This window comes from Bdellovibrio sp. HCB117 (genome assembly GCF_047305915.1).
GTDB classification, from domain to species: domain Bacteria; phylum Bdellovibrionota; class Bdellovibrionia; order Bdellovibrionales; family Bdellovibrionaceae; genus Bdellovibrio; species Bdellovibrio bacteriovorus_B.
On the sequence record NZ_CP178622.1, the window covers coordinates 284,273 to 745,645 of the forward strand.

The 461,373-nt window shown below is 45.7% G+C and carries 428 protein-coding genes and 2 tRNA genes (2 of these 430 only partly in view); 235 read left to right on the top strand and 195 right to left on the bottom strand.

What is annotated here, in order from left to right:
* Positions 1-1,033, bottom strand: the 5' portion of a protein-coding gene (locus tag ACLWBD_RS01450; protein WP_063206118.1) for a methyl-accepting chemotaxis protein. 386 nt of this gene lie to the left of the window's left edge; only the first 1,033 of its 1,419 coding nucleotides appear in the window; the start codon lies at positions 1,031-1,033; its stop codon lies beyond the left edge, outside the window.
* 116 nt (positions 1,034-1,149) lie between these two features.
* Positions 1,150-2,223, bottom strand: a complete 1,074-nt coding sequence (locus ACLWBD_RS01455) for an NAD(P)H-dependent flavin oxidoreductase (protein ID WP_413569284.1) — start codon at positions 2,221-2,223, stop codon at positions 1,150-1,152.
* A 140-nt stretch (positions 2,224-2,363) separates the two neighbouring features.
* Between ACLWBD_RS01455 and ACLWBD_RS01460 the strand changes: the two genes are divergently transcribed.
* Positions 2,364-4,733: a PAS domain-containing protein gene (locus ACLWBD_RS01460; protein WP_413569285.1), complete on the top strand. Its 2,370-nt coding sequence runs from the start codon at positions 2,364-2,366 to the stop codon at positions 4,731-4,733.
* A gap of 82 nt (positions 4,734-4,815) precedes the next feature.
* Positions 4,816-6,405 (top strand): malate dehydrogenase (quinone), encoded by a 1,590-nt coding sequence (gene mqo, locus ACLWBD_RS01465; RefSeq protein ID WP_413569286.1) that lies wholly within the window; start codon positions 4,816-4,818, stop codon positions 6,403-6,405.
* Here the strand turns inward: mqo and ACLWBD_RS01470 are convergent.
* Entirely contained in the window at positions 6,395-8,641 is a 2,247-nt protein-coding gene (locus tag ACLWBD_RS01470) for a bifunctional alpha,alpha-trehalose-phosphate synthase (UDP-forming)/trehalose-phosphatase (protein ID WP_063206122.1), read from the bottom strand. The two genes, mqo and ACLWBD_RS01470, sit on opposite strands and share 11 nt — an antisense overlap.
* A gap of 53 nt (positions 8,642-8,694) precedes the next feature.
* Here ACLWBD_RS01470 and ACLWBD_RS01475 point away from each other — a divergent pair, with 53 nt between their 5' ends.
* Complete coding sequence (locus ACLWBD_RS01475; RefSeq protein ID WP_413569287.1) at positions 8,695-10,497, top strand: glycoside hydrolase family 15 protein; 1,803 nt, start codon at positions 8,695-8,697, stop codon at positions 10,495-10,497.
* 51 nt (positions 10,498-10,548) lie between these two features.
* Positions 10,549-10,965 (top strand): GFA family protein, encoded by a 417-nt coding sequence (locus ACLWBD_RS01480; protein WP_413569288.1) that lies wholly within the window; start codon positions 10,549-10,551, stop codon positions 10,963-10,965.
* Here ACLWBD_RS01480 and ACLWBD_RS01485 read toward each other — a convergent pair.
* The gene (locus ACLWBD_RS01485; RefSeq protein ID WP_063206125.1) at positions 10,954-11,928 is read right to left on the bottom strand and encodes a 2-hydroxyacid dehydrogenase; all 975 of its coding nucleotides are present in this window, start codon (positions 11,926-11,928) and stop codon (positions 10,954-10,956) included. The genes ACLWBD_RS01480 and ACLWBD_RS01485 overlap by 12 nt on opposite strands.
* A gap of 161 nt (positions 11,929-12,089) precedes the next feature.
* Between ACLWBD_RS01485 and ACLWBD_RS01490 the strand changes: the two genes are divergently transcribed.
* The 3 genes from ACLWBD_RS01490 to ACLWBD_RS01500 all read left to right on the top strand — a co-directional run bounded on the left by ACLWBD_RS01490 (position 12,090) and on the right by ACLWBD_RS01500 (position 14,070).
* Positions 12,090-13,133: a linear amide C-N hydrolase gene (locus ACLWBD_RS01490; protein ID WP_253696563.1), complete on the top strand. Its 1,044-nt coding sequence runs from the start codon at positions 12,090-12,092 to the stop codon at positions 13,131-13,133.
* 76 nt (positions 13,134-13,209) lie between these two features.
* A tRNA-Ser gene (locus ACLWBD_RS01495) sits at positions 13,210-13,300 on the top strand.
* 233 nt (positions 13,301-13,533) lie between these two features.
* Positions 13,534-14,070, top strand: a complete 537-nt coding sequence (locus ACLWBD_RS01500) for a GNAT family N-acetyltransferase (protein ID WP_413569289.1) — start codon at positions 13,534-13,536, stop codon at positions 14,068-14,070.
* Between the two features lie 19 nt (positions 14,071-14,089).
* On the opposite strand, the gene ACLWBD_RS01505 is transcribed toward ACLWBD_RS01500, so the two are convergent.
* On the bottom strand, positions 14,090-14,494 hold the full coding sequence (locus tag ACLWBD_RS01505; RefSeq protein WP_063206128.1) for an SRPBCC domain-containing protein: 405 nt from the start codon (positions 14,492-14,494) through the stop codon (positions 14,090-14,092).
* 166 nt (positions 14,495-14,660) lie between these two features.
* Between ACLWBD_RS01505 and ACLWBD_RS01510 the strand changes: the two genes are divergently transcribed.
* Positions 14,661-16,199, top strand: coding sequence for a hypothetical protein (locus tag ACLWBD_RS01510; RefSeq protein ID WP_413569290.1), 1,539 nt, complete (start codon positions 14,661-14,663; stop codon positions 16,197-16,199).
* Positions 16,200-16,219: 20 nt separating this feature from the next.
* On the opposite strand, the gene ACLWBD_RS01515 is transcribed toward ACLWBD_RS01510, so the two are convergent.
* The 4 genes from ACLWBD_RS01515 to ACLWBD_RS01530 form a co-directional block, all read right to left on the bottom strand.
* Positions 16,220-16,696 carry a hypothetical protein gene (locus ACLWBD_RS01515; protein WP_063206130.1) on the bottom strand — a complete coding sequence of 159 codons (477 nt, stop codon included), beginning with the start codon at positions 16,694-16,696 and terminating at the stop codon, positions 16,220-16,222.
* Positions 16,697-16,914: 218 nt separating this feature from the next.
* Positions 16,915-17,409: an SRPBCC family protein gene (locus tag ACLWBD_RS01520; RefSeq protein WP_413569291.1), complete on the bottom strand. Its 495-nt coding sequence runs from the start codon at positions 17,407-17,409 to the stop codon at positions 16,915-16,917.
* Positions 17,406-17,882 (bottom strand): hypothetical protein, encoded by a 477-nt coding sequence (locus tag ACLWBD_RS01525; protein ID WP_413569292.1) that lies wholly within the window; start codon positions 17,880-17,882, stop codon positions 17,406-17,408. Before ACLWBD_RS01525 ends, ACLWBD_RS01520 begins: the two co-directional genes overlap by 4 nt.
* A 145-nt stretch (positions 17,883-18,027) precedes the next feature.
* Complete coding sequence (locus ACLWBD_RS01530) at positions 18,028-18,459, bottom strand: hypothetical protein (protein WP_413569293.1); 432 nt, start codon at positions 18,457-18,459, stop codon at positions 18,028-18,030.
* A gap of 410 nt (positions 18,460-18,869) precedes the next feature.
* Between ACLWBD_RS01530 and ACLWBD_RS01535 the strand changes: the two genes are divergently transcribed.
* The gene (locus tag ACLWBD_RS01535) at positions 18,870-19,562 is read left to right on the top strand and encodes a class I SAM-dependent DNA methyltransferase (RefSeq protein ID WP_413569294.1); all 693 of its coding nucleotides are present in this window, start codon (positions 18,870-18,872) and stop codon (positions 19,560-19,562) included.
* Positions 19,563-19,583: 21 nt separating this feature from the next.
* Here the strand turns inward: ACLWBD_RS01535 and ACLWBD_RS01540 are convergent, their stop codons facing one another.
* Positions 19,584-19,997, bottom strand: a complete 414-nt coding sequence (locus ACLWBD_RS01540; RefSeq protein ID WP_413569295.1) for a DUF1801 domain-containing protein — start codon at positions 19,995-19,997, stop codon at positions 19,584-19,586.
* Between the two features lie 61 nt (positions 19,998-20,058).
* Positions 20,059-20,580: a DUF488 family protein gene (locus ACLWBD_RS01545; RefSeq protein WP_413569296.1), complete on the bottom strand. Its 522-nt coding sequence runs from the start codon at positions 20,578-20,580 to the stop codon at positions 20,059-20,061.
* Positions 20,581-20,869: 289 nt separating this feature from the next.
* Here ACLWBD_RS01545 and ACLWBD_RS01550 point away from each other — a divergent pair, with 289 nt between their 5' ends.
* Positions 20,870-21,460, top strand: coding sequence for an ATP-binding protein (locus tag ACLWBD_RS01550; protein ID WP_413569297.1), 591 nt, complete (start codon positions 20,870-20,872; stop codon positions 21,458-21,460).
* Here ACLWBD_RS01550 and ACLWBD_RS01555 read toward each other — a convergent pair.
* The 8 genes from ACLWBD_RS01555 to ACLWBD_RS01590 form a co-directional block, all read right to left on the bottom strand.
* Entirely contained in the window at positions 21,457-21,891 is a 435-nt protein-coding gene (locus tag ACLWBD_RS01555) for a GFA family protein (protein WP_373998767.1), read from the bottom strand. The genes ACLWBD_RS01550 and ACLWBD_RS01555 overlap by 4 nt on opposite strands.
* Positions 21,892-21,941: 50 nt before the next feature.
* Entirely contained in the window at positions 21,942-22,439 is a 498-nt protein-coding gene (locus ACLWBD_RS01560; protein WP_413569298.1) for a hypothetical protein, read from the bottom strand.
* Entirely contained in the window at positions 22,436-23,545 is a 1,110-nt protein-coding gene (locus ACLWBD_RS01565; RefSeq protein WP_413569299.1) for a 3-oxoacyl-[acyl-carrier-protein] synthase III C-terminal domain-containing protein, read from the bottom strand. The genes ACLWBD_RS01560 and ACLWBD_RS01565 overlap by 4 nt, the downstream gene beginning before the upstream one ends.
* Before the next feature lie 51 nt (positions 23,546-23,596).
* Positions 23,597-24,865 (bottom strand): NAD(P)/FAD-dependent oxidoreductase, encoded by a 1,269-nt coding sequence (locus tag ACLWBD_RS01570; protein ID WP_063206141.1) that lies wholly within the window; start codon positions 24,863-24,865, stop codon positions 23,597-23,599.
* Positions 24,866-24,971: 106 nt separating this feature from the next.
* The gene (locus tag ACLWBD_RS01575; RefSeq protein WP_063206626.1) at positions 24,972-26,300 is read right to left on the bottom strand and encodes an AmpG family muropeptide MFS transporter; all 1,329 of its coding nucleotides are present in this window, start codon (positions 26,298-26,300) and stop codon (positions 24,972-24,974) included.
* A complete protein-coding gene (locus ACLWBD_RS01580) occupies positions 26,300-27,937 on the bottom strand; it encodes a hypothetical protein (RefSeq protein ID WP_413569300.1) in 1,638 nt (545 codons plus the stop codon). Before ACLWBD_RS01580 ends, ACLWBD_RS01575 begins: the two co-directional genes overlap by 1 nt.
* Before the next feature lie 21 nt (positions 27,938-27,958).
* Positions 27,959-28,408 (bottom strand): GNAT family N-acetyltransferase, encoded by a 450-nt coding sequence (locus tag ACLWBD_RS01585; RefSeq protein WP_413569301.1) that lies wholly within the window; start codon positions 28,406-28,408, stop codon positions 27,959-27,961.
* Between the two features lie 2 nt (positions 28,409-28,410).
* Entirely contained in the window at positions 28,411-28,944 is a 534-nt protein-coding gene (locus ACLWBD_RS01590; RefSeq protein ID WP_081112153.1) for an HNH endonuclease, read from the bottom strand.
* 159 nt (positions 28,945-29,103) lie between these two features.
* On the opposite strand from ACLWBD_RS01590, the gene ACLWBD_RS01595 reads away from it, so the two are divergent.
* The 16 genes from ACLWBD_RS01595 to ACLWBD_RS01670 all read left to right on the top strand — a co-directional run bounded on the left by ACLWBD_RS01595 (position 29,104) and on the right by ACLWBD_RS01670 (position 46,241).
* Positions 29,104-29,577, top strand: a complete 474-nt coding sequence (locus ACLWBD_RS01595) for an FKBP-type peptidyl-prolyl cis-trans isomerase (RefSeq protein ID WP_063244836.1) — start codon at positions 29,104-29,106, stop codon at positions 29,575-29,577.
* Between the two features lie 141 nt (positions 29,578-29,718).
* Entirely contained in the window at positions 29,719-30,204 is a 486-nt protein-coding gene (locus ACLWBD_RS01600) for a YajQ family cyclic di-GMP-binding protein (RefSeq protein ID WP_041871405.1), read from the top strand.
* A 127-nt stretch (positions 30,205-30,331) separates the two neighbouring features.
* Positions 30,332-30,679: an RNA recognition motif domain-containing protein gene (locus ACLWBD_RS01605; RefSeq protein ID WP_063206144.1), complete on the top strand. Its 348-nt coding sequence runs from the start codon at positions 30,332-30,334 to the stop codon at positions 30,677-30,679.
* A gap of 65 nt (positions 30,680-30,744) precedes the next feature.
* Positions 30,745-31,368, top strand: a complete 624-nt coding sequence (locus ACLWBD_RS01610; RefSeq protein ID WP_063206145.1) for an arylesterase — start codon at positions 30,745-30,747, stop codon at positions 31,366-31,368.
* Positions 31,365-32,030: an ABC transporter ATP-binding protein gene (locus tag ACLWBD_RS01615; protein ID WP_063206146.1), complete on the top strand. Its 666-nt coding sequence runs from the start codon at positions 31,365-31,367 to the stop codon at positions 32,028-32,030. Before ACLWBD_RS01610 ends, ACLWBD_RS01615 begins: the two co-directional genes overlap by 4 nt.
* Positions 32,030-34,576, top strand: coding sequence for an ABC transporter permease (locus ACLWBD_RS01620; protein WP_413569302.1), 2,547 nt, complete (start codon positions 32,030-32,032; stop codon positions 34,574-34,576). The genes ACLWBD_RS01615 and ACLWBD_RS01620 overlap by 1 nt, the downstream gene beginning before the upstream one ends.
* A gap of 3 nt (positions 34,577-34,579) precedes the next feature.
* Positions 34,580-35,596, top strand: coding sequence for an L-threonylcarbamoyladenylate synthase (locus ACLWBD_RS01625; protein ID WP_063206148.1), 1,017 nt, complete (start codon positions 34,580-34,582; stop codon positions 35,594-35,596).
* 99 nt (positions 35,597-35,695) lie between these two features.
* A complete protein-coding gene (locus tag ACLWBD_RS01630) occupies positions 35,696-36,571 on the top strand; it encodes a GNAT family N-acetyltransferase (RefSeq protein ID WP_413569303.1) in 876 nt (291 codons plus the stop codon).
* 105 nt (positions 36,572-36,676) lie between these two features.
* On the top strand, positions 36,677-37,537 hold the full coding sequence (locus tag ACLWBD_RS01635; RefSeq protein ID WP_063206150.1) for a Ku protein: 861 nt from the start codon (positions 36,677-36,679) through the stop codon (positions 37,535-37,537).
* A gap of 2 nt (positions 37,538-37,539) precedes the next feature.
* Positions 37,540-40,071: a DNA ligase D gene (gene ligD / locus ACLWBD_RS01640; RefSeq protein WP_413569304.1), complete on the top strand. Its 2,532-nt coding sequence runs from the start codon at positions 37,540-37,542 to the stop codon at positions 40,069-40,071.
* Positions 40,068-42,416 carry a phosphoenolpyruvate carboxylase gene (locus ACLWBD_RS01645; RefSeq protein WP_413569305.1) on the top strand — a complete coding sequence of 783 codons (2,349 nt, stop codon included), beginning with the start codon at positions 40,068-40,070 and terminating at the stop codon, positions 42,414-42,416. The genes ligD and ACLWBD_RS01645 overlap by 4 nt, the downstream gene beginning before the upstream one ends.
* Before the next feature lie 86 nt (positions 42,417-42,502).
* Positions 42,503-43,066, top strand: coding sequence for a hypothetical protein (locus ACLWBD_RS01650; protein WP_413569306.1), 564 nt, complete (start codon positions 42,503-42,505; stop codon positions 43,064-43,066).
* A 41-nt stretch (positions 43,067-43,107) separates the two neighbouring features.
* Entirely contained in the window at positions 43,108-43,944 is an 837-nt protein-coding gene (locus ACLWBD_RS01655) for a lysophospholipid acyltransferase family protein (protein ID WP_253696572.1), read from the top strand.
* A 32-nt stretch (positions 43,945-43,976) separates the two neighbouring features.
* Positions 43,977-45,047, top strand: a complete 1,071-nt coding sequence (gene dinB, locus ACLWBD_RS01660; RefSeq protein ID WP_413569307.1) for a DNA polymerase IV — start codon at positions 43,977-43,979, stop codon at positions 45,045-45,047.
* Positions 45,048-45,156: 109 nt separating this feature from the next.
* Positions 45,157-45,780 (top strand): hypothetical protein, encoded by a 624-nt coding sequence (locus ACLWBD_RS01665; RefSeq protein WP_063206155.1) that lies wholly within the window; start codon positions 45,157-45,159, stop codon positions 45,778-45,780.
* A gap of 92 nt (positions 45,781-45,872) precedes the next feature.
* A complete protein-coding gene (locus tag ACLWBD_RS01670; protein WP_413569308.1) occupies positions 45,873-46,241 on the top strand; it encodes a hypothetical protein in 369 nt (122 codons plus the stop codon).
* On the opposite strand, the gene ACLWBD_RS01675 is transcribed toward ACLWBD_RS01670, so the two are convergent.
* The 3 genes from ACLWBD_RS01675 to ACLWBD_RS01685 form a co-directional block, all read right to left on the bottom strand.
* A complete protein-coding gene (locus ACLWBD_RS01675; RefSeq protein ID WP_413569309.1) occupies positions 46,238-47,398 on the bottom strand; it encodes a mechanosensitive ion channel family protein in 1,161 nt (386 codons plus the stop codon). The two genes, ACLWBD_RS01670 and ACLWBD_RS01675, sit on opposite strands and share 4 nt — an antisense overlap.
* A 446-nt stretch (positions 47,399-47,844) precedes the next feature.
* Entirely contained in the window at positions 47,845-48,204 is a 360-nt protein-coding gene (locus ACLWBD_RS01680; RefSeq protein WP_063206158.1) for an arsenate reductase family protein, read from the bottom strand.
* Positions 48,197-49,252, bottom strand: coding sequence for an agmatinase family protein (locus ACLWBD_RS01685; RefSeq protein ID WP_413569310.1), 1,056 nt, complete (start codon positions 49,250-49,252; stop codon positions 48,197-48,199). The genes ACLWBD_RS01680 and ACLWBD_RS01685 overlap by 8 nt, the downstream gene beginning before the upstream one ends.
* A 148-nt stretch (positions 49,253-49,400) precedes the next feature.
* Here ACLWBD_RS01685 and ACLWBD_RS01690 point away from each other — a divergent pair, with 148 nt between their 5' ends.
* The 3 genes from ACLWBD_RS01690 to ACLWBD_RS01700 all read left to right on the top strand — a co-directional run bounded on the left by ACLWBD_RS01690 (position 49,401) and on the right by ACLWBD_RS01700 (position 53,220).
* Entirely contained in the window at positions 49,401-51,023 is a 1,623-nt protein-coding gene (locus tag ACLWBD_RS01690; protein ID WP_413569311.1) for a peptide-binding protein, read from the top strand.
* Positions 51,024-51,160: 137 nt separating this feature from the next.
* A complete protein-coding gene (locus ACLWBD_RS01695) occupies positions 51,161-52,195 on the top strand; it encodes an ABC transporter permease subunit (RefSeq protein ID WP_172795342.1) in 1,035 nt (344 codons plus the stop codon).
* The gene (locus ACLWBD_RS01700; protein ID WP_253696574.1) at positions 52,192-53,220 is read left to right on the top strand and encodes an ABC transporter permease subunit; all 1,029 of its coding nucleotides are present in this window, start codon (positions 52,192-52,194) and stop codon (positions 53,218-53,220) included. Before ACLWBD_RS01695 ends, ACLWBD_RS01700 begins: the two co-directional genes overlap by 4 nt.
* Before the next feature lie 450 nt (positions 53,221-53,670).
* Here ACLWBD_RS01700 and speA read toward each other — a convergent pair whose 3' ends face one another.
* Together speA and leuS are read right to left on the bottom strand one after the other, a co-directional pair.
* Positions 53,671-55,575, bottom strand: a complete 1,905-nt coding sequence (gene speA, locus ACLWBD_RS01705; protein ID WP_063206162.1) for a biosynthetic arginine decarboxylase — start codon at positions 55,573-55,575, stop codon at positions 53,671-53,673.
* A 125-nt stretch (positions 55,576-55,700) separates the two neighbouring features.
* On the bottom strand, positions 55,701-58,094 hold the full coding sequence (leuS, locus tag ACLWBD_RS01710) for a leucine--tRNA ligase (RefSeq protein ID WP_413569312.1): 2,394 nt from the start codon (positions 58,092-58,094) through the stop codon (positions 55,701-55,703).
* A 225-nt stretch (positions 58,095-58,319) separates the two neighbouring features.
* On the opposite strand from leuS, the gene ACLWBD_RS01715 reads away from it, so the two are divergent.
* From ACLWBD_RS01715 to trmB, 3 genes are read left to right on the top strand one after another with little or no spacing between them, the layout of a single operon-like run.
* Entirely contained in the window at positions 58,320-59,318 is a 999-nt protein-coding gene (locus ACLWBD_RS01715; RefSeq protein WP_063244818.1) for a diguanylate cyclase, read from the top strand.
* Between the two features lie 39 nt (positions 59,319-59,357).
* Positions 59,358-60,392, top strand: coding sequence for a cation diffusion facilitator family transporter (locus tag ACLWBD_RS01720; RefSeq protein WP_063206165.1), 1,035 nt, complete (start codon positions 59,358-59,360; stop codon positions 60,390-60,392).
* On the top strand, positions 60,370-61,068 hold the full coding sequence (trmB, locus tag ACLWBD_RS01725; protein ID WP_413569313.1) for a tRNA (guanine(46)-N(7))-methyltransferase TrmB: 699 nt from the start codon (positions 60,370-60,372) through the stop codon (positions 61,066-61,068). Before ACLWBD_RS01720 ends, trmB begins: the two co-directional genes overlap by 23 nt.
* Here the strand turns inward: trmB and ACLWBD_RS01730 are convergent, their stop codons facing one another.
* Complete coding sequence (locus tag ACLWBD_RS01730; protein ID WP_413569314.1) at positions 61,069-62,142, bottom strand: hypothetical protein; 1,074 nt, start codon at positions 62,140-62,142, stop codon at positions 61,069-61,071.
* A 131-nt stretch (positions 62,143-62,273) separates the two neighbouring features.
* Between ACLWBD_RS01730 and ACLWBD_RS01735 the strand changes: the two genes are divergently transcribed.
* Positions 62,274-62,582, top strand: coding sequence for a hypothetical protein (locus tag ACLWBD_RS01735; protein ID WP_413569315.1), 309 nt, complete (start codon positions 62,274-62,276; stop codon positions 62,580-62,582).
* A gap of 12 nt (positions 62,583-62,594) precedes the next feature.
* Here ACLWBD_RS01735 and ACLWBD_RS01740 read toward each other — a convergent pair whose 3' ends face one another.
* Together ACLWBD_RS01740 and ACLWBD_RS01745 are read right to left on the bottom strand one after the other, a co-directional pair.
* Positions 62,595-65,057 (bottom strand): hypothetical protein, encoded by a 2,463-nt coding sequence (locus ACLWBD_RS01740; RefSeq protein ID WP_413569316.1) that lies wholly within the window; start codon positions 65,055-65,057, stop codon positions 62,595-62,597.
* 129 nt (positions 65,058-65,186) lie between these two features.
* A complete protein-coding gene (locus ACLWBD_RS01745) occupies positions 65,187-65,474 on the bottom strand; it encodes a 2Fe-2S iron-sulfur cluster-binding protein (protein WP_413569317.1) in 288 nt (95 codons plus the stop codon).
* 106 nt (positions 65,475-65,580) lie between these two features.
* Here ACLWBD_RS01745 and trxB point away from each other — a divergent pair, with 106 nt between their 5' ends.
* The 4 genes from trxB to ACLWBD_RS01765 all read left to right on the top strand — a co-directional run bounded on the left by trxB (position 65,581) and on the right by ACLWBD_RS01765 (position 69,577).
* Complete coding sequence (trxB, locus tag ACLWBD_RS01750; protein ID WP_413569319.1) at positions 65,581-66,525, top strand: thioredoxin-disulfide reductase; 945 nt, start codon at positions 65,581-65,583, stop codon at positions 66,523-66,525.
* A 7-nt stretch (positions 66,526-66,532) separates the two neighbouring features.
* Entirely contained in the window at positions 66,533-67,030 is a 498-nt protein-coding gene (locus ACLWBD_RS01755; protein WP_063206170.1) for a response regulator, read from the top strand.
* A 125-nt stretch (positions 67,031-67,155) separates the two neighbouring features.
* On the top strand, positions 67,156-67,887 hold the full coding sequence (locus ACLWBD_RS01760) for a hypothetical protein (protein ID WP_413569320.1): 732 nt from the start codon (positions 67,156-67,158) through the stop codon (positions 67,885-67,887).
* Positions 67,874-69,577, top strand: a complete 1,704-nt coding sequence (locus ACLWBD_RS01765) for a S8 family serine peptidase (protein ID WP_413569321.1) — start codon at positions 67,874-67,876, stop codon at positions 69,575-69,577. Before ACLWBD_RS01760 ends, ACLWBD_RS01765 begins: the two co-directional genes overlap by 14 nt.
* A gap of 25 nt (positions 69,578-69,602) precedes the next feature.
* Here the strand turns inward: ACLWBD_RS01765 and ACLWBD_RS01770 are convergent, their stop codons facing one another.
* From ACLWBD_RS01770 to ACLWBD_RS01795, 6 genes are all read right to left on the bottom strand, one after another.
* On the bottom strand, positions 69,603-70,673 hold the full coding sequence (locus tag ACLWBD_RS01770; protein WP_413569322.1) for a hypothetical protein: 1,071 nt from the start codon (positions 70,671-70,673) through the stop codon (positions 69,603-69,605).
* Between the two features lie 362 nt (positions 70,674-71,035).
* Complete coding sequence (locus ACLWBD_RS01775; protein WP_063206173.1) at positions 71,036-71,878, bottom strand: PilZ domain-containing protein; 843 nt, start codon at positions 71,876-71,878, stop codon at positions 71,036-71,038.
* 55 nt (positions 71,879-71,933) lie between these two features.
* Positions 71,934-72,902, bottom strand: a complete 969-nt coding sequence (locus ACLWBD_RS01780; RefSeq protein ID WP_063206174.1) for an ABC transporter ATP-binding protein — start codon at positions 72,900-72,902, stop codon at positions 71,934-71,936.
* A 2-nt stretch (positions 72,903-72,904) separates the two neighbouring features.
* Positions 72,905-73,894, bottom strand: a complete 990-nt coding sequence (locus ACLWBD_RS01785) for an ABC transporter ATP-binding protein (RefSeq protein WP_063206175.1) — start codon at positions 73,892-73,894, stop codon at positions 72,905-72,907.
* Positions 73,895-73,993: 99 nt separating this feature from the next.
* Positions 73,994-74,656 carry an HAD family hydrolase gene (locus ACLWBD_RS01790; protein WP_413569324.1) on the bottom strand — a complete coding sequence of 221 codons (663 nt, stop codon included), beginning with the start codon at positions 74,654-74,656 and terminating at the stop codon, positions 73,994-73,996.
* Positions 74,657-74,680: 24 nt separating this feature from the next.
* Complete coding sequence (locus tag ACLWBD_RS01795) at positions 74,681-75,211, bottom strand: OmpA family protein (RefSeq protein ID WP_063206177.1); 531 nt, start codon at positions 75,209-75,211, stop codon at positions 74,681-74,683.
* Between the two features lie 115 nt (positions 75,212-75,326).
* Here ACLWBD_RS01795 and ACLWBD_RS01800 point away from each other — a divergent pair, with 115 nt between their 5' ends.
* Complete coding sequence (locus ACLWBD_RS01800) at positions 75,327-75,986, top strand: O-methyltransferase (RefSeq protein ID WP_413569325.1); 660 nt, start codon at positions 75,327-75,329, stop codon at positions 75,984-75,986.
* A 67-nt stretch (positions 75,987-76,053) separates the two neighbouring features.
* Here the strand turns inward: ACLWBD_RS01800 and ACLWBD_RS01805 are convergent, their stop codons facing one another.
* A complete protein-coding gene (locus ACLWBD_RS01805) occupies positions 76,054-76,860 on the bottom strand; it encodes a hypothetical protein (protein ID WP_413569327.1) in 807 nt (268 codons plus the stop codon).
* Between the two features lie 167 nt (positions 76,861-77,027).
* Between ACLWBD_RS01805 and ACLWBD_RS01810 the strand changes: the two genes are divergently transcribed.
* Entirely contained in the window at positions 77,028-77,894 is an 867-nt protein-coding gene (locus tag ACLWBD_RS01810) for a hypothetical protein (protein ID WP_413569328.1), read from the top strand.
* A gap of 79 nt (positions 77,895-77,973) precedes the next feature.
* Here ACLWBD_RS01810 and ACLWBD_RS01815 read toward each other — a convergent pair whose 3' ends face one another.
* From ACLWBD_RS01815 to ACLWBD_RS01865, 11 genes are all read right to left on the bottom strand, one after another.
* Complete coding sequence (locus ACLWBD_RS01815) at positions 77,974-81,198, bottom strand: error-prone DNA polymerase (protein ID WP_413569329.1); 3,225 nt, start codon at positions 81,196-81,198, stop codon at positions 77,974-77,976.
* Positions 81,182-82,504 carry a hypothetical protein gene (locus ACLWBD_RS01820; protein ID WP_253721018.1) on the bottom strand — a complete coding sequence of 441 codons (1,323 nt, stop codon included), beginning with the start codon at positions 82,502-82,504 and terminating at the stop codon, positions 81,182-81,184. The genes ACLWBD_RS01815 and ACLWBD_RS01820 overlap by 17 nt, the downstream gene beginning before the upstream one ends.
* Positions 82,452-83,108 carry a recA protein gene (locus ACLWBD_RS01825; RefSeq protein ID WP_063206182.1) on the bottom strand — a complete coding sequence of 219 codons (657 nt, stop codon included), beginning with the start codon at positions 83,106-83,108 and terminating at the stop codon, positions 82,452-82,454. Before ACLWBD_RS01825 ends, ACLWBD_RS01820 begins: the two co-directional genes overlap by 53 nt.
* Positions 83,109-83,223: 115 nt before the next feature.
* The gene (locus ACLWBD_RS01830) at positions 83,224-83,715 is read right to left on the bottom strand and encodes a methylated-DNA--[protein]-cysteine S-methyltransferase (RefSeq protein ID WP_413569330.1); all 492 of its coding nucleotides are present in this window, start codon (positions 83,713-83,715) and stop codon (positions 83,224-83,226) included.
* 44 nt (positions 83,716-83,759) lie between these two features.
* Positions 83,760-84,179 (bottom strand): hypothetical protein, encoded by a 420-nt coding sequence (locus tag ACLWBD_RS01835; protein ID WP_413569331.1) that lies wholly within the window; start codon positions 84,177-84,179, stop codon positions 83,760-83,762.
* Between the two features lie 104 nt (positions 84,180-84,283).
* Positions 84,284-85,270, bottom strand: coding sequence for a hypothetical protein (locus ACLWBD_RS01840; protein WP_063206185.1), 987 nt, complete (start codon positions 85,268-85,270; stop codon positions 84,284-84,286).
* A gap of 67 nt (positions 85,271-85,337) precedes the next feature.
* Complete coding sequence (locus tag ACLWBD_RS01845; protein ID WP_413569332.1) at positions 85,338-86,180, bottom strand: hypothetical protein; 843 nt, start codon at positions 86,178-86,180, stop codon at positions 85,338-85,340.
* Position 86,181: 1 nt separating this feature from the next.
* Positions 86,182-86,619 (bottom strand): hypothetical protein, encoded by a 438-nt coding sequence (locus ACLWBD_RS01850; RefSeq protein ID WP_063206187.1) that lies wholly within the window; start codon positions 86,617-86,619, stop codon positions 86,182-86,184.
* A 168-nt stretch (positions 86,620-86,787) separates the two neighbouring features.
* Positions 86,788-87,450: an SAM-dependent methyltransferase gene (locus ACLWBD_RS01855; RefSeq protein WP_413569334.1), complete on the bottom strand. Its 663-nt coding sequence runs from the start codon at positions 87,448-87,450 to the stop codon at positions 86,788-86,790.
* Positions 87,447-88,211 carry a hypothetical protein gene (locus tag ACLWBD_RS01860; protein WP_413569335.1) on the bottom strand — a complete coding sequence of 255 codons (765 nt, stop codon included), beginning with the start codon at positions 88,209-88,211 and terminating at the stop codon, positions 87,447-87,449. Before ACLWBD_RS01860 ends, ACLWBD_RS01855 begins: the two co-directional genes overlap by 4 nt.
* 41 nt (positions 88,212-88,252) lie before the next feature.
* The gene (locus ACLWBD_RS01865) at positions 88,253-91,066 is read right to left on the bottom strand and encodes a pyruvate dehydrogenase (protein ID WP_413569336.1); all 2,814 of its coding nucleotides are present in this window, start codon (positions 91,064-91,066) and stop codon (positions 88,253-88,255) included.
* Between the two features lie 372 nt (positions 91,067-91,438).
* Between ACLWBD_RS01865 and ACLWBD_RS01870 the strand changes: the two genes are divergently transcribed.
* Genes ACLWBD_RS01870 through ACLWBD_RS01880 form a run of 3 tightly spaced genes read left to right on the top strand, consistent with a single transcriptional unit; the run spans position 91,439 to position 95,344 of the window.
* Positions 91,439-92,923, top strand: a complete 1,485-nt coding sequence (locus ACLWBD_RS01870; RefSeq protein WP_413569337.1) for a PAS domain S-box protein — start codon at positions 91,439-91,441, stop codon at positions 92,921-92,923.
* Entirely contained in the window at positions 92,920-93,390 is a 471-nt protein-coding gene (locus ACLWBD_RS01875; protein ID WP_413569338.1) for a response regulator, read from the top strand. Before ACLWBD_RS01870 ends, ACLWBD_RS01875 begins: the two co-directional genes overlap by 4 nt.
* Positions 93,362-95,344, top strand: a complete 1,983-nt coding sequence (locus ACLWBD_RS01880; RefSeq protein ID WP_413569340.1) for a response regulator — start codon at positions 93,362-93,364, stop codon at positions 95,342-95,344. The genes ACLWBD_RS01875 and ACLWBD_RS01880 overlap by 29 nt, the downstream gene beginning before the upstream one ends.
* On the opposite strand, the gene ACLWBD_RS01885 is transcribed toward ACLWBD_RS01880, so the two are convergent.
* On the bottom strand, positions 95,341-96,288 hold the full coding sequence (locus tag ACLWBD_RS01885) for a cell envelope integrity protein TolA (protein WP_413569341.1): 948 nt from the start codon (positions 96,286-96,288) through the stop codon (positions 95,341-95,343). The two genes, ACLWBD_RS01880 and ACLWBD_RS01885, sit on opposite strands and share 4 nt — an antisense overlap.
* A 134-nt stretch (positions 96,289-96,422) precedes the next feature.
* Here ACLWBD_RS01885 and ACLWBD_RS01890 point away from each other — a divergent pair, with 134 nt between their 5' ends.
* The 3 genes from ACLWBD_RS01890 to ACLWBD_RS01900 all read left to right on the top strand — a co-directional run bounded on the left by ACLWBD_RS01890 (position 96,423) and on the right by ACLWBD_RS01900 (position 98,828).
* Positions 96,423-97,148, top strand: a complete 726-nt coding sequence (locus ACLWBD_RS01890) for a Stp1/IreP family PP2C-type Ser/Thr phosphatase (protein ID WP_063206635.1) — start codon at positions 96,423-96,425, stop codon at positions 97,146-97,148.
* A gap of 43 nt (positions 97,149-97,191) precedes the next feature.
* On the top strand, positions 97,192-98,166 hold the full coding sequence (locus tag ACLWBD_RS01895; RefSeq protein ID WP_253696584.1) for a M23 family metallopeptidase: 975 nt from the start codon (positions 97,192-97,194) through the stop codon (positions 98,164-98,166).
* A 62-nt stretch (positions 98,167-98,228) separates the two neighbouring features.
* Positions 98,229-98,828 (top strand): hypothetical protein, encoded by a 600-nt coding sequence (locus tag ACLWBD_RS01900; protein WP_063206192.1) that lies wholly within the window; start codon positions 98,229-98,231, stop codon positions 98,826-98,828.
* A 57-nt stretch (positions 98,829-98,885) separates the two neighbouring features.
* Here the strand turns inward: ACLWBD_RS01900 and ACLWBD_RS01905 are convergent, their stop codons facing one another.
* Positions 98,886-101,102, bottom strand: coding sequence for a hypothetical protein (locus ACLWBD_RS01905; protein ID WP_253696587.1), 2,217 nt, complete (start codon positions 101,100-101,102; stop codon positions 98,886-98,888).
* Positions 101,103-101,441: 339 nt separating this feature from the next.
* Here ACLWBD_RS01905 and ACLWBD_RS01910 point away from each other — a divergent pair, with 339 nt between their 5' ends.
* From ACLWBD_RS01910 to ACLWBD_RS01925, 4 genes are all read left to right on the top strand, one after another.
* On the top strand, positions 101,442-101,984 hold the full coding sequence (locus tag ACLWBD_RS01910) for a hypothetical protein (protein WP_413569343.1): 543 nt from the start codon (positions 101,442-101,444) through the stop codon (positions 101,982-101,984).
* 59 nt (positions 101,985-102,043) lie between these two features.
* A complete protein-coding gene (locus ACLWBD_RS01915; protein ID WP_413569344.1) occupies positions 102,044-102,196 on the top strand; it encodes a hypothetical protein in 153 nt (50 codons plus the stop codon).
* 79 nt (positions 102,197-102,275) lie between these two features.
* On the top strand, positions 102,276-103,457 hold the full coding sequence (locus ACLWBD_RS01920; RefSeq protein WP_413569346.1) for an acetyl-CoA C-acetyltransferase: 1,182 nt from the start codon (positions 102,276-102,278) through the stop codon (positions 103,455-103,457).
* A gap of 14 nt (positions 103,458-103,471) precedes the next feature.
* Positions 103,472-104,230: an SDR family oxidoreductase gene (locus ACLWBD_RS01925; protein ID WP_063206195.1), complete on the top strand. Its 759-nt coding sequence runs from the start codon at positions 103,472-103,474 to the stop codon at positions 104,228-104,230.
* 15 nt (positions 104,231-104,245) lie between these two features.
* Here the strand turns inward: ACLWBD_RS01925 and ACLWBD_RS01930 are convergent, their stop codons facing one another.
* Both ACLWBD_RS01930 and ACLWBD_RS01935 read right to left on the bottom strand, forming a co-directional pair.
* A complete protein-coding gene (locus ACLWBD_RS01930; RefSeq protein ID WP_063206196.1) occupies positions 104,246-105,565 on the bottom strand; it encodes an HD domain-containing protein in 1,320 nt (439 codons plus the stop codon).
* 155 nt (positions 105,566-105,720) lie between these two features.
* Positions 105,721-106,479 (bottom strand): substrate-binding periplasmic protein, encoded by a 759-nt coding sequence (locus ACLWBD_RS01935; RefSeq protein WP_413569347.1) that lies wholly within the window; start codon positions 106,477-106,479, stop codon positions 105,721-105,723.
* A 270-nt stretch (positions 106,480-106,749) separates the two neighbouring features.
* On the opposite strand from ACLWBD_RS01935, the gene ACLWBD_RS01940 reads away from it, so the two are divergent.
* The 4 genes from ACLWBD_RS01940 to ACLWBD_RS01955 all read left to right on the top strand — a co-directional run bounded on the left by ACLWBD_RS01940 (position 106,750) and on the right by ACLWBD_RS01955 (position 110,986).
* A complete protein-coding gene (locus ACLWBD_RS01940) occupies positions 106,750-107,595 on the top strand; it encodes a flagellin (protein ID WP_041871281.1) in 846 nt (281 codons plus the stop codon).
* 572 nt (positions 107,596-108,167) lie between these two features.
* Positions 108,168-109,001, top strand: coding sequence for a flagellin (locus tag ACLWBD_RS01945; RefSeq protein WP_063206198.1), 834 nt, complete (start codon positions 108,168-108,170; stop codon positions 108,999-109,001).
* 124 nt (positions 109,002-109,125) lie between these two features.
* Positions 109,126-109,692, top strand: a complete 567-nt coding sequence (locus tag ACLWBD_RS01950; protein WP_413569349.1) for a hypothetical protein — start codon at positions 109,126-109,128, stop codon at positions 109,690-109,692.
* A 130-nt stretch (positions 109,693-109,822) separates the two neighbouring features.
* The gene (locus ACLWBD_RS01955) at positions 109,823-110,986 is read left to right on the top strand and encodes a hypothetical protein (RefSeq protein ID WP_253696591.1); all 1,164 of its coding nucleotides are present in this window, start codon (positions 109,823-109,825) and stop codon (positions 110,984-110,986) included.
* Positions 110,987-110,991: 5 nt separating this feature from the next.
* On the opposite strand, the gene ACLWBD_RS01960 is transcribed toward ACLWBD_RS01955, so the two are convergent.
* The 4 genes from ACLWBD_RS01960 to ACLWBD_RS01975 all read right to left on the bottom strand — a co-directional run bounded on the left by ACLWBD_RS01960 (position 110,992) and on the right by ACLWBD_RS01975 (position 117,160).
* Positions 110,992-111,762, bottom strand: a complete 771-nt coding sequence (locus ACLWBD_RS01960; protein ID WP_063206199.1) for a LysR family transcriptional regulator — start codon at positions 111,760-111,762, stop codon at positions 110,992-110,994.
* A gap of 12 nt (positions 111,763-111,774) precedes the next feature.
* Positions 111,775-113,376, bottom strand: a complete 1,602-nt coding sequence (locus ACLWBD_RS01965; protein WP_413569351.1) for an ABC1 kinase family protein — start codon at positions 113,374-113,376, stop codon at positions 111,775-111,777.
* Positions 113,324-115,912, bottom strand: a complete 2,589-nt coding sequence (gene rnr / locus ACLWBD_RS01970; protein WP_413569352.1) for a ribonuclease R — start codon at positions 115,910-115,912, stop codon at positions 113,324-113,326. The genes ACLWBD_RS01965 and rnr overlap by 53 nt, the downstream gene beginning before the upstream one ends.
* Positions 115,913-116,080: 168 nt before the next feature.
* Positions 116,081-117,160, bottom strand: a complete 1,080-nt coding sequence (locus ACLWBD_RS01975) for an outer membrane beta-barrel protein (RefSeq protein WP_413569353.1) — start codon at positions 117,158-117,160, stop codon at positions 116,081-116,083.
* A gap of 501 nt (positions 117,161-117,661) precedes the next feature.
* On the opposite strand from ACLWBD_RS01975, the gene ACLWBD_RS01980 reads away from it, so the two are divergent.
* Positions 117,662-118,780: a hypothetical protein gene (locus ACLWBD_RS01980; RefSeq protein WP_413569354.1), complete on the top strand. Its 1,119-nt coding sequence runs from the start codon at positions 117,662-117,664 to the stop codon at positions 118,778-118,780.
* A 67-nt stretch (positions 118,781-118,847) separates the two neighbouring features.
* Here the strand turns inward: ACLWBD_RS01980 and ACLWBD_RS01985 are convergent, their stop codons facing one another.
* Together ACLWBD_RS01985 and ACLWBD_RS01990 are read right to left on the bottom strand one after the other, a co-directional pair.
* Complete coding sequence (locus tag ACLWBD_RS01985) at positions 118,848-120,488, bottom strand: methyl-accepting chemotaxis protein (RefSeq protein WP_413569355.1); 1,641 nt, start codon at positions 120,486-120,488, stop codon at positions 118,848-118,850.
* 141 nt (positions 120,489-120,629) lie between these two features.
* Positions 120,630-120,809: a hypothetical protein gene (locus ACLWBD_RS01990; RefSeq protein ID WP_413569356.1), complete on the bottom strand. Its 180-nt coding sequence runs from the start codon at positions 120,807-120,809 to the stop codon at positions 120,630-120,632.
* A gap of 184 nt (positions 120,810-120,993) precedes the next feature.
* Between ACLWBD_RS01990 and ACLWBD_RS01995 the strand changes: the two genes are divergently transcribed.
* Together ACLWBD_RS01995 and ACLWBD_RS02000 are read left to right on the top strand one after the other, a co-directional pair.
* Positions 120,994-121,833: an EamA family transporter gene (locus ACLWBD_RS01995; protein ID WP_216635254.1), complete on the top strand. Its 840-nt coding sequence runs from the start codon at positions 120,994-120,996 to the stop codon at positions 121,831-121,833.
* A 225-nt stretch (positions 121,834-122,058) separates the two neighbouring features.
* On the top strand, positions 122,059-122,529 hold the full coding sequence (locus ACLWBD_RS02000; protein ID WP_063206206.1) for a hypothetical protein: 471 nt from the start codon (positions 122,059-122,061) through the stop codon (positions 122,527-122,529).
* Between the two features lie 147 nt (positions 122,530-122,676).
* Here the strand turns inward: ACLWBD_RS02000 and ACLWBD_RS02005 are convergent, their stop codons facing one another.
* The 5 genes from ACLWBD_RS02005 to ACLWBD_RS02025 are packed head-to-tail and all read right to left on the bottom strand — an operon-like array spanning position 122,677 to position 128,127.
* Positions 122,677-123,747 (bottom strand): hypothetical protein, encoded by a 1,071-nt coding sequence (locus tag ACLWBD_RS02005; protein ID WP_413569357.1) that lies wholly within the window; start codon positions 123,745-123,747, stop codon positions 122,677-122,679.
* 21 nt (positions 123,748-123,768) lie between these two features.
* Positions 123,769-124,647 carry an ABC transporter permease gene (locus ACLWBD_RS02010; RefSeq protein WP_413569358.1) on the bottom strand — a complete coding sequence of 293 codons (879 nt, stop codon included), beginning with the start codon at positions 124,645-124,647 and terminating at the stop codon, positions 123,769-123,771.
* On the bottom strand, positions 124,647-125,678 hold the full coding sequence (locus ACLWBD_RS02015) for an ABC transporter permease (protein WP_413569359.1): 1,032 nt from the start codon (positions 125,676-125,678) through the stop codon (positions 124,647-124,649). The genes ACLWBD_RS02010 and ACLWBD_RS02015 overlap by 1 nt, the downstream gene beginning before the upstream one ends.
* Entirely contained in the window at positions 125,675-127,144 is a 1,470-nt protein-coding gene (locus tag ACLWBD_RS02020) for an ABC transporter ATP-binding protein (RefSeq protein WP_413570702.1), read from the bottom strand. Before ACLWBD_RS02020 ends, ACLWBD_RS02015 begins: the two co-directional genes overlap by 4 nt.
* Before the next feature lie 2 nt (positions 127,145-127,146).
* Positions 127,147-128,127, bottom strand: coding sequence for a BMP family lipoprotein (locus tag ACLWBD_RS02025; RefSeq protein ID WP_413570704.1), 981 nt, complete (start codon positions 128,125-128,127; stop codon positions 127,147-127,149).
* A 263-nt stretch (positions 128,128-128,390) separates the two neighbouring features.
* On the opposite strand from ACLWBD_RS02025, the gene ACLWBD_RS02030 reads away from it, so the two are divergent.
* From ACLWBD_RS02030 to ACLWBD_RS02050, 5 genes are all read left to right on the top strand, one after another.
* Positions 128,391-129,107 (top strand): Crp/Fnr family transcriptional regulator, encoded by a 717-nt coding sequence (locus tag ACLWBD_RS02030; protein WP_041871249.1) that lies wholly within the window; start codon positions 128,391-128,393, stop codon positions 129,105-129,107.
* 161 nt (positions 129,108-129,268) lie between these two features.
* Positions 129,269-129,979, top strand: a complete 711-nt coding sequence (tsaA, locus tag ACLWBD_RS02035; protein WP_413569360.1) for a tRNA (N6-threonylcarbamoyladenosine(37)-N6)-methyltransferase TrmO — start codon at positions 129,269-129,271, stop codon at positions 129,977-129,979.
* 74 nt (positions 129,980-130,053) lie between these two features.
* Positions 130,054-131,028 carry an isopenicillin N synthase family dioxygenase gene (locus ACLWBD_RS02040; protein ID WP_413570706.1) on the top strand — a complete coding sequence of 325 codons (975 nt, stop codon included), beginning with the start codon at positions 130,054-130,056 and terminating at the stop codon, positions 131,026-131,028.
* 129 nt (positions 131,029-131,157) lie between these two features.
* Entirely contained in the window at positions 131,158-131,628 is a 471-nt protein-coding gene (locus ACLWBD_RS02045) for a hypothetical protein (protein WP_063206211.1), read from the top strand.
* Between the two features lie 7 nt (positions 131,629-131,635).
* A complete protein-coding gene (locus ACLWBD_RS02050) occupies positions 131,636-132,400 on the top strand; it encodes a hypothetical protein (protein WP_063206212.1) in 765 nt (254 codons plus the stop codon).
* 73 nt (positions 132,401-132,473) lie between these two features.
* Here the strand turns inward: ACLWBD_RS02050 and ACLWBD_RS02055 are convergent, their stop codons facing one another.
* From ACLWBD_RS02055 to ACLWBD_RS02070, 4 genes are all read right to left on the bottom strand, one after another.
* Complete coding sequence (locus tag ACLWBD_RS02055; RefSeq protein ID WP_413569362.1) at positions 132,474-135,152, bottom strand: valine--tRNA ligase; 2,679 nt, start codon at positions 135,150-135,152, stop codon at positions 132,474-132,476.
* 576 nt (positions 135,153-135,728) lie between these two features.
* Complete coding sequence (locus tag ACLWBD_RS02060; RefSeq protein ID WP_063206214.1) at positions 135,729-136,790, bottom strand: porin; 1,062 nt, start codon at positions 136,788-136,790, stop codon at positions 135,729-135,731.
* A 107-nt stretch (positions 136,791-136,897) separates the two neighbouring features.
* Positions 136,898-137,236: a rhodanese-like domain-containing protein gene (locus tag ACLWBD_RS02065; RefSeq protein WP_413569363.1), complete on the bottom strand. Its 339-nt coding sequence runs from the start codon at positions 137,234-137,236 to the stop codon at positions 136,898-136,900.
* Between the two features lie 2 nt (positions 137,237-137,238).
* Positions 137,239-138,456 (bottom strand): MFS transporter, encoded by a 1,218-nt coding sequence (locus ACLWBD_RS02070; RefSeq protein WP_413569364.1) that lies wholly within the window; start codon positions 138,454-138,456, stop codon positions 137,239-137,241.
* Positions 138,457-138,485: 29 nt separating this feature from the next.
* On the opposite strand from ACLWBD_RS02070, the gene ACLWBD_RS02075 reads away from it, so the two are divergent.
* Positions 138,486-139,634, top strand: a complete 1,149-nt coding sequence (locus tag ACLWBD_RS02075; protein WP_253696602.1) for a hypothetical protein — start codon at positions 138,486-138,488, stop codon at positions 139,632-139,634.
* An 18-nt stretch (positions 139,635-139,652) separates the two neighbouring features.
* Here the strand turns inward: ACLWBD_RS02075 and ACLWBD_RS02080 are convergent, their stop codons facing one another.
* The 6 genes from ACLWBD_RS02080 to ACLWBD_RS02105 form a co-directional block, all read right to left on the bottom strand.
* Positions 139,653-139,934 (bottom strand): DUF167 domain-containing protein, encoded by a 282-nt coding sequence (locus tag ACLWBD_RS02080; protein WP_063206218.1) that lies wholly within the window; start codon positions 139,932-139,934, stop codon positions 139,653-139,655.
* A gap of 18 nt (positions 139,935-139,952) precedes the next feature.
* On the bottom strand, positions 139,953-140,504 hold the full coding sequence (locus ACLWBD_RS02085; RefSeq protein ID WP_063206219.1) for a DivIVA domain-containing protein: 552 nt from the start codon (positions 140,502-140,504) through the stop codon (positions 139,953-139,955).
* Between the two features lie 60 nt (positions 140,505-140,564).
* Positions 140,565-141,392 carry a pyrroline-5-carboxylate reductase family protein gene (locus ACLWBD_RS02090; protein ID WP_063206220.1) on the bottom strand — a complete coding sequence of 276 codons (828 nt, stop codon included), beginning with the start codon at positions 141,390-141,392 and terminating at the stop codon, positions 140,565-140,567.
* 44 nt (positions 141,393-141,436) lie between these two features.
* Complete coding sequence (locus ACLWBD_RS02095; RefSeq protein WP_063206221.1) at positions 141,437-142,096, bottom strand: YggS family pyridoxal phosphate-dependent enzyme; 660 nt, start codon at positions 142,094-142,096, stop codon at positions 141,437-141,439.
* A 21-nt stretch (positions 142,097-142,117) separates the two neighbouring features.
* A complete protein-coding gene (locus ACLWBD_RS02100) occupies positions 142,118-142,960 on the bottom strand; it encodes a S1 family peptidase (protein ID WP_063206222.1) in 843 nt (280 codons plus the stop codon).
* Positions 142,961-143,088: 128 nt separating this feature from the next.
* Positions 143,089-143,685 (bottom strand): Maf family protein, encoded by a 597-nt coding sequence (locus tag ACLWBD_RS02105; RefSeq protein WP_413569365.1) that lies wholly within the window; start codon positions 143,683-143,685, stop codon positions 143,089-143,091.
* A gap of 29 nt (positions 143,686-143,714) precedes the next feature.
* Here ACLWBD_RS02105 and ACLWBD_RS02110 point away from each other — a divergent pair, with 29 nt between their 5' ends.
* The 6 genes from ACLWBD_RS02110 to ACLWBD_RS02135 are packed head-to-tail and all read left to right on the top strand — an operon-like array spanning position 143,715 to position 150,503.
* Positions 143,715-144,623, top strand: coding sequence for a type II secretion system F family protein (locus ACLWBD_RS02110; protein WP_253696604.1), 909 nt, complete (start codon positions 143,715-143,717; stop codon positions 144,621-144,623).
* A 2-nt stretch (positions 144,624-144,625) separates the two neighbouring features.
* Positions 144,626-144,976: a DUF192 domain-containing protein gene (locus ACLWBD_RS02115; RefSeq protein ID WP_253696606.1), complete on the top strand. Its 351-nt coding sequence runs from the start codon at positions 144,626-144,628 to the stop codon at positions 144,974-144,976.
* On the top strand, positions 144,963-146,627 hold the full coding sequence (locus tag ACLWBD_RS02120; RefSeq protein ID WP_063206224.1) for an FHA domain-containing protein: 1,665 nt from the start codon (positions 144,963-144,965) through the stop codon (positions 146,625-146,627). The genes ACLWBD_RS02115 and ACLWBD_RS02120 overlap by 14 nt, the downstream gene beginning before the upstream one ends.
* Positions 146,627-147,778 carry an FHA domain-containing protein gene (locus ACLWBD_RS02125; RefSeq protein ID WP_063206225.1) on the top strand — a complete coding sequence of 384 codons (1,152 nt, stop codon included), beginning with the start codon at positions 146,627-146,629 and terminating at the stop codon, positions 147,776-147,778. Before ACLWBD_RS02120 ends, ACLWBD_RS02125 begins: the two co-directional genes overlap by 1 nt.
* A complete protein-coding gene (locus tag ACLWBD_RS02130) occupies positions 147,778-149,817 on the top strand; it encodes an FHA domain-containing protein (protein WP_413569366.1) in 2,040 nt (679 codons plus the stop codon). Before ACLWBD_RS02125 ends, ACLWBD_RS02130 begins: the two co-directional genes overlap by 1 nt.
* Positions 149,817-150,503, top strand: a complete 687-nt coding sequence (locus tag ACLWBD_RS02135; protein WP_413569368.1) for a hypothetical protein — start codon at positions 149,817-149,819, stop codon at positions 150,501-150,503. The genes ACLWBD_RS02130 and ACLWBD_RS02135 overlap by 1 nt, the downstream gene beginning before the upstream one ends.
* A 2-nt stretch (positions 150,504-150,505) precedes the next feature.
* Here the strand turns inward: ACLWBD_RS02135 and ACLWBD_RS02140 are convergent, their stop codons facing one another.
* The gene (locus tag ACLWBD_RS02140) at positions 150,506-152,317 is read right to left on the bottom strand and encodes a sulfatase-like hydrolase/transferase (protein WP_063206228.1); all 1,812 of its coding nucleotides are present in this window, start codon (positions 152,315-152,317) and stop codon (positions 150,506-150,508) included.
* Positions 152,318-152,395: 78 nt separating this feature from the next.
* On the opposite strand from ACLWBD_RS02140, the gene ACLWBD_RS02145 reads away from it, so the two are divergent.
* The gene (locus ACLWBD_RS02145) at positions 152,396-153,025 is read left to right on the top strand and encodes a MotA/TolQ/ExbB proton channel family protein (RefSeq protein WP_063206229.1); all 630 of its coding nucleotides are present in this window, start codon (positions 152,396-152,398) and stop codon (positions 153,023-153,025) included.
* A gap of 3 nt (positions 153,026-153,028) precedes the next feature.
* Positions 153,029-153,436, top strand: a complete 408-nt coding sequence (locus tag ACLWBD_RS02150; protein ID WP_063206230.1) for an ExbD/TolR family protein — start codon at positions 153,029-153,031, stop codon at positions 153,434-153,436.
* A gap of 50 nt (positions 153,437-153,486) precedes the next feature.
* Here ACLWBD_RS02150 and ACLWBD_RS02155 read toward each other — a convergent pair whose 3' ends face one another.
* Positions 153,487-154,575: a hypothetical protein gene (locus ACLWBD_RS02155; RefSeq protein ID WP_413569369.1), complete on the bottom strand. Its 1,089-nt coding sequence runs from the start codon at positions 154,573-154,575 to the stop codon at positions 153,487-153,489.
* A 138-nt stretch (positions 154,576-154,713) separates the two neighbouring features.
* Here ACLWBD_RS02155 and ACLWBD_RS02160 point away from each other — a divergent pair, with 138 nt between their 5' ends.
* From ACLWBD_RS02160 to ACLWBD_RS02185, 6 genes are all read left to right on the top strand, one after another.
* Positions 154,714-155,223 carry a hypothetical protein gene (locus ACLWBD_RS02160; RefSeq protein ID WP_413569371.1) on the top strand — a complete coding sequence of 170 codons (510 nt, stop codon included), beginning with the start codon at positions 154,714-154,716 and terminating at the stop codon, positions 155,221-155,223.
* A 226-nt stretch (positions 155,224-155,449) separates the two neighbouring features.
* Complete coding sequence (locus tag ACLWBD_RS02165; RefSeq protein ID WP_413569373.1) at positions 155,450-156,037, top strand: diacylglycerol/polyprenol kinase family protein; 588 nt, start codon at positions 155,450-155,452, stop codon at positions 156,035-156,037.
* A 37-nt stretch (positions 156,038-156,074) separates the two neighbouring features.
* Positions 156,075-156,929, top strand: coding sequence for a CDP-diacylglycerol--serine O-phosphatidyltransferase (gene pssA, locus ACLWBD_RS02170; protein WP_063206234.1), 855 nt, complete (start codon positions 156,075-156,077; stop codon positions 156,927-156,929).
* Complete coding sequence (locus ACLWBD_RS02175) at positions 156,913-157,920, top strand: aspartate-semialdehyde dehydrogenase (protein WP_063206235.1); 1,008 nt, start codon at positions 156,913-156,915, stop codon at positions 157,918-157,920. The genes pssA and ACLWBD_RS02175 overlap by 17 nt, the downstream gene beginning before the upstream one ends.
* 110 nt (positions 157,921-158,030) lie before the next feature.
* Positions 158,031-159,359, top strand: a complete 1,329-nt coding sequence (locus ACLWBD_RS02180; protein ID WP_413569374.1) for a CFI-box-CTERM domain-containing protein — start codon at positions 158,031-158,033, stop codon at positions 159,357-159,359.
* Entirely contained in the window at positions 159,356-160,435 is a 1,080-nt protein-coding gene (locus ACLWBD_RS02185) for a hypothetical protein (RefSeq protein WP_413569376.1), read from the top strand. Before ACLWBD_RS02180 ends, ACLWBD_RS02185 begins: the two co-directional genes overlap by 4 nt.
* Here ACLWBD_RS02185 and ACLWBD_RS02190 read toward each other — a convergent pair.
* Positions 160,429-160,686, bottom strand: coding sequence for a hypothetical protein (locus ACLWBD_RS02190; RefSeq protein ID WP_063206238.1), 258 nt, complete (start codon positions 160,684-160,686; stop codon positions 160,429-160,431). The two genes, ACLWBD_RS02185 and ACLWBD_RS02190, sit on opposite strands and share 7 nt — an antisense overlap.
* Before the next feature lie 213 nt (positions 160,687-160,899).
* Here ACLWBD_RS02190 and ACLWBD_RS02195 point away from each other — a divergent pair, with 213 nt between their 5' ends.
* From ACLWBD_RS02195 to rpsI, 4 genes are all read left to right on the top strand, one after another.
* A complete protein-coding gene (locus ACLWBD_RS02195; protein ID WP_413569377.1) occupies positions 160,900-161,583 on the top strand; it encodes a L,D-transpeptidase family protein in 684 nt (227 codons plus the stop codon).
* A gap of 99 nt (positions 161,584-161,682) precedes the next feature.
* Entirely contained in the window at positions 161,683-162,471 is a 789-nt protein-coding gene (gene truA, locus ACLWBD_RS02200; protein WP_413569378.1) for a tRNA pseudouridine(38-40) synthase TruA, read from the top strand.
* 110 nt (positions 162,472-162,581) lie between these two features.
* The gene (gene rplM, locus ACLWBD_RS02205; protein ID WP_041871184.1) at positions 162,582-163,022 is read left to right on the top strand and encodes a 50S ribosomal protein L13; all 441 of its coding nucleotides are present in this window, start codon (positions 162,582-162,584) and stop codon (positions 163,020-163,022) included.
* A 13-nt stretch (positions 163,023-163,035) separates the two neighbouring features.
* Entirely contained in the window at positions 163,036-163,434 is a 399-nt protein-coding gene (gene rpsI / locus ACLWBD_RS02210) for a 30S ribosomal protein S9 (RefSeq protein ID WP_041871182.1), read from the top strand.
* An 880-nt stretch (positions 163,435-164,314) separates the two neighbouring features.
* On the opposite strand, the gene ACLWBD_RS02215 is transcribed toward rpsI, so the two are convergent.
* Positions 164,315-164,698, bottom strand: coding sequence for a hypothetical protein (locus tag ACLWBD_RS02215; RefSeq protein ID WP_063206240.1), 384 nt, complete (start codon positions 164,696-164,698; stop codon positions 164,315-164,317).
* Between the two features lie 222 nt (positions 164,699-164,920).
* Here ACLWBD_RS02215 and ACLWBD_RS02220 point away from each other — a divergent pair, with 222 nt between their 5' ends.
* The 3 genes from ACLWBD_RS02220 to ACLWBD_RS02230 all read left to right on the top strand — a co-directional run bounded on the left by ACLWBD_RS02220 (position 164,921) and on the right by ACLWBD_RS02230 (position 169,770).
* The gene (locus ACLWBD_RS02220) at positions 164,921-166,765 is read left to right on the top strand and encodes a hypothetical protein (RefSeq protein ID WP_413569379.1); all 1,845 of its coding nucleotides are present in this window, start codon (positions 164,921-164,923) and stop codon (positions 166,763-166,765) included.
* A 19-nt stretch (positions 166,766-166,784) separates the two neighbouring features.
* Positions 166,785-169,082, top strand: coding sequence for an ATP-binding protein (locus ACLWBD_RS02225; protein ID WP_413569380.1), 2,298 nt, complete (start codon positions 166,785-166,787; stop codon positions 169,080-169,082).
* 103 nt (positions 169,083-169,185) lie between these two features.
* On the top strand, positions 169,186-169,770 hold the full coding sequence (locus tag ACLWBD_RS02230; RefSeq protein ID WP_413569381.1) for a hypothetical protein: 585 nt from the start codon (positions 169,186-169,188) through the stop codon (positions 169,768-169,770).
* 68 nt (positions 169,771-169,838) lie between these two features.
* Here ACLWBD_RS02230 and ACLWBD_RS02235 read toward each other — a convergent pair whose 3' ends face one another.
* The 4 genes from ACLWBD_RS02235 to ACLWBD_RS02250 all read right to left on the bottom strand — a co-directional run bounded on the left by ACLWBD_RS02235 (position 169,839) and on the right by ACLWBD_RS02250 (position 175,279).
* Complete coding sequence (locus ACLWBD_RS02235; RefSeq protein ID WP_413569382.1) at positions 169,839-170,777, bottom strand: trypsin-like serine peptidase; 939 nt, start codon at positions 170,775-170,777, stop codon at positions 169,839-169,841.
* A gap of 158 nt (positions 170,778-170,935) precedes the next feature.
* Entirely contained in the window at positions 170,936-173,662 is a 2,727-nt protein-coding gene (gene alaS / locus ACLWBD_RS02240; RefSeq protein WP_413569383.1) for an alanine--tRNA ligase, read from the bottom strand.
* Complete coding sequence (locus ACLWBD_RS02245; protein ID WP_413569384.1) at positions 173,649-174,113, bottom strand: regulatory protein RecX; 465 nt, start codon at positions 174,111-174,113, stop codon at positions 173,649-173,651. Before ACLWBD_RS02245 ends, alaS begins: the two co-directional genes overlap by 14 nt.
* Before the next feature lie 11 nt (positions 174,114-174,124).
* A complete protein-coding gene (locus tag ACLWBD_RS02250; RefSeq protein WP_413569385.1) occupies positions 174,125-175,279 on the bottom strand; it encodes a metallophosphoesterase in 1,155 nt (384 codons plus the stop codon).
* A 108-nt stretch (positions 175,280-175,387) separates the two neighbouring features.
* Here ACLWBD_RS02250 and ACLWBD_RS02255 point away from each other — a divergent pair, with 108 nt between their 5' ends.
* From ACLWBD_RS02255 to ACLWBD_RS02290, 8 genes are all read left to right on the top strand, one after another.
* Positions 175,388-177,076, top strand: coding sequence for an AMP-binding protein (locus ACLWBD_RS02255; protein WP_413569386.1), 1,689 nt, complete (start codon positions 175,388-175,390; stop codon positions 177,074-177,076).
* A 77-nt stretch (positions 177,077-177,153) separates the two neighbouring features.
* A complete protein-coding gene (locus tag ACLWBD_RS02260) occupies positions 177,154-177,945 on the top strand; it encodes a substrate-binding periplasmic protein (RefSeq protein ID WP_413569387.1) in 792 nt (263 codons plus the stop codon).
* Positions 177,946-178,253: 308 nt separating this feature from the next.
* Positions 178,254-178,790, top strand: a complete 537-nt coding sequence (locus tag ACLWBD_RS02265) for a phosphatidylglycerophosphatase A (protein WP_413569388.1) — start codon at positions 178,254-178,256, stop codon at positions 178,788-178,790.
* Between the two features lie 2 nt (positions 178,791-178,792).
* Positions 178,793-179,293, top strand: a complete 501-nt coding sequence (locus tag ACLWBD_RS02270) for a CinA family protein (RefSeq protein ID WP_063206250.1) — start codon at positions 178,793-178,795, stop codon at positions 179,291-179,293.
* A 67-nt stretch (positions 179,294-179,360) separates the two neighbouring features.
* On the top strand, positions 179,361-180,488 hold the full coding sequence (recA, locus tag ACLWBD_RS02275) for a recombinase RecA (RefSeq protein ID WP_063206251.1): 1,128 nt from the start codon (positions 179,361-179,363) through the stop codon (positions 180,486-180,488).
* 242 nt (positions 180,489-180,730) lie between these two features.
* Positions 180,731-184,552 carry a tail fiber domain-containing protein gene (locus tag ACLWBD_RS02280; protein ID WP_413569389.1) on the top strand — a complete coding sequence of 1,274 codons (3,822 nt, stop codon included), beginning with the start codon at positions 180,731-180,733 and terminating at the stop codon, positions 184,550-184,552.
* A 182-nt stretch (positions 184,553-184,734) separates the two neighbouring features.
* Positions 184,735-188,646, top strand: a complete 3,912-nt coding sequence (locus tag ACLWBD_RS02285; RefSeq protein WP_413569390.1) for a tail fiber domain-containing protein — start codon at positions 184,735-184,737, stop codon at positions 188,644-188,646.
* Between the two features lie 106 nt (positions 188,647-188,752).
* Entirely contained in the window at positions 188,753-189,124 is a 372-nt protein-coding gene (locus ACLWBD_RS02290; RefSeq protein ID WP_063206253.1) for a hypothetical protein, read from the top strand.
* A gap of 27 nt (positions 189,125-189,151) precedes the next feature.
* Here ACLWBD_RS02290 and ACLWBD_RS02295 read toward each other — a convergent pair whose 3' ends face one another.
* The 16 genes from ACLWBD_RS02295 to ACLWBD_RS02370 form a co-directional block, all read right to left on the bottom strand.
* A complete protein-coding gene (locus tag ACLWBD_RS02295; protein ID WP_413569391.1) occupies positions 189,152-190,597 on the bottom strand; it encodes a methyl-accepting chemotaxis protein in 1,446 nt (481 codons plus the stop codon).
* 222 nt (positions 190,598-190,819) lie between these two features.
* A complete protein-coding gene (locus tag ACLWBD_RS02300) occupies positions 190,820-192,412 on the bottom strand; it encodes a response regulator (RefSeq protein WP_413569392.1) in 1,593 nt (530 codons plus the stop codon).
* Positions 192,413-192,503: 91 nt separating this feature from the next.
* Positions 192,504-193,346, bottom strand: coding sequence for a CheR family methyltransferase (locus ACLWBD_RS02305; RefSeq protein ID WP_413569393.1), 843 nt, complete (start codon positions 193,344-193,346; stop codon positions 192,504-192,506).
* On the bottom strand, positions 193,346-196,717 hold the full coding sequence (locus ACLWBD_RS02310) for a response regulator (RefSeq protein WP_413569394.1): 3,372 nt from the start codon (positions 196,715-196,717) through the stop codon (positions 193,346-193,348). The genes ACLWBD_RS02305 and ACLWBD_RS02310 overlap by 1 nt, the downstream gene beginning before the upstream one ends.
* Positions 196,718-197,009: 292 nt before the next feature.
* Entirely contained in the window at positions 197,010-197,519 is a 510-nt protein-coding gene (msrB, locus tag ACLWBD_RS02315; RefSeq protein ID WP_063206645.1) for a peptide-methionine (R)-S-oxide reductase MsrB, read from the bottom strand.
* A gap of 280 nt (positions 197,520-197,799) precedes the next feature.
* Positions 197,800-198,021 (bottom strand): hypothetical protein, encoded by a 222-nt coding sequence (locus tag ACLWBD_RS02320; RefSeq protein ID WP_063206258.1) that lies wholly within the window; start codon positions 198,019-198,021, stop codon positions 197,800-197,802.
* A 129-nt stretch (positions 198,022-198,150) separates the two neighbouring features.
* Positions 198,151-198,573 carry a hypothetical protein gene (locus ACLWBD_RS02325; protein ID WP_413569396.1) on the bottom strand — a complete coding sequence of 141 codons (423 nt, stop codon included), beginning with the start codon at positions 198,571-198,573 and terminating at the stop codon, positions 198,151-198,153.
* A gap of 103 nt (positions 198,574-198,676) precedes the next feature.
* Positions 198,677-199,105, bottom strand: a complete 429-nt coding sequence (locus ACLWBD_RS02330) for a VOC family protein (RefSeq protein WP_063206260.1) — start codon at positions 199,103-199,105, stop codon at positions 198,677-198,679.
* Positions 199,106-199,116: 11 nt separating this feature from the next.
* The gene (gene ggt, locus ACLWBD_RS02335) at positions 199,117-200,835 is read right to left on the bottom strand and encodes a gamma-glutamyltransferase (RefSeq protein ID WP_413569397.1); all 1,719 of its coding nucleotides are present in this window, start codon (positions 200,833-200,835) and stop codon (positions 199,117-199,119) included.
* 40 nt (positions 200,836-200,875) lie between these two features.
* The gene (gene udk / locus ACLWBD_RS02340) at positions 200,876-201,493 is read right to left on the bottom strand and encodes a uridine kinase (RefSeq protein WP_063206262.1); all 618 of its coding nucleotides are present in this window, start codon (positions 201,491-201,493) and stop codon (positions 200,876-200,878) included.
* Positions 201,494-201,503: 10 nt separating this feature from the next.
* Positions 201,504-202,136, bottom strand: coding sequence for a uracil phosphoribosyltransferase (upp, locus tag ACLWBD_RS02345; protein ID WP_063206263.1), 633 nt, complete (start codon positions 202,134-202,136; stop codon positions 201,504-201,506).
* A 12-nt stretch (positions 202,137-202,148) separates the two neighbouring features.
* The gene (locus ACLWBD_RS02350; RefSeq protein WP_413569398.1) at positions 202,149-203,363 is read right to left on the bottom strand and encodes a DUF1688 family protein; all 1,215 of its coding nucleotides are present in this window, start codon (positions 203,361-203,363) and stop codon (positions 202,149-202,151) included.
* On the bottom strand, positions 203,356-204,603 hold the full coding sequence (locus ACLWBD_RS02355) for a GTP cyclohydrolase II (protein ID WP_413570708.1): 1,248 nt from the start codon (positions 204,601-204,603) through the stop codon (positions 203,356-203,358). The genes ACLWBD_RS02350 and ACLWBD_RS02355 overlap by 8 nt, the downstream gene beginning before the upstream one ends.
* 11 nt (positions 204,604-204,614) lie before the next feature.
* Complete coding sequence (gene mmsA / locus ACLWBD_RS02360) at positions 204,615-206,090, bottom strand: CoA-acylating methylmalonate-semialdehyde dehydrogenase (RefSeq protein ID WP_413569399.1); 1,476 nt, start codon at positions 206,088-206,090, stop codon at positions 204,615-204,617.
* A 79-nt stretch (positions 206,091-206,169) separates the two neighbouring features.
* Complete coding sequence (locus tag ACLWBD_RS02365) at positions 206,170-208,389, bottom strand: S8 family serine peptidase (protein WP_413569400.1); 2,220 nt, start codon at positions 208,387-208,389, stop codon at positions 206,170-206,172.
* 122 nt (positions 208,390-208,511) lie between these two features.
* Positions 208,512-208,997 (bottom strand): glutathione peroxidase, encoded by a 486-nt coding sequence (locus tag ACLWBD_RS02370; RefSeq protein ID WP_413569401.1) that lies wholly within the window; start codon positions 208,995-208,997, stop codon positions 208,512-208,514.
* A gap of 193 nt (positions 208,998-209,190) precedes the next feature.
* Here ACLWBD_RS02370 and ACLWBD_RS02375 point away from each other — a divergent pair, with 193 nt between their 5' ends.
* Together ACLWBD_RS02375 and ACLWBD_RS02380 are read left to right on the top strand one after the other, a co-directional pair.
* The gene (locus ACLWBD_RS02375; protein ID WP_413569402.1) at positions 209,191-210,651 is read left to right on the top strand and encodes a hypothetical protein; all 1,461 of its coding nucleotides are present in this window, start codon (positions 209,191-209,193) and stop codon (positions 210,649-210,651) included.
* 68 nt (positions 210,652-210,719) lie between these two features.
* Positions 210,720-212,240 carry a hypothetical protein gene (locus ACLWBD_RS02380; RefSeq protein WP_413569403.1) on the top strand — a complete coding sequence of 507 codons (1,521 nt, stop codon included), beginning with the start codon at positions 210,720-210,722 and terminating at the stop codon, positions 212,238-212,240.
* A gap of 69 nt (positions 212,241-212,309) precedes the next feature.
* Here the strand turns inward: ACLWBD_RS02380 and ACLWBD_RS02385 are convergent, their stop codons facing one another.
* Both ACLWBD_RS02385 and ACLWBD_RS02390 read right to left on the bottom strand, forming a co-directional pair.
* Positions 212,310-213,497 carry an aspartate kinase gene (locus tag ACLWBD_RS02385; protein ID WP_063206268.1) on the bottom strand — a complete coding sequence of 396 codons (1,188 nt, stop codon included), beginning with the start codon at positions 213,495-213,497 and terminating at the stop codon, positions 212,310-212,312.
* Positions 213,494-214,453, bottom strand: coding sequence for a lytic transglycosylase domain-containing protein (locus ACLWBD_RS02390; protein WP_413569404.1), 960 nt, complete (start codon positions 214,451-214,453; stop codon positions 213,494-213,496). Before ACLWBD_RS02390 ends, ACLWBD_RS02385 begins: the two co-directional genes overlap by 4 nt.
* A 222-nt stretch (positions 214,454-214,675) precedes the next feature.
* Here ACLWBD_RS02390 and flgF point away from each other — a divergent pair, with 222 nt between their 5' ends.
* The 12 genes from flgF to fliW all read left to right on the top strand — a co-directional run bounded on the left by flgF (position 214,676) and on the right by fliW (position 224,997).
* Positions 214,676-215,494, top strand: coding sequence for a flagellar basal-body rod protein FlgF (gene flgF / locus ACLWBD_RS02395; RefSeq protein ID WP_413569405.1), 819 nt, complete (start codon positions 214,676-214,678; stop codon positions 215,492-215,494).
* A gap of 62 nt (positions 215,495-215,556) precedes the next feature.
* On the top strand, positions 215,557-216,342 hold the full coding sequence (gene flgG, locus ACLWBD_RS02400; protein ID WP_063206270.1) for a flagellar basal-body rod protein FlgG: 786 nt from the start codon (positions 215,557-215,559) through the stop codon (positions 216,340-216,342).
* A 3-nt stretch (positions 216,343-216,345) separates the two neighbouring features.
* Entirely contained in the window at positions 216,346-217,278 is a 933-nt protein-coding gene (flgA, locus tag ACLWBD_RS02405) for a flagellar basal body P-ring formation chaperone FlgA (protein ID WP_063206271.1), read from the top strand.
* Entirely contained in the window at positions 217,275-218,039 is a 765-nt protein-coding gene (locus ACLWBD_RS02410; RefSeq protein WP_413569406.1) for a flagellar basal body L-ring protein FlgH, read from the top strand. The genes flgA and ACLWBD_RS02410 overlap by 4 nt, the downstream gene beginning before the upstream one ends.
* Positions 218,032-219,039, top strand: coding sequence for a flagellar basal body P-ring protein FlgI (locus ACLWBD_RS02415; protein ID WP_063206273.1), 1,008 nt, complete (start codon positions 218,032-218,034; stop codon positions 219,037-219,039). The genes ACLWBD_RS02410 and ACLWBD_RS02415 overlap by 8 nt, the downstream gene beginning before the upstream one ends.
* 596 nt (positions 219,040-219,635) lie before the next feature.
* Positions 219,636-220,367, top strand: a complete 732-nt coding sequence (locus ACLWBD_RS02420) for a rod-binding protein (protein WP_413569407.1) — start codon at positions 219,636-219,638, stop codon at positions 220,365-220,367.
* A gap of 78 nt (positions 220,368-220,445) precedes the next feature.
* Positions 220,446-220,775, top strand: a complete 330-nt coding sequence (gene flgM / locus ACLWBD_RS02425) for a flagellar biosynthesis anti-sigma factor FlgM (RefSeq protein ID WP_063206275.1) — start codon at positions 220,446-220,448, stop codon at positions 220,773-220,775.
* 82 nt (positions 220,776-220,857) lie between these two features.
* A complete protein-coding gene (locus tag ACLWBD_RS02430; RefSeq protein WP_063206276.1) occupies positions 220,858-221,379 on the top strand; it encodes a flagellar protein FlgN in 522 nt (173 codons plus the stop codon).
* A gap of 78 nt (positions 221,380-221,457) precedes the next feature.
* A complete protein-coding gene (flgK, locus tag ACLWBD_RS02435) occupies positions 221,458-222,864 on the top strand; it encodes a flagellar hook-associated protein FlgK (protein ID WP_063206277.1) in 1,407 nt (468 codons plus the stop codon).
* Between the two features lie 70 nt (positions 222,865-222,934).
* Positions 222,935-224,017, top strand: coding sequence for a flagellar hook-associated protein FlgL (flgL, locus tag ACLWBD_RS02440; RefSeq protein ID WP_413569408.1), 1,083 nt, complete (start codon positions 222,935-222,937; stop codon positions 224,015-224,017).
* Positions 224,018-224,077: 60 nt separating this feature from the next.
* A complete protein-coding gene (gene csrA / locus ACLWBD_RS02445; protein WP_041869353.1) occupies positions 224,078-224,305 on the top strand; it encodes a carbon storage regulator CsrA in 228 nt (75 codons plus the stop codon).
* Positions 224,306-224,469: 164 nt separating this feature from the next.
* Positions 224,470-224,997 carry a flagellar assembly protein FliW gene (gene fliW / locus ACLWBD_RS02450; RefSeq protein WP_063206279.1) on the top strand — a complete coding sequence of 176 codons (528 nt, stop codon included), beginning with the start codon at positions 224,470-224,472 and terminating at the stop codon, positions 224,995-224,997.
* A 349-nt stretch (positions 224,998-225,346) separates the two neighbouring features.
* Here the strand turns inward: fliW and ACLWBD_RS02455 are convergent, their stop codons facing one another.
* Positions 225,347-226,570, bottom strand: a complete 1,224-nt coding sequence (locus ACLWBD_RS02455) for a DNA recombination protein RmuC (protein WP_063206280.1) — start codon at positions 226,568-226,570, stop codon at positions 225,347-225,349.
* A gap of 99 nt (positions 226,571-226,669) precedes the next feature.
* On the opposite strand from ACLWBD_RS02455, the gene menA reads away from it, so the two are divergent.
* Genes menA through ACLWBD_RS02475 form a run of 4 tightly spaced genes read left to right on the top strand, consistent with a single transcriptional unit; the run spans position 226,670 to position 230,014 of the window.
* Complete coding sequence (gene menA / locus ACLWBD_RS02460; RefSeq protein ID WP_063206650.1) at positions 226,670-227,569, top strand: 1,4-dihydroxy-2-naphthoate octaprenyltransferase; 900 nt, start codon at positions 226,670-226,672, stop codon at positions 227,567-227,569.
* The gene (menC, locus tag ACLWBD_RS02465; protein WP_413569410.1) at positions 227,566-228,558 is read left to right on the top strand and encodes an o-succinylbenzoate synthase MenC; all 993 of its coding nucleotides are present in this window, start codon (positions 227,566-227,568) and stop codon (positions 228,556-228,558) included. The genes menA and menC overlap by 4 nt, the downstream gene beginning before the upstream one ends.
* Positions 228,534-229,694, top strand: a complete 1,161-nt coding sequence (locus tag ACLWBD_RS02470; RefSeq protein WP_413569411.1) for an AMP-binding protein — start codon at positions 228,534-228,536, stop codon at positions 229,692-229,694. The genes menC and ACLWBD_RS02470 overlap by 25 nt, the downstream gene beginning before the upstream one ends.
* Positions 229,691-230,014 carry a (2Fe-2S) ferredoxin domain-containing protein gene (locus ACLWBD_RS02475; protein WP_413569412.1) on the top strand — a complete coding sequence of 108 codons (324 nt, stop codon included), beginning with the start codon at positions 229,691-229,693 and terminating at the stop codon, positions 230,012-230,014. The genes ACLWBD_RS02470 and ACLWBD_RS02475 overlap by 4 nt, the downstream gene beginning before the upstream one ends.
* Here the strand turns inward: ACLWBD_RS02475 and ACLWBD_RS02480 are convergent.
* From ACLWBD_RS02480 to ACLWBD_RS02490, 3 genes are all read right to left on the bottom strand, one after another.
* Entirely contained in the window at positions 230,011-231,936 is a 1,926-nt protein-coding gene (locus tag ACLWBD_RS02480; protein ID WP_413569413.1) for a hypothetical protein, read from the bottom strand. The two genes, ACLWBD_RS02475 and ACLWBD_RS02480, sit on opposite strands and share 4 nt — an antisense overlap.
* A 118-nt stretch (positions 231,937-232,054) precedes the next feature.
* Positions 232,055-232,510: a YkgJ family cysteine cluster protein gene (locus ACLWBD_RS02485; protein WP_063206284.1), complete on the bottom strand. Its 456-nt coding sequence runs from the start codon at positions 232,508-232,510 to the stop codon at positions 232,055-232,057.
* A gap of 1 nt (position 232,511) precedes the next feature.
* Entirely contained in the window at positions 232,512-232,934 is a 423-nt protein-coding gene (locus ACLWBD_RS02490) for an acyl-CoA thioesterase (RefSeq protein ID WP_413569414.1), read from the bottom strand.
* 91 nt (positions 232,935-233,025) lie between these two features.
* On the opposite strand from ACLWBD_RS02490, the gene ACLWBD_RS02495 reads away from it, so the two are divergent.
* The 7 genes from ACLWBD_RS02495 to ACLWBD_RS02525 all read left to right on the top strand — a co-directional run bounded on the left by ACLWBD_RS02495 (position 233,026) and on the right by ACLWBD_RS02525 (position 240,931).
* Positions 233,026-233,982 (top strand): polyprenyl synthetase family protein, encoded by a 957-nt coding sequence (locus tag ACLWBD_RS02495; RefSeq protein WP_063206286.1) that lies wholly within the window; start codon positions 233,026-233,028, stop codon positions 233,980-233,982.
* A complete protein-coding gene (locus ACLWBD_RS02500) occupies positions 233,979-235,046 on the top strand; it encodes a prenyltransferase (protein WP_063206287.1) in 1,068 nt (355 codons plus the stop codon). The genes ACLWBD_RS02495 and ACLWBD_RS02500 overlap by 4 nt, the downstream gene beginning before the upstream one ends.
* 20 nt (positions 235,047-235,066) lie before the next feature.
* Positions 235,067-235,780, top strand: coding sequence for a class I SAM-dependent methyltransferase (locus ACLWBD_RS02505; RefSeq protein WP_413569415.1), 714 nt, complete (start codon positions 235,067-235,069; stop codon positions 235,778-235,780).
* Positions 235,758-236,918 (top strand): hypothetical protein, encoded by a 1,161-nt coding sequence (locus ACLWBD_RS02510; RefSeq protein ID WP_413569416.1) that lies wholly within the window; start codon positions 235,758-235,760, stop codon positions 236,916-236,918. Before ACLWBD_RS02505 ends, ACLWBD_RS02510 begins: the two co-directional genes overlap by 23 nt.
* 69 nt (positions 236,919-236,987) lie before the next feature.
* Positions 236,988-237,878, top strand: coding sequence for a PP2C family protein-serine/threonine phosphatase (locus ACLWBD_RS02515; RefSeq protein ID WP_413569417.1), 891 nt, complete (start codon positions 236,988-236,990; stop codon positions 237,876-237,878).
* A gap of 206 nt (positions 237,879-238,084) precedes the next feature.
* Positions 238,085-239,224, top strand: a complete 1,140-nt coding sequence (locus tag ACLWBD_RS02520) for a citrate synthase (protein ID WP_413569418.1) — start codon at positions 238,085-238,087, stop codon at positions 239,222-239,224.
* A gap of 180 nt (positions 239,225-239,404) precedes the next feature.
* On the top strand, positions 239,405-240,931 hold the full coding sequence (locus tag ACLWBD_RS02525; protein WP_063206291.1) for a L,D-transpeptidase family protein: 1,527 nt from the start codon (positions 239,405-239,407) through the stop codon (positions 240,929-240,931).
* Positions 240,932-241,264: 333 nt separating this feature from the next.
* Here the strand turns inward: ACLWBD_RS02525 and ACLWBD_RS02530 are convergent, their stop codons facing one another.
* The 3 genes from ACLWBD_RS02530 to ACLWBD_RS02540 are packed head-to-tail and all read right to left on the bottom strand — an operon-like array spanning position 241,265 to position 245,165.
* A complete protein-coding gene (locus tag ACLWBD_RS02530; RefSeq protein WP_413569419.1) occupies positions 241,265-243,028 on the bottom strand; it encodes a hypothetical protein in 1,764 nt (587 codons plus the stop codon).
* A 56-nt stretch (positions 243,029-243,084) separates the two neighbouring features.
* Complete coding sequence (locus ACLWBD_RS02535) at positions 243,085-244,491, bottom strand: histidine kinase dimerization/phospho-acceptor domain-containing protein (protein ID WP_413569421.1); 1,407 nt, start codon at positions 244,489-244,491, stop codon at positions 243,085-243,087.
* On the bottom strand, positions 244,488-245,165 hold the full coding sequence (locus tag ACLWBD_RS02540) for a response regulator transcription factor (RefSeq protein ID WP_063206294.1): 678 nt from the start codon (positions 245,163-245,165) through the stop codon (positions 244,488-244,490). The genes ACLWBD_RS02535 and ACLWBD_RS02540 overlap by 4 nt, the downstream gene beginning before the upstream one ends.
* A 122-nt stretch (positions 245,166-245,287) precedes the next feature.
* Between ACLWBD_RS02540 and ACLWBD_RS02545 the strand changes: the two genes are divergently transcribed.
* The 10 genes from ACLWBD_RS02545 (at position 245,288) to ACLWBD_RS02590 (ending at position 257,267) form a co-directional block, all read left to right on the top strand.
* The gene (locus ACLWBD_RS02545; RefSeq protein ID WP_413569422.1) at positions 245,288-245,689 is read left to right on the top strand and encodes an HIT family protein; all 402 of its coding nucleotides are present in this window, start codon (positions 245,288-245,290) and stop codon (positions 245,687-245,689) included.
* A gap of 5 nt (positions 245,690-245,694) precedes the next feature.
* Entirely contained in the window at positions 245,695-245,937 is a 243-nt protein-coding gene (locus ACLWBD_RS02550) for a DUF1653 domain-containing protein (RefSeq protein ID WP_413569423.1), read from the top strand.
* Between the two features lie 153 nt (positions 245,938-246,090).
* Entirely contained in the window at positions 246,091-247,446 is a 1,356-nt protein-coding gene (locus ACLWBD_RS02555; protein ID WP_413569424.1) for a hypothetical protein, read from the top strand.
* Between the two features lie 19 nt (positions 247,447-247,465).
* A complete protein-coding gene (locus ACLWBD_RS02560; RefSeq protein WP_413569425.1) occupies positions 247,466-248,551 on the top strand; it encodes an imelysin family protein in 1,086 nt (361 codons plus the stop codon).
* Between the two features lie 13 nt (positions 248,552-248,564).
* Complete coding sequence (locus tag ACLWBD_RS02565; protein ID WP_413569426.1) at positions 248,565-250,076, top strand: di-heme oxidoredictase family protein; 1,512 nt, start codon at positions 248,565-248,567, stop codon at positions 250,074-250,076.
* Positions 250,077-250,453: 377 nt separating this feature from the next.
* On the top strand, positions 250,454-252,199 hold the full coding sequence (locus ACLWBD_RS02570; protein WP_063206300.1) for a chemotaxis protein CheA: 1,746 nt from the start codon (positions 250,454-250,456) through the stop codon (positions 252,197-252,199).
* Positions 252,196-252,960 carry a chemotaxis protein CheW gene (locus ACLWBD_RS02575; protein ID WP_063206301.1) on the top strand — a complete coding sequence of 255 codons (765 nt, stop codon included), beginning with the start codon at positions 252,196-252,198 and terminating at the stop codon, positions 252,958-252,960. Before ACLWBD_RS02570 ends, ACLWBD_RS02575 begins: the two co-directional genes overlap by 4 nt.
* Positions 252,957-254,522, top strand: a complete 1,566-nt coding sequence (locus tag ACLWBD_RS02580) for a chemotaxis protein CheB (protein ID WP_063206302.1) — start codon at positions 252,957-252,959, stop codon at positions 254,520-254,522. Before ACLWBD_RS02575 ends, ACLWBD_RS02580 begins: the two co-directional genes overlap by 4 nt.
* 10 nt (positions 254,523-254,532) lie before the next feature.
* A complete protein-coding gene (locus tag ACLWBD_RS02585) occupies positions 254,533-255,912 on the top strand; it encodes an aldehyde dehydrogenase family protein (protein ID WP_413569428.1) in 1,380 nt (459 codons plus the stop codon).
* Positions 255,913-256,349: 437 nt separating this feature from the next.
* The gene (locus tag ACLWBD_RS02590; RefSeq protein WP_413569429.1) at positions 256,350-257,267 is read left to right on the top strand and encodes a hypothetical protein; all 918 of its coding nucleotides are present in this window, start codon (positions 256,350-256,352) and stop codon (positions 257,265-257,267) included.
* Here ACLWBD_RS02590 and ACLWBD_RS02595 read toward each other — a convergent pair.
* The 5 genes from ACLWBD_RS02595 to ACLWBD_RS02615 all read right to left on the bottom strand — a co-directional run bounded on the left by ACLWBD_RS02595 (position 257,264) and on the right by ACLWBD_RS02615 (position 263,194).
* Positions 257,264-259,240, bottom strand: a complete 1,977-nt coding sequence (locus tag ACLWBD_RS02595) for a response regulator (RefSeq protein WP_413569430.1) — start codon at positions 259,238-259,240, stop codon at positions 257,264-257,266. The two genes, ACLWBD_RS02590 and ACLWBD_RS02595, sit on opposite strands and share 4 nt — an antisense overlap.
* A 144-nt stretch (positions 259,241-259,384) precedes the next feature.
* On the bottom strand, positions 259,385-260,476 hold the full coding sequence (locus tag ACLWBD_RS02600; protein WP_413569431.1) for a D-alanine--D-alanine ligase family protein: 1,092 nt from the start codon (positions 260,474-260,476) through the stop codon (positions 259,385-259,387).
* Positions 260,477-260,497: 21 nt separating this feature from the next.
* Positions 260,498-261,151: an isoprenoid biosynthesis glyoxalase ElbB gene (gene elbB, locus ACLWBD_RS02605; protein ID WP_413569432.1), complete on the bottom strand. Its 654-nt coding sequence runs from the start codon at positions 261,149-261,151 to the stop codon at positions 260,498-260,500.
* A gap of 85 nt (positions 261,152-261,236) precedes the next feature.
* Complete coding sequence (locus ACLWBD_RS02610) at positions 261,237-262,106, bottom strand: hypothetical protein (RefSeq protein ID WP_413569433.1); 870 nt, start codon at positions 262,104-262,106, stop codon at positions 261,237-261,239.
* Positions 262,103-263,194: a GNAT family N-acetyltransferase gene (locus tag ACLWBD_RS02615; protein WP_063206310.1), complete on the bottom strand. Its 1,092-nt coding sequence runs from the start codon at positions 263,192-263,194 to the stop codon at positions 262,103-262,105. The genes ACLWBD_RS02610 and ACLWBD_RS02615 overlap by 4 nt, the downstream gene beginning before the upstream one ends.
* A 156-nt stretch (positions 263,195-263,350) precedes the next feature.
* Between ACLWBD_RS02615 and ACLWBD_RS02620 the strand changes: the two genes are divergently transcribed.
* From ACLWBD_RS02620 to ACLWBD_RS02645, 6 genes are read left to right on the top strand one after another with little or no spacing between them, the layout of a single operon-like run.
* Positions 263,351-263,587: a ferredoxin gene (locus ACLWBD_RS02620; protein WP_063206311.1), complete on the top strand. Its 237-nt coding sequence runs from the start codon at positions 263,351-263,353 to the stop codon at positions 263,585-263,587.
* Positions 263,571-264,281, top strand: coding sequence for an endonuclease III (gene nth / locus ACLWBD_RS02625; RefSeq protein WP_063206312.1), 711 nt, complete (start codon positions 263,571-263,573; stop codon positions 264,279-264,281). The genes ACLWBD_RS02620 and nth overlap by 17 nt, the downstream gene beginning before the upstream one ends.
* A 14-nt stretch (positions 264,282-264,295) precedes the next feature.
* A complete protein-coding gene (locus tag ACLWBD_RS02630) occupies positions 264,296-264,778 on the top strand; it encodes a DoxX family membrane protein (protein WP_063206313.1) in 483 nt (160 codons plus the stop codon).
* A gap of 1 nt (position 264,779) precedes the next feature.
* Positions 264,780-265,820 (top strand): thiamine ABC transporter substrate-binding protein, encoded by a 1,041-nt coding sequence (locus ACLWBD_RS02635; protein ID WP_063206314.1) that lies wholly within the window; start codon positions 264,780-264,782, stop codon positions 265,818-265,820.
* Between the two features lie 59 nt (positions 265,821-265,879).
* Positions 265,880-267,280, top strand: a complete 1,401-nt coding sequence (locus ACLWBD_RS02640) for an iron ABC transporter permease (protein WP_413569435.1) — start codon at positions 265,880-265,882, stop codon at positions 267,278-267,280.
* Positions 267,252-267,887, top strand: coding sequence for an ATP-binding cassette domain-containing protein (locus tag ACLWBD_RS02645; RefSeq protein WP_413569436.1), 636 nt, complete (start codon positions 267,252-267,254; stop codon positions 267,885-267,887). The genes ACLWBD_RS02640 and ACLWBD_RS02645 overlap by 29 nt, the downstream gene beginning before the upstream one ends.
* Here the strand turns inward: ACLWBD_RS02645 and ACLWBD_RS02650 are convergent.
* Complete coding sequence (locus ACLWBD_RS02650) at positions 267,884-270,598, bottom strand: ATP-binding protein (RefSeq protein ID WP_413569437.1); 2,715 nt, start codon at positions 270,596-270,598, stop codon at positions 267,884-267,886. The two genes, ACLWBD_RS02645 and ACLWBD_RS02650, sit on opposite strands and share 4 nt — an antisense overlap.
* Before the next feature lie 269 nt (positions 270,599-270,867).
* Here ACLWBD_RS02650 and ACLWBD_RS02655 point away from each other — a divergent pair, with 269 nt between their 5' ends.
* Both ACLWBD_RS02655 and ACLWBD_RS02660 read left to right on the top strand, forming a co-directional pair.
* Positions 270,868-271,584 (top strand): 3D domain-containing protein, encoded by a 717-nt coding sequence (locus ACLWBD_RS02655; protein WP_063206319.1) that lies wholly within the window; start codon positions 270,868-270,870, stop codon positions 271,582-271,584.
* A 90-nt stretch (positions 271,585-271,674) separates the two neighbouring features.
* Positions 271,675-272,712, top strand: coding sequence for an alpha/beta fold hydrolase (locus ACLWBD_RS02660; protein WP_413569438.1), 1,038 nt, complete (start codon positions 271,675-271,677; stop codon positions 272,710-272,712).
* Here ACLWBD_RS02660 and ACLWBD_RS02665 read toward each other — a convergent pair.
* Positions 272,693-273,946 carry a hypothetical protein gene (locus ACLWBD_RS02665; RefSeq protein ID WP_413569439.1) on the bottom strand — a complete coding sequence of 418 codons (1,254 nt, stop codon included), beginning with the start codon at positions 273,944-273,946 and terminating at the stop codon, positions 272,693-272,695. The two genes, ACLWBD_RS02660 and ACLWBD_RS02665, sit on opposite strands and share 20 nt — an antisense overlap.
* A 137-nt stretch (positions 273,947-274,083) precedes the next feature.
* The gene (locus ACLWBD_RS02670) at positions 274,084-275,058 is read right to left on the bottom strand and encodes a hypothetical protein (protein WP_413569440.1); all 975 of its coding nucleotides are present in this window, start codon (positions 275,056-275,058) and stop codon (positions 274,084-274,086) included.
* 265 nt (positions 275,059-275,323) lie between these two features.
* Between ACLWBD_RS02670 and ACLWBD_RS02675 the strand changes: the two genes are divergently transcribed.
* The 5 genes from ACLWBD_RS02675 (at position 275,324) to ACLWBD_RS02695 (ending at position 280,429) form a co-directional block, all read left to right on the top strand.
* Positions 275,324-276,280, top strand: a complete 957-nt coding sequence (locus ACLWBD_RS02675; protein ID WP_413569441.1) for an N-acetylmuramoyl-L-alanine amidase-like domain-containing protein — start codon at positions 275,324-275,326, stop codon at positions 276,278-276,280.
* 480 nt (positions 276,281-276,760) lie between these two features.
* Positions 276,761-277,585 (top strand): flagellin, encoded by an 825-nt coding sequence (locus tag ACLWBD_RS02680; RefSeq protein ID WP_063243680.1) that lies wholly within the window; start codon positions 276,761-276,763, stop codon positions 277,583-277,585.
* A gap of 273 nt (positions 277,586-277,858) precedes the next feature.
* Positions 277,859-278,497 (top strand): transposase, encoded by a 639-nt coding sequence (locus ACLWBD_RS02685; protein WP_413569442.1) that lies wholly within the window; start codon positions 277,859-277,861, stop codon positions 278,495-278,497.
* 509 nt (positions 278,498-279,006) lie between these two features.
* Positions 279,007-279,840, top strand: a complete 834-nt coding sequence (locus ACLWBD_RS02690) for a flagellin (RefSeq protein ID WP_063206326.1) — start codon at positions 279,007-279,009, stop codon at positions 279,838-279,840.
* 286 nt (positions 279,841-280,126) lie between these two features.
* Positions 280,127-280,429: a hypothetical protein gene (locus tag ACLWBD_RS02695; protein WP_063206327.1), complete on the top strand. Its 303-nt coding sequence runs from the start codon at positions 280,127-280,129 to the stop codon at positions 280,427-280,429.
* A gap of 73 nt (positions 280,430-280,502) precedes the next feature.
* On the opposite strand, the gene ACLWBD_RS02700 is transcribed toward ACLWBD_RS02695, so the two are convergent.
* On the bottom strand, positions 280,503-281,711 hold the full coding sequence (locus ACLWBD_RS02700; RefSeq protein WP_413569443.1) for a PQQ-dependent sugar dehydrogenase: 1,209 nt from the start codon (positions 281,709-281,711) through the stop codon (positions 280,503-280,505).
* Between the two features lie 193 nt (positions 281,712-281,904).
* Positions 281,905-282,240, bottom strand: a complete 336-nt coding sequence (locus ACLWBD_RS02705; RefSeq protein ID WP_063206329.1) for a hypothetical protein — start codon at positions 282,238-282,240, stop codon at positions 281,905-281,907.
* A 173-nt stretch (positions 282,241-282,413) separates the two neighbouring features.
* On the opposite strand from ACLWBD_RS02705, the gene ACLWBD_RS02710 reads away from it, so the two are divergent.
* From ACLWBD_RS02710 to ACLWBD_RS02780, 15 genes are all read left to right on the top strand, one after another.
* Positions 282,414-283,520: a hypothetical protein gene (locus ACLWBD_RS02710; RefSeq protein ID WP_063206330.1), complete on the top strand. Its 1,107-nt coding sequence runs from the start codon at positions 282,414-282,416 to the stop codon at positions 283,518-283,520.
* A 59-nt stretch (positions 283,521-283,579) separates the two neighbouring features.
* Positions 283,580-283,954, top strand: a complete 375-nt coding sequence (locus ACLWBD_RS02715; RefSeq protein ID WP_063243686.1) for a hypothetical protein — start codon at positions 283,580-283,582, stop codon at positions 283,952-283,954.
* Between the two features lie 172 nt (positions 283,955-284,126).
* The gene (fliD, locus tag ACLWBD_RS02720; protein ID WP_063206332.1) at positions 284,127-285,494 is read left to right on the top strand and encodes a flagellar filament capping protein FliD; all 1,368 of its coding nucleotides are present in this window, start codon (positions 284,127-284,129) and stop codon (positions 285,492-285,494) included.
* A 40-nt stretch (positions 285,495-285,534) separates the two neighbouring features.
* Entirely contained in the window at positions 285,535-285,930 is a 396-nt protein-coding gene (fliS, locus tag ACLWBD_RS02725) for a flagellar export chaperone FliS (protein ID WP_063243687.1), read from the top strand.
* Positions 285,931-285,949: 19 nt separating this feature from the next.
* Positions 285,950-286,375, top strand: a complete 426-nt coding sequence (locus tag ACLWBD_RS02730; protein WP_413569444.1) for a hypothetical protein — start codon at positions 285,950-285,952, stop codon at positions 286,373-286,375.
* A 145-nt stretch (positions 286,376-286,520) separates the two neighbouring features.
* A complete protein-coding gene (locus ACLWBD_RS02735) occupies positions 286,521-287,570 on the top strand; it encodes a tetratricopeptide repeat protein (protein WP_063206335.1) in 1,050 nt (349 codons plus the stop codon).
* Positions 287,571-287,572: 2 nt separating this feature from the next.
* Positions 287,573-288,181: a hypothetical protein gene (locus ACLWBD_RS02740; RefSeq protein WP_063206336.1), complete on the top strand. Its 609-nt coding sequence runs from the start codon at positions 287,573-287,575 to the stop codon at positions 288,179-288,181.
* Positions 288,181-289,758, top strand: a complete 1,578-nt coding sequence (locus ACLWBD_RS02745; RefSeq protein ID WP_413569445.1) for a glycosyltransferase family 9 protein — start codon at positions 288,181-288,183, stop codon at positions 289,756-289,758. The genes ACLWBD_RS02740 and ACLWBD_RS02745 overlap by 1 nt, the downstream gene beginning before the upstream one ends.
* A 56-nt stretch (positions 289,759-289,814) precedes the next feature.
* Positions 289,815-291,281: a glycosyltransferase family 9 protein gene (locus ACLWBD_RS02750; RefSeq protein WP_413569446.1), complete on the top strand. Its 1,467-nt coding sequence runs from the start codon at positions 289,815-289,817 to the stop codon at positions 291,279-291,281.
* Entirely contained in the window at positions 291,268-291,951 is a 684-nt protein-coding gene (locus ACLWBD_RS02755; RefSeq protein WP_063206339.1) for a hypothetical protein, read from the top strand. The genes ACLWBD_RS02750 and ACLWBD_RS02755 overlap by 14 nt, the downstream gene beginning before the upstream one ends.
* A 172-nt stretch (positions 291,952-292,123) precedes the next feature.
* Positions 292,124-293,908, top strand: a complete 1,785-nt coding sequence (locus ACLWBD_RS02760) for an ATP-binding protein (protein WP_413569447.1) — start codon at positions 292,124-292,126, stop codon at positions 293,906-293,908.
* 3 nt (positions 293,909-293,911) lie between these two features.
* Positions 293,912-294,265, top strand: coding sequence for a response regulator (locus ACLWBD_RS02765; protein ID WP_063206340.1), 354 nt, complete (start codon positions 293,912-293,914; stop codon positions 294,263-294,265).
* Positions 294,262-294,837, top strand: a complete 576-nt coding sequence (gene rsmD / locus ACLWBD_RS02770) for a 16S rRNA (guanine(966)-N(2))-methyltransferase RsmD (protein ID WP_063206341.1) — start codon at positions 294,262-294,264, stop codon at positions 294,835-294,837. The genes ACLWBD_RS02765 and rsmD overlap by 4 nt, the downstream gene beginning before the upstream one ends.
* Positions 294,830-295,312 carry a pantetheine-phosphate adenylyltransferase gene (gene coaD, locus ACLWBD_RS02775; protein WP_063206342.1) on the top strand — a complete coding sequence of 161 codons (483 nt, stop codon included), beginning with the start codon at positions 294,830-294,832 and terminating at the stop codon, positions 295,310-295,312. The genes rsmD and coaD overlap by 8 nt, the downstream gene beginning before the upstream one ends.
* 12 nt (positions 295,313-295,324) lie before the next feature.
* Entirely contained in the window at positions 295,325-296,527 is a 1,203-nt protein-coding gene (locus ACLWBD_RS02780) for a pyridoxal phosphate-dependent aminotransferase (protein ID WP_413569449.1), read from the top strand.
* 67 nt (positions 296,528-296,594) lie between these two features.
* Here ACLWBD_RS02780 and ACLWBD_RS02785 read toward each other — a convergent pair whose 3' ends face one another.
* On the bottom strand, positions 296,595-297,806 hold the full coding sequence (locus tag ACLWBD_RS02785) for a hypothetical protein (RefSeq protein ID WP_413569451.1): 1,212 nt from the start codon (positions 297,804-297,806) through the stop codon (positions 296,595-296,597).
* Between the two features lie 159 nt (positions 297,807-297,965).
* Here ACLWBD_RS02785 and ACLWBD_RS02790 point away from each other — a divergent pair, with 159 nt between their 5' ends.
* Genes ACLWBD_RS02790 through ACLWBD_RS02800 form a run of 3 tightly spaced genes read left to right on the top strand, consistent with a single transcriptional unit; the run spans position 297,966 to position 299,642 of the window.
* Entirely contained in the window at positions 297,966-298,898 is a 933-nt protein-coding gene (locus ACLWBD_RS02790) for a DUF2802 domain-containing protein (protein ID WP_063206345.1), read from the top strand.
* Positions 298,899-298,902: 4 nt separating this feature from the next.
* On the top strand, positions 298,903-299,145 hold the full coding sequence (locus ACLWBD_RS02795) for a hypothetical protein (RefSeq protein WP_063206346.1): 243 nt from the start codon (positions 298,903-298,905) through the stop codon (positions 299,143-299,145).
* A 59-nt stretch (positions 299,146-299,204) separates the two neighbouring features.
* A complete protein-coding gene (locus tag ACLWBD_RS02800) occupies positions 299,205-299,642 on the top strand; it encodes an SRPBCC family protein (protein WP_063206347.1) in 438 nt (145 codons plus the stop codon).
* A 12-nt stretch (positions 299,643-299,654) separates the two neighbouring features.
* On the opposite strand, the gene ACLWBD_RS02805 is transcribed toward ACLWBD_RS02800, so the two are convergent.
* On the bottom strand, positions 299,655-300,023 hold the full coding sequence (locus tag ACLWBD_RS02805) for a hypothetical protein (RefSeq protein ID WP_413569453.1): 369 nt from the start codon (positions 300,021-300,023) through the stop codon (positions 299,655-299,657).
* 239 nt (positions 300,024-300,262) lie between these two features.
* Here ACLWBD_RS02805 and ACLWBD_RS02810 point away from each other — a divergent pair, with 239 nt between their 5' ends.
* Positions 300,263-300,664: a hypothetical protein gene (locus ACLWBD_RS02810; protein WP_413569454.1), complete on the top strand. Its 402-nt coding sequence runs from the start codon at positions 300,263-300,265 to the stop codon at positions 300,662-300,664.
* Between the two features lie 56 nt (positions 300,665-300,720).
* Here the strand turns inward: ACLWBD_RS02810 and ACLWBD_RS02815 are convergent, their stop codons facing one another.
* Positions 300,721-301,233, bottom strand: a complete 513-nt coding sequence (locus ACLWBD_RS02815) for a hypothetical protein (protein ID WP_041869467.1) — start codon at positions 301,231-301,233, stop codon at positions 300,721-300,723.
* Between the two features lie 208 nt (positions 301,234-301,441).
* On the bottom strand, positions 301,442-304,384 hold the full coding sequence (locus tag ACLWBD_RS02820) for a hypothetical protein (protein ID WP_413569455.1): 2,943 nt from the start codon (positions 304,382-304,384) through the stop codon (positions 301,442-301,444).
* 120 nt (positions 304,385-304,504) lie between these two features.
* On the opposite strand from ACLWBD_RS02820, the gene pal reads away from it, so the two are divergent.
* The 6 genes from pal to smpB are packed head-to-tail and all read left to right on the top strand — an operon-like array spanning position 304,505 to position 308,331.
* On the top strand, positions 304,505-305,011 hold the full coding sequence (pal, locus tag ACLWBD_RS02825; protein ID WP_063206351.1) for a peptidoglycan-associated lipoprotein Pal: 507 nt from the start codon (positions 304,505-304,507) through the stop codon (positions 305,009-305,011).
* Between the two features lie 22 nt (positions 305,012-305,033).
* Positions 305,034-305,345: a DUF4398 domain-containing protein gene (locus tag ACLWBD_RS02830; RefSeq protein WP_063206352.1), complete on the top strand. Its 312-nt coding sequence runs from the start codon at positions 305,034-305,036 to the stop codon at positions 305,343-305,345.
* The gene (locus ACLWBD_RS02835; RefSeq protein ID WP_063206353.1) at positions 305,342-306,016 is read left to right on the top strand and encodes a tetratricopeptide repeat protein; all 675 of its coding nucleotides are present in this window, start codon (positions 305,342-305,344) and stop codon (positions 306,014-306,016) included. The genes ACLWBD_RS02830 and ACLWBD_RS02835 overlap by 4 nt, the downstream gene beginning before the upstream one ends.
* A gap of 7 nt (positions 306,017-306,023) precedes the next feature.
* Entirely contained in the window at positions 306,024-307,058 is a 1,035-nt protein-coding gene (gene tsaD / locus ACLWBD_RS02840) for a tRNA (adenosine(37)-N6)-threonylcarbamoyltransferase complex transferase subunit TsaD (protein ID WP_373999710.1), read from the top strand.
* Entirely contained in the window at positions 307,055-307,882 is an 828-nt protein-coding gene (gene rsmA / locus ACLWBD_RS02845) for a 16S rRNA (adenine(1518)-N(6)/adenine(1519)-N(6))-dimethyltransferase RsmA (RefSeq protein ID WP_413569456.1), read from the top strand. Before tsaD ends, rsmA begins: the two co-directional genes overlap by 4 nt.
* On the top strand, positions 307,879-308,331 hold the full coding sequence (gene smpB / locus ACLWBD_RS02850; RefSeq protein WP_063206356.1) for an SsrA-binding protein SmpB: 453 nt from the start codon (positions 307,879-307,881) through the stop codon (positions 308,329-308,331). Before rsmA ends, smpB begins: the two co-directional genes overlap by 4 nt.
* On the opposite strand, the gene ACLWBD_RS02855 is transcribed toward smpB, so the two are convergent.
* Positions 308,276-308,935: a hypothetical protein gene (locus ACLWBD_RS02855; RefSeq protein WP_063206357.1), complete on the bottom strand. Its 660-nt coding sequence runs from the start codon at positions 308,933-308,935 to the stop codon at positions 308,276-308,278. The two genes, smpB and ACLWBD_RS02855, sit on opposite strands and share 56 nt — an antisense overlap.
* A gap of 85 nt (positions 308,936-309,020) precedes the next feature.
* Here ACLWBD_RS02855 and ACLWBD_RS02860 point away from each other — a divergent pair, with 85 nt between their 5' ends.
* Complete coding sequence (locus ACLWBD_RS02860; RefSeq protein ID WP_413569458.1) at positions 309,021-309,794, top strand: hypothetical protein; 774 nt, start codon at positions 309,021-309,023, stop codon at positions 309,792-309,794.
* On the opposite strand, the gene ACLWBD_RS02865 is transcribed toward ACLWBD_RS02860, so the two are convergent.
* The 3 genes from ACLWBD_RS02865 to ACLWBD_RS02875 form a co-directional block, all read right to left on the bottom strand.
* Positions 309,795-310,478: a PilZ domain-containing protein gene (locus ACLWBD_RS02865; RefSeq protein WP_063206358.1), complete on the bottom strand. Its 684-nt coding sequence runs from the start codon at positions 310,476-310,478 to the stop codon at positions 309,795-309,797.
* On the bottom strand, positions 310,454-311,353 hold the full coding sequence (locus ACLWBD_RS02870) for an SAM-dependent methyltransferase (RefSeq protein WP_063243708.1): 900 nt from the start codon (positions 311,351-311,353) through the stop codon (positions 310,454-310,456). The genes ACLWBD_RS02865 and ACLWBD_RS02870 overlap by 25 nt, the downstream gene beginning before the upstream one ends.
* Before the next feature lie 62 nt (positions 311,354-311,415).
* The gene (locus ACLWBD_RS02875) at positions 311,416-311,718 is read right to left on the bottom strand and encodes a hypothetical protein (protein ID WP_155722527.1); all 303 of its coding nucleotides are present in this window, start codon (positions 311,716-311,718) and stop codon (positions 311,416-311,418) included.
* Positions 311,719-311,919: 201 nt separating this feature from the next.
* Between ACLWBD_RS02875 and ACLWBD_RS02880 the strand changes: the two genes are divergently transcribed.
* On the top strand, positions 311,920-313,140 hold the full coding sequence (locus tag ACLWBD_RS02880) for a hypothetical protein (protein ID WP_063206361.1): 1,221 nt from the start codon (positions 311,920-311,922) through the stop codon (positions 313,138-313,140).
* Between the two features lie 54 nt (positions 313,141-313,194).
* Here the strand turns inward: ACLWBD_RS02880 and ACLWBD_RS02885 are convergent, their stop codons facing one another.
* The 3 genes from ACLWBD_RS02885 to map all read right to left on the bottom strand — a co-directional run bounded on the left by ACLWBD_RS02885 (position 313,195) and on the right by map (position 315,343).
* On the bottom strand, positions 313,195-313,710 hold the full coding sequence (locus ACLWBD_RS02885) for a MarR family winged helix-turn-helix transcriptional regulator (protein ID WP_063206362.1): 516 nt from the start codon (positions 313,708-313,710) through the stop codon (positions 313,195-313,197).
* A gap of 203 nt (positions 313,711-313,913) precedes the next feature.
* Complete coding sequence (locus tag ACLWBD_RS02890) at positions 313,914-314,309, bottom strand: hypothetical protein (RefSeq protein WP_063206363.1); 396 nt, start codon at positions 314,307-314,309, stop codon at positions 313,914-313,916.
* Positions 314,310-314,584: 275 nt separating this feature from the next.
* On the bottom strand, positions 314,585-315,343 hold the full coding sequence (gene map / locus ACLWBD_RS02895) for a type I methionyl aminopeptidase (protein WP_413569460.1): 759 nt from the start codon (positions 315,341-315,343) through the stop codon (positions 314,585-314,587).
* Between the two features lie 26 nt (positions 315,344-315,369).
* Here map and ACLWBD_RS02900 point away from each other — a divergent pair, with 26 nt between their 5' ends.
* Both ACLWBD_RS02900 and ACLWBD_RS02905 read left to right on the top strand, forming a co-directional pair.
* Positions 315,370-316,215 carry an NAD(P)H-hydrate dehydratase gene (locus ACLWBD_RS02900; RefSeq protein ID WP_413569461.1) on the top strand — a complete coding sequence of 282 codons (846 nt, stop codon included), beginning with the start codon at positions 315,370-315,372 and terminating at the stop codon, positions 316,213-316,215.
* An 89-nt stretch (positions 316,216-316,304) separates the two neighbouring features.
* Entirely contained in the window at positions 316,305-317,255 is a 951-nt protein-coding gene (locus tag ACLWBD_RS02905) for a hypothetical protein (protein ID WP_063206366.1), read from the top strand.
* A gap of 447 nt (positions 317,256-317,702) precedes the next feature.
* On the opposite strand, the gene ACLWBD_RS02910 is transcribed toward ACLWBD_RS02905, so the two are convergent.
* Complete coding sequence (locus ACLWBD_RS02910) at positions 317,703-318,299, bottom strand: NUDIX hydrolase (RefSeq protein WP_253696633.1); 597 nt, start codon at positions 318,297-318,299, stop codon at positions 317,703-317,705.
* Positions 318,300-318,453: 154 nt separating this feature from the next.
* Between ACLWBD_RS02910 and ACLWBD_RS02915 the strand changes: the two genes are divergently transcribed.
* Both ACLWBD_RS02915 and ACLWBD_RS02920 read left to right on the top strand, forming a co-directional pair.
* Positions 318,454-318,714, top strand: a complete 261-nt coding sequence (locus ACLWBD_RS02915; protein WP_063206368.1) for a PepSY domain-containing protein — start codon at positions 318,454-318,456, stop codon at positions 318,712-318,714.
* Between the two features lie 26 nt (positions 318,715-318,740).
* Positions 318,741-319,268 (top strand): cytochrome b/b6 domain-containing protein, encoded by a 528-nt coding sequence (locus ACLWBD_RS02920; protein ID WP_413569463.1) that lies wholly within the window; start codon positions 318,741-318,743, stop codon positions 319,266-319,268.
* Here ACLWBD_RS02920 and ACLWBD_RS02925 read toward each other — a convergent pair.
* The 3 genes from ACLWBD_RS02925 to ACLWBD_RS02935 form a co-directional block, all read right to left on the bottom strand.
* Positions 319,265-319,690 carry a hypothetical protein gene (locus ACLWBD_RS02925; protein WP_063206370.1) on the bottom strand — a complete coding sequence of 142 codons (426 nt, stop codon included), beginning with the start codon at positions 319,688-319,690 and terminating at the stop codon, positions 319,265-319,267. The genes ACLWBD_RS02920 and ACLWBD_RS02925 overlap by 4 nt on opposite strands.
* A gap of 76 nt (positions 319,691-319,766) precedes the next feature.
* Positions 319,767-320,384, bottom strand: a complete 618-nt coding sequence (gene trhA / locus ACLWBD_RS02930) for a PAQR family membrane homeostasis protein TrhA (RefSeq protein ID WP_413570710.1) — start codon at positions 320,382-320,384, stop codon at positions 319,767-319,769.
* A 117-nt stretch (positions 320,385-320,501) separates the two neighbouring features.
* The gene (locus tag ACLWBD_RS02935; protein ID WP_413569465.1) at positions 320,502-321,704 is read right to left on the bottom strand and encodes a TCR/Tet family MFS transporter; all 1,203 of its coding nucleotides are present in this window, start codon (positions 321,702-321,704) and stop codon (positions 320,502-320,504) included.
* A 119-nt stretch (positions 321,705-321,823) separates the two neighbouring features.
* Between ACLWBD_RS02935 and ACLWBD_RS02940 the strand changes: the two genes are divergently transcribed.
* The gene (locus ACLWBD_RS02940; protein ID WP_063243720.1) at positions 321,824-322,063 is read left to right on the top strand and encodes a hypothetical protein; all 240 of its coding nucleotides are present in this window, start codon (positions 321,824-321,826) and stop codon (positions 322,061-322,063) included.
* A 53-nt stretch (positions 322,064-322,116) separates the two neighbouring features.
* On the opposite strand, the gene ACLWBD_RS02945 is transcribed toward ACLWBD_RS02940, so the two are convergent.
* Both ACLWBD_RS02945 and ACLWBD_RS02950 read right to left on the bottom strand, forming a co-directional pair.
* A complete protein-coding gene (locus tag ACLWBD_RS02945; RefSeq protein WP_063206374.1) occupies positions 322,117-322,461 on the bottom strand; it encodes an RNA recognition motif domain-containing protein in 345 nt (114 codons plus the stop codon).
* A gap of 205 nt (positions 322,462-322,666) precedes the next feature.
* The gene (locus tag ACLWBD_RS02950) at positions 322,667-323,203 is read right to left on the bottom strand and encodes a TetR/AcrR family transcriptional regulator (protein WP_063206375.1); all 537 of its coding nucleotides are present in this window, start codon (positions 323,201-323,203) and stop codon (positions 322,667-322,669) included.
* Positions 323,204-323,282: 79 nt separating this feature from the next.
* Here ACLWBD_RS02950 and ACLWBD_RS02955 point away from each other — a divergent pair, with 79 nt between their 5' ends.
* From ACLWBD_RS02955 to ACLWBD_RS02980, 6 genes are all read left to right on the top strand, one after another.
* The gene (locus ACLWBD_RS02955; protein WP_413569466.1) at positions 323,283-324,170 is read left to right on the top strand and encodes an aminoglycoside phosphotransferase family protein; all 888 of its coding nucleotides are present in this window, start codon (positions 323,283-323,285) and stop codon (positions 324,168-324,170) included.
* A gap of 77 nt (positions 324,171-324,247) precedes the next feature.
* On the top strand, positions 324,248-324,802 hold the full coding sequence (locus tag ACLWBD_RS02960; protein ID WP_413569467.1) for a HutD family protein: 555 nt from the start codon (positions 324,248-324,250) through the stop codon (positions 324,800-324,802).
* A 73-nt stretch (positions 324,803-324,875) separates the two neighbouring features.
* Positions 324,876-326,153, top strand: coding sequence for a trans-sulfuration enzyme family protein (locus ACLWBD_RS02965; RefSeq protein WP_413569468.1), 1,278 nt, complete (start codon positions 324,876-324,878; stop codon positions 326,151-326,153).
* 135 nt (positions 326,154-326,288) lie between these two features.
* On the top strand, positions 326,289-327,041 hold the full coding sequence (locus ACLWBD_RS02970) for a 3D domain-containing protein (RefSeq protein WP_413569469.1): 753 nt from the start codon (positions 326,289-326,291) through the stop codon (positions 327,039-327,041).
* Positions 327,041-327,493 carry a hypothetical protein gene (locus ACLWBD_RS02975; protein ID WP_063206380.1) on the top strand — a complete coding sequence of 151 codons (453 nt, stop codon included), beginning with the start codon at positions 327,041-327,043 and terminating at the stop codon, positions 327,491-327,493. The genes ACLWBD_RS02970 and ACLWBD_RS02975 overlap by 1 nt, the downstream gene beginning before the upstream one ends.
* 93 nt (positions 327,494-327,586) lie before the next feature.
* On the top strand, positions 327,587-327,865 hold the full coding sequence (locus tag ACLWBD_RS02980; RefSeq protein WP_063206381.1) for a PilZ domain-containing protein: 279 nt from the start codon (positions 327,587-327,589) through the stop codon (positions 327,863-327,865).
* Here ACLWBD_RS02980 and ACLWBD_RS02985 read toward each other — a convergent pair.
* The 4 genes from ACLWBD_RS02985 to ileS all read right to left on the bottom strand — a co-directional run bounded on the left by ACLWBD_RS02985 (position 327,862) and on the right by ileS (position 334,084).
* Complete coding sequence (locus tag ACLWBD_RS02985) at positions 327,862-328,956, bottom strand: DUF2914 domain-containing protein (RefSeq protein ID WP_413569470.1); 1,095 nt, start codon at positions 328,954-328,956, stop codon at positions 327,862-327,864. The two genes, ACLWBD_RS02980 and ACLWBD_RS02985, sit on opposite strands and share 4 nt — an antisense overlap.
* Positions 328,957-328,965: 9 nt before the next feature.
* Positions 328,966-330,096: a hypothetical protein gene (locus tag ACLWBD_RS02990; protein ID WP_413569471.1), complete on the bottom strand. Its 1,131-nt coding sequence runs from the start codon at positions 330,094-330,096 to the stop codon at positions 328,966-328,968.
* Between the two features lie 74 nt (positions 330,097-330,170).
* Positions 330,171-330,908 (bottom strand): tRNA (N6-threonylcarbamoyladenosine(37)-N6)-methyltransferase TrmO, encoded by a 738-nt coding sequence (gene tsaA / locus ACLWBD_RS02995; protein WP_413569473.1) that lies wholly within the window; start codon positions 330,906-330,908, stop codon positions 330,171-330,173.
* The gene (ileS, locus tag ACLWBD_RS03000; protein WP_413569474.1) at positions 330,908-334,084 is read right to left on the bottom strand and encodes an isoleucine--tRNA ligase; all 3,177 of its coding nucleotides are present in this window, start codon (positions 334,082-334,084) and stop codon (positions 330,908-330,910) included. Before ileS ends, tsaA (ACLWBD_RS02995) begins: the two co-directional genes overlap by 1 nt.
* Before the next feature lie 361 nt (positions 334,085-334,445).
* Between ileS and ACLWBD_RS03005 the strand changes: the two genes are divergently transcribed.
* Positions 334,446-335,978 carry a methyl-accepting chemotaxis protein gene (locus ACLWBD_RS03005; protein ID WP_413569475.1) on the top strand — a complete coding sequence of 511 codons (1,533 nt, stop codon included), beginning with the start codon at positions 334,446-334,448 and terminating at the stop codon, positions 335,976-335,978.
* Between the two features lie 53 nt (positions 335,979-336,031).
* Here ACLWBD_RS03005 and ACLWBD_RS03010 read toward each other — a convergent pair whose 3' ends face one another.
* From ACLWBD_RS03010 to ACLWBD_RS03025, 4 genes are all read right to left on the bottom strand, one after another.
* Positions 336,032-336,628: a redoxin domain-containing protein gene (locus tag ACLWBD_RS03010; RefSeq protein ID WP_063206387.1), complete on the bottom strand. Its 597-nt coding sequence runs from the start codon at positions 336,626-336,628 to the stop codon at positions 336,032-336,034.
* Complete coding sequence (locus tag ACLWBD_RS03015; RefSeq protein WP_413569476.1) at positions 336,628-338,634, bottom strand: protein-disulfide reductase DsbD family protein; 2,007 nt, start codon at positions 338,632-338,634, stop codon at positions 336,628-336,630. The genes ACLWBD_RS03010 and ACLWBD_RS03015 overlap by 1 nt, the downstream gene beginning before the upstream one ends.
* Positions 338,635-338,780: 146 nt before the next feature.
* On the bottom strand, positions 338,781-340,052 hold the full coding sequence (locus tag ACLWBD_RS03020) for a hypothetical protein (RefSeq protein WP_413569477.1): 1,272 nt from the start codon (positions 340,050-340,052) through the stop codon (positions 338,781-338,783).
* A 14-nt stretch (positions 340,053-340,066) separates the two neighbouring features.
* On the bottom strand, positions 340,067-340,411 hold the full coding sequence (locus ACLWBD_RS03025; RefSeq protein ID WP_063206390.1) for a KH domain-containing protein: 345 nt from the start codon (positions 340,409-340,411) through the stop codon (positions 340,067-340,069).
* A 264-nt stretch (positions 340,412-340,675) separates the two neighbouring features.
* Here ACLWBD_RS03025 and ACLWBD_RS03030 point away from each other — a divergent pair, with 264 nt between their 5' ends.
* Positions 340,676-341,743, top strand: a complete 1,068-nt coding sequence (locus ACLWBD_RS03030; protein ID WP_413569478.1) for a lactonase family protein — start codon at positions 340,676-340,678, stop codon at positions 341,741-341,743.
* A gap of 541 nt (positions 341,744-342,284) precedes the next feature.
* Complete coding sequence (locus tag ACLWBD_RS03035; protein ID WP_413569479.1) at positions 342,285-347,636, top strand: hypothetical protein; 5,352 nt, start codon at positions 342,285-342,287, stop codon at positions 347,634-347,636.
* Positions 347,637-347,678: 42 nt separating this feature from the next.
* Here the strand turns inward: ACLWBD_RS03035 and ACLWBD_RS03040 are convergent, their stop codons facing one another.
* The 4 genes from ACLWBD_RS03040 to gcvT all read right to left on the bottom strand — a co-directional run bounded on the left by ACLWBD_RS03040 (position 347,679) and on the right by gcvT (position 349,929).
* Positions 347,679-347,981 (bottom strand): hypothetical protein, encoded by a 303-nt coding sequence (locus ACLWBD_RS03040; RefSeq protein ID WP_413569481.1) that lies wholly within the window; start codon positions 347,979-347,981, stop codon positions 347,679-347,681.
* 328 nt (positions 347,982-348,309) lie between these two features.
* Positions 348,310-348,392, bottom strand: a tRNA-Leu gene (locus ACLWBD_RS03045).
* A 54-nt stretch (positions 348,393-348,446) separates the two neighbouring features.
* On the bottom strand, positions 348,447-348,836 hold the full coding sequence (gene gcvH / locus ACLWBD_RS03050) for a glycine cleavage system protein GcvH (RefSeq protein WP_063206394.1): 390 nt from the start codon (positions 348,834-348,836) through the stop codon (positions 348,447-348,449).
* Positions 348,837-348,846: 10 nt separating this feature from the next.
* Complete coding sequence (gcvT, locus tag ACLWBD_RS03055) at positions 348,847-349,929, bottom strand: glycine cleavage system aminomethyltransferase GcvT (protein WP_413569482.1); 1,083 nt, start codon at positions 349,927-349,929, stop codon at positions 348,847-348,849.
* A gap of 75 nt (positions 349,930-350,004) precedes the next feature.
* On the opposite strand from gcvT, the gene ACLWBD_RS03060 reads away from it, so the two are divergent.
* The 3 genes from ACLWBD_RS03060 (at position 350,005) to ACLWBD_RS03070 (ending at position 352,148) form a co-directional block, all read left to right on the top strand.
* On the top strand, positions 350,005-350,505 hold the full coding sequence (locus ACLWBD_RS03060) for a tRNA (adenine(22)-N(1))-methyltransferase TrmK (RefSeq protein WP_063206655.1): 501 nt from the start codon (positions 350,005-350,007) through the stop codon (positions 350,503-350,505).
* Positions 350,506-350,594: 89 nt separating this feature from the next.
* The gene (locus ACLWBD_RS03065; RefSeq protein ID WP_063206396.1) at positions 350,595-351,071 is read left to right on the top strand and encodes a DUF4423 domain-containing protein; all 477 of its coding nucleotides are present in this window, start codon (positions 350,595-350,597) and stop codon (positions 351,069-351,071) included.
* A 135-nt stretch (positions 351,072-351,206) separates the two neighbouring features.
* Entirely contained in the window at positions 351,207-352,148 is a 942-nt protein-coding gene (locus ACLWBD_RS03070; protein WP_413569483.1) for a M12 family metallopeptidase, read from the top strand.
* On the opposite strand, the gene ACLWBD_RS03075 is transcribed toward ACLWBD_RS03070, so the two are convergent.
* From ACLWBD_RS03075 to ACLWBD_RS03130, 12 genes are all read right to left on the bottom strand, one after another.
* Positions 352,145-352,408: a YheU family protein gene (locus tag ACLWBD_RS03075; RefSeq protein ID WP_413569484.1), complete on the bottom strand. Its 264-nt coding sequence runs from the start codon at positions 352,406-352,408 to the stop codon at positions 352,145-352,147. The genes ACLWBD_RS03070 and ACLWBD_RS03075 overlap by 4 nt on opposite strands.
* 7 nt (positions 352,409-352,415) lie before the next feature.
* Positions 352,416-355,607 (bottom strand): hemagglutinin, encoded by a 3,192-nt coding sequence (locus ACLWBD_RS03080; protein WP_413569485.1) that lies wholly within the window; start codon positions 355,605-355,607, stop codon positions 352,416-352,418.
* Between the two features lie 133 nt (positions 355,608-355,740).
* On the bottom strand, positions 355,741-356,760 hold the full coding sequence (locus tag ACLWBD_RS03085; protein WP_413569486.1) for a small ribosomal subunit Rsm22 family protein: 1,020 nt from the start codon (positions 356,758-356,760) through the stop codon (positions 355,741-355,743).
* A 9-nt stretch (positions 356,761-356,769) separates the two neighbouring features.
* Positions 356,770-357,756: a glycosyltransferase family 9 protein gene (locus tag ACLWBD_RS03090; RefSeq protein WP_413569487.1), complete on the bottom strand. Its 987-nt coding sequence runs from the start codon at positions 357,754-357,756 to the stop codon at positions 356,770-356,772.
* A 3-nt stretch (positions 357,757-357,759) separates the two neighbouring features.
* Positions 357,760-360,633: an aminomethyl-transferring glycine dehydrogenase gene (gcvP, locus tag ACLWBD_RS03095; RefSeq protein WP_413569488.1), complete on the bottom strand. Its 2,874-nt coding sequence runs from the start codon at positions 360,631-360,633 to the stop codon at positions 357,760-357,762.
* Positions 360,634-360,734: 101 nt separating this feature from the next.
* Positions 360,735-361,919, bottom strand: coding sequence for an MFS transporter (locus ACLWBD_RS03100; protein WP_063206403.1), 1,185 nt, complete (start codon positions 361,917-361,919; stop codon positions 360,735-360,737).
* 36 nt (positions 361,920-361,955) lie between these two features.
* Positions 361,956-362,702 carry a hypothetical protein gene (locus ACLWBD_RS03105; RefSeq protein WP_413569489.1) on the bottom strand — a complete coding sequence of 249 codons (747 nt, stop codon included), beginning with the start codon at positions 362,700-362,702 and terminating at the stop codon, positions 361,956-361,958.
* A 66-nt stretch (positions 362,703-362,768) separates the two neighbouring features.
* Entirely contained in the window at positions 362,769-363,548 is a 780-nt protein-coding gene (locus ACLWBD_RS03110) for a hypothetical protein (RefSeq protein WP_413569490.1), read from the bottom strand.
* A 205-nt stretch (positions 363,549-363,753) separates the two neighbouring features.
* Complete coding sequence (locus tag ACLWBD_RS03115) at positions 363,754-364,224, bottom strand: actin-binding protein (RefSeq protein WP_253720919.1); 471 nt, start codon at positions 364,222-364,224, stop codon at positions 363,754-363,756.
* A 63-nt stretch (positions 364,225-364,287) separates the two neighbouring features.
* Entirely contained in the window at positions 364,288-364,611 is a 324-nt protein-coding gene (locus ACLWBD_RS03120) for a DUF4286 family protein (RefSeq protein WP_063206407.1), read from the bottom strand.
* Positions 364,612-364,621: 10 nt separating this feature from the next.
* Positions 364,622-365,959, bottom strand: a complete 1,338-nt coding sequence (locus ACLWBD_RS03125; RefSeq protein WP_413569491.1) for a TldD/PmbA family protein — start codon at positions 365,957-365,959, stop codon at positions 364,622-364,624.
* 11 nt (positions 365,960-365,970) lie between these two features.
* Positions 365,971-367,395 (bottom strand): TldD/PmbA family protein, encoded by a 1,425-nt coding sequence (locus ACLWBD_RS03130; RefSeq protein WP_413569492.1) that lies wholly within the window; start codon positions 367,393-367,395, stop codon positions 365,971-365,973.
* Between the two features lie 218 nt (positions 367,396-367,613).
* Between ACLWBD_RS03130 and ACLWBD_RS03135 the strand changes: the two genes are divergently transcribed.
* The 3 genes from ACLWBD_RS03135 to ACLWBD_RS03145 all read left to right on the top strand — a co-directional run bounded on the left by ACLWBD_RS03135 (position 367,614) and on the right by ACLWBD_RS03145 (position 369,566).
* On the top strand, positions 367,614-367,853 hold the full coding sequence (locus ACLWBD_RS03135; RefSeq protein ID WP_155722528.1) for a hypothetical protein: 240 nt from the start codon (positions 367,614-367,616) through the stop codon (positions 367,851-367,853).
* A gap of 12 nt (positions 367,854-367,865) precedes the next feature.
* Positions 367,866-369,080, top strand: coding sequence for an EF-P lysine aminoacylase EpmA (epmA, locus tag ACLWBD_RS03140; RefSeq protein WP_413569493.1), 1,215 nt, complete (start codon positions 367,866-367,868; stop codon positions 369,078-369,080).
* Between the two features lie 180 nt (positions 369,081-369,260).
* On the top strand, positions 369,261-369,566 hold the full coding sequence (locus tag ACLWBD_RS03145; RefSeq protein WP_063206412.1) for a hypothetical protein: 306 nt from the start codon (positions 369,261-369,263) through the stop codon (positions 369,564-369,566).
* 37 nt (positions 369,567-369,603) lie between these two features.
* Here the strand turns inward: ACLWBD_RS03145 and ACLWBD_RS03150 are convergent, their stop codons facing one another.
* The 6 genes from ACLWBD_RS03150 to ACLWBD_RS03175 form a co-directional block, all read right to left on the bottom strand.
* A complete protein-coding gene (locus ACLWBD_RS03150) occupies positions 369,604-369,894 on the bottom strand; it encodes an HU family DNA-binding protein (protein ID WP_063206413.1) in 291 nt (96 codons plus the stop codon).
* Between the two features lie 95 nt (positions 369,895-369,989).
* Positions 369,990-371,249, bottom strand: a complete 1,260-nt coding sequence (locus tag ACLWBD_RS03155) for a glycosyltransferase family 4 protein (protein WP_413569494.1) — start codon at positions 371,247-371,249, stop codon at positions 369,990-369,992.
* Positions 371,250-371,253: 4 nt separating this feature from the next.
* The gene (locus tag ACLWBD_RS03160) at positions 371,254-372,369 is read right to left on the bottom strand and encodes a hypothetical protein (RefSeq protein ID WP_413569495.1); all 1,116 of its coding nucleotides are present in this window, start codon (positions 372,367-372,369) and stop codon (positions 371,254-371,256) included.
* Positions 372,357-372,818, bottom strand: coding sequence for an 8-oxo-dGTP diphosphatase MutT (gene mutT / locus ACLWBD_RS03165; RefSeq protein ID WP_063206416.1), 462 nt, complete (start codon positions 372,816-372,818; stop codon positions 372,357-372,359). The genes ACLWBD_RS03160 and mutT overlap by 13 nt, the downstream gene beginning before the upstream one ends.
* A complete protein-coding gene (locus ACLWBD_RS03170) occupies positions 372,805-373,788 on the bottom strand; it encodes a quinone-dependent dihydroorotate dehydrogenase (protein WP_413569496.1) in 984 nt (327 codons plus the stop codon). Before ACLWBD_RS03170 ends, mutT begins: the two co-directional genes overlap by 14 nt.
* Before the next feature lie 52 nt (positions 373,789-373,840).
* Entirely contained in the window at positions 373,841-375,115 is a 1,275-nt protein-coding gene (locus ACLWBD_RS03175; RefSeq protein ID WP_063206418.1) for a Glu/Leu/Phe/Val family dehydrogenase, read from the bottom strand.
* Positions 375,116-375,226: 111 nt separating this feature from the next.
* Between ACLWBD_RS03175 and ACLWBD_RS03180 the strand changes: the two genes are divergently transcribed.
* Positions 375,227-376,930, top strand: coding sequence for a hypothetical protein (locus tag ACLWBD_RS03180; RefSeq protein ID WP_413569497.1), 1,704 nt, complete (start codon positions 375,227-375,229; stop codon positions 376,928-376,930).
* Between the two features lie 60 nt (positions 376,931-376,990).
* On the opposite strand, the gene ACLWBD_RS03185 is transcribed toward ACLWBD_RS03180, so the two are convergent.
* Together ACLWBD_RS03185 and ACLWBD_RS03190 are read right to left on the bottom strand one after the other, a co-directional pair.
* Positions 376,991-378,235 carry an NAD(P)/FAD-dependent oxidoreductase gene (locus ACLWBD_RS03185; RefSeq protein WP_413569499.1) on the bottom strand — a complete coding sequence of 415 codons (1,245 nt, stop codon included), beginning with the start codon at positions 378,233-378,235 and terminating at the stop codon, positions 376,991-376,993.
* 86 nt (positions 378,236-378,321) lie between these two features.
* The gene (locus tag ACLWBD_RS03190) at positions 378,322-379,245 is read right to left on the bottom strand and encodes an alpha-ketoglutarate-dependent dioxygenase AlkB (RefSeq protein ID WP_413569500.1); all 924 of its coding nucleotides are present in this window, start codon (positions 379,243-379,245) and stop codon (positions 378,322-378,324) included.
* A gap of 104 nt (positions 379,246-379,349) precedes the next feature.
* Here ACLWBD_RS03190 and rfaE1 point away from each other — a divergent pair, with 104 nt between their 5' ends.
* From rfaE1 to ACLWBD_RS03205, 3 genes are read left to right on the top strand one after another with little or no spacing between them, the layout of a single operon-like run.
* Entirely contained in the window at positions 379,350-380,378 is a 1,029-nt protein-coding gene (gene rfaE1 / locus ACLWBD_RS03195; protein WP_063243758.1) for a D-glycero-beta-D-manno-heptose-7-phosphate kinase, read from the top strand.
* Between the two features lie 55 nt (positions 380,379-380,433).
* Complete coding sequence (locus tag ACLWBD_RS03200; RefSeq protein ID WP_413569501.1) at positions 380,434-381,960, top strand: phospholipase D family protein; 1,527 nt, start codon at positions 380,434-380,436, stop codon at positions 381,958-381,960.
* A 49-nt stretch (positions 381,961-382,009) separates the two neighbouring features.
* Complete coding sequence (locus tag ACLWBD_RS03205) at positions 382,010-382,387, top strand: DOPA 4,5-dioxygenase family protein (RefSeq protein WP_413569502.1); 378 nt, start codon at positions 382,010-382,012, stop codon at positions 382,385-382,387.
* Here the strand turns inward: ACLWBD_RS03205 and ACLWBD_RS03210 are convergent.
* From ACLWBD_RS03210 to ACLWBD_RS03225, 4 genes are all read right to left on the bottom strand, one after another.
* Positions 382,380-383,954: an exonuclease domain-containing protein gene (locus ACLWBD_RS03210; RefSeq protein WP_413569503.1), complete on the bottom strand. Its 1,575-nt coding sequence runs from the start codon at positions 383,952-383,954 to the stop codon at positions 382,380-382,382. The two genes, ACLWBD_RS03205 and ACLWBD_RS03210, sit on opposite strands and share 8 nt — an antisense overlap.
* Positions 383,951-386,317, bottom strand: coding sequence for a helicase C-terminal domain-containing protein (locus ACLWBD_RS03215; protein ID WP_413569504.1), 2,367 nt, complete (start codon positions 386,315-386,317; stop codon positions 383,951-383,953). Before ACLWBD_RS03215 ends, ACLWBD_RS03210 begins: the two co-directional genes overlap by 4 nt.
* Positions 386,318-386,319: 2 nt before the next feature.
* Positions 386,320-387,396, bottom strand: coding sequence for a PA0069 family radical SAM protein (locus tag ACLWBD_RS03220; RefSeq protein WP_063206658.1), 1,077 nt, complete (start codon positions 387,394-387,396; stop codon positions 386,320-386,322).
* 196 nt (positions 387,397-387,592) lie between these two features.
* Entirely contained in the window at positions 387,593-388,789 is a 1,197-nt protein-coding gene (locus tag ACLWBD_RS03225; protein ID WP_413569505.1) for an MFS transporter, read from the bottom strand.
* 259 nt (positions 388,790-389,048) lie between these two features.
* Between ACLWBD_RS03225 and rlmN the strand changes: the two genes are divergently transcribed.
* From rlmN to ACLWBD_RS03245, 4 genes are all read left to right on the top strand, one after another.
* On the top strand, positions 389,049-390,260 hold the full coding sequence (rlmN, locus tag ACLWBD_RS03230; RefSeq protein ID WP_063243764.1) for a 23S rRNA (adenine(2503)-C(2))-methyltransferase RlmN: 1,212 nt from the start codon (positions 389,049-389,051) through the stop codon (positions 390,258-390,260).
* Between the two features lie 4 nt (positions 390,261-390,264).
* The gene (locus tag ACLWBD_RS03235; RefSeq protein WP_063206428.1) at positions 390,265-391,173 is read left to right on the top strand and encodes a PfkB family carbohydrate kinase; all 909 of its coding nucleotides are present in this window, start codon (positions 390,265-390,267) and stop codon (positions 391,171-391,173) included.
* A gap of 134 nt (positions 391,174-391,307) precedes the next feature.
* Positions 391,308-392,837: a tolA protein gene (locus tag ACLWBD_RS03240; protein WP_413569506.1), complete on the top strand. Its 1,530-nt coding sequence runs from the start codon at positions 391,308-391,310 to the stop codon at positions 392,835-392,837.
* A complete protein-coding gene (locus ACLWBD_RS03245; protein ID WP_413569507.1) occupies positions 392,834-393,535 on the top strand; it encodes a DnaJ domain-containing protein in 702 nt (233 codons plus the stop codon). Before ACLWBD_RS03240 ends, ACLWBD_RS03245 begins: the two co-directional genes overlap by 4 nt.
* Here ACLWBD_RS03245 and ACLWBD_RS03250 read toward each other — a convergent pair.
* Both ACLWBD_RS03250 and ACLWBD_RS03255 read right to left on the bottom strand, forming a co-directional pair.
* The gene (locus ACLWBD_RS03250) at positions 393,532-395,220 is read right to left on the bottom strand and encodes a GMC oxidoreductase (protein ID WP_413569508.1); all 1,689 of its coding nucleotides are present in this window, start codon (positions 395,218-395,220) and stop codon (positions 393,532-393,534) included. The two genes, ACLWBD_RS03245 and ACLWBD_RS03250, sit on opposite strands and share 4 nt — an antisense overlap.
* Positions 395,221-395,228: 8 nt before the next feature.
* Positions 395,229-397,019 (bottom strand): alpha/beta fold hydrolase, encoded by a 1,791-nt coding sequence (locus tag ACLWBD_RS03255; protein ID WP_413569509.1) that lies wholly within the window; start codon positions 397,017-397,019, stop codon positions 395,229-395,231.
* 216 nt (positions 397,020-397,235) lie between these two features.
* Here ACLWBD_RS03255 and ACLWBD_RS03260 point away from each other — a divergent pair, with 216 nt between their 5' ends.
* From ACLWBD_RS03260 to ACLWBD_RS03280, 5 genes are all read left to right on the top strand, one after another.
* Positions 397,236-398,543: a hypothetical protein gene (locus ACLWBD_RS03260; protein ID WP_413569510.1), complete on the top strand. Its 1,308-nt coding sequence runs from the start codon at positions 397,236-397,238 to the stop codon at positions 398,541-398,543.
* Between the two features lies 1 nt (position 398,544).
* Positions 398,545-399,684, top strand: coding sequence for a metallophosphoesterase (locus ACLWBD_RS03265; RefSeq protein WP_063206433.1), 1,140 nt, complete (start codon positions 398,545-398,547; stop codon positions 399,682-399,684).
* A 40-nt stretch (positions 399,685-399,724) separates the two neighbouring features.
* Entirely contained in the window at positions 399,725-400,942 is a 1,218-nt protein-coding gene (locus ACLWBD_RS03270; RefSeq protein ID WP_413569511.1) for a glucose-6-phosphate isomerase, read from the top strand.
* Positions 400,943-400,979: 37 nt separating this feature from the next.
* Entirely contained in the window at positions 400,980-401,915 is a 936-nt protein-coding gene (locus ACLWBD_RS03275) for a diguanylate cyclase (RefSeq protein ID WP_063206435.1), read from the top strand.
* Positions 401,916-402,074: 159 nt separating this feature from the next.
* Positions 402,075-402,458, top strand: a complete 384-nt coding sequence (locus tag ACLWBD_RS03280) for a hypothetical protein (protein ID WP_063206436.1) — start codon at positions 402,075-402,077, stop codon at positions 402,456-402,458.
* A 75-nt stretch (positions 402,459-402,533) separates the two neighbouring features.
* Here the strand turns inward: ACLWBD_RS03280 and ACLWBD_RS03285 are convergent, their stop codons facing one another.
* Positions 402,534-403,280 (bottom strand): hypothetical protein, encoded by a 747-nt coding sequence (locus ACLWBD_RS03285; protein WP_063206437.1) that lies wholly within the window; start codon positions 403,278-403,280, stop codon positions 402,534-402,536.
* A gap of 328 nt (positions 403,281-403,608) precedes the next feature.
* Between ACLWBD_RS03285 and ACLWBD_RS03290 the strand changes: the two genes are divergently transcribed.
* Genes ACLWBD_RS03290 through ACLWBD_RS03300 form a run of 3 tightly spaced genes read left to right on the top strand, consistent with a single transcriptional unit; the run spans position 403,609 to position 405,209 of the window.
* Positions 403,609-404,229 carry an RNA polymerase sigma factor gene (locus ACLWBD_RS03290; protein WP_063206438.1) on the top strand — a complete coding sequence of 207 codons (621 nt, stop codon included), beginning with the start codon at positions 403,609-403,611 and terminating at the stop codon, positions 404,227-404,229.
* A gap of 3 nt (positions 404,230-404,232) precedes the next feature.
* Entirely contained in the window at positions 404,233-404,703 is a 471-nt protein-coding gene (locus ACLWBD_RS03295; protein WP_063206439.1) for a hypothetical protein, read from the top strand.
* A gap of 23 nt (positions 404,704-404,726) precedes the next feature.
* Positions 404,727-405,209 carry a hypothetical protein gene (locus ACLWBD_RS03300; protein WP_413569512.1) on the top strand — a complete coding sequence of 161 codons (483 nt, stop codon included), beginning with the start codon at positions 404,727-404,729 and terminating at the stop codon, positions 405,207-405,209.
* Here ACLWBD_RS03300 and ACLWBD_RS03305 read toward each other — a convergent pair whose 3' ends face one another.
* The 6 genes from ACLWBD_RS03305 to ACLWBD_RS03330 form a co-directional block, all read right to left on the bottom strand.
* Positions 405,210-405,497 (bottom strand): hypothetical protein, encoded by a 288-nt coding sequence (locus tag ACLWBD_RS03305; protein ID WP_413569513.1) that lies wholly within the window; start codon positions 405,495-405,497, stop codon positions 405,210-405,212.
* A 193-nt stretch (positions 405,498-405,690) separates the two neighbouring features.
* Positions 405,691-405,870, bottom strand: a complete 180-nt coding sequence (locus ACLWBD_RS03310) for a hypothetical protein (RefSeq protein ID WP_063206441.1) — start codon at positions 405,868-405,870, stop codon at positions 405,691-405,693.
* A gap of 79 nt (positions 405,871-405,949) precedes the next feature.
* Positions 405,950-406,675, bottom strand: coding sequence for a hypothetical protein (locus tag ACLWBD_RS03315; protein WP_413569514.1), 726 nt, complete (start codon positions 406,673-406,675; stop codon positions 405,950-405,952).
* Between the two features lie 75 nt (positions 406,676-406,750).
* Positions 406,751-407,752 (bottom strand): aminopeptidase, encoded by a 1,002-nt coding sequence (locus ACLWBD_RS03320; RefSeq protein ID WP_063206443.1) that lies wholly within the window; start codon positions 407,750-407,752, stop codon positions 406,751-406,753.
* A gap of 47 nt (positions 407,753-407,799) precedes the next feature.
* Positions 407,800-408,369: an outer membrane beta-barrel protein gene (locus tag ACLWBD_RS03325; RefSeq protein ID WP_063206444.1), complete on the bottom strand. Its 570-nt coding sequence runs from the start codon at positions 408,367-408,369 to the stop codon at positions 407,800-407,802.
* Positions 408,370-408,467: 98 nt separating this feature from the next.
* Complete coding sequence (locus ACLWBD_RS03330; RefSeq protein WP_413569515.1) at positions 408,468-409,352, bottom strand: cell envelope integrity protein TolA; 885 nt, start codon at positions 409,350-409,352, stop codon at positions 408,468-408,470.
* Between the two features lie 90 nt (positions 409,353-409,442).
* On the opposite strand from ACLWBD_RS03330, the gene ACLWBD_RS03335 reads away from it, so the two are divergent.
* The 6 genes from ACLWBD_RS03335 to ACLWBD_RS03360 all read left to right on the top strand — a co-directional run bounded on the left by ACLWBD_RS03335 (position 409,443) and on the right by ACLWBD_RS03360 (position 413,212).
* Positions 409,443-409,952, top strand: coding sequence for a PilZ domain-containing protein (locus ACLWBD_RS03335; protein WP_063206446.1), 510 nt, complete (start codon positions 409,443-409,445; stop codon positions 409,950-409,952).
* Between the two features lie 114 nt (positions 409,953-410,066).
* Positions 410,067-411,389 carry a PhoH family protein gene (locus ACLWBD_RS03340; RefSeq protein ID WP_063206447.1) on the top strand — a complete coding sequence of 441 codons (1,323 nt, stop codon included), beginning with the start codon at positions 410,067-410,069 and terminating at the stop codon, positions 411,387-411,389.
* Positions 411,390-411,401: 12 nt separating this feature from the next.
* On the top strand, positions 411,402-411,818 hold the full coding sequence (locus ACLWBD_RS03345; protein ID WP_063206448.1) for a MaoC family dehydratase: 417 nt from the start codon (positions 411,402-411,404) through the stop codon (positions 411,816-411,818).
* 15 nt (positions 411,819-411,833) lie between these two features.
* Positions 411,834-412,256 carry a BLUF domain-containing protein gene (locus tag ACLWBD_RS03350; protein WP_063206449.1) on the top strand — a complete coding sequence of 141 codons (423 nt, stop codon included), beginning with the start codon at positions 411,834-411,836 and terminating at the stop codon, positions 412,254-412,256.
* 19 nt (positions 412,257-412,275) lie between these two features.
* Entirely contained in the window at positions 412,276-412,707 is a 432-nt protein-coding gene (locus tag ACLWBD_RS03355) for a DoxX family protein (RefSeq protein ID WP_413569516.1), read from the top strand.
* Positions 412,708-412,969: 262 nt separating this feature from the next.
* The gene (locus ACLWBD_RS03360) at positions 412,970-413,212 is read left to right on the top strand and encodes a KGG domain-containing protein (protein ID WP_413569517.1); all 243 of its coding nucleotides are present in this window, start codon (positions 412,970-412,972) and stop codon (positions 413,210-413,212) included.
* Positions 413,213-413,263: 51 nt separating this feature from the next.
* On the opposite strand, the gene lipB is transcribed toward ACLWBD_RS03360, so the two are convergent.
* The gene (gene lipB / locus ACLWBD_RS03365) at positions 413,264-413,911 is read right to left on the bottom strand and encodes a lipoyl(octanoyl) transferase LipB (RefSeq protein ID WP_253696652.1); all 648 of its coding nucleotides are present in this window, start codon (positions 413,909-413,911) and stop codon (positions 413,264-413,266) included.
* 180 nt (positions 413,912-414,091) lie between these two features.
* Here lipB and ACLWBD_RS03370 point away from each other — a divergent pair, with 180 nt between their 5' ends.
* Positions 414,092-415,711, top strand: coding sequence for a hypothetical protein (locus tag ACLWBD_RS03370; protein WP_413569518.1), 1,620 nt, complete (start codon positions 414,092-414,094; stop codon positions 415,709-415,711).
* A gap of 48 nt (positions 415,712-415,759) precedes the next feature.
* Here ACLWBD_RS03370 and ACLWBD_RS03375 read toward each other — a convergent pair whose 3' ends face one another.
* The 5 genes from ACLWBD_RS03375 to ACLWBD_RS03395 all read right to left on the bottom strand — a co-directional run bounded on the left by ACLWBD_RS03375 (position 415,760) and on the right by ACLWBD_RS03395 (position 422,167).
* A complete protein-coding gene (locus tag ACLWBD_RS03375; RefSeq protein ID WP_413569519.1) occupies positions 415,760-417,160 on the bottom strand; it encodes a lytic transglycosylase domain-containing protein in 1,401 nt (466 codons plus the stop codon).
* Positions 417,161-417,434: 274 nt separating this feature from the next.
* Positions 417,435-418,346, bottom strand: coding sequence for a DUF72 domain-containing protein (locus tag ACLWBD_RS03380; RefSeq protein ID WP_413569520.1), 912 nt, complete (start codon positions 418,344-418,346; stop codon positions 417,435-417,437).
* Positions 418,347-418,462: 116 nt separating this feature from the next.
* Positions 418,463-418,885, bottom strand: coding sequence for a DUF3011 domain-containing protein (locus ACLWBD_RS03385; RefSeq protein WP_063206454.1), 423 nt, complete (start codon positions 418,883-418,885; stop codon positions 418,463-418,465).
* 186 nt (positions 418,886-419,071) lie between these two features.
* Positions 419,072-420,496 (bottom strand): dihydrolipoyl dehydrogenase, encoded by a 1,425-nt coding sequence (lpdA, locus tag ACLWBD_RS03390; protein ID WP_413569521.1) that lies wholly within the window; start codon positions 420,494-420,496, stop codon positions 419,072-419,074.
* Between the two features lie 27 nt (positions 420,497-420,523).
* The gene (locus ACLWBD_RS03395) at positions 420,524-422,167 is read right to left on the bottom strand and encodes a 2-oxo acid dehydrogenase subunit E2 (RefSeq protein ID WP_413569522.1); all 1,644 of its coding nucleotides are present in this window, start codon (positions 422,165-422,167) and stop codon (positions 420,524-420,526) included.
* Positions 422,168-422,377: 210 nt separating this feature from the next.
* On the opposite strand from ACLWBD_RS03395, the gene sfsA reads away from it, so the two are divergent.
* Positions 422,378-423,106, top strand: a complete 729-nt coding sequence (gene sfsA, locus ACLWBD_RS03400) for a DNA/RNA nuclease SfsA (protein WP_413569523.1) — start codon at positions 422,378-422,380, stop codon at positions 423,104-423,106.
* A gap of 31 nt (positions 423,107-423,137) precedes the next feature.
* Here sfsA and ACLWBD_RS03405 read toward each other — a convergent pair whose 3' ends face one another.
* Together ACLWBD_RS03405 and ACLWBD_RS03410 are read right to left on the bottom strand one after the other, a co-directional pair.
* A complete protein-coding gene (locus ACLWBD_RS03405) occupies positions 423,138-423,554 on the bottom strand; it encodes a CBS domain-containing protein (protein ID WP_413569524.1) in 417 nt (138 codons plus the stop codon).
* Between the two features lie 83 nt (positions 423,555-423,637).
* Positions 423,638-424,108, bottom strand: coding sequence for a DUF421 domain-containing protein (locus tag ACLWBD_RS03410; RefSeq protein WP_063206459.1), 471 nt, complete (start codon positions 424,106-424,108; stop codon positions 423,638-423,640).
* Between the two features lie 147 nt (positions 424,109-424,255).
* On the opposite strand from ACLWBD_RS03410, the gene ACLWBD_RS03415 reads away from it, so the two are divergent.
* Complete coding sequence (locus ACLWBD_RS03415; protein ID WP_413569525.1) at positions 424,256-425,302, top strand: NAD(P)-dependent alcohol dehydrogenase; 1,047 nt, start codon at positions 424,256-424,258, stop codon at positions 425,300-425,302.
* A 132-nt stretch (positions 425,303-425,434) separates the two neighbouring features.
* Entirely contained in the window at positions 425,435-426,190 is a 756-nt protein-coding gene (locus tag ACLWBD_RS03420; RefSeq protein WP_413569527.1) for a murein L,D-transpeptidase catalytic domain family protein, read from the top strand.
* Here ACLWBD_RS03420 and ACLWBD_RS03425 read toward each other — a convergent pair.
* Positions 426,187-426,570, bottom strand: a complete 384-nt coding sequence (locus ACLWBD_RS03425; protein WP_063206461.1) for a HEPN domain-containing protein — start codon at positions 426,568-426,570, stop codon at positions 426,187-426,189. The genes ACLWBD_RS03420 and ACLWBD_RS03425 overlap by 4 nt on opposite strands.
* Positions 426,571-426,703: 133 nt before the next feature.
* Positions 426,704-427,486 (bottom strand): DsbA family protein, encoded by a 783-nt coding sequence (locus ACLWBD_RS03430; protein WP_063206462.1) that lies wholly within the window; start codon positions 427,484-427,486, stop codon positions 426,704-426,706.
* A 206-nt stretch (positions 427,487-427,692) separates the two neighbouring features.
* On the opposite strand from ACLWBD_RS03430, the gene ACLWBD_RS03435 reads away from it, so the two are divergent.
* The 6 genes from ACLWBD_RS03435 to eno all read left to right on the top strand — a co-directional run bounded on the left by ACLWBD_RS03435 (position 427,693) and on the right by eno (position 432,844).
* Positions 427,693-428,337: a hypothetical protein gene (locus tag ACLWBD_RS03435; RefSeq protein ID WP_413569529.1), complete on the top strand. Its 645-nt coding sequence runs from the start codon at positions 427,693-427,695 to the stop codon at positions 428,335-428,337.
* A 170-nt stretch (positions 428,338-428,507) separates the two neighbouring features.
* Positions 428,508-428,786, top strand: coding sequence for a hypothetical protein (locus tag ACLWBD_RS03440; protein ID WP_063206464.1), 279 nt, complete (start codon positions 428,508-428,510; stop codon positions 428,784-428,786).
* Positions 428,746-429,252: a cupredoxin domain-containing protein gene (locus ACLWBD_RS03445; protein ID WP_253696654.1), complete on the top strand. Its 507-nt coding sequence runs from the start codon at positions 428,746-428,748 to the stop codon at positions 429,250-429,252. Before ACLWBD_RS03440 ends, ACLWBD_RS03445 begins: the two co-directional genes overlap by 41 nt.
* Before the next feature lie 17 nt (positions 429,253-429,269).
* Positions 429,270-430,382: a CpaF family protein gene (locus ACLWBD_RS03450; protein WP_063206465.1), complete on the top strand. Its 1,113-nt coding sequence runs from the start codon at positions 429,270-429,272 to the stop codon at positions 430,380-430,382.
* Positions 430,383-430,596: 214 nt separating this feature from the next.
* Positions 430,597-431,583: a hypothetical protein gene (locus ACLWBD_RS03455; RefSeq protein WP_253696656.1), complete on the top strand. Its 987-nt coding sequence runs from the start codon at positions 430,597-430,599 to the stop codon at positions 431,581-431,583.
* Complete coding sequence (gene eno, locus ACLWBD_RS03460; protein WP_063206467.1) at positions 431,576-432,844, top strand: phosphopyruvate hydratase; 1,269 nt, start codon at positions 431,576-431,578, stop codon at positions 432,842-432,844. Before ACLWBD_RS03455 ends, eno begins: the two co-directional genes overlap by 8 nt.
* A 156-nt stretch (positions 432,845-433,000) precedes the next feature.
* On the opposite strand, the gene ACLWBD_RS03465 is transcribed toward eno, so the two are convergent.
* From ACLWBD_RS03465 to ACLWBD_RS03475, 3 genes are all read right to left on the bottom strand, one after another.
* Positions 433,001-433,663 carry a hypothetical protein gene (locus tag ACLWBD_RS03465; RefSeq protein ID WP_413569530.1) on the bottom strand — a complete coding sequence of 221 codons (663 nt, stop codon included), beginning with the start codon at positions 433,661-433,663 and terminating at the stop codon, positions 433,001-433,003.
* A gap of 99 nt (positions 433,664-433,762) precedes the next feature.
* Positions 433,763-435,199 carry a catalase gene (locus ACLWBD_RS03470; protein WP_413570712.1) on the bottom strand — a complete coding sequence of 479 codons (1,437 nt, stop codon included), beginning with the start codon at positions 435,197-435,199 and terminating at the stop codon, positions 433,763-433,765.
* The gene (locus ACLWBD_RS03475; RefSeq protein ID WP_413569531.1) at positions 435,189-435,698 is read right to left on the bottom strand and encodes an ankyrin repeat domain-containing protein; all 510 of its coding nucleotides are present in this window, start codon (positions 435,696-435,698) and stop codon (positions 435,189-435,191) included. The genes ACLWBD_RS03470 and ACLWBD_RS03475 overlap by 11 nt, the downstream gene beginning before the upstream one ends.
* 153 nt (positions 435,699-435,851) lie before the next feature.
* Between ACLWBD_RS03475 and ACLWBD_RS03480 the strand changes: the two genes are divergently transcribed.
* The 3 genes from ACLWBD_RS03480 (at position 435,852) to polA (ending at position 439,186) form a co-directional block, all read left to right on the top strand.
* Positions 435,852-436,175, top strand: coding sequence for a septum formation initiator family protein (locus ACLWBD_RS03480; protein WP_253696659.1), 324 nt, complete (start codon positions 435,852-435,854; stop codon positions 436,173-436,175).
* Positions 436,176-436,273: 98 nt separating this feature from the next.
* Entirely contained in the window at positions 436,274-436,573 is a 300-nt protein-coding gene (locus tag ACLWBD_RS03485) for an XRE family transcriptional regulator (RefSeq protein WP_413569532.1), read from the top strand.
* A 51-nt stretch (positions 436,574-436,624) separates the two neighbouring features.
* Complete coding sequence (gene polA / locus ACLWBD_RS03490) at positions 436,625-439,186, top strand: DNA polymerase I (RefSeq protein ID WP_413569533.1); 2,562 nt, start codon at positions 436,625-436,627, stop codon at positions 439,184-439,186.
* 426 nt (positions 439,187-439,612) lie between these two features.
* On the opposite strand, the gene ACLWBD_RS03495 is transcribed toward polA, so the two are convergent.
* Complete coding sequence (locus ACLWBD_RS03495) at positions 439,613-440,248, bottom strand: hypothetical protein (RefSeq protein ID WP_413569534.1); 636 nt, start codon at positions 440,246-440,248, stop codon at positions 439,613-439,615.
* A gap of 102 nt (positions 440,249-440,350) precedes the next feature.
* Here ACLWBD_RS03495 and ACLWBD_RS03500 point away from each other — a divergent pair, with 102 nt between their 5' ends.
* On the top strand, positions 440,351-441,331 hold the full coding sequence (locus ACLWBD_RS03500; RefSeq protein WP_413569536.1) for a flagellar basal body-associated FliL family protein: 981 nt from the start codon (positions 440,351-440,353) through the stop codon (positions 441,329-441,331).
* Here the strand turns inward: ACLWBD_RS03500 and ACLWBD_RS03505 are convergent.
* A complete protein-coding gene (locus ACLWBD_RS03505) occupies positions 441,318-442,547 on the bottom strand; it encodes a sigma-54 interaction domain-containing protein (protein WP_413569537.1) in 1,230 nt (409 codons plus the stop codon). The two genes, ACLWBD_RS03500 and ACLWBD_RS03505, sit on opposite strands and share 14 nt — an antisense overlap.
* 155 nt (positions 442,548-442,702) lie before the next feature.
* Here ACLWBD_RS03505 and yihA point away from each other — a divergent pair, with 155 nt between their 5' ends.
* The 4 genes from yihA to ACLWBD_RS03525 are packed head-to-tail and all read left to right on the top strand — an operon-like array spanning position 442,703 to position 446,672.
* On the top strand, positions 442,703-443,278 hold the full coding sequence (yihA, locus tag ACLWBD_RS03510; protein ID WP_413569538.1) for a ribosome biogenesis GTP-binding protein YihA/YsxC: 576 nt from the start codon (positions 442,703-442,705) through the stop codon (positions 443,276-443,278).
* A complete protein-coding gene (kdsB, locus tag ACLWBD_RS03515; RefSeq protein ID WP_063206477.1) occupies positions 443,275-444,003 on the top strand; it encodes a 3-deoxy-manno-octulosonate cytidylyltransferase in 729 nt (242 codons plus the stop codon). Before yihA ends, kdsB begins: the two co-directional genes overlap by 4 nt.
* 15 nt (positions 444,004-444,018) lie before the next feature.
* Positions 444,019-445,677, top strand: coding sequence for a CTP synthase (locus tag ACLWBD_RS03520; RefSeq protein ID WP_253696662.1), 1,659 nt, complete (start codon positions 444,019-444,021; stop codon positions 445,675-445,677).
* A gap of 14 nt (positions 445,678-445,691) precedes the next feature.
* On the top strand, positions 445,692-446,672 hold the full coding sequence (locus tag ACLWBD_RS03525; RefSeq protein ID WP_063206478.1) for a KpsF/GutQ family sugar-phosphate isomerase: 981 nt from the start codon (positions 445,692-445,694) through the stop codon (positions 446,670-446,672).
* Positions 446,673-446,676: 4 nt separating this feature from the next.
* Here the strand turns inward: ACLWBD_RS03525 and ACLWBD_RS03530 are convergent, their stop codons facing one another.
* Positions 446,677-447,831, bottom strand: coding sequence for an AGE family epimerase/isomerase (locus tag ACLWBD_RS03530; protein WP_253696664.1), 1,155 nt, complete (start codon positions 447,829-447,831; stop codon positions 446,677-446,679).
* 132 nt (positions 447,832-447,963) lie between these two features.
* Between ACLWBD_RS03530 and ACLWBD_RS03535 the strand changes: the two genes are divergently transcribed.
* Positions 447,964-449,232, top strand: a complete 1,269-nt coding sequence (locus ACLWBD_RS03535; protein WP_413569539.1) for an APC family permease — start codon at positions 447,964-447,966, stop codon at positions 449,230-449,232.
* Here ACLWBD_RS03535 and ACLWBD_RS03540 read toward each other — a convergent pair.
* The 4 genes from ACLWBD_RS03540 to ACLWBD_RS03555 all read right to left on the bottom strand — a co-directional run bounded on the left by ACLWBD_RS03540 (position 449,199) and on the right by ACLWBD_RS03555 (position 452,787).
* Entirely contained in the window at positions 449,199-450,227 is a 1,029-nt protein-coding gene (locus ACLWBD_RS03540) for a cytochrome P450 (protein WP_413569540.1), read from the bottom strand. The genes ACLWBD_RS03535 and ACLWBD_RS03540 overlap by 34 nt on opposite strands.
* A gap of 323 nt (positions 450,228-450,550) precedes the next feature.
* Complete coding sequence (locus ACLWBD_RS03545) at positions 450,551-451,276, bottom strand: amino acid ABC transporter ATP-binding protein (protein ID WP_413569541.1); 726 nt, start codon at positions 451,274-451,276, stop codon at positions 450,551-450,553.
* Entirely contained in the window at positions 451,273-452,016 is a 744-nt protein-coding gene (locus ACLWBD_RS03550; RefSeq protein WP_063206482.1) for an amino acid ABC transporter permease, read from the bottom strand. Before ACLWBD_RS03550 ends, ACLWBD_RS03545 begins: the two co-directional genes overlap by 4 nt.
* 3 nt (positions 452,017-452,019) lie before the next feature.
* Positions 452,020-452,787 (bottom strand): basic amino acid ABC transporter substrate-binding protein, encoded by a 768-nt coding sequence (locus tag ACLWBD_RS03555; RefSeq protein ID WP_413569542.1) that lies wholly within the window; start codon positions 452,785-452,787, stop codon positions 452,020-452,022.
* 78 nt (positions 452,788-452,865) lie between these two features.
* On the opposite strand from ACLWBD_RS03555, the gene ACLWBD_RS03560 reads away from it, so the two are divergent.
* The 8 genes from ACLWBD_RS03560 to ACLWBD_RS03595 all read left to right on the top strand — a co-directional run.
* The gene (locus tag ACLWBD_RS03560; RefSeq protein WP_413569543.1) at positions 452,866-453,285 is read left to right on the top strand and encodes a hypothetical protein; all 420 of its coding nucleotides are present in this window, start codon (positions 452,866-452,868) and stop codon (positions 453,283-453,285) included.
* A gap of 5 nt (positions 453,286-453,290) precedes the next feature.
* The gene (locus tag ACLWBD_RS03565; protein ID WP_413569544.1) at positions 453,291-453,824 is read left to right on the top strand and encodes a thioesterase family protein; all 534 of its coding nucleotides are present in this window, start codon (positions 453,291-453,293) and stop codon (positions 453,822-453,824) included.
* Positions 453,825-453,926: 102 nt separating this feature from the next.
* Positions 453,927-454,427, top strand: coding sequence for a KdsC family phosphatase (locus ACLWBD_RS03570; protein ID WP_063206668.1), 501 nt, complete (start codon positions 453,927-453,929; stop codon positions 454,425-454,427).
* A gap of 6 nt (positions 454,428-454,433) precedes the next feature.
* Entirely contained in the window at positions 454,434-455,159 is a 726-nt protein-coding gene (locus ACLWBD_RS03575) for an outer membrane beta-barrel domain-containing protein (RefSeq protein WP_063206486.1), read from the top strand.
* A gap of 13 nt (positions 455,160-455,172) precedes the next feature.
* On the top strand, positions 455,173-455,970 hold the full coding sequence (locus tag ACLWBD_RS03580) for an outer membrane beta-barrel domain-containing protein (protein ID WP_063206487.1): 798 nt from the start codon (positions 455,173-455,175) through the stop codon (positions 455,968-455,970).
* Complete coding sequence (locus ACLWBD_RS03585) at positions 455,967-457,535, top strand: tetratricopeptide repeat protein (protein ID WP_413569545.1); 1,569 nt, start codon at positions 455,967-455,969, stop codon at positions 457,533-457,535. The genes ACLWBD_RS03580 and ACLWBD_RS03585 overlap by 4 nt, the downstream gene beginning before the upstream one ends.
* A 3-nt stretch (positions 457,536-457,538) precedes the next feature.
* A complete protein-coding gene (locus ACLWBD_RS03590) occupies positions 457,539-460,748 on the top strand; it encodes a tetratricopeptide repeat protein (protein WP_413569546.1) in 3,210 nt (1,069 codons plus the stop codon).
* 1 nt (position 460,749) lies between these two features.
* Positions 460,750-461,373, top strand: partial view of a tetratricopeptide repeat protein gene (locus ACLWBD_RS03595; protein WP_413569547.1) — the 5' portion only. The gene runs 234 nt beyond the window's last position; only the first 624 of its 858 coding nucleotides appear in the window; the start codon lies at positions 460,750-460,752; the stop codon falls past the right edge of the window.

Sequence of the window (461,373 nt, forward strand, 5' to 3'; positions counted from 1 at the left end):
CTTGCTCTCCGGCGCGAGCGGCTTCGACCGAAGCGTTCAAGGCTAAAAGATTGGTTTGAAACGCGATATCGTCAATGACCGTGATAATTTCTTCGATTTTACGAGAGGATTTTTTAATATCCGTCATTGCGGAAATGAGGCTCTGAATCTCGGTGTCTCCTCGTAAAGCTGTTTCTTGGCTACCACGTGAAAGAGTGCTAGCCTGAGACGCGTTGCCCGCGTTGAGTTTAACCATGCTTGTCAGTTCTTCAATCGACGCGACCGTTTCTTCCAAAGAAGCCGCGGCCTCGGTAGAGCTGCTGGCAAGTTGTTGACTTGCATGATTGAGTTGCTCGGAAGCCTGTTCAACTGTGTTTTTGGTTTCGGTGACCGATGTCGCGATACCTTTCAGACTTCGTTGCAGTTCACTAGCGATATATGCAGCCACCCCAAGACCTAGAAGCAGACCTAGGGCGCTGATGACTATAACGGTATTTCTGGAAGTGCTCATAATGCTTTGAGCACGCTGGGCCCAGCTTAAAGCCTGCTCTTCTTGGAATTTAATCAATGAGTCTAGAGCCTTCCCATGAGCATTGTAGGCCGTGCGAAATTCGCCGTCTAAATATTTGTGAAAGGAATCAATATCACCTTTTTGTCGCATCGATATCATCGTCGAAGCCACCTGCAAAGTTTCCTGCCAATGCTTGGCGACCGGTTGGTAAAGCGCTTCTTCACCTTCGGCAAAAGGGGACGCTTTATAGCGCATATCACTTTCTTCGTATTTTTTTGCGTAGTCATTAAATCTACCCGCAAGATATTCAATTTCTTTGTCAGGTAGACCGGTGAATCCTAAACGGATGATTTGGCGAATTGAATTTCCTGTCGCTAAAGACATCTGTTGTAGTAACAAAGCGTTGGGTAAATTGACTTGGGCTACGTGCTCATAAGTCGAAGAGACGGTCTTGAGTGAAACGAAACCTGTTATTCCTACGATACAAAGTGCTAAAGACAATAGACCACAGATCAATGCCAGACGTGCGCGCAATGTTTTCATAAGTTAAGTGCTCTCCCTGCTTTGTCGATTAGACCACGACTTAAACAGAAAGCCCTTTTACATTCTTATAACAGGACCATTTTGAGATGTTTTATTCAAAATTTTTCATTTTTAGGCTACTTCACAAGAAGCGCCAGAGTTTCGCGAGACAATTTTTTTGTGAGTTCGGCCGCAGGAAGAACTCTTCCTAGCGAAGCGGCCTGTCCAGACCACATCTGCACAAAATCGTTACGGCCTAGCTCTTCTGATTTTTTTCTAAGTGGATTTACAGCAGGGCCAGCAAAAGGAAACGGAGGCGCGAGTGTTGAAATAGGTCCTTCTTCTTGGATGAATATATTACGAATGCCTCGTGCCGGTTTTCCGCTGTAGACATTAGTTAAAACAGTTTGGTCGTCCGTCGCTTGCTGAAGTGTTTGAAGATAAAGCTTAGAAACTTTGGCTTCAGGACAGAAAAGATAGGCTGTTCCCAACTGAACGCCACAGGCGCCCAGAAGAAAGGAGGCCGCAATTCCGCGGGCATCGCTTATTCCACCTGCTGCGATCACTGGAACCCTCACCGCATCCACTATTTGTGGAACTAAAGCCATAGTGCCTACTTGAGCCGCTATATCGTGAGTTAAAAAACTTCCTCGATGTCCACCGGCTTCAAAACCTTGAGCGATGATGGCGTCACAACCTCTTTCTTCCAGCCATCGCGCTTCCGTAACAGTGGTGGCTGAAGAAATAATTTTGCATCCGACACTACGCAAGCGTTTCATTAATTCCAAAGACGGTAGACCAAAGTGAAAACTTACGACCTCAGGTTTTAGTTCTTCGACGACAGCGCAGTAATCTTCATTAAACGGCACACGTAAAGCTGTTGGATAGGAGGCGTTCGGATCAAGACCTAGCTGGAGATAATATTTGCTAAGGTGTTCTTTCCAGCCTGCTTGTTGGGCGTCCGTGTTTTTCGGATTTTCATGGCAAAAGAAATTCAGATTCACCGGCATCGTCGTCAATGAGCGCAGTTTTTTAAACTCCTCTCGCAGTTGATCCACGGAAAGCAGTGCACACGCCAAAGAACCAAGTCCCCCCGCATTCGAGACCGCAGCGGCAAGTTCGACAGAATCCACGCCGGCCATTGGTGCCTGAATAAGCGGAAGTTCGATGTTAAAGAGTTTTTGCATTCTGTGAGAGGGCCAGTTTTTCATACACAATCTCGTTTATTTTGTTGTCTTGCCATATTGTAACGCCCCCAGCAGGTTTTATTTTGAGCTTACATGCGACACGTAGCAATATCGAGAGACACATGTGAGCCCAATCGGTACGCATGACTACCCCTGGGGACTCAATGAAAACCATTAACTTCGATCAGTCTAACGCAACCCTGTTAATCCAGGTATTTCAAAATTCGCCCTCTTTTATGGCCTTCGTTGAAGGGGCGCATTTCATTTTTAAATTCGGCAACCCCAAGTTTTTGGAATTAATTGGGCACAACGAGATTATTGGTAAGACCGCTAAGGAAGCCCTTCCAGAGTTGGAAGAGCAAGGTCTTCTTGATATTATGCACACGGTTTCTCAGACCAAAACCCCCTATAAAGGTTTTGAAGTCCCCGTCTATTTTAAAAGTCCTCTCGGACGCCTAGATAAGTTTTTGGATTTCACTTATCAGCCTATTCTTTCTGATCACGGCAATGTTGTTGGGATTCTGATTGAGGGGACAGATGTCACCGAAAAAGTTCTTTCGCGCATTGCTGTTGAAAAAGCCAAGAGCATTGTTGAAAATGAAAGAAATAATTTTCGATCTTTGTTCAAAGATACTCCTCATCTTGTATGTATCCTTCGTGGCCCGGAGCACACCTTTGAGTTTGTGAACGAAGCTCACGCAAGGCTTCTGGGATTTGATGCCACCGGAATGACTGTGCGACAAGCACAGCCTGAGTCCATCGAAGTGCACGGACTGTTAGATGATGTCTATCGCACCGGGGTGACCTCGCAACACTTCGAAATTCCTGTCACCGTCGGGGACCGCATTCGCTATTTCAATTTAACCTATAGTGCTCGTCGCGATGACGACGGTCATATCAACGGCGTTATGATTTTGGCTTCAGAGGTTACTACCCACATCGAAATGCGAAAAGAGCTGGAAGCTTCCAAGCAAACTCTGGCACTTGAGCAACACAAATTAGATGCCATATTCCATGTTTCTCCTGCGGCTATGGCTCTCTGGGTGGGCGAAGACATGGTGTTTGAAAAATTGAACAACGAGTATCAGAAAATTTTTTCGGGTAGAGACCTGCAAGGTCGTCCTTTTTTAGAAGCATTGCCAGAGCTTGAGCAATTTGGCGAGCTTGTTCGGAAAGTTCTTCGAACCGGTGAGCCTTTTGTTGGTACTGAATTCCCGGTGCCTGTGCGTCGCACTGAATTTGGTCCGACAGAAGAGCGCTATTTTGATTTCACCTACATCCAAATTAAAGATGCTCATGGAAATCCCTATGGCGTTTATGATCACGCGATTGATGTTACGGATCGGGTAATGGCAAGAAAAGATCTTGAGGCTGCTAAAGAAGAAGCTGTGCGAGCAAATGATTTGAAGTCGGCTTTTTTAGCAAACATGTCTCATGAGATCCGCACTCCACTGGGAGCCATCATGGGATTTGCAGATCTTCTACGTGACCCGAATCTTCCCTATGAAGAACGTGTGAATTACCTGGAAGTTCTTCAAAGAAACGGCCATCAGCTGACAGTTATTATCAACGACATCCTGGATCTTTCTAAGGTGGAAGCCGGACAAATGGCTTTAGAGTTCTTGCCATTAAAGCCTGAGACGATTGCTCACGATGTGATTTCTTTACTGCGCGTGAATGCGGCAGAAAAGGGCTTACAACTGGGATTCGAGCGTGATCCATCGACGCCTGCAGAAATTCACTCGGATCCGACACGGGTTCAACAAATACTTATTAATCTAGTTAGTAACTCCATCAAGTTCACGCATACGGGAAGTGTTTCCATTCGTACTTTTGGAAAAACAGAGAAGGGCCGTACCGTTGCGGCTTTCGAAGTGATCGACACAGGGATCGGGATACAGGAAGATCAGCGCGAAAGAATATTCGAAGTTTTTGTACAGGCCGATAGCTCAGTGACGAGAAAGTTCGGAGGAACGGGATTAGGTCTATCGCTTTCGCGTCGTTTAGCGCGTGTCCTTGGTGGCGACGTGATTGTGAAAGAAAGTCTGCTTGGAAAAGGCAGTACTTTTCTAGTAACAATTGAGGATCAGCCTGAAAAGAAGAAGGCCGTGCTTCCGGTTGTCGCTGCATCATCAGCAGCAGAAGCTAAAGAAAATTCTGAAAAGCCTTTGGAGGGAATTAAAGTCTTGGTCGTCGACGATACACCTGACAATCAACGTCTTATCAAGCATTTCCTTCGTCGAGCGGGTGCAAGTTCTGACATCGTTGATAACGGATTGGTGGCGCAAACAAAGGCCTTGGAAGGTGACTACGATATAGTTCTTATGGATATTCAGATGCCTGAAATGGATGGATATACTGCAACTCAACAGTTGCGCCAAAAGGGTTATAAAAAACCCATCATCGCGCTGACGGCGCACGCGATGGCTGAAGTCCGCAGAAAATGTCTGAGTGTTGGTTATACCGATCATCTGACGAAGCCTATCAATTCCGTGGACCTGGTCAGCATGGTTCACCGCTACGTGCGTGCCTAGGGCGCAACCCTTTGTCAAAATACTCATTTTGATTCCCACGGAATCATTCGAACATGAAGTTTTCTTATAACAGGGAAAACTTATGCAAAAACTCTTTTTATTGTTGCTGTGCTTTTGTTTGTTGGCGTGTTCAAACAATCCACCAGTGGAAAAGTCCGTAGACACCGTGTTGGTCGGTGGCGGTATCATGAGTGCGACGCTGGGGACTTTGTTGAAGGAGTTAGATCCGAAGATGACCATGGAAGTCTTTGAGCGATTGGATGCAGTGGCCGCTGAAAGTTCCGCAGCCATGAATAACGCTGGGACGGGACATTCGGCGTTTTGTGAACTCAATTACACCCCAGAAAATGCAGATGGCAGTATCAATATGAAGAAGGCCGTCGATATTAATGAGTCATTTGAAATCTCAAAACAGTTTTGGGCTTACCAAGTTCAACAGAAAGTTCTTCCTGATCCTAAGGCTTTCATCACAAACGTTCCGCACATGAGTTTCGTGTGGGGTGAAGACAACGTTCAATATCTTAGGAAGCGTTACGAAGCTTTACAGCAAGAGCCGCTCTTTCGAGGCATGCAGTATTCCGAAAACCACGATGAAATCAGACAATGGATTCCTCTTGTGATGGAAGGACGAGATTCAACGCAAAGAATTGCCGCAACTCGTATGGACATTGGCACAGATGTGAATTTCGGTTCTCTGACAAAAGCTTTCTTTGAGCATATGTCGACATATCCTGATGTGAAGATCAATGTCCGACATGAAGTGCGTGATATTAAAAGAAACGAAGATTCCACTTGGAATGTAATCGTAAAAGACTTAGATGCCGATTCTTACAAAGCTTATAATGCGAAGTTTGTCTTCATTGGAGCAGGCGGCGGCGCTTTAAAACTTTTGCAAAAAAGTGGAATTCCCGAAGCCAAAGGATATGGTGGAGTTTCTGTGGGTGGTGAGTGGCTTGTGACAACAAACCAGTCTTTAATCGAACGCCATCAAGCCAAGGTGTATGGCAAAGCATCCGTGGGTTCGCCTCCTATGTCAGTTCCTCATTTAGACACTCGTGTGATTGATGGAAAAAAAGCCCTGTTGTTTGGTCCGTTCGCGACTTTTTCGACAAAGTTTTTAATGAATGGATCTTGGTGGGATTTATTCCGCTCGCTAAATACCAGTAATATAATTCCGATGATTCAAGCGGGTTTAGACAATATTCCTTTGACTCGTTATTTGATTGAACAGCTGATGCTCAGTGAGGATGAGCGCATTTCGACCCTTCGAGAGTACTTTCCCAATGCTGAAAAAGCGGACTGGAATTTAGAAGTCGCCGGTCAGCGTGTGCAGATCGTAAAGAAAAGCGAAGAAAAAGGGGGAGTTCTCGAATTCGGGACAGAGATTGTTGGCTCGGAGGACGGGTCGATCGCGGCTCTTTTGGGGGCGTCTCCAGGAGCTTCAACGGCGGCGCCTATCATGATCACACTGGTTGAAAGATCTTTTAAAGGACGCATGCAGACACCCGAGTGGCAAGCGAAGATAAAGGAAATCATTCCGTCCTATGGAAGAAAACTGAACAGTGATTTGACGCTTTTAAATAAAACTCGCGAGTGGAGCAGCAAGCAGCTTCAACTTAAGTTTATAAAAGTAAGAGAGCTGCCTGCTGAGAAGAAAATTGTTAATAACTAGCGTCGTTTTCGCGGCGCTGTTCGAAATGCTTCGAAGCAACGATGCTCGCTTTCGTAATCACCAATTCATGCAAAAACGAAAGAACTTCTTTTTGATTCTTCAAGCGATAGTGGGCTTCGGTTATACCCGGGCCTACTTTGATTGAAAATCCTTTCTCACCTAATGCTCTAAACATGTCTTCGTCCGTGCGGTCATCGCCGATACAGATAATGGAGTCCGCGTCCGTGTTTCCCAACTGAAGAAGCCAGCGCAGAAAGTTTCCTTTGTTACATTCGATCGCCTTTGCTTCTACGATATTTGATCCCATGGCTATAGAAACAGGTTCATTTGCCATACCGACTTGCAGTTCGTCGTGAAGTTTCTTGGCCTGAAAGTTAGCAAAATCCGCTGGCGATTGGCGAAAGTGCCAGACTAGGGAGGCGCTCTTTTTTTCAACCCATGCTAAGGGGACGCGGTCCGAGTAATCATTCATTACTTTTTCAATTTGTGGATACCAAGCTTGAATCTCAGAGGCTATGCGACTTTGCCAAGTTTCGCCTGGAAATTTGAAGTAAGCTCCGTGTTCGGCTGCTAAGCCAATCGGCATGTCGGCAAACTGAGATTCTAGAAACTCTTTGGACCGTCCGCTGATAACGAAGACTTCCATTTTTTCGTGCAAGGATAAAAGAAGATGTTTTGTTTCCTCAAGCAGTGTCGCGAGTTCGGGACGCTTTGCTAAGGCCACGACCGTGCCATCATAGTCTAAGACGACCTTCATTTTTTTAGTCTGCAAAGCGCTATGCAGTGGCTTCGGCCAGGATTCCGGTGGCGCTTGAATATCTACAACTTTTTTGCTGGAGATTTGCGTGATTTGTTCCAGATCTTTAAGAAACGCCAGGGCCCATTTGGTAGAAGAGTAGCGCGACAAGATCTCTTGCAGATGGGACAGTCTTTCATAGCGCTCATCAAAACTCATCTCGAAGGCTTGTTTGATGGCGTCGGCGATGGCATCTACGTCCCACGGGTTCACGATCAGAGCATCACTGAGCATGGAAGAAGCTCCGGCAAATTCACTTAAGATCAAAGATCCTGGAGTTTCAAGGTCTTGAGCCATGACGTATTCCATGGCGACAAGATTCATTCCGTCTCGCTTGCTCGTTACTAAAGCCGCGTTAGAGCTTCTATACAGAGCTAAAAGCTCAACTTCAGAAATAGACTTAAAAATATAATGAACAGGAATATAATCCGGAGTGCCGAACTGTCCGTTGATAGAGCCTACCAGTTGCTCGATTTCCTTTTTCAGATCCATGTAGGCTTGAACATTTTCTCGAGTCGGAACGGCGATCTGTAAAAGTGAAATTTTTCCGACGAGTTCAGGATATTTTGTAAACGCCCTATGAAGACCGCGCAGCTTTAAAACCAATCCCTTTGTATAATCCAATCGATCGACGCCCAAAAGAGTGAACGGAACGTTGCTTACGCTTGCATAATAGTCACATTTTTGTTGGACCTCAGGAGAAGACGCTTTCGCCTTATAAGCATCACTTTCAATACTGATAGGATAAACACCCAGATGAGCTGCATGTCCGTTAAGGTCGGCTTTAAAAAACGAGGTATCTAAGCCCAGAATAGATTTTAGACTCACCGTGAACTGCCTGAGGTACGAGTGCTCATGAAAGCCGATAAGATCTGAGTGAAGCATCGCTGAAAGAATTTCTTCGCGAACGGGAAGCTGGCGGAAAAGTTCCGCGCTGGGAAACGGAATGTGTAAAAAGAATCCGATTTTAACGTTCGGCAAACGTTCGCGAAGCATCTTAGGTAGAAGCAGAAAATGGAAGTCATGAATCCAGATAGTGTCTTTGTCGGTTGCCACTTTCACGATTTCGTCGGCCATAATCTGGTTTGCTTCTTTGTAAGCTTCCCAGTTTTCGCGGATAAAACCTGTCAATTGACTTTCATAGTGGAAAAGCGGCCAGATAATTTCATTAGAAAATCCATCGTAGTACTTTTCGTACCTTTCTTTCGAAATATAAACAGGATAACTTTGTAAGTGAGGATGCGCTTGGCTGACTTTGTTTTGCAGTCGCTCTGCTTCGTCTTTGTCGGTGTCAAAACCAAACCAGGCAAATGGCTCATCAAGACTGACCCCGAGCAACGCAGAGACAAGCCCGCCACTACCTCTTTTAAGTTCGCCGTCAGCAGTGATGTTGAAAGGCAGCCTGTTGCTGATAAAAATTCTTTTTGGTTTTTCTGACATCAAGGTCCTCCGAAAGTAACATGGGGGTTTTGGTTTCAAAGAAAGGTCTGAAAATGGAAAGCACTACGTTCGGTTCACCTCATCGTTATAATCACGGCTTGATAGGCAATTGCGCCTACACCGCGTTAGTAGATACAAAAGCTAATATTAGCTGGTTGTGCTGGCCAAGATTCGATTCCAGCTTTATTTTCGGTCCGCTGTTAGATCCAGAAAAAGGCGGACAATTTTCATTCACACCGTCAGGGAAGAATTTTTCGTCATCACAATCTTATATTAAGAACACCAATATACTTTCGACTCGTATCGAAACAACAGATGGTGCATTTGAAGTGATCGATTTTGCCCCACGATTTAATTTGTTCGAACGCTATCATAAACCCTTGATGCTCTTTCGCAAAATTAAAAAATTATCAGGTCGTCCGCGCATCACTGTGAAATGCAATCCTGTCGGAGATTATGGAAAAATTCAGCCGCGAGTCATGCTAGGCAGTAATCACATTCGATATGAAGGCTTAGAACAGCCCGTGCGTCTTACCACAAATGCTTCGCTCACCTATATAGTCGAAGAAAAAGAATTCACTGTGACTGAAGATCTTTACTTTGTTTTGTCCTGGGGGATTCCTTTGGAAGGCCCACTGCAAGCAACTTTCGAAGATTTTCATAAAAGAACAAAAAATTATTGGACGAAGTGGGTTGAAAACTGTCATTTGCCGCAAATTTTTCAGAAAGAAGTGATTCGTTCCGCTCTCGCTTTGAAACTTCATCAATATGAAGACACGGGCGGAATCATCGCTTCGTGTACAACAAGTCTTCCTGAAATTCACGACGAAGGCAGAAACTGGGATTATCGTTTCTGTTGGTTGCGCGATACTTACTACACGTTGTCTGCTTTAAATTCACTGGGGCATTTCGATGAAATGGAAAAGTACGCTCACTTCGTCGAAAATTTGAATCCCCATGATCTTGCTTCATTGCAACCTGTGTATTGCATTGATGGTTCACCGGAAATGACAGAAATTGAGTTAGAGCTTCACGGGTATATGGGAAATAAGCCGGTGCGTGTGGGCAATCAAGCCTCAATGCAAATCCAGCACGATGCCTACGGACAAATTCTTCTGGCGGTCTTTCGACTTTTTATTGACGAGAGGTTGGTGGGAAGAGTTGATCAAAGCTCGGTACGTTTGATGAAAAGTATCTTACGCTATATCGAGAAAACAATGGAAACGCCGGATAACGGCGTATGGGAATTCCGCGGGAAACAGGCGATTCATTCTTACACGTTGATGTTCCACTGGGCCGGAAGCGCGGCGGTTCGCAAAGTCGCACGTCTGATGAATGACGAAGAGCTGGCCGTGCGGGCGGAGAAGGCCATGAACTATGCTAGCGAACTTCTTGAAAAATGTTATTCGCAGAAAAAGCAGGCCTATGCACAAGCACTGGGATCCGAGGAGCTTGATGCGAGTGCCTTACAGCTTATTACTCTGGGATATTTTCATGATAAACCGAAGGAAGCTGCTATGAAACATGTCGAAGCTATTGAAAAAGAGCTGATGCTTTCGCCAGGGTTTCTTCTTCGCTACAAACATGCAGATGATTTTGGTCACCAAAAGTCTGCATTCTTGGCTTGTAGCTTCTGGTACGTAGAGGCACTCGCGCAGATGGGAAGAGCCAAAGAGGCTGAAGAAATACTTCAAAGCATTATTCAAACCCAGAACCACGTGGGCCTTATGAGTGAGGACTTCGACGTCGAGACGCAGAGCCAGTGGGGGAACTTCCCACAGACCTACAGTCACGTCGGTTTAATCAACTGCGCATTTGCCATTGATAAAGCGATGACATCACCCGCATTTTTTTAAGAAAGAAAACAAATCTTGAAATGAAATTAGAATCCTTTATAGATTGTTGTTATGAACATTTTAAAGGGTTCTTGTCATTGTAAGAATATCGAAGTTGAAGTGGGAATAGAAACGGATCCAGCAAATCTTCAACCTCGCTCTTGTGATTGTGATTTCTGCGTAAAGCATCACGCCGCTTACGTCTCAGACCCGCGAGGTTTTTTAAAAATCCAATATAAATCCGAATCGCTTCTTGGTCTTTACAAACAAGGAACCGGAACGGCTGATTTTATCTTTTGCAAAAATTGTGGAATTCTTGTCGGAGTTATCTATAAGACTCCGGCTACCATCTATGGAGCGGTTCATAGTCATATATTGGAAGCAAACTTTCAGGAAGAAGTGACTGTGTCGCCCAAAAAACTCGATAAACAGGCAAAAACTCAACGTTGGGAAGAAGTTTGGTTTCCTGACGTGATGCTAGGTCCATAGGGGATCGCGCGGAGCTTGTCCCATAAGAACACGCTCTACGTTTTCTAAGGCCCTTAATCCCATGTCCGTGCGCGTTTCAATCGTGGCACTCGCCATATGAGGTGTGGGAAAAACTCTTTCATGCGTTACGAGTTGATTATTTGGTGACGGCTCATTTTGAAAAACATCAAGGCCTGCGGCAAAAATCTTACCTGAATCGAGTGCTTTTAAAAGAGCTGTTTCATCGACTAAGGAACCGCGAGCCACATTCACCAGGATGCTTTGTGCTTTCATAATTTGGAGTGTTTTTTCATTGATAATATTTTTAGTTTCGTTTGTTGCGGGGGCGTGCAGGGAAACTATATCACAATGAGGAAGCATTTCTTCGAAGGTCTTAAAGTATGTAGCACCGTTTTCTAGTTCGGTGCTGAGTCGTTTTCTATTGTGATATAGGATCTTCAAGCCGAAGGCGCGTGCTCTTTGGGCCACCGCTTGTCCGATGCGACCCATGCCCAATATGCCTAAAGTCCTTCCCGAAAGCTTAACTCCTAAAAGTTCATTCTGAGCCATGGGCTTGGTCCATCCTTTTTCTATCACGTGAACATATTCGCGTGCGCGCCGACTGGCCCCTAAAAGCAAAAGCAGAGTCAGATCCGCCGTGCAGTCAGTAAGGACATCGGGAGTATTGGACGCTTGCAGCCGGCGCTTTTTTGCGGCCTCAACATCGATGTGTTCAAAACCTACGCTGGAGGTTGCGATGATCTGAACTTGCGAAGGAAGTTGTTTAATAAAATCGGCATCGCACTTTTGCTTTGAGCCGACAACAATGGCGTTTGCTGGACGAGATTCTAAATTTAACAAAATTTCTTTGGGCGTTAGATCTAGCTCCGTAGAAATAACGTCAAATTTTTTAGATGCCTGCTGCAAGACCTCAGTGGTTGTTGGAAAAGTAAAAAAGACTGTAGGCAAATCGGATTGGTTCATAAGGACATCGTAAAAGAAAAGGCTCTGGGAAACCAGTGAAGAGTCCTCTGCTATTTCGCAAGAGTGAGTCTTAGCAATGCGATCTTTCCTAAACGACAGAGGAAGATTCTCAAGTCATAATCGGCATTGAGTTTACTAAGATTAAAAAAATGAGGACGCAAATGACATTCCTAAATTTAGTAGCTGTTTTTATGGTTGTTCTTCTGGCTTATTCGAAATCAGAGGCTTGCACTCGAGCTGTGTATTTGGACGGAAAAACCAATGTCATCACCGCACGTTCGATGGATTGGAAAGAAGACATCATGACAAACCTATGGATTTTTCCAAGAGGAATAGAAAGGTTCGGGCAGGCGGGTAAAAACTCTGTTCAGTGGAAATCGAAGTATGGAAGTGTCATTGCCTCTGGTTACGATATTTCGACAACGGATGGAATGAACGAAAAAGGATTGGTGACCAACTTACTTTGGCTTGTGGAATCCGAATATCCAAAACTGAGCAAGAAGCCAGGGCTGGCAATTTCATTGTGGGCTCAGTACGTTTTAGATAATTATGCCACCGTCGCCGAAGCCGTTGACGCTTTAAAGTCAGAACCCTTTACCATCGTTACCGCGAATGTTCCGGGACAAGAGCGTTTGGCGACACTTCATTTATCTCTTTCGGATGCTTCAGGGGACAGTGCCATCATCGAATACATTGAAGGAAAGCCGGTTATTCATCATGGACGTGAATATCAAGTGATGACGAACTCTCCCACTTTTGAAAAGCAGCTAGCATTGGAAAGTTATTGGAAAGACATTGGTGGTACGGTCATGCTTCCGGGAACGAATCGAGCGTCAGATCGTTTCGCAAGGGCCTCGTTTTATATTAACGCCATTCCCAAGAGTAAAGACCCCGTGGTGGTGCTCGCAAGTGTGTTCAGCGTGATTAGAAACGTCTCTGTTCCTTTTGGTATCACGACTCCGAATCAACCCAACATTTCCTCTACACGCTGGCGAACGGTTGCTGATCACCTTCGCATGCTCTATTTTTTTGAATCAGCGCTGACACCAAATACGTTCTGGGTGGATTTCAAGGACGTCGATTTTTCAGAAAAGACGGGGAAGGTTCTGAAGCTGGATTTGGGAAAAGATCAGCGCAACACCTTTGCCGGTAATGTCGCCAAAGCGTTTAAGCCTAGCGAGCCTTTCAAGTTTATGGGGCTTTAGATCGTTTTTACTCAAACGCAGGCTTGCATAGTGCGACGCGCAATGCTATCTTGGCTTTTCTTTACGTTCCTGTCCCGGAGAGGTGGCCGAGTGGTTGAAGGCGCACGCCTGGAACGCGTGTGTAGGTCACAAGCCTACCGAGAGTTCGAATCTCTCTCTCTCCGCCATTTCCACATTCCAAGCTAAGCCAGTAATAAATGAACTAGAGACAACGAACATCGGCGATCAATTCGAACGAAAGAGTTCGAGAAAAGTCGCACGATGCGATCGCGCAAAGCGCGACGGCGAAGCGACCGAGGCCCACGAAGGGCCGAGCCAATCTCTCTCTGTTTCAGCAAGGCGGTCATATAGATGATGCTTCTAAAACTAATTTGCAACTATACTGCTCCACGGAGTGAATGTGGATATAACTATCAGACAAGAAAATTTAGAGGATATTCCGCAAGTTCAAAAACTTATTGAAAAGGCATTTGAGAATGTGGAGCATTCGGACGGCTCAGAACCTTTACTCGTAGGAAAACTACGAAAATCGAAAAATTTTATCCCACGGCTTTCGCTTGTTGCGAGTGGCATTGGAAATGAAATTACTGGCCACATTCTTTTTACTCCCATTGAAATTGTGCGGGATGATGGCTCATCTCAAAAGTCTTTGGCACTTGGCCCTGTGTCGGTATTACCCACTTATCAGAATAAAGGTGTCGGCGGACTGCTCATTAAACGAGGCCACGATATTGCGAAAGAGCTTGGATTTACGTCCATTATCTTACTTGGCCATCCTACGTATTATCCAAAATTTGGATACAAGCCCGCATCCTTATGGAATATCAAGGCGCCGATGGACGTTCCTGACGAGGCATTTATGGCGATTGAGCTTTATCCCAACGCTCTTGCCGATGCTTCGGGATGTGTTAAGTATCCCCCGGAGTTTGGAATCTAAACAATTTTCTTGGCCATTCCTACTTATCTTCCTGCTTTTCCAAATAACTTTTTATCGGGTCCCAGTTGTATTTGCGCCAACCAAGCTCGATAGAGGGAATCATTTCCTTGGGCACGCCCCGATGGATCAAGATAAGTTCGGTGCCGTTTTTGCTGGTGGGTTTTAAGTTGAAAGTCGCCATAGAGAATATTCCTTCAGGGAAGCTATGGCCTCTCCAAGCCTGGACGATTCTTTTATTTCGAACTAGCTCCACGATGATTCCTGTTGCTTGTCCTCCATAAACTGAAAAGGGAGCTCCGGCTGACTTTCCGATCTTAGCTTTTTTTCCTGTCAGGGACGCATACTTTTTAGAGTCTGTGAGTAAACTGTAAATCACATCAGGTGGGGCGTTAAAATGAACCTTTTGTTTTATCGTTTTACACATCTTATGCCTCATTACTTAGGAATTACATTAGATGTAACGATATTTGAAAGTACAAGTAAATGAAAAGCCCTGTGGAGCTTGGCAAGAAAAGTATTAAATTCTTTGCGCTGTCTCAAAATACTCCAACCTAACTTAAGAATTCGAAGAATATTCCGATAAATATGTCATGAATTTCGGAGCGTTTCTTGTATTCATAGCTCTGTCTTATTTTGGGACAGAAGCGAACGGAGCGCCTACGACACTCACGTACCAAGGGCGTATCCTTCGATCTGATGGAACTCCATTAGAGCATTCCAACGTTAGCTTTATTTTTCAAATAACAAATCCCTCTGGTCAGTGCACTATCTATCAAGAGCAAGTCACTGGAATTAATATGACGAACTCCAAAGGCGTCTTTGATGTTCCTATCGGTGCGGGTCTCATCAATTTTCCATTGAGTGGCGGCTTCACTGTTCTGGATGCCTTCAACAACTCTACCAGTTATACTTGTGGCGCGTGCGTTGGTTATAACTGTGTCAACGGAACAAGTACCTATACTCCACTCAATACGGACTATCGTGTTTTGCGCGTGCAATTTCATGACGGCAGTGGCTGGCGAACTATTGCGCCGGATAATCATATCCGCTCGGTGCCGTTCTCTGGTTATGCTCTTTCCGCACAGAAGCTCGGAACAAATGTCGCTTCTGATTTTTTGTTGAAAGCGGGCTTACCCACTTGCACAAGCAATCAGTACCTTTCTTGGAATGGCACCACTCTGATATGCGCGACTTCTTCTGCCGCCAGTAGTTCTTCAACGGGTTTACTAAGTTCTACGGACTGGAACGCTTTCAACAACAAGCTCGACAGTTCTTCATCTATCTCTACTTCGCAACTTCCAACGGTTCCCGTTTCTAAAGGAGGAACCGGGGTCACGTCACTGATTCCGAATCGTCTGTTGGCCAGCGATGCAAGTGGCTCAGCGGTGACGGCTTTTAATTGCGGCGCCGGTCAGCTAGTCAGCTTTGATGCATTAGGTGTTATGGGTTGTATCAATGTTTCGTCTTTAGGAATGTTCACTAACGGAGGAAACACTTTTTCAGCGAACGCCGTTTTAGGAACTAACGACAATTTTTCAGTGAGTTTCGCGACGAATGGAATCCGTCGAATGACGGTGACTGCAGATGGTAAAGTAGGAATTCTTACCACGACGCCGAACTCCGCTTTGACCGTCGGCGGACAGGTGGAATCAACGACAGGAGGTTTCAAATTTCCCGACGGCTCCGTGCAAACGACGGCCGCTTCTGCAAGTGTCCTTCCCAAAGTCATTACGTTTAGCAGTGTTTCCGGTATTACGACATCATCAGCACCTAGTTACGTCACGATGTCGACCCGGAGTTGGACGGCTCCAGCGACGGGGATGGTCTTAATGACATATTACAAAATAGCTCCTTACATATTCTCCTGCACATCCGGGAATCTTGGGTTTCGATTTACCGTGGATGGAGCGGCAGGTTTTATAGGTAATCACGCATTTATAACAGGGGTGCACCGCTATCAAAACGGAGAAGCGGTCTTTCCTCCCATGGTGGATACTTTTAATGTCACGGAAGGCACTACTTACATCATCGCCACTCAGTATTTCACACAATCTTTTAGCTCGTGCCTTTTCAATAGCCACGGCAACTCTTCAGGCCAAGACACAATCGTCATCCAATATGTCCAATAGAGTTGGCTTAAATAGTAGAATTACCTTGTTCCGGTTTCTCTTGTGATCGGTGCGGGACCCGGTCTTTGAATTTCTGGCAGACGAGTGCACTTGCCTGTTAAAAGACCTGTGCACACCATGCCTATATGAATAGTTTTTACTAACATAGAAGGACCCGCGACTTTTTTGTACGCCGTCATCTTGCGAATTTTTTCTGCAAGGTCATCATTAGAAATACGGCGCGGGTCGAATTCCATTTTTAATAAGCCTTTTTCTTTGAGCTTCGCTAGTTCTCTGCGGATATTTCGGAAAATAGGCTCCATGTCAGAGCGGTACTTTTGGTCGGCCTTAATAAATTCATTGAGTGCTTCAATAAGAGCTTCAAGCTCTTTTTCGTCAATTTCTTGCACCGACGACTCAGATTGTATTTCGTATTTAGTGATTGCAGGATTGCCTGCGGTGGCAAAGGTGCCGGAAGAGAATAATCCAATAAGGCTGAAGAGAAGGACTGAACGCATGCGCTAGTAAACCTCTTTATGATTTTAGCGCAATCGCTTTCTTAAAGAAAAGAGGTTTTAGAAGTGGTGGCACCGATTTGTTTAATGCATCTGATTTTTTTGTCTCAAATTGATCACTTCCCGTAAAGAATCTCGATGTCTGAGATTAACATTGCCAAATTGCCATATAGAGAAACGAATCTAATATAAAAGTGCCGTCTTGAGGTGAAGCTTAACTGCTACTTTTCTAAAATCGATTTTAGTTTCTTAAGGTCTTTAGTGACCAACTCAGCGTCTTTGGCAAACATCTCTTCTGTCATGTTGGGTCTACGGAAAAGAGTGAAGATCACTTCGCTGCCGGATGCATTTTTTATCACTCGAAGTGGATTGTTAACGACTTCCCCTGACGGCAGCTCAACATCGTGATCGATGACGCCGTACGGGTTTTTATCGACGAACTTAACTTTAACTTGTCCCATAGGTGAATTAGTAATCCACTCATTGCCTGACTTCCTTAAAGTAGCGTCCGCCAATCCCGCCGCCCATTGCGGGAGATTTTCAGGATTAGAAGCGAATTGATAAACTTCGTCACTCGGACGATTGATAGTGATGCTGATATGCTTAGCAGGAAGCGTGGTCGTCATTTTATCCTTTGCGCTTTTGGTACTTTTACCAAAAGCCGATACGCAGAATGTTGTAAGAAGAATGGTGATAGCCGTTTTTAATAGTCTCATTTTACAATTTTCTCTACTTCTGTTGGAGCAATAACTGAAATTTTGACGCCGCTTCCGTTCATACCTGAGGAAGTAATTTCGATGCCACGTTTTTCGCAGTAAAGAAGTTGCCCGCCGGAACCTTGGTATTCTTCGCAACCTTTGAAGAAATTTTTGAACGAATTAATGTTGTCGCTAGCGGGTAGAGCTTTTCCGTTCAGACTGAGTTCACCCAAGTTTTTACCTTCAAACCAAATCTGCACGGCTTTATCGTTTTGCAGTCGGACTAATAAGTCTTTCTTTTTCATGTATGTAGTCGTAGAAGGCGATTGTCGAGTGTTATCCTTGATGAAGCCCTTCTTTTGAAGCTTAGAGGCGGAATCTCCAATGGAGACTTCGCTCAACCGTTTACCTGGGATGATCGTCAGAAGGTTTTTCCCATTAGCACTGAATGCTAACGTAATTAAAGCGAGCGCTCGTGAAATCATTTTCATAGAACAAATTTTATTTCTGCCTTCAGTGGTGGTCAATAGAGCTGCCGCTGAATTTTAAGAGAAGGTCTTAATTAAAAACAAAACCCTGAGCGGGATGCGGCTCAGGGTTTCACTCTTGCGGGGATTTTGATTTTATTTACATATTCTACTCCTCATTAAATTCTGGGTACGCGCCACCCAATGGGTTGTACCCATCATGAATATCCATTTCTGTCGAATCACCTTTTCTGTACATCGTTGCATCAATGCCATACCACCCAGTCATTCTTCCTGCTTTGGTGATGTCATCGTAAGTGCGACCACCACAGTCTAATTTTTCTTTCACCTCTCCGCGAACTTGATAAAAGAAAGGCGGGTAATAACCTGTGAAGAAAGTGGATTCACCTGGCTGCAAACAGGCGTTATCACTAATGCGGCTGATAGAGTTATAGATAGTCACCCAGACTGCGCGATCCATGTGATTGTTGAAAACTATCTGAGTTGGGATCGGTAAGTAGTTTGCTTCCGCATTTTGAAAGTCGTCAGCTTTTGCAGTGAATGAAGCTAGGACGATAAGTGTTGCAATAAGTGTTTTCATTTTAAATCTCCTTGTCATTGTTTGCGTTACACAAAGAAGCATTGCACTGGCGATGCCAGCGAATAGATCGTGTGATTTCAATAGCTTAGACTGCAACTGGCCTGCGGGAATTTCGGCAGCTGCTGGGATTTCGGGAAGGACCTGCCGGGGGCTCGGCAGAGTCTTTGTTTGAGACTTTGGATTGATCCTCTTCGCAAATACAGGTAGATTCAGTTCTGAGCTTTGGCGAAGCTCCAGTTGCTGTCTCAGCATCCAAAAAAACTAAATGCTCCTTTAGAGAAGGCATTCTCTATATTTCCCCATTTTGGGAAAAGGAGTATTTATGTAAGTCCGCTAGCAAGAAATAAATCAAAAATAAAAACTCATACTAACGTGCCTAACGGGCGCCTATTTCATTTCTCGGAGAGAAAATGGATTTCAAAAAATTTGATCAAAGAAATTATCCCACCGTTTCTGCTAAAGAAGGTTACGGCGAATGGGCAGAGACTTATGAAAACTCGGTGCCTGATCTTTTAGATCTTCAGACATTACATCAAATAGAATCAGTGTCTTGGAGTGATTCGAAAGCTTGTCTGGATCTTGCTTGCGGAACGGGGCGAATCGGAGTCTGGCTTAAAAGCAAGGGCGTAAACACCATCGATGGTTTGGATTTAACACCAGAGATGCTTGAAAAAGCCAAAGCCAAAAACATTTATCAGGAACTGAAATTGGGGAGTGTTGAATCCACCGGACTTTCAGAAAATCACTATGATCTTCTCATCATGAGTTTAGTTGATGAGCATCTTAAAACTTTAAAGCCCGTCTATGCAGAGGCTTATCGACTTGCTAAGCCTGGAGCAAAGTTCGTCGTTGTGGGAATGCATCCTTTCTTTTTTATGACGGGAATGCCAACCCATTTCAAAGACAAAGAAGGAAACTCGAAAGCCATCGAAACAAACCTGCATCTTATCAGCGACCATGTCAGAGCTGCGCTCGCGGCAGGTTGGAAGCTTGAAGAGATGCACGAAGGTTTAATCAATGATGACTGGGTCCGAGTCAAACCGAAGTGGGAAAAGTTCCGAGACTATCCTGTGAGCTACGGCTACGTTTGGAGTCGCTCTTAAGACGCGAGTCTTAATAATCCATCATGGCTTCGTTTTCTTTTTTATCTTTGATTTGTTCAATGCCGCTGCTTCTTTAAGCAAGGCCTTGAGCGCGCGTTTATTGATTTTTTCACCCTCGCGGAAATCAATAGCGCGACGAACATTCCCTTCAAGACTTGAGTTGAAAAGTCCTGTGGGGTCTTTCAACTTTGCGCCGTTGGCAAAAGTCATTTTTACGACAGCTTTATACGTTTCACCTGTGCAAATCATACCGTCAGAATACCAAACCGGAACGCCACGCCACTTCCATTCTTCAGTAACATGAGGAATGGCTTCTTGAACGACTTCGCGAATTTGCTGGAGTGTTTGGCCTCGCCAGTCGCTCAGTTCTTTAATTCGGGCGTCGATCATTTGCGATGGTGATTTTGCTTTTAAGACTTTTTTCTTTACAGCCATAGGGGCCTCCGCACAGGGATTGTCGGGGATATACTAAACTTAAGAAGCTCGGGCCGCAAGCTTAGAGCGTCTGAGGTGCAGGATAGAATATTTTCTCTGATGATTTAACTTTAGCTCCTTCGGTGAGCTTTGCGGTGTCCACGCGATCGCGTCCCATGAGGTGAAACACGGTTTCTCCGTGGGCGAGTAGATAATCAGCGATGATCCTTCGATGGCAACGCCACCACACGGCTTCAGAGCACATAATGGCGCAACGTTTTTTTCTGCCTAGCTGAATTAATTTTGCTAATCCATGAACGAACTCGTCGGAGAGGGCATAGTCCGCATAGTTATGAAAACTTTGATTTTGCCAGAATCCATTTTCAGCTAAGGGAATTGTTTTACGTTTGCTACGCAGACCTCCTAGCTCCGCAATGTGGCGATATTCGATATGAAACGGCTTTAAATTCTTGGGTAAAATGTCTTTGTTATATTGTGGATTGGTGCGCGATCTTGGCACTGTTCGCACGTCGACGACAACCTGGACTTCGGCGACTTTTAAAAGTTCGACAAACTCTTCGATGCTTCTTGTAGAGTGGCCCACCGTAAAAAACGGCAGGCTTAATGCTTTCCCGAACTTTTCACCTTGCGCAAAGCAGAGCCCTTGTGGGACGCGATATGATCGGTTTTGTCGCTTTTGAATTTGTTAGGCATTTCAACCTCCTGATTCAGCATTTATTATAAGACGTTTGCGCAAAGATTCAGATTTTTCAGAGATAAATGAATGCGTTGATCTGACGATGGACGGGCACTTTATGTTAGATCTCAATGAATAAATACAAAGAAGGTTGCGGTGAGCTCATGAATGCCTCAGCATAGAATCAGGAGAAGTTATGACCATGAATCAAAAGCCGCTGAAAATTGTGCTAACGGGAGCGCCCTCTTCAGGAAAAAGCAGCACGATGCGTGAGATTCAACGCGTCTTTGGGGATCAAGTCGCGTTAGTCCCTGAAAGTGCGGTCGTGCTTCTGTCGGGAGGTTTTCCGGCTCCGCAACACGGTGATGTTGAGCAGATCCGCGCTTTCCAAAAGGCGATTCTTCAAGTGCAAGCAGGTCTAGAGCAAATCATTCCACGACAGCATCCGCTGGCGAAAGTTTACATTTTCGACCGAGGGTCTTTAGATGGCGCGGGCTTTTGGCCTTTAGGCGCCGAAGATTTTTTGAAGCAATTTGGTCTGACCAGAGAAAATGAGTTTGCAAAATTTGATCACGTGCTTTTTATGGAACTGCCTTCACCGGAAGCCTTCGGCGGAGTGAATCAGCTGCGTTTTCATGATTATCAACAAAGCAAACAAAGCGAAGATCAGTTGCGAGAAACCTGGGGGTCTCATCCGGGGTTTAAAGAGATCAAAGCCCAAGCGACACTGGAAGAAAAAACATCCCTTGTCGTGGGCCTTGTAAGGTCACTTTTAAATAAAGCTTAAAGATGCCGAGTTTCTTTCGGCGGATTTAACTGATTATCGTTAATACCATCTTCATAGATGACCGGCGCGGAGATGATTTCTTCCGGTGTGACATCGTCGATGGTCGCAAGGTTCACGGCATAAAACCAACCATTGAAAATATCATGTTCAGGCATTTCTAAATAACCTTTGGAATAAACCTGCACGCCACAGTTTTTACAGAAGTAGTGGTGAATGTGACCTTCAGGCCAGCCTGAAGGCGAGGCGTGATAATTCGTTAAAGAGTCTTCACCGGTTTTTAATGTGAGTTGGTCGGCTTTCGTGAAGACTTTCTGATACTTCGTTTTCACGCAATAAGTGCAATTGCATTTATGAATCCCTCGAGAGACATCTAAGTTCACGTCAAATTGAACTTTCTTGCAGTGACAACTTCCATGGTAGGCTTTAAGCATAGAACCTCCGGTTCCCAAAGCCTCCCATGGTGAAAAAATAAAATCCACCATTAAGATGGTGCCGGTCCTTCATTTTCTTGCTGCACTTTGCGATAAGAAGCCTCAACGCGGGCTTTTCTGATTCTTTCGGCAAGAAATCCCCAATAAACCACTTGATAGACTAGGAACACAAAGACACCACCGGCCACTGCGACAAAGGCGGCTCGACTGTCTTCCCATTCGTACATTGCTACGAATAACGACAATGGATGCATCATAAATAAAACGGCGTGAAGCCACATCTCTTCCGCTGAGCAGAACTTTCTGTGCACCCATTCGTCTTTAGTGACACAGATGCATGAAATCGTCGCCATCACGTAATAAATGATTTCCGTCGTCGGCGTTCTTTCCGTAAAGGCCAGAAAAAGTAAGCATGCAATGACGGTCATTGTGTCAATGGGGTGCCCAATAACCTCCCATTTCGGAAGTCCACGTTTATGGTGAAAAAAAAATTCATCAAATAAAATGGCGGCTCCCTGCACGGCCGAAACGATCAAAAACGCGCTCATACTTTCTCCATAAGTCCTGCACAGATTGTTAATCCTGGGCCGAAGGCATAACTGATTATCGGTGTGCCGGATGGAATGCTGTCGTCATCCAGAATCTTTTCCCAAAGATGCGGTAAAGTCGCCGAAGACATATTGCCCCGCTCTTTTAGAAGGGCCCGACTGGCTTGCACTTGTTGATCTTTAAGATCCATCTGCTTTACGACTTGATCAATGATTTTTGGTCCACCCGGATGAACAGCAAAAAGAGCTTTCTTAGAAATTTCAGCCGGATCTAGTCCTCGGGCATTCAACCAGCGATGTGTGAAATCGCAAATTTTTTGTCCAACCATTGAGGGAACATCTTTTGATAAAGTCATTTTCATTCCCCAGTCGGAAACCATCCACTCCATCGCGCCTGAGGTTTCAGGAACCAGCTCTTCATATAAGGAATGAACTTTGAAACCTTTCGAAGGTTTATCTGGTGTCATAGAGTAGGCAATCACACCATCGGCAAAAAGACTTTGAATCACCATCTGCTCCAGCGTCGGATCTTGAGGGTTTAAATGCAGACTGCAAAGTTCGGTGTGAACGAGGTCTACAGCTTTCTTCTTCCCCAAGACTTCCTGATTCGCTAAGAAGCCCGAAGCCATACGCAAGGCAGGAAAGGCGCCATAACAGCCCATGTGATAGGAGTGAGTGACCGTCACGGGTTTCGGTGCTCGCACCGCCACCATCTGAGCCGCACTTGGTGAAACATATCCGGTGCAACTGACGTGAATGATGTCATCGGGAAATCCACGAGCGTCGTAAAGCTTATTAAAAAGATCGACCACTGTTTTGTGATAAAACTCGTGGCGATGGTGCATGCTGACGCCGCGAGGAGATTGAGTCACCGGATAGATTTGATTCTTATCCCACTCGGTGTGCTGCGAATCGGGAAGAAAAAATCTTCGCGTCGCAATCTGCGTTTCAGAGCAAGCCACTCGCGAAAGAAGTTTTGAGTATTCTTCTTCCGAGTAGGCTTGATCTTTTTGTGCCGCTTTGTAGATGGCAGCCAGCCATTTAAGACCGTCGCCTTGGTTTTTCGGATAGGGTGGTTGTATGGAGTGAAAGTTTTGTAAGTACATACCGAAATGCTTCAGGAACAGTGGAAGCTTCGGTAGATCCAGTGTTATGAATCACGGGCTCTTCGGTTGTGATCTCCACTCTTTATCAACAATCAATCGAGCTCCTCGTTTGAATGTAAAGTACGCATAAGCCCACTGCCAGATGACGAAGACTTTATTTTTAAAACCAATTAAATAGTAGACGTGAATGAATAACCAAAGAAGCCAGGCAAAAAATCCGCTGAACTTCAGGCGATTGATTTGTGCAATGGCTTTTCTTCGGCCGATTGTGGCCATTTGGCCTTTATCGCGATATTTAAACTCGCTCCGTGGCTTTCCGTTGATCTCTTGTAAAATCTCACGAGCGGCATGTTCGCCCTGTTGCATAGCTACAGACGCTAAACCAGGTAAAGCTTTTCCATCGTCTCCCATATAGCAGGCTTGATCGCCAAGAACGAAAACTTCGCGATGATCCTTAAGGCTTAAATCTTTTTCAATGATCACGCGACCGCTACGATCGAGTGGAACGCCTAAAGATTTATTTAAGCTTGAAGGTTGAACGCCTGCCGCCCAAAGGATAGTCGAAGCTTTAACGATTTCATCCCCTAAGACGACGGACGTGGGCTTTACGTCTGTCACGCGTGTGTTCGTCCAGATTTGCACGCCCAGATCTTCCAAGTCCCGGGCAGCCTGACGAGAGAGTGATTCATCGAAGGCTGCAAGGATTCTTTTGCCAGCTTCGATCAAAAGCACGCGTGTGCGTGAAGGATCAATGTGCCTGAAATCTTCGGTCAGTGTATGCCGACTGATTTCAGCAATGGCGCCGGCAAGTTCAACACCTGTGGGGCCTCCGCCGACAATCACAAATGTAAGATGCTGTTTTTGTTTTTCAGGATCTTCTTCTTTTTCTGCGAGTTCAAAGGCGATCAAAAGACGACGGCGAATTTCTGTAGCTTGCTCCAAGGTTTTCAACCCAGGCGCATTTTCTTCCCACTCTGGATGAGCGAAGTAGCTGTGTTTAGCTCCGCAAGCCAAGATCAAATAGTCGTAATCCACAGTGCGGTCACTGACTTCTAATTTTCGATTTTGTAAGTCCACGCTTTTGACATTGTCTAAGAAAACAGAAACGTTTTGATATTTTGAGAGGAGTCCACGGATGGGGCCTGAAATTTCTGCGGGAGATAACCCCGCCGTTGCGACCTGATAAAGAAGAGGTTGAAAAAGATGATAGTTACGACGATCAATCAGTGTCACAGACACTTCATCTTTGTTACCCAATGCGCGAGCTGCTTTTAAGCCCGCAAATCCACCACCGACAATGACGACTTTTTTGGCTGACATAGAAACCTCGATTGCACGAGGTCATTCTAGCACTCGCCGCAACGGAAGGAATCATTATCTTCCTGAATGTGCGGCGATGACAGAATACTGAAAAAAAGTTTTGTTGTTATTTAGCGACCCTGTTGCTTCGAACCAACAAAATGCAAAGCAGCAGCGCGGGGATACCTACAAGGGCTGTGCTGACAAAGAAAAGTGCATAGCCCTCCATAAGGGATTTTCCCTCAGAGAAAGTCTGCACCATCACTCCCGAGAAGCCCTTTAATACCTTTCCAAGCAAAGCGTAGAAAGAACTTAAAAGAGCGTATTGAGTTGCAGTGTAACCAAATGTTGTGAGACTTGACATGTATCCCACCAAAGCCGTGCCCGCAAAACCAGAAGCGAAATTGTCTATGATCATTGCTGCTGTGAAGACATCGTTTCTGGCGCCCATCAAAGCTAAAAGAGCGAATCCTAAATTAGAAGCGGGTCCGATGACCGCTCCTACTAAAAGCGTTGATACAAATCCAAATCTTACAGCTGCAAGACCACCAGCCGCGACACCGACAACTGAAGCAATCAAGCCGACAGAACCGCGAACAGCCCCAACAGTTTCTTTGGTGATTCCGATATCAGCATAAAATGGATTTGCCATAGGGCCCATCATGAAATCAGAAAGGCGGTATAAGCTGACTGCGGCAAGAATAAGTAAAGCCTTATTTCCATGCTGTTTAAAAAATGCAATGAAGGGGCCACAGACCGCATCGAAAATTCCACGCGCCGTCCATATCGTGCCCGTCTGTTGTTGCGTCAGATTTCTTCCCGGTTCTACCGCAAGCAATGTTGCGACAAGGCCGACGGCCATCAAGGCACCCATAATCGAATAAGAAACGGCCCAGCCGACAGAAGCCGCAACGATCAGAATAAGCGCATCTGTGAGTAACAAAGAAGCGCGGTATCCCAGCTGATATGCGGATGAAAGTAGCGCCATGTCTTCACTGGCGTCAGAAACTTCAATCCTCCAAGCATCCACCACAATGTCCTGAGTGGCCGAGGCAAAAGCAGCTAACGCTGCAAGCCCCGTAAAAAGCATCAATCCGCCTTCAGGCTTTATGACTGACATTCCAAAAAGTGCTGCGCCGATGAGGATCTGCGATAACACCATCCATCCACGGCGACGACCTAAAAGTTTGCCGATGATCGGTGCGTTGGCTTTATCGATCAGCGGCGCCCACAAAAATTTTAAAGAATAGGCGAGCCCCACCCACGACAGAAAACCAATTGTCGCAAGGGTGATTCCCGATTCGCGCAACCAGAAACCCAAAGTATTTCCGACCAGCATAAAAGGAAGGCCTGAAGAAAAACCCAAAGCCAGCATAATAGCTACTTTGGGTCGAGTTACGGCGCGAAGAGTTTGAGTCCACGAAGGCTTCGTCGATTTTTTCGTTGTTGCGGTCACTAGCTGTTCTTTCTTAGTTTTTTTCTCATCTTCCAAAGAAGGTGACTGATGTAAGGACGACGAGTTTCACCTGTCGTCACCATAAGTAATTTAGTAATTTTTAAGTTTACGGCGTCGGTGTAAAGAAGAATCAACATCTCAGAGATGAAATTCGTATTCAGTGTCACGTAGTTGTCGGTACCGACACCCAATTGAACGCCTTTTTTCTCCCACCAAGAAAAGGGGTGGTCTTTGTAATCTTCAAATTTTCCGGTCAGCTTGTTATTTGAAGAAGGCAGCGACACCAATGTCACACCTTTTTGGATCATACGGTTCAAAACATCGTGCTGATAATGTTCAACCTCGCGAGCGGTGTGAAACTTTGCTTTGACGAAAAGGATGTCTTCTTCGTTGGTAAGAACAGTTCCCTTTAAAAGCTTTTCAAGAACAGCTCGGTTGAAGCCCCAATCCAGTTCAACAAGTTCTCGATACAATGGATCTTTTTCACCAATCGGCTGACCTTTTTTATTCTTGGCTTTGATGTCTTGATAGATATGGTGGAAATATTTGTTGGGGTTGATTCCCAAGCTGATTCCGTGCTCTAGAGTGTCGATGTGCCAGATATTCATGGCGTTATCGACTGCTTGAATACCTTTTTTAAGTGTGTGCCAAGTTTCACCGTGATGCGAGCGGATTTTAAATCCACGGTACTGAAGTTTTCGGAAGCCCGCCTGCATTTCGTTGAAATGTTCCTTGCGGTAAAGCTCTCTTTCATCTCCGACAGTGTCGACGTCTTTCAAGTAGCGCACTAAGAAAGGATATTTATCTAACATGGCTACCAGATCGTTCACTTGATCCATAAAATGGTCTTGGCGCGTTTTGTATTTATCAGCATCAAATTGATTGGCTTCTTTTCTGAATGAAGGAGATAGAATGAAATCAAAATCAGGATGCTTTTCCTGGAATTTCTTGAACCCATCATACAAACCCAGCACGACATCTTCCGACGTCACATCATCAATGCCAGGGATTTGTTCTGAAGAGCTTGAACTTGCGCGAGACAAAGAAAACTTCAAACGAATGCGACCGACATTGTGTTTGTTATAAAGTTCTTCAGCCATGTGGAAGGCTGCATCTTTGTGCGCTTCACGAGAAGTAAAAATCAATTTTGGAAGATACAAGATTTTTAGATAGCGGGAAAAGCCTTCGTTCTCTTGCAGGCTGATAAGTTTTTCCACATCTTGTACTGATCGGATGGGAAATGCGCTATCACCGTAAACTTCTTTAATCTTTTTTTCGTAAATGTCTTTGTTCGGGCCCTCTAAAAGTTTCATCAAACGCGGATAAATGTATTCGGCAGTGATGGCACCTGTTAAGTGGATATGTTCTTCATTGTACTTTAAGGGAAAGTTTTTGAAGAATTCGGCGAGGGCCGCAGAAACAGGATGCTTTAACAAAGCGCTGATCGACACTTGGTTGATTTGAAATCGATTTAACAGTTCTCTAAATTCAGAGACTTGTTCGAAAGCTTCTGGATGCTGAGTTTGCAAATCGGAAGTGATCAAAAGATCAATAGTGTCAGAAAGCGAGATGCCATTGGTCTCGCTAATGATAGTGGTGAGTGCTGAGGTTAGCTGATTGTGAACGTCCGTATTCACTCGATTCCTCCTCTGAAGAGGTTAACGAGGAATCAAACTCTTGTACATGACTTTATGGGGCCCGATGTCTTTGATATCAAACAGAGGTCCGTAGTAGGCGAAGCCCAGTCTTTCATAAAACGGAAAGGCTTTGATGCGAGCATTGAACCAAAGAAAATCACAACCACGACCTCGCAAGAAATTTTCTCCATAAGTCAGAAGTTTTCCTCCCAACCCCTGGCCTTGATGAGCGTCGTGCGTGGCCATTCCTCGTAAGCGATACGAAAGTTTTGCGGGAAAGTTTGGATGTGCTTCTTGCACGAACGTCGCGATAGAGGCGAGTTTTCCGTCAGTATAAAGACCAAAATGGAATGTGGAATGAAGGTAGTCGCCATCCACTTCGCATTCTTCGACACGCAAAAATGGCTTTAAAACTTTTTGCCTTAATGGCAAAAGTTCTTGGGTGGTTATTTGTCTGATTTCGTAGTTCACTTCTATCCTGTACTCAGCCTTAAGTAGGGCGCCCAATCAGGTGGGACATGATCCTCACTGATTTCTAGCTGCAATGTTGGCAACCAGTTTGGTGCGCGAGGCTCTGTGAGTAAAGGCATATTTGCTGTGCGTGGTGTGCGGTTGGCTTTTCTTTGATTGCACTCTCGACAAGCCGAAACGACATTCGTCCAGTTTTTAGGGCCATTTTGAGAAGCGGGAACAACGTGATCTAAAGTGAGCTGTTTGGCGGGAAGTTTGGTAGCGCAGTACTGACAGGTATAATTATCGCGGATATAAACATTTTCACGGCAGAACCGCACGGCACCGGCGGTTCGAGGTCTTACGTAACTTTTCAGCCGCAAGACACTGGGAAGTTGAAACCTCCGTTGAACAGACCGAGCAAACTCAGAGTGATATTCGAGAATCTCGACTTTACCCTGAAACCACAATACCAAGGCCTTTTGCCAACTTACAACCCTCATAGGTTCGTAACTGGAGTTGAGCAATAAAGACCTCAGTGAGGACATGTGCATCATGCGTTCCCCCCTCAGGCGATCCTATCTTAAATTATATCGAAGTCGGACAGCAGATTTCAAGCCCCTCTCTTAAATAATCAAAAGAACTGGGTGTTATAGGTTGAAAAAGGCCAGTATCAATGAGATACCGCGAACTTAAAGCCACAAGGAGGCATCAAAATGAGAAGAGTTTTGGCATTCAATTACGTTTTAAAAGGACCTGATGGCAACGTATTAGATGCTTCTGAGAAGGGACAACCACTTCCGTTCCTAGAAGGCTCTGGTCAAATCATTCCTAAATTGGAAGAAGAAATCAAAGACCTTAAAGAAGGCGATAAAAAAACTGTGAAATTGGCAGCCAAAGACGCTTACGGTGAAGTGAAAGATAACATGTTCATGGATGTACCTAAGCAAGAACTTGCACACCTTCCGCAATTGGAAGTTGGCGCGCACCTTCGTTTGGAATTGGGTCACGGCGCTCACATCGTCCGTGTTTCAAAAATCACAGACGACTCTGTTACGCTTGATGGAAATCATCCTCTAGCGGGACAAGATCTAGAATTTGCGATTGAAATGGTTTTGATCCGTGAAGCAACGACTGAAGAAGTTTTGCATGGGCATCCACACGGCCTCCATGGAAACGCTGGTCACTAATCGGTTGATGAAAAAGGCCCATCTACTTCGTTGTCGGGCCTTTTCCTTCTCTCCGACGTGCTGCTAGCACGCCTCCGCTGCGGAAAAAACCCTCCGCCTCGTATCTGAACCTTTTTGATCAACCTTTATGTTGAGGAAATAATGCCGTCGTTTGATATTGTTTCGGAAGTTGATGTTCAAGAAGTTGATAATGCTATCAACCAGGCTCGTAAAGAGGTGGAAGGGCGTTACGACTTTAAAGGAAGTAAAGCTGAGATCCAGTGGGATAAAAAAGAAATCACTTTGCTGGCTGAAGACGATTATAAAGTTGAGGCCATGGGAAGTATCCTGCAGACGAAACTTCATCGACGCGGCATAGATATTAAGGCAATTAAGTTTGAGAAGATGGAAGAAGCCGGCGGACGCATGTTGCGCCAAAAGGTCACTTTGGTACAAGGGATTGACCGCGAAGTTGCTAAAGACATCATAAAATTGATTAAAGACTCAAAACTGAAAGTCCAACCACAAATCGCGGACGATAAACTGAAGATCACATCTAAAAGCATTGATGAGCTTCAAGAGTGCATCAAACTTGTACGGGGCGGTAACTTCCCCGTTCCCTTACAATATAATAATATGAGAGCGTAAAATTGGGCTTGCACAGAATTTAGGCTATGCTAGCCTAAATTAAGTTTAGGTTCCCGTGTGAGTGTTCTCGATTTTATATGGTTCGAAGGCTTCCTCGGGTTTTTTTTGGAATCCACAGGAGGTCTTTGTGGCTAAGAAATTATACGTAGGCAACTTGCCTTATTCAGTAGATGATGAAGCTCTTCATCAGCACTTCGCACAATTCGGTGCGGTTGATTCAGCAAAAGTAATCATGGACAGAGAAACAGGCCGTTCAAAAGGTTTCGGCTTCGTTGAAATGGCTGATGATAACGCAGCTGACACTGCTATCGAAAAAGCTAACGGCATTGAACTTTCAGGCCGTGCTATCAACGTTTCTGAGGCTCGTCCTCAAGCTCCTCGCGAGGGTGGTCCTCGTCGTGGTGGCTTCGGTGGCGGTCGCGGTGGCGGCGGTGGTGGTCGTGGTTTCGGTGGCCCTCGCGGTCCTCGTAACTAAGACGCCCGAAGTTTGACTTAGTCAGACTTGTCATAGTGTCTAACAAAAGGTCTCATAGTTCTTCTATGAGACCTTTTTTATTTTCACGTCGAAGTATTTTAGTTTTCTCTCTTTTTCTATTCACAAGTTCCTTTTCTTACGCGCAAAAAAAACTGATCGTCTTGGGGGATTCACTCACCGAAGGTTATGGCGTGGCGAAGGATGCAGCTTATCCCGCGCTTCTTGAAAAAAAATTGCACGAGTCCGGAAAGAAAGAATGGACCGTGGTGAATTCCGGAGTCAGTGGTTCAACAACGGCGTCCGGTATTTCCCGCATGAAGTGGCTTTTTAAATCCAAGCCCGAAGCCGTGTTGCTTGTACTGGGCGCGAATGATGGCCTTCGTGGATTGAAAATCGAAGACAGCCAAAAAAATCTGTCTGAAGCAATAGAGTACGCAAATTCTCAAAAGGTGCGCGTGATTTTAGGCGGGCTTTATATGCCACCTAACTATGGTGTCGCCTACACCGACAAATTTAAAAAAATGTACGAGTCATTGGCAAAGAAGTACAAAGTTACTTTTATTCCTTTTGTCTTAGACAAGGTTGCCGGAAATCCAAAATACAATTTAGCAGACGGCATTCATCCCAATGAAGAAGGCCATAAGATTATCGCTGAAAATATCTTCCAAGTTCTGAAGGGGGAGCTGTGAGCTTAGTTCTTAATGATGTCCGTAAAAGTTTCCGCCAAGGTGAAACTGAAATTCAAGTTCTTAAGGGTTTGGATGTTTCTATTGAGCCAGGCCAAGTCGTCTCTATCGTCGGACAATCGGGGAGTGGTAAGTCGACGTTGCTTTCAATCCTGGCGGGGCTAGAAAGAGCTGACGGCGGTGAAATCCTTGTCGATAAAGTGAACCTGACGCCTTTAAGTGAGCAAGAAATCACTCTTTTCCGTGCGCAAAATATTGCCATCGTTTTTCAGCAATATCATTTGATCGCGCACTTAACGGCTCTAGAAAACGTCATGCTGGCTTTAGAAATTTTAAAGATTGAGGGCCCTCGCGAAAAAGCCAAAGAAGCCTTGGAAGAATTAGGTTTAGGCCATCGTTTGAATCACTTCCCGAGTCAATTGAGTGGCGGTGAGTGCCAGCGTGTCGCCATCGCCAGGGCGTTGGTGGTAAAGCCGAAAATCCTTTTGGCTGACGAACCAAGCGGAAATTTAGATACGCATACAGGTGATAAAGTGATGGATGTCTTCTTTGATATCGTTCGCAAACATAAGATCACTACGATCCTTGTCACTCACAGTGAAGCTTTGGCAAAAAAATGTGAAAGGACTCTTCGTCTTGAAGAGGGCCGCTTGAGGGAAGTCTAATGTTAATCAGACTGGCAGTCCGTGAACTTCTGCGCAGCTGGCGCTTCGGTTTGTTTTTTATTTTTAATTTAAGCTTAGGCCTTACTGGTTTTGTTTCTTTGCAAGCTTTCAACACGGCTTTAGAAAAAGAGATCACCGCCAACGCGAAATCCATCTTATCTGCGGATCTGGCTGTGTCTGCTCGTCGTGAGTTGACGGACGAGGAAGTACAGAAGATGCGTGGCGTGTATCCTAGGGGGACAGAAGAATCTAAAGTCTATGAATTCTTTGCGATGATCAATTCCGCAAAAGGATCTCGTCTGGTTTTAGTGAAGGCGATCGATTCTGCTTATCCGTTTTATGGAGAGCTCGAGCTTGAATCCGGCAATGTCGTTAAGAATGATACTGAAAAATCCATCATGCAGTCCGAGACGACCTGGATCTACCCCGAGCTGAAATCTCAATTAGGCCTTGATGCGGGTGATGAAATTACACTGGGTAATTTAAAGCTCAAGATCACTGATTTAGTAAAAAAAGACGCGACTCAAACTTTCCGCGCGGCAAATCTAGCCCCGCGTATCTTTATCAATCGTGAACTTTTGCCAAAGTCAGGTCTTCTTCAATTCGGCAGTACTTTTACTTTGGCTTACCTTCTAAAACTTCCCGCGAAGACGGATGAACTGGTTTTACGTGAAAGCATGTATCAAGCCTTGTCAGATCCGGCCGTGAATGTAGATACGCCTTCTTCCGCAGGTGAGGATTCAGGAAGACAGTTAGGTTATCTATCGGACTATTTAGGGCTTGTTTCCATCGTGGCTCTTTTCATGTCTGCTTTAGGGGCCGCCTATATTTATCGCTTGTTTCTTTCGACTCGTATGAAAGAGATTGCGATCTTAAGAACCTTGGGTTTGCAAAGCTGGCAGGCTGTCAGTGTTTATATCTTGCAGGCGTCTTTGCTGGGATTGATCGCCACTGTTCCGACGCTCATTTTAAGCCACTTGATCTTACCGGTTTTAAGTGGACTTCTTGCAAGCTTTACGCCTTTTGATTTGCAGCCGCATGTCAATGCCGAAGCGATTCTGATTTGTCTTTTCATGGCGATCTTTGGAAGTTTCATTGTGAGCTTGCCATTCTTGGTTAAAATCTTTGATCTTCGAGCTAATAAACTTTTCAGTGAAGAAAAATTCGCGGTGGGAGAGGGCACAAGAAGATATTGGACGTTCTTGCCAAGTTTGATTCTTTTTTACTTCTTAAGCGTTTATCAGGCTCATTCTTGGAAAACCGGCAGTGCTTTTGTCGGTGCGATGATCGCGGTAATCGCACTTCTGCTGATTATCGGTTACGCAACTGTGAAGCTTGCGGGAATGCTAAAACACTTCCGCCGTTGGTTTTTAAAGTTCAGTTTCTTAAGTCTTTCTCGCCGAGCGGGAGCAAGCCTTGCGATCTTTGTTGCGTTAGGTCTTGGAGCTTTGCTGATCAATATTCTGCCTCAACTAAAAAACTCGCTCCAGGCGGAATTCCAATTTGAAGGACGTGGGAAAGTTCCTTCTCTTTTCATGTTTGATATCCAAGATGAACAACTTCCTGGGGTTCAGCAGGTTCTGGATAAAGACCAAGTTCAGGCTTTGGGACTTTCGCCGTTGGTGCGTGCACGCATCTTGAAAGTGAATGGCCAAGACTACGAAAGAAAAATTGAAGAACAAGGCTTTAAGACCCGTGAAGAAGAACGGGAAGCTCGGTTCCGCAATCGCGGGGTGAATCTTTCTTACCGTCACGATCTTTCCGCGTCGGAATACATTGTTGAAGGTCGTCCTTTTTCGGGAAACTTTAATCCAGACACTCAAACCAAAGCCGAACTCTCAGTGGAAGTGCGTTTTGCTGATCGCATGGGTTTTCATGTGGGCGACACTTTGGTTTTTGACGTTCAAGGGGTTGAGGTCGAAGGGCAGATCATAAATCTGCGCAAAGTAAAATGGACAAGCTTTCAGCCGAATTTCTTTATCTTGGTGCAAAACGGTGTCCTTAATGAGGCACCGAAAACCTGGATTGCAGCGATTCCTTTCTTACCAGAAGACAAGCGTGCACAGTTGCAAAACGAAATCGCGGCGACGTTTTCAAATGTCTCGGTGATCGATGTGGTCCGTGCTGTGGATGATGTTCTGAAAACGGCCGAAAAAATGAGTTGGTCGCTGGAGCTGATGGCCGCTTTAGCACTAATAACCGGATATATCGTTCTTTTCTCGATCGTTCGCAGTCAGATCAAGCTTCGTCGTTGGGAACTCAATATGCTTAAAATTCTGGGGGCTTCTGGAGGGGAAGTTGCAAGCTTCATTCTTGTGGAATTTGCCTTCTTGTCTTTCCTTTCGGCGTTAACCGGCGCTCTTTTAAGCATTGTCGTGAGTTTTTCTTTGAACACCTTCATTTTTGAAGGCGACTTTAAGCTTTCTTGGGCACAGCCGTTGATCTCGGTTTTGATTATCACGGCATTAAGCTTATTGATTTCTTTCCTTGCAAGCCTAGATACTGTAAAAGAGAGTGCTCTGGGTATCTTGCGCGAGGAAAAGTAATCAATGATGACGCCGAACGAGGCATTAGCAAAAGCGAAAACAATCTTGGATGAGGGGGGAGTTATTGGACTTCCCACCGAGACTGTTTACGGTTTAGCCGCTCGTATTGACATCCCTTCGGCGATCGAAAAGATCTTTACCACGAAAGAACGTCCTTTTTTTGATCCCTTGATCGTTCACGTCGCCTCTATTGAACAAGCAAAAAAAGTGACGGCCTATTGGGGGCCCGCAAGTCAGGCGTTGGCGGAAGTTTTTTGGCCAGGACCTTTAACGATGATTTTGCCGCGAGACCCTTCTGTGAATTTGATGATCACGTCGGGCTTAGACTCTGTTGGATTGCGCATGCCGAATCACCCCTTGGCTTTAGAGCTTCTTCAGCAAGTGGGAGTTCCACTGGCGGCACCGAGCGCCAATAAGTTTGGTCGTACATCTCCGACTTCGGCAAGCCACGTGCGTGTGGAGTTTAAAAACGAAAACGTCTTCGTTGTGGATGGCGGAGATTGCCAAATTGGTATTGAGTCGACCGTTTTATTAGTTCGTCACCGTCCCGACAAAGTGGAGCTTTCTATTTTAAGACGCGGGCATATTTTAAAGTCGGATATCGCGAAAGTTCTTAGCGATAAGGGTTTTACGTTTGAATTTATTGAGCAAGTGGATAAGCGCGAGTCGCCGGGGCACATGAAGCATCATTACATGCCTCCAGTCCCTCTCATTGTCTGCCTTGATCCTCAACGAGACGCCGCCGATGTTCTTAAAGAAGTGAATCAAAAGATCAACCAGCTTCCCGATGAGATCGAAAGCATTAAGATCATAAAACCCAAAGGTGGAATCGCGACACATGCGGTTTTGCGTTTGTCCGAGGACCCCTTGCTAGCGACGCGCGAATTTTACGGAAAGCTTCGCGAAGTGGCAGCCCAAGGTCCAGACTGCATTCTATTCTATCGCGAAGCCCATCAGGCGGGTGAAAGATGGGAATCCCTGTTTGATCGTCTGAATAAAGCCGCTTCACTGATTCTGTAGGAACTTTGTTAGTGTCTAACAACAGAATCCTAAAAGACTTCTGACAATTTTGCATTTTAAAGATCGCTACACTGAAGTTGATTAAAAGGGAGGGGCCTTATGATCAACTCGCTAGCGTACACCAGCCTTGAGCGTGTTTCCTTGAATCTGCAGTCGTTCTATCAACTGCGCCTAAACCGTATCCACAAATTCAAACCTAAAGTTGAAATTCGCAGCGAGGTAGGCCCTTTCGAAATCAAGACCGTCACCAATGTTGACGAGCTGAAGGAAGCTCTGGCTTTACGCTATGAAGTGTTCCATCGCGAAATGCTGGGTAAAAAAGCCCTGCACGGCGTGGATGTGGATGAGTTCGACTTTGACTGTGATCATTTAATTATTAAAGAAAAGCGCTCGGACAAGATTGTGGGCACTTACCGATTGAATTGCTCTTTGTTCACTCAGAACTTTTATTCCTCTAAAGAGTTCATGATGGGCAATATTATGCAGCAACCGGGAGTGAAGCTTGAATTGGGGCGCGCGTGCATCCACAAGGATCATCGCCGTGGAATTTTGATCTCTCTTCTTTGGAAGGGGATCGCGGAATACATGGCAGCCACCGAAGCGAAGCTTCTTTTCGGTTGTGCGACGGTGAAAACCGATGATCCGCGTGATGCCGCTTTGTTAACTCGTTATTTCGAAGAAGAAGGACGCGTGTTTTCAAACTTCCGCACTCGTCCGACTTTAGCTTTCACGATGCCTATGCTTAGCTATTTCTTGGATGAAGTTCGCGGCCCTCTCACGGAGACTCAGAGAGCTCAGGCCGAAGAACTTCTTCCACCTCTTTGTCGCGCTTATTTAAAGATTGGCGCTTCTTTAGGTGGAGAGCCGGCATGGGATCGCGAATTTCAGTGCATCGATTTCTTGACGATTCTTCAGCGCGAGGATCTCAACAGAACTTTGTGGAAAAAGTTCAAGCTGGATGAGACTCAAGTATAGTTTTTGATTTGCCACATTAAGGGGCCTGTGAGTTTTATCACAGGCCTTTTCTTCGTTTTGTGTCCTTCCCTGATCCCGACTACTTTTATAGAGATAGGAGGGAGTATGCGTTCAAATATTTGGAAGGGCAGTATCAGCTTCGGTCTTTTGAATATTCCCGTTTCACTGCAAAGTGCCCAGCAGGACAGAGACATCCACTTCTCACTTCTAGATGGAAAAGATCTTTCCCATATTCAGTATCGAAAGATCAACGCTAAAACCGGTCGTGAAGTTCCCTATGACCGTATTGTCAAAGGCTTTGAATACAAATCAGGCCAATACGTTGTCATGAACGACACGGATTTTGATAGAGCCAATCCCAAAGCAACAAAGACCATCGATATTGAGGATTTTGTTTTGCTTGATGAGATTGATACGATGCTTTTTGAAAAGCCCTACTACTTGGCTCCACAAAAAGGCGCCGAGAAAGGCTACTTCCTTCTAAAAGAAGCTTTAGAGCACACAAAAAAAGTCGCTGTCGCTAAAATTGTTATTCGTACAAAGCAACATCTTTGCGCCATCATGGCGCGTGGAGATTATCTTGTCTTAGAACTTTTGCGTTTTGCACACGCCGTGAAGGACATTAAAGAAGTCGATTACATGAAAGAAGTGAACAAAAAAGTGAACTTCAGTGATCGAGAGCTCAAGATGGCCGAAGACTTGATCAAGGGCATGACATCGAAATGGAAGCCTGAAAAATACAAAGACACCTATTACGAAGACTTGATGAAGCGTATCCAAGCCAAAGTAAAACAAGGCAAAGGAAAGTTTGTCGAAGAAGCTCCCAAAGAAGAACGCGTGGAGGAATCTACGAATGTCGTCGATCTCTTGCCACTTTTAAGAAAAAGTATCGAAGCCAAAAACAAGAAGGAAAGAACTTCTTCCCGTGCGCCGACGAAGCGTGCGGCTAACTCCAGTCGGAGGTAAGCATGCCTCTTCGTGAGTACGTTAAAAAACGCGATTTTAAAATTACGTCCGAACCAAAATCCACGCCTCGTCGAAACAAGAAGGCCAAAGATGACACCCTGATGTTCGTGGTGCAAGAGCATCATGCGTCGCATTTGCATTATGATTTTCGCCTAGAATTTAACGGCGTTTTAAAAAGCTGGGCCGTTCCGAAGGGGCCGTCTCATGATCCAAAGATCAAACGGTTAGCGGTAGAAGTCGAAGATCATCCTGTATCGTACGGTTCTTTCGAAGGGGTGATTCCGGAAAAGCAATATGGAGCAGGTCGCGTTTACATCTGGGATACCGGTACCTGGGAACCAATCGGCAGCGTGCGTGAAGGGCTGAAGAAAGGGCATCTGGAGTTTAAGCTTAAAGGTAAAAAGCTGCATGGCCAGTGGATGCTTTTAAGAACGGGTCGTCCTGCCAGCGGCAGTAAGTCGCAGTGGCTTTTGGTTAAAAGAACTGATGAATATGTGATTCCAAATGATGAGGTCGTTCCGATTGAAGATGAAAAGGGGAATGTTCGTCGTTCAGCACGAGCGACTTCATCACCTTCAAAAAAAAAGTCGGCAAGCCCCGCCAAAAGAGCAGTCAAAGAAAAGAGAAAAGTAAAAGCGCTGCCTGAATTTATTAAGCCCATGCTCGCGGAATTAGTGACAGATGTTCCCGAAGGCACAAAGTGGATTCATGAAACAAAATTCGATGGCTATCGCACCCAAGCTCACTTTGAAAAAGGAAAGCTCAAGCTTTTCACGCGAAGCGGTTTGGATTGGACAGAGAAATACCCCGGTATTGAAAAAAGTCTTAAGCAGCTGTCGGTGGCAAACGCCATCTTAGATGGTGAAATCGTAGTTTTAGATAAAGAAGGACGCAGCGATTTTCAGAAGCTTCAAAATTCTTTGAAAGCTCACGACGTGAATAACCTTGTTTATTATGTTTTCGATTTGTTGTTCTTAGATGGTGAGGACTTAAGAGAGCGTCCTTTGATCGATCGTAAAGAACTTTTACAAGAACTTATCAAGGATCTCAATGAGCCGCTGATTCGATATAGCGATCACATGGCCGGTTTCGGCAAAGATCTGTTCAAAGAGGCTTGTGATTATCAGCTCGAAGGTATCATTTCCAAAGATCAAGATAGCACTTATCAATCTCGTCGGGGCAGTTCGTGGGTTAAAGTGAAGTGCAAACTTCATCAGGAGTTCGTCATCGGCGGATATACCGAAGGCACGGGAGCTCGTTCCTCGTTTGGCGCTTTGCTTTTAGGTGTTTATGAAGGTGATCAGCTTCGTTACGTGGGAAAAGTAGGAACAGGGTTCACTGAAAAATCAATTGAAGACATTCTAAAGAAGCTATCGCGGAGGGAACAAAAGACATCTCCCTTTGATATTAAATCCCCCCGCGAAAGAGGAACTCATTGGTTAAAACCGGGCTTGGTGGCTGAAGTGACTTTTGGAAATTGGACTTCGGATAAAATTTTAAGAACGGCCGTCTTTCATGGATTGCGGGAAGATAAAGCTGCTAAAGAGATCCATATCGAAAAAGCCAAGCCGCTTGAAGAGGTTTTAGAAGAATCGCCTTCATCTAAGAAAAAAACCTCTAAGAGAGCTAAGTCTTCAAAAAAGCAAGAGGTCACAGAAGAATACTTGCGGGGTGAAATTTCTAATCCCGATAAGATTCTTTACGCGAAGGAAAAGATAACTAAACTTCAGGTCGCAAAATTTTATCAAGATCACGCGGATCTTATTCTTCCGCATGTGAAAGACCGTCCACTGAATCTTTTGCGTTGTCCAGAGGGAACATCTAAGCAATGCTTCTTTCAAAAGCACATCGCCGGAACGGTGCCAGAATCTATCACGCCTGTGAGTATTAAAGAAAGAAGTGGCACGAAGGCCTATCTGACTTTGGATTCACCAGAAGGTCTTCTGGCGCTTTCCCAGATGGGGGCGTTTGAAATCCATGTATGGGGATCGCGTCGAGAGACTGTCGAACATCCAGATCTTATAGTGATGGATTTCGATCCCGGCCCAGGAATCTCTTGGAAGCAGGTCGTTCAGTCCGCAGAAGATTTGAAGCAGATACTGGACGATTTAGGATTAAAAAGTTTTCTCAAAGTTTCCGGGGGCAAAGGACTGCATGTACACATTCCTGTAGCTCCCATCTATAGCTGGGATCAAATCAAGTCCTTCTCGCAAACCTTGGCGCAGGAAATGGCCCACCGAAATCCTGATATGTACACAACGACTATTTCTAAGAAAGCTCGGGATAAAAAAATATTTGTGGATTATTTGCGTAACGGACGAGGCGCGACGGCGGTGATGCCGTATTCACTTCGTGCCCGAGATAAAAGTGCCGTGGCGATGCCGATTGATTGGAAGGACTTAAGAAAAATCAAGGCGCCTGATCAATTCACTTTAGAAAAAGCTATTGAACACCTTAAACATCGTAAGGTCGACCCGTGGAAGGACTACTTTAAGTACAATCAAAAAATCTCGATCTTAAAGCCGGTCCTATGAATCCGGAACAGTTACCAAAAGAACTCACAAATCTTGTGAACTGGTCCGTCACTGAATTAGGTAAGGTGATTCAGTCCGAACTTGGAGAAAAGGGATTTGATCGTATCGAATCTTTACGTCAATACGTGAAAACGGAAGACGGGGGAAAGCTACACGGTCTTTTAAGAATTAAAAGTGATCTGAGTCAGCTTTCAAGACAAGACCAGTATGCTATCGCTCATTCGTTTGCTTTAATGCTGGAGCTGATCAACTCTTGCGAGTCGGCTTATCGGACACATCGTCTTCGTCAAGACACGAAGATCATGACCGAAGAAGGGCATAGCTTCGGTCATATCATTCATGTATTAACGGCGCACCCCACAGAATCACGCAACCCCGATATTATTTATTACTTCAAAAAGATTCAGAAACTTTTAGAAAAACACCTGGTAAACGAAGAGGAAAAGGATACGACAGAACTTTTCGCTCTACTGAAAATCACTTGGCGGATTCCCATGTCAAAACAGCGAAAACCGACTGTGATGGATGAAGCTGAATATATTTATTCTCTGGCATTGCACGAAGATGTCATGCGGGTGTTTATTGAGCAAACCGCGCAGAAGCTTCCGTTTTACATTCGCTCTTGGGTTGGCGGGGATAAAGACGGGCATCCCGGCGTGAATGAAAAGACGTTACTCGGAAGCTTGCAGATGGCGCGGCAATTTCTTTTGCGGTGGATACAAGATAAGTTTTCATCCTTTATGAAGGATCTTGAGCCTTTAGCGCACACTTTCGGTAAACACCAAAGCGAGATGGAGCATTTGCTAAGCCTGGCGGCAGCTATTCGCAAACTGCTGACGCAATTAAAGAAAATAAGAGCTGGTGATTCCAAAAAGGTAAAAGCACTGCAAAAAAAATTAGATCAGTTGTTGGCGGACTATCAAAGATTTTTAGGTATTGAGTCTTCGGTTTTATACGAGGTTCGACTTCTGTTAAAGATCTTCCCGGGCCTCGTAGTTCCGTTAGAGCTGCGCGAAGAGGCAAGTCTTGTGCATGAAGCTCTTCAATCGCCCTTGCGAAAATCGGCCATATCACGGATGCTTCAGCTGTTAGGAAAGATCGCTTCAGAAAACGACCCGCGTTTTTACGTACGTGGTTTCGTTCTAAGCCAGACGGAAAGTGCCAAGGACCTTATCGCGGGTGTTCAGCTTGTGGAAAAGTATCTGGGAAAAGCGCGGCTCCCGGTAATTCCCCTTTTTGAAAGTGCGCATTCTTTGAGTTCGAGTGTCAGTATTGTCGAAGAATTTTTAAAAAATTCTGTTCGGCGCAAGTATATCGAAAATCTATGGTCTAAAAAATTTGAAGTGATGCTGGGATATTCAGATTCGGCAAAAGAAAACGGGTCTTTTCCATCTCGTTTTTTAATTTATTCAGCGATTCGTGAACTTGAAAAAGTAATTAAGACCCATGGTTTTGAACCTGTGTTCTTTCACGGTTCAGGTGGCAGTGTTGAGCGTGGCGGAGGCAGTATTCAAGAGCAGACCGAATGGTGGCCTCATTCTGCTTTAAATACCGTCAAGATGACCGTGCAAGGAGAGATGATTTATCGCAATTACAGCTCACCTGAAATTCTTCGCAGTCAGTTGGATCGTTTAGAGTCCGCCCGAGATCTCAGTCAAAGAAAAGAAGATCGCTTTGAAAGCCCTCGTGCTAGAAAGGATCTGCTAACGCTTTCGCAATTTGTTCAACAATCCTATCAGGAGCTTTTGAAAGAGCCTGCGTTCTTGCAGCTTATTGAAACGGCGACGCCGTATATTTTTTTGAAAGATTTGAAGTTAGGTTCGCGTCCGGCGAAACGACAAGGAAGTATTGATATCAAACATCTTCGCGCCATCCCGTGGGTTCTTTGCTGGACTCAAACAAGGATTCTTTTTCCAAGTTGGTGGGGGATCGGCAGTTTTTGGAGGAATTTAAATGAAGAAGGAAAAATCCACTACATTCGGGCGTTTGTGGAGTCTTCACTTTTTCGCTCTTATATAAAACTTTTGGGCTTCACCTTAGAAAAGGTGGAACTAGAAATCTTCGCGATGTACCTGCACTCCTCGGAGCTTCCTAAAGAAGTCGCTGAACAAACGGTTCAGCGTTTCACCGAAGAATACGAACAGTGTCGACTGGCCGTGCGTGAAATCACTGGTGAAGAAAGTCTTTTATGGTATCGCCCTTGGTTGGAAACCAGCATTGCGCTTCGATCTCCGCTAATTCATCCGTTAAATATTCTTCAGCTCATTGCTCTAAAGGAAAAAGATGTCACTTTACTGCGAGAAACTGTCACCGGTGTTGCCAGTGGCATGTTGACCACGGGATAAAAAAAGTATCCTGGCACTTTCTTTGAATGGCGCTTTACTAAGGGTTGTCCTGGTGGCAAAAAGCTCCAGACATTAAAGGGGGATTTATGGGTAAAGGCGTTATTTTAGCAGCAGCAACAAGTCTCTGTGTAATGCAGGCGCAGGCATTAACTCTGGATTCCGCCGAGATCGCAGGAAATGCCTGTGAAGCTGCAGTGGGCACTCACGAAATCCGTGAAATCGCGGCCCATCGCTTTTTAGTTCCGACGGGTCTTTATATTCGCAAAGATGAAGACAAGCGAGTCGCTCGCGGAACTTGTACCTTCGCTTTAAGTCTTAAAGCTTCAGCAGGTAAAAAAATTGTCGTGTCAGATTCTCATCAAACGACCAGTCTTCGCGCTTATCCTGCAAACACACGCGCTCGTGTAGATTTGGAAATCTTTAAAGCGGGAGAACAATCTGTAAAACAAACACTCGAAGTCGAAGCTTTAGAGCAAACCTCAAAACTTGAAAAACCTTTGGGACAGCAGGGTGTCCTTGCAGAAACAAGTTGTGGTGGCTCTGCCATCCTTCGCGGAAACTTGGCTGGGACCGTGATGGGAGAGGGCCGAGGTCGTGTTTTCACCCGCGATTTGATTCTGTCTATAGAAGAGGTCGACTGCGCGAATTGATTTCTTGACCATTTTTGCCGCACAGGTTTTAAATGGGGCCTGTGGAAAATATTGTTACGGGCGTACGCGGCGTCGTTAAAATTTTAGTCTTTATCATTATCATTCTGACGTTTTTGATTTGGTCATTTGTATGCCACTTCGCTTTGCGTTCTCCGGAAAAACGTTTGAAGACGTTTTCTGCGAACGCCAAGTTCTTCAGCGGCTTGATTATCAAAGCCATGGGCTTAAAACTGCTGGTGAAAAACAAGCCTGCCGATAGCGAAAAATTTCTTCTTATCAGTAATCACATGGGCTTTATCGACATCATGATGTTAGCGTCTTGTACGCCCATGGTGTTTGTGACTTCTAATGAAATGCGTGAAACTCCATTCTTGGGTCTGCTGACTGAAATGGGCGGTTGTATCTATGTTGAACGTCGCAGTCGCACGCGCATTTTAGAAGAAATGAAAACGATCGTAGACACTCTGAAGAAAGGTTTCCGAGTCGTTCTTTATCCCGAGGCGACGTCTACCAACGGCGAAAAAGTTTTGCCATTTAAGAAAACATTGATGATGGCCGCTGCTCACGCCGGTGTGCCTATTCAACCTGTCGTCATCAACTTCCGTAAAATCAACGGCGAAGATTTCACCTTGAAATGGCGTGACCATGTTTGTTGGTATGGGGATATTCCCTTTGCTACGGCGATGTGGAGAGCCGCGACTTTAAAGTCTGTGATCGGTGAAATTGAATTCCTAGAACAAATTCATTCGACCCCCGAAGATGATCGCGGCGTGATTGCTGAAAAAGCACATGCCTTGATAGCGTCTAAGTTCGTGCCGGTAAAAGGTGTTCCTGTCGAGGAGCAGCCTCCCGCAGAAATGCAGGCAGATCCCACTTGATTTCTTAAAACACATATGTAAATAATGTGTAAATGAGGAAGATCATTCACATTGATATGGATTGCTTTTACGCTGCGGTGGAAGTGAAGTTTCGCCCGGAGCTTAAAGGAAAAGCCTTAGGTATTGGCGGTCCACCTAACACTCGCAGTGTTTTAACGACGGCGAGCTATGAGGCACGCAAATATGGCGTGCGCTCTGCCATGCCCTCCTCTCAAGCGGTTCGCTTGTGCCCGCACTTGATTTTGATTCCTCCTCATTTCGACTTGTATAAAAACGAAAGTCGAAAAGTTCGCGAAATTCTTGAAAGATTCACGAACAAGATTGAACCGCTTTCCCTAGATGAAGCCTATTTAGATGTCACGGACTGCCAGCTTTTCGGTGGCAGTGCGACCTTGATTGCGCAGGAAATCCGTCGCCTTATTTATACGGAGCTAAATTTGACCGCGTCGGCTGGCGTTGCTCCGAATAAATTTTTAGCGAAAATCGCCAGCGACTGGAAAAAGCCGAATGGGCAGTTTGTTATTCGTCCTCAAGATGTAGCGTCGTTTGTAAAAGACCTTCCGGTTGAAAAGATTTTCGGCGTGGGGAAGGTGACGGCGCAGAAGATGCACGATTTGGGTTTGCACACTTGCGGGGATATCCAGAAATACACCGTATTAGAGCTTCACAACTGGTTTGGATCGCGTGCTCAAGAGCTTTATGATTTTGCCCGTGGCGAAGACAATCGCACTGTCATCACCGAGTGGGAACGAAAGTCTCTGACAGTTGAGGAAACTTTCAACCGGGATCTGCAAAGTCTTGAAGAGTGCCGCAGAGCCATTCCGACACTTTATGAAGATTTCTTGCGCCGCCTTGAAAGAGGACAATACGAAGACCGCATTCGTGGCATTGTGGTGAAATTGAAGTTCTATGACTTTAAACAAACTACGCATGAAGAAGTCGCAAGGTCTGTACCTACAAAAGAGGACTTTGAGCGTCTTTTAGAAAAAGCCTGGCTTCGCCGAAGTGTTCCTGTTCGCTTAGTGGGCCTTGGCGTGCGTTTGGGATCACAGAAGAAAACCTCGGAAGGTGGCGACTCGCCGCAACTCAAGTTCGCGATTTAATTTATAATACTTACCAACTGGTGACACTTTTTTTGGCACTCTCGTTGCTCTATTGGTCCACGGCTTAAAGCCGGTGTCATTGAGACATCGGAAAAAAGAAAGGACCACTATGAAGAAGATTATTTTATCAGGGCTTCTTATCACCACTCTATTTTGTAATACAGGCTGTGACTCTTCGGATATTGCAGCGGGAGCTATCGGCGTTGCCATCGGCATTGGCATTGGCTCCAGCCATGATGGCCATCATCACCATCATGATCGTCGTCCTCCACGTTATCGTCAATGCGGACGACATCGTTGTTGGAGCGCCGAAGTTCCAGGCTTGGTTGAAGCAAATCCAGATGTGGTTGCATTCGCTCAGCGACATCAGATCAAACTCGAAACTGCGGAACAAATTAAAGCGGCTTTTGACAAAGTTCCAACTCAAGGATTAGCGGCGTTTGAAGCTATTGGTCTGAATGAAAAAGCGATCAAGTCTATTTCAAATCGCAGCCTTCCAAAAACAGAAACAATCAAAGCCGTGGCTTTGAAATTGGATATGTCAGAGGCGCAAGCACGTGACTTGATGAAAGAAGTTGTGGCGGATTTTGATGCCGAAGCTTCTGATGTGCAAAGCGCTTACTGGCAATCTTGCATGGCTAAAGGTAAATGGAAAACGCCACAAAACATGTACTGCAAGAAAACGTTCTGGAATGGTTGCAGCCCAGAAACAGGCGCGACTCTTTGTATGTAAAATGGGATTTCAGGAAGGGCTTTTACGTCCGCCCTTCCTGAAGTGTCGAAAGCCAGGTTTACCTTCGTTACGATCTCTTCTATAAAAGTTCCATGAGTGTTTTGCTGTTGGGACAATCTCTTTTTTATTTAATCACGGGGCTTTGGCCCATTCTTCACTATCCTAGTTTTGCGAAAGTGACAGGTCCCAAGACCGATGTTTGGCTTCTTTGTATTGTGGGTTGGTTTATCACAATCATCGGTGTCGTTTTACTGGCCGCCTATTTCCTCAACGAAGTTTCAACAAGTCTTTTTATTCTGGGTGCCGGCGCACCTCTGATGTTGGCTGGTGCTGACATCTATTACGTCTCTAAAAAAGTGATATCGAAAGTTTATCTTTATGACGCCGTTGTCGAGATTGTTATTGTTGCCGCTTGGCTCGTCATGTGGTTTGCGGGGAAGGTGACTTCCCCACTTCATTAGTGATCCAGAGCCGGACCACTCGGGATTTTCTTCGGATCTGAGGGAGTGTTTTCCGCGTAAGTTTTTTCCACGACTTCAGGAAGTGATTCAACGTAAAGGGACTGTCCCGGCAACGCCAAACGCACGTTTTGGGATTGTAGTTTTTCCTGAATACCCCACAGAATATTTTGCTTTATATCCATGTGCGCATTGAAGTCGGGATTTTGCACCCAGTAAACGAATTCAAACTCGACTGAAGAAGTTCCAAGAGCATCAAGATGACTTCTTTCCAGTTCAATATCCTTTTGTTGCTTTACGATTTCGGTGATCCACCCGGGAATCTGCCGAACGATAGGAAGGGGAGTCGTGTGCGGTACGCTGAAGCGTAAAGGCACACGTCTTTTCCACATGCGTTTAAAGTTTTGAATACGGCTATCTAAAAGATCTCGGTTAGAAAAAACCAGTTCTTCTCCAGAGAGGCTGCGCACGCGCGTAGTTTTAATTCCAATATTTTCCACGGTGCCCATCTGAGGACCCACGGTGATGAAGTCACCGACTTCAAATGGTTTATCCAGTACTATAGACAGGGAGGCAAACATGTCTCCTAAAATATTCTGCGCAGCCAGCGCGACTGCGATACCACCCACACCCAAACCGGCAAGCAACGCACCGATGTTCACTCCCAAATTGCTTAAGCTGATAAGTAAGAGAGCTACAATCAATGTGCCTTGCAACACCGTCGTGATAATTCCCATCGCTGAAACAGTGCTTGGATTAGTGCCTGTTTTTTTCTTTAAATAATTTTCTTTCCAACGATGGATGGCAAACAATCCCCAAATCGCGATTTGAAAAGCGGTGGCAAAAACGAGCACGGCTTTTCCAAACGAAAGCACTCGATCATCAGCGCCCATGGCGTGCAAAATAGGAATGAAAATCCAGATAAAGATAACCCACGATTTGGTTTTCATCAGACACTTCGCCAGAATATCATCTAACTGGCGAGTGGTTTTAGACGTGATATAGGTGAGGCGAGGTGAAAGCGCTTTTAAGATGGCTTTGATAACCAGCGTTCCTAAGATGGCTCCAATAAATGCAAAGACCCAAGGCCACGGGCCTCCCGCAGCGGCCACCACTTGCAAGTCGTGCATCATCTTTGAGTTCTGAAAATCCTCCAACATTCAAATTCCTTTCACGCCACGAGACCTGTTTATTGCAAATCAGATCTGGAATTTGTTCAATTCTGCCGAGGCTAATGTGGGGAAAGTCAGGACAAAACTACAAAATCGCCGCGACCTCATTGTTTGCTGACAGTGTGGGGTCGAAATTCACTTTTCGCTGTGGCAACCTGTCTTTGTAACGACCGAAGGAAGAAGGTAATTATGGTCAGCTTAACCGTCGTGATATTATTTTTTGCAATGGTTTTCGCAGGCATATACTTCGTCTATAAAATGAATAGAACTGAAGCATTACACCATCGACCTCACAGTCGTAGACCGCCAAAAACTCAAAGATGATTTTACCTGAATCAATGAGCGAAGCAGATTTCTTGGAATAAGTATTTAGGAAAAGAAATTTCGGCGGCAAAAAGAGGAGCTTGAAACGCTCCTCTTTTTTTTATTTGAACTTAGAATACTTTTTTCCACTCATCTTCTTTGAAACCAACAAGATGAGTGTCGTTAGAAATAACAAACGGTCTTTTTACAAGCTTTCCATTTTCAGAAAGAAGTTTGATCGCCTCAGCTTCCGTCATATCAGAAAGCTTTTCGCTCAACTTCATCTCTTTGTACATAACACCTGAAGTGTTAAAAAGATTGCGGAGACTGCCACCACGTTCTTTCAAAGCAGCAAGCATTTCCTTAAGCTCTTTTTGCGAAGGAGCTTTATCGACAATCGGAAGCTTTTCGTATTTTACTTTTTTCGCGTCTAAAAACTTAAGTGCCTTCACGCAAGTTGAGCACTTCGCGTATTCGTAAACCTTAAGCATTGCTTTTCACCAACCAACCGCACATTTTATAAAGAATGCGAGCGCCGACGTTTCCGTCCCACTCCACTTCGTGCTCCTCTAAGCCGCCCGTGGAAACTTCGTTCAAGTCAAAAGCGATGATCTTGCGACCGGAAGCGTGTACTTCGCGGAACAAAAAGAACACTTGGTCGACACTCAAGCCACCTGGAACCGGAGTGCCTGTGTGAGGGCAGAAGGCTGGATCCAAGCCGTCGATATCGAAAGAGATATAAACGTTTTGCGGAAGTTCTTTGATGATGTCTTTGCAAACCTGTTCCCAAGTTTCGCCTTTAAGCAGGCGGCGTTTTAGTTCCAAGTCATAGAATGTTTTGATGTCTTCGCGTGAATTGCTGAAGTCGTATTCTTCTTCGCAGAAATCACGGATGCCGACTTGAACCAATTTCTTTGGTTTCTTCGCGTCTGTCATCACGTTGTACATGATCGAAGCGTGGGATTGTTTAAAGCCTTGATAACCTTTTCTAAGGTCCGCGTGCGCATCAATGTGCAAAACACCAAAGTCGCCTTTGAACTTATCGCTCACAGCACGGATCGCTCCAAGGGGCGTGGAGTGGTCACCTCCCACCAGGCCTAAGAGTTTTCCCTTTTTCAAAACGTCAGAACATTGATCATAAACCCATTGAGACATCTCTTCGCAGGCCTCGTTCACCTGGGCTGCCAGAGAGTTCATTTTCTTTTCGTCGTCGCTCAAGTTTGTGCGCATTTCGATAAGTTCTTGGGCCACGGCTTTGAATTTGTCGTTCATCGCGCAAAGATCTTCCGGGAAGTCGCGCATGTGGTAACCGACCTCATAAGCTTTGCCGACTTCGATGTCGAAAAGGTCGATCTGTTCGCTGGCTTGACGGATGATTTGAGGTCCGCGAGAAGCGCCCTCACCGTAAGAAGTTGTGACCTCCCAGGGAACCGGAACTAGAACGACTTTGGACTCTTCTTCTGTCATGGGAATACCGAAGATTCCGAACTCTGCAGAAATGGTTGTGGTAGGATCGAATTTCACCGTCTTATCAGACATTTATTTACTCCTTGAGAATGGACAGCTTTATAGCATTTAAGCATAGCGTCAATCGAGCAATAACTTGATTATTTTTCTCGCATAACCGATTTTAACCGCACTTTGGGAAGTACGTAAATTCCCTACGAAATTCTTTGGAGGAATCACAATGAATATGAAGGGTCTCCTAGCTCTTATTTTGAGTTCAGCTTTGACAGCACCCGCTTTTGCAGCAGCACCCAATGCTAAAGCACCAAAAGGCGGAAATTTCGTTTTTAACCTTGGCGGCGAGCCTCCAACGGTTCACCCGATCACAGCTACTGACGCTTACTCACGTTACGTACAAAACTACGTGTGTGATGGTATGGCGACTCGTGACTCTGAGACATACGACTGGAAACCTCGTTTGGCTGAGAAGTGGGAAATCTCCAAAGACAATAAAGTTTTCACTTTCCACCTTCGCAAAGACGCTGTTTTCCACGACGGCACACCTGTAACTGCTGAAGACGTGAAGTTCTCTTTCGATGCTATCTTTGAACCAAAATACGAAGCGGCTCACTTGCGCCCTTACTATGAAGGTTTGACGAAAGCGGAGGTTCTCGACGCTCACACAATCCGTTTTACGGCACGTGACCTTTACTTCAACAACTTCGAATCTGCAGCGACTTTGACTGTCATCCCTAAGAAGATCTACAGCGATATCGAAAAATCTAAAAAAATGAACCGCCAACTTATCTGCGCGGGCCCTTACGTACTTTCTAAGTTTGACCGTGGCCAAGTTATCACTTTGAAAAAATTTGATAAATGGTATGGCAATAAAGATGCAGCTTATGCTGGCATGTACAACTTCGACACAATCACTATGCGCTTCTACAAAGACGAAAACGTAGAACTTGAGCGCGCGAAAAAAGGTGAATTGGATTACCTTGATCTACGTGTTGAAGCCTTCATGAAAAAAACAGAAGGTGCTCCTTGGGGCAAAACAATCATCAAGCACAAAGTTGAAAACAGTGCTCCTAAATCTTACGGCTTCATTGGCTGGAACTTCCGCAAAGAATTGTTCCAAGACAGAAACGTACGTGTTGCTTTGGCTCACTTGTTGAACCGTGAAGAGATGAATAAAAAGTTCCGTTACGGAATGTCTGATCTTGCTAACGGCGCGATCTACTTGCGTTCTGAATACAACCCAGGCAACAAAGCTCTGGAGTTCAATCCGAAGAAAGCTCAGGAACTTTTGGCTAAAGCTGGTTGGACTGACAAAGACAAAAACGGTGTTCTAGAAAAAGAAGTGAACGGCAAACGTTCTGAATTCAAATTCACTTTGATCTACCCATCAAAAGACACTGAAAAATACTACACTATGTATCGTGAAGACTTGAAAAAAGCCGGTATCGATATGGAATTGAAGTATCTTGAGTGGAACTCTTTCTTGAAGCTTGTTGACGAAGGTAACTTCGACGCTGTGACAATGGCGTGGGGTGGCGGTTCCGTAGATCCAGATCCAAAACAAATCTGGCACTCTGCGAGCTCTGTAGCTGGTGGATCTAACTTCATCGCTTACAAAAACCCAGAAGTAGACAAATTGATCGACGAAGCTCGTGTTGAGCCTAACAAGGCTAAACGTGTAGCGGCTTTGAAAAAGGTTTACGCTAAGATCGCTGATGACGCTCCATATGCGTTCCTATTCAACGATAAATACGCTTTCTACGCTAATTCATCTCGCATGGGCATGCCTGCAGAGACATTCAAATATGAGATCGGTAGAGATTACTGGTGGTTGAAGGCTCAATAGTCTTCACCCAGGCGCCGACATATTAATTTTTTTTCCAGAAGGCGTACAATGTACGCCTTCTTTCTTGCGCCTCACTAAAAATAGTATTACAGCGTAACTATCTTTTCTCATCGTAAAAGTATTGTGGGAGTAGGGCTTTGATCGTTTACCTGATTCGCCGATTGTTATTGATGATTCCGACGTTTTTCGGGATTACCGTAGTCACCTTTGTGTTGATTAACTTAGCTCCTGGAAGCCCCATCGAGCAGAAGCTTCAAGCTATCCGTTTCGGCGCTGCCGGCGGTGGTGGAGGCGGCGGCGGGGGTAGCATCAATACCCGCGGCGACACCTCCGTAAACGAAGAGGTTATTGAGGCTCTAAAAAAGCAATATGGTTTTGATAAGCCCCTTCATGTCCGCTACTTCATTTGGTTAAAAAACCTCACTCGTCTTGATTTCGGTGAAAGTTTTACTTACCAAGAACCCGTTATCGACGTTATTAAAAGTAAATTTCCAGTTTCCCTGCAGTTCGGTATTGCCTCCCTTATTTTAACTTATCTGGTCTGTATTCCTTTAGGGGTGCGAAAGGCCATTAAGGCCGGAGCTTCCTTTGACCGGGTGACGACGATCCTGCTGAATCTGACGTACTCGATTCCTCCGCTGGTGTTGGGTATCTTCTTGATCGTTGTGTTCGCAGGTAAACTGAATATGTTCCCAATCGGTGGTATTCAGTCTGACGACTATGAGTCCTTAACAACCATGGGTAAATTGTGGGACCGTGTTCACCACTTCGTTCTTCCTTTGATCTGTTACATGATCGGTGGTTTCACGGAGCTTTCAGTTCTTATGCGTAACTCGATGTTGGACATCATCAAGTCTGACTTCGTTCGTACGGCGCGCGCGAAAGGTCTTTCTGAAAACATCGTTATCTTTAAACATGCTCTTCGTAATGCCTTGATCCCTATCGCGACAGGTTTGGGTGGTTTCTTCGGAGCCTTCCTTGCTGGTTCGTTGATCATTGAGCAGATGTTTAACTTGGACGGTATCGGTCTTCTTGGATATCAATCTGTTCTTTCGCGTGATTATAACGTGATCATGGGATTGACGTTCATTTCATCGTTACTTTTGATGTTTGGCCGCGTATTCAGCGACATCATCTATGTTCTTATCGACCCAAGGATTGACTTCAAATGATGGATCCAATTCAGAAATATCTTATTAAGAATGAACTTACGCTTAAACGCTACAAGCGATTTAAGCGCGATCGCACTGCCGTGATCTCTGTTTGGATTCTATTGACGATGTTCTTTTTCAGCTTCACGGCAGAGCTTTGGGCAAACAACCGTCCTCACATCGTGAGCTATCACGGTAAACTTTATTTCCCACTTTTCGTAGACTACCATCCGACTGATTTTGGTCGCGATGATATCTACGTGATGGATTATCGCCAGCTTGAGATGAAAGAGGGCGACTGGTCTGTATGGCCCATTATTCAGTGGGATCCGTACGAAAGTAACAAAACAGTTGATACGTATCCTTCTCCTCCAACTTCAGTGAACTGGATTGGGACGGATGAAAGTGGTCGTGACGTGATGACACGTCTTCTTTACGGTTTCCGTTACACAATGCTTTTTGCTATCGGAAGCTGGATTGCCACTTACGCGATTGGTATCACGTTGGGTTCTTTGATGGGTTACCTTGGTGGTAAAACGGACTTAGTTGGTCAACGTATCGTAGAAATCGTTGAAAGTACGCCGATCCTTTTCGTTTTGATCACGATCATTTCGATCTTCACACCAAGTTTGCCATTGTTGATCATCTTCTTTGCGTTGTTCAGTTGGACAGGAATTTCTGCTTACATGCGTGCGCAATTCCTTTCATTAAGAAAGCGTGAGTACGTAGAAGCCGCTAAAGCTATCGGCGCAGATCACAAACGTATTATCGGTAAACACATTCTTCCGAATGGTTTAACACCGATCGTAACCTTCGCTCCGTTCTTCATCGCGGGTGGCGTAAATACTTTGTCTTTCCTAGATTACTTGGGATTGGGACTGGTTCCTCCAACACCAAGCTGGGGTGAACTGATGGCCCAAGCACAAAAATGGTTCACCATTGCCGAGTGGCTAGTATGGGGACCGATGGTCGCGATCGTTCTAACACTGACGGTCCTAATTAACATCGGCCTCGCAGTCCGCGACGCCTTCGACTCGAAAATGTAAATTCAAATTTTAAAATTAGTGAAGGCTTCGGAAACGGAGCCTTTTGTTTTTTCAGGCCTTGAAATGCAAAAAAATGCCAGGATGGCATTTTTTCGCGTAGCCCGAAGGGTTATGCGCAGGAGCACATAACAACAGCGAACTTTGCTTTCGCCAAGTTCACTGTTGTTGGATCTCCTATCCGAATCATAGGAGGTGTCGGATGCGTAAACCAACCTATTTACGTTTTCAGCGTATTTTGGAAATTACTAAAGCTGTTTTAGTAATTGTCCTGATGATATTAGCGATCAGTAGTAAGATTTAGTTTTTTCTGAAGTCACTCCAACGTGTACACGGTCCAAGGACTAGTGACTGGAGGACCGTCAAACTGGATAGAGTATTTGACATGGAAGAGCTTGGCGAAGGCGCCTAAAACAAAAAGCCCGGTTGGTAACCGGACTTTTTTATTTTTCACTATTCGGCTTCTTCTAGGTAGGTGTAACCGGAGAGGCCTTCTTCGTAGTGCTTGATCAGAAGTTTGGCTTCTTGTTTTGTGATCGAGCCTTTTTGGATGCTTTCTTCAGTAGCTTGACGAACATTATCCACCATTTCAGAGCGGCCGTATTGAACGTAAGAAAGAACTTCCGTTACCGTGTCGCCTGGTACGTAGTGATCAATTGTGTAGCCTACGCCGTTCAAAGAGATATGAACTGCATCGGTGTCGCCGAACAAGTTATGAAGATCGCCCAGGATCTCTTGGTAAGCTCCCGTCAGGAACACGCCCAAGTAGTACTGTTGACCATCTGTGAATTGGTGCAGACGTACAGTGTCCTTCGGAGTTCCTGATTCTGTGTCGATGAATTTTTCAATCACACCGTCAGAGTCGCAAGTCAAATCCGCAAGAGTTGTTTCACGAGAAGGCTCTTCGCCCAAACGGTGAATAGGGATCACTGGGAACAACTGACCTACTGCCCAAGAATCTGGAACCGATTGGAACACCGAGAAGTTCGAGAAGTAAGTGTCGCAAAGTTCTTTAGAAAGAGCCGCGATAATGTCTTCGGTATCTGAAACCGTTTTCGCCAGCTTCACCATTTTAGTGGCGATGGCGAAGTACATGCTTTCACACCAAGCGCGTTGTTCTAAAGACAAGACGCCGTAAGTGAATAGCTGCAAAGTTTCTTGCTTAGCTTGTTCTAAGTCATTGAAGCATTCGTTGATATTGTCCTTGTTCACCTTTTCAAAGATGTACTGCATGTCTTGCATGATCGAAGGATCTGCTTTTGTCGCCGGACGAGGCGGCTCGTGGCGGTGAAGATCGTTCACGCCCAAAACGTTGAAAACTAGAACCGAGTGATGGGCCACCAAGAAGCGGCCAGACTCTGTCACGATGTTTGGATGTGGGATGCCTTTTTCATCACAAAGAGTTTGCAGAACAGACACGATGTCGTTCGCATACTCTTGTTCAGAATAGTTCACAGAGCTGTCAGAGTGGCCAGAGCCGTCGTAGTCGATACCAAGACCGCCGCCGACGTCGATGTATTTAAGGCCTGCACCCATTTTGTAAAGCTCAGTATAGAAACGCGCGCCCTCTTTCAAAGAAGACTTGATAGATTGGATCGCTGGAACTTGAGAGCCGATGTGGTAGTGAAGAAGCTCAAGGCAATCAAGCATGCCTTCGTTCTTTAGGTACTCAACGCCTTCAACGATTTCAACTGCCGTCAAACCGAACTTAGAGCGAGCGCCTGAAGAATCAACCCATTTACCCGCACCTTGCGTGTTCAATTTTGCGCGGAAACCGATTTTTGGACGAGCGTTGAACTTCTTCGCTGTGTCCACGATCATTTTCAATTCTTCTTTACGGTCGACGACGATGATCGTGTTGCGACCTAATTTTTGAGAAAGAATTGCGGTTTCGATGTATTCGAAGTCCTTAAAGCCGTTGCAGATGATCAACGCGTTTTCCGTGTTCATCAAAGCAAGAACGACAAGAAGCTCTGGCTTAGAGCCGCACTCAAGACCCATAGAAAAGCCACGGCCGTACTTCACCAGCTCTTGCACCAAGTGACGTTGTTGGTTCACCTTGATCGGGTAAACGCCACGGTATTGGCCTTTGTAACCATGATCGGCAAAAGCTTTTTGGAAACAACCGTTCAAAAGCTCTACGCGAGATTTAATAATTTCTGGAAAACGGATCATGATAGGAACGCGGATACCACGGTCCAAAAGATCCTGAGTAAGTTCGAACAAGTCTACAGAAGGTCCACTTGCTCCCATTGGAGTAACAGAGACATTGCCTGCTCCGTTAATTCTGAAATAACCGTTGCCCCAGTTGTTAATCCCATAAAGCTCAGCACTTTTTTCAGGACTCCAATTTGACATCTCTTTTGGCCCTCACTCTTCTTTCTTTTACGAAAGAGGTTATATTTTCTAGCGGGGCCGTAAAGATTTTTTTTGAAAATCTGGTCCTTTTCGGGCGCCCGCGAGGCACCCGCGAAGGTGCCAGTTTATTTCACGATCAAATTTAAAATTCTGCCGGCTTTATAAATCACTTTGTCAGGATTTTTTCCAGCTAAAACTGCAGACACTCCGGCTACGGCTTTCGCCGCCGCTAAAGCTTCGTCTTCTGAAGCCGTCGGGCTTACTTCGATCGTGCCGCGCATTTTTCCATTCACTTGCACGCCGATAGTCACAGTGTCGTCAGCGACGAGGGTACTATCATATTTTGGCCATGGAGCCAAAGAGCAAAGTCCTTCTCCGCCCATTTTTTCCCACAATTCTTCGGCCAAATGTGGAGCAAAAGGAGCCAAGATTTGCACCAGCGGTTTTAGAGCCTCTTCTGAGCGGCACTCGGCCTTATAAAGCTCGTTCACCAAGATCATCATCGCGCTGATCGCCGTGTTAAAGCTCATGCTTTCGATGTCTTCTGTGACTTTCTTGATCGTTTTATGAACTAATTTCTTAATGTCATCTGGAGCCGCGCCTTTTGTAGCCACATATTGGCCTTCGTCGCTGACCACCAAGCGGCTGATGCGATCCAAGAAACGCTTCACGCCGTCAATACCTGTTGGCGCCCACGGTTTATCCTTGTCGACAGGTCCCATGAAGCTGATAAATGTTCTCATTGCGTCGGCGCCGTGGCTTTTTGCAATGGTGTCAGGAGAAATCACGTTTCCACGAGATTTCGACATTTTTTCGCCATCAGGTCCCAAAATCATGCCTTGGTGAAGAAGCTTTTGGAAAGGTTCATCGTGAGTGACAAGACCGCAGTCAAAAAGCACTTTCATCCAGAAGCGCGAGTAAAGAAGATGGCCGACCGTATGCTCGGGTCCACCGACGTAAAGATCCACTGGCATCCAGTATTTCTCGGCTTCCGCACTGAAAGGCGCTTGATCATTTTTTGGGTCGATGTAACGCAAGAAATACCAAGAAGAACCCGCCGCACCTGGCATAGTGTCGGTTTCGCGTCTTCCTTCTTTACCATCACGAGAATAATGAACCCATTCGGCATTGCGAGCTAGAGGAGCCTCGCCCGTGTCAGCAGGTTCATAATCGGCCACTTCTGGAAGAATCACTGGAAGTTCGTTCACAGGAACTCCGCGAGAACCATCGGCAAAGTGAACAATCGGGAACGGTTCGCCCCAGTAGCGTTGACGACTGAAAAGCCAGTCACGCAATTTATATTGCACTTCGCGCACGCCCAGTTTCTTACTTTCAAGATGCGAAAGCATTTTCTTGATAGCATCTGCTTTTGAGAGGCCATTTAGGAAGTCTGAATTGACCAAAGTTCCGTCACCTTCAAATGGCAATGTTTCGCCACCCTCAAGAACGCGCTTTACCGGTAAATTAAATTTTGTCGCGAATTCAAAATCGCGAGCATCATGACCTGGAACCGCCATAATAGCGCCGGTGCCGTAGTCCAAAAGAACGTAGTCTGCAATCCACACCGGAATCTTTTCACCCGTAATTGGATGAAGGGCGTAAGCGCCGGTGAAAACTCCCGTCTTATCTGTTGTAGCTTTGCGCTCTACTTCAGACTTGCGCGAAGTCGCTTCAACATAAGCTTCTACAGATGATTTTTCCGCAGCGGTCGTGATTTTTTTTACGAGCTCATGTTCTGGAGCCATGACCATGAAGCTGACACCGAACAATGTATCCGGGCGAGTCGTGAAAACCTCAAAAGATTCTGACGTGCTGTCTACTTTGAAAGTGATGCGTGCGCCTTCGCTTTTGCCGATCCAGTTGCGTTGCGCCTCTTTGGTTCTTTCTGGCCAGTCCACTTTATCTAAATCGTTCAAAAGACGTTCAGCGTAGTCCGTGATTTTAAGCATCCACTGTTTCATCGGAACGCGGATGACGGGATGTCCACCACGTTCGGACTTGCCATCGATGACTTCGTCGTTCGCCAAAACTGTTTTCAAAGCCGGGCACCAGTTCACAGGAACTTCTTTTTGGTAAGCTAGGCCGCGTTCGTAAAGTTTTAAGAAAATAAATTGTGTCCACTTGTAGTAACTTGGTTCGCACGTGGAGATCTCGCGGCTCCAATCGAAGCTAAATCCGTATGACTGAAGTGTGTTGCGGAAGCTTTCGATGGCTTTTTGAGTTGTGATGGCCGGATGGATTCCAGTTTGAATGGCATATTGTTCGGCTGGCAATCCGAACGCATCGTAGCCCATGGGGTGAAGAACGTTAAAGCCGTTCACACGTTTGTAGCGTGAAACGATATCGCCGGGGGTGTAAGAAGCCATATGACCGATGTGCAATCCCGAGCCTGATGGGTAGGGGAACATATCTAGAGCATAGTATTTCGGTTTCTTGCTATTTGACTCAGCTTGAAACGCTTTTTGCTCGGCCCATTTTTTTTGCCATTTCGATTCAATTTCAGAGAAGTTCAAACTCATAACGGACATCCTTACAAACGTTTAAGTACTCCGTTTAGTCCTATCCAAAAACACCCTCAAATTCAACGTATATGCAGTCGCAAACGAGTCTGTTTTGCAAAACGCCGTTCCACAATCCGGCCCAAGATTTAGGTCCAGCCCAGACCTCGTCGATGGATCAGAATTTTCCTTAATCAAATCTCGAAATTAACCGATGAGTGAGGCAGACGTTACACTGGTATGTAGATGAGTTTTGAAAACAGCTCCAAACAACCTAAAAGTCGCCGCATTCTAGTAATCGACGACGATAAAGACAGCTTAGAGATTCTTTTAGAACCTCTGAGATGGGAAGGCTATGACGCTCGTGGTGTTACCACTGAAAAAGAGGCGCACAACCTTATCGAGTCTTGGATTCCTCAGGTTGTCATCCTGGACTGGATGGCTCCGTCCATGGCGGGCTTAAGAGTTCTAAAAACCATCCGCGAAAGACTGAACCACGTTTCTTGTGTGTTCGTTTCTGAAAATTCCAGCACTGAAGCGATTATTGAAGCCCTGGATTCAGGTGCCGACGATTACATTGTAAAACCTTTTGTTCCTCTTGAATTATTAGCTCGCATCCGTACGCAATTGCGTATTCGTGACTTGCATGAGCAACTCCTTTACGCCAACGAAAAACTGAAAGAGCTTGTTGATACCGACGACTTAACGGGCCTGTACAATATGCGTTCGCTTTATCAGCGTTTGGATTTCGAGATGGAGCGTGGTCGTCGTTTCCACCGTGACGTCTGTGTTGTCATGATGGATATGGATTATTTCAAAACCGTGAATGATGGACACGATCACTTGTTCGGAAGCTACGTTCTTTCCGAAGTGGGTAAAATCATTCGCGCCAACACTCGCAATATCGACATCCCGGCTCGTTACGGCGGTGACGAGTTCTTGGTTGTTTTGACGGAAACCAATCACGAAGGCGCTATGTACTTCTGTGAACGTTTGCGTGAGAACATTCAGAAGACGACTTTCCGTAATGGAGAGGACTCAATCAAATTAACGGCTTCTGTGGGCTTTGCCATCACCATCCCTGGTGAAAATATCAGTGCCCGCGAGCTGGTTCGCCGTGCCGACCATGCGCTTTATGATGCGAAACGTGGCGGTCGCAATATGGTTTGTTATTACAAGCCAGAACAGGCCCCTGTGGTGGAACTCAAGTCTGCCGCGCAAAAACGCCGAAAAGCAGCAGGTTAGTCATTGACGAACTAAGAGGGATCAACGAAAACCCTCTATATGGCGTCAGACATTCTTTCAGACTCAGCAAATAAAATTAGAAATCGAGCCGCATGGATTTCCGCCATCGCAAGTTTTTTGATATTTGCCTTAAAGATGGGCGCTTATCGTATTACCGGCTCGACCGCCGTTTTATCCGATGCTCTTGAAAGTATTGTGAACGTCGTGGCCTCTTTAGTAGCTTTGTATGTCGTTCGTTTTGCCGCTCAACCTGCGGATCATGAACATCCTTATGGACACGGGAAAGCAGAGTCTTTTAGTTCGGCCTTTGAAGGTGGTCTGATCTTCTTTGCGGCCTTGATGATTATTTACGAGAGTATCAAGGCCCTGATCTATCACGAGCCGACTCAACAACTCGAGATCGGTTTGTTAGTGGTCGCGGTTGCAGCTTTGTTAAATTTGGGTCTTGGGCTTTATTTAAAACACATCGGTAAAACTCATCATTCTGACGCTCTTAAAGCCAGTGGTGCTCATGTCATTTCGGATGTGCTTACGACTGCAGGCGTGATGGTGGGGCTTGGGTTGGTTCTGCTGACGGATCTTCAGTGGATAGATCCTGTTGTCGCTATCTTGGTCGGACTGCAGCTGGCATATTCCGGATACAAAATTGTACGTGAATCTCTCGGTATTTTGATGGACGAGCAGGACGAGGAAATCTTAGAGGATCTCACAGATGTTTTGGCGAAATGTCGCGAGCCCGGCGTGATTGATATTCATCATTTACGCATCATTCGCTCAGGACGTTTTCATCACGTTGATGCTCACATGGTCATTCCTGAATATTGGGATATCGTGAAAGCGCATGACCTGATTCATCGATATGAGTCTTGTGTGGTGGCGGCTTATAAGTTTGATGGAGAGCTCGCTTTTCACTTGGACCCGTGTAAAAAATCCTACTGCCGCGCTTGCGATGTCTTGACGTGCCCTATTCGACAGCAGCCCTATGAGAGTTTGCGTCCGTTCACAGTGAAAAGCTTGACCGACGGCCCTCGTCCGACTAATCAAGGGGCCTATGACAATCCCGGTTCCACGTAGACGAATCAATATCACTAAAGATTTACCAAACCAAAACGCCTATACCTTGGCGTTGAACGGTGAGTATGCTCACGTTGCCTTTGACGAGCTTCGTGCTCCTCTGAATAAAGGCAAATGGCGTTCGGATGTTTTTAAAGCCAATGCGGCTTTGCCAATGGACGTGGAAGTCGGAACAGGGAACGGAACTTACTTCGCTCATCATGCGAAGACTCACTCACAACGTCTGCTAGTGGGATTAGAGCTTAAGTATAAGCCTTTGATCCAAACTATTCGTCGCGCGGTGACCGATGGCTGCAAAAACGCGGCGATCGCTCGCTATCACGCCTTCAATATCGAAGAGCTTTTCACTGAAGGTGAGATTGACAATGTTTACATCCACTTTCCAGATCCTTGGACTTCGCCTAAGAAACCCAAGAATCGTTTTGTTTGTAAGCAAAACTTGGATATTCTGTATCGCTTGCAGAAGCCGGGTTCCTTCATCAATTTCAAAACAGACTCTTTGGTTTATTTCTTGTGGGCGATGGATGAAATCCGTCAATCTTCATACAAGATCATTTTTGAAACTCAGGATTTGCATAATTCTGAAATGAAAGACCAAAATTTCGAAACTGCATTCGAAAAGATCTTCTTGCGCGAAGGTATTAAAATCAACTTCGTGCGCCTACAAAAAGTTTAGTTACTTAAAGAATAGCGGAACCACTTCGATCGCGATCAGCACAATGATGATGATCTCTAAAAGTTGGTTCCGTTTTTCGTTAGCCTCACCCACGAACAGCCTGGACACTTGCGCCAAGTTTGAAAGTTTTTGGTCGACACTGTCCTTCCAGTCCTTAAAGCGCAGTCTTTGCGAGGCGGCGCGGAAGATCTTTGCCAAATAGAAATCCCCGACCACTTTCATGGTGTTCTCAACGCTTTCAACGGTGTCTGAGATGTCGAGATAAATCTGGGCTGCTTCTCTTGATAAACGCGAATAGTGATTTTGAAAAATGCTGAAGCGCTTTTTCTCTAAAGAAGAATACAAGTAAGTCAGTCTTTCATCCAAAAGATCGTCGTAATAGCGCATTTCCAGCAACTGACAAAGAGAGAACTCGATGACGTCAATGATGTCCGTCGATCCAGAAGGTTCAATAATTAAAGCCGAATTCCAGTCGATAACCGCCAGATCATCTTGGCTGTATTGAAATGTGCTGTCCAAAATCGTCTTTTTAATTTGTTCAGACAGAGTTTCGTTATTTTCGGACAGAATCAAACGAAAGACATCGTAACGATTAAAGACTTCCATCGCGTTTTTTTCGCAGCCTTCAAGGCTTTGAAAGAAGTAGCATGCGTAGTCTTCATAAGTTTCCCAGTTCACCGTGGAAACCGGACGACCTAATCCTGTAACGATCTGCTCTACACGTTTCTTCGCAAGGTCATGAAGGTTCGAGTCATTTTCTAGAAAGTTACCTAACGCAATTAACCGATCCCAAGTTAATCCTTTTGGAAGAACGAAAGACATCGTTAAAGAGACCGCACCGAAGTGCCAGATCTTTGCGGTTACTTCTAAATCTAACGGATGACCTAAGGCACTGTATTTAGAATTTTCAATCACCAGTGAAAGGGGAGGTTGATTGATGATCATCGCTTTGGAAGAACGGTTTAAACGGAAACGTTGGGCAGACGACGACATCTCGAAGTGGCGTTGCACACCTTCAAGGTTCACGTCTTTTCCGATATCAAATACGCGATAGATATGAATACGTCCGTTCATATAAATAGGATATCGCGGCCAAGAAGACGTGTCAGTTGTTCAATTTGTAACTCAAGGTCCTGCGTCAAACAGCAGTTTGATCATGTTGGGCAAAAATCCGTTTATAATATTTTATAACGACGGAGGTAGATATGAAGCTCCTACTAGGGCTGATCCTTTCGGCACTTGTGTTAACGGCCGTAGTTGACACCGTTTTTGCTGCGATTCCTCCCGAACGTGATTCTGCGCAATTCATAGCACCCAGCGAATCAATGACAGTTCTTCGCGGCAATGTATCTTTGTGTAATACCGAACGACCTCACGGAGGAAAGAAAGGTCTTTCTTATATTCAATTGGGCAGGGGAGAGTGTGCAGCTCAGGTGGCCACACCTGTGGGATGGGATCGACCTGAAGAAGAAGCGACATCCCCCGGAATTCCGTTTGAAGGAAAAGGTCTCTAGGCGTTTAAACTGTTAGTGAGAGCCAGTTTCATCGTATCGAACTACCACGGCATCTGAGGAACCGTTTGAAGTGGACGCTTTTCCAACTATTAAAATTCCGCCGTCTTCAAGTGAATCAACAGATTTGAATTCCAAAAAAGCATCCTCTACAAGATAACCAGCATTCGCAAAAGTGGTGTCCAAGTTTCCTGCGGTTGTTAGTCGTATGGCAACGCCTTTCACGTATTCTTCGGAGCCTACTAAAACCCAACGGTTTTCAGAGTCTTTCATTATTGAAGTAAGTAAATATGTGTCAGGCACGGCGATTTCCAAGGATCCACCGACCCCCCAACTTGTATCTAACACTCCGTCTTTATCCATTTTAAGAATAAACTTTTTCTCTCCGTCATAGGCTGCGTAAAAAAGCGAAATATTTTGAGCCGAGTCTAAGTGTATCGACATATACTGATTCTCGGAATCGATGGCATAGGTGGTGTAACCTAATGTATTGAACGATGTGTCCAAAGTACCGTCACTTAGAAAACGAAGAACGTAAGCATCGCTTCCGGTATTTCCTGAAACCAACAGTCGACCATTTACGAAATGGGCTGCAAGAGGCCAAACTTCCATCGCCGTAATAAGTTCTCCGCCAGTTCCAAAAGTGTTATCTAGAACTCCTGCACTTGTAAATTTCGTGATGACTAACTTATCAACATCGGGACCATCCCAAAGCTGGCTGACAATGAAAAGGTGTCCGCTAGAATTGACGGCCGGGATTCCAAAGCTACTGGCTGCCGAATTAGGAAGACTTGCTATTCCTGTCCCGTTAAAGGAAGTGTCTAGAACTCCGGCCGCTGTGATTTTCAAAATACGATTTTCAGAAGTCACTGTCGATTCGTTGCCGACGAGAAGGCTGACGTAGTATGCTCCGCCAGGTGCTTCGATAAGTTTTGCTTCCTCTATGAATTCGAAATTTCCGCCATAGTAACTAAAGTGTCCTTGCACGCCAAAAGAAGTGTCTACAACGCCGTTATGCTGTTTTGATATAAACGCCGCCCGGCCCCGAAACATAGTTCCCAAGATGTAGAGATCATCGTCTTTTTTTAGGGACTGTTTGATCTCTTCATTCGAAGGTATGAGGACGCTCGGTCTTAATAGACCCGAAGAGGCAAAGCCGTTATCCGGACTTCCATTGGGCAAAAGTTTTAACATAAACATGCTGGAGGAGGTGTCTGCGCTAAAGCTATTGCCGTAAAGATAGATGTTGTTTGAACCGTCGATAAAGAAGTCGGCTGCCACTTTTTCGCCAGCCGAGTTTTCTAATTTCATATCGTCGCGAAACACGATTCCGCCTGTTCCAAATGTGGGATCAAATGTTCCATTTGAAAGAATTTTGCCGACGCGCAAATACATATAATCGGCATCAGTGTCGCTTCCGACGACGATAAGATTTTCGTCAGGTGTGAGGGCAATGTGATCTGTATAGCCAAAATCGTTGCCTAAGTTTAAAGCTCCGGCGGTACCAAAAGAATTGTCTTTGGTGCCGTCGCTGTTAAAGGCGATAACGTATTTTCCGAAAGTGCCACGTCCCAAACCATAAATCTTGCTATCGTCCGGTTTGAGGGTAACGGCATGAAATCTGTCAAAGTTTGCTGTATTAAAAAAGTCCGTTAAGATTCCATCTCCCGCAAAAGAAATATCCAAAGTGCCATTCACGTTGTAGCGCACGATCGAATAATAATTCTTTGCGCTGTAGTTAGCGCCGCCGACACAGATTAATTTTTGATCGCTTTGCAGTGTACAGTCTTGAAGATCGTCACTGGAAGAAGAGCTTATATCTGTTTGAACCAGTCCGCCTGATCCGTAACTGGTGTCCACGGTGCCGTCAGTCAGATATCGAGCTATCAAGAAATCCCTAGGACTGGAGTTCGTTTCACCAGCGATGTAAATCCGTTCCGACGAATCAACACCAATCCAACGTGGTGTCATACTTGAAGGAGTCAGCGCCAACTTTAATATTTCTCCATTATTGAAGCTTGCGACGCGGACACCTTGATTATCAAGTTTTTGAAGGGCAAGAGACGTCGAGTAGGTCGCGGCATCGTAATAGTAGCCCACTTGAAGAATGTGGCTCCGGGAAGAATTCAAAGTTGAAGAGACGGATCGAAAGAAACTTGTTTCGATCTGTGAGGCGCCGGAAGTGAGGGTGGCTGAGGCACCTTGCGTAGTCATTTTTTGTACATAAGAGTTGTCGATAGTGCTGGTGAAAACAAATTGCCCGTCGTTAGCAAAAAGAAGTTGTTGGGCGTTTGCGCGGCTTTCGGGATAATTTGCTCGCACATTAAATGAAGATGTCGCAGGGATAGTCGGAGAAATCACGGGTGGAGTTATCGAAGGCGAAGTTTGGGACGCTAAGCGAAGCAGTTGGGCGTCTAAGGAACAACCAGCCGTGATGAAGCCAAAGGTGACAAAAACTAAAAGGTTCCAATAAGTCATAATACTCCGAGAAGTCTTATGAATCCATCGGAGCATTTGCTTTGAGTCTAAATGAAAAACGGTAGATGAAGGCGGGTTTTTATGAAAGCTGCGTCTTGCTCTGATACGGCTGCTGTATGAAAACTGGAATTACCAATAAGTTGCGTCAATTGTGATGTCGCCAATCACTTGGGTTTGGCAGCTAATGCGAACATCTTTGGGCAGGTCTTTAGACTCCCTTAAGAAGGCCTCGGTTTCGTTTTCTGGGGTCAAATTCTCTTTGCCTTCGACAATGATGATCTTGCACTTGGCGCAAACACCATCGCCATCGCAACTTGAAGCAACGGGGAGGCCGGCTTCAAGAAGAGATTTCATCAGGTTTGCCCCCGAAGGAACCTCAAAGGCAGGACGATTTTTTTTAAACGAAATCAACGGCATGGCTCATTGTAGCTGACGCAGTCCAAAACGTGCAAAGAAGTAATGAAAACAAGCCTGTTTGTGGTAGCCTAGGGGCGTAAATTGGTCCCTATTTTGTGAGGTTTCTATGACTCAAGATACTAAAGTTGAAAACGTGATTATTATCGGCTCAGGCCCTGCAGGTTTGACAGCGGCTGTTTACACATCTCGCGCGAATTTAGAACCATTGATGATCGAAGGCGAAGAGGCCGGTGGTCAATTGATGACGACGACAGAAGTTGAAAACTTCCCTGGCTTTGAGCATGGAATCACAGGACCAGATTTGATTTCTGTGATGAGAAAACAAGCTGAAAGATTCGGCACTCGTTTTATCACTCGCAATGTGACAAAAGTGGATTTCTCTCAACGTCCATTCAAAGTTTGGATTGGTGACAAACTTCATTTGGCAAAATCAATCATCATCTCTACGGGCGCCAGTGCGAAGTACTTGGGTCTTCCTTCAGAAAGACAGTATTCAAACCGTGGTGTATCCGCTTGTGCGACTTGTGACGGTGCTTTCTTCCGCAACCAAGAAATTGGTGTTGTCGGTGGTGGTGACACAGCGATGGAAGAGGCGACTTTCCTAACTCGTTTTGCTTCTAAAGTTTATGTGATCCATAGACGCGATCATTTCCGCGCTTCCAAAATCATGGCTGAACGTGTGATGAAAAATCCAAAGATCGAAGTTCTTTGGAACACGGAAGTCACCGAAGTTATGGGCGATGGCAAAAGCATGACAAGCGCTAAGATCAGAGACGTCAACACGGGTGAGGTGAAAGATCTTGGTATTACGGGTCTATTCCTAGCCATTGGCCATAAGCCGAATACAGACCTTTTCAAAGGTATGTTGGATATGAATGAGACAGGGTATTTGATTACACAGCCAAACACGACCTATACTAATATTCCAGGTGTCTTTGCGGCCGGAGACGTGCAAGATCACGTATACCGCCAAGCCATCACGGCAGCCGGTACAGGCTGTATGGCAGCTATTGATGCTGAAAGATGGTTAGAAGCTCAAGGTTCTCACTAAGGAATGTATGAAGGATAAAAGAATCAACACGAAGGATTTAGTCGATAAAATCGAGAAGATGACGAAGGCACGCATCGCAAGCCAAGATGTTGTCTCTTTAGATCAATTTCGTGAGGCGAAGAAGAAACTTGATCCCAAAGTGATCTTAGTTATCGAAGATGACGAGACCATGCGTTTGGCGATGAAGAGAATTCTTGAAACAGAAGGTTACGTGACGAAGCTTGCGGCGGATGCCACGGAACTTTCTACGGCCTTGGATGACCATCCGGTTGATTTGATTTTGATGGATGTAGGTCTTCCATGGGTGAACGGTTTTGAACTGGCTCAGCTCCTAAAAGATCACCGCGACCTAAAAAAGATTCCTTTGGTTTTTGTCTCTGGTAAAGCCACAGAAGATGACATGAAAAAAGCTTTCGAGATTGGCGCTGATGACTACATCAAAAAGCCTTTCGACGTTGAAAAGCTTAAGAAAACAGTTCAGACCCTTCTTAAATTGAACGAGTAGTTTACAGGCCTTAGACGAAGGTACTGTCTCAGTCCGAGACCCTAAGGCCAGCTCCACAATTTCTCAATAGTCCTAGCGGAAAATAATGAGCATCCTGTTATTAAACAAGCTAAAATAGGAAGCTCATGGCACGTCGGTTATCCATAGTTATTTTCTTAATCGTATTAGGGGGAGCGGCTCTTTATTTTTGGAATAAAGAGGCTTCTTCTGCGATCACTTCAAGCACTGACGTTTCTTCCGTTTCATCATCAGAAAAAAGCAAAGGACCTATTTCACCTGCCCCTGCAGTTGATACGTCTGGGAAAACTCAAATCACCGAAATTGCTTCAAATCAAGAACCGGCGCAAATGATGCCGAGGTCACGTCGTTTACCTAAGTCAGAGCGTGGATCTACAAAACTAAATACACAAAATGCCGAGTTTTCAGAGTCGCCTCTTTTTGCTGATAGTGATTGGAAGATTTGGAATGGAGTGAAGGCTGTTCCCAAAAATGCGGGGCAACCTTCTTCGCCCATCGTCGGAGAGATGACCGGTTTCTATCTAGTAAAAGAGGATGCGGCCGATCCGAGCGTCTTTTCTGCGTCTGAGCCTATCGTAGTTTACGATGCTCGATTGGGTATCGCGGGCGTCGTCACTGGAACATTTTCTGTAGTATTGAAAGAGGGAATTTCGCCGGAAGTTCTTACCCAAACTTTGGGTCTGAAAGTGTTGAATTCATTTCCTGATATTCGTACGTACTACGTGACCTCTCCCCAAGAGCCTTTCGATTTAAAAGCAGTTCAAGATGTTTTAAAGAATGATCCCTCTTTAGAATCTTCTGAAATGGAAATTTTAAGTAGAACTTATGAAAAGAATTAGTCCGCGCTTCCGCATTTTAATATCTGTATTGGCGGTGAGCTGCCTTACAGGTCTATTCTTTACGAATTGCGCGGAAAGCACTTTCACGGCGGTGGAGCCTGATAAAACAGGTGCGGATCCTTTCCTGGAATTAGCTTGGCATATCAATAATACGGCTCAAAAAGTTTTTGCTACAAAGGCGGGCGAGGTTGGCAACGATTTAAATCTTTTGCAGACGTGGTCGAGCGGGTTGTCGGGAAAAGGCATTTCAATTTTAGTTTCTGATGATGGTATCGAAGATACTCACGAAGACTTAAAGAAAAATTTTCTATACGGAGTTTCTAAAGATTATACTTTGGCGTCGCCTTGGACGGCGAGTGCTGCCGCACCGAAAGTCGCCAACGATAATCATGGTACCGCTGTTTCTGGATTGATCGCAGCCGTTGCTTCTAATGGCGTGGGCACGAAAGGCGTTGCTTTTGGGGCGGGAATTGCTTCTGCGAACTTTCTTTCAGAGGCGGCAGGATACACTGACGCGGTATTGGTGAGTCAGGCTGAAGGAAACTTTGATCTTTTCAATATGAGTTGGGGTTCCTCGCAGAATAATTTATCGACAGTATCCTCTAATTTTCAGGCGCAGTTAAAATCAAAAGCGATCAATGGTCGTTCTGGAAAAGGCTCTTTGATTGTCAAAGCGGCTGGGAACGATTTCTTTGTAAAATGCCGTGGATCTAGCACCGAATATTGCGTTGGAAATGCCAACTTTGATTCTGACAACAGCACTCCTTATACGCTTTTAGCCGGAGCTTTGAATGCGGAAGGTTATGCGGCCAGCTATTCTTCGCCCGGTTCTAACATTTGGGTGTCTTCATTTGGTGGCGAGTTCGGAGATGATTCTCCCGCGATGGTGACCACAGATCGCATGGGATGCAGCAAAGGGTTTTCTGCTTCGAATGTCACAAGCGACGTTGCATTTGAAAAAGGAGCCAACGGTAACTCGGCTTGCAGTTATTCTGTCACATTCAACGGAACTTCGGCGGCGACCCCCGTTCTTACAGGGGCCATTGCCCTTATCCTCGAGGCAAATCCAAGTCTGACTTGGAGAGATGTGAAATACATTCTCGCGAAAACGGCGGTTCCGGTAAACTATGTGACAACAGGAAGTGTGCCTCACCCAAGTGAAACAGTTCCTGCAGGTTATGCGTGGGAGCAGCCTTGGATTCAGAATGGCGCGGGATTTAAATATCATAATTGGTATGGTTTTGGAAAAGTCGATGTAGATGCGGCTGTAAGCTTAGCGCGAAACTACACTTCTCCTTTTGGTGCATTTACTGAAACAAACTGGGCGCATAGTTCCGGAGGCATTTCCGTTGCTGTTCCTGACAACTCGGCGGCAGGGGGCTCAAGTGTTATCATAGTAAATTCTCCGAATATCAAAATCGAGTCTGTGCAGATTCGCGTGTGGGTGACTCATGCGGACGTGTCGGAGCTCGCTTTGGAGCTGATTTCTCCGTCTGGGAAGAAAAGCATTCTCGTGAATGCGAGAAACTCATTGAGAGGTCTTGCGAATTATACCGGCCAAACTTTTCTGACCAATGCTTTCTATCAGGAGACAACTCAAGGGGCGTGGACTCTGAAAGTTGTAGATGCAAAAGCAAATAACTCGGCAACACTCACTCAATGGAGTATCAACTTCACCGGAAGTTACTAAAAAAAGGCACCTTCCGGTGCCTTTTTTAATTCCCTACAAACATCGAACTTATACAGTTGGTTTGCAAGCTTGTTCCGGTAAAGGGGACCGTCCCGACCCGGGTCAAAGTTTTTGTCGTGGAGTCGTAAGTGAATTTTTCAATCACATTTGCCAAGGATGTTGATCCATTGGCGATATAGACAAAGCCCGTTTCAGAGTCATACGCCATTGCAGAGGGGCCGTAGATCACACTCGTGTTGTTGTAAGCGACAGTCGGTGCCCCGATTGTGACTGTCGAGGCTGTTTCCGTGATGGGATAAGAAATCACCATGTTGGAGGCAGCCGTCGTGCTGCCTGTGGCGACTAACACGTCATTGGAAGCGGGAATGTACACCATCGCCGTCGGTAAAGCCGTTGTCGGAGTGAGCGACGTGCTTGCCAAACAATCCGCCGCTGAAACATAGCCCGTGCTTTTTATCGCGTTTAACTTGTTATTAGGAGCAGCGGCGGCATGGGTATAAAGGATGTGTCCATACGTTGGGGTCACGGCCACACTTGAAATCAAGGTTGTCGTAGTGGCGCAAGCACCACCTGGCGCATTCACATAAGCCGCAGTTCCCACACGACTTTTTGCTGCAAACTTTTCGATTGAACTTGATTTACTGATAAGAAGAGCGCCGTCAGCGGCAACAATCATACTTCTCATCACAGCATTTAATGCGGTCGAGTTCGTGAAATAAGTCTGATATTGATTTCCATTGGAAGACTTCGTCACTCGATCCACTCGACGACCGCTTGTATTTTCAACTAAGGAAAGAATGGTGCTGTCGTCGTGATTGATAACGGCGACAGGTGCATCACCTGGAGAAGCGGCATTGTAGTCGACAATGATGTCATGGATGTTTCCCGTCGCCAGATTCACGCGCGAAATGGTGCGTGAAGGAGAGGTCGGTGTCGGACCACCTGCATAGCAAGAGCCACTCGCAATATAAAGAAAGCGGGTGGGGTTTGTGGCTTGATCGTTTTCACTTGAGCCGTCATCTTCGATCTGTTGTTCGCAAGCCGTTGCTAACATCAGAGTCACTACTAAGAGAACCAAGTACTTCGCTGTACTCATATTGTCGTCTCCTTTACGTCCTACTTCAAAAATATCGGCGATATGTTAAGGAGTCTTGACTGAAACACTCTCTTTCTAGACCAAAAATGTTTCATTGCGGGATGTTCATGTAACCGAATTTTTATTCCAAGAAAAACTATTCTGAGGTCTCGTTCATAATTGTGAAGAGAAGCCGATGAGTATTTTGAATTATATAAATAACTTTGCAGCCACCTTTGCACGTTTCGACTATCTGCAAATATTTTCCTAAATGGGTAGAAGAGAAATCTTCTACCCATTTTTTTTGAAAGTGCCTGCTTACTTTTTGGGTCTACAGCGCAGCAATTGATGCGCTGTAGACCCAAAAAAGAAGCAGGCACCTTTTAGCCGGCGCTTCGGCGGACTTGGTCTTGGTAGATGACGTAGGCTTTAAGAAGAGCGTCCAGACGCAAGGTCATGGCGACGTCTTGTTCGATGAACATCAAGCGGCGTGGGTCTGTCATGTCTCCGACGATTTTTGCGCGGAAAAGCAGACGGGCTTTTGATGGATCGGGTTCAAATGGATTTACGATAATAAGATCGAAGGGTTTATTCAAAAAGTCTCGCGGGATTTCATCTTCCAACATCGTACCGCTTAAAGAAATATTCTTTGAGTATGTGCGGAATGAACGAATCTTAGAAACCAGAACGACTTCGATTTTAAAGTTATGACGAGGATCGCGACGACGATCGGCTCCACTTGGTTCTGCTTTTGGAGCTGGTGCTGGATCCGCTTTTTTCTTTGTGGATTCAGGTTTAATTTTCGCGATCTTTTTCAGATCTAACTCATCACCATTGAAGTCTTGATGATGATAACCGCCGAACTCTTGCTGCTTCAAGGGCGCTTCTCCTACAACCACTTGTGTGTAAGGGCTGTCAGACGAAGACTGTGTCGGTGGAGCGTTGTGAGTTGCCGTTAAAGTGTCATCAGGAACAGAGCCAGGTGATGTGAAAGCAGGCTCTGCCGGACGAGGCGGTTGCGCCATGACGAAGTATTTTTGATCCGACGTTAAGAACTCCTTAACGCTGATCCATTCTTCCCAACCGGGTGTCCAAAGAAAGTATTTATGATGTGATGTTGAGTCTAAAGACAGCAAAGTGACCTGCGCTTGAACAACAGACATCGGTTTTGTCTGTTTCTTTGTTTCAGCGTCGTAGATGATCCAAACTTTGCCTTGCGTTTTCATAGACTCCCCAGGTTACGCAACCTAGGGAGTTTATCGGAAAAAATAGGTAACTTCTTTATACGCGAATGCAGGCCGCGATATGATCTGGAGATTTTAGCTCCAAAGGCGGGACTATGGTCTTGCAATCCTCGATAGCCATAGGGCAGCGAGGGTGGAAATGACAGCCTGTAGGAGGGCTGATTGGCGACGGCACGTCCCCAGTCAAAATGATACGCTCGTCACGACGGCGAGGATCTGGAACTGGGATTGCTGACATCAGGGCTTTCGTATAGGGGTGTTTCGGATTGCGGTAAAGCTCTTCAGCCTCTGCCATTTCAACGATTTTTCCCAAGTACATAACAGCCACACGTGTAGAAACGTGTTCAACCACCTTCAAGTCATGCGCAATAAAGATGTATGTAAGGCCGAGCTTTTGTTGAAGCTCCATCAAAAGATTGATCACTTGCGCTTGGATCGAAACGTCCAAGGCAGAAACCGGTTCGTCACACACGATCAATTCAGGGTTCACCGCCAAAGCACGGGCAATACCCACACGCTGACGTTGACCGCCCGAGAATTCATGCGGATAGCGGTTCAAATGCTCACGACGAAGACCCACAAGGTCGATCAATTCGTGAATACGGTCCTGACGATCTTTCACAGAGCCATAAAGGTTGTGAATGATCAACGGCTCCTCAAGGATCGAACCGATCGTCATGCGCGGATTCAAAGAAGCAAACGGATCTTGGAAGATGATTTGCATTTTTTTACGCATGTCACGCAACTCTTCACCTTGAATGTGCGTGATGTCTTTACCGTTGTAAGAAATTTTTCCAGAAGTCGTGTCATGAAGACGAATCAAGCAACGGCCCAAAGTAGATTTACCGCAACCGGATTCACCCACCAGGCCTAGCGTTTCGCCTTTTTTAAGTTCAAAGGAAATACCTTGAACCGCTTTTACCGAAGCCACTTCACGGCTGAAAAGTCCGCCATAGATCGGAAAGCTTTTAGTGACATTTTCAACTTTCAAAAGAGGAGTGCTCATTCTTATTTTACCTCTTCAGTCAAAGGGTGGTAGCAAGCCACTTTATGAATACCGCGAAGGTTTTCAAGTGACGGATAAGACTCGCGGCAATCGGCCTGAGCGTAAGGACAACGATCGGCAAAACGACAACCTTTAGGAAGGTTGTACAAGCTAGGAACCATGCCTTTGATAGTTTTCAAGTGTTCAAGTTTGTGACCCGTTTCAAAGTGCGGGATCGAATCCAAAAGACCTTTTGTGTAAGGATGTTTTGGACGATAGAAAATATCTTCCACTGTTCCGAACTCAACCACGCGACCCGCGTACATCACGGCAACTTCTTGGCACATCTCTGCAACAACACCCAAGTCATGCGTGATAAGAATCATGCCGGCGTTAAAGTCTTTTTGAAGTTTGCGCATAAGATCCAAGATCTGAGCTTGGATCGTTACGTCCAAAGCTGTCGTTGGTTCGTCGGCAATCAAAAGTTCGGGGTTGCAGCTGATCGCCATAGCGATCATCACACGTTGTCTCATACCGCCCGAAAGCTGGTGCGGAAATTCATGGAAACGTTTTTCAGGAGCTGGGATACCCACGATGCGAAGCATGTCGATCGCGCGCTCACGAGCTTGCTGTTTGTTCAAATCTTTTTGGTGCAGAAGAATGGCCTCTTCGATTTGATCACCGATCGTGTAGACCGGGTTCAAAGAAGTCATAGGCTCTTGGAAAATCATCGCGATTTCGTTACCACGAATCTCGCGCATTTTAGAGTCGGTCACGTCCAAAAGGTTCTTCCCTTTGAACATAATTTTTCCGGATTCAATCTGACCTGGCTTTTGAATCAAGCGCATGATTGAAAGAGATGTAACAGATTTGCCGCAGCCAGATTCACCAACGATTCCAAGAGTTTGGCCCTTTTTCACATGAAAGCTGACATCGTCAACGGCGAAAAAAGAACCATCGTCGGTTTTAAAGCGCGTCTTAAGATTTTGAACCTCTAAAAGAATATCACTCACCGGAGATGACCCCCATTTAAGGTTTCATCTTATATAGGCCTGGGGGCTCCGACGCAAGCCTACAAAGGCCCTCTGGTCCTTTTTTCTGGCGAATATGCGTCATGCTCTGACAGAGAGCTTTTCGAGGAGGGAATGAAGGTCCTGATAATGCCCCAAAACTCCCTTCGGCTCATATTTTTCCAAGAGAGAAATTGAGGTGTACCCAAATCCAATCGCGATAGAGGGAACGCCCGCGCGCAAAGCCGAAAGAACATCGGGGATGCCATCGCCAATCATAAAAGTATCTTGGGGAGTTCGGCTTGCAAGCTTCATCATCGTCTGAAGGGGGAGAGGGCTCGGTTTGCGCTCTTCCAGCGTGTCAGCGCCAAAAACATTCACCCATGGAAAGCGGTCTAAACCCAAGTGGCTCAAGATGGCCTTCGCCGGTTTTTCGTTCTTGTTGGTGATGATGGCCATGGGGCCTTGGTAAGACGAAAGAAAATTTTCTACGCCTGGAAAGATAGTGGTTCTATTAAACATCTCTTCTTCATAGATGCGTAAAAATTCCATTTCGAGTTCGACGATCTGGGATGGCTCTAAATTATCTTCAAGAAAAAGATCGGCGATCAGTTTTTTAAGGCCTTCACCGATGTGAGAGATGATGACTTCATCCGAAAGCGTGATCTTACCGTGATTTTTTAATGTGCGATTCACAGCGACCACGATATCAGGGGCAGAATCAATCAAAGTACCATCAAGGTCGAAAGCAAGAAGTGGGTTCATGCCCACATCTTGCCGTTTTTCATTTTATTCCACAATCTCAAAATCCACGCGACGATCGCGCGCTTGTTGGGATTCGCTACCCATCATGTCCGATTGTACGGCGCCCATACCAATGGCTTCGATTTTTTCTTCAGGGATTCCTTTTTTTACTAAGTAATCCTGAACGGCCAGCGCTCTTTGTTCAGAGATATCCTGATTTTCACTGCTGTCACCGACAGCATCAGAAAAGCCGGTTACGCGAACGGTTTCAAAAGTGTTCAAAGATTTTTTCATTTCATCGGCAATGCCGTCCAAGGCGCGACGATTGGAAGCAGAAAGTGTGGCGCTCTTTGGTTCAAAACGAATGTTTTGTGAAAGTGCCGTGAACTTTGTACTGCGACTTAGATTTTCATCACCGGTTTTACCCAAGGCAGCTGCTGAAGACTTCGGAGCATTTGCGGACTGCGAGTTGGTCGCTGGGCGATAGTATTCTCTTGGAGGTTCTTCTTTAGTGGCGCAGGCGCTCAGGGTCCATACTGCCAAAACCGCGAGGGAGTTAACTTTTAAACGTGTCATATATTCCTCCTTGCTTGGAACTTTCGTCTGCAAAAACCTATTATTTCGAGATAAAGAAACGCCCGCAAATTAACTTCCTGTTAACTTCATCGGAAATCTGTGAGAAGATCCCCGCATGCGTGAGATGGTGTTAACTAGCAAAGAAAACTACATGAATTCCCTTCTGTTTGAAGAGAATGAGACTAAAAAATTATCGCGTCAGTATGCCGAAGAACTGGGCTTGGCGCGCATTAGTATTTCTCCTGCTGAAGCACAGCTCGTAAAAACTTTGGTGCGTCTTCACGGCACAAAAAAGTTCGTCGAGATTGGGACCCTAACAGGTCTATCCGCACAGTATATTTTTGAAGCCTTGCCTGACGGAGGCGAGCTTTGGACCCTAGAAAAAGATCCGAAGCATGGCGAAAAATCTGCGGATGTTTTTGCAAGACTAGATCAGAGCAAAAAGAAAATTCATTTAGTGATGGGGGACGCCCGCGCAGAACTGGAAAAGATTTCTGCGTCAGGTCCTTTCGATGGTGTTTTCATCGACGGAAACAAAGCGGCTTACTTCGATTATCTAATGTGGGCCGAAAAGAATTTGCGTTCAGGCGGTCTCATCCTCGGAGACAATATTTTCCTAAGCGGTTCCGTCTGGGGCGATGCCACCACTCAAAAGTTTTCCGAAAAACAAATCAAGATCATGCAAGATTTCAACAAACGCCTTGCAGACCCCGCGCTCTATGAATCCGCGATCGTTCCGTCCTACGAAGGCCTTTTTGTCGCCATCAAGAAATAGGTGCCTGCTTCTTTTTTGGGTCTACGCCGCAGCATAGTTGTGGGTGTTATGTGCGAGAAATAAGATTTTACGATGGCTCAACAGATTTATAGGCTTCGATCTTCATTTCAATGGAATAGTCTTTCGATGCTTCCTTCAATGGCGCCAGCAGCCAGTTCCAGTCTTTCACTTTTTCGTATCCCGAAAAATTAACGGGATAGTGGCCTTTGTAAATCTCGTCGCCTTTGGGGTCGCGATAAGTGACTTCGCGGTCGGCGTAGATAAGTTTTGTGCCTTTGCAGGCGCTCAAATTTTTAAGATGGATTTCCGCAAAACCGGTGCAAAGCACGTCTTTTTCTTCAAGGGTCAAAGCGCGTTTGATTTTCTTTTCAATGGCTTCAATCGGAAGAAGGGCCAACTGTGAAAGAAGATTCCCTGAAACAATGAGATCAGCGTCGAAATGAAATAGCTCTTCTTGAGCGAGCTTATCTTTGAGCTCATAAAGATCTTCAAGGCTTTGCAGATTTTCTAAACTTGCTAAGCTGCCAGAGAGATCTAGCGTGATTAACTTTACTCGTGAAGTTCTTTTAGCCAACAAATGATGACGGATCGGGTGAATCACATCCACCAAAGTGATCGATTCAAAGTTCTTTTCTAAAAGATGCATAGGGATTTCGTGTAGGTGGGCGCTTCCCAAAATCACGACGGACTTTTTTCTAGGCAAGGCCTTAACCGTATCTAAAAACAAATCCTGACAATTCTTAAGATGCGGAAGCCAGGCTTTTTTGCAGCGGTGATAACGGGCTTGCAAAGCGATGGATTGATAAAGAAAACCATATTTTTTGGCGATGGCAGACGTGGGTGTAAAAAGAAAAATAAAGGCTTCGCGAATCATTCTTAGGGGATACCAAAGATCTTCGGCAGGGTCATGGGTTTTTAGGCCCTGAATTTGCTCAATAACTCTTTATACGACATGAGTCTCAATTTAAGAGACTTTAGCCCGCTATCTTTTAGACAGAAGGGCGCCATTTTTGCGCTCGTGGGGTTATGAGGAGTTTTTTCGTGTTGAAGTGGATGCAAACAGTGATTTTAGCTATGTCAATGGTTGTGGGGTCTATGGCCCAAGCCTACCAATTGACGTGCAACTGGGTGTTTTCCGAGGAAGTGGAGATCTTTCTAAATCCCGATTCGCCACAAAGAATTCTAAAAGCCATCGAGCAGTATAAAGCGATCATGGGACTGACAGAATTCAACCATAAGCCAGGCTCCTTGGATCAAGCAAAAATAAATCTTCAACATCTTTCCCCGGAAAAGAAAGCGGAGCTGCATAAGCTCATTTCTGAGTACTACAATGAAGTGAAGGCTTTAAAGTATAACAACGACGGTCCTTTTAAAACTTTCAAGCGTCATATTGATCTAGTTGTTGCTCGTGAAATCAATGCGGCGGAATTCTTCAAAGAGGCTATTTACAATAAAGGCCGTTCGCTGGAAGAAACATTAAGTGCTTATTACGAGCGCGTTCAGAAAATCACAAACGTCCCTGTGGTACTTAAAGGAGAAGATGTTCTTTTAACGGCCATTCGCCTGCAAGATCGCTTCTTATCCGAGAGAGATAACACGATTGTTTTGTATGGAAGTTTTGTGAATGGAAAAGCTTATTCTAAATCAAGCGACCTGGATTTCGCGGTCATGAATCCAAGACTTGAAACGCAGATGCGTGAGACCGAGCTTCTTGGTTTATTAAAAGAGTTCCCTTTGTCGGAAGCCCAGGCTCACACAATCACTCCGGCTCAGGTGCATGGACTGGGTTCGATGAATCCTTTAGTTCTTATTGTGCGCAAGAACTACATTGTTTTGCGTGTTTATGAAAACGGTCTGCATAAAGATTTCCAGAATAAAAATGTGAAGTTTCACGAGTTCTATTTCTAGTTCTGTAGCGTTTTATAAAAATTTGAAACTTCGTCATAGCGTAAATTCCAATGTCTGCTCTTGCCGGTCTCGCTGAACATTACTGAAGCGGCAACACCCGGGCAGCGCGAATATTAATCAATTCTCCGACCTTTTCAATCTGGCCGTGAATTTCTAAGAGTGATCTTCCATAAATAGCCAAGCGATCTTTCTGATAAACATCCGGATGAATCACAATATTCATAAAACCAAATTCATCTTCTAAGGTGATAAAGCACATGCCTTTCGCCGTTGGTGGTTTCTGCGTGACGGAAACCAATCCCGCCAAGCGCACTTTGGTTTTATTTTTCATGCGCGCCAAATCACTAGAAGCAAAATAAGGGACAAAACGTTGCGAGATAAGTTCTGTATTCTTTTCTTTTAAGTAAGAGCGCAGAACCGACAGAGGATGAGAATCCACCGAGTAACCTTTGCTGTCATATTCGCGTCGCAAGCGATCCCAGTTCGACTCAAAAGGAATATTGTCAGCATCATTATCTTCTTCTTCAGCACTTTCGAATTGTTCTTTAGGGTGTCCCCATAAAAAACTTTGCTGATCCAGGCTTAAACTTTCTAGATGCCAGATCAGTTCACGTACATTGGTGTTAAAGCACTCAAAAGCTCCCGAAGCTGCTAATTTTACTAAAGCACTGCGAGGAAGTTCGGTGCGATGGATAAAATCAGCAATATCTTTAAAAGAACCGAAACTTTTTTTAGAGTCTTCAATGCGGCGAAGAAGGGCTTCGGGAAGTCCATACATTGAGCGCAAGCCCACACGTAAAGGATGAATTCCTGAAGAGGAGCTTTCTTCTAAGGTATAGTCATAATCAGAATGTTGCACGCACAGAGGTCGAACTTCAACTCCATGTCTTTGAGCTTCGGCTACTAAAGTGCGAGGAGCATAAAACCCCATGGGCTGGCTATTCAAAAGCCCGCAAACGAAAACATCGGGATGATGGTTTTTAATGAAGCAGCTTGCGTAAGTTAGAAGAGCAAAACTGGCGGCATGGCTTTCAGGGAAACCATAGTTAGCAAATCCCTCAATGGTTTTATAAATCTGTTCGCCGTACTCTTGACTGATACCGTGATTAGCAAACCCATCGAGGATTCTTTTGCGAATGCTATCCATGGTGGATCTTTTACGCCAAGCTGAAGACATGATTCGGCGAAGTTCATCGGATTCGCCCGGAGAAAATCCCGCGGTCGCGATCACAATTTGCATCACTTGTTCTTGAAAGATGGGAACCCCATGGGTTTTTTCAAGAATGGGAATTAAATCTTTATGTGCATAAGTGACTTTTTCCAACCCCTGACGTCGCTTCAAAAAAGGATGCACCATGCCCCCTTGCAAAGGACCGGGACGAACCAGAGCGACTTCAATAACCAAATCATAAAATGTCTTAGGTTTCATGCGAGGCAAAGTCTGCATTTGCGCACGAGATTCAATCTGAAAAACCCCCACTGTATCTGCTCGACCAATCATTTCGTAAGTAGAAGGGTCATCCTCTTGAGAAAAAGAGGCTAAAGTAAAATGCAAACCTTTATGATGTTTTAAAAGCTCAAAGCATTTTCTTAAACAGGTCAGCATCCCCAAGCTTAGGACATCAATCTTCATTAGTTTTAAAGTAGCGACGTCATCTTTATTCCACTGAATAACGTAGCGACCATCCATCGTGGCTTTTTCAACCGGAACCATTTCGATCATAGGATCTTGAGTGATCAAGAACCCACCCGTATGAATTCCTAGATGACGAGGAAATCCCCGCAGTTGTTGAGCCAGATGCAAAAACATTTTCCAATGATTTAAATTTGTGACACCAAAGCGAGCGGCTGACTCTGGTTCGAGCAAACGACTAATCCCATCACGCCCCATAAATTTGGCCATGGAATTCACCTTATCTAAGGGGATACCAAAGACTTTCGCGGTTTCACGAATCGCCATGCGTGAACGATAACGAACCACCGTACAGACCATGGCGGCATGTTGCTCATTATATTTCTCGTAGATATGTTGGATGACCTCTTCACGTCGGCTGTGCTCAAAGTCGATGTCGATGTCGGGGGGCTCGCGACGTTCGCGAGAAATAAACCGTTCAAACAATAAAGTGATTTTGCTGGGATTGACAGAGGTCAGACCAATACAATAACACACCACGGAGTTCGCGGCAGAACCACGTCCCTGATAAAGGATGCCTTTGCTCTCCGCAAAATCACAGATTTCTTTTAAAGTCAGAAAGTAATCTTCGTACTCGAGCTCTTTAATCAGAGCCAATTCTTTTTCGATAGTTTCTAAAATTTTTTCCGTCGCCCCTTCAGGAAAGCGCTTTTTCAATCCTTGGAATGTCAAGTGCCGCAGATATTCCGAGGGAGTCATGCCTTCCGGCAAATTCGAATGCGGATAGCGATAGCGAATTTCGTCCAAAGAAAAATTCACACGTCCGGCGATCTCCACAGTTTTTTCCACAAGATCTAAGCGATCTTGCCATAATGAAGACAGATCTTCGATGCTGCGGTAAGCTCGCTCGGCATTCTGAATCAGCTTATCTTTAGCTTCAAATAAAGTGGTGTGATGTAAAATACAGGTGATAACGTCAAACAAGGGCTTTCTGTCGGGCGTGTGCATGAACGGGCGCTGTGTGACAAAAAGCTGAGCTTGATATTTTTCTTCTAAAAGAAAAGCCTGACGGCAGAACTCTTGCGACTCCCAAGTCAGATCCCGCCAAATCGGCAGATAAAGACGATCACCGAAAATCTTTTCTAATTTTTCATAGCGCTCGGAACTCCAAGGAGGAATGGCCAAACATAAAAGACCTTTGTTGTGCTCGGCCACTTGCTCTAAAGAAAGTTTTGAAAAACCTTTCGCCGCTTGTCTTTTACCTAAAGTCAGAAGTTTGCAAAGATGAGAATAACCTTCTTTATTAATGGGAATCAGAGTGACGGACGTTTCATCGGTCAAAGTCAGCTCAGAACCTACGAGATATTTAAAGCCCTCTTTAGCTTGAACAGAAGCTTCAAACATCGAAGGGGATTTGACTGAAAGAAATCCGCGCACCACGCCGTAAAGACCATTTAGGTCACAAATGCCGACGCCGTCATAATCAAGCTTGATAGCTTCAATCACCATCTCTTCAGGTGAAGAAGCTCCTTGCAGAAAAGAAAAATTGCTGCGACCTAAAAGTTCAACAAAGCCTTTGGCGCGAGGCTTAGGTTTAGCCACGCTTTTCTGGGATTGCGACGATAAGGCGGGAAGCTTAACTTTGTGATTTCCACTAATCAAAATAGCCATGCAAGTACACCTGTGAATTTATGCGATCCTTGAAAACCCACAGAAGCTGACCTTGATGAGAGAGCGCAAAGTAATAATCTCTATTTTTTAAATCTTGAACGGATATTTGCCACCAGGACGATTCGATTCGTTCACTGGGTAAAGATGAAACAAAACGCAATTTCTGCGCTTCGGCCGTCGACAAAAGCTGCGGCTTATCTAAAAGCAAAGCGGGGCGGGGACTGGTCGCCAAAGACTTTGCATAAACCGATTTCACCTGAAGCGCTTCTTCTTGGCGTTCGACTAAATCCTGAGGCTTGAAATCTTCGGGCCAGTCAGTGACTAAACGAAAACTTTGTTCTGGAAAGTGGCTGGCTTCCATTTGTAAAAAACCCATATCGCACTGAGCTTGCTTGGCAAAACTGATGAGACGGCGCCAGCGGTCTTCGGTGTTGTCGCGCGGTTCAAAAAAATCCAGTTGTTGCACCTTTTCTGGCACATCAAAAACGGAAATTTCAAACTCACGAATCGGATTCTGTAAAACCAACGACGTCAGCTTCTTTTCCAAGAGATCTTCAAAAAGCTCCTGATCGCGAGTCGGGCTGACCGGCTCGATACTGACAGGATGTTTTTTATCTGAGTATTCGCAGTGCAGAATCAAATCCATGCGTTGGGCGTATCTAGAAAGTCCCGCTAGACGCGCAAATAAAATATCCATGTGCGGTTTAATCCGCGCCATCAATAAGGGCACGGCCCCTAAGGGATCGTCAAAGTAACCATAGCCCACAAGAGGGTCGCGAGGCACAAGAGGTGATATGACCTGAGAGTCTTGAGAATGCAGACGATTCCAAAGTAAAACACCGAACTCTCCCCATCTTTCGCGCAATGAATTCATGCGAAAATTTAAAACGTCCTCCAAACCATGGACGCCCAGGGTGTGGAAGAATGAAATCATATGTTCAATCGGTCTTTTTTGGGGCCAAGGATGCAGACCTTCTAAGTCTTTCAAGGCATCTAAGCCCAAACCACGAAAACCATCTTGTTCTTTCCCGCGAGGAGCCACATACGACGGGCGCCAACGTGAAAACATCTGCGCAGCCGGAGCCGTGTCAGCAATAGCCACTGCCGGATCGCCCGAAAACTTACGAGCGATCTCTAAAGCTTTTTCCATCGTGCGATGTTCGCCGCCAAATAAGTGCTGCGTAGATTCGATCTCGACAAAAATAAATTGCGGAAAGCGAAACTGCACACGCGGACTTAAAAGCAGAAAGGCCTCAGCTGAGGAGCTTTCTTGTGGTGTTTTTAAATTGATGCATAAAGTTCGCATGGATCATACTCCCAGCAATATTAAAAGGTGTCGGACGGTGCAAGGCTCTTTGAATAGTGATGAAGTCGCGTTGAAAGTGCATAATCAGACTAAAAAGTGGATTGATGAACTTCACCGGCTTTTGATTTACAAAAACCAAAGCCACTTTGTGCAGGCGACAAAGGCGTTTTAATTTTTGCAGCTGATGATTCTTTAAAAAGATCTCTTTTAGGTTGCAGCCGATCACTTCAAATAAAGAGCTAGTGATCAACTCTTGCAACAACCAGAAAAGCTGATCTTTTTCTTGCGGCTCTTTCACCACAAGCAGACGCTTTAAATTTATTTTTTGATGAGAAAGATGGGTTGGAAATAACTGCGCATCTCCATTGATCCAAGCGGCCCATTTATTTTGAGCATGAACTTGTTGAACGATGCGAATCCATAAAGAAGTGGCTCCGGTACCGGGGAGGCCTTGAAGCAGGCTTAAGTCTCCTTGAGGCACTCCCTTCCACAAAAGGAAGTTGTCCAAAACGGCAAGACCGGTGGACAAACCTGCAGGTGGTTGTAAGTGCTCTGCAGAGACAAAAGGAACGTTCTGTAATTCGGGAAGGGCGAGGGCACGCATAAAGCTCTCCGTTATTTACATATAATTTACATAGTAATTTATATGTAAGTCAAAGAGCTAAATGTGAATATAGACTAAGGTTTTAGTTTGAAAAAACTTACCAAAAATCAAGAGCTTAAAAAGCGCCTTCAGAACTCAACAATTCTGCCTTTAGCTCCGGGCCCCAGTGATATTTGAGTTTATTCGCATTTTTACCCACAACACGGTGGCAAGGAATCCAATAACAAACCGGATTTTTCGCAACGGCTGAAGCAATAGCACGAACCGCAGAAGGCTTACGCAATTTTTTTGCAAGCTCCGAATAAGTCCAAGTTTTGCCATAAGGAATTTTTAGAAGTTCTAACCACACACGCACTTGGAATTCCGTGCCTTGAAGTTTGATTTTGTGTTTCCCGTTCCAGAAATTGCCTTTGCTCCACTTCACCGGAGTGAAAGAGCCGACGTGGAAGTGATAGTGTTCATGAAAGAAATCAGCAAGGCCGCCTTCAACCTTCTTTTTACCTAAAGCATAGCTCCCTAAAAAGATCAGCTCAGAGCCATCAAAAGCGGCTAACCATTCGCCAAATTCAGAAGCTACTTTATAAACGCGGAATTCTAGATCTCCCATAAATCACCTCGATGTATGAGAGACCTGTACCTTAGATTATGTCATCACACAACTTCTTCGATATAAAGAGGCGTGAAATAGCGGATGTCATAGCCTCCATAGCGCTTAAAGGCGTCAATCACTTCCTCTTTTTCACTATCGGAAGGCGTGGGAACGCAGATTAGAACATGACCATTTCTTATCTCTTGGTCGGCTTCGTTCAAAAAGCGCCACTCGGCAGAGTCCGAAAATTTAATAAATTTACGCATGTAGTTTTCTAAAAGAGTGTGATGGCTTCCTTCTAAATCGACGGCATCGATACCTCTGTCGCCTTCAAACACGTTGAAGTCTTCGTCGGTATATCCGTAATCCTCAAGTTCTTCGATGGCCTTCATTGCTTCGTCTGCGTTTTCAAAGAAAGCGGCCGTGTAGTGATTAGGATAAGGTAAATAATCTGGATGAGGCAGTTGTTCCAAACTCACCATAGAAAACCTCCGTTCTGTCTTGTCATTATAAAAGGTGCAGAGGTGAGAATTTTTTAAATCACACTGTCTAACACATTTGTAAAACTAGCTCGGACCAAAGCCCTTTATTCGAACATTCCATCCATCGTGATGTAACGTTGATTGTTAGGTGTCAGTCTGAGTGATTGATAGAAGGTCTGTTGACATTGACCCCGCAAAATCGCATCGATGCCGCCGATGGTAGCTGTGTAGACCTCATCGACATTCAGAACGTCTAATGAAGTGATCACACCCGTGTTCGGAGCGGTCGCACGCACCTTCTTTAAGAAATGATCCCGAGAGTTGCATGCCATTAAACCTAAGATAGGCGTTTTTTTAGAACCTGATAAAGCGGTTAATAATTTCTTCAAGCCGGGACGTTGCACTTCATAGTACCCGTCGTAATTCACTTTGTTGCGACCACGAACAAACACGGGAGGAGAAAAATCAGGACCGCCGCCATTTCTCGCATGACCAAAGTAAAAAACCGCATCGGCGTTTTGCAAAGCTTTTGCGAAGTAAGCGTCCATGAAGTTTGTGCGATCTTGTTGTTCGCGGCTCATGCGCCCGATGTTGGTTTCAAGAAATTCGGTGGCAGAGGAAAAGTGTACTTCCACGCGCGCGGGATATTTAATCCCATGCACGATCACTTCGCGATTAAAGCGATACATATTATTTGGATCCTGCTTAAAGCCGCAAAAACGGGCGCGACCATAACAAGGGGTCGTTAGAAGTTTTCTTAAAGCAGCGAAAGCTCCTAAATCTAAGGAAGGACTTAGACCAAAGCTTCTTCCTTCCGCATAGACATTACTTCCTGTTGTCCAATCAAAATACCCCAAGGCAATGCGAATATCGATCAGGCCATCGTCCAGAACATCTTTGTAGCGTTGAACACAGATATTGCGTTTGGCGGGTGCTAAGGCACTCAAATTGTCAGTGGCTTTGTCGTCCAGACGATCCACGTAGTTTCTTCCCATCACATCAAAGCGCGATTCGTAAAGATAAGTTCCTCGCGCGAACGTGGAAGAAGTGAATAGCAGAAAAGAAAAAATCCCAAAGATGACTGACTTCATGAAGTCCTCCTTGGGATTTAAGATAGTCTGTAGAATGTCGCAGTCTAGTTACAGGCCTCTAATGGGATTATGATTTCCCACACAGAAACACTTCATGAACGCAGTCGCCGCGGTCGTCTTGATATTGATCTAAAACGTTAAAGATGGCCTCACGCAGTTTTTCTTTTATTTCTGGCAAAAAATGCGACTGAGTAGAAAACGCTGTATAGAAAATGTTGTTCTTATTTTCAGAAGCAATCTCGCTAGCATCAGAGCGGATTTGAGTGCACAGAGTTTTCGTCAGATCAGCAAGCTTTCCCGCATCCGAAAGATTTAAAAAGTCCATCTGACTCGAACGTACATAGAAACGGCCATTTTGCGAAACGACAGCGCCTTCTTGCATAAGAAAATTCAACGGATCCGACAAAGACTCTGGAGTCATGCGCGCGCGCTGAGAAATTTCGGTAAGGCTCGCCCCTTCCTCCTCAGTTCCTAAGGCCGCAAACACACGGAACAGAGTCGGCTTTGATAAAAGACGGTGGGGATCTTTCACCTGTGAACGCGCGTCCATCTGTCTTTGTAAAGCAAGTTTGATATAGCTCACTTGTTGGCGAATTTCTTCGTGAGACATTTTATTGGTAAAAAGCTCTGGCTGGTCCTTTCTGACCAACAAGGAAAAAATGTCAGAGTAAGGCTTGGGAAGCTTCAGAGTGATCTTTAGTTGATTCACGCTGTCTCTTGAAAGCCCCTTTTTTCCGGCAAGGTATTCAGAAAGAAAGCTACGAGAAGAAAAGCCCGCGCGGCGGGAAAAGTCGGCCAAATTCACTTTGCCTTTTTTGCGATAACGAACCTCCAAGGCACGCTTTAAAAACAGACGGGCATTTTCAATCTCAAGCAGCTCTTGATAAATGGAGTCGAACTGATTGGTCATGCTAGTTTCCTACAGAAATTCGAGGAAGGGGTTTCGTAGATCTATCGTAAGTGATGCTTCCGCCCGGCGAGCAAATCATGAAAGGAAAGAGGTTTTGATCCAGCTTCCTATTTTTAATTTCTAAATCGCCCAAGCCCATTCCAGGGTACAGAGTCAGAATGAAGTCTTCTTTCACACTTTCATAGAGCCATTCCGAATTCGTCCGGAACGAAGCCATGACATACATCTCGGTGATCGCGACGGTCTTCTTCGTGTTATCATTATGTTGAAGAATAACGGCAAAGTGGCCGCCCTGAAGAAGTGGCGCGATTCCCACTTCAATCCACGGATTTGCGTACTGCTGCTGACACAAAATATCCGTTTGTAGGCTGTAAGGTTTAATCTCTGCACGTGCAGAAAAGGATGACAGAACTAAAAGACACAAAGCGAACCAATTCATAAACGCCCCCGAAGCTCAGCTTTTTTGGTAACTTATATTTGGGGCTCTGCCCCAGGTAAACGAAATTACTTCATTTTGCGGTGGTCCACGATCACTTGGCGAACTTCTGAAAGCCGCTCTGGGGGCGGAAAAGCGGCTTGCGGTCGATTTTGTAAACCCATTTTGGACTTAAGAGCGATAAATAGAGAAATGCGTATAGTGGGAAGGCTCCTGAACTTCGGAAAGCCAAGGATGTTCTTTATGAATAAGAAAACGAGTCAACCGGCCTCGGCCAACAACTTGAATGCGGCGACTTCTGGCAACCTCTTGAAGATCCTGCAATGTTTTTCTGACGTTGGTTTTAGTGCCGTAGTCGAAAATGAAATAGACATCGGCACTCGGTAGATGAAAGTTTTCCGCCGCCAGATCGGCGGACTGAATAAGAATCAAGGCATCGGGAGATCCAAGGATTCTTTGAGCCTCTTCAACGCGCCTATTTTCTAGTTCGTAGCCCATAAACTGAAGATCAGGATAGTGGCGCTGAATAACAAGCGCCATGCGCGCGTAAGCGCAACCCAAGTCCACAATAATGTCGCCAGCCTGAAGTGACAAAAGATCTAAAATATTGTGAATCTCGACATAAGGAGTTTGAAAAGCCTGAACGGAAAGATGCTCCCAATTTTGTTGCGTTAAGGAAGACTCTTTAGAGCTCGCGCGAATTTTCGCTTCGATACTTTCGCATTGAAATCCAAGATGCTCATCCACTTTCAAAGAATGCTCTTGGGCTTCTTGATACGTATAAGAATTTAAGTCTAAGAGAGGAAAGGGATTATTCGCGTCAAAAACGATCATAGCGGTGTCGCCACGCTATGAAGGAACTTTTCAAGAACCGGGGCATAGTCCGATTTAAAATCGCGAAGACCCGTTAAGTGTCCCGCTTCGGGGAGTGCAAGCTTCGTCCAATCCAAATTACTGTGCGGTTCAAAGACTTCGTCAATATGATCCGGTGGAATTAATAAATCCTTCCAACCACGAATAGAAAGAACTTTAAAACCTTCAGGAAAGGTCTTTAGGTCATCATGCAAATCTTTGTGTAAGAAAGGACTCCAAGCCATACTTAGAATCGGCGCTAAAGCCACACGTAAAGGCATCGGCTTTAATTTATATTCATGCGTGTACAAGTTGTAGGCTGAAGGAATAAAGCGCGCCGTAGGTCCACTATCACAAACCAGAGCCACGGTGTCTGAACAATGACGACGAGCCATCGCTTCAATCGCAGCACCGGAAGGGTTTGAAAAGGAAAAGACAATCTTTTTACCCGGAATCAAATTTAGAAGAGTTTCAATCTGATCGGCATACACGTGCTTAGTCCCAAACACACCGGCTTTACTGACGGGAGGACGAAATGAGATCAGATCTTTTAAAGTGCCCTGAAGTTGAAAGGCAAAAGCGTCAAAACCCAAAGAGTTTACAAGCTTAATATGACGAAGAAGTTGCTTCTTACTGCCTTCATAAAAGTGAACGAAGAAAATCAGCTCTTCGTACTTTCTGTTTCGAGATAAAAAGAACTCCCCATCAAAGGGGAGTTCTTGCTTAGCTAATTCTGTATACATTCAATCCAGTTTCTGTCGCCGTTGAAGCGACGACCCTGTGACTAGTGCTTGTGCACAGGGTTTTTAGCTGGCCACAAATCAGTCCAGTGTCCAGCGCGTCCTTCTGCTTGATGAGCTTCACCGAGAGCGCTTTCAGAAACAATGACTTTCTCAAGAGCTGTTTCAGCTAGCACTTTTCCGCAAGCTTCAACAACAGCTTCCGCGTCGATGTTGTGATAAGCGTAGATCTCTGAAGGGCGACCGCACTTCGAGTGCTTACGAACTGCCAAAGACTCCTGACGAACGCCGATGATAGAACCGATGTTGTCTAGCAAGCCAGCCTCACCATCCGCTACAGAAACCGCAGGGATGCGTTTACCAGCGACAGTCACTAGGTCACCCGTAGTCACTTCGTCAGCTTTTCTTAGGTATAAGTTCGAGTTCACACCCAAACCGTTTTTCAAGTAATCATAGTCATCTTCATGACCTTGGATGCCAACAAGTAGATCCGAAGAAGTCACAACGATCACGTTTCCGTAAATTCCGCGAGACAACAAGGCTTCAGAAGCTTTGATTGCTTCAGTCACCATAGAGCCCATCGCGAAGATGTTCACAACGTTATCACCTGGTTCGTAACCTGCGTAACCGCGGTAGTCGATCAAGTAGTAAGCGCCTTTAAGAACTTCTTCACGGATTGTCGCCATCATTTGCGCCTCATCCACAGTTCCTAGTTCTTCCTCGTTGAATGCGCCTGCAATAGGGAATTCAGAACGAGCCAAAGCACCCTCAAGACCGGCTTTGAAGCGAGCTTGTTTTTTCAAGTAGTGAAGCATGTCTTTTTGTTCTGCTCCACGAGTCACTAGGCGAAGAAGAGTTCCTGTTCTGCCCGCATTGTCGTTCAAGACGTGACGTTTGATTGTGTCACACAAGATCCAATCAAGCTCTTGGCAGAAGAACGGTTCCCAAGTGATTTGGTTCGGGATTTGGATGTCAGACTTCCAACCATGTTGCGCACCTTCTGGAGAAAGCGTCACACCTGATGGAGTTCCCACGCAGATGAAAGAAGATTTCCAGTAAAGGTTGTAGAAGTATTGATCCAATGCACGTTTGATGAAGAAATCGTAAACCGTCATCAATGGGATGATTGGAATACCCAAGAAGTCGCGCATTTTTCCGAACGCGCCCACGCAAGACATCACGTTTCCTTCAGCGATCTCAAAACGCAGGAAGCGGTCTGAAACGTCTTCGCCAGGAACGAGGTCAGGAAGTTTGTGGTCTTTAACGCCCAATTCAGTTTCCAAGTCTTGAACAACCGGTGCACCGAAGATCTTACCATCCATCGCTGGATTCAAGTTCGTCGAAGTCCCCACGTCCGGAGCCATTGAAATGAACAGCTCACCTGGAAGCTTGAATGGTTTTTCTGAGTCTGTCAGAGGTTTTTGCTTGTCGCCCAATTTAGATTCATCAAGCGGAGTGTTCGCAATACGAGTCAACTTTGCCGTCAACTGACCTAGCATCCACTGTGTATGAGGGTAGCTCGTCATTTTCGTGTTGATGTCCAAAGTTTGCGGGATATCACCGAACTCAGTTAGTTTTCTTAGGAAGAAGTCTTGGTTCTTCGCTTTCAAAGCGTGTTGCGCTTTGATTTCAGTAAGAAGTTTTTCTCCGCGAGCGGCCAAGAATTTGCCTTCCACAGAGTTTGCGGCAAAACGTTCATAAAGCTTGTCGCCTTTGATGCCTTGTTTTGCTTTTAGTTCCATCACTTCTTCTTCTTGTGGCAAAGAAGAGTGGTTGCCCGGTTGAGCTGCTGCTTTCAAGCCCCAACCTTTCAAAGTGTGGGCGATGATGATTGTTGGCTTACGAGTGGATTTTTTAGATTTTTCCATCGCTTCAGCCAAAGCGATCATGTCGTGACCACCGAAATCGCGAATAGCATCGAAAAGCTCTTCATCAGAAATGCTTTCCAAGAACTTCTTCATGTTGGGATGTTCTTTTGCGATGCCTTTTTTCAAAGCTTTCATATCTTGAACAAGAAGAAGAGCTTGAAGTTCGTAGTCTTCAAGTTCTTTTTCTAGGAAGTTTTTGAAAGTGTCGCCGTCTTTCTTTTTGAACAAAGCTTGGCGTTTAGAACCGTGACGTACTTGAATCACTTCCCAACCGTTGGCCGCCATCGTGCGCTCAACACGGTCTGCGTCTGTTCCGTTCATGATTTCTTTGTTCGTGATACGGTGACCGTCCAAAGATTGACGGTTGTAATCTAGGATCCAAGTCAATGAACCCAACTCACGCTCGGCAAAGTCAGGAACCGCTTCATACATAGAGCCTTCACGGAATTCAGAGTCACCGCAAACTGCCCAGAAGTGAGCATCTGGAACTTCATAGCCGTGTTCACGAGCATAGCGGTAAGCCAATGCAAGGTAACCAGCTTCAACAGGTGGAATACCCACTGTGCCTGACGGGAAGAAGTTGTGGTTATCAGGATCGTAAGCAGAGTGGTATGATTGGAAAACGAACTCACTGCCATCAGTGAATTTACGAAGACCGTTCATCGCTTGATCGGCTTGCTCTTGAGTCAATTTTGAAAGGTCATTCTTCAACAACAAATCCAAAAGATAGTTGTAAGAGTGATCTGTTGGAGACGCATGCGGTTTATTCGCGATGTGATCGAATCCAGATTTCACAAGAAGGTGCAAAGCCCCCATGATGTGCAAAGAACTTGCGCTGGCAGCAGGGTGACCACCGATTTTCGGGTCGCCTTTTTCTTTGTCAGGGCGGTGATTGGCTTGCCAGATCATTTGTGTCGCAAGGTAATGCGCACGTCTAGCGATTGAGTCCAGAACCTCAGGTTTGGCATTTTTTAGAGTTGAGTTATCCAAGTGGATCTCCTTCAGATTTTGTACTTTTCTAGCGTCTGGCAACCTAGCACTGTACAGAGGAGGAGTCCACGCATTTAAGCCCCGCAGCAAGAGTTCTGGCTCTAATTTAGACGTAGGCCAGCTCGAGTATATCGCAGAAGGCGTTCCTTAGAGAAGTTCGTGATTATTTGGGCCCTTTAGGAAGGGCCCTTTTCGATTGGAAGTCGGGGGAACTTATTTCAGAACTCCATAACGAATTAAATCTTGTCCGCATCGTATTTTCTTTAAAAGACTGCGCCAACCGGCACCTTTTGGGCGCTTAATCTGCTGTTTGTTTACATATTGGGTCCGATTATTTTGCCGCCCTTGTTTAGAGCATCCTACTTTTGAATTATGGAAACAGGGCAGCTACGTTTGCAAACTGAGAGCGAAGGAATGCTAAGAACGATTGTAGAATCCGTTCCCAGCGGAGTTTTGATCGTAGACACGCAAGGCCATATCGTTTTGTGCAATTCCGAATTTGAACTGATGTTGGGTTATCTGCCAAACGAACTTTTAGGTAAAAAAATTGAAGTCGTAGTTCCTTTGACCGTTCGTGAAAAGCATCCGGATTTGCGTGCCGGATTCGCAGCTCATCCTAGCAAAAGGCAGATGGGTGCAGGAAGAAACCTGACGGCACTCAAGAAAGATCAGTCTGAAATCCCCGTAGAGATCGGTCTCAATCATATCTATTTCGGGTCCACGATGTACGTCATCGCTGCTGTCGTTGATATTACAGAGCGAGTACGCCAGGAAGAACGCTTTCGTACCATAGTTGAGTCGGTGCCGAACGGGATTTTGATGACGAACAGAGAAGGGAAAATTCTTTTAAGTAATTCGCCTTTAGAAAAAATGTTCGGATATGACAAGGGTGAATTGATCGGAAAGGAAGTGGAAGTTCTTGTCCCCCAACGGTTCCGCAGTGCTCATCCGAATCATCGCAAAAATTTTGCTCAAGATCCGCAAAAAAGAAGAATGGGAGCCGGGCGCGATCTCACGGGAGTTAAAAAAGATGGTCAAGAAATTCCCGTGGAAATTGGATTAAACCATATGTCTGTTGGGAGTGAGCAGTTTCTTTTGGCTTCCGTTGTCGACATTACTGAGCGAAAAGTTACAGAGCAAAAACTGCAAAAGGCATATAACGAAGTTCAACAGAAAAATCAGGAGATGGAACAGTTTGTATACACTGTTTCTCATGATTTGAAAGCCCCGCTGGTCACAAGTGCATCTTATATGGATTTTTTAAAAGAAGATCTTGAAGAGGAGAATTTTGAGGGTGTGCGTGATTCACTCAATCGGTTAGAAAATGCTCACCGCAGAATGAAAGAGTTGATCGAGGACTTACTTCAGTTAAGTCGTGTGGGAAGAATTGAATTGCATGACGAAAATGTTTCATTAAAAACTCTCGTTCATGAAGTTTTGGAGTCACATAAAGATGTTCTTGAGTCTAAAAAAATTCAGGTAAAAATTCTGGACGGGGAATACACGATCCGAGCTGATTCTCGTCGGATTTACCAGGTGTTTGAAAATCTTATTCTGAATGCGACGAAGTACGCCTCGGATGGCCCTCAGCCTGAGATTCAGATTTTTACTCGAAGGTCTGAAGATGAGCTGCAAATCTGTATCAAGGACAACGGACCGGGCATCGAACCGATTTATCACAAAAAAATTTTTGGCCTTTTTCAGCGTTTGGATAATAAGCAGGAAGGAACCGGCGTGGGCCTTGCTATCGTCGCTAGAATTATGCAGCTGCACGATGGGAAAGCTTGGGTAGACTCAACTCCACCACATGGCAGTGAGTTTTGGGTGTCCTTTCCTGAAGAGAGGATCATCACATGAATGAAGTGAGCAGTGGAATAAACCATGTTTTACTTGTTGAAGATGATGAAGATCATGCCGCTTTTATTATCAGGGTGCTGCGACGAATTGAGCCCAATCTTAATATCAGTCGGGCAGAAGACGGTGTGGTCGCGACTCATTTTTTCGACGGAGTTCCTCCATTTCAAGATCGTGAATTGCCAGACCTTGTCTTGCTTGATTTAAAACTTCCTAAAAAAGGGGGTCATGAGGTCTTAGAAAAGATCAAGTCAGATCCGAATTACCGCAGTATTCCCGTCATTGTTTTAACAACTTCAGACGCGGAGTCGGACAAAAAAGCGGCCTATTTACACTATGCCAATAGCTACCTGGTGAAGCCTCTTGAAAGTGGTCAGTTCAAACTGATGCTGCATGAGTTAAATACTTATTGGAATCACCTAAACCGTCAGTTAAAAAAATATGAAAAGTCTCAACTTACTTCTAATTGAAGACAACGAGTCGCATGCTCATATAATAAAGCGCTATCTTAAAAAAGTGACTGACTTTGCGGTCAATGTGGATCACGTAGAACTTTGGAAAGAAGGTGCGAAAAAATTAGAGAAAACTGATTTCGATGCTTTGCTATTGGATTTGCGTCTTCCCGACAGTGATCTCAACGAGACTTTACCAAATGCCGTTGCCGTCGCCTCTGAAATTCCTATTATTGTTTTGTCTTCTTTAGAGGATCGAGTTGTAGCAGTTAAATCCGTTCAGGAGGGAGCCCAAGACTATCTTTGCAAGGGGGATCTATCTACCGAGCTGTTACTGCGAACAATCTTAAACTCCATCGAAAGGAAAGAAAGCGAACGTCAGATTCGTTCTCATGCGCTTCGTAATCAGTACCTTTTAGAGTTAGGGCGTTTTGTGCTCAATGAGGATGATATCCTCAAGGCCCGAGAACGTTGCTGTGACGTTTTAAGCAGTCACTTGCGGGCCGACTATACTGAAATAGTGATTCAGCATTTTAATTTTCAAACTACGTCAGACACATTGCTGTCAGATTTTTCTGATCCTGGCGTTAAAAACATCCTTGAGTTCTTGCGAAGCCGGAATCTTAACGACGGCATTCTCATTCCTTTGGCGGATCGAAAAGGTGCAGATGCACTCGGACTTGTCATTGTTTACAATCGCCAGAAGGTTTCCTACACCACAGATCAGATCCATTTTTGCTTTTCTGTCGCAAATATTCTGAGTTATTTGATCGTCCGAAAACGGCTGGAGGGTCAACTTCAACAGAAGATCGCAGATCTACAGGATGCGCATCAGAAGAAAGATGATTTTATTGCCACCTTATCTCACGAATTAAGAACTCCTTTGAATTTGATGGCAGGTCATGTTGAAGTGCTTAAATCTTGTATTCCGTTAAATGAAGAGGCCCGTGATTCTATTCGAGGAATTGAAAAAAATCTCGATCTAGAGACAAGGCTTATACAAGAAACCTTAGACCTCTCTTATATCGTCACGGGGAAAATGCATTTAAGCTTGGCGGAATTTGCTTTACCTTCGGCGATCCAGACGGTTCTGGATTCTTTCGCTCCCGCTATTAATGCGAAAAACTTAAAATTGACGACAGAAATTTCCGAAGAGCTTTCCAGTTTTTGCGGTGATCCCCATCGATTACAACAGATGCTATGGAATTTACTTTCAAATGCGGTGAAATTCACACCACGAGGTGGGCGTATTGAGTTTCATGCCCAAAAAACATCATCGGGCGTTCTCTTCACTGTAAGAGACTCGGGAAAAGGTATCGCACCAGAAAATATCCGCTATGTTTTCAGTAAGTTTTGGCAGGAGGACTCCTCTATATCCCGTCACTATATGGGTTTGGGATTAGGACTTGGTATTGTGAAACAGATAGCCGAGCTTCACGGTGGACATGTGGAAGTAGAAAGCAAAGGGCGGGGGTTAGGAACATGTTTTACGATAAACCTTCCATTCACGACTTGCCCGATGCCATTAGAAAACAAAACTTCCAAAATTGTCATCAATTCTTGGGATAACCCGCAAAAAAGAACGTCCGTTTTGTCGAACAAAAATGTTCTCATTGTGGATGATTCAGAGGACACGGTGGCTCTCATGCTCAAGCTGCTTCGTAAAACAGGGGCCGTTGTCACGGGATACGTCAGCCCCGAAGAAGCATTAGAGGCCGCTAAAGATTTCACATATGATCTAATTATTTCTGATATTGGCATGCCCGGTCTGAATGGCTATGAGCTTCTAAAGCGTTACCGGGTCTGGGAAAAATCACAACACAGAAAGCAGACTCCAGCTATCGCTTTGACGGCTTACACAAGTGATGAGGACGTTAAGCAGGCTGAGATTGCTGGATTCCAGTTGCATATGACAAAGCCCATGAACATCAAGCTATTGGAAGAAAATATCCGTACCTTGTTGGCGGATTAGGTCTCTAGAACGAAATCCCAGCGGATTTTAACCGTGCCATCGCCTTCGACGATGCCCTTAGGAGGGTTCGGGAATGGAGCGGCCGCACGGAAAGCTTCAATCGCAGCATCATCCAAATCACGTACGCCGGAATCGCTGATCACTTGAACGCGCACCAAAGTGCCTTTGTCATTCAAAACGATCATCAATTTTGTGATGCGATCTTGATTTGTCGCTGCAGGAGCACGACCTTCTTTAAACATTTTTGAAAGTTTGTCGCGAACACGGCCTTCCCAATGTTGGGCAAGTTGTTTACGAATGCGGTTGTAGTAAGAATAATATTTAAACTCACGCGTATTCAAAACGGTTTCTAAACCGACGTTGACGTCTTTCAAGTAATCATTCGTCTGACTTGTTTCAGCACCTGTTCCCGTGTTCTGTTCGCCAGTGCCACGACCTTCGCCTAGACCTGATTCTTTATCCGCAAGTTTTTGTCTTTCCAAAGCTTCGGTCGCATCAAAAGTTTTAAATAAATCTTTCGCGATCTGTTTTTTTGATTCTTCCGACTTCGCTAAATTCTTTTGTTTGCCGTCGCCTTTAGGTCCAGTTTTTTGTGGAGCGGCCTTCTTCAGATTTTGGAACTCACCACGGTTCGCGGCTTGAGTTTGCTTTTCTACTTTTTGGTTTTTAGCGCTCAGGAAACGGGCATTTTCTGGGACTTCTTCGTTGGCGGAGGTTTCAGATTGCTCGACAATCTGATTGCGCGACAGGGCCTGCTTCTTCAAAGCGGCTTCCACTTGCTGCATTTTTTGAAGATCCTCCGGGCTCAGAAAGTTAATGTCTACGGTCTCTGTTTTCGGCGTTTCAGGCGTCAGGCTTTCCACAACAAGGAAGGTCCCAAGAACCAAAACGTGGAATACCAGTGATAGCAAAACATACATTCTGAAAGACGGTGATTTCATCATACGACCTCACCCCTTTCTATCGGTAGTATGACACCCGAACCTGAGAAGATGGTGAACCGGACCCGCGAATTGCGACTCTGGTCCAGGGCCAGACTTTGACTCCTTTGTCACTGTTGGGTGAAAATGAAACATCTATGAAATTTGACTCGTGGTATCTGACAGATAAAGGGCTTCGTCGTGATTCGAATCAAGACTCCTGTCTCATCAATAGGGAGCTTGGTCTCTTTATCGTGGCAGATGGTATGGGAGGGCATTCCGGTGGGGAAGTGGCTTCCAGTATGGCTGTGGAGACGGTGGAAGAAATCATGCTTCAACCTGATGCGCACAAAAAATCTCCGCGTGAATTAATTTTGAATTGTTACGAAGAAGCTTCCCGCAGAATTTTTGATAAAGCTGCTAATGAGCGTCCTGAGCTTGCGGGCATGGGAACGACAATGGTGATGGCGTATATTCGCGGTAAGCACTTGTATGTGGGTAACGTCGGTGACTCGCGCTGCTATCTATTTAAACGTCCTTACTTGTGGCAAATCACGGAAGATCATTCACTTTTGAATGAACAATTGCGCGCAGGTGTGATGAGTGAAGAGCAAGTGCGCCAATTTGTGGGGCGAAATGTCATTACTCGCAGCGTAGGATATGAACGCGATGCTTATCCTGACATCATTGAGAGAGAGATTTTCCCTGGAGAAATTTTCTTAATGTGCTCGGATGGTCTTTCGGGCCTTGTTGAAGACGGCAGAATATCTGAAATTTTGAATCAAAATACACCTGACAAAGCAGTCAAAGCTTGTGTAGAACAAGCTCTTGCAAATGGTGGCGATGATAATGTGACAGTGATGCTGTTGCATTTCCACGAATAGAGTCGAGGTCAGGTTGGATAAGAAGAAGGTCACGCTGTTTATAGTGAGCAATCAGACGGGTAAAACCCGTAAGATCGTGCTCTCGGCTGCATGGCTGAAGGCTTTATCTTTTATTTCTGGCATCATCATCATTATTTTTGCTGCGGGACTTGTGGATTACTTCGGTTTGCTTTTGCAAGCGATGGAAAACAAACGTCTTAAAGCTGAAAATGCTCAACTCATTAAGCAATTCCAAGTGGTTGAAAGTAAAGTCAGTGCGTTGGAGAACTCCTTAGAGCGCGTAAAAACTTTCACGACAAAACTGAGCTTGATCACCAACGTCGATGCGGAAGACCGTATCACGAAGCTGACCATGGGACCGAAACCTGCTGCAGGCCAACAAGTTGAAGAATACGAGCCGATGGAGCAGCGTCAAGAGCCTGAAGAGTTGGTTGAACAGGATCAAGTTTTTGCGAACAAAAAACCTTTGAACGATCAAGTTGGCGAGCTTGCCAATGAAAACGCGGATAAAGATTACGCTTCTTTGGTGGTCCGAATTGATAAAGCCGTTAAAGAAACTCAGCTGAAAGAACAAAGCGTGATCGATTTGTGGGAAAGTTTGTCGGAAAGACAAAGCTTGCTAAACTCCACACCGAATATGAAACCAGCTAAGGGTTGGATTACCTCGCGTTTCGGTTACCGCGTTTCTCCTTTCACAGGAAAAACGGCTTTGCACGCGGGTCTGGATATCGCGGCAGCACCGGGTTCGCCGGTCTATGCACCAGCGGATGGTGTCGTTGTGTTTGCAAGTTATGATGAATCTTACGGGAAGTTGATTACCATTGATTACGGTTATGGCGTGACAACTCGTTTTGGTCACTTGTCGCAGATTTACGTTCAAGTCGGTCAGCGTGTCAGTAAGTGGGACGTCGTCGGTGCCGTAGGTAATACAGGCCGTTCGACGGGACCGCATCTTCACTATGAAGTTCGCATCAATGGAACTGCCGTAGATCCAATCAACTACATCCTTGACGAGTAACACATATAAAGACCTAGACGGACATTTTCATCTTCGCGAAAATAATAAAAGGCGAGGTGAAAATGAAAACGGTAATCTTCTCACTTTTAGTTTCTTTTTTTTCTTTATCTTCGTGGGCGGCATTGCCACCTCAGTTTTCTGAATGCTTACGCGAAAATAGTGCGACGAATATGTCTGTCGCTGATTTACGTGAAATCGCCCGAGTCTCTGCCGTTACTTATTGTCAGAACTCGGTGGGATTGGTGGGTAAAGCTGAAACCATGCAGCTTTTGCAAAGCCCGAATATTAACGTCGGTATCTCCGTTTCAAAAACAACTTATAGTGCCACCGATTTTGTCGACTTAGCGCGGGCGGGAAGTTTTGTTCTGTATGTGGATAGTGCGCGCCTGACAGTGCCTAATATTATCTCCATTGCTCAAGCGGGTGCTCAGGTCGTGGTGATGACGGCATCAGCGGGTATTTCAAAAACGGATCTTTTAACGATGGCTGCGGCAAAACCTTTTGTGCTCAACGTGAATTCAGCGACGAGCGCCACAGATTTGCGTGACTATGTGGCAGCCGGTATTCAAGTGGTGATTCGATCTTCGCAATCGGCATTAAGTCGCGCGGATATCATGACTGTCGCCGCGGCCAACTCGGCCCTCGTCACGGTAATGCCTTAAATAAAAAAGGCCCCGCAACTGCGAGGCCTTTTCCTTGAAGCGAAATTCTTTTAATAACTACTGATTCATAACTGAAACTGCTGGCATTGGACATTGAAGAGCATCAAGCTTTTGCTTGATCAGAGCCGCGTCGGCTTTATAGCCTTTTCTTACAAGAACGTCTTGAGCGTTAAGAACAGTGGATTTACGGAAAGTTGTTCCGTTCAACTGTTGGTTACCGCGGCAAGAAGTTAGAACCGCTGAATCCATTTTAACATCCAATACCGGGTCGATCATATCACAGAAGAATTGAATCGCGCCCAAGTGATCGATAGCCGCGGACCAATCCAACCATGCTGACTCCAAGTATTGACACATAAGTTCTTGTTCACGAGAACCTAGTGGAAGTTCAGTCAAATTCAGGTTGCTAAGTTGCTTAGCGATCTGTGCAGACTCAACTTGGATTTTCGGATCACGGTACATACCACCCGCTGGAGTCGACTTGATATCCTGATTGCGGCCTGACTTCGTTAAGCTGTAAGAACCATTACGAACCGCGCTCATGCTAGTGACGAAAGCAGAAATAGCTTGGTCATGCATAGTCTTCGTGTGATCGATCCAAGCTTGTACTGGAGGAGCACCGAAGCCCCAAGCACTGCGTGAACCGAAAAGACCGGATTTCAAATTCACCATACGTTGAGCAAGCTCCGAACGATCGATGATTGAAGTGTCTTTTGAAAGCTCTTGCATCGCTTTTTCAACACGTTTGATAGTGACTTTTTCAACTTCGATACGAGTGTATTGAGCTTTCCATTGCGTGTACTCTGCGTTTCTAGAAAGTTCAGATTCTAAAGACACTTTAGAGTTTGCAATGATAGAGCTCGTCAAGCTTACGGCCTGGCGAACACCATTCATCCAAGAACGGCTGGCATTAGCACAGGCTTTCAAAGCGCCTTCGTCGTCATAAACTTTGGAAGCGGAATCCGCGATTCTCTTCATTGAAGAGTTGTGCAGATTTCTCATTGTCGACGCTTGAAGTTTTTGACCGCGATCGCCTTGAGCTGTGGCTGCTTCTAAGTTTAAGAAAGCAGAAGCCGGGAAGGTCTTACCGTCACGAGCCCAGTTCACAAGCTCATTACCTAAAGTACAAACCATCAAGTCGTCTGGATTTTGAGTGATTTGGTTATCAACTGTCATGATGTCAGCGCGATCGTTAGCGATTTGCGCTTCGATAGCTGACGTGTTTTTCATAACAGCTTCTCTGTAAGTCAAAAGCTGAGAAAGCTCACGAGTTGGCGTTGTGAATTTCTTTTTGTAAAGATCCACTTCTTTTTCAAGCTCTTGAGTGATCTTGCTGATCTTTCCACTTTGAGCCAATTGCATGAAGCGAACTTTTTTAGCCACTTTCGTGTACTGACATGTATTCTGAAGAACCGCTTTACGATGATCAGGATTAGTCATATCCAAAGTGTTGGCATCAATCATTTTCGCGATGGCAGAAATACCGCTTGTCGCCACCACACCACCAATAACAAATGGAAGTGCTGGAGCTAAAGCCGCATTCATAGAAACCGCGAACAAAGCGTACGGTGCAAGACCGTTGATCACGTCGTTCATCGCCAACAATACTTTACCTGTCGACATTGTTTGACGACCGCACTTTGAGTTCAGGAAGTTATTATTATTGATAATATCTCCAAGACTTCCTACCGCCGCCAAAGCCGCCGTCATGGACTGATCGATTTGCGCTGTATTTACCATCGCCGCGTCTTGAGCCGCCATGATTTGCTGCAAAGACGTGATGCTATTTTTAATTTGATCACCATTCTTTTCAATCGCTTGAGCAGAAGGAGAACCCGTACACTCGGGGGATGCTTTCACTTCTTTATTAAGTGAATCAATCGCCGCAATCAATTCGGCGTGAGGGCGGTTGTCGAAAAGAGGACAGCTATAAGCTTCTGCCACTCTTGCTGCACCCATTTTCGTGCCTGATGAAGTGGGGCGAGTGTTTGAAGAGGATGAACTTGGCGGACGAGTTGAAGATCCAGAACCACCATTACTGTTGCCGTTATTGTTGTTATTATTGGAGTTCTGATTCCCTTTAGGAACTGAAGGAGTTGTAGGGAAGAGGCCCGTATCACCCGCATCATCTTCAGGAAATAAATCCAAAGGAAATCCTGAGGATGAGGATGTCGTTGCACTAGCCGCCAGCACTGTTTGCGGTGCATGGGGGATAATGAAACTTGCGGAAATCGCAAAGGCCATCGCACTTCGCTTTACGTACTTCAGTTTCATAAAGTCTCCATTGTTAAACTTTTCGCCAAGTAACTTTTTTTGCGTGTCATTTTGAGGCACTCCGATCCACGTCGTGGTCCTAAGTTCTTGGAAACACAACACTTCACCTGGCACTTCAAAAAAGACGGACGCGTTCGCGGAATCGTAGTGCAAGCCCAATGCCCTGGCGCTTCGTTTTGAAACAAGTCCAAGGCCTGTTCGCGAAAGATTGTCACCCGTGACCTTTCTAGACGCTTTTTGACCCTGCCGTAATAGAACCGCTGTCATTTGCTTATTATCTTCAAAGTAATGGGACTTGGCCGCAGGGGAGTGGAACAATCTTTGAAGTAGAGGTGAGGTATGAAACTGATCATGTCATGTCTCTTAATATTAGGTTTTACTTGTCCCTGCCTGGGCAAGGTGGATTTGAAGTCCACTAAAAGACTTATTATTCCTAAAGACAATGTGACTCCGAAGATCACTAAGTCTGATGTGGCGAAAGTGATTCCTCTGGATCTTAAAGCAGGTGATAGCCAGGGAACTGTTCTTGGGCGTATTGCCGACCGTGGATTTTCATTGTGGTTCAATTCTCGTATGATGAAAGAAACGGCTTTAGGTCGCTTTGCTGAACAAACTCAAGAAAAGTTAAAAACCGATGTTGTCGTTCCTGCTTCTAGCAAGGAAGGCGTAAGTCACAAGTTCTCGTTCCGTGTAGAAGCTTTCCAAGCTCTAGCAAAGGTTGAGTATTCTGGGTGGTTGAAGGCCGCATTTAACTACGATGCGAAAGCCGCGGCGACGGATATCGTTTTAAAAGAAAAATACCGTAACAAAGATTTATTCGTTACCCACAAGGCTAATAAAGACGAAGACCTTTCGATGGTCGGCGTAGCTTGGTCGTGGTGATCAGCTAAATAACACTATTTCGTACGTTTCGCTTTCGGCTTTCAAGAGCGGAGGATGAAATGGCGCCAGATAAGAGTTCCAATAAAGAAAAACAACCTTCTAAAAAAGAAAAATCCCCAGCGGGGACTGAAACCAATCCTGAAAAGCATCAAGAAGACGTCGATAAAGCCCGTCAGAATAATAATAGCGATAAAAGAATTTTCGATCTTTAGATCATAGACTCTAGGATTTCTTCCTAGACTTTCGTCCTCGTTATTTGACCGGGCAAGGATTGAAGCCTACCCTTAGTGCATGGAAAAAATCGTATTTATCTCTGGAAAAAGAACTCCTTTTGGTGGGTTTGGTGGCTCTCTTAAGGATGTATCGGCAACTGATTTGGGTGTGGCTGCTGCCAAAGCGACACTTGAGCAAGCGGGATTATCACCTGAAAAAATTGATCACGTTGTTTTTGGTAACGTTGTTCAATCTGGTGCAGACGCGGCTTATCTTCCTCGTCACATTGGTCTTAAAACCGGTGTTCCTGTGCACGTCGGCGCCTTCGCGGTGAACAGACTTTGTGGCAGTGGATTTCAGTCGTGGGTGAACGCGATGCAGATGATCCAGTGTGGGGAAGCAACGGCGGTCCTAGCTGGTGGTGTAGAGCAAATGTCTTTAATTCCTTATGTCGCTCGCAAAGTTCGCTTTGATGGAATGCGCATGGGGAACTTCGAACTTGAAGATCTTATGACTTCAGCATTAACAGACGCTTACGCAAAAATGCCGATGGCTATCACGGCGGAAAACTTGGGAGAGAAGTACGGCATCACGCGCGAGCAGTCTGACAAGTATTCGATCCAATCTCAACAGCGCTATAAAGCAGCTTTGGATAAAGGCTATTTTGCTCAAGAGATCTGTCCAGTTTCGGTGGAAAGTCGCAAAGGCACAGTGGTTGTTGATAAAGATGAACATCCAAAGCCTGAATCCACTTTAGAAAAAGTCTCTTCATTAAAATCTCTTTTCAAAAAAGATGGACTGGTCACGGCGGCTTCTGCTTCAGGAATCGTTGATGGTGCGGCTTGTTCTTTATTGATGAGTGAATCAAAAGCCAAAGAATTGGGAATGAAACCTATGGCTCGCATCGTAAGCTATGCATCGGTGGGATGTGATCCTACGATCATGGGGATTGGGCCGGCTGCGGCGGCAAGACTTGCTTTGCAAAAAGCGGGGATGACTTTAGATCAAATGGATCTTGTCGAAGTGAATGAAGCTTTTGCAGCTCAGTACTTAGCCGTTGAAAAAGAATTGAAGCTTGATCCGGCAAAAACCAATGTCAATGGCGGTGCGATTGCGGTAGGACATCCCTTGGGTGCTTCGGGAACTCGTATCATGAATCACTTGGTTTACGAACTTCATCGCCGTAATGCCAAGTACGCGTTGGGTTCAGCTTGTATCGGTGGCGGTCAAGGTATTGCCATCATCATCGAACGTATTTAGATAGAAAGAAGTCTATGGAAAACGGATTTAATCTGCGCGAAAGAACGGCCCTGATCGTCGGGCCTTTCACCACCACGGTGCAAAGTTTGATGATGGGTCTAACGCAAATGGGTTCGGACTGTGTGCTGCTTGACTTTGACAATGCCGGAAGCCAACGCTTCTGCAATCAAATCAACGATGCTCGCGAAATCAACCCGAAGTTTGGTCGCGCTTTAAGTATTAAATCCCCGATGAAAACTCCTGAAGATATCAAAGATGCGGTCGGTACGGCCGCTCAATCTTTTGGTTCCGTGGATCTTTTCATCGACGCGCAAGTTTATAATAAACCCAACCGCTTTAAGATCGGCGATCCGCTGACTCATTTAGATGATGAAGTGCTGCATGGGTTTAAAAGTTCGGTGATGTTGACTCATGCGGTTTTGAATTTTTTAAAGAATCGCAAACGCGGTCGTATTTTGTATCTTCTCAATGAATCTTATCCTGATCCAGTCATGGCAGGGGCTCGTGGAGCCTTAGTTCCTTTTGCTCAAACTTTGGCAAAACAGGTTTCAGAATTCAATATCACTGTGAACTGTTTGAAGCTGGGTTTGACGGAAGAATTTATTTTAGCTCAGCACCCTGAAGCTAAGTCCATCAAAGAAGCGGTTGAAAAGCTGAAAGAAAAAGAGCCGCATCTTAGAATTACTGAACCGGATAAGATCACCAACACGATCACTTACTTGGTCAGTCAGTACGGGGCCGCGGTGAACGGCCAAGTGATCTCGTTGACTTAGTCTTTCGAAGCTCTCTTAAGAGAGCTTCAGTCCTTTTAAAATAGAATCTGCTTTTTGAATCTGCTCTGGCGCGACATAGATGCGGTCGATAATACGTGCACCTTCGTAGCGTTGGAAGATTTCTGTCGTCTGATTTATAGGAGCTGTTTTTGCCCAGCGATCGTATTGATCGACTACGTAAATCTGTAAGGCACGCTCTTCGGGTGAAGCTGTGTGATATTTTGACAAACGAGCTTTAGAGCTTGTGCGAATCACTTCCAGACCTTCAGCTTCCAGCGCTTTTTTAATCATCTCTGGCTTTTCAGATTCCGAAGTATTGTGCTGCTCAATTAAAACCTTAAACGGCTTTCTTTGCGCAATTCTTTGTGCCCAAGGGTTGCTTACGCTGATCAAGTGCTCATGCAAGCGGTAATCGTTGTAACGAGTGTATTCATTGATATCGCCGGGAAGAACGAACGTACAATCCGGTGACGTCAAGTAGCGATTCAACATTTCTTCATAGATGATGCTTTTATGGTGGCAGTACACCATCAAATGCATGTGATGACGAGAAATCAAAAAGTCATCGAACGAATAAAGAGCCCGGCGATTCAAAGCTAAATACATTTTATTTTCACGACGATAGAACGTCATGTTTTGCATGATCCAGGATAAATCGATTTTTCCGTAGTTGGTTCCGCAGAAATAAGAATCACGCTCCAAGTAATCCATGCGATCCACATCTAGCTCGCTAGAAACAAGCTGACTTAAGATCGGACGGAAATCCACACCGCCATCCACGAAGAAATCGTCCGGGCAGTGAAGGGCCTTGTCGATAAGACATGCAACGTGAATAGGGGCGATGTCGGGGAATTGTTGGCGGATCGTTTCTGCGATTTTAGAGTCCGTGACATACTTAATCGTATAGTCTTCATGATTCGCACGGCGGTTGTGATTCATTACCGTGTGCGCTTCTTCGCCGTACTGTTCTTGTTCTTTGTACAGTTTGATATCCAGCTCAGAAAGATGAGGCATGACCTGTTCTGTTGTGTGCGACAGCGGACCGTGACCGACATCATGAAGAAGAGCTGCTAATCTTAGAACTTGGCGGAAGCGAGTTTTAACCGAAGGTTTAGTGAACGGATAAACGCGAAAGATCGCATCGAAAGTTTCACCCGCTAAGTGGCCGACTCCGACAGAGTGGATGTAGCGGTTATGGGTCGCTCCAGGAAAGCTGAACTCGGCGTAACCCAGTTGTTTGATTGCGCGAAGACGTTGGTATTCTGCGGTGTCGAGAACTGCGACCTCGGGGTCAGAGTAGTAAATCGAACCGTGAACGGGATCGCGAATCTCCATGTATTCCTCCTGGGGACCATTTCGGGTATGTATTTAACGTTTACAAAGAATAAGTCAATTGTCCAAGAATGGGGCTCCTAGGTCTAGGTGAAGCGACCGAACCCTTACCTATATATAGATTGCTTCGACGCGGGCCTTGCAAAAAATTCGTGATTCTAAGGGCTTAAGGAGGGGTGCTTCTTAAAATACTCACCGATCAGACGGGTGAAATGCTCTTCGCTGACGGCTTTATTAAAAGCGGCCATTTGTTCTTGAGTCTTTTCATTGTCCTTAAATGCAATTCCATACTCATCCAGGTTCACAATGCGAGGATTGAGTTGCAGATTTTTTTGGAATGGCTTCAGGCGAGGGCTGGTTTTCATAAGGTACTCAAACATGGCCGCTTCAATAAAAATCAGATCCACGCGTTTATTGGCGAGCTTTAAAAGATTAGCTTCATCGTTTGATGCTGATTCCACATGAAGTTTCTTTTTATCAACAAGCTCCTGCTGATCCTTATATAAGTCGTACCCCGCCACGTTCCCAATCTTATAAGGAATGAGGTCCGCCGTTTTTTCCCAGACAATGGGGCTCGACTTTCGTTCAGCGATCATCCAGGGAGTTCGGTAAAATACGCGAGACATTTTAAATCCTGGTGGCAAGTTCATCAGCGAAACAGGAAAAAATCCCGCGTAACCGTTTTTATTAACGATGTGTTTTGCTCTTAAAGGGGGAACGAAGGTCACTTTAAGGCTGTAAGTCGTTTTCTTAAGGATTTCCTTGAGAGCGTAGATTCCCGCGCCTTGTTCAGGAAGCTTTTCGCTGAGATAAGGGGGGGCTTCAAAGGTCACTAAATGAATCTCCTTTTTCTCAGAAGAAGCATTTGTCACTGAAACATTCCCGAAGATACAGATCAGCAAAAAAAATATTCGCATGAATCTCACGATACAGAGAATTGTTTATTTCGTCATGGAAAAATAAAAAATCTCTTCGACTTCAATGACTTAAGCGTTTCGCAGAAAGACTGACGTGCCATATTCGAACCTCGACTGTGGGCCAGATTTGTAAAAAATTGAGACGTATCACTTTAGGAATTTTCAGACACACCGATCAGTAAGGTAAGCGAATGAACTACCCATGGTACCAAGAATGGTGCCCTGAGTTTCAAGGATCGAAACTCAGCAAATCTTCAAGGAGGAGGAATTATGGGGTTACGTATTAACACGAACACTGCTTCGTTAAATGCACAGAGAGTTCTGTGGGGAACGAAGATTGGTCTTGATAAGAGCATGGAAAAGCTTGCATCAGGATTCAGAATTAACCGCGCCGGTGACGATGCCGCTGGTCTAGCGATCTCTGAGAACTTAAGAGCTCAGGTTCGCGGTTTAAAACAAGCATCACGAAATGCTCAAGATGGTATCTCTCTAGTCCAGGTGGCAGAGGGTTCGATGAATGAGATCTCTTCGATCTTGATTCGTTTGAGAGAGTTGGCTGTACAAGCCGCTTCTGATACTATCGGACCTGTAGAAAGACAATTCCTGAATGTGGAATACGATCAGTTGGTCTCTGAGATCGACCGTATCTCTGAAGGTACAGAGTTCAACGGAACTCAATTGTTGGCAGGTGTGGGCTCCATCTTGGACTTCCAAGTTGGTACTAGAAACAACCCTGAAATCGACCGTATCTCTTTCGATGCTTCTAAAGCCGATGCAAACTCTGCCGCTTTGGGAGTGAACCTGACATCAGTAGCCGATAAAGCTTCCGCACAGAATGCTTTGTCAGCGATTGATACAGCGATCGTGAGTGTTTCTGCGATGCGCGCAGACTTCGGTGCGATCCAAAATCGTCTTCAATCAACTGTTTCGAATATCCAAGTTTCAGTTGAGAACATGTCAGCCGCTAACTCTCGTATCAGAGATGTGGATGTAGCTGAAGAGACATCTGAAATGACTAGAAATAATATCTTGTTGCAAGCAGGTACTAGCGTACTAGCACAAGCGAACCAACAAGCTAACGTAGCACTTGGACTCTTGAACAAGTCGTTCTCTTAATCCAGATAAGCTCTAGCTTGCTAGAGCTCTGGTGACGAAATGACTTTGGTTCCCGATCTTATCTTCAATGATCAAGATCACCCTCAAGAGAACCGTCTGTGAATGACGGTTCCGAGTGTACAGCCCCCAAGCTCTGTTTAGAGCTGACAATTTGATCTGTTTCCTGCGACCGAGGCCGCCCTTACGGGCGGACCTCAATTTAATGGTCGGGTGGCGATTGAAATTGATGGGGAGATGAGTGAAATACTCGTCGATTGAAAACCGAATTTTGCGCCGAGATAAGTGCGCTGTTTTTTTGAGGCCCGGCCTCCACGCTCTCTTCTTAGAGAGAACTTTCTTACTCTTCTTTTTTCTCGTGCTAGTGCACGCGAAATCAAAAATAAAAAATTTCCTGAAAAATAAAAATAAAAGAAAAAATCTGGACTCGAGCAGTTGCTATTTTTTTCCGAAAAGTTTGGTGGAACCTTGTATCGCAAGTTCCGTTTATTAATTTAACAGGTGCACGGATCGCGCCTTATGCCAATGGATGGCAACTTTTCACGGAGGAAGAACTATGAAGCACGGAGGATAGAATGGGATTAAGAATCGGTACCAATGTGGCAGCGTTGAATGCACAAAAAAACTTGTACATGACGCAAATTAACTCAAATCGTTCAATGGCAAGATTGGCTTCTGGAATGAGAATCAATCAAGCAGCGGACGATGCCGCAGGTCTTGCGATCAGTGAAAACCTCAAAGGACAAATCAGAGGTTTAAGACAAGCCAACAGAAATGCCAATGATGGTATCTCTCTTGTGCAGGTCGCAGAGGGCAGCTTGAACGAAGTTTCAAATATGCTCATTCGTTTAAGAGAATTGGGTGTACAAGCTTCATCTGACACGATTGGTGAAACAGAAAGAAAGTTTTTGGATGTTGAGTATCAACAGTTGAAATCCGAGATTCAGCGTATCACTGAAGCGACAGTTTTCAACGGTTACGAACTACTTAACGGCACAGGTGGAATGATTGATATTCAGGTCGGCGTAAACAACGACCCTTTCCGTGACAGAATCAGCTTTAACTCTGGTGCTGCCAACGCCTCAGTAGATGCCTTGGGATTGACGGCAGAATCTGTAGGTTCGAAGGAAGGAGCTCAACTGAGCTTGGATGTGATCGACCAGGCATTGACTTCGGTGAATGCGATTCGTGCGAACTTTGGTGCGCTACAAAATCGTCTGGTATCAACATCAAACAACTTGTTGATCGCAGATGAGAACTTGTCAGCGGCCAACTCGCGAATCAGAGACACTGACGTCGCAGCAGAAACTTCCGAAATGACAAGAAATAACATCTTGTTGCAGGCTGGGGTTTCCGTACTGGGCCAGGCGAATCAGTCGCAACAATTGGCACTAAAACTTTTGGGCTAATTGTCAAAATATATAAGTTCATAAAAGGCTGCTCCTTCGGGGCGGCCTTTTTTATTTTTATCTTACTTCACCATTGATCTCGAAGACTCTCAGTGCAAAAGTGAAATGCAGCAAGGAGAGATTTATGAAATTCGCACTGGTATTGTCGATCCTGTTAGGGGCTTTTTCTTCTCAGGCTGAAGTGGGCTTTAAAAATGGAAATGAGCGCACGGCGGTTTTATCTCAAGGAAATATCTATGTTCATTGCCACGCTAGTGGTGGAGGTCCATCTTCAGGGGCTTTCCGTTGCAGTGAAGAGATTTTGCTATCGGGCGAGTATGACTATTTCGTAGGTCCCTCAGGTGTTGCTGGGGATGAAGTGATTTTAACGGCCCGTCATGAAGACGGTTCTCAGCGAACGAAAACTGTCGATTATGATTCCGGAAAAGGACAAAGTAAAAAGCAGATCAATCTTTGGATCGCGACGCTTTTACAACGCCCTCTTTTAGATCCAGGAAAAAACACGGTCAGCTTTAAGATCTCTAAGAATGGTAAAACCACGGCGTCGGGAGAGTTCATCGCCAACGTCAAAGATGGTGGCCGTAAGACTTGTTCGCACTCGGCAACTTATTGGTCTAACAACTCTAGCGATTGTCAAAATGGCGGGAGTTTTTGCCAACGATATTTCCGAGAAAACAACTATTGTCTTTAAAGTGCACGCCCCTTGGGAGAGGGGTTTCTTGGAACGCCGTGTAACGCAGTTTCAACGCCTTTTCAATTAGATGATTTAGCCCTGGGTGGAAGCGAATCTTGTTGAATTACTAAGAGCAGGAAGGCACCTAATGGGAATGAAATTCGTTTTAGCTTTTATTGCGACATGGGCCCTGCACGCGCAGGCGGCCTGGGACCTTAATGACGTTTCTTACCTGATGCCTTTACCGAAGGATGCTTCATCCGACGGTCTTTTAGGAACTCAAGACATGGGTAAAGGGGGAGCTCTCTTAACAGCTTCTATGCTTGAGCGCATGCCTCCGCTAGCTTTGCACATGAATCGTGAGCAAACGGCTCAAGCTATCAAGGTCGTTGCAGTTCGAATCGACCCTTGTTTTCCTTTGCCGACTCCACAATCCTGCCAAAAACAAATTCGCCTTGTGTGGCAACCTTTTGAAGTCACTCGTCGTGGCACTATTCAATCTGTCGATGCGGCTGTTCACACGTTCTATGTTTTGACGGACGATGAATTTAAATCTTTGTTGAAAGATCTAGCGGCATGGAAGAAAAAGCATCCCGCAAATACTCAGTACGTGCCTTTGCAAGTGCATCCTGCTTGGGCTGGTGAGGGCGATCAAAGTGCCTCTTTGCAAGACTTCAATGCCATTATTAAAAAATACGCGGGCCTGGGAAATATCTCACGCGCGACAGTGATGGTCTTGCGCGGAGCAGGTGACATGTGGGCCTTTGCTGGATTCTCCTATGAAAATGGTGCTATGGACATGTTTCCGGTACCTCGTTTAAATGGTCGCACTTCGCAAGCGTTTGTAAATACCGCGATTCCCTTTGATCACTTTTCTGGGGGAGGAATTTCTCCAGCACCTAAAGGCGCAGATACGTTTAATTATTTAGTAGCCGAATCCGCTCGTTTGGGTGAAGGCACAGAAGAAATGATTAGGAACGAAGTTCGTGCGGCTTTCCGTGTAGAAAATCCAAAGAACTTCAACCCAGAGAACTTAGATTGCGTCAGCTGTCACGTGGCTCAACCAGCGATTCGTTGGGTATTAGATAATCGTTCGAACTTAAAAGCAGATCAGTTGTGGAATTCAGAGATCTATAAAAATGTGAAGTATGATCTTAAGAATGTAACACCCGATATGTGGAACACCCGCATGATTCGTGGCTTTGGTTATTTCAATGACCATGTCTCCATCAGTCAGCGTGTGATCAATGAGTCTGCGGAAGTCGCAGATATGTTGAATCAAGACTACGCTCAAAAGAAAGGCCGTAAATAACGGCCTTAGTCTTCAATCGCTTGCGTAAGATTTTCCCAAAGTACAGGGCTCAGAAGTTCTGAACCAATCATCATCACAGGCTCCGCGTCTTTCGCGCGCCCTTTTTTTGCCTCTGTTGGCAAGTGACCTGTTCCGCCATGCTTATCAAACCAAGCTCGGCGCATGGCTAATGAGTTTGAAACGAAGAGATGAGGATAAGCCTCAAGTTCCTTCTTATTTGCGCGGCCATATTCAAAAGAACTTAAAACGGCGAATTTTTTTGATGATTCAATTCTATCAAGTCTTTGGAATCCAAGCTCTGCCAAGTATTTAAACTTCTGACGTCCCGGGGTCTTTGACGTGAATATCAAATCCAAATTTCCCGAAAGGAAGTTGGCTTCAAGTTCATTTAAATCAAAAATATCCAATGTGATCTTTTTTACGCCCACTTCTTCAAAGCACAAACGAGACGTATTCAAAGCGAAATCCGAAAGTCCTTCTAAGGTTCCGATGTGCAGCTCGCCCACCATTTGATTATTGCTAATACCTTGAAGTTCGGTTTCGAGGCGGCGAATGGACTTTTCAAAGATTTCAGAAAGCTGAAAAGCCACCGACGTCCAACCCGATTTTCGTTTTGCTGAACGATCTAGAAGAACGATTTTCAGCTCGTCTTCGATTTTTGCGATAATGCGGGAAAGCTGCGGTTGACTTAAACCCACGTGCAAAGCGGCAGCAGATAAGTTCTTAAAGTTGACGGCTTTGGCTAAGACACTAAGTTCGTAATACAACTGCTGCATTCTGGCCTCACACTAAGGTTTACGAATATAATTAAGAAATGAAATCATGCCTAAAAGGCCCGCGATGATATAACCCACGAAGCTCATCATCGGTATTCCTGCGATATGTCTTCCGGTATCGTGTACGAAGATATACGAAGAACTTAAGATCAGCGAGCCGATGATCACGCCTAAGAAAAGTAAATTCGAGGAGCTTTCTACCGAGCGTTTAAGCTCTTTAATTTCGCCCACCTTCAAGCTGAACGAGTGCTCAGGGCTGTTGATCTTTCTTAAAAAGAAATTCAACTGGCGCGGTAAAGAATTTAAAAATGCTTTGGATTCACGAGCCATCTGAGTCATGTCGTTCATAACTCGTTCAGGACCAAAGCGTGTTTTAGCGAGTTCTCCGGCAAATTCTAAAGAGTATTGGAGGAAATCAAAATCCTTATGAATTTTCCGGCCCATGCCCTCGATAGACACGATGGATTTAAAGAAGAGCATCAAGTCCGTGGGAACATGCAAATGGTGTGTCGCCGCGATTCCGGAAGACTTCATCAGGATTTTACCCAAATTGACGTTTTTTAAAGTCAAACCGAAGTAGGGGGCAATCAATTCTCGCAAGTCCTTGGCGAAAAGATCAATATTCACACGGTCGGTGAAAGGGGCTAAGTCCACGTACTCGTAAGCCAGGCGCTCATAGTCCTCTTTAGACAAAGCTAAAAGCATATTTGCGATAGCCGCTTGTGTGCGATTGTTAAGACGACCGACAACACCGAAATCAATCAAACCAATGTGATTGTCCGGCATGATAAAGAAGTTCCCGGCATGCAGATCGCCGTGAAAAAGCCCGTCTTCAAACACCATTTTTAGGTAAGCTCGAAGGCCTCTTCGAATAACTTCGTTAGGATCGATATTTGCTTGTTGTAAAGCGCCTTCTTGGCTTAATGGAATTCCGGCAAGGGCTTCCATGACCAGAACTCGTTCCGTCGTATAATCTAAATAAACTTTCGGGATTTTGATGTGTTCGCTACCCGCGAAATTTTCTTGAAAGCGACGGATGTTATTTGCCTCAACTACGAAGTTTGTTTCTAAATCGAGGGTGCGGAAGTATTCATCGACGATGCCCACCGGATTGTAAAGGCGAGTTTCTGGGATGTAGGTCACCAACAAGTCCGCTAGAAGATAAAGAACATTCAAATCATCGTTGATGGTTTGAATAATACCTGGCCGTTGCACTTTGATAACAACGTCTTCACCTGTGGCTAACCGCGCTTTATGAACCTGGGCGATACTGGCTGAACCCAGAGGCTCAGGATCGATGCTTGCAAACCTTTGATAAAGAGAACTTCCAAATTCTTCGCGAAGAACGGATTCAACCGTTTCAAATTTGAGGGGTTGAACGCGGTCGTGAAGCTTTTCAAATTCAGTGACGTATTCTTCGGGGACAAGATCGGGACGACTTGCTAAAAGCTGGCCTAGTTTGACAAAAGTGGGACCCAGTTCTTCAAAGCTGATTCTCATTCGCTCTGGCATCGAAAAGGCTTCGATGTCAGAGCTTGAGTTTAAGCGCTCGATAATGAACTTACCGAGTTTTACCTTTTCCGCGACCTGATGAAACCCGTGCTTTGCGAACACCCCGACGATCGTTCGAAGTCTCGCCGCGTTTTTTAGTGTTTTGCCGATCTGGCTTCCGGTCTTTAAGGCTGTCACTATTCATCTCCGAATAGTTGTCATTATCACGAAGTTTAGACTGTTCGGCAAACATCAATTTCTTACTGAGCTTGGGCTTGTCTTTAGCAGAGGTCTCTTCGCTTTGACCGCGATATCTCTCTGGACCAAGGATCATGTTCAATAGATCTTGATTCGGTCCGCGCTGTTCGTCGTCCTCGCGAGGCTGCGGCTTAAAACCGTGGGCTCTTTCGGCTTTTTCAATTTTGCGAGCTTGTCCGTCGCGTTCTTGTCGAGTATCCGCAAAGAATCGAGAAGATTGTTTCTTCTGATCTTTCTTAAAACCTTCTTTTTTGAACGGTTTTTCATCGCGGTCGCGTTTGTGATCACGGTCGCGATCGCGTTCACCACGACCTCGTTCACCACGTTCCCCACCACGATCTTTACGAGCAGAAGCGGACTGTTTGGAGCGATTGTCTTCTCTTTTTCCCGGGCGTTGTGGGCGATTTTGCTGGTGTAGTTTCTTAAGGAACTTGTCAGCAGACACTTCAGCATCGGTCATTTCTTCGTCTTCATCCTCGAGCTCGACGCCTGCAGGAAGGAAGTTGATTTGACCTAGCTCAGGATCAGCGGCGGCCACTTGAATGCGAATCATATCGCCGATGCTATAACTAAAACCGGATTTTCTAGCAACAAGGCGCAGATTTTCCTCGTCATATTCGTAACGGTCTCCGCCAAGATCATCTAAACGAATCAGTCCATCGACATCGTATTCACGCAAAAGAACGAAGACGCCGAATTTTGCAACCGAGCTGATCATACCGTCGAATTCCTGTCCCACGAATTTTTCCATGAAACGGGCTTTTTTAATCGAGTGAATCTGTCTTTCCGCTTTCGTGGAACGTTGTTCAGCTGCAGAAAGAATTGTCGAAGCGGAAGAAAGATCGTCTTCGCTCATCAGGCGATAGCGTGATTGCGGCATCACCTGGTTTTTAATCAAGCGATGAACAATCAAGTCAGGATAACGGCGAATCGGCGAAGTGAAGTGAGTATAGAACTCAAAGCCCAGACCGAAGTGGCCCACATTATTCATGCTGTACTTAGCTTGGCTCATCGATCTTAAAGTCAAAATATTCAGAATTTGAGCTTCAGGACGATTTTCAAATTCTTCTAAAGCTTTAGTAAGTCGCTTTTGCAGCTTACCTTGGTTCAATTTAACCTTACCACCGAAGTTTGCTAGGTATTTCTCTAAAAGTGCGATCGCCTGTTCGTTCGGTGGTTCGTGGATACGGTACATAGCCGGGATATTGCGACTTGATAGGAACTTAGCGACCGCCACGTTCGCTGCGAGCATCATTTCTTCAATCAGGCGATGTGAAAAGAGACGCTCTGAACGTTGGATGTCGACGGGAACTCCCGCGCCATCAATGACTAATTCTGTTTCTGGAATTTCTAGATCTAAAGAGCCTTCTTTAAATCTCTTGGCCATTAAGATCTTAGCTAAATCTGCTAAAAGAATGATGTTTCCTTTAACATGACTGAATTTTTCGATGTCGGCGCCATCGATGATTTCTTGCGCTTCACCGTAAGTAACACGCGCTTTACTTTCCATCACGGCTTCATAAAACTTCGAAGTCTTTAGTTCGCCCGTGAAATCAAAAAGCATTTCTGCCACTAGGCACAGACGGGGAACGTGTGGATTTAAAGAACAAAGCCCGTTACTTAGAACCTCTGGTAACATAGGGACGACGTAGTTCGGGAAGTAAACGGAAGTTCCGCGCTCATAAGCATCTTTATCAATAGCGCTTCCGATTTTAACGTAGTGACTGACGTCAGCGATGGCGACGTAAAGAAGGAAGCCTTCTTCGGTCGTTTCTACGTAAACAGCATCATCGAAGTCCTTCGCAGTTGCGCCGTCGATAGTGATGAGGTTCTTGTCGCGCAAGTCGACGCGGCCTTTGAAATCCTTTTCGTCAGGAAGTTCACTAAAGTGAGAGGCCTCTTCTAAAGTCGCTTTTGAAAACTCTAAAGGAATATTGTTCGAACGGATAACGCGTTTAATATCTGTTAAAGGATCTAAGGCGTCACCGATGATCTCTGTCACTTTGCCCGTGAAGGATTTTCCTTCATCAGGATAAGTAAGAATTTCTGCTGCCACCAATTCTTTATCTTTGGCGTTTAAGGAATCTTCAAGCTTGATCTTAAGGTCTTGCCCCCATCCTTTGCCCTCATCGCGGATGGCGCCCACTCTGTCGTTCATGCGATAGAAGCGGCCTACAACAGTTTTTGTTCCACGATTAAGAACACGGATGATTTCACCGCGGAAACGCTCAGTGCCCTTTTCAGGAAAGACTTCAACGGCCACTTTGTCGTTGGTCATGATTCCTTCCATCGAGTGGCGAGGAATATACACATCAGGATGTTCAGGGTCATCAGGAATAAAGAATCCGAATCCGTCGGGATGTCTTTTGATTGTGCCGTTGAGGAGTTTTTTCTTTTGCATTGTCTAGGCTTACTTCCTTTTCTTTAGGGTAGCACAAGTTCCCGATCGGAAAAGGAGTTTCTTGTTTGTCTTTCGTTCTTGTCGCAGGACCTTCCGAAGACGCTCAAGAGGGAAAGAAAGAATAAAAAAAGGGTCTCTTGCGAGACCCTTTTTGTTGCAAAAGCTCTTTTAGAAGCTTGCAATCGCGCCCAGCGTGATCATGCTGGCGTCTTTTTTGCTGTTGGCGTTTCCGTCTTCATCAGCAAAAACATCTTCATCTGCTTGATCCATGCGATATTCCGCATAGACTTTAAAGTTTTCTGTCAAAGCGATCTTATCTGTCACCGTCAAAGAATTCACTTTGTCAGCATTTCCATAAGTAGCAAAAGTAACTGGATCTACAAGTTCATTGGCTCCACGAACCATTTCGTAACGTAATGCCAGGTTATGTTGATTCAAACCATAAGAAAGAACTGCACTTGTTGAATCCGCCCAGTGAGCATGTTCGCCATCTGGAGTGAATGTGCGTGAATCATAAGTAATAGCTAAAGAGAAATTGTCTGCGAACTTATAAGCGGCCCAAACGCTGGAAGCCGATTTTTCAACTTTCGCTGTCGCTCCAGAGTCTGTTCCCAAGTAGTAGCCACCGAACCAAGTAAAGTTGCCAAGAACACCTGTTGCTGAAAGCTCTGTCGTTTTAGTTGGCGTGTAATCATCACCCCAAGCGCTGTAAGTAGATTGATTGTATGTAGAAAGAGTCGCCGTCAACCAGTCACCTGCGATATAGCGAAGACGCAATCCTTCACCGTATCCCGGAACGATGGATTGATATGCGATCGTATTATTATAAGTCGAGTTCTCAGACTTTAATAAGGACTCATAACCCATTGTAGTTAGGAAACGACCAAAACCGATGTGAAACTGAGAGGTCACTTTATAATAAGCTTCGATTTGATCCAAAGTGCCCAAGTTGTAAGTTGTTTTACCTTCAGCAGGAGTCGTTGTTGTAACTACCGCAGTTGGTACATAAGCAAGTCGAGCCAAGAAGTTGATTTGATCCGTTTCTTTTTTAAGAAGGATCTGAGCCGAGTTAAGACGGTAAGTTTCATTCGTTGCTGCACCCGTGTTTGGGATGCCGTTGTCCTTTGTAGACAAAAAATTATAATCAAATGCCACTTCACCGTTTACAGTGATTCCGGCAACGTCTGCAGCGTGTGCATTTGCACTCGCAATCAAGCATCCCAACATGACGACTCTCAAAAGTTTCACATGAACTCCTTTATATAGGTTCTGAGTATTTCAGTGCTGAAAAGGATATGACCTAGGTCCAGTTTCTGTAACGTAAAAAAATATAAACTAGACCATGATCTAGTGCGCCAACTCTAAATTGAAATTTCGCGTCAAATGTCCAAATCCGGTATTTAAATTGGACCAAGAAACGGTAGCAGAATCGCATCACTAAAAATTTTTCGGGGAAATTTTCGAACACTCTTCCTTGCGATGAAATCCACAACTGTTGCGGATTTCATCGAAATAAAAAGTTTGAAAAAGTCGCATCAAAAAAAAGAAAAAGGAAAGAGCACGACCTGTGGATTTGAAACAACATCCTCAATCTTCTTCGTGAATATTTCGGGGATGAGGAAAGGCTCGTAAAATTTTTGTTGTTGATCTTGGACTAGCTCATCATTAGCATTTTTTATGTAAACGGTTACAACTTTTAATGGATTTAAAAGAGTTCAAAAGATTGCAACGAAACGAAAGGATGCAACAATGAAAAAACTTTTAGTAATGGCAGCTGTGACAGTTGCGGCTACTAACGCGTTCGCGGGTATCAAACTCGTAGTACGTTCAGACTACCAATACACTAGCACTTACGAGAACAACGCGGGTGTTGATGTTGAATCTACTTCTGTATTCACTCCAGACGTAGCACGTATGTACTACACTGGCACAGTTGGTGATGCAGTAGTTGACTCTGCTTTCAACCTACGTTCTTTCGACCAAGAAATGGCTGTTGATCCGACTGTTGGTAAGAAAGTAATGACAGTTGATACATTCGTTGAGCACTTGTTCATCACTAAAGCAATGGGCGACTGGTCATTCTCTGGTGGTAAATTGTGGATGAACGTAGGTGGTTTCGAGCGTCGCGCATTCTACGATGGTGACACTTACCTTACTTCATTGGCTAACGGTGGTATCGGCGGCGTGACTGTGGTTGGTGCAACTCCAGTTATCCCAGGTGCAGTTGGTTCAGTTCTTACTCCAGAAAACTCTTCTGGTGTTTCTGCAGCTTACAAAATGGGCGAGAACCACAAAGTTGAAGTACAAATGTACAACCAAGTAAACCGTGACTCTGACTTGTTGACTTCTGCTAACAAACGCCACTCAGTTGGTGTTGCTTACTGGGGTTCATTCGCAGACAAAATGCTTCAAACTTACCTAAGCTACAACTCTGGTGCAGCTGACGTTAAGGGTGGAACTGGTCACGATTTGACTTACATCGGTGCTGGTTTCCGCGTTGCTCCAATGGAAAACTTGAACATCGACCTAGAATATCTATCTAACACAGATAAATATGCTAACTCTGGTGAAAAAGACGAAACTACTTCTACAATCCTAGAAGCTCGTTACAAAATGGGTATGTGGGCTCCTGTATTGAAGTACGAAATGTCTACAGACAAAGTTCAAGGTGAAGACAACTTCAAACGTGATGCTTGGGCTCTTGCTTTGGAAATCACTCCAAAAGCTGAAGATGCTTTCCGTTACCACGTAGCTTACACGTCTATCAAAGACAAAGACTTCGGCGCTGCATACGTAGCGGGTGACGACGAAACTACTAAAAACATGGTAGTAGTTGGTTTCAAATACGTTGGCGACATCGTTAAGTAATTGAAGCTTCACTCATGTGAAACTAAAAAGCCCAGGGAAACCTGGGCTTTTTTTATTTGCGAATCCTCTAGAACCCGTCGGTTGTTCCAACCTTAGCTCTGGGTTCATCCTCATTATCAAATGGAATCACCTCTGCGGCCTCTGTTGGCTTCGCTGCTTTTTGCGGTGGTTTGAACTTAATTACCTTTGAGCCTGCAGCTTGAGGAGCTGGCTTCTGTTTCTTCGCGTCCGCTTTGACTTCGGAAGGGCCCGTAACTTCTGTCTGACCCGTGACGTAGCCATTCAGGTCTTTCACTAATAACTGCATCTGATTGGATTGCGACGAAATTTCTTCTGCCGTCGATGCAATTTCTTCAGAGGAAGCTGCATTTGACTGTGAGCCCTGATCCAACTGGTTCATGGCTTTATTAATTTGCTGAATGCCGGTTGTTTGCTCAGAACTTGCTGCCGAGATCTCGTTATTCAGGTCAGACACCTTCTTGATTGAAGTGACGATATTATTTAAGACTGCTCCCGAGCGATCAGCGATCTCGGTCCCGTTTTCAATTTTTTCGACCGAGTCCTTAATAAGACTTGTGATGTCTTTTGCTGCGGAAGCCGATCTTTGCGCCAAAGTACGAACGGCATCAGCGACTACGGCAAAGCCCTTACCTTGTTCTCCCGCGCGAGCCGCTTCGACAGCAGCGTTCAAAGCCAACAAGTTTGTTTGGAAGGCAATGTCGTCGATAACATTGATGATCTCTTCAATTTTTTTAGAAGATTGAGATATATCATGCATTGAAGTTACTAGATTTTTGATCTCACGCTCACCATCTTCGGCGGCGGTACGAGATGTTACTGCAAGGCTTGCAGCCTGTTTTGCATTGTCCGAATTCAACTTCACCATGGAAGTCATTTCTTCCAAAGAAGCAACGGTTTCTTCTAGTGAGGCGGCCGAAGATGTTGAAGCTTGTGATAGACTTTGTCCGGCAAGCGACAATTGATTAATAGCTTGGTTTACTTGAGTGCCTGCATCTGAAAGTTTGTTCACGACCATGCTTACGCGTTTGCTTAAGGCGCTGGCCACGAATAATAAGATACCAAACACCAACACCGCCGAGACGCAGCCGATAATTGCGAGCAAGGTTAAAGCCTTCTTTGTCTCAGCTTTTTGAAATTCGTTTTTTTCTTTGGCCATCTTTTCATAGAGGCTGATGATCTCGCCCGCCGTCTTTTTGATCGTAGTCGAATGAGCTAGATAAGGACCGCCCGTCATCATTTCGCGCGCTTTAAGAAGTTCTTCGTCGGTGCCCGTATCAAGAATCGCGATGAATTTATTAACTTCGGCGATATATTCCGCATTTAAATGCTTCATGTTGGCATAAATCTCTGCTTCGCCAGGTTGAAAACTATTTGCTTCGTATTCTGCGATGGCGTCTTCATATTCTTTTACGGCTATGCGGGCTTTCTTAACATAGTCTCCACGATGTTTTGGGACATCTTTATTAGCCATCGACCCCCAAAGATACTGGCCAATGCGCGCACGAGCTCCTTCAATATCATCCACTGCTTTAAGGTTTGGAATAATATTCACGTAGGCATCATTGAGCAGGCCCCCTAAAGAAGTGAAGCTTGCATAAGAGATGTAGCCAAGAGCGATGAATCCAAAAAGAGGAATCACTGCAGAGAAGAACAACTTACCTTTAATACCACGAAGCCACGATTTCATTTCAACCGACCTGTTTTATGTAATGGGTTTGCTGAGGTGCCCAATTATCTCGGTTAAAAAATGGAAATTCTTAAGGATGTTGGTAGGGGAAACGAAGGAATGGATGTCTTAGAATGAGGCGTTCATATTCCGCCGCAGATATTAGCGAGCACCTGTGTAAGTAGAAGTTGTAGCAGTTTTAACAACTTGAGTTTGAGTTGCAGGAGGATTTGTGTGGCTGAAACGACCACCAAGATCTTTGTGGTCACATTTAGTACCTGCGAAAGAAGAAGCTGCTGACAAAGTGAAGATTGCTGCTGTGATGATTTTTGTGATTGTCATTTTGAACTCCTTCGTAACAAGTTGTATATCTATCCCTAGTGCGAGGAATGTGCCAAAAATTGTGACTTGCTTTGAGAATGCTTGATCGACACTTCAATCACTTAGAAGTTTCGTTTCTCAGAGTGGGATCGCAGTGACAGTCGGTGACCGACATCGCGCGCCACTGTATAAGGAGTAGTCGATCTTGAACTCGCTGTATTCGTCTTTAGGTCTTCTTTTAATCGCCATGTTTTCGATTCAATTCGGAGCATCTTTCGCGAAGCAACTCTTCCCACTGGCGGGTGCGGCCGGAGCAACAGCTTTGCGCGTTTTCATCTCGGCCCTGATACTTTCTGTCGTCGCAAAAATTTGGAAACATAAGATTTCCAAAAAAGAGATTCTTCCCGTCGCCGCGTACGGAATCTCTTTAGGTGCGATGAATCTTCTATTTTATTTTTCGTTAGAACGAATCCCTCTTGGTATCGCTGTCGCCGTCGAGTTCGTGGGACCATTAAGTGTCGCATTGTTCGCTTCGAAAAAATCCTGGGATATTTTATGGGTGGCCTTAGCTGGGGTCGGTATCTATATGTTATTGCCAGTAGCCTCTTCTTCAGAAAGTCTTGATGGACTCGGAGTTTTCTTAGCACTTGCGGCTGGATTTTTCTGGGCACTTTATATTGTCTTCGGAAAAAAGATCTCCAAAGCGACAGGCAGCTTACAGACAACAAGCTGGGGAATGTGGTTCGCCGCCTTAGTCACAGTTCCCGCTGGCTTCATTTTCAACGGAGAACAGATTCTAGACCCCTCACTACTACCAATGGGCCTAGGAATAGCACTTCTTTCAAGCGCGATTCCTTATTCTTTGGAAATGAAAGCAATGACGAACATTCCCACGAAAACATTCGGGATTTTAATGAGCATGGAGCCCGTCGTTGCCATATTCGCTGGATTTGTGATGTTGAATGAGTCTTTAACGCTGACTCAATCTTTTGCTGTTGGCTGTATCATCATCGCATCAGCAGGGAGTACTGCCACGGCAAAATAACCCAAGTTATTATAACTAAGTTAACGTTTGCTCCAATCCTTTGAAAATGAGGCTTTCACGCACTTCCAGTTCAATCGGGATTCTTACTGTTTCAATCTGAGACCCGACTACCGATATAGGGCTCCTGTCGTTTTACTAAACACTGAGAGCCCTGCTATTTCATTTTAACGTGGGTACGGCCTTCGCAATTCTTCGAATTGGATAAAATCCACGAGGAGAGAATTTATGAAAAAGCGTGTTTTGTTGGCAATGGCTGTGATTATGGTTTTGGGTTCTGTTAAAGCGATGGCGGAAGAGGTGGATGACATCTCTTTGATGATCACAGAAGGCAAAATTGCGGCAGCTGAAGCGGCGGCGGCAAGTGACCGTTGTTTGGAATGTGAAATGAATATTCCAGGAAAATTGGATGCTGCCGAACTCAATATGAACTTAATCACGATTGAAACTCAAATCAAAGAAATGGAAAAAATGCAGGACGAAATCAGCGACATGGAGAATACCAACGGCCTGATGAGTGCATTGGGACAAACTATCACTACTGCTGAGGCGGTTCGTAAAGAGATCGATCGTTCAGCTGATTTGGATAAGTCTCGTCAGTTAGTTGGCGAACTTACGAAAACAATCAGAGAATTCAAGGCGCAACTTCCAAGCAACCAAATCCGTGGTTTGAAAGTTCATCACGAATTGTCTTACTAATTCACTTCCCTTCAAAAAAGAAAAAACCCGGTCTTCTCGGCCGGGTTTTTTTCTTTGTCTTTCGGACTGCTTAAAATTTTCAAATCTTAGCTACTATCGCTACCGGTCACCTAGCAGAGTGAAAGGGCTTCGATTTCACCGAGAAATCTATTTCTTCTCTGTAGCAGCTTCCGGAGTGATGTAATCTGGCGCTACGAAGTCCACAGTGAATGGATACTTATACGATTTGTAAGCACCGATCTTCGGGCGACCGGCGCTGATATAGGCTTCGTCCCACAGGTTGGCTAGCAAAACAGCTCCACGGGCCATTTCAGTCACGATTAAAGGTTTCATTTTTTTGAAAGCGACAGAAGCAGGTTCCCTTTCGGCAGCGGTCTTCAGTTCCATGCCTTTTTCTTTTTTAAGCTCGGATTTCTTTTTGATTGGATCTAGTTTCAAGATTTTCGCGATCTCTTTATTGGAAATCACACTTAAAACCTTCATCTTTTCAATCGTGGTCTTTGGTTTCAAGAACTCTGGATTTTTCATTGCACGAGCTTCTTTTAGAACCAAAGCATCTAGGTCCCCATCGAATTCCCCAACCACAGAATCTTCGAAGTAAGCATGAATGCCACCGTGACCTGCGGCATATCCATCGTAGTCAGCGGAAGTATGGAACGGTTGAGAGTTATCACCCACAAAGTGTCCCATCAAACCCATTGATACGATCATTTGATAAGCCAACTTGTTGTAAGGAAGCTCGTTGTTCTGTTCTTCTTTGAAATTTGCAGGAGGAGTCGCTAACGCAAAATCTTTTTGCAGGCCTGCGATAATGCGCATGAACTGATCGGCTCTCCACCAAGAAGAACCGAATTCTTGAGGGATGGATTTAATTGTTGATCCATCATTTTTAAATTTGTTCGGCTTGCCCGTGAAATCGGCCTGCAATTTTTTGAAATCAACAGGGATGTCCTTCACATCAAGACCAATGACTTCAATGTCGATGAAGTGAGTCGGATTTCCAAGTTGATTGGCTTCGCCACCTAAGCTCTTCCAATAAAAGTCAGGCATGTTGCAAAGATGACCCATCATTTGCGGTTTGTTTTTTAAGTACTCTTTTAGTCCTGGCTCTTTCACAAGGAAACTCGCCGCGCGACAGACAGCATCGTGACCACGGCCTCCCCAAGCCAAAGCTTGAGTCGATGTTGCCATCAATAAAACAAGAACAAGACTTTTCATGGAAACCTCTCTTTTAAAAAACTAAAACCCTTCGCGACCCAAAGCCTTCGGAGCACGGCTTTTACCGATGAAACCCGCCAAAGCAATGATAGTCACAAGATAGGGAAGAATTTGAACAAACTGAACAGGAATTTCGGTTTCACCGAAACGCACGCCCTGCAAACGGATCTGAACTGCGTCGGCAAAAGCAAAAAGTAAGCAGGCGGCCAAAGCAGGAAGTGGCTTCCACTTACCAAAGATCAAAGCTGCTAGCGCCATATAGCCGCGACCACTCGTCATCATGGGTGAGTAAGCTGAAGACAAGAATAAAGAAAGACTTGCGCCACCCCACGCGGCGAACATGCCGCTAAAACAAACTGCAGTCCAACGAACTTTACGTACACTTACGCCACTAGCGAGCAAAGCTTCGGGATGTTCGCCAGCAAACAAAAGCCAAAGACCTGAGCGAGATTTGTAAAGCCAAAACGCAACAAGCCCCACCAGAACGAAGGCCATAAGCAAAGGCTCAAAAGTAAAACGATCTTCCACCAACAAAGCCGGCGTCGTGCCCGTTGAGTTATAAAGAATCTTCGTCAGAAACGGAATTACACCCATCGCCAGTAAATTGAACGCCATACCAGTCACGATCTGGTCCGCCTTCAATTCAATAACGAACAATGCATAAAGAGCACCGACTATAAGACCTGCAATCAAGGCCGCGCCCCAACCCAGCCATGCCGAAGCAAAGTATTGTCCGGCAACGGCTCCCGCGAAAGCTCCAAAAAGCATGAAGCCTTCCAATGCGATGTTCACGATTCCAGAGCGTTCACTCATCAAACCACCGGTCGTTGCAAAGATAAGTGGTGTCGCTAATCTTAATGTCGCAAATACCAAAGCTAAAATAAGAGAGAGTGATTCCATTATGACTTCTTCTTACGGTTTTTCTTCAACCATTCCCAGTAAGCTTGTCCAGCTACGCCCAGAATGATGAAGGCTTGAATAATACGAGAAAAATCACGGGTGATCGTGGAGGTTTCTAAATCCAGATCCGAGGCCCCCTTGTGAAGGGCTCCCATCAAGAAAGCGGCCGCAATAATTCCTAAGGGATTGTTATTCGCAAGCAAAGCCACGGCGATTCCAATGAATCCATAGTCAGGAGAAAAACCAATACGATATTGACCGGCACTGCCTAAAACCTCAGACAACGCAACGCAGCCCGCCAAAGCGCCACCCAATGCCATAGCGATCATCCGCATTTTCTTTTCAGAAATTCCCGCGCGATGAGCTGCTTCAGGATTGGAGCCGACCGCCCGCAATTCAAAGCCCCACGTGGTTTTCCAGAGAAATATCCACATCAAGATCGCAAACACAATCGCAAATCCCAAAGAGGCATTCGCTGGAGTATCTGGGAAAAAACGGGCAATCAAATCATAGTCTTTAAACATATAGTTCGCCGACACCATCGCCGTTTCTGGGCTTTGCGAGTTCGGATTCGGAATCACTTTCAATGTGAACCAACTCGCAAGACCAGCGGCGATAAAGTTCAGCATAATCGTAATAATAACTTCGTGACTGCCGCGAACGGCACGCAGCCACCCAGCAATCCAGCCCCAGAAACCTCCGACAAGAAGAGCGGCCATAAAAGCCAAGACGGGAGCTAAGGGAAATGGAACTTGCGGTAGTAAAATACCGACAGCCGCCGCCGTCACCACGGCCATCGTTAACTGACCTTCAGCGCCGATGTTGAATAGTCCTGCATGAAAACAAATCGCAACGGAAAGCCCGCAGAAAATGAGCGGAGTCGTATAGGAAAGAGTCAGACCCAAATCATACATGGAGCCAAAGGCACTGCGCATGAGGATCATAAAGATGGTCCAAGGGTTCTCACCTGCGAAGAATGTCAAAAGCAGGGCGGCCACTAAGCCTATGGCAAATCCAATCAAACGTTTCAATTGCCACATCCCATCGCTTTACCCAAAGCGATTTCATCAAATTGCGCGCGCGTAAATTCTTTCACGAGGCGACCTTTATAAAGAACAACGATGCGGTCTGAAAGCGCCATCAATTCATCCAGCTCGGATGAAATTAAAAGAATTCCAGCCCCTTCATCTCGAGCTTTGCGAAGCTCATTGTGAATGAACTCAATAGCGCCGATGTCAACTCCACGAGTCGGTTGCGCCGCCACAATCACTTGAGGGTTTTGCAACAAAGCACGTGCGACCACGAGCTTTTGTTGATTTCCACCGGACATCTTTTCAAAGGGAAGATGAGCATTGTGCGGGCGGATATCATATTTACCCATGATGTCTTTGGTTCTTTGTAAGATCTCTTTTGTCTTAAGGAAAATTCCCTTAGCAAAAAGCGATGTCTTATGCTGGCCCAAAATGAAATTTTCGTACACGGGGCGCGAAGGCAAAACTCCAAAGCGCAAGCGATCTTCCGGGAAAGAGCCTACGGAACCCAAGGTCGTTACTTTTCCAGTGAAAGATTCCAAAGCGCGCTGATCTAAAAGAGCGCGAATAAGAACATCTTGTCCGTTTCCTTCAACACCGGCAACGCCGACAATTTCACGAGCGTGAACAGAAAGTTGGATGTCTTCAATTCCGTGAGTGCCCAGTCGACCCGAAACGGATTCGAAACGTAAAACCGTTTTAGCAGCTTCAATCACGCTGCTTCTTTCTTGTGGCTTCTGAATGCGGCGGCCGACCATCATTTCGGCAAGCTCTTCGGCATTGGTTTCGCGAGTCCACTTATGACCCACGACGTGGCCCGCGCGGAAAACTGTCACGGAATCAGTCAACGCCATCACTTCTTTGAGCTTGTGAGTGATAATAAGAATAGTTTTACCTTCTTCCCGCAGGCGACGAAGATTGGCAAAAAGATCTTGGACTTCTTGAGGAGTAAGAACTGCCGTCGGCTCATCAAGGATTAAAATCTCGGAGTCTTGAGAAAGAATTTTTAGAATTTCCAGTCGCTGTTGCTCTCCGACAGAAAGATCTTCTACTTTCGCATCGAGGTTGATCTGAAAGCCATAACGATGTGCGATTTCTTCCAGACGATTTTTTTGTTCAGCTCTAGGAAGAAGTGAAAACGCGGAACCTTTTTGTTGTAGGAGAATATTGTCTAAGGCCGTGAAAGGCTCAGCCAACATAAAGTGCTGATGAACCATCCCGATTTTTGCAGCCATGGCATCAATAGGAGACTGAAAGTGAACTTGCTGTCCGTTCACAAAAATATCGCCCTCATCAGGGCGATACATGCCAAAGAGGATTTTCATGGCTGTTGATTTGCCAGCGCCATTTTCGCCAACGATGGCATGGATGGCACCGCGTTCGACAAAGAAAGAGATATCCGTATTGGCGCGGACTTCGCCGAAGGATTTAGAGACTCTTTTAAACTCGAGGGCTGGAACTGACATCACTATTTCTTTTTATAGTAGTCAGGAACAGAAATTTGTCCCGCGATGATTTTCTTTTTGATCTCTTCTACTTTCTTTTTCATATCAGGAGTGATCAGTTTTTCATTGTATTGATCGAGCGTGTAGTCGACACCTTTATTTTTCAGACCATAACGAATGATTCCGGGAGTAAACTTTCCTTCGTTCGTTTCCTTGATTGTGTCATACACGGCCACGTCGACCGCTTTCATCATACTTGTCAAAATCACGCCAGGCTTGATCCAGTTCTGATTTGAATCAACTCCGATCGCCAACTTCTTCTTTTCTTCCGCAGCATCAAAGACACCCGTATTTGATGCCCCCGCAGCCACGAAGATCACATCCGTGCCGGAAGCCATTTGTGAAAGCGCAAGTTCTTTGGCCTTCGCAGGATTGTTCCAAGCTTCGCCCGTAACACCGATATAGTTTTCTGTGATTTTAATTTTTGGATTTACGTATTTCGCGCCCGCGGCATAACCCATGGCGAATCGACGAATTAAAGGAATATCCATTCCTCCCACATATCCAACCGCACCGCTTTTAGATGCCATCGCAGCAAGAGCGCCGACAAGAAACGACCCTTCGTGTTCTTCAAATAACAAAGAGCGCACGTTAGGAAGACTGACTTCAGAATCAACGACAGCAAACTTTACTTGTGGAAATTGGGGAGCCACTTTTTTAACAGGCTCTTTTTGACCGAATCCAATTCCGATCACCAGATCAAAATTTTTACGAGCAAATGAGCGAAGAAGATTTTCAATGGCGTTGGTGTCGGTGGCTTCGACGTACTTCAGTTCAATTTTAAAATCTTTTTCCGCTTTCGTAGCTCCGACGTAAGCAGCAGAGTTAAAAGATTTGTCGTCTTTACCGCCCTTATCTAACACCAAACCGACTTTAAGCGTTTTAGCATGGGAAACTATGTTAAAAGACAAGATTAACAGGGTGGTAAGGATCGTTTTTAACATCATCTGAGCCCCTCAGAATCATCTAACTTGGCTGCGTTTTGGCAGCGATTAAGCGATTGATATCACAAAAAAATCTTAAAATTTATGTGAGGCAGAAGTTAGGAGAGGTGGCAATGTGAGTCAAGTCAAAAGCTTGTTAGCCCCTTAACAGGAGCCCGTTACAAGTAAGTTATGTCGAAATTTCAATTAGGCACTTGTTTAAAGCCAGTTTAGGATCGACCTAAACATTTAACCCAAAGAAGAAAGTGCGGAGGAAATAGAGTATGGAATCTCAGACAATACTCAACGGCGGAGTAAACTCCCTTGGTTTTATGGGCAATCAAAACTTAAACATTCCAAATACTTCAAGCGTTCCATATGAAGTGATTCACTTGAAGGAAGAAGAAATGATTTATAAAGAAGGGGAGCCGGCGAAGGGTCTGTACTATGTGCAATCTGGCTGTGTCAAAGTTGTAGTGAACCGCTCGCATGCACGCGGACGCACAACTACGAACGAGTACGTCACTAAGCTTGTTTCACCAGGTGAATATTTTGGCTACAAAGCACTGGTTAAAGGAGCTCCTGTTCAATCTCATGCGAAGGCTGTTAAATCGACAGTACTGTGGTTGTATCCACGCGAATTGATTCAAGTTGCAATGGCTCAAGCAAGCCCATTGATCAAACTTCTTTTGAATCAAGCAGTGAATGACCTTGAGTCTTTCGAAACAACAAGCCAATTGCATTACTTGGCGTCAGTTCAAGAGCGTATCGCTTACCAGCTTGTGTTGCTTTCTGACAAATTTGGTGTGCAAACTCCAAACGGTATCTCTTTGAACCTAAAATTGACTCGCAACGAGTTCGCTCAGCTTGCTAGTACAATCAACGAGTCATTGTCTCGTCACCTGACTGAGTTTAAAAACGAAGGTCTTATCGATTTGAACGGTAAAGAGATCATCATCAAGAATAAAGAAGGCTTGATGAGAAGATCTGGCAATTTCTAATTTGCCGATTCAGTAAAAACCACAAAAACAAAAAGCCCTGTCACCGTGACCGGGCTTTTTGTTTTTTAAAGCATTGTCTCGCTTGAAAAAATGAATCTCACAGTGCACTTGATTGAAAGTCCTTGACGCAAGGCAATTCGAAAAGTTACTGCCTACTCCACATGATGGAACCTATTGGCTATTTAGAATCCTGTTTTCGAGATAAATTCGGCACTCCCAGACAACCCGGTTTGGTGAAGAAGGCGTGGGCGCGTTTGAAGATTCGCGCGGACTTACAGCCCGAGGAGTCGCTGCAAGGCCTTGAAGGCTTCAGTCATGTGTGGCTTGTGTGGGTTTTTCATCAAAATAAAACCGCTCGTTATCACGCGAAAGTTCATCCTCCTCGTTTGGGAGGAAAAACCATGGGGCTTTTCGCAACCCGCAGTCCTCATCGTCCCAATCCTATTGGACTTTCGCTTGTCGAGTTAATTGCCGTGGAAAAAGACGGCATCGTCGTTTCCGGAGCGGACCTTGTTGATGGCACTCCGATTTTAGATATCAAACCGTATCTTCCCGAAGTCGAAGCCATCCCCGAGGCACGCACGGGGTGGCCGGCGGAAGTGGCTAAAGAACAGATCCATGTAGAATTTACCGAGCACGCCGAAAACGTCATGCGTGATTGGGAAAGTCGCAATCCCGAGAAAGCTCTTCGCGAAATTGTCGTGGGTACGCTGCAATTGGACCCGCGTCCTGTGATTTATCGCGGTTACGAGGAAAAAGAGTCTCCGTATCGCAATGAACATGCAGTTCGTTTGTTCGATGGAGATATTCACTTTAAATTCGAAACACCCACCCTCGTTCGAGTATTAGATATTCTTTTTACGCATAATTAGTTGCTGTTGCCTTTTATTTGCGCACCTTGCTAGATTCGCTATGAACCTAACAACGGAGGAATATCGTGAGAACAATGGAAACGGCTTCTCATTCTGAACAGAGCACTCTTCGTAAAGTTCCGACATTGAGCCTTGCAAGTTATACTAAAGGCACAGATGCAGACCGCGCGAAGTTTATCGACAGTCTTTTTACAGGTCTTAAAGAATATGGATTCATCATTCTTAAAGATCACAACGTGAAAGCTGAAGACCTTCACAAAGCTTACGATATCCTAAAAAGATTCTACTCTCTTCCTACAGACGTAAAAAAATCTTACATCTCTCCGAAAGCGGGCTTCCAACGTGGCTACACGCCATTTGGTCAAGAGCACGCTAAAGATTCTCCCGTGATGGATCTTAAAGAATTCTGGCACGTCGGCCGCGTTCTTGAAGAAGGCAATGCCTTGAAAACTGTTTATCCAGAAAACGTATGGCCTACAGAAATTCCTGAATTCAAAACTCACTTCACAGCACTTTATAATGCGCTTGAAGAAGCGGGTAACGTGATGCTTGAAGCATTGACGATGCCTTTGGAAGTTGAAAAAGACTTCTTCGCAAAAATGACGAAAGATGGAAACTCGATTCTACGTCTTCTTCACTATCCACCAATTCCAGAAGGTGTTGATCCTCGTTGCGTAAGAGCAGCAGCTCATGAGGACATCAACTTCATCACGATTCTTCCAGCAGCCACAGCTTCTGGTTTGCAATTGAAAGATCGCGATGGTCAGTGGTTGGATATTGATTCTGAACCAGACACTTTGATTGTCGACGTGGGTGATATGTTGGCGCGTTTGACGAACGATGTTCTTCCGTCCACAACTCACCGAGTGATCAATCCTCAAGACGGTACAAACCAAAGCCGTTACTCAATGCCGTTCTTTATGCATCCACACCCTGAAGCTATGTTGAGCTGCTTGCCATCTTGTAAAGGGACAGGTGCAAAATACGCTGATATCACTGGTCATGACTTCTTGATGCAGCGTTTGCGCGAGATCGGTCTTATTAAGTAAGACATTTCTTGTCACCAAAACTGAAATCACTTCAAGAAGGGGATCTGTAAAGATCCCTTTCTTGCATTTTAAGGGTCACATTTACTATTAAGAACATGTCTATCACGAAGATCCATGCAGGGGGATGCCATGAGATATTTTGTGTTTTTGATGATGGTTTTGGTCAGCTTGTGGTCCGTGCACTCTCAAGCCGTCGACAATCAAATGAGTTTTCGTATTCGTGAGCTGGCTCCGAATCAGTACGAATACTCTTCACTCTGGAATCCGGTCACGCAGGAAGCTCTTTTAAGAGTGGGACTGGTGGTTGACCAAATTGATCCGGTATTAATTGGTAGAGACATTTCGTTTTCTTCTGCCCGCAAGGCCGAATTCATCGCAAAAGATTGGCCCGAGCTGGGTGAGGACTGCAAAGTCGTTTCCGATTGGCATTTTGATTATTCGCCCGGCTTACCACATTATTTGATGTATATGACATTGCAAGGTCCAGGTTGTGAACGTGTGGCACATCTGTTTGACTATCTACACGTTCGATTGCGCTTCATCGGTGTTTCGCTTCTGAATTTTGAACCCGTTGACGTTGCCGTCGAGATCAGTCGATAGTTAAGGAATGCACAAACGAAATATTGCCATTCTTATCGTCGCTATTATTATCGGGCTTCTGATTTTCTTTTACCTGAAGCCCGCGAACACTCCCGAAGAGCCTTCGGTGAACCCTGAAAGTATGGGAACAATTCCTCCGGAAGCCTCGCGTGCGAATAAGGCGACACCACCGCCACCTGTGGATGTGGCCGTGCCGACAGGAACCGCTGCTGGATTTCTTCCAACAAATATGGAAGATCCAAAAAAGTTCGAGGCCTACCAAAAGCATATTCAAGAGATGGCGGTTTGCCTGAATATGAAAGTGCAGCCTTTGGATTCACAAGCTGAAATTAATTTCGACAATCTTAACAAAGCAATTTCCGCAGATCTGGGTGATATCGTCGCGCAAAGTGATGAGTGGTTCACGACGGATATTCGTACACCTGCGGGCGAAGTTCGCCGCATCTATGTTGAAAATACAAACACGGCCAGTGGGGAGCCCACTCGCACTTTGAAATATTCCGTGATGGAAGCAGGGGGCACCCAAAGAGAAATTCCCTTAGCGGCAGAGCAAACCAACAATCCTACTGATACATTGATCGCGACGTTAGAATCCGATGGAAGCATTGTCGGTAAAGCAAACTCACGTCGTATCTTTTATCAAAATGGTGACGATTTATTGTTGGTGGAAAGAGACGGAAAGATCTATTCTTTTGAACTTCCTCACGACGGAAAGATCTTTAACTGCACGGGAGCTGATTCCGCAGTCACTATGTCATGCACCTGTAAGTAATTTTGAGAATTTAAAAATAAAAGGCGAGGTCAGTATTCTGATCTCGCCTTTTTATTTTAATAGCTTACTAAGCTTACTGGAAGCGTGTTAACGCGTCTTTCAGTGATTCCAACTGGATCTTAGATTGCGCTAGCAAAGCTTTATCCGTTGCTACCACGTCTTCATCCGCATTGGCGATAAACTTTTCGTTCGAAAGTTTACCTGTCAGCATTGTGATATCTTTTTGAAGTTTTTCGATCGTTTTATTGATGCGTTTTACTTCTTCATCAAAATCCACAAGGCCTTCAAGTGGGATGATCACTTTCACGCTGGCATCTTTAACCACAACTGGTGCAACGGCACACTTCATCAGATTGCCTTCTTCACCGATGTCCAAATTTTCCAAGCGACCCATCGTCATGATAGCTGTTTTGTTGTTGCCCAAGATTTTTTGAACTTGGTCATTCATCACTCCCAGGCGCGCATTGATTTTCGTCGCTGGGCTGATGCGGTTTTCACCACGGATGTTACGAATCGCTGTGATCACTTCTTTCACGATATCGATTTCTAAAGCCGCTTGAGCAGAGCCCAGGCTTAAGAATTCTTTGTCGTTACGAGTGTTCGGGAATTGATCCACGATACAAGCAGCACCCTTGATCGGAAGCTTTTGGTAGATCTCTTCAGAGATGAACGGAGCAAAAGGATGCAACAAACGAGTGATGCGGTTTAGAACCTGAGCAATCACAAGTTGAGTTGCTTTTTTCTCGTCTGCGTTTGTTCCATTCATAATTGGTTTTGTGAACTCGATATACCAGTCACAGAACTGATTCCAGATGAAGTGGTAAAGAGCGTTGGCAGCGTCCGAGAATCTTTCTGTCTCCATCGCTTCTTCAACTTCTTTTGTCACCTCTGCCAGTTTTGTAATGATCCATTGGTCAAACACGCTGATATCTGATTGCTTCGGAAGAGCTTTCACGCCTTCTGCAGGCACTTGGAAATCCTGCAAATTTGAAAGTGCGAAACGAGCCGCATTCCAAATCTTATTCATGAAGTTTCTGTAGCCTTCAAGACGTTGTTCGCTAAATTTAAAATCTTTTCCAGAATACAAATGAGCCGAGAACGTGAAGCGCAAGGCATCTGCACCATATTTCTCGATCATCTCTACGGGGTCGACAGAGTTCCCCAAAGACTTAGACATCTTACGACCTTGAGAATCGCGAACAAGTCCGTGGATGTAAACCGTGCGGAACGGAACATCACGTTTAAACTCAAGACCTAGCATGATCATACGAGCCACCCAGAAGAAGATGATATCGTGACCAGTAACTAGATAATTCGTTGGATAGAATGTTTTTTGAGTTTCGGTGTCATTCGGCCATCCCATTGTCGAGAACGGCCATAAACCTGAACTGAACCACGTATCCAACACGTCTTCGTCTTGGTGAATCTTCGTGTTTCCACATTTTTCACAAGCCGTTACGTCTGTTTCACTGACAGTTTGATGTTCGCAGTTTTCACAGTACCAAACCGGAATGCGATGACCCCACCACAACTGACGAGAAATACACCAGTCTTCAATGTTGTTCATCCAGTGAAGGTAAACTTTTGTCCAAGATTCAGGTTCAAAACGAATCGTACCGCTTTCAACCACGCGTTTAGCCGGAGTTGCAAGCTGTTCCATTTTTACGAACCATTGTTCAGACAAGAAAGGTTCTACCACCGCGCCCGAGCGAGAGCAGTGACCTACTGAGTGAACATGAGGTTCTTCCTTCACGAGGAAGTTCAACGCTTTTAAATCTTCAAGAATGCGCTTACGAGCTTCTTGAACTTTAAGGCCTTTGTATTGACCCGCGTTTTCATTCAACTCCGCTTTTTTTGTCAGAATGTTGATGAATTCTAAGTTGTGCGCTTTACCGATTTTGTAGTCGTTAAAGTCATGGGCCGGAGTGATTTTTACCACGCCTGAACCGAAAGACTTATCAACATACGTGTCGGCGATCACTTTGATCTTTCTGTTGATCAAAGGGATGATCGCATTTTTACCGATCAAGTGTTTATAGCGCTCGTCTTCAGGGTGAACGCACAAAGCCGTATCACCCAACATAGTTTCAGGACGAGTTGTTGCTACAGTCACAGTTTCTTGTGTGCCTTCGATCGGGTAAGAGATGTGATACAACGATCCTTTGACTTGCTTGTGTTCAACTTCTAAATCAGAAATCGCCGTTTCAAGAGGACCTGACCAGTTCACCAATCTTTGGCCACGGTAGATCAAACCTTTTTTGTGTAAAGCAACGAAGACTTTACGAACCGCTTTGGAAACACCTTCATCCAAAGTGAACACCGCGCGATCCCAATCACAAGAATCACCCAAGCGGCGCATTTGCGAATAAATGCGATCGCCGTATTGGTGCTTCCACTCCCACACTTTTTCTACGAATTTTTCGCGGCCTAAATCATGGCGAGTAACACCGTCTTTTTTAAGTTCTCTTTCAACAACAGATTGCGTAGCGATACCCGCGTGATCCGTTCCCGGCAACCACATCGCATTGTAGCCATTCATTCTTTTCCAACGGATCAGAATATCTTGAATCGTATGATCCAAAGCATGACCCATGTGCAAAAAGCCAGTGACGTTCGGCGGAGGAAGAATGATAGAGAATGGAGGTTTTGTGGATTGATCTTGGGCTTTGAAATAGCCGGAGGATTCCCACCACTGATACGTACGACCTTCAACTTCAGCAGGATTATAACGATCCGATAATTGTTGTGACATTTAAGCGACCTCTAACTGACTTTAAGAATAAGAAATTCTTAGGTTTTTAACCGTTAGAGATTAGCAAATTCGGGGGCTTTGCGATAGTTCTAATGCCCTTGATCGGACCTTCCTTTCTTCTCTGCGTCACGGGCTTTGGTCTTAAGGGGTTCTTTAGATGGATTTAAATCGCTTCGAGCGACGGATTTGGGTTTGGGAGGAGGCTTGGTGATGGGTCGCTTCGTGCGGGCACGCCATCCGGGCTCGGTCGGTGCCGAGGCTTTGCCTCGGTTCGCGCCATCCAGGCGCCACCGAAGGCCCTTACTTCGGGCCCATCACCAAGCCTCCTCCCAAACCCAAATCTGTGCTGATGCTTTAATCGAGCTTCGACTTTTAAAATCACAGCGGATGTGGGCGGTATGAAAATGGAAAAACGTGCTGAGGGATTTAGAAAATCAAAGGAACGATTTTGAAATATCCAAAGGTAGGAACTTAGAAAAATCTTTTTTAATGCGGTTTGCGGGCATAAAAAAACCCACAACATTTTTGTTGTGGGTTTTTTCTTGTGAAGTTGATTTGGTTGAAGTGTTTTTTGGATTACTTCAAGAAATCGGCCATAAGGCGTGCGCCAACAACCACTTCGTCTCTTTTAACATCGTCGCCTGTTTCTGGCTTTTCTGTGATGTTGTTGTAAGAAAGGTGGTAGCGGAAGTTTGTGTCTACGTAAGGTTTGTATTCAACAACTACGCCGTAGCCCATGAATTTTTGAGTGATGTCGCCCGCGATTTCTTGTTTGTCTTCTGTTGATGTGAACTCAAGACGTGGAGTCCATTGTTCCCAACCAGTGTATGCCAATTTTGCTACCATAGATGTCGTTGTATCTTTTGCATCTGTTGCATCTTGTTTGAATTCAGATACTAGGTAGTCGAATTGGAATGTGATTGGAGATGAGTTCCACAATACGCCTGCTGCCATAAACTGATGTTTGTCATCAGCTGTTGGGCCGGCCATTGTGTGGTAGCTCAGGTTGAAGTTCAAAGCTTTTTCTAGGAAAGCGCCACGGTAGATCACGCCGTACATAGAAGAGTTTTGAGATGCGGAAGGTCCTACAGCTGTGTCGCCACCAGCTTCGTTTGTTGCTAGAACGTGAACTGTTTGACCAGAGAACGAGAAAGTACCTTTAACACCAGTTGCATATAGAAGAGCAGAAGTACCTAGGTTGAAAGCACCCAAAGTTTGGCCCGCAGCACCTGTCAAGTTAGAGCGAGTGTAGAACTCAGAAGTTAAATACAAGTCAGCGCCGCTGGTTGCGCCTTCGAAACCACCGAATTCTGTGTTGAATTTACCGAAGCTCAAAGAGAATGTGTCGTTCATTTTGTGTGTCAGGTAAGCGTACTCAACAGCTGTTTGGGCAGCGTCTACGCCACGAGTAGCATCTTTATTGAAAGCAAGACGTACGCGGAAAGAAAGATCTTCCAAAGCTTTTGCTTGGTAATCAAGACGACCGGTTTTGAAGTAGAACTTCGTTTGGTCTGGCAGAGTTGAATCTGTGTAAGTTGTTGAGTTGTAGTCAGCGCGCAAGTCGAGGTTCAATGAACCTGCTTGAGCTGACAACGCTGTCGCTGTTGTCACCAATGTTGTGAACAAAAACTTTTTCATAGTACATCCTTGTGTAAAGTTTTTAAGTTGTTTCGATGTACTTAATGCTACAAACAAGAGCGTTGAGTAACAACGCTTTCTTTTGTTTTTTTATTATATGAGTTTTGTCAGATTTGCTGTGTGCGTTCGTTCGCTAGGGCGGCAAATCCACCTTTTACGTAGTACGCGTTAGTGAAGCCGGCTTTTTCTAAAGCCTCCACCGTGGAAGCGCTTCTAACACCGTCGTTATCTAAAACTAAGACGGCATAGTGCAAGGGTAATTTTCTTTCTTGAATCAAAGGCAGGACTTGTTCTGGTTGAGAGTGGACAACAATGTTCTCTAAATGAAGACGCGTTACCTGGTTGAACCAAGGTGCCAGATCAATGTTGTCTAAAAGCACCAACAACATGGGGATGCGGCCTTGAATAAGGTTGTTGAATTGGAAGTATCCGATTGTGTTAAACATAATTATCCCACTCTTCCGTGTTCAGGAATGAATCTATAAATATAGAGTACGATTGCAAGACCTGCGAATGCCAAAGCGCCCGAAGCCCAGAATGGGGCTGTTATCGTGACGGCTCCATACAAAAATCCACCGAAGGCGGGGCCGATGATACGTCCCAAAGAGGCCATGCTTTGCGTGACTCCCATAGTAACACCTTGTTCTTTGCTGTCAGTAAGTAGGCTGACACTTCCTAGGATGCTGGGATTAGAAAGACCATTACCCAAAGAGAGCAAGGTCATCGCGACCGCCATCATTCCAATACTGTTCGAGATGGCGATGGTCGTCAGGCCCAATGCAAAGAGTGTCAGACCCAAGCGCAGAACTTTTCTTTCGCCCCATTTCGGAAGAAGGCGGCGGACCAGAAAGCCTTGAGTGAAAACAATGATCACTCCGATGTAGGCGAAACCGAAACTGACTTGTTTGATGTCCCACTGAAACTTTTCACCCATATAAAGGATCAAAGTCGCTTCCATTGAAGACATCGCAAAAGAGGCCAATAAGAAAACGGTCATCAATGCGCCCACTGTTTTGACATTCAAGTAATGCCACATCACCGAGAATCTTTTTTTCTTTTCGGCCGATTCGCTCTTATCAGTTAAAGACTCTTTCAAGTATTTGATGCCGAAAAGCAAGTTGGCAAAACACAGGGCCGCGACCCAATAAGCCGAGAACGAAGTATCAAAGTGTGGTTCTGCAGAAATCGAGTGACCCCATACTGCTAAGCCTCCGCCTAACGCAGGACCGACAACAAATCCCAATCCAAAGGCAGCACCAATCAAGGCCATGCCTTTAGAACGTTCATGTTTTGGAGTGATGTCCGAGATGTAAGCGGAAGCGGTTGATAAGCTTGCGCCAAAGAAACCCGCTAAAATACGAGCCACGAAAAGCCATTCTAAGCTACGAGCCATGGCAAAAGCGATATAGGAAAGTCCTTCACCCAGAAGGCAGAATAATAAAATAGGTCGGCGCCCTAAGCGGTCACTCAGTCTTCCCCAAAAAGGAGAAAATAAAAACTGCATTAATGAATATACGGATAATAACAAACCGGTTTGCAAAGCAGTTGCGCCAAAGTTTCGGCTTAAAATCGGAAGAATAGGGATGACTACACCAAAGCCTACTAAATACAGGAAAACAGTGAAAAAGATGATCGCAAGCTGTGATTTGTTTGATGTCGAAGTCATAGGGTTGTTAATATTAGGAAGTTATGAAAATGGCAAATAATCTTCAGCGTTGGCAGCTTCTCATTGCAGTCCTTTCTTTCCTGTCGTTACCCGCCGGGGCCGTGGATAACTACAAGGAATACCGTCGAGACCGATGGGACTTTGAGCTCAGCACTCAGTACTTTTACTCTGAAGCCAATTACCCTTCCTCCGGTGGAAGTTCGCAGAACCTTCCAAGCGGAAATACCTATTCTTTATTGGATCTAAATCTTGAATCTCGTTATATGCCGCGTTCGGATTGGTCTTTGTTCGGTTGGGGGCAACTGAGCAATTCCGAAAGCAAAGACTCTTTGGCGACTCGTTCAAATAGTTCGATCACGGAAATTGCCGCCGGAATGGATTTTTTAATGTACAACGGCGCCTTTCAGTTAATTCCTGAATTCATCGCGATTGTTCCTTTAGAAGATGTCGATCCAAACTCGGATGCGGTTTTGAACTCAGAAGGGGTCTTTGAGTTTCACTCTCGTTTGATCGCTCAAAAAGACTTCGGTTCTTTCCGTGGCTATGGTTGGGCAGGCTTCAACTATCGTGGAGATGGACGCTCTTTCCTTTTACCCTATGGTGTGGGGGCTCAGCTTAAACTTCAGCGCATGCGTTTGGGCGCCGAGCTTTTTGGATATCGCAGTATCACGGACGATACCGAAGATACGGTGATTCGGACGGGTTATATCAATGGAGCCAATGCGGGTTCCATGAAGTTCTATTCCGTCAATCCCAACCTCCTGGATTCGCAAGTTTATTGGAACTGGTTGATATCGCCGAAATGGACACTGCAGGTGAACGGTGGAACAACTTTGACCGGTTCTAATATGGCCGCCGGTTTTCACGTCGGTGGATTCATTCGTTACTCGTTCGATATGACGGAAGGGTATGCCGAAGAACCTGCTTACGAGCCGGTAAATTCGCCGGTTCCGAAATATCGTTCCAATATGTATGAGTCTGAAATGAGTTCCGAAAAACAAGTTCCGACGTTCCGGGAACAAACTGATGACGGAATTGATCAGAACTTATTTAAACCTCGTCCGACGAAGAAGCCGCGTAAGAAAAAAGTCGATGATACTTACTTGCAGCAGCAGCTTGATGACACCGAATTTAGCGTGGAGCTAAAATCCGATAAAAAGAAAAAGAAAAGCCGCTAACCAGCGGTTTTTCTTTTTTTAAAGCTTCAAAAGTTCGCGAGCCGTTTTTTCTTCCACACCAATAAGGTCGATAGTTTTATGGCGACCCGTATCGCCTTTCACTAAGACAACCTGTCTCTTCGGAATATCAAAATAGTCTGAAAGAAATTCGATCAACTCTTCGTTGGCTTTGCCGTCGACGGGGGGAGCTGTGATTTTAATTTTAAGTTCGCCGTTGTGAGGTCCCACAACTTCGTTTTTAGAGGACTTAGGCTGAATAAAAAGGTGGAGTCGAACTCCACCTTTTATAATTTCTAACATGGATAAAATGAATCCCGCTTACTCTGCAGATAGCGGAGAAACATTTGTTGAGCGGCCGGGACCATTACCATTTCCATTCGTGTTGTTTGCGATGTTATGGTTTGGAAGCTGCATTTGCGGCATGTACTTTTCACCTTGTTCAAGCAACGAAAGGTGAGCCTGCGCCAAAGCTTTTAAGTTGGCTTCAAATTGCATACGAGCACGTTTTAGTTCCGTGACTTCTTGATACATTTTTTTCAATGAATCGCGAGAATCACGAGTGATGATTTCCGCTTTTTGTTGAGCATCGGCGATGATCAATTTCGCTTCGCGGTCTGCATCTTGACGAAGACGCTCTGCCATTTGTGAGGCTGTCGCGATGGTTTCTTTCAACACTTGATCGCGCTCTTTGTATTCCATCAAGGAAAGTTCTTTTTCGCGAATGCCTTCTTTCAAAGCATTGCGTTCTTGAATTAACGACTCCATTTGTGAAGCCACTTGCTGAAGGAAATCCATAACCTCGTCAGCATCAAGACCCATCATCTTTTTCGTGAAAGACTTATGAGCAATATCTATAGGAGTGATTCTCATTTTGTTCCTCCTTGAACAATATGAATTAAGGATAAAGGGCGAGTCTGTGCCAGGGCAAGGTTATTTGATTTCCCTCGCCATTTCTTTGTTCCTCATGGCCGCTTTTTCAAAGCTAATGCGCAATGCGCGTTCGATTTCAAGCTCGCGCATGGACTGAAGTCCAGCTGCGGTGACGCCTTTCTTGGAGGTCACACGGGCCTGCAGATCTTCAACACCTTCTCGGGCCTGCGCTGCCAGCAAAGACGCTCCCACAAAGGTTTCGATCGTCATCAGGCGGGCTTCTTCGTTAGAAAAGCCATGCTCTTCGATCCAATCCTGCCAGTACATCATCATCTCAAAGACAAATCCGGTTCCACTAGAGCAAGAAATCATCAAGGCTTCAAATTGATCCTCATCGCCGACTTTGATCACACGGCCTAAAGGTGCGAAAAGATCTTCGACGGTGCTTTCTAAAGCTGTGTCATCGTCATCATTTAGAAGATAGCCGATGACGCCGCGACCGATTAGGGACGGTGTGTTCGGCATAACACGAGCTAATCGCGCCCCTTGAATGAAACGTTCCAGTTTTTCCATGCGAATGCCGGCCGCAACGCTGATCACGATTTTATGTTCGTCAAAAGCGCGAGTGACCGGCTCAAGAGCGTTGAGCAAGTCTTGAGGCTTCACCGCCAGAATAATAATGTCACAGCGATCGATCAATTCATCGTTGCTGGACACGGGATTGATTTTAAATTGTTCTTCTAGTTTTTGAAGTTTACCGGGAGTGCGGTTGGAGGCGAAAATGTTCTTTGCCGGAACTCCGCCTTCAACGAGACCCTTAATCATGGCTTGAGCCATGTTTCCTGCACCCAGAAATCCTACTTTTTGCGTTTTCAACAGTGGGTTCATGTTACTCCAGAACGCAGCCTGTATTATCTGCGACTAAAATAATCCTACCTTTTGATGGGGCGTTCGCCAAACAAAATAGTCCCAAGACGCAGGATTGTCGCTCCTTCTTCGACGGCGACGGCATAATCGTGACTCGTGCCCATTGACAGCTCATTCAGTGGATGAAGTTTCAGGTCCGTTTGACTCTTCAGCTCCTCCATCAGTTTGCGAAGCTCCTGAAAGTAAGGACGTACTTCCTCGGGGTTTTCGGTTAATGGTGGCATGGTCATAAATCCATTAATTTTTAGGCATGGAAGAGACGTCAGCTCTTTCCAATGCTTCTTCAGACTATCTTTGTCAAAACCGCCCTTTGTTTCTTCCTGAGCAACATTGACCTGAATCAGGATGTTTTGCTGAACATTTTTGTTTTCGCATTGCCGGCTTAAGACTTGAGCGAGTTCCAATGAATCCACGGAGTGGATCAAGGCGAACTTTCCGGCGACATACTTCGTTTTATTTTTTTGCAGATGGCCGATCAAATGCCATTGAATATCGGAAAGATCCTGCAAGTGCTCGATTTTATCTAAAGCCTCTTGCACGTAATTTTCACCAAACATTCGTTGCCCTTCATTATAAAGAGCGCGAATTTTTTCTTCCGGCTGTAATTTAGAGACAGCGAGGATGCGGGCAGGGGCTGTTTGCTTATGAAGCTCTTTTAAGTCCATGCCCTCACTGTAGCAGAAAGCTTACTTCAGGTCGACAAATTGAGGTTCTTGCGCACCCAGCTTTTTCGCCGCTTCCAAAATGAACTGTTTGTGTTTTGAAGCGTAAGTGTACTCACCATATGTATGGCAATCTGGAGCCTTGTCGTGAGGACCACGCGTGATACCTGCAACGATAAGTCCGTCTTTAGATTCTAGATAAGCCGGGCCGCCAGAGTCGCCACTGCAGGCCCCTGAGCGCAACTGATCTGTTACGAGAATTGTCTCCCACACTTTAGCCAGTGGAACTTGAGTGTAGTTCAACCCATCGGATCTGACGCCTTTGACGTCATCAATCAAACCATATCCAGCAAGAAGTAAAGATTGACCCTCTTCTAATTGTGTTTCTGGCGCAAGTACTGGAACAACAAGGGTGCCCGCAGGTGCTTTGCTTTGAAGACGAATGACGGCAACGTCATTGATGCCAGTTACCGGATAACCCGTGTCATCGAAAATCATCTCGTAACCTGAATGTCTTTCAAAGTTTTCGACCGTCAGAAGGCGAGTGTCAGAAAGCTCTTTAGGAAGATCGGTACCAAAAAAGATCCAAACGTCCGAAGGCTTTTCTGTGTATTCCAAGCAGTGGCTTGCGGTCAGAACTAGGTCTTCTGAAATCAAAGTACCAGTACAAAAAGAATAAGGTTTGCCATCGTACTTTGCAATAAGGGCAACTGTTGAAGCTGTCACTCTATCTTGAGGCAGCGCCGCGGACCCATTCACGATCGAAGTATTTTTATTATCCAAATTTAAAGAAGACGTCTTGCTATCCGTACAAGCTGTGAAAAGCAAAGCGGCAGACGCAAGCAAAAGAGATGATCGAACGTTCATGAAAGCCCCCCTCGGGTGATCGAACCGAAGGTATCAGAGTTTTCTCAAAAACACTAAATTTTGAAGGGTGTAAACAAAATGGACAGCACTATTTACAGGAATGCTGTCCTAGCGAACATAGGCCACACTTATAGATTTAAAAAGCCTATTTCCACGAGGAGGTGTTTTACTAAACTCATAGGAAGTCCCACTACGTTATCAAAAGGGCCGTCGATTTTTTGAACGAACTTTCCGCCCCCGCCTTGGATACCATAGGCACCGGCTTTATCCATGGGTTCACCCGTGTGTATGTAGTCCCAAATTTCTTGGTCACTCAAATCTTTGAAATGAATTTGCGTTGTCTCAATTTGAGAAATCTCTTTGCCGGTGGAACTATTCATCACGCAAACCGCAGTGATGACTTCATGAACATGCCCCGACAAAAGTTTTAAAATGCGATAGGCATCGTCTTTATCGGAGGGCTTTCCGAGTGGGGCCCCACCGAAAATAACTTCGGTATCGGCCGTTAAGATGACGAAGGGGCTTGTGCGACTGGACTTCAGAACCTCATGGACCGCTCTGGCTTTACGTCTAGCAATATCCAAAATCTGATCGTTTACATTCAGGTTTTTGTTAGGAATTTCCGATACTTTAGATGGAACCACGTCAAAGTCAAAACCAGCTTCTTTAAGAAGTGCACGACGACGTGGAGACTCTGATGCCAAGACAAGTTGAAGTGGTGTCATGAGATTTACTTGAACACAAAGAGGCACAAATGGGAAGCGCAGAATTAATGCTGATTCTAGGCTTGCTACTCGCGGGAGTGGCGGTGTTCCTATTTGTAAATTCCATCTTCGCTAGTAACACCGACAAACAGCAACTTTCATGGGCCAACAATGATGAGCCGGTGAAGTCTAAGAATGCAATTATCAATTTTTCGCGTCCGTTGGTGCATCAGTTCACTTTGCAACATGCCTTAAGAATTCGCAGTGAGGGCTATCGCAAACGGGTTCGTAAATACATTAAAACCTCGGGGCTTTCGGCAGAAATCAACGAAGATGAATTCATCGGCTTGCAACTTTTATGGGGCGTGATGTTCCCTATCTTCTTGTTGATCATGAACTTCTCTTTGCAGTTAGGTCTGCCAGTTCCTATGGTTATTGGTGTGGGCTTGATGGGTTTCTATCTGCCACAAATTCATGCCAAGGGTGAAAAAAAACGTCGTGAGCTTTCGGTGCGTGCGGATCTTCCTTTTTTCATCGACCTACTGGCTTTGTCTGTTGAAGCTGGTTTGGATTTCTTTTCGGCTATTCAAAAGATCGTGGACAAAGCACAAGGCACAGAAAGTGTGCTTGCCGATGAGTTGGGAACAGTTTTGAAGGATATTAAAATCGGTGCTTCCAAAACTCAGGCTTTGAAAGACATGGCTGAGCGTTTGGACATGAACGAAATTACAAGCTTCGTTGCCGTTCTTGTGGATGCGGAATCAACGGGTGCCAGTATTTCTCAAGTGTTGAAGGACCAATCCGTGCAAATGCGTCTGGAAAGATTCGTTCGTGCGGAAAAAGCCGGTGCGAAAGCATCACAAACCATTTTGATTCCTTTGATGTTATTTATTTTACCAGCGGTCTTCATTATCGTGTTTGGACCGGTGGCCGTGTCCTTTATGTACGGCGGGAAATAAAGATGATGGCAGCTTTGATTAACAAAACGACAAATCAAACTTTAGTTCCGGATCTGAAAGTCGCAAAAACTTTCTGGAGTCGTGGCAAGGGGCTTTTGGGTCGCGCCTCGTTACCTCAAGAAGAAGCATTGTGGATTTTAAGATGCAACAGCATCCACACATTCTTCATGCAGTTTTCCATTGATTGTGTATTCGTAGATAAAAACTTGAAGGTCAAAGCGATCTTCGAAGATGTTCGCCCGGGACGCTTGGTTTTCCCTGTATGGGGAGCCAGTTCCGTTATTGAAATGTCAGCAGGTTCAGTCAGCAAAATGAAAGTCAGCGTGGGAGATCAACTTTATGTGGGCGCTTAGGATTTTAACCGGCCCTCAAGCGGGACAAATTATCGAGCTTAAGATGGGGAAAAACCTCATTGGCCGTGCTCCGCAGTGTGATATCAAGTTGGTTTCTCCGGGTGTTTCCAAAGAACATACCGAAGTCGCTGTCTTTAAAGAAAAAATTGTGATCACTGATTTGAAATCCAGCAATGGCACTTACTTAAATGGAATCCGTATTCAAAACGGCATCATGCGATTGGGTGATAAGCTTGGTGTTCATGATATTTTGGTAGATGTAATTCCCGCGCCTGAAGCTCGTCCGCAAACACCTCGGCCTCAACAGGGACAAAGTGTTCCTGCACCAATGCCTTATTATGGCGGAGGAGCAGCTCCACAAATGCCTCAGCAGATGGGAATGCCGAATGGAATGCCTCAAGGTATGCCGCAGCCGATGGGAGCAATGCCTGGCGCCGCCCCCGGTGCTCCGGCTCCAGCGCCTGCATATCAGCAAGGTGGATTTAAAGGTTTGATGGATAAGGTCAACGATTACTTGGATCGAGTGGCTTTACCTGGAGTTTACAAACTTCCGCAATTCTTAGAATTAAAATTGGTTCTATTAGGCTTTGTGGCTCTATTCATTTTCTCAACGACCTTGCTTTCTATGATTCCGATGGTGGCAATCACTAGAGCCAGTATCATCAGTGAAAGTAAACGTCGTGCGGCTTCTATTGCAAGAACATTGGCGACAATCAATCAAGCGGCGCTTATTCAGAATAGCTATTCGTCACTAAGCACAAATGCAGCCGAGGCCGAAGACGGCGTGAAGCAGGTTTTGATTGTGCAACAGTCTGACGGAATGATTTTAGCCCCAGCAACCCGCGCAGGAACGACGCCGGACTTGCCGTTCGTACACAGAGCGCGTACTGAAATGCGCCCTCAGTCCGTTGAAGTGGATTCCACAACTATTGGAGCAAGCTTCCCGATCGGGCTCTTTGATCCAAATACAGGTGAGCAAGCCGTGAAAGCTCATGCCATTGTTCTTTATGACATTGGAAGTTTGGCTTTTGATGACGGCAGAGCGATCAGTTTGTTCATGCAGACACTCGTGATTGCGTCACTGATAGGTCTCTTGATTTACTTCTTCATGTATAAACTTATCGAGTATCCGATTGTGACTTTGAACGCGCAGTTGGACGCCGCGATGAGAGAAAAGAAAGACAACACGCAAGTGGACTTCCAGTTCCCGGCACTTCAAGCCCTGATTGGAAATATCAACAGTCTTTTAACTCGCTACATTCATGGCGAGGCTGACAATGGGGCCGGAGCTGCGGGCTTCGTCAATAAAGACGGGGAAGCAGAAAATTTAGTGCAGCTGATTGGTTTTCCATCCATTGCGATCTCACGCGAAGGTCGAATTATCGCGTGCAGTGCCTCATTTGCTCAAGTTGCTAGGGCGGAAGTGGCGCAACTGCAGGGTCATATGTTTAACACTATCCCTGATGCGGCCCTTCAACAGAACCTGGATGGTCTTCTTGCGCGCACGCGCGAAAATCCGCGAGCTATTCACACCGACCAACTCGAATTCAGTGGTCACTTGTGTATCTTGAGCTGTCAGGCGATGTGCTCTAGCGGACAAGAAATTGACTATTACATCGTGACAGTTTCACCGACAGAAGGGGGCTCTTGATGAGTGCTGCGCCTCAGGTGAAAGACACAATTAAATTTAATATTGAAGTGACGAAGGGTCCGCATGCGGGTCTGAAGTCCACTTTTGCCAAAGCGTCAGTCACTATAGGTCGTGGTCCTGAAAATGATATCGTTCTTTCCGGGGATCCACGCACCAGTCGTCAACATGCCGAAATTAAACAGCGCTCGGGTCACGAGTTTGTGATCGTCAATCTAAGTCAAAAAAACTATGTTTTGGTGAATGGCCAGAATATTCAGTCCGAAATCATTAACAATGATTCGGTGATTCAGATTGGTGATACAGAAATTCGTTTCCATGCTGAGTTGCCTCCGTCGGTTTCTCAATCGGCGCCGTTGGCATCTCCGACAGCTTCGATTTTAACTCCGACACCATCCCCCGTAACGCCGCAGATGCCGAAGCCGCAAGCGCCGACACCTCGTCCGATGCCTACACCGAATGGATCGCAGGGTTATGGCGGATTGCCAACGATGCCAACTCAAGGAATGCCACCCGCTCAGCCCATGGCTTACGGAGGATATCAGCCTCCACCTCCAGGAGCGGGGCCGATGCCAGGTCCAGCTCCCCGAGCAGCCGGTGGTGGTCCTTTAGCAAATCCAAAAGTTCGCTTTTATGGAATCATCGCGATCGTCGCGATCGTCGGATGGTGGTTCTTTTCATCGTCGGATACAAAAGCGAAAAAAGATCCTAATGCGATTCGGACCAGTTCTATCAGTATGCAAGACGTGATGGATGCGGAAAAACGCTCGCAAGAGCTTCTGACCATCAAAAAAGAAAAATACGATTCGATTCAATATCGTCGTGCTCAGGAAAACTTTATCAAGGGCTTCCGCGACTTTCAGCAAGGTCAGTATGCCCGTGCGAGAGAAGCATTTCAGGTTGTGTTAAACCTGGACCCTGACAACGAGCTGGCAAAACGTTATTATCATTTATCGAAGATCAAGTTTGATGAGTTGGTTAAGTTTAATATGATTCAGGGCAATCGTTATAGAGAGAAAAGAAACTGGCGTATGTGCCAGTCAAATTATCAGAACGTGCTGACGATGCTTCAAAATCGTAAAGATGATCCTACATTTAAAGAAGCGAAGCAGTTTTATGAAGAGTGTACTTTGAATTTGGAGGGTAGATTCTAATGGCCCGCCTCAAAGTCCGCCTGCGTGGCAAACCTGTTTACGATATCCAGCTTACGGAGGATCGCACTTATGTAGCGGGCCGCAAGGAGGATTGTGATATCGTATTGCAGCCAGAAAAAGGCATCTCTCGTGAGCACTTTAAGCTGTCATTTGTGAGTGGTGCGTGGACTGTGGATGTGATCTCTCGCTATGGTGATATCACTTATAAGGGTGAGCCCGTACAACAGTTCGCCTTAGAGCATGGCAGTCAGTTTTCTATTCCGCCTTATGAATTTGATTTTGTTTTAACGGCCGCAACAACATCTGATGAGTCGGTGGCCCCAGCACCCGATTATGGTGGAGGCACATCCGCAAATCTTCCTGCTGTGCAAGGCGAAGGTTCCGACGGCTTTGGTGGCAGTGAAGAAAAGACTGTCATTGGGGTGGCACCGCAAGTGGCCTACATCAAAATCATGGATGGTCAAAATAATGAACCTAAAGAACTGATCCGACTTGATGCCGGAGAATCCTGGGTTGCGGGCCGCGAATCTTCGTGCCACATCCAAATTCGAGATCAGCGCGTCAGTCGTCGTCAGTTCGAAATTCGTCGTGCAGGCTCTCAATATGTGATTATTGATCTAGGCAGCGTGAACGGAACTTTGTTGAACGGAAACCCGATTTCGTCAAGTGATCCGACGACCATCCGTTCAGGTGATGCGATCAGTGTTTTAACCAATTATTTGTATTTTGAATTGCACGACGCTGGTTTTCAAAGCCGTTTAGAGCTGGTCAATGTGCCGCCACCCAATCCTTTGGTTCAGGTTGGCAACGACGCTTTGCCGATGGAATATCAGCAGCAGCAGAATGAATTGATGGCATATCAAGGTGGTATGGCACCGATGCCTTACCAACCGCAAATGCAGTATCCCGGAGCTCCGATGCCACACCAGGCACCCGCGGCTACCGGAAAATTTGATTTCCAAAAGAATCGACCTAAGATTATCGCGGGGGCGGTGCTATTGTTAGCGCTGGCTTATTTTTTTAGCGGAGACGACTCGGGAAAACCTCCAACACCTCAGCCAGGGGCTTCGTCGGCGCCAGGCTCACCTTTAGAAATCTTCAATAAGCTTCCGCCCGAGCAACAAGCCTTGGTTCGTCAGCGCTATAAAGATGCTAAAAACCTGTATATGCAAGGGAAGTATCAATTAGCTCAAGACGAAATCATCAAGATTCAGGAACTGGTTCCTGATTATGAAGACATCAGAGAGATTGAACGTCTTTCTAAAGAAGCCATCTTCATTCAAGAGCAGCAACGTCGCCAAGAGCAGATCGAAAAGGCGAAAATAGAAACGGAAGAAAAAATTCAAAAAGCCGCAGCGGAATGTCAGAAGAAAATCAATCCTGATATCACCATGCCGGAAATTGAAGAGTGCTTAAGCGACGTGATGCAGTTTAATCCAGAGCATCCGAAGATCGTAGATCTGAAAATGCAGGTGGAAACCATCACGACCCAAAGAGATGCTAAAGCGGCTGAAAGAGCGGCCTATCAATCTCAGGTGTCGAAGCTTCGTGCTATTTATAACAGCGCCGAAAAGGTTCATAAGAAGGGTAAACCATTGGATGCGATTGCCGCTTATGAAAGAGTGATTGCCGCGCCATTGCCAGACCCTAACGGCTATAAAGGTCAAGCGAAGCGCAATATCGCGTCGATCCGCCAAATGATGAATTCTAAAACGGCCTCTTTGCAAGGTGAGGCAGAAAAATTTTATCAAGCGCAAAACTTAAAAGGCGCGATCATGTCGCTGCGTAAAGCGCGGGTGATGGATCCCACCAACCCAGATCTTCCCGAAAAAATCGAACGCTACACGGGTGAGTTGCGCAAACAAATGATGACGATCTATCAGGAAGGCATTCTTGAAGAAAGTTTTGGTAACGTCGACGGCGGTGAATCTAAGGCCGGAGCCAAAGACAAGTGGCGAAAAATTCTGGAACTCGATGTTCCAGACGGCGAGTACTACAAAAAAGCTTATATTAAGTTGAAGAAGTATGGAGCACTTTAGTGAAGTTGCAGGAAAGATCTTACAGCACGAAAATTCTGCGCCCTAAACCTCTGGTACATCAAGAAGACGATGGGTCGTTGATTGTCGTTGCTACATCCTGGGGCCAACCAGAGCACGCACAAAGAGCTTTGGATGAGGTTGTAAAATACGTCAGTGCGGCTAAGTCTGACGTCGAAGTGACGTCTCCGTTTGAGTTTTTAAGCTGCCTGACGGACGAAGTGAACTATGTGCGCACAGGAATCCTGATTGCCAACGACATTCTTTATCGCGGTGAAAATAAGATGGAATATTTTTCGGGCGTTGAAGTCCTGGCTTTATTCCGCCGTGGAACTCAACTTGCGTGGGCGCAAGTGGGTTGCCCGAGTTTGTTTATTCAAAGAAAAAACAAAAGTCTTCAGCCTCTGTCGGTAGGGTTGGACCTTTCTAGTGAACGTCTGGGGGACGGTGAATCTTTGCCGCCACTGCCGGCACAGCTTTTAGGACTGGAGCCCACGTGTTCAATTCAATGTGGTCATACCTCTGTGAATGAAGGTGATCGATTGATTCTTTTAGCTAGTACGACCATCGCCACCTCACTGTGGGTTTCCCAGTCAGAGCCCGCCGAACTAGGTTCCGTGACAACGAAGATGATTCAGGAGAATCCTGAAGCTCCATTTTGGTTGGGTCTAATCACAGTTGAAGAATAAATTTAATAGTCTTCGGTTTGCAGAGCTTTATACGCTAGCGAACGAATCTTTGCGTATTCCGGCAGGCTGAGGGCGAATTCAGTTCGTGAAGGCGCAAAAATATTTTCACGCGAAGTATCCCAAATCAGTCCTGTCGCGATGTTCGCACGTTGAATTTGTTGGTCGAGCATGTAGTTTCTGAATGAGCGTTCGAAGCGTTTTCGTTGAGCTTCTTTGGACAAACCTCGCACATCGGCACGAAGCCAGTCGATGAATTCCAAAAATAAAGGATCGCTGCAGTTCTTAAGCTGTTCGGTTTCAATAGTTGTCGCCGTCAATAAAGGGAAACACGTATCGTTCACCTTCGCCGATTTGGAGTTTAAATTTCTTTCTGCGACATACTGCCACACCGAAATTTTATTTTTGATGCCCAGGTTTTTTAGCGTTTCCCAGTCTTTTTGGTTTAAGGCAATTTGTGCGGTCCAATTTAGCAAATCCAAGCTTTGCGGCTGTTGAAGTAAAAGGCGTTTTAAGTCACGTAATAGTTCAGCCTCTTGGTCAGCGCGCATCCAGCGCGCAAAAGGCAAGCTGAGTTTTTTCGTCCATTCGGACTGAATCGGTGGAAATGCCGGGAATTGGTTTTTACTTAAAAGTCCTTGCAGTTTTTGCGTCGTAGGCAAAATGCTTTCTTGTAAAAGCGGTAGGGGATTGACTTCAAATCGGTCCACAAGAGTGTTGTAAAGCAATGGATTTTCGTCATTGATGTAAAGAACATGGTGAGAAATTCCCGCAGTGCGAATAGGGCCGGCTTTTCTCCAGAACGCCCAGCCGGATTCAATCAAAAGCGGCCGGTCATCAGCCCACGCCACATTCGGACTTTTTAGAGCCCCCAAAAGAGAGTGTACGGGGAATGAACTCGAGTCAGCATCGAGGTTGCTTTCGCCTAAGAGCTCAAAAAGGGTTCGTCCGACATCCACTAAAGAAACGTTCTGATCAATCTTCCAATGAATTGCTAAATCACGCTTTCTTTTTTGTGCGGGTTTAATAAATAAAGCCACTTGCGTGTTCTCGCCATGCAAATTAAGCGGCGAAAGTTCTTTATAGCGATCACTGGTGGTGTGTCCGTTTAATCCGACAAGGACTACGGTCGTATTATCCCAGCGCTTGGCGGACTTTAAATTCTGAAACAGCTCATAGAGGCTTTCATCAAGTTCATCCAACTGACTTTCAAAGCTGAGATTTCTTGTTTCACCAAGATCAGTCACGGTCTCCGTTGTCGTAAAGATCAGATCGGGAACGTACAACACGCTGAAGAATGCATCCGTATCGACGTCCTGTTGCAGCCATTGTGTGAAAGCATCCGCGTTCTTTTTAAAAGGACGAAACAGACTTGAAAAGGTTGGAACGATGTTATCTTCAAAAAGCTCAAAGCCCTGATTTAATCCTGAACGACGAAAAACCGGAGCTCCGCCTGAAAAGAAACTCGTACGATAGTCTTGCTGAAGGGCAAGCTCAGAAACCATTTCAATTTCGGGAGCTAGACCAGGGCGGCCGTTGTGTCGCACTTTGTGTTGGTAGGGGTAGAGTCCGGTTAACAAAGACGATAAGGCCGGAACTGAAAGTGTCGAAGGTGAAAAGGCGTGAGTGAAGCGAACGGATTCATTGCAAAGCAATTGAAAGCCGGATCTTTCCACTTCTTCTTGGCTGCATAGTACGTCGCTGATGGTCAACTCATCCACGGCGATGACTAAAACGGAGTTTTTGTCATTCGCCTTGCAAGAAAGCTGGACCAAGCTCAGGAGTGTGAGAAGAAGAGTTAAAATGACTTTCTGCATACCTTGACCGGAAGTAATGGTTTTAGAGATAATGGATCAATAATTTTGCGCAGTCAAAAATTTTGGAGGAAATCACCGATGCTCACAGAAAAAATATTTACGGTAGCTCACCTGGCAGATCAGGTCGTTTTATGGATCTTACTTGTGCTCAGTGTGCTTAGCATCGGCATGATTTTAGAACGTTACTTCGCACTTAAAAAAATCGCTGCGGAATCTCAACGCGTTCGCGCGCGCATCAAACTTGCTTTGCAAAGCAACAGTCTTGATGATGTTGAAGATCTTGCGAAGGATCCAAACTCTGTCGAGGGTCGCGCCGCAGGTTACGCTTTGAAACACATGCGTGAATCGGGCAGCCGTGGTCTTGAAGAAATCTTCAACACATTCGCTTTGACTGAAAGACCCGAGCTTGAAAAATTCTTGGGCTTCTTGGCAACTGTTGGTTCGAACGCTCCGTACATCGGTCTTTTTGGTACGGTTCTAGGAATCATGAAAGCCTTCAACGATTTGGCGACAGCTCCAGAAGCAGGACAACAAACGGTGATGGCCGGGATTTCAATGGCCCTTGTGGCAACAGCGGCAGGTCTTTTCGTGGCGATTCCCGCAGTTGCGTTTTACAACTACTACAGCAAACAAGTGAAAAGCATTTTCCAAAACTTAGAGAGCGTTAAAGAACTTTGCCTTGCTTATGCTAAGAAAAAAGGTGTTTAAACCATGGCATTTAAAGACGGTGGAAATGATAACGAAGCCATAGCGGACATAAACGTTGTTCCGCTCGTGGATATCATCCTGGTGGTTCTGATCATCTTCATGGTGACAGCGCCTATGTTCATGAAGCCAACGATCAATGTGAATTTGCCTAAAGCGGCCAGCGGCGATCAAACGGCTCCAAGTAAATTGAACATCGCTCTGACAGCTGACGGAAGAATCAATTTGAATGGTTCCTTTGTCACCGAGGCTGACGTGCAGGCAAAAGCGCAAGAAGAAGTGGCGAAGAATGCTGATGTGCAAGCCATTATCTCTGCAGATAAAGACGTTCCGCACGGAAAAGTCGTCGGAGTCCTTGATGTCGTCAAGGGTTCTGGAGTGAAGAAGTTTGCCATTAGTATCGATAAAAAATAATGAAAAAGGGCTCTGTAAAGAGCCCTTTTTTTATTTCATCATTCACAGTATTAATTCCCGCCGCCGCCGTTACCGTTGTCATAGTTCGGGTTGTGCACCCACTGACAAGTATTCGTAAGTAGTTTCAACTTTTTGTTGCGACATTCAAAACTGATGCGACCGTGATAAGTCCAATAACCGTTGTCGTCATAGCGTCCATAGCCCGAATCATATTGATAAGAAGGATTGGGTTGAGGAGTGTGAATGCGGGGAATCGTAGTGCGGCAAGACACTGTTGTTTGCTGTAAGTAAGATAAATTGGCTGGTACGTTGTAATCAGAAAGTTTCGTGAAGTTACGATTGTTATAAAGGAAGTTTAAAGTGTCATAACTGGAGTGCAGAAGAAATTTTCCGCGCGGACCATCGAAATATTCTGGAAAGTATCCATACGCAGCATCGTAAGCCGCTTCAGTGAACGTGAAATAAGATCCCGCAGTACAGCCAACCGCAGGCTCTGAGATCGAAACACGCGCTAAGGTACTTTGCACACTCTTGCCGGTCGCATCTTTCACGATAACGTAATAAGTTCCCTCTTTAGAATAGCTGGTCGCACTGTCACTGATAAAACTATAAGTGCCCCATACACCTGTCATGGCTTTGCTGTCTTTGTACCATTGATAGGTATACGGTTGAGTCCCGCCCGTTACGAGGACTTCAAGACTGTATTGAGCGCCTTCTTGCACCGTCACACCTTGAGGTTGAGTGACGATACGAAATCCCGTCTGACTGGGAGTTCCGCCTCCGCCAGGATTTACGCCACCACCTGAAGATCCGCCGGAGCCGCCGCTACCAACACCGACACTTCCGCCACCAGAACCGGTGTTTCCACCCGAAGATCCGCTGCCGACCCCCACGGTGCCACCACCGCCCGAAGATCCGCCTCCACCAATGGTGACGCCGTTACCGCCGCCACTTGATGGACGAGAGTTCCAGACAGATGATGAATCTTTGCTAGTCGATGAGCTAGAAGTTGAACCTTCTGTTTTTTCTTCCATAGGAGCAGGAGCACAGTTTTGGAACGACAAAACTGTGAGGGACATGATCAAAAGACCAGAGAAAACGCGAAATTTGCGGATCTTTTTGAGAATACGCGTGTTCATTAAACATTCCCCCGAAAGTTTACTAGACTTAAATACGGAAGAAATGTGGAAAAACTTGAGGAAACAGCTGGTAATTCTGTTTAGTTTCTCAAATTGATACGGCTAAAGTCTGGAAGCAAATATCCGATCTAGGATATTATGTTTAAGAGTCAGCCAACAGATACCCATCTTCTTATAATTACGTCTTGTCTTGTAGCCCTTCTAGGCATCCCTACGTTTTTTACGCTGACAAGCAATGATCCTGTTGAAGTTGTAAACGCAGAAGTTCAAGTGTCGCCAACTCTTTCTCAACATCGTCAACCCGCTAGCCTACCGCAAGGTGCGTCCGTGTCTGCTCAAGCGGCGTTGTCCCATTTCACCCACTATGATTTGAACTGCGAGAAAAAAGGCGCAGGCAAAGTGACGGTGACAGGTGGGTATGTTCAATTTCAAGGAAAAAACTGTCTGAAAAATCTGAAAGACGGAGAGATTGAAATCATTAATAAGAGCAATGGTTACACTGCTTCGATCTTCAACAGCGGTGCTGACAAATATCAAACCGACCTCATTCAACTTCAGAACGGCGACAACGAAATCGCGATTCGTTATCGCGAACGCTCTGGAAAAGCGGTGGAAGAGGTCGTTCGTATCCATTCGTCTAAGATTTAACATAAACAAATCAATATCTTAATGCGCTCAGCTAGAGTAGGATCAATTAAATTGATCTTCCGTTCCTCACCCTTTAAGGTAGCCGCCGGCGTTGCAAATTTAGCACACTCCAGGCTCCTTTACGGATGCCTAACGTGGGATAAAATTGATGTTACTTGAAGGATTTTTACAGCCAGTGGATTTAAAGAAGCGTTCGGACATTCATTATGCTCGAAAAATTTGGCATATGTCGGGAGTCTCCGTGATGTTCCTTGCGTACGTCTATCTTCCGCCTGCTGTATCTATGACAATTCTTGTGGCCGCTTGGTTGATGTTTGTTCCTTTCGATTTTTTGCGTCAAAAAAATGCAGCTTTGAATGATTGGGCCGTTCACGCGTTCAAACCGATCATGCGTCAAAGTGAAGTAAAAAAATTGGCGGGAACGACGTTCTTACTTTCTGGTGTTCTACTCGTAGATATTTTATTCCCTCGTCCGATCGTGGCTTTGACCTTGTTGTTCTTGGCTTTCGCAGATCCTATCGCAAGTTACTTTGGGATTCTGTACGGAAAAGATAAAATCTTTGGACATAAATCAATCCAGGGTTTCATGGCGGCATTCTTTGTTTGTGCCGCACTTACTTTCTTCTACTTGCTATATCACAATTATCTCATGGATCGCATTGTGGTGGTCAGCTTGTTCGCAGGCCTTGTTGGCGCATTTGCGGAGCTTATTCCAATTGGAAAGCTTGATGACAACCTCACTTTGCCTGTGATGAGCGCCGTTGGCCTCACCATCCTGTTTTATTTCTTTGGATTTTTTGCCACTGTAGGATAATGTTTCCCTGCCATGGACCACATGGCGGGAGAAGACAATGGCAGATACTCATCTAGAAAAAATTGATTCCGAAGATGCCAAAGCACAGCGCTTGGCAATGTATATCTATATTCTTCCGAATTTGATGACGACAGGAAACTTGTTCTCTGGTTTCTTTGCAGTGATTCAATCTATCAAAGGAAATTATCTTTATGCCGCTTATGCGATTGTTGTGGCGGCGGTCTTTGACCAGTTAGATGGTCGTTTGGCACGTTTGACTCGTTCGACAAGTAAGTTCGGTGCCGAGTACGACTCTTTGTGTGACCTTGTCAGCTTCGGTATGGCTCCAGGGACTTTGTTGTTCTTGTGGGCGCTTCAACCCTTTGGTCGTTTGGGTTGGGTGGCGTGTTTCCTTTTCGTAGCCTGCGGAGCTCTTCGTTTGGCGCGTTTCAACGTTCAAGCAAACGTTGTTGAAAAAAACTATTTCCAAGGTTTACCAATTCCAATGGCTGCGGGTATCGTAGCTTCTTCAGTTCTTGCCTTCCAAGATTTGGAATTAGAACCACTAGGTAACTATGGTCTTTTGATCATGACGATCCTTTTGGCGCTAGTGATGGTAAGTAACTTCCGCTTCCGTAGCTTTAAAGATTTAGATCTGAAAGAGCGTCTTCCATTCCGCTACCTGATTTTGGGTGTCGGTGTTTTGGTTGTCGTTGCTCTTCGCCCTGAAGTGATGCTGTTCGTGCTTTTCATGGGTTATGCCGCTTTGGGTGCAGTTTTCGGTGTCTTCAAGCTTGGAAAGAACATTCGTAAAATTAAGCCCAGTGTGTATGCTCCCGCGCAAGTACACGAGAGTGACTTAGTCCTCGAAGAAGAGGAAGAAGAGGCGAAGAAAGATGAAAAGAAAACTTAAAGTCGGAGTTGTTGGCGCTACCGGCATGGTAGGCCAAACTTTCATGAAACTTCTTGAAGAGCGCAGTTTTCCCATCCAGGAGCTGCGCCCTTTTGCATCTGAGAACTCATTAGGAAAAAAGATCGACCTGCAAGGGGCTTCTTGGCCCGTGCAAGTTCTTAAAGAAGGTTGCTTCGACGGCCTTGATCTTGTGTTCTTTTCTTCGGGTGATGATATTTCCAAAGAGTGGGCGCCGAAGGCTGTGAAAGCCGGGGCTTTTGCCGTCGATAACTCTGCCGCTTTCCGTATGGATCCCAACACTGTTTTGGTAGTTCCCGAAGTGAACGGCAACTTGGTGACTAAAGATTCCAAGCCGCAAATCATTGCTAATCCAAACTGCTCAACCATCCAGTTGGTTGTGGCACTAAAACCACTTTTAGATAAATTTGGTTTAGAAGAAGTGCGAGTCAGCACTTATCAAGCGGTGAGTGGGGCTGGACAAGGTGGTTACGACGAATTGATGGAACAGACGTCAAACCACAAAGACGATCACCAACCAAAAACTTTCCCGCATACGATTCTTTTCAACTGCATCCCGCAAATCGGGTCCTTTAACGACGAAGGATACTGCAGTGAAGAAGTAAAGATCATGAAAGAGACACGTAAGATCCTGGGTCAGGACAAATTGAAAGTTTCGGCTTTCACGGTTCGTATCCCAGCACTGAACGCGCACAGTGAGTCCGTATGGGTGACTCTAAATAAAGAAGTCAGCCGCGATCAGATCATGGCCACTCTTTCCGAATTCAAAGGCATCGTCCTTCAAGATGACCCTAAGAAAAGCGTTTATCCTTTGGCCCGCGATGTTTCTGGAAAAGATCCTGTTTACGTGGGGCGCGTGCATCGCGATCCTGAAAACCCAAAAATGTGGTTGATGTGGGTTGTTTCGGACAACATCCGGAAAGGTGCTGCTCTGAACGGCATCCAAATCGCTGAACAAATCTTCTTCAGTTAATAAAAAGGTGGGTCTTCCCACCTTTTTCCATAGTCCCTGTCTGATTCGACGAAGGTCTTGAGTTTGAGCTTTTTTTGACATCTCGACCTTCGCATGGTTCGATTAAAAGGATGAAGCTTTCGGTAATCACGGCAGCCAGCATTTTCCTTCTTTCGTTCAATAGTCATGCGACCATGACATTGAATTCTATTTCTGGCGATTCAAATCGTGATCTTTCTGATCCTGCAAAGCCCATTATTTATGCTGGGTTCACACCTGCTGTAGCCTGTACCGGCGATGGAGCTTTCACTTGTGACAGTTGCACGGGAACCTCTGCAGGCGGAAAACTTTTTTCGTGTAATAAAACCAGCGCTTATCCCAATCTTCGTTTAGTCATTCAAATGACTTCAACGAATACGACAGGAACGGTTTACGCAAAAATTGGTGAGGACGATGTCAGTTCCACTTTACCTTGGACTTTTGACAGTGGAGTTCTGACCTTTCAAGCGACTTGGGCCGAAATTTGCCAGGCAGCCGGGGTCGGAAACTGCGATAGCAGTATGAATAAGGATCTGGTTGTTGGAATCAACACGACATCCGGCGGATCCGCGACAACAGACTCAATGACATTCCGATTGAACACACGCGTGGCTGCGGCAGATGGTTCGGATTCTTTTTATACGGATTGCAATACGGCGGCGGTGGCGGCAAACCAAGGTTTTTGTCACTTCAATGTATTTCCAGGTGATGAAAAGCTATACGTTGAAAACATGGTTTACTCGGACGGGTATCCGGCTTCACCAGCACCGGGAGTAGAATTTCGTTCGGTTGTTTTCTTTTACGAGCCATTTGTTACTGACGACAATACGACGATCGCAAGTATCAGCAATGCATCTTCGATGTTTGAACTTCCGGTGAATCGTTCTGCGAAACCTCCAATAGTTGATGATCGCGTGGATGGTCTGGTCAATGGCGAACGCTATTGCATGGTCATGGCGAACATGGATATGACCGGAGTGATTTCTTTCTTTACTCCAATTCCCGGAACTTCAGGATCGCCAGTAACCGCTGCTGAACTTTGTGGTACTCCGGCGGCGGTGGTGGGCTTACTTGATGATAAAAGCTGCTTTATTGCCACTGCGGCCTTCGGCAGTCAGATGGCGCCTGAAGTGGAAAGCTTCCGTGAATTTCGTAACAAGTTCCTTCTTCCCAATAAATGGGGAAAGGCCTTTGTTAAGTTCTATTACAAACACAGTCCTTATTACGCTAACATGATCGCTGAAAGTGAAATCGCGAAAACAGCAGTCCGCGCGGCTTTGTGGCCTTTGCTTTTATTTGCACGTGCCAGTGTGGCTTTGGGATTCTGGACTGCCTTTGCGCTTCTTTCTTTGGGTGGTTTGACTATTTATGGTCTTTATCGCCGTTTGATTTTAGGTCGTCGATTTCGAGGTGAACTGTGAGTTGGTCGAAATATTTTATCGCTCTTTTAGCAGTGGTTTCGTTTCACTCCGTTCAAGCTCAAGAAGCGGAGTCCGCTCCGCAAGAACCTCCTTTTGTTCAAGAAGACACTGAATTTGATTCAGAAGCGTTAAGCATTGAAGATGAAATTCAAAGCGCCGCTCCGGAATCTGCGCTTCAGCCTCCGCAAAAAGAAACAGTGAATCTAAACGAAGAAGCAGACCCGAACAAAAACTTAGAAGAAGAACTTTCGATCAAAGATGAAGAACCGGTTGTTGCTGAAGAACCTGAGGTGGTTCCGGCTCCACCGTCTCCTGTCGTGGAAGTAAAACCGACGAAGCCTCTGCAGCCCGGAAAGGTCATGCGTCGCTCAGCGCGTGGAGGAACGGAATATATCGAGCATCCTCAAGCGGCGAACGGTCTGATCGCGATCACTAAAGAAGGCGCTTACATCTATCGCACTAAAGAATCGGGTGAATACAATCACACGGGAAGTTTCCGTCTGGGTTTAATCGATCCTCCGCGAATTATTTCAGCGGATGGGACGACAAGTTTCGATACGATGTATTCAGGATCTTCGCAGCCGCTTTTCATGTTTGATTACGAATGGCAGCCATTTAATGGCTACGGAAAATTCGGTATTCAAGCGGGCTTTGGTTTTATGATCGCTAACGGAAAAGGTCGTTTCATCGAAGGGGACCTAGTCGGGCAAGAAGCGAAAGAAAGCTATACCTTTTTAGCTGTGCCTTTGAACCTGGGTCTGGTCTATCGCTTAGAGTGGATGGACCGTCAGTGGTTCGCGCCTTATGTTTCTGGTGGCGGAACTTATATCGGAGTGGCTGAATTCCGTGACGACGGAGCGACACCATCTGCGGTGGGAACGCCAGGTGCTTACGGAGCTGCAGGATTGTTAATTAATATTTCGGCGATGGATCGAGAAACCGCATTCACTTTGAAATCCGAATACGGCATCTCTAATTTGTGGGTGTCTTTAGATTACCGCTATCTCCAGACCTTCAATGAAGATCTGGATTTCACTTCCGGCATAGCGGGTGCCGGTATCACAGTCGATTACTGAGGTTGGCAAGAAGCGAAGTGAATAGTGCGGTTCATACGGTGCATTGAACCAGCTGTGCATTTCAAGCCTTGTTCAGAACAGTTGTAGCGAGCTTCAACTTCACCTTTTGAGTTTTGGCCCATAACGTAGTTCTCTTCACACCAGCTAAGAACGTCTACTTGGTAGTCAGATTCACGATGGCTAACGATATCTTCTTGAGCCATAGCAGTTGAAGAAACAACTAACATCAAACCTACGATTAATGATTTCATGATTTACTCCTTGGATTTGGTTATTAAAAAGATGGCATGGAGTACGACTTTCCTTAGGGGTGGTCAATACACCGTGAAAAGAGAACAGAGGTGACTACAGTCTGTACACCGCGAAGTCCACTTAAAATCGTGCTCGCTGTATTCATACTTGTTCCGCGAAATACGCCATAAATTTTTAGGGGTTTTTTCGGTGGCCGTGCTATCAATTCCGCTATGAAAAAACTCATTCTTCTTACCGGATTATTCATTACGTCTTTGTCATTCGCACAAACTCGCTACTGCGATGACATTCAACGTGTCGACAACTTTCCTCGTCTGAATTCAGACCAGTTTAAGCGCTTCGGTTTGGATAAAAAGAACAAGATCGACCGCATCCTTGTGAGTAAAGATCGCAAAGAGCTTTATCTTTTGAGCAAAGATGTTGTGGTGAAGTCTTACAAGGTCGCTTTCGGACTTGTACCTGAAGGTCACAAACAATTTGAGGGAGACTACAAAACGCCTGAAGGTATCTACTACATCGATGGCAAAAATCCGAAGAGTGCTTTCTATCTTTCTCTTCATGTCTCTTACCCGAATAAGCAAGACATTGAATATGCGAAGTCTAAAGGGAAGTCCGCAGGCGGCGACATCATGATTCACGGATTCCCGAATGCTTCATCTCGCCCGGATTTCAATAAATTTGTGGGGGCCATCCACCCAAGCAATTGGACGGCGGGCTGTATCGCGGTGACCGATCAGGAGATCTATGAAATCTACAACCTGGTTCAGCAGGGAACGACAATTGAGATCTGTAAGATGACTCCGAAGCCACCTAAACCTCAAGAGCCTCAGGAACCACAGGAGCCACAGGAGCCAACAGAGCCTTCTGTGCCTGAAGAGCCTCAAACTTCTAAATAGACTACAAAAACAGAGTCGGCGCCGTTGAAAAATTTCCGAGACGGCGCCTACAAAAACATAGCCTTGTCGCGACGAACCTAAGCTGATACTTTGCCGCCCATGTTGACGAAAGTGAAATTCACCGTGGCCTATGACGGCACCGGGTTCTGCGGGTGGCAGAAGCAAAAACAAGAAGATCAGATTTCTGTAGGCCATGTGATCGAAAGGGCCTTAGAGAAGGTTTTTGCCGAAAAGATCACTTTGTTCGCCTCGGGCCGCACCGATGCCGGGGTTCATGCCTTGAACCAAGTTTGCCACTTTTCTACGCATCGCAAGATTGATCCAGCTAAAAAATGGGATTTCTGCTGGGCTTTGAACTCTCAATTGCCTCCATCCATCGTCGTGAAAAGGGCCTGGATTGCACCACAAGAATTTCATGCGACGTTGTCGGCGACCCATAAAACATATAGATATCTGATCTTGAACCGCCCTCGCCCCAGTGCTCATTTAGCCCGTTATATGGCTTGGGAGCGCAAGCCTATCGACATCCACCATTTGATCTCAAGTTCTGAATTTCTTTTGGGAAATCATGACTTTAAGAGTTTCCAATCAGTCGGAACGCCAGTTTTAGATACCGAGCGCGAGATCTATCAGGCGGATTGGGAGTGGCGTCGCCCTGACGTTCTTCAATTTACAGTCACCGGAAACGGCTTTTTAAAGCAGATGGTGCGTAATATTGTGGGTACCTCATTAATGTTAGAGAAAAAAGGCTTAGAACCCCAAGAGATGGAGCGCATTTTAAACCTGAAAGATCGCCGAAAAGCCGGTCCCCCTGCCCCTGCGGAAGGCCTTTATTTAATGAAGGTTTATTATCCCCAGGACCTTGACAATGGGTGTATAGAACTTTAAAACATCCCTTCCCGCAAAATAGTGTAAGAGCCCGTTGTTAAACTCAAACATTTTTTGCCGAATGCGCAGACGGTAAAACTGACGTATTCAAAATGAAACTGGAGACCCTAATGAAAACTTTCAATGCAAAAGCAGATGAAGTTGAAAGAAAATGGTGGATCGTTGATGCCGCTGACCAAAAGGTCGGTCGTGTAGCGACAACTGTTGCAAACATTCTTCGTGGAAAGAACAAACCTATTTTCACTCCTAACGTTGATACTGGCGACTTCGTTGTTGTTATCAACACGGACAAAATGGAGCTTTCTGGAACTAAGTGGGATGACAAAAAATACTACCGTCACTCTCGCTTCTTCGGTTCTTTGAAAGAGATGACTGCAGCTCAAGCGAAAGAGAAAGATTCTACTTTCATCATTCACGAAGCTGTTCGCGGAATGCTTCCTACAAACAAGCTTTCTCGCCAAGTTATCATGAAAATGAAGGCATACACTGGTGCTGAGCATCCTCATGCTGCTCAAAAGCCAGCTCTTTACACACTTCCTTCTAAGAAGTAATTGGAGATAGACAATGGCAGCAGCAGATAAATTCTATTATGCAACTGGAAGAAGAAAAACGAGCTCTGCGCGCGTTTTCTTGAAGCCTGGTAAAGGCAACATCACAATCAACGGAAAAAAATCTGATGATTATTTGAGCCGTATGCAATCACGCATGGTGATCGTACAGCCTCTTGATCTATTGGGCCAACTTGGCAAGTTCGACGCTAAAATCACTGTTTCAGGTGGTGGTGAGTCTGGACAAGCTGGTGCAATCCGTTTGGGTATCACTCGTGCTTTGATCGCTTTCAATGCAGAGTTCAAAGGAACTCTTAAGAAAGCTGGATTCGTTATGCGTGATCCTCGTATGGTTGAGCGTAAAAAATACGGTAAAGCCGGCGCTCGTCGTAGATTCCAATACTCTAAACGTTAATCGTTTCGGGTTATCGGACGAGAAAGGGAGCTGTTTCAGCTCCCTTTTTTTTTGCTTTTTTCTTGGGACTTGGCTTGTCGTTCTTGCGGTGGATTTGCGGATGGAAGTGCTGCCTGCCTTAGCTGGCTGGTCGCTTCGGTCGGCACGCCTTCCGGGCTCGGTTGCCGCCGCCCTTTGGGCGGTTCGCGCCGTCGTGGCGCGCCGGCAAAGGCCTCTCTTCGGACCCGTCAGCTAAGGCAGGCAGCACTTCCATCCGCAAATCTTTGCTGGATTCGATGTTCGTTTCTTCGAATAATTCTAAAAAACTGGGATGAACTGTCTTTCGTGATAACGGGGGATTTGTTTTATTTTGGAATCTATTGGGACGTTCGGTGTTTTGGGATCTGGGCTTCGGCGTGATTTCGCTTGTGGTGGATTTTTAGAATTTCACTGGATGGTTGAAAGTTTATGGGTCCCAATTATTTCATGTTCTAACGCAAAGGCTTACTGCCACGGTGGCAGTAAAAGGTGGTTATCATCCATGTTGTTTCGCTTCCCATTAATTAATCTAATCAAACAGAAGTACGATAATCATGGAGCTCAATTTTTACTTCCACCGTGGAAGTAAACAGCTAAGACGCTCCCTTTTTTCGAAGGCACGGTAACATTGATTTGCGGTTTTGAAGTGACGCACTTGCTTACCGCCACCGTGGCAGTAACTTAGTCTCTTCGTTGATTAAATTTTGGGAGTCGTGAAGTTAGGCTGCTTTGCCGTTCACTCGGAGTTGATTAGTTTAGTGAGTGTTGGACTTGGACTTTTCCCTAGGTTTTTTTGAAACTCACTTCCAAAATAAAAAAGGCACCCGAAGGTGCCTTTTCAACTCTCCATTTTTCTTTCTAATTACTTAGAGCAAGAAAGTGGGTAGATGTTGCCGTTAGCTGCTAGGAAGCCGCCGAATGAACCGTCTGCTTCTTTACCAATAGCTAGGAAACCTGTGTTTTTGATAACGCCGTCTTCTTGAGCTGACTTGTCAGTCAAAGCTAGAAGTTGCAAGAAACCGTTGTTCAATTGCTCTGTTACTGCGCCTTTGTCCATTTGAGAGAAGAAAATCGATTGTTTTGATTTTTCGCTCAAAGAAACAGTTACGAAGTCTGCTGATTGGTCGTCAGCTAGGTCGATGTTCATAGATACGAATTTGCTCTCTGGAACTGCGCAGTTGAAAAGAGTTTCAGCCATTGCAGAAGAACCCATAAGAACCAAAGCTGCTACGATAAGTGATTTCATTAAAACCCTCCTAAGGTTGTTGCGTAGGGGAGGCTATTTCACCCACGCGGGGCAGGCAATGCAAATGCAACGCACTATCGGCTCTCGGCGTGGATGATCCGCTCCGGCAAAGTGACCGCAAGTTTCTAGCACAAGGTCTGAGCTTCCAGGATTTAATGTCTCTCACAGTACTAATTAGTTTATTCTTTAACAATCTACAGCAATTCAAAAGAGGGACGTTTCGTGAAACTGGTTATTGCATCACTGATTTGCAGCTTAGGTTTTTCGCATTTTGCCTTTGCACAAGAAGCACCAAAGACTGAAGCCGTAAAGAAAGAACCGAAAAAAGAAGCAGCTTCAGCAGCAACGACCACGGATAAAAAAGCGACAGAGTTCGATAAACCTCTTTTCTTTTCCGTTATTGATCAAGAACTTAAAATCAAAAACCCGCGCGTTGATTTCGATTTGCAAAAGTCCAAAGGGCAGGAACTCGATATCAACGGAGTTACTTTTAACAACAATTCTTTCACCGCGAAACTTGAAGAAGACAGCTTGAATTTCACTTGGGACACGGAGCTTGTTCCCGGCGGAGACATCTCGGTCATCAACGAGCAAGGTAAAGAGCTTTGGAAAAAAGCCGCGAAAGGAAATGGCACTTGGTCCTTCAAAGGTGTTCGTGGGTCTGATGGCCCTCAATGGAAAGACGGTGAAAGATTTCACTTTTGTATTCGCTCGGAAGTAGGCCGCGGATATTCAGGTATGTGCACTCAGAACTACGCCGTGGAAGTCAAAGAGTCTGGCATTCAGTTGGGACTTGCGAAATCATCAACGACCCCGCGTGTGATTTTCCAAAACGATGAAAAGAAACTTAAAGGTGGAGAAGAAGTGGCTGTCGGAACTCCTGTGCAGTTTCTGGCTACTTTAAGTACGAATGCGACCTATGAATTCGTTTCTGAACCCGTGGCTCCCATCGTGAAAGATATGATCGAATCTGAAAAGAAAGACCATGTCACTATCACGGGAGAGCTGCCGAAGCCTTTGAAAGCAGAATCAAAAATGATCTCTGGCAATGACTATGGCAAGATCACGCAAATTCTTGGCTTTGAAAGTACGATCGCTGAAGCGCGTGATCTATGGGCGGCAGATTTTCCGGTAAAAAAGTCTCGTTTGGTGATTCCGGGTAAGTCGGGCGGTATCTTCAGTTACGAATTGGAGATTCAGAATCCTCCGCGCCAACAAGACCGCCGTTTTATTTCTGACAGAGCGATCAAAGGAACCTACAGATCCAAAGATCAAATGCAGGTGCGTGACTCTGCCGACAATATTCAGACGTGGGAGTTTGAAGCTCCTCAGAAATTTGCAAGCAACACGGTCTATCTGGATGTGCAGGGTGAAAAGGCTACTCACAGGTCTTATCTTGAAATTTATCGTGCGGGCGCAGGTGAAGCGAGCTTGCGTCTGACAGGGGTTGTGACTACGGATGGCGATTTCGTTGTATTAGGAGAAGGTCACGTGTCGTGGTGGTTCAACGATATTTTCGGAGCCCAAAACTATTGGCTTTCAAAACAAAGATGGGGCGTGAGCGCCCGCTACTTTACGTCGTTAACTCAATTGCCGGCCACGGACGAATCCGGTGCCAGTGAAGATGTTGATTTGAAAGTGGCCGAAGCGGATCTTCGTTATAGATTTACTCCGGGACTGTGGGAAAAAGATGAGACTGTCGGAGCGATTGTTGCGTACGAGGCGATGACCTTAGGTGACGCCAATGTTCCGAAGTTGGGTGTCGGGCTTTTTTGGGCTCGTTCGATGCCTAAATCCATTGATACTTGGTTCAGTAAACTTCCATTCATGAACTACCCAAAGTGGGTGGATATGGAATTTATCAAATACGTGTCGTCTACGGACAGCGATATCACGTTGGGCGATGACTACGTTCTTAACTTCCACGGCAAAGTTTTGTGGACTCCGAGCTTTTTCGGAGAAGCCGGCTTTGGTTTAAAGAACTACTACTTTGAAAAGAACTCTGACGGCAGTGGTGCTAAGTTAACGACTTTTTACGGAACTGTAGGTTTAGGTATTAATTTTTAGATTTTCTGTTTAAAGGTGCATGAAGAAAAAGCTGACTCTTGTCCATATTTTCTTGCTCAATCAGCTGACAACGACACTGGTTCTGTTGCTAGTGATCGTCGTATATGGCACTCATTTATTTATTTCAGAGCAGCGTTCTATCCGCGAAAGAATGGATCCTGCTTTAAGTCGCGAAGTTGAAAGAACCAATAACGAAATCTCCAGCCTTGAAGCCAATGTGCAGCGGCTAAAAAGTATCGTGGATCTTTTTGAGGTGATGCCACCGTCCATAAGAGTCGAAAAGTTTCGCAGCTTCGCAGCGATGACGATTGCTCCGCATTCAACACAATTCAATGCCTATTTTGCTTTAGGACCTGAACTTGCAAAGAAGTATTTCGGAAAAAGTTCCTACGTCTATGTAGTTCTTCGAGATTATTCTTTATTCGCGAACACTCGTTACAATGACCCTCAGTATTTCATTCATGAAGAGTTCCTGGCGCCGGGCTACAACACGGATCCCGACATGCAATGGTGGCACATGAACGAAAAAAATGTCGGAATAAATTTTTCAGATTTCTATTTCGACAAAGGCTACATGGAAAAAGTCATGTTCAGCACGACCACCGGCACCTACAAGGACGGAAAGTTAATGGCTGTTGTGGGAATTGATACCTTGGCTGGAGACATCGCACATCGTTTAGGTGCATTCCGATTGGGAGAAACTGGCGGAGTGATCATCGTCGATAGTCATGGTCGCCCCGTTTTACCTTTGATTGCACGCGATCTGCCCTTAATAGATTTCAAATACCTAAGAGCTTTTAGCAGAGACGAGTTTAAGAAACTGCCGACGCTTTCACAGAAAGTATTTAATATTCAAGGAGCAAAGCTTCAGGATTTTGCCGGTGCCGATGGCAAAACATATATCACCTACTCTAAGCCCATTAAGGGCCGTCCTTGGCACATGGTGATCTATCAAGAAAAGTCCGAAGCCTATTCAGGGCTTTATTTCAGGATGTTCTTCTTTGGCTTTGTTGCCATGGCGGCGTACTTTCTGCTGACGCTCATGGTGTGGTTGACCGGAAAGTACGTTGTCAATCAGGACAAAGTGGTCTTAAAGGAACTGCTAGAATCCCGTGATAAGGCCGAAGCGGCGACAAAAACGAAATCTTTGTTCTTGTCGACGATGAGCCATGAGATTCGCACACCTTTAAACTCAATGCTCGGCTCTTCCGAATTGCTGGCCGAAACTCCGCTGACCTTAGAGCAAAATGAGCTTCTGCGCTCTTTGCAAAGTTCGGGGGAAACACTTTTAAGCATGCTCAACAATATCTTGGATTTTTCAAAGTTCGAGTCGGGGCGTATGCAGTTGGAAAAGCGCGAGTTTTTACTCAGTGATCTTGTGCGTGAAGTGGATGCCTTGGTTGCAACATCGATTCTTCGTAAAGGTTTAAAGTTCTATTTCCACGGACCCGAGCAAGATCGTTGGATTGTCGGTGATTCTTTGCGTTTAAAACAAGTTCTGATGAATCTGTTAGGAAATGCGGTGAAATTCACTGACCGCGGAAGTATCGAACTGACCATTCAGCCTTACCCCGGAAAAGACTCCGAATCAGAGTATTTTCTGTTTGAAGTGAAAGACACCGGATTAGGAATCGCAAAAGAAAATCTTCGTAAGATCTTCGATGAGTTTGGCCAAGAGGATTCGTCAGTCACGCGTCGTTTTGGTGGGACGGGATTAGGTCTGAGTATTTCAAAAAAAATCGTACAGGAAATGGGTGGAGAACTTCACTGTGAAAGTGAACAGTACATGGGCTCACGCTTTTATTTCTCTGTGCAGATGCAAAGTCGAAAAGCCGAAAACTGGAATGTCCGGTGGACGACAAAAATGAGTGCCGCGCTAACGAAAGAAATCAAAAAGTCTGTTTCCGAAAATCAGCGTCGCATCCTTATAGTAGACGACATGGAAGAAAATCACACTCTTCTGAAAGCTTACATCCGCAAGCTAGATAATATCGATGCGGATTCTGCTTTTAATGGCTATGAGTGTTTAGAAAAATGGGAACGTAACGACTACGATCTTATCTTCATGGATGTTCAGATGCCTGAAATGTCTGGTCTTGATACGATCCGCAAGCTGCGTGATCTTGAGCGCATTCAAGAGCGCAAAAGAACTCCCGTGATTGTTATCTCTGCCAACAGCTTTGCCGAAGATATCGAAAAGAGTCTGGCTGCCGGGGCCGACAATCACGCTGGTAAGCCGGTGCGCAAGCAAACCGTGATCGAATTGGTGCAAAAATACTGCGTTTCTGAAGCCGAAACGCCCTCTGTGAACTCTTAATACAGCGTTAAGTTTCTAACACCTTATCCCGATATTACAAAGGCCTGGGGTCGGAATGAATATTGCCTTTATTCATTACGAGACGGGGAAAAAGGGGGAAATTGTGAAAAGAGGTTTGGCACTCATCGGGATACTGTGTCTCGTATTGGGATTCCAGAACTGCAGCCAAAGCGCCTTGCAGGGACAGGGGGACTTGGCTTCGACCGACGTTTCCATCAATATGCCTCCGCAAATTTCTGAAGAAGAATCTTCCGTGGCGAAGGCCGTCACGTTTATTGAAATTCCTAATATCGCTGACGGACAAACTTCTGTGTCTGCAAAAGCCACTGAAGTAACCCCTTATCGTTTGGTGATCTCAACAGAATCTGGTTCTATTCAACTTGTCGATGATGCGAATAACGTTTTAGAAAAACGCTGTTTGAATTCAAGCAATCTTGATGAACTAAAAACCATCTTAAGCGGCTCCAGTATTTGTGAAGCCGAAGTGCAAAGTGATGATCAAGTGTGCTCGATGAAGTACAAGCCTTGGTATGCCGCACTTTACGTGAACGAAGAGCGCGTGAAGCTGGGTGAAGAAAAAGATTCTTGCGGTAAAGGCAGAAAAGATCTTTGCGGAGCTCTGACCGATGTATTCCAAGCTTATGTAGCGCATGTAAAGCAGCATTGGGATGAAATGAACTGCGAATAGTGATAAAATTCCCGCAAACCGATGCAATAAAAACAGCTTCCCCATAGGAAGCTGTTTTTATTTGTAGACTATTTTGAACTCATACTTTTATCGATAATATCTTTATAAAATAGAAGGCTCTGCACTTCAGAAAAGGTGTTCGGAAATCCCTGAAGGGGATAACTCGGTGCCAGGCTTTTGCAGTTTCCACCCTTGGAATCACAGCTATTATATCGTTCGCATCCGTGAACAGGATCGGTGTAGGTGGAAATACCAGGATTTCCACCGATAAGAACACCCACGATCTCATTTTTAGCATTAAAGACGGGACTGCCACTGTTGCCCGAGAAAGCATCTAAGTCTGTCAAAAACGAACGACTGCGATACTGCGGAAGAAAGACCTTAGCACTGTCTGTGTATTTTAGAGGAAGTCCCATCGGGAAACCCAGCATAGTGACGGGTTCATTCATTTTGACCGGACTGTTAGATATCTTAAAAGGCATTCTATTTACGGTCGGGCGATCCAAGCGAATCAGGGCAAAGTCATGGTTTTCGCCCTTCTCACTGACCGTTGCATAGATGATTTCTTTGCACTTAAAGATCTTGTCGTTGGCGATCTTTGCGGGATTCACTTTTGAATCGTAGTCAAACATCCAAGTGTAGACTTCACAATACTGGTCATTAACACTGCGAATTTCACCAAAGGTCACGGCACAGTGGCCGGCCGTGATCAGAAGATCTGGAGCAACTAAAAAGCCCGAGCAAGCGTAAGCGATGCTTGTTTGGTTAGCAAAGCGTTCATCCCGGCACATGAAATCGCTCATTTTATTAATATCTAAAGAAGAGTGACCATTTCCAAGATCGGTCCAAAGGCTGCTTAAGACACCGACAGCAACAGAACGCGCGAGTGAATTCTTCGCAGGGACTTGCAAGATATCTTTACGATCATCACGTCCAAAGATATCGGCACAGGCAAATGCAGGAACGATAAAAATGAAAGCCAATGCGACACGAGAAAGCAGTTTCACGAGAAGGTTCCTATCCTAGTGAGAGCGTTCGAAAGGCGCACCTTACTAGAAATGGATTCTAAGATCCACCCAGTTGAATTTATTTCCCGTCATGAATTCATTTGGCTAATAGAGAGAGAAATTAGGACCCCGAGTGGGGCCCTAATATTAAAGATTCGTTATATTCCTAAAAGAGATTTTACCTTATCGAAGGCCTGAGGAAGGCTTGCTCTGTTGGGAGCCGCACCTTGAGCGAAGTCGGGACGACCGCCGCCTTTTCCGCCCATGATGCCTGCGACTTCTTTTAAAAGATCACCGGCTTTGGTTTCGCCAGAAATCTCTTTAGAAACGCTGACGATGATGGGGTTTGAGCCTTCACCTTGTCCGACCACAACCACGACACCATTTTGGATTTTATTTTTCAAATGGTCTGTGACTTCTGCCAGAACCTGGCGATCGTCTAAAGCGAGATCTGCAAGAACCAGTTTCGCAGATGCTCCAGCCTTGGTTTTGAAAGTCAAAGCTTTCGCCGCAAGATCGTCGACATTTACTTGTCCACCTTGAAGCTTCTTCATCTCTTTTTCCATTTGCTTGATCTGCTCTTTTAAAGCTTCCACGCGATTAGCAAGTGTTGCCGTTTCGCCAGTTGCTTCAAGATGTTTCAAGTAATGAGGGCTTTTTTGGAAACCAGCCGCTGAAAGTGCTTCATCCAAGTGAGAAACTGCGTTCATCGCATAGCGAACAGCCCCATCACCCGTGATAGCCTCAACACGACGAACTCCGGCGCTAACGCCTGCTTCAGAGACAATCTTAAACAAACGGATCTGTGAAGTGTTCTTAACGTGAGTTCCACCGCAAAGTTCGCACGAGAAATCACCCATTGTTAAAACGCGCACTTTGTCGCCATATTTTTCACCGAACAAAGCCATCGCGCCTTTCGCCTGAGCCTCTTTAGGTGACATCACTTCGACTTTCACTTCGTTACCCATAGCGATCTGTTCATTTACCAGATCTTCGATTTGACGAATTTCTTCGGAAGACAATGGTTTGTTATGAGTGAAGTCGAAACGAGTTTTTTGCGAGTCCACTAAAGAACCTGCTTGAGTCACGTGGGCGCCCAAGACCTTACGGAGAGCGGAGTGCAACAAGTGTGTCGCCGAGTGATTGCTCATGGTATTGCGACGTTCAAAAGGATTTACAATCGTGTCTACTTCTTGGCCGACTTTAAATTCACCGTGTTCGACTTCAACGTGGTGAAGAACGATATCGTCAGTCTTTGTTGTGTTCACAACTTTAGCGCGCGATCCGTTCTTATCCATGATGTAGCCGATGTCACCAACCTGACCGCCACCTTCACCATAGAATGAAGTTTCATCCGTGATGATAACGCCATGGTCACCTTCTTTTAAGGACGTCACGACTTCTTGGCCGTTAGAAAGCGCTGTGATACGACCGCCACCGGCGAAGTCGCCGTAGCCCGTAAACTTCACAGTTTTTCCGGTAGCGACATAGTCTTTCGCAAATTTGATCAAGTGTTGTTCGTCCGCGCCTAAAGCTTTCCCTTTCCAGGAGGCTTTGGATTTTGCGCGGTTGGCTTCCATTTCTTTTTCAAAAGCGGCTTCGTTCACTTCGATGCCTTGCTCGTTCGCAATCACTCGAGTCAAGTCTGCTGGGAATCCGTAAGTGTCGTACATTCTGAACACAACTTCACCCGTAAGTTCTTTAGCGCCTTTTGCTTTCGCCTTCGCGATTTCATCCATCAGGATGTTTGTGCCGTTATCCAAAGTGCTAATAAAGCGGTCTTCTTCGTCACGAATCGTATTTAAGATATGATCGCGACGTGCACTCAATTCCGGATAGACAGAGCCCATGCTTTCAATCAACGCTTCCGCCATTGCTGGCAAGAACGATTGATCGGCAGAAAGCTTACGGCCGTAACGGATCGCACGTCTCATGATACGACGAAGAACGTAACCACGTCCTTCGTTTGAAGGCAGGGCTCCATCCGCGATCAAGAAGGACGTTGAACGACAGTGGTCTGCAAGAACGCGTAAAGCAGAAGTGATTTCTGCCGCATGTTTGTCTTTAGCTAAAACTTCTTTGTCTGTGATGTATTCAATTTTTCCGATTTTGCAAGCACGCTCGATCATCGGCATGAAAAGATCAGTATCGTAGTTGTTGAATTTGCCCTGCATAGCTGCCACGACACGCTCAAGGCCGGACCCTGTATCCACGGAAGGTTTTGGCAGCGGAGTCAATGTGCCTGGAGGATTTTCGAAGTACTGCATGAAAACCAGATTCCAGATTTCAACGAAGCGATCTTCACCCGCGGCGATCCCTTTAAACGGATCAGAAATAGTTCCTGCTTTAGGCCCGTGATCGTAAAAGATTTCAGTACAAGGACCGCAAGGGCCGGTATCACCCATTTTCCAAAAGTTATCAGCATCAAAACGGAAGATGCGATCTTTGGGAATGCCTTCTTGCGTGTGCCAGATTTCAGCCGCTTCGTCGTCAGAGATATGAACCGTCACATAAAGTTTTTCTTTCGGAATGTTCAATTCTTTTGTCAGGAACTCCCAAGCAAAATGAATCGCATCTTTTTTGAAATAATCGCCGAAAGAAAAGTTCCCCAGCATTTCAAAGAACGTGTGGTGACGAGCCGTGAAGCCGACATTTTCTAGGTCATTGTGTTTACCGCCGGCGCGCACACATTTTTGCACAGTGACAGCGCGAGAGTAATCGCGTTTTTCCAAACCCAGGAATGTATTTTTAAATTGGTTCATCCCGGCGTTCGCGAAAAGCAATGTCGGATCATTTTCTGGAATCAAAGAAGAAGAACCTACATGCGTGTGACCCTTCTTTTTGAAGTATTCGACAAAGGCGTTGCGGATCTCAGAGCTTTTCATAAATAACCTTTCTTACGGTCTCGGAATCAAATCCTCGTGAAGCCAAGAAGCGACCGACACGGGCCTTTTCTTCGCGCGAGAATTCATAATCTTCATCATACTTAGTTTTTACAATTGAAAGAGCCTTTTCAAGCTCCAAGTCTCGGTCGGTAGAAACAGAAGGCAAACCTTTTTCGCGAAGGTAATTGTTGATGTAGTGAATGCCTTTGTTGCGACGGTGAAGCATGTCGGCCATGCGCTGAGCAAGGTCCGCAGGATCGCCAATCCAATTCTGGTCTTTGGCGAAATCAATAGCCTCATCAATGATCTCTCCCAAAGAGTCTTCATCCGAAAATCTTTCGCGCAGTTTCGTGCGCAATTCTTTTTCGGAATGGTCCCGGCGGGCGATCAAGTCCATGACTTTCTTTTTCGCGGCCATACGGGTTTTTTGGGGATCTTTCTCTCGAGACATGACAGAGATTATTACTCTGTTTTGGGCTCCTTGCGAAGAACAATTTCGGTCAGCTCACAATATGTTCCTAGGCGAAGTCGCGGTCCCCAATAGCCCGTTCCCTGATTGACATAGAGCTGCATACTTCCAATGCGGTAAAGCCCTTTGGCGTAACGCTCAAAAAAGACAATCAACCAGTTCCAAGGAAAGAACTGACCACCGTGGGTGTGACCTGATAGCTGCAAATCAACGCCCAAAGCCTGGACTTTAGGTGCCAGAGACGGCTGATGAGACAAAAGAACCTTAAAGCTATTCTCGTTAAACTGCTTTTGTACTCCGGCTAAGTCAGGACCCTCTTCCCGAAAGTGCAAGGCGGCGGGATCGGGAATGCCTGCCATCTGTAAAGTGGCCGATCCGAATCCAATATTTTGCACCTCATTGATCAACACTTTAAAACCAATATCGCGGAATGCCTGTAAGCCTTTTTGCGCATTCCAGTAGTACTCATGGTTTCCCGGAACGTAGTAAATGCCGTGCTCTGCTTTCAAATCCTTAAGCATGTTGAACTCTGCTTCATGCTTTTCCACGAAGCTATCCAGAATGTCGCCGGTGAATACGATCATATCTGGTTTCAAACTCGTGGCCTGTTTCACCAGTTTTTTAACGAAGGAGGGTGAAAGGCTGGGGCTGATGTGAAGATCTGTGATATGCAAAATGCGTAGGCCTTCTAAATCCTTTGGAAGATTTTTAAAAAAGACCGGCACTTTTTTTAGACGAGGGCCCACCTGGATGACGGCGTTTCCAAAAATCAAAAACACCAGAGGAAGGCCCAGCATCGCAAACGTCGCCTGCGAGCTGTATAAGTTCCCAAAGGGAGAAGGCATCACCCATTTTTCCACAAAAGCAAAGACGTCACGCAATATGACTAAACTCACAAGGAAATTAATGTACGCCATCACCGTCAAAGAGCCATCGAGAAGGCGATCTCGCCAAGGGCGATGGTCTAAATTCTTTTCTTTCCAAAAGAAAAGAAAAGTCCCTATGACCAAGGCAAAGAGGAATGCCAGCAATAGAATGACGGCAGCAGTTCCCACCCAGGTAAAATCTGTAAAGCGTGTTAACTGGTGGGATACATAGATAAAAATGAGCAGAATAAAAGAGCTGGCGAGCGTGCGAAATAAACCCATAGGACTTCTTACCATGGGGAACCTGCTTTTGCACAGTCCAATGTAAAAACACACGTCGGAGTCCTGTAGAAAGAATGATAAATTTATAGAGGCGCACTGGGAGGTCATATGAGTTTCCGCAGCGAATTCGAACAGGCGAGGGATTTTTTAATTTTACACCGTTCTGATTACGACTACGCTTACTCACATTTTGAGTGGCCACGTCTTGAGGAATTCAATTGGGCCCTTGATTACTTTGACCCCATGGCTGAAGGCAATGACAAGACCGCTCTTTGGATTGTCAGCGAAAACGGGGATGAACACAAATACAGTTTCAATGAGCTTTCACAGCGCTCAAACCAGGTTGCCAATTATTTGCGCCAGCACGGCGTGCAAAAAGGTGATTCGATATTCTTGCTCATCGAAAACGATGTGGCGTTGTGGGAACTGATGTTAGGCGCAATGAAGGTCGGAGCCGTTCTTGTGCCGAATAATCCATTGCTATCGCAACAAGAACTTTCAGATCGTCTGAATCGTGAGCAGATTAAAGTGATCGCGACGACAAAAAAGCACTCTGATAAATTCTCTGTGAAAGGAACAAGTGTTCTTTCACTGATCGTCGACGGTGAAGTGGCGGGATGGAGATCATTTTCTGAATATCAAAAAGAAAGTGCTGACTTTGAAGGTGAGGGGCGGACAAAAGTCAGCGACCCTCTTTTTAGATACTTCACTTCTTCAAGCAGCGTAAAACCTCGCATCGTTGAGCATAGTTATGGTGGCTTCCCTATTGGGCACCTCTCGACGATGTACTGGATCGGTTTACGCCCTGGAGACGTTCACTTCGGTGTGAATTCAACGGGGTGGGCGATGCATGACTGGAACAATTTTATTGCTCCTTGGAATGCCGAAGCGACGATTTTTATTTACAAGCAAGAGCGCTTCAATGCGAAAACCGTATTAGATGCTTTGTCGGAGTACCCCATCACGACATTCTGTGCTCCGCCTACGGTATGGCGTCTGCTAATGCATGAAGATATGGCTTCCTACAAAGTGCAACTTCGTGAAGCCGTCAGTACCGGCGAAGCGCTAAGTGCAGAGGTGATTTCAAAAGTCTATAAGGCGTGGAAACTGTTTGTTCGGGATGGATACGGTCAGACAGAAACGCCCACTATTATCGGGATTCCCCCTGAAGAAAAAGGGGCTTTCGGCACGATGGGTAAACCTTTACCTGGATTTAGAATTGCGCTTTTAGATGAGAAGAAAAACTTAGTGGATGCGGGTGAAGTTTGTATCAGTCTTGAAAACCAACCTTTGGGACTTGCTTCCGGAGCCGGAGGCGACAGTGGTTACTTCCACACTGGAGATTTGGCCTATCACGATGATTCGAATAATTATTTATTCTCGGAACGAGTCGACGGCTTGTTTAAGTCTTCAGACTATCGCATCAGTCCCCACGAATTGGAGTTTGTTCTTAAAGAATTTCCTGCCATTCGCGAAGCCGTGGTGATCCCAAGTCCAGATCCTATCCGGGACTTTGTTCCTAAAGCACTCGTGGCCCTTATCAAAGGAGTTGAGCCGACCAAAGAGCTTGCTCTGGACATCATGAACTTTGCGCGTACGCGCTTGTCCCCATTTAAACGCATTCGTAGAGTGGAATTCACCGAAATCGCCATGAACACCCATGGAGAAATTATGAGGGCCGAACTAGTTACTCGTGAAAGGGATAAAGTTCACTCTGGAGAGAAATCCCCTTACGAGTTTTGGGAAGAGGATGCAAAAATCAGCATTCCCGATGCGTGGGCGCAAGAGCTTCCCTAAAAGTGTCTCAAATTTGTTTATTTTTCTAACTGCTTTGTAAGGCGTTTCTTTGTTAACATCCTGCTAAGATGTTATTCGTGAAACACTTAATCTTGATTGCATTTTGCGTAACACTTTGTCAGCTTGCACAAGCTGAAACAAAGATCTGTGAACGCCGCTACAAGGTCACTGTCAACAATCAGGCGCCATCATTCGTGCCGGATGTTCAGAAAGGCGGCAAGGGTCTTTCTTTTGACTTGATCAAAGTGATTGAAGCACGCATGGGTTGCACGATGACTTTGAATCCCGTCGAGTTGCCACGCGCTTTCGAAGATCTAAAAAGTTCGCGCACGGATATTTTTGCTTTCGGAACTTCGGATGAACAATGGTCTAAACCAGGCCGATTCATTCCCTTATACAAAGCGGCTCGTCTTTTGGTTGTCAGCAACTCAATCTATGATCCGAAAAAAAGCATTCAAGATTATTTGAAAGACCCGCGCATCAAGTTTGCGGATCAGACTGGTGGTCGATTCTTTTATCTTCCAGCGGAATCTGAAAGTCTGGAAAAACAACGCCGTGTAATTCGCAGTCCTCGTCCTGAACATCTTTATGACTTTCTTAAAGATGGCCGGGCACAAGCGATGTTTTCTTCGGCGGTCTTTAATAAATATTTTGTCGATAACAAAGACATGCAGAATAAGGTTTCTTTTATTCGCGATCCAAAAAACAAAATTGAAATTGGAATTTACGTTTCCAAGCACCGTGTGACGCCGACAGAGTTCCAAGAACTTCGTAAAATTATTAAAGACCTACAAATCGAAGGGACTTTCCGTGATATCGTGTCTCGGTATGTGTATCCGGAAGATCTGACTTATTACGAAGATTTATAAGAGGGTCGATAAGACTTCTTAAAATATTTCCCATCACAAGCTACTTAATTTTCCCTTATTCAACGTGGGTCCATCTGATCCGAGTTCGTAAGAGTCTTCGAAAAATTACGAACACCGTATGAGCTGTGATGGGATTTTAAAAATAACTAAACGGCGGCGACCAAGGTGTCCGCTATGTAGACGAGAGTTGCTATTATCATCATCCACTTCAACATGGTTGACCTCCGCTTAAAGAAGATGCGGGAGTTCTGCACCAAAGTCGAATCGCTAATTTTGATCGAAGGTATAAGAGATTCTTTGGCAATCCCGTGACGCCGTTCATTTTGCTTTGCAATAAAAAATGGGACAGCGTAGTTCTTCAAATCATGCGCACATTCTTAAAACAGCTGGCGATTCTCTTTGGTATTGGACGTTTTCCGAAAGGACCTGGAACGGTTGCGACTTTAGCGACGATTCCGTTGGTGATTTTACTCTGGAAAACGGGACCGCTGATTTATATGGCGGCGATTGTTTTGCTGCTCCCCGTCGGAATTGCTGCCTGCGAAGTTTATGAGCAGGACAAGGGCGGGCACGATCACAAAGAGATCGTAATTGATGAGGTTTTAGGTTTTTTAATTACCATGGTCTGGTTGCCTTTGACATGGCAGGCCATTTTAATCGGTTTTGCACTGTTTAGATTGCTGGACATTACAAAGCCTTTATTCATAGGATATTTAGATAAGAAGATCCAAGGAGGTCTTGGAGTGATGGTGGACGATGTGGCCGCGGGGATAATTGCGAGTCTCATCATGCAAGTTCTCTACACTCAAACCAACTGGTTGGGCTCTCAGGTTTTGGTGCCATAACAATGTCACTGAATTCTGAAAAGCTTCAAGAACTCATTCGATCCCTTCGCGACCAAAAACTCACAGTGGGTTTTGCGGAAAGTTGTACTGGAGGTGCACTTTCGGCTTTTTTAACAGAGCAGCCTGGCATATCCGACATCTTTTTAGGCTCTGTGGTTTCTTACTCTAACGAGGCGAAGGAGGATCTTCTGGGGGTCCGTCGAGACACTCTCATGCAAGAGGGTGCGGTGAGCGAAGCGGTCGCTCGTCAAATGGCGCACGGAGTGCGTCGACAGCTTAAAACTGATTGGTCTGTGGCAATCACAGGTATTGCTGGTCCGAGTGGTGGAACACCCACAAAGCCAGTAGGAACTGTCTGCATTGCTATTGCTGGACCGGCCTTTGAAGATTCACGAAGACTGTTGTTTTCGGGAGATCGCAAAGCCATCCAGAATGCATCGGTCGACTATTCAGTGAATTGGCTGTGTGAAGCGCTGGACGCTTCTTTGAAATCTCGACAATAAAAACGGCCTCGGCCAGAACATTTAACATTAAAGAGTCGTAGCAAGTGCTACGAGAGAGGAACAACAGATGGCAAACGCTTCTGTAGACGGCAAAGTGAACGGCGAAAAATCTAAAGCTTTGGAGCTAGCAGTTTCTGCTATTGAAAAGCAATTCGGTAAAGGTTCGATCATGCGCTTGGGCGCAAACGAAACTCTAGTGAAAGATGTTGAAGCAATCAGCACAGGTGCTTTGAGCTTGGATATCGCTTTGGGTATCGGTGGTCTTCCAAAAGGTCGTATCGTAGAAATCTACGGTCCAGAGTCTTCTGGTAAAACAACTCTTTGCTTGTCCGTGATCGCTCAAGCTCAGAAAAAAGGCGGCGTTGTCGCTTTCGTCGATGCGGAACACGCATTAGACGTTAACTATGCTCGTAAATTGGGTGTCAACACTGAAGATCTTTTGATCTCTCAACCAGACACGGGTGAACAAGCTTTGGAAATCACAGAGACTCTAGTTCGCTCTGGCGCGATCGACGTATTGGTTGTCGACTCCGTAGCGGCGTTGGTTCCTCGTGCAGAGATCGAAGGTGAGATGGGTGATTCTCACGTAGGTCTTCAAGCTCGTTTGATGTCTCAAGCACTTCGTAAATTGACTGCGGCTATCAACCGTTCCAACACACTGGTTATCTTCATCAACCAAATCCGTATGAAGATCGGTGTTATGTTCGGTAACCCTGAAACAACAACAGGTGGTAACGCCTTGAAATTCTACTCTTCAGTTCGTTTGGATGTACGCCGTGTAGGCGCGATCAAAAACGGTGAGGACGTCACTGGAAACCGTACGGCGGTGAAAGTTGTGAAAAACAAAATGGCTCCTCCGTTCACTAAAGTTGAATTCGACTTGATGTACGGTGAAGGTATTTCTGAAGAAGGTGACTTGTTAGACTTAGCGGTGACTGCAAACTTGGTTGAAAAATCAGGTGCCTGGTTCTCTATGAATGGTGAGCGTATGGGTCAAGGCCGTGATGCTGCAAAAACATTCTTGAAAGAACATCCGGAGTACATGACTGAACTTCGCGCGAAAATCTTGGCAGCGAATGGTATCGGTAAATTGTTGGTTGATGCTAACGGCAACAACGGCGAAGACCACGAAGGCACAGAGCCGGTTGAAGCTGAAGAAGCAGCACCCAAAAAATCAAAAAAAGGTAAGCACTAATTTTTTTGATTTATTGATTCAAAATCAGGAAGCCCCGTCGAAAGACGGGGCTTTTTTTTTAACTTCTGCCTGGGGCTTTCAATACGATCTTACCTTTAAAATACGGTAATTTAAGGTGAAGACTTCTCTGATAAATATTAAGAGTTACCCATACTTGCACTTTAAGCTGATTTAATCCGATTTGAACAAGATTCAGTTAAAAACTGCTCTAAGTTTCTCCGAACTCTTCCGATAGATTGAATATGAATTACTCCGGTACGTATCTTCTCATATTGGTACTTCTTTGGAATTGCTTCGCAATGGCTGCGCCTAAGTATTTCACGTATCAAGGTCGCATCGTTAAATCTGATGGAACTGCATTAGAATACGGGAACGTCAGCTTTCTTTTTGAAATTACTAATCCCAATGGCACTTGTGTGATTTACCGTGAACAAAAAGACGGTATCAACATGCAAAGCTCTAAAGGTGTCTTTGATGTTCCTATCGGAAGTGGAACGAAGTTGTTCCCAACGGATCCTTTGTTTTCTTTGTTAGATGCTTTCAATAATTCAGAATCGCAAAATTGTGCCGGAGGCGCGACGTATTCTCCTTTATCAGGCGACGGGCGTCTGCTGAAAGTGCAATTTCACGATGGAACGGGTTGGAAAGTCATCGATCCACCAAATGAAATCCGTACCGTACCTTTTTCAGCGTTTGCTCATTCGGCAGAAAAGCTGGGCGATAAATTAGCGAGTGATTTCCTTTTAAAAAACAGCGTCGCTTCTTGTTCGGCGGGACAGTATCTGACATTTGATGGAACAAGCTTTACTTGTCAAAACGATGCCGGTGGAGCTGGTATGGTTTCAGACGTCAACGTCACGGCTCCACTTACAAAGTCGGGCACGGCATCCATTCCGGTGATAGGAATTTCAGTTGGAACCACAGCGGGAACTGTCGCTGCGGGAAATGATGCTCGGTTCAGCGATGCCAGAATTCCTACGGGAACAGCAGGTGGAGATTTAAGTGGGACATATCCAAATCCTTCTGTAGCTAAAATTCAAAATGTCGCGGTGTCTTCGGTGGCTCCTACTTCAGGTCATTTCTTAAAGTTCGACGGTGCTCAGTGGTTGTCGTCGGCAATCACGATGTCGGATGTTGCCAACTTAAATACGACTTTAACAAATTATCTGACGACATCTGCGTTTAATACGGCAGTGGGAAGTGCGAACTGTGCGGCCCACCAAACTCCTTATTGGAATTCAGTTTCAGGATCTTTCCAGTGCCAGGCGATCAACGTTTCTGTTGCTGGTGACGTCAGTGGCACGATCGGTGCGGTGGTTGTAAATAAAATCAAAGGCGTGACGGTTGATACGACCGGCCTTACGACAGGACAAGTTCTTAAATATGATGGCACGAAATGGGCGCCAGCTTCGGATAGCAATGCGGGCGGCACAGTCACGAATATCGCGACAGGCACTGGTTTAAGTGGTGGACCTATCACTTCAACGGGAACTATTTCGCTTGCGAATACGGCGGTGACGGCGGGTTCATATGGTTCTACAACTCAAGTTCCTACCTTCACGGTGGATGCTCAAGGTCGTTTGACGACGGCAGCGAATTCTGCGATTGCGTTTCCAGTGACCAGTGTGGCGACCAAAACAGGTGCGGTGACTTTAGATTATGGTGATATCAATAACGCCGCTTCAAAGTATTTCACCTATCGTCCAAACAACGTTTCTTGTAGCGATGGACAAACTTTAAAATGGATCAACGCAAGTTCTCGTTGGGAGTGTGCGAATGACACTTCTTCGGGTGGTACCGTCACTAATATTGCAACAGGCCCAGGATTAAGCGGTGGTCCTATTTCCTCAACGGGCACTATTTCTTTAGCGAACACCGCAGTGACAGCGGGTTCTTATGGTTCAACGACTCAAGTTCCCACTTTCACGGTAGATGCTCAGGGCCGTTTGACGACAGCATCTAATGCCGCCATAGCTTTTCCGGTAACAAGTGTTGCTTCTAAAACAGGTGCGGTGTCTTTGGATTATGGAGATATCAATAATGCCGCTTCAAAATATTTAACTTATCGCCCTAACAACGTGGCTTGTTCTGACGGACAGACTTTAAAATGGGTTAACGCCAACTTGCGTTGGGAATGTGCGAATGATGTCGACACATCTTCAGGTGGAACGGTCACCAATATTGCTACGGGAACGGGACTCAGCGGTGGACCGATTACATCTACGGGCACAATTTCTCTAGCGAACACGGCGGTAACGGCAGGTTCTTACTCTCGCGCTAATATCACGGTCGATGCTCAAGGTCGTCTGACAGCCGCGAGTAATGGGGCCGCTGTAAATCTTGGGACTGAAGTGACGGGAACTCTTCCGATTGCCAACGGGGGTACAGGACAAACGACTGCGACGGCAGCGTTTAACGGTTTATCGCCAGCCACGACGAAAGGTGATTTGATCGTCAACGATGGAACAAATGATGTTCGTTTGCCTGTAGGAACAAACGGCCAAGTGCTTTCCGCAAACTCTGTTCAAGCTTCTGGTTTGCAGTGGATCACTCCAACTAACGGCACGGTGACAAACGTAACAGGGACGGCGCCGATCGTTGTGTCGTCTGGTTCAACAACTCCTGCCATTTCAATCAGTGATGCGACGACTTCGACGAAAGGTGCTGTGCAAGTCGGCGCGGGACTTTCTGTCACGTCAGGTACAATCAGTGCAGATCCGGCGAATTTCCCTGCAACGGTTCCTGTTTCTAAAGGTGGTACGGGATCGACATCCTTAACGGCCAATAGACTTCTAGCTTCGAATGGTACCGGCACAGCTGTGATTGCATTTAACTGTGCCAACGGCCAAATGGTGACGTTTGATGCGACCGGATTGATGACATGTACTTCATTCGTAAATAGCAGTGTGATTTTAAACGGCGGAAATTCCTTCGGTGCCAACGCCACTATTGGAACCAACGATGCTTACGCGCTAGGGTTTGAAACAAGTGGTTCGACTCGCATGACAATTCTTTCTGGCGGTAACGTCGGCATCGGTACGGCTTCACCTGGAGCAAAGCTTCACGTCAGCGGTGGCACAGCGACAATCGAGAACTCGGGTGGCGAAGCCTTGATGATAAATAGACCGAATGGAACCTTTGGATATTTGAACTTCACAACATCAGGTGCGCGTCGCTGGCACTTGGGTATTAGCAGTGCTTCCGAGGGTGGCAGTAACTTGGGTTCTGATTTTTATATCAACCGCGCGAACGATGCGGGAGCTTATATCGATACTCCCTTCCAGATCTCGCGCATGACGGGCGATGTGACACTCTCAAGTCTTTTAAGCACGGGCGCGCGGGTTCAAATGGCTCGTGATGGTGTGAATAACTCTTTCCTTTCAGCCCAAGGAACCGGAACGGATATGGAAAGAGCGGCAATAGGATTTAGATCCAACGTAGGAACGGGTCTTATCAATGCCTTGATTTTTCGCGTGAACAATATGGTCGGGGGAGAATGGGTCGCGGTGAACTCAGGCACAGCTCCCTTTTTGAAATTGAATCCCATTAGTTTAACGTCACCACCAACGGGTTGGGGCGGTGGTCTTTGGACGTGGGATGCGTACGTTGAAGCCACCCTGGCTTTGGGCACTAACGGTGTCCAAAACACTTACTTTACTTCAAGCGGTAACGGTGTGATGGCGGGCACCTTAACGCAAAACTCGGATATTCGTCTAAAAGAAAACATCGAAAGAATTCCGGCGAGCTTAGCGAAGATCAATCAGCTTAATGGTGTGACGTACTACTGGAAAGACCGCGCTCGTGACTCTGAAAAACAAATGGGACTCATCGCACAGGACGTGGAAAAAGTTTTTCCAGAGGCCGTGCGCACGACAAAATCTGGATACCTGAGCGTGGCTTACCAAAACTTAGTTGCCCCCCTTGTCGAGGCCGTCAAGGAACTGCATAAGCTCTATTTAGACCAAACCGCTGAAATAGAGACTTTGAAAAAAGAAAATGAAGCCCTGAAAGAACGTTTAGATAAAATCGAGCAGCGTCTTGATAAGACGGACACTCCAAAGTAGAACTTCCTATTTTTTCGAGATTTGAAGCTACGATCAGTGCTCGAATTACTTCTGATTTCTTAAGGAAAAACCCGACGTGTTCTTGGAAATGTGTCTCAGGGTGAGACCATACGGAACACATATCTTTATTAACTTTTAACAACAGTCTTTCGGCGACCCTTTAAAATGCCGATAAGATGCATATGAGAAACAAAATCTCCGGCACGTCATTGTTGATCATGAGTTTTCTTGCGCTCTCGGTGCAGGCTTCACCGCCTCTTTTAACTTATCAGGGACGTATTCTTAAAGCCGACGGATCTCCGTTAGAATTTAATAACGTCAGCTTTCAGTTTGAAATTACAAGTCCTAATGGTCAGTGCATTATCTATCGCGAACAGATCGACCACATCGACATGACGAATTCAGGTGGGGTGTTTGACGTTCCCATCGGTGGGGGAGCACAAAGCCATCCCGTTTCTGCGACATTCAAACTTTTGGATTCTTTCAATAACTCGGCGTCGTTTTCTTGTGATGGAGGTTCTACTTACAACGCGGCCTCCGGTGATCAAAGACGTCTGCGCGTGCGTTTTCACGATGGTTCAGGTTGGAAAACGATTTCACCAGATAACACCATTCGCTCTGTCCCGTATGCCGCATATTCTGCGGCCGCCGAAAAGCTTGGAACTTATCAGGCGAATGATTTCGTTTTAAAAAACACGGTCACAAGCTGTCCGGCAAATAATTTTCTTACTTTTGATGGCACTGCTTTTTCATGTGCTCCAGTAACGGGGGCTAGTGGTGGAACTGTCACTAATGTCACGTCGGGAAATGCTTACGCGACAGTGACAAATGGAAATTCCACGCCGCAAATCACAGTGAATGTGGGAGCTGTCGCAAATACGGTCGCTGCCGGAAACGATGCACGCTTCACAGATGCCCGCACTCCCACAGGAAATGCGGGCGGAGACCTCAGCGGCACTTATCCAGATCCCTCTGTAAGTAAGATTCAAGGCGTAGCTGTAGCGACGACAGTTCCAACATCAGGGCAGTTTTTTAAATATTCTGGAACGAACTGGGCCCCAGCAAGTATCGCGATCTCTGACGTAACAAATCTTTCTTCGACTTTAAGCAATTATCAAACAACATCGGCATTTAACACAGCCGTGGGTGGTGCGAACTGTGGCGCGCACCAAACTCCTTACTGGAACTCCGTTGCGGGCGCATTTCAATGTCAGGCAATCAATGTTTCCGTAGCGGGTGATATCAGCGGAACTATCGGTGCTGTGGTCGTGAACAAAATTAAAGGTATAGACGTCGATACCACGGGTCTTACGTCAGGGCAGGTTCTTAAATACGACGGAACAAAGTGGGCTCCGGCAAATGATTCTAACACCGGTGGGACTGTCACTAACATCGCAACGGGAACGGGTTTAAGTGGTGGTCCCATTACTTCAACAGGAACAATCTCCTTAGCAAACACAGCGGTAACTGCGGGAGCTTACGGTTCTACAACCCAAGTAGGCACTTTCACCGTCGATGCTCAAGGAAGATTAACGGCCGCAGCCAATTCAAGCATCGCCTTTCCAGTAACTTCAGTTGCGACTAAAACGGGTGCGGTGACTTTGGATTTTGGTGATATTCAAAGTGCCGCTACAAAATACCTTACCTATAAGCCAAACAACGTCGCTTGTAGTGACGGTCAGGTTTTAAAGTGGGTCGCTGCAAATTCTCGATGGGAATGTGCGAGCGATACAGACACGTCTTCCGGCGGAACGGTGACGAACATCGCAACGGGAACCGGGCTTACGGGTGGACCGATTACGGGGACCGGAACTATTTCTTTAGCAAATACGGCGGTCACACCAGGATCTTATACGAAAGCAAATATCACCGTTGACGCTCAAGGAAGAATCACGGCGGCCGCAAACGGATCAAACACTGTCGATCTTACAACAGATGTTACGGGAGTTTTGCCAGTCGCTAATGGTGGTACTGGCATTTCAACGGGTGGCAGTGCAAATCAAGTTTTGAAATGGGATGGGGGCACCAATAAATGGGCGCCTTCTTTTGTGAAACTAAGCGAGCTGACAAATTCAACCGGTGGCAGTGCCTTCAATATTGCGGGCTGTACGGCTTCGCAAACCTTAAATTGGAGTTCCATCACTGATAAGTTTGAGTGTCAGAGCATTTCTATAGCGAACACTCAAGTCACCGGACTTGGAACGGCAGCAACGAAAGCAGCAGGGACAGCGGCCAATGAAGTATTATTATTAGATGGATCGGGCCGACTTCCCGCAAGTGCTCTTCCGTCGACACTGGGGCAATGGCAAGCCTCGGGAACAAAACTTTTTTACGATGACGGTATCATCGTTGCTGGCGGCTCCGGCACTTCGTATACGGGCACGAACCACGCATTTGTCGTAAAAGGCGATAGCGGTCAGTTCTCTCAGTTCATCATGGATCGCGGAGGCACTTTAACTAACTTCTATACCAACGGTACCAGCATCAATATGGGTAAATGTACATCGGTATCCTGTGCTGGAACGACGAACTTCTTATCTGCGGATTACACATCAAATCGTTTGGATCTAGGGATGGGTGGAACGTACCAGAAACTCTACCTGACATCGACAGGTTATCTAGGAGTGGGCGCATCTTCACCTTCGTACAGTGTTGACGTGCAATCAACAGATGCTTTTCAGCAGCGACTTTTCCACTCTTCGGATTCTGATTACAATGGGGCGGCCCTGATGATGACTCGGACCCGAGGCACCTTGGCGGCAAATACGGGCGTGCTTTCAGGAAATACCATCGGTGGGTTTTATTTCCGTGCGCATGATGGTTCCGGCACTGGAACAACTACATCTGCGATCGAAGTCAGCGCGACGGAAAATCAATCGACGACAAATCGTGGTTCGCGGATGACTTTTGAAACGACAAGCACGGGTGCTGCGACTCGCACTGAAAGAATGCGTATTGATGGAAATGGCTACGTGGGTATTGGCAATACGTCGCCGACAGTTCCTTTAGACGTTCTAAAAACTTTTGATGGATTCACAGCAATTCGCGCGCAGAACGCCAACAACTCTGTGGGAGCTTATGCGGGATTTGCCGCAGAGTCTGACACAGCGGCGATGGAAGTTGTCGCTTATTCTTCGACGAACTCAGGTATGTTCGGCAGTGTAGCGGCCGCTGATGCGGTGGCTGTTCGCAGCTGGAATGGAAAGCCGGCCTCTTCGATGTTAGTAGGGACGGGCAGTGCGGTGCCATTGCACTTGATTACGAGTAATGCCCCAAGACTGACGATCAGTGGTCTCGGGTATGTCGGAATCGGCACGACGAATCCAAGTTCAGATCTGGATGTTATGAATTCTGTGAACAGTGGCTATATACGGGCTTCGTCTCAGGATGGCGGCTTTGAAATCGCCAGTGGAAATGATGACACGTCATTCATCGACTTTCGAGGCAGTTCCAATTTGGCATCCGACTACCAGGGGCGATTGCGATATACCGATAGCGTTGGATTCTCATTTGAAACAAACGCCTCTGCCGTAAGTCGATTGTTTATTCGTAATACTGATGGCTTCGTCGGAGTTGGTACGACAGCTCCTTCGCATTTATTCACGGTGAACGGAACGGCCTATGCCACTTCTTGGAATACTCCTTCGGATCAGCGCTTTAAAAAAGACATTCGCCCCATCGAGAGCGCTTTAGAGCACGTACTAAAATTAAATGGTGTCCGTTTTAACTGGATACCTGAAAGCACGCCGGTGGCTATCGAAAAAGTTTCTGATATTGGTGTGATCGCTCAGGAAACGGAAAAAGTTTTCCCTGAAGCTGTCTCTACGGATGAAAACGGCTATAAATCAGTGAATTACGCTAAGCTTGTGTCACCGTTGATTGAGTCTACAAAAGAGCTTTATGGGCTTTGTAAAGCGTCTGAACAGCAACTGCAAAGACTGTCTGCGAAAATAGAAGCTCATGACCGTCGTATTGCTTCGTTAGAAGCCGAAAACAAGCAAAAGAATGCGGCTATCAAAGAGTTGAAGAGCGAAAATGCCGATCTTAAAAAACGTCTGGAACGTTTAGAACAAAAGCTGGGTCTTTCAAAATAAAAATGACTAATATCTGAAATAAGAAATTTTCTGTGAAGGAAGTTTCTTATTTTATTGGAATTTAAAATAAAACTACATAGACTTCCTCAAGCTTTGAGGGGGGCTTATGTTCAAAAGTATCTTATCTTCAGTTTTCTTATTTCTTTTACCCGCACTGTCTTTTGCGGCGTCAGAAAAAATTGAATGCACGGCTCAGGTCTTTGAATCATTCCCAGACGGGACGGCTCGCAGAGAAAGCGTACCGCTCACTATCGAAACCGAGTCAGCTTATCATATGGCCTTATCGGCATCGCTAGATGGAAGGGCCTTTGTGCTTAGTGGTGATAAAAGCAAGGGGCCCTACTTCGTGAGCATCACTGAGGAACCTGATTATACAAAAGGCTCATTAACGACGGCGGAATTTTCTAAAGAAGGCCGACTGCAACTCTCAGTTGTGCAAGGAAGACTGACCCACAAGTTAGAATGTTTTAAGAAGTAAAAAAGGGACCGCAAGGTCCCTTTTTTGTTAAGCGGCTTTATTTCCTTCAATAAGTTTTCGTAGATCCAGAATCAAAGCATCGACGGAATTGGTTTTATCATTCAGTTCGTCAGCGATGAACGACATTTCCTCAGAAGCTTTGCTATTGCTCTGTGATGTGGAATCCAGATTGACCAAAGCTCCGCTGACCTGCTGGATCCCGGCTTTTTGTTCTGCCGCCGAGGACGCAATGTCTTGATTGAAACCGGAAACTTGTTCGATGTTCATTAAGATTGTTTTCAGCACTTCCTGGCTTAACTCTGCCTTGGAGGCACCCTCTTCAATATATTCTGCGCTTTGTGAAATCAGGTCCGAGATCTCTTTAGCGGAAATCGAACTTCGTTGCGCTAAAGATCGAACAGCTTCGGCCACGACAGCAAAGCCACGACCTGCTTCACCCGCTCTCGCGGCTTCTACGGCTGCGTTTAAAGCCAGAAGATTTGTTTGGAAAGAGATATCTTCAATAATGTTGATGATGTCTTGCATTTTCTTTGAGCTTTCACTGATTTTTGTCATCGAATGCATCAGCTGTTGAACCGCATGGGAACCGTCTTCTGCAGAACGCTTTGATTCTTCCGAAGCCAACTTAGCCTGCATCGCTCTTTCGGTACTAGTTTTCACGATGGATTCAATCTCGGTCATTGAGGCCGTGCTTTCTTCCACCATCGCTGCGGCTTTGCTGGAGCCTCCATGAACTGTCTTACTTGTTTCAGTTAGCGCTGAAGATGCTTTGTGCACTTCCAAAGAATTCTCAGCCAAGGCATCACAGATTTTTTTAACTGTCTTGCTAATGGAGATCGAAGCCAGGAATGAAACAGCCCCCGCTAAAACGATCGAAACCACAGCAAATACACTGACCCAGGTTTTTGATTCGTTTTCAGCTTTGTGGGCTAAAGCAGATGCTCGCTCAGCGTAGTCGACTTGATATTGTGTTTCACGCAATAGCGGAGCATAGACTTTGTCAGCTTTCCCAGGACATACTTCGCGAACTAGATTCGCGATTTTTTCTTCGTTAGTACCGAAGTCCTGAGCCAACGTCAGAACTTCTCCACCAAAAGCCTTGAATTCGTTCCATCCATTGAGGAACTCTTGAAAACTTTGGCGCTGTTTTGCCGTCGGATCTATCTTGGTGTAGCGTTCGATATGTTGTTCAAAAAGCGCTATCTGTTGTTTGGAATGCTCGATGTAACTATTTACTTCTGACTGGTTATTGCCCGAAAGGCCGATGCTGCGCACATGGATGCGCAGTTCGCGGATAGTCGCGCGGAGGTCTGCCAGCTCTTTCAATGAAGGAAGATTTTCGTCGGCGACAATGTTGTATTCGTATGTCACCTCATTCAGAAAATAAAAACCAATGGCCCCGCTCGTAGCGGATAAGAAGGATACAAATAAACCCATGACTGTCAGCTTCGCTTTAAGACTCCAAGATTTCATAAATGTCTACTCCAGCTGTTAAAGGTTCCTAATAAATTGATCGGTTGGAGTTTTGAAAGATGTAGAAGAAAAGATCGTAAAAAATAAACTTCATATTTTTTTGGACCTAAACATCACAGCGAAATTTAGACACTACAAGAGCGGGTTTAGCAGAATGAAAATCAATTGGAAAAGCAGTGTGGAAAATTAAACGAGAGGGGCAAGCCTTTGCCCCCGTAGTATCTAATGCAAGACTTCTCTTGGAGAAAGAAGTTTAACGATAAGCTCCGTCAGCTCTTTGCGGCGAACGGGTTTTGTCATCACTTCATCGCAGCCGGCATCTAAGCATTTCTTTGCTTCTTCTTTCATTGCATGGGCAGTTAAAGCGATGATTGGTCCGCCATAACCATTGTCGCGCGCACGACCTGTGGCTTCGTATCCGTCCATCATTGGCATTTGGATATCCATAAGCACGATATCTGGTTTTTTTTCCGAAATCATACTGAGCGCCTCGGCCCCCGAACTGGCTTCAATAACTTCGGATCCAGAGTGTTTGAGATATCGATCAATTAAAAGTCGATTGTCGCTCACATCGTCAACGACAAGAATTTTTTTGCCTTCAAGTACATCAACCTTAGCTTGGGATCCCTCTTGAGGAGCAACCGCGAAGTGAGGAGCATGAGCTATGGCCTCTGAGTTTTCTAAGATCATTGAAATTTCAAATGTTGAACCTTGACCTGGAACAGAATCTTTTAAGATTAAATCTCCATGAAGAGTCTGAGCCAAATGTCTTGAAATCACTAAGCCCAAGCCCGTGCCGCCAAAGCGGCGGCGGGTAGAAATATCAGCCTGGCTAAAAGGTTGAAAAAGATTTTTCTGCTCGTCTTTTGAAATGCCAATACCAGAATCTTTGACGTTAAAGAAAAGACGTGTGGAATTTCTGCCCGCCGGCTCCGCGGTCACCTCCACGTCGACGGTGCCTTTTTCTGTAAACTTAACGGCGTTCCCAATGATGTTTAAAAGAACCTGTTTGATGCGGATGGGATCAGAATAGAATTTAGATTGAGGCAAGAACCTGCGGATACGTAAAGCAATGCCTTTTTGCTCGCAACGCAGATTCAAGGTGGCACTGATATCGTCTATCACTTCATCTAATGAAAATTCAGTTTTCACTAATTGAAGTTGTTGCGCCTCAATCTTTGAAAGATCCAAAATATCATCAATGAGTCGAAGCAGAAGTTCGCCGTTACGACGGATGGCTGCTAAGCAATCCAATCTTTCTTCATCACTTAAAACTTCCTGAGACAGAACATCAGAAAAGCCCAAAACCGAAGCCAAGGGAGTGCGGATCTCATGCGACATGTTCGCTAGGAACTGACTTTTTGCCATGTTCGCATCTTCAGCTCTTTTACGAAGGCTTTCGACTTCCTTCATCTGTTCACGCAATAGACGGGCTTGATAATCAAGTTGCACAAAGGCCTGCACCTTGCTGCGGACTATGTAAGGGTCTAATGGCTTAAACATTAAATCGATGGCGCCGGTTTCGTAACCTTCAAAGATGATGGATTGATCGCGCTGCTCGGCCGTCACGAAAATGACGGGCAAGTTGCGAGTGCGATGAACACCGCGAATAAGGCGCGCAAGTTCAAAACCGCTCACGCCGGGCATTTGAATATCTAGGAGCGCCAACGCAAAATCGTGCTCTAGAATATGATTTAAGGCCTCTTCCGCGTTGACGGCAGAGTAAATATCGATGTCATCATTCGCAATCAGCTCTGACATCGCAACAATATTTTCCCGATGGTCATCCACAACGAGAATTTTTGTTTTATCCATGTCTCTCCCAAACATGCCATCTCCACGAACGTACCGAATTATGTAAACAAGTTGTTATAATTGTTGTCCACACCTATTACAGAACCTTTAATTACACTTTTCTAATTTTCTTTGCCATCTGCATTGGATTTTTTTGATAGATTCTCTGTCCCGCATCAATCTCGTCAAACGAGTCATTGTACTGCGAAAAGCGCAACGTTTCTTTGGAACCCAAGCCCAAAAATCCTCGGTCACTTAAAGAATTAAAGAAGAGGTCAAAAACCCGTCCCTGTAATTCTCTATTAAAATAAATCATCACGTTGCGACAGAAGATAACGTTGTGTTCTAAGAAAGACTCATCAGTCGCCAAGTTGTGATCAGAGAAAACTACATGATCGCGCAACGAAGGGCGAAAGCGTGCGAAATCATAGTCAGCTGTATAGTACTCCGAAGGACTTTCTTTACCCCCGGCCGCAGTATAGTTTTTTGCAAATGCGCGCATGCTTTCTACAGCGTAGATGCCCTCCGAGGCTTTCTTTAAAGAATTGTGATTTATATCCGTCGCGTAGATCAGCGATCTTTCGTACAGACCTTCTTCTTGCAGTAAAATCGCCAAGCTATAAACTTCTTCACCCGTGCTACAACCCGCAATCCAGAAGTTCAGAGCGGGATATGTCTTCAGCACAGGGACCACTTTTTCACGAAACGCCAAAAAGAACGAAGGATCGCGAAACAGTTCCGTCGTAGAAATCGTTAACTGCGGAATCAACTCGGCAAAGAAATGGGGATCACGCAGAATTCGAGCCATCAATTCAAGTTCATCTGGTAAGCTATACTTCGACAGCAAACCTTCAATCCTGCGAGTAAACGAGCTTTCATTATAGCCACTGAAGTCGTAGCCATATCTCTCATAAATTCCCTGCAGTAAAAGTTTTCTTACCAAAGCATCATTCATTAAACGATGGTCTCCAGTGATGAAACCCAGACTTTTAAGACGGATACAAGGCTTCCTAGGTTGATCGGCTTCGGCAGATAGTCGTTAGCACCGACTTGAATGCACTTTTCATGGTCACCCTTCATGGCTTTCGCGGTCAGGGCAATGATCGGAGTGGTTTCGTATTGGCTTTTTTCCCGGATTTTACGGATGGTTTCATACCCATCTAGGCGTGGCATCATGATATCCATAAGAATCACATCGACCTTTTGAGCGACTTCGAGTTTCTCTAAGGCTTCCACACCATCCCGGGCCACAACGACCTTAAAGCCTTTGCCTTCTAAGACATGAGTTAACGAAAACAAATTTCTAAGATCATCATCGACTAGAAGAACTGTTTTTCCCTCGAAGCTTTGCTCACGGCTGCGCAACTGCTTTAATAAATCTCGCTGCTGTTCTGGCAGGTCTTCTTCTACGCGGTGAAGGAATAAGTTCACTTCATCCAACAAGCGCTCTGGAGAACGTACTCCTTTCAAGATAATACTTTCAGCATACTGGCGAAGGGCCGCCTCTTCATCTCGAGAAAGATCCTGACCAGTATAGATAATTACCGGAGGCAGGTGAGAGCTAATGGCGTTAAGTTTATCTAAGAACTCGGCACCGCTCATATCGGGCAACGCAAGGTCCAAAACCACGCAATCAAAAGTTTCATTATTAAGGTGTTCGAGGGCCTCTTGTCCGTGACTTGCGCCGACAATTTTAAGATCTAAACCTTGCACAAGGCTGATGATGGCGTCCCGCTGAGCTTGATCGTCTTCCACAACTAGAAGGCTTCGGGCCTTTTTCGAAATCAGCGTTTCTATTTGGCTAAGAGCTGTACTGACATCTTTAATAGATGTTGGTTTTGCCAGGTAACCCATGGCGCCCATGCGCATCGTGTTGTGTTGGTAATCAAGGGCTGAAATCATGTGAACCGGGACGTGGCGCAAGCGAGGCATTTGTTTGATTGTTTCAAGCAAACCAACCCCACTGATTCCAGGAAGTTTAATATCTAACATGATCGCCGTTGGAACATACTCTTTTAAAACGGCTAAGGCGAGCTCGCCCGAATTCACTTCAAGAGATTGGTAACCATAACCTTTAGCGGTCTGTGCGATAAGACGGCTTGTCGCTTCGTCATCTTCAACAACTAACAAAGTTTTTAGTCGCGGCTCCAAAGAAGAAATCATTGCCGACACCTTTTCGTCGACAATCACGGAAGAGCGCTCAGGGCGAGAGGGAGCTACATACTTCACCACTTGTTGGGATGCAGCCTGTGTTTGCGACAAAGAATGGGCGCCCGGAAGTGTTTGTGGAATTTCCAAAGTAAAGGCGCTCCCATACCCCACTTCGCTATCGACGTAAACTTGTCCACCTAAAAGGGACGTCAACTCGCGAGAAATCGTCAATCCCAAACCCGTGCCACCATAGCGCCGGCTGATAGAACTATCAGCCTGCTCGAAGGCTTCGAATATGGTGATGCGCTTTTCTTCGGAAATACCTATACCAGTATCGATGATTTTAATCGTGACGAAACCGTCGCGCGAAGAAGACTGCTCCGCTTTAATCGTAATGCTTCCTTTTTCCGTAAATTTCACGGCGTTTGAAAGGAAGTTGCGCAGAATCTGTTCGACACGTTGTAAATCAGTGTTCATCTGAACGGCTTTGACCTCTTCCGAAGCATCAATCACCAAGCGAAGATTCTTTTTATTCGTTTGTGGCAAGAATGTAGCCTGAAGCTGGGAAATCAAATGCCCCATTGTGAATTTTTCAGCTCTTAACGTCAGTTTACGTGCTTCGATCTTAGAGATATCTAGAATATCGCTGATCAGCCCTAACAGATCGTTACCGGCATCGTAAATTGTGGAAGCAAAACCGATTTGCTGTTCGTTAAGGTTTCCTTCTTTGTTTTCTTTAAGAAGTGTCGCCAGAATCAATAAACTATTTAAGGGAGTGCGAAGTTCATGCGACATTTTTGCTAAAAACTCGGACTTATATTGATTCGTCTTTTCTAGATCCAAAGCTTTCGCTTCGACTTCCTTGCGCGAAAATTCAAGCTCACGATTTTTGCTGTTCAAGTTTTCCTGTTGGGCTTCTAGGGCACGGGCTTGCTCTTCAAGCTCTTCATTACTTGCGCGAAGTTCTTCTTGTTGGGCTTGCAACTCGAGAGCTTGTTCTTGTGTCGTATTTAAGAGTCGCTGCAAGTCTTCCTTAGCGTGAGCAGTGTTAATGCCGACGGCAACAACTTCGCGCAGACTGTTTAAAAGCGTGCGCTCGTCATCTGTAAGATCGCGGAATAAGGCGAACTCTAAAATTCCTACGGGTTTTCCATATTGATATATCGGGAAAAATAGAATTGATTTGGGATCGGTGATACCTAAGCTTGATTCAATTTGTAGATATCCAGGCGGCACGTTGCGCACCTTAAACATCTCATCCTTTTGAACGGCTTCACCCAGCAGCGTTTCACCGATCTTGATGCGCTCAATCTTTCTATTTGCGAAAGCCTTGCTTTCTGCATATGTGGCCTTCAAAACAAGACTGTCACCCTCGGTAATGTAAAGACGAGCCGCCGGAATCTGCAGAAATCGGCAAAGATAATGAAGAACTTTATCACCCATTTCAGCCATGTTTAAATCTTCTGCTAGGATCGCAGAGACTTCTGCGAGTCGCGATTTCATCCAGGTTTCGCGGGTCTGGCGAGCGTTTTCAGCGCCTTGTTGACGCCAGCTACGACGAATAAGATAAAAAGCGGTTCCGGTTAAAGCGAGATTGACGGCGACCGAGAAAAACCAAGAAATAAAACCGACGTCTTCAGAAGACTGAGCTTTTTGTTGACGATCTTTAAGAAGCCTTTGTTCTTCGTTTTTCATAAACGTGACTTGGTCACGCAGCTTATCCATAACGATTTTGCCCTCGCCAGGCAAAGCAGCATCTTCTCCTACCGCAGAAAGCTTGCGCAAAGAGCTTTTAAAAGCTTCTTCTCGATCTGTCAGAGTTTTTTCGATGTCATTTAAGGAAGCCTGTTGGCGCGGATTATCGATTGTGAGGCTACGAAGATTTTGGTAGCGTTCGCGCGCTTCTTTCACACCAGAAAAATACGGATCCAAATAGTCTTTACGGTTTGTAAGAAGAAATCCTCGCACGCCTGTTTCTGCGTCCTTGACAGCAGACATCAGTAAATCAAGCTCAGAGATTACATTCGCCGTGTGTTGCACCCATACTTGTTGCTGGCGAATATTTCTAAAAACGTTAAGTAGTAGAATCGAATTAAAAACAATCAAGACCGCGGCAACAAGAAAGAATGTTTTTAAAGTCGTAAAGCGAGAGCTTTTTTCGAAGTTTTCAGTCACATCACACCTTTAAGAAGTTACGAAATTAAATGCGATATTGCAGAGGAACGGACTTCCTATCACACCAGAGATAAAAATCTACAAAGGGACGCAGTTTTTTCTGAAAATTGATGTACGCATCATAAAAAAGAAAATACTTAGCACTGCAAGTGCCGAGAGAAAACAATGACGTGTTTTAATTTTTGAACGCTTTTTAACAGCGGTGAGTTTTCAGAGGAGAAACTCAAGAAAATCTTACAGGGATGTAATGAATCGCGCGCTCAAGAATTCGAGCGCGCGATGAATATTTTAACTAAGGTTTGTAGGGATTTTTCTTCGCTTCGGCCCAGTCTTTTTCATTAAAATCCTTGAGCCAATCTTCATAACCTTCGGCTTCCATTTTTTCTAATGGCACAAAACGTAAAGAGCCCGAATTAATACAGTAGCGCAAACCATCTTCTCCGGGGCCATCATCAAAGACATGGCCCAAGTGCGAATCAGCGCGCGAAGATCTGACTTCGGTGCGCACCATTCCGTGAGACATATCTTTCTTTTCTTTTACGATGCCTTTATTGATCGGCTTACTAAAGCTGGGCCAGCCCGTGCCCGAATCGAATTTATCTTTTGAAGAAAACAACGGCTCTTTGGAAATCACGTCGACATAGATTCCGGGATGATGATTGTTCCAATAGGAATTTCTAAATGGTGCTTCCGTAGCATTTCGTTTTGTAATCTCGTATTGCTCAGGGCTTAAGAGTTTCTTCAGTTCTGCATCGTCTTTGGGGAAGGCGCATGTCTCAGGGTTGTACTTTTCAGTCTTCACAGATTCCTCCTTCTTGGGAGTCGCTTTTTTGCTGGGGGCTGCATTAGCACTCAAGGAGAGAGCCAATAGCAGCATAATAAGTGCAGGTGTTCTCATAGGAAAAACCTCCAGCAACTATTGTAGTTGAGAAGGCTCTATTTTCGGAACAATTTTTCTGTTCAAAAATCTGACACTTACTTTAATTCGAAGTTTCGTGAGGTTGAGCACGCTTAAAGCAGGGTTTGAAAATAGAGTGGTATCCACGGCGTCTCTTTCGAGCCGCCGTGGAACTTCCGAAGTATTAGTGCTTTTTCTTGTCAGGACCGTACTTTTTCAAAAGAGAAGTCAGGACACCTTTGACCTCTTCTTCATGCAGACCGCATTTTTGCTGAACCAAACCATAGATTGATTTGATACTTCCGTGAGTCATCTCAAGTTCTTCGCTAGAAATGTCTTCCCAGGTTTTTTGTAGCTCTGCTTTAAGCAAGGGCCATTTCTCTTTTGAAATCTGTGTATTCATCATAGCGCTCTCCTGCGTTATGAAGCTAAGAGAAAGCACAGGCAGTGCCAGTCGTTAAAAACGCTGTGGTGATTTTAATCGTTTCGAGTGGGGAATTATTCCACACAGCCGGGAATTGCTCCCAGCCTTTGCTTATTTGCAGGAAAAACCGGGACCCATACCAGAGTCGCGAAAGTTAAAGTAGTCCCGCGTCTCAAGATCGTTCACAAACAGTTGTCCCGTATAATGAGAGAACTCAGAACCTTGGAATTGCGGATAAAGTCTTAAGTAAACACCTTCAGCATCGCCACGCAAGCTGATGTCGCTATAGTATGTTTCTGGCGATATGCGAACATCGGAGTTCGTGTAGCTTTTCGAGAAGCCTTTTTCTTTTACGATCAAGGTTGCACCAAAACTATAACTTCCGATGAAAGGCGTTTTGGGATTGATCGCCTTATTGAATAGCACTTCAATTCTGACGTCGTCGTTTTGAGATGGAATACAAACCAAGCGGGTGACAGAGGCGATGGACGTGGAAGCAGACAGGGCGATAAATAAAGAAATCAGTGTTTTCATAGTGAAAGGGGATTAACGACCCTTCCGAATAAACGCAAACAAAAACATTCAGCGGAAAGCTCAATGAGAAATGCGGAGGTGAGCTCCGCATTTTAAGTAACAATTAGAATGTGATTTTCACGGAATCTGCTGATTTTTTTGCTGGTCCATGAAAAACCGCCTCGATGTTGTTTCCATCGGGATCAATCACAAAAGCGGCGTAGTATCCGGGATGATACGGGCGCTCTCCCGGAGCTCCGTTGTCTTTGCCGCCAGCCTCTAAGGCCGCTTTATAAAATTTTTGAACCATGTCGCGGTCTTTGGCTTGAAATGCCAAGTGCACACGACCCGTAAGTTTTCCGACGGCGGCCTGGCTATCGACCGAAGACACAAACAGTTCATCAACCCAGAAATAATCCGGGCCCTCGCCTCCTAGGGGAACGTCAAGAGTCTTAAATACAGCCATATAAAATTTTTTGCTGGCAGCAAGATCTTTCACTACTAACTGAATATGATCGATCAAGCGACCGCGATGAAGCTCATTTGTTTCCACAGGGGACTCCTTTATTTTGCGACACTAATGCCGATATCACGTGGGTCGGCGACTCCGTGCAAAGTATCTCTTTCGTTAGCAACCGCCATCACGTAACAAGGAACAGGTTCGATTTTCACGTCGTAACCCATTCCTTGAAGTTTTGCGACAACATCCGCGCCGGGCCCTGGGGGATCGATGTATAAAACATCCGGTTGCCATTGGTGGTGATAGCGTAACATAGCGACCGAATCATACAACGACGTTTTAAACTCAACATAGTTTAAGATTGTTTGCGCAACGCAACTGATGATGCGAGTTCCGCCAGGGGCACCGACAGCCAAAACGGGTTTCTTGTTATTTAAAAGGAGTGTCGGTGACATGCTGCTAAGAGGCGTCTTTTGAGGAGCAATGGCATTGGGTTTACCACCGATAGCGCCAAATAAGTTAGAGCCACCTTCTTGCGCTGAGAAGTCATCCATCTCGTTATTTAATACGATTCCGGTGCCTGGTGCGACAATCGCGGCTCCCATCCAGCCATTGATTGTTTGAGTGGTGGCAACGGCATTGCCTTCAGCATCCATCAAAGACAGATGCGTGGTCTCTGTAGACTCATATCCAGGCGGCTTTCCGGCAGCGACTTCCGAGGCTTTGCGGGCGCGGTCTACAGGCACTTCGTTGCGACGACTTTGTACATAGTCTTTAGAGATCAAGCCCTCTACGGGGACTTTCACAAAATCAGGATCTCCTAAGTACTTCGCGCGGTCTGCAAATGAAGATTGCAATGCCGAAGCGGCTAGGTGAATAGATTGGGCCGTCAAAGGGCCCTGTTTTTTTAGCTGATCTTTTTCAAGAAATTCCAAAAACTGGATGACGTGAACTCCTCCAGAGCTGGGTGGGGGCATTGAAACCACTTCGTACTTTTGAAATTTTCCAACAAGCGGTTTGCGCCACTTCACTTGATAACTATCAAAGTCCTTTTGAGTGATGATGCCTTTACGTTCTTTTGAAAGTTTGATGATAGATTGAGCAACGGGGCCTTTGTAAAACCCATTCTTTCCGTTTTTAGCGATCAGGCGAAGCGTTTTTGCCAAATCTTTTTGTACCAAAACTGTTCCTACCGGGGGAACTTTTCCGTCCGCCGTTAAAAATATTTTTTTAGCCTCCGGATCTTTAGCAAGTACTTCAGCGCGATTTTCTAAGGCGCGATGAAATTCGGGATAGATCGGGAACCCATTTTCTGCCAGCTCAATAGCGGGTTGCAAAACTGTCTCTAGAGGTAATGAGCCAAAACGCTGATGAATTTCTAAAAGACCTGATACCAAGCCGGGAACGGCGACAGCCAAGACGCCATTCTGAGATTTGTCAGCGTCGGCTTTACCGTCTTTTCCAAGATACATGTTCTTAGTGGCTTTCAGGGGCGCACGCTCGCGGAAATCAATGGCGTAAGTTTCTCCGCTTTTGGCTTCATGAAAAATCATAAAGCCGCCGCCCCCAATACCCGTAGATTGAGGACGTTCAACCGAAACAGTGAAAGAGGCTGCCACCGTTGCGTCAATGATGTTTCCGTTTTGTGCGAAGGTCTTTTCTGCCGCTTGGGAAGCAAAACGCCCTTGAGTGGAAACGGCGTAGCGGGAACCATAGGCTTGAGCCGTTTCACGGTCTACACGCTCTTTGTCCGTGCGGATCACTTTGTTTTGACAGCTTAAAAGTAAAGCGGTGAGAGAAAGAAAGAGTAATCTTTGTTTCATGCGCAACGTCCTTGGTGCTAGGGCTTTTGCGCAAAAACTTTTAAGAATCCAGGTACGTATTCAGTCTTTGGCAAAAGGAGTTTAGGGTTTCTGAGTACTCGCCAAGATCTTTAACAACAATGTCGGCAAAGTTCTTGGAGGGCTCAACAAACTCATTGTGCATCGGACGCACTTGAAGTTCAAATTGCTTTTTAACCCCGTCAGGAGTGCGACCACGGTGATGAACGTCGCGGTGAAGACGGCGTTGAAAGCGCAACTCTTCAGGTGTGTCAAAGAAGACGGCTTCGTTAAGCTCAGCACGGACAAGATCTGAATGAAGAATCAGAATTCCATCGACCAGAACTATTTTCGTGGGGCTTTTGGTCAAAGTCTCTGGACGGCGAGTGTGGGTTTTAAAATCATACAAAGGAATTTCAATATCCTGGCCATCTTTAAGCTGACGAAGGCCTTGTGCCAATAAAGAAAAATCAAGACTGCTGGGATGATCGAAGTTTACCGACCCGCCGTCTCCGTCAAAGCGAGCCGACTGATCGATGTAGTAGTTGTCTTGGTAAAGGATCATGCAATTGTCTTCACCCAATTGCTTCTGCAATTCCAAGGCGAAGTGAGTTTTGCCTGATCCGCTGCCACCTGCTACACCGATAATGTAAACGCTCATGCATGAATCCCTATTTGGTTTGAAACAGTCTGTCTCCGGCATCACCCAGGCCCGGGACCAGATATCCCATTTCGTTGACCTGCTCTTCGATGTTGAGCGTGTAGATCTCTACATCGGGGTGAAAGTGTAAAATCCTGTCGAGCCCATGATGGCTGGCGAGAATACTTAAAACCTTCACCTTGCCGACGCCGTAGTTTTTTAAACGATCTATAGCTGCCACAATAGTGTCGGCCGTGGCAATCAAAGGATCACAGAGTATAATTTCTTTATTCTGAACGTCCTGAGGGAGTTTAAAATAATACTCTACGGTGTTTTGAATAAATTTATCTCTATAAATGCCTATAAAGCCCGTAGAAGCGCGTGGGATCATCGACAGCACAGCGTCCAGCATTCCGTTCCCTGCGCGCATTATAGACACGACGACAGGGGGCTGGATAATGCGTTCCGCAGTGGTCTTGGCAATAGGAGTCTCAATAGGAACAGATTCCAGATGCTTCCAGTCTCGCATGGCCTCATACACGAGGATTTTTGAAATCTCTTTCACGATTTCCCGGAATTCGTGAGAGTACGTATCCTTATCACGAAGATAGCCGAGTTTATGTTTAAGTAAAGGGTGCTCGATGACTTTGACTTGTGGGTGCATAATTAACTCCAGTTAAAATACGGTTCCGTCGCTCTCAATTTTTAATGGAGGCGAGCTGTCTTTTCGAAGGGATCCTGCGGCTTTGCGACCCGCCCACCAGGTGCCCCCTTCAAGAACTTTGGCTAAGGGGAAATCTTCATCAGACTTATTTAATTTTTTACGGACTTCGGCGCCGATCCTATCCAAAAGGGAAATTGTTAACCCTCGCCACTCAATAACCAGATCCGAGTCGGGACGGTGAGGGCGTTGTTGTAATTCATTTTGTTTTAAAGAGATCAAACCCAAATCCAAGAGCAGTCCGCCGTTACGGTATTCAGCAAGCCCTGTGAGCTTTTCGATGCCAGTGATTTCAAAACCCGCCTCCATCAAAGGCTCCATGAGGGAGTAACTCATCCATTGTGAAAGTTTATGAAAAGCCGCAAGTCCTCCGGGGATTTTATCGTAAGACCAGATATCACCTAGATTGGTGGCTCCCACCTTCACTCGTCCGGGCCAGATATCGCCGAAACCATCCAAGACCGCGCGCAGAACTTGGGTTCCTGTTAAAGTGTAACCATAGCGAGTAAGAAGATAGTCTACTAAACTTCCAGGTCGCTCACCCCTGAACAATTCTTTTTTGCGCGCCAAAACTTCACCCAGGTTTTTTAATAGAGCCAGTCGGCCCTCTACTCCTACGAGAGGATTGTCCGGGCGCACTTGAAAGGCCGATCGCAGTGTCTTTTCAGGAAGACTTCGTAATGCCAATGAGTCTACTTGCAGAGGATTAGTGCGATGGCTGGAAAGATGTCCTTGTATAAAAAGATAAAAGCTAGCTACCGCCAGCCCCTCTGAACGAGAGATTTTTTTGCCCGTCAGTCTTTCTTCATACACCCAAGACTCGCCAGCGCCTGCATCGAGCAAAACCGACGTGATCACCAGATCTAACTTTGTGCGCGCAATTTCTAAAGCATCCTTTTCGGAAAGTTTGGCTTCAAGAATTTTAACCCGGTCCACTTGGCCGGCACGGAAATGGCTCCATCGTGAATGAAAAGGAATATCTAATGTCGGGTACTTATCGCGAATCACCTCGACAACGTAATTCACGACGGCATTCATCTTTTCTGGATGATAATTGAAATGGGTTTTTCCTTCTTCGGTCAGCTTCAAAATTTTTTCGGCACTGTCTCTGATGGCAGACGGCGATAAAAGAAAATCCAAGTCCTTTTCTGTATATGTATGGCTATTCATCGATGGGTCTCCCGATCACTGTTTTAAGTTCTTCAGCAGATTTGCTGGCTTCGGCGGTGAAGTAACCTTTGGCTTTTTTGGCTTCGATCTCAACCTGCGCATCTGGAGGAATTAGGTGGGGAGGAATGCAGACTCGTTTGATAACTTCAATCCCGCTTTTTACGATGGCATCGTATTTCATATTACTCATTGAATGCAGATTGTGAATCTTTGTAATTCCGAAGAAATGCAGGATGTCTGGCATCAACTCTTGGAAACGTGCATCTTCAACTCCTGCAACACATTCGGTGCGATGGAAGTATGTTGCTGCGGAATCGCCGCCTTGCTGACGTTTGCGGGCGTTGTAGACTAAGAACTTGGTGACTTCGCCTAAGGCGCGACCCTCTTTGCGATAGTAGGCGATAATTCCGACGCCTCCTTTTTGAGCGGTGCGTGCAGCATCCTCAATGCCGTAAATCAGGTAGGGGCGGCATGTGCAGATGTCTGATCCAAAGACGTCGGATCCGTTACACTCATCGTGAACACGGCATGTGAGCTCGACTTCCGGCTTCGCTAAATCCTGTGGATTGCCAAAAACATAAACCGTGGTGTTTCCAATAGGTGGCAACATCACCTTTAGATCAGGTCTTGTAACCAGTTCTGGAAACATGCCTCCCGTTTCCTGGAAAAGAATCTTTCGTAATGCACCTTCTTCAACACCCAAACGGTGCGCAATTCCCGGCAAATACCAAACCGGTTCGAAAGCAACCTTCGTAATTTTAATATCTTTGTTTTTCGTGATGATCTTGCCGTCAATGTGCAGGCGTCCCGCAGCGATGGCTTCATTGATTTCGGGAATTTGTAAGTGAGCCTGAGTCACTGCTACTGTTGGACGAATATCGTAGCCCTCTTCAAAGTAATCTTTGAAATGGTGAGGAACATCGAACCCCCACGGGTCGATCGAAACAATTTTTTTCGAATCGTACCAAGAAGCATACGGCCCGATCTTCACGGGACTTTCCGTGTTGTGCAGATCTGGCTTATGCAAAGTCGAGTATCTTCCTTGCGCTATCGAAAGAGCTCGGTACACCGTGTAGCTACCACTGTGGGTGCCGATGGCGTTGCGCTTTTTAGGGTCGGTTAACGAGGCAATCACGGGACCGCGCTCTGCTGGTGAAGAAGCGCCCCACTTGATGGGTGGGCTTCCTCGGAATATCTGACTGGAATGTGACGTCAGAATAACGTGCGAAGATCTTTTCATATCAGTCCCTGCTATGACATCCATGTGGTGTCCTCCTGTTTTTCCCATTTCACTGTGACTTTTTTGATGTTGGACCAAAAATCCAAAGAGTGGTGACCGGTGATATCGCCATGTCCAAATTTAGAGGCGTTCACACCGCCAAATGAAAATGGTTCGCGTGGAACGGGGACACCGACGTTGACGCCGACCATGCCCGTGGAAGCCATGCGCACGACTTTTTCGGCCAAGTTGCCATTCGAGGTAAAGACCGAACAGGCATTGCCGTACTCGACGCTGTTTTCAATTTTCATGGCTTCAGAAATATCTTTGCAGCGGATGATGCTTAAGACAGGTCCGAAAAGTTCAATCTTGGCGATTTCACTTTGGGGTGATACGTGGTCGATGATTGTCGGGCCGATCCAGTGACCGCCTTCGTAACCTAAAGGCGGGCGCGCTTTTCTTCCATCTAAAAGAATCTTGGCACCCTCGTATTCTGCTTTAGCGATAGCTTTATTAAGAAAATCCACTTGGCCCCGAGTGATAATCGCGCCCATGTCTTTTCCCAGCTCTAATGACTTGGCTCTTTCAATAATTTTTTGAATGTGTTTATCAACGTCACCGACGGCCAAAAGGACGGCCGCAGCCATGCAGCGCTGTCCAGCGCATCCCGTGAAAGAATCACTGATACCCAAACCAGAAAGCTCCGGATTGGCATCGGGTAAAAGCACGATGTGATTTTTTGCGCCACCTAAAGCAAGCACTCGTTTACCTTGACGAGTCCCGCGCTCATAAACTTGTTGAGCAATTTTCGTAGAGCCAACAAAGGCAACAGCTTTCACCAAAGGGTGATCGATAATAGCTTCGACGGTTTCTTTTCCGCCTTGAAGTACTTGTAAAAGGCCCGCTGGCAGACCGGCTTCGTGAAAGGCTTCCGCAATTTTCAAAGAAGTGAGTGGAGTTTTTTCAGAAGGTTTCCAAACGTAAGCATTTCCAAGTGTCAGGGCAATGGGCATCGTCCACAGTGGAACCATGGCCGGGAAGTTAAAAGGTGTTATGCTGGCAACAACCCCTAAAGGCTCGCGGCGGTACTCACAAGTGACACCGCGAGAAACTTCGGTCTTGCCTCCTAAATCCATATTTTGCAAAGCGATGGCGAATTCTAAAACTTCGACTCCTTTTAGCAGGCCGGCTTTTCCTTCAGCGAAGCTTTTTCCGGATTCGGCGCTTTTTAAATGAGCGATTTCATCAAGGTCGCGAAGAAGAATCTGCCTAAGATTAAACATCACCTTCGTGCGTTCCTTCATCGGAACTTCGGCCCATTCTTTTTGTGCTTTTGCGGCGGCTTTCACCGCAATTTCGACATCTTCTAAATTAGAATGGTGGAACTCGCCAATTTTGCGCCCGTTGTAGGGGCTGACGATTTCACTTTTAAAGCCAGAGGCTTTTTGGAGTTTGCCAGAGACGAAGTTTCTGCAATCAATAACATAGTCAGGGACTTGTACGTTCATTCTAGTTTCCTTTGCCGGAGCAATAAAAACCAGAATGATTGTTCAATGACGTGTTTATGCCAAATTAAAAGGGTGTACTCTACTTTTTAAGAATGTAATCCAATGAGTGAGCACGCATTTCGAAGTAGTCGGTGACGAACTCTTTAGAGCCTTGAGACTTTAGAATGGTGATATCACTTTGAATTTTTTTAAGCATTGAGTCCTTGTCGAACTTAATTTCTTGTCCGTGGAGATAATAAGCCTGTAGGTGCTTCTCAAGTGAAGATAGGCGCAATAAGACGTCTTTCTCAAAGATATTTAAACCACCTTGAGTGCTCATATATGTTTCAATGTCGGTGCAACGATAGGCAAATTCTTTAAGAATGCAGTCTTTGCGGTCAAGACCGTTGATCTTGCAATTGCGTCCTTCTGACGAGCGATAAAAGTTTAAAATTTCTTCCGTTGTTTGCTCTTGATATGTGGCAGTTGGCATAACGCCGTTCTTAGTAAAACCTTTTTTATCTTTCAGATACGTGTATCCATGAACCTCAGATAAGAAGGCCGCGGGAAGAAGACGGCCTTTTTGATCCACTCTTCGAAAAGCGACGATGTCGCCAGCCTTGAGTTGATCAAAGGTTACGGGTTTGCACAAAGGAGACTCAATAAGAAAAGCGAATTCACTGCCGAAGGTGTGATGCACACCTTGAGAAAGACCGGCTAAAAGAGTCGACGAGTTCCAGCAGTTAGGGCCTTCTTCGCGTGCAGTGGATTTTTTAAGAAAATCAATACGTCCTTTTAACAGGGCCGCTTTCGTATCCGCATATCCTTTTGATAGGACGGGTGCTTCGGGAGTCATCACTTGCGCTGTCTCAATAAAGAGCTGACGTATTTGTACGGCGGTCAAATGCGGAAGCTCCATCCAGACCTTGGCGGCTTCATGAACCATGAAAGGTGTCGCCATCGAAGTTCCGCTGTGGGAAATCAATCCTCCGCCGATGCTGGCAGCAACGACCTTTGTTCCTGGGGCAAGGATATCTACCGTTTTGTGTCCATAGTTGCTGAATTCCGCGATCTTTGCATTTTCCGGAGTGACCTTGCTAAAATCGGGCGCGTCTAAGGCGCCGACCTTCAAAACATTCGGCTGTTCAAAGCTGGCTGGGTATTGGCGGTTCTTTCTGTCGTCGATATTCAGGGATTCATTTCCCGCGGCGACCACAAAGAGTGTTTCTGGATTTTCATCAATCATACGGCGATAAGCTTTGATTCCATCGCGAAGTCCCAAGAGGTCTTTAGTGTCCGGTGGAAATCCAATGCTTAAATTCACGATTCGAATTTTGTGCTTTTTAATAAAGGCAGAAACTTTATCGATGTAGCTTGCTTGCGTGTAGTCGCCTGCAAAGCCCACAAGAGCTGCATTCATCAGATCGCCGATTGCGATATGAGCCACATGGGTTCCATGCGAAAGGGGACGATCATCGCGTTGAAAAGCTGTCGAAGACTCGGTGGGAAGTCCGACGTTTTTGACTTGTTCCCAGCCAAAGTTGTCATCCACCCAGCCATTACCGTCATTGTCCTTGCCATCCATAGGATCGTCAGGATTATTCCACCATTTTGTCACCAGCGCTTCATGATTGTAATCAAAACCTGAATCGATGATTCCAATTAAAAATTTATTTGGATTTTCGCGATGACGTTTGTGAAGTCGAATTTCTTCTTCAGACTTCCCTAAAGAGCGTAAACGTTGAACAAGGTCATAGGGTTCATACATTGAGAAACGTGTTTTTACTTTTCCATCGGGCGTGACTTCTATAAAACCCGTTGGTTTTTCATGACGGTCGTTAGAGGCATACGAAAAGGTGATAGAGGAAAGAAGCTCGCCTTTTTCATTTTCATAATCTTTGCCATTCACCCGAAAAGGGGCTTGAGTTTCATAACGCTCAATGAACAGAAGCTTCCGAGGAGCTTCATCGCTATAAACCCACTTGCGAAATAGAATTGATGATTCTGTCTCGCGGTTTTTAGAATCTAAATTTGAAAGCTCTTGCTTGGAAGTGATCTGTCCATAGTCTTCTTTTTCAACCGAAAGATTGATGCGAACGGTGTGACCATTTTCAAGATAGCTGTAACGGGACCAGCCCGAGAATCTTCCGGAAATATCGAAGTGTCGTTCTTCAACAAGCTGTTTATCTTTGAAATAATATTCTTTAGAGACCACTCCATTATCGAACTTCTCTTTGCGGACTTCAAATTCCGCTCGGGCCGTTGTATTTCCCAAAATGAGACACAATGTGAAAATCGCGCGAAGAGCGGAGCATTTCATGGAACACCTCAATAGGGATAAGAGGTGCAACGCAGGTGCCTTTGCAGAAGGAATAGGTTTTCAAAGGGGTGGCATCCTCTGTCAAAAGATATGACAGAGGACCTTGAGCGACACTTAAGAAATTATTTTATCGCCGATTGAACATCCGCTGTCAGATTCTTTGGTTCTTCTTGAGGCGGGTAGCGTTTGATGACTTTTCCATCTTTACCTACTAAGAACTTCGTAAAGTTCCATTTAATCATTTCTGTGCCTAGCAACCCGGGAGCCGCCTCTTTAATCCATTTGTAGACGGGATCTGCGCTGTCGCCATTGACGTCCACTTTGGCCATCACTGGAAACTTGACGTTGTAAGTAAGACTGCAGAACTGCTGAATGTCGGCATTGCTGCCAGGCTCTTGCGAACCAAATTGGTTGCAAGGAAATCCCAGAACTGTGAAACCTTGATCCTTGAATTTTTCGTACAAGGCTTCAAGGCCCTCGTACTGAGGAGTGAATCCGCATTTGCTGGCGACATTCACAACGAGCACCACTTGCCCTTTGTACTTATCTAAAGAGACGTCAGAACCATCGGCTGCTTTCACGGTGAATGAATGTAATGTCTTTTCCATTGACCACTCCTTAACTGAAATTTTGAATTACTATTCTGTCATGTGTTCTCATGTTGAAACAACTAGAATCATATAAAGCTGTTTATTGCGTGTCGAGGGAAATGCCGATTAAAACTTGCGAACTTCTCTTTATATTACAGAAGTGTGGACCGATAATGAAACCATGGGGACTTGGTATATCTGGATAATCTTCATGGTAGCGATATCCTTTTCGCAAGCGCGAGCGGCAGATCCGTTTTTGGGTTGTGCAGATTACTGTGCAATGCGATTTACGGCAGGCAGCAAGGCTTGGGACAACTGTATAGTCCAAACACAGAATGAAGGTTATTGCGGACGTCCACCAAGTTCATCGACGCCAACAAGTTCGCAGACAAGACAAGAAAATCCAAATCAAAACAACGGAAATAATCAAAACCGAAATCAGAATCAAAACCAGAACCAACAAAGCCAGTGTTATGCGCAGTACGAAAGTTTGCTGCAGCAATGTAACACGCAGATCGACGATACGTCTTACACTTGCGACGAAAAGAATGACTCCGGGATGAATAACGTCGCCAGCACTGCTTCTCAATTGGCTTTGCTGATGGGTCAGCAAACTTCCGCGAGTGTTCAAGCGGCTTGCTCAAGAATGGGTGATCTTTCACAAGCGGCCAGTGGCGCATTGGCGGCTTATCGTCTTACCTGTAGTGAGTCGATGAAGACATGTCGATCCACCTGCGATTCAGCCGTAGACTATGTGAAGGCGAATCCGAATTGTTTTCCAACCAACTCGGCGACACAGTTAAGTGCGGTGAACGCGCTTTCTCAGGCACAGTCACGTCGTGATAAGTGTGATAACTTTGAAAGTAAAATGAACGAGGCCCAACAAGCGATTCAGAACTATGGAGCGACGTCAGCAAATGCCACTCAGTGTGGAGAGCAGAATAAAGGGGAAACATCGACGACACCGGATTTCTGTAAATCCACTCCGAACTATCCGGGGTGTAACCCTTCAGCTCCAGTGGATTGTACAAAGCCTGAACTGGCTTCATCCAATAAAGTTTGTATCTGTACGAAAAATCCATTAGATCCTGCGTGTTTTTCCCAACAAAAGACAGCAGATAATTCTCAAGTAGGCAATCTGATCGATTCATCCAGTCGTTTGGCGGCCAATAAAGGCGACGATTTAGGAGGAGATCTTCCGGGATTGCCTGGTATTGAGCACGGCCAACTTCCTTCGGGTGGTTACGGCGATGCTGTTGATGGAGCTCAAGGTGGAGGCGGTACCAGCTTGGGAGGTGGAAGTAGCGGCAGTGGTGGTGGTTATGCAGCCGGATTAGAGGGCGAAGGCAATGCTGCCCGTGACGAAAACTCAGCGAACGTGAATGGTGGCTACTACGGTGGTGGTGGCGGTGGCGGAGGCGGACTCGGTGGCGGTAGTGGTGGCGATGGTCAACCTGGAGTTCGTCAACCGACGGCCGCGGGTGCCGGTGGTGCCGCTGGAAAAAATGGTCCTGACCTACGCCAGTTTTTACCAGGTGGAAAATTTGACCCGCGCATGCGTGGCATTGCGGGAGCTTCGGGCCCTGATGGTATCACGGGACCCCATTCGAATATTTGGCATAAGATCCAAAACAGATATAAGGTGGTCAGCCCTTCGTTGTTACCATATTGAGACGTTTTGAATTGAGATAGTTTATACTTTTGTAAAGTTGTCGATCCCGAGATCCGATAAATGGATCTATGGGAATGAAGTTTTTTGCCGCCGTTTTCTGTTTCTCCTCACTTTTTTTAAGTGCTTCACCTTCATTGGCCGGAGAAGCCTGCGGGTCGATGACCTGTCGAGATGACCATTACTGCGAACGCAAAAATAATCTCGTTGGAAAATTAACTGAGACTTGTAAGCCGATCCCCAACTTTGCGGCTACCGATAACACTTCTGGAAATTCATCCCAGGCATTGGCTGACTGCCGCAGAACCTGTCAGTCTCCCAATGTTTGTAATGCCGATAACAGCGAACGCACAAGCTATTCATGCCGTTCACCTGATGGCAATCGCGCCAATGCGAACAACGCTCCGACCTGCAATCAACAATTCCAGCAACTGATGCAGGCGTGCACCTCACAAATCGAAGACACTTCTTACACTTGCGATGAAAAAAATGACTCGGGCATGGCCGAAGTCACAAACACGGCTTCACAGTTGGCATTGCTTATGGGGCAACAAACTTCGGCAAGCATTCAAGCGGCTTGTTCAAAAATGGCGTCTTTATCTCAAGCAGCCAATGCCGCAGTGGCGGCATATCGTTTGACATGCAGTAACTCTATCGGAAGCTGTAAATCAGCTTGTGGAGCCGCGAAAACTTACGCGCAACAACAGGCGACTTGCTTAAGCGCGGGCAATGCGGCTTTGGCAGTGCAGTTAGCTTCTCAAGCGGACACTGAATTAAAACGCTGTGATAGTTTTGAAAACAAAGTGAACGAAGCCAACCAAGCCATTTCAAATTTTGGTACAACTTCAGCAAATGCTTCACAGTGTGCCGCTTTAACTTCGGGAGAAGAAAAACCAACACCAGAATTCTGTGCCGCAAATCCTACTTATCCGAGTTGCGTAGCTCAGCAAGCCGTGGATTGTACAAATCCAACAATCGCGACGACGAATAAAGTTTGTATCTGTCAGAAAAATCCCATGGATCCAGCTTGCGTGAGCGCGCAAAAAGCGGGTGACGGAGGCTCCGTGGCTTCGATGATTGACTCCTCTTCTCGTGTGGGGGCCAAAGCCGGTGAAGATTCTTTCGGCGGTGATTTAGGTTCCACTCCGCCAATTGAACACGGTCAACTTCCATCTGGCGGTGCCGGTCAAGCTATTGACGGTTCTCAAGGTGGCGGTGGTGGCTCCTTAGGTGGAGGCAGTGGCTCTGGCGGTGGCTCTTACGGATCTGCTGGAGGCGGTGGCGCCGCGAGTGAAGATGGTGCCAACGTGAATGGTGGATTTTACGGCGGCGGCGGTGGTGGTCGTTCGTATGCAGGTGGCGGTGGCTCTGGCGAAGGTGGGCCTGGCGGAATTCCTGGTGCGCCAGGTTCGGGTGTCCCAGGGGCCAATGGACCTGACTTAAGAAAGTTTCTTCCGGGCGGTCAATTTGACCCAAGACTGCGCGGAGTTGCAGGTACTGCGGGCCCAGACGGGATCACGGGACCGCATTCAAATATTTGGATGAAAATCCAAAACCGTTACAAGGTGATGGTGCCTTCCTTATTGCCTTAGGAAAAAATCTGAACAAATAAAAAAAGGGAAGAGTCATCTTCCCTTTTTTATTTTGTCTGTATGATTCGTTTAGATAAGCTGATGCAAGCTTTCAATTACTTGCTTTCTTAAAGGAGCGTCGACCAGAACCGTGACACTCATCGCGCTCATCATTAATTTGCGCGTTTCTAATTTTTTATCTGATAAAGCATTTAAAACTTTTTGCGTGATCTCAGGCGACGTTGCTCCCGTGCACGTCAAAGTCACTGTGGAAAAATCTGTGGGCAGAAGCGTGAACTGAGCGTGATTCTGAAGTTCTTTCTTAATGGCAGAGATGATTTCAGAAGGGCCTGTTAGCAACATTTCTGTTTTATCTAGATTCATTTCGTAGTGCAGAAGCTGAGGGAACGGAATCTGCTTTTCATCAAAAAGAACTTGAAGATCTTTAAGGGCTTTCGCTGGATTTTTTTCCTTACTTAAAATTCCAACAACTGTTTCATGAGAGTTTAAAGAAAGAGCTTTGCAGGATTCAAACATATTCAATCCTTTTTTAACGAGTGTTCCGTCAGAAGTTTTATTAGAAGCAGGGCCGATATACAAAGTCACATCGCGAAGTTTCGCAAGCTCTACCGAACGGTAGTGCAGAACTTTGGCGCCCCAGAAAGTCATATCCATCAATTGATCATAGCTGAGCTCTTGAATGGGCTTTGCCGCTTTAACGACATTCGGGTCCGCCGTAAACACCGCGGGAACATCTTTTAGAATTTCACAGCGTTCCGCATTGAAAGCCGCCGCCATTGCCACGGCCGAAGTGTCCGATCCACCGCGACCCAATGTTGTAATTTCTTTTGTTACCGGAGACACGCCTTGAAAACCGGCTAAGATAACAACCTTATCTGTTTTCAAAGATTCTTCCACGCGCATTGGCTTCACATCTTTGATGAAAGCGTTCACGTGAGAGTCATCCGTAAAGATTCCCGCCTGACTTCCCGTAAAGCTGATCGCGGGGCAGCCTAAATCATTCAGCGCCATACTCATCAGCGACATACTGATTCTTTCACCCACTGTCAGAAGCATATCCATTTCACGACGTTGTGGATGAGCAGAAACTTGATTTGCCAGATCGATCAAAGAATTTGTTGTCTTGCCCATGGCGCTAACAACAACGATCAAGGAATTTTCTTTAGATTGAGAAGCGACTCGCGCAGCGACAGACTTGATTTTTTCAGGATCTGCCAAGGTGGCGCCGCCGTATTTTTGTACAATCAGAGGTTTCATTCCAATGCAACTTTCCGACTAAACTGGTGCACGTAAGAAGAAACAAGTTGTCCCGCGCCTTTAGGCACGCGGATAAAATGTTTCTCGACCTGACGAGGAATGTACCCCAGATAGAGTTCGGCGTTCAAATCTTTTAATGATTTTCTTGTGACACTCAAATGATCCGCTAATGCATCCAAGTCTGTGCCACCCGGCACAAGAACGATTTCATATTCAAGCGGGTCCATTTTTTCTAAGTCGCGAAAGCCATAAAGGTTGGGTGCTTTGGCAATCAACATAGCAGCCAAAATTTTGGGAACGTACTCTTGAGTCTCAACCGGAAGGGCATTGAGTTTTATGAGCGTCCAGTAATCTTTGGTTCCATATTTCTTGATGCGGTTGCGAAGCCCATTTTCGCCCATGTTGTAACTGGCGGCGACCAGATACCAAGAACCAAACTCTTGATGTAGATCTTTTAAATAACGAATGGCCGCGAGTGTGCTCTTTTTCAGATCGCGCCGCTCATCCAACCACCAGGTTTTGCTTAAACCGTAACGTGTTCCTGTAGCTTCGATAAATTGCCAAGGGCCAACAGCATCGGCGTGACTAATGGCGTTCGGAGCAAAACCACTTTCGATCATCACCATGAATGCAAGATCCAAAGGCAAACCGGCTTTTTTTAGTTCGGCTTGAATGAAGGGCATGTACTTGTAAGAGCGTTGCAACCATTCTCGAAACCACTTGCTTCCGCGAGTGCCTTGGTAATGTGCAACCCATTTGCTGACTTTTTTATTGTAAGTCACCGGCAAATCAAAAATCAGATTGTCTGACTGAACATGAGTGGAACGTGAGGTGAGAGCTTTTAACTTCTCTTTCAAAGTCAAAGCCGGAGCAGGGGCTGCGGGAGTCACAGATGTTTCCGCCTGTGCAAAGTGAATAATAAAAGTAGATAAAAGGACTGCGACCCACGTGCTCATAAAGTTCATTATGAAGCCGATTCTTTGACACTGTCGACAAAGAACTGACAACACTGCAATGCCATCGACAAAGGTCAATGCACGGTCAAATCCAAAAAAACTTGAGTCCAAGAAAAACTTTTGCGACGAAGGTCCAGCGTGGAAATCATTTCCTAGACGAAGATCGGTCCTGTCAAAACATGGCACACGCCTTGCTGCTCAACAATGTGTGGAGGAGTGTTCATGGGTGTAAAAGGGGTCTATACAGCTCTTAGCGGAGCGATCGCACAAAGTACAAAGCTAGATACCATCGCCAATAACTTGGCGAATGTGAACACGCCCGCTTTCAAACGCGATCAACAGCTTTTCCAGGAATATCTAACTGCAAATGAAAAGCCACCGGAGACCACGCAAATCCCTCGCGACGTCGCTTCGATTGAAAGTTTCTATAATATGCAGGGTGGCGATAAGAGTTACGTGGATGCCAAAGGCACCTTCACAGACTTTTCTCAAGGCGGTCTGAAACACACCGGAAATCCGATGGACGTTGCGATCGATGGCAAAGGTTTCTTCGAGATTGCAACTCCGGGTGGCGTTCGTCTGACTCGCGCTGGAAATTTCACTTTGGATGGAAACGGTCAATTAGTTACTAAAGAAGGATTCCCTGTTCTTCGTGCGGGCGAGCCAGGTGCCGACCCTGCTTCGCGTGTGATTCGTCTTCAAGGCACAGGCCTTCCGCTTTCTATTAATGATAATGGTGATGTCTTTGAAGGAGCTGAAAATATCGGACGCGTTTCTTTAGTGAACGTGAATAATCCCGATTCTTTACAGAAAATGGGAAGTTCGCTTTATTCCTTTAAGCCGAATATCGCTCCGGAAATGACGAACGTTAACAATCCAAGCTTAAAACAAGGCTTCTTAGAAGCTTCCAACGTCAATATTGTTCAAGAGATGACAGACATGATTTCCACCAATCGTGTTTTTGAGAGCACTCAAAAAGCCATCACGGCTTACGATCAGATGGCAGATAAAATGGTTAACGTGGTGGGAAAAACAAACTAGTCAGGATGACTGGTTTGCATGGATTTGATTTTTAAATAAGCAATTAATGGAAGGATGCTTTAATGCTTAAAAGTTTAAATACAGCAGCGACAGGCATGGCGGCCCAGCAGACAAACATGGACGTCATTTCAAATAACATTGCCAACGTCTCTACGAATGGCTTTAAAAAATCGCGCGCTGAATTTGAAGATCTGATGTACCAAACTCAAAAAGAGCCGGGTGCACAAAGTGGTATGAATGCTTATTCACCGAACGGTGTGCAAGTCGGCTTGGGTGTTCGCACCGCCGGCATTCAAAAGAATTTCGAAAACGGCAGCGCGGCCGTGACAAAGAATCCTTTGGATCTTCAAATTGAAGGCTCTGGTTTTTTTCAAATCCTAACTCCAGATGGTCAAATCGGTTACACGCGTGACGGCGCTTTCCAAAAAGATCCTAACGGTCGTGTCGTCGATAAAAACGGAAATCTTCTTCAACCTGAAATCACAGTTCCGCCTGATGTCGCGGGTCTTGAAATTGCCCCTAACGGTGAAGTGCGGGTGATTCAAGGTTTGAACTCAGCTCCACAAACTATTGGTCAAATTGATCTTGTGAACTTCGTAAATCCTGCAGGTCTTAAAGCTGTAGGTAAGAACGTTTTTATGCCAAGCCCATCTAGCGGTCAGCCGGTGGTGGCTCGCCCAGGTATGAATGGAACAGGTTATTTGGCGCAAGGACAGCTTGAAACAAGTAACGTCAATATCGCTGAAGAAATGGTGAATATGATCACAGCCCAAAGAGCTTTTGAGACAAATTCAAAAGTGATCCAAGCTTCTGATCAAATGCTTCAATCCGTGAATAGCATGAGATAATTGATGAATAAGTTTTTGTCTTTGGCACTTTTACTTTTCAGTGTTCAGTCTTTCGCAAGACCTGAAATCACTATTCCAGCCAGCGTTGAGATTTCTCAACGTGAGCTTTTGCGTTTAAGTGATATCGCAACCGTGAAGGATGGCACGCCAGAGCTTCTTTCTTTTATGGAGAGTGTCGTCATCCGCGAAGACGCGCGTGAGCTATTGTTGTCACAAAAACTTCCGTCTTCTGAAATTTTGACGAAAGTGCGTGAAGCAATGAAGAGCCAATCCGGTCTTCGTGCTTTAAATCCTGCTTATAAAATTCCTTCGCAAGTGGCGGTGGCGTTTGCTTCAACACCCATTTCTCGCGAAGAAATTCAAAGAAAAGTTCTGAATCATCTTCAGGTTCGCTGCAATGAATGCGAATACAAAGTCAGCATTCAAAGCACTCCAGCCCCCGCACAAAAACAATGGGATCTCGATTTTACGCAGCTTACAGGCAAAGGGGGCTTCCTTTTGCCACTGCGCGACGGCGATCAACGCCAATTAAAATGGATTTCTGGAACAATTCGCGTGTCGCAATTAACCCCGGTTGCGTCTCGTTTGATCTTACAAGGAGAGAGAGTGCAACAGGAAGACGTGCGCATGGTGATGACCGATGTGACGTTTGCGAAAGACAATGCACTTCGCCTGGCTGATATCCAAGGACAATTGGCAGCTAGATCTCTTCCCGTCGGTACGGCTATCTGGTCGACCGATCTCAAACGTGAACCGGCAGCTAAGAAGGGACAGATTGTAAAGGCCTTGCTAGGTGATGAGGGATTTGAAATCTCCGTCAACATGCAGGCTGAAGACAACGGCTTTGTTGGGGATCTCATTAAAGTTAAAAACTTGGATAATCAAAAAGTTCTCTCAGGCGTTGTGATTGAAAAAGGTGTGGTGAAGTTGCAATGAGACTTAAATCTTTCTTCGTAACTATTTCTTCGTTGGTGGCTCTTACGTTGTTCACAGGTTGTGCGACGATGAATGATCTTTTGGCTTCATTGGATGGTCCAAAAGAAAATCCACCTTTAGAAAAAATCAATACGGCTCCTCGCTATTCTGACACTCAGAATTTGGGCGTACCGACAGATCGTCAATACAAACGCATGACTCGAAATCGCATGGAAGAAGAATCGGACTTGGGCGCCAATGCCGGTTCGACTTGGGTGATGGAAGGTCAAGGCGCTTATCTGTTCGCGCAAAACAAAATGCGTCGAGAAGGCGATCTTTTAAATGTGAAATTGGATGGACCTGCTTTGAAACAAGTGGAAACAAAAGTTTCCGTGATCAAAAAACTTTTGAAGCAGCTTGAAGAGCAGCAACAACAAAGTCTGAACAATTCTTTGGCGGCAAATGGCACGGATGCTTCTCGTACCCCGGCTTCAGCTGATGCCAAAAAGCCCGAAGCGGCTAAACCCGCAGAAAAAGAAGACGACAAGGACGCCTTGGCGGATGTGCAAAACATTCCCACTCGTATTGTCGAAAAATTGGCTGATGGAAATTACCGTATCAAAGGGCAACAGCCTTTTATGATCGGAAAACGTGAATACAAGGTCATCGTGACGGGTTTAATTCGTCCGGAAGACTTCAATGATCAAGGTATCGTCTCTGATAAACTTCTTGATCCGCAATATGATGTCGTCAGCATCAGAAGGAACGCACGCAATGAATAAACTATTTAGCGTTATCGTATTAACGGCCTTTTTTGTGATGGTGGCTTTTGAGGCGGCAAACGCCGCGCGCTTAAAAGACATCGCCAGCATTCGTGGTGTGCGTGAAAATCAACTTTTGGGTTACGGTATCGTCGTCGGTCTTAAGGGAACGGGTGACGGTAAAAATGAATTCATGAGTAAGAGCATGGTGCGCATGCTTGATAAATTAGGAATGAAATTAGATTCACCTGAGTTCGCAAGTAAGAACGTCGCGGCGGTGATCATCACCGGAACAATGCCGGCATTCGGTAAAGCGGGAAATCCGATTGATGTGACAGTTAGTGCGATTGGGGATGCGTCTTCATTGCAAGGTGGTACTTTGTTGCAAGCTCCATTGCGTGCGGCGAATGAACAAGTTTATGCCGTGGCCCAAGGAAGCATCATCATCGGTGGTGATGGCAAAGATCAGCACCTCACTTCAGGAAGAATTCCGAATGGTGCGACGATTGAACGAGACATGACAGCGGATTTTGCTTCTCGCAAAATGTATCGTCTGACCCTGATCAATCCTGATTTCACAACAGCCGCTCGTTCTGTTTTGACGATCAATAAAGAGTTGGGTGGTCACTACGCTTCGGCGAAAGATTCCGGAACGATTGATATCATCACTCCATTTGCCTATGAAAATCGCGGTGTGGAATTGTTGGCGACAATTGAATCTATCGAGATCAATCCCGACATGAAAGCGCGTGTAGTTGTGAATGAAAAAACCGGCACGATTGTAATCGGTGATAAAGTGAAGATTTCTAAAGTCGCAATTTCTCACGGTTCACTCTCTGTGAAAGTCGGAGAGGGAAAAAATGCGAAAGATGAGAAAGTGGCAGTTTTAGAAAGTGGTGTCAGTGTTGGGGAACTCGTGCAAGCACTAAACAAATTAGGTGTCTCGCCGAAGGACCTGATAACTATACTTCAGTCCATCAAGTCAGCTGGAGCTTTGCACGGGGAACTCGAAGTATTATGAAATTTGTGTTTCGAAATGACACACTATGCAATAGAATTAATTTTATAGTTTCAGACACATGGACGTGTTTGGAACGCGGGGAGGGTGAGGAAGAGATCGCGAACCATGGAAGGTCAAGAGTCAAAAGTTTCTCGCAGGAAACAGGAGCAATAGGTCAGCAGGCACCAAGGATTGGTGAACACGAGCCGAAGCTACACTCTAAGAATCAATTGCAGGATGCATATGATTCTCCGACTCTCACTCCCCTTTTTTCTCTTTCTTCAAATGACATCGTTGCGTTGGAATCTGTGAGTAGTGGGTTGCTGGAACCTGCTGCTTCGGACAGTCCTCGCGCTTGGAGATTTTCTTGGCTTTGATGTCGGGTCGTTTTTTTTCTTTTTGTTGCTACTGCTTGCGCTCGTTGGCGCTGCGGAACTTGCATCAGGTTCCAGCAACCCACTACTCACAGATTCCAACGACGCTTTCGCTTGTTGGAAGCGGTTGGGGAGTTAGAGGGGGCGGAGGTTTTGCTTTAGGGTTCTGGCCGTCTTTGACGGCGTTTTCTTCTTTGCTAATTTCTAAGTTTCAGTTTTCAAACTTCGCACTGGGAGTTGCTTATGAGTGATTTTAGTGGTGCTGCTGGTGGGGCTGGGAACTTTAAGGCTTTTGGGTCTAAGTTTCTTTCTCGGCCTGTGCCTAAATCTCCTGAGCAGAAGCTTCGGGAAGTTTCGGATATGTATGAGAAGCATTTTCTTCGTGAGATGACGAAGGCGATGCGTTCCACTATTCAAGAAGGTGGATTTATTCAGACTAGTCATGCGGAAAAAATTTTTCGTGAGCAGTTGGATGATCACTATGTTGAGAAGTGGGGAGAGCGTGGTGGTGTCGGGCTCTCTGATATGATTTACACGCAGTTGGTTGAGAAATTTGGTGTGATGATGGGAATTAAGACTCAGGTGTCTAAGCCTCAGGGTCCTCTCCCTCTTGACACGAAATCTTTCGCGGCTCGTCCGTTTCAACATCCTGGTAAAAAACAATCCGTGTCTTATCGAATTGATAATACGCAAGGTCCTCAAGGTGCAGACAAGGCGCCTGAAGCTGTCAAAGCCCCATGGGACGGGGTTTTGCTGGGGAAGAAGACTTTGGCAGATGATCAGACAATGATTGAAATTGAGCACGACAATGGTCTTAAAAGTCAGATGGTTTTTAAGGGTGGAGTGTCTAAAGTTTCGACAGGGGAAAAACTGCAAGCTGGCGACACCCTTGGGTTTTTAAGTCCTGAGGCGAAGTCACTCTATTGGACAGTCGAGAAGGGTGCAGAACCTGGACCAGAAACTGTCTCAGAATGATTTGGTGTAACTGTCCCATTGTGATACTATGAAAAGAACAAAGAGTGTATTCTAACACTCGAAAGCAGGAGGCCTTCAATGAAGATCACGCACAACAAAGTTGGACAGAATTTGAATCTGACAGATTCTTCTCGCTCTAACAAAGCGGATGCAATTAAAAATAATTCCGCTGGTGCGCCGACAGCAAAAGCAGATGCATTGACTGCGTCGACTCTCGGTGAATCTTCTCGCGTTGAACTTTCTCCACGTGCGCAAGAAGCAAAAAGAATCAAAGAACTTGCGATGTCGGCTCCTGATGTTGACGAAGCCAAAGTTGCTAAGTTCAGAAAATTGATCGACGACGGAAAATACAACGTCGATGCAAAAGCTATCGCCGACAAAATGGTCGACGAACATTTAGATTTCTAAATTGCCGGAAGCCGGTAGAGCTAGCACCCATGCAGGGGTTTATTAACAACCTCACCGCCCAGGCGGCATCAAGGATGATGAAATGATGGACGCAACAGTAGAAAGAGCGTTTCAAAAGTTAGAAGCCAATCTCGAAGAACTCACAAAGATCTATCGTTCTCTTCTCGATATCGTACGCAAAGAAAAAGACCTTCTTCTTCAAGCGGATCGCGATGCTTTGGAAGAAAGCAATAAACTTAAAGAAGAATTGCTTTTCAAACTTCGCGCGCAGGATGCTTTGCGTTCTCGCTATGCGATGGATCTAGCAACAATGGTCGGAGCCGACGTGGAAAATCCTCGTTTGCTGGAGCTTGCACAAAAGTTAGCAGGCACTCCCGCAGCCGATCGTCTTCGCACTCAACATTCCGCTTTGGACATGTTGATCAAAAGAATCACTGACATTAACAAAGACAATGAAGAATACGCTAAGTCTGCTTTGCACACGTTGAATGGTGCTCTTGGCGAAATCAAAGATACTCTCTCCGGTAAAAAAACTTACGGAGGCAAAGGCCAATACAAACAAGGCCCTCAGGTGTCTGGCAACTTCGTTAGTAAAGAAGCGTAAGCGCGGAAGCGCGCAGTGCCCTAGGGCGGAGCCCGAAGGCTGAAACGGTAACAACGACCCACCGAAGATGAGGATAGGATGTCTAAAATCTCGGCTATGATGGATACGGGTAAGCGCTCTCTGATGAACTCTCAGACAGCATTGCAAACGGTCGGTCATAACATCGCCAATAAATCAACCGAGGGCTTTTCACGCCAGCGTGTTGAGCTATTGTCGAATCAGCCTATCGGTGAAGGAAATCTTCAAATCGGTATGGGTGCCCGTGCCGGTGTCGTGACTCGCGTTAACAATCCTTGGTTAGAAAAACAAATTCAAAAAGAAGGCATGAACATGGGCTTCCATGATTCCCGTGCCGATGCTCTGGGCCGTGTAGAGCAAATCTACAATGAGCAGAACAATAAAGGCCTGAATCAGTACATGACTGATTTCTTCAACTCGTTCCGTGAACTTTCTAACAATCCCGAAAGCTTGGCATCAAGAACTTTGGTGCGTGAATCTGCTGTTGCGATGTCGAAAGATTTCGGTCGCGTGGTGGGGCAATTAAAAGCCGTGCAGGAAGATCTAGATGGTCAGGTGAAAACAACCGTGAACGAGATCAATCAGTTGACGAAAGAAATTGCGCAGCTGAATGAAAAAATCCAAATGATCGAAGTTCAAAAAACTCCGGCCAATGATGAGCGCGATCGCCGTGACTTAGTTCTAAAAAAACTAGGCGAAAAGATCGACATTTCTTGGGCGGAAGGAAGAGACGGCATGGTGACAGTCACTGCCGGTCGTACAGGTATCCTGGTTTCAGGTATAGGCTCTTCAGAACTGAAAGCAGAACAAACCGGCAGCCGTGACCGCGTCGAAGTATTCTTCGTGGGTACGGGAACTCCCGCAAACATCACAGATCAAATCACGGGTGGCCGTATTGGTGGTGCTTTGGAAGTTCGTGACCGTGTGATTGAGGACCTTTTGAATCACGTCGACAACATGGCTTACACATTGGCGAAAGAAGTCAATAAAGCCCATATTGAGGGATTTGATAAAAGTGGTCGTCCTGGTGTTTTATTTTTCGAAATGCCAGAACAGACAAAGGGAGCTGCATCGGTTATCGGATTAAATAAAACAATCTTTAACGATGTCGGCAGAATCGCGGCCGGAGCCCAGTCGGGTGCAACAGGTGATAACACTGTTGCGAACGTGATCTCTTCCTTGCAGCACCGTCAAGTGATGGACGGTGGCACTTCGACTTTAGATGATTACTACAACACGCAAGTCGGTCAGATCGGTGCGGTCGCCCAACGTGCAGTGAAATCTCAAGAGTCTCAGAAAAACGTGATGAATCAGCTCACAAATATTCGTGAGAGTATCAGCGGCGTTTCTTTGGATGAAGAGACCACAAAAATGATCGAGTTCCAAAAAACTTACGATGCTTCTGCTCGTTTGATCAAAACAGCAGACGAAATGTTTGATACAGTATTGAATTTAAAACGGTTATAGGCCGTAAGGCCGCAGAGCCGTAGCGCCTGATGGCGCGAAGGCTGAAGCAGCATAAGGATAGAAAGTTTAAATGAGAATTGCAGATAAAATGTCATTCAATCAAGTGAACCAGAATCTGACGAAGAATCGTTCAGATATGGCGGACTTGCAGAATCAAGCTGCAACTCAAAAGCGTATCAATAAACCTTCGGATGATCCTTTGGCGTCAGCGCGTGTTTTGGCGTCTCGTACAGAAGAGCGTGGGAACACTCAGTTTATCAAGAATATCAATAACGCCCGTTCTTTCCTGGAGTTCTCGGACCAATCTTTGGGCGAACTTTCGGAAATCTTAGTGCGTGCGAAAGAGTTGGCTGTCAGCCAATCGAATGATGCCAGCGGAAACGAAGAAACACGTCTGGTCACGGCGTCTGAGATCGAGCAGATCTATAATCAGGCGATTCAAATCGGTAACCGTAAACTCGGAGAGCGTTACGTTTTCGGTGGCTATAAAACTCAAACCACTCCCTTCAATCAGGCCGGGGAATACTTCGGTGATGATGGAGACATGAAGATCCAAACTCATAAGGATTCTTTCGTTGCCATGAATATTCCGGGCAGCAAAGTCTTCTTAGGCCGAGGTTTGGGTGGCGACGGCATTGTACGTGCTCGTTACGAAGCGCCGACAACGGTTGAACAGTTAAAACAATTCCAAAAAGAAGAACAAGAACGTGAAGAGGTCAACCGCGAAGTCGAAAGCAACTTCATAGAGACACGTGGACCGGCATCAGACCGCCGTTCAAGTCGTTCTGACAAGCAAGATCCGGTGACAGGTGGTGGGGGAACAAACATCTTCTCAACCATTAAGGACCTTGAGATTTCTTTGCGTACCAATGACAAGCAAGGCGTTCAAGCCGCCCTGGATACCCTGGATCAGGCGATTTCTCAGGTGGTTTTGACCCGTTCTGAGGTTGGGTCCAGAATCATGGCTGTGAACAATACCATGGACTCCCTGCAAAAAGCCGTGGTGGACAATAAGGTGGCAGCATCCCAATTGGAAGATGCTGACGCTTTCCAGGTTATTTCAGATATCAATAAGACCGATAGCACCCTAAAAGCGACTCTCGAAACGTCGGGAAAGCTTATTCAACCAAGCCTTCTTGACTTTCTAAGATAAAAATAATACCTACAGTTCCGCTTAAAACTACCGATAACGACTGCAGCAAAAGGAGTTGTCATGCTGGTTCTCACACGGAAGTTGGGTGAAAGCATCGCTATCGATGACCACATCAAAATCAGAGTAGTTCAAATCAAAGGTAAACAGGTTCGTTTAGGCATTGAAGCGCCCAAAGACACCAAAATTCACCGTGAAGAAGTCTACGTAGCTATTCAGGAACAAAACCAGCAGTCTGCAAGTGTGCCCGCTGATAAGACACGCAGTGTCGCTAAACTCCTTAAGCCTTAGTCATCTTAAGACCCGCTCCCAGTGCGCTGAAGAAGCGGGTCGTCAAATGCTCTAAATTTTAATTGAGTCTCCCTAGATTTAGGTCCAGATTTATAGGTGTATTCACCATCATGCCGCCTTGGTGTGTCTAAAATTATGGATGAATACGTTTTCCGGGAGGATGAATGATCATTTCGACATCGCGCTTCGGCCAAGTTGAGCTGAAACAGGAAGATGTTCTGACGTTTCCAGAAGGCCTATTGGGTTTCGGGGATCTACGTAAGTTCGCTCTTCTTGATGATCCAAATGATGAAATCTTCGCCTGGTTGCAAAGCTGTGAAGCGCCTCAGATCGCATTCCCAGTTCTAGAGCCTGAGTTGTTTGCTCCTCAATACAAAGCCACATTGACGAAAAGTGATATGGAAGCTTTGAAATTGGCGGCACAAGAAAAAGCTCGCTACTTCTCTATCGTGACTATTCCAGATGATCCTACGCAAATGACGGCGAACCTAAAAGCTCCTGTTGTTGTGAACGTAGAAGCACGCACAGCTCGTCAATGTGTCCTTCAAGACAACAACTTGGCGATCCGTGAGCCTATCTTCACGAAACTTCAACAGCGCGTGGTTCAAAACCCTGCAGTGGCTATCAAGAACCAATCTTCTGGTATCGACGTAGCGACGAAATTGAACATTGTGAAAGAAGCGGGATTATAATTCCGAATCAAAATTAAGAATGAAAAAAGGCTTGGTCACCCAAGCCTTTTTTATTTGTCCGAGCAACAGACTTCCACTGATCTTTTATCCGTTCGATTGATTCTTGTGTTGAAGTCAGAATTGCAAATAAAAAAGCGGCCTCAAGACCGCCTTTTCTTATGGATGAGAGTCCCCTCACTCAAAGGAGGCTCTCTATGAAAAATACCCCTCAACAAGGTACTTTTCGGAAGTTTATAGAATTACTTAAGTTGTTAATCCTGATTCTGTTTTTACTAATCAGTTCGTGCAGTTAAGTTGTTAAGCTTGCCATAACCGGGATTCATCACGGATGAAGCGGTTTTGAGGCCGCTTAAGCATTCTCTAACTGAGGTAATGATTTTTCCGTTTTAGCACCCAAGCGTTTTAGATCTTCCACTTGGTCGATCAAGTTCCCGCGACCTTCAGAAACTTTCTTAATCACATCTTCGTGTGCTTTTTGAGCCGCGGAAAGTTTTTCGCCTAGGTTTTGAAGGTCTTTTAAAAGGCCTGCGAATTTTTCATAAAGAAGGCCACCACGCTTCGCGATTTCAAGCGCATTTTTTTCCTGACGATCTTGCTTCCACAAAGCCGCCACCGTTCTTAGTGTTGCTAGCAAAGTCGTTGGACTCACGATCGCCACGTTTCTTTCCCACGCGTACTGGAAGAGCTCTGGCTTCAATTTAAACGCCAAAGCAAAAGCCGGCTCTAAAGGCATGAACAAAATCACGAAGTCCGGTGAAATCAACTTATCGGCTGCGTGATATTTTTTCTCTGATAAACCGTCGATGTGTTTTTTCAAAGATTCAACGTGAAGCTTTCCCGCACGCTCAAGATCTTCAGGGGTTTCTGCCGAAGAGTATTGTTCGTAAGCGATCAATGTCATCTTTGAGTCGACGATTAAATGTTTTTCGTCGGGCAGACTGACGATAACGTCAGGACGAAGAATTTGTCCGTCTTCGCCACGCAAATCCAAGTCTGTTCCCTGAATGATGTACTCTTCACCTTTACGAAGGCCCGAGCGTTCCAGAATATTTTCTAAGATCAGCTCGCCCCAATTACCTTGCGTTTTTACTTCACCCTTAAGGGCTTTTGTCAGATTCTGCGTTTCTGCGGACATGACTTTATTTAGTTCCATGAGCTTCGAAAGTTCCCCGCGCAGCATGCCGCGCTCAGAGCGTTCTGTAGAATAAGTCTCTTCCACTTTCTTTTCGAAATCTTTGATGCGCTCTTTAAGAGGTTCCAAAACAGAAGCGATATTTTTGTGGTTCTGATCGGTAAACTTGGCAGACTTTTCTTCAAAGATTTTTTGCGCCATGACTTCAAACTGAGTGTTCATTTTTTCCGCCAGCGCTTCTTGCTGTTTGCGAGCATCGGTCATCAAGACCTTTTGTTCAGCGAGGCTTTGTGAAAGAAGATCATTTTTCATCTGCAATGCTTGAACATCCGCCTGCAACTGAGCTTTTTCAGATGTCGCTTGGGCTTTCATTTTGAAATAAACCACGAGGCCCGCGATAAGCGCTCCCGCGAAAAAAGAAAGGACAACGAATAGATTCATGAAAAGACCTCCGACGGTTTCTTTTTGCACTTAGAAATTGCATTGGTCATCAGAAAAAGTTCTGATAGAAATGGTTTAAAGTTAACTCGAAATGGTGCGATGCAAAATATGACTTCTTCTGCGATTCAAATCAAAAGTATCCTTCTGGCGTTCCGTCCGAAAACTCTCACGGCAGCTTTGGTGCCTTGTTTAGCGGGAACCGCCTTGGTGCGTGCCATTGGTCTTTCTTGGGATGGTTGGGTTTTATTTTACGCTTTAGCGGCCTCATTCTTAATTCAGATCGGAACGAATTTGGTTAATGATGCCGTTGATTTTAAAAAGGGCGCAGACACGGAAAAACGCATCGGCCCTCAGCGCATCACTCAGGCGGGGATTTTGACGGCGGGTCAGGTGATGGCCTTGGGATCTGTCTGTTTTCTTTTAGCCGTTCTTTGCGGTATTCCGCTTGTGATGAAAGGCGGCTGGGTCATCGTTGCTATCGGAATCGCTTCGGTATTGATGGGTTACTCTTATACGGCGGGCCCTTTTCCTTTAGCTTATTTGGGATTGGGCGATCTGTTTGTAATTCTATTCTTTGGTTTGCTGGCTGTCATGGGAATCGTATTTCTGAATACCGGTGAGTGGATGCAAGAGGCTTTCGTTTTGGGATTGCAGATCGGATTTCACGCCACCGTTCTTATTGCGATCAATAATCTTCGCGACCACAGCGGTGACGCTTTAGTGAATAAAAAAACTCTGGCCGTCCGTTTCGGAGTGAAGTTTTCACGCTATGAAATCGCGACATTGTGTTTTTTGCCTTTTGTATTGAATCTTTATTGGTGGTTTGAAGGTTACAAGATTCCGGCGATCGTTTCGATGTTTGCAATGCCGCTGGCATTTAAGATCACAAAAAATGTTTTCAATACAGAGCCCAGCCCCGCTTACAATAAATTTTTAGGTCAGGCAGCCGGTCTTCACTTGGTGTTTGGTCTTTTATTGGCGATAGGATTCGCGTTTTGATTCAAATTTCTTACAGCCCTTATTCTTTGCAACCTTTGCAATCGCTCAATGCGGTGGCGGGGGCGGCTGCTCGTGAAGGCGTGCTGCTAAAAATTGAATGGGCTGATGGTCTGAAGGGCTATGCGGATCTTCATCCTTGGCCAGAACTAGGTGATTTAACTTTAGAAGAACAGCTTTCGAATCTTCGTCGCGGTAAAATGTCGGCGCAAGTCGAGCAATGTTTTTGGTTGGCCCGTCGTGATGCCCAGGCACGCAAAGAAGGTAAAAGTCTTTTTGATGGTGGTGAGAAACTAAAAAACAACTTTCTGCTTTCGGATTTCACGGCTTTAAAACCCGGTTTTCTTGATGAGTTAAAAAAAGAAGGCTTTACCACTTTGAAAATCAAAGTGGGTCGCAATCTTCAGGAAGAGGCGGGGGTTCTTACGCATGTTGCGGCCGCAGGAATGAAGATCCGTTTGGATTTTAATGCCGTGGCGACGTGGCAGATCTTTGAACGTTTTATGGGAAGTTTGCCCGCAACGGTGAAGCCTTCCATTGAATACGTGGAAGATCCGTTTCCTTTTGATATCGCTGCATGGTCCGAAGCAAAGAACCTTGTAAAGATTGCCGTCGATAACCAATACGACAAAGTGCCTTGGGAAAAGTTGCAAAAAGCCCCTTTCGATGTGCTTGTGATTAAGCCCGCAAAAATCGACGTCGATAAGGCCCTTGCTCAATGTAAACAATGGAATCTGAAAGCCACGGTGACAAGCTACATGGATCATGCCGTTGGCATTGCTCATGCGGCAGCGATCGCCATGGAATTAAAGAAACAACACGGCGAAATGATTCTGGAAGCGGGTTGCCTGACTCATCGACAATTCAAAATGGACATGTTTTCGGCAGAGCTCAACACGCAGGGACCTTACTTACTCAAAGTGAAAGGCCGGGGTGTAGGGTTTGATAAATTGCTTGAGGGGTTGCCTTGGCATCAGCTCAAAAGAAGTTAGATCTTCATTCAGATAATAACGAGATCTTACTGAATCCACGTCTTCCTCAAGAAGACTTTGAGGCCCTTCACTCGTTAGCACTCTCGGTACAAAATGAAAGAAAATTAAAAGGCCATGTCTGGATTGCAACTTCTGGTTCGACGGCGGATTCAGTGGCGCGCACAAAACTTGTGGCTTTATCCAAAAAAGCGTTGATGAGTTCGGCTTCAGCCGTGAATCTGCATTTGCAAAGCACGTCTCAGGATGTGTGGACGCAAGTTCTGCCGCATTTTCATGTTGGCGGTTTGGGAATCGAAGTGCGGGCAGAGCTTGCCGGTGCGAAAGTGATTTCGGCATTGAAGGACGGGCGCTGGGACGCTCATCACTATTACAGCATTCTTAAAAGCGAAAAGTGCACGTTGTCCGCTTTAGTGCCGACCCAAGTGTACGACTTGGTCGCTCATTCTTATCAAGCTCCCTCGACATTAAGGGCTATTGTGGTGGGTGGGGGCGCTTTCGAAGTCGAGTTATTCAAAAAAGCACGATCGTTGGGGTGGCCTGTGTTACCCAGCTACGGAATGACGGAAACAGCTTCGCAAATTGCAACTGCGAACCTGGATTCTTTAAAGAGTGATGAGTTTCCTGACATGGGGTTGCTCTCGCATGCCACCGCACGAACAAATGAAAATGGTTACTTAGAAGTTCAAGCGGATTCGTTATTCACATGTTATGCCCAAAATACTCAAGGTGGAACGCGCTCATGGGATCCGAAGGTGGAAGGCTGGTTTACGACGGAAGATCGCGGTCAGGTTCTTGACGGGGTTCTGCATGTGCAGGGGCGTAGCAAGGACTATATTAAAATCGGTGGCGAGGGGACAAACGTCGCGCACTTAAGATCCGTCTTAGAAAACTGCGCTCTGGCTTTGAATCCAAGCTTTCCTTTGAAAGTGACATTGTTAGATATGCCATCTGAAAGGTTAGGGTGTGAAATTCACATTGTCAGTCTACTTTCAGAAGCAGAAACTGATAACATAGTGAAAGCCTATTCTGATAAGGTGCTTCCGTTTGAAAAACCGCGCAGGGTCCATTACGTGAAGAACATCCCACGCAGTGATCTGGGCAAGATTTTGTGGGCGCAATTAAGGAGCTTGTTATGATTAAAAAAGAAGAAAATCCATGGTCGAAGGGCATCGTGCTTGTTTGTACGAAGTGCCATAAATCTATCAGCTCTAAAAGTCTGCATGAAGAGGGCAACGCCGGAGAAAATCTAAAAACGTTTCTGAAAAGATCCTTCAAAGAAAGTGGCGATCTTTCAAAAATTCGCATTGTGACTTCAAGTTGTTTGGATGTCTGTATCGACGAACTGCAAGCTTTGACTTATGCCAGTGTTGATGGCGACACCGAAACGTTCACGGTCCACCCCGAGGCAGACCGTGAAGAGTTGATGCAGATTTTGCGAATGAAAATTAAGGGTTAGTTGGAAAGAGTTCCCATCAGGTTTTCTGTATAGAATCCAGGAAGCACCGGTGACACTGTTAATTGCGTTCCATTTGGGATGCCAGACTTCGAGATATAGAAAGTTGCAGAGGCCATTCCACCTGGAATGGTCACAGAAGATCCAAGTGCTGTTGCGCAGCTCGAATCACTGTAAAGTCGATCATTCACCCCGTCACCAAAACTCACATTCAACGGAACATTCAGACTTGATGGTAAAAAGACAGGATTAGAAGCCTCATCTTTGCGAGTTACAGTCACTGCTACGCAGGAAGGCGCCAAGGATAAATTCCAAAGACCCGAATCAGTGTGAAGCGCCAGGCGGCTGGCAACTGTTTTTACTCTAATCTCTGTATTGTTGTTCGCAGTCAGGCCACTTAGTTTAAAGTGATAAGTGCCGTCAGCGATAGTGGGCTTGAAATACACTTTGGCTGAATCAGCGCCCGCAGAAATTATGGCTTGAGTCACTTCATATCCAGGATAGCAGCCTGAAGTTGCATAGAAAGTTCCTACGGAGCTTTCCACTGTGGCAAGATTAAGGGTCGTGTCGTTGCCAGCAGGCAAACGCGTGCCATTTTCATTCATCACCACGATTTGGTATGCCTGACACGAATGGCGAGCCACATCCCGAGGCCCCCAAATATCTGCTTTCGTGACCGTGTTTTGGTTCGAAAGATCCACCTTCATTTTGTACGGTGCAAAGTCATAACCGTAAGAACTACCTGATGCCGTCGTCGCAGAAATATTAAATAACTTATAGGACTCTGTTTCGGTTCCAGAGACATATTTCATATGGACCGTGAATTCATTGCTGTACGAGGGCAGACTTACGTTTGTCGATTCCGTAGAACAGGTGTTGTCTGCATAAAACTTCACCTTAGGATCGGAACTGGTAAGGCTGAGGACGCCACCCGCATTGTTATCCACCGTGGAACGATTGTAGTTATTCGTACGCATCTTCATCGGATAGCAAACGTCTTTGTAAATCTGATAGCGGTGGTCTTCCAACGAAATCCAACGTGTAGCCGTCGAAGAAGAGTCGCGCATTGTCACCGAATAAGCTGTCGGATTTGCCGTCAAAGCTGATGGAGAAATTACTTTGAAAGTCATGACACCGGATTTTGCATCCACCGGAAATCGATAAATAATATCTATGCCGTCTTGAGCAGCAGGAATGGAAAACGTTGTTAAACCCGCAGTTCCCGCGGTATCGCTTTCACAATCTTGAAAGGTGGCATAGGCCGCAACCGTAGATGAAACACTCTGAAAAGTTTTTTGAACGGAAAAACTAAGAGCCGACGTATGCGAAGCACGATAGCCTTGGGCGTTTGTTAGATAAACACGCATAGAATCACATTGCCCTGAACCCGCAAACCCGGCGGGCCACGTTTTTTCAATATTGACCGTTGTTGCCGGGCTTGAACCATTGCCTCCGCCGTGATCTTCAGGATCTTGCAGAACTAGAATCGCCGTATCACCAATCAGTGTTTCACCTTTGATGTAGATGTAATCAACGTCAGTGCCATTGCTTCCACCCACGATACCCCAGATATTTTCTAAATCATTTTTCGTTAGATAAAGATCAAAAGACCCATCAGAACAATCGCGATCGTTTGTGACACCCGTAAGACTTGTCCCTGTTGTATCGGGAATTGAAGGCGGTTGATGCCAGGTCGTTTTATCGAAGCTTAAAAGAATATTTCCTACGCGGGCATCGCAGCTTCCTTGAATGCGCACATAGTTTTGCAAATCAAAATCCTGATCAAAGGGACTGGATCCCTTCAGGGAAGGCGCGGGCAACTTTTTGCCTAACGAAGCCACTTCCAATTCAGGACTTTTGCAACTTGTTAACAAGGTCGCAGAAAGGAGTAAAACAGAGAGATATTTAGAGCTTACGTTCTTCATGGATATCTCTTCGACAAAGGACGAGGGGTCCTTAAGATTCAGAATGAGATTCTTAGAAGAACTAAATTTCTTGTAAGTCTGATGACTCAGGCTGAGACGAAAAAAAGAAAGGGCTCAGTTATTTGCCCCAACCCTTCTCACTTTGAATTTGTTCACGCAACTGGGCTTCAATTTTTTCAGCGGGAATCACTTCACCGCGACCGACACCAGGGCAGAAGGCTTTGACATCTTTCGCCCACGACTTCGCGTTCATCACTTCGGGCCAGAAGGGCCATGTGCGACATTGAGTGGGGCGCGCTTCATAAGCGCCACAGCTTTTTCCTTTTAGAAACATGCAATCCGGGTTTTTAGGATCTTCTTTCAAATGCCAGATTCCGCCGCTGCGAGCACAGTATTTTTTCGTGAACTCTCCCACGCGCATGTTGAAGTGCTTTGCAAAGCGCTTGCGGTCTTCAAGACTCAAAAAGACGTAGCCATATTCACCATGAGACGTGCAGCATTTGCCAGAGCCGGTGCATTCAAAACGAACTCCCTTGCGCCACCATTCATCACCTGTAAATTTGAACTCTTCCATCCTAGCCTTTCGACGCTTCCAAGTAAGGTTGCAAACGCGACTTCATTTCGGCAGGCAAAGCTGCTTTTTGCTTTGTTTTTCCATCCACCACGGAATGAACCATGTGAACCACCGCGTTTGTTTTACCGGACTGAGTAAACACATACTTCATTTTAAACGAAGTTTCACCAAAACTCGCCACTGTCACCGCGATGTCGTAGGTTTGACCAGGAAAGAAAGGAGACAAAAAGTCAGATTCGGTGTGGCGGATCGGGATGATCAAATCACGTTGGCCAAACCAGCCCTGATAGGTATAACCAGCGGCTTGAATAAACTCCTCAAATGCGTCGTGGGCGAATCCGAAAATATTCCCGAAAAACATGATTCCCGCAGGGTCGGATTCCCTGAAGGTTAGGGTCTTTTTGGTGTGAAAGATTTTATTCATAATGTCTCGAACTTTAAGGCCGGAGAGCCCTTGACAGCAAGCAGATAAATCGACAAGTTATCGGCTTACGACCCACCTTCAGGAGTTAAAATTGCAGCGAAGTGTCATTGATCTTAAAGTCTATGATCCAAAGGATTTTCCGGCTTATTTGCCGAAGCTGAATAAGCTTTATGATGATCTCTTCGCAGGTGGAAAAGGCTTCCGCGCAAAACTCATTCGCATGATGAGTTCCAATCTTTCTTTAGATCCCAAAGCCGAACTTCTTTTAGGTCAAACTATCGAGTTCATCCACAACGCCTCTTTGCTTCACGATGATCTTATTGATCGTTCTCATCTTCGCCGTGGCAAAACGGCGGCATGGTTGAAGTACACTCCCGAATACGCTGTTCTTGCGGGGGACTACCTTTTGGCGCGTGTGATGGTGAATCTTTCTGGTCACGGCAATATCAAGCTGGTGCAATACACGGCGGAAGTGATCTCGGACCTTTTGGAAGGGGAGTGGCTTCAGGATTCAGTTGTGGGTGACTTCTTTGTGACGCTCGAACAACTGGATCGTATTCATAACTTAAAGACGGCCAGCTTATTTAAATGGTGTATTCGCGCTCCATTCATCGCGCAAGAAAGATACGACGAAGAATTGCATCGTGTGCTTGAAGAGATGGGAACTTTGTTGGGTCAGCTTTTCCAACGCAGTGATGATCTTCTTGATTACGACATTCGTAATGATGAAGGCAAAGCCATTCTTGGCGATTTGAAATCAGGATATTTAAATTCATTCGGAGCTTTCGTTTCGAAAGGCCGTTCCCGTCAAGAGATCGACACTCTGGTGAAGAGCAAAAATCTTGAAGAGTATTACGCCAGCATCGGTGGTAAAGCTCAGTTTGATCAAAAGCTTCTTGAGTTTGACGAAATGAACAAAGGCTTGATCCAAATGTACAATCATCACTTGGAGCGCCTGAAAACTTTCTTAAAGCCCGGTGAGGAAGGTTTGATCGACCAACTTCGTCCTTTGACTGAGATTCTTTACTGGAGAAGGAAGCCGTCGTGAGTGAATTGATCACGCTTTCCAAGAATTCTCCTGAGTTTGAATCTTACCTTCTTGGAACATTCTCAAAAACCCATCGCGCTCTTCCCGTCCAAACACTGAATGTGAATTCAGCGTCTGAGACGGTGACTTTCCGTATTCTGCCTTTGGAAAGTATCAAGAAACCCTCATCGTTGACGGTGCTTTTACAGACTTTCAAGGCGCGCAGTTTCTTGCTGATCTTGGCTCCGTTGTTTTTAGTTCTAACGAAAAACATCGCTTATCGTACGGTCGTAGATCCTTTAACAACGGCCATCGCGACAGTGGGTGTATTGCTTGCGTTCATTGCGGTAAATCTTCGCAATGACTACATGGACCACATGAAAGGCGTAGATCGCGTCCTTGAAAGAAGTGGCAGCCGTTCAATTCAAAACGGTTGGGTGACCGCCGACCAAGTTAAAAATTATTCGACGGTCCTACTTAGTATGGCCATTCTTTGCGCACTTCCGATCATCTTTGCGTTTCCTGAAGTCGCGGGAGTTATTTTCTTAAGCTTGATCATTGGATTGTGGGCTCAGTTTAAAAAACAAAATTCCTTTAAGTATCAGATCGGCGGAGAACTTGCCCTGTTTCTGATGTTAGGTCCCTTGTTAACCGTTGGATATCAGCTTGCCATGGGGGCCGGTTTTGACTGGGAAAGCGTGTGGCTAGGGTGCCTTTGGGGATGGCTGGTTCTTTTTGTAGTTCAACTGAAAAATTTCATGAACATCTTTCCTAGTGCGCAAGCGGGTTTCACGAATACGGTGAATTGGTTGGGCTTTGATAAAAGTCGTCGCCTCTTGGCCGTGTGGTGGATTTTGTTCCTGGGTTTCAATTTGCTTTTCCACGTTCAGTATGCCGGATTCTATTGGGGTTTTTATTTATCCCTGGTTCTGGTTTTGCTCTCTTTCAGTTTTATTTATAAGCTCAAAAATATTTCCAGTCCTGTTGGCAGCGAACTGCGCGCCGTTTTCAAAGCGGGATTTTATCTTTTCCTGATCACCATAGGCCTGTGGGTATTTGAATGTCTGTGGTATCTGGGAACATAAGCCCGTCTCGAACTTGTATTTTGGCTTCTGAAAATGCTTTAGAAAAAGCGCAGTACTGGGCATCCTTTTTAAATTGCCCGGTAAACCCAGCGAATAAAGACGATTTCTTTTTTCATTTCTTCATTGAAGCAGATCGCGTGTATGTGCGCGATCAAGAACGTCGCCTTTTAGAAATCGATTTTGATAAAAATCATCTGGATTACGAACGCAAAGGTCATCGTGGTAAGAACGAACTTATTGCCAAGGCTTTGGGTGTTGCGAAGGGCTGCCGAAAAATTTTAGACCTTTCAGTGGGTTTAGCTGTCGACAGCGTGTTTTTGACTCAACTGGGATTTCAAGTCACCGGCGTTGAAAGATCGCCGGTGCTTTATGCTCTTTTAAAGGAAGCGTTTGAGAAAACTCAAAAAGAGTATCTGAAGTCTTACGAACTTTTTTATTCTGACAGTCTGAACTTTTTAAAGGAAAAAAAGGGTCAGATCGAAATTGACAGCATTTATTTTGATCCGATGTATCCGCATAAAAAGAAGTCTGCATTGCCGAAGCAAGAGATGGTCGTCTTTCGTGATCTCGTTGGACATGATGATGATGCGGCGGATGTCTTGAAGGAAGCTCTAACCTGGCCGGTGCAAAGAGTGGTTGTGAAACGCCCTTTGCATGCAGAAGAATTGTTGCCAGGGGTCCGTCACGCATACGAAGGAAAGGTGGTCCGCTATGATACTTATGTGGTTGGGTAGTTTTTTTCTGGTGATGTACGGTTTGACGGAATCTCAGAAGCACTTAGGGACTCTTTTCTCGTCCTTGCATAAAAAAGTTCTTAACATGGGAATGGAAACAAATTTGGTAAAGACTTTTATCCGTTGCGCTGATGTGGTGATCTTTGAAGCTTCACCACAGCGTTCCCTTTACACGGGGATGGCTTTGTACAATCTGCGTGTCTTACCCTTGGCTCCAGCGACTTTGATCATGGCGATGAGCACACTGGGCGCTTGGTGGATCGCGATTCTTAGCCTTTTGTTCTTGGGCTTCAGTGGGTATTTTATTTTAGGTCTTTGTGTTTTGGGTCTTTTTATTTTCACTTCCAGCGCGAAAGCAAAAACACTCTTACAGTTTGCTTTTAGCGTGGGAATTTTTCTGATCGGCGGCGAAAGCATGATCAAAAATTCCACGGTCATTCAGAATCTTTTAGGCCAAAGTGATTTGGCTTTCTTTTTGGCCGACGGTCGCTTTCCCCCGGTATTGACTCTTCTTGGCGCAAGTCTTCTTTTGAGTCTTGTTATCAAAACAGAGTTTTGGACTCTGGTTTTGGGATTAAGCCTGCTAATGACAAGCACGGTGTCGTTAAACGGCGTGATGGGGCTTGTTGCTGGTGAAAGAATAGCGCGCATGATTCTTTTTTGGTGGCACTCGCGGTCTTTGAATCAAGATTGTCAGCGCATCGGAAAGCAACTTGCGGCTGTTTCCATTCTTGGAGTTCTGATCGGTTTCTGGTTGGCAGGCGAAGCACGCAATCTTTTCTATTTTAATTTTTCAACGGACATGGCTTCTTTTCAGGATAAGAGCCTGCAATTTGTCGGGCTCGTTCTTGTGATTTTAGTGTGTCAGTTCTTAGCGCAAATGATTTGGGGCCACTTCGGAAGTCGCGTCAAAGTCGACGAGCTGCAAGAGGCTAAATATTTTCCACCTATGTGGACTGAGCGTGAATATCTTTCTTTGCCAGCTATGTCCTGGGCCAAAGAGAAAGTGCAAAAGCGCTTAAGCGAAATTCGCTATCACCTGCAGGGACTTGGTTCTTTGAAAGAGGGACAGGTGCCAGAGCACATTCAAAATCGTCTGAAGGATGAAGAGCAGCAGTTAACCCGCCTGGTGTTTTAAAACCCCGACTAAAGGCTGTGACTTGCGATAAGGATGACACTCACGAGTGTCCTCCTTACAATGTTTTTCATGGCAGACGAGACTGATTTTAAAGAGCGTATTTCTGAACTCGAACATGAACTCGCAGTAAAAGATGCTGAGCTTCATCGTTATCGCCTGGAGCTTTCCAAGGCCAACACGGCATTAGAGAAGCTGATCACGCAAATCAGTCAGGAATTGAAGTTCGCTCAGACGCTGCAAAAGTTTCTTTCTCCGACAGAACTTCCCAATGTTCAGGGTTTTGAATTTAGCACTAAGTTTTTACCAGGCACGCGTTCCGGTGGTGATTACTTTGATATCTTTGAGCATGAAGACAAATTGAAATTTGGAATTTTGATCTCGAGTGCGAGTGGTTATTCTCTGTCGTCACTTTTGCTTTCCGTGATTATTAAAATCTCGTCGCAGATGGAAGCTCGTCGAGGACTTGAAGCGCATAAGGTCGTGGCTTTGCTGGCAAAAGAGATCGTGCCGCATATTTTGAATGAAGATAAAGCCAGCGTCTTTTATGGCGTGGTCGACCGCCGTAGTTATGAAATGCAGTACTGTTCCGTCGGTGTGATAGATGGCTTTTTACAGGTCTATGGTCAAGACAGCTTGGTAGAGCTTCTACCAACGGGGCCTAGCTTCTCGAAAGACTTTAACACGGAGCCTCAAAGTCGCATGGTGCAGCTCAATCCGCGGGATCGTCTAGTGATTGCGACCGAGGGTTTGAAGAATTCTCAGAACTCGTTAGGGGTGAACTGGGGTGGGCACGGACTTTCTGAGGCTATTTCTCGGGCGCCGAAACAAGGTGTTCACGAACTGCGTAACGAGATCTTATTCTCGAATGAAAAATACACGGGTAAGACGGATCCGGTGAGGGATCAAACCTTGATTGTCACGGAAGTAAAAGACAAGGTCATCAAGCTCGCTAAAAACTAAAACGGCCTGATGTTTTATGAAAAACGCTCTCCTCTAGAGCGTTCCATTTCTTGAATTCCAGCTCGATTTTCGTGGGTTCTTCGTCGGGGACCAAATCGTTTTCAACAACGGGTTTATGGGACTTTGGATGTGTAAGTCCGTGACTTGTTGTTGAATTTCTTGTTATGAGTACAATGTTTAAGTGAAAAGTCAGAAAGGAAACTACAATGGCTGAAGTAAATATCTACGAAGGCGCCTTGGATAAGGGTTTGGAAGGCGTTGTTGCGTGTACGACGAAAGTATCTTTTATCGTCGGTGATTCTTTAAATTTCCGTGGTTACACAATTGACGATCTTGCGGAAAATTCAACTTTTGAGGAAGTTACTTACCTTCTTTGGAATGACAAAATGCCTAACGCGAAAGAGCTAGAGACTTTTTCTGCGACACTTCGCAAAGAAATGGCATTGAGCCCAGAATTTATCAAAGTTCTTAAGGCAATTCCTACAAACGTTCACCCAATGGGTTGGTTGCGTACAGCTGTATCATTGATGGCTCACTGGGATTCTGACGCTAACGACAACTCTGCTGAAGCGAACCTTCGTAAATCAGTTCGTTTGACGGCAAAAATGGGAACTTTGCTTTGTGCATTTGATGCTATTCGCAAAGGTCAAGAGCCTGTTCAACCTAAGGCTGATAAATCTATCGCTTGGAACATGATGTACATGCTTGGTGGCGGTAAAGAGCCTAATGCTGAGCACGTAAAAGTGATGGACACTTGCTTGATCCTTCACGCGGACCACGAATTGAACTGCTCTGCATTCGCAACTCGTGTAACTGCTTCTTCATTGTCAGATCTTCACTCTGCGATCGTATCTGCGATTGGTGCGTTGAAAGGACCTCTTCACGGTGGTGCCAACGAACAAGTGATCTTGATGCTGCAAAAAATCGGAACAATGGACAAAGCACAACAATTTGTTAAAGACGCTTTGCAAGCTAAAGAAAAAGTAATGGGTATCGGTCACCGCGTTTATAAAAACGGCGATCCTCGTGCTCGTATCTTGCGTGGCATGTCTGACAAATTGACTAAAGCCGCTGGCATGCACCACATGTACGAAATGTCGACTTTGATTGACGACACTATGTACAAAGAAAAAGGTTTGATGCCGAACGTGGACTTCTATTCTGCAACTGTTTACTTCTCTATGGGCATCCCCACAGATCTATTCACTCCGATCTTTGCGGCTTCTCGTATTTCTGGATGGTGTGCTCATGCGTTTGAACAATACGCAAACAACCGCATCTATCGTCCTCGTGGTAAATGGGCAGGCAAAGAAGGTCTTAAGTGGACTCCTGCGGCTCAAAGATAATTTGTTGAGCTTCAAATTTTCTACTGCGAAAGAGGAGACTTCAGGTCTCCTCTTTTTTTTTGCTCTTTTGCAGAGTATTTTTTTTTCGAAATATATGCGTCCCTAGCCCACTCAGCGCTGCCCAAATTCCCCAATTCGGAACAGAATTTTCTTTAATGAATGGAACCTGAGGGGGAGGCTATGAAATTGTTTCTAATCGCTTTTCTTCACACGTTGCTGTTGGTGAGTACACAGGCTAACGCGCAATTTACGCAGGCCGCACGCGCAGACTACTTGAACATCATCGATGAGCTCGATCTGGGTGACATGCGAAACACGATGCTCAACGTGGGGAATGAGGGGTTGAACCCCAGCCGTTATTGGACGGCCGCCATGGAGCAAGCCTGGAAGGTCGGAGGCTATTGGGATGCGAACCTGAAGCGTCAGGCAAACGAAAACTTTCTTTTACTCCTTGAAGACATGCACGGAGGAGTTGTGGACCCAAGCACGATGGGTTCCGACGTTAAGATGTCGAAGAAATCTTTCGTGAGCGATAAGCAGCTTCGTGTGTTGATGTACACTCATGGTTTACGCTCGCAACCTTTGCTGATGAGCTTTTCTCCACAATCAGCTCCGTATATTTCTTTAAAAGAAGCCCTTCGTCGCATCACTTACTATTGCAACAATGGCATGTGGACGAATCTTCCGACACCCGCAAAAAAAGTGGAGCTTGGCGGAAGTGATCCCGCAATTCCTGCATGGAAAGAACGTCTGCGTCTGTTAGGCTATAAAATCTCAAGCGTGGACCAGACTTTCGATACGCAGATGATGACTGCAATCAATGACATCCAATGGTTGAACAAAGTTGTGCCCGACGGTTCTATCACCGCCAGCGGAAGTACCTATAAATATCTGAACACAGGCTGTATAGAAAGAGCTCGTCAGATTCGCTTAGATATGGAAAAGCTTCGTTGGTTCCCGCAAACCTTTGAAGACCGCTATATTTATGTGAACTTGGCGATGACTCAATTCAATTTGATCGACAAGCAGACGGGCACCAGTATGAACTTCCGTACGATCAATGGTCGCACCGCGCGTCCTTCACCAACGATGAAGGACAAAGTGGTTTACATCGTGATCAACCCGTACTGGGTCGTGCCACCGACCATTTTCCGTGAAGACAAGATGGAGGATTTAAAAGGTTTAAGTCCATCGCAAATCACAGAATATTTCGACAGTCATAACTATGAACTTTGGAACAGCACTTTCACTAGACGCGTGGACCCATCCACCGTTGATTGGAACAGTTTAGACCCCAATTCAGACAACCTGTTCTATATTCGTCAGCGTCCACACTTGGGGAATGCTTTGGGAGTATTGAAGTTCATGATGACAAACCCTTACGCGATTTATCTGCATGACACGAATCAGCGTGAGCTTTTCGCCGACGGACAAAGACAATTGAGTTCTGGCTGTATTCGCTTGGAACAGCCTGTGGAGTTGGCGGAGTATCTGTTGAAAGGGACGAACTGGAATCGCAGTGCTATTGAGGCGGCGATGGCGAAGCCGGGTGAAGTTATGGAAAACGACACCCGCGTTAACTTGCAAAAGCCTATTCCGGTTTATCTTGTGTTCCAGACTTCGAGTTTGAATTCGGATGGGGTTATTCGGTTCTCTGAGGATACTTATCGTCAGGGAGCTCGGATGCTTCAGCGCGGGGCTTATTAGTCTTTCAATTCTGCGACGTGCTTTGCTGAAGGCAAGGGGCTGAGGCTCCTTGTCGCTTCGGTCGGGCACGCCGTCCGGGCTCAGTTGCCGCCGCACTTTGTGCGGTTCGCGCCATCGTGGCGCCGGCAAAGGCCCTCTCTTCGGACAAGGGTCCTCAGCCCCTTGCCTTCAGCAAAGCTGTGCTGGATTCGTAAGCTGCGTTCTCCGTCTGTTTCAATTCGTCATAAGATAAATCTTGGAATGAATAAAATTTGAATTTTGTTGTGAGTTCGGAAATGAAGCTGAAGGAATTATCTTCAGCTTCGTTTCGGTATTTTGGCTTACGCTTTTTGGTTAGCGGCTGGATGGGATTATTGTTGAGGTTGTTCCTGTTGTTCCGATCACGCTTCCGGGGAGGGGAGTTAGGATGGAGGTTCCTGTTGTTGTGCCCAGCGAGGTGAGGCCTATGGAGCTTGTTGAGCCTAGGTAGGTTGTGCCGTAGCCGTATTGGATTTGTTGGATTCGGGACATTAAGTTGTACATTTCTTGTTGGAGTGAGGATACGGCTTGGTATTTTTGCAGTGTTTGGGATTGGTACTGTTGTTGGTATTGCATCATGCTTTGATATTGTTGTATCTGCATTTGCATCATTTGTTGTTGATACTGGGATTGCATTTGCAACATTGTTGAATCATAGCCGGTCATTGATCCCATGCCCATCATGGTGCCGTAACCCATCATGTTTCCATAGCCCATCATGGATCCCATTGGGTAGCCACTCATCATTGATCCCATCATGGTACCGTAGCCTCCCATCATGGAACCCATCATGTTTCCCATTCCCATGATTCCACCGACACCCATCATGCTTCCATAGCCACCCATCATATTACCCATTCCCATCATGGATCCCATACCCATCATCGGGTAGCCACTCATGCCGCCGTAGCCGGACAATCCCCACGGGCCCATGCCTCCGTTGAAGATACCGCCGCCCATGGTGTTTCCCATCATGCCTGCGGGATATCCGAAGGCTCCACCCATTCCCATGTTTCCGTAAAGGCTTCCGGTGCCGTAAGCTCCCATCATTCCCATCGGGCCGTTCATGTTTCCGGTTCCTCCCATGCCGCTTCCGCAGCCGAAAGCGCCTTGGCCTGTTCCGCCACCTAGGGCACCGTAAATTCCTGCGGCTAAGTAGGGGAAGCCGTAGCTCCAGCTGGGATAACTTTGTGTGGGCCATCCGATGTTGGAGTTGTATTCCGCCACCATCTTGTTTTGTTGATATCCTGTGTACGTTGCTAGTAATCCCGTTCCGACGTTGGCGATCACGTTCGCCCAATCAGTTTGCGGTTTTTGATATTGATAACCGCCGTTACCTTGTTGCATACATTCAACACAAATGCCGCCTTCGGTTTGTGCGGTCATGCGTTCGCGTTGTTCTTCTAATGCATTTTGTTTGGCGTCTTTTAAATCTTCTTTCGAGCGTTCGATCAGTGATTCTAAACTTTCAATTTCGCGCTGAAGTTTTTGCGATTTGGCGTAAGACTTTCGGTATTCACTCAAACCTTTTTTGCAAGTGTTTGCATCTGAGCGCCCCGCTTCACTGGGTTTGAAGCGCGAGTTCGAACAAATTGAAGCGCTGACGGAGCCGGCCTTACCTGGATCACAATACTGTTTCCATTCAGAAATCGTGAATCCATGCACGGGCGTCATCGCGGTGCCAGGAAGTTGTTCTGAGCCTTGTTGGCCTTGCGCTGAAAACTCGCCTTCTTCTTGCAAGCCTTTGTATTCATAACACTGACGATTGTTTTCAATGTGTTCAAAGACGAACTGGGCATAGTCATCGGAAACCGTTTTTTCAATATCCGCCTTGTGTCTTTCAGATTCGCGATCGGTCTTTTTCTTTTCAGACTTTTTTGTCTTTAGCTGCTTTTGCGCTTCGCTGATCGCAGACTGAATTTCTTTAGTCTCATCATCTTGATTCGTGGCTCCGTTGCCTGCGCGTGTTTGGTATGAGCAGCCTTGCATTCCGCCCCACATGCCCGTGCCCCACATCGATTGGGCCCCAGAGGCGATCGGGCAGGAAATCAAAAGTACTAAACCTAAATTGCGAAGCATAAGACCACCTTGTTCGTGATCTTAGGTTAGCTAACAAGTATGGAGCGAATATGGAGCTAGGACTTCGTGAACGAAAATGAGACTTTGGCACCCAAGACTTTGCCATCTTCAACCTGGTTGGAGGCACGAAGCAGCCCCCCATGCAGTTGAGCAATTTCTTTCATAATGACGGATCCAATCCCGACAGAGATGCGCTTGTTGTCAGATGATTCCGAAACCAAAGTGCGACTGGATTTTTTGTGGCCGAATTCTAAAAGGCCTTTTTCGCTAAAACCGGGACCATCATCGATAAGTTGAAGTTGCAAATCTTTTCCCGATTGAGTCAGCTCAATACGGATTTTAGATTTTGCAAAGGAACTGGAGTTCTCGAAAGCATTACGAAGCATGCGATCAATAAGACGAGGCGCCCCCATCAGTACAAAAGCGTCTCCTGTTTTCTGAAAATCAAATTGCAGCCGAGGACAGCGCTGTCTGAAAACGGTGATTTGTTCTTGAATTCTCTCATCAAAGCGAATTGTCTCGGTACCTAAAGAATATTTCGGTTCTGTGATTTGAGCTAAGAATAATAGGTCCTCAACCAGTTTACCGAAGTACTCAACTTCGGTAAAACTCAAGGATAATACTTCCTGTCGCTTTTCTTCTGAAAGCTGGTGGTTGGCAGTTTGCAAAGTTTCCAGAAAGGATCGCAGCGACGCCAAAGGAGTTCGTAAGTCGTGAGCAAGATCTTGCAACAATTCACGACGCGTGCGATCTGCCTTGCGCAATTGTTCCACCATATTTTCTAAGTCACCCGCCATTTCGTTAAACGCATTCGTCAGTAAGGCCAACTCATCAAACTTGCGTGACGGAAGGCGTGCTGAAAGATTTCCTTCGCGCAAAGAATTAAGTACATCCAAGGCTTCGCGGGAGCGTTCTTGATACTTAGAAAATTGGTAAAGCAATGCGATCCCGATAGAAATAATGATACAAGCGATCAACGCAGTCAAAGTGACGATCGGTCCAATAGGAGGCTTGTCTCGAGGTCCGCCAAACTTGCTTAGAAGGAAGACTCCTTCCTGATTGGTGACGGAAATCACTTCTTGAGGAGGGCCCGGCATGCGCTGAGTTTCAGAGGGGCTCGCGGAAATCGCTAGATCTTTTTTCAAGGCATGCATTTGATCGTCCGTCAGGGCAGACGACAAAACTTTTTTTCCCGTGGTCAAACTCACACCATCTGCATTGATCAGATCATGTTTTTCTAAGCCATTTTTGCGTGAAAATTCATTTAAAAGAGGAAGGGCCTTAAAAGGATCTTTGTCATAAGCATCTAAAAGCGCTCGGTTCATCCCCGCAGGCCGTAAGAACATTCGATCTCGCTCAAAACTAGTCAGAATCCATGATAAGGCAATCGCCACGACCACGAAAACCAAAATAATCGATGCAAAGATCAAAAAGTTTTTACGAAAAAGAGGTTTAGTTATCATACCGCTTTCTCAAGCCGGTATCCTTGTCCATAGACCGAGTTGATTTTAACACCTTTGACTCCGTTTTTAGAAAGCTTCGAGCGGATATGGCTGATGTGTGAATCGACGGTGCGATCATAGATTTCTTCACCGGAAGCCAAACGCTCAATCAGTTGCTCTCTGGTCACAATCGTCTCAGGATGTTCAAAGAAAGTCGTCAGAATTTCAAACTCACGGCGGTTTAAACTAATCAAAGCTTCGCCGTGTTTTAAGACCTGTTGATTTTTGATCAGTGTCACGCCGTTGAAGCGTACTAAATCCAAAGTGGCCTTCATGTCAGAAAGCTGATTGCGGATGCGAAGGGCTAATTCTTTTTGACTGAAAGGCTTGCGAATATAGTCATTCGCTCCTTCCTCAAAACCACGAACCACACTTTCTTCGTCTGTTCTGGCTGTCAAAAAAATCACGGGTGTATTTAATTTTTCTCCACGCAGCCACTGACAGAAATCATAGCCGTTGCCGTCTGGCAGATTGACGTCTAAGAGAAATAAATCTGGCGGCGATGTCACAGAGGCTCTGTTCTTGGCCTCAGTTAAGCTTTGCACCCATTCTACTTTGTAAGATTGAAGTTCCAGTTGAAGTTGGATGGCTTTTCCAAGAATGGGATCGTCTTCTAAAAGAAATATCGTCGTCATAATATTAGCCTACCATGTCAAGAGTGCTTACTCATGATTTTATTCTCTACGGCAACTGTTGAAGAAATGTGGAAGTCTGGTCTAATGTCTCAGTACAGAACAATGGCGACAGGAGATTCGAGATGGCCTCTATTTTCACAAAAATTATTTCTGGTGAACTTCCTTCTTACAAAATTTATGAAGATGATCACGTGCTATCCTTCTTGGCTCTGGACCAAGTGAATTTGGGTCACACACTTGTGATCTGCAAAGAAGAGATCAATCATTGGACCGAAGTTCCTGCAGAAACCTACGCGCACCTGCACAAGATTTCTCAAAAAATCGGTAAGGCCATTCTCAAAGCTTCCGGCTCTCCTCGCGTGGGTCAAATTGTGGCAGGATTTGAAGTGCCTCACTATCACTTGCACCTTATCCCGGCGTGGTCGATTCCAGATCTAGATTTCAAACGAGCGCAACGTCGCTCTGACACTGAAATGAAACAGATCCAAAACGAAATTATCAAACACTTGAATGAAATGAAGTAACCAAGATGGCGGAACAAAACAGTAACGAAAACATTATTCCTGGAGCTATTTACCAACACTACAAAGGCAAACCTTACCGAGTGATCGGCGTCGGTAAACATAGCGAAAGCTTAGAAGATGTGGTTTTGTACGAAGCTCTTTATGAAAATCCGTTGGGACGTTTGTGGTGTCGACCGGCTTCGATGTGGTCCGAAATAGTCGAAGTCGATGGTCAGAAAGTGCCCCGTTTCAAATTCCTATTTAAGTAATAATTTCAGGTTGTTCCACCACCTCCGGTGGGTCTTCTCATTACGTTTTCATTTGAATATCAGGACCTTATCAGTTGGAAACAAAATAGGGTCCCTCTTTTGACCTTTACATGCCGCTTCTCTACAAACGGGCCTCACGGAGAAGCAGTATTCATGAAACGTTTGTTATTAGCTATTTTTACCCTTTCCAGTATCGCTAATGCTCAAGAGCCCACAAGCTCTTCAACAACGACAGAAATCCAGGCCCCGGTATCGGCCCCAACAACAACTCCTATCGAAGAAGAAGACGAAGATGACGAAAGCCGTGAGGCAGCGGTATCGACTTCAACGGCAAATGGAAATGTTGAAAAGGCTTATCCTAAGTTTGAGTTTACGTCGTACGGTTACATCGTTTTCGGCCAACGCGAAACTTTCAAAACAGTACAAAACCTAACACCTATCACACGCCGTGAAATGGACTTGGCAGAGATTGCCTTTGAAGGTGAGTACATTCTTTCTGACAGTTCCAAAATCGAGTTCGAAATTGAAATCGAACACGGTGGTGTAGGAACTGTTGTCGAGTTTGATCCTTTTGAAGAGTTCGGTGAGTTCGAACAAGAAATCGAAAAGGGCGGTGAAGTCGTCCTTCCGGAATTGTACTACAAAAAAACTTGGAAGAAGACGAACACCGCTTTGAAGGTGGGTAAGTTCCCATTGTTCATCGCTTTGGGTTCTGTTCAGACGAAGCCGCATATGTACGCTTCGATCTTGGCTTCCGATCTTGAAGCTCGCATGATTCCATTGAACTGGACAGAAACGGGCGTTCAAGTAGAACAAAAATTTTCTGACTTCACAGCGCGTCTGGGTGTTGTCAGTGGTTTGAACTCTGAGTTCTTCCGTACCTACAACTGGATCGGTGGCGGTTATCAACGTCACTTTGAAACAACAAATGCGGATGACCTTGCTACATTGGCAAGTATCGAGTGGGGAAGTGTTGCTAAAGGAAAGGGTTTTGCTCTTTCTTATTACGCAGGAAACACGACTGGCAACCGCTACAAAGTCGACAAGTTGAAAGAGGATGCGGAAGTGACTCTTTGGACGTTGATGGGCGGTTACAAATTCGGCGGTTTTGGATTTAGCGGTGAAGTGATCGAAGGAACTTTGGAAAACTCCAATTTAGTTTCTGCGGCAAATGCGACTTTGGGTGGTTTGGCAAAACCAAAGGCGTTTGCTCCACTAGGTCACAAAGCTCGCTTAGAGTCTTTGCAAATCTATTACGATTTCGCATCTATCAGACTGACACCGTTCTTGAAATGGGAACACGTGAACACGTTTGAAGAAGTTGAAGGCAACATCAACAAAAACCCTCGTTACGATGTGACTCGCAACTCGGGTGGTTTGATGTGGTTCTTTGACCAAGGGGCCTTCTTGAAAGCTCAGTACGCGACGGAAGTGACTGAACTTGAGGGCCTGCCTGAAACATATCAGGCAAACATTGCATTCGGTTTTGATATAGACAGTTTTAAATAATCAATAAGGAGAAAAGCTCATGAAAGCTTTGAAATTAATGGCTGCAGCTTTGGCCTTCGTAGGCGCAACAGCTCAAGCGGCAACAAACCAAGAGATCATTAATCACGTTTCTTACAATGTGATTCTTGCAACCTACAACGACCTTGCTTCACAAGCGGCAAACTTAAATGCAGCCGTGAACACGTTGGCAGCAAATCCAACAGAAGCCAATCTTGCAAAAGCTCAAGATGCTTGGCGCGCGACTCGTATTCCTTGGGAGAGCTCTGAAGCTTTCTTGTTCGGTCCGGTAGATTCTTTGGGTATCGATCCTCTATTGGATACTTGGCCATTGAACATCTTGGATCTTGATTCTGTTTTGAAATCAAACCGCGCTATCACAACTGATTTCGTACGCGCTTTGGGAACAAATCTTCAAGGTTTCCACACTATCGAATATCTTTTGTTCGGTGATGGTAAATCAGCAAACACAAAACCAGCTTCTGCTTTAACTGCAAAACAGTTCGAGTACTTGAAAGCAACAACAGCGTTGTTGGCTGAACACACTGCTTACTTGGCGCATTCTTGGACTAAAAATTACGATCCGGAAAATCCATCAGCTCCAGGTTACGTTCAAGTTATCAGCAACCCTGGTTTCGACAATCCATTCTACTCTTCTGACAGAGCAGTTATGGAAGAGTTCGTTCAAGGCATGATGGGTATTCTTGATGAAGTTGCTAACGGTAAAATGTCTGACCCAATGGGTGCGGATATCAACTCTGCAAACATGGCATTGGTTGAGTCTCCGTTCTCTTGGAACTCTTTGAATGACTTCACAAACAACATCCGTTCTGTGTACAGCATCTACACTGGTCACTACAGAAGCACTAAAGGCCCGGGCGTAAAAGCTTTGGTTGAAAGAGTGGATGCGGCGTTGGCAGCTCGTGTTGAAGGCGAAATCTTGAACTGCATGCAGTTGATCCAAGCTATCCGTCCTGCGGGTGGTGGTGACTTCGGTCAAGCGATCTTCACTCATGACGGCCGCGCTCGTGCTCAAAAAGCTATCGACGCTTTGAATGCTCTTCACGCAACAATGGAAAACGAAGTTCTTCCAACACTAGACATGTAATTTGGAGATTCCTATGAAAGCCTGGATCCTACTTTCAGCTTTTAATATCTTCGTCGGAGGAGTTGCTTATGCGGCTCCTTCTGTCGATATGGACTATGTTCACGCGGTTAAATCCGGTGGCGACACGACGATCATGATAAAAGGGGAATCCATCCGGGCTTTCCGCAATCCTGCGACGAATCTGACTGAAGAGGAAATCGCACGTCACTTGACGGGCGATGCTCTTTTTGAAAGAAATTTTTCCGACGATGCCAGCCGTTTTGATCACGGTTTGGGCCCAGTATTTAACAATACAAGTTGTAATGCCTGTCACTCCAAAGATGGACGTGGTGCTCTGCCGGTGATTCTTCCCGGGCAAGAGTGGGTGCAACTTCGTCAAAACGAATCTATCTTTTTGCGCATCAGTATCGAGGACGGCATCCAACGTCCTAAAACTGCAGAGAACCACTGGGGTGCTCCGGTTGCGGTTCCCGGTTTTTCCGATCAACTTTTCCACTTAGGCTCTATGGGAGTCCGTAAAGATCTTCCCGGTGCAGGCCAAGCGCAAGTTTGGATGAAGTACGAGAAAAGTACATTCACTTACCCTGATGGCACAGCTGTGCAACTTCGTAAGCCTGTCTTTAAAATCACGGCCGCTTATGATGAATATTTTGACTCCGTGACCGGTGAAACGAAAAGTCGCTTGTATGAAAAAGACGTAAAAACAAGTCCGCGCATGGGAACTCCGATGATCGGCTTGGGACTTCTTGAAGCTATTAAAGAATCAGACATTCTGGCGTTGGCCGCTCGCGATCTTTCCGCTGAAGGCGTGAAGGGCACCGTGAATTGGGTGTTTGATATTGAAAAAGCTATGGCAAACGATCCATATCCAGTGTCGATGGGACGCTTTGGTTTAAAGAACAATACACCCTCAGTTTTGCATCAATCCTTAGGCGCTCTTCGTGGTGACATTGGTGTTACGAATTATGCTTTTCCGATGGAAAGTATTTTCGGTACAGCGCTATTTGAATCCTTTGTTCAAGATCCAACAGTGCCTGCTCCTTTGGAAGCTAGCGATCAAGTCGCTAATGATCTGGTATTTTACTCTCAAACTTTGGCGGTGCCCTCACGTCGTAACGTGACAGAGGCCGAAGTGGTTCGTGGCGCGCAGATCTTTCATCAAGTCAGCTGCACAAGCTGTCACCAGCCTAGCTTTGTGACGGGTCCTCATAAAATCACCGCTTTCAGCAACCAAAAGATCTATCCTTATACCGACATGCTTTTGCATGACATGGGCGAGGGATTGGCTGATGGACGCCAAGACTTCGATGCGAATGGACGCCAATGGAAAACTCGTCCCCTATGGGGCATGGGTCACACACACACTATCAATCCGCGCGCGGGATTCTTACACGACGGTCGTGCTCGTACGGTTGAAGAAGCGATTCTATGGCACGGCGGTGAAGGCGAATACTCGAAAAACAAATTCGTAAATCTTCCCAAAGCGGACCGCTCCGCTTTGATTCAATTTATTCGTTCACTTTAGGAAGTGTTTCATTATGACTGGTTCAGAAAATCTGGACCAGGACGTAGTGGAAGTTTTCAATCTTGTTATAGTACCATCGATATCAAGCTTCTATTGGGGCTGGTAAGGAGGTGGTGCTTATGGTTAATACATGTGACATAACCAAGGCGGAGGTGGCGGTTTCTTAGAAACCCCAGGGCCTTCGCCTAGGATTCGAAAGAATTCTTAAACCTTAGAGCGACTCGAAAGAGTCGCTCTTTCTATTTCTGAGCTTTTCTAGATTATGTTTTATCCGTAACAGTCTTAAAAATATTCTCTGCAATCCTAACTTAAATACTGAATATTCCGATAAATTCCTAAGACTTCACACACTTGCGGAAAGCGGGAATTTTCAATTCATGTCTGACGAAAATAATATTAACGGAAATCCGGGACAGGATGACTCTGTCGTTCTGATCGACTTCGCGCAAGTGGAAGAAGTCTCTCGCGTCTTTTTTGAAGAATCCAAAGAGATTCTTGAAGAACTCGACGCGCAAATCTTAAAGCTGGAAGACGCGCCTTCAGATCAAGATCAGATCAATGTGTTGTTCAGAAAAGTGCATACCATCAAGGGCAGCGTGGGTGCCGTGCCTGGGGGGCAACTACTAGGTTCTTTAGCGCACGAATTTGAAGCTCTTTTAACTCGAATTAAACGCGAAAATCACACCGTCACCAAAGAGTGCATTGATCTATTTCTGAAGAGTTCGCGTATCATGAAAGTTTTAGCTCAGGCCTTGCGGGACAAAAGTGAACTGTATCCCGAAGAACTCAGCGAGGCGATTGAACTTATTGCGAGCTACGGTAGCTTTGACTCACTCAGTGAGGCGGGGACCGCAGTCGCAAAAACTCATAAGTCCCGTCCGACAAGCCAGGGAATGAGTGCTGATGAACAAGGCGTGTGGTTGTCGCTAAATCAATTGAATGAATTTTTGCGCCTTTCCGGAGAACTTTTGGTTCTGAAGAACTTCTTTCAGATGATGAACCAAACGGTGAACTTCCGTTTGCAACCAGAATTGTTTGAAAGACGCCAAGCGGATTTTTCTCAGAACTTGAATAAGATCAGTGATCAGTTTCAGCACCAGGTGCAAAGTGTTCGAAAAGAAAAAGCCAGCGAAAGCTTTAAGTCGTTGCAATTGCTTGTACGTCAGGCCTCGACAGAGCTGAATAAAAACGTTCAGCTGGAAATCCTGGGTGGGGACCTGATGATCGATAAGGGCTTGGGACAAGATCTTTATGAAGCCCTGGTACACATCGCCCGAAACTCTATTGACCACGGTATCGAGGATCAATTTGAGCGGGCTCTTCAAGGCAAATCTCCGATTGGAAACCTAACTCTTGAAATTGAAGAAAAAAATAACACCATTCATCTGTCCTTTAAAGACGATGGTAAGGGTCTGGATAAAGAACGCATTCTTCAACGAGCACTGAAAAATGCTCTGGTCTCTGAAGCTGAAGTTTCGCAGCTTTCGGATGAACAGATATATAAATTTATCTTTCACGCCGGATTTTCGACAAAAGACAAAGTCACGACGATCTCGGGCCGAGGCGTCGGCATGGATATAGTATTTGCCATCGTCGAAAAATATCAAGGAAAGATCCGCATAGAGAATACGCCAGGTCAGGGTGCCTCTTTCCGCCTTGAAATTCCAGTGCCTCAACACATTATGGTGGAAAGTGCGTTACTGTGCTCTTGGAGTGACTTCCGTTTAGCGGTGCCATTGACTTCGGTGGCTCACATCAGTTCTTGTCAAGAACTGCAAATGACGACGGTGAATCATCTGCGTTTCTGTCAGTTCAGTGGATTGACGGTTCCGTTATTAAATTATCACGAGATCTTAAACCATCATGTATCGGCAGCAGAAGATTTGGTTCGTGGTTCCTCGGCCGTATTTATTAGAGTCAAAGAAGGTGTATTCGCTCTTCTGGTTGATCGCATTGAGGCGCAAACGGATCTGGTTGTAAAAGGCTTCGGCAATATCGTCAAAGAACAGAAAGGCTTTAAAGGCGTTTCTATTTTAGCGGACGAAAAAGTTACTTACATTGTCGACCCAGAAAAGATGATTCAATTTTTATTTCAGCTCGAGACTATGCAGGAGGCCGCATGAGTGACTTCTTTAGTGATGACTTTACGGCCGAGCTGAAAGCCTATTTCCTTGATAGCGTCTGCAAAGAGGCCGACAAATTCATTGATTTAACTGATGAGTCGACGTTACGTCGTATTCGTAACGAAGTGGGCGAGCAAACTCGCGCTTGGGCGGTCGACGCGAAAACGAATGAGTTCGTGCATTTTTCTCAATGGTTGGAATTATTTGAAGAGCGCACTCAAAGTTTTAAAGAACCCCGAGAGCTGATCAAATCCCTTAAAACACTGAAGGCCTATGCGGAAGCGTTGATTCAGGAAAAGGCAGATACCGCGGACCATCCCGTGCGCTTTGCACTTTCGGCAGAGCTTCGACAAGACGTTCAGCTTCTTCATTGCCGTTGGGGAAATCAGGACTTCGCGATTCCATTGCTCAATGTCGTCGAGATCAGCAGTCAGATTCCACTGTATCCCTTGCCGGATAAAAAAGACGGCCTTATGGGCGTGATCCCTTTTCGTGGTGAAGCTGTTCCCGTGATCAGCTTTCACGATCACGGCTTTAATCATTCTGAAATTAAAAACACTTTTTATGTTATCTGCGAGCATCAAGGCGTTCGCTTTTCTTTGCAGGTGACTGAAACCGATGACTTGATGAGCTTAAAAGAATCTGAACTGTTGAATGTCGAAAGCCATTCTACGGTTATTCAGACTGCCTTTGTGTCGAAATTTTTTATTAAAGGTAACAAGAGCATCATGATTCTAGATCTTGAAAAACTGGTGGCATGATGAATACACATTATTTGTTTCCTGGAAAATTAGCAGCCTTTAAAGAAGAAACCGTGATTTCAACCTTGCTGGGTTCCTGTGTCGCCGTTGCGATATTTGATCCCACGACAAAAATTGGCGGTTTGAATCACTATCTTTTGCCTGAAGGTCTGCCAGAGGAAAGTCAGAATAGCCGCTATGGCAGCTACGCGATTCCTCAACTCATTGAAGAGTGCGTTCGCTTGGGTGCCAATCGCAGCCGGATGCAGGCTAAAATTTACGGTGGCGGGAACGTCATCAGTGTTTCACAACTTGGCGACGGCATTGGTAAACGCAACATTGAAATCGCTGAGCAACTGATGCGCGAATTCAACATCCCGATCATCGAACGCAATGTCGCCGGTGAAAATGCTCGCACCATTAAAATGAATACTTCCACATTTGAAGTGATTCATAACTCGCCTCGCGACACGGGTTCTGTGGATAAACCTGTGGACGTATCTGGCTTCAGACCCTTGTCTATAGCGAAAAACGTGAAAGTGCTCGTTGTTGATGATTCGGCAACGGTGCGTACTCTTTTCACGAATATATTTACGAAAAGTGGTTTGGAAGTCGTAGGCTCTGCCGCAGATCCTTACCAGGCTCGCGAAATGATTCTTAGTAAGAAGCCTGACGTGATCACCTTAGATATTGAGATGCCGAAGATGTCTGGCGTGATGTTCTTGGAAAAACTGATGAAACATCATCCGATTCCTGTCGTCATGGTTTCTTCATTGGCAAGCACGGGTGAAGCGGCACTGAAATCTTTAGAACTGGGCGCAGTTGAATTCGTTCACAAACCTTCGCAGTTTGATCCCGCTGTTCTAAAAGATCTTGCCGCAATGCTGGTGGATAAGGTGCGGGCAGCAGCCTCGGTGAATGTGTTGAAGAGATTAAAAGAAACTCCGCCCGTTGTTGAAATTAAGACGACAGCGCCTGTAAAAATGAATGTGCGAAAAGCGGCTGAACTAAAAGTTGTTGTTTTGGGTGGCAATGCGGGCAGTGCGGATGCCGTAGAAAAATTTGTGAAAAATTTGGCCGCCGACACACCTCCCGTCGTGGTTGCGTGCAGCACCGTCGCGAATTTCGCGACAGCTTTTATTAGTAAGTTAAAACAAGGTTCGAAAGTGACTCCTATTCTTGCAAAAGACGGAGAGTTTTTAAGAATGGGTCACGTCTATTTTATTCCTGCCGAACATCACGGAAAAATTCAGACCGGTGGAACGGGGCCGGTGCTAAATATCGCCAAGGGCACGCCTGTTTCGTCGCAGCTACCTTCGGCCAATGTTCTTTTCCAATCTGCCGCGCTGTCTTATTCGAAAGGCGTTTATGCGGTTTTATTGGGAGGCTTCGGCGCTGACGGCGTAGATGGTCTTATTGAGGTGCAGAAAAAAGGCGGTGCCACTGTGGTGCAGCACCCAGATGAGGCACAATTCCCGTATGGCCCACAGAAAGCCATTGAATTAGGAGTGGCGGATGAGATACTTAAGGCAGAGATGTTGGCGCATCATCTGATGCAGTATCGAAACCAAAACTTATACTAGGATTCTTTTCTTGGAACTTTCGAACTTTATTGGCGGGGAGTTCATCCCTGCCGAAAGTAAAAACACGTTTTCTAAATTCAATCCCTTTACTGGCGAAGTCTTGGCTCAAGTTTCATCTTCGGATGCAATGGATGTCATTAAAGCTTTACAGATCGCCAAAAAAGCCGCGACAAGTTTCAAAGACAGTTCCTTAGAACAAAGAGCGACTTATCTAAGATCACTTGCGCAGGCTCTTCAAGAGGATGCCGATCACATTGCTTACGAAGAAGCCCTTCATCAGGGGTTACCTCATGCTTTCGTATTAAAGAACAGCGTCGAAGTTTCCATTCGCATCTTGCAAGAGACTGCCGAAAGCCTTTTGCAATCGCAAGATCCTCAAAAGCTTTTTCAGCCCTCAGGCATTGTCGGTATCATCACCGCTTGGAGCTGTTCTTTACGTTTGATCGTAGAAAGACTTGCACCGGCACTCGCGGCAGGCAATGTGGTTCTTGTCAAAGTTTCTGAGCATTCTCCCATCACGGTAAAAGTTTTGGGCGAAGCTTTGCAAAAAGCTCAGATTCCCGCAGGCGTTATCAACCTTTTACAGGGAAATGCTGAGGTCGCGCAAATCATTGCCGGTCACCCCAGCATTCGCGCCGTAACCGCTGCGGGAAAAACTTCTACGTTAGAAGCCATTGCAAAAACGGCTTTGCCGCAGTTCAAAAAATTACAGTTAAGTGGCGGGGCTAAAAATCCATCCGCTATTTTGGCCGACACGGATTATAAGAATCTTCTTCCCGAAATTCTTCGTCCCTTTTTAATGGGGCAAGGACAGATGTGCTGGAATATATCTCGTTTGTTTGTCTTGGAATCGTTTGCTCCTGATTTTTTAGAGGCAGTGAAGAACTATTTTGCTGATCTCAAGCCTCTGAAAGATCCTCGCGGCAATGAATCCTGGACACCCTTGATTTCACAGAATTCTGTTTCAGGCATCGATGAAAAAATTAAATTTGGCGTTTCAGAGCACGGTAAAGTTTTTGTGGGCGGAAAAGCCGAAGGCGCGGGCTATTTTTACAAACCCACGGTGATGTTGGATCTTCCTAATTGCAGCATCTTACAACAGGATGAACTGCATGGACCTCTTTTGTTGATCACGCCGGTGAAATATCAGCATGAAATTCAAAAGTGGGCCAACACTTCTTATGTCGCTCACTCCTCAGTGGTGTGGGGACCCGCGGAAAAAGTGATGAAGGTTGCTGCGGCTTTAGACACGGCCCATGTTTGGGTGAATTCTTGGATGAATGGTGAAACTACCACGATCTTCGGGCACAAACAGTCGAGCTTTGGCAATCTCGACATGTCTTGGAATGGTTCTTTTTATTCGGATGTAAAAAAATTGGCGGGGACCTAACGTCGTCAAGACTCTGACGAAATCAGGTGTTGGAAAATTGACAAGCCCTTTAGTTTAAAATGTGGGTTTTGTTGCGCGTTTTCACTTCGCATTGAGTACAGAATGCTTCTTCTGTGATCTCACCTGTGGATCGGTCTGCGATGTGTTTTAGTTCAAGTACAGTGCCGCAAAGTATGCAATTGTTTTGGGAAATTATAAACTCACGATGTTTTGGAGAGTCTGTTTTTTCAAAATAATTGATCTTGCTGTATTCCATGTTGTCTCGTCCTTCGAGTTCTTCGCTTACGTGCTGGCAAAGGCTCCATCCTGGAGCAAAACTCATTCACTGCAAAACCTGTTCACAGGCCAACGTCCGGACATCGGACGCTCGTTAGCTTCCATTCACTTCTTGTCCGGCCTCCATTTTGGATAATGCGAGCACCGAAGGAGAAATAAATATGAAACATAAAATTTCCAAATTGATGTTGTTCGCCGCTCTTATTCCGCTCTGGGGTTGCGTTGAGGTTAAAGATAAAGAGGTAGGAGTCGCTCCTCCGGCGACTCCTGCTCCCAAAATGATCGAGCGGAAGTTTTCGGATTTAGTCGTGAACCAAGATCTTTATCTCTATAAAGGTGGGTTTCGTACGAAACAAGAAATGGAAGCACTGATCGCCAACGAAGGGCTTTCAAGGGATGTGCAAACTTATTCACTTCAGTTTCAAAAGATCACATTTTCCGCAGAGGGCCGTCTTTTTACAATGGGTCATGCGGTGACCTTGAAAGCAGAAGAACTGATTTCCGAAGAAGGACATATTTTAACTTTTCCTGAAGAACAAGTGGCCCCTTTAGGGCACGAAGGCCGTCACGGTGGGCACATCGCCCTCATCGCTACCAATGCAGAAGGCTTATTGAACATCGTTCTTCGCGGTGAGAATGGTGGACAAGGTCATCCCGGCAAGGATCCCGATCTTGCTTTGAAAGGAAAAAAGGGAAAAGACGCCAACTCGGGCTTATGCGTGAATGGAAACATCCGAGAGGCATGCACACCCGATCCAGGCGGACAAGGATTGCCAGGATATCAAGGGCTGCAAGGTCACCGTGGTGGAAATACTGGAACTTTAAGTCTTGAAATTAAATCTAAGAGTGAGTTTCAGCCAAAAATTTATCGTTTGGTTGGCAAGGGTGGGCCTGGTGGCGTCGGTGGCAAAGGCGGCCAAGGCGGCGACGGTGGAGATTCCATTAATCGCAAGAAGCCTCGAGTGGGAGCTGGCAGTCAAGGCCCTGAAGGTCCTCAAGGAAAGCCTGGTCCCGATGGTCAGGACGGCATTCAAGAATCTGTGTGCGCCGTGAACGAATCCGGCGCGAACTGCATCTAACTCAATTCTTCTTCGATAGGCGCGTGACTTAAAATAGTTTGGACAAGCGCATCGACATGCACGGGCTTTGTTAAATAGTCCGTGCAGCCAGCCTCTAAACATCTTTCCCGATCATCCTTCATCGCGTGGGCGGTCAGAGCGATGATCGGTTTTTTATATCCCGCCTGACGTAACTTTTTCGTAGCCGTGTAACCGTCCATGATCGGCATTTGAATATCCATTAAGATGATATCGTAATTTTCATTCAGCGCTTTATTCAGACCTTCTTCGCCGTTCGTAGCTAAAGTCAACTTGGCGCCTCGCTTGCTTAACATTCGCTGTATCAAAAGACGATTGTCTTCGACATCATCCACTAAAAGAATTGAAGTTTCTGAAAGCTGTTTTGCGTGGATAAAATCTTTCTTTGGTAGTTGGAAACCTTTCTGCGACGTGCTTGCAGGATCCAAACTGATGCGAATGGTAAAGGTGCTTCCTTTTCCGGCTTCACTTTCTTCCAGAAGTACTGTTCCGCCCATCATCTCGGCCAACTTGCGTGATAGCACCAAGCCCAATCCCGTTCCTTCATACTTTCGAGAGACAGAGCTGTCGACCTGACTGAAAGGTTGGAAAAGCAACGAGCGTTTCTCTGCCGAAATGCCCACGCCCGTATCTTTAATAGTGAACAGAAGATTCGATCCGGAAACTTCATAAGTCATCCGCACGTAGCCTTGATCGGTGAACTTAATCGCATTGCCTAAAATATTTGTAAGCACTTGTCTTAAGCGCAAAGGGTCGGTTGTGATCGTGTCGGGAACAATGCCTCGACGATTGAACTCGATGTGAATAGGCTTTCCGTGAGCGCGCGCCACCATTAAGACATGAATATCATCAAGCAGCGTAGAAAGAGAAAACGAACTCTGTTCAATCTCTAAGTGTCCTGCTTCTACTTTCGATAGATCCAAAATGTCATTGATGATGCGAGTGAGGTTTTCACCCGTACGTTGAATGATGTTTAAATATTGCAGCCTTTCGGCTTCGGAAAGCTGTGAGTCTTTAAGCAGATCTGAAAAGCCGATAATCGCCGCCAAGGGCGTGCGAATCTCATGACTCATATTTGCCAAAAACAGACTCTTCAGCTGACTGGCTTGTTCGGCTTGTCTTCGTTCGCCGATGCTGTGGCGCAAATCGAAAGCCATTTTATTTAAAGACTCTGCCAGTTGACCGATTTCGTCGCCAGAACGAACGGGTACTTCGACATTAAATTGACCTTCACCAATTTTCTTTGCGGCCGTGTTGATCTCTTTTAAGCCTTTTGAAATATTTCTGCTGGTCACGATCGTCAAGATCAAGCTTGTGCCTTCAACGATCAAAACGGCGAATAATAAAGTGATCAATAATACTTTTTCTAACCAACGTGAACCTTCCCCCAAGGTGTAAGAGAAGTTGCCTTCCAAAACCGTCAGTCGATCGTTCAGTTCGTCAATTTTATCTAGGGTTTGGATCAGCTGTTTCTCGGAAGCATTGTTTACGATCAATTGATGCAGACTTTCACCGTAAGAAATTAGCTCATTCGTCAGGTCGTCACCTTCGCGCCAGATCCGAATAGCTTCTTTCATATAGTGGAAGTCATGAAACTTCATCAGAGTGATGACACCCGGGATATCATCTTCATGAATTTTACCTTGAAGAAAACCTTGATAAGCTCCATCCAGATCCGGTGGAACCTGCTCTAAAGAACGACGGGCTTTGCTGTCTCCCAGCGGGATCTCTAAATTTTCACGGAATGACTGATAGAATTTGGGATCACGCATGCGTGCGTATTTATGCAAACTGATGACGGCATCTTTTTGCGCTTTGGACCACAAGCTTTCGCCCGTTACAAAACTACGCACTGATGAAAGCGTGTTCATGGCAAAATAGAGAGAGAATAATTCCAAGGCGATGAGCAAAGCCATAACGCCGATCACGGCATACAGCTTATTAGATACAGACATATATTTCCAAAAGCGTCGAAGTCCCATGTAATACTTATCGGAAATTTATAACATTAGTAAACAAAAAACACTTTCGGATTTACAGGACATGAGATGAAAAGACCTTCATTTTGAAGGTCTTTTAGACAGATTGATTGCAACCGCTTAATCTAAGTAAGAGGTTTTAAGTTTTTGTTCCGCTGCGTGCTTTTCAAGACCGAATTGAATCAGTTTTGTAATCAATTCTTTATACGATACACCCGTGGCTTCCCACATTTTCGGGTACATCGAGATCTTCGTAAAGCCCGGAATAGTGTTGATTTCATTTATGAACAACTCGCCGTTTTGTTTTAAAAAGAAGTCCACACGAGTCAAACCATCGCAACCCATTGCTTGGTAAGTCTTCTTAGCTAAATCCTGTAGTTTTCCCAAGGTTTCTTGGGAAATTTCAGCGGGGATTTTTAACAAGGCCCCATTGTCGTCAATGTACTTAGCTTCATAAGAATAAAATTCGTGCTGTGGGATGATCTCCCCCGGTAAGGAGGCTTGGGGTGCATGATTATGTCCCATCACCGAACATTCGATTTCGCGTCCTTGGATGAATTCTTCGGCTAAAACTTTGGTATCGAATTGGAAGGCGTCTTTCAGTTTCGTCTCAAAGTCAGTGGCTGATTTAATTTTATGAACGCCGACGGAAGAACCTGCATTCGCGGGTTTAATAAAGAAAGGGCTTCCCAATTTAGCTACGATGTCGTCGTAGTTGTTTTTCTGAAACGGTGTTAAAAGCATATAGCGGGCATTAGGAATTTGAGCGGCGACGAAAAGTCTTTTCATCACTTCTTTATCCATACCCGCAGCCGATGACCAAACTCCACAGCCTACGAAAGGCACTTGCACCATTTTAAATAGACCTTGAATCGTTCCATCTTCACCCATGGTTCCATGCATAATAGGGAAGGCGACATCAATTGGAGTTTTAGAATGATCTTTCAAAGAATAAAGAACAGGTTTTCCCTGGAAGGAAATCAAAGCCACAGGTTCAGCGTTTGCCGGAAGTAACGAGTCCACGATCTTTGTTGCTTGTGTGAATAAAGACATGTCGGGGAAGCGATACCAGCTTCCTTCTTTACTCAGACCGATCAAGATGGGAGTGAATTGATCTTTATCCAAAGCATCCGCAACATTTTTAGCAGAGCGAAGAGAAACTTCGTGCTCTGCAGATTTTCCACCAAAGATAAGAGCGACTGTTTTTTTCATTTTTATTATCCAATTCCTAAATTAAGCCCATTCAACTAGTTCGTGCGCCAGACCAAAAATTCCCTTAAAGACTTCGTTTGGCTTTGCATCGTCATACATGTAGGCCGGAGTCGTGACTATTTTACCTTCACGATCAGTGATGTAGTCATCCACGGGACATTCTTCGTGAACCGCACCGGTTTTTTGAATTTCTGCAGCTGTTTCTTTGTCGTCACCGATAGTGATCGTGATTTTTTTATCACCTAAAACACGCGCCAACAAAACCGGAGCGATGCAAATCGCGCCGATAGGTTTGCTTGCTGCATGGAATTCGGTGATCACACGTTTTACTTCGGGGTTAACATCACACTTCGCACCTTTTTCGGCCCAGTTACAAAGATTTTTCGCAGCTCCATAGCCGCCAGGGAAGGCGATGGCATCGAAGTCTTTAGTTTGAAGTTTGTCTAAAGCTTGCACCTGGCCACGAGCAATGCGAGCGGCTTCAACAAGCAGTCGGCGTTTGTCGCCCGATGCTTGTCCTGCTAAGTGATCCATCGCAGGGATTTCTGTATCTGGCGCAAAGCAACTGACTTCGGCACCCGCTTGATTAAGAGCAATAAGTAAACTGACAGCCTCTGTGATTTCGCTGCCATCAAGATACCCGCATCCGGAAAGAACAACGGCGATCTTTTTCATAAAAAAACCTCCTGCAAGGGAGGTTTTAGAGTACTGTCATTTAGAACTCTTGGCAATGAATCGAGGCCGATTAGGACTGTGTGCCTTAAGGAGTTCCTCTTTTAAAATTTTTTAATTTTGTACAAGTCGTCACCAAAACTTTTTGGCTCTGAATCGGGTAAAGCTGACGATAGCAATATTCCTGCATGCGCGAAAAGAAAGGCATGTCAGGACTCAAAGTCACCCAGTAATTCACCTTCTGCTTTTCCACGGTTTCGCCGCGTTTCAACGCGATTGTCCAATTGAAAGAGACTTTTTTTGTTTTAATCGTACAGTTTTCAAAACCACCGCAGTTAGGTTGAGCTTTAATCAGATCCGGAACGGGACGCATTTCTTCTTCCACCTTGAGGTTGGAACAAGTGATGTCGCAGCTATCGACCTGGAGGTCTTCTTTGCAATACTTATCCAAGGCATCGGATTTTTCGCAGGCGTAAGCCAAACCATAAAGGCGTTCGAAGCCCAAAACCATTTGATTGTCGTCAGCCATGGTTTTTAATTCAGGTTGATAACTCATAACTCTTTGAGCATTCGCGATAGAGGCATCTAATTTTGCGACAGAACGTGTGGTCTCGCGCGAGGATTGAGGTCCCTCCTCATTACCTTTGAAGGCTTTGGTCGCATAGATATAGGTATAAAGCCATTCGTCATCTTTTTCTTCTTTGTTGTAGATAGTGACGGCTTCCTGCAAAACATAAAAAGGCTGAGGATTGTTCTCGAGCGTTTGCTCGGTTTCCTGAAACAGAAAATCATTTTTAGCCATGGTCAACGGATCCGCCTGGCCCCAGGCTGTTGCCAAAGAATCTTGAACTTCGGCGACCGTTGCTGGAGTTTCCGTTTCTTCTAAAGGTTCTTTAATACAAGAGACAACACTGCTTAGAACTAGCAGCGATAATAATCCGTGTTTCCATGAAATCATATTGAATCCCAGCCCCAAATCCAGAGGTTTAGTGGTAATACTTTTTCGAATTTTTCGACCGTTTCGTCTTTGAAAATGCCCAACGCTCGATAGTCGACGGGACCGAAAAGAAGACGAACCATGTCGGTTTCATTTTTAATTGTGTAAAGATCCTGACCAATGCCGAAGACAAAGTGTTCAGGGTGTTTTTCAAGAACGATGTCAGCGACACCTTCGGCGCGGAAAGCGCGTTTGATTTTTGCTGATAGCTGGTCAAAGTTCACAAGCTTAATCATGCCTAAAAAGCCCTGATTCATTGTCACTGGTTTTTGTTGTAACTGTTGAATCAGGTTTGTTGCATGTCGTGGGCAAATGATCGTGTAAGGTTGATTTTTTTGCGCGCGAATAAAGCTGAAAAGAGCCATCAGTTTCGAAACAGATCCGCCCCATTCATGAATATAGCCGCCTAAGTCCACTCCTTTACCTTCGATAGCGTAGGCTGCCAACTGACCGTTAGATTCCCACGCGGTGTAGACTTTTGTTTGCGGAATCGAAAGGAATTTTCGTGTCTCTTCGATCGTGCGCACGGAGTTCACGGAATGTGAAGAATACAGACGATAAATAGCATCAGGAGAAACCTTAGTGTCTGTAGAAAAACGCAAGTTTATTGGCGGAACATCGAAGTTTTCTTCGACCACAAAGCTGATCTCACTGCCGGCAAGTTCAAATCCCATACGACGGTAAAAGTCGAAAAGATCTGTCCAAAGAATGGCGATATCACAAGACTGGTCAGTCGCGGATTTTAAGCAGTCAGAAATAACTTGAGTGCTATAGCCCTGTCCGCGGTGGTTATCGTCCGTCACGACAGAGCCAATGGCCCCGACCTTAAAAATCACGTGTGGGGACTTAATAATAAGAGGTTTCAATACGGCATGCGATAAAACCTGATCTTCATCAGCTATAATGCGCATATTGTGCAAGTTGTTAGATGAAAAGGCTGTGGGATATTCCGCAGCAATCGACCAGGAGGCTTCATTGCGCAACTTTTTGTTCAAAAAATCTAAAACACGAGGCAATTCGTTTTCTGACGGCGAGCGAGGTCCTTCCATGAACTCTCCTTTAATTTCCTCTCTAGAATATCTGTAAAAAGGCCAGGACCCCAGCATTCAACAAAGGACGTCGTGAAAAATGCGACCCAAGTCGGGAACGGGGTTTGACATCAAGGTCAAAAGTTTTATATTAAGGTCGCATATTTAGGAGACCTCATGGCCGATAAGAGTCAGCAATGGAAAGAGAATAAACCAGGCAAGATTTTCGTGGATCAATCTTGTATTGCTTGTGACGCCTGCGTTCTGACCGCTCCTAAGAATTTTTCTATGCATGAAGAAGATGGCCATGCCTTCGTAAGCAAGCAACCCGAATCTCCGGAAGAAGAAGCTCTATGTAAAGAGGCGATGGAAGGTTGTCCTGTAGAAGCTATCGGTAATGACGGTGACCAATAAAAAGACCGTAAAAAAGCCGGTCAAAGCTGCCAAAGCACCGGCTTCAAAAAAGGCTTCTTCTGCTAAAAAAGCCGCCCCCCTGCTAGCCACCCTAGCCCTGTTTAAAAGATATTATCCGGATGCTCACTGTGCTTTAAATTTTACCAATCCTTTTGAGCTCTTGGTGGCCACGGTCTTATCTGCTCAGTGCACGGATGAGCGTGTAAATATGGTGACCCCGGCGCTATTTAAGAAATACCCGACGCCGCAAAAAATGGCCAAGGCTCCGGTTGAAGACATTGAACAACTTATTCGTTCTACAGGTTTTTTTAAAAACAAAGCGAACAATCTAAAGCAGGCGGCGATTCAGCTGACAGAAAAACATAAGTCCGAGATCCCACAAAACCTCGAGGCTTTGGTCGAGCTTCCCGGCGTGGGTCGTAAAACGGCGAACGTGGTTCTTGGGAATGCTTTTGGGATCGCTAGCGGTATCGTCGTTGATACTCATGTGACGCGGTTATCTTATCGCTTGGGTTGGACTCAGACGGACAATGCTGTGTTGATTGAAAAAGAACTGGTAAAACATGTGCCCGAAGAAGATTGGGTGATGTTCTCTCACTATCTGATCTCTCATGGTCGGGCTATCTGTAAGGCGAGAAAACCTGATTGCAGTCACTGCTTTCTAGAGGAGACTTGCCCTAAGAAGGGTGTCTAGTTCACAATGTGTTCATGTTGGTTGCATTTTTTGAGAGCGTTAAATACGTAGGCCATCTTTTACCTATTTCTTTCTTAAGAATTTTCTTAGGTTATTACTATTTAGAACAAGCCATGGTGAAGTATCGCGGTGATTTTTTAACTCGTCCGCGAATCGCCGATCAAATGGCGGAGTGGTTGCCTGCAAGCCATGCTCCGAACTGGTTCAAAATCTTTGCGAGCAGTCAGATGATTCCCAACTGGCAGACCGTGGCCTTTATTATTTTAGGCTTGGAGTTTGCGGTTGCGATTTCCTACATCGTTGGTTACGTGGTTCGCCCTGTGGCTTTATTAGGAGTTTTGTTGTGCGTGACGATGCTTTTTGTTTCGGGTCCCGCAACGGAAGATCTCTATAAAACATTCTTAGCCATTCATTTGATTCTTGCCTGGGTCGGCGCAGGTCGCTGCTTAGGTTTTGATTACTACTTCTTCAAACGTCGCCGCGGATTATGGTGGTAGAGTGAAACATTTTGTCTTTTTCTTAGCTGTTATTTTTCTGGGGCTTTTCTTGGCTGTTTTAAATAAGACAGATCAGGGAGGAAGCACGAGTTCTCTGCCCACATTGCGTGTGTTTGGATACGCCTCTTTCACGGGGCGCTGGGGTCCGGGACCACTATTAAAAGAAGCCTTTGAAAAAAACTGTAAGTGCAAAGTGGAATTCATTGAAGGCAGTGACTCTGGAATTCTTTTACAACGACTTAAAATCGAAGGTGAAAGCCTGGGGGCTGACGTTGTCGTCGGCTTAGACCAATTTGATATCTCCAAAGCCGTTGCGGAACAGCCGTGGCGGAAACTCAGCCTGGGCCAGTTGGACGTTTATGATTCTGTTCGTCCTGCTTTAGCGAATAGTTTTTTTGTTCCCTATGACTGGGGTGCTTTGACATTTATTGCCCGCAAAGACGAATTGACACGTTTGCCTTCAAGCTTAGATGACTTGTTAGCTCCAGAACTTTCTAAGCGTATTGCTTTGCAAGATCCAAGAACAAGTTCACCGGGGATGCAGTTTCTGTATTGGGTGGTCCGCTCAAAAGGAGAAGAGGAAGGCTTTAAGTTCTTGCAGAAGCTGATGGGTCAAGTGCATAGCTTTTCACCGACGTGGTCCACGGCTTATGGCCTTTTCACCAACAAGCAAACGAAGCTTGTGTACTCTTACGTGACTTCGCCGTTGTACCATGAAATGGAAGAAAAAAAGAGCGACTACATCGCGCTTCCGTTTAATGAACCTTTGCCAGTGCAGTTTGAGTTTGTGGGCATTCCGGATTTTTGTCGTCACTGTGACTTGGCTGAAAAATTCGTGAATTTGATGCTGTCACAAGAAGGTCAGCGCATCATCATGGAAAAAAACTACATGTTTCCGGTGATGAAAGGCGTGATGGAAGACACGGCCTTTGCCCCTTTGGTTAACGTAAAAACTATAGAGCAAGTCGAAATTCTTTCGTCATCCGAAGTCGATCGTCTTTTGAAACGCTGGACGGAAATTCGTAGGAGCGAACTCAATTGAACTTGAGAAATGCGCTTCGTTTTAGCGTCGTTATATTTTTACTTTTTCCGTTTCTTTTTTTGCTAACGCAGTTTCGTATTACTCAATGGCCTGACACCGGTGAACTTTTGTGGGCCTTTAAGAATAGTTTTATTCAAGCCTTCTTTTCTGCGGTGTTGGCACTGATTATCGGTTTTTGGGTGAGCTTGGGCCTGCTTTCGCTCAATTCCGGTCCCTATAAGAAGCTGCGTTTCGTTTTAGAAATTTTCTGTCTGCTCCCAAATTTTCTGCCGCCGATATTCATTCTACTTTCCACCTTAAACGTCGTTGATCCTTTTCCTATGGGTGTGACTGGTATTGTCTTGATTCACACCTTGATGAACTTTGGATTGGTCGCGGTATTGTTAGCTGGAATTATTGAAAACAAGATGGGTGGAATGATCGAGCTTGCCTATGTAGAAGGCTCCAGCCGATGGCAGTTTCTTACTCGCGGACTTTTGCCATTTTTAAAAAAAGATTTTTGGCTTTTAGGTCTTTTCATTTTCGTCGTCTGCTTCGGAAGCTTTGCCGTCCCCCTTATTGTCGGTGGGGGCAAAGGAACGACAGTGGAAGTATTAATTTATGAAAAAATCCGTCTTTCCAACAATTGGGGAGATGCCGTTCTTTTAGCCTTTCTGCAATCCACCTTCATCTTCGCTTTGTCCTTCATAGCCAGTCGAGGAAAAGGAGCTCACGTCACGCGTGAAGCCAATTTGAACCTTATCAAGTCGTTCAGCGGAGTTTTCATCATTGTCGGTCTTTCCTTCATGTATCTTTTTGGATATCTGCAAGGATTCTTTTCGGGCTTGGCATTGATCACCAATTTTTACGAATTACAGTCAGCTCTTTTTTGGAACTTTTTAGGCAGCATGGCTTTAGGAGTTACTGTCGGTGTACTTTGTTATGCGGGACTGATGCTGATTGCTTATTGTTGGCCGAAAGCATGGTTCGAAAAATTCCTGAACGGTTATGTCGCACCCTCAACGTCTTTAGCTTGCTTCAGTCTTCTTTTGATCGGTCCCAATGAAGGTTTTTATCCATTTATCAAAATTCCTATTGCTCTTACTTTGTTAAGTCTTAATAGCCTCTTTCGTATGGGTTGGGACGGGGAGCTTCATGCTTTGCAATCCCAGATTACAGTCGCTTATGCCATGGGGGCTTCACGCAGTCAGATATTTAAAGAAATTCTTTTTCCGCAACTGTCGGCTCGCGCTGGGTTGTTGGCAGGGATTGCTTCCATTTGGGCTTGCGGAGATTTCGCAGTATCGAGAATACTTGCGCATCGGGACCTTAGCATCGCGATGATGACCGAAACTCTGATGTCGGGCTACCGTTTGAATCAAGCCATTGTGTTGAGCAGTTTAATTATTCTAGCGGGACTGCTGTGTTTTTTCATCTGTGTGGGGGGAAGTCGTGTCCTACGTCGAAAATTTGCACCGTGATTATGGCGATTTTAAAATCGACATCGATCGTTGGGAAATCCTGGATCATGGCGTGACCGTGTTATGGGGGCCGTCAGGTTCTGGAAAGACGTCGGTATTCCGTATCCTATTAGGCCTTGAAGAGTGTCCGGGAATGAAGTGGACGTTTCAGGGGGTCGATCTTGCGAAGTTAAAAACCCCTGATAAAAGATTGGGTGTGGTCTTTCAAACTTTAGATCTTTTCCCGCATATGACGGCTGAAGAAAATATTCTTTTTGCTGCCAGAGCTCGCAGTGTCGACTCACGCAAGGTAGCCGCCCGCATGAAAGAACTGAATGAAGTCATGCAAATGGAAGGCTTCTTACAAAGAAAGGCGTCGGTTCTTTCGGGCGGGGAAAAACAGCGTGTGGCCATAGCTCGCGCCATCGTCGGCGAACCTAGGCTGTTGCTTTTGGACGAGCCGTTTTCGGCCTTGGATCAAGAACTTCGAGAGGAAAGCCGTAAGTTATTAAAGCGTGTGATCGAAGTGGAAAAAATTCCGGCGTTACTGGTGACCCACGATCAACGTGACGTGGAAGTGTTGGCTAATAAGGTTTCAAAGATTCGCAACGGGCAGTTGCAGTCTTAAACCGTGTACCGCTGAATCATATCTATTAAATAAGATTTCTTAATCGGTTTTGTTACGTGCTCTGAGCAACCAGCGTCCAAAGATTTTTGTACGTCTTCAGCCATCGCATTGGCACTGACGGCGATGATAGGAATGGGCTTGCGATGTGTTTCGGCTTCCCACTGACGAATCTTTCGAGTGGCGGCATAACCGTCCATCACGGGCATTTGAATATCCATTAGAATAAGATCAAAAGGTTCAGAGAAAACTTTCTCAACAGCTTGGAGGCCGTTTTCCGCCTGAACCACTTCAAAAGGCAGTTTTTTAAGATATGTTAATAACAAGAATCGGTTGTCTTCGGTGTCATCGACCACCAAAATGCGCGAGTTGCGCGTCAGATCCTTTTCCTCAGGCGGCGGAGGGGTTGGTGCGGCGAGTGCGGCGGGTGCAGCTTCGACTCCTGGCTCTGCAGGAATAAATGGAATAGTAAAGAAGAAAGCACTTCCGGCGCCTTCTTCACTTTCAAACCAAATGCGGCCGCCCATCAACTCGACAAGGTTCTTTGAGATTGTCAGACCTAAACCACTGCCACCGAACTTACGAGTGATCGAGCTGTCCGCTTGAACGAAGTTTTGGAATAACAGATGTTGCTTGTCTAAAGGAATTCCAGTGCCGGTATCTTTGATTCCAAAACGGACATATTTTTTCGTTTCGTCTTCAAAATCCACAGTCACCGTGATTTGCCCTTGCTGAGTGAACTTGATCGCATTTCCAATCAAGTTGAAAAGAATCTGTCTTAAGCGAGTGGGATCGCCTACGACCAGGCGAGAAGCGGCGCTATCCAAATGCATTTCTAAATTAAAGCGCAGATTTTTTTCAGCGGCCTTCTGTTTCAAGATGTCACAGATATTGTTGGTGGTGGCCTGAAGATCAAAAGCAATCTTTTCTAGACGAACTTCGCGGGCTTCGATTTTAGAGATATCCAAAATGTCGTTAATAAGGGCCAAAAGATTTTCACCGGCATTGGCGCAAACTCGAACCAGTTGTTCCTGTTCGGGTTTCAGATCTGATTCGGTCAGGATGTCCGTGATGCCGATGATGGCATTCAAAGGGGTGCGGATCTCGTGACTCATACGAGCCAAAAACTCGGACTTCGCCTGCGAGGCTTTCACCGCCGCTTCCCGAGCTTCAATCAATGCGTTTTCTGCGGTGATACGGTCGGTAATATCAGTACAAACAAAAACAAAAGTAAGATCTTTTCCCGTGCGACCAGGCAACGCCGCCCAGTTCATCAAAATCGGAATACGGCGGTCTTCTGCATTCACGATTTCGGCTTCAATACTGTGCCGTGTATGTAAAAGCCAGTTGTAGTTGCTAAATTCTGGCTGTGCGTGAACCAGCGTTTTTAAATCGATATGTGAAAGCTGGCTGGGAGTAATTCCAAGTAGATTCATCGCGGATTCGTTGGCTTGGGAAACGACATAGGAGCTTTGGCGCCAATCATCGTGATGAGTCACGCGTACGATGAAAAGGAAGGCTTTGATGGACTGGATCACGCTGTCTAGGAATTCTTTTGATACTGTCGTCGTTTCCAGACGGTCCGCCAACTGATTGTACTTGCTGACTAGAAGACCGATTTCGTCTTTGGAGTTATAATTGATCTTCTGAGTTAAGTTCGACGTTCCTAATTTTTCCAAGCGGTCCGTCAGAAGTTGAATAGGTTCGACAACTTTTCCGGTAGCGGCAAAAGTGGCAAAGAAGAAAAGAATGAAGATCAACACCGCAGCGGCACTAGATGCAATAGCGATACGGTCCAAGACGGCAAAAGCTTCACTTTCATCGATTTTTGTTTGGATGTACCAAAGTTCTCCGTTGGGAAGATAAATTTTTCCGATAGAGCGGATGACTTTTTGACCGCGGTAGTCTGTGCCCAGCTCGCGCACTTCACTTAAGTTTTCAATCTTTTTGATATCTTCGTCGCCGCGGTTGGAGGAAAGAATTTCGGCTTCGGAGCTTTTGGATCCTTGACCACCCTCCACACGGAAGCGCCCGGTGTTTCGTAAACTCCAGTCTTCACCATAGATCAAGGTCTCACCAGTTTGTCCCATGCCGTGAGTAGCCCAGGCAAAATTGTCGCTGGTGATTCGATCGATTTCCGAAATTGAAATTTTTAAAATCAAAACGCCGACGACCGTGTTACGGCGAAAAATGGGTGCTGCAACAAAACCCGTCGCCGAACTCGGGCTGACGGCATCTTTGTCGAAATCAAGAAACAAGGTCGAACCTTCTTGAGCTTTCATGCCCCACTGAAACAGATCTTTCAGTTTGTTCGTGCCATGAGTGTCTCGAAGAATAGAAATACCGTCTTCGATATCTTTGCGAGTGGTATAGACGACGACACCTTTAGGGTTTACCAATGCCATGTCGTAGATATTAAAATCCAAAACATAGTTATCCAGAAGACGACGGAACTCTGGATGGGATTCCATATTTGTATCTAGCATCAGATCGTCGGTTTGTTCGTGCGATGAAATAAGATTGATCGCGGTTTGAAGATCGCGAAAGTAGTTCTCAATTGCTGTGGTTTTGCTGATGCGGATTTGGGTCAGGCGTTCGTAGGTGCTATCAATGACCGTGGACTCTACGATCTTTAGGCCAATCAAAGCTACAACGAAAGTCGCCAGAAAGACCGAGATGAGGTTGAATAAAAAAATCCTTAAACGTAAAGTCATGAACCCTTTTTAATGCCCTTGTCTTTCAGTGATAGCGTATCCCTATTTTGCGGGCAACGAGTTGTTCTCTATCAAAGCGAAAACAGGCCTTTTTCTGCTCGGACTGAAGCCAGTTTTTTATTACAAATTGTCTTTCGATTTCGATGCATGTTGATTACTTTTTTGACAGGCATGAAGGCTTTGCAGGCGGAGTATGTATTTTCAACGGGAGACTCGGCCATTTCGGTGAAGTTTTGGTATAAATAAGGCCACACGGAGGCCTTGTGGTTATGAAATCATCCCAGTCATTAGTCGCATTACTGCTGATGCTTCCGTTATTCCTCGTCTCTTGTGCAGTTTCAAAATCTTCAGATGGATTTGGACTCACTCCTTCGATCTACTACAAGCCCACCATCGTTCAGTCGAATAATAAATGCAGTCTTACGCATATGCGTGATTTGATCACTCCGCAAGGAGATACGCTGACGTCTATGTGTGAATCAGACTATAAGCAATGTTTAATGCAAGGCTCTTGTTTCGTACAAAAAGACGGAACGATGACTTCGTATAACTACCACTCAACGATCGAAGGTATCCCGCGTTTTGTTGAAGTGGATTTGACCACATGTCCATTCGGTTATGGCGCCTATGGTGATTGTTTGGATCCCTATTTCTCTGTTGCGGCCGACTTGAGTTATCACAAAGTGGGTGATGTTATTTTTATTCCGCGTTTAGTGGATGCGATTCTTCCCAATGGAGAAATTCATGATGGCTTCGTGATCGTGCGTGACTCGGGCGGTGCTATCACAGGGCGCGGCCGCTTCGACTTCTTCACGGGTTTTTATAATCACTTGGCTAAAGAAAACACGCTAGCGACATTAGGTTTTGGCGATACGAAAAATCGATTTGATTACCGCCTTGCCACTGATGAAGAAGCTCAGGCTGCGCGTGATAGAAGAAACTTTCCTGGCCTGAAACCCTCTGTGGTGGCCGAAGGCATTCGTTAGAGTATTAACTCTGGACATTCTTTTTGCTTTCAAAAAAAGGCAGTGCTAAGCAGGTCTTGGTGTCGTCATTTTTTTTCGAAGGAAATTAATATGAAAACCGGGCTGCTGGCGTTTGCTATTTTGTTCGTCTCTGCTGTTTCTTTTGCTGAAGTTCACTATCTTCCGTTGGGTCCTGGCAAAGTGCTGGCCTACGAGTATGTTGAAGTTTCTCCCAGTGCCCCGACGCTGATCCTTTTGCCGGGAGTGAACCGCGGCCTTTCTTCAAACGACACGTCTGTACGACTATTGATCCAACAGGGTTGGAATCTACTTCTTCCATCTTTACCGGCGCATCCGAAATCCATCCAGGGCTTAAAACTCTCTGAGAGTCCTTACTTCACTTATGATAGCTCTGTTCGCTCACCAGACTTTGCAAACGATGTTTCGGAGCTCGTGCACGCGCTAGGTATTTTAAGAGCTGTGCCGGTAACTTTATCGTATACGTCGTCAGTAGGTGCTTATCTCGATGCCAAAGAGTTTCCACATATTATTGAAACTGTTCCAATGGCCGTGCCAACGGAAAGCGATCCTGATGCTGCGAAAACAGCAGAACTTTGGGAATCTTGGTTCAAATTAAATCCCTTTATGGCGCCCTTTTGGATTCGTCAATTCCGCGATCAGGCTTACACTTCTCATTGGCATAAAACTGTCGACAAAAATTTATCGGCGGACAGTGATTTCTATGGTGAAAATCCTCGTGTGAGCGATATTAAAAAAGGCTATGTCACAATCGCTCGGGCCGCTGAAGACTTCGATTTTACGAAGTGGGATTTTCATTCAGAACAAAGGACTCGCGATTTTGTTTTTGCAGAAAATGAAAATCCGGAACGTTTGAAAAACCAGGTGGAAGTCTTAAAAAGATATTTGGCGACTGGTAAGCCGGTACGAGTGATCTTGGTACAGAACGTGGGGCATGTTCTTCCCACAGAAAATCCAGAAGTGTATGCGGCGACATTAGGGCTTTTACTGCGACAGTCCCGCAGAGCGCAAACGCAATTTGCGGTGGTCAGCACTGCGAAATCTGTAGAGTCCATCGAATGGAAAGATCGCAGTGCTTTGGATGCTTGGATTAAAGAGAACCAACGTTAAGCATAAAGGTCATGCCTTCTAAGGGCTTTTCCATATCTTTTAAGATCTCGCCCCAGGTCGGCGTCGCGTTCACGCGGAAAAGATGTTTAAAAAGAACCTTGTGAACCGGCGTCTCGTAACCAAAGTAGCTTGAAAGACCATTTGTCAGAATGTCAATTTTGCCCTTGGACTTTTGCTCTTCAAACATTGTTAAGTAATATGAGTAGCTCGAGCATCCATCAAAGAAAAAGATTTGATGTTTGCGCGGATTGAAGTCAAAACCACCGGCTTTTTCTTCCAAAGAGCCAATGTCTAAGTTGCCCCCCAAGCCAGAGTGACCGGCATAGATAATAACATCTGCGTTTTCAATTGCGTGTTTAAAAAATTTTGCGAATGTGACGTTTTTACTGGCGACTGCGGTTTCAGCAAGAAGGCGAGTGATGCGAACTTGGATTTCAGAGCCATCGGCCTTTCTTAAAGTTTTTGTGAACTGGTGAATGGGACGGTTTTGATAACGAGCTACGATTTTCTCGGTAAAACCAGCTTGGCGCAGCCATTGATTCATTTCTTCAAAAGCCGTGCGGCCTTCATCTTCAGGGTCTTTCGCGCTGTCTGCGTAACCATTGATTGTTGTGATTTCAAAAAGGTCACCGTTGCCGTTATCTCCTCGAAGTTTGTCTAAAGCAGCATCCGTTTCAGGTGAAGCATTTTTCAAAGCGGTGACTTTTATGTTCACGGTTTTTGCCATGGGCGCTTGTCGAAGGAACTCGCAGCCTTCGCGGAAAGGGTCATAGAAGTACCAGAAGTCGCCGAAGCTTGTGTAATGCTCGTCCGTGCATTTCTCTTCATAGAAATTATCAAGATCGCTGGGCAGAGTGATTTTCCACGATCCTGTTTCTAGAATTTTTTTGGCCATATTTTTATTCAAGAGCATCACACCGTCGACTTTGTAGGCTATGGTGCGAACGCCGGCAGACCTGCGATTCTTCAAGATCTCGTAAGCTAAAGGGAACTTCGGGGCGCCAATTCCGGGGGTGTCGGCATTGATACCGTAAAAGCCCACCATAGTAGGTGATTGCATGTATCCGAAAAGATGTTGGGCGTGGAGGTCGGAAAGTGTGACTGCATCCGAGGTGTCTGTCGTTGTAAACTCAGTGCTATAAGAAAATTTGACTTCGACGGAACTAGGAGAAAAAACCGCGGCCGACGCCGAAAGCGCCGACGCCAGAACCAAGAAAAACGCCAGGGACTTCATACTAAGGACCTCCTGTTATTTTTTGCCGGAAGCTCTTTTTATGGGAGGCCGTGAGGGCCGTCAATACGTCCTCACGAGGCCTTGTTATTCTTTCAGAGGGGCCGATGGGATCATGCCCTCTAAACGCATATACTCTTTTAGAAGCTTCCTGTGACGGAAGCAGAAACCCAATACGGCATGTCCAAGCGAATGTCGTCTTTGTTAATCGCATCTCTGTAAAAGGAAACGCCAGCCTCCAGAGCGGCCGTTGCTCCATAGTAAGGCGTGGGGGTAGAGAGTTTACCGACAACTTCTGCATCCCAGTTGATTTGCGGAGCATGATAGTACTGATGTCCATCGCCACGAGCGACGTGATTCCAGTTGTTGTTCTTTTCATAGCCTTCATCTCGCCCTTGAACGGCGTCGCGAGCTTTGTAGTTACCAACCACTCCTGCTTCAAAAAAGGACGTTATACGATATTTGCTTGAAAGCTGGGTGAGGAACTCGTTTCCTAAGGCCCAACCTTTGGCATTTCTTCCGCCGCGCACAGTGAGCTGACCTCGCGCCGAGTTCACCCATTTCGCAAGATTCAGGGAATAAGTCGAACCCAAGATGAGATCCGCAGTGCCCGAACCCAACTGCATGTTATAGGCCGCTGTTTGTGATGGATTCGAAGTGAATGTTTCGTCAATGCTTCCTGTCGGCAAAGTCACGCTGATGTCGGAAAGAACAAGATGTGCTTCTTTCGCGTATGTCGCAGTCATCGCCATCAAACGAACATCCCCGATCCCTTCGGTGTAATCGCGCGTTTTGAAATTGAGGCCGCCCGGAATCGGTTCATATTTTGTCTCGACCATATTTTTAATATGCGGAACAAAAGCAAGGAACGTCCATGTCGGACTGTAAAGCCACGTTGCTGTGATCATATTCACGTCGACGGTCGACGCATCAAAACCGTAAATGCGTGTGTTGGCATTGTTCGTACCTTGAAGATCGTATTTGTAATAGCTGTAAGTAAGAAAAACCGACGGAGGTTTTGGTGCGGGAGTGATGGAGGTACCTGTGGTTTCAGATTGTGCAAAACTAGAAGCGGAAAAAGACATCGTCAGAATGAATCCCAAAATTTTCTTCATGAAAGTTCTCCTTTGCTGGAGCATAAAACTCGTGAAGACGATTTTCAGTCAATGAAATTCACTCGAAAAAATCTAGAGCAATTGCTTTAATCTGCGAATGAAAACAGGTAGATCTAATGGGAATTTCTGGCACAACGAGACCCGTGTTTTTGTCCCTAAACTGTCGCCGTGTCAATTTGATACACACTCTTACGGGCCTATATCGCGCTTTAGGCTGACCTAGTTTTTGCTTGGAAGAATCCCGGTATAACCCAGGACGTTTATTATGAAATCAGTTGTGAAGCCTTTAATGATTATCTTATTTGCGGGAATTGCGTCGCCGCATGTGTTGGCGCAGGTTTCATCGTCGGCGGCTTCGGTCGTGATTGAACGTGCTGCTGAAAGCGAACTTCACAAGCTCTTTGCTAAAGCTCAAGAACACGCTGTTCTTTCGAAACCACTGCGTGATCGCGTTGATTTCTTTTCGGCTCAATTCTTAGGAAAACCTTACCTGGGTGGCGCGCTTGGAGAGGGAAGCACATCTTCTTTTGATAACGACCCGCTCTTTCGTTTTGATGCGTTTGATTGCACAACTTATGTTGAAACCGTCGTAGCACTTTCGTTAGTTTCTTCAGAAGAATCTTTTAAAAGTTTACTGACACAGATTCGCTACATGAATGGCAACGTCAGTCTTTTCACACGCAATCATTTCACGAGTGTCGATTGGAATCCAAATGCAGAACGACTTGGAGTTTTGCGGGACATCACCAGGGATGTAGGATCTTCCCAGACGTCGACGTTGGAAACTCTCATTGAAAAGAACACTTGGTTTGCGCGCCAAGCTCCCGACATGGTGAAGGCGAAGGACAACGAGGCAAAGAAGATCGAATACATTCGCGCAAGTACCCAGAGCATGGGTCAGGAAAAAGTTCGTCTTAATTTCATAGATAAAAAGACCTTGGTTTCTAATCGGGATTTGCTTCGTTATTTTCCCAAGGCAGGTGTGATCAATATCGTTCGTGTAAATTGGAAAGTGAAAGAGGCCATCGGAACGGCGTTGGATATTTCTCATCAGGGAGTTTTCTTTGAACGCGACGGTCAGATCATCTTCCGTCACGCAAGTTTTAAACGCGGGTCTCAGTTCGTCGTCGAAATTCCGCTTATTGATTATGTGAAAAACAACTTTGGGGATTCTACTTTTGCCGGAATTAATATCCTGGGATTAAACGATCTCCGTTTCTAAAAATATGTAACATAAGCGTTGAGAATTTCTTGCTTTCAATCCTTTGGTCGAGGCCTCCCTAGACCTTCGTCTTAAAATTTTTTGGTCCTTAATATCCAGTCTTTTCAATACTTAAGCGCGGTCCTGAGAAAATTCCTAGACCTAAGCCCTAAAGTTTCCTGGACCATGGTCCGAAGAGTTTCTCGTACACGTTGGTGCAAAGCTTCAGACGCTCGGACCCCTCCAAAACTCGAAAGAGTTCCTAAAGGCAACCTTCTCTGATGGCTCGGTTCCTCGAAGATCGGGACAGTCACCCTGATCCCGAGGGACCCTCCAACCTAATTTTTAAATTTATTTTTTAGTGAGTTAGTAAATTTTAAAAAACTGATCATCGTACGTTGGTGGGATTCAAGATTGTTCTGATGGCAAGTGGTGCTGCCTAGGTCCATGAATAGTTCCGTAAAATCAGCGCGCGAGATCTCAATCCCTTAGGAGGTTCTCATGGGCTTAAGAATCGCAACAAACACTGCATCAATCGCAGCACAACGTGTGCTATCCAAACAACAAAAACGAGCGGAACATTCAGCGCAAGCTCTTGCGTCGGGTTCTCGTATCGTAAACGCCGCCGACGACGCTGCCGGTTTGGCGATCTCAGAAAATTTCAAAGGACAGTTAAAAGGTATTGCGCAAGCGCGTAATAACGCGAACAACGCGATTTCATTCTCGCAAGTGGGTGAGGGTGGATTGAGCGAAGTTTCAAATATCCTGATTCGTCTCCGCGAGCTCGGAGTACAGGCGGCCTCTGATACTGTCAGTGATACGGAGCGCGGGTTCCTCAACAATGAGGCCCAGCAACTCATCCAAGAAGCAGACCGTATTGCTAAGACCACTACGTTCGGTAATACAAAACTCCTAGATGGTTCCGGTGGTAAATTGGAATTCCACGTCGGTGCCTACGGTGGAGAAGAAAATATCATCGCCTTCGACTTCGATGCCGACGCGACAACCAGTTCACTGGGAATCAGCGGTATCGATGTGGCGGATAAATCAGGAGCGCGTAGCACTCTGGAATCCGTCGACGAAGCCATCCAAAAAGTCGGTTCACTGCGCGCGAGTTTCGGTGCGATGCAATCGCGACTTGAATCTACGGTAAGTAACCTCGACGTTTCTTACGAAAACTTGTCATCAGCCAACTCTCGTATCCGCGACACTGACGTGGCGAAGGAAACAGCAGAAATGGCGTCAGCAAGTATCTTGCAAAACACAGCGGTATCGGTTTTGGCTCAAGCCAACCAGTTACCAAATGTGGCAATGAAACTAGTATAATAAAAAATCAAAAACCATATTCGTACACTACGATATCGAGTGGGGCCTTACTGGGATAGGGTCTCATTCGAGAATGAGGGGTCGCCCACATATACCTCTCGTGTCTTAAGCCCACCCTGGGAGCACCCGCTCCCAGGGATTTTTAAGGTGCCTGCTTCTTTTTTGGGTCTACACCGCATCAAAAGGCAGAATCTGAGCTTCGGACCGCAGCAATATCCCGATCGAACTTAGGTGAGTTACATCACCCTTTTTCCTTTGCATTAGTCCCACTTCATGGGACGACCGATATTCCACAATCACACAGAATTTCCTTATCACGTGACCGCGCGATGTATTAATCGAGATTGGTTTTCTTTAGACATGGATTTCATCTGGGAAGTTATGTCTAGAAATCTGTATTTCTTGAATGGCGCATTCAATCTGCGAATTCATTCTTTTGTTTTGATGAGCAATCACTTCCATATGATAGTTCGTACTCCGGATGCTAATCTTAGTGAGGCTATGAGATATTTCATGCGAGAAACAAGCCGGGAGATTTCTTTTAACAGCTTCCGTATCAACCAAACTTACGGATCACGTTTTCACCGTACTCTAATAGATAATCCGCTTTATTATCTTCACGCCTATAAATATGTTTATCGAAACCCTGTAGCTGCCGGACTCTGTAATAAGGTCGAAGAGTATCCTTACTCTTCTTTGCAAGGACTCTTGGGAAATAGATGGATGGACGTTCCTGTCTCCGAAGACGAGAACTGGGGTTTCTTTTCATCAAGAACTGAAACGTTGAAATGGCTGAACACGACACCAGACCCACAATGCATGGAGGAAGTGCGAGTTGCTTTGAGGAAGCCAACTTTTAAACTTTCTCCGCAGAACAAGCGACCTTCAATTTTAGAAAAGCATCCGCTATAAGCAGGCAACATCATCGTTACATTGTCGATACTTCGTATTGCAGGAACCTTCGCGCCAGTGTTCTTTTCTGTTGAAACGACGCACTTACGTCGAGTGAAAATAGCTATACGTTCGTGACTCGAATATTCAAGCTTCCCCTAAAAATTTCTGTTAACGCGGTGTAGACCCAAAAAAGAAGCAGGCACCTTTTGGTCGGGGGGCTTTTGGTCTTGGGCTGGACTTTGGTTTGGGATTTGGACGGATTTTGGGCTGGTTTTCAGGATGTTGGTCTAGGTTTATCTGGATGATGGTCTAGTTTTGCAGGACGCGACTAAAGGCTTCACAGACCTCGCCGAAAGGTATGTCAGAAGCAACGACGGAACTTAAGTCGAAGTACTCGAGAGACTCGGATGGAGTGACTGCCTGAAGAGAATCGTTAGCAGAGGAACCCGACAAAAGTGAAGTCACTAACGTGTACAACAGGCAAGCCTAAGTAGGTATAAGGCTGCCGCAATTAATGGGGGTCCCACATGGGAATGAGAATTTCTACTAACGTATCAGCGATCAACGCACAGAGAACTATGATTACTTCTCAGCGTTCAATCGGTAAATCCATGGAGCAATTGTCTTCTGGATCACGTATCAACAAAGCGGCAGATGACGCTGCGGGATTGGCGATCAGTGAAAACTTGAAATCGCAAATCAGATCATTGAGCCAAGCAGGCCGTAACGCCAACGATGGTATCTCAATGGTACAAACTGCAGAGGGTGGCTTGAGTGAAATTTCTAACATCTTGACTCGTATGAGAGAACTAGGTGTTCAGGCTTCATCTGATACTGTTGGTGACACTGAGCGTGGCTTCTTGGATAAAGAGGTTCAACAATTAAAAGCTGAAGCTCAACGTATTACTCAAACAACTAAATTCGGAACTACAAAACTTCTTGATGGTTCTGGTGATAAGTTCGACTTCCAAGTTGGTATCAACAACAACGAAGAAGCAGACAGAATCTCGTTCAATGCAGGTGAAACAGATTCAACAATTGCAGCACTTGGAATTGATTCTTTCGACTTCTCTTCCAAAGCGGGTGCGCAAGAGGCTCTTGAGCTAGTGGATAAAGCCCAATCTCAAGTGAACGGTTACCGCGCGAATCTCGGTGCCCTTCAAAACCGCTTGCAATCCACAGTTGATAACTTGGGTGTGCAACATGAGAACATCTCTGCTGCGAACTCTCGTATCCGTGACACTGACGTAGCTGCAGCATCTGCTGAGTCGACTCGTAACTCAGTACTATTGCAGGCAAATACTGCGGTGTTGGCGCAAGCGAATGCGATGCCAAACTCAGCATTGAGATTGATTGGTTAATTAATATAAGAAATAAAAAGTTTGATCTGGGAGGGCACCTCCGTTCCCTCCCGGTACCAACCTACCCAAGGAAGCTGTAACGCTTCCTTGGGGTACTAACAGGCCTTGCAAGAAGGCTTTTCGTATTTGTCATTACTGTGACTGCAAATGTCGTCGGTCAAAAAAATCTTGTGATAAGATTCAAATTACCAAAAAAATTCTAAGTGATCAGAACGTAATGGCGGTTTCCTTGACCGTTGAATCGTGTCGTAATTTTGTAAGTGCCTCACAGAAAACGGAGGTATTTATGAAAATTGTTCTAGCATCACTATTATTAATGGCTTCTTCATCTGCATTTGCTCTTGAAAGTCACTATGGCCAGGTTTCAAGATCAGGTCATGTGTGGCATTGCTCATTGAGCAACCAATCAGATGAAACTCTGAGTATGAAATACGTTGAGTTTGGATTTTCTCGTTTGGGGTCTAAGGGAGAGGATCTTGAAATCCGTAAGCAGATTGATGAGCAAGTTTATCCAGGTGAAACTGTGACTTCATCAGTAAGGGAGTCGCGGGCTCACGGTGCTTACTATTGCAGATTCTGGGCTCGCTAATTCCGAGTTCATTATTGCCAGTGAGGATTTTAAATAAAAGAGCTCTTCCATTTATGAAGAGCTCTTCCTCTCACTACTGCGGTTCTACTTTCCATATCTGGCCTTCATCGGTCGCAATATACAGATTGCTGTCAGGACCCATTACTAACGAACGCATGCGAGCCGAAGGTAATGTCGCGGTGGTTGTGGCTTCTCGCTCTCCAGAACTATTTAAGTAAAAGACGTCCATACGTTGAGCTGCCATCATGCCCACGGCAAGATTACCTTCCCACGCACGCCATTTAGATCCCGTGAGGAATGTGGCAGGTCCCATACCTTGAGAATCCGCGTAGACAACTGTAGGACGCATGGCATTCGGAAACTTTTCTAAGTCCGTCATGGGTGTCGGAATGCCGCTGGGTTTGTTCGAGATGTAACCACAATAGTTATCTGCACAGGTGACCCCGGGTTCTGGTTTTGGATCCCAGCCACCATTGCCCCCGGCAACAAGACGAGTGACTTCATCGCTGTGATTTGGGCCGTGTTCGGAGATATAGGGCTGACCTGTTACGGGATGAAAAGTGATGCCCTGAACGTTGCGATGACCAAAGGTGAAGATACGCGGATCACCACCGGAAGGAAAATTGTTGTTCGGAGCTCCATTGCCGCTGGTATCGATACGTAAAACTTTCCCACCCAGCTTTGTGACATCTTGAGGGAGTGGACCATTGTGATTATCGCCCGTAGTGACGTATAGGTATCCATTGCTGTCAAAACGAATGCGGCCGCCACTGTGAGATCCTGCCCCACCCCAATTGTTCGCGGCATTTTTATAAGAGATGTCTGTGACGATATCGGTACGACTTAATGCCGTGGATAAATCTTGCGATAACGTCAGCTTCACGACGCGATTGGTGCGAGGGCTTGAAAGATTCGAAGCCATGTAAACGTAAATCAAACGATTCACCGCAAAGTTTGGATCTAAAGCGACACCATGAACACCCGATTGACCTTCGCAGAAAAGATCATTCGCAACAAGAGTTGAGCCAGATGTGCCGAAAAGGCGAACAACACTGCCGTCAGTTTTACGCATGGAAAGGCCACGGCATTTTTCGGTGTAAAACATTGTGCCGTCAGGAAGAAACGCAAGGTCCCAGGGATTCTGCAACCCGGTCATAAAATTTGTTTTTACTAACGTGGGCTCGCGGGAAGATCCTAAAGACTCTTCTGCGCCATTTGAGCTGCCATTTGCACACGCTGCCTGCAGGACCACATAAGCCAAGAGTAGCTTTTTCAGAGACATCCATCACCTCCATGAATTCTGATAACGAGGCAAGGGTACACAAGGCGTAGACTGGGATCAAAGAATTGAAATATGTATGTTGATAGTTGTGAGAGTCACACGGCTGATTTAAAGGGGTGGGGCAGCGGAAATGAAATAAAAAAAGGGAACTGGTGTCTGCCAATTCCCTATCGAAAGTCTTAATTCTAAGATCCTATTTCTTTTGGCAAGTGACTTCAATAATATCGCCATCCAAAGCCAATCCGCCACGCCCATTAGCTTCGTAAATTAAAGCAACACCACGACGAGAAGCTCCGCCATCTAGATCATTGTCCTTGATTGCGATCACGCTGCCGTTGTTGTTATGAGTGACAAGGAAACGCTCTTTAGACTCGCTCAAGTGGTGGATTGTCAAAGTCTCTTCGCCACCATCGCGATCCACTGTGACAAAATCAAAGCGGTTGGTTTGCGTAATGCACTCCACACCCGCAGATGCAGCCTGAACAGATAAACCGATTGATAAAGACAGTAGCGTAGCCATGATTTTCATAATTTCTCTCCTTTTTTAAACGTAAAGATCCGACTTGAAGAGTGCGAAAGCCGTGCCCCAGTTTTAACGCTTTCAGCAGGGATTGAACACCTGGCGTCTGCCTGCGAATAGGACAGGTGACGGTGAGGGGCGCTGGACTATAGAAATGGAAGTCTCAATATGAGACAAGAGGCATGAACGTTGAATCGGCTGTGATAAAGAGATCCAAGGCGAACTCCGATAAGTTCTTCATTATGAACGTCATGGGACTTCTTCTATCTTTAATGATTTTTTCTGCGGCTCACGCAGAGGAAAGTTGTTCGACTATTGATTACCGCCAGGAGCTTGGCCCGAACCGAGATCAAGGCGAACTGAGCTGGTGTTTTGCTTACACTTCGGCGGACCTTATTTCTCAACGAGTGAAAACCCGTGTTTCGGCGACCGACATCGCTTCAACTTTCATCTTGGCTGACCCTTATAAGCTGGAAGAGTCTACTCAGCCTGAGGTGAAAAACTATCTGCAGGAAAATCCAGAAATTTACACACGTCTTCAAGGAATTCGCCTAGCATCCGCGGGCAAATACGATCCGGAGCATATCTTACGCAAAGAAGGTTTGATGGATACTGGAGGCCAGGAAGATGCTGCTATTATTTTGGCAAACACCAAAGGCATGTGCACAGAGAAGAACTTTCCCTCTACAGAATCCAATCAGACAAAGTTTTTTGGCCAGATCACAAAACTGTATAAGAAGCGAAACGAAGCGCATATAAAACAGAACAACTGCGGTCTATTTCAGTCCCAGGCCGATTTCACTTCCGCCGTCGTTGATCCCTTTTCCGTTGCCATCACCAGCGTGTATGAAGATGAACGCGATCGCCGTTGTCAGCGCAAGCCGTGGCCTGTTCCTCTCGTTCCAGTCATGACGAAGTTCGGTGATAGCCTTGAAGAATACGAAGCGCGTATCAAAAAAGGCGAGATCAACAAAGAAGAGGGATCTAAAAAGCTTTTTGCAACCATTGATCATGCGTTAGAAAATGGCCGTATTGCTGGCATTGGATATAACGCGTACTCATTGATGGCTCCCGAAGAAGGGGAAGACAACAAGCATGCGGATCATTCAAGCGTGATCGCCGCGCGCAAGAAGATCGGCGGAAAATGCCAATACTTGATTCGAAATACCTGGGGCAGCGATTGCTCTATTTACTACGCAAAATTTCACAAACGCTGTGAAAAAGGCAACGTGTGGGTCACCAAAGAAGAACTGAAAGAATCGTTGTATAGCGTCGTCTATATGAAATAGGCCTCGACGAAGGTGACGAAATTTAAGTTCGCTCTTCGAAAATCCGATAAGAACCTCGTATGAATATCAAAGGAATGATTTCAAATATTCTGCCCAACACTGAGGTTCGCTCTGTCGACCGCACGGGGCAGGCTATTAAGTCAGATCAGACCAATGATCGCGACGCCAACGGACAAGAGATGTACGGTGGCAATCAAGAACAGCGCGAGCCCATGACAGATGAGCAGCTTGAAAAAGCGATGGAGCATCTGCGCAACCTACCCGCAATGAAAGAACATAAGTGGACTGTCGAGCTTGATGCTGATGAAAAAGGTCGCTTCGTCCTTGTGAAAGACAATCTGGGAACGGTCATCCGTCGCATTCCCGAACTAGAATTGTGGACTCTTCCCTCTGACAACTCTCATCGAGGGCAGTTGTTGAAGCGTTCTGCTTAATTATTTTTGTATTCACAGCAATTGCTTCCTAGATCGACGTCCAGAGAAATCCGCTTCCGTCAAAATCTCTGCCGTCTAAAATCCATTAGAGCCCGGAAACGCTCTCCACTGGCCCTTTCGAGAGACATTTAATTGACTCACGGTTCTTGCCTCACTTTGACACAATGAATTCATGGCAGGAATACGTTTTTCAGGGATGGCCTCTGGCTTACCACCAAATATCGTTGAGCAGCTGATGGAAGCTGAGCGTATTCCTGTGAAACAAATGGAAGTGCAGAAGACCAAGCAGGAAGACAAATTAAAACTTGTCACTGAGTTGGAAACAAAAGTCAGCGATATCACCAAAAATCTGGGTGAACTGACTTCGACAAGCGGATTTATCGACAAGAAATTTGTCAGCGGTGATCCGAATGTGATTGAGGGACAGGTAGATCCCAATTCGGCAATTCCAGGGGACTATTCGATTGAAGTTGTGCAGTTGGCGCAAAAGCCCGCGGCGATTTCAAACGGTTTTCCCGATAAGAATGAAACGCAAATCGGTGTGGGCTACATCAAGTTCGATACACCCGAAGGCGTGAAAGAAGTTTATATTAACGGCAAAAATTCGACGTTAGAAGGCGTGATGAAACAAATCAACGCCGCCAACGTGGGATTGAAAGCACAAGTTTTGGAAGACCGAAAGGATGCGGATAATCCTTTTAAACTTTTGATCTCTGGTCTTTCCACAGGAAAAGACAGCCAGGTGACTTTCCCGAAGATTTATCTTTTGGATGGGGACCAGGATATGTACTTCGATCAATCCCGCCCGGCGCAAAACGCGAAGGTGAAGGTAGACGGATTTGAAATCGAGCTTCCTGATAATAAATCCACGGATTTGATTCCGGGAGTGACGTTGGACTTTAAATCTGCGGCTCCGGGACGTGAAATCCGTATGAGCGTGAAAGAAAATTTGGAAGTGATCAGCGGAAAAATCAAAAGTTTCGTTGATTCTTACAATGCGGCCTTGGACTTCATCCAAAAGCAAAACAAATTGCAGGCGGGTGACGGGAAGAATCCAAAGCTGGGCCCTTTGGGCGGTGATGGAATGCTTCGTTCCATCGAAAACTCACTTCGTCGCGTGATTTTAAATCCGACGATGGGGGTTGATACTCCGATCCGCCGTGTGGGTGAATTGGGAATTGAGTTTAACAGAAATGGTACTTTGAACTTCAACCAGGACAAATTCAACAAGGTGTTGAATGCGAACCCGGCGGGAGTGGCCGCCTTCTTCCGAGGCGACGGTTTCAATACGGGCTTCGTGTCAGGATTGAAAAGAGAAATCGGAAACCTGCTAAACGGTCAGTTCGGTACGATTGCCAATCGCAAGAAGGGCCTGACAGATCGTATTAATCAGGTCAACGGACGTATCGAAACCAAAGAGCGTCAGTTGGAAAGAAAAGAAGAAAGTCTGCGACGTAAATTCGCGGATCTGGAATCGAAAATGTCGGACATGCAGGCGCAACAGGCACGTTTCGCGGCAATGGCTCCGAAAGCAGGGTAGTTAAGTTAAGAACTTTTTAGAGTTTTAGGTGTGAGGGACTATGAACAAGAATGCGTATCAGAAATATAAAACGACGTCGGTACAAAGTGCCAGTCGCGAAAAAATTCTTTTGATGCTCTATGAAGGAGCCATCAAATTCACCAAGCTTGCAATCAAAGCTGCCGAAGAAAAGAAGATTGCAGACCGTGGAATGAATATCGGCCGTGCTTTCGATATCATCATGGAATTAAACAACACGCTGGACCACAAGGTCGGCGGTGATGTCGCTATTCAGCTGGAACAGCTTTATATGTTCATGATGGAACAATACACCAAAGCCAACATCTCGGGCGATCCAGAACCTTTAAGAGCGAATCTAAAGCTTCTGAACACGCTTTATGATGGTTGGGTGCAAGCAGTTGAAAAATTGAAAAAAGAAACAGATAAAGCAGGCTAAAAATTCCCACGGAGGGGACATGACTAGGATTATCACGTTGTTGAACGAAAAGAATCACTACCTCGAGAAGTTCTATTCACTGAACGAAGTAGAGTTGGCGAATTTTGCTCAAGGGCAATTCGATAACTTGGAACACTTCTATCAGACTCGTGAAAGAATTCTTGAAGTTCTAAAGTACGTTGATGCACAAATTGAAAAAGTGCACGACGAAGAAGCTCAACAAAACGCAATCACTGAGGGCGAACGCCGTGAAGTGAAAGAGGCGTTGGCAATCAAGGATGAATACGTTGCCCGCATTATCGAACAAGATATCCAAGTCTTGGCCTGCATCGAGATGGCGAAAAACTCTATCATCAAGGAATTGCAAGAAGTTCGACGTTCACGCAAAGCGGTGGGTAGCTATAAAAGCAAGACCTTCAATAATCGCTTGAACGAAGAGGTCTAGGAAAATATTTCCTGACAAAATCATGACGGCGAGTTCAGGCAAAGAGTCAAATCTCCCCACTGAACTTGCCTCAGATCAAATTAAAATGAAATGAAGCTTTGGCATCTGTGTTGCTCCTACCAGTCTTTCGAGGAGACCTATTCAGATGTTGGAAAATCAGATCGTTCAAAAGTCCAGTGAAGTTTCTGGAAGCATTTCAAATACCGAATCACAAATTGAAGAGTCCGGTAAAATCTATTTTGATCCGCAACAAGCTATCGCGGAATTTGAAGCCGAATCACAAACAGAAAAAGAAACTTCTGTTCAAGATCCTCGTGTTGCTAAGTTTATTCAAAATGCAAAATTGTTGATGAAGCACAAAGAGTACGCTTTGGCGATGAATCTTCTTCGTCAAGCCAGCAATGTGGACTCTAAAAATCCTGCCACTTTGCAGTTGCTTGCTTCATGCCTAGAGACAACGTCTCGCCTGGATGAGGCTTTGATCGCGCGCAAGACATTGGCGAAAGTGGATTATAGTTTTGAGAACATGTGCCGTTATGCCACGACTCTCTATAAACTAGGTCGCGATCAGGAAGCTCTTGATAAATACTTTGAGGCTTTGGCGATCCTGACTGAAGAAAACGATCATCTTTTTGAAGTCTATAAGAATATGGGAAACATCTTTGTTCGTCAGGGCGATTTTGATGGTGCGGAAGAGTACTATAATAAAGCCTACACAATGAATGCTCAAAGTGACGTACTGCTTGTGAACTTCGGTACTTTGGAAGTTCAAAGAAACGATTTTGAAAAATCCTTATATTGCTTCCGTAAAGCTGTTGAAATCAACCCTGAAAATGACAAAGCGTGGGTGGGCCTTGCGATGGTTCACAACCAATTTGGTGATAGCGACCTTGCTTGGGCCAATATTGAATCTGCTTTGGATATCAATCCGCAAAACCGTACTGCCGTGCACTTAGCGGCGAACTGGGGCTTGCGTGACGGTAAAATCCAAAAAGCTATCGATGCTCTTCAGTCTTATCTTTCTTCTGTGGAAGAAGATGAAGACATGTCTTTAGTTCTTATCAATCTTTTCTGCTCAGCGGGGCAGGTCGACAAGGCTCTGATTGAAATGGAAAGAGTCCTTTTGTGGAACCCGGATCATAAAGAAGTTCGCGCTTTAAAAAAGAAAATTCTTCAATCGCAAAAGGTGGCTTAATCATGTCGATCACATTTTCTGAAAATCACGAGTCCTCTTTAGTGGCGTTTGAATCTGGTGAGTCTTTGGCTTCGTTGCGTGATCCTCGCGGTGAAGGTCTTAAGTGGGTTTATTCTTTGGGTGCGATTCCAACATCTCATGTCGTCGTCGTGGGTTTGGGCTCCGGATTTCATATCGCGGCATTGGCCGACGTCGATCCCAGTTTAAAAATCAGCGTTGTGGAGTCTCGCGAATCTTTGATTCCCGTATTCCGCTCGCAGTTTCCTGAACTGCAAGACCGCGTTGAGATCGTTATCATTCAAGACGTTCAAGACATCTATAAAGGAGAATTCTTCCAGGAAATCCTGAACAATCGTTCTTACGTTCTTTCTTTTAAAGAATGTTGGGGTCAGAACGTTCAGTTCTTTTCTGAGGTGTTCGCGGGTCTTACGGGACGTTCCGTAGAGTCCGTAAAATATCATTTTGAAGAGTTCAGCATCAATATGAAGGCGCTTTATCTAGAGCAGAACAAGCTCTTGTCCATCAAGGATGTGATTCCAGTGGTGGAAGCCTCTGTGATGCCAGAGAACAAAAAACAGATTTTCCGTATTCTCGGTGAATTGGTGAAATAATGAAGATATTAGTTCTGTCGCTCTTAAGATTGGGCGACATTATTCAACAAGCTCCATTGCTTAAAGGTCTGCGTGAGAAAAATCCTCACGCCGAAATTCATTTGCTCTTAAATCGTCAGTTCGCCAATGTCGAAAAGATTTTGGATGGGGTGGTCGATCATTATATCTATTTCGAGCGTGAAACTTTGCAAAAGGGCTTAAGTGACGCTTCGGCGAACATTTTATGGTCGTATCAGCAGGTGGAAAAACTTGTGGAAAGCCTTAATGGGCAAGGGTTTGATCAAGCGATCAACTTGACTCATAACAAACTAAGCGCTTATTTGCTGGGGACTCTTGAGATCGCTGATAAGCGTGGTCTTTACCAGGCGGAGGGACGCTTTCAAGGTTTGTCGAACCGTTGGCTTAGATACTTTAACGATCGCTTTTCTGGAACTCAAAAATCTTTGTTCCATTACGTCGAGCTTCTGGGGAAAGCTTTTGATATCCCAGTGCAGACGGAAATTGCAACGACGCCACGTAAAAAAAGCAAACTCGTGCTGCTTCAGTGTCTTACAAGCGACTCCAAGAAAAACTGGGGACTTGAACGATTCGCTCAATTGAAGCGCACAATAGAAATTTCTTTGGTGGATTACGAAGTCATGGTTCTGGGGGCCTCTTTTGAAAGAGAAACCTTGTTGGAGTTCTTCTCTGAAAAAGATCTTCTAATCTGTGATCTGCCCGAAGCGCGCAAGCACTTGCAAAGTGCGGCTTTGTTGGTCACCGGAGATACAAGTATTAAACACATGGCGGCTCAGATCGGCACCCCGATTGTGGAAATCGCTATTGGAAGCAGTGATCCTTCAAAGACGGCAGCTTATTCTTCTCAAGCCTTGGTTATTCAAACTCAAGCTGGCTGTGCGCCTTGCGTGCACTCGCAAGCTTGTCCTCAGCCAACTCATCTTTGCGCTGAGGATGTATCCGTTGAACAGGTTTTCGGTGCGGTATGGGATCAGTTGAGCGGCGAAAAGATGGCGCAAAGAAGTTTACAGCTTTCTTTAGAAAAAGCCGTGTGGACTTTGTATTTAGATAAGGCCAATTCCCAAGTTGAGCCCTTTTACGCTTTGGCAGCGGCTGAGTTTTTAAACTCTCATCCGACGGGAGAACTGCAGAATGTTTTGTCTGCTTGGAATGAAAAGTCGGAACAATACCGTCAGTGGTTGAAGAAAGCCTTTGAAGTATTGCCAACGCGAGAAGAACTGGCAGCTAAAAGAAGTTTCCAAACTTCCGATATTTCGGACTTAATTCTTTGCGCTCAGGATATTCTGAAGTCGAAAAAAGATGAGGTCGGTTATTTCCAGGTTTTTGTGGAAGCTTTGTTATCTCGCTTTAATCAACCTGTGCAAATCTATGATCGTGTGTCAGCAGCTTTGCAAGAAGTTGAAGAACTATTAACTATTCGTGAATCATTCACTCGTCATTTGCAAACAATCTCCATGGAAGGGGCCTACTATGCAAAAGGAATTGGACAACTATCTATCAGTGGCTTTGAAGAGACTCGAAAAAGCCTACAGCCAAATCCTCAAAACGCAGAGTTATAATCAGGATGCGGAAAGAGTTCAGTTGCTAAAAGAACTTATCAAGGAACAAGTGAAAAATGAAAATACTCGTCCTACAACTCGCTAGACTTGGCGATATTTACATGTCCTGGCCAGCGATGCGCGCTTTACGTCGTGCGCATCCAGATGCAGAAATTCATTTCCTCACTCGTCCTCGATTCGAAGGCGCGGTGGAAGGATTGACGGCGATTGATAAACATCTTTCTTTGCCGGTCAGTTCGATTCTTGCTCCTTTGGTGCAAGAAAATGCAGATATTGAAGCGGCTTTGCAAACATTGAACGAATCCGTAGATGCACTTCGTGATGAAAACTATGATTGGATTATCAATCTGACGTTTTCTCCGGCATCGAGCTATCTTACTCATGCTGTCACAAATCCGGCAGCTACGGTAACGGGTTACACTCGTTATAACGACGGAAGTTTGTGCCTGTCCGACGAGGTCAGCTCTTATTTCTATGCGCAAGTGGGTATTGATAAGCCCAACCGCGTTCACGTCGTGGATGTTATGGCTTCGATGTTGAATTTAGAATACATCGAGTCTGACTTTGCAGCTCCGCAAGTTGGCAGTTTTGCCACGACTCTTCCGGAGACTTATTTAGTCCTGCACGTGGGTGCGAGTGAAAAACACAAGTCTTTGTCTCCGGAAAATTGGGCGAAAGTGCTTCAACCGCTTGCGGCAACGCAAATCCCGATCGTTCTTATTGGAGCGCAGGGTGAAGCAGAACTGGCCGAAGAAATCCAAGCTCACGCTATCGAGAATGAATTCGTCAACTTAGTAGGTCAGACGAAAATTTCTGATATCTTCGCGGTCTTACAAGACGCAGAACTTTTAATTGGCTGCGACAGTGCACCGATCCACATGGCTTCTTTGACGGATACGCCGACATTCAATGTCAGTATCGGTGAGGTCAACTATTGGGAAACCGGGCCAAAATCCACTTTGGGATTCATTTATCGCGCTGAGAATGAAGAAGCTCTGAATGCCGCTCGTGTTGGTGAGTGCATTCTAGGTCTCTTGCAAGGTCAGGCGGCGCCGGAGCTTATCACTCGCGCAGCCGGTCTTGTCAGTTACGAAAAGAATGAAACCGCTCAAGAGCGTTTTCAATGGGACTTAGTACAAGCACTTTATTTGGGTGGGGCTTATCCTTTAGCGGATCGCATGGAAATTCTTCAAGGTGCAAGCCAGTTGGCTGATATCAATCAGTTCGCCATGGAGCAAATCCGTCTTATTCCCGAGAAGGGCTTGCAAAATGTCGGTCCTTTCTTGGATCGCGCAGAAGAAGTGATCGAAAGTATTAGCCGAATGGTTCCGGAACTGAGTCCTCTTATTAGCTGGTATCAAGCGGAGAAAGTCCGCGTTGGTCCTGGCACTTTAGAGGAAATCTGTACCGCAGCTTTGGATGTGCATGAACGATTGGCTCGCCATGTTCATGTCTACGTTCCTCAAGAGGCTCTGATCGAACAAGAGCAAGAGCGCAAGGAGGTCTGCGATGGAACGCTTTAAAGTGTCCGGCCAAGAGCTACGCGATTTTTATAAAGAAAATATCGTGCTGGGAAAAGTCTTTACCGATATCGAAAATGACCTTCGTTCAACGAATCAGGTTGTTTGTCGCTATATCGTAAATGGATTGGAAATCAACGAAACGGAAGAAGCCCGTTTTGCCACGGTTCCTTTAGAGCAGATCGACACGTTAGAATATCTTACGGAAAACAGCCGTGATCTGACTTCGATTGTTTTAAAGGGTTGGATTGATGCATTGCCTGAACTTATTCAGAGCACCGAAAACCTGGCAAAAAGAATGCGCGTTCAAGGACTCAGTGGTCTTTTAAAACCGATTCATGATCTCGTACAAAATTGTGAATTCCTTATCGACAGCACGATGACGGTGAAGGAAATGATGGGGGATCAATTCCTGGTTTCCAGTCCAGTTGATTGGTTTAAGGCGGAGCAAGCCAGCAAGAATACCGTTTTGCAGGCACTGCGCGCCTTGGAAAATAAGGATTTTGTTCTTTTAGCCGATGTCCTAGAGTATGATTTGAACAATGTTCTGCAAATGTGGTTAGATCATTTGCGAGTGTTGGAGAAATCACTGAATGGCGAATACACAGGATCTCATATCCATTCCGAACAAACTGGATCCCATCCTGTGGATCGGAAACGTCTCGCCAATTAGACTGCCGCATTTCTTTCCCTTTCAAAAAAGGGAAGTAGAAATCATTTTCAAGGCCTCCTGTGGTGAGGCCTTGTCTCTTTTGAAAACCCAGAAATTTTCCTCGATCTTAGTCCAGAATACGGCCGGTGATGACAGTCTGGAATTCTTGGTCCAAGCCCGGTTATATCAGCCCATGGCTCCACGGCTTTTGATTGCCGAAGATTTAAGTGAAAGTGAAGTGCGCGAGGGAATTAATAAAGCCCAAGTGTATCGCTTTATGCGCTGGCCTTTATCAGAGCGTGAAATCTGGGCGCAGTTGGAAAGCGCTTTGCAAAAACATTCCATGTATTTGTCGCGCTCCCTCTTGTTGCGGGAATCATCGCATCAGAATAAGCAGCTTGAGGCTTTGACGCATTCTTTAGAGGCGATGGTCGAAGAGCGCACGCAGTATATTGAACTGTCCCATCACGAAGAATCTGAAAAGCTGAACCGTGAAAGACAGCTTGTCCGTTTTATCAAAGATCTTGCGACGCAAACCTCGTTTGAGGATATCTTAGGAATCTTACGTAAAGAACTGCGCAAATTTCATAAGATGGGTGATCCCATCTTGGCTTATCGCCTAGGCGGCAATAAAACTTTCTTTTTGAGTTTTCAACTGGGGCACTTTACTCAAACCGAGTCTTTGACTCCCTACGAGTTTCCCAAAACACCGCAAGTACCCAGTGCCGAATTGATTCGCTATTTTGCCAACCATTTTGGTCGTCCTTTTATTAAGGCCTATGTTGTTCCCTTAGAGCTGCGTTTGACCAGTCACTTTGTAGGTGGTGAAGGCGAAGCCGTCTTGTGTATTGAAAACTCACTCTCTGATAAAGAGATGGGGCCCTTCATCGACTTTATGAGCGATCGCATGCGACCCTTAAGCATGGCACTGGATCGTGTTCTTTTGGAAAGCCAGCTCTCTAGTTTTTCCTATCGTTGGGAGAAAACTTTCGATGGTATGCGCGATCCAATTGCCATCGTCGACGTCGATTACAATGTGGTTCGCGCGAATAGAAAATTCTCGGATCGGTTTCTGCAACATAAGTGTTATGAAAGCTTCGCGCATCGCAAGTCACAGTGTGAAGGTTGCCCCGTTCCTCAAGCTATGAAAGAGGGACACCCTCAAGCAGGGCAGATTCAGGTCGATGGGCGTATTTATCAGGTTCATAGTTATCCTGTGCTCTTAGATCAGGGAACACGCCCTACAAATGTGGTAAACCAATACGTGGACATCACGCAGTCTCGCGAGCTTTATTTGCGGATGTTACAGAATGAAAAAATGGGTGCGATCGGCATGCTTGCCGGTAACATCGCGCATGAGTTGAATAATCCACTCACCGGATTAAGAGCTTTAACTCAAGTCCTGTTGCAAGAGGCGCCTAAAGAGGGAAATCTTCACGCCGACTTGGTCGAAATCGAAAAAGCCACGGCTCGCTCACAAAGAATTATTAAAAACCTTTTGGACTTTTCAAAAGGCGAAGATCAGCCTTCAGAGTATATCAGTGTTGATGAAATCATCGAACGCACTTTGCCGATGCTGAAATCTGCTTTGCGCACACATCGTCTGGAAGTGGATTTACAAACATTGGGACAAACCGTCTTCGTAGAGCCCCATCTATTGCAACAAGTGGTGTTTAATCTGATTAACAATGCTTGTCAGGCGATGAAAGATCCCGGCCGTCTGAAAGTGACGACGCGCTCTGAAGGAAAGTTTGTTATCACTGAAATCGAAGACACGGGCCCGGGGATACCTCTGGAAATCCAACGACGTATTTTTGAACCGTTCTTTACGACAAAAAAAGAAGGACATGGGACCGGTCTTGGGTTAAGTATGTCTAAGTCCATCATTGAAAAATTTGGCGGCACTATTCAGTTCCATAACGTCGAACCTCACGGGAGCTGTTTTACAATCGAGCTGCCCCGCAAGGATTCGGAGTAAGCGTTGAAGATTCTGATTGTGGATGATGAAGCGTTAGTACGTCGTTCGTTGAGCCGTGCTTTGAAAAGCAAAGGCTTCGACGTCATGGAAGCCACAAATGGTCACGAAGGCTTGCAATCCTGGAAAAGTTGGTCGCCAGATCTGGTTTTCTTAGATGTGCTGATGCCGGGAATGACGGGGCCTGAAGTCTTAAAAGAGATGGGCTCAAGCAACTCCGCCAAAGTCATTCTGATGTCGGCGTTTTCGGGCGAACACAATATGCAAACGGCCCAACAGATGGGTGCGAATCTTTTTGTTCCCAAACCTTTTGAAGATATTTTCGCCGTCGTCAAGATGGCTGAGGACCTTTTAGCATGAGAATTATTTCGGGTAAGTACCGCGGGCACCAGCTTGTGGCCTTTAAAGCTGATCATATTCGTCCCACCACGGATCGCGTAAAAGAAACGCTGTTTAACAAAATCCAGTTTCAAATCGATGGCGCCAACGTCGCTGATTTGTTTTGTGGCACAGGCAATTTGGGCATTGAAGCGTTATCTCGTGATGCTAAGTTCTGCACCTTCGTAGAAAAAAATCCCAAATCTTTGACCATCACTCGTCAGAACTTAGAAAAGCTTAAAGTCCCTAATTCGGAATATAAGATCATCAATATGGACGTCATTGCTTTCTTGAAATCGTACCAGGGAGAAGCTTTCGATATTATTTTGGCGGACCCTCCCTTTACGGAAAAAATGGCTCATTCAGTCATGGAGGCTGCGAGCGTGAGCGCGGGCTTTGCCGAACACACAATTATGGCGATAGAATCTGAAAAGAAAGAGCGCATGGAAGAGCGTTATGGTTCCTTGGTGCGCTATGACCAGAAAGACTACGGCGACAAATATTTGAATATGTTTTGTCACGAGGCGGCCCTAAAGGAAGAGAACAATGAGTAAGATTGCAGTTTATCCAGGAAGTTTTGATCCAATCACTATGGGCCACGTGGATATCATCAATCGTATTGCGGCCGTGTATGATCAGGTCATTGTCTTGGTTGCACAGTCGTCACAAAAATCCTCTATGTTCAGCGCAGAAGAACGTAAAGTCTTGATTGAAAAATCTTTGTCTCATGTGAAGAATGTGAAGGTCGATATTTTCGGTGGTCTGACTGTCGATTATATGAAAAAGGCTAAAGCTCAAGTCATCGTGCGCGGTCTTCGTGCCGTCGTGGATTTTGAGTACGAGATGACCATGGCTAACATGAACAAAAAACTGGCTCCGGAAATTGAAACGCTTTTGGTGTTCGCAAGTCCTGAGTACTATTACATCTCTTCTCGAGGTGTGAAAGAAGTGGCCGTCAATGGCGGTGCCTTAAAAGGCTTAGTGCCCGACGTGGTGATAGAGGCTTTAGAGAAAAAGATCAAAAAATAAAAGGAGTGGGCTTTGCTTCAACTTTCTAAAAGAGCACAAAACTTAAAGACGTCTCCTACTTTATTTCTCGTCGCAAAAGCCAGAGAGCTGGCTTCACAAGGTCACGATGTGATCTCACTCACTGTGGGTGAACCCGATTGGCCCACGTTCAAAGCACCTTCCGAAGCCGGCATTGAAGCCATTCAAAAAGGTATTACGAAGTACACACCTGCTAACGGGACTTTAGAACTTCGTAAAGCCATCACTGAAAAAATGAAGCATGAACTGGGCTTTGAATACACGCCTAAAGAAATTACCGTGGCTTCAGGAGCGAAGTACATCATCTTTGCCGCTTTACAGATGCTGTGTTCTCCGGGTGATGAAGTCATCGTGGCGACACCTTACTGGGTCAGTTATCCGACGATGATTGAACTTGCCGATGGCGTGCCTCATATCGTCGAATGCGGTGAGCTTGAAAATTTCAAAATCACTCCGGAAAAGTTAGAAAAAGCCATCAATCTTAAAACGCGGGCATTCTTGTTCTGTTCACCGAGCAATCCCACGGGATTGTCTTACACGGCAGACGAATTAAAAGCTTTGGCAGAGGTTCTACGCAAACATCCACAGGTGGCGATTATTTCTGACGACATTTACAACCGTCTGGTTTTTGATGGCAGCAAAGTGGCGCCGCATATTCTTTCAGTGGCTCCAGATCTTCGTGAGCGCACAGTTTTAGTGAATGGCGGATCGAAAGCTTACTCGATGACCGGCTGGCGCATTGGTTGGGCGGCGGGCCCTGAAAAGCTAATTACAGCGATGGCTGACTATCAAAGTCAGTCGACGGGTTCTCCTTCAAGTATTTCTCAACACGCTCTTCTTGCGGGCCTTCGCACCAGCGAATCTGATATTAACGGCGTGGTTGAAAAATTGATTTCAAGAAAAGTTTCAGGGTTGAAAGAGCTTCAGGCGATTGAGCACTTCAAAGTCGCTGAGCCTCAAGGTGCTTTTTATTTCTGGGTCGACATTCGTAACTGTCTTGGCAAAACCTATCAGGACCGTGTCGTACGAACTTCTAAGGACTTTTGCGATATCTTGTTAGAAAAGTTTTTCGTCGCGACTGTGCCGGGGGCCGAGTGTGGGACTGAAGGTTTTATGCGTTTAAGTTTCGCCGTATCGGAAGACACTATGAAACGCGCCGTTGGAAGAATGCGCGATTTTGTGGGGCAACTGGTTTAGTGAACGCCCTTAGAATAAAAAAAGGAGAGTGCGAACTCTCCTTTTTTATTTCCATATCAGATTTTCTCTAAAATAGATTTTTGAAGAAAGAAACGATCTTAGCAAAGAAGCCTTGCTCCGCCAGCGGAGTCGCTTTAGTCGCTGAACTTGGGCTGCGGCCGTCGTCAGGGCACGAGTATTTCAAATCAATCGTGCGGCCTGCCGGAACCGGAGTATCAAACACCAAGTTCATACCTTCGATACGTGAAGAGATAACTCCGGCAGAAGGGGTGATTGTCACGGTGATGTTTCCATCCACCGGAGCACATTCCAAAGGAAGAGAGCTTAATGAATCTTGAATGCGATCTAAGAAAAGATTTAAGTTCGTCGAGAAGTCTGATTCGCAGATGGAACCAACACCACCGCCGGTCATCTGTGAAAGTTCGGCGTATTTAAATCCGTAGTGAGATTTCGCTCCACCCGCATCTTGAGAAGCTTTGCACGAGCTGTCGCCTGGCTTCACGATGATAGAGTTCACGGTGAAGCGGCGATCGGCACCGAAAGTGTCGCGGAAAGACTGAACGAAGACTTCGGGTTTATCCTCATCCTCAAGAGGCTTCAATTCGCCAGAGTAAACTTGCTGAGAAGAATCTCCACCAATGCTGCGCTCATCTTCATCCGAAATAATGATATAAGCCACAGCAGAATCAGGACGATAACAACCATTGTTGCCTGAATAGCGAAGGTCCCCGTTATAAACGTGGCGCCACATAGCTTTAATAGCACGTTCGTCGTCAGAACCAACCCAACCGGCATTAATGTAGTTAATTGTGTTAGAGAAAATTTGCGAAAGATTCGATGTTCCTCTTTGCAAAACCATTCCCAGGGACGTGGAAGCCGTCGAAGAACTTTGCCAGTAAATCGAAGCACCCCAAGCCGTTTGCGTGGAAGAAACGGGAAGAGCACGAGTCACCGTCGCACACATCTGCCAATCAATATTGGAATTCTGAAGCTTGGTTACGAAGGGGGCTAAATTCGCCGCAAGCTTTTGGTTATCAGGAAGCATTGAGTTTGAATCATCGACAACAAGAACGATATCCAACTTGTTATCGCGGGCGCTGACGGTATTTGTATAATTTACTTCGCGGATCGAGCCGCCAGGAACTGGGCCGGGATCGACATTGCTGTCATCCACATCTCCCGCTGACTTTGAAGAAAATTGCACAGGTCCACAAGCGGTCAATGACAGCACCGCCGTCAAAGAGGCCCACACCAACCCCTTAGATAATTTGAGCAACATATCCCACGCTCCCCTTTGTTGCATAATAACACACCATTTTTTGTGTACCAAAGCAGGGCGGAGTCCAGGTCCTGGTTTGATACGATTGTGACCTAAGTCTCGTTGTGAGACGGACCTTCGGCAGTTTAGAATTTAATTAATGTTCGGCGGGGAGGCCTAGTGAGTTTCTGGTTCTTACTACAAGTGCTTGTGAATTTAATTCTATTAGCAGGTGTTGTTGGTTTGTGGGTTCGTTTAAACCGTCCTCCTAAAGATGATCCAAGACTCAGTAAAGGCTTGCAGCTTTTGCAAAGCAAAATCGCCGTATTGGAAGACCTTTCAGACAGAACTGAAACTCAGGTTAATCAGTTAACGGCTTTGTTGGAACAGAAAGTAAAAGACATTCAAACCAAAATTCAGGCTTCTGATAAACAGCTTGCGAAAATCGAACAGAGCATGCAAAAAAGTTTGGAAGTCGCAAAGATCTTCCAAGATCGCATTCCTCACAACGAAATCTTAGAACGCAAAAACACGATTAAATACGTTAAAGCTGCTCGTTTAGCGCATCAGGGTCACAGCATCGATGATATCGCTTCTCAAGTGCCAGAACTTTCTCGCGGGGAAATTGAATTCATTGCGAACGTGAACCGTGATCAATTGATGTTCTGTGAAGACAGTTTACCGGAATGGGCGCAAGGCGAAGCCGATATGCACGATTCAGCATCGGATTTGAGTGACGTGGATAACATGTCCTTCATGGCGCCATTGCAAAGAGATTCGGCGCATGACATGAGCACTGTATTTGAAGTTCCCAAAACCGACAATGAAGCACTTAAAAAATTAGGCGAAGCTTTTAAAGCGGCTTGCATTGAAGTGGAAGAAAAAGAAACAGCGGCGCAACAAACCGCCAACAATGTTTCAGCTCTATTCAATGTCACTCAGAATATCGCGCAAACTTTCTTAAGCGAAAAACCGACGCCGGTGGCTCCGACAGCGGCTCCGAAGGCGCAGACCTTAGCAACGACGGCTCCAACATCTGCTCAGGGAAAAAAAGACAACGTGATTCGTCCCGTTGAATTCCGTCGCTTAGATATGACGAAAGATTTAGGATAAAACTTTGGCTTCACGGAGCTTTATAAAATCTTTGCAGAAAGGTCAGATTCTTCAGGCGATTGTTGAAGAAGTGACTTCTTCCAAGGAAGCTCTGTGCAACTTTCAAGGTGATCTTTTGCTCGTGGGTAACCACACTGGTCTGCCGCTAAAAAACGGCGACCCCATCAAATTACAAGTCATCAGCACTCAGCCTTTGCAATTTCAAATATTCGACGCCAAGAATATGCGATTTCAACGAGTCGTTTAATATTTCTAGGGCTGCTGACATCCCTCCCTTATCCTGAAAGAACAGGAAGAGAGGTGCGTATGGTTACAAAGATTGAAAAAACAATCTCCCTTAAAGCTCCGCGCGAAGATATTTGGCGGGCCCTTACCAAGAAGAATGAACTCTCTCAATGGTGGAATGAAGGTGTGATCCTTCAGCCTGATATCGGTGGTATCTTTCAAGAGCCCTGGATTGATAGCGAAGGTCAAAAACACCTGGCGTCGGGACGTGTTGTTTATTCCCGCGAAAACCACGATATTGTTTTTACCTGGCATGAACACGAATGGCGCCCGGAATGGGAAACTGAATGTATGCTGAAGATCGAAGACAAAGGCGAAGAGCGGACGGTGACCTTACAACATTATGGTTGGGAACACTTTCCCGATGCACAACGCGAATCCTTACAGAAAGAATTCGACGTCGTGTGGGATATCCATCTTAAAGATTTAAAAAAATATATCGAATCAGGTCCTCACTAAGAGGACCTTTCTTTAGAAGCAGTTATAGCGCGGAGCTTTGCCGGATTCTTCGATAGAAGCGCAAGCCACGTGGCCTCGGCGAACGGTCACATCGTCAAACTGCTCTTCTGATTTCGGAGAAAATGACAGATAGAGCTCTTCGGCAATCTCACCAGTAATGCCGCCTTCTGAACTCATGCAATAGACTTGTTTATTCTTATGAAGCGCGCAAGACACATCCGCCGAGACGAGAAGAACCCCATCGCCGGCATTTTGTGGAGACTCCATAGTTGCTAAGAATCCAAAAAGCAATCCGCCCTTAGCGGGATCTGTTATTTTTAGTTCGGCGTGGGCTTGAAGAGTCAGGGCCAGGGTTGCGATAGCAAGTACGATCTTTTTCATAAAAACTCCTTATTTATAAATGTTCATCTGGTTTCTATAGCTACACCTGTGCCAATGAAGGGGCCGTTTGCGAAATTTACCAAAACACCTTTCGGTGTCAGAAGCTTAGACAGTCTTGAAAATAGCGCTCCAAGAATGTCATTATGAAAAGGCGATGTGATGGAACAGTTTTTCCAGGCATCAAGAATATTTGCGGCATGATTTCGAAAAGTTCTGCATACTTTTATTAAGAGGTTCTTATGAACGCGTTAAGGTATTGGATGGCAGGGGTTTTGGTGAGTTTGTCTTGCTCGATGGCGTCGGCCGCCACTCCGGCATTGTGCAGTGGTCTTCAGTTACCCAAAGAGGCTTATAAGGCCTGCTTGAAAAGCCAGCTCCCTTTAGATGGTTTGTATGCTTGTGCGAAAAGCTTTAATCGCAATGATGTGATCGCCCAGTGTGTTTCCAGCAATCAACCGACGGATGTCATTTATACCTGTGGGCAGATCAATCATATTGAAACCCAAAAGAAATGCCTTGCGGGAAATAAAACTTCCGAACAGCTCGTGAAATGCATGATCTCTAATAACAACGTCAAACGATTAGATTCTTGTGTTGGGAATTCATCCGCAAAATCAGTGAGTCCTGAGGGCCAGCACTAATAAAAAAAGCGCTGCTTTGAGGGCAGCGCTTTTAAATTCTTTTTGAAATTTTAAAACTACTTCGAACTTTCTTTGATGAACAAAGTCAGATAGTGGCGAACCATGTATTCCAGTTTCACAGGCAAACCTTGGTACATCCACACAAGCTCGCCGAAGGCACCCCATTTCGCTTCAACAATATGCTCATCCATAACATTCGTCGCTGTTTGTTGAGCTTCTGTAGAACCCGGAGTTGGAATGTAGTTCGTTCCAATAAAATTGAAACGAATGCTGATTTGTCCCGGCGCTTTTAAAGAGAAGATCATTTTAAAGCCGTTACGGAACAGCATGAAGTCGGCGTGAGTTTTCGCGATACCGTAAATTTTGATACGACCTAATGCCGAAGGTTTCAATTCATTGAATGAAGTGGAGGCATCAACAAATTCGGTTTTTAGTTCTAGCAGGAATTGAATGCTTTCGTTGATCAGAATTTTTTCTGAATCAAATCCGAAGCTCATATCCACGAGGCCAGACTCTTCCATTTGTTGTTCAGCTTTCACAAGTTCTTTAATCCAGCTGATTTTTTCCATGAACCCTCCCGGTTGACAGCATAACGCAGCATCCTCGCCGCTAGTTGTCGATTACTTTAATAATTTCGAGGGCCTGGGTCTTTGTCAAGACTGGTAAGTTTGGCTCGGCGCGAAAGGGGGACTTCCCATCGCCCGAGGAGGGGGATCCTTTGTGGGCGATGGGGCTTTTCAGCACTCATTAGTAAGACGCTGAAGAGCCTAAAGAGGGTTAAAACCCAGTGATCTGAAGGGCGCTTCCGATGACTCCCTCAGAACCGGTGGGGGTGTTGAAAGCCACGTAATATCCGACGACTAAGCTCACGGGGATGACGTAGCCCAAAGTGGTTTCTAATTTAAGTTCCACCCCCGAACTCCAATACCAACGTTTCATGTCGGTAGTTTCATAGACGGAGCGAACATCGTTCACAAAAAGTCCATCCGCAGCGGCACCATCGGCAATAACGGCTGCTGAAAGACGACGCAAGAAAAGAGGATCCGTTCCTGAACCGCGATAAAAATCCATCACGGGCAAGCGGTATTCTGCATTCACTACCGCCAGGTTTTTTCCGAACAGCTGACCTCGTTTGTAACCGCGCAAAATATATTGGGGCAGAGGACTGTCTGGAACGAAGACCAAAGGCTCCGTTGCGACACCGTAAACCGCAGAAACTCGATCTGGCGTGTACACACCATTCGTTCGTAACATCAAGGCGTGATGTTTCGGCAAATAGTGAGACAGATAAATTTCTCCACCGGCTAAAAACTGCGTGTGGCTTAAGTATCCATCTTGAGCGATGTAATCATAAGCTCCCAGGTAAGCGCCGCCGCCACTTTCCGGAGAAATCTGCGCGCCCGCTTTTGAATAGTTCGCGTGACTCAACATCGCATAGGGGCCGGTGCGTTTGGTGTTTGTATTTACGGTTTCGCGTTCAAGATATTGCCAGCCGATTTGCAAATTCGTGTATTTTGAAACCCAGAACATACTTGGTAAGACTGCGGCGGCAAGACCGTAGTCATTCAGCTCATTAGATACAGTGCCTAAGTAAGAACTGCGTTTGTAAGCCAAAGCCGTCCAGGGAAGAGCCGTGGTTTGATTCAAATAAGTTCCCACAAGACTTCCACGGTTAAGCCCCGTGTCCCACGACCCAATGAGTGTATAGCTGTGTTTTTTCAGGGGATCAAAACCCGAAGTCTGCGCTGTCAGGATGATGCCGGTTTCGCTGGAAGAACCTGACACAAAAGGCATCCAGTACTGAGGCCACAGGTAACCATAAGGAGAATAATCTTCAAGCGTTGATTGGTTTAAAGCGGCACGAGCCTCTTCGACCTTTATTTCGTCGGGTTTTACTTCAGGATAACGATCCGCCATCAAACCTTTGATTTCGGGAAGTTCGGAAGGCGCATTTCTCCACTCTTCCGACTTGATTGCGACAACCTTGGGGCCTTGGGATGTCATATGAGTCGCAAAAATATCTTTACTGAGAGGATCAAAATCGGCTGTAAAAAATGCGGTCAAAGTATTTGAAACCGGTCGCGCTTTTTTAAGATCATTGTCGGCAAGATAAAGATTCAAAACACCACTTTGCCCGGAAGTGAAAAGCAGACCCTCAGGTGTTTTCTTTGCGAAACGAATATTTTTATATTCCGGGAATAGAAGCTCTGATTTTTGCGACGACAGGGAATAGCTATAAAGATGTTCTGACCCATCCACTTTGCGCAAAGAGAATAAAAGAAGATCCTGATTCCAAAATAGCGGATAAGAAATTCTTTCTTGGATGGCTGGCGAATAAACGATCCGTTCTTTCCACGTGCCTTGAGTATCGCTGAGTAGTCCGAGGTGAGTTTTTCCACCCTCAAGTTTCACAAAGACAATGGCGCTGCCATCCGGGGCTACGGAAGGTTCACGGCCCCTGAGATTTTGCGTAAGACGCGTGGTCTTTTTGCTGACCAAGTCATACACGTGCAGATCAGAAAAACGCTCGATCCGATTTACATAATCTATTTTGTCATAGACGATTTTTTCAGAATTAGGAAACCAGCTGATTCTTTGAATGCTTCCTGTGGGTGGGCCATCCCGTTGAGAGGCAGGTTCAAACTCCTGATTGAACTTTTCAACTGTGTCTGAGCTTTGTGCCTCTAAAAAGCTTTGAGAGGCGCTGGCACGAGTGATGATTTTGACAGAGCGGGCGCTGGCATCATCTTCGGTGACAACCGCTAGGTGTTTCCCGTCGGGAGATATAGACGGAGCCGTCACGGAAATAAAATTGTTTTTGGGGATGATGACTTCGGTGATTTTGGCTTCGCGAATGGTTTTTAGCTGTGTCTGCGCGCGAATGACGACTTCATCCAGCATCTGATTGTATTGGGCCGTGTAGTTCATTCCTAAAATTTCTTTGGCCGGAGTTTCGATGAAATAAGGAACCCGGCCCCCTTGGCGCTCGTTCAGGTCTTTGGCGACGTGAAGACCGTGCTCAGTGAACATCTGACTCCACATCAAAGAGCCGAATAAATAGGCACGCATGCCTTCGGGCCACGTCGGAATATACTCGTTGGCTTCGGCAATGTCATAAGTATAGAAAGTTTTGTCTTCGACCATCGCGCGAATCGTCGCATCTTGATAAAAGGATCGCAGGCGGCCGTGGTTTCCTAAGCGCGTTTCCATTTCAACCGCCACACCTTCCTTCCACCAGGTTGGCAAAAGAATATTTGGTGCGATGATATTTCCAAAAACGAAACGCAAAGGTTTCATGATCCCATTGGCGGGTTCAAAATTGAGAATGTGAGTGTATTCGTGGGCAAGAAGTTCAAAGGCCCAGTCACCCGTGTCAGCCAAGCTCTCTTCCGGGCCTGGCAAAACGGGGTAAGCCATAATGTGAGGGTAAGGAATGCGAGTGGCATATCCATTTGTGACGTCAGTTTTATCGTTTATAATAACGATGGTTTTTTCGGGCAGAGAGTGAAAATAAGAGCGGAGTTCGGTGTAGGCTTTTTCCAGTTTTTCGGCGTAAAGAAGACCAAGGTCCTGCTGCTTGGCATTAAAGATGATTTCAAAATGAGGAGTCTTCAGAGTCTTCCACTTTAAGTCAGGCGGAACCTCAAGTTGTGCGAACGCTGAGAGAGGAAAAAGAGAAATGAAAGAGAACCAAAGATGTAAAACACGCTGTCTGTGCATAAAGTCTCTTAGCCGTACAGCAACACAATATCATTTAGGAAATCTAAGGTTTGACAATGAGCCGCTATAAATTAAAGTTTTTATCTAATGATAACTATTGGATCTTCATAGGAGGACATCATGTTTCGTAAATTAGCTCTTGGTCTTGTTGCCTGCGCGGTTGTTGCTGGTTGTAAAGGAAAACAAACTCAATCGGATCAATCCATTGAAACTTTGCCTGCAGGTGGCCAATCTACTGCCATTGACTCATCACCACTTAGTTATGATCCAATGGGTTCTGACTCTGGCAAAATTGCGGGTCTAGAAACTGTTCACTTCGGTTACGATAAATCGAGCTTGGATGCGGCTTCTAAAAAAGTGATCGCTTCTAACGTTGAGTGGATGAAATCAAACCCAGGCGTGAAAGTTCAAATCGAAGGTCACTGTGACAACCGCGGTACTATCGAGTACAATGTGGCTCTAGGTGAAAGACGCGCTAACGCAGTGAAAGCTTATATGGTAAGCTTGGGTATTGCTGGCGATCGTTTGAGCGTTATCAGCTACGGTAAAGAAAAACCACTTGATATGGGTGACACTGAAGCAGCTTGGGCGAAAAACCGCCGTGCGAACTTTGTTCCTGCTCAGTAATTTAAATTAAGAAAGGTGTGCAGTGAGACTACAGAGACTTTTCATCGGAGTTCTACTTTTTACGGTGATTGTCAGCTGTCAAACAGTCCCTGCACCCGTTGAGGATTATTCCCTCGCACGAGCTGCACTAGATGCGGCTCGTTCTGTTCAAGCGGCCCGCCATTCCCCAGGTTATTGGCATCAAGCTGAAGAAGCTTATCGCAAAGGCCGTATCTATTTTGAAGATCGTGATTATTCGAAAGCTAAAGAACAATTTGTGCGCGCACGTGTTTCTGCAGAAAAAGCGGAAAACTCAGCACGATTGATTCGTCAAAGAACAGGAGATGTTCTATGAAGAAAATCCTAGTGGCTCTTGTTGCCACTCCTCTATTTCTGACTGGTTGTTTGAAAACGCGTAACGAAGTTCGTGAAACTGAACAACGCCAAGTCATGCAGCAACAAGTAACGACACTGCAAAGAAGCAATGCGGATGTTTCAAACCGCTTTGCCGACATTGAAGAACAAATGAGAAGCCTGAATGGCCGTGTGGACGTGGTTGAAAACCGTGTGGGCCAAGGAAACTCGGGCATAGAAAATGCCGTTAGAAACACACAACAACAAAATCAAGACTTAAACCAAAAGGTCACGCTTCTTCAAGAGGCTCTGACGAAAATGGAAAAAGACATTTACACTTTGAATGCTGAAATCCAATCATTGAAGGCTGAACGAGTTGCTGGCCAGGCCGAAAGATCTGCGAAGCAAGCCAAGAAAAATGTTTATGAAGTCGGTGAAGAATTCTTCAATAAAAAAGACTGGAAACAGGCTATCTTAAACTACCAAAAATACCGTGACGACAATCCGAAAGGGTCTAAGTTCGCTGATGCGACTTATAAAATCGGTGTGTCCTTCCAAGAGTTGGGCATGAAAGATGAAGCAAAAACTTTTTACGACGAAGTGGTCAGCAAGTTTCCTAAATCAGATGAAGCTCGTCGTTCTAAAACTCGCTTGAAGGGTTTAAAAAAATAAATTCGTGATTGAACGTGTATTAGCCATCGAAACAAGCTGTGATGACACTTCCGTAGCGATCGTAGATCGCAGTGGTTGGGTGCACTCTGTTGTTGCGGCTTCTCAAGATTTGGAACACGAAATCTATGGCGGTATCGTTCCTGAAATTGCCGCTAGAAATCACTCCATCGCTTTAATTCCCTTGATTGAAGAGGCATTTAAAAAAGCTGGAATGACTTGGAAAGACGTGCAGGGAATTGCCGTCACCAATCGTCCTGGTCTGATTGGCGCCTTAATTGTGGGGCTTGTGACGGCGAAATCCTTGTCGCAGGCAAAAGGTCTTCCATTTCTAGGGGTGAATCACCTAGAAGGTCACTTGTTAGCGCCTTTCTTGCGTGACTCCCAATATGCTCCGCCTGAAGACTTCGGATATCCTTACGTAGGGTTAGCCATCAGTGGTGGTCACACCAGTCTTTATCAAATCAAAGGTTTGGGTGACTACAAAGTTCTGGGTGCAACGAAAGACGATGCGGCCGGGGAGTGTTTTGATAAATTTGCGAAGATGGCGGGGCTTGGTTTTCCAGGCGGTGTGCGCATTGATCAAATGGCAAAAACCGGAAACCCCCACGCGTTTGAATTCCCTCGCAGTATGATTCATGACGAAACTTTCGACATGAGTTTTTCCGGCTTAAAGTCATCGGGTCAGCGCATGTTGGAACAATTAGGACCAGAACTAGTGCAAGAGCAGCTTCCTGATCTTTGTGCTTCTTTCCAAGAAGCCATTGTCGATGTTCTTATTGCAAAATTAGACCGAGCGGCCAAAGTGTTTAGATCCAAACGCGTGATCTTAACGGGCGGTGTGAGTGCGAACTCTCGTCTGCGCGCACGTGCAGAAGAATGGGCCGCGAAGAAAGGTCTGACCCTCGTAGTTCCACCAATCCGCTATTGCACGGATAATGCCGCCATGATCGGGTATGCCGGCGTTCTAAGAATGAATGCGGGAGAGTTTTCCAATATCGACCTCGGACCTTCACCACAAGTTTTGACAACGGATTTTAGATGAGCCAATCAAGAGAACGCTTAGAGCAAACGCTGCGAGAACTTGGCATTCTTGCCAAAAGATCGTTAGGTCAAAACTTCTTGGTCAGCGATGTCGTCATTGAGCGCATCATCAATCAGGTGAAAGAATTCAACCCCGAAGAGCTGATTGAAGTGGGCCCAGGTCCTGGAGCTTTAACTTACTTTTTAAAACAAATGAATGTGCCTTTGACTTTGATTGAGCTGGATCGTGTGATTGCGAATTACTGGCGTGAGCAAGGGCAAAATGTCCTTGAAGAAGACGCTCTAAAACTCGATTGGTCGCGCTTCTATTCAGACAAAAAAATCGTTTTCGTCAGCAATCTGCCTTATCAGATTTCTTCAAGCATCGTCATTGAGCGTTCGATGGAAGCTCCGGGTGTTGAGCACATGGTTCTGATGTTCCAAAAAGAAGTGGCACAAAGAATCCGGGCCGTGGCGAAGTCAGAGCATTACGGACTTTTAAGTGTTATTGCTCAAGTCTTCTGGAAGACGGAAATGGTGACTGAGGCGGGACCGAGGGATTTTTCGCCTCCTCCACGTGTCGCCAGCCGAGTGCTGTGCTTTTCGCGTCTGCAAAGCGAAGTTAAAAATCGCCAGGCCTTTCTCACTTTTGTTAAAGCCGCCTTTGCCCAACGCCGCAAGCTTTTAAAGAAAAATTTGTCTGGTCTTTTAAGTCAAAAGAAGCTAACTGAAGAGCAATTGGTGGGCTGGATCACCAGCATGGGGTTTACAGAAACGGCCCGTGCGGAAGAACTCAGCCCCGCGCAGTTTGTGACCTTGTATAAGCACTTTGGATTTGAAGCATGAGCATTTTAATTGTTCAAGAGAACAAAAAAGCCCGATTTGATTACACGATCGTAGAAACCTACGAGGCGGGCTTGCAGCTTATGGGAAGCGAAGTGAAATCTCTGCGCAATAAAGATGTGCAACTAAAAGACTCTTACATTTCTTTTCGGGGTGATGAAGCTTTCTTGCAGAACGCACATATCGCCGAATACAAAGCTTCCAGTTACAACAACCATGCTCCAGAAAGACTTCGTAAGCTTTTACTGAATCGCAAAGAGTTGGATGAGATTTTCGGTGCCTTAAAGGAAAAAGGCTATTCTTGCGTGCCGCTTAAAATCTATTTTAAAAACGGCCGTGCGAAATTAGAAATTGCGTTGGTGAAGGGTAAAAAGACTCACGACAAGCGTGAGGCTATTAAGAAACGCGACGTCTCTGATCAAATTCGCTCAAGTCTACGACGGAATCGTTAGTAATAAACTCTTCACGAATACCTAGGCGCGCGCGTTTTTCTGCCAGCAAATGTTTCCAAGCGGCATAAGCTTCACGGTTTTGCGGATCAATGCTTAATTTTTCTAAAAGCTTTAGTTCAGTTTCAGTATTCGCCTTTAAAGCGCGATAGAAATAGTCATACGTCATCGCAAGGTCACGATAGTCGTCTTCTTCTGGCAAGTGATAATCAGGAATATGCCATTGGCCCAACATCAGTTGATGCATGTGTCTTTCCATCGTCACTAGCGGAGAAAGAAGATTCTTCGTCATACGAATTCCCAAGAACAAAGTAACTCCCATAAGGAACAGGAAACTAGCGCTTAAGAAAATTTTAAGCCACGTCACTTCACGCTCTAAGTGCTCTACTAAGTAGGGATGCGTGTCGTAAGCAAGACTTTTGAAGAGATCATAATTCTGTACGATGAAGTAATAGGCTGGAAGAAGAAATAAAACCGCGCCACCCGCAACGGCTGTCACCATGTACCAACAGTATTTGTACTGAAAGCTTTTATTTAAAATGAAGCGGCGAGGACCTTGTCCATGGGGCACACGCTGGGGTTCGATAACTCTTCGTCCGTATAACATATGACCTCTTATCGGTCTGTTGTGTTTTCAAAAGAGTCCAATTATTCTCAAAAGTATACATTCGCCGAAATAAAGAGGAGTCTTCATGCGTAGTCCGGTTCAAGATACAAAGCGCGGTTGGATTTTCACCGTATTCCTGACAACTCTGCTGGTATTTGGTGCTGAAAAACTCTGGGCCTTGGATGAGCCGACAAATCGCCCCGACAATGACACGACCTTGGTCGACGACAAGTATTCGTTAAAAGCCGACCGCGAAGCCTTTGATAAATTGCGCAAAGATATTCCGCCTGAACGCCAAAAAGAAAACGATGAAAAAGCTTTTATGGATCAGCTGATGTCGGATTTTTCACGTTCGCCTTCCGAAGTGCGCTCGAAGTTCTCTAGCATCATCAATAAAAAGCGCGAGCTCTTTAACAAAGACATGACGAAAAGTCGCGAGCAGTTTAATAAAACTCAAAAGAAAGAGCGCGACGAATTTTCCAAAAAACAGGGTGACGCGCGAAAAGATTTTTCAAAAAAGAAAGTTACTTCCGATGAACGCAAAGAGTTCTTTGAAGAGCTTGATGGCGAAAGAAAAGACTTTTATTCCAAGCAAAAAGAACAGCGCGATGAGTTTGAAGCCGATATGCGCGATAAAAGAAAAAACTTTGACGATTACGCTCGTTCTAAAACGGATGAATTCAATCAGTTACACCGTGATTATACGAAACGCTATGACGAGAATAAAAAGGCACAGTCGGACCTGAAAAAACAGGCTGAAGAAAAACGGAAACAGTTACAGAAGAGTATTGATCAAGAGTACGAGGGCATTCGTCAGAAGGATCCGACAATCCTAGAACCCACAACCGAAGGTCAGTAATCACGAAGGTCTTTTAAAGACTTCTTTATGAATCTCCATTGTCAAAGCGAAAAGTTTGTTTTCGATCATCGTTGATAGTGGAGTGAATTCAATCCCAAAGGTCTGAATCACCTTATTGCCTTCGTCGACTTTGATGTGACGGACCAGGCCTTGAATTTCAATCGGCGATCTTTTCCCAATCACCAAATGTCCGGTGACTTTATCGCCGATCTTCATCAGCGGAGCATCCATTCGGTAAATCACGCGACAGCCTTGGCTGCTCAGATCGGCCAATTGACCGATGATTTTCTGCGGTTGTTCGTTCACCAGAACGATGTTGTAAAAAGCTTGATAGCCTTCCGGGATGCGCACGCGGTAGTTTTGGCGGCGTTGAAGATGATAGAGTTCTTCAGCGACAGGCACGACGACTTTTTCCTGATGAATTTGCGCGAAGCCTTGGAAGTAATATTTCTCTCCACCCAAAAAGAAATGACCTAGGTATTCTTCTTGAGGTTTTAAAGTTGTGATGGATTCGACAGTGCATTCAAGGCATTTGGTTTTAGAATTAAAAAAGTTCACGCGCAGTTTGCAAATCGATTCTTCTTTACCCTTACAAAGAAGCTCTCCTTGAGCTTGAGCAAGATCCTGCCAAAGCTTGATCTTTTCGTCTTCGCGACCTACTAGGGTGAAGATGTCTTTATCCATACCGTGACCTCGTGCTTGTTGTGATGCAGATGTTGCACACGTGCATTTTCTAAAGACTGGAACTTTTTGAGAGTCGCAAAGTCCGTCTTACCTTGAAATTTTATCGTGCAAACGAAGTTCGAGCATAGTCCTGAACTCTGCCACATTTGAACAAGTTCCAGAAGTTTTTCGGGATAGCAGATGATATCAGAGAAAAACCAATCGATGGCCCCAATGTCCTCGGGCTTCACCGTGAAGGCATTGGTCTTCATGAAATGAATGCGCGGAAGTTTGGCGATATGAGGTTCTAAAGGAGCGCGATCAATACTGACCACCTCACAACCGATTTGCTGAAGCACCCAAGTCCACCCTCCGGGACAGCTTCCGAAGTCGACAACTCTTTGGCCCTCTTTAGGAACAATCCCGTAAACCGTGAAAAGCTCCCAAAGCTTAAGATAAGCCCGAGAAGGAGGATTCTTTTTATCCTCGTTGAACTGAACTTCCCCTAAAGGAAACGGGGAGTTGGTTTTACTAGAAGCTAAAAGTGTATTTTTATCGATCAGGGTCCAAGCTCCCAGGTTGTCTTCAGGAAGTTCCCCCAAAAAATCCACCACGCGGGGCTTTACCTTAGGTAGTAGCTCTTGGATAAGTTGTGCGCGTCGATGATTATCGAAAGTGTAAGGCACCCACAGCTTGCCTAAACCCTTTAAAGCTTTTGCCGCCTGGCTGATGGATTCAAAAGATATGATTTCGGGGTTGAGCCAAATATTTTGGGCCCAGACAGAGTGCTGCAAGGGCCCATCAGTAAGAACCAGGCTTCCATGGACTGAGCGAACATTTTTAAGTTCCTCAAGAAGCTCTGGCAGAAATTGTTCTGTGGTTAAGTATGCGATCATTAATTAAAAACCAGTCCAGCTCCGCGGCCCGAAGGCCGCTGCGCCTTCTGCGCTGCCGCGCCTTAAGCTGCTTTAGTTGCCACAGCTGGAGTCAGAAGTCCACGACTGTTCCAAGTCGTCATGCAATCATTCCAGAATTTTTCTTTCAATTTGATATCGGCAGGACCCATTTTCACTTTGGGGAAATCCTGTTTAGTGAAGTGCTCAGTGAAATGAGCTTCGTCACATGCGCGTACGATCTTCAACATCAGGTTGAAGTGAGCCTCCGTCATTGGCTTGTTGTCCACGAGCATTTTTCTGAGACCAGCCTCTGGTGTGTGCAATAAAAAGTTATAGAGGTTTGGTACATCATAAGTTTGACTCATTTTGAAACTCCCTTTGTTTTGTTTCATTCCTCATATCGGCGAATCAAAAGGGGAGCTTGAACGTTTCTTTAGGACCATAGTCCTAGCATGTCTGATTAATAATTTTTCAGTTTATCCAGACTTGCCGATGATCCAGGAAAAATGGTCCAGGTAAAGTCTAGGTTCCCTTAAGTCCTAAGACCTAGCTCCGATCTAGGAGGCATGAAAACACAAAAAATCAATACAAACATCTTGGCAGCTTTGATCGCAACAACACTTTTCTCTAGCTCGACATTCGCTATGGCTAAAAAGCCGGTCAGCGGTGGCGGAGGTACAACGACTCCTCCAACCACGACTCCCAGCAATCCCACGACACCGACGACGCCACCTCCAGCGCGCGAGCCGGCGGCGGTCACCGATTCAATCACTCCGGAAGGCTTTAATGTCTTTTCCGAAGTATCTTACCCAGTCGGTTCCGTTGTCGATACCAACTACAAAAACTATCGTGAGTTGATCCCGACAAGAAATGCGCAACAAGCTCACGCCACAGATATGTGCGATACGAACCTAGACCAGAACGACCGTTTCTCTGATCGTATTGCTTATGCGGTGGAACTAAAAATGCAGCCCGCGAAAGCACAATTAGGCTACGTAGCTTCTTACTTTGGTTTAAATAGTGACGTGAATACGTACTTGCCGAACAGTTTGATTTCTCATCCATTGTGTAACGTGACGTCGTCTACGTTGAACACGACATTAAATGGCAAGAATGTTCCTGGCGCTTCGACGATTAAAAAAATCAATGAATTCGCAGATCGCATGAACTCTTACCGTCGTGAAGCTTTGTCTGGAAACAGAGAAGGTTATGTCAAAGCTTCAAAACTTTGGTCAAAATTCATGATGTGTCTTTCGTATATGGAATCTTTGACGACTGCGGATAACTCGAAATCACAAAGTGTGGCAGCAAAATATGCTCCATCAGGTTATCGTCGTCCAGCCGGCGTGAACTTTTATGAAGACCCTTATCAACCTGCAGAGTCTCGTTTGAATATCGGTCTTTTCCAATTCACTCCCGATGCCGGTGGCAATATCCAAGCTTGTATTCGTGAATGGAATGCTCTTTATCCAAAATGCGGTATCTCTCAGAAAGCCAGCCAGTCTGAATTGATCCGTATCTTGGGAAGCTCGCTGCAAACGTTCAACTCGTTCTGTGCTGCTTCGAAGGTCACAGGTTCTTTTGCCGTACAAGTGAATACGACGAAGTCAGCAAACACGCATCCATATAACGTGAATTCAAATGGCAAGTTGAAAGCTCCGGCTGAACGTTGCGTGAGCCCGCACATGGCCGTCGGCCGCTCTTACAATCATTTCGGGCCTTTCCAAAATACGTCAGGCTATACAACAGAGACGATCATCAACTGTGCGTTGACGGGCGAATACTAAAAAATTAAAGCCTTCTAAAAAGAAAAAACCCTGATGTTTCCATCAGGGTTTTTTTTAATCTTGTCCTAGTCTCGGGATCGTTCGAATCATTCTTTCCATATATCCGTTGATCTGATGTTTTTCGGTCTCATTAAACTCGCTCCAGAATTGTGTGATACGAGTATGATATTCAGGAATAATTTCATCGCAAAGGGCGCTTCCCTTGTCCGTAATAAGAATCACGAAAGAACGGCCGTCTTTTTCATGCGTCGTTCTTTTCACAAGTTCCGCTTTTTCCAAACTGTTAATCAGTCCAGAGATGGTCGCTTGCGTGACACCCACTTTTTGCGCAAGCTCAGAAGGCATCATACCTTGAGGTGTTCTTTGTAGAAGGATCATCAATGTAAAGCGGCCCGACGACAAGTTGTAACGAGAAAAGAAACTATCCAGATTAATTTCCATTTCCGTTGTGACTTTGCGAAGTAAGATATGCGAATACAGCGTCAAAGAATCCATGTCAGGATAAAGAGGACTCTCAGACTTTTCTAAGGCTTCCCGAGTCGGAATCTCGGTAAAATACAGCTTTGCCATAGGAATCTCCGATCGTAGAGGTTAAGCAGCCTTAGTAGTTTAATTAGGGGTCTAATAAAGCGCAAGAAAAAGGACGCAAAACTTACACCCAGGGCCTATTATATGCGCTTTAGAAAACTAACTGAGAATAGAACTGACGAAAAAAAAATGGAAGGCGCCAACCCTTCCATTTTTCATCAATGCAGACTCTAAAAAGATGAGATCTATTCTAGAGTGTAAACAACGACTTTCACAGAATCTTTAGCTGCAAGAGAGCGACCCAAGCAAGCGCGAGATGCTTCGAAAGTTGAAGATCTTTCTTTCGTACCGAAAGTGATCAACAAAACGCCGTTCATTGTTTCGCCATAAACTTGGCAACGCTCGTCATCTAGTCTGAAAGCGCGACCTTTGCTTACTGGAACTTCGCCAGCAGAAGTGTACTTGATAGCGCAAGAAAAGAAGCTTTGCGGTTTGTCTGTTTCGCCAGAAACGTTTTTCAAGCAAGTGGCATTAACATCGTTGATTTCTCTTTCAACTGCGATCACGTTTCCAACTTTGCGATCGTTAGCTTGAGCAGAGAAAGCCAAAAGCATAGAAGCTACAACAAAAAATAATTTCATAAATCCCTCCGTATTAGACACCGATAGCCTTTCACCTTTTCAGGGAAGCTCAAGGTCTTTGGCGCCGTGTCTATGAGAAATCATTCCGCGTCAGGATGAGAGGCTTCAAACTTCAAAGCTCCCACGGACCACAAGACCGCTTGATGAGCTACCCAGCAGAGCAGAATTATGAACGAGATAGAAACTTCGTAGGGCATAAGACCTCCGTGGAAAGCCGACCTACAGAGGATTTTAGGCATTAAACGGAGGTAGAATCAAAGAGACCGAATTTGTATTTAGACAGGATCAGGAATGGTTACGATCAAGGCGCGGTCTTTTAAAACCACCATCGTGTGTTCAAACTGAGCGGTGCGGTGCTCGCGTCCTGCAACCAGCGTCCAATGATCCGGCTCTTCATCAACGACACGGGCCCCAGTTGAAACAAAGGGCTCAATCGTGATGACATGGCCTTCTTTCAATTTTCTTTTGTCGCGTTTGTCATAATAAGCCGCGATGAATTTTGGTTCTTCATGAAGACCGCGGCCGACGCCGTGGCTTCCTAAATTCTCAATCACGGTATAGCCGTTTTCAGTAGCGACCTTTTCGATCTGATAGCCAATCATGTTGATGTACGCGTCGGCTTTCACAATACTGATCGCCGCTTCCAAGGCCTGTTTTGTAACATCAAGCAGTTGCTGATCTGCGGCTTTACCTGGAGGAATAATAAAGGAGCCACCGTTATCGGCGTAATACCCATCCAACTCTGCCGAGACATCGATATTAATTAAATCGCCGCGTAGAATTTGCTTTTGAGACGACGGAACGCCATGAGCGACCTCATGGTTTAAGCTAATGCAATTGTAACCTGGAAAGTTGTAAGTCAGCATAGGGCCCGAGCGTGCTCCGTGCTTTTCTAGGAATTTTCCGCCAAGCTCATCAAGCTCTTTGGTTGTCATACCGGGCTCAATGGAGCGTGCCATGTACTGCAGGCAGTTGGCGACGACCTTGCCAATTTTTTTTAGACCTTCGAGATCTGCTTCCGTCTTTACGATCATGCAAGGCTAGTTATACACTGATCCGGATGAAAAAAGCCACTCCGCAGAAATATTTCCTTAAGAAACACGGGGCTAAGAAACTTTTACCCAAAGTTTCAACGTCGGATAATAAATCGTCCCGTGGTCGCAGTCTGATTTTAGCCGGCAGTGCAGAGTACCCGGGCGCCGGAGTCTTGGCGGCGAAAGCCGCACTTCGCACGGGCAGTGGTTACGTGACACTGGCGCAAAAAAATATCGCGGTTTCGTCATTGGAAAATCCTGATTTTTTGCTTTGTGATCTTAACAAAAAATCTTGGCATGAGTTGAAATTCGACGTGATTCTGGTTGGGCCCGGATTTGGAGTTAATAGTTTTACGGCCCAAGTTATTCGCGAATTAAAGAATAAAAAAATCGAAAAAGTAATCTTAGATGCGGATGCTCTTACGGTGTGCGCGAATGAAAATCTATTTCCTTTGCCGGCGACTTGGATCGTCACTCCGCACACGGGTGAACTCGCTCGTTGCTTAAAGATCAGTGTAGAGGAAATCAATGCGGATCGCTATGCCGCCGCTCGGCTCGCTCAAAATCTTTTTCAGTGTGTGGTGATTTTAAAAGGGCACGAAACCCTGATCGCAAACCGCCAGCGAATTTATACCAATAAAACGGGAAATGCGGCCTTAGCGAAGTCCGGGACTGGGGATGTGCTGGCAGGAATCTTAACGGCCTTACGCGGGCAGGGGCTGACGGCGACACAGGCGGCTGTCTTAGGGGTTTATATCCATGGAGCGACGGCCAATCTTTGGGCTTCGCGCCAGAAAGACCTTCTATCGATGATGGCCTCGGACGTAATCGAATATATCCCATCTGTACTGCGTATTCTTCGTGGGAATTGAAAAAAGTTCTCACTAGCGGAGCTGACACAACCTTGTCTTTCCTTTTTGAGGCCTCCTAGGTAAAAACGGCCGCAAACAGGGAGAATTTCATGAATAAAGGGCTTTTGCTCGCAGCTCTTGTGACTTGGACTTTCGCGGCCCAAGCACAAACGTCTACCACGACACTTTCAACGACTTCTTCAGCCCCAAGCTCTGAAGTGGTGACTCAAGAATCCACAATGAAAGTGGATAGCGTTCTAAAGAATAAAAAATTCGAAGACGATAAAGACATCACAGATTCTCGTTTGAAAGCAGATTCTGGATCTCTTTCAAGATATTCCCTGAAATTTTCTTTGTCTTACTACGGTCCTCCGATCGGTGACCTTTCCAACAAAAAACAACCAAATCCAGACGGTTCTATCGGGAACAACGACACCTCATTGAGCGGTTCTATCAGTGGCCGTTACCGTCTTGATAGCAAAAGCGCGATCAGCATGGGAACAGGTGTTAGTGCTTTGACGCCTTTCCACGGTTCCGAGCGCACGGATGTGAAAACACCGTTTGTGAACTACGACCGCAACACGCGTCTAGGTGACGTGCAAATGAGAAACTCTTACGGAGTTTCTGTGACGACAGTTCAAGAGTACATCGACGTGGGTCAGTATGCGACTTTAAGCTACGACAACTCTTTGGTTTACAACTTGGGTGCCTCTGGCTTTGCAGTAGGTATGGATGCCAGCTTAAGCTACTTCCTTTACAATCGTGATTATCAAGCTAAAGACCGCACGGCGGGTCGTTACTACCTAGGCTGGTATCCGCAAGTGAAGTACAATGTGACAGACAAATTCAACATGTACACTTCAGTTGCTGTTGGTTTCACAAACCCACGTGCTCGTGAAGATCAATTCGCTATGTTGAACAGAACAACAAGCCAACGCTTAGGTGCAGGTTACGCCTTCACTCGTGACATCTATCTTTCAACATTCCTAAATTTCTACCCCAAAGATCTAAGAACAGAGTCTACGACAGTCAGCTTCTCTACCGTCTTCTCGATCCTGTAGGTGCCTGCTTCTTTTTTGGGTCTACACCGCGTAAAAGTAAAAAGGGAACTCATTGAGTTCCCTTTTTTATTTTTCAACGCCCTTCAAAGACGCCTCTAGAGCGATTTTCGCTGTATCAAAAATAAATTTTCACTAAAACCTCTGACGATCTTCTAAACACTGCTCGAAGTTTGATCAGACTTTCTTGTTTCAATCCAAGAATCGCTGCGATTTTTTAAAAATTTGAAAAATCCCCCTCAACTCTACAAAGGTCCAGCCGATAAGTTTACTACCTTGAATGAAAGGAGCCTTGAATGGCGAAATCCAAAGTAGTACGTCACGAATATATTCTTAGTCAGGAGGTTCGTGAATTGGCTCTACACAGGGAGACAGGTCCACCTTGAAAGAATAATTAAAAGGTGAAATTGGTGAAACCAGAATCGACAAGGGATTCTGGTTTTTTTATTTCTAATTCTGCGGTCCCAAGCTTCGCAGTCGATTGAGCAGATCAATCACCATCATGTAGGTCAGTCCCCACAGTGGTGGATCACGATCTAAATAAATCGCAGGCAAGTGGTGGTCATGACCGTTGTCACGTTTGATCTTATAATGTGTCTGCCTTTGCGGATTTTGGATTTCTTTCAAAGGAATCCAAAAGAAGTCGGCGACTTCGGATGCATCTAGTGTCAGCGCAAAATCACGATTCGTATAAAAAACAAAAGGACGAATATAAAAATCCAGCATGGAGCCCGCTTTGCGTGCCTGGACATCGTCCAGTCGACCTAACAATTCATCCACGGTTAGATCGACTCCGACTTCCTCTTTTGTTTCGCGAAGCGCGGCATCTAAATCGGTCTTATCATAGTTTTCACGTATACCGCCGGGAAACGCGAGGTGACCCGCCCAGCGATCTTCGGGGTGAAAAGCTCTTTGAATAAACGCAATCTCTAATTGTTCAAAAGAGTGTCCGCGCAAGATCGCAGCGACACATGCATGACGTGTCAATTTGGATGCAAGATCCACGGGAGGTTGAGACTGAAAAAGAGAATGAAGTATGTCTTTCAAGGTAAAATCCTTCGCAAGTTCTATCATAGCACGAGGCGGAGCAGAATCTTAGATTTTCATCTTGTTTTCAGTGAGGTCGAAGGACACTCTAGACTCTGGACAAGGTCCGTACAATTCAGCAAAACGAAGGACCACTTATTGGAGGACTAAAAGAATGAAAGCTCTATTCGCTATCACGGTACTTTTCGCAGGTTCTGTTTCTTTCGCAGCGCCAGATTGCACTAAAGAAGCAAAAGACAAATGGATGCCAGAAGCCAAAATGAAAGAGATGATTTTGTCTCAAGGGTATAAAATCAAAAAATTCAAAGTGGATGGCAATTGCTACGAAATTTATGGTTGGGACAAAGCGGGTGCGAAAGTAGAAATCTACTTCAACCCTGTGGACGGCTCTATCGTGAAAGAATACAAAAAGTAATTTTACTTTGAACAAGGGACTAGGTCATGAATGCGGGTGAAAAAAGAATCTACGTTTGGGATCCTTTTATCCGCGTATTTCATTGGACGCTGGTCCTTTGTATTTTTCTAAATTATTTTATCACCGAAGAAGGCGATACGGTGCATGAAGTGATTGGATATGTGGCGGCGGGGTTTGTTATCGCCCGTATTGTTTGGGGATTTATTGGCGGACCCAATGCACGGTTCCGCAATTGGCTCGCCAGCCCCGTGACGGTATATAAATATCTGCGAGATTATAAAAATCGTAAAGCTTATGTGACTCACAATCCTATCGCAGGATGGGTGATGATCTTTTTATTAACCTGTGTGATTGGGCTCGGCATCACCGGTTATATGATGGGAACTGACACTTACTTCGGCGAAGAGTGGGTCGAAGAACTTCACCACAACATTGGTAATGTCATGATGGGTGGAGTTGCAATTCATGTTCTAGGCGTTCTTTTAGCCAGCTACCACGAGAAACAGAATCTCGTGGCAGGCATAATTCACGGTTACAAAAATCAAAAAGACTAACGGCAGTCGCGACGAGACACAGTCTCTGAAGTTTCGCTGCAGCTTACGATACGGCAGTTGTTATAGCGATATTGACATTGATAGATAGCGTCTCTTTCTGAGCTATAACGATCAGGTCCACGGCCTTGCATTGTCATGCGGTAGCCACGGTAATCTGTTCCTTCCGCAGTACATGAATAGAAACTGGATTTACATGTCTCTACGCAGTTGCCGTGCTTTGCTAAACACTCACGACAGCTTCCGTGTCCACCCCAGTGTTCTTCCCAACCATCATCAGTGGCCGAGCAAGTTATGTTCGGGCGATGTGGTTCATAAGGACCAGGACGACCTGGGCGATCTGGCTTGATCCAACCAAAAATGCCTGCGGCGAACGCGTTTGCAGTGAATAGTGTGATCATTAAAACGGTGGTTAGTGCTTTCATGGTTTTCCCTCCAAGTTGGTTAACAAAGAGGGATATATCAAAGAAGATGCCAAAGAATTCAGAGTCACTCTGACACTTAAATTAGATAAAGCAGAATGCAAAAGTACTGACACGCACTGCCGCCAAGAACGAAAAGATGCCAGATGCCATGAAAGTGTCGAACCTTTTCATCAAAAAGAAAAAAGACGATACCCACCGTGTACAGGATTCCACCCAAGGTCAGCCACACCATCGCTGCAGTAGGCAGCGCTGCCGTCAATGGCTTTAGAGCGACGACAATCAACCATCCCATCACGACATAAATAATCATGGAAGGAGTGCGCGTGCGATGAGCTAAAGTCAGCTCGTAGATAATTCCCAAAGCAGCCAGTGTCCAGTTGATTCCGAAAATCCACCAGCCCCAAGGACCGCGCAAAGTGATCAAGGTAAAAGGAGTGTAGGTTCCGGCGATAAGCAGATAGATAGCGATGTGATCTAGTTTTTGAAGGATCTGTTTCGCGCGACCTTGCATGCTGTGATAAAGAGTCGAGATCGTATAAAGAAAAACAAGCATGCCGCCGTAAACACTGGTGCCGACAATCTTCCACACATCGCCATGTATGCTAGCTAAGGTCACAAGCACAGACGTGCCTGCCACAGACAATGCAGCACCCACAAGATGCGTGATACTGTTAAAGCGTTCACCGTGGTAGATAAGGCCTCCAGTGAAAACAGGATATCACAATTTTTCTTTTTAAGCTGAGTTACAAAAAATTATGCAAAGAAAAGGGGATAGATGAAAGCCCGTTAAGAAGAGAGCTTTCATCTTATTTTAAGTCGCATGTTTGTCTTTTATAAGGACAATCCAAGCCACGAAGCACACGACCGCAGCAAAGAAGTACGGTGCACCTGGAATATAAACTCCAGTTTTGTCAGCTGTGAAGATCGCAAATAGTTTCGTAGTTACAAGAGGATTGATGATCGCGGCAAGACTCGTCAGGCTGACAAGAGTCCCTTGCAGTTCACCTTGTTCTTGAGGTGGAGTATTGTGAGTTACTAACGACTGAAGCGCAGGACCACAAACCCAAAATACCGAGGACGCAGTTAAAATGGCGTACATCATCCATCCCTGGTTGGCTAAGCCATAAAAAATGCAAGCAACGCCAAAACCTACTGTTCCCCACACAACTGTTCGACGTTCTCCCAATTTGGGAATTAAAAGACGTGTGAGCCAACCTTGAGAAATGGCAGAAAGAACTCCGACCAAGGCCAGTGATAATCCGACCTCGGAAGTTGTCCAACCAAAGCGTGTCTCTGTGTACAACGTCCAAATAGAAGGGTGAGTTTGCCCGGCAAGTTGAAAGCAGAAATACACAATCAACAAGGCCAACAAATGCTTGGCTTGAAAGATTTTAGACAACGAGCTGAAGGGATTTGTTTTTTGTAAAACAACTTTGCGTCGCATTTCTTGCGGTAAAGATTCTGGTAGAATGAAAAAACCAAAAAGGAAGTTCAGTAAATTCATTCCTGCAGCTACTAGGAATGGATAGTGGGGGCCGTAGTGTCCCAAAAGTCCCCCGATGGCCGGGCCGATAATAAAACCCAATCCGAAAGCGGCACCGATCATACCGAAGTTTGCAGAGCGATTGCTGTCATCGCTAACATCCGCGATATAGGCCATAGCAACCGTGATGTTCGCGCCTGTAAGGCCCGCCAGGATACGTCCAATAAATAAAATTTCAATCGTGGGTGCATAGGCCATCAGAATGTAGTCGATGCCCGCGACAAACAAAGAAACTAAAAGCACCGAACGTCGGCCGAAGCGATCTGAGAGCGCTCCCAATAATGGTGAAGCTACGAACTGCATAAGCGCGTAGATGGAAATAAAATAACCGAAGTATTCAGACACCGAAGTTTCGCTGGATACAAAACGTCTCATGATATCGGGAAGGGACGGGATCACTAGACCTACGCCGATCATGTCCAGGGTCACGGTAATAAAAATGAAGAGCAGTCCTGCTTTTGATTTTGTCATAAAAACGAGGCTACGAAAGTGCCTTAATTTTGTCAGCAATAAGATTTGGAGGCCAAGCGATTTTCTTTAACCGGAAGGGTCGAGTGCCGCATCTTACTTATAAGAACGGGAGGGCAAGGATGCGCTTCTTAATAGCTTTAATAACTTTGACGGGATCGATCTCTTTTGCGGAAGTAAAAAACTTTAACGGTTTGGTGGCAGAGGCCACTCAACAAGAAAAGAGGATGCATAGAAAGCTACTTCAATCGATACAGAATGTTCAGGTGTCTATTGCGTATAACGATAAAATAGAACAGATTCGATCGGCCCGGGAGCCCGCTTCAGAAGCGATCAAGGTTCGACTGGTGTCGGCAGAATAAAAAAAAGGGGATCGTAAGATCCCCTTTTTGTTTTTTCTTATTTAGAAGAAAAATTAGTAACGAGAACGACCACCGCGATCGCCGCCGCCGAAGCCGCCGCGAGAGTTACCGCGACCGCCACCGAAACCGCCACCGCGATTTTCACGAGGAGCCATTGGTTTAGCTTCGCTTACGTTCATGTTACGGCCACCTTGTTCAGAGCCGTTCAATTTTTCGATAGCTGTTTGAGCTTCTTCGTCAGAAGCCATTTCAACGAAACCGAAACCTTTGCTACGACCTGTTTCGCGATCAGTGATGATGCGAGCAGATTCAACTGTGCCGAATTGTGCAAAGATGTCGCCCAAAGATTGATCATCTAGTGAATAAGAAAGATTTCCAACGTACAATTTTTTGCCCATTATTTCCTCCGTAGGATGGGGGACTCTTAAGGGAATGAGCACTATGCTTTTCACACTAAAGAAGACCGATAATTGCTGAAACTGTTTGTAGCCTGCCTGTCTTTAAATTGAAAGAGGAAAGAAAGAGAAAATAAAAAATGATTGGGTAATCGATAATAATCGCCCTCAAATCGTTTATATTTGAGCCTAGACCTTTTGGTAGGTCCTATGCGGTCTTATTTTCAAGCCTTTTTAGGTAACTTTTCAGGTTCAAAAGGGCCCTATCGGGGTTGCCCCCACCCAAAACATACAGGTCCAAACCCAGTGCATAGATAAATACATCCTCCGCGAACTTCTTCATGCGGGAGGGGAGAAGTTCGCGGAGGGAGCCGATCACCTGTTCATTTTCATGCAGACGCGAAGTTTTTCGCGGGTTCTGCAACGTCGAAATCAAACTCAAGCGCCGGTCGTCTTTGTTTGAGCTTTGCAAAGAAGAATGCCACGCCTGACACACAAGAGCTTTCCAGTTTTTTTGGGGAGGGGCGCTGGAAAGATCCTTATGCAGCCGTGGCTCAAGGAGCTTTTGACATTCGTTAATCAAATTTTCTTTTGTACCGAAGTGGTGAACCAACATGCGTGTGGTGGTGTGAAGCTGCCGGGCCACTTCGTTCAAGGACAAGTCCCAAGCGCCGTGTTTGCGAAACACCTTGAGAGTTGCTTTTAGAATTTCTTCGCGTCGTGCGAAATCCTTGGGTCTTGCCATGAATCTCCATTCATGTACTAATTAGTTCATAAATGATTTTGAATGGCAACAGAAATTTAATTTTTTCGAAAGAAAAGTGATGAATTTATCAGAAGAGTTTCAAAAAAATATCTGTGAAGTTTATGGCGATATCGGAAGACAATGGCTTGCAAACCTTCCACAGCATTTGCAGGCTCTGTCGCGTAAGTATGATTTGCGTTCAATGACTCCAGTCGCGAACTTGAGCTACAACTATGTCGCGATTGTAGAGAATGCAAAAAATGAAAAGTGGGTTTTGAAGACAGCTCCTCAGGGAGCGGATTATCGCAAGGAAACTCTTTGGTTGAAAATGCATGCGGAGGTGGCGCCCCAAGTGCATCTGTTTGATGAAGGAAATAATGCGTTCTTCATGGAGTTCATTCCGTCGTTGCGCACGCTTCAAGAAACTGTTTATGAGGGCAGCGATGAAAAAGCCACCGAGGTTTTGGCGGGGCTGATTCATAAGATGTACAGCAAGCCTGTCCCCATTCTCGAAGACATCCCGCATTTATCCACATTGATTTCCTCTTTTCAATTTCTGAAGGGAAAGCTGAGCGACGCTTTTGTAGATAAAGCCCGCACTCTTTGGAGGGATTTGACGGTGGCGCAAGCGAGCGATGTCTTTTTGCACGGAGATCTTCATCACGATAACGTCCTTGTGATAAATCGCGAGGCAAAGGTGATCGATCCGCATGGATACATCGGTGACCCGTGCAGTGAAGTGGGCTCTTTGATTTATAATCCTCTGGGTTGGGAGGCTTTGCATGATGAAAAGCCTTTGCGTCGGCGCTTAGAAATCTTGGGTGAGGTTTTGCCATTTGATAAAAAGAAAATCTGCGCCTGGGCTTTTGCAAAGACGATGCTTTCGATGGCTTGGACAGTCGAAGGATCCGGTCTTGTGCCGCCTCATGAATTAAAAATTGCAGAAATTTTAGAAAATGAACTCTGACAATATACCAAAGGTTCCAAGCGGGTTTCTTGCTTGAAAATGGGGGGCGTGTTCGAATGAAGAAAAAGGATGAAGTCATGAAAATGTTAAGAAAAGCTGATTACGAAATCATGCCTTGGAAAAATGGAATGGGAGTGACTTCTCAGATCGACATTTATCCTGATTCGGCACAATTCCCAGACGGCGATTTTCTGTGGAGACTCAGTTCAGCGACGGTGTCAGCATCGGCGCCTTTTTCAAAGTTTGATAACTGCGATCGCCTGCTCGCGGTGTGGAAGGGAAAAGGCATGAAGTTGAATGATCATGACTTGCCTCCGCTCACACCTTACAAATTTTCCGGGGACTCGGCGATGGAAGGTGTTTTGAAAGATGGCGAGGTGATGGATTTGGGCATTATCTATCGCCGCGGAAAAGTGTCTGTCGATATGACTTCAGAAGAGTTTACCAAAGAGGTTGTCGCGATGACGTTAGAGCCAGGATTCCACTACTTTTTCTGTGTTTCCGGCAGTATGGCCGTGGGACAAAATCTTTTAGAAGAGGGCGATACCGTGCGGGTGGATGGTGCTCAGGCCGTGAAACTATCCGGCAAATTAGGCACGAAGTATTTCCACATTGCAGCAATGCCACGCTGATGCGGCAGCTCCTCGCTTCCCAAGGACTAGATCATGTGCTCTAGTACGGTCTATTTAAAGCAAGTGAGGACTCATGAAAAAGGCCAGCAAAAAGGCGATGTCGCCGCGAACTCAAGCAATTCACGGTGAATTCCAATCCAGCTCGTGGGAGTTTTCTCATCACTTAATTCCACCGATGACGGCATCAACAACATTCCGTCTGGAATCTTTATCACGCGGAGCTGAAGGTTTTAGCACCTTCGGAGCACAAACCGAATCAGGAAAACCGATTTGGATCTATGACCGTTTAGAAGAACCCACGACGAAAATGTTGGAAGACCAACTGGCGATTCTTGAAAAAGGGGAGTGTGCCATCACTTTCGGAAGTGGCATGGGCGCGATTGCCTCCACTTTCATGTCGTTGCTTAAAACCGGTGAACGCATCGTCGCGCATAAAACTTTATACGGTTGCACTTACAGTCTTATCACCAACTGGCTTCCTCGCTTGGGGGTTCAGAACTCTTTGATTGATGTTAATGACTCGGCTTCTTTGGCAAAGTTATTGGCGGATGAAAGCACGCGGGTTGTTTATTTTGAAACTGTATCAAACCCTATTTTAGAAATAGCCGATTTAGAAAAGATCGTCAGCCTGGTAAAGGCCGCGAATAAGAAAAGAAAAAAGGATCAACAGATTTATACTGTGGTCGACAATACTTTTGCGACTCCTTGGGCCTTAAGACCTCTTGAGTGGGGTATTGATTTTGTTATTCAAAGTCTGACGAAAAATATTTCGGGCTTTGGAACCGAAATGGGCGGAGCGGTGATTGCTCCTAAATCTTTTGAAAGCATGTTGCGTGTGGCGCGTAAGGATTTTGGCGCCATCATTCACCCTTATTCTGCTTGGCATATTTTAGTGTATGGTATTTCCACTCAAGCGATTCGTTTTGAACAGCAGCAGGCAACCGCTTTAAAAATTGCGCAGTTCTTAGAAAAGCATCCTAAAGTGCAAAGTGTGACGTATCCGGGACTGAAAAGTCATCCGCAGTACAAGCTTGCGAAAAAATATTTAAAATCGCCCGAGTCTCGATTTGCTCCAGGCACGATGATTTCCTTCCAGCTTAAAGGCGACATGAAAAAGTGCCAGAAGTTTGTCGATGATATCGCTAAGAACTCCTATGCCATCACTTTAGCCGTCAGCTTGGGTTTAACGAAGACATTGATAGAAGTTCCGGGTTTTATGACCCATTCGGCAATTCCTAATGAAAAGCGTGGTGAAAGTGGTATTGACCCGCGTGCGATCCGTTTAAGTATTGGGTTAGAGAGTGCGCAAGATATTATTGATGACCTTGCCGAGGCCCTTAAAAAGGTTTAGCCGGAACACTGTCTCAAACTAAGAAGTTTCATTCTGAGAAAGTGTTGAAACTGACAGACACTGTAAACAGGGCTGACGATCAACTGCCATAAACTGGCACTCGCGTTGGTCTCAACATTGCTTTGTAGTGTTTGTATGAGAAATCAAAATGGTCGCGAAAAAAATAAAAGAAGTGCGCTAAAGACAACGGTTCAAGTGTTTGCCGTGGGGGCGATGTTGATTGCCGCCAATGCCAGCAATGCGCAGTTGTGCCCTAAAAATATTGCGACGACGACGACATACTTCGTGCCTCATATTAAGGATTATTGTTCATCGCCGACTCCGTGTGCGGCTTTCAAGAAAGAAGTTCGCTTACAGGGTTCTGGCACTTTATCAGGTGGCCGTATTCTGACTTACACAGGTAAGATCGTAAAAATGGATAACTGTGACACGGCCATTGGTGCGAGTGGAAAGTGCCTGATTCCTTTTATTTCGGTTGCGGCGGATCCACGTCATCACAGTATGGGTGATATTATTCAAATGCCTTCTTTAAAAGGAAAGATCATCACTTTGCCTAATGGTAAAACAATGATTCATCCGGGTTATCTTATCGTGCACGACACTGGTGGTGCGATCAAAGGCGCCAACCGGTTTGATATCTTTACCGGTGGCTTCGATATGAATAACGACCACAATGCCTTCGGAACTTTAGGAAAGCCTGAAACGCAAATGGTCGATAAGACTGATTGCGCTAGCCGTAAGCAGTTCACGGTGATTCGTCGAAGTGCTCCTAATTATGAAAATGCTTTAGTTGCCATCGAGGATTCTGTCAGCGAATCTATTGAAGAGAAAAAAGTTATGTATGCCTCAGTTATGGAGTCAGCTCCAGCACGCGCGGGAATTCAGTAATGAGTAAAACGGTTTTCATATTGGTTTTGTTTTTAAGCATGATGTCCATGGGTGTTGCCAAAGCGGCAGAGAGTTCTGAGATCGACATGTCTGCACCTCCATTCTGGATGTCATCCCATGAGGAATTTAAGGACCTTCGTGAAGAGCAAAAAAAATTCTATCTTGAAAAACTAGTTCAAGAGTTCAAGAAAGTAGATACTTTAGACAAAGTTACTTTGCATGAACTCAAAGAGGCCGCGGAGTGGACACCTTCATGGAATACCATTCGTCGTAAGCTTTATGTGGCTTGCCAAGACAAAGAATTGGAAAAGACTTGTGAAGAAATTGCGGATCTTCGCATCACAGCTCTAGAAATGGGATCTCCACGAGCCCCACAAATAGAGTCCGAACCGGCTGGAAAGCCTGCCTCAGACTTAGACGCTAAAAAGAAATCAGAGCCGGCTAAAAAGTAATCCTTTCTGCTAAATTACAAACTCCTCATCTAAAAGGCCCTCTCTTTGCCTGTCTCTGCATTTGCATATAGACTTAAAGAGTTGGGAGGTCCCATGAGCCGAGCCGTGCGTTTTCAACCAGATCCTTTGGATCATGCCCTTATTGACTATTTAGATGAAGATACTTTTGATCCCACTGCGGTTGGCATCATTTTAAATGAATCATTTACTGGCTGCGCCTTGGTTGTGAAAGCCAGTCCCAATCTTGTGCCGAATCAAACTATCAAAGTGAAAGTGGGACGTTTAGATCCTATGTCGGCACGCGTGGTTTGGATGGAGCCTTTAGATACCACGCTTGTAAAAATCGGTATCGAGTTTTTAGAGAATATTTAAAAGACGTCTTTAAAGAACACGCGGTTCGGATTGGCTTCGGTCACTTTGGTGACTTTGAAGTAGATCCGACCGATCTCTCGGCCATCCGTTGTTTCTACACTCACACGCCATCGACCTTCCGAATAATTCTGCTTTGAAGAAAATCCGCGATATCCTGTTTTGCGGCCTCCAGCAATACTCATCGGAATTTTATCGGTGGTCTGCCATCCTGCACGGGGATCCAAATAGTACCAATGCAAAATCACGGAATCACTAAAGCGAGCGGGAGAAAAGATCTGAGCAAAAATGTAAATCGTGTCGCCGGGCTCGGCGGTAAAATCTTGATCTCCATGATGCCAGAACTTCCACTGGGGAGTTTCATAAGAGAGAATGTATTGGCCTTCGGATTTTTCGACACCGTGATATACGCCGATGCTTTGAATCGAAAGTGGTACTGGTGGAATCCAGCCCAAGAAATAAAACACCAAGAAGAGTGCGACGATGGCTCCACTTGGTGCCAACAATCTTTTCTTAAGATAGTTCAAGTCTGTGGAACGAGACTTCAACAGAAGAAAAATGCCGTACATCACAAGAATCGTCAGAAGAATGGATAGAAGGAAAGGGATAACGCCCACGAATCCTAAAAGCACAGGAACCGTCATCGAGAAAAACGAAAAAATACAGATCACAAAGAGCGCGATTTTGATTGAGATATCGCCCTTACGGATCCTTTGTAATTCGTTAGCAACCATCACCGCTAGTAACAGGACGATGAAAATGATTGAAGAAAACATCGAGGCACTTTTGATAAAGAAAAGCGAATAGATGCTAAGAAGACTTCCGAAAAGAAAGTGCACCAGAAGCTGACGATAATCCCAGGCCTTTTCAAAGCGTTTTGGAATTTGGACTAGGCCTTGCGTCGCCAAGAAATCCCAGTAAAGAACCGTCCCTAGAATCAGCAGATAGGCAATCTGTTGACCAATTCCAAAAAGGTTGTCGATATCCGACAGCGTAAAAAGATCAAAAAAGAAACCGCCTAAGAAAAAGGCGATATCCACTTTCACTTCGTTTTCTTGATACAGCTTATACAGGCGTTCTTTCAGTGCAGTCATAACCCCACATTAGCGCGAGAGAGCTCGAAGGACCATGTTTTCTTTATCCCGTGAACTGAGGCATTCTTTATTGTCGTTGCTAGATTCGTCGACAATATAAAAGGCATTGGGTAGGTTTTCCCAATGTCGCAGGTCCGGACCTAAAGTGTATTCAACGAGATCCCCCGAGGCCATAATAATTCCCCCTCCGCCTTGAATGGCAGCGCGGCAAAGATCGTTAGAGCGAAATTGGCTAGCCACAACACATCCAGACACTCCGACGGCGACGCCGGCACTGACGCCCAGGATTCCGTAAGTTACTCCAAAGGGAACTCGTAAAAGACTTTTTGTGTAAAGAAGGGGATGATAATCCACCTCATAACGGCGAGAAAGTTTGTCAATCCATGAAGACGTTGGAATCACTAAATCAGCCGCAGACGAGCAAGCCTTGGGAAAGCCCCCGGCAGCAGAAATCTTGTAAGGCCCCTTTTCTCTTTTAATGAAATCGGCTTTCCAAATCAACCCGGGTAAGGTGCCAACTCCATAGATTTTCCAATTTCGCTTTGTCGAAACGCCATCGCTATCAATTTCCATCAATCTTGCTTGCGCGAACTTTGCCACGGCCTTTGAGGATTTTTTATCTTCACTCAGTCTTTTCCAGTACGGGCGAGCGACTTGGGGATCAAAACGAGTCCATAAGGTCGCATGAAGAGCCGTTATAACGGGATCATTTCCGTGATTGTAAAGCTGAGCTTGCTCGTCAGTCATACTTTGACGAAGCTCAACTTGGGCGGCGTTTTCATCATTTAAATTTAAATAGCTTAACGAGATAAGAAGGCTTAGGTAGGAGCGTTCATAAGATTCTAAAATATACTCTGTCAGAGTTCCTTCAGGAGTTGCCAGCTCGCCTATTTCAGAAGTGATACTATAGAATTTATCGCGGTGATGAGATCGAATGTACGACCCTAAAACAATAACTTCATTGAAGCAGCCCATTTCAAACAAAGTGCTGACTCGATTGAGTTGAAGATCCGAGGATTCCAGAACTCCGTCAGAGAAACTTTGCTGGCAGGGCACCGAAGTGAACTTCTTTGGTTTTGTTATTTGAGGTTTGCTAGCGCAAGCACTCATCATTAAGAACAATAAACAAAGTTTTTTCATGAGTAGAAGCTTATCAGCTTTTTCATTCGAGGGAGTGATTTCAATAGGAAACATGCGTCAGGATGACGCGAAAGCTATTCCAGAGCGTAAACAACGAAAAGTCCTTCTTGTATCTCGTACTTAACGTCGTGTTCTAAAACGTCAAAGCCGTAGCGGCGGCCCCAGGTTTCTTTTTCTGAAACAGGGTGTTGGCGTTTTTGGAAGGCGGGGCGGGGATCTAATTCTAAAATACTGATGATCAGGCTGCGCAGATTCTTTTCTCCGACGGGATCCTGCTTTTGAATTTCAGTTTCTGCTTCGGGAGTAAAACGCACCTCAAATCGCGGAATAGGTTCCGAAGCCCATCCTGCATTCGCGTCGGGGATAGAGTCGGCGTAAGGAATGTAGGGCTTGATATCTAAGACGGGAGTGCCATCAATAAGATCCACACTGCCGACATAAATTTCAGGCCCACCTTCCGCATCTAAATCGATTTTCTCAATGCTAACAGCGGATAGACCAATGGGATTTGGGCGGTGAGGAGAGCGTGAGGCTAAGACGCCTACTTTGCGATTTCCACCCAAGCGCGGAGGACGAATGCTGGGCTTCCAGTTTTTTCCGCCGTGCTCGTGGAACACAAAGACGATCCAAAGATGGCTGAATTCTTCAAGACTTTTAAGAGCAGTTTTTAAATCGGGATCGGGAAGAAGCTTGATAACACCTTTGGCTTCCGCCGCAAGGCCTGGCTGACGTGGAACTCCGAACTTGTCTTTGAACGGAGTCCTGACGTGACCGATAGCTGCGAATTCGAAAGCCTCACCGTGTTTTTTCATTATGAGCGAGGCAGAGCTGTAACGCCGATTTTGATCACTTCGCCATCGATGTCTGAAGTTTCAGTGTGCACACCTTTTGGATCTGCATTTAAATCTAAAACATTCAAAGTCTTCGTCAAAGTTTCAGAAACGATCATATCTTTATGAGCATTCAATGCTTCAAGCAAAGCGCCCGCACAAGCGATATCCAAAGTGATTTTGTCATCCATTTGGAAATCGGCGGTTTTACGAGCGACTTGAATCTTACGCATGATCTCGCGAGCCAGACCTTCGCGTTCTTGCTCTGGAGTCACTGTTGGATCCACTTCGATCGAAACCACTTGGTGCACAGACAAGTTCGCGTTGTCGCCTTTTGGGGCGCGGCGGATTTCAACATCAGAAAGCTGAATTTCTTCACCTTCCACAGTGATAGTTTCGCCGTTTTCAAGTTTCAACAAATCTTGCAATTGCAATTTTTGAATCGCAGCACCTACGGCCTTCATCTTAGGTCCCAGGCGTTTGCCCAGAACAGGGAAGTTGGCTTTCGCTGTGATTTGCACGAATTGGTCTTCGTTCGCATCATAGTTCACTTTACGGAAGTTCAATTCGTCGATGAAGTAAGGTTCAAAACGTTTCAACGTCTCAAGTACTTTTGCACTTCTGTGGATGATGCGGATTTCACGTAGAGGGATTTTCGCTTTCACCTGAATTTTTTCGCGGTGATTACGTCCCAAAGTTACTAGCACATCCATGGCTTTCACGGCTTCTTCCAATTCAGGGCGAAGCAATGAAAGATCGGCTTCTGGGAAGCTTTCTAAGTGCACAGAGTCCTTTTTATTCGGAAGAACTTGCGCCAAGTTTTTGTAAGTCGTCTCGGACATGAAGGGAGCAAATGGCGCCATCAAACGAGCCAGCGTCACAAGAACTTCATGCAAAGTTTCGTAAGCAAAACGCTTTTCTTCCGGCATGCCGTCTTGCCAGAAGTGGCTGCGGTTAAAGCGGATGTAGGTGTTCGTCAAATCCTCGATGAATTGAAGAAGATGAGGAACAACGTTGTACAGGCGGTAAGCGTCCATCTCTTTATGTGTATTTGCGATCAGACCGTTTAAGCGAGAAAGAACCCACTGATCCAGAATGTTCGGAGATTTTTTCGCGTCACCTTTGGGTACGAAACCGTCGATGTTTGCGTAGTTCGCAAAGAACGAATACGAGTTCCACCATCTCAAAAGGATTTTACGAACGACATCGTAAACACCTTTTTCAGAGAACTTAAGCTCTTGGGCTTTCACTACCGGAGAATCGATCAAATACAAGCGAAGTGCGTCGGCACCATGCTGATTCAATACTTCCATTGGATCAGGATAGTTACGAAGGCTCTTCGACATTTTGCGACCGTCTTCAGCCAAAACAAGCCCGTTCACCACGACATTTTGGAACGGAGCTTGGTTGAACAATGCAGTTCCGATGACGGACAATGTGTAGAACCAACCACGAGTTTGATCCAAACCTTCCGCGATGAATTGCGCCGGGAAGGCTTTTTTGAACTCTTCCACATTCGCGTTCGGGAAACCCCACTGAGCGTAAGGCATAGAACCAGATTCAAACCAGCAATCCAAAACACCATCCACACGCTTCAACGGAGATTTTCCTGTTGGAGAAGGGATTTCGATTTCGTCCACGAATTCGATGTGAAGATCGTTTACTTTTTTGCCGGATAATTTTTCAAGTTGTTCACGAGAACCGACACAGATCACTTCACCTTCTTTGTTTCTCCAAAGAGGCAGTGGAGTTCCCCAGAAACGGTTGCGTGAAATCGCCCAGTCACGAGCATTTTCTAACCAGTTTCCGAAGCGACCATCACGAAGGTGGTCTGGAACCCACGACGTGTTTTTATTGTTCGCAACAAGGTTCTCTTTGATTTTCTCTACAGCCACAAACCAAGAGGACACCGCACGGTAGATCAGTGGAGTGTCGGAACGATAGCAGTAAGGGTAACTATGTTGAATCGTGTCTTGTTTGAAAAGGTTCCCGCGTTTTTTAAGATCGGCGATGATGTCTTTATCAGCCTCTTTCACGCGTTTACCCGCGTAGTCGGGCACTTCGCTAGTGAACATACCGTCGTCATCGACAGGATTCACTAAAGGGATGCCTGCTTTAGAGCATGCATAGTAGTCCTCTTCACCGAATGCAGGAGCCATGTGAACCACACCTGTACCGCTGTCCGTTGTTACGTGGTCTGAAGAGATAATACGGAAAGCCCCTTTATCTGCGCGATCGCCGAAGTAAGGGAATAAAGGTTCGTAAGTTAAATCGACAAGGTCTTTACCCTTCATCATTTGCAAAACTTCAACTTCTTCATCCGGTTTTTTGAAAACAGAAGGTAGAAGGGCCTGCGCCAAGATCAATTTGCGACCCGAAGACTTTTCTTGAACTTTGACGTAGTCGATATCCAGACCCACGGCCAATGCCAGGTTCGAAGGCAAGGTCCAAGGAGTCGTCGTCCAAGCCATGACGGCTGTATCCGGTTGATTGATAAGTTTAAACATCACCGTGATCGCAGGGTCTTGAACCATTTTATAGTTCTGATTGGCTTCGAAGTTTGAAAGCGAAGTCGAGATTCCTACAGAGTAAGGAACGACTTTGTAGCCTTCATAGATCAAACCTTTTTCGAAAAGTTGTTGGAACACCCACCAAACGCTCTCCATGAAGGAAACATCCATCGTGAAGTAAGGATTTTCCATATCCACCCAACGACCCACACGGCGAACGGTGGTTTTCCATTCTTCAGAATATCTTTTCACGATACCGCGGCAGGCGTTGTTGTAATTAGCAACACCCATTTTGAAAACATCTTTGCGGCTTTCGATTTTGTGAGCTTTGTTGATTTCATACTCAACGGGAAGACCGTGACAGTCCCAACCAAAACGACGAGGAACAGTGTAGCCTTTCATCGTCCAGTAACGAGGAACCACGTCTTTCAAGACACCCGCAAGCAAGTGTCCGTAGTGAGGAAGACCCGTTGCAAACGGAGGACCGTCGTAAAAGCTGTAAGTCTTTTTTCCTTTTGGATCTAAAGACTTCGCGAAAATCTTTTCCTGATCCCAGAAATCTAAAATGGACTCTTCCTGCTTCGAAAGATTCACATCGGGTTTTACAGAATTATAAGGGGCTGTACGAGTGGTGTTTGCGTTTGTCATAGGTCCTCAATATCTATCAGGTTTCCGCTTTAGATGCATCTTTTTCGGGCCTTAGCGGGACTTCCATCCCAAGACAACATCGCAACGCATTAAGACAATGCTTTCGCGGGCTTTTTCTTATTCTCGAGTTCTCGGAGGTCCGAGCGTTCAAGGAAGTCCGTCTGAGGTGAATGGGTTCGCTTAAGCTCGTGCGAAATTGAGTCAGATAAAAAACGAGTTCTAGGGAATAATATGAGCACTCATTTTTGAGTGTCTCAAGCTGGTCCAAGTTCCACCGAAATTAGGGCAATCATGATGCTCGTCATCTTGTTCCATGGTCCATCCACATTACGCTGAAATAGTTGTGGTATCGGAGGAACGCATGAAGCTCGCAACTAAAGTGGTCTGTATCGTGGGATTAGCGGCGACATTAGCCACGATCACATCCACGCGAATTGCATGGAAGGAAATCGAAGAACAAGGTCAGAGCGATCTGTTGTCGAGAAGTCAGGCCATTTTAAATCAACTCGAAGGAACTCGTGATTACGTCGCCCAACAGGGGGGCCTCGCTGAATTAATGGCACAAAATGCCTTACGGTATCCAGATGGGAACATCCCCAAAGACGTCAAAACTCAGATTCTAAAACGTGTACCGATTTTTGCGGCGATGAAGGTCGGACAAGATCAGGCTGCCAGGACAGGCTATCAATTCAGGGTTTTTTCTCCCGAGCCTCGCAATGCCGAAAATAAAGCAAATGCAAAAGAGCAAGTTATCTTCGATCGCTTTCAGCACGATAAGGATCTTAAAGAGATCGTGACTTCTGATGACGACAAAATCGTCGTCTACCGTCCGGTTCGCTTGAGCGAGCAGCAAGGGTGTTTATTGTGCCACGGAAATCCCTCGCAAAGCCCATTTAAAAATGGAAAAGATGTTCTGGGGCTTCCCATGGAAAACTGGGAAGATGGACGCCTTCATGGTGTTTTCGCGATCACCTCCAGTATGGAAGCTACACACGCGGCAAGCCAGGCTTCCGTAAAAGACATCATTCGTATAGCTTTGATCGGTCTGTTTGCCAGTGTGGCTATTGCGTGGTGGATTTTAAGAAAACCGATGGGTACTTTGAGAAATGCTGTCAGTTCCATTAAAAACTCCAGCTCTCAACTGACATCGGCAAGCCATGAAATTTCCAACGCCTCTCAAAACCTAAGTGCTTCGACGACTCAGGCGGCCGCAGCGCTCGAGGAAACCTCAGCATCGATAGAGGAAATCACTAGCATGGTCAAACGCAATACCGACAATGCGAGTACGGCCAAAGAAATTTCTTTGCATGCCATGCACACCGCAAAACTAGGTGAAGGTCAAATTCAGACGCTGATTGAATCCATGAAACAAGTGGCCGACTCCGCAAAAAAAGTTAATGAAATCACCGCAGTGATTGACGATATTGCGTTTCAGACAAATCTTTTGGCTCTTAATGCCGCAGTCGAAGCCGCTCGCGCCGGTGAGCATGGACGAGGATTTGCGGTTGTCGCGGATGCCGTGCGAGCGTTAGCACAAAAATCAGCGGTCTCTGCCAAAGAGATTTCTGATTTAATTCGTCTGAGCACAGAACAAATCGATAATAGCTATAACTTTGCGGTTCAAAGCGGCGATACATTACATGCCATTGTTCAAGAAGCGGAGAAAGTATCAACGTTGAATAACGAAATCGCGCAAGCCAGTACAGAGCAGAATGCGGGAATCGAGCAGATCAGTAAAGCAGTGCATGAACTGGATAAGGTGACTCAAAGTAATGCGGCATCCTCGGAAGAGGCCGCGGCGGCTTCTGTCGAACTTTCCCAACAGTCAGACTATTTGGATGAAATGGTTGCCAGTGTGGAAACGGTGGTCGATGGGAATAAAAAAGCCAGTTAATTGAAGACGAAAAAAAGCGGCTGTTCTTTTTTCAAAGACAGCCGCATTTTAAATTAATATTTCACGCTGCAACCGTAAGGTTTGCTTGTCTCTTTCGCGATCTTTTCGCCTTTTTCAGCGCTCGCCACGGCACGAACGATGTAGTTTTCCGACGAAGCAATCGTTTTAGGATCTGCGGAATCATTGCTGTCGATCGCGCCATTATAGCGAAGAACACCTTGAGGATCGATCAGGTACATGTGCGGAGTTGTTTTTGCTCCGTAAGCTTTTCCCATAACTCCTTTTTCATCAAGAAGAATAGCCGAAGCTTTGGAGCCCTCCTTCTGAGCATTCTTCACCGCATCTGTCGCAGCCAAGTGACCTTGTTTGCCTGGAGCTGAAGAAATCACGGACAACCACACGATGTTTTTAGCTGTCATGTCACCTTGGATTTTTTGCATGTTCTTGCTGTCATAGTGTTTACGCACGTAAGGGCAGTCTTTGTTATACCACTCAAGAACAACATACTTCCCTTTGTAATCAGCAAGCTTGTGAGTTTTTCCTGTGGCATCGACAACAGAAAAATCAGGAGCGGGACTACCGATTTTGGCTTCGGCCATAGCCAAAGAACTTGCACATGTAACCAGTAACATTGCGAACAGTTTTTTCATTACTTTGTCTCCTTGTTAAAAAGTTCTAAGATAATTCCTTTGGTTAAAATCTCGGGTAAAAGCAGAGGTCTGTTGGAGCCCGCCGCGTAGTACACATAAAGCGGCAGAGAGTTGCGACCGTATCCGGCTAAGGCCTCAGTGATAGCCGGGTTCTTGTCGGTCCAGTCCGCTTGGTAAAGTTGTACAGAGTTCGCCGTAAAAGCGCTTTGAACTTCCGAGGTGTGCAGAACCAGTTTCTTATTCACCTGGCAGGTGATGCACCAAGCAGCCGTGAAGTCGATAAAGACGGCTTTTCCTGCGGCGATATCTTGCGCGACAGATTCCTTGCTAAAAGTTTTCCAGGAGTCGCTTTGAGAAACCTTGGAAACAGTGATCGATTCGTGTGGCATCAAAGCCAAAACTAGGAATGAAAGCAAAAAGCCAAGCAATAAAAGAACTTGCTTCCATCTTTCATTATGAACTTGGCGGGAACCCCAGATCCACAGAGCGATGATTAAATAAATTCCTAATAAAAAGAGTAAGCTTGCAATAGTCACTTGATGTGACAAGACCCAAAGCAACCACAGCACTGTCGCAAAAAGTGGAAAAGCTAAAAACTCTTTGAGTTTTTCCGTCCACGCGCCCGGCTTTGGCAGATATTGAACGGTCTTCGGGAAATAAGCCAAAACCAAGAATGGAAAAGCCATTCCCAAACCTAAGCCAGCAAAGACAAGCAAAGTATTTATGGCGGGCATGGCCAGTGAAGCTCCCAGAGCTGCGCCCATGAAAGGGGCCGTGCATGGAGTTGCAACCAATGTCGCTAGCACTCCAGTTAAGAAAGACCCCGCACGATCCGAAGATGTCTTCTTTGCACCTAGATATGTTAGCGACTGACCGATTTCAAAAGTCCCCAAAAAATTAAGTCCCAGCCAGAAGAACAAAATAGAGATTCCAGCGGCGACAGTGGGGGATTGTAACTGGAAACCCCAGCCGATTTGTTCTCCACCGGCGCGCAATAGCATCAATATTCCGCCCAGTGCTAAGAAGGACATCATGACGCCCAAAGTGTAATAAAGACCTGAGGTTCGCAGGCTTTGCGCATTTTTCTCTGGACCTAAGAAGCTCAACACTTTGATGGAAAGTACGGGAAACACACAGGGCATGAAGTTTAAAATGAACCCACCCACCAGGGCCCAAAGCAGAACAAAAACCAAAGAAGTCGGCGCGGTTTTCTGCAAAGAAATTTCGTATCCTTGCTTTTGACCTTCGGTATTTTCAGTCACTAGAAGAAAACGAGCTCCTTCGAAATCCGTTTTTGAAGTATCTTGCAAAGCGAGATCAATTTCAAAGTTATGATCCTCAGGTGTGAGCACAGGAACGGTCGCTTTAAAACTTTCCCCGTCTTCTGGAAAGACCTCGAGGTTTTTCAGAGCAGTTTGCGCGGGAAGGTTAAGGACGGTTTTTAAAGTTGCGCCCTCTATTTTTCGAGGGACCCAGGAAAAGGACGAAGGAGCCGGTGTAGGAAAAGAGAATTTTGAGAACGTCTCCGCCGGAGGACCTCGTTGAGAAGAATAAGGAATTTCTGTTTTCAGCTCAGTAAAGAAAGGGACGCACTCGATTCTACAGATAAGAAATTCTAAGCGGAGCGACGCCTGAACAGGGTTTGGCTTTGTCTCCGGCTCAAGATCGAAAGCAAAAAGAGCTTCCTCGGAATAACCGAAGTTTATCAAACCTTCCACGGGAATACGTTCTGGCAGAGGCCAATGCTCTTTTGTAATCCTGGCATTCGTAAAGTTCCAAGTCCACTTTGGTGCTGCACCTGAATCACCCGAATTCTTCCAGTAGATATGCCAATGGTCTTGGATTTTGAAATGAAGGCCCAAAGAGGGCTTTTGATTTTCATTCCAAGATGTATGGGACGAAATAAGTTTTACTTCTCCTTGAGGAAACGAAAAAGAATCCACTGCAAAAGAAGCACACGAAAACGCCGTAATGAAGACTGTCAGAAGCCGTGAAAGAAAATGCATCCTTTAGTTATAGGAAAAATTCTATGCAACGCCAACATTACTGCGTTTAGCTGGCCGTATTAAATGCGATGCGGGAAGGAACTGTTTAAAATCAAATAAGAAGCCGACGGACGCATCCCTCAGTATCTTGTCAACAACAGGACCCCTTAGAAGTACAGTCGTAAGAAATCCAGTTCTTGGATAGTCTCTTGGGCTGAAATTAATTTTAAAGTATCCAATAGATCGAACAGATCATTCTTGTTCAAAAAATCTTCTGTATCCCGCAAATGTATTGCGGGTTTAAATCTCCCGCTGGAAACTCGATTAAGAAGGGCCGTTTCCAAATTTATTTGTGCCGTTAATAGGGGACTGAACTTTGCCTGTTCTTTACGATATTTCAGCAGTTGATCGGCAATGTCATATTTTCCTTCTAGAACGTGTTGTGCAAGCTGGGCTTTTTCGAAAAGTGAATGCATGCGGCTGGTCGGTAGATATCGCCTCTGACTTTTAAAAGTTGAAATGTCATTGGAATGAAAATTTTTTGAAAGCTTCAGCAGCATTTGGGCAGTGCAGATCCCGCGGCGCCATTCGATTTTTTGCGAAACAGTTCCCATTTTTATAAAGGAAGAAAATGACTTCGTTAAAGAACCTGCTCTAAAATAAAGGAGCCCCAACGCCTGATAAAGCTGAGCGACTTCGATCAGACACGATTTATTATAAGTGAAGCAGTAAAGAAGAGCCCCGCGAAAGAGTTCTTCGGCGTCTCTATATTTCGCTTGGTGATAGTGAAGATGTCCCTGAAGAAGTTGATATCGAACTTTGGATAAACTAAAAACTGGCACGGATAGAAAAGATGAAGAAATCTTTCGAAGATGTTGCTGCGTTTTTTCGATGTCGCCTTGAAAATATTCAGTCAAAGCCATCTCGATTTGCAGCTCGAAGCTGAGGTTTTCACCAAGAAAGTGATCCTTATTGAGTTGCAACTGATCCCAAGCGGCTTTGAGATAGGCTTTGCCGGCGCGCAAACTTCCGAGATTTAAAAAACTCCTTCCAACAGCTTTGTGAAGCAAAAGCGCCTGATGTGTCGGCAGGTCCACATTTTTAAAGTGTTTGAGAATCTTAAGATAATTTCTCCAGTCTTCATCACAGTGATTTTTTTGCATATAAGGATCTGACAATAATACTTCTAAAGCTTTGTTCGCGGGACTGATCCGCAAGCGGTTCTTGTTTTGAATTAGCTGTGTAGTATCTGTCTGCAGCAGTTCAGCCAAATCCTTAAGCTGTTCTTTTTTTATTTTTTTAGAAGACTTGTTAACCCAGCGCTGAACCGTTTTTGTCGAGATCTTCAAATGCTTTGCAATAGCCGCATGGGAAAGCTTTTGCTCCCTTATCAGCTGAAGAAAGATGTCGTGATGAAGTATGTAGGACTCCGTGCTCATAGAACCCGGCGCTTTTATTTACTGTCGAAGGGATAATAAGGCACTTCCACGATGCTTCTAAAACCATTCCTGCCGGAAAGCGATGCTACCAGAGTTCTTAAAGCTCCGATATTTTTCCCTTGAGCTCCGATGATTTTTCCGATGGATTTTTGTGAACAGTTAACTTTGAATATCGTCGTTTTTTCGCCGTGAGTGATTTCAACGGACACATCGTTTTCGCCCGACATAAAGACCAATATTGTCGTCAGAATGTCCCGAATGCGCACGCTGACTTCAGCGCGAGACAAAGTCGCTTCACCAGCGTTTTCCACAACAATATTTACATCCATGGGGTCATACTTCTTTTTAATAACCTGCATTGTAATCCCTTTTTGACAAAGTCGGCTCACAGTATCGAGTGTCAGAAGGCACGGCTCAACTGGACACTTTGGACATTCCTGAAATTCTGTTTTGGCTTTCGGCGAAAAAAAGAAACAGCGGTGTAAATTCGGCAGCAGCCGAAACTGCGGCAGAACGTGCCGCCGATTTTTCGGCAGTTCTTTCCTCATCTCGATTAGTTTCGACTTAAGACCTAGTTTCGGTGGACCCCTGCTTGCATTCTTTGAAGACCATAGGGAGAACACATGAAACACCTACTTTCAAAAACATTGATATTGGTATTCACGATTCTTATTTTTGCCGGTTGCAGCGGTGGCGGAAGCGGAAAGAAAATTGTCGGACGCGATCAGTTTGTATACGTATTGAGCCGCGGCGATAGCAAGATTTATCAGTATCATCTTTCTAAGGACGGTGAGCTTTCACCATTGTCAGCTCCCACAATCAACACCGGAACTATGCCTTCTTTCATGATCATGGACAGTTCACAGCAGTATTTATATGTCGCAGATGAATACGATAATACTATTTCCCAATTTAAAATTGGTACGGATGGTGTGTTGACGGAGATCGCATCAGCCATCGCAACTGAGGATACTCCTGTTCATCTTGCATTAAGTCCCGACGGGAAATTTCTGTATGCTTCAAGTATGACCGAATCGAACATCACGCGCTTTTCGATCAGCGATGACGGGACTTTGAGTTTGAGCGGTTTCATTCCTTACGCAGATTCATCTTTAGGAATTCATTTTTCTCCTTCAGGGGAATATGTATACGTCATCAGTCACTACAACGATTCTATTGCCCAGTTTCGTTGGCAAGCTGATGGAAGTTTTCAACCCTTGAGTCCGGCTTCGGTTCAAGCAGAAAGCTGCCCATCAGGTCCCGTCGGCGTAACTGCCTTGAAGCAAGGATCTTTTTTGTATGCGGCAAGTTGCTGGACGGATTTAGTGGAATCTTTTGCAATAGAGGCTGATGGCACCCTGACTAAGAAAGCCACCATTACCACGGGAGTGGCTCCTCAGGGACTGCTGATTTCAGGAAGTCAGATGTTCGTTGCAAATTCAGGAAGCAGCGATATTTCGTTGTATTCCATTCAGCAGGATGGATCCTTGATTCACCAATCACCCACGTCGGTCGCCGCCGGAATAGCTCCCGTCGGTATGACAGTGGATGCTGCGAATACTTTTGCCTATGTTCTTGACTCCGCTACCGATCAGATCATTCGCTACAAACTTTCTATCTATGGGTTGGTCAAGGACGACGCATTTTCAATAGCGACGGGCGGGTATCCTGTGCAAATTTTGATGAAGTGACTCGATATTGATCATTCATGGAACGGTAAGGAACACTCTATTGCCAAGTCGAGTTTGTTGCTCGCGGTGACCGAATTTCTTTCGTTCAGATGAAATAGAAATATGAGTGGGAACTCACTCTTTAAAAAAGCTAGATCCTTGGTTTTCCGAGGGAAAATTTTAAGTTTATAATACTCTTACATGAGTGTTTGTTTACAGACCTCGCGAAATCAAACGAATGGCCTTGAGAGGATTTTCTCACATTGTCGCTGTCTCAGGATAAGAACTGAGCGATATTCGCAGAACATAATACCCCTAACGGGACTTTAACACTTCGTGAGGAATTCCCGATAAATAAAGAGTCATGTTCTGGGTTTACACGCAGGAAGTCCTGCTTTCATCTATTCTTGAACGTTGCCGCTGGGTCGGGAATTTGTTTGTCGCAGTCATTGCTGCGACGATTTTGTCGTCTTGTACGCTTGATACTCAATTGATAAGTGGCAAATCTCTCGAATTTTTCTCGGTAACTAGTGAAAGTGAAGGCCGTATAAATGGAAGCAACATGGCGGCAACTCCATTCAAAGGAAGCTGCGTTCCTGGTTCTAAAGTTACGATTACCGAAGCCACGGCAATACTAAATCATGAATTCACATGTGATAATACCGGTTCTTGGTCGCGATCTTTGGACCTTTCGGTGTTACCTGCAAACTATATTGGGGAACTTGTTTTCACGATGATTGCGCCCACGGGGCAGTCCTTTGAACAGAAGTATCCAGTAGAAAAAGATGTCGTGCCTCCAACCGTCACGATAGATGCGCCAGTTGCCGTGACGCCAATGAATGAAGGTTCTTATCCGATCACGGGAAATTGTTCTGAAAATGGAAAAACAGTGACGCTGATAGCGGGAACAATTTCCACAACAACGGTCTGTACTGCGGGAGCCTACTCTGCGAATTTAGATGTATCATCGGTCTTGAGTTCACCTATTTCAATTTCAGCGTCGCTAGTCGATGCGGCGGGTAATGTTGGAAATGCTTCTGCTTCAGCATCTCGCACCGGTGCTCCTCCTGTTATCACGTCTTTTGCGCTAAATAATGGGAATACAGTAACAACCAATAACGTTGTGACTGTCGATATGTCCGTCACTGATGTGACAGAAATGTATCTTACCGAAGTCGCTGGCTGTGCATCGGGTGGAAGTTGGGTTTCATATTCCGCAACTGCGTCTTGGACTTTGCCGGCTCTGAATGCGACGAACACATTGTATGCGAAATTTAGAAATGCTTCGGGCGAAACCCTTTGTGTTTCTGACAGCATTGTTCACGATTCTACGTCTCCAACGATTACGATTGATTCTCCGGCAGCAAATAGCTATGTGAATATCGCCAATGTTTCGGCCTTCACCATCAGCGGAAGTTGTTCTGAATTAAATCGTTCCATCACAATTACAGGCCCAAGCGGATACACCGCGACCACGACTTGTTTGGGAACTTCGTATTCTGCGATTTTAGATTTAACGGCGCTTCCTCAGGGGAACTTCATTCTTTCAGCTTCTTTGTCAGATGAAGCGGGAAATTCGGGTTCTGCGAATTCTGCCAACTATATTAAAGATACGGCTGCACCGGCGGCGGGAACAATCACAATCAATAGCGGTCAAGCGGGTACAACGAATCTCAATGTGACGTTAACTATCTCGAATGTCGCTGGCACATCGGAATATTACATCACGAATGCTGCTGACTGTAGTTCTGGAGGAGTCTGGGAAAGTTATGTGGCATCAAAGGCCTGGGTCTTACCAACAGCCAATGCCACGAACACTGTTCGCATGAAACGCCGGGATGCAGCTGGAAATGAGTCGAGCTGTACATCCGACTCTATCGTTCATACGAGCTCGGTGCCTAGCTTGTCCTTAGCGTCACCGACGGCGGGTTCATATATCGGTTTGATGAACGCGGCCTCGTTCACGGTCTCTGGAGCCTGTTCAGAAGAAGGTATCGCAGTGACATTGACAGCGAATGGAGTCACGCAAACATCACCTCCGCTTTGTACCGGAGGCTCTTGGACAAAAACTTTAAATCTTTCTTCAGGAACTTATGGGCAGGGCAATATGACTGTCGTCGCCAACCACGCTCGTATGACGGGTGTCGCGGCTCCCTCGGTAACAGTTGTTTTTGTTAAAGACACGGTAGCACCGACGGCAACGATGGCCATCAATAACGGTGATGCCTACACAAATAACTTAGCTGCGACGCTGAACCTTTCAATGGCGGGTGGTGCGACAGAAATGTACATTACCAACAACGCGCTTTGCCTGACTGGAGGCACTTGGGAGCCGTTTGCTGTTACGAAATCTTGGACGCTTCCTACTGCGAACGACAACAACTGGATTTACTATAAAGCTCGCGATGCGGCTGGTAACGAGACGAATTGTTTGTCGGATACGATTATCCACGACACCGTCATTCCTTCTCTCGCAGTTACCATGGCAGTTGGTACGTATATTAATGGTGTCAACCAAACGGCTTTCGAAATTACTGGGACTTGTTCTGAATACGGTCGACCGATCACTCTTTCTTTGGCAGCAGAACCAAGTATCACCGGAACAACAACATGTGCCGGCGGCTTTTGGTCAATGACAGTAAATGCTAGCGGTATTGCAGATAATACTTCGTCGACCTATTCATTCAGTTTCGTTCATACTCGCCCGAGCGGAAATATGATAACGGCCTTTGGTCATTTCTATAAGGATACGGTTCCTCCTGGCAATGCGACACTGACGAATGCTCCTTCCGGAACGAATGCAAATAGTGCCCTGAACGTGACGGTCGGTGGGACGGGCGTGAATCTATTTAAATATTTCCTGATCCGTCCAGGAGAAACAAATGCGTGTTCGGCAACTACGAGCTACTTGGGAAGCGATAACTTCCTGTCTTCGACGATTTCAGACCGAATCCTGGTGAATGGTGATTACAAACTTTGTGTTTGGGGTCGCGATACAGCGGGTAATTGGTCTCCGGCACATACGGAAGCTTCATGGACTCGGGATGCTTTGACCGCCGTGATTACAGGAGCGCCCACAGGAGTTTCATCAGCAACTTCTGTCAATATCACGGTTTCAGGAACAAGCGTTACGCAGTATAAGAAGGCATTTATCACATCAGGCACTTGTGCAACGGCGACTTACAGTGGGCAAGTTCCAGTGGGAACTGCGATCACTGACAATATCAGTGCGATTCCGAATGGTCCTGTCACTTTATGTGTGATTGGTTCAGATACTTTCGGTACTTGGCAGTCAGAAACGGCGGCGACAGAAGTTACTTGGATTAAAGATGCTATTTCAACAGTGCAGATTACTTCTGCCTCGCAGAATAGAGTGAACGAAGGTGACAGCGGCCAAAATATCACCTTCACCATCAATCCTGTTAAAAACTACGACGTCATCGTTTACTACAAAGTTACTGGAGATGCGTTGAATTCAACTCATCATAATTTGAGTTCGGGTTCCGTAACGATTCCTGCGAATACGGCTTCAGCTACAATCACGGCGAACTTTCCAGACAATGCACTCGCAGAAGGCGAAAAAGTTCTGAACGTGCACATCACTCGTACTTCGACGATTGCGGCAATCCTTGGTATTAACTATCAAGCACAGTACTTCATTGCGGATGATGAAAAGAATTTGAAAGTGACGGCGGTTGCACTGAACCAAAGACACTCTTGCGCGATTTTATCGGATGGATTTATTCGTTGTTGGGGATACAACTCCTCTCAGGCCCTAGGGACGGGAGACGGCAATTTCCGAGACAGAGCCGCCCTTGTCACTGTTGCTGGGAATCCGACATTCGCTAGTATCTCTACAGGACACGAACATACTTGCGCTATAACGACGTCGGGTGTGCTGTATTGCTGGGGAACTAACACGGTCAAACAGCTCGGCGACGGCACTAGTACGAATCGTTCAAGTCCTGTAATAGCAGACTCTCCCAATCTGTATTTGATGATAAGCACCGGCAATCGACATACGTGTGGTATTACTATCAACAACAAACTTCGTTGCTGGGGCTCAAATAGCTACGGCGAAATCGGAAAAGGCACGACGAGCCCAACACCTTCAGACCCTGTCGAAGTTGATGGAGCTACAGACTATAAATATGTATCGGTGGGTGCAGATGGTTCCTGCGCAGTGACTTCCACTCATAAGTTGCGTTGCTGGGGAAATAACGGAAATGGGGCATTACCAACGGGTGGCAGTTACAATACTCCGCAAGATGTCGACTCTATCACGGATTATTCCATGGTGGCCGTCGGATCATCACACTCGTGTGCAGTGACTATGACGGGCCAATTGAAATGTTGGGGGGGCGCTAATTCATGGGGGCAGATTGGCGACGGCACAAATACGGCAAAATCTAGTCCTACCAACGTGGATTCTTCTGAAACTTTCGTCTCTGTTGCTGTGAATACGGATACAAATGCGACTTCGCGTGGAACAACGTGTGCGCTCACCACAGGAAAAGTCCTATATTGCTTCGGATTTAATGACGCTGGTCAGGTCGCTGATGGAACTTCAGGGAATTCTCGCAGATCACCGACTCTCAGTGACGGCGGAATGTTGTATGATAAAATTGCTTTGGGCGCGGGGCGTGTCTGCGGAATTCCAACCTCAGGTTACTTACGCTGCTGGGGAAATTTTGGTTTCGATTCCGGTGCCAGTCAGCAGTACAACTCCTTCGGTGCGGGTCACAACATCGGCTTCTTCTCTCGTTGGGGAGAATTTTTCAAAGACTTTAACTTTGATACCGTGTCCTTCGGAGGAGGCGGGCATCATGATACGGTTGCCTGCGGTATCAGCAATAAAAAACTTTATTGTTGGGGTACTACCGAGGTGATGGGTGATGGAACAACAGCCACGGTACGTCGACCGGCGCCAGTTTTAATTGATGCAGATACAAATTACGTTCAGGTGGCTTCTCGTCATAGCTCTGACCATTGTGCCATTACGGAAAGTGGCGATTTGAAATGTTGGGGTCGAAATCATTATGGTGAACTTGGTTCCTCTTCGGTGCCATCAACTGGCTCCGCTCCGCGAGTGAACGTCCCAACACTGGTAGATCCTGGCTACAAATATGTTCATGTCAGTATGGAAAACCATGGAACTTGCGGAGTCACGACAACCGGAGATTTACGTTGCGCCGGTTTTAACGGCTCGGGACAACTAGGTGATGGAACGATTACCGCTGTAGCGGCGTTCAAAACTATCGATGCGCCTACGAAATATAAAACAGTGGAACGCGGCTTTAATCATACTTGCGGCATCACTACGACGGGCATGTTGAAATGCTGGGGTACTAACACCAACGGACACTTAGGAATTGGCAATACAACAAACAATCCTAATCCGACAGAAGTGGATCCGGGAGTCACTTATAAATCAATCTCATTGGGTTCTACCTACACTTGCGGTGTAACGACAGCCGGCAAGCTGAAGTGTTGGGGCGGCAGTGGAGACGTCGGGAATGGAAGTTCTGGAAACGTAGTGAATCCTTATCTGATTGATGGAACTAATGACTATTTATCCGTTTATTCAGGCGCGGATTTTGCGTGCGGAATCTTAACTAGCAACGCGGTTAAATGCTGGTCTGTGCATATGCCCACCGTCGGTTTGGCACAACCTCCCTTTGGTAATACCGTGCTCAACCAACTTAATGCTACGCTCATTGATTCTGGGATGGGCTATTCTAAAATTCTCACCGCCGGTGATATGTTCTGTGGATTGACTCTTGGAAAACAGTACCGCTGTCATGGTTTCGTCGAAGGCGCTGTGGGCGGTGATGTTGATACATCCGTCTCAGTATCCAACGTAAATTCAAACTTCGTTTATCAGCCTATCTATTTGCACAAAATGTTCTACTAAAAGAAAAGAGCGACCTCTCAGCCGCTCTTTTATCAATGCTACTTAATGACATTTATTAACGTCAGCAGTTCCTGAACACTCTTCTTTGCAGCGGTAAAGAGTTTCATTGCGATTTTGATCGCACTTAATATTTCCAATAGCAACTGCACATGAGGCTGCATCCATTCCCGATCCGGGAGGACAAACATCAGTCGCGATACTTCGGCAATCCGGAGTCGAAGCCATATAGCGAAGAACAAAATCACAGCGTTCACGTGACGTCTTGAAAAAATCAGGCACTTTCACTTGAGCCAACGCAGAACCAGCAACAACCATCAATCCCACAAACAAAACAGAAATTTTCATAGAAGCTCCTTAAGTCACTTCTTAAAAAGTAACGAATCAAAGGGAACAAAACAAATCATCTTTAGTCGATTAAAAATAAGAAAATCGATTGGACCCCAAAAACCAGGAGCACAAAAAAACAAGCGACCCCGAAGGGGAGCGAAAAGAATCCCTCTTAGATCGGAGGATGGCCCCGCGAGGTTGTGCCCGCGGTAAAACGATCCCGTGGATCGTTTTATTGCGGAGCATGGAGGAAGGTGAGCCGCGAAGGCGGTTCACCGCCCGAGAGGCCCGAAGCGGCGGCCCCAAAAATAAAAAAACCAACCCTCTGGGTTGGTTTTCTTATTTTTGGTGCCCCGCGAGGGACTTGAACCCCCACGCTTGCGCACTAGATCCTAAGTCTAGCGTGTCTGCCAATTTCACCAGCGGGGCAACACCGTAATTTGAAACAAAGAGATAGCGCATTTCCGCGCTATCTTGCAAGAACTATTTCTCGCTGATCAATTTTTTGTAGTCAGGAGCTCTCATAAGGTTTGCTAGTTCTTTTTCAGTATCCATTTCGATACGAACCAACCAGCCTTCGTTCACTGGATCGTCATTCAAAACTGACGGATCATCAGATAAAGCCGTGTTAACTTCGATTACAGTGCCTGAAACAGGGGCATAAAGGTCGCTGACAGCCTTAACGGACTCGATAACGCCGAAAGTTTGACCTTGAGTGATTTTTTGACCTTCTTCTGGAAGCTCAACGTAAACCACTTCACCCAATTGGTCTTGAGCGAATTCAGTGATACCGACAGTCACGATGTTCTCGTCAACTTGAGCCCACTCGTGTTCTTTTGTGTAATAGTAGTCTTCAGGGATGTGAAATGCCATTTTCGGCTCCTTATTTCTGAACAAAAGGTGTCTTACAAACCACCGCTTTAGTTTTACGGCCGCGAATATCTAGAAGAAACTCAGTTCCCTCTTTTGCAAAAGCTACGTCGATGTAGGCGATACCGATAGGTTCATCCAAAGTCGGAGAATGTGTACCACTAGTTACCTTGCCGATTTCTTTGTTGTCAAAAGAAAATAGGCTGTAACCCTGACGAGGGATGCCCTTCTCAAGCATCTTAAATCCCACAAGATTTCTTTGCAGGCCGGCCTCTTTTTTACCCACGATAATCGCTTTGCCGATAAAGTCTTTTTTAGCTGGCTTAATAACCCAGCCTAAACCCGCCTCGTATGGATTCGTCGTGTCATCAATCTCATGACCATACAAAGAGTACTTCATTTCTGTACGAAGAGTGTCACGAGCACCCAAACCAATAGGTTGAGCTCCCAAGTCTTTACCTTCATTCAAAAGATGATTCCAAAGGGCGCCTGTGCCCGCCGCTTCAACAAAAACCTCACAGCCTTTTTCGCCCGTGTAGCCCGTTGTTGCGACCATGATTTTGAAATTTTGGAATTGGCCGGATTTCAAAGTGAAAGGCTTCATTTCACTGACTTTAAATCCGAAAACGCGATCGCAAAGCTCCAAAGCTTTTGGACCTTGAACCGCGATCTGACCCCACATATCGCTTTCATCTGTGATGTCAGCGCCTTTATTATTCTTCGTCATCCAAGCGAAGTCTTTGTCTTTGTTGGAGGCATTTACGCAGACCAAGTAATCTTCGTTTTTCTTCAAGCAATAAACGATAATGTCATCAACCAAGCCGCCTTGAGCATTCGGAAGAAGAGAATATTGCGCTTCTCCATCATTCAATTTCGCAACATCATTTGTTGTTAACCACTCGAGAGTTTCTAGAGCTTTTGGTCCCTTCACACGAACTTCACCCATGTGAGACACATCGAAAAGACCGACGTTCTTACGAACATTGTCGTGCTCCTCACGAAGGCCAGAATATTGAACAGGCATATACCAGCCTGCGAAGTCGACCATACGGCCGCCCGAATTTACGTGGATATCTGCTAATGGAGTCTTTTTCATAGCCCGGGAGTTTCCTTTTCCCTTGGCAGACAGTCAATGATATCTAGAGCGTCGATGTACAAATTGCCTCTCCGCATGCAGCTTATTTTTGATCAGCTTCTTCCTGGACAACCTGTCTGGGACTTTTGCTGCGATCACGGCATTTTGGGAATCAGCGCTTATCGCAGCGGATTGTTTCCGGAGGTCTATTTCGTCGATCAAGTCGCACATATCATGGATCAATTGCGCGCGCGCTTCAGTGAAAAGCATTTTGATGAGCTGTCTACGAGCCGGGCTGAGTTCTTTACTTCCGCAGGTGAGGACTTAGACACGGTGCTTAAAGGCAATGTGGTCATAGCTGGCGTCGGCACGCACACTATTTTTAAAATCTTGAACTCACTTCATCAGAAGGATCTTTTGCAAGCGCAGCGAGTGATTCTGTGTCCGCAAAATTACGAAGATAAATTGATTGGTTTTCTCTCCGAAATCCCGAATTTTCAGTACGAATTCTGTAATGAACATTACGAATTTGTCGAACGCGGACGCGCTCGTAAGCTGTTGATTTTACATAAAAAATCCGTAATGGAGTCCGTGTAATTGACGCAGCCGGAATGGCTTTATTAAATGTCTGTAAGGCTGTGAACAACTTATTGATTATTAGGAGTCCTGCACATAATTGTGTCCTCATGCAGGACGTAAATAAAAACTCGGATTTCCGACAATTCTTAGAAGATGAACTGGCTCGCCGTAGCCAAAACTATCCTCGTTACTCTCTACGCGCGTTTGCGCGTCATTTGGAAGTGGACTCGTCATTCTTGTCCAAAATTCTAAATGGAAAAAGAACAGTAACTATCAGAACAATTCGTATGTTCGGGGAGCGTTTGAACCTCACTCCAGACGAGCTTCAGCGTTTCGGTGAAGTTTCTCGTGAAAAGAAGATGAAGCGCAAGCTTGAGCGTCTTTTGGAGAAAATGCCTACTGAAGAGCGTGAGCAATCAACAATCTCTATCACTGTTGATGAAAATCGCTTGCCAGAAGCAAAAGAGAAAATCAAAAACTTCCGCAAAGAACTTGCTCAGTTTCTTGATGCGGGCGTAGCGCAAGGAAAGACATATCAAATTTCCGTATCGCTATTCCCTGTATCAGGATTCAGCAACGACTAATTGCTTTCATCTTCAACCCTTTAACAATTTAAAACACGACTTAAGAAAACACCGGCTCACGACACCGGTGTTTTTTTATTTTGACCTCTTTCAAAAAATTCTCAACGCTGAGGCATACCTCAAAGGTGGTCTTCATTGAGCAATCGTTTCTTAACTTCTGTTTTCATTTTCCTCGTTGTTTTAGGTATCTATTTCTTTTCTCAACGCGACGATACTATTAGCGAACAAAATCTACCGCCCTCCGAAGAGCAAGTTTTAGACAAGGAAGAAAATCTTCAATCCCTCGTGCAAGACACTTCAAGTCCTGCCAATCCAATGCAGAGTTCGAGTGAAAATATTCCTGGAAGTGAAAGGCAAGTCGAAGCGCTTCCAACAACACCGTCACAAAAAACGCCAGCAGAGCTTGGGGCCGTTCACTATCGTCTTGAAGAGGGAATGGCCATTGCTGATGGAGATATTGTTCTTGGACAGGTAGAGTCGGGAGCGCCCATGACAGGATTGACGAAGCCTTTAGAATTGCAGCTATGGGATTCGGCTGAAATCCCTGTTTACATTCAGCCAGACTTGGAAAATCCCCAACGTGTAAGAGAAGCATTACTGTTTTTCGCGAACACACCCATTCGTTTTGTGGACTACACAGATCAAGAAGATGTTCTGGTTTTCCAAACAGGGGCGAAAGATTGCAAAAGCTATTTGGGAAAAATCGGTGGAAAACAACCCGTATGGTTAGCTCCGAATTGCGCTCCTGCAGAAGTAGCCCACGAGATTATGCATGCTCTGGGATTCATTCATGAACAGAACCGCACAGACCGCGAGTCTTTCGTGCAAGTTCTTAAAGAAAATGTCGAAGATGGGTATCTGATAAACTTTGAAATTTTTCCGTCAAGCCTTATGAAGGTGTCAGGCCTAGCGGCGTTTGATTACAACTCGTTGATGCTTTATCCGAGCGACACTTTTGCAAAGCCAGGGACGTCGCAGACGCTAGTATCGAAAGATCCGGGACGCCAGATTGCGCCTTTAAGAAATCTTTCGCAGTCAGATATTCAAAGACTTTATCAGGCTTACGGAAATCGTTAGGACTTTTGCAGTTTTTGCCAATCGCGAGTGTTCATCAGTCCCACAGTTTCGGTGTTGGGATCAAAAACAATTTTCACGTCGCCTTTGTCGATCTGTTTTCTAATTTGATTGAACTTGGTTTCGAACGCGACTTCTTCACGACCGTAATCAGTGCCTTCACGCTGAATGAAGTTTTCAATAATTCCGCGCAAAGCCTCATCGCTGATAGCTTCTTTAGGAACTTCGAGAGGCGGACGTGATTCGTTTTCTTCGTAGGACATGCAAACACTATTGCACATCAAAGATCGGATTTGGAACCATTAATTTTGGATAAGGCACGACGTTGTTAAGACGAGTGTCATATCTAAACACCAGATTTCCCACCGCAAATAAAGCATAAGGAGAGATCACCGAACCGCGGAATTCTCCATAGTAACGGCTGTGCACATTGTGGGCGTTCACACGCAGATGATCAAAGACAGTAGATACACGGAAGGAATTGATTGTCGAGGCTCCCAATTTTGAAGGTTGTTCCCCCCAATAACCGGCCCACGTCCAACTGTAATTTGAATAATTAGTCATTTGGTAGGCGCCATTCACGCGGCACATACTTTCATAAGCGCGAACCATGTCCACTAACGTATTGGTTGCAGGACGATAAACGTTTCTAACATTAGGAACATAATCGTAGTTTGAAACCGTGCCGGTCCAATTGTTGAAAATTTCCTTGGCCATCGCACACTTCCATGGATCTACGGAAGCGTCGCAAGCTGTGTAATTTCCGTTCGATACATAGTGAGTGTCTAGATAGATGGCATGTTCGGGACGAAGAGGGCACGTCATATATTCCCAAGCGCCCGCATCTTCATTGCTTTTCACTGAAGCCACGGTGCCACCGGCATCGCGCAGGCCTGAAGGGTTCACGTCGTTCACAATTTTTCGGGCGTCGTTTGCAGCGTTATTGGAATTCCTAATATGGGCCAGGTCGTAAAGTCCAATCCCCATGTGTAAGTTGCGAGAAGAAGTAATTTGTAAAGTCGGAGAAGCCGCTCCGCCGACATAATTGATTGCGGTGCCACGATTTGTTTCGATAAAGACATTGCCTGCGACATAGATTGAACAGCCCACATCGTCAGTTTGAATGTCCGGATTTTTTAGGTACAAGGTTCCACTGATGATAATACTGCCGTAGCAAACAATTGTTCCATTGTTTCTAACGAATTCGCCATAGCCATAGTCGTGTATTTCTAAACCACTTAATCCCGGTTTCGAGTTAGGACCTTTATAGACAAATTCCGTGTCACTTGCAGACAGGGAAGCATCCAACGCTAATATCTCTGCGTCGGATGGAGCGCGGATTTTCACGGCACTTTTCAAGGTGATGCCGCCATTTACCGGAGGCATGGCCGCCATCACCGTCGGAGCAGCGGCTACCTTTACAAAACCATCTGTGTCCGTTAGCAACGTGCCTTGCGCATCGGCCTCGGGCTCATAGTAGTTCCAAGGATTTAAGAGGAAGCTGCGAAGATTCACGGCAGGCCCGTTCGGATTTCCTGAAGTTTGTTTGATGAAGTTTTTATCTGTGACAGTGATGTCAGGCATGTACAGTGAGCCTGTCACCGTGAAGCCGATAACATTGTTGTCTGCGTGATACATGTGGGAAGAGTTGATTCTTGCAAATCCCAAAATGTTATTCGCATTACTGTAATTGGCTTGGGAAATTCCAAAATCCATCACGATATCCGCCTGAATATTCGCATGACACAAAATACAAGAAAGAGGTCTTGAGACCGCGAGTGCCGGATACATGCTCATCACGTAGTTATCAACATGCACTCCGAAAGACTTTGATACTGTCGTGATACCATCACCAACAGTTAAAGTGATTAACGTCGTATCGGTCGAAGAAGCGTGAGCCGATCCCATTTGTAATGACAGAGTTCCGCTCGTACCGCTCACCGAACAGCTTGCTACGGAAACGTAATATCCATCGGCTGTGGTGGCAGAACATGTCAGAGATTGCGGATCAGGAAAACCCGCCCCGCCTGGGTTGGCCGTGAAATTTAGATCAAAAATCGCGTTGGCAAAACATTTGTTCCCGCATTTTTCAGCGACAGTGCCATTTGTGCCCGGCCAAGCTGTGATTTGGGGAAGTTCGTCGACAAAGTTCACGGTGACAGCGACATCGCCTTCAATAACGTGTCCCGTTGGAAGAACCTGATCGGTGAATTGCACTTTGATGTTGCAAGGACCACCATTGTGATCGGTGGATCCATTTTTATTAAAATAGTGAGCCGTGGGTGCATACGTTAACGCTCCGGTGGCTGAATCAATGGAAACACTGCCATAGTCAGCGCATTTTGGTGCTGCGGCTGTCCCTAAGGAGTAAACACCTGCGCCTTCTTCGTCAGAACTCACGCTTGAATCATCAAACAATTCCGTCGCAGAACTGTTTCTATCCAACGCAACCGTGGCGGGGACAGTCAGGCTTGGCGTCGTCGTATCCAATGTGAAGCTGACGGTGTTGCTTTGATTTATATTTCCCGCTTCATCGCGAACCCACATCGTCAAAGTGTGAGCTCCCTCGGCACCAGTGACTGGAACATAATTATTCCCAGTCGTGCAATTTATCCAAAGTGCATCAGAAAAATCGGGAACGCTCGCACCATCTTGAGTGAAGGCCACTTGAAAATAGCCGTCGGGAACTTGGTTCGTATCATCGCAAGAAGCGACGTCTACGATCGCGGGGCTGTCTTGGATCGCGTAGGGTAAACTGATCGTTGGCGTTGAGGGTTCCGTTTCATCAAAGACGTAAGGTAAAGGATAGGGATAGCAGTAAGTGTTACCGGCAGCATCTTCTGCAAGAACACTCCAAGAATACGGCCCCTCGACGGTGAGTGCGTTTCCTAATGGAAAATGAAAGGCACCGGTGACGCTGTCGGCTTGGGTGTCGGCAAGTTTATCGCCAGAGCACGTGATAGAATTATAAAGAGTCACGATCGCTTTAGGCTCTGTTTGACCGTCAATAATAGGGCGAGGATTGGGACTGACATTGGCGGGAAGAATATTGACGGTACCAGTTACGGGGATGGAGTTGTCATAATAAACTTCAAAGTCGTCGGAGCTGAAAGACTTTTTACCTCTTTCATCCAGAGCGGCACCTTCAGGAAGATTCAAAACTACACGTCCTTCAGCGATCGGGGTCATTTCAACTAAATACGAAAACATGTCTAGCTGAGTGATGCTAACAATGGTGGCATTTTCAGTTTTAAATTCAGTATCGACGATTCTGGTCGGCGGACGGTTGAATTGCACCTTCACCTTTATCGACGAGTTATTAGTGTAGTAAGAAGGGCTTGTAGATTTTAAAGTAGGTACTAAATCAGGATGATTGATATCGGCCTTGATGCACCCTGAAAGGATCGCACAAAGCGATAGGCATAGAGTTATGAATGTTACCTCAACGTTCCGAATATTCATAAGTTTCCTGATATGAATACTTATCGGTCTTTTGAGAGCAGTTTTTAATTAAAATCCGGTGAAGAAAGGGCTAGGTGTTTCACTCTGATATATGTTCCGCGAAGGCCCATTTCAGAGTGAAAATAGGCATCTTTCAGTCGAGAACTTCAACTTCTTTTGAAACGCGCAGTTCGTTTGAGACCTTCTGCGCCTCTGTGGGATTTTTAATAAGGACCCCGCGAGGGATTTCTTGCTGAATTTTAAGCTTGTGCATCCACGCTAGAAACTCACGCTCAGGACCTCGGCAAATCATCTGACGATCTTTGCCTTTTTCTTCCAGGCGATCACCCACGACGCGAGCCGCGGCTATCACTTCAGGGCGTGTTTTTCTCATCAACAAATAGCTCATTGTCAGTGTGCGATTTTTCATCGGAAGCTGTTCTTCCATTTTTAAAAACCATTCTGGAGCTTGAAAGTGAACGCGGTCATGACACCAGTCATGCTTTGATTGAGTTAAGAGCGGACAAGGTCCTTCATGCGTGCAAGGCGCCCAGACATGATAGCCGTTTTCTAAAAGCTTCTGACGAAGTTGTAAAAGCTTTCGACCATCTTGTTGCGTTGAAGGTTCTACCAACATCAAGGCTTCGCACTGATAAGCCCAATCCGGAATATCTGAAAGCTCGGTCAAAGAATAAGAAAAGACCGCCAAAGTTTTTTTAGGATCTTTTAAGCGGGGAGCACTGAAGGTGCGCTGCCATTCTTCGGCTTTGAACTGAGGAAAGTAAGTTTCTATAAGTTTTTGAGGCTCACTCGCTCGCTCAACAAGTTGAAATTGCAGCGCGTGCTTTTGCGAAATGCTTAACGAAGCCGTCGCTAGGCCTGCACCGAAATCAACGACGCGTTCAAGGCCTGCGAAGAAATTTCTTTTGTCGGCTTCTTCGATAATACCGGCAAGACGAGTCGAGTTCAGAGGCAAGTAATAACAAAGATAAGCCACTTGCGCCCAGGATTCATGCCAAGGAGTGACGTCATCAGGTTTATGAATGAAATAGTCAGATAAAGCCAGAACACATTTTGCGAGGGCTTTAGAGTCCTGCAAAGACAATTTATAGCTCGCTAAAGCTTTGGAAATAGATTCTTCAAATGAAGCGGGAAAAGTAAACTGTCTTTGCATGCAGATATTTTAAAGCGAAGACAAAGCTTTTAGCAAATCTTCGACAGAAATCTCGTCCATGCAGCGAGGATCGACGTTATCCTGATCCTGACTGTGAGGCATAAAGATGCGAACGTGAGGGCCTCTAGCAGCCCAACGGCGAGGATGTTGAACGCGAACTGGACTGTATATACCTAAAACGTTAGCGCCTAAAGAGGCTGCCATATGCGCGACACCCGTACTAGGAACGACAACGGCTTTTGAATTTTTTAAAACTGTAAAAAGCTCTGTCGCCTTCAGTTGATTCTGTAAGGATAAAACTTGCGCGTCACCAGCGAAGCGTTCTTTGATTTCTTTCAACCAAGGTTCATCGGCAGCGGTGCCCGTCAGAACGATTTGATAGTTCTTCTTTGCTTCGACAATGAACTCGATGTACTTCGCAATCGGCCAATTTAAAGCCGAACCGGCCATGCCGGGATGAACGACAACGTATTTCCCAGAGATCAATCCATGTTTGGCTAACAGCTCTGGATTCATGGGTGCAACAAGCTTTAATTCGGGAGTTTTTTCTTGCGTGATTTCTTCATTCACGCGAAAGGCGTGCAGAAGCAGGTCCAAGTTGTAATCTGATTCGTGTTGGACAGCTTGGCTGCGGCGTTGGCGAAGACCACGATTTAAAAATAAGAAACTATGCCACTGCGATTTAACACCGGCACGCACCGGAACATTTTCAGCCCAAAGCGCATAGCTGACCCACCACGGGGCCTGAAAGCTGACGGCGACGTCGGGCTTAAAGTCTTTTAAAAATGAACGTAAGGACTGGAGGGACGTCTTCCAATCATCTTTGGAAAGCTCAAGGTACTTTCTTTTGGGATCTGCATTGTCAGGTACAAAACCTAGGCCTTTTGAAATCACCCATTGAATATCGCGGTCCTTTAAAAAAGAAACCTGATCAACACACATGGTGCAGATCAGGTCGCCAATTTTATCAAGTCGGATAAGAAGAACCTTTTTCACTTCTTAAGTGTATTCTTCCACAGAAGGGCAAGAGCAAATTAAGTTTCTGTCACCGTACGCATTATCCACGCGTCCAACAACAGGCCAGAACTTGTTCGTGCGCAACCACTCTACAGGGTAAACCGCTTCTTCGCGAGAGTACGGATGATTCCATTCAGGTTTCATCAACATCTGTGCAGTGTGCGGAGCATTTTTCAAGGCATTGTTTTCTTTATCGATCTTGCCCGTTTCAATCGCCGTGATCTCCTTGCGGATAGTCACCATGGATTCAATGAAACGATCCAATTCTTTTTTAGATTCAGATTCTGTCGGCTCGATCATCAAAGTTCCCGCAACCGGGAAGCTCATTGTCGGAGCATGGAAACCAAAGTCCATCAAACGTTTTGCAACGTCTGTCACGTCAACGCCCGAGGTTTTCTTAATCTCGCGCACGTCCACGATACATTCGTGAGCCACAAGACCGTTTTTACCTTTGTAAAGAACAGGGAAGTGAGCTTCCAATTTCTTCGCGATGTAGTTCGCACTCAAGATACTTACTAAAGTGGCTTTACGAAGACCTTCGGCTCCCATCATTGTGATGTAAGCCCAAGAAATCGGAAGAATGCTGGCGCTGCCCCAAGGAGCGGACGTCGTCGCGCTGATACCTGTTTTAGGGCCGGCTTCAGGAACCAAAGAGTGTGTCGGCAAGAAATCTTTCAAGTGAGCCGCAACACCGATAGGACCCACACCCGGACCGCCACCACCGTGAGGGATCGAGAATGTTTTATGCAAGTTCATGTGAGAAACGTCAGGACCAAACACACCGGGACGGCACATGCCCACAAGAGCATTCATGTTAGCACCATCCATGTAAACCTGTCCGCCGTTGTCGTGAACGATTTTGCAAATCTCAACAATACCTTCTTCAAACACTCCGTGAGTCGAAGGGTATGTGATCATAAGAGCTGCCAAGTTGTCGCGGTGTTGTTCCGCTTTCGCTTTTAGATCGCTGACATCAACGTTCCCTTGATCGTCACACGCCACCACCACGACTTGCATATTCACAAGAGCCGCAGACGCTGGATTTGTTCCGTGCGCAGAAGAAGGAATCAAGCAGATGTTACGGTGACCTTGACCACGTGACTGGTGGTACTTACGAATCACCAAAAGACCTGCGTATTCACCTTGAGAACCCGCATTCGGTTGCAAGCTCACAGCGGCAAAACCGGTGATGTCGCAAAGTTTTTTCTCGAGGTCATGAATCATCTCGATCAAGCCCGCTGCTTGCGCTGTGGGCGCAAACGGGTGAAGTTTGCTGATTTCAGGCCATGAAACCGGCACAAGCTCGGTCGTCGCATTCAACTTCATCGTGCAAGATCCCAATGGAATCATCGAGTGAGTCAATGTGATGTCTTTGTTTTGCAAGTGATGGATGTAACGAAGCATCTCTGTTTCACTGTGATGAGAGTGGAACACAGGATGAGTCATGTAAGTTGAAGTGCGCGTAAGTTTCGCTGGCACTTCCACATCTTTCATCGCTTCATCGATAGATAGAGCCGAGAAAGGAGCGGCATTGCCACCATTGAAAGCGGCCCAGATCATCTCAACATCTTCTAAAGAAGTTGTTTCGTTCAAAGAAATACCAAGCTTGCCGTTACCGAAGTTACGGAAGTTCATCTGCATTTTTTCAGCTTGAGCAATAATCGCAGCTGCTTTGTCTGTCGTCACCGTCACGGTGTCGAAGAACGCATTTTTAGAAACGTTCAAACCCAATTTGTTCAAACCTTCAGCCAAGATGCCAGTCAGGCGTTGAACACGAAGAGCGATTTTTTTAAGACCTTCTGGTCCGTGGTAAACCGCATACATCGAAGCCATGTTCGCCAGCAACACTTGCGCTGTACAAATATTCGAAGTCGCTTTTTCACGACGGATGTGTTGTTCACGAGTTTGCAAAGCCAAACGCAAAGCCATTTTACCTTGAGAGTCTACGCTGACACCCACAAGACGACCTGGCATCAAACGCTTGTAAGCATCTTTCGTCGCCAAGAAGCCGGCGTGAGGTCCACCGAATCCAAGTGGTACACCAAAGCGTTGTGAGTTACCTACAACCATGTCAGCGCCCCACTCACCCGGAGGAGTTAACAAAGTCATTGCCAATAAATCAACCGATGCTGTGACGAGAGCGCCATGGTCTTTGTACTTTTTAGCAAGATCTGTGTAGTCTTCAACCACACCGCTTGTATTTGGATACTGGAAGAACACGCCGAAAACAGGTTTTGCGAAATCATATTTCGCTGGATCCATCACGATCATCTCAAAGCCCAAAGGCTCTGCGCGTGTGCCCATAACTTCGATCACATGAGGGTGCATCTCAGGTGATACGATGAAAGCATTTGCTTTGTTTTTGCAAAGAGAGTGCGCCATGAACATCGCTTCGGCAGCGGCTGTTCCTTCATCAAGCAAAGAGGCGTTTGAAATTTCCATACCGGAAAGATCGCTGATCATAGTTTGGAAATTCAAAAGAGCTTCCAAGCGACCTTGCGAGATTTCTGGTTGATAAGGAGTGTACGCCGTATACCACACGGGGTTTTCAAAGATGTTTCTTTGAATCACTGTCGGTGTGATTGTGTCGTGATAGCCCATGCCGATGTAATTTTTGAAAACTTTGTTTTTTGAAACCATTTGTTTCAAATGATTCAAAAGACCGTATTCAGAAATTCCCGGACCCACATCAGCGTAATTGTGCTGAGTGCGAATCTGTTGAGGAATAACCTTGTCAGCCATTTGATCCAAAGAATTAAAACCTAAAGTTTTAAGCATCTCGTGGATGTCTGAATCAGTGGGACCAATGTGACGGGGAATAAATTCGTTCTTAGAAGAAAGATCGGCAATTTTCATGTGCACCTCTATAACGCCGTCGAGACTAGCACAGCCCCCCTTAGGAATGAACGATTTGTAAGGGGAGCACTGGGGCTAATGCAAGGCGAAATGGGTGTATTTTACGCTAGTTTTGCCGAAGCCGCTCGTCTTTTCTGACCTCTCTGGAAAAGCAGGGTCGCACCTAAGCAAAAACCCAGACCGCCCAAGGAAACGGCAGGCCATCGGCCTAAGCTCCACAGCAGAGAACCAATATACGAGCCTAGAGCTCCGCCGACGAAATAGCTGAAGATGTAAATGGAGCTTAAACGTGAGCGAGCTTCAGCCGAGACCTCAAACATGCGAGTTTGGTTTGAAATATGGGCGACTTGAATACCCAAATCCAGAATAAGAACGCCTAAGATAACGCCGACAACGGCTGTGGATGAAACAGCTAAAATCGCAAATGCCGCCATCGCGCAGTAAAGACCCAGGCGGATGGTTGCCGCGGGTCCTTTTTTATCGGCATAGCGTCCTGCTAAAGGCGCAGCAAAGGCGCCGATCATTCCCAAAGCACCAAAAAGACCGATGGTTTGCGGCGTGTATCTGAAAGGCTCGCCTTCAAGCAAGAATGTCAAAGTGGTCCAAAAAGCTGAAAACGATCCAAAAAGAATCGCGCCCATCAAGGCCGCTTCGCGAACTGTCGCATGCGTTTTTACTAAATCCCAAGTGGAAGAAAGCAGTGCTTTGTAAGTGCCGTGGAAGTGAGACTCTGCCGCAGGTAAAGCCCATTGAGTGATGATGGCTAAGATCAGGTTCACGGAGCCTGCGAAAATGAAAACCATCTTCCAACCAAAGTTTTCGGCAACAAAGCCCGCTAAAGTTCGCGCCATCAGCGAGCCAATTAAAATTCCTGATAGCACAATGCCGACGATACGTCCGCGCTCTTCAGGTTTTGCTAGATTTGCTGAAAACGAGATTAACACTGTCGCGGAGACATTGAAAAATCCCATGATGAAACTAAGAATACCCAAAGTTAAAATATTGGGGCTGACGGCTAAAGAGATCGCAAAAAGTCCCGCCACCATCATACTTGCTTGCATCAGACGACGACGTTCGACCATGTCGCCTAAAGGAACAAGAAACAAAATTCCCAAAGCGTACCCGATCAGGGTGAAGGCTGGAACCATTGAGACAGATTTCTCACTGACCGCGAATTCACGCGCTAACATTCCTAGTAAAGGTTGATTGTAGTAGAGGTTGCTGACGACAAGAGCGCAAGCAACGAACATGAATGATACTTGAAATCGAGAAAGACCTTGGCCCATCTCTTGGTGTTAATCCATCTTCAGAAGAAGAACAAGCTAGATTCCCAATTCAGAATGACATTCGGAAATGACTTGCTTACGAGATTTTAAACCTCGTTCGCAGGAGCGCGTAAGTTCACGCAGAATTTTCAACTTTTCGTTATCCTGTTTCGCTGTTTCAATGCGATCTGAAAACGAAGTCGCCTCTTTAAGGACGGCAGTTTGAAGCTGCACTGCCAACGCGAGTTTTTGTGTAGCCGTCTCTGCATTGGCCGCTTCAATTTGCGAAAGAACATTACGGAAAGAAACGGGAAAAAGAGCCGAAAGCAAGCCGACTTCTTCTAGCTTCACTCGGAAAATAGGATCGGCAAAGGCGCGGGAGCCTTCGTTTTTATAGTAATGTACTAAGTACTGTGTGCGTTCATTCGTTAAACGCTCGCGATCCATGTAAGAAGGATTGCAAAGCACAGAACAAATCTCGGGCATATTTTTTTGCGCGACCGAAGAAGCTAATTCGTCAAAAAGATTTAACTCTGTCACATAGTTATGACCAATGTGAGTGAGTTCTCGTAGGTTGGGATTCACATCGGTATTTTTGCCTTCGCTCTCTAAAGGCAATGCCGGCATCATGGTCGCTTTGGCGACAGGCATTTTTTTAGACGACTTCAACGGCTCTGGGCGTGTGGCTTTACTCAGTTGATCAATGGCTAAGTAAGATAAAGCCGTGACGCTCAGAAGGGCGCAAGTGATCGCACCTAATACAAAGAACAGAACATATTTTAAAAGCCGTTTTACAAAGCGCATGGCATCTTGAACCTAACAGAAGGGGGCAGGGCTGTCAGCACAGACCACGACTTGCGTACAGACTTTTTAGCTGGCAAAGACCTTCGAGCAGCGTGGGAAGAATTTCTCCTCCGGCGAAAGGCGGTTCTTTTTAAAGTATTCAAACATGTCCTTGAAATAATCGTTGTAAAAAGGGTCCATCAAGCCGCCCGGCTTTGTGTTGTACTCCCAAGCGCTAGGGCCGATCTTATTGGCTTCAGTCACAAACATACGAAGCTTACCGTCTGTTGAGTAACCTTGAAACTTTTTAAACCATTCTTCAAGAGGCACGGGTCTGCCAATGAAGTTATCGACGGCATACCATCCCGCATGATCGCTGGCTTTCGCTATTGTGGTGACATGAAATTGCCAGTCAATCGTTCCCGTACGCATAGGCCCGACAACAAAAACTTTTTTGATAGAGTCTTTCGCAACACCATGACGAAGAAGTTCTAAGTGGGCATAGAGCGCGCGACCAAAACAGAACCCCACAATGCCTTTCGGATCATATTTTCTGCCAGCGCTAAAACCAGTGACTTCGTTAAGATTGATTTTTTGAATGATACTTTGCGCTTGTTCAGAAGTGATCCCATCCACGCGATGCTTGGTAGTAGGTTTAAAATTATTGATCTCATCGATAAGGCGGCGGTTGTTTTCGGCAATATCCTGACCATTGTAAAGTTCCTGACCGCGCATAGAATAAAGGTCCGCACGGATATCCATTTCATTCCAGCTAGCCGCGTGAACGCGGGCTGCATAAGCCAGAGCAAACGCAATAGCGCAAAGATATAAGCCCTGTTTTTTAAGCCCCAACGGCGATTGTTTCATACGAATTCCCTAATACCCCAAATCAAAGCAATTCCTTTGCCGCGGGGAAGGGAAAAGAGCTGAAATTTAGGGGATTTAGAGGGGAAAAATAGGCTAAGCTTTAAGCACAGGGACCATCTTCGGCGCCATTAAAAGGGTTTGGGACCAATAAAAAAAGGAAGGCTTTCTGCCTTCCTTTTTCGTCTTAGAATTCGCTAAAAAACGATTAGGCTTTTTTAGTCGTTTTCTTTGTTGTCTTGCGAGCAGCTGGTTTGGAAGCGGCTTTTTTAGTAGTCGCTTTTGCAGCTTTCTTCGTCGTTGTTTTTTTCGAAGAAGATTTTTTCATCGTTTTGTTGAAAAGAGATTTTTCAAGCTTTGCTTTTTGAGCAACGGCTTTCTTTTTGTAAGCTGCGATGTTTTTTTCCAAATCATCGGCAGACTTTTTCAATTTCGCGATTGTTGTGTTCACTTCTTTTTCGATTTTCGCTTCTGAAGTGCTCAATACTTTCACGATCTCTTGATATTTTTTCCAAGCAAGTTCGATTTGCTCTTCTTTCTTTTGATCGAAAGTTTTTTTAAGCTCAGACTCTTTCTTTTTGATTTCGTCGTTCAGCTTTTGGAAGTTTTCTAGAAGGTTTTGAACGCCTTTGTTAGCAGAGATATTTTCCAAAATTTTTTGAAATGAAGCTGTAGCCACCAGAGTCTCCTTTGTTAAGACCTAACATACACCTCGAAGGGGCGAATTAAAAGCCCCTTGGGACTATTTTGACGTAAAATTAATAGTTTCTAACCAAACTTCGCGCTGAGCAGAAAACTGCCCTGGGAATTTCTCAAGACCCTTTTCGCGGGCTTTCATGGCGTATTCAGTCATGTAAACCTTCATCGCTTCTTCGTCTTTCATCGAATAGATGATCTTGATGTCTTTGCTGGAAGCTTCCAAATTTCCGCCCTTGCGCAGACATAGTTCGGCCCCCACAAAGCCTGGTAGCGCCAACATCTCTGGAATGTGTTCGTTTTTAAGCCAGTCTACGTACTCAGAATACACTTCGTGACGAACCATCACGTGAACAAGGTATTTAACCATCGAATAACCCCTACAAGGTGAATTTGAAGTCCTTGATTAGCATACCGGGAACCTTTTTTCCACCGAAAGCACGGCTTTCATAGGTCGAAACCATCGGATCGACAGCCTGGAAGTCGGTCACGGCCAAAAGATTTTCCCCTAAACAATCATAAAGGCTTTCATCAAAACGCAAATCCGCGATCGGAGCCACGATTTCGCCGTTTTCCACCCAGAAACACGCATAACGAGTCATGCCCGTGATTCGAGCATTCATTCTATCTGACCAGTTTAAGTAGTGAAGGTTGGAAAGGTAAAGGCCCGTGCCTAGTTCTTTTAAGATGTCTTGCTCTTTTAAAGAGCCCGGCAAAATCTCCATCGCACGTGGATATTCCCCGCCATCAGCTCCATTGGCTTCTACCGAATATTCTTTCGCCGAACGCGTGCTGGTCATAAAGCTTTGCAACTGACCTTGATGAATCACGTTCAAAGTTTCCGGAGCCAACTCTCCCAAGCCGTTAAATCGGTGAGTCAACCCCATGCCGAAGTTTTCACGTACGGAAAAGAGCGAAGATAAACACTTCTCTTTATCCGCTAGTTTTTGCAAGGCGCTGTTACCTTGTTTGTAAGCCGAGAAGCTCAAAGCCCCCCAAGAAAACATCGAAGCCATTTCAGCCACCGCGCCTGGAGCAAGATATGTACGATAAGCCCCTGGAGCCAAAGTCTTCTTCGGACGATCCATCAGGCTTAATTGATTTTTACTTTGTGCTAGATTTGCTTCGAATTCTTTCTGATTCCAATGAGTGCCGGCATAAACCGACTTCACGGCTTTTTCGCCCAGGTATAGCGAATAATCCATAAAGAAGTTTTCGGTCGCAAACCAATGACTTTGGCCTTTGGAGTTTTTATTGGCAGAGATCAAAGGACCCGCGCAATAAAGACCCGCAAGATCCACACCCGCAGCCGGTGCCGTGATAGCAGCAACAACAGCTTCTTCCGCCAGCAAGGCGCCTTTGAAAGTACTATCGCTCACACCATTATTCTTCAAAGGCACTTGATAAGGGTCTTCGGGAAGAAGCGCGCATTCTTTGCGAGCTTCCGCCAACCATTGATCCGCGCGTTTCTTATCTTCTGTTTCATCACCGGTGATCGAGAAACTAAAAGAAGCCGTCTTGCCATCTTTTTGCAGAAGCAGACTTAAAGTTCTTTGTTCGACCGTCGTGTTTTGACGAACTTTGCTGCCGTTAAAGCGAATGAAAACAGATTCTTCGGCGTGAAGATTGACGTTCGCTTCTTCTCCGGCTTGCAGGTTTCCAAGAATATAATCCGCGATGGTATTGAAGGATTTTTTTGTGATTTCAGTAAAATTCATAAACAACCTTCCTAAGCGCCAAACACTTCAACGTTAGAGAACAAGCAATACGGAGTCGTGTGACCCACGCGAATCACCTGATTCGGTTCACCCTTACCGCAGAACGGAGATCCGTAAGTTTCCCGGTTTTCACTGACCGCTTTCAAACCATTCCAGAACTTCACGGTCGTGCCGCGATAATTTGGATTTTTCAAAGTCTTCGTTATCTTTCCATTTTCGATCAACTTTGCATACTCGCAACCGAATTGGAATTTGTTGCGGTAATCATCAATCGACCAAGATTTGTTCGCCATCATGAAAACACCGCGTTCGATGGACGCAATCATATCTTGAAACTTGGTCGTTCCAGGTTCTAAGTTGATATTCGCCATACGATCAATCGGAGCACGATTCCAAGAAGAAGAACGGAAGTTTGCAACCCCTGGAAGATTCAAACGTGCTTGGGACTCCAAGCCGCCCAATCCACGAACAAGCACACCGTCTTTGATTAAAAATTCTTTCGTCGCTTTCAATCCAGAATCATCGAAGGCATAAGAAGCCATCGCATCCGCAATCGTCGGATCGAAAGTCACGTTCATTAGTTTTGAACCGTACTGAAGGTTTCCGAAGTCTTCAGGCTTTACGAAGCTCCAACCAGCATAGTTGCGCTCATCACCCAAGATGCGATCGTATTCAAGTGGATGACCAATAGACTCATGCACTTGCAAAGTCATTTGATCCGGAGCCAAAAGCAAATCCATCGCTTCATCAGGACAGTTGTCAGCAGAAAGAAGCTCTAAAGACTCTTCTGCAATACGTTTGCTGCGAGCCAAGATGTCGGCGCGATCAAAAACTTCCGCACCCACTTGGAAACAACGGGCCAGACCGCCGTTATCAGAACGAGTTTGTGTTTCTCCAGGCCCGCCTGATGTCGCAGAAAAGTCCGTGCTGACGATGGAAAAGTTTTGCTGGACCTCAGAGCCCGAAGAGTTCACGACGTGGAAAGAAGTTTCAACAATCATCGTCCCCGCAGAACGGCTGATGATTTTGTCAGACACTTTCATCGCCTTAGTCGCATCCACAAAAATATCGGTAATTTCTTTTGCCGACAAAGAGTCAATCGGGCGAATCACCGGAGAAGAATAAATACCTTTAGCTTGAGGACGTTGAGCCGTCGTAAAGTTATGAACTTTCTGTGAAGATCCTGATTTTGCCATTGCGATGGCTTTTCCTAGAGCTCTTTTGATACCAGACTCCGTAAGATCACTTGTACCAGCAAAACCGAAATGACCATTTACCAAAACTTCGACCATTACACCTTGATCAAAGTAGACAGAGTTGCCGTCGATTTTTTCATCGCGGACACGACGGTGTGTGGTTTTTTCAGTGACGTGACGTAAACTGACCCAGTCCGCATCGGACTTCACCTGGTTGAGGGTTCTTTGCAAATCGAGCATTATGAGCTCCTTTCCTCAATGTAATTCAACAGTTGAAATAATTGATGCTACTTGAAAAAACAATCCTGAAACGTCCGATTGTTAAAAGTCGCACTGAGTAATACCGAGGGAAAGCCTCGCAGGACTTGGTAGCAAAAAATCCTGGCAAGCGCTTTGCTTTATACATCTGGCAGGAGGGAGCTGGTGTCATTAAGACCCAGCAAAAAAAGGCGAAGTTTATGAGAATCGTTCTAGCACTTCTATCCACAATGATGATCGCGATGTTTACTTACCTTGTACCGGCTCATGCGGCAGTTTCTGCCGTTCCATCTTGCACGATGGCGAGCGAAGGGATTTTTCAAGGGACTTGGGTGAAACACCGAATTTACGTGAATGAAGATGTAGTTTACGGTGCAAACGATATGAATTCGATCCTATCCCAACTTGAAAACTTGCGCAGCGAGGGCCTTTGCCGCTAAAGTGGCAGGGCTTTGACAAGAAAAGACTATCTCAACCTTATTTGGAAATCTTATCCCGCGATGCCGTCTGAAGCTCAGGCGGCCGGGCGAATCTACAAGATCGAAAAAGAGGGGGAGTCCTTAAAGCTGACTCTGTCCCGCGATAACAAATTCCATAAAATTGAATTCGACAAAGCCCCCGAACACTCTGAATTTCTGATTGAAGGGGACTTGGTGGCGGTCGTTTCAGCAACTCGTATCGTTCTTTTGGCGCCACAGAAATCGGCTTTACCGAAACGCACCTTCAATAAAGAACTTCTTGCAAGATGGTCTGAATATTTACAAGGTCTCAGGGATTTTTTCACGCAAGAGGATTTTTTAGAATTAAGGACACCGTCATTGGTGGCGTGCCCTGGCACCGAGCCTAGTCTCGATGTTTTTTCCACTTTTTTGCAAGTGGGATCTCGCAAAGAAAAACTGTATCTTCCGACAAGCCCTGAGCTGCATCTGAAAAAAGCCTTGGCTTTAGGTGCGGAAAAGATTTTCGAAATTGCCCCCTGTTATCGCAATGGCGAAATCACTGAAAAGCATCAACCAGAATTTTTGATGCTGGAGTGGTATCGCGCCTATGACAACCTTTCTGCGATCAAAAAAGACGTGGAAAAACTTGTGGTTTTTCTAGCGAAAAAGCTCAAAACCGAAGCACCTAAAAAAGTGCGCAGTGTGAGCATCTCGGAACTTTTTAAACAATATTGTTACTTCGATTTAAAGCCAGACACTACCAAAGAAGAACTGAAGTCTTTGGCACAAAAATTAGGTGTGGACGTGCGAAGTGCAGAAAGCATTGATGACTATTTTTTCCTGATATTTTTGGAAAAAATTGAGTCTGCCCTGCCGACAGAAGAACTGATTTTCGTTGAAAAATATCCTCCCTATCAGGCGGCCTTGGCCCGTTTGACGGAAGAAGGTTGGGGAGACCGCTTCGAGGTTTATTGGAAGGGTTTAGAGCTTGCCAATGCCTTTCATGAGCTCAATGACCCAGGTATTCAGCGCCTGCGTTCGGCCGAGGATCTTGAAAAAAAGAAAGACATGGGGAAGGAAGTCGTGAATTTGGATGAAGAATTCTTCCTGTGTCTTGAGGCGGGAATGCCTCCTTCTGGGGGCATTGCTTTGGGCGTAGAAAGACTGTTCATGGCCTTGCTAAATCTGCCTCAGATCAGTGAAATCAAAGTCTTTCCAAAAGCTTAAGTCTTCGCGGCGGGGATTTTTGCCTTTGTGAAGGAAAAACGAAAAACCCTCAGTGTCCTCTCAGTTTCCGCCATATTTGCCAGTAAATTTAACAATGAACAAAAACCTAACTTTCCGTCAGCAGTTTTCTTCTATAGAACCTCAGCATCCTTAATAAAAAAACGCTAAAGAGGTTCATTGATGAAAAAGCTGATCGTCGCTTTATTAGTTCTATCTGCAACTCCCGCTTTCGCTGGAAAAATGAAAGCTATTTGGGAAATGACGAATGAAAGCGTTCTGTCAGAGCTGGGTTTTGATGAAGGTATCGTGGCTATCGAAGGTCACAAGTTCTTGCAAATTCCGAATGCGGATTTAGCAGTGCAAACTCAAGTGCGTGGTTACTACCGCACTCGTGGCGAAGTGCCTCTTTTTTCTTGTGTTACTTATTTTGCAAAGTTTGAAAGCTTCTATGAAGTGACTCACACCGAGTGTGAAAAAGCGAAGTAATCAGGAATAAAAAAAGGGGCTTCAAAGCCCCTTTTATTTAGCCTTTTTTAGGCCCGTTATTGATATCTTCTTTGAGTTCTTTTCCGACTTTAAAGAACGGAAGTTTCTTTTCTTCCACGTTGATGATTTCACCTGTGCGCGGATTGCGTCCTTTATAGGCCCCATATTGGCGATTCACAAATGAACCAAAACCACGGATTTCAATACGGTCATCACGCATCAATGCTTCAACCATAGAGTCAAAAATGGTGTTTACAACCGTCTCGGCTTTAACACGGGTGATACCCGCTTTTTCAGAAATCAAATTAATCAAATCCGCTTTTGTCATCGTCGGCTTTCCTAAAGGGCTCAGCTTAAAGTATTGATAACACTCTCGATTATACAGATATGAAGTGCTGTGACATCAAAATTCAAGCATTTAACTCAATGCTTCTTATACAGACCCGTATTGATCAGGATTTTACGATAGGCATCAAGCGTCGCCTGGACCATTTTAGGCGTGTCAAAAAGGTCGACTACTTTTTGGCGTGCTCGATCGCCGATCTCGTCAGCAGGCATGGTTCCAGAGAAAATTTCGACCAAAAGATTACTCATGGAGTCCACATCAGCCGGGCGAAGTAAAAATCCATCGCGCCCATCTTCAATAATGTTGGCAATCGGGGACACTTCTGAACCCAAAACCACCTTTTTTTGCGCCATGGCCTCTAAAGTCGTCGGTTCAAAGCCTGTCGTTCTAGACCCCATGTTGATGAAAACGTCACCTAAAACAATATAGTCTTCGATCTCAGCGGCAGGAACGGCCCCCGGCATGACCACGCGATTTCCTAAAGCGTGATTCAAAACCTGGTACTCGATGTCTTTAAATTTGGGACCATTGCCGATGACGATTAAATAGCTGTTGGGCTTTTTAATCGCGACCTTTTCGAAGGCCTTCAAAAGAGGTGTTAATTCTTGGGCTTGCGTCATGTCTGACAAAGTCACCGCGACATGGGCATTTTCAGGAATTCCCAATTTTTTACGAAGCTCGTAAGACTTTTCTTTCGGCGTGAGGTCACCCAGTTCGATTCCATAGGGAACGGTGTAGGTGTGGAAATCGGGATAAAGATAATATCTTTCCAGAATAATTCTTTGCTCGGGATTGGTGACGAAAATTCCATCGGCCGTAGAAAGTAAACGGCGATCGCCGCCATAGTACGTCGTAAGGAATTTATAAGTCGTCGCGATAGCTGTTGAAAGCATGCTTCCCAACGTGTCCTGTTTCATCGCTCGGATCGCAAAAAGCTGAGACATCTGAGTCGCTTCCACGTCATAGGCCACGGCGACTTTCAAATCGTCTTTGCGGCTGCCAATGCGGTAACCTGATTTATCAATGCTATGAACCAAATGAAACGGATCTTCTTTATGAAGCTGCATGAAGCGTTGGCGAACCGCCATTTGAAAGCTCATGTGCGAAAGGTTTTTAGCGCCTTCATGCAAGAAGAATACGCGAACACCATCGCGCACCACTTCGGGTTTTTTAAGAGGAGAACTTGCCGCTAAAACAGTGACCTTATGGCCTTCTTTAGCGAGACCTCGGGCGATAGGCCATAAAAAACCATGATCTGTCGCTCGACTTAAAATCGGAAAACGATGCGAAGTCAGACAGATATTTAAGGTTTCAGGCAAACGAGGTTTGGTGAGCATAAGCTCATCTTAAATGATTTAAAGCCCTATTGTACAGACGATTGAGTTCATTCAATGATGAATCAATCAAGTGACGGTCTTCAGCTAGCTGTTCAGACAGACTTTCAGGGACACGCAGGTGCGGTTTCGATAGCAGCTTCACAAGATCCGCATGGATATGGTCGTGGTTTAAGATCCAGCAATTCACCGTGTTCTTCCAAAGATCTGAATGCACGCTGGACTGTTTAGAGTCCAGAATCAAAACCGCGTGGGAATGAATGGCTTTCATATAGAAATCCGTCATTTCAATCGGTGTAAAACCTTGGCCAGCAAGCATAACGGCCGTACTTTTTTCTAGAAGTTGACGGCCCGCCTGAGGACTCAGGCTTCCTGTCACTGTCCAGTTGTGCCCGCATTGGAATTCATCCATCCAAGCGGCAAACTTTTTGCGATCTCGAAGGCTCCAGTGAGAATAACTTCCCCAAAGAACGACTTTGTACTTTTGAGCCAAGGTGCGAATGCGCACAAAGTTTTCCGCTTCCGGATCAAAGTGAGTTTCGCGAAAAGGGATCACCACGTAGGGTCTGGCTTCAAGCGCGTGGAAAAACTGCTCTTCAATGTCCTCTTGAAATGCGGTGATAGCGAAGTCTGATTTTAAATCAAGAACGGGAGGTAAAATTCCTCGTCCTTGACGGGGGGAGCGCACATTCAATCCACGCAATTGCCCCAAAGCTTCAACCGTAGGACATGTGATGATGTCGCTTTCTTCAACCAAGTAGCGAACGGGATTGCGGCGACTTAAACCGCGACGAATATTCAATAAAGAAGTCGTAAGAACACAGGACGGATGAGATTTCGCAAATGTCGATAGAATCATCTGCGCCGGGTTCATTTGATCTTCGTCTAAAAGGACATGCAGGATTTGCGGATGCAGCCCAAAAAGGCCGGGAATAATGCGAAACCCTTCCAGCACACTCCAGCTTTTGAAATATCCCATGAATTCGATGCCGGTTGTATCTTCCGGGGGAACTTCACCATGACTCGTAAGCAGAACCACTTCATGCTGCTGACTTTTTAAAGCTTGCGCCAGCTGCCACGAAGTTGCGTTCACATGTTTGCTTACGAGGATTATTTTCGCCATTCAAGTCCTAAAGCTTTGTAGATCTTGTGCAGGATCTTGCGGTTGGCCTCGGGAATGTTGCGATGTTTGAGCTCTTCGGGGTGAATCCACTCTAACATCATATGGTGCTTAGCCCGAGGTTCGCCCTTCCAGTATAGGATTTCATAAAATAATATGAGAATCCCTACATCTCCATAAGAGTGTGTACAGGCAAGTTTCAGTTCGCCCACTTCGGCTTCAATGCCCAATTCTTCATTGAGCTCGCGCGAAAGAGCGTCTTCCGGTGTCTCACCATTTTCGATTTTGCCACCAGGGAATTCCCACTGACCAGCCAAGGAGTTATTTTCGGGACGTTGACCGACCAAGATTTTGCCATCTTTACGCAAAAAACCCGCGACTACAGGAATCCAATGACCTTTGCGGATCTTGGATTTTTTGGGTTTAGTTTCGATAGCGCTATCGTCCGTCATTATACCTTCTAGCTACATCATGGAAAAAGTTCGGTCCATGAAACACAAGTGCACTATAAATTTGAACAAGATCTGCGCCCATTTGCAATCTTTCAAAGACATCTTCCGGAGTTAAAATGCCCCCAACGCTGACCAAAAGCAGACCTTCGCGCTTTTTGCCTAAACTTTCAACAGCCACTTTTAAAGCGCGTTGAGACAGATCTTTTAAAGGTGCGCCTGAAAGGCCCCCTTCTTCAGGGAAGTGACAGCCGGCAGGACGGGAAAGAGTCGTGTTTGTTAGCACAAAGCCATCGACACCCAAATCCTGACAATTCAAAACTGTTTCGGCCAAAGCCTCATCCCCCATATCCGGTGACAGTTTCACTAGCACGGGAGTAGGTTCAAAATGGGAAACACGGTCGACGATAGGCCCGATTAAAGAGCGCAGATTTTCTTTATTCTGAAGTTCTCGAAGACCCTTTGTATTGGGGCTCGAGATATTCACAACAAAAGCATCTGCAAATGGACGAAATTTATCTACTAAAAACAGATAATCCAAAACCGCTTGGTTGTTGGGAGTGTAACGGTTCTTCCCGATGTTCACAAAGATCGGCGTGCGATAGTTTGGAGCATAATAAGTCAGGTTATAGAAAGTCTCTTCCGCACCTTCGCTTGGAAAACCCATCTTATTCCACATCGCCTGAAGCTTCACATCGCGGTCTAAAATTTTACCGGGATTCGGTGTTTGAGGAAGAGGAGTCACTGTCCCCACCTCTACGAAACCGCAGCCCAACGACCACCATTCTTTCAGGTGTTCTGCGTTTTTATCTACGCCGCCAGCAATGCCCAGAGGATTTTTAAAATGAAGACCACGCCAGGTGAAGCTTTTCCATTCGGGCGTTTTTCTTCCGTGAATCAAAGAGTAGAGAGGTAAACCCCAAGAGCTCAGGTCGTGAGCCCATTGGGGTGGTAAGAGCATCCAAGGCTTCATCGAGAGCCTCGCGCAGAAGGTGGAGCGGCCGGAGCCGCGCAACCGAACTTAATCATCTAGGATATAGGCCTCTTAGAAGCATCGCTTTTTCAAGACGTTGAACAGAAACCGCCATGGCAGCAGATCTCATATCAATGTTTTTCTCTTTAGAAAGAGCGTAACCTTTGTCGAAAGCTTTTGTGATGATACCTTTCAAACGGCCATTCACTTCTTCTTCGTCCCAGAAGAACGACATGATGTCTTGAACCCATTCGAAGTAAGAAACGATCACACCGCCACCGTTCGCGATCACGTCTGGAGCGATGAAAACACCACGCTTATGAAGGATTTTTGTCGCGGCATTTGTTACAGGACCGTTGGCACCTTCGCAGATGATTTTCGCTTGGATTTTTTCTGCATTGTGAGTGTCGATTTGGTTTTCAAGAGCGCAAGGGAAGAGAGCATCACACTTCACCTCAAGCAATTCTTCATTGCTGATAGGTTGAGCTTTTGGATAGCCCTTCAAGAACTTGTGAGCTTTTACGTATTCCATCACTTCAGGGATATCAAGGCCATCGCCGTTGTAGATACCACCAGAAACGTCAGATACAGCCACGATGCGAGCGCCACGTTCGTGAGCGAACTTCGCCGCGAAAGACCCTACGTTACCGAAGCCTTGAATTGCGATAGAGGCACCATTCATTTTCATGCCGCAAACTTCGAAAGCTTTTTCAGCGACATAAACCACACCCAAACCTGTTGCGTGGTTGCGCCCCAAAGATCCGCCGATCTCAACAGGTTTACCCGTCACAACGCCAGGTTGTGCGAAGCCACCTTGCTCTTGAGAGTAAGTGTCCATGAACCAAGCCATTGTTTGGGGATCAGTTCCCACGTCTGGAGCAGGGATGTCTTTAGTGGGTCCTACGAAAGGCCCAATTTCAGAAGCATAACGACGAGTCAGATTTTGTTTTTCAGTGCGAGAAAGTTTTGTTGGATCAACAGTGATACCACCTTTTGCACCACCCAAAGGAAGACCTAATACCGAGTTTTTGAAAGTCATCAAAGCCGCAAGGCCGACAACTTCAGAAAGGTCTACGTTTTGATGATAGCGGATACCACCCTTGTAAGGGCCCAAAGTCGGAGAGTACTGAACGCGGTACCCAGTGAAAACTTTTACGCTGTAGTCGTCCATGCGAACGGGAACGGAGACTGTGATCGCGCGACGAGGACGTTTCAAGCGCTCTAGTACGTTAGGGTCACAGTTGATAATTTTTGCCGCTTCTTCGAGAGTTTGAATGGCGTTTCTGAAAAGAGGCCCATCATAAAGGGGCTCTATCTTGTGTTCCATGATTTGTGTCTCCTTAAAAATACACTCGCCAGAGTCTAATGAAGCAAATACTCAAAGTCACTCCGGAAAAAGGAGATGACTCAGTGGTTCTTTTTGGCCACAATCAGGCCTATGCTTCGGTCTTGTTTTAGTCTTCTTGGTGTCGCTATTTTCGCCCTTCCGGTCTTTGCCAATAGTCCGCAACGCGCTTTCATGGAGCAGTTCAATAGCTCACGCATTGAATTCCCCTCCGAAACCGCGCCGATTCTGACTGACGCATCTGGGCAGTATCCTGAACCTCTGAATTTTGTCTTTAACAACATTGTGAGTTGGATCCCTCGCGGGGAACCAAAGCTCTTTAGTGCCATGTGCAATCCGGATGTTTGGGGGCAGCGTCTGAAGGATCCACGCCTGAAAAACTCCTTGCAGCTGCAAGGAGCGTTGATTCAGAAGTACTTTCAAGATTGCCGCGCCGAGCTTGAGACGGGTGACAATAGTTATTTCGCAAACATGAGCATGCTAACGATGAAGTACGATCCGTTCGGGCATCCGTTTCTTCGCCGTGTGGTTTTAAATCTGCCGGGCAATGTGAAGCTCAAAGGTCTTTTGGGTTTAAAAGGGGATTTTAAAAGACGTCCGTTGGTGGTTATTCGTTTAGGGATTTTTGCTAACAGTGAGGATTTCAAGGCGGAGCGTGCTTGGATGATGATGCTTTTTGAACAGTCTCCATTCAATGTTCTTCTGCTGGAAAACATGTCCAGTGGTCAGTTTGTCGCCAATAACAATCAGTTCTCGTTCGGTGGTTACGACGAAGGCATTCAGAATATTTTGCTCGCGAAACTTTTGAACGATAATAACGAGCCTTTGTCCCAACTTGTAGATTCAGTTCATTTCTTTGGTATCAGCTTGGGTGGGCACGGCGTTTTGTTCGCATCGCTTTTGAATAAGTTCAATTCGTCATCACGCCCATTGATTCAAAGTTTTACGGCAATGTGCCCGGTTGTTGATTTGAATGCGACAATGCTCAGTCTAACAAACAGTGGAGTGAAATCGGCGTTTGTAGACCTGTGGGGACGCCAGCGTTTGAGCGCTTTGGGTACGAAGATGCCGGCTCTGGTCAGCTACGAAAGCTTTTCCTTTTTATCCACCGCGATTACTGAGGTGGCGCGCACTTACAAAGGCGGGTTGTCTTATATTTCGAGTGTGAAGCTTCCGCCAGGAATGAAGGATGGACCGGATTTTTGGGAACTCAATAACTTCTGGAAATTTTATAAAAATGTCGAGCAGCCCGTATTGATCTATGCCACCGAACAGGACCCAGCAGTGCCGTTCAATATCAATTCTCAACGTCTTCAAAATAAAGACATTAAAGTCGACAGTAAAAATATTCGTGTGGTGGATTTGCCTCAAGGGATTCATTGCTCGTTGCCAATCACCTATGACTGGGTGGCTTTAACGACACTTCTTCAGTCGCAGATTCTTTCGCATTCGCCGAACTTTAAGATGGTGGAAAAATCTCTTTCTATCGAATTGACGGATGATGAATGGAAGGGCTTTTTCGACAAGGGTTCTTCCGTGAAATTCACGGTGGAAGAACCCGGTAAAAAATCGGGATTTGCAACTGTCGAGCTTGAGCTTGAAAATGCCGCTGGCAAAGAAAAGACGATGAATTTAAGTCTGCCGCTTTCTCAATTTGATTTCCGCTTTCTGAATAAAGAATTGAGCGGTTCTGAACAAGAAATGATCGTGCGTTGGTTGAATCAAAATCTGCGCTTCACTCTGGATACAACGACCGGCAAAGCCATTCTTAAAGCTTCGTGGCCGGTGGCTCAATAGCTGTTTGAAAATGATTTTTGAAACAAGGCTTTGCCCTTAACAGCAAAGCCTTTTTATTTCTTAGAAGCGATTGGCGTCTAGAACTTTCATATCCACAAAAGGTGTTTTGCCTTCGATAAGATCAGAAACCAGAAGACCTGTGCCGGTGCCACTTTGAAGACCCAACATTTGGTGACCCAATGCCAACATGAGATTTGAAATCTTATCGTGGTAGCCCACCAATGGAACACCATCGGGTGTGCAAGGACGGAGACCCGCCCACAACTCTTGAACTTGAAGCTCTTCGGGCAAATGCAAGAATTCACGCGCCCCTTTTTTAATATTATCGACACGTTTGGGAGTAATAGAAAAATCTTGATCCACAAGTTCTAAAGTTCCAGCAATGCGCAGTGAATTCTGACGGGGAGTGATCGCGATTTTTTTCTCGACCAACATCATCGGATATTGTGGTTGAGTTTCCAAAGGTGGAACAATCATTGCGTAGCCTTTGCCACCTAAAACAGGAACGCGCAGGCGCATCATGCGGGCCATCGATTTAGACCAGCTGCCTGTCGCCATAACGACTTGTTTGGCTTTGATTTCACCTAGCGAAGTAACGACTTTTTCAATCTTATTTCCGCTGACGGGAAGATCTTGAAGCGTACAGTTTTCTAAAATTTCTCCACCGTGCGCGCGAATCTCTTTCGCCAAAGCTTGGACCACTTGATAGGGCTCTGCCATCGCTTCCTTTTCGAAGTAGACGCCACCTAAAAGTGGTGACTTTAAAGCCGGCTCCATCTGACGAATGTCATCCGAGTTTAAAACTTTTCCGGGAACCCCTAAGTTCTTCACGTAGTTTAATTCTTCGACCGCGGCGGCAACGCCCGCTTCCGTCTTAGAAACCATCAAAAGACCTTTTTGTTGGAAAAAGATCTCGGGATATTTCTGTCCTAGTTTTTCGTATTCCGTCAGACTTTTTTGCGACAAAACGACCAAGGCATCCACCGCGCGGCGAGCTTGGGTTTCGTTCATCGCTTTCATGAATTGGAAAAGCCAAGAGGCTAAATCCAAAGACAAAGAAGGTTTGATATAAAGAGGACTTGCGGGATCTAGCAACCACTTCATCGATTTCAAAAGCATTCCCGGCATCGGCAGTGGCATGGCAAAACAAGGGGTCATCCAACCCGCATTTCCATATGAACATCCACGACCTACCGTGCCTTTATCAATCACGCCGACTTTGGCGCCACGACGAGAAAGCTCTGCGCCGATAGACGTCCCAATAATCCCTGCCCCAACAATCAATACATCGAACTCTTTTTGCATGGATCTAATTCAAAGATTTTTCTGAGACAAAAGCAAGACCGGCCACACAAAATGAAGCCGGTGACTAGGGAAGCATTAAGTTTGGTCTAGGTCTGAGGTTTTGCGAGTTGCTCTTTAAAGAACTCTGAGCGCTCGGAAAGCTTTTCCACGTAACCCTGCACATCTTCTTTCACAGTCTCTGGCAGACGTTGAAAAGGAACGACGTGTTCGTCAGGAACATAGCGGAAAGTGAAGTTGATTCGACGAGTTTCAAAATTTGAAATCTCATTCAACGGGAAGAAGTGACCTTCCTTGGTATCCACGCGTTGTACACGGTGGAAAAGGTGTTTTTTAAATTTATCTCCACCAAAGATTTGTAAAGAGCGATCTTCCAACCACTGCTGCAAGATCACATTGGATTTTGACTCGGTCCCTTTGCTGGAAACAAATTGAAATAGGGCGCGTTCGCCAAAAGAAATAGAAGCGACAGGTCCAGGCTCGAAGTCTTTGTGTTCGCCGACGCGGGCGCAGTCGATGCGTTTGCCTTCTTCGGTGATCTGATTGCCGTAGTAATTGATAAGGCAGGTGTTAAGGTGCCAGCCTCGTGGAATGTCGCGCGGTTCAAAACTTTCGTGAACCAAGGCTTCAATTTTTTGCACCAGATATTCCAAAACTGGCGGGTAACCTTCAGCTTGAACGCAGCGGTTATAAATGCCTTTGGGGGGATGATAGTAGTTCAGACACGCAAACTGCCAGTTTCCAAGCCAGTAAACGGGGCGCAACAATGGTCGTTGCTTCTGGTTTTCCGGAGGAGGATTGTTCTTGGAATAGCGCATCTCCCAGATCGGATAAAGAGTGGCTAAATACTTAAGGATTTCTTCTTTTTCACGGGGGCTGATGTAGCCATTTTTATACACCAGACCTCGCGCCGGGGCCTTCTTCTCGGAAGAAGGTCGCGTTGCAGAAAAGGCACCCTTTTGCGGAGGTCGCGAAGGTCCTTTACCGAAGAATTTTCCTTTGGATTTTGTCATGGGATGTCCATACCATAGCTAAGGGCTTATGGCCAACGGGTGAGTGATAAGAAGGTGACAGGGCCCCTGGCTTCCGTTAAAACCATGGCCTGAAGGATGAAAAAATGACAACACCTGTAAAGGCGACCGTAGGTCCGCAAGAAAAAGAACTTCTGATCAATCAACTGCCTCTGATGAGAGGTAAAAAAATCCTCATTATCGGTGACGTCTGTGTTGATGAATACGTCCTGGGTGAAGTTCGTCGCATCAGCCCTGAAGCTCCGGTTCCGGTTTTGGAAGTAGAGCAAGAAGACGTGCGCCTGGGAATGGCGGCGAACGTCGCTCAAAACGTCTGCAGCTTGGGTGGACAAGCGATGTTGGTTTCCGTTGTCGGTAACGACACGGGCGCAAACCTTCTTCGCGATCTTTGCGCGAAAAGTGGAGTGAGTTCTGAATTTCTTGTTACGGATACATCTCGTCCAACGACACGCAAAACACGTGTGATGGCAAAGCACCATCACTTGGTGCGCGTGGATTACGAAGTTCGTTCCAGCCTTTCTGCGGAAGTGGAAGCTCAGATGATCCACATGGTGGAAAAGAATGTTGAAGACGCAGATTGTGTGGTTATTGAAGATTATAAAAAAGGTGTGATTTCTCGCAACGTCATCGAAAAGGTTGTCGCGATTTGCAAACAAAAAGGCAAACGCGTTCTCGTCGATCCACACAAAACTTCGTCGGGTCCTTTCTATCAAGGTGTGGATTTGATCAAGCCAAACTTTGATGAAGCAGTGACTCTGGCCGGAATGGATTTTGACGATCTTCGCAACAATCCAAATAAAGTTGTTGAAGTGGGTCGCGCTCTTCAGAAAATCACGGGCGCCAAAGAAGTGGTTCTGACTCGCGGAAAAGATGGAATGACGATCTTCTCTGGCGATCACATCACGGAAGTGCCAACGTATGCGCGCAAAGTTTTTGATGTGACGGGAGCTGGGGACACGGTTATCGCGGCTCTCTCTTTAGGTTTGGTGTCTGGTCTTTCGTTGGTTCAATCTTGCATGCTCGCGAATTTCGCTGCCGGTGTGGTTGTCGGCAAAGTCGGCTGCGTGCCTTGCGAGATCCCAGAGCTTAAAGAATATATACAAACGGCTCACTGAGCGGTTTCAAATGACATATGGCTCTGAACTCTGCAAGTGGCATAAACTGATGAATATGAAACTTGTAGTTTTTGGGGCCTTTCTGTTTTTGGGCGTTTTAACAAGCTGTCAAAGCATACCCAAAGATTTCAAAGCGCCTGAATCCCATTATATAAAAAACACGGAACAGACTTGGTGGGCAAAAACTCTGGCTGCCGAGGTTAAAAAGCATCCTGATAAATCTGGTTTTATTCCTTTGGCGTCAGGGCCTGATGCTTTTGTCGCGCGCCTGGCCTCTGTTCGTAAGGCTGAAAGAAGCTTAGATATTCAGTATTATATCTGGCATGACGATCTGGTGGGGCGCATGCTTATGCACGATGTTTTGCAGGCCGCAGATCGCGGTGTTCGGGTGCGCTTATTGTTGGATGATCTGAATATTGGTCAGTATCAAGATACCTTACTGGTGTTGGATTCCCATCCTCTTATTGAAGTGCGGATGTTCAACCCTTTCGCGAATCGTAAACTTCGGTTTTTAGATGCTTTTCGCTTCAGTCAAGTCAACCGACGCATGCACAACAAAGTTATGATCGCCGACAACCAAACGGCCATTTTAGGTGGGCGCAATATCGGTAACGAGTATTTCACAGCCAGTGAAGAGGAAAACTTCGGTGATTTTGATGTATGGTGTTTCGGTCCCGTTGCGGAAGAAAGCTCTCAGTCCTTTGATCTTTATTGGAATAACAAACTGGCCGTGCCGATTCCTGTTTTAAACAAGCGCGAACTTAAAAACCCGGAACTCGCAGAGCTTCGTCAAAACTTGGCAAGCGCGAAAACTGAAGTGCAAAATTCTAAATATGGTCAGGACTTAGAAAACTCGCGCTTGATGAAGCAGGTCCATGAGCGCGATGTAAAAGCGTTTTGGGGACGCGCCAAGGTCTTTTACGATTCTCCTGAAAAAGTGGAAAATGGCAAAAGCAGTCTAATGCTGAATCAGATCACGGCCCTTCCCATCCGTTCGACGAAAGAAGTCTTTATTGTTTCCCCGTATTTCATTCCCGGAAAAAAAGGCGTCGATTATTTTGCGAAGAAAAGTAAAGAAGGAATCAAAGTCACTGTAGTAACGAATTCTTTAGCCTCTAACGATGTTAGTTTGGTCTTTGCTGGATATAAAAAATATCGCAAAGGTTTGATTAAAGGTGGTGTCGATCTTTATGAGATCAAACCGAGAATCAATGTTAAAGCACGTAAATCCAAAGTGGCAGGATCATCTGGAGCACGTTTGGGTTTACATGGGAAAGTGTATGTCTTTGACCGTCATGTGATGTTTGTGGGGTCGATGAATTTAGATCCGCGATCGGTCGAGCTCAATTCTGAAATGGGAGTTCTTCTTGAAAACAAAGACTTCGCCAACCAGTTTGTGGACTTAATGACTACCGAACTTCCTGACATTGCCTATCAAGTGACCTTAGAGGGCGGGGACTTGCGTTGGACGACACGCGAAGAGGAAGGCACTGTCACCCTCAAAAAAGAACCTGAGGCTTCCTTCTGGAAAAGCTTCCAAGCCGGATTCTTGGGCCTCTTCGTTCCAGAAAGCCTGCTCTAAACCAAAAAATCCCTGGCACCTTTTAGTTTCTCGGTGTTAGAAGATCTGCATGGAAAGAACTTACAAAGTAAATTCTCAGTTGTTGCCTGAAGGCTTTCCGCGTGAATTCGACGCGCATATTTATTTTTCGAATGAGTCTTTGCAGTTTGCGGCTCAGTTGCGTGAAATGGCGATAAAAGAATTTGCGGGACGTCAGGTCTTTGTTGGGCAGATGATTCCTGAAGCTATCGGTCCCCATCCCGTTCCAATGTTTGAAATCAATTTCCCGTTGTCGCTTTTTACAGACGTCGTGCTTTGGTTGATGAAAGCGCGCGGGAACCTTTCGGTTCTCGTTCACGAACTGACAGGCGATGATCTTTACGATCACACTCAAGCAGCGCTTTGGTTGGGTAAAGAAGTGCCGCTTCTTTACGAACGCTTTAAATAAAATCTATTTTTCGATCTTGATTTCTGAGCTTGTTGAGCTCAGTGAATAGCACCGTCATTCGATCATAAGTATCAATTGAAAGATCTTTCCAAGAGCCTCGTTGTTTTGCAAACGGGGCTTCTGGTTCAACGACTTTTCCATTTTGAATTTTTAAAGTCATCGTCTCTTCAATTTGAATATGCACATTCAGAAGTTTTGTCAGGCGCTTCGTGCGAAGGTACGTGGCGGCCGACCGGATGAAGTGACGTTCGAATTTATCAGCGAGGTCTTCGGGTGTAAGTTCTATTTCTAATATATCCTCTTCGCTGTCTTCGGTCTTAGCTTCAACGGAGGCTTCGGTTTCAGAAACTTCGATTTCTTCCAGCTCTTCCGTTTCTTCTTCCTCTTCCAGTTGGCGATACCAATTTAAGCCCACGGCTAAAATGGAGCGGACTGAAACGAAAGTGTCTTTGGAAAAACCGTGGCGTTCGCAGAAAAGATCAAAGCCCTGTTCTAAAAGGCTTGCATCAATGGGCTCATAGAACATGTTTTCGTTAAAAGACTTGTCTTGCAAAGAAGCGCTTAGCTTTAAGATTGAGTCCAATGCCAAAGCATTTGAAAACGGTCCAATGCAATGATTTTCATCCGCCTCTGTTTGAAAGGAGGTAAAATCCCGACTGAAGAAAGCGAGTTCTCTTCGTCCGGTTTTTAAACTGATATTGTACGGCGGATCTAGACGCTTGATCTCATCGGTTTCTAAGAGTGCAGCCTCCAGGGGGCTTCCCACAGGAGTAACATGAAGGTCCCAGACTTGGGTTAGCATCTCTAGCTTACGAGTGTCGCGATTTTTTTGCCCACGGAAATAACTATTCACGCGATCATGCAAAGATGTCGCTTTCCCAACATATAGCACCTCGCCCCAGCGACTCATCATGCGGTAGACGCCGGGCTGCTTAGGAAGACTCAAGCGCTTTTCTTTCGGCAAAGGGTATTCGTATTTTACCCGTGCGGCTTTCGGCGTGTCCTGAAGCCACTTCTGCAGCTCTTCAATCGAATGAATTCCTTTTTCGGCCAAAGCTGCGGTTAACCCCTGCCAGATCACTTGGGTGGCCTGGACATGATTAGAAGCGCGCTTTAATTCACCAGACGGGCAGCCAAAATATCCTGCAAGTCCCTTGATTCCGCGAGTGGGCAGGTTCGGGAACAGGCGTTTTGCGATTTCATGGGTACACAGAATTGAAAACGGCATTTCCTCTTGAAGCTTTTCATAGGCATCCAACAGGAAAGGTCGCTCAAATTGGGCAAAGTGAATCACGGCGATGGGATTAGCGCCCAGATTCTTATCAATAAAGCTTTTTAAGTCGGAAAAGACACTGGCAAACGGTCGAGCGGCCTCCATATCTTTTTTGTAGATACCCGTGATGAATTGAATACGACGAGGAATTTCCTCCGCTTGTTCAATCAAGGAGCTTTCAATATGTTCGCTCGCGAGGGAGGCCCAAGCCATTTCAAGAATGCTTGCCGTGTCGGGCTTCGCTCCGGTCGTCTGCAGGTCTAAAAATAGCACGGGTGTTTTAAGAAGACTCATACGGACGTCTCCCAAAACTCTTTGATGTCATTTAAAATTTGCCGAGACACGAGTTCTTGCGGGGACTGTGTGAACCAACCCTCGGGCATAGTTTCATAGTAGCTTGTTTGTAAGAAGCGCGAGTCTAACATGACTATCACGCCGCGATCGGTTTCAGAGCGAATCACGCGGCCTGCGGATTGAATGGCCTTAGCCATTGCTGGATACACGTAAGCATAGTTAAACGCGTGCTCTTTCCCATAGCGAAGCTCATAGTAAGAACGAATTTGTTCCCGTTCAAAATCAAAATTAGGCAGAGCGGGACCAATGACGAAAGCCCCAATCAACATATCACCCGGAAAGTCGACACCTTCAGAAAACACGCCGCCTTGTACACCCAAAAGTAATGTCGGTTTTTGACATGACTTTAATTCATCTAAGTATTCTTGAGTCTGTTTTTGCTTCATCTCGCGCTCTTGCACCAGAATTTGAAAGTCTGGCAAAGAAAGTTTTGATTCCACCATGCGCATGAATTCAAAACTTGGGAACAAGGCGATGTAGTTCCCTTTCTTCAGAGCCGTGATGCGCTGAATAGTTTCAACAATCTTTCCCGTGCTGGCGTGACGATCAGAAAACTTCGTTGAAATCTGCGGGATGATCAGAAGTTTGCGGTTCTCTTTTTCAAATGGCGAAGAAAACTCCACCTGTTTTGTTGATTCCGTCGGAAAGCCCATCAGCTCTTGATAGTAAGTGAAGGGCTTTAAAGTCGCCGAGAAGGCGACGACGTTTTTGAATTCTTTGTAGGCCAGCGACAAATGCTCAGAGGCATCACAACAAGTGATCTTCAGCATTTCAGTGAAAGTGCTTTTCTGATAGGTCTGAAAGAACTCTTCCCCACTTAAAGTCAAAGAGGCCACAAACTCTGACCACATATTCATCATACGCAAGATCGGGTCTTGAGGTAAAATTTCTGTTTCAGACTCTAAGTAAGAGGTCGTCATTTCGCGGACGTCTTGCTCAAGCTCTAAGAAAGGGTCGAGGTCAATAGTCACTTTTTTAGAAACGCCATCTTTGCCATATGAAGAAATCAAACGGCGCGCTCGCTGACACAAAGCCTGCGCTTGCATATAGAACGTCGGAGGCAGGCGAGAAAAATCCTTTTCTAAAAGTGCCAACTGTTGAGTCGAAATACTCGGGGAAAAATAGTCTTGAGCCCGCGATGGCAGATTGTGAGCTTCGTCGATCACGAGGTTTGCTTTTTCTTTCGGCTCTAAAAGTGGTTCGGCCAGTCGACCAATCAAACTTCGAGGTGCGAAGACATAGTTGTAATCACCAATGACGACATCGGCGCGCTCAATAGCTTCTACCGATAATTCAAATGGGCAGACCTGATATTCTTCACCCATTTTTTTTAGTTTTTCACTGTCCAGGCTGCGAAGTCGCGAAAGCTTATTCACGAGGTCGTGTTCAGCGACCTTCTTGTAATAGTCTTTCGCGAACTCACAGTATTGGGGATTGCATAAAGGCTCGGCCTTTAAACACATTTTGCTTTTCGCGGTGATCGTTAAGGAGCGAATTTTACAGCCCTGTTCTTGCAGGCGTTCCACGGCTTCTTCGGCGACCTGATGTTGCGAATTTTTTGGTGTTACGTAAACGACTCTTTGCCCTCGAGGCAAGGCCTCTTTCAAAGACGGGTAAAGGACACCAATAGTTTTTCCCAAACCAGTGGGCGCCTGCACCAATAAAGGGTTTTCGCTTTTCAGATTTTCCGAAATTGTATCAACAAGCTCCCTTTGTCCCTTACGTGGGGATGAAAAGGGAAATGTCATTTCTTCGCCAGCCTTCTGGCGCTTCTTAAACAACTTTTCTTTTTCTTTGGTTTCTTCAACCAATTCTTCAAGACGGATTTTTAACCACGCTTCATAGCCATCTAAATCCAGCTCAATATTTAAATCATGGGATTTGAAGTTGCGTAAAGAAACCAAATGAAGTTTCAAAGTAGGAAACTGGCCTGTTTGTTGAAAATGAATGTAGCCGTAAGTGCGCAACTGCCACACGTAAGGGTGATTGGGCTCTCGCTCTAACTTTGCGCGCAGTTCATCAATGTCAAAGGCCGATTTAATTTCTTCAATCAGACCCGTGGCTTCGACAAAGCCATCAGCTCGGCCCGAGACGACAAATTCATAAGGACCTGCCTCAAAAGAGTGAACTAATTTCTTTTCGGGCGTGTAGCCTGGATTTTCTCGGACACGCTGACGTTGAATCGTAACATGCACTTCTTGCCCGCTTGTAGGAATCGGGCCATAGCCTGAATGCGTCTCGATGCTACCAATGCGAGGCGCGGGCAATGCAAATTGTTTAAGATCCAGGTTTATTTTTCTCATCACTATTCAATATCAAATTTTAGTTGATCACCACGACGCTGAAAGTGCTCGGTGGAGAGATCAAACTTTTTCACATTTAAACCGTATTTGCGAGTATAAAGCTTGAACATTTGCGCCATTTGGTCAGCTCGAGGCCCTTCCCCGCGCATACGCGATCCAAAGTTCGCGTCATTCAATTTGCCGCCGCGTATATCACGCACCGAGTTTAAAACTTTTTCCTTTTTTAACGGCTGATGGACTTCCAGCCACTCTTCAAAGATAGGCAGCACGGAAGAAGGAAGCCGCAATGGCACATAGCCTGCGTACTGAGCCCCCGCGTCTTTTGCTGCCTTTAAGATCGCGGGCATTTCGTGATCATTCAATCCTGGAATACAAGGGGCGACGTTGACGCCCACAGGAACGCCGGCTTTCGCCAAAGTCTCGATAGCTTTAAGACGAGCGGCGGGCCTTGACGTGCGGGGCTCTAAGATCTGAACCAAGTCATCATTCAAAGAAGTGATTGAAAGGAAAACCAAGGTGCCGTTATAAGCGGCCATCTGCGAAAGAATATCGACGTCGCGGGTGACCAAAGCGTTTTTTGTAATTAACGACACTGGATTTTTAAACTCCAACAAAACTTCCAAACAACCGCGAGTCAGCTGCATCTTTCTTTCTAGAGGCTGGTAGCAGTCGGTGATGCCGCTCATTGCAATGACAGCAGGTTTCCACGAAGGCTTCATCAAAGCTTCGCGCAAAAGTTTGGGTGCTTCTTCTTTGACGAAAATTTTAGATTCAAAATCCAAACCTGGGGAAAGGCCCAAATACTCGTGTGTCGGACGAGCATAGCAATACGCGCAGCCGTGTTCACAACCGCGATACGCGTTGATAGAAAATGTGAAGCCGATGTCCGGGCTTTTGTTTTCCGTGATAATCGTGCGAGAAGAATCTTTCAGAACTTCCGTTTTAAGAAGAGCTTTTTCGTCCTCAAGATAATTGTCGAAATCTTCTTCGGTAGCTTCGTATTTGAGTGAGTCGTAACGATTGGTGACGTTGCTACTGGCTCCACGACCGCGGATGTCTTTACGAAATTCACGAGTCATAAGAAGCGAGTATGCCACAGAACCAACGCCCTTCCTAGTCGGCTGGTGAAAAAGGCCCATCCGACTGCGTTGTCGGACTCCAGCTTGCTCTCCGACGTACTAGAAGTACGCCTCCGTGGCAGCTGGAACCCTCCGCCTTGCGGCTGGACCATTTTGACCAGCCGATGAGATGTGAGTTTGGTTTATTTTAATTTTTTTATTTGGCGGGGGCGTGGGTGTCGTGGTGGTGGAAATGTGGGTGTTTTTCTTCTTTGTGGCGTTTGAAGATGGATTTGTAGGTGTTGACCATGAAGAGGGAAACGACGACGAAGACCAGGCCGAAGAGGACGGCTTCGCGGATGCCGAAGAGGTCGGTGAGTTTTCCGATTGCTAAGTGCATGATGATTAACATCATTGAGTCGGTCGCCATCATATACGAAACGGCCGTATCTAAATCTTCAGGGAATTCAGAAGAGATCCATGAGATGGCGAGGGGATAAAAGGGCGCGATCATAAATCCGGTTCCAGTGAGGAATAACGGATGGATGAAGACGCCTCCCAGGATGCAAATCGCGGTTAACACTAAAGACGCTGAAAGCAGAAATTGCGGCGAGCGTTTGAAGTGGACAACGGCGAACAACAATCTTCCTAGCATCATCGCGATAAAGAAATAGGTGACATAGATACTTGCGGATTCCATGTCATAGTTCCAAGTTCTTTGCATGTACAAAGCTAAGCGCGATGAGACCATGATTTCAGCAGCGACCGCCAAACTGAGCATCACAGCTAAGAAAAGTTGGGGCTTAAAGTTTTTCTTTTTATTGGCTTTGTGAGTCTCTGGAGAAAAAGAGGCCTTCGTGTGAAGCGACTTATGACTTGGGTGAAAGGTGTAACCCACAAAAATCATGGGTGCTAATGAGGCCGCAGCAAACGTCCAGCGCCAGCTTCCTGTGATATATTCCATACCGGCGGCCAATAAAGGAGCCATTAAACTTGCTAGGCCATACATCGTGTGAAGACCTGAAAGCATCTGTTGTTTTTTCTGGGGTGTTGAACCCATGGGTACCAGAATATTTGGCACCAAACCTAAGATACCCAAACACAACCCATAGACGAAACTACACACGAGGAACATGGGAAAGATTGGGGATGCGGCTAATCCCCACATGGACAACATTAGACCTACGGCGCCGCCTTGAAGAACACTCAGGCGGTCGTAACGTCGTAACATATATCGACAGCCGTAACTCGCAATAAATCCAGAGATATTGCTTAACGCAAACATCAAAGAACCCATCGAGTCGCTGACTCCGAATTGCTTCAAGATCTCCGGAAAAAGAGGGCCCCTGATATTGTCAGTCAGACCAAATACAAACAAGCTCGCATAAGAGAGAAAAATAAAGGGCCAAATCATGAGACCCACTATAAAGACCGCTCCCTAGGAAGACAAGGGCAACTAATTATGCGGCTTTGGAATAGGTCGTGCCCGACGTGTCTATCGGGCAGGCATAATATGTAGAAAATGCTTGGGAGTCCTGCTCAATTTAGTGAAATCCCTAGGAAATAAAGGGTTGCTATGCTACAAACGGAGCCCACATAAATCCTTAACCAAAGGGACTGACAAGGTCCCAGCTGTAATAAGCATGGCTGTAACAAGCCAAGGAGCCCCGAAGATGGAATTGAATGATGGTGCTAACACCACTCAAGCTAGCGCGCCTGTGAACTATTCTGACGACAACGTCGCAAAACCCCTCGAAAACAAGCCGGTGAACTTCTACTCTCTGACACTAGAGGGCCTAAAGTCTTATCTTAAAGGCAAAGGTAAAGAGCAATTCCGTGCTCAACAAATCTTTAAATGGGTTTACGAGCAACGAGTGACTGATCCGGAACAAATGACGAATCTGTCTAAAGAATTCCGTGCGTCTTTGCCACAAATTCTTTCTTTTGATCTTCCTCCAGTACTGACTCACTTAAAGTCTGTCGACGGAACACAAAAACTTCTCTTTGATATGGGTGGTGGCAACAGCGTGGAAGCCGTCGTCATTCCATCTGAAGACCGTCTGACTTTGTGTATTTCTTCAGAAGTGGGCTGCAACATTGGATGTAAGTTCTGCTTCACTGGAAAACAAAAACTAAAACGTCGCTTGCGCACAGAAGAGATCGTCGGCCAATTCATGCAGGTGCATGATCGTTTGGGTGAAGGTCAACGTATCACGAATATCGTGTTCATGGGGATGGGCGAGCCTTTGGACAATCCAGAAGCGGTTTTCCAAACTATCGACGTTTTACATTCTCCATGGGGCATCAACTTGTCTCGTAAGAAAATCACGGTGTCTACATCCGGTATCGTTCCAGAGATGTGGAGAGTTTCAGAAGCGAAAGTTCGTTTGGCGGTGAGCTTAAACGGCCCGACCGATGAGATTCGTACCCAAGTTATGCCGATCAATAAAAAGTGGAACACAACAGAGCTTTTGAACGCTTGTAAAGAACATTACCGTATCACGAAAGATAAAATCACTTTCGAGTACGTGTTGTTAAAAGGTGTGACGGATCAAATCGAACACGCACGTCAGTTGGTGAAGCTGGTGAAAGACGTTCCGTGCAAGATCAACATTATTCCGTTCAACGAACATCCAGGTTCAGGATATGAGCGTCCTTCAGATGAAGCGGTGGAAGCTTTCCACTCTGAATTGATGCGTCTTGGAGCTCACGTTTTACTTCGTCGCTCTATGGGTCGTGATATTTTCGCGGCTTGTGGCCAGTTAACAAGCCAAGTTCCAAATAAGCCTGTTTCTATGGACATTTCGAATTCAAAATTAGCAGGTCTACCAAAATACAAACGCGAGATGCTCGAAAACGCAACGGCATCACAACAGGAGCAATAGTTTTATGTCAGAGATTTTAGTCGTTGGAAGTTTGGCTTACGATTCCATTCAAACTCCGTCAGGAAAAGTGGACCGCGCCTTGGGTGGTTCCGCAAATTACTTCTCTTTGGCCGCTTCTTTGTTTTCTAAGGTGCGTGTGGTCGGTGTTGTGGGCGAAGACTATGATCAAGGAGACTACGAGCTTTTGAATTCTCGCGGCGTTGACTTAAGCGGTCTTTCGAAAGTTGCGGGTAAGACGTTCCACTGGGCCGGTTCTTATGAAGGCGATATGAACGAAGCAAAGACGTTAAAAACAGATTTAAACGTTTTTGAACATTTCAATCCGCAATTGCCAGAACACTTCAAAGATTCCTCTTTCGTTTTCTTGGCAAACATTGCTCCGGAATTGCAATTGCAGGTTCTTGAGCAAGTGAAGTCACCAAAATTTGTCGGCATGGATACAATGAACTTCTGGATCTCGATCAAAAAAGAAAAGTTGATCGAAGTTCTTAAGAAAGTGGACCTTGTTCTTATCAATGAAGGTGAAGCAAAAATGTTAACGGGAGCGGCGAATGCCATTTCGGCGGCACCGTTGATCACAGCCATGGGCCCTCAAGCTGTTGTTATCAAACGGGGTGAGTACGGTTTTGCGATGTACACGAAGGAAGAAGGATACTTCATCCTTCCAGCAATGCCGATTCCGACGGTGGTCGATCCCACGGGTGCTGGCGATACTTTTGCTGGCGGCTTCTTCGGTTACTTGGCAGCGCAAAAAGACAAGCCAACATTGGCTCACTTGAAACAGGCCTGCATCATGGGTTCTATGATGGCCAGCCACACGATCCAAGACTTCTCCGTTCGTGCGCTTTCTAAAGTGACTTTGGGCGACGTCGAAAGACGCTTGGCTGACTATAAAAAAGTAATCACGCTTTAAAAAATACCGATTTTCCCAGAGAGTTTTTCGGACTCTCTGGGACTATTGTCCAGAGTTCCTTTTTTCTCTCTAAATCCAACTTAAATCCTGATCAAGACGCGATATCTTATATAGATATGCGTTTAGTTTTGGTTATGAACATTCTGGTTATGTGCGGCCTCCTTTCTTGGAGTTCGCACTCACAAGCTAATGAAGCTGTGCTTTCAAAACAAATTGGCTGGGCGGCCGCGAATATCGAAAATCCAGCGGTGACTGCGGCCTTTAAAACTTCTTTCGAAAAGTTCGTACAGGATCCCGCCAACAAAAAGATTTCGGAATCAAAGGAAGGAAAGCAACTCTTAAGTCAGGGCCGAGGCCTTTTAAATGTTGTCTCCTTACAAGAAAAGCTGAAAAAGTGCGCCGTCAAAGAGGAAGCTTCTCAAGAAGTGCAAAAAGCTTTAATTGCTGCTTTGAACGGCAAAGCCGCGGCAGATCTTTCTAGCTACGACCCGTGCCGCGAACAGGCTCCTGAGTTGCTTTTTGCAAAAGATCTGGTTGAACATCAAAAAATTCAAAGCCAGAAAAGAATACTGTCTATAGCGCAGTCACAGGTGCAGCAGACTCGAAGCTATTGGAAGAATGTGAAATCTCAAGACGCCATTGATACGGCTGTGGAACTGATGGAAAAAGAGCGAGATCTGAAGGACTCTCCTCCGAAAGCCGGTGTTGAACTTCTGTTATATACCCAAGCAATCAAGAAACGATCGAATCGAAATGTCATTACCGGAGCCAACGTTCATTCCGCTCTTAAAGAAGTGGAAGGGGAACTGGACAAACATCAAATGTATCTTGAGGATCTGGCTAAGACCTCTTCAGACGAAGCTTTGCAACAGTTGGTCGTCAGTAATCCCGCAGCCACCGCGCAATATATGTTAGAAAATCCTGAAAGCTACGAACTTCTTTGTCGCTCTTTGCAGAGCTATGATGAAGGTGTTTCTAAGAAAGCATTTATCGACAAGGCCGTTTTTTGGGGTGGTCTTGTGGTCGGCGGTGTTTTACTTGCGACCGGCATTGGTGCGGGTGTCGGGGCCATGGTGGTTTCTAGCGCAACGGCGGCATCTGCTTTAACAACGGTCGCTGCCGGGGCTGCTCTAGCAGGGACAGTGACTGCTGGTGGAGAAGTTTTGTATTCTTCTTCTAAGTCTCATTCTTCATTTATCGAAGCTCAAACTTTAAGGTCTGCAGGTTTTTCAGAGGCGTCGTCATCGAACATGAAACGCGCGGATCAGGCGACCGAGAGGGCCTATGACGAATTGGCAGAGGCTGGCTTTTCCGCCGTCTCTATCGTGCCGTTTGGCGCCGGATTTAAATATATGAAAAATGCGGCGGCGGCATCCAAACTGGGATCGGCAAGCAAAGTGGCCTCGGAGGGCACTAAGGTCGAAAAAGAAACTGTCCATGCCTTGTCGGCCTCACTCAAAGAAATCTCGTCTGACAAGAAGGCTCTGAAAGTTTTAGAGGATTCGTCAAAGCAAGTCAGCTCGGAAGAAATGGGCACATTCTTAGGGTATCTTTCAGATCTTCCCGCACAACAGCGCAAAGAGGTTTTAGATTTGATTAAAGAAAAACCGGATCGCGTCGCTAAATCCATTCGTGAATCCACTCAGTCCGGAGTTTGCCGATGAGAATTAGAAACATTATTCTTCTATTAAGTCTGACATTTTCTTTTCAAACTTATGCTCAAACAGTGGAAGAGGCGAAACGAATACTCAATAGAAACACATCGCTTTACGATGTTTTAGGTGTTGCGACGAATGCCTCTGATGCGGACATTAAGAATGCGTATCGGCGTTTAGTGCGCACTTATCATCCGGATCGCTTTCAAGGCGACCCCGTTAAATCGCAAGTGATGAGCCAGGTTACGGCGAAGCTTAATACCACGCGCGACACATTGATGGATTCAAGTCTGCGTAAGCGTTATGACAATACATTAAAAGCTTCCGGAAGATATAACACGACTTCGTCGTCGACAGCGACGAAGACAGAAGCTCCTGCTTACAAGAAATATGATTTCGGCACCGTTCATCCCGAGGAGCCGGTAAAGAAAAATCAAGAGCCCCCCAAGCAAAGTGCGGAACAGCCTAAGGCCAGCGAAAAAGCGAATTCTCAGACCGAAGAACCAAAGAAACCGACTTCATCTGCAAAAACATCTGTCAATGAGCCTTCAACGACGACAAGAGCCTCTTCGATGCCGGCGACGAGTTCGGACCTTCCGGCGAACAGGGCGACCTCGGCAGAGGCCGCTAGAGCGACGAAACTTTATAATGACGTTCAGAAATGTTCCGGCGGCTTCTATAAAGCTTTTGTCGATGTGATGATCTAAGCTTCCATTTCTTCCCGGATCTTAGCGATGTGCTTTTCGGGAATTTGCTCAGCGATATATTCAGCCATCGCGGCAATAGTTAAAGAAGGGTTGGTTCCCGTTGAAGTGGGAAGGATGCTTCCATCGACAACATAAAGTCCGGGATAACCAAACACTTCGCCTTTTGTGTTCACGAAACCTGTTTGCTCTGAATCACCCATAGGGCACCCACCCAAAGGATGCACCGAAATTACTTTTTTTAAGTGAGTCAGTGGATTTTCGACGTAAACTCCATCAACCATCTCGGCCAATCTTTTCATCTCGGAACGAATGCGCGTGAAGTGGACCTCGCTTTCGTCGATCTTCCAGCGAATCAATGCCTGATCGTCATCGCGCAACTGGATTTCGCCGTCGGGTTTATCCCGACCCATGCCTAAAAGAACCAGGCAGCGTTTAGTAAATTCAGCTCGGTCGATGCTTTTTGCCATTTCGTCGCCGATGTTGATCTGATCGTGACCGGAAATTTTTAGTACTTTAAAAATGTACTTTTTAACATGATGAGCAGCCATTGTGGCTAAACCCGCAAGCCCGCTGAACTGAGGCACCTTGCCGGACAAAAACCAAGCAAAACCCACCGGGTATCCCGCCTCTTGGATAAACATTCCGTGAGGATATCCATCTGCATAGTCATTGTATTTATACTCGATGGATCCGGTAATAACGGGGCCGTTAGTTCCGTCAACATTGTGTTTGGATTTAAAGATCAAAGAGATGAAATCCCCGTTGCCACTCCATTTTTTTCCTAACCATTTATTTAGAAGTGGCAAGTGACCATATCGTTTCATCTTTAAAAGTAATGAAGTAGAACCCAAGGAGCCTGCCGCCAGCACGACATTTTTTGCCGTGAACTTGTTTTCCTGCATTGGGAACTCAGGGATCACGTAGGTTACGACGTAGTGATCGTCTTTCTTTTCGATTTTTGTGACTTCCGCGTGAGTGCGAACCTCTGCTTTGTAAGCGGCCTCCTTCAGGTTTCGCGCCCGGAAAAGATAATTTAGATCCAAGGTGTTCTTTGCGTGGATATTGCATCCAATGTCGCAGTCACCGCATTTATTACAACGAGATTGAAGAGCACCGTGAATATTCCGGCTTTGATGTCCCGGAAATTTTCCTTCAAAGCGCACGGCAATCGGAGGGAATACCATCGTCGGTTTTTCAGTCGTTCCTAGTGGGGCTGACATTTCGTCGGCAAGCTTTTTCAGCAAGGTCGTTTTAGGTGTGTTGCGGTAATAAGGATGTGTGTCGTACGGATAGGGTTTTGCCTCCATCATATTTAGAACACGATCATAGTAGGGCTCTAGCGTCTGGCGACTGATGTTGCCGGGCCAACCTTTAAAAAACTCTTCGGGCATTTTATATAAAACATTCGCATAGATCAGGCTGCCGCCACCCAATCCGCTTGAGGTGATCGTCATCACGTCACTTTCCGGAGTGTCGCGAACTTCCATCAGTCCATATTTATTATCGATTGGGTCCCAGAACATGTTCTTGCGAATTTCATGTGGACGTCGCGGGAACTCATGCATTTTCCATTCACGACCTCGCTCAAGCAAACAAACTTTATAACCTTTTTCAACAAGTCGGCACGTCATCACGGATCCGCCAAAGCCAGACCCGATCACGATATAGTCATAGTCGTACTTCATTTAATTCCTCACGCAATACGAAGCTTGCGGGTTTCGACACCAGAAATACCGGAATGTTGTTTTAAAAATTCAATCAGTTCAGGAAAAACTTCGTTATGGCAATACTGCCCCATGAAGACATCCTGATGACCGTAGTTGGTAAACTCTTTATAGGACACTTTTGAAGCATTTTTCGTCTGACTTAAAATTTCATACGTCGTTTTGTTTGAGTTCGGGAAAATATGGTTTTCCGTTCCCGAAATCAGCAGGGTCGGAGGCATGTCTCGTTTCTTCATCTCTTCCAAATAGTTGGTTTTTGAATCGAATGAAATCGAAGCTTTTGCTAACAGCATTTTGCGAATGTGCTTGTGGTAGTGAAAGCTTGTGCCGCCAAATAAATCCATTAAACGTCGATGTGTAACAGGGTGAATATTGCGATGATTGAAAGCCGCGGGGAAGCCCCATCCCCACATGAAGCTCACCATATGACAAGCGGGCTCTTTGCATTCACGGCGCAAACTGCGCTCCATCCAGTACAACCAGCGACCCAAAGCGCGGCCGGGATGATAGGGAATTTTCGGAGACACATAGGGATATCCCAGAACTTGTCCTAAGATTTCAGGCCCCACCATCATCTTGGCCATCGCTTGCCAAGGAACCATTGGAGTCAACGAAACACTATTCGCCACGATGCTCGCAATATTTTTTACGTATCCTGCGGCGTAAGAGGCCATGAAAGACAGAGATCCTACACAGTGAGCTATCACGTGGATCTTCACATCGTTGCCGCATGATTCGCGAATGAAATCCACCGCGCGCGGAATGTCGTATTTCGCCACATCATCAATCGTGTAACGATGCGGAGTCATATTGTAAATGAATCTTCCACTTCCGCGCCAATCCAGGGACCACACGTCGGAATATCCAGAAGCGTGAAGTTGATTCACTAGGTTTTGGTGCTCAGGCATGATAAACATGTCTGTCGAAGTGGTGAGGCCGTGGAGCAGCAAAACCACATTCTTAGACTCTTGATGTTTAAATCTTTGCACGGAAATTGTCAGGCCATCGCGAGTGTCAAGAGGATGAAGAGTCTTTTCACCTAGGGCGACACCTTGAGTGGTGTGCATAGGGTATTGGTGCTCATTCCAGCGAGCCGAAGTCGTGGTGAAGATAAAAGGAGCATAGCTTTCCCAAAGAGTGTCAGTGAAAGCCTTGAAGTATTTCATCAAAGCTTCTTTTTCTTGCAGGAAGGAGGAAGCGTTGGTTTTAAAACTTTTCATTTGAGTTAAGAAGTCACTCAGTGAAATACGTAAACTTCCGATGGCATGAACTTCTTTATCGCTGTAATTATCAAAGGGAGAATGCCCTTCCCAAAGATAATAGTACAAAGTCGTCGTTTGGTTCCATAACTCGGAAAGATCTTCTTTTAAGATGGCTTTGTAACCAAAAAAGGTCCATTTCTTCCCTTCACGGTCGGTTAGAAAAAGAGTGTAGTGCATCTCTTTAACTGTATCGAAATGCGGACTGGCGGCAGGCAATGTGAATAGTTGAAAATAACCTTTTTCAATGCGCAGTTCTTCGCGAAATCGGAAATCGGTGATTCTGCCATACAACTGCGAGGGCGTGCTGTGATCGTCCAAGAACTTGTCCAGATTGGGCACTTTGATCGTCACCGTAAACTCAAATGGCTGCTTATCAAAGCGATCATTTTCAACCAAAAAATCAGAATGCGAAAGCGGCTTGCCTGGTGACAAGACAAACTTTTTTGGGACTACGAATCCCGACATTCTCTCGGTGAATTCGACAGAAAGTGACGTCATAAATATCCTTTGTTTATATAAACAGTATGGTGTTTCGGCTCCTATGTAAACGCGACTGGGACTTATGATCGGTGGCCAATTCACCTTGTTTTCGGCCACAGGAAGAAGGGCGGGCCGTCTTAAAATGAGACTTTCAAGACCTTCATCCTGATATGGGAGCGACTCTGTTTTATTCTTAAAGGGGACCAGGAAAAATTCCGATATTTCCCTATAGATATGAGCAAAAAGAAAAAGAAATCTTCAGCCGCGGAAAACCTTATTGAGTCCTTGATGGATGATCTTAAGGATATTCAGGCCGATTCTTCGTATCATGCGGGGCAATCGGAGGATGATTTTTCTGGTTTGCCAACTTTGGAAGATGAAGCTCACCGCGTGGAAAATACCAGCGCGGGAAATAATCTGTGGGACAACTTAGAAAAAGGTTTAGAGAAAGATCTTGATGCCTCTGAGTTTACCGGGGGTGCAGAAGCCTCTTCTGAAGAAGAAGTTCCCGTAGAAGATTTCGATATGCCCGAAGGCTTTGGTGATTTGCCACCTTCTGAGCGTTTTATGGTCAATGGGGCTCCTACCGCTGAGGAAGAACGCTATCAAGGCCCTTCTGCGGGTGGGGGATACCAGTCTTCCGATGAATTGTTTTCTCCTCCGACGCCGGACCTCTCGTCTGACGATTCATCTTCAGAAGATGAATCTACTCGTCCGGTCTTTAGTGGTCAGGCCAGTGGTGGTGAAGACAAAACGGTTTCCATTCAGCAAGATTTCAATGTGACATCTTCGGTCGCGTCGACAAACTCTGACGCTGATAAAACTGTGGCTGTTGATGGCTTTGCCAATGCTCGTTTGGGTGCGCGCAAGTCTGCCGATGTGGATGTCAAAGTCAGCGTAGGTAATTTCCGCGGAAGCCGTGGCTCTGCCAACGTAATGACTTCTGTGGATGCCAGCTTAGCTCAGGCCGAGAACCTAAAGCTGGCGCAACAACGCATTCTTGAACTTGAAAAAGAAGTAGAACATCTTCGTGGCGATAATGAAGAATTGGCTTCGGCTGGTGAAATCATTCGTTCTCGCACAGATGAACTGACAGTTCGCATTACGGCTTTAGAAAAAGAAAAAGGCGAGATTCAAGAATCCGCGCAAAGTGAAATTCTTATTTTAAAAGGCAATCTTCAGTACAAAGAAAACGAAGTTGCCAAGGCGCGTATTAAAGTTGAAGAACTAGAAACTAGACTTAAATCTGACTTTAAAAAGATCCGCGTTCGCGAAAGAGAACTTGAAAACCGTCTGGAACTGCTGCGTGCAGAAAAGTCGGCTCTTGTTCGGTCCAAAGATGAGTATATTTTAGAACAGAAAAGAAAGATTGATCAGCTCTCTCAGGAACTCGATAATTACCGTAAGAAATGTCTTGAGCTTAACAAGACTATCGAGGCCAACCAAGATCAGGTCAAACGTACAGAGCGTGCTCTGCGTTTAGCCTTGACGAACTTGGAAGCTAAAGAGGAAAGTGCCATTCCACTGAAGAAAGCTGAGTAGTATGGAATCTGCTTCCCCAGAAGAGAGCAACGAGACCGCCGTCGCGGTGAAACCCGCTCCTATTAAAAAAATCAAAGTGATTGTGAGCGACCTCCATCTGGGGAAAGGTCGTCTATTGGAACAAGGCGGAATCAACTCTTTAGAAGAGTTCTACTATGGGGAAAAGTTGGTGGAGTTCATCCATTACTATTCTTCGGGTGTGTATCGCGATTACGAAGTGGAACTTATCATAAATGGGGATTTTCTTAACTTTCTGCAGTGTGATTACAAGGGACATTTTCTTTCGGTCATCACAGAATCCGTCACTCTGGAAATTTTAAAAGAGATCGTTAAAGGCCACGAAAACGTTTTTAAAGCGTTGGCTGAATTTGCCTCTAAGCCGAACAACACCGTAACGTACATTGTGGGAAATCACGATCAAGGTATGCTGTGGCCTGCGTGTCGTGCTTACTTAAACCAAGTGATTGGCACGCCTATCCGTTATAAAAACATCGTGTACTTCTTTGATGGCGTGCATATTGAGCATGGTCATATGCATGAAGCCGCAAACCGTATGGACCCCAAAAAGTTTTTCCTGAAGAAAGACCTGGTGGAGCCCATTTTGAATCTGCCTTTTGGTTCCCACTTTTTTTTGGAAGTGGTGTTAAAGATCAAACAACATTATCCGCACGTGGATAAAATCCGCCCGTTTGGAAAAATGGTGCGCTGGTCTTTGATGAATGAAACCAAAACCATGATTCGCGCGTTTTTCATGGCGCTTTTCTATTTTGCCAAAAGTGCTTTCATCAAGGATCCACGTCGTCACTATCCGTTGAAGCGCATTATCAAAGTCATTGCGGAAAGTGCGATCTTTCCTGATTTAAGTGAATCGGCGCGTAAAATTCTTCACGATGACCGCGTGCACACTGTTGTTTTTGGCCACACCCATGTTTACCAATACCGCCAGTGGTCCGAGAATAAAGAATATTTTAACTCGGGAACATGGACGGAGATCACATCTTTGGATATTGTGTCTCTTGGTAAAATCACAAAGCTTACTTATGTACTGATTGAGTACCCTGAAGACGGTGGTCGCCCTCGCGGTCGCTTAAAAGAGTGGAAGGGTTATCATCGTATCGAAGAAGACGTTGCGATTTCTTAGAGGCCAACTATACTGGCCTCTCTTACAATGAGGCGGACGTATGTTGGAAATAGTTCAAGCTGGTCATAAACTCGATGATTCCATCCTGCAAAAGTGCCAGGAATCTCTAAAAATCTTTTTACACCGGAAGGACATTGGCTTCCCTCAATTGGTCGAGCGCATTCCTTTGTGGCAGCAATCTCACAAAGTCGGTCAAGAATTCAGCCGCCGCTTTAAACAGTTGGTAGTTGTCGGTCTTGGTGGAAGCTCACTAGGCAATCGTGTATTGGCTGAAGTCTTCCGCGCGAAGAACATGTTCTTCGTCGACAACGTCGATGCTTTGGAATTTGAAACTTTGATGGAGGAACTGGGTGATCTGAAAGAGGTCGGTTGGGTTTTCATTTCTAAAAGTGGAACGACAATTGAATCTTTATGCTCTCTTGAATTCATCGATCAGATGTACAAGCAAGAAAATCTAAATCTGGCTTCTCAAAGTGTTGTTATCTCTGAAAGCAAAGACAACACGCTTGTTCAATGGGCTAAAAAGAATGACATTCCAATGTGTGAAATCCCCGTAGACGTTGGGGGACGTTTTTCTGTTTTATCACCTGTTGGAATGATGCCCGCAGCTTATCTTGGATTGGATCTTGAAAAGTTTCGCGTGGGCGCGATGCGTGCTTTGCAAGACACGGCCCTTGTCACTCAGACAATGGCGCAAGTGGCGCAAAGTTATAAGCGTGAAGAGTGGATCACTCTGTTGTGGTTCTATGGTTCACGTCTTAAAAACTTCGGCGCTTGGTTTCAACAATTGTGGGCTGAATCTTTAGGTAAAGCGCACGGCCGTGATGGGGGTCCTGCGGCTCGTGCCAGCACTCCGATGTCTGCGGTCGGTGCGTCTGATCAGCACTCGATCTTGCAACAAGTGATGGAAGGTCACCGCGATAAATTCGTGATCTTCATGCGTATCGAAGAGGCTGAAGCCGGATCTCAGCGTTTGAAAAAAGCGCAGTTTAAAGAAACTATGGATCTTGAAGGGCGCACGATGGGTGAACTGTTGAGGGCAGAAGCTTTGGCCACACAAGAAGCACTCACACAAAATGACGTGTCGACAATGACTCTTAAGACAAAAGTCCTAGATGAACATACATTGGGTTATATGTTCATGTTCTGGGAACTTGTTGTCGCCGGCCTTGGTGAATACTTGCAAATCGACGCCTTCAACCAACCAGGTGTAGAGCTAGGCAAGAGACTAGCGAAAGAGAAATTGAAGAAAGCGTGATTGTCATCAGTCGTAGAGGAGACTTATACTTTCCTCTATGGCTCACAACGATGATTCTTCCAATGACAACTTAGAAAAAACCAGTATTGTCGCCAGTGACACTTTCCGTGGTCGTCTGAAAGAGGCCGACGAAGTTCCACCGGCGATTGTTGTTTTGATTGGTCCTCCTGGATACGTGGGGAAGCAATATCCTATCACCGCGAACGATATCGTGATCGGCCGCTCGGTGGAAAGCCAAGTTTATATCGACGATAAAAGTTTAAGTCGTTCCCATGCCAAATTTGCTGTCAATGGCAGTGAAGTGTCGGTGATTGACTTGGGTTCTACAAATAAAACCATCGTGAATGGTCAAGTCATCCCGCCATTGGCTTCATGTCTTTTAAAAAATAACGACCAAATTAAAACCGGCAATGTCATCTTCAAATTCCTTGAAAAAGGAAGCATCGAAGCGATGACAAATGCGGCTATGTACGAGCGCGCTCAAAAAGACGCTTTAACAGGCGCGCATTCTAAAGGAGCCCTTCTTGAAAAGGGACCCGAGGCGATGAAACGGGCTGAAGTTTTAAACGAGCCGTTGAGCCTTGTGACATTCGATATTGATCACTTTAAGAAAATCAATGATAACTACGGTCATCCCGGTGGGGACCACGTTCTTAAAGAGTTGTGCCGGATTGTCATCACTAAATTAATTCGTTCTAATGACTTTTTCGCTCGTTATGGTGGAGAGGAATTCGTTCTTCTTCTCTCTGGTTCTCCGTCAAAGACAGCCGGTGAAGTGGGAGAGCGTATTCGCCAAACAATTGAAGCTCATGAGTTCGTTTTTGAAAATAAAAAGATTCCTGTCACAATTTCCGTGGGCGTAGCCACAAAATTACCGCAAGAAACTGAGTGGACTCAGATCTACGACCGCGCAGATAAGGCTCTCTATCAGTCGAAGCAGGGTGGACGTAACCGGGTCACGATTGCTCCATAAATTTCCGCGAAAAAGCCTCCAATTCGGAGGCTTTTTACTTTGACCCAATGCGGGTACAAAAAATGGCGCTCTTTTGAAAGAACCTCCTGGGAAGAGAATTCTCTTACCGTCTGAGGCAAGATTTGTTAAGACTTCTTCCGAAACATTCGGAGGAATGCCATGAAACTTAGCGCTGCTCTTATCACTCTTTTGACTGCGTTTTCAGCTCAAGCTCAAACACCGGTAGTTCATGCAGTTTGCACAGGCAAAATTGATGATATCCAAGTTGTGTTTGAAATCCGTGACACTTATGCCGTCACTTTGAAGCAAGGCCTTCTGACTATCGGCGAAGATACAATCAGCCTTCACTGTCGTGACAGCAAGAAATCAAAGCTGGCCGATAAAACTTCCGTATATCAGTGTAAAGAGTCTCGCAAAGGCGACGGTAAACTTCTTGTGGAAGTTGAGCGCGGAGTTACAGGTCATTTGATCGCGAACATCCAACGCGAACAAATCTACCCAATGCCACCAGCATCCTTGGGTTCTTTGCTTTGTCTTGAATAATTATTTGAATCAGAAAAGAGTTTTGATTCCTATGTGTGTTGGGCCTCTGAAAAGAGGCCCTTTTTTTTGCCCAGATTATTTTTCTTCAATCAGGCTTAGCACAGTCCAACGTAAGGGAATACCGAAGGCGAACTCTTTAAAGTCTTCGCGGCTGACGGGACGAACCAAGTTCCCAGAGCCGGCTTGAAGCCAACTGTAGCGTGTCGGACTTTCTGGATCGATCACACCAATCAGTCCTTTTTCTTTATCTGCAAAAACCTTCAGGACGAAATGATTTCCTCGTACGGGAGGGTTGTCATTAAGCATGTCATCAGGAAAAGGGATGTCTCGTCTCGGAGGAAAGCGTCCCCCGCGGCCTGCAGGGCTTTGTGGGCGAATTTCAGTATAGTTCAACATCAAGATCTGAACTTTGTCTGACCAAACTTCGTCGATATTGAAATTCGTGCGGCCCTTGATAACGAAGTCTCGCTTGATATTCAATTTAGTATCAAGAATCTTTAAAAAGCGAACTAAGTCCGTTTCAAGCAATCCGCGATTGATCTCTATATAATGAGGGCGCAGCGCTTCTCCAGTTTCTTTAATAAGCTCTACCAGCTCCTCTTTAGAAAATGTTTGTGCCTGAAGCTGCAACCAGTTCGCGGCACTGGTAGGACCACATAAAGAGCTCGATTGGTTAGCGGGAATCACGCCGCGATCATAAAAAAGTTCATCTTTTTGATCGAGCATAAGGTGGCGAAGTGCACCTTCTTCCGGAAGAGCTTGAGCTAGTGACGCCGATCCCCAAAAGAACACTGCGGTTAGTAAAAGTCCTATATTTTTCATGAGCGCAGTTTTAACAGACTTCCACTATTTCCCACAGAGGGCCCCGGTCCTTTCAGAAATCTTTCCAGTGTCGTCGTGTTCCTAGACCAAGGCCCGGACCCATAAGTTTTGCTAATGCGTGTTATAACAAAATGCGTAATTCCTAAATTATTTCATATATTTAGAGCCATTTTGACCACCTTTCTTCGGCATCAACGTTGCATTAACGAAACAGTGTAGGCAGCGCGGGTTTGGGGGCGAATTTACCGCGAGCTGAGGGGGGCCAGGCGGCTTCACTGGGAAAAAAATTCAGAACGTTAACCGAATTTAGACAGAAGCGAGTCAAAGTATGGAGAGAGATCTTTTAGTATCGGATCTTGAACTGGTTGAAAAAGTAAAGTCTGGTGACAGACGCTCTTTTTCCGAACTCGTGAAACGACATCAAAGAAGTGTGCTGCGACTGAGTTTGAGGTTTGTGAAGGACATGGACACGGCGGAAGATGTGACGCAAGAAGCGTTCATCAAAGCTTACGAGAAGCTGAACTCTTTCGAGGGCAGAGCTTCTTTTAAAAGCTGGTTGTTTCAGATTGCTGTGAATACAGCACGAAACAAAATCCGCGAGTGGAAAAGGGATACCGTCGACATAGATGATGTGCAGCTGGCAGTGGATGCTGAAGCTGAAACAACTCTGGTTCACACGGCGGTGGCTGACATCCTTCAGCAAGAGGTGGAGAAATTACCCTTCAAACAAAAAACAGCGTTGGTCCTTCGTGTTTACGAAGACCTTAGCTTTAACGAGATTGCCGATATTATGGAGTGTCCTTACGACACTGCGAAGGCGAATTACCGCCACGCTCTCCTTAAACTTCGTCAAACTTTTGAGCAAAAAGCAGAGCTCAAAAATTGGACGGAAGAAGTAGGTGGTTTCTTTATGGAAGTGAATCAAAGATTTGCGGAAGCAGAAGGATAATCAATGGATCGTATGGATCGATTAGACAAAGTTCGAAAAGGACTTAAGAAAGCCGATGATCTTGAACTCCCGATGAATGAAGATTTCTTCAATCGTCTGCACGACAAGATCATGGCCGAGGTCGAGGAGACGGCCATCGCGCCAGCTCCGGTGTTGATGACACCACGAAATCTTTTGCGCTCTCACTGGAGAGGATGGCTTTATCCGGCAGGCGGTGTAACATCTCTTTTTATTTTGGCGTCACTCTTGTTGACTCAGGTGTCAAAAGTTAACCAGTCCATGCAACGTGTAGGATTGTTGAGCGATGGTCATGAAAGAATTGTCGCTGAGGCCTTGTTGTCCCCAGAAGACTTGTCCCAGACTTTAATCAGCACTCAGAGCGAATCTGATTTTTATATGGACGTAGCTCGCGAATCATTCGAAAATTTATCAGGATCTAAATTCAATAAAATTATGGGTGAAAGCGGACGCTAATCACCCATTGTCGGGTGATTAAAGTGCGTTTGATTTTTCTTTTCACTATTTCAGTTTTGTTTTCCACGTCGTTGGTTTCCGCTGCGTCTGCGGCGGAAAAGCGCAATCAGTTGGAAGAGTTGCTTATTTGGAAAATGAGTGACGAATTAAAGCTGACTCCGGTGGAAGAAAAAAAGTTCACCGACATCGTTAAAAGCCTGAATCAAAAAAAAGCCGACCTCAATCACGAGCTGCAAGCTTCTGTCGAAAAAATGCAGAAAGCAACATCCGCAAAATCTAAAGAGGATGAACTTTCAAAGTATCGTAAAACTTTGCAAAGTTACGGACGTGTGGGGGAAGAAGAGTTTGATAAATTGAAACCGCTTCTAGGTTCCGAGCGTATGGCTCAGTATTTGGTGATCAAGCAGGATTTAACAAACAGAATCAAGTCCATGCTGGCAAATCCTGAAAGTAATGGCAAAGGAAGCAAATCGCTTCCTTCGCCAAAACTTATCGAAGAAAAATAATTAGTTGCAGTCAGAGTAGTTTTTGCCTGAACGGATGCAAGCTTCCAACTCAGAACGATCTGGGCCCGCTGCTTTTGCGCACAATTGGATAGCGTCAGCGTAATTGATGCCGTTGTTCTGTCTGATGATTTCAGAAACGTTGCAAGTCGCTTCACCCAAACGGCAAAGTTGAGTTGCTAGTTCACGGTTACCGTGAGTCTTTTGCATCATTTCAGAGACACAGTTAGAAGCTGCGTTTGCAGCAGAAAAAGAAAGTACAACAGCTACCATAGTGATTAGTTGTTTCATGGGTTTCTCCTTTAGATGCCGCCTGGGTATCAAGGAGAAAAAATGATGTCTATGTGGAAAATCGTAATATTCGGACTCGTGGAACACTTTAAAGGTAAAACAGAAGTTTATTAGGTCTGGGAAATGTTTCGCCTTTTACGGCGGAACACTTCCCATGACATTATCTCAGAAAATTTCGTGGAACAGCTTTGTGCTAAGGAGCTTGTTCTTCGGAATCGTCTTCAACACTTCCTTGGAACTGTTGATCGCTTTTTTGGCTACCAGGCTGCTGTTGTTGTTGGCCTTGGTTGCGTGACTCTTTTTCCAAGTTTTGTTCTTTAGAAGGGATTTTCGAAGACTGCTGGTTCTGTTGGTTCATGTTTTGGTTAGCCATATATCACCTCCTACGGTTGATCTGTCTCTATTGTACTCAATACAACTGCCAGGAGACGATGGTGTGTGAACAATCAGTGTTAATTCTGCAATCCTGTGCGAATTAAAACTAGATCCGCTGACTTTTTAGCTAGCTCCAGCATCTGCTCCTTGTACAAAGTCGCGACTTTATCAGGACCAAGTTTCAGCGCCTCCGCACAAGTCTTACCGGTGTTAAATGATAAGTCTTCCGGAGTGATATTCACGCTGGCTTCCAATTCTTTCGTTTTCACGTTCCAAAGCTGTGCACGAACCAGGGTGTAGCCCTGCAGGTCACCTTTGATATTTGCGGTGGATTGACAGAAGAAACCAAAGCCTGCGCGATAGTTGGTGTAGGATTCGAGAGATGTCGGATGCACAACGAAAAGATATTTGGCTCCCTGCTTTTCTGCTTCGGTACCAAGATACTCTTGAAGGGCTTGATAACGATTGCCCAGGTAAATGTCTTTCAGCTGAGCCCCGGTTTCTTTGCCAGTTTTAATGACCACCGGGTCCACGTTCAGTTCGAAGACTTTTTTGTTTTTATCTTTCAAACCATTCTGAATTTCCGCCGCGACACTTTGGTTCAAGGACCATGAACTGATGTTGGCGGACATTTCTTTATTGGCGTTCTTATTTGTACCCACATATTTCACGGGAAGAGTTTCGTCAAAAAGTGCAACGACACCGACGTCATTCAATTTCTGCAAACGCGTCTCAGGTTTTGGTGTAGTCGTGCAGGAAAAAAGAAGTGCGGATGCGCAACAAAGAATAACTAACTTCATCATTTGAATCCTCCGGAAACTTTGAAAGAGGATACGAATTTTTAAAGACGAAGTCATCGTCAGGAAAAAACAACTGGGCTATTTTGCGCCGCTCAGGTTGTGAATTAAATCTTTCAAACCTTGGTTTGGATCTTTTGATTTTTCTAAGGATTTACATGTTTCAATGAAGCGAGAGTAATTCGAGCCCACGAGTTCATAGAGCTTTTCAAATTCGCTTAAGTCTTGCATATACGTTTTATAAACAAGCAGACGGGCGTTGTTCAACTTCAGTTCAGGGAACTTTGCGTAGTTGTCTGTCAGCAACTGAGGCTGAACTTCTTTGACGAATTTTTCTTGTATTTCATGGATGCGTTTTAAACGTAGCGTTTCGTTGCGTTCAGAGGACGGCAGATTTTTATACCAAGTTTCTAAGTTTTTTAATTCGGCAGATATAAACTTCGAGAACGTCTTACTGTCAGAGTTTTCATTTTGAATTTCTTTGAGCGTCGGAGAGTCCGAGCCTTCACGCTTCAGATAAAACTGTTCGGCACCTTTGTTACCCAAGAAGGTGGCGAGGCGCTCATTGAAGTCCGCAGAATTTTTAATATACAAAGTCGCATGCACAGTTTCATGGATGATCGTGTTCACCAAGGTGTAATCATCGTAGCGAAGCATAGAGCTTAATATAGGGTCGTTAAACCATCCCAGTGTGCTATAGGCTGAAACACCGCGCATATAAGTGTCGAGATCTTCTTTTTGCATTTCTTTTTCAAGATCTTGAGCATCGGCTTCATTGAAGAAACCTTTGTAAGGCATCTTACCCATGAACGGGTAAGACCACTGGTAATGTTTTAATTCCCAGCGGGGAGCCGCACTGACAACATAAGTGACATAGGGTCGGCCCAATTCAACGTAAGAAGTATAGTTTTTAGTCGCTGTCAGGTGAAGTTCTTGCTCTGCAAACAAGCGGGCTTCTTGTGCTAATCGCAGTTTCTGCTTTTTATTTTCCTCAAGCTGAGGATCTTTGAGGGCTTCATCCAAAGGAACCCGACTGCTGAGCAGTTGCATTTGCCCCATGCCGGATTTCATCAGATAACCCATCTGGCATCCGGTAAGGCTTATGAGAAGAGTGGCTAAGATCAGTACTTTTAAAGCACCCAAGTGATGCCTGCACGAACTGAAGAGTCATCCGTCTGCATGCCACCACCAATCGGCGTCTTCCAGACGTCATAGCTCAACTTAATTCCGAAGGTCTCTGTCATTTGAATTTTTAAACCCGCACCGTAACTCGGAACCGTCGCATTTTCGGGCTCGATAGTATAAGAGTCCTGTCCTTCGATTTTAACTTCTTGGAAGCGACTGATCTGTGCGCCGCCGCCCTTGATGTAGGGTTGGAACAAGGACTTTTTATCAGCAAACACTAAGATAAGATCCGCACCCATGATTTGGGATTTCTGTGTCGTCGTACGTTGAGGATCCGAAGAGTTTGCTTTTTCCTCACGCAAGCCGCGCGCATCTGTGTAACTCAGCTCCAGGGCCAGACGCTCTAGAAAATAAATCGAAACAGAGCCGGTGATAGATTCAGAATCAAAAGAGTTGTTTTCATCAAAAGTAGTCGTTTTTCTTCCGTAAGAAAGACCCAATTCCGTATAAAGAGCATGGGCAGGGGAGGACATAAACAAAACGGCCAAAACACAGATAGAAAATATTTTTTTCATATCTTTCATTCTAGCAAGGACTGTGGCGAGTGACAGAAATTTAAGACTGCGGCTGGACTAAAGCAGACTAGACTTCAACTTTTGTATAGTGAAGCGGCCTAATTTCTATTCACGAGAACCGGGGGAGCGTAGTTCACGGTGAAAGAAAATTTGATATGGATAAAACCATCTTCCTGCACCATTTCGGGCGGAGGATTAGGGAAGACCTTTGCATCACGGAAAGCATTTACGGCCGCAGCATCAAACGCTGGGATGCCGGAGCTTTTCATAATCAACGACTGACGAAGATATCCGTTTTTATCCAGAAGAAACTCGATATGGGTGACCCAATTGCGGTTTCCCGCATTCACTAAGGTCAGTCGATCAAATCTATCAATAGCCTGTTGCACGCGGGTTTCCCAACGATAGCGGACCAGTTCTTCCATACGTGCATAAAAAGTATAGAACAAGTAACGATCGGTATTGAGAGCCGTGAAAGATCCTACCTTCATTTCGTTCGGCATTGTTTCACCGATCGTCGACATGCCTTCGTTGAATCGATTCATCTCTTGCAAGTCTTTACTGATGTCGACTTCTTTGAAGCCATCTTTATCCATGCTTGGCTGAGACTCGGCAGGACGTGGCCTTTGAGGTGCGGCAGGTGTGGGTTTTTTGGGCTCGGCAACCGCGGCTTGGTTGCTACGATTTGTGGTCATGCCGGACTGAGCCGCACGTGTTTCTTCCTTCACTCGCTGTTTTTGTTCGGAAAGAAATTTTGCCAAAGTATCGTCTTCCGGAAGCTTCATTTTTTCAGGCACGATGGCTTGCCGCACGATTTGCTGCTCTTTGGGCTTTAGCGCCTGCATGATCTGCGCTTCTGGCGTCAGCTCCACTTCGATAGTTTCCGCCTCAGGCAACTGAAATTTCGGTGCAATCCAAATCACGGTCCCCATCAAGAGGCAGTGAACTAAAATGCTAATAAAGACGGCGCGAATAACAGGCATGTCTCAATATAAGACGAAACTGGACCTTGGTGCAAGACGGCTAAAGTTGAAACATATTTTACCGATAAGAAATGAGTCACAGGGGGAAAAATGGGTAAGGTTCTCGATATTACGCCGCGCCTAAGAGGTCAAAATTCTTTAGAAAATACAAAATTCGAAGCGCGTGCTGAGGTCCTTGATATTACTGAGGCTCGTCAAGAAATTCTGAGCCGTGATCGTCGTGATGTAAAACGTACGATTCTGACTGAGTTCGTGGGGGCTTTCGTAGTCCTTCCTGAAAAAGGTCTTTTAAAAGCAGCTTTGTACGATATCTCTGAAAACGGGATGGCGTTTGATTTGGAACTGACAGAAGGCGGCTTCTCTCAAGGAGATGAAGTGGCTATGCGTGTGTACTTGAATCATTCGACTTATTTCCCATTCACGATTCGTGTAACAAACAGTCGTGCGATCGAAGATGAAGGTGTTGTTCGTCACGGTGCTAATTTCGTTAAAGGCACGATGAACGATGTCGCACTTCATCATTTTGTGAAGTTCATCGAAAATGTCAGCGCTAGTCTGAAAACTGATTCCGGGGACGTTCTCGTTTCCCACATCTCTTAATTTAATCACGCGGCCCTTTTCCGTAGACTTTAGTCCTGCAATTTGTTGCAATTTAGACAGTAGAAGTTCTGCTGTCTGAATTGCAGAATTTCTCAGGACTATAACTACGGAGGGATGTCCTTGAGTAAAGCTAAACGCAGAAAAATTGTTGTCGACACGAATGTCATTCTTTTCGATGCTCAGGCTATCCTGCGATTCGGCGAGGCCGATGTACATATTCCCATCTCTGTTATCGAAGAGGTGGATAAGTTTAAAAGAGACCAAGGCGAAAACGGACGTAACGCCCGTCAATTCAGCCGCTTTATCGACGTGCTTCGCGCGAAGGGTTCCTTAGCGAGTGGCGTGCAGATCGATAATTCCGAAACGATGGTTTACATCAATACGGATTTGATGTTGGCGGGGATGCCTTCGGAATTAGATCACCAGAAAGCGGACAATCGTATTTTGAATACGGCGCTGGCTTTGCAAAAACAACATCCACGTTACAAAGTGGAGTTGATTTCTAAAGATATCAATCTTCGTATCAAAGCCGACGTTTACGGTGTTGTCGCAAAAGACTACGAAACAAACGACATCAATCGCGACGACCTTTATGAAGGTTATCAAGAGATCATGGTGACTCCAGATCAGATCGATGCTTTCTACAAAGAAAAACGTTTCGTCACTGACGTGAAGCTTTACGCCAACCAATACGTGATTATGAAAGATTCAGCGAATCCAAATCACTCGGCGATCGGTCGTTACAGCAATAACGAAAAAGCCATCGTGCCTCTTGTTCAGGCAGCGGATTCTATCTGGGGTATTCACGCGCGCAATGTAGAGCAAGCTTTTGCTTTGGATTGTTTGTTGAACGATGAAATCATGTTTATCTCGCTTGTCGGTAAAGCCGGTACGGGTAAAACTTTGATGGCGATTGCTGCGGGTCTTCATAAGACTTTGGATCAAGGTCAATTCCAGAGATTACTCGTATCTCGCCCGATCTTCCCTATGGGACGTGACATCGGTTATTTGCCAGGTGACATCGAGCAAAAATTAAATCCCTGGATGCAGCCCATCTTTGATAACGTTGAATTCTTGATGGGTGCGGACAAAAAAGCAGCGGGTCGCGCGCAAGAGCTTATTAATCAGGGTATGCTGAATATTGAGCCTTTGACTTACATTCGCGGTCGCAGCATTCCGAAGCAATACCTCATTGTTGACGAAGCACAAAACTTGACTCCGCATGAAATCAAGACGATCGTTACGCGTGCCGGCCGAGGGACGAAAGTAGTTCTTACGGGCGACGTTTACCAGATCGATAACCCTTACGTGGATTCAGCGAACAGCGGTCTTACGTATGCCGTCGAGAGATTCAAAGGCCAACCTATCGCGGCCCATGTCACTCTGACGAAAGGTGAAAGATCTGAGCTCGCAGAGCTGGCAGCGAATATTTTGTAGGAGTTTTTTAAGATGACTGATACGGCGACTTCGATTGATGTAGGATACACAGCTTCCATTACTGTTCAGGTGACTGACAAAATGGTGCAGCAATTTGCGGATCTTTCAGGAGACCGCAATCCTATTCACTTGGATGATGACTATGCTTCAAAAAGCAGATTCGGTCGCCGTATTGCTCACGGTATGATCGTCGGGGCTCTGATTTCCAGAGCTCTTGTTGATGGCATCGGTGGCGGCGGTATTTATCTGGGTCAGTCTTTGAAATTCGTAAATCCTGTCTTCATCGATGATACGATTGTGATCACTATTAAAATCACGGGCATTCGCAAAGAAAAAGGCATCGCCACTGTTGAAACAAACGCGGCGAAACTGAATGGCGACGTGGTGGTAAAGGGTGAAGCCGTCATCATGATGAGCCGCCCTGCCTAACAGACAAAGGAACTAATGGGACCTGTATTCCAACTGGTTTATTTAAGTCAGGCTGCCGAGGATATCAGCTATTCTGATATTCAGGATATTCTCGAAGTCTCACGCATCAATAACGAGATGGAAGAGGTCACAGGAGTTCTTATTTTTCGCGATGGCTATTTCTTGCAGCTTCTTGAAGGCCGCGAACAAGACGTCAAAAAAGTTCTAAGCAAAATTCTGATGGACGATCGCAATCATACTATCCGCGTTCTTATTGAAACAACAGCGGCCGAGCGTCTGTTCGAAAAATGGTCTATGGCTTTTTATGACGGAGATATTTCTCACAACGAAACTGCGGACTTGGTTGAACTTTTCAACACTTGTCTGACAGGCAGCCGTCGCACCGTTATTATTCCTATGCTTAAAAAGTTCCAGGCCTCAGCGCCAGAACCTCAATAATCATCAAAGGACGACAACAATGAAAAACTTTATGATGCGACTTCTTGCCGCTAAAAACTACAATACAAACTTAGACGACGTGGCTTTAGCCATCCTGCGTGTCTTCATCGGATTGACGATGGCGTTTTCTCACGGCTTAGGAAAACTTCCCCCGAATGAAATGTTGATCGGCGGAGTTGCTGGGATGGGCTTCCCGGCACCAGAACTTTTTGCATGGCTAGCAGCTTTAGCTGAATTCGCCGGCGGACTTTTGCTTGCAGTAGGTCTTCTGACTCGTCCTGCAGCTTTAACCGTCATCATCACCATGTTAGTAGCAGTCTTCGGCGTCCACGCGGCAGACTCTTTCCAGCAAAAAGAAATGGCTTTGCTCTACCTTTTCACCGCTCTCTTCTTCCTACTTCACGGTGCCGGCCGCTGGTCCGTAGATCACTTCATCACCAAGAAAAAATAAAAGGTGCCTGCTTCTTTTTTGTAATCCACCGCGCAAATCAAAAATTTTTTAAACGAATTTTTGATTTCAAAAAAACTGTATTTTTCTTCACAAGACGGATGTCCCAAAGGACTCCGTCTTTTTGTTTTTTGATGTTGTTTCAGGGCATTTTCCGAGCTGATTTTCTGATTCTTCGACCCTTGCCTTTTCACTTTACTCCATCTGCTTCAAGGTTGTTGGACCGAGAACAACTTTCGGTCTGTGAATAATCAAGGAGGGTGTAATGGCATCTAGATCATCAAGCAGCCGAGGATCTTCAAAGCGAGGATTTGCGGCGATGGACCCTGAGGAACAAAGACGCATATCTTCGATGGGCGGACGCGCTAGTCAAGGCGGCCGAGAACGTGATTGGGACGACGACTATGATGAAGATCGTTACTCGACTCAGTCGGACTGGGATGAAGATGACGACATGGATTCCGACGAAGATTACGGAAGAGACCACCGTTCCTCGAATTACTATTAATTATATAGCCATGTTTTCCGGGAAGGTTCGACCGGGGGCCTTCCCTTTTCTCTATAAAATATCCAGAAGTTTTAATTTCAATTTCTCTTTAAAATCGTCCAAATTTATAGGCCGTTTCAAAAGCTCTTCAAGACTGATCATCGTTTCAGGTGGGAAACCACAAGGATTCAAACCTTGAAACGCTTGAGAATCGTACGTCATGTTAATAGCGGCACCGTGAAAGCTCACCCATTGGCGAATACCCACGCCGACCGAAGCCACTTTTTTATTGCCGCTCCATACGCCGGTATCGTCCGTGAGCGAACGACCCTCTACGTTTTCAAGACCATAGGATTTCAGAACTTCGACAATGCCTTCTTCAAAAATACGTAGGAAAGGAGCGATGTCGCGTTCTTTGCGACCTTTGCGCATCTGGTTTAAATTCACAATGGGATAGATCACAAGTTGGCTTGGGCCATGATAAGTCGCGCGTCCGCCGCGAGTGACTTCGACTTGCAATCCATTCCAAGCAAAGACATCGCCGGGTTTCGTAGAGCGGCCTAAAGTCACTACGGGAGGATGAGTGCAAAAAACAAGAAAGCCCGGAAGATTTTCTTTTGAAACCTTCTCTACCAAAGCCAATTGTTTTTTTAGGGCGTCTTCATAGTTGATAAGACCCCAATCTTGAAACTGCAAAACCGACATACCTTTTTGTGCCATTGATCGGAAACATTGTCATGCACTTCGATGAAAAGGGCTGGTTTCTTTGAAGTGACAAAAAATTGGACAGCAATGTTTTTGGGTATGTAAACGCATTAGTCACAAAAATTTCAAAATGAGATTCGTTTGAAATGACGCCACACTTGCTTTCAAAATGGAAATCAGGAGAGGGAGTATCTCATGAAGAATCTAGGATTGATCGTCGTTCTGCTAGGAGCTATCGCACTGACAGGATGTCTTGAAAACGGCGGAGGCACGGAAGCTCCCTCAAATAACAACAACGGCGATTTCTCTGTGATCACGGAGCCTCCTCCAGAGGATCCTGGTAGCAGTACGGGTGGTGGCGGCACCGGCGGCGGTGATAACGGTGGAACTGTTCCACAACCAACGGCGCCTAACGGGTTTGATATCAATAAAGGCGAAGTTCTTACAGGATCTAATAATCTGCTTCTTGATTTCTATCCTCCTTTTACCAGTGCTTACACAAAAATTTCTGAAGATGAAACTTGCTCTGCAGGAACTTTCGCAAGCTTTGTCGGAAGCCGTTACTTCCTGAGTTCTAGAACAAATCAAAGTGTCCCATTGAGTGTTCAGTTCCGTGACCATGATGGCCGAACCAGTGTTTGTTATGTTCGCAGAATCTATATCGATCAGGCGGGCCCAGAAATCGTCTTTGCAAAATATCCTTCAGCTCCGGTCGAAGAAGGCACGGATGTTGAAGTGGTGTTCTCAGTGACGGATCCAGGTGCGGGTGTCCAAAGTGTGACATGCATGGTGGGTGCCGTGTCTAAGCCTTGTGCGGCAGGGACGAACAAAATAGTATTCCCCAAACTTGCTGGCGGCGAATACACCTTGAAAGTCTCAGCAACAGACAAGTTCAATCAATCTTCAGAAAAGTCCGTCACATTCACGGTCACTTCTTTGTACAAACAAATGGTGCAAAACGTGAAGGTGAACGAGTACCAAAAAGTCGATATCTTATTCGTGATCGACAACTCGGGCTCTATGGAATATGAACAAAAAAGCATGGCGTCTCGCGTTCGCAACTTCCTGGATGTCGTTAAAGGATTGGATTGGCAGATCGCCGTTACGACGACAGATCCATCGAATTCAACATTAGGAGACGGACGCTTGGTGCCTATCTATGGTCAGACAAACAACTACATTTTGAACTCTTCGATGAGCGACACGGTGGCACGAAATGCTCTGGGCATGACTTTGCAACGACCTGAAACGGGAAGTGGCGATGAACAAGGAATTTATGCTGCTTACCGCGCGATCGAAAGATCTTTGGCTTCAACGGCAACCAATAAAAATTTCATTCGCTCGGACTCGCAACTGGCAGTTGTCTTGATCTCAGACGAAGATGAATCCGCGAATGGAGCTAAGAACGACCCAGCGAATTTCGTGAAGTATGTGCAAACGGCTTTCAACGGTCAAAAAAGCGTGAGCTTTCATTCGATCATTGCTCGTCCTGACGATAAAGCGTGCTTGAGTGGTGAAGGCTATTCCGCAGGTTACCGCTACGAACAGATTTCAAAACTGACAGGGGGTGTGATTGGTGATGTGTGCGCAACAGACTATGCAGCGCAAGTCCAAGGGATCGCTGAAGGTGTGCGCCAGACACTTAAATCCATCACCCTGTCATGTGCTCCAGTGATTGACAGCATGAGATCCTTATTGGTTTTAAAAGATGGACAAGTTTATAACGGAGCTCGCACGATCAATGGTGTGAACGTGGTTTTCAACGATATGTTGCCTAAAGGCGATTACGAAGTTTATTACTCTTGCTTGAAATAGATCGAAATATTTCAGCACGTCGCGGGAAAAGGGCCTGAGAAGGCCCTTTTAGTTTTTGCTGATTGCAGATGTAGATTCAAAGTCGTCGTTCTGAGTGATTTTAGTGTCTTCATCGGCGCGAGTGTCTTTAGTCAGAAGGCTTTTTAAAACCAGACGCGCCGGAGTATCCACCATCAAGCTAAAGCCTGAGGGAATGGCGACATTTCGGTCCAAAGCTTTTTTAAGGTCCGGATTGTACATAACAAAGTCTTCTTTAGCTAATCCACTGCGACGAAGAAGTTCCTTCGCGGAAATAGCGCGAGCCAATTTTACCGTGTGTAAATCCAAAGTCTTTTCATACTGAAGATCTTTATAGATTTGTTCGTGGTACTTTTCTGCATAAAGAGCCGCCAAGAACTCACAATAGAAGTTAGAAGAGGCAAAATCAAAGGTCTTCGATTGATAGTTTGCGATAATAACACCTAAATCTTCGCTTTCCGCGGCCTTCGCCGCACGACGAATGCCAGATGGCCCGTGATTCCACGCCGTAATAGCCATAGGCCAAGAGCGTTTTAAAATCATATGATTTTCTTTTAGCAAGCGCGCGGCCGCGTCCGTAGCTTTGAACGGAGAATTTCTTTCATCGATATGGTCATTCACCGTCATAAAGCTCTTACCAGTGTAATCCATAAATTGCCAGATACCCGAAGCGCCGACTTTACTTACCGCGTGACGATTGAAGCTGCTTTCCACGAAAGGAATGCGTGTAAGCTCCACAGGAAGCTTGTGATTTCGGAAGATCTCTTCCATACCACTTAAGTACAAGGGACTGACTTCGACACCTTCGGCAAAGAAGTTCTTTTGTCCTGTTTGCGAGCGAATATTCTTTAGTGCATCCTGAGCATTTTCCTGCAAAGAACCTTCGACATTTTCAAAAGCTTTGGCAATAGCGACTTGATACGGGTTTTCGTCATCAACGTCTTGCCCGTCAGCTAAGGACTTCATCGCTTGTTTAATCTTCTTAATTTCCTCATCGACAAAGTCATCCGCTTTCATGTTACGCATCCAGCGGGCCTTGGGAGTCTCGGCATTAATGATGTGAGAAATATCAATCACTTTAAACACAATCCACGGATACATCGCGTGGTGGACGACCTTTTTGTTCGAGTCATAGCGAGTGTAAATATCAAACCAAAAGCCGACGCGATCACGCAGATTTGCAGGGATTGAGAATTCATCAGAGATGCGGTTCTGATAGTCATTCAGAATTTCTTCGCGGTGATAGACCACTTCTGGATCGTGAGAAAAAACGACGCCATCTAAGATCATTTTTTGGATCTTTTTGATTTGCGCCACAACGACAGGAAAGCTCGCAGAATTGAAAAGTGCAATCACCAACGTCATCATCGCCAAAGAACCCAGCACGTTGCGGGTGCTTCGTTTTGAGACGGCATTGATAATTTTCTTCATGTTTTCAAGGGTCTTCATGCCTTTGATGAAGAGCAAGAGTGATGCTAGAGAGACAGCCTTCGTAAGCCCGTTAATTACAGCTCAGGAAGCTTCACTGTCTAAGAGTTCATCACTGACAACAATTTCGGCGCAAGTCGTATAAGAGTTCGTCTTTTATTGAAACTTTAGGGAGTCAAAATGTACCGATATTCAGGCTCTTAAATAGATTTTGAATTTTCCGCTCGACAGCTCTTGGCGTGCTCGGTGGATATGGAGGCTTAAATTTTAGCAGCAATTATAAATTTAGCTCCGGTGGCCGCCTGGGAGAATCTTCTTTAGAAACTTTTTTTCCCAGCATTCGCATTAAGGATTGAGCATCAAACGGAGCGCGCACTTTGATGTCGTTGTCGAAATAAACGAAAGCGTCCCGTTTTCTTTCGGTCGCGGGCTTGTCGCTGATAGAAAGCGCATTTGCAGGCTCTTTGCCTTCGGTCCATAGTTTCAATCGATCGGCCCACCAGCGCAGTGTCGCATCGTCATATCCACTGGCATAGAGCTCTTCGGGGCCGTGCAGTCGCAAGTACACAAAGTCACTTGTTAGATCTTCCATGTAAGGCCATGTTCCCGCTGTATCTGCAAATACCAAGGCAACATTGTACTTTCGTAAAAGGTCGATGAAGGCGGGATTTTCAAATGAGTGATGGCGGACCTCAATAGCGTGACGAAGTTTCTTCTTTATATTTTTAAACGGTCGTGGATATCGTTTCCCGTAACGCGGTGATGATTCGGAGAGCGTCACGGCCTCTGAGAATGTCGTCGGTAAAAGTTTAAAGAAATTTTCCAGACGTTCTTCATCGAAAAGAAAATTCGGTGGGAACTGCCATAAGAAGGCACCCAACTTTTCTTGCAGATACAATACACCCGTTGCAAAAAAGTTCGCTAAGGGCTCTTCGATATCCTTGAGACGGCGAATGTGAGTGATGTAGCGCGGACCTTTCACCGAAAAAACAAAGTCTTTGGGAGTCGTCACAAACCACTTCTGATAAGATTCGGGACTTTGCGAAGAGTAAAACGAACCGTTTATTTCGATAGAAGAAACCTGGCGACTTGCATAGTGCAACTCTTGTTTCTGCGGAAGGTCTTCAGGATAGAATATTTTGCGCCAGGGTGGATAGAGCCAGCCTGAAATGCCGATTCGTATTTCCATACTTCTACGTTAGCAAACGACGGAAGCAGTTGTCGTTGTCACTCAACAGAAGCGCCAAGATACAAAATAAAAAAGCCCGCACTCGGCGGGCTTCAAAACACTATTTGAAACAGAAATTAGTAATAGCGGATGATTTCGAAAGTCGCGTTACAACCACGGTCAACCCAAACACGGTCGCCATAAGCGCCAGCAGTACGACCCCAAATACAGGCATCGTAAGAGTGTTGTGAGTACAAACGGATTTGTGAAACGCCGTACGAGTTGAAGTAGCACTCTTGGTAACGATAACCGTAAGAAGAGCATGTCACATACTCATAACGATAAGACGGTGGTGGATTTGGATAGGGAGGATATCCAGGATTGTGGGGAGGACGGGGACCTGGGCGAACAGGATCTGGATAAGGAGCAGGGCGACCTGGAGGACGAGGTCCCGGTCTGATATAAGAAGTTTCAGCCTGATATTCAGAATCCATAACATCGGCGTGAGCCGCTGGTGCCAAAGCGCACATCACAAGAAGCGCTGCAAAAAGGTGTTTCATGTATTCCCCCAATGGAAAGGTGTCATAGTGACGCCAAAAAATATTTTTTTACTAAAAATATGCATAAACGATGCCGCGAAAATCGGTGCCAAAAAGTACAATTGCTCAGTGAGAATAGTGATGTCACGAAATCAGTCTGTGATTTTACGCAAAAAAAAAGCCCCGTTTTTTTAACGGGGCTTTTGCTTATTTCGGAAGTGGTTTTTGAATGATGTGAATCGCGTGGCCCAAAGTGGCTTCAGCGGTTTCCATCATCGCTTCACCGAGCGTTGGATGAGGATGGATAGACAAGGCGATGTCTTCCATACGTGCGCCCATTTCAATCGCTAGAACAGCTTCAGAGATCAAGTTAGAAGCTTCTGGTCCTACAATGTGAACGCCCAACAAAACATGCGTTTTCTTATCAGCGATCATTTTAATAAAACCGTCCGTTTCCATCATGCTCACAGCGCGGCCGTTCGCTCCGAATGGAACTTTACCAATCAATAGATCCGTGAAGCCTTTCGCTTTGGCTTCAGCTTCGGTCATACCTGCAGAAGCGATTTCTGGATCCGTAAACACGACCGCTGGAACTGTTTTCGCATCGTAAACACGATTTTGACCGGAAATAACTTCAGCCACCAACACACCTTCGTGAGAAGCCTTGTGCGCTAACATCGGTTGTCCCGCAACGTCACCGATGGCAAAGATGTTTTGAACATTGGTTCTGCGTTGAGCATCCACTTTAATAAAGCCACGTTCGTCAACCGCGATACCCGCTGCTTTCAAGTTCGCTTGATCGCCATTAGGACGACGACCTACAGTCACAAGAATCTTATCGCACTTAACAACTTCTTCTTTGCCATTGATTTCAACGGTTACTTCGTAACCGTCTTTGGCTTTTTTCTGACCTTTAGCTTTTGCTCCGTACATGATGTTCACGCCAGCTTTTTTAAGCTTACGTTCCACAACCTGTGCGCAGTCTGGATCAACAACACCTGCAAGCAATGCAGATTGAGCTTCGATCACAGTCACTTCCGTGCCTAGTTTACGAAGGTAAGAAGAAATCTCTAGACCGATATAACCACCACCGATAACAGCCACGCGCTTCGGAATAGTATCGAAAGCCAATGCGCCTGTTGATGAACAGATGTCTTTTTCGTCAAATTTGAAACCAGGGATTTCAATCGGGCGAGATCCTGTTGCCACGATAAAGTATTTTGCTTGGATTGTGTCTTCGCCAGCAGAAGACTTCACTGTGATCTCTTTCGAGTTTTTGAAGTTCGCTTCGCCAGGAATGTGCGTAACGCCGTAACCTTTAAGAAGTTGCTTCACGCCACCAGACATTTTATCGCAAACAGATTGTTTCCAAGTCACAAGTTGTTTCATATCAACAGTGATATCACCCTTGATCATCAAACCCATGTCTTTGAAGTTGTGTTGTGCTTTATGCAAAAGGTGAGTCGCCGTGATCATGGCTTTAGATGGGATACAACCCACGTTCAAGCACACGCCGCCTAAAAATTCTCTTTCGATAATAGCTGTTTTAAATCCAAGTTGTGCTGCACGGATCGCAGCGACGTAACCGCCAGGACCCGCACCAATTACTACGACGTCAAAAGTTTGTGCCATTTTCTATCTCCAAGCTAGCCCCAGGGGCTAGACAAGCTCCACCAAAAGTTTACCAGGGTTTTCAATACGCGCGATGAAGGCAGCCAAGAAGCGAGCGGCCACGGCACCATCAATCAAACGGTGATCGGCTGTCATCGTGTAGTTCATCACTTTGATAGCTTTCAACTGGCCATCCTTGATCACTGGTTTTTCATCGATTTTGTACATACCAAGGATCGCCACTTCTGGGTGGTTGATCACTGGAGTCGCGTACGTGCCACCGATAGAACCGATGTTCGTTACAGTGATAGTCGCACCTTTCATTTCGTCCGGTTTTAACTTGCCGTCGCGAGCACGTTTAGAAAGATCCAAGATCTCTTTAGAGATTTCCAAGATCGTTTTTTGGTCTGCATTCTTGATCACTGGAACAACAAGTCCGTTTGGAGTGTCTGCCGCGAAACCAAGATTGAAGTATTTTTTGTAAACGATTTCACCCGCCGCATCGTCGATAGAAGCGTTGAACATTGGGAATTCGCGGATTGTCGCGATCAATGCTTTCATCACGATTGGCAGATAAGTGATTTTTGTGCCGTGCTTTTCAGCGTGTTCTTTCAGAGACTCACGCATTGCAACCATCGCATCCACTTTCGCTTCATCCATGATCGTGAAGTGAGGGATCACGTGTTTAGAACGTTGCATGTTTTCTGCAATTTTCTTACGGATACCGATCAATGGAACGCGCTCTTCCGCAGCACCTGCCGGGCCCTGGTAAGCGGGTTTAGGGATCGACATACCTGGAGCCGAAGCCGGAGCTTTCGCTTGGGCTGGAGCGCCACCTTTTGCTGACAAGACATCTTCACGAGTCACACGACCCGCTAGACCCGTACCACCCAATGAATTGATATCAACACCCATTTCACGAGCCAAACGACGTGTCGCTGGAGTCGCAAGAACCTTCGAATCTGCAACGGGAGGGAAGATCCCTGTAGCCGTAGTTGCTGCTGAAGAAGCTTGCGCCGGAGTCGAGTGAGCTGCCGCAAAGTTCGCATGCGCTGAAGCTGGAACTTCACGTTGTGCGCCCGCTGGAGGTTGAGCTGCAGGAGCTGAAGGAGCCGCACCCGCGCCACCTTCTAGAGTGATCATAGTAGATCCGACTTTTACAACTTCACCTGTTTTAAATTTCAAATCTTTAACAACGCCAGCAACGGGAGTTGGGACTTCCACAGTCGCTTTGTCCGTCAAAACTTCTGCAATAGCTTGATCTGCTTTGACTGAGTCACCTGGTTTTACCAACCATTTTACAAGTTCACCTTCAGTAACACCTTCTCCCAATTCAGGAAGTTTGATGTCTTGAACTTTACCGCCACCCGCAGCTGGTTTTGCTGCTTGAGGAGCAGGAGCAGAAGCCGTTGGAGCTGCAGGCTTAGAAGCGGGAGCTGAAGCCGCCGCACTCGCACCGCCTTCAAGAGTGATCATTGTCGATCCCACTTTCACAACATCGCCTGCTTTGAATTTCAAATCTTTGACAGTGCCTGCAACTGGAGATGGAACCTCAACCGTTGCTTTGTCCGTCAATACTTCAGCGATAGGTTGATCCGCTTTTACAGAGTCACCTGGTTTTACCAACCATTTTACCAATTCACCTTCTGTAACACCTTCGCCAAGTTCAGGCAGTTTTACTTCAGTAGCCATGTTGAGAAAGTCCTTTCCAAAGTTCTTCTAAAGTCGTCAAATTTAACAAACACTCCCTTCTAGTCTTCCCCTAGAGTAATTGCACCGAATTACACCCCGCGACATAGGGGTTAAAAGCCCGTACTTTCGGATAATTCGGAGCTTCATGAAAAGCTATCGACAAAACCGGCCGGAACTGACTAATTTGGCGGCCTGTTGAAGGGGAGTTCCATGAAATTTTCTCAAAAGTTGCACGAGGGTGTTTTTCTTAAGCGCTACAAAAGATTTTTTGCCGATGTTCAGTTTCAAGGGCAGGAAGTCGTGGCTCACGTCCCCAACACCGGAAGCCTTAAAAGCGTGAATAATCCGGGTCAGTTGTGCCTGATTTCTGAGACCGACAATCCCGAGAGAAAACTCAAATTCACTTTGCAAGCTATCAAGTCGCCTCAAGGCGCTTGGGTGGGGGTGAATACGGCGACTCCGAACACGATCATGAAAGAGACGTTGATGGATGTCGTCGGCAAACCGGGAGTGATGGGAACTTTCGCGCATTGGTCTCAATTTGATGAAGTAAAACCAGAATACAAAATCAGTGCTGAGACTCGCCTTGATTTCGTGCTTAAAAAGAAGAACAGCGATAAAATGCATTTCATTGAAGTGAAAAATGTAACCTTAGCCGAAGAAACGACCGCCAAATTTCCCGACGCCGTTTCCGAACGTGCGCAAAAACATTTGCGCGAACTGATGCAGTTGGTGGCGCAAGGGCATAGTGCAGAGATCGTCTTCACCGTGCAACGCCACGACTGTGATGTCTTTGCTCCGGCGGATGAGATTGATCCTGACTACGGTCAACTTCTGCGCGAAGCTCATAGCAGAGGAGTTAAGGTAACTCCTCTGGTAGTGAAACTGAGTCCGGAAGCGGTCGAGCTCTCGGAGCAGGAATTGCCCGTGCGTTTTTAAGTCGAAGGCCGCCGTGAGCGGCCTTTTTCTTTTAATGATGTGAAACATTCGAAAGGATTTCGTGACTAAGACGAGCATCCTTCGCGCGGTTTGCGACATCGCCTAGGCTGACCATGCCGACCAAGCGTTTATCTTTGTTGACGACAGGCAAGCGGCGGTGCTGGTGACGACTCATTTTTTCGTTCACTTCATCGATGCTGTCTTCTTCAAAACAGTAGTTAATGCCTTGGCTCATGACTTCTTCCACTTTCGTACGGCGGGGATCCTTGCCTTGAGCCACGACGCGAATCGTGATGTCTCGATCGGTGATCATGCCAATCATTTTATCGTCTTTCTCAACAGGAACGGATCCGCAGTCTTCATTAAGCATGATTTGCGCGGCTTCAAATACACTGTGCTCAAAATTAATCACTTTTGCTTTGGGGGTCATCACGTCACGAACTTTCATAGAGAGATCTCCTTTTTGCCACCAAGGATAAAAGCAATCTTCCCGAGAAGAATTCAAAATTTCGATGTATTATAACGGGGACTTTATTTGTCTTCTTTTTTTATGACCGAGATTGAACCATTGTTTTCTAAGACGGCCAGTTTCACTTGCTCCAACCGAGTGCAGCCTTCTTGACGAAGTGATTCGTCAATCTCGTGGCGGGTCATCTTTTCTTTTTTCACCAGCTTTTCATTTATTTTTCCATTGTAGATTAAAACCTGTGGAATGCCATCGATGATATTTGCAGCCTTTTTGCTTTTGAAAGATATTATCCCAATCAAGTGATCGATCGCAAAAAGTGTGGCCGCGGTGATGAGGCCACCTTGCAAAGATTCATCGCCTCCACTCATAGAGTTTTGAACGCCGTCCGCAACAATCAGAAGTAAAACAAAATCAAAAGGGGACGACTCTGAGATTTGTCTTTTGCCTGTCAACCGAAGAGCGATCAGTAGAAAGAGATAGACAATCAAAGCACGAACAATCATTTCGCCAGCGGGTACGGCCATCTCAAACATAGTTTGCCTCCCATGAAGTCATGTTACGTCACCAAGGAAGAACTAAGGACATGTGTTTTGCCAGCGTGTCAGAAGAAAAAGGGATTTGCCTCTTTGGGCTCCGGGCATACAATTGTGCCTTATATTGTTACTAATCAGGAGTTAAACATGACAACAACTCAAGCCTTTGCTGCTCATAAACCCAATGAAGCTTTAAAACCTTTTTCTTTCGAGCGTCGCGAGCCTCGCGCTAATGATGTGGCGATTGATATTGAATTCTGTGGCGTGTGCCACTCCGATTTGCACCAAGTTCGTGACGAGTGGGGGAAAGGGATTTTTCCTATGGTTCCAGGTCACGAGATCGTGGGCAAGGTGACTGCGGTGGGGGCCTCCGTGAAGAAGTTCAAAGTGGGCGATCGCGTCGGTGTGGGCTGTATGGTGGATTCATGTTTAAGCTGCCCATCTTGCTCTGAAGGACTTGAGCAGTTCTGTGAGCAGGGAATGATTGGCACTTATAACTCCATGGAAAAAGACGGTAAGACCGTCACTCAAGGTGGCTATTCAACGAAGATTGTTGTCCGTGAAGAGTTCGTGTTGCGCATTCCCGATAATCTTCCCATGGATAAAGCAGCACCTTTGTTGTGTGCGGGTATCACGACTTATTCTCCGCTTCGTCACTGGAATGTAAAACCAGGAACGAAAGTGGCCGTGATGGGTTTGGGAGGCTTGGGACATATGGCAGTGAAACTTGCGGCAGCGATGGGTGCCGAGGTGACCGTCATCAGTTCTTCCATGAAGAAGAAAGAAGACGCCGTGCGCTTGGGTGCTAAAAACTATGTTGTCGGCTCTGATCCCGAGACAGCAAAGAAATACAATCGTTACTTTGATGTGATCATCAACACGGTTTCTGCGGGATTGAATTTGAATCAGTATCTGCAATTGGTAAAGCGTGATGGTTCCATGGTTCTTTTGGGTGTGCCTGAAAAACCAGAACCGGTTCATCCTTTCCCACTTATCATGGCCCGTCGCAGTCTTGCGGGTTCTTTGATTGGTGGCATCGCTGAAACTCAAGAGATGTTGGACTTCTGCGGCGCTAAGAACATCACTCCGGATATCGAGGTGATTCCTATTCAGAAAATCAACGAGGCCTACGAAAGAATGTTGAAAGGGGACGTTCGCTATCGCTTCGTGATTGATATTTCCTCTCTGAAATAAGTCCTGTAAAAACGTCTAGAGTTCCGACAGTTTTCCTCTAAAAAGCTGTCGAGAACTCAGCCGTTTCTAAAAAGTTTTAAGTTTTAAAAATGAGTGACCGATGGGCTCTGTGTAACCACACGGAGGATCGGTATGATGTCTATCTCACCTGGTAAAGTCATAATGACGATAGCTTTCACCTTCACACTCGCCGCATGCGGAAATCAAATGCCCGCACTTCCAGACGACCCCAACAACGAGCCTGTCGCTACCAATCCTGAAGATAATAGCGGGCAGGGAAGCACAGAACTTCCATCGATCGTAGAACCCGCACCCACAGAGCCTGTGACGCCTCCCACGTTGAGTGAGCGCGAACAGATTCTGAAGAATTACGACTATGTAGATCCGAACCACATTGTCCCGACAGAGCATTTAGAAGAAGCGCTGATTTATTTTCATAAAAATAAAAGCAGTTTTAAAAATCAAACAGTGATTTCAGTTTTGGATTTCAGCCAGAAATCGACGCAGAAACGTTGGTACTTTATCAATATGGCGACGGGAAGTGTGTGGAACATTCACGTGTCGCATGGAAAAGGTTCTGACAGTAATCACGATGGTTATGCAGAGAAGTTCAGCAATGTGTCGGGTTCAAATGCCAGCTCTTTAGGTTTCTATAAAACCGCAGAAACTTATCAGGGCAGCAACGGCTATTCGTTGCGCTTAGACGGATTGTCTTCAACGAACTCCAACGCCCGTTCACGCGCGATTGTCGTTCACGGGGCTAGTTATGTTCAAGATTCAAGTGTGATCCAGGGAAGAAGCTGGGGATGTCCCGCGGTTTCGTCTACAAACCGCGATAAGGTCATCAATATGATCAAAGGCGGAAGTCTGATTTACGCGACCAACTAAAGAAGTTTCAGTTGTTCACCTACAAGCTTCTTTAAGTTTTCCACGTAACCGACATACTCTTCCATATCCAAACGCTCATCGGCACGAACATGGGCGTTTGTGGCGTTGTAGGGAGTTAATTCGATCACATCCGCGTGAGAAGAAATCGCGGCGAAGTTGTTTTCTTCTAGAACTTGCATCAAGGCATCAAGATCATGACCTTCTTCATCCGAAGGGTATTCCAAGCCGCGCATTTCGCACAATGCTTTCAAATATTTTTCACAAGCTTGAGCTAAATTATAGCCAACCATATCGTGCTGCTTTTCATCATGCAGATTCTTTTTAGCAAGATCCAAATCGTCCTGAGCTTTAAGAATGAGAGATTTTGCGTGAGCGCTCATGAAGACTCCTGTTTTTAAGGTTGATAGCTCTACTTTAGTCTGAGTCTTAGCGCCGTGCCAAAGAAATTCGCGTTTAAAAATAAAAAAACCCGCGGGGACACCGCGGGTTTTTGAAGTTTCGGTAAGAAACGAATTATTTCTTAGCAGCCAAGTGACGATCGATGATGTCCTTGAACTCAGAGAATGGGTAAGCACCACGTAAAGAAACACCGTTGATTAAGAAACCTGGAGTTCCAGAGAAACCGAACTTACGAGCTTCTTCCATGTCCGCTTCAATACGCTTAGTGATCGCTTCGCTGTTAAGATCTTTTTCAAGTCTCTTCATGTCAGCGCCTGCTTTTTTAGCAGATTCTTTCAAAGAACCTTCTTTTTTAGTACGTAGGTCACCTTGGTTTTCGAAAACTAGGTTGTAGAACTTTTCAGCTTTAGCATGGTCTTGCATAGCGATAGCTTCGAAGTATCTAGCTGCTGGCATCGCCATTGGATGGAAGTCCAAAGGAAGGTGCTTGTAAACAACACGAACGTCTTTTGGGTAAGCTTTCATCACTTCATCAACTGTCGCGTGACCTTTAGAGCAGTATGGGCACTCGAAGTCAGAGTATTCAATGATCGTCACTTTAGCGTCTTTTGGACCAAAGATAACGCGGCCTTCTTCAACTGCAGGTTGAAGTGGGTTTGCGAATTCCTCATCACGCTTTTTGCCTTCTTCAGCAACGGCTTTTTCTTGAGCTTTACGTTGTGCATTTTGAGCTGCTTTATTTACAACTTCGATAAATGCCTCAGGGTCTTTTTCGATAGCTACGAAAACGATGCTTGGATCTTTTTCTACTGCTTCTTTAAGTTGTTTTGCAGAAGGAGCACAGTTCACTAGGGAAAGTGCCAACGCGCCGATGCTAAGAATCTTTAGTGCTTTCAATGTTTCCTCCGAGATGGATGATTAAGTTTTTAAGCCCTTTTATTTGACATTATTTTTCGATCGTTGAGAAGCGAAAACGCTCTAGCCCAAGGTCGGTTTAAACAAACACCTGTCTTCCCCGGTTTCTTGGCGGAAAAGTGTTTTATTATGCGACAGAAGGGTGTTCTGGTCTTGTCTAGCGCGCGAGCGTCTTTAAACTCGAAAATATGAAAAAAGCAAATTTCCTTTTAACAATGATCATCTATGTATTTTGCGCACAGGCCCATGCGGGTTTGCTGTTTAACTACTCTCAACTGGCACTAAAAGATCTTGATCAAATGAATAAATTGGTCAACGACAAGGTGAAAGAGTCCAAAAAATCGAGCAGCGGAAAGGTTGTTCCGTTGAAAGAAGCATTGCAGGCTGTTTATTCTCGGCCAAATGACGATGACATGATCGACAAAATCGTGGCTCCGTTGCGGTCGAATTTAGATGAATTGGAGTCCTGGGAAAAAACGATCAGTCAATTAACTGACGAAGCTATCAACGCACTGAAAAATCCTCGGGCTTTTAAACCGGTCGTGCAGACGACGTACGTCATTTTCCTGGAAAATCTTTTGGCAGAGGTCAAACCTTACATAAAAAGTGAAGGCTTTGAACGCCAGATTGTAGAACGGGTGCGGGATGCAAAGATTGAAGTTTCGAAAGAGGCTGTCAACGAACGCAAACTTCGCACGATGAAATCGACAGCGTCTCCTTCAGAAATTGCGGAAAAAATTCTGTCTCAAAGCACAAAGCCTGCGGAAACAACGCCGGCTGCGGACGAAAAATCGTCTGAAACTTCGGCAGAAAATACTTCTTCCGGGCAATAATTTCCCTCGACCAGACCGGCTCTTGGCAAATTCGACCACGGGCCAGCGTCAAACGATAGATCTCCTCAAGTCTCAAAAAATCGCCTCAAATTGACTCAAGTTCTCACGAACTCCTACCGATAGAAACAACATGTGGGCTGGATGCCCTTAGAGCAATTAGGAGGATTCGAATGTTTCTGCAAGGCGATTTGCAAATAGTGTTTGATGCGCTTTACACCGTAGGTGCCATTGACCCTGTTTTGAAATTGGATTGGAGCGAAGTCACAAAAGACATGATGGCAAATCCACAGGTCTTGAGTGATGCGTTTCATTTGATTAATTCTTGCAAAGGCGACAAAGACCTCCTGATTCAAAAGCTCCACATGATGGATCCGAGATCCGTGAATTATATCGCTATGGAGGTGGCACGTGAATTTTGTGAGTTCCAAGATCGTACAGAGCTGCACTAAGATTGCATTGCTTCTACTGATCACTCAAAGCGCGTTTGCCTGGGAAGTGGATTTTTCTCGTCGCCAAGTTCAATTCAACGACGTTAAAAATGAAGATCGCTTGCCTGCGAGCATTAAAGAAGATCAAAGCGTGATTTTAACGAAAGTCTTTGATGCTGTTGAACCTGCTCAAGACATCGTGATCATGAATACCGACAAAGGTTTTGTTCCTGAAGTCGTCCGCTTGAAAAAAGGTGGCAACTACCGCATTCACGTGGTGAACGTGAATGGCAAAGAGAAAAATGTCAGCTTTGTTTTGGATGCTTTTTCTGAGCACCACAACACGGTGTTTGGAGAACAGAAAACATTCTCTGTGTCGCCAAAAACAGACGGCATTTTTTCTTACCAATGCCCGGAAACAGCGGTTCAAGGAAAGTTCATTATTTATTCTGATATTGCGGCAGACAGAAAGCCTGCCTCTCATTAATTCGGAAGGTCGCACCCATGTCTGATAAGTCGAGCGTTTTCAAACAGACCATTCAGCAGAATTTAGGTCCTGTCTTGAAGTACCTTGATGACAAGGGTGTTTCCGAAATTCTTATCAACGGACACCAAGAAATTTTCGTCGAAAAAAAGGGGAAGCTCGAAAGAGTCCCTGAAACTTTTCCGTCCGAAGATGATCTGCGCGCGGCGGTGAACAGTATCGCCCAAAGCGTGGGTCGACGTATCGATGACGAATCGCCTCGTCTCGATGCGCGTCTGCCGGATGGTTCACGTATTGCGGCGGTGATCCCGCCTATGTCCCGCAAGGGCACAACACTTTCTATTCGTAAATTTACCAACAATAAAATCACTTTTGCTGATTACATCAAGTTCGGCGCAATCACTGAAGATGGCGCGCGCTTTTTGGATATCTGCATGTTCTTAGGAAAAAACATCATCGTCAGCGGTGGTACCGGTTCCGGTAAAACCACATTGCTTTCGCTTTTGTGCACGCGCATTCCTAAGGGTCAACGTGTGATGGTGATCGAAGATTCTTCCGAACTTCAAGTGGATTACGAACACGTCGTGATGTTTGAAACCCGCCAAGCCGACCAAATGGGGAAGGGCGAAGTTTCCATCAAAGATCTTTTAAAAAGTGCTCTTCGTTTAAGACCCGATCGCATCATCGTGGGGGAGGTTCGTTCTAGCGAAGCTCTTGAATTATTAAATGCGATGAATACCGGTCACAAAGGGTGTATGGGCACGGTCCACGCCAACACGCCTGAAGATGCCATCGTCCGTTTGGAAGCCTTGGCTCAAGGTGGTGACGGTAAGATCAGCGAAAAGGCTTTGCGCTCACAAGTCGTCTCGGCGATCGAAATTATCATCCAAGTTTCCCGTTTTTCAGATGGATCTCGCCGTATCGCCGCAATCAGCGAAGTGCGCGGATTTAATAGTGATGGTTCGTACAACGTCGTTCCCATTTTTGAAATGTCCCGTCTTACACGCCGTCCCGACGGAACACTGGAAGGAAAGCTCCAAGCGACCGGCAACGTGCCGACATTCATGGACGAAATCATAGACAACAACCTCCCATTCCCAAAAGCCAAGTTCAACAAACCCCAAGCCGCATAGCGCGAGGCTTGTGAAAACGACCCGATCGACTGCGTTGTCGAGCTTTGTCTTCCGCTCGAGTCATTTTGACAGGCCTCGTCATTTCTTAAGAGTGCCTGCTTCTTTTTTGTAACCCTGGGTGTCATCGGGAATTCGGCATTATATAGTTTAAATGGCTACCGATTTACGCTAAGACTTCGTCGTGCACTTTAGTTGTAAGATTTCAAACGCAGTCTTGAATATTTTAGAGGAGCAAGGCGAAGACCTGAGCCCTCTTTATGAGCAGACCCATCTTCCGGTGGAGTTGCTCAGGGACTCGTCGTATTGGATCAGCGCTCCTGACATGGAAAACTTCCTGGAGTCTGTTCTGCGCTTGCCACTCAAACGCGATGGCAATGTTTTGCAAAGAGCCGGTCATGATGGACCTTCGCTTCGTGCTTGGGGAGTGCTCGACAGCGTTCTGCGTATGATGCCTCGTCCGCAGGAAATCTTTAATCAGCCAGAACAGTTCTTGTCGTACTTTATTTCTCCGAAACCACCGATTGAAAATCTTCGCCGTGACGAATTCAGTATTTCTTTTGATCTGCCTTTGCCGGCAGAGCAGTACCCTCACGTCACGACATACTTGAAAGCAGCGTTTGAGTCCTTGCCGGTGTACGTAGGTCAGCCACCAGCTACTTGCGTGTGGGAAGGCATTACGATTCAACTGAATTGGTCGACTCAGCAAAACACCATCTTCAGCGAAAATGTCGGTCATCAAGTCAGCCCGGCTTTATTCCAAAGCTTGATCGATGATTTACAACGCACTCAACGTGAGCGTGAAGACTTGCAAAAGTACGTCGGTGACTTGGAAGAAAAAATTCGTGATTACGAAAAGCAGAAGTTAAAGGTTTCTGCCGGTGAAGAAGTCAGCGTCGCCACAGAAAAAGTGTCGTTGATTCCGCACGAAGGCACTTTAGCGCACCTTAGCTTCGACAGCGATTCTCCAGGTTATAGCCTGAATCAAAACTTAGCCCGCATGCATGACTACATGGTGCGCGCGCAACAACTTATCACCATGCTTGTTTCCCAAGGAAAAATGAATTCCGCGGTGAAAGAGGCCATGCGCCGAGTGGACTGGGAACACGTGAAAACTCAGTACCCGCGCACCGTCTTTGAAAGCATGGAGCTTGTAAAGAAACTTAATAAAACCACCGAGAAAGAAGGAAACCAACATGTCTGAGATTATCAGCGTCGTCTCTCGTGAAATTTTAGATAGCCGTGGAAACCCAACGGTTGAAGTTGAAGTCACTACAGCTGATGGCAATATGGGCCGCGCGGCTGTTCCATCAGGAGCCTCTACGGGAGCTCACGAAGCTTGTGAGCTTCGTGATGGTGATAAAAACCGTTATCTTGGTAAAGGTGTTTATAAAGCGGTGGATAACATCCGCGAAAAAATTGCTCCTGAGATCTTGGGTCTTCAAGTGACAGAGCAAGTTTACATCGACAAAATCCTTCGTGATATCGACGGCACTGAAAACAAATCAAACTTGGGCGCGAACGCGATCCTAGGCGTGTCTTTGGCAGTGGCTAAAGCCGCAGCCGCAGATTCTAATCTTCCTCTTTACCGCTACGTGGGTGGTTCTCAAGCCTGCCGTTTGCCGGTTCCGTTGATGAACGTTCTTAACGGCGGAGCTCACGCGAACAACGGTCTTGATATTCAAGAGTTCATGATCGTTCCTACAGTGAACAATTCTTACGCTGAATCTCTTCGTGCGGGTGCAGAGATCTTCCACACATTGAAAAAAATCTTGGCGAAAAAAGGTCTTTCAACAGCTGTGGGTGACGAAGGTGGCTTTGCTCCCAAATTGGGTTCGAACCAAGAGGCTTTGGATCTTTTGATGAGCGCGATCGTGGATGCGGGTTATGATCCAGGTCAAAACGTGTTCTTGGCTTTGGACGTTGCTTCTACGGAAATGTACAAAGACGGTAAATACGAATGGCAAGGTGGTCACATCACGCCAGCAGAGCTTTTGAATATCTACAAATCTTGGGGCGAAAAATATCCTCTAGTTTCTATCGAAGATGGCTTTGCTGAAGACGATTGGGATTCATGGGTAAAAGCTACGACAGAGATGGGTTCTACAATGCAGTTGATCGGTGACGATCTTTTCGTAACAAACCCAAAACGTTTGCGTATGGGTCTTGAAAGAAAAGCCGGGAATGCTCTTCTAGTGAAAGTAAACCAAATCGGAACTTTGACAGAGACTTTCGAAGCCGTAAACCTAGCGCAAAGAAACAAATACCGCACAATCATGTCTCATCGTTCCGGTGAAACAGAAGACGTGACGATCGCAGATTTGGCAGTCGCATTGAACTGCCACCAAATCAAAACGGGCAGCTTGTGCCGTGGCGAGCGTACCGCGAAGTACAACCAACTTCTTCGCATCGAAGAAGACTTGGGTGGCATGGGAATGTACTGGGATAAATCCGCATTCCGCTAAAAGGTGCCTGCTTCTTTTTTGGGTCTACACCGCAGCAAAGGGGAACTCGAAACGAGTTCCTCTTTTTTTTGAAAAGAACCTAGATTTGAAATCTTAAAATAAAAAAAGGCGATCCACACGGATCGCCTTTTTAATCTTCGTCGAGCTGGCTACGTCTTACTTAACCAAGTTCATTGGAACATTATCAACAGATAGTGAAAGAGTGCCTGAACCTTCAACTGCCGTCAGATAGTGGAAAAGCTCAAGTCTGTTATGATTTGTGTTGAACAAAGACGCATTGAAAAGGTTTGTAGTGTCAAACTTCAAAGCTCCGCCTTCTTCTTTTAAAGAAGCAAAGACCGTCAATGTATTGAAAGGATTCAACCAAACCTGAACCTGATCCCAACCTTTAGGTGGAGTTACAGGAAGAACCCAAGGGCCTTGGGAAGTCGTAACATACATTGCAGTTTCTTTGGCAAAGTCAGAAGCCGTAGTCACGCATTCTTCATTGTCGTTTTGGATTGAAGTCGTCGCTGTAAGATCCATAGTGCGAACCAAAGTATTTCCAGTGATAACATTCTTAACTGTCGTTACCAAAGTACCAACCTTGAAGTTCAATGAAGAAACACAGAAGTTTTCGCCATCATCATGACGTTGGCTTCTTTTGATTTCAGAAGTAACCACCTGATTGTTAGCTGTGAACTGAACTGTCACCTCATACAGGCCTGCATTGAAGCCCCCGTAAGTGTTTGTAAGGTCTAACGTTGCTTTACCAGTGAGGTCTGCAGCGAACGCCGTCAAAGAAGCAAATAGAACAGCAAAAAAAGCGATTTTTTTCATATGAATCTCCACGTCTTAAAGTGGAGACGTTATGGCCGTCCTATCGCTGAAACTCAAGTTTGGAAACTGTCAGGGTTCTGTTAGGACGGCCGAAGTTAATTATTTAAGTCCCAAGTGCCTTAGGATGCGCGCTCCATACTCTGGATCACACTTACTAAAGTGGGCGATGTTTCTTCTTTGCAACTCTTCTGGAAGCCCCTTCATAGTTCCTGCGAGATTGCGAGTCAGTCGATCGCGCTCTTCATTCGTAAAAATGCGATAAAGATTTCCGGCTTGAGTGAAATCATCATTATCTTTGTGTGCATCATAGCGATCGGCGGCTCCTGATAAAGGCAGTGGTGGTTCGCTATAACGAGCATCTTGAGTGGGGCCGCCAAACCCGTTGGGTTCATAATTGTCGATACGTCCCCCGTTATTATCAAAGCGCATGCTTCCATCCCGGTGATAAGTATTCACCGCTGACTGAGGACGATTCACAGGCAGATGCTGGTAATTCACACCCAAACGATAGCGGTGAGCATCGGGATATGCGAAGAGTCGTCCTTGCAACATCTTATCCGGAGAAAATCCTACGCCTGGGGGAACATTGCTAGGTGAAAAGGCCGCTTGTTCAACTTCCGCGAAATAATTTTCAGGATTGCGGTTTAGCTCTAGCACACCCACGTCTATCAAAGGAAAGTCTTTATGAGGCCAGATTTTCGTTAAATCGAAAGGATTAAAGTTCGTTTGCTCGGCCTGTCTTTCCGTCATGATTTGAACTTTTAAAGCCCAGCGCGGAAATTCCTTTCGCTCGATGGCTTCAAACAGATCTCGTCCTGCATAGTCGGGATCGCTTCCCGCAAGCTCTGTGGCTTTTTCAACAGAAAGATTTTTAATCCCTTGCAGAGATTTGAAATGAAATTTCACCCAGACGCGTTCGTTCTTGTCATTGATGAAACTAAACGTGTGGCTTCCGAAACCGTGCATAAAGCGATAGCCGTCGGGAATTCCGCGATCACTGAAAAGAATCGTGATTTGATGAAGGGCCTCTGGAGCATTTGCCCAGTAGTCCCACATGCGGAAAGGGTTTTTATATCCTGTACGAGGGTCGCGCTTTTGTGAGTGGATAAAATCCGGGAACTTCAGTGGATCTCGTTCAAAGAAAACCGGCGTGTTGTTGCCCACGATGTCCCAATTTCCTTCTTCCGTGTAAAACTTCAAAGCGAAACCACGAGGGTCGCGCTCAGTATCCGCAGAACCTTTTTCACCAGCTACGGTAGAAAAACGTAAGAACACGTCCGTCTTCTTTCCGATTTTGGAAAACAAGGCGGCTTTCGTAAAGCGAGTGATATCGTGCGTGACAGTGAAAGTGCCATAAGCTCCCGAGCCTTTCGCGTGCACGACACGTTCAGGAATTCTTTCTCGATTAAAGTGCGCTAGTTTTTCGATCAAATGAAAATCTTGGATCAAGACCGGGCCTCGTTCGCCCGCAGTGATAGAATGTTGATTTTCAGAGACGGGAATACCTGCTGATGTTGTCAGTGTTTTACTCATGATGTAAGACTCCTTTATTTGTAAACGGGGACTGTAGAAGTTGGAAAACAGCTTTAAGACGGCGAAAAGCACTCGGTCCTTTAAAGCGCAGGTGAGGGGAAGTTTCGGTTAACATAAGGGCCATGTCTTTTCGACCAAAGGCCTCGGCGTACATTAAAGCTGTTTGTCCGTTATTGTTTTTTGCATGAATATCAGCACCGGCATTGATAAGAACCTGTGCAATCTTGTTGTGACCTTTAAAGGCAACGCCCATGAGGATCGTGCTACCGCCATGGTCGCGAGAATTGGGATTCGCCCCATAGCGAAGAAGCAGGTGAACCAATGACAGGTGACCGTTATACGCAGCCAACATCAAAAGGGAGTGCCCCTTGTGGTTCGCCAAATCAGGATCTCCATGTTTTGCCAGATATAATAGGACTTGTTGAATCTGCCCTTGGCGAACCGACTCAAATACAGAGTCCTCACCTTGAGCTGTTAATTTATAGTCTTCCCATGTTCTCACCAACGACCTCCACCGGGTATATGAGTAATTTCGGTCTTTTTGGTGTATAAATCGAATCGATAGTTTTGATTTGAACTATCGACATTAACTATATAAGCGTCCGCGCGAATTTATTGAGGACTGGCCTTCAGTCGTGTAGCCAAGTCTCTTTTAATGAAGCAGAATATTCTCATGTCCTACACTCAGTTTGCAGTCGGAGTACGTCGTTTCTTGAATCATCCCACGAAAGTGGCGATGTGCTGTCTAGTGGTCTTTGCCGTTTCTATCGTTCTGAATGGAAATGTGTTCCGCCTTTGGGGATTGCATCGCGATTTTGACCGCATCAATGAAGACATCAGTTCTACTCGCAGAAATATTGCCGGCCTGTCCGCACAATTAAAACAAGCAAAGGATCCGTCGTTTATTGAACGCCAGGCTCGCGATAAATTAGATCTGGCGGGTGAACATGACTTGGTCTTCGTTTTCCCTGAGCAATAGTCTATAGCCTATCGCGTTATCTGATGCGTATCAGGTATAATCCAACTAGTATTTCGACTCTAATCCAACCTAGTTTTAGAGTAAATCTAGAGGTTTATATGATTGATAAGCATGAACTGGAATGGACAAAAGAATCCCTTCGCACACTTCGCCTTCGTATGGGCTGGAGTAAGTCGGACCTTGCTCGTCGTTTGCATTGCTCTTCAGAGGATGTTGATTCTTGGGAAGATGGAGTCCGTCTGATTGAAACTCCGATCAAGAGTGAATTAGAAATCTTATTAAGACAGGCTGAAGAAGCTTGTGATGAAGTGAAGTATGCTCCGTTTGCTGAAAATGAGTGCGATAAAAAAGCGCTTGAGCAAATTCACTTTTCTCGCGTCAAACTAGACTTAGAATAATCGACATTAAGAATCTCCCAGTGTAAAAATAGGCCTTCTCTGGGAGATCTTATGAAAAAGCTTTATCTCATCGACGTCAGTGCCATGTTTTTCCGCGCGTTCTTCGCGATCCGCCAACTGACGTCGCCATCAGGTGTTCCTGTTAACGCCGTGTATGGATTTTTATCCATGCTCATCAAACTTCTAAAAGAAGAAAAACCCGAATACTTGGTTTTCTGCTATGACCGCAAAGAGCCATCCTTCCGCAAAGATATGTACGCTGACTATAAGGCGCACCGTACGGAAATGCCTGAAGATCTTCAAAAACAAGTTCCTTACATCAAAAAGTTCGCTGAACTTTTGGGAATTCCCGCATTCGATATGCAAGGCTATGAAGCGGATGACATCATCGGCTCGTTAGTAAAATGGGGCCGTCATCACAATATGGAAGTTTTCATCGTCAGTGGCGATAAAGACTTCGGACAATTGGTGCAAGAGCATGTGTGGCTCTACGACACAATGAAAGACATCCGCTACGACGCCAAAGGCGTTTTTGAAAAGTGGGGAGTCAGTCCGGCGCAATTCATTGATTACTTAGCCATTGTCGGCGATGCCTCGGACAACGTTCCCGGCGTGAAAGGCGTTGGTGAAAAAGGCGCAATCAAACTTCTTGAGCAGTTTAAAACTTTAGAGGGCATTTACGAAAATATCGACAAAGTTGAAAGCAAGAGTGTCCGTGAAAAGCTTCTGGCTTCTAAAGAAAATGCATTCTTGTCAAAAAAGCTCGTAACTATTTCAACGGACTGTAAGGTGCCGGAAGATTACAATGCCTATAAGCTTCAGCCTTTTAAGACTGAAGAGTTAAAAGCTCTTTTGCAAGAGTTGAACTTTAAGACGTTCGAAAAAAATCTGTTTGGTTCAACAACGGAAGTTCCTTCTTCAACGCCAAAAGTTTCTGTTCCAAGTGAAGCCGTGAGTGAAGGAGAAATTCAGCCGACATTAGTTATCACGAAAGATGATAAGCATTTCCAAGAGCGCACGGTCACAACTCGCGACTTGGCGGAAATGCTTGCGGAAAATCAAACTTTATGGGGCTTCAGCGACACGCGCGGAGTTTTCATAGGCACTGACTCTGAAGTTTTAGAGGTTTCTGACTTTGAATATCTCGGAAAACTTTCTGACACTTTCAAAATTCGCTGGAGCGGCTTTGACCTTAAGGCCTTCTGGTATAAAATTGGAGCCAAGTCTCCGATGGCCGCTTGGGATTCTCAGTTAGCCGCGTATGTTTTAAAAGCTGGAGACACGTCTGACTTCAACAAGATTTATACTCGTTACATGTTGGAGACTATTCCAGAGCTTGTTTCGCCTTCGGCTTTGTACAATGCCCATCGCAATTTTGCCGCAACTTTGCAGCATGAACTGAAAAAACTGGCGAGTGAAAAAGTTTATCAGGAACTCGAGCTTCCTTTAGTGCGCGTTCTTCTTTCAATGGAAAGATGGGGTGTGCGTATCGATAAAGATCTTTTGGCGAAGCAAAGTGCAGAGCTTGAAGGGGAAATCGCGACTCTTGAACAAGGTATTTTCAAAGAAGCCGGTGAAACCTTCAATGTCGGAAGTCCGAAGCAATTGGGCGTTATCCTTTTTGAAAAAATGGGACTTCCAGCTGCTAAAAAGACGAAGACAGGTTATTCCACAGACGAAGAAGTTCTGTCTGGATTAGATCATCCGATTGCCAAGCTGATTTTGCAATGGCGTGAGCTTTCTAAGTTGAAATCCACATACGTGGATGCGCTGCCAACAATGATTGATGCTAAAGACGATCGCGTACACACCAGCTTCAATCAGGCGTTGACGACAACGGGCCGTCTTTCAAGCACGCAACCGAACTTACAGAACATTCCGATCAAAACGGCACGCGGCCAGCAGGTGCGTAAGGCATTTATCGCCGCTCCAAGAATGAAGCTGTTGTCGGTGGACTATTCACAAATTGAACTTCGAATTTTGGCCCACATTTCGGAAGATCCGAATTTGTGCAAAGCCTTCGCTGAAGATTTAGATATTCACGCGGCGACCGCAGCCGAAATTTACAACGTGCCTTTGGATCAAGTTACGTCCGACTTAAGAAGATCTGCAAAGGCCGTCAACTTCGGAATCGCCTACGGACAAGGAGCGTTTGGCTTGGCTGAAAACTTGGGCATCTCAAGAACTGAAGCTAAAGATATTATCGAACGCTACTTCACAAGATTTAAAAACGTTCGCGAGTACATCGAAGGCACGGTGAAGAAAGCCCATGAACAAGGTTACGTAGAAACTTTGTTCGGTCGTCGCCGTTATATCGAAGAGCTGAAATCAAAAAACATGGCTCTAAAAAAATTCGGAGAGCGCGCCGCCATCAATGCTCCTATTCAAGGAACGGCCAGTGACCTTGTAAAGAAAGCAATGATTGAGGTCTTTGAAAAAGTGCCAGTAAGAATGTTATTGCAAGTGCATGACGAATTGATCTTTGAAGCGACAGAAGAAGACCTCCACAAGTATTCCCCAGAGCTTGTGAAAATAATGGAGAATGTGGCGCAGCTGAAGGTTCCACTAAAAGTGAATTATGCAATAGGAAACAACTGGGACGAAGCCCACTGACCCGCGCTGATGAAAAAGGCCCGATCGACTGCGTTGGAGGGCTTTGTCTTCCGCTCCGACGTACTAGGAGTACGCCTCCGCTGCAGCCAAAACCCTCCGCCTTGCGCTCGAACCTTTTTGATCAGCGCTGGTGTTCGGCGGGTTAAAGTTAGTAGACGGTTGTTCGTGAAATTAGCTTCGATCAAATTCAAATTTTTGATCTTGAGAAGAACATCGCGCTAGCTCAGCTAACGCGGCAGCCAGCCACTGCGACTGGCGTGGAGACGAGAGACTTCGTGTTTGGGAAGGGCTTTTAGCTTTACTTCCCTGCAGCGAGTTCCGCAGCGAAGCAATCAGCAACAGCGGTAGCCAAGAAGTAACAGAAAGAGCGAGGACTGTCCGAGCGAAAGGGAAGTAAAGCTAAAAGCCCTTCCCAAACAGGAAAGCCTACTCCGTCTCCCACCCAACAACGCGTCCTCCTTCGAAGTAGACAAATCTCGTTTCTTGTCTGAAACCTGAAGACGTCGACACATGTCTTTGATATTTCCAGCGTTCATTTTTATAAATCGGATTTCCTGAAACTTCGACTGCTAGGGGTTCGCCCCAGGATCGGCGTACGTATTCTTGAGGCATTCCGACGGCGATGTCTTGGGTTTCAACAAGATCCCGCATCTCTTGTTGTGGAGCTTGGCTGCGGCTCCAGATTTCGTTGCGGTTGATCCATTGTTGCCGGCCTTCAATAGAGGGAATTGAAAGAAATTGGATTTTTTCTTCGTCGTTTTTTAGCCATGGAAGAATTTTTGAATACTGTTCGCGCTCTTTCTTTGAACCTAGGGAGCGTTCTAACTCTCTTACTTTTTGACGATTGCGAATGTCTTCGATGTCTCGCGAAGTCAGTGAAGTGGGGTCTTTGCCCATTTCATAGGCGGTTTTTCTGGTGTCGCGGTCAAGATAGTTGGAATCGCCCGAACGGCTGTCAGAATATTGAGTAGTTGAGTCACCATAGCCACTGCCGGTAGATCTTTGGAAATTCGCGCATCCTGAAAGTAAAACAACGGGAATCAGAAGCAAAACAGACTTCATTGAAGGTCTCCTAGAACTTTATGCTAGCCGATGAGCTTCTGTTTATAAATTGTTCTTGCGACGTATTTGGTTCTTTTCTTACAATCGTCTTGGGAGTGGGGCTTGGCAGATAAAGAAAGCACGACCAAAGTTGAGGAAGAAAAAAAGGACGGCGCACCCGAAGGGGAGGCCGAGGACGTTCTATCCTTAGAGTCGTTAGACGAAATTATTGCCAATGAAGATCCTGAGTTTGCGAAAGGCCTTATTGATATCGGCCCTGATGATCCTTCAAACACCATCTATGAAGAAGGTGTTGAGCTTGAATACATTCTGGAAGAAGAAATAAAACTGTGGGAACGCTCGACAGGTCTTCGTCAGAAAATTTATAAGCTTCTGCCTTTCCTTCCAAAAATTTCTTATAAAATAAAAATGAAGCGCACGGTTCTTCGCTTAAGTTGGATTAAGTGGAAAGAACAAGCCATTCAAAATCTCCGAAACGCGGGTCCGAATACGCTGGCATGGTTGAAGAAGTCAGCGGCATCAATGAAAGCCGGAATCGGCACAGGGCTTACTGCGTTTAAATCTTTTAGTTTGATAAAGAAATTAGCTTTCGTAGGACTCATTGTTTTAACGGGTGCGTCTGCCTATCTAATTTATCGTACGGTTACCAAAGGCTTAGTTCCTCATGAGCAGGAACTTTTCATCGGCTCATTTGCAGATTGGTCTCAAGGAAAATACCAGTATGATCCCAAGGCCGAAATGGAATCGTTCTATGATTCAACTCGGACGACTCAAAATATTCTTTTAATGAAAAAGATGGTGGTGAACCTCAAACGCTCCGCCGAGTCCGGACCGAATCCCATGGGAGCATTTGAGTTTTACGTGGAAGGCACGGCCTCTGAAGTCGTTGTCGAAATCAAAGACCGTGAACCTGAAGTGGAAGATTTATTCCTGAGAACGATCGAAGAAACGACATTCGATCAGGCGTCCTCAGGGGAGGGAAAACAACTTCTTTGCGAAAGATTGCGCAAAGAAGTGAATAAGATTCTTACGAAAGGGTACGTTCGCCGTATCTTTATCAAGACCGCTATTATAAAGCCTTAAAATTTGAAATATCGATATTGTAGTACTTCAATCGATCATGAAGAGTGCTCTTCGGCATTCCTAAATCCTGAGCTGTGCGACGTTGATTGCCACGATTGGCCGTCAGTCTTTTGATAATCATCTGTTTTTCAATCTCTTTGATCACCGGAATGTCATTAACGACCTTTTCCGTCGGCTCTAACAAGGTGCGATCCAAAAGTTTTTCAATATGGTTTTCCGTGATGTGCTCACGCGGATAAAGAGCAGCGGCACGACTCACCAGGTTTTTAAGTTCACGAATATTTCCTGGCCAAGAGTGTTTTTTTAATCTGGCAATGGCGCCAAAAGAAAAACGCACGCGCATTTTGCGGGCGAAGTTATAAAGAAGTTCTTCAAAATCCTCCATGCGGAATTGCAAGGCCGGAGGATTGACCGCGATAACATTCAAACGGAAGTACAAGTCCGAGCGGAAGGCGCCTTCGCGAATTTTTTCACTCAAATTTTGGTGAGTCGCCGCAATGATTCGCACGTCAGTTTTGATATTGCGGTCGGCGCCTACGGGGCGAATTTCGTTGTTTTCTAAAGCGCGTAAGAGCTTTGCCTGCAAGCTGTAAGAAAGATCTCCGATCTCGTCTAAGAAAAGCGTTCCTGCGCGGGCAGCTTCAAAAGCTCCCTTGCGGTCGTTGATGGCACCAGTGAATGATCCTTTAACGTGCCCAAAGAGTTCACTTTCAATCAGGGTTTCGCTTAAGGCGCTACAGTTGACGCTGACGAAAGGTCCGCGGTGACGATCGCTGGTGTCGTGCAAAGCTTGGGCGATGACGTCCTTACCTGTGCCCGAAGGACCTAAAACTAAAACTGGGAATTCGGTTTTGGCGACGTTGCCTAAGGTTTTAAGCTCGTCATTCCAAACTTCATTGCGGCTTGAAAGGGGAAACACCGTTTGCGTCTCTTCTTTTTCTCTGTAAATGAGTTCTAAAGTGCCAAGGCGAATGATGTCGCCATCTTGAAGGACCGCTTCGACAACGCGGGCATCGTTCACGTAAGTACCGACGGCAGAGCGAAGGTCGCGAATGATATAATGAGAATCTTTTTTCTCGATACGCGCATGGCGATCCGAGATCTGTTCCGCTGTCAGCTGGATCTGACATTGAGGGTCTTTCCCCAAGGTCATGAATTCCCCAAGGGAAAGGTTTTTTGAGTTTTCATCGAGTACTTTTAAGAAAGGTTGGTGCATGAGTGCCTCCTGTTATGGCAGGGGCTTATTTCAAGAGTTTCGCCGGCCTCAGAACGAAATAAACGGGGTTACACGGCTTTCGACTCACCAGATTATTGGTGCGGGGACCCCTTTCTGAGAATTGAGAAAAGGCCCGAGCTCTGATAGCCTTAGCTATGCCGAAAACGATCGAATTCATTAAAAGTGCCGTTCTGGCAAAAGATTACCCTCTCCACAATTTAGCTGAAGTTGCCATCGCCGGTCGCTCCAACGCCGGAAAGTCTTCTTTCATCAACGCGCTGGCAAAAGGAAAAGTTGCGAAGGTCAGTTCGACTCCAGGTAAAACGCGTCTTTTGAACTTCTTTAACATGGAAGATTCATACGTCCTAACGGATATGCCTGGTTATGGATTTGCTGCGCGTTCTGTTGATGAAATTGAAGAGTGGAATTCGATGATCGAAACTTATCTCATGACTCGTGAAAACCTAGTCGGCCTTCTGTTGGTCATGGATATTCGCCGTGAGTGGACAGCCGATGAAGAGCTTTTAAAGAAGTTTTCGGATCGTCGCGGATTCCCTATGGCAGTGGCCTTGACTAAGGCGGATAAGATGACTCGCAATCATATGAATCAAGCCGTGGCTAAAGTTAAAAAAATGTCGGGCTTAAGCGCGGTCTTCGCCGTGTCTTCTTTGAAAAAAGAGGGACAAGATGAGATCGAAGAATATATGTACGAAAATTGGGTGAAACCATGAAAATTGTGGGCGTCATTCCCGCTCGGTACGGTTCGACTCGCTTCCCAGGAAAACCACTGGAGTTGTTAAAGGGTCGCCCCCTGATCCAGTGGACGATTGAAGGCGCCCGCAAGTCCAAGCTTATCAGTGAGCTGATAGTTGCTACCGATCACGAGGGCATTAAGGCGGCGGCCGAAGCGGCAGGAGCAAAAGTCGTTATGACCGCCAGTGAGCTTCCCACGGGAAGTGATCGTATCAACGCTGCCGTTCAAAACATCGACTGTGATATCGTTGTTAATATTCAAGGTGATGAGCCTCAAGTGACGGGCGAGCTTATCGATAAGCTCGCCCAAGTTTTTCTTGAGGATAAAAACCTGGACATGGCCACACTCGCTCATCCTATCAGCGAAGAAGAACTTCAGTCGATGAATTCGGTGAAAGTCGTTTTGAATAAAAACGATGAGGCTCTTTATTTCAGCCGTTATGCCATGCCGTACTCTCGTAAATCGGCGAAAGAGATGGGATCGCATGAAGGCTGCATGAAGCATATTGGTATGTATGCTTATACAAAAAAGTTTTTAAAAACGTTCTGTGCGGCTCCTCCCGCTTTCATTGAAAATGCCGAAAGCCTGGAGCAGTTAAGAGCGTTGTATTTAGGTGCTAAAATCAAAGTCATTCGAGTCAAGGAAGCTCTCGTCGGGGTGGATACTCCCGAAGATTTAGCGCGACTCGAAAAAATGTTATAATCGTCAGGAGACAAAATGGCGAAAAAGAAAACCACGAAGGTGTCGACCGCGAAGTCGACGAAGAAAGCTTTGAAACAAAAATTCATCTTTGTCACCGGGGGCGTTGTTTCCTCGATTGGTAAAGGTCTAACGGCAGCAAGCTTAGGCTCTTTGCTGGAGGCCCGTGGCCACCGTGTAACAATTATGAAATTCGATCCATATCTGAATGTGGATCCTGGAACGATGTCTCCTTTTCAGCACGGTGAAGTCTATGTGACTGAAGACGGTGCCGAGACAGATCTTGATTTAGGCCACTACGAGCGCTTCACTTCAGCCGTTATGAACAGAGCGAACTCTGTTTCTACAGGACAAATCTATGACACGGTTTTAGCGCGCGAGCGTCGCGGAGATTACTTGGGTGGAACAGTGCAGGTGATTCCGCATATCACGGAAGAAATCAAAGCACGTATTTACGAAGCTGCTCAGGGAAGCGAGATTATTCTGGTTGAAATCGGTGGAACCGTCGGGGATATCGAAGGTCAGCCGTTTTTAGAAGCCATCCGTCAGATGCGTTTGGATGTAGGTCAAGAAAACTCTGTTCTGGTGCACGTCACTTATGTGCCCTATATCGCCGCGGCGGGAGAATTGAAATCAAAACCCACGCAGCACTCGGTGAAAGAGCTGCGTGAAATTGGTTTACAACCGGATTTCTTGGTTTGTCGTAGTGAAAAAGTGATTGATGAAAATCTAAAAAGTAAAATAGGACTTTTCTGTTCAGTGAAGGCAGAAAACGTGATCGCCGCTCAGGACAGTCGCTTTATTTATGAAGTTCCTTTAGCACTTCATCGTGAAAAGCTGGATGAGTTGATCGTCGAAAGATTAGGTCTTACTTCGTCGAAGCCCAACCTCAAAGGTTGGCAAAATCTAGTGAAAGTTCTTAGCAATCCAGCTCACACGGTGAAAATTGGTGTTGTCGGAAAGTATGTGGATTTAAAAGAATCTTACAAATCTTTACATGAAGCTTTGGTTCATGGTGGTATCGCCAATAATTCACGTGTTGAAATTATTTATGTCGATTCTGAAAAAGTGACTGACAAAACAGTGAATCAGCTTTTAGGAAAAGTGGACGGTATTCTGGTTCCCGGTGGTTTTGGAACTCGTGGTGTGGAAGGTAAGATCACGGCTATTAAATACGCCCGTGAAAAACGCATCCCGTTCTTCGGTATCTGTTTCGGTATGCAGCTTTCCGCAATTGAATTTGCGCGCAACGTATGTGGTATTAAAGATGCGACAAGCCGTGAATTTCATGCGGAAACAAAACGCAGCGGCAATTTCGTGATCGATACCATGGTTGAACAACGTGGCATCGTTAACAAAGGCGGAACGATGCGCTTAGGAGCTTTCCCTTGCAATTTGGCTTCGGGAACTCGCGCGCATTCTGTGTATAAGGCGTCGAATATCATGGAACGCCATCGCCATCGTTTTGAGTTTAATAATAAATATAAAGCTCTTTTTGAGAAAAACGGAATGGTCGCTTCAGGAATCTGTAAAGAGCGCGATCTTGTTGAGATCGTCGAGCTTCCAGATCATCCATGGTTTGTAGGGGTGCAGTACCATCCTGAATTTAAGTCTAAACCGCTTGAGCCGCATCCCTTGTTCGTGCATTTTGTAAAAGCGAGTTTGAAGAATAAGTAAGAAAGGTCTTTGCAATGTCAAAGGTAGTTCAGCAAGGTCTTAAAGTGTTGGAAGTCGAAGCTCAGGCGATCCTGGGTTTGCGTGACCGTATTGGTGTTGATTTTGAAAAAGTCGTTCAGATGATCAAAGACTGTCAGGGGAAACTGATCCTGACGGGCATGGGAAAATCAGGACAGATTGCACGCAAACTTGCCAGCACATTTTCTTCAACGGGAACTCCTGCCGTATTTTTGCATCCGGCAGAAAGTTCTCACGGGGATTTGGGTATTGTTGAAAGCAAAGATGTCGTCATTGCGATTTCCTATGGTGGGGAGTCCCCGGAATTTGCAGGAATCCTCAAGTATGTGGCTCGTAAATCTATTCCGCTGATTGCTTTAACCGGTAAACCGACCTCATCTTTGGCGAAAGCGGCGCAAGTGACTTTGAACGTGTATGTTTCCGAAGAAGCTTGCCCTTTGAATTTAGCTCCCACAGCCAGCAGTACAGCTACTTTAGCTATGGGTGATGCCGTGGCGATGGCCGTGATGACGGAAAAAGGCTTCAGCCCTCAGGATTTTGCAGAATTTCATCCTGGTGGAAGTTTAGGATATCGTCTTTTAACTCGTGTTAGCGATGTGATGCACTCGGGAGATGCGCTGCCAACAGTTGGCCTTGAAGCACCACTTCGTCAGGTGTTTTCAGCGATGACCCATAAAGATGTTCGCGGTGCTGCAGGTGTGGTTGATGACAAAGGCGATCTCGTTGGCGTAATCACCGATGGTCAGATTCGTCGTCGCTTGGAAAAAAGTGATGACCCACTAACGGGAACTGCGAAAGATCTTATGACAACCAATCCACGCACAATCGATGCAAATGAATTTGCAGAAAAAGCACTGTTTGTGATGGAGCAATTCCAAATCAACATGCTTTTTGTTCTGGATAAGGATTCCGCCACTCCTAAGAAGCCGGTCGGAATCCTGCATGTTCAGGATTTATTGAAAGCGAAAGTTCGCTAGATTATCAAAGGCGAGGGCGGAGGTTGATATACTCCTCCATCGCATTTACGATATGATAAAGGGAGCTTGCTTTGGCAAACGTGCCATTGAATTCATCTTTATCCGAGAGCATATCATACCAAGTTCCACGAAGAGGTGTTTGGAAAAACTTGAAGAGAGTTTCCATTGCCTCATCAGCACCACGAGCATAAATTTCTTTTTGATCCGCGCTGGCCTCCGTTCCCAATCGGCAAGCGGCTTTGATTCTTTCGCATTGAGGCCAGAAACGAGAAGACTGAGTTTTCGGAGTGTAGTTACTCCACATCTCATCGAACACTACTTTTCGTGTGCGAGATGTTCCGTATTTTTCAGCAAGTAAGAATAAGTTGTGACGGATGGATTTTAAATCCTGCCCCGTAAGATCTTCATACAAAGACATCAACCATGCCCACTCGTACTGATGACCAGGCTCATAAACGAAAAGACCATTTTCACGCAGGTGATTCCAGTCTTTGTCGAAGTATTCGCCTAAGACACCTCTTTCTTTATCAATGAACTTATTCAAGCACAGAGTAATGATGTTGTGGCCCAGCTCTTTCCACTCTGGATCTTTATCAATCTGCATCCAGGCAATCGCCGATTCAAACATGTGCATGTGAGGGTTCGATTTATAAGAAAGAGTCCCCTTTTCATCCATCTCTGTGAAACCGCCGCCTTGAACGGCACGCTCGCGATTTAGGTATTTCACCAAAGCTTTGGCTCTTTCTTTGATCTCGGGACTAGGTTTTACGATATAGGCTTGAGCCAGCGCAAAAAGAGCGAAGGCTTCGGTATAAAGATCTGGATTAGAGCTTTTCGGAGTTCCATCAAGATGAATAGAGTGAATAAATGCACCTGACGGAACAGAATAATTTTGCATGAGGTAGCGACCGCCCATTTCCACAAGAGGATGAGCCACTTCTTTTTTGCAGACGCCCAGATTCGCGCCCGTTAAAAAAGAATACATTTGACGGGCTTGAACCATGGAGCGACGGGGAATATCCATCGGGGTGCCGTCAAAAGAGATGTTTTCAATAAAGCCGCCGTTTGCTTTATCCACTCCAGTTGTAGACCATAAAGGGTACACGTCGCTCGCTAGCCATTGTTTCGATTTTTCAATCAAAGAAGTATATGATGTCATTCAATCACCTTTGCGCGACCCGACAATTCGGTCAAGATATGACGAGAAGGGTCCAACAAAATGGCATCTGGCAACGCGAATACGGATTCAGCTAGATAATCCCAAATTCTAAAGTATCTTTAGGGCGTGCACATGAAGAAATCCTTGAGTCTTTTTCACCTCACCTTTTATGGCACCGGCATGATCCTAGGAGCCGGTATCTATTCCGTCATTGGAAAAGCGGGTGGTGTGGCGGAAAACGGTTTATGGGTCAGTTTTCTGCTAGCAGCTTTCTGTGCCTCGTTAACGGCACTGTCTTACGCGGAACTCGCTACTACATTTCCAAAAACTGGGGGCGAATATATTTATGTAAAAAATATTTTCCCGCAGTGGCCGTACTTAGCGATGTTGTGCGGATCTATGATGATATTTGCGGGCATCAGCACAGCGACGACGGTGGCTATCGCCTTTTCGGGGTATATTCAACAGTTTGCCGAAGTACCGCAATTTGTGACGGCCTTTTGTCTTCTAGGTGTCTTCACTCTGGTGAATATTATTGGTATCAAAGAATCCAGTTGGGTGAATGTTGTTTTCACGCTCATTGAAATCTTAGGTCTTTTGATATTTGTTTGGGTTGGAACTCAATCGCCCAAATTCGGTGAAGCTCTTTCGGAAGTACGCTTTGACGGTGCAGTGATTTCTGGCGCGGCACTCGTCATCTTTGCTTATTTCGGCTTCGAAAACATTGTAAATCTAGTCGAAGAATCCAAAACCCCAGAAAAAGATCTGCCCAAAGGCATTATTATTAGTCTTGGTGTTTCAACGGTACTTTACTTGCTTGTTAGTTTGACGGCTCTTGCATTGGGAAGTCCTGAAGAGCTTGGACGTAGCAATGCTCCTTTGAGTGATCTTACTCGAAATGCAGCGGCCTGGGTGCCAAGAACTTTAGGCGCAATAGCGCTTTTTTCGACAGCCAATACAGTTTTGATTTCTATGATTTCTACCAGCCGAATCATTTTTAGTATGGCCCGAGAACGAGACCTGCCAAGCGTTTTCTCCAAACTTTTAAGTAAGCGCGCCACACCGTGGATGGGGGCGCTAGCGGTGTTCGGGTTAGCTATGGCCCTTTTACCTGCGGGTGGAATTGAAGTGGTCGCCAGTGTTTCTTCTTTTGCTACAATGATCGCGTTCACGGTCATTAATATCGCGTTGATTTACCTTCGATTCAAAGAGCCTCATAGAACTCGTCCATTCAAAGTGCCTATTTCCATCGGGAGATGGCCTTTGATACCGACACTCGCGGCATGTGTCTCTAGCGGTTTGTTGTTCTTTTTCAGTCGTGAAGTCTATGTGTTGGGAGCCGGAGTTATTGTTTTTGTCTCAGTTCTTTATATCGTCCTAAAATCTCGTAAATCTGACTGAGTCTTGGGTTTGTATTGAACATCTGAAATGACAAAGTGACTGCTCGGTATGGGCGGCATGCGCGAAAGTCGCAAGGTTAAGTCTTGCTCGGGAACCCGATAAAGAATTTCTTTTGAAAAAATAGTGGCAGCTTGTTTCATCAATTCCCGAGTGATCCACTCGCCGGGGCAGCGGTGATTGGTTTCTTGAAAGCCGCCTCCTTGTGGGACGAAATTGTAAAGACTGCCATCCCACTTCTTGAATCTATCGGGATAAAAGCTTTCTGGATTGTGCCACAGGATGGGATCATGGTTAATTCCGTTAAGGTCCAACAGGACTCGGGCGCCTTGTGGGATCGTCACGTTGTTCCAGCGCAAATTTTTGGCGGCGATGGCGGCGATAGCAGGAAAGAACGGGTAGAACCTGCGAACCTCTTGAATAAAAAAATCAGCGTAAGAAGAATCTTCAGATATTTTGGTGCGATTTCCGGGAAAATAGTGAAGCGCGTGAGCTACAAACAAGATAAATACTGAAACGGCGACGGTGGGCCGAAGCAAATTCAGAAGCTCCACGGCGGCGATTTTTAATGGCAATAAATTTCCATCTTCTTCTTTGAAGTTTGCGACGACATACAGTGCAGAATCTTTTGGTACCTTGAGTTTTCCTTCGCGAATCTCGGCAATAAGTGCACTCATCCAGCTTTCTGCCTGCTTTCTTCGAGCCCGTGCACGAAAGTGGCGAGCGCTCACGCTGCCGGCATCATCGAACATAGAGCGCAGGAGTTCGGCTTTTTCTGCGAGCTCAGAGTGTTTTAGGGGCACTCCCGTCCATTCGCAAGCGGACATGGTGAGAATCAATTGAGATTGTTCGAACAACAGGACTGTCTTCTGGCCTTGCCAATTACGCAGGGCCTTCATCCAATGACGTTCACTGATTTGAAGTAAATTTTGAATGCTTGGCGCTGTCATAAAGGACAAAAACATTTTTTTGCGATGAAGATGCTTCTTGCCGTCCAAACCTTGCACACCACCTTGACCTACAAGGGTCGCTTGCAGCGGCTCTGGCATAGCTCCCTTTCGGATGAAGTTTTCTTCGTTGTAAAAAAACTTCGCGGCATCGACTCCCGTAAGACAGAAAGTCTTTCTAAGTCCGATACGAGTTTGAAAGATATCCGTGTTCAAGGTTTCACAAGTCTCTTGAATAAAGTAGTACGGATTTTTTAAAAACTCGAAAGTGCTGTCCCACTTGGGGGCCTTGGGAATATAGGTCATACCTATACATATCCAGCTTAAGATAGGGAAGCGATCAATGAGGTCTAAATGTGACTAAAAACAGGAACTCACTTCAATATTTTGCTAAGAAAAACTTTAGTGCGTTCATTTTGAGGGTTTTCGAAAAGCTTTTGGGGAGGAGCTTCTTCGACGATCTGTCCATCATCCATAAAGAGAACTCGATCCGCGACTTGTTTCGCGAAACCCATCTCATGAGTAACGACAATCAGAGTGCGCCCGCTGTGCGCTAAAGACTTAATGACATCTAGCACTTCTCCTACCATCTCTGGGTCTAATGCTGACGTGGGTTCGTCAAAGAGCAATACTTGTGGCTCCATAGCCAGGGCGCGTGCAATGGCCACGCGTTGCTGTTGTCCGCCAGAAAGTTCTTGAGGATAGGAGTTTTCCTTTTCACTGAGGCCGACTCGTTTTAGCAGTTCGCGCGCGTTCTTCTGCGCTTCTGTCAAAGAGATCTTTTTTACCTGCATCGGCGCAAGACAGATGTTTTCCAGAACTGTCATATGCGGAAATAAATTAAAACGTTGAAAAACCATTCCCGCATGCGCACGAAGTTTATTTAAGTCCGTCGCGGGATCCGTGACATCAAACTCATCGACAAGAATTTTACCAGCTTGCGCATTCTCTAAAGCGTTTAAACAACGAAGAAATGTGCTTTTACCAGAGCCGGAAGGCCCGATGATGCACACGACTTCATTGTCTTTAATTTCGCAATGGACGTTCTTTAAAACGTGGCGTTCACCGAAATACTTTTGAAGATGTGTCACTTGAATCATACGGATTGATACTTTCTTTCAAGGCGGTGAACAACGTATGACATGCCTAAAGTGATAATCAGGTAAATCACAGAAATGAAAAGATACGGTTCCCAATAACGTGCGTAAGCTCCTGCCGCAGTTCTTGCGGCATAAGCAAGTTCGGCTAAACCAATCGCGGAAACTAATGACGAATCCTTTAAAAGCGTGATGGCTTCATTTCCTAACGGTGGAAGCATGCGACGAAATGCCTGAGGAATGATAATTTGTCGCATCGTTTGATAATAGTTAAGTCCTAAAGAACGCGCAGCCTCTGTTTGTCCACGGTCAATGGACTGAATTCCTGCGCGGAAAATTTCAGCAATGTATGCGGCAGAGTTAAGGCTTAAAGCTAAAGATCCTGAAATCAAAGCTCCATATTCGCGTTTCAAATACAGAGCGGCTTCCCCTGAAATAAGAGCCCCTGTTTCTGCATGAATAAGCCAGGGAACCAGAGCGAAATGAATGAGAAGTATCTGTACAAAAAGGGGAGTGCCGCGAAAAAATGAAATATAAATTTGCGAAGGTGTTTTTACGAAAAGTTTAAGAGGCCAACGCCAGGGGCCTCTTTCGGCGCGGGCGATTTTACCCAAGCCTAACATTAAACCTAAAAGGGTCCCGAAAAAGACTCCAATAGCAGTTAGGGTGAGAGTCGTCCACAACCCCCGAATGAAAAGGGGCATGTACTCTGCGATGATATCCGTGCGAAACCATTCAAACATGGACTATTTCTTTCCAAAATATTTATCGTAGATCTTTTGGTAAGTTCCATCCTTTTTGATGGCTTGAAGAGCAGCATTGATTTTATTTAAAAGCTCAGTATTGCCCTTCTTCACTGCAATTCCATAGTGTTCTTTGGCGAAACTAGGATCAGCGACGGTTTTAAAAGCTTTTGTATTGTTCGCTAAAAAGTTATTAACTACGCCGTTATCAGCAACCACCGCATCGACACCGCCGTTCACTAATTCTTGCAATGCCAAGGGAGTGCCTTCAAAGCGCTTAATATTGAGGTCCGTCTTGCCGAGCAATCCGCTGACGACTTCATCACCCGTGGTTCCGGTTTGCACACCGATTTTAAGTCCACGCAGCTCGGTAAACTTGGTCACCTTGGATTTCAGTGGCAAAGCAATCAATTGCACCGCTTCAAAATAAGGCTCTGAAAAATCCATGACCTTTTTTCTTTCGCTGTTGATCGTGATAGCAGAGATCAGGATGTCGCGGTCTCCTGAGGCCAATTGGTTAAATAGACCTTCCCACGGAGTATTAATGATTTTAATCTTGAACCCGGCCTTGTCTGCGACAGCTTGAATCACGTCGACATCAAATCCTTCGACGGATTTATCGGCGTTCTCACTTTCAAACGGGGCGTAGGCTGCGTCGGTCCCAACGACCAATTCTGGAGGCATGGATTTAGTTGCTACGGTCGAGTCATCCTTTTTTGTGCAAGAAAGGAGGAAAGGAAGCACCACTAGCAGCAGCCACAAATTTCTCATGAAAACCTCGTCCAGAGTTTATATGGCTCACTTGACCATTCTTAAGACCTTGAGTCAAATTCATTTCAGGAGTTCGAAATGCTTCAGGTCCTAGGGAAAATCGCTGGTTCCATTCTGCGCAGTCTTTTTATTTCCATCGTGATGTTCGTTATCGTTTTTTCCGTCATCACTGGAGAATTCCCACCTAACTTCAAGCGCGTGACAAATACATTTAAGAACTTGCAGCAGATGACTCAGCTTAGCCGTCAGATCCAAGAACAGCAGAAGGCGTTGAAGGATCAGTACGCGGCTCACGGTGAGGTCGACGACAGCGATGTTGAGGCTTTACAGGAGCTCAACTTAAAAAGAGCCGAGTTGGGCGCGGGACTTTTACAAGCAGAAAATCCCGCTTCGGATAATAAGGAAACAAATGAATTGAAACAGAAAGTGAAAGAGCTAGAGACTCAGCTCTTCCGACTGCAACAACGAGTTAGTCAGCTTGAAAGTAAATCAAAGTAGGGGCTATGAATTTAATCTTCCGTCTTTTGCACGTATTGTTGTTTTCAAGATTTCGTAAATCCGTTGGTGTTATGGATGAATGCGCGACTCCTTTCCGCGTCTGGCCGACTGATCTTGATGTTCTTATGCATATGAACAACGGCGTCTACTTGTCTTTGCAAGATCTTGCGCGCGTCGATTACATGATTCGCGCTGGTGCAGCCAAAAAGATTTCTGAAAACGGCTGGTACCCGGTGGTGGCTTCTGAAATGATTCGATTCCGACGTTCTTTGCAGGTGTTTCAAAAGTTTGAATTGCGCACAAGATTGATAGCGTGGGATGAAAAATACCTTTATTTAGAACACAAGTTCACGAGCCGTGGTGAAGTCATGGCAATTGGAATGATTCGCGCGCGTTTTTTAAGTAAAAAGGGTGGTTTGGTATCGCCCCAAGATCTTTTAAAAGCATTGGATTTAGATCTTCAATCCCCTCCGATGCCTGCTCATCTTCAATCCTGGTTGAGCGCAGATCAGGATCATTCGAAGTCTTTGGGTTTGTAAGTGAAAAATTGCAGGACTAACGTCGGGCCTCTGTCACAACCCTAAGTCCTGTATCAAGGTAGGGCACTTGCCGCCTTGTATATAATTTTCAACAATGATTCTGTGACACTAGAAATATCAAAACTGAAAAATATCAAGATGTTGGTCCTCGATGTGGATGGCGTCTTAACGGACACTCGCATGTGGTTTGACGGCAAAGAATGGCGTCGCTTTTATTCCGTTCGTGATGGTGTAGGCATTAAACGCATCATGGAAGCGGGTTACAAAGTTGCCGTGATTACTGGCAGTAAAGCCGAAGACATTCGCGCGCGCGTGAAATCTTTGGGAATACACTTCCTCTTTGAAGGGGCTCTCGACAAAGAACCTTCTTTCTTACAGCTGCAAAAGGAATCAGGCATTCGTCCCGACGAGATGGCCTATGTCGGTGACGATATTTTCGATATTCCTCTTCTGCAAGCCGTCGCTTTTGGGGCGACAGTTCCTGAAGCCGTCGAAGAAGTTTTAGAAATAGCGGATTACGTGACTGGCAGACCCGGTGGATGTGGGGCTGTCAGAGAGGTTTGTGATTACATCTATAAATATGGGGCCTTTTCCTCTAGGTAGGTATTCATGCTAAAAAATGGTTTCAAAGCCGTTGCGATTATTATACTTGCGTTGCTACTGCATAAGGCGGCTTTTGCTGCGGAAGTGATTGAGCTTCCTCCGGAAGAGTTGGCGCAAGAGTCTGTTCTTCCTGTGTTCGACAAGCCGGTGAGTGTAAAGAACCGCAATGTCGTAACAGATAAACGCATCGAAGCCGATATCTTTTACGGTTATGCGATGACTGAGCCGATTGCAAACGTTAGTAAGCTGGGGTTGGGAATCTATTATAATACCAGCGAAAGCAGCGCTTGGGGATTGTTGTTAGCGAAAAACTTCGCCGGTCTTTCAAGCTATGCCGAACAATTAGATGAGCAGTTTAATCTGAAATTTGATCGGGCTCCATCACCGGAGCTCACGGCAATGTTGGATTATAACTTAAAAGCTTTCTATGGAAAAATGAGTCTCTCAAAGTCCCTTGTGATTAATACGATCCTTTTTGGTTCCGCTTCTGCCGGAGTCGTGAAGTACGTGCATAAGACCTATCCGGCGGTGGCCGTTGGATTGGGACAAAAATTCTACTTCACTAAAAATTGGTCGCTGCGTTTTGATTTACGTCTTTACGCGAATCAGGCTCCAGTTCCGTTCTTGGCTGGAAGTTTAAAACCGAATGAACCTGTTCCTGACTATTCTGATTTTGAAGAGCGCGTAACTTTCACGACAAACCTTGATGTGGGCTTGTCGTATTTGTTTTAAGAGGAGTGAGCAGATGTTGAATAAGAATTTGACGAAAGTGTTTTTACTCCTCGCCCTGATTGCGCCAGCAGCTGTGCAAGCACAATCAGCAGAGAGTGATGAATTAGATGTGATTGAGCTTGAAATCGACAGATCTGCTCCTAGGCAGAATTCTATTTCAAACTCTGCACCTAGCTATTCAGAGACTTCACCTCGCGACAACACGTTGACGGACTTTTCTGGTTTAGGATCACTGTCTCCATTCCAGGAAGTCTCTGTTATTCAAAAACGATTCCTTCCTAAAACAGGCCGTTTCCAACTTTTTGGCGGTCTAACGACGGTGACGAATGATCCGTTCTTCCTGACATTTGGTGGTGTGGCGAAAGCCAGCTATTTCTTGAATGAATCATGGGGTGTAGAGCTGAACTACTTTGGATTGACGAGTTCTGATCGCACATCGACAGAAGAATTGCGTGATATTCAAGGCGTTTCAACCGAAAACCTGGTTTATCCGAAGTCCTACTTCGGTGTCGACGTAATGTACATCCCGGTTTATGGAAAAATGACTTGGTTCAACGAAAAAATCGTTCCTTTCGATCTTTATGTTTCTGCCGGCTATGGAACAACGAACACTCAGGCTGGAGAGAATGCGGGAACTATTCACTTGGCGACGGGACAGATTTTTGCGCTGAGCAAAGCTTACGCCGTTCGCTGGGATTTTAGTTGGAACTTCTTTAACGCGACCGGCATCGACGGTTCGACGAACTCATTTAACAACCTCTTCCTCACTGTGGGCGTAAGTTGGTTCTTTCCGGAGGCTAGTTACCGATGAAGAAATTATTACTACTCCTGATCGCTTCAAGCTTGGTTGTTCCTTTGGCAAGTTCTGCGCAAAGAAAAACGAAACCACGTGCTCGTACAACAGCGCCTTTATACAACTCAAATACGCGTGAAGCGACTTTGAAGAACCAATTGAGCAATGCCTTGCGCATGGCCCAAGGCGGTCAGTATGAGGCTGCGGCGAACAATTTATTCACACTGAGCCGTCGTTCTGAGTTGGCGGCCGAGCGTCCTCAAATTAAGTACATCTTAGGAACGATGTTGATGGAGCTGAAGCTGAATCAAACAGCGGCGTTTCAGTTTGTCGACGTTATTCGTACCAAGCATCCTAAGTATTCGAAGCTTGCGATTGAAAAACTTTCAATCGTCGCTGATACATTGGGTGATGACACGATTTTGAACTACGCGATTTCTCGGGTAGACCTCAATGATTTCCCAAGTAACTTGCGCGATATGATCAACTATCGTTTGGGAGAGATCAGACTTCGTAATCGTGAGTTCCGTCAAGCGGCAGAACTTTTCGGCAAAGTCAGCTTCGGAAGTAGTTATTACTTTCAGGCTCTTTATAACAAGGGTCTTGCCGAGTTGGAAGAAAATCAACCTTCCTTGGCGATCGGAACATTCAATAAAATGTTAGATGCTCGTAGAAAAGCTCCCGTCACGGACACTAATAAAGTGGCGGCACAAATGGGCTTAGCGCGCGCACTCTACCAAAAACAAGATTGGGAAGCCTCTATTGAAGCCTATGCCCAGGTCCCGCGTGACACATTGATGTGGCATGATGCGGTTTTTGAGCAAAGCTGGGCGATGCTTCGTGCGGCCCGTTTCCGCTCTGCTTTAAGTAATTTCCAAACTCTCCATTCGGCATATTACGAAGACTTTTATATGCCGGAGAGTTTACTTCTTCGTGCCATCGTCTATCTTTACATCTGTAAGTATGACGAAATGGAAAAGGTCCTAAGTTTGTTTGAAAAAACTTACGGGCCGGTTCGTTCGAAAATTGGTGATTTCTTGAAATCCACGAATGAAGCCAGTGCCTTCTATGCGGAAATCGAAAAAGCCCATTACATGAAGACAACGGATAAGAGCTCTAACCTTCGCCTTCCTTACATCGTTCTTCGTAATGTTTTGGATCAAGGCGATGTGAAGCGGTCCATGCATTACCTTGAAAAATTAAATCAGGAAAGAGCGCGCGTGGAGTCCAACCCGGCTTTCCGCGCCTCTCCGTTGGGTCAATACGCTTTGAAGATTCTTGCCAACCGCGGAAAAAATACGAAGTTCGCAGTCGGCGATATGGTGAAAGCGCATTTGTTAAATATGCGCGTGGAATTGCGTGACCTTTACGAACAAGCGGGATTTATCCGCTACGAAATGATCACGGGACGCAAAGAAAGTATTAAAAAGAAAATTTCTGGAAAAGATATCGAGCAGATCGACGAAAATATCGACCGTCAGTTCTATATCCAAAATGGATACGAGTACTATCCGTTCCAAGGTGAGTACTGGCTCGATGAAGTTGGAAACTACCACTATCTTGGAAAACAAAGCTGCGAGTAATATATGAAATTCAACAGGCATCAACTTCTTATTCCGAGTCTTCTTACCACTTTGTGCTTAAGCCCGGCTTTCGCACAAAGATCGACAGTAAAAACTACTAAGACTGTTAAGAAAAAGACAGTGGGTGAGCTGTTGTCGCAAGCAAGCGAAAGCAGCCGTGGTGGACGTCTGCAAATGTCCAAGACAGACACCTCGCTTCCTGCCTCGAACATGGGCTTCAAACAAGATGTTCGCTCTTACAACCTTGAGTCTGTAAAACCTCCTCGCTCTTCTGAAATCATGCAACATGAATCCTCGGGAGCAAGCAGCGAACAGGCGCAGTACGAGCGCGTTTTGGATCAACAAATTCAAGAGTTGTACAAACTGACTCAAAAATTCAAAACCAGCCCGAACCGTGGGGAATTGTGGCTGCGTTTGGCAGAGCTCTATGTTGAAAAAGCAAGCCTGATCGACTCCCGTAAGCAAGACGAGTACGATGCCAAGTTACGTGCTTTTCAAGCGGGCAAAACTAAAAAGAAACCGCGCTTGGATACAGCCGATGCGCGTGAATATAATAAAAAAGCAGTTCAACTTTATGAGTGGTTCCAAAGAGACTTCCCTCGTGATGAAAAGAACAGCCAAGCTTTATTCTTCTTAGGTTATAACTATTTTGAGCTTGGTGAAGTTAAAAAAGGTGCCCAATACTACGAGCAATTAACTCGTGGATATCCTAACTCGCCATTCGTGGGTGAAGCTCACTTCGCTTTAGCGGAATACTATTTCGAAAACGAAAAGTGGGCTCCGGCTTATAAAGAATACTCTTACCTTATCAAAGAGAAGAGACACCGTTTGCACACTTTCGCTCTTTATAAGGGCGCATGGTGTTTGTTCCGTATTGGTAAAGTTCAGCAGGCCATGAACTATCTAGAGTTCATTATCAAAAGTGGAAAAGCTGAAACGGGAGACCAATTGGCGGGCCGTCGTACGGTCAACCGCACACGTCTTGAAGGCGAAGCTCTTCGCGATATCGTGATCTTCTATGCGGAGGGTGGCGATCCGGGTAAAGCAGCGTCTTACTTTAAAAATTTAGTCGGCAATGAATATCTTCCTTATTTGGAAAGGCTGGCTTACCAGTACTCTGATCGTGGGAATAAAGACGCTTCCAGAGATGTCTTTAAACTCTTAATCTCTCAAAATCCGACGGCGCCAAAAGCTTTCGAGTACCAGTACCAAATTGTTCAAAACTATTACTATGCTAAGAACACCTCGCGCTTTAAAACTGAGCTTTACAGCTGGGTTAAAGACTACGACGCTTCTGGGGCTTGGTATGCTGCCAATAAGAATAATAAAGAGTTGATTGAAAATTCGTATAAACTGCGTGAAACGACTTTGCGTAACTACGTTTTGCAACAACATCAGACGGCGCAAAACTCGCGAGCTCCTTATTCACAGTCGTTGGCTAATGAAGGTTACCAACTTTATCTACGTGAATTCCCGGATTCTGCCTCGGCAGGGGATATGCACTTTTATTATGGTGAGCTTCTTTACGATATGCAAAAGTACGACGAAGCCTCAGTTCAGTACAAGTGGGTTGTCGACAATGCTCCGCAAAGTAAGTTTTATGGAAAATCTGCACAGAACTTAATCTTGTCAGTGGAAAGAAGTATTCCGTCGGATCAAGAGATGCAAAAACGCGTAGGAAACTCTCTGGATCCGGTCCCTCTTGAACCGAAAGTGGACCGCTTTATTAAGGCGGGCCAGTGGTACATCGAGAAATTCCCAACATCTGAAAAAGCGGTTGAGATCAAATTCCGTATCGGAAGACTTTATTATCAAAGCAATCACTTTGATGAAGCCACTAAGCACTTCCGTGAAATCGTGCAACAGCATCCGAATACAAAGTATGCCGAATATTCAGCCAATCTTCTTTTGGACATCTATAACTTGAAGAAAGACTATGTGGGCTTGGAAAAAACGGGAGCAGAGCTTCTGGCAGTTCCTTCCATTGCGGCCTCTAAAGCAGGATCCGATATTCGCGGTGTTCTTGAAAAGGCGTCCTTCAAACGTGGTCAAGATTTAGAGCTTGAAAAGAAGTACGCGGACAGCGCGCAGGTTTACCAAGCATTTGCTAAACAAAATCCAAAATCGAACTTGGCGACAACGGCGCTGTTCAATGCCGGTGTTAACTTTGAGCGCGCGGGAATGAACGGCCCGGCGATTGAATCATACCAAGGCGTTATTGACTCCAAAGACCCGGCTGCAGAGAAATTGAAACCTAAGGCGCGTCGTCTTTTGGCGAAACAGTATCAGGATTCCGCTCAGTTTGAAGAGGCGGCGAAGCTTTACAAACAATCGGCTCAAGAAAATCCAACAGATCCTTTGGCTCCGAACTTGATTTTCAATGCGGCTGTTCTTTATGAAGCTTTAGGTAAATCCGATGAGGCGATCCGTTCTTATACAGAGTTTACCAAATTAAATAAAAAGCACGCAGACAACATCGAAGCTGTCTTCAGCATGGCTCAAATCCATCGCAAGGCGGGACAGAATGGTGCCGCTATCGCTCGTTACACGGAATACGTAGAAAACGGCGGACGTGATCAAGAGAAAGTGGTCGAAGCTGCTTACTGGGTCAGCGAACTTTCAGAAAGATCGCGTGCCAAAACAAAGGCCGACGAGTGGAAACAGAAGACCCTGTCTATTCAGAAGCGTTTTGCGCCGAACAAAAAAGGTGTCGGAGCTTCCTGGGCTGCGAAACTGAAATTTGGTGAGGCTCAAGAAACTTTCAAAGAGATGAAAGCCATCACCTTCCCGGCGGATCCGAATAAACAAAAGGCCGCTGCGGATAAGAAGATCGCTTTGCTGACCAAACTGACAGGTGAACTTGCTGACATTATTAAATATGACAGCGCCGAAGAGATTGTGAGCTCGTTAAGCGTGCTTGGCGAAGCCAACCAAAATATGGCTCAAGCTATTGTAAATGCGCCACTTCCTCCAGGATTGAACGCCGAAGAAACGAAACAGTATAAGGCAGGCGTTGAAAAGTTTGCGGAGCCGTTCAATACCAAAGCGAAAGAGAGCTTTAAGCTGGCCGTAGAGCGCGGGTTAGAACTGGAAGTTTATAATGACGGCTTCAAAACAGCTTATGAATACATGAATAAGCTTGATCCTAAGACTTACTACAATGGTGGCGAAGTGGGATCTGACATCCGCTTAGTGAATTGGATGGGGCAATAAGATGAAAAAGCTTGGACTATTACTAACATTGCTAGCTTTAACGGCGTGTTCGTCTTCTTCAAAAAAAGAAAGTAAAACGGAAGCGCCGGAGACTCGCTCTTCTGTTATGGATGCGCCTTCGGTTCAAAAAGAAGAACCAAAGCCTGCACCGATTGCGGAAGAACCAGTTCGTCCTCAGGTTCCGACGACACCTTCCCAATATGCGGCATTAAACGAGGCTATTAAATCGCAAAGTGATGAAAAGATTTATCAGGCTGCGACCCAGATCCTCACTCAGTCTCCGAATGATGCTAAGGCTTTGAATGCTTTGGCGATGTATCACTATAAGCGCGGTCGTTACGATCTTTGCCGCTACTTGCTTTCTAAAGCCATTAGCTCAAGCCCGAAAATGGCAGAGCTTCATTCGAACTTAGGTATCGTACAGCTGGCACAAGGTGAAAGAAGAGACGCCATCAAATCTTTCCGTAAGGCTTTGGACATCAATAACGACGAAGCAGTCGCCGCAGCCAACCTCGGCGCAATCTATGTGCAAGAGAAGGACTATGGCAAAGCGCAAGTCGTTCTTGAGACGGCGTACAAACGTGGCGTGCGTGATCCGCGTGTATTGAATAATTATGCGATCGCA

What these genes read in the sequence shown, in the direction of transcription:
- ACLWBD_RS01455 (WP_413569284.1), bottom strand. Translation starts at nt 2,223, where the DNA reads ATGAAAAACTGGCCCTCTCACAGAATGCAAAAACTCTTTAACATCGAA.
- ACLWBD_RS01460 (WP_413569285.1), top strand. Translation starts at nt 2,364, where the DNA reads ATGAAAACCATTAACTTCGATCAGTCTAACGCAACCCTGTTAATCCAG.
- mqo (WP_413569286.1), top strand. Translation starts at nt 4,816, where the DNA reads ATGCAAAAACTCTTTTTATTGTTGCTGTGCTTTTGTTTGTTGGCGTGT.
- ACLWBD_RS01470 (WP_063206122.1), bottom strand. Translation starts at nt 8,641, where the DNA reads ATGTCAGAAAAACCAAAAAGAATTTTTATCAGCAACAGGCTGCCTTTC.
- ACLWBD_RS01475 (WP_413569287.1), top strand. Translation starts at nt 8,695, where the DNA reads ATGGAAAGCACTACGTTCGGTTCACCTCATCGTTATAATCACGGCTTG.
- ACLWBD_RS01480 (WP_413569288.1), top strand. Translation starts at nt 10,549, where the DNA reads ATGAACATTTTAAAGGGTTCTTGTCATTGTAAGAATATCGAAGTTGAA.
- ACLWBD_RS01485 (WP_063206125.1), bottom strand. Translation starts at nt 11,928, where the DNA reads ATGAACCAATCCGATTTGCCTACAGTCTTTTTTACTTTTCCAACAACC.
- ACLWBD_RS01490 (WP_253696563.1), top strand. Translation starts at nt 12,090, where the DNA reads ATGACATTCCTAAATTTAGTAGCTGTTTTTATGGTTGTTCTTCTGGCT.
- ACLWBD_RS01505 (WP_063206128.1), bottom strand. Translation starts at nt 14,494, where the DNA reads ATGTGTAAAACGATAAAACAAAAGGTTCATTTTAACGCCCCACCTGAT.
- ACLWBD_RS01510 (WP_413569290.1), top strand. Translation starts at nt 14,661, where the DNA reads ATGAATTTCGGAGCGTTTCTTGTATTCATAGCTCTGTCTTATTTTGGG.
- ACLWBD_RS01515 (WP_063206130.1), bottom strand. Translation starts at nt 16,696, where the DNA reads ATGCGTTCAGTCCTTCTCTTCAGCCTTATTGGATTATTCTCTTCCGGC.
- ACLWBD_RS01520 (WP_413569291.1), bottom strand. Translation starts at nt 17,409, where the DNA reads ATGAGACTATTAAAAACGGCTATCACCATTCTTCTTACAACATTCTGC.
- ACLWBD_RS01525 (WP_413569292.1), bottom strand. Translation starts at nt 17,882, where the DNA reads ATGAAAATGATTTCACGAGCGCTCGCTTTAATTACGTTAGCATTCAGT.
- ACLWBD_RS01530 (WP_413569293.1), bottom strand. Translation starts at nt 18,459, where the DNA reads ATGAAAACACTTATTGCAACACTTATCGTCCTAGCTTCATTCACTGCA.
- ACLWBD_RS01535 (WP_413569294.1), top strand. Translation starts at nt 18,870, where the DNA reads ATGGATTTCAAAAAATTTGATCAAAGAAATTATCCCACCGTTTCTGCT.
- ACLWBD_RS01540 (WP_413569295.1), bottom strand. Translation starts at nt 19,997, where the DNA reads ATGGCTGTAAAGAAAAAAGTCTTAAAAGCAAAATCACCATCGCAAATG.
- ACLWBD_RS01550 (WP_413569297.1), top strand. Translation starts at nt 20,870, where the DNA reads ATGACCATGAATCAAAAGCCGCTGAAAATTGTGCTAACGGGAGCGCCC.
- ACLWBD_RS01555 (WP_373998767.1), bottom strand. Translation starts at nt 21,891, where the DNA reads ATGCTTAAAGCCTACCATGGAAGTTGTCACTGCAAGAAAGTTCAATTT.
- ACLWBD_RS01560 (WP_413569298.1), bottom strand. Translation starts at nt 22,439, where the DNA reads ATGAGCGCGTTTTTGATCGTTTCGGCCGTGCAGGGAGCCGCCATTTTA.
- ACLWBD_RS01565 (WP_413569299.1), bottom strand. Translation starts at nt 23,545, where the DNA reads ATGTACTTACAAAACTTTCACTCCATACAACCACCCTATCCGAAAAAC.
- ACLWBD_RS01570 (WP_063206141.1), bottom strand. Translation starts at nt 24,865, where the DNA reads ATGTCAGCCAAAAAAGTCGTCATTGTCGGTGGTGGATTTGCGGGCTTA.
- ACLWBD_RS01590 (WP_081112153.1), bottom strand. Translation starts at nt 28,944, where the DNA reads ATGATGCACATGTCCTCACTGAGGTCTTTATTGCTCAACTCCAGTTAC.
- ACLWBD_RS01595 (WP_063244836.1), top strand. Translation starts at nt 29,104, where the DNA reads ATGAGAAGAGTTTTGGCATTCAATTACGTTTTAAAAGGACCTGATGGC.
- ACLWBD_RS01600 (WP_041871405.1), top strand. Translation starts at nt 29,719, where the DNA reads ATGCCGTCGTTTGATATTGTTTCGGAAGTTGATGTTCAAGAAGTTGAT.
- ACLWBD_RS01610 (WP_063206145.1), top strand. Translation starts at nt 30,745, where the DNA reads ATGAGACCTTTTTTATTTTCACGTCGAAGTATTTTAGTTTTCTCTCTT.
- ACLWBD_RS01620 (WP_413569302.1), top strand. Translation starts at nt 32,030, where the DNA reads ATGTTAATCAGACTGGCAGTCCGTGAACTTCTGCGCAGCTGGCGCTTC.
- ACLWBD_RS01625 (WP_063206148.1), top strand. Translation starts at nt 34,580, where the DNA reads ATGATGACGCCGAACGAGGCATTAGCAAAAGCGAAAACAATCTTGGAT.
- ACLWBD_RS01630 (WP_413569303.1), top strand. Translation starts at nt 35,696, where the DNA reads ATGATCAACTCGCTAGCGTACACCAGCCTTGAGCGTGTTTCCTTGAAT.
- ACLWBD_RS01635 (WP_063206150.1), top strand. Translation starts at nt 36,677, where the DNA reads ATGCGTTCAAATATTTGGAAGGGCAGTATCAGCTTCGGTCTTTTGAAT.
- ligD (WP_413569304.1), top strand. Translation starts at nt 37,540, where the DNA reads ATGCCTCTTCGTGAGTACGTTAAAAAACGCGATTTTAAAATTACGTCC.
- ACLWBD_RS01645 (WP_413569305.1), top strand. Translation starts at nt 40,068, where the DNA reads ATGAATCCGGAACAGTTACCAAAAGAACTCACAAATCTTGTGAACTGG.
- ACLWBD_RS01650 (WP_413569306.1), top strand. Translation starts at nt 42,503, where the DNA reads ATGGGTAAAGGCGTTATTTTAGCAGCAGCAACAAGTCTCTGTGTAATG.
- dinB (WP_413569307.1), top strand. Translation starts at nt 43,977, where the DNA reads ATGAGGAAGATCATTCACATTGATATGGATTGCTTTTACGCTGCGGTG.
- ACLWBD_RS01665 (WP_063206155.1), top strand. Translation starts at nt 45,157, where the DNA reads ATGAAGAAGATTATTTTATCAGGGCTTCTTATCACCACTCTATTTTGT.
- ACLWBD_RS01670 (WP_413569308.1), top strand. Translation starts at nt 45,873, where the DNA reads ATGAGTGTTTTGCTGTTGGGACAATCTCTTTTTTATTTAATCACGGGG.
- ACLWBD_RS01675 (WP_413569309.1), bottom strand. Translation starts at nt 47,398, where the DNA reads ATGTTGGAGGATTTTCAGAACTCAAAGATGATGCACGACTTGCAAGTG.
- ACLWBD_RS01680 (WP_063206158.1), bottom strand. Translation starts at nt 48,204, where the DNA reads ATGCTTAAGGTTTACGAATACGCGAAGTGCTCAACTTGCGTGAAGGCA.
- ACLWBD_RS01685 (WP_413569310.1), bottom strand. Translation starts at nt 49,252, where the DNA reads ATGTCTGATAAGACGGTGAAATTCGATCCTACCACAACCATTTCTGCA.
- ACLWBD_RS01690 (WP_413569311.1), top strand. Translation starts at nt 49,401, where the DNA reads ATGAATATGAAGGGTCTCCTAGCTCTTATTTTGAGTTCAGCTTTGACA.
- ACLWBD_RS01700 (WP_253696574.1), top strand. Translation starts at nt 52,192, where the DNA reads ATGATGGATCCAATTCAGAAATATCTTATTAAGAATGAACTTACGCTT.
- speA (WP_063206162.1), bottom strand. Translation starts at nt 55,575, where the DNA reads ATGTCAAATTGGAGTCCTGAAAAAAGTGCTGAGCTTTATGGGATTAAC.
- leuS (WP_413569312.1), bottom strand. Translation starts at nt 58,094, where the DNA reads ATGAGTTTGAACTTCTCTGAAATTGAATCGAAATGGCAAAAAAAATGG.
- ACLWBD_RS01715 (WP_063244818.1), top strand. Translation starts at nt 58,320, where the DNA reads ATGAGTTTTGAAAACAGCTCCAAACAACCTAAAAGTCGCCGCATTCTA.
- ACLWBD_RS01720 (WP_063206165.1), top strand. Translation starts at nt 59,358, where the DNA reads ATGGCGTCAGACATTCTTTCAGACTCAGCAAATAAAATTAGAAATCGA.
- trmB (WP_413569313.1), top strand. Translation starts at nt 60,370, where the DNA reads ATGACAATCCCGGTTCCACGTAGACGAATCAATATCACTAAAGATTTA.
- ACLWBD_RS01730 (WP_413569314.1), bottom strand. Translation starts at nt 62,142, where the DNA reads ATGAACGGACGTATTCATATCTATCGCGTATTTGATATCGGAAAAGAC.
- ACLWBD_RS01735 (WP_413569315.1), top strand. Translation starts at nt 62,274, where the DNA reads ATGAAGCTCCTACTAGGGCTGATCCTTTCGGCACTTGTGTTAACGGCC.
- ACLWBD_RS01740 (WP_413569316.1), bottom strand. Translation starts at nt 65,057, where the DNA reads ATGACTTATTGGAACCTTTTAGTTTTTGTCACCTTTGGCTTCATCACG.
- ACLWBD_RS01745 (WP_413569317.1), bottom strand. Translation starts at nt 65,474, where the DNA reads ATGCCGTTGATTTCGTTTAAAAAAAATCGTCCTGCCTTTGAGGTTCCT.
- trxB (WP_413569319.1), top strand. Translation starts at nt 65,581, where the DNA reads ATGACTCAAGATACTAAAGTTGAAAACGTGATTATTATCGGCTCAGGC.
- ACLWBD_RS01755 (WP_063206170.1), top strand. Translation starts at nt 66,533, where the DNA reads ATGAAGGATAAAAGAATCAACACGAAGGATTTAGTCGATAAAATCGAG.
- ACLWBD_RS01760 (WP_413569320.1), top strand. Translation starts at nt 67,156, where the DNA reads ATGGCACGTCGGTTATCCATAGTTATTTTCTTAATCGTATTAGGGGGA.
- ACLWBD_RS01765 (WP_413569321.1), top strand. Translation starts at nt 67,874, where the DNA reads ATGAAAAGAATTAGTCCGCGCTTCCGCATTTTAATATCTGTATTGGCG.
- ACLWBD_RS01770 (WP_413569322.1), bottom strand. Translation starts at nt 70,673, where the DNA reads ATGAGTACAGCGAAGTACTTGGTTCTCTTAGTAGTGACTCTGATGTTA.
- ACLWBD_RS01775 (WP_063206173.1), bottom strand. Translation starts at nt 71,878, where the DNA reads ATGAAAACGCAAGGCAAAGTTTGGATCATCTACGACGCTGAAACAAAG.
- ACLWBD_RS01780 (WP_063206174.1), bottom strand. Translation starts at nt 72,902, where the DNA reads ATGAGCACTCCTCTTTTGAAAGTTGAAAATGTCACTAAAAGCTTTCCG.
- ACLWBD_RS01790 (WP_413569324.1), bottom strand. Translation starts at nt 74,656, where the DNA reads ATGAACCCACTTCTTGCTTTCGACCTTGATGGTACTTTGATTGATTCT.
- ACLWBD_RS01795 (WP_063206177.1), bottom strand. Translation starts at nt 75,211, where the DNA reads ATGACACGTTTAAAAGTTAACTCCCTCGCGGTTTTGGCAGTATGGACC.
- ACLWBD_RS01800 (WP_413569325.1), top strand. Translation starts at nt 75,327, where the DNA reads ATGCGTGAGATGGTGTTAACTAGCAAAGAAAACTACATGAATTCCCTT.
- ACLWBD_RS01805 (WP_413569327.1), bottom strand. Translation starts at nt 76,860, where the DNA reads ATGATTCGCGAAGCCTTTATTTTTCTTTTTACACCCACGTCTGCCATC.
- ACLWBD_RS01815 (WP_413569329.1), bottom strand. Translation starts at nt 81,198, where the DNA reads ATGGCTATTTTGATTAGTGGAAATCACAAAGTTAAGCTTCCCGCCTTA.
- ACLWBD_RS01820 (WP_253721018.1), bottom strand. Translation starts at nt 82,504, where the DNA reads ATGCGAACTTTATGCATCAATTTAAAAACACCACAAGAAAGCTCCTCA.
- ACLWBD_RS01825 (WP_063206182.1), bottom strand. Translation starts at nt 83,108, where the DNA reads ATGCGTGCCCTCGCCCTTCCCGAATTACAGAACGTTCCTTTTGTCTCT.
- ACLWBD_RS01830 (WP_413569330.1), bottom strand. Translation starts at nt 83,715, where the DNA reads ATGGGAGATCTAGAATTCCGCGTTTATAAAGTAGCTTCTGAATTTGGC.
- ACLWBD_RS01835 (WP_413569331.1), bottom strand. Translation starts at nt 84,179, where the DNA reads ATGGTGAGTTTGGAACAACTGCCTCATCCAGATTATTTACCTTATCCT.
- ACLWBD_RS01840 (WP_063206185.1), bottom strand. Translation starts at nt 85,270, where the DNA reads ATGAAGTCAGTCATCTTTGGGATTTTTTCTTTTCTGCTATTCACTTCT.
- ACLWBD_RS01845 (WP_413569332.1), bottom strand. Translation starts at nt 86,180, where the DNA reads ATGACCAATCAGTTCGACTCCATTTATCAAGAGCTGCTTGAGATTGAA.
- ACLWBD_RS01850 (WP_063206187.1), bottom strand. Translation starts at nt 86,619, where the DNA reads ATGAATTGGTTCGCTTTGTGTCTTTTAGTTCTGTCATCCTTTTCTGCA.
- ACLWBD_RS01855 (WP_413569334.1), bottom strand. Translation starts at nt 87,450, where the DNA reads ATGATCGTTTTTGACGCGAATAATCCCTTTCCTCTCTTAGACTTAAAT.
- ACLWBD_RS01860 (WP_413569335.1), bottom strand. Translation starts at nt 88,211, where the DNA reads ATGTATACAGAATTAGCTAAGCAAGAACTCCCCTTTGATGGGGAGTTC.
- ACLWBD_RS01870 (WP_413569337.1), top strand. Translation starts at nt 91,439, where the DNA reads ATGGAAACAGGGCAGCTACGTTTGCAAACTGAGAGCGAAGGAATGCTA.
- ACLWBD_RS01875 (WP_413569338.1), top strand. Translation starts at nt 92,920, where the DNA reads ATGAATGAAGTGAGCAGTGGAATAAACCATGTTTTACTTGTTGAAGAT.
- ACLWBD_RS01880 (WP_413569340.1), top strand. Translation starts at nt 93,362, where the DNA reads ATGAAAAGTCTCAACTTACTTCTAATTGAAGACAACGAGTCGCATGCT.
- ACLWBD_RS01885 (WP_413569341.1), bottom strand. Translation starts at nt 96,288, where the DNA reads ATGATGAAATCACCGTCTTTCAGAATGTATGTTTTGCTATCACTGGTA.
- ACLWBD_RS01890 (WP_063206635.1), top strand. Translation starts at nt 96,423, where the DNA reads ATGAAATTTGACTCGTGGTATCTGACAGATAAAGGGCTTCGTCGTGAT.
- ACLWBD_RS01900 (WP_063206192.1), top strand. Translation starts at nt 98,229, where the DNA reads ATGAAAACGGTAATCTTCTCACTTTTAGTTTCTTTTTTTTCTTTATCT.
- ACLWBD_RS01905 (WP_253696587.1), bottom strand. Translation starts at nt 101,102, where the DNA reads ATGAAACTGAAGTACGTAAAGCGAAGTGCGATGGCCTTTGCGATTTCC.
- ACLWBD_RS01910 (WP_413569343.1), top strand. Translation starts at nt 101,442, where the DNA reads ATGAAACTGATCATGTCATGTCTCTTAATATTAGGTTTTACTTGTCCC.
- ACLWBD_RS01915 (WP_413569344.1), top strand. Translation starts at nt 102,044, where the DNA reads ATGGCGCCAGATAAGAGTTCCAATAAAGAAAAACAACCTTCTAAAAAA.
- ACLWBD_RS01920 (WP_413569346.1), top strand. Translation starts at nt 102,276, where the DNA reads ATGGAAAAAATCGTATTTATCTCTGGAAAAAGAACTCCTTTTGGTGGG.
- ACLWBD_RS01925 (WP_063206195.1), top strand. Translation starts at nt 103,472, where the DNA reads ATGGAAAACGGATTTAATCTGCGCGAAAGAACGGCCCTGATCGTCGGG.
- ACLWBD_RS01930 (WP_063206196.1), bottom strand. Translation starts at nt 105,565, where the DNA reads ATGGAGATTCGCGATCCCGTTCACGGTTCGATTTACTACTCTGACCCC.
- ACLWBD_RS01935 (WP_413569347.1), bottom strand. Translation starts at nt 106,479, where the DNA reads ATGCGAATATTTTTTTTGCTGATCTGTATCTTCGGGAATGTTTCAGTG.
- ACLWBD_RS01940 (WP_041871281.1), top strand. Translation starts at nt 106,750, where the DNA reads ATGGGGTTACGTATTAACACGAACACTGCTTCGTTAAATGCACAGAGA.
- ACLWBD_RS01945 (WP_063206198.1), top strand. Translation starts at nt 108,168, where the DNA reads ATGGGATTAAGAATCGGTACCAATGTGGCAGCGTTGAATGCACAAAAA.
- ACLWBD_RS01950 (WP_413569349.1), top strand. Translation starts at nt 109,126, where the DNA reads ATGAAATTCGCACTGGTATTGTCGATCCTGTTAGGGGCTTTTTCTTCT.
- ACLWBD_RS01955 (WP_253696591.1), top strand. Translation starts at nt 109,823, where the DNA reads ATGGGAATGAAATTCGTTTTAGCTTTTATTGCGACATGGGCCCTGCAC.
- ACLWBD_RS01960 (WP_063206199.1), bottom strand. Translation starts at nt 111,762, where the DNA reads ATGCAGCAGTTGTATTACGAACTTAGTGTCTTAGCCAAAGCCGTCAAC.
- rnr (WP_413569352.1), bottom strand. Translation starts at nt 115,912, where the DNA reads ATGCAAAAGAAAAAACTCCTCAACGGCACAATCAAAAGACATCCCGAC.
- ACLWBD_RS01980 (WP_413569354.1), top strand. Translation starts at nt 117,662, where the DNA reads ATGAAAAAACTTTTAGTAATGGCAGCTGTGACAGTTGCGGCTACTAAC.
- ACLWBD_RS01985 (WP_413569355.1), bottom strand. Translation starts at nt 120,488, where the DNA reads ATGAAATCGTGGCTTCGTGGTATTAAAGGTAAGTTGTTCTTCTCTGCA.
- ACLWBD_RS01990 (WP_413569356.1), bottom strand. Translation starts at nt 120,809, where the DNA reads ATGACAATCACAAAAATCATCACAGCAGCAATCTTCACTTTGTCAGCA.
- ACLWBD_RS02000 (WP_063206206.1), top strand. Translation starts at nt 122,059, where the DNA reads ATGAAAAAGCGTGTTTTGTTGGCAATGGCTGTGATTATGGTTTTGGGT.
- ACLWBD_RS02005 (WP_413569357.1), bottom strand. Translation starts at nt 123,747, where the DNA reads ATGAAAAGTCTTGTTCTTGTTTTATTGATGGCAACATCGACTCAAGCT.
- ACLWBD_RS02010 (WP_413569358.1), bottom strand. Translation starts at nt 124,647, where the DNA reads ATGGAATCACTCTCTCTTATTTTAGCTTTGGTATTTGCGACATTAAGA.
- ACLWBD_RS02020 (WP_413570702.1), bottom strand. Translation starts at nt 127,144, where the DNA reads ATGTCAGTTCCAGCCCTCGAGTTTAAAAGAGTCTCTAAATCCTTCGGC.
- ACLWBD_RS02025 (WP_413570704.1), bottom strand. Translation starts at nt 128,127, where the DNA reads ATGTTAAAAACGATCCTTACCACCCTGTTAATCTTGTCTTTTAACATA.
- ACLWBD_RS02030 (WP_041871249.1), top strand. Translation starts at nt 128,391, where the DNA reads ATGGAATCTCAGACAATACTCAACGGCGGAGTAAACTCCCTTGGTTTT.
- tsaA (WP_413569360.1), top strand. Translation starts at nt 129,269, where the DNA reads ATGATGGAACCTATTGGCTATTTAGAATCCTGTTTTCGAGATAAATTC.
- ACLWBD_RS02040 (WP_413570706.1), top strand. Translation starts at nt 130,054, where the DNA reads ATGGAAACGGCTTCTCATTCTGAACAGAGCACTCTTCGTAAAGTTCCG.
- ACLWBD_RS02045 (WP_063206211.1), top strand. Translation starts at nt 131,158, where the DNA reads ATGAGATATTTTGTGTTTTTGATGATGGTTTTGGTCAGCTTGTGGTCC.
- ACLWBD_RS02050 (WP_063206212.1), top strand. Translation starts at nt 131,636, where the DNA reads ATGCACAAACGAAATATTGCCATTCTTATCGTCGCTATTATTATCGGG.
- ACLWBD_RS02055 (WP_413569362.1), bottom strand. Translation starts at nt 135,152, where the DNA reads ATGTCACAACAATTATCGGATCGTTATAATCCTGCTGAAGTTGAAGGT.
- ACLWBD_RS02060 (WP_063206214.1), bottom strand. Translation starts at nt 136,790, where the DNA reads ATGAAAAAGTTTTTGTTCACAACATTGGTGACAACAGCGACAGCGTTG.
- ACLWBD_RS02065 (WP_413569363.1), bottom strand. Translation starts at nt 137,236, where the DNA reads ATGTTTAACACAATCGGATACTTCCAATTCAACAACCTTATTCAAGGC.
- ACLWBD_RS02070 (WP_413569364.1), bottom strand. Translation starts at nt 138,456, where the DNA reads ATGACTTCGACATCAAACAAATCACAGCTTGCGATCATCTTTTTCACT.
- ACLWBD_RS02075 (WP_253696602.1), top strand. Translation starts at nt 138,486, where the DNA reads ATGGCAAATAATCTTCAGCGTTGGCAGCTTCTCATTGCAGTCCTTTCT.
- ACLWBD_RS02080 (WP_063206218.1), bottom strand. Translation starts at nt 139,934, where the DNA reads ATGTTAGAAATTATAAAAGGTGGAGTTCGACTCCACCTTTTTATTCAG.
- ACLWBD_RS02085 (WP_063206219.1), bottom strand. Translation starts at nt 140,504, where the DNA reads ATGAGAATCACTCCTATAGATATTGCTCATAAGTCTTTCACGAAAAAG.
- ACLWBD_RS02090 (WP_063206220.1), bottom strand. Translation starts at nt 141,392, where the DNA reads ATGAACCCACTGTTGAAAACGCAAAAAGTAGGATTTCTGGGTGCAGGA.
- ACLWBD_RS02095 (WP_063206221.1), bottom strand. Translation starts at nt 142,096, where the DNA reads ATGGACTTAAAAGAGCTTCATAAGCAAACAGCCCCTGCCCGCATCCTC.
- ACLWBD_RS02100 (WP_063206222.1), bottom strand. Translation starts at nt 142,960, where the DNA reads ATGAACGTTCGATCATCTCTTTTGCTTGCGTCTGCCGCTTTGCTTTTC.
- ACLWBD_RS02105 (WP_413569365.1), bottom strand. Translation starts at nt 143,685, where the DNA reads ATGACACCACTTCAACTTGTCTTGGCATCAGAGTCTCCACGTCGTCGT.
- ACLWBD_RS02110 (WP_253696604.1), top strand. Translation starts at nt 143,715, where the DNA reads ATGGGAAGCGCAGAATTAATGCTGATTCTAGGCTTGCTACTCGCGGGA.
- ACLWBD_RS02115 (WP_253696606.1), top strand. Translation starts at nt 144,626, where the DNA reads ATGATGGCAGCTTTGATTAACAAAACGACAAATCAAACTTTAGTTCCG.
- ACLWBD_RS02120 (WP_063206224.1), top strand. Translation starts at nt 144,963, where the DNA reads ATGTGGGCGCTTAGGATTTTAACCGGCCCTCAAGCGGGACAAATTATC.
- ACLWBD_RS02125 (WP_063206225.1), top strand. Translation starts at nt 146,627, where the DNA reads ATGAGTGCTGCGCCTCAGGTGAAAGACACAATTAAATTTAATATTGAA.
- ACLWBD_RS02130 (WP_413569366.1), top strand. Translation starts at nt 147,778, where the DNA reads ATGGCCCGCCTCAAAGTCCGCCTGCGTGGCAAACCTGTTTACGATATC.
- ACLWBD_RS02140 (WP_063206228.1), bottom strand. Translation starts at nt 152,317, where the DNA reads ATGCAGAAAGTCATTTTAACTCTTCTTCTCACACTCCTGAGCTTGGTC.
- ACLWBD_RS02145 (WP_063206229.1), top strand. Translation starts at nt 152,396, where the DNA reads ATGCTCACAGAAAAAATATTTACGGTAGCTCACCTGGCAGATCAGGTC.
- ACLWBD_RS02150 (WP_063206230.1), top strand. Translation starts at nt 153,029, where the DNA reads ATGGCATTTAAAGACGGTGGAAATGATAACGAAGCCATAGCGGACATA.
- ACLWBD_RS02155 (WP_413569369.1), bottom strand. Translation starts at nt 154,575, where the DNA reads ATGAACACGCGTATTCTCAAAAAGATCCGCAAATTTCGCGTTTTCTCT.
- ACLWBD_RS02160 (WP_413569371.1), top strand. Translation starts at nt 154,714, where the DNA reads ATGTTTAAGAGTCAGCCAACAGATACCCATCTTCTTATAATTACGTCT.
- ACLWBD_RS02165 (WP_413569373.1), top strand. Translation starts at nt 155,450, where the DNA reads ATGTCGGGAGTCTCCGTGATGTTCCTTGCGTACGTCTATCTTCCGCCT.
- pssA (WP_063206234.1), top strand. Translation starts at nt 156,075, where the DNA reads ATGGCAGATACTCATCTAGAAAAAATTGATTCCGAAGATGCCAAAGCA.
- ACLWBD_RS02175 (WP_063206235.1), top strand. Translation starts at nt 156,913, where the DNA reads ATGAAAAGAAAACTTAAAGTCGGAGTTGTTGGCGCTACCGGCATGGTA.
- ACLWBD_RS02180 (WP_413569374.1), top strand. Translation starts at nt 158,031, where the DNA reads ATGAAGCTTTCGGTAATCACGGCAGCCAGCATTTTCCTTCTTTCGTTC.
- ACLWBD_RS02190 (WP_063206238.1), bottom strand. Translation starts at nt 160,686, where the DNA reads ATGAAATCATTAATCGTAGGTTTGATGTTAGTTGTTTCTTCAACTGCT.
- ACLWBD_RS02195 (WP_413569377.1), top strand. Translation starts at nt 160,900, where the DNA reads ATGAAAAAACTCATTCTTCTTACCGGATTATTCATTACGTCTTTGTCA.
- truA (WP_413569378.1), top strand. Translation starts at nt 161,683, where the DNA reads ATGTTGACGAAAGTGAAATTCACCGTGGCCTATGACGGCACCGGGTTC.
- rplM (WP_041871184.1), top strand. Translation starts at nt 162,582, where the DNA reads ATGAAAACTTTCAATGCAAAAGCAGATGAAGTTGAAAGAAAATGGTGG.
- rpsI (WP_041871182.1), top strand. Translation starts at nt 163,036, where the DNA reads ATGGCAGCAGCAGATAAATTCTATTATGCAACTGGAAGAAGAAAAACG.
- ACLWBD_RS02215 (WP_063206240.1), bottom strand. Translation starts at nt 164,698, where the DNA reads ATGAAATCACTTATCGTAGCAGCTTTGGTTCTTATGGGTTCTTCTGCA.
- ACLWBD_RS02225 (WP_413569380.1), top strand. Translation starts at nt 166,785, where the DNA reads ATGAAGAAAAAGCTGACTCTTGTCCATATTTTCTTGCTCAATCAGCTG.
- alaS (WP_413569383.1), bottom strand. Translation starts at nt 173,662, where the DNA reads ATGAAAAGCTCTGAGATCCGCAACGCCTTTGTCGAATACTTCAAAAAG.
- ACLWBD_RS02245 (WP_413569384.1), bottom strand. Translation starts at nt 174,113, where the DNA reads ATGTCTCGAGAGAAAGATCCCCAAAAAACCCGTATGGCCGCGAAAAAG.
- ACLWBD_RS02250 (WP_413569385.1), bottom strand. Translation starts at nt 175,279, where the DNA reads ATGGGTTTATTTCGCACGCTCGCCAGCTCTTTTATTCTGCTCATTTTT.
- ACLWBD_RS02255 (WP_413569386.1), top strand. Translation starts at nt 175,388, where the DNA reads ATGAGTTTCCGCAGCGAATTCGAACAGGCGAGGGATTTTTTAATTTTA.
- ACLWBD_RS02270 (WP_063206250.1), top strand. Translation starts at nt 178,793, where the DNA reads ATGTCACTGAATTCTGAAAAGCTTCAAGAACTCATTCGATCCCTTCGC.
- recA (WP_063206251.1), top strand. Translation starts at nt 179,361, where the DNA reads ATGGCAAACGCTTCTGTAGACGGCAAAGTGAACGGCGAAAAATCTAAA.
- ACLWBD_RS02280 (WP_413569389.1), top strand. Translation starts at nt 180,731, where the DNA reads ATGAATTACTCCGGTACGTATCTTCTCATATTGGTACTTCTTTGGAAT.
- ACLWBD_RS02285 (WP_413569390.1), top strand. Translation starts at nt 184,735, where the DNA reads ATGAGAAACAAAATCTCCGGCACGTCATTGTTGATCATGAGTTTTCTT.
- ACLWBD_RS02290 (WP_063206253.1), top strand. Translation starts at nt 188,753, where the DNA reads ATGTTCAAAAGTATCTTATCTTCAGTTTTCTTATTTCTTTTACCCGCA.
- ACLWBD_RS02295 (WP_413569391.1), bottom strand. Translation starts at nt 190,597, where the DNA reads ATGAAATCTTGGAGTCTTAAAGCGAAGCTGACAGTCATGGGTTTATTT.
- ACLWBD_RS02300 (WP_413569392.1), bottom strand. Translation starts at nt 192,412, where the DNA reads ATGGATAAAACAAAAATTCTCGTTGTGGATGACCATCGGGAAAATATT.
- ACLWBD_RS02305 (WP_413569393.1), bottom strand. Translation starts at nt 193,346, where the DNA reads ATGAATGATGCTTTGGTAAGAAAACTTTTACTGCAGGGAATTTATGAG.
- ACLWBD_RS02320 (WP_063206258.1), bottom strand. Translation starts at nt 198,021, where the DNA reads ATGATGAATACACAGATTTCAAAAGAGAAATGGCCCTTGCTTAAAGCA.
- ACLWBD_RS02325 (WP_413569396.1), bottom strand. Translation starts at nt 198,573, where the DNA reads ATGAAAACACTGATTTCTTTATTTATCGCCCTGTCTGCTTCCACGTCC.
- ggt (WP_413569397.1), bottom strand. Translation starts at nt 200,835, where the DNA reads ATGAAACAAAGATTACTCTTTCTTTCTCTCACCGCTTTACTTTTAAGC.
- udk (WP_063206262.1), bottom strand. Translation starts at nt 201,493, where the DNA reads ATGAGCGTTTACATTATCGGTGTAGCAGGTGGCAGCGGATCAGGCAAA.
- upp (WP_063206263.1), bottom strand. Translation starts at nt 202,136, where the DNA reads ATGCACCCACAAGTCAAAGTCATCGAGCACCCTTTACTTAAACATAAA.
- ACLWBD_RS02350 (WP_413569398.1), bottom strand. Translation starts at nt 203,363, where the DNA reads ATGAATAGCCATACATATACAGAAAAGGACTTGGATTTTCTTTTATCG.
- ACLWBD_RS02355 (WP_413570708.1), bottom strand. Translation starts at nt 204,603, where the DNA reads ATGAAAAGATCTTCGCACGTTATTCTGACGTCACATTCCAGTCAGATA.
- mmsA (WP_413569399.1), bottom strand. Translation starts at nt 206,090, where the DNA reads ATGAACGTACAAGTCCCTGACTATGTTATTGATTGCAGAAACTTCGTC.
- ACLWBD_RS02365 (WP_413569400.1), bottom strand. Translation starts at nt 208,389, where the DNA reads ATGAAATGCTCCGCTCTTCGCGCGATTTTCACATTGTGTCTCATTTTG.
- ACLWBD_RS02370 (WP_413569401.1), bottom strand. Translation starts at nt 208,997, where the DNA reads ATGGAAAAGACATTACATTCATTCACCGTGAAAGCAGCCGATGGTTCT.
- ACLWBD_RS02375 (WP_413569402.1), top strand. Translation starts at nt 209,191, where the DNA reads ATGGTAGCGATATCCTTTTCGCAAGCGCGAGCGGCAGATCCGTTTTTG.
- ACLWBD_RS02380 (WP_413569403.1), top strand. Translation starts at nt 210,720, where the DNA reads ATGGGAATGAAGTTTTTTGCCGCCGTTTTCTGTTTCTCCTCACTTTTT.
- ACLWBD_RS02385 (WP_063206268.1), bottom strand. Translation starts at nt 213,497, where the DNA reads ATGAAACCTCTGATTGTACAAAAATACGGCGGCGCCACCTTGGCAGAT.
- ACLWBD_RS02390 (WP_413569404.1), bottom strand. Translation starts at nt 214,453, where the DNA reads ATGAGCACGTGGGTCGCAGTCCTTTTATCTACTTTTATTATTCACTTT.
- flgF (WP_413569405.1), top strand. Translation starts at nt 214,676, where the DNA reads ATGGGTGTAAAAGGGGTCTATACAGCTCTTAGCGGAGCGATCGCACAA.
- flgG (WP_063206270.1), top strand. Translation starts at nt 215,557, where the DNA reads ATGCTTAAAAGTTTAAATACAGCAGCGACAGGCATGGCGGCCCAGCAG.
- flgA (WP_063206271.1), top strand. Translation starts at nt 216,346, where the DNA reads ATGAATAAGTTTTTGTCTTTGGCACTTTTACTTTTCAGTGTTCAGTCT.
- ACLWBD_RS02410 (WP_413569406.1), top strand. Translation starts at nt 217,275, where the DNA reads ATGAGACTTAAATCTTTCTTCGTAACTATTTCTTCGTTGGTGGCTCTT.
- ACLWBD_RS02415 (WP_063206273.1), top strand. Translation starts at nt 218,032, where the DNA reads ATGAATAAACTATTTAGCGTTATCGTATTAACGGCCTTTTTTGTGATG.
- ACLWBD_RS02420 (WP_413569407.1), top strand. Translation starts at nt 219,636, where the DNA reads ATGAGTGATTTTAGTGGTGCTGCTGGTGGGGCTGGGAACTTTAAGGCT.
- flgM (WP_063206275.1), top strand. Translation starts at nt 220,446, where the DNA reads ATGAAGATCACGCACAACAAAGTTGGACAGAATTTGAATCTGACAGAT.
- ACLWBD_RS02430 (WP_063206276.1), top strand. Translation starts at nt 220,858, where the DNA reads ATGATGGACGCAACAGTAGAAAGAGCGTTTCAAAAGTTAGAAGCCAAT.
- flgK (WP_063206277.1), top strand. Translation starts at nt 221,458, where the DNA reads ATGTCTAAAATCTCGGCTATGATGGATACGGGTAAGCGCTCTCTGATG.
- flgL (WP_413569408.1), top strand. Translation starts at nt 222,935, where the DNA reads ATGAGAATTGCAGATAAAATGTCATTCAATCAAGTGAACCAGAATCTG.
- csrA (WP_041869353.1), top strand. Translation starts at nt 224,078, where the DNA reads ATGCTGGTTCTCACACGGAAGTTGGGTGAAAGCATCGCTATCGATGAC.
- fliW (WP_063206279.1), top strand. Translation starts at nt 224,470, where the DNA reads ATGATCATTTCGACATCGCGCTTCGGCCAAGTTGAGCTGAAACAGGAA.
- ACLWBD_RS02455 (WP_063206280.1), bottom strand. Translation starts at nt 226,570, where the DNA reads ATGAATCTATTCGTTGTCCTTTCTTTTTTCGCGGGAGCGCTTATCGCG.
- menA (WP_063206650.1), top strand. Translation starts at nt 226,670, where the DNA reads ATGCAAAATATGACTTCTTCTGCGATTCAAATCAAAAGTATCCTTCTG.
- ACLWBD_RS02475 (WP_413569412.1), top strand. Translation starts at nt 229,691, where the DNA reads ATGATTAAAAAAGAAGAAAATCCATGGTCGAAGGGCATCGTGCTTGTT.
- ACLWBD_RS02480 (WP_413569413.1), bottom strand. Translation starts at nt 231,936, where the DNA reads ATGAAGAACGTAAGCTCTAAATATCTCTCTGTTTTACTCCTTTCTGCG.
- ACLWBD_RS02485 (WP_063206284.1), bottom strand. Translation starts at nt 232,510, where the DNA reads ATGGAAGAGTTCAAATTTACAGGTGATGAATGGTGGCGCAAGGGAGTT.
- ACLWBD_RS02490 (WP_413569414.1), bottom strand. Translation starts at nt 232,934, where the DNA reads ATGAATAAAATCTTTCACACCAAAAAGACCCTAACCTTCAGGGAATCC.
- ACLWBD_RS02510 (WP_413569416.1), top strand. Translation starts at nt 235,758, where the DNA reads ATGATACTTATGTGGTTGGGTAGTTTTTTTCTGGTGATGTACGGTTTG.
- ACLWBD_RS02515 (WP_413569417.1), top strand. Translation starts at nt 236,988, where the DNA reads ATGGCAGACGAGACTGATTTTAAAGAGCGTATTTCTGAACTCGAACAT.
- ACLWBD_RS02520 (WP_413569418.1), top strand. Translation starts at nt 238,085, where the DNA reads ATGGCTGAAGTAAATATCTACGAAGGCGCCTTGGATAAGGGTTTGGAA.
- ACLWBD_RS02525 (WP_063206291.1), top strand. Translation starts at nt 239,405, where the DNA reads ATGAAATTGTTTCTAATCGCTTTTCTTCACACGTTGCTGTTGGTGAGT.
- ACLWBD_RS02530 (WP_413569419.1), bottom strand. Translation starts at nt 243,028, where the DNA reads ATGCTTCGCAATTTAGGTTTAGTACTTTTGATTTCCTGCCCGATCGCC.
- ACLWBD_RS02535 (WP_413569421.1), bottom strand. Translation starts at nt 244,491, where the DNA reads ATGATAACTAAACCTCTTTTTCGTAAAAACTTTTTGATCTTTGCATCG.
- ACLWBD_RS02540 (WP_063206294.1), bottom strand. Translation starts at nt 245,165, where the DNA reads ATGACGACGATATTTCTTTTAGAAGACGATCCCATTCTTGGAAAAGCC.
- ACLWBD_RS02545 (WP_413569422.1), top strand. Translation starts at nt 245,288, where the DNA reads ATGGCCTCTATTTTCACAAAAATTATTTCTGGTGAACTTCCTTCTTAC.
- ACLWBD_RS02550 (WP_413569423.1), top strand. Translation starts at nt 245,695, where the DNA reads ATGGCGGAACAAAACAGTAACGAAAACATTATTCCTGGAGCTATTTAC.
- ACLWBD_RS02555 (WP_413569424.1), top strand. Translation starts at nt 246,091, where the DNA reads ATGAAACGTTTGTTATTAGCTATTTTTACCCTTTCCAGTATCGCTAAT.
- ACLWBD_RS02560 (WP_413569425.1), top strand. Translation starts at nt 247,466, where the DNA reads ATGAAAGCTTTGAAATTAATGGCTGCAGCTTTGGCCTTCGTAGGCGCA.
- ACLWBD_RS02565 (WP_413569426.1), top strand. Translation starts at nt 248,565, where the DNA reads ATGAAAGCCTGGATCCTACTTTCAGCTTTTAATATCTTCGTCGGAGGA.
- ACLWBD_RS02570 (WP_063206300.1), top strand. Translation starts at nt 250,454, where the DNA reads ATGTCTGACGAAAATAATATTAACGGAAATCCGGGACAGGATGACTCT.
- ACLWBD_RS02575 (WP_063206301.1), top strand. Translation starts at nt 252,196, where the DNA reads ATGAGTGACTTCTTTAGTGATGACTTTACGGCCGAGCTGAAAGCCTAT.
- ACLWBD_RS02580 (WP_063206302.1), top strand. Translation starts at nt 252,957, where the DNA reads ATGATGAATACACATTATTTGTTTCCTGGAAAATTAGCAGCCTTTAAA.
- ACLWBD_RS02590 (WP_413569429.1), top strand. Translation starts at nt 256,350, where the DNA reads ATGAAACATAAAATTTCCAAATTGATGTTGTTCGCCGCTCTTATTCCG.
- ACLWBD_RS02595 (WP_413569430.1), bottom strand. Translation starts at nt 259,240, where the DNA reads ATGTCTGTATCTAATAAGCTGTATGCCGTGATCGGCGTTATGGCTTTG.
- ACLWBD_RS02600 (WP_413569431.1), bottom strand. Translation starts at nt 260,476, where the DNA reads ATGAAAAAAACAGTCGCTCTTATCTTTGGTGGAAAATCTGCAGAGCAC.
- elbB (WP_413569432.1), bottom strand. Translation starts at nt 261,151, where the DNA reads ATGAAAAAGATCGCCGTTGTTCTTTCCGGATGCGGGTATCTTGATGGC.
- ACLWBD_RS02610 (WP_413569433.1), bottom strand. Translation starts at nt 262,106, where the DNA reads ATGATTTCATGGAAACACGGATTATTATCGCTGCTAGTTCTAAGCAGT.
- ACLWBD_RS02615 (WP_063206310.1), bottom strand. Translation starts at nt 263,194, where the DNA reads ATGGAAGGACCTCGCTCGCCGTCAGAAAACGAATTGCCTCGTGTTTTA.
- ACLWBD_RS02620 (WP_063206311.1), top strand. Translation starts at nt 263,351, where the DNA reads ATGGCCGATAAGAGTCAGCAATGGAAAGAGAATAAACCAGGCAAGATT.
- nth (WP_063206312.1), top strand. Translation starts at nt 263,571, where the DNA reads ATGACGGTGACCAATAAAAAGACCGTAAAAAAGCCGGTCAAAGCTGCC.
- ACLWBD_RS02630 (WP_063206313.1), top strand. Translation starts at nt 264,296, where the DNA reads ATGTTGGTTGCATTTTTTGAGAGCGTTAAATACGTAGGCCATCTTTTA.
- ACLWBD_RS02650 (WP_413569437.1), bottom strand. Translation starts at nt 270,598, where the DNA reads ATGACTTTACGTTTAAGGATTTTTTTATTCAACCTCATCTCGGTCTTT.
- ACLWBD_RS02655 (WP_063206319.1), top strand. Translation starts at nt 270,868, where the DNA reads ATGAAATCATCCCAGTCATTAGTCGCATTACTGCTGATGCTTCCGTTA.
- ACLWBD_RS02660 (WP_413569438.1), top strand. Translation starts at nt 271,675, where the DNA reads ATGAAAACCGGGCTGCTGGCGTTTGCTATTTTGTTCGTCTCTGCTGTT.
- ACLWBD_RS02665 (WP_413569439.1), bottom strand. Translation starts at nt 273,946, where the DNA reads ATGAAGTCCCTGGCGTTTTTCTTGGTTCTGGCGTCGGCGCTTTCGGCG.
- ACLWBD_RS02670 (WP_413569440.1), bottom strand. Translation starts at nt 275,058, where the DNA reads ATGAAGAAAATTTTGGGATTCATTCTGACGATGTCTTTTTCCGCTTCT.
- ACLWBD_RS02675 (WP_413569441.1), top strand. Translation starts at nt 275,324, where the DNA reads ATGAAATCAGTTGTGAAGCCTTTAATGATTATCTTATTTGCGGGAATT.
- ACLWBD_RS02680 (WP_063243680.1), top strand. Translation starts at nt 276,761, where the DNA reads ATGGGCTTAAGAATCGCAACAAACACTGCATCAATCGCAGCACAACGT.
- ACLWBD_RS02685 (WP_413569442.1), top strand. Translation starts at nt 277,859, where the DNA reads ATGGGACGACCGATATTCCACAATCACACAGAATTTCCTTATCACGTG.
- ACLWBD_RS02690 (WP_063206326.1), top strand. Translation starts at nt 279,007, where the DNA reads ATGGGAATGAGAATTTCTACTAACGTATCAGCGATCAACGCACAGAGA.
- ACLWBD_RS02695 (WP_063206327.1), top strand. Translation starts at nt 280,127, where the DNA reads ATGAAAATTGTTCTAGCATCACTATTATTAATGGCTTCTTCATCTGCA.
- ACLWBD_RS02700 (WP_413569443.1), bottom strand. Translation starts at nt 281,711, where the DNA reads ATGTCTCTGAAAAAGCTACTCTTGGCTTATGTGGTCCTGCAGGCAGCG.
- ACLWBD_RS02705 (WP_063206329.1), bottom strand. Translation starts at nt 282,240, where the DNA reads ATGAAAATCATGGCTACGCTACTGTCTTTATCAATCGGTTTATCTGTT.
- ACLWBD_RS02710 (WP_063206330.1), top strand. Translation starts at nt 282,414, where the DNA reads ATGAACGTTGAATCGGCTGTGATAAAGAGATCCAAGGCGAACTCCGAT.
- ACLWBD_RS02715 (WP_063243686.1), top strand. Translation starts at nt 283,580, where the DNA reads ATGAATATCAAAGGAATGATTTCAAATATTCTGCCCAACACTGAGGTT.
- fliD (WP_063206332.1), top strand. Translation starts at nt 284,127, where the DNA reads ATGGCAGGAATACGTTTTTCAGGGATGGCCTCTGGCTTACCACCAAAT.
- fliS (WP_063243687.1), top strand. Translation starts at nt 285,535, where the DNA reads ATGAACAAGAATGCGTATCAGAAATATAAAACGACGTCGGTACAAAGT.
- ACLWBD_RS02730 (WP_413569444.1), top strand. Translation starts at nt 285,950, where the DNA reads ATGACTAGGATTATCACGTTGTTGAACGAAAAGAATCACTACCTCGAG.
- ACLWBD_RS02735 (WP_063206335.1), top strand. Translation starts at nt 286,521, where the DNA reads ATGTTGGAAAATCAGATCGTTCAAAAGTCCAGTGAAGTTTCTGGAAGC.
- ACLWBD_RS02740 (WP_063206336.1), top strand. Translation starts at nt 287,573, where the DNA reads ATGTCGATCACATTTTCTGAAAATCACGAGTCCTCTTTAGTGGCGTTT.
- ACLWBD_RS02745 (WP_413569445.1), top strand. Translation starts at nt 288,181, where the DNA reads ATGAAGATATTAGTTCTGTCGCTCTTAAGATTGGGCGACATTATTCAA.
- ACLWBD_RS02750 (WP_413569446.1), top strand. Translation starts at nt 289,815, where the DNA reads ATGAAAATACTCGTCCTACAACTCGCTAGACTTGGCGATATTTACATG.
- ACLWBD_RS02755 (WP_063206339.1), top strand. Translation starts at nt 291,268, where the DNA reads ATGGAACGCTTTAAAGTGTCCGGCCAAGAGCTACGCGATTTTTATAAA.
- ACLWBD_RS02760 (WP_413569447.1), top strand. Translation starts at nt 292,124, where the DNA reads ATGGCTCCACGGCTTTTGATTGCCGAAGATTTAAGTGAAAGTGAAGTG.
- rsmD (WP_063206341.1), top strand. Translation starts at nt 294,262, where the DNA reads ATGAGAATTATTTCGGGTAAGTACCGCGGGCACCAGCTTGTGGCCTTT.
- coaD (WP_063206342.1), top strand. Translation starts at nt 294,830, where the DNA reads ATGAGTAAGATTGCAGTTTATCCAGGAAGTTTTGATCCAATCACTATG.
- ACLWBD_RS02785 (WP_413569451.1), bottom strand. Translation starts at nt 297,806, where the DNA reads ATGTTGCTCAAATTATCTAAGGGGTTGGTGTGGGCCTCTTTGACGGCG.
- ACLWBD_RS02800 (WP_063206347.1), top strand. Translation starts at nt 299,205, where the DNA reads ATGGTTACAAAGATTGAAAAAACAATCTCCCTTAAAGCTCCGCGCGAA.
- ACLWBD_RS02805 (WP_413569453.1), bottom strand. Translation starts at nt 300,023, where the DNA reads ATGAAAAAGATCGTACTTGCTATCGCAACCCTGGCCCTGACTCTTCAA.
- ACLWBD_RS02810 (WP_413569454.1), top strand. Translation starts at nt 300,263, where the DNA reads ATGAACGCGTTAAGGTATTGGATGGCAGGGGTTTTGGTGAGTTTGTCT.
- ACLWBD_RS02815 (WP_041869467.1), bottom strand. Translation starts at nt 301,233, where the DNA reads ATGGAAAAAATCAGCTGGATTAAAGAACTTGTGAAAGCTGAACAACAA.
- ACLWBD_RS02820 (WP_413569455.1), bottom strand. Translation starts at nt 304,384, where the DNA reads ATGCACAGACAGCGTGTTTTACATCTTTGGTTCTCTTTCATTTCTCTT.
- pal (WP_063206351.1), top strand. Translation starts at nt 304,505, where the DNA reads ATGTTTCGTAAATTAGCTCTTGGTCTTGTTGCCTGCGCGGTTGTTGCT.
- ACLWBD_RS02835 (WP_063206353.1), top strand. Translation starts at nt 305,342, where the DNA reads ATGAAGAAAATCCTAGTGGCTCTTGTTGCCACTCCTCTATTTCTGACT.
- rsmA (WP_413569456.1), top strand. Translation starts at nt 307,055, where the DNA reads ATGAGCCAATCAAGAGAACGCTTAGAGCAAACGCTGCGAGAACTTGGC.
- smpB (WP_063206356.1), top strand. Translation starts at nt 307,879, where the DNA reads ATGAGCATTTTAATTGTTCAAGAGAACAAAAAAGCCCGATTTGATTAC.
- ACLWBD_RS02855 (WP_063206357.1), bottom strand. Translation starts at nt 308,935, where the DNA reads ATGTTATACGGACGAAGAGTTATCGAACCCCAGCGTGTGCCCCATGGA.
- ACLWBD_RS02860 (WP_413569458.1), top strand. Translation starts at nt 309,021, where the DNA reads ATGCGTAGTCCGGTTCAAGATACAAAGCGCGGTTGGATTTTCACCGTA.
- ACLWBD_RS02865 (WP_063206358.1), bottom strand. Translation starts at nt 310,478, where the DNA reads ATGGATAAAGACATCTTCACCCTAGTAGGTCGCGAAGACGAAAAGATC.
- ACLWBD_RS02870 (WP_063243708.1), bottom strand. Translation starts at nt 311,353, where the DNA reads ATGATCGCATACTTAACCACAGAACAATTTCTGCCAGAGCTTCTTGAG.
- ACLWBD_RS02875 (WP_155722527.1), bottom strand. Translation starts at nt 311,718, where the DNA reads ATGAGTCAAACTTATGATGTACCAAACCTCTATAACTTTTTATTGCAC.
- ACLWBD_RS02880 (WP_063206361.1), top strand. Translation starts at nt 311,920, where the DNA reads ATGAAAACACAAAAAATCAATACAAACATCTTGGCAGCTTTGATCGCA.
- ACLWBD_RS02885 (WP_063206362.1), bottom strand. Translation starts at nt 313,710, where the DNA reads ATGGCAAAGCTGTATTTTACCGAGATTCCGACTCGGGAAGCCTTAGAA.
- ACLWBD_RS02890 (WP_063206363.1), bottom strand. Translation starts at nt 314,309, where the DNA reads ATGAAATTATTTTTTGTTGTAGCTTCTATGCTTTTGGCTTTCTCTGCT.
- map (WP_413569460.1), bottom strand. Translation starts at nt 315,343, where the DNA reads ATGATCGTAAAGACGGAAGCAGATCTCGAAGGTCTAAAAAAAATTGGC.
- ACLWBD_RS02900 (WP_413569461.1), top strand. Translation starts at nt 315,370, where the DNA reads ATGAAAAAAGCCACTCCGCAGAAATATTTCCTTAAGAAACACGGGGCT.
- ACLWBD_RS02905 (WP_063206366.1), top strand. Translation starts at nt 316,305, where the DNA reads ATGAATAAAGGGCTTTTGCTCGCAGCTCTTGTGACTTGGACTTTCGCG.
- ACLWBD_RS02915 (WP_063206368.1), top strand. Translation starts at nt 318,454, where the DNA reads ATGAAAGCTCTATTCGCTATCACGGTACTTTTCGCAGGTTCTGTTTCT.
- ACLWBD_RS02920 (WP_413569463.1), top strand. Translation starts at nt 318,741, where the DNA reads ATGAATGCGGGTGAAAAAAGAATCTACGTTTGGGATCCTTTTATCCGC.
- ACLWBD_RS02925 (WP_063206370.1), bottom strand. Translation starts at nt 319,690, where the DNA reads ATGAAAGCACTAACCACCGTTTTAATGATCACACTATTCACTGCAAAC.
- ACLWBD_RS02935 (WP_413569465.1), bottom strand. Translation starts at nt 321,704, where the DNA reads ATGACAAAATCAAAAGCAGGACTGCTCTTCATTTTTATTACCGTGACC.
- ACLWBD_RS02940 (WP_063243720.1), top strand. Translation starts at nt 321,824, where the DNA reads ATGCGCTTCTTAATAGCTTTAATAACTTTGACGGGATCGATCTCTTTT.
- ACLWBD_RS02945 (WP_063206374.1), bottom strand. Translation starts at nt 322,461, where the DNA reads ATGGGCAAAAAATTGTACGTTGGAAATCTTTCTTATTCACTAGATGAT.
- ACLWBD_RS02950 (WP_063206375.1), bottom strand. Translation starts at nt 323,203, where the DNA reads ATGGCAAGACCCAAGGATTTCGCACGACGCGAAGAAATTCTAAAAGCA.
- ACLWBD_RS02955 (WP_413569466.1), top strand. Translation starts at nt 323,283, where the DNA reads ATGAATTTATCAGAAGAGTTTCAAAAAAATATCTGTGAAGTTTATGGC.
- ACLWBD_RS02960 (WP_413569467.1), top strand. Translation starts at nt 324,248, where the DNA reads ATGAAAATGTTAAGAAAAGCTGATTACGAAATCATGCCTTGGAAAAAT.
- ACLWBD_RS02965 (WP_413569468.1), top strand. Translation starts at nt 324,876, where the DNA reads ATGAAAAAGGCCAGCAAAAAGGCGATGTCGCCGCGAACTCAAGCAATT.
- ACLWBD_RS02970 (WP_413569469.1), top strand. Translation starts at nt 326,289, where the DNA reads ATGAGAAATCAAAATGGTCGCGAAAAAAATAAAAGAAGTGCGCTAAAG.
- ACLWBD_RS02975 (WP_063206380.1), top strand. Translation starts at nt 327,041, where the DNA reads ATGAGTAAAACGGTTTTCATATTGGTTTTGTTTTTAAGCATGATGTCC.
- ACLWBD_RS02980 (WP_063206381.1), top strand. Translation starts at nt 327,587, where the DNA reads ATGAGCCGAGCCGTGCGTTTTCAACCAGATCCTTTGGATCATGCCCTT.
- ACLWBD_RS02985 (WP_413569470.1), bottom strand. Translation starts at nt 328,956, where the DNA reads ATGACTGCACTGAAAGAACGCCTGTATAAGCTGTATCAAGAAAACGAA.
- ACLWBD_RS02990 (WP_413569471.1), bottom strand. Translation starts at nt 330,096, where the DNA reads ATGAAAAAACTTTGTTTATTGTTCTTAATGATGAGTGCTTGCGCTAGC.
- tsaA (WP_413569473.1), bottom strand. Translation starts at nt 330,908, where the DNA reads ATGAAAAAACACGGTGAGGCTTTCGAATTCGCAGCTATCGGTCACGTC.
- ileS (WP_413569474.1), bottom strand. Translation starts at nt 334,084, where the DNA reads ATGACAAACGCAAACACCACTCGTACAGCCCCTTATAATTCTGTAAAA.
- ACLWBD_RS03005 (WP_413569475.1), top strand. Translation starts at nt 334,446, where the DNA reads ATGAAGCTCGCAACTAAAGTGGTCTGTATCGTGGGATTAGCGGCGACA.
- ACLWBD_RS03010 (WP_063206387.1), bottom strand. Translation starts at nt 336,628, where the DNA reads ATGAAAAAACTGTTCGCAATGTTACTGGTTACATGTGCAAGTTCTTTG.
- ACLWBD_RS03015 (WP_413569476.1), bottom strand. Translation starts at nt 338,634, where the DNA reads ATGCATTTTCTTTCACGGCTTCTGACAGTCTTCATTACGGCGTTTTCG.
- ACLWBD_RS03020 (WP_413569477.1), bottom strand. Translation starts at nt 340,052, where the DNA reads ATGAGCACGGAGTCCTACATACTTCATCACGACATCTTTCTTCAGCTG.
- ACLWBD_RS03025 (WP_063206390.1), bottom strand. Translation starts at nt 340,411, where the DNA reads ATGCAGGTTATTAAAAAGAAGTATGACCCCATGGATGTAAATATTGTT.
- ACLWBD_RS03030 (WP_413569478.1), top strand. Translation starts at nt 340,676, where the DNA reads ATGAAACACCTACTTTCAAAAACATTGATATTGGTATTCACGATTCTT.
- ACLWBD_RS03035 (WP_413569479.1), top strand. Translation starts at nt 342,285, where the DNA reads ATGGCGGCAACTCCATTCAAAGGAAGCTGCGTTCCTGGTTCTAAAGTT.
- ACLWBD_RS03040 (WP_413569481.1), bottom strand. Translation starts at nt 347,981, where the DNA reads ATGAAAATTTCTGTTTTGTTTGTGGGATTGATGGTTGTTGCTGGTTCT.
- gcvH (WP_063206394.1), bottom strand. Translation starts at nt 348,836, where the DNA reads ATGGCATTTCACATCCCTGAAGACTACTATTACACAAAAGAACACGAG.
- gcvT (WP_413569482.1), bottom strand. Translation starts at nt 349,929, where the DNA reads ATGAAAAAGACTCCATTAGCAGATATCCACGTAAATTCGGGCGGCCGT.
- ACLWBD_RS03060 (WP_063206655.1), top strand. Translation starts at nt 350,005, where the DNA reads ATGCAGCTTATTTTTGATCAGCTTCTTCCTGGACAACCTGTCTGGGAC.
- ACLWBD_RS03065 (WP_063206396.1), top strand. Translation starts at nt 350,595, where the DNA reads ATGCAGGACGTAAATAAAAACTCGGATTTCCGACAATTCTTAGAAGAT.
- ACLWBD_RS03075 (WP_413569484.1), bottom strand. Translation starts at nt 352,408, where the DNA reads ATGTCCTACGAAGAAAACGAATCACGTCCGCCTCTCGAAGTTCCTAAA.
- ACLWBD_RS03080 (WP_413569485.1), bottom strand. Translation starts at nt 355,607, where the DNA reads ATGAATATTCGGAACGTTGAGGTAACATTCATAACTCTATGCCTATCG.
- ACLWBD_RS03085 (WP_413569486.1), bottom strand. Translation starts at nt 356,760, where the DNA reads ATGCAAAGACAGTTTACTTTTCCCGCTTCATTTGAAGAATCTATTTCC.
- gcvP (WP_413569488.1), bottom strand. Translation starts at nt 360,633, where the DNA reads ATGAAAATTGCCGATCTTTCTTCTAAGAACGAATTTATTCCCCGTCAC.
- ACLWBD_RS03100 (WP_063206403.1), bottom strand. Translation starts at nt 361,919, where the DNA reads ATGGGCCAAGGTCTTTCTCGATTTCAAGTATCATTCATGTTCGTTGCT.
- ACLWBD_RS03105 (WP_413569489.1), bottom strand. Translation starts at nt 362,702, where the DNA reads ATGCGCTTTGTAAAACGGCTTTTAAAATATGTTCTGTTCTTTGTATTA.
- ACLWBD_RS03110 (WP_413569490.1), bottom strand. Translation starts at nt 363,548, where the DNA reads ATGAAACAATCGCCGTTGGGGCTTAAAAAACAGGGCTTATATCTTTGC.
- ACLWBD_RS03120 (WP_063206407.1), bottom strand. Translation starts at nt 364,611, where the DNA reads ATGGTTAAATACCTTGTTCACGTGATGGTTCGTCACGAAGTGTATTCT.
- ACLWBD_RS03125 (WP_413569491.1), bottom strand. Translation starts at nt 365,959, where the DNA reads ATGAATTTTACTGAAATCACAAAAAAATCCTTCAATACCATCGCGGAT.
- ACLWBD_RS03130 (WP_413569492.1), bottom strand. Translation starts at nt 367,395, where the DNA reads ATGCTCGATTTGCAAAGAACCCTCAACCAGGTGAAGTCCGATGCGGAC.
- ACLWBD_RS03135 (WP_155722528.1), top strand. Translation starts at nt 367,614, where the DNA reads ATGAGAATCGTTCTAGCACTTCTATCCACAATGATGATCGCGATGTTT.
- ACLWBD_RS03145 (WP_063206412.1), top strand. Translation starts at nt 369,261, where the DNA reads ATGAAAAAGCTGATCGTCGCTTTATTAGTTCTATCTGCAACTCCCGCT.
- ACLWBD_RS03150 (WP_063206413.1), bottom strand. Translation starts at nt 369,894, where the DNA reads ATGACAAAAGCGGATTTGATTAATTTGATTTCTGAAAAAGCGGGTATC.
- ACLWBD_RS03155 (WP_413569494.1), bottom strand. Translation starts at nt 371,249, where the DNA reads ATGCTCACCAAACCTCGTTTGCCTGAAACCTTAAATATCTGTCTGACT.
- ACLWBD_RS03160 (WP_413569495.1), bottom strand. Translation starts at nt 372,369, where the DNA reads ATGGCGAAAATAATCCTCGTAAGCAAACATGTGAACGCAACTTCGTGG.
- mutT (WP_063206416.1), bottom strand. Translation starts at nt 372,818, where the DNA reads ATGACGGACGATAGCGCTATCGAAACTAAACCCAAAAAATCCAAGATC.
- ACLWBD_RS03170 (WP_413569496.1), bottom strand. Translation starts at nt 373,788, where the DNA reads ATGAAGCCTTGGATGCTCTTACCACCCCAATGGGCTCACGACCTGAGC.
- ACLWBD_RS03175 (WP_063206418.1), bottom strand. Translation starts at nt 375,115, where the DNA reads ATGGAACACAAGATAGAGCCCCTTTATGATGGGCCTCTTTTCAGAAAC.
- ACLWBD_RS03180 (WP_413569497.1), top strand. Translation starts at nt 375,227, where the DNA reads ATGCTTCGGTCTTGTTTTAGTCTTCTTGGTGTCGCTATTTTCGCCCTT.
- ACLWBD_RS03185 (WP_413569499.1), bottom strand. Translation starts at nt 378,235, where the DNA reads ATGCAAAAAGAGTTCGATGTATTGATTGTTGGGGCAGGGATTATTGGG.
- ACLWBD_RS03190 (WP_413569500.1), bottom strand. Translation starts at nt 379,245, where the DNA reads ATGACAAAATCCAAAGGAAAATTCTTCGGTAAAGGACCTTCGCGACCT.
- rfaE1 (WP_063243758.1), top strand. Translation starts at nt 379,350, where the DNA reads ATGACAACACCTGTAAAGGCGACCGTAGGTCCGCAAGAAAAAGAACTT.
- ACLWBD_RS03200 (WP_413569501.1), top strand. Translation starts at nt 380,434, where the DNA reads ATGAAACTTGTAGTTTTTGGGGCCTTTCTGTTTTTGGGCGTTTTAACA.
- ACLWBD_RS03205 (WP_413569502.1), top strand. Translation starts at nt 382,010, where the DNA reads ATGGAAAGAACTTACAAAGTAAATTCTCAGTTGTTGCCTGAAGGCTTT.
- ACLWBD_RS03210 (WP_413569503.1), bottom strand. Translation starts at nt 383,954, where the DNA reads ATGAGTCTTCTTAAAACACCCGTGCTATTTTTAGACCTGCAGACGACC.
- ACLWBD_RS03215 (WP_413569504.1), bottom strand. Translation starts at nt 386,317, where the DNA reads ATGAGAAAAATAAACCTGGATCTTAAACAATTTGCATTGCCCGCGCCT.
- ACLWBD_RS03220 (WP_063206658.1), bottom strand. Translation starts at nt 387,396, where the DNA reads ATGACTCGTGAATTTCGTAAAGACATCCGCGGTCGTGGAGCCAGTAGC.
- ACLWBD_RS03225 (WP_413569505.1), bottom strand. Translation starts at nt 388,789, where the DNA reads ATGATTTGGCCCTTTATTTTTCTCTCTTATGCGAGCTTGTTTGTATTT.
- rlmN (WP_063243764.1), top strand. Translation starts at nt 389,049, where the DNA reads ATGGAATTGAATGATGGTGCTAACACCACTCAAGCTAGCGCGCCTGTG.
- ACLWBD_RS03235 (WP_063206428.1), top strand. Translation starts at nt 390,265, where the DNA reads ATGTCAGAGATTTTAGTCGTTGGAAGTTTGGCTTACGATTCCATTCAA.
- ACLWBD_RS03240 (WP_413569506.1), top strand. Translation starts at nt 391,308, where the DNA reads ATGAACATTCTGGTTATGTGCGGCCTCCTTTCTTGGAGTTCGCACTCA.
- ACLWBD_RS03245 (WP_413569507.1), top strand. Translation starts at nt 392,834, where the DNA reads ATGAGAATTAGAAACATTATTCTTCTATTAAGTCTGACATTTTCTTTT.
- ACLWBD_RS03250 (WP_413569508.1), bottom strand. Translation starts at nt 395,220, where the DNA reads ATGAAGTACGACTATGACTATATCGTGATCGGGTCTGGCTTTGGCGGA.
- ACLWBD_RS03255 (WP_413569509.1), bottom strand. Translation starts at nt 397,019, where the DNA reads ATGACGTCACTTTCTGTCGAATTCACCGAGAGAATGTCGGGATTCGTA.
- ACLWBD_RS03260 (WP_413569510.1), top strand. Translation starts at nt 397,236, where the DNA reads ATGAGCAAAAAGAAAAAGAAATCTTCAGCCGCGGAAAACCTTATTGAG.
- ACLWBD_RS03265 (WP_063206433.1), top strand. Translation starts at nt 398,545, where the DNA reads ATGGAATCTGCTTCCCCAGAAGAGAGCAACGAGACCGCCGTCGCGGTG.
- ACLWBD_RS03270 (WP_413569511.1), top strand. Translation starts at nt 399,725, where the DNA reads ATGTTGGAAATAGTTCAAGCTGGTCATAAACTCGATGATTCCATCCTG.
- ACLWBD_RS03275 (WP_063206435.1), top strand. Translation starts at nt 400,980, where the DNA reads ATGGCTCACAACGATGATTCTTCCAATGACAACTTAGAAAAAACCAGT.
- ACLWBD_RS03280 (WP_063206436.1), top strand. Translation starts at nt 402,075, where the DNA reads ATGAAACTTAGCGCTGCTCTTATCACTCTTTTGACTGCGTTTTCAGCT.
- ACLWBD_RS03285 (WP_063206437.1), bottom strand. Translation starts at nt 403,280, where the DNA reads ATGAAAAATATAGGACTTTTACTAACCGCAGTGTTCTTTTGGGGATCG.
- ACLWBD_RS03290 (WP_063206438.1), top strand. Translation starts at nt 403,609, where the DNA reads ATGGAGAGAGATCTTTTAGTATCGGATCTTGAACTGGTTGAAAAAGTA.
- ACLWBD_RS03295 (WP_063206439.1), top strand. Translation starts at nt 404,233, where the DNA reads ATGGATCGTATGGATCGATTAGACAAAGTTCGAAAAGGACTTAAGAAA.
- ACLWBD_RS03305 (WP_413569513.1), bottom strand. Translation starts at nt 405,497, where the DNA reads ATGAAACAACTAATCACTATGGTAGCTGTTGTACTTTCTTTTTCTGCT.
- ACLWBD_RS03310 (WP_063206441.1), bottom strand. Translation starts at nt 405,870, where the DNA reads ATGGCTAACCAAAACATGAACCAACAGAACCAGCAGTCTTCGAAAATC.
- ACLWBD_RS03315 (WP_413569514.1), bottom strand. Translation starts at nt 406,675, where the DNA reads ATGATGAAGTTAGTTATTCTTTGTTGCGCATCCGCACTTCTTTTTTCC.
- ACLWBD_RS03320 (WP_063206443.1), bottom strand. Translation starts at nt 407,752, where the DNA reads ATGGGTTATCTGATGAAATCCGGCATGGGGCAAATGCAACTGCTCAGC.
- ACLWBD_RS03325 (WP_063206444.1), bottom strand. Translation starts at nt 408,369, where the DNA reads ATGAAAAAAATATTTTCTATCTGTGTTTTGGCCGTTTTGTTTATGTCC.
- ACLWBD_RS03330 (WP_413569515.1), bottom strand. Translation starts at nt 409,352, where the DNA reads ATGCCTGTTATTCGCGCCGTCTTTATTAGCATTTTAGTTCACTGCCTC.
- ACLWBD_RS03335 (WP_063206446.1), top strand. Translation starts at nt 409,443, where the DNA reads ATGGGTAAGGTTCTCGATATTACGCCGCGCCTAAGAGGTCAAAATTCT.
- ACLWBD_RS03340 (WP_063206447.1), top strand. Translation starts at nt 410,067, where the DNA reads ATGTCCTTGAGTAAAGCTAAACGCAGAAAAATTGTTGTCGACACGAAT.
- ACLWBD_RS03345 (WP_063206448.1), top strand. Translation starts at nt 411,402, where the DNA reads ATGACTGATACGGCGACTTCGATTGATGTAGGATACACAGCTTCCATT.
- ACLWBD_RS03350 (WP_063206449.1), top strand. Translation starts at nt 411,834, where the DNA reads ATGGGACCTGTATTCCAACTGGTTTATTTAAGTCAGGCTGCCGAGGAT.
- ACLWBD_RS03355 (WP_413569516.1), top strand. Translation starts at nt 412,276, where the DNA reads ATGAAAAACTTTATGATGCGACTTCTTGCCGCTAAAAACTACAATACA.
- ACLWBD_RS03360 (WP_413569517.1), top strand. Translation starts at nt 412,970, where the DNA reads ATGGCATCTAGATCATCAAGCAGCCGAGGATCTTCAAAGCGAGGATTT.
- lipB (WP_253696652.1), bottom strand. Translation starts at nt 413,911, where the DNA reads ATGGCACAAAAAGGTATGTCGGTTTTGCAGTTTCAAGATTGGGGTCTT.
- ACLWBD_RS03370 (WP_413569518.1), top strand. Translation starts at nt 414,092, where the DNA reads ATGAAGAATCTAGGATTGATCGTCGTTCTGCTAGGAGCTATCGCACTG.
- ACLWBD_RS03375 (WP_413569519.1), bottom strand. Translation starts at nt 417,160, where the DNA reads ATGAAGAAAATTATCAATGCCGTCTCAAAACGAAGCACCCGCAACGTG.
- ACLWBD_RS03380 (WP_413569520.1), bottom strand. Translation starts at nt 418,346, where the DNA reads ATGGAAATACGAATCGGCATTTCAGGCTGGCTCTATCCACCCTGGCGC.
- ACLWBD_RS03385 (WP_063206454.1), bottom strand. Translation starts at nt 418,885, where the DNA reads ATGAAACACCTTTTTGCAGCGCTTCTTGTGATGTGCGCTTTGGCACCA.
- lpdA (WP_413569521.1), bottom strand. Translation starts at nt 420,496, where the DNA reads ATGGCACAAACTTTTGACGTCGTAGTAATTGGTGCGGGTCCTGGCGGT.
- ACLWBD_RS03395 (WP_413569522.1), bottom strand. Translation starts at nt 422,167, where the DNA reads ATGGCTACTGAAGTAAAACTGCCTGAACTTGGCGAAGGTGTTACAGAA.
- sfsA (WP_413569523.1), top strand. Translation starts at nt 422,378, where the DNA reads ATGAAATTTTCTCAAAAGTTGCACGAGGGTGTTTTTCTTAAGCGCTAC.
- ACLWBD_RS03405 (WP_413569524.1), bottom strand. Translation starts at nt 423,554, where the DNA reads ATGAAAGTTCGTGACGTGATGACCCCCAAAGCAAAAGTGATTAATTTT.
- ACLWBD_RS03410 (WP_063206459.1), bottom strand. Translation starts at nt 424,108, where the DNA reads ATGTTTGAGATGGCCGTACCCGCTGGCGAAATGATTGTTCGTGCTTTG.
- ACLWBD_RS03415 (WP_413569525.1), top strand. Translation starts at nt 424,256, where the DNA reads ATGACAACAACTCAAGCCTTTGCTGCTCATAAACCCAATGAAGCTTTA.
- ACLWBD_RS03420 (WP_413569527.1), top strand. Translation starts at nt 425,435, where the DNA reads ATGATGTCTATCTCACCTGGTAAAGTCATAATGACGATAGCTTTCACC.
- ACLWBD_RS03425 (WP_063206461.1), bottom strand. Translation starts at nt 426,570, where the DNA reads ATGAGCGCTCACGCAAAATCTCTCATTCTTAAAGCTCAGGACGATTTG.
- ACLWBD_RS03435 (WP_413569529.1), top strand. Translation starts at nt 427,693, where the DNA reads ATGAAAAAAGCAAATTTCCTTTTAACAATGATCATCTATGTATTTTGC.
- ACLWBD_RS03440 (WP_063206464.1), top strand. Translation starts at nt 428,508, where the DNA reads ATGTTTCTGCAAGGCGATTTGCAAATAGTGTTTGATGCGCTTTACACC.
- ACLWBD_RS03450 (WP_063206465.1), top strand. Translation starts at nt 429,270, where the DNA reads ATGTCTGATAAGTCGAGCGTTTTCAAACAGACCATTCAGCAGAATTTA.
- eno (WP_063206467.1), top strand. Translation starts at nt 431,576, where the DNA reads ATGTCTGAGATTATCAGCGTCGTCTCTCGTGAAATTTTAGATAGCCGT.
- ACLWBD_RS03465 (WP_413569530.1), bottom strand. Translation starts at nt 433,663, where the DNA reads ATGAAAAAAATCGCTTTTTTTGCTGTTCTATTTGCTTCTTTGACGGCG.
- ACLWBD_RS03480 (WP_253696659.1), top strand. Translation starts at nt 435,852, where the DNA reads ATGAAGCAGAATATTCTCATGTCCTACACTCAGTTTGCAGTCGGAGTA.
- ACLWBD_RS03485 (WP_413569532.1), top strand. Translation starts at nt 436,274, where the DNA reads ATGATTGATAAGCATGAACTGGAATGGACAAAAGAATCCCTTCGCACA.
- polA (WP_413569533.1), top strand. Translation starts at nt 436,625, where the DNA reads ATGAAAAAGCTTTATCTCATCGACGTCAGTGCCATGTTTTTCCGCGCG.
- ACLWBD_RS03495 (WP_413569534.1), bottom strand. Translation starts at nt 440,248, where the DNA reads ATGAAGTCTGTTTTGCTTCTGATTCCCGTTGTTTTACTTTCAGGATGC.
- ACLWBD_RS03505 (WP_413569537.1), bottom strand. Translation starts at nt 442,547, where the DNA reads ATGCACCAACCTTTCTTAAAAGTACTCGATGAAAACTCAAAAAACCTT.
- yihA (WP_413569538.1), top strand. Translation starts at nt 442,703, where the DNA reads ATGCCGAAAACGATCGAATTCATTAAAAGTGCCGTTCTGGCAAAAGAT.
- kdsB (WP_063206477.1), top strand. Translation starts at nt 443,275, where the DNA reads ATGAAAATTGTGGGCGTCATTCCCGCTCGGTACGGTTCGACTCGCTTC.
- ACLWBD_RS03520 (WP_253696662.1), top strand. Translation starts at nt 444,019, where the DNA reads ATGGCGAAAAAGAAAACCACGAAGGTGTCGACCGCGAAGTCGACGAAG.
- ACLWBD_RS03525 (WP_063206478.1), top strand. Translation starts at nt 445,692, where the DNA reads ATGTCAAAGGTAGTTCAGCAAGGTCTTAAAGTGTTGGAAGTCGAAGCT.
- ACLWBD_RS03530 (WP_253696664.1), bottom strand. Translation starts at nt 447,831, where the DNA reads ATGACATCATATACTTCTTTGATTGAAAAATCGAAACAATGGCTAGCG.
- ACLWBD_RS03535 (WP_413569539.1), top strand. Translation starts at nt 447,964, where the DNA reads ATGAAGAAATCCTTGAGTCTTTTTCACCTCACCTTTTATGGCACCGGC.
- ACLWBD_RS03545 (WP_413569541.1), bottom strand. Translation starts at nt 451,276, where the DNA reads ATGATTCAAGTGACACATCTTCAAAAGTATTTCGGTGAACGCCACGTT.
- ACLWBD_RS03550 (WP_063206482.1), bottom strand. Translation starts at nt 452,016, where the DNA reads ATGTTTGAATGGTTTCGCACGGATATCATCGCAGAGTACATGCCCCTT.
- ACLWBD_RS03555 (WP_413569542.1), bottom strand. Translation starts at nt 452,787, where the DNA reads ATGAGAAATTTGTGGCTGCTGCTAGTGGTGCTTCCTTTCCTCCTTTCT.
- ACLWBD_RS03560 (WP_413569543.1), top strand. Translation starts at nt 452,866, where the DNA reads ATGCTTCAGGTCCTAGGGAAAATCGCTGGTTCCATTCTGCGCAGTCTT.
- ACLWBD_RS03565 (WP_413569544.1), top strand. Translation starts at nt 453,291, where the DNA reads ATGAATTTAATCTTCCGTCTTTTGCACGTATTGTTGTTTTCAAGATTT.
- ACLWBD_RS03575 (WP_063206486.1), top strand. Translation starts at nt 454,434, where the DNA reads ATGCTAAAAAATGGTTTCAAAGCCGTTGCGATTATTATACTTGCGTTG.
- ACLWBD_RS03580 (WP_063206487.1), top strand. Translation starts at nt 455,173, where the DNA reads ATGTTGAATAAGAATTTGACGAAAGTGTTTTTACTCCTCGCCCTGATT.
- ACLWBD_RS03585 (WP_413569545.1), top strand. Translation starts at nt 455,967, where the DNA reads ATGAAGAAATTATTACTACTCCTGATCGCTTCAAGCTTGGTTGTTCCT.
- ACLWBD_RS03590 (WP_413569546.1), top strand. Translation starts at nt 457,539, where the DNA reads ATGAAATTCAACAGGCATCAACTTCTTATTCCGAGTCTTCTTACCACT.